The 379,911-nt window shown below is 35.8% G+C and carries 319 protein-coding genes, 1 tRNA gene and 1 riboswitch (1 of these 321 running past the window's edge); of the genes, 175 read left to right on the forward strand and 145 right to left on the reverse strand.

The window, feature by feature from the left end; all coding sequences use genetic code 11:
* Nucleotides 1-287: the 3' portion of a valine--tRNA ligase gene (locus AC07N0_RS03825; RefSeq protein WP_494588173.1), read on the forward strand. It extends 2,341 nt beyond the left edge of the window; the window shows 287 of its 2,628 coding nt (coding positions 2,342-2,628); its start codon lies off the left edge, out of view; it ends in the stop codon at nucleotides 285-287.
* Nucleotides 288-768: 481 nt separating this feature from the next.
* On the opposite strand, the gene AC07N0_RS03830 is transcribed toward AC07N0_RS03825, so the two are convergent.
* Nucleotides 769-1,785, reverse strand: a complete 1,017-nt coding sequence (locus AC07N0_RS03830) for an SMP-30/gluconolactonase/LRE family protein (protein ID WP_494588174.1) — start codon at nucleotides 1,783-1,785, stop codon at nucleotides 769-771.
* Between the two features lie 86 nt (nucleotides 1,786-1,871).
* Nucleotides 1,872-2,948 (reverse strand): mechanosensitive ion channel family protein, encoded by a 1,077-nt coding sequence (locus AC07N0_RS03835; protein WP_494588175.1) that lies wholly within the window; start codon nucleotides 2,946-2,948, stop codon nucleotides 1,872-1,874.
* Between the two features lie 166 nt (nucleotides 2,949-3,114).
* Between AC07N0_RS03835 and AC07N0_RS03840 the strand changes: the two genes are divergently transcribed.
* From AC07N0_RS03840 to lptC, 3 genes are read left to right on the forward strand one after another with little or no spacing between them, the layout of a single operon-like run.
* Entirely contained in the window at nucleotides 3,115-3,843 is a 729-nt protein-coding gene (locus AC07N0_RS03840; RefSeq protein WP_494588176.1) for a type III pantothenate kinase, read from the forward strand.
* Nucleotides 3,844-3,856: 13 nt separating this feature from the next.
* Entirely contained in the window at nucleotides 3,857-5,197 is a 1,341-nt protein-coding gene (bamG, locus tag AC07N0_RS03845; protein WP_494588177.1) for a BamG family beta-barrel-assembly machinery protein, read from the forward strand.
* Between the two features lie 13 nt (nucleotides 5,198-5,210).
* Nucleotides 5,211-5,819, forward strand: a complete 609-nt coding sequence (gene lptC, locus AC07N0_RS03850; RefSeq protein WP_494588178.1) for an LPS export ABC transporter periplasmic protein LptC — start codon at nucleotides 5,211-5,213, stop codon at nucleotides 5,817-5,819.
* A gap of 280 nt (nucleotides 5,820-6,099) precedes the next feature.
* On the opposite strand, the gene AC07N0_RS03855 is transcribed toward lptC, so the two are convergent.
* From AC07N0_RS03855 to AC07N0_RS03880, 6 genes are all read right to left on the reverse strand, one after another.
* Nucleotides 6,100-6,546: a c-type cytochrome gene (locus tag AC07N0_RS03855; protein ID WP_494588179.1), complete on the reverse strand. Its 447-nt coding sequence runs from the start codon at nucleotides 6,544-6,546 to the stop codon at nucleotides 6,100-6,102.
* A 23-nt stretch (nucleotides 6,547-6,569) separates the two neighbouring features.
* On the reverse strand, nucleotides 6,570-7,229 hold the full coding sequence (locus AC07N0_RS03860) for an SCO family protein (protein WP_494588180.1): 660 nt from the start codon (nucleotides 7,227-7,229) through the stop codon (nucleotides 6,570-6,572).
* A 21-nt stretch (nucleotides 7,230-7,250) separates the two neighbouring features.
* A complete protein-coding gene (locus AC07N0_RS03865; protein ID WP_492800908.1) occupies nucleotides 7,251-7,643 on the reverse strand; it encodes a hypothetical protein in 393 nt (130 codons plus the stop codon).
* Nucleotides 7,644-7,723: 80 nt separating this feature from the next.
* Nucleotides 7,724-9,388: a DNA repair protein RecN gene (gene recN, locus AC07N0_RS03870; protein ID WP_494588181.1), complete on the reverse strand. Its 1,665-nt coding sequence runs from the start codon at nucleotides 9,386-9,388 to the stop codon at nucleotides 7,724-7,726.
* A 72-nt stretch (nucleotides 9,389-9,460) separates the two neighbouring features.
* On the reverse strand, nucleotides 9,461-10,267 hold the full coding sequence (locus tag AC07N0_RS03875) for a crotonase/enoyl-CoA hydratase family protein (RefSeq protein WP_494588182.1): 807 nt from the start codon (nucleotides 10,265-10,267) through the stop codon (nucleotides 9,461-9,463).
* 116 nt (nucleotides 10,268-10,383) lie between these two features.
* Nucleotides 10,384-12,810 carry an outer membrane beta-barrel protein gene (locus AC07N0_RS03880; protein WP_494588183.1) on the reverse strand — a complete coding sequence of 809 codons (2,427 nt, stop codon included), beginning with the start codon at nucleotides 12,808-12,810 and terminating at the stop codon, nucleotides 10,384-10,386.
* A gap of 189 nt (nucleotides 12,811-12,999) precedes the next feature.
* Between AC07N0_RS03880 and AC07N0_RS03885 the strand changes: the two genes are divergently transcribed.
* Nucleotides 13,000-13,869 (forward strand): helix-turn-helix transcriptional regulator, encoded by an 870-nt coding sequence (locus AC07N0_RS03885; RefSeq protein WP_494588184.1) that lies wholly within the window; start codon nucleotides 13,000-13,002, stop codon nucleotides 13,867-13,869.
* 245 nt (nucleotides 13,870-14,114) lie between these two features.
* Here the strand turns inward: AC07N0_RS03885 and AC07N0_RS03890 are convergent, their stop codons facing one another.
* Nucleotides 14,115-15,083 (reverse strand): DUF8428 domain-containing protein, encoded by a 969-nt coding sequence (locus tag AC07N0_RS03890; RefSeq protein ID WP_492800913.1) that lies wholly within the window; start codon nucleotides 15,081-15,083, stop codon nucleotides 14,115-14,117.
* Between the two features lie 125 nt (nucleotides 15,084-15,208).
* Here AC07N0_RS03890 and AC07N0_RS03895 point away from each other — a divergent pair, with 125 nt between their 5' ends.
* A complete protein-coding gene (locus tag AC07N0_RS03895; protein ID WP_494588185.1) occupies nucleotides 15,209-15,877 on the forward strand; it encodes a YggS family pyridoxal phosphate-dependent enzyme in 669 nt (222 codons plus the stop codon).
* 43 nt (nucleotides 15,878-15,920) lie between these two features.
* Here the strand turns inward: AC07N0_RS03895 and AC07N0_RS03900 are convergent, their stop codons facing one another.
* The 11 genes from AC07N0_RS03900 to guaB all read right to left on the reverse strand — a co-directional run bounded on the left by AC07N0_RS03900 (nucleotide 15,921) and on the right by guaB (nucleotide 27,797).
* Nucleotides 15,921-16,532 carry a DUF4230 domain-containing protein gene (locus AC07N0_RS03900; protein WP_494588186.1) on the reverse strand — a complete coding sequence of 204 codons (612 nt, stop codon included), beginning with the start codon at nucleotides 16,530-16,532 and terminating at the stop codon, nucleotides 15,921-15,923.
* 80 nt (nucleotides 16,533-16,612) lie between these two features.
* Entirely contained in the window at nucleotides 16,613-17,899 is a 1,287-nt protein-coding gene (hemA, locus tag AC07N0_RS03905) for a glutamyl-tRNA reductase (RefSeq protein WP_494588187.1), read from the reverse strand.
* A 514-nt stretch (nucleotides 17,900-18,413) separates the two neighbouring features.
* A complete protein-coding gene (locus AC07N0_RS03910) occupies nucleotides 18,414-19,244 on the reverse strand; it encodes a group I truncated hemoglobin (protein WP_494588188.1) in 831 nt (276 codons plus the stop codon).
* Between the two features lie 188 nt (nucleotides 19,245-19,432).
* Entirely contained in the window at nucleotides 19,433-19,858 is a 426-nt protein-coding gene (locus tag AC07N0_RS03915) for a heavy-metal-associated domain-containing protein (RefSeq protein ID WP_494588189.1), read from the reverse strand.
* 401 nt (nucleotides 19,859-20,259) lie between these two features.
* Nucleotides 20,260-20,991 carry a hypothetical protein gene (locus tag AC07N0_RS03920; protein WP_494588190.1) on the reverse strand — a complete coding sequence of 244 codons (732 nt, stop codon included), beginning with the start codon at nucleotides 20,989-20,991 and terminating at the stop codon, nucleotides 20,260-20,262.
* 79 nt (nucleotides 20,992-21,070) lie between these two features.
* Complete coding sequence (murG, locus tag AC07N0_RS03925; RefSeq protein WP_494588191.1) at nucleotides 21,071-22,165, reverse strand: undecaprenyldiphospho-muramoylpentapeptide beta-N-acetylglucosaminyltransferase; 1,095 nt, start codon at nucleotides 22,163-22,165, stop codon at nucleotides 21,071-21,073.
* 110 nt (nucleotides 22,166-22,275) lie between these two features.
* Entirely contained in the window at nucleotides 22,276-23,421 is a 1,146-nt protein-coding gene (locus AC07N0_RS03930; RefSeq protein ID WP_494588192.1) for an FtsW/RodA/SpoVE family cell cycle protein, read from the reverse strand.
* A 32-nt stretch (nucleotides 23,422-23,453) separates the two neighbouring features.
* Entirely contained in the window at nucleotides 23,454-24,797 is a 1,344-nt protein-coding gene (gene murD, locus AC07N0_RS03935; protein WP_494588193.1) for a UDP-N-acetylmuramoyl-L-alanine--D-glutamate ligase, read from the reverse strand.
* A gap of 141 nt (nucleotides 24,798-24,938) precedes the next feature.
* The gene (mscL, locus tag AC07N0_RS03940) at nucleotides 24,939-25,250 is read right to left on the reverse strand and encodes a large conductance mechanosensitive channel protein MscL (RefSeq protein WP_494588194.1); all 312 of its coding nucleotides are present in this window, start codon (nucleotides 25,248-25,250) and stop codon (nucleotides 24,939-24,941) included.
* A 59-nt stretch (nucleotides 25,251-25,309) separates the two neighbouring features.
* Nucleotides 25,310-26,266 carry a DUF3078 domain-containing protein gene (locus AC07N0_RS03945; RefSeq protein ID WP_494588195.1) on the reverse strand — a complete coding sequence of 319 codons (957 nt, stop codon included), beginning with the start codon at nucleotides 26,264-26,266 and terminating at the stop codon, nucleotides 25,310-25,312.
* A 61-nt stretch (nucleotides 26,267-26,327) separates the two neighbouring features.
* A complete protein-coding gene (gene guaB / locus AC07N0_RS03950; protein ID WP_492800925.1) occupies nucleotides 26,328-27,797 on the reverse strand; it encodes an IMP dehydrogenase in 1,470 nt (489 codons plus the stop codon).
* A gap of 192 nt (nucleotides 27,798-27,989) precedes the next feature.
* On the opposite strand from guaB, the gene AC07N0_RS03955 reads away from it, so the two are divergent.
* The 4 genes from AC07N0_RS03955 to AC07N0_RS03970 all read left to right on the forward strand — a co-directional run bounded on the left by AC07N0_RS03955 (nucleotide 27,990) and on the right by AC07N0_RS03970 (nucleotide 31,943).
* On the forward strand, nucleotides 27,990-28,895 hold the full coding sequence (locus AC07N0_RS03955) for an FAD:protein FMN transferase (protein ID WP_494588196.1): 906 nt from the start codon (nucleotides 27,990-27,992) through the stop codon (nucleotides 28,893-28,895).
* 74 nt (nucleotides 28,896-28,969) lie between these two features.
* Entirely contained in the window at nucleotides 28,970-29,908 is a 939-nt protein-coding gene (locus tag AC07N0_RS03960; protein ID WP_494588197.1) for a formylglycine-generating enzyme family protein, read from the forward strand.
* A 230-nt stretch (nucleotides 29,909-30,138) separates the two neighbouring features.
* Nucleotides 30,139-31,458 (forward strand): Gfo/Idh/MocA family protein, encoded by a 1,320-nt coding sequence (locus tag AC07N0_RS03965; RefSeq protein WP_494588198.1) that lies wholly within the window; start codon nucleotides 30,139-30,141, stop codon nucleotides 31,456-31,458.
* A 191-nt stretch (nucleotides 31,459-31,649) separates the two neighbouring features.
* Complete coding sequence (locus tag AC07N0_RS03970; protein ID WP_309914853.1) at nucleotides 31,650-31,943, forward strand: hypothetical protein; 294 nt, start codon at nucleotides 31,650-31,652, stop codon at nucleotides 31,941-31,943.
* 72 nt (nucleotides 31,944-32,015) lie between these two features.
* Here the strand turns inward: AC07N0_RS03970 and ppk1 are convergent, their stop codons facing one another.
* The gene (ppk1, locus tag AC07N0_RS03975) at nucleotides 32,016-34,310 is read right to left on the reverse strand and encodes a polyphosphate kinase 1 (protein WP_494588199.1); all 2,295 of its coding nucleotides are present in this window, start codon (nucleotides 34,308-34,310) and stop codon (nucleotides 32,016-32,018) included.
* Between the two features lie 65 nt (nucleotides 34,311-34,375).
* Nucleotides 34,376-34,864, reverse strand: coding sequence for a DUF6438 domain-containing protein (locus AC07N0_RS03980; protein WP_494588200.1), 489 nt, complete (start codon nucleotides 34,862-34,864; stop codon nucleotides 34,376-34,378).
* Nucleotides 34,865-35,125: 261 nt separating this feature from the next.
* On the opposite strand from AC07N0_RS03980, the gene AC07N0_RS03985 reads away from it, so the two are divergent.
* From AC07N0_RS03985 to pnuC, 5 genes are all read left to right on the forward strand, one after another.
* On the forward strand, nucleotides 35,126-35,725 hold the full coding sequence (locus AC07N0_RS03985; RefSeq protein WP_492800932.1) for an RNA polymerase sigma factor: 600 nt from the start codon (nucleotides 35,126-35,128) through the stop codon (nucleotides 35,723-35,725).
* 216 nt (nucleotides 35,726-35,941) lie between these two features.
* Nucleotides 35,942-36,769 carry a mechanosensitive ion channel family protein gene (locus tag AC07N0_RS03990; RefSeq protein ID WP_492800933.1) on the forward strand — a complete coding sequence of 276 codons (828 nt, stop codon included), beginning with the start codon at nucleotides 35,942-35,944 and terminating at the stop codon, nucleotides 36,767-36,769.
* A 289-nt stretch (nucleotides 36,770-37,058) separates the two neighbouring features.
* Nucleotides 37,059-37,910: a twin-arginine translocase subunit TatC gene (gene tatC / locus AC07N0_RS03995; protein ID WP_492800934.1), complete on the forward strand. Its 852-nt coding sequence runs from the start codon at nucleotides 37,059-37,061 to the stop codon at nucleotides 37,908-37,910.
* 96 nt (nucleotides 37,911-38,006) lie between these two features.
* The gene (nth, locus tag AC07N0_RS04000; protein ID WP_494588201.1) at nucleotides 38,007-38,684 is read left to right on the forward strand and encodes an endonuclease III; all 678 of its coding nucleotides are present in this window, start codon (nucleotides 38,007-38,009) and stop codon (nucleotides 38,682-38,684) included.
* A gap of 80 nt (nucleotides 38,685-38,764) precedes the next feature.
* Entirely contained in the window at nucleotides 38,765-39,358 is a 594-nt protein-coding gene (pnuC, locus tag AC07N0_RS04005) for a nicotinamide riboside transporter PnuC (RefSeq protein WP_492800936.1), read from the forward strand.
* A gap of 23 nt (nucleotides 39,359-39,381) precedes the next feature.
* Here the strand turns inward: pnuC and AC07N0_RS04010 are convergent, their stop codons facing one another.
* Both AC07N0_RS04010 and AC07N0_RS04015 read right to left on the reverse strand, forming a co-directional pair.
* Nucleotides 39,382-39,900 (reverse strand): NUDIX domain-containing protein, encoded by a 519-nt coding sequence (locus AC07N0_RS04010; protein ID WP_494588202.1) that lies wholly within the window; start codon nucleotides 39,898-39,900, stop codon nucleotides 39,382-39,384.
* Nucleotides 39,901-39,988: 88 nt separating this feature from the next.
* Nucleotides 39,989-40,327, reverse strand: coding sequence for a DUF6984 family protein (locus AC07N0_RS04015; RefSeq protein ID WP_492800938.1), 339 nt, complete (start codon nucleotides 40,325-40,327; stop codon nucleotides 39,989-39,991).
* A gap of 234 nt (nucleotides 40,328-40,561) precedes the next feature.
* On the opposite strand from AC07N0_RS04015, the gene AC07N0_RS04020 reads away from it, so the two are divergent.
* From AC07N0_RS04020 to AC07N0_RS04030, 3 genes are all read left to right on the forward strand, one after another.
* Nucleotides 40,562-42,874 carry an ATP-dependent helicase gene (locus tag AC07N0_RS04020; protein ID WP_494588203.1) on the forward strand — a complete coding sequence of 771 codons (2,313 nt, stop codon included), beginning with the start codon at nucleotides 40,562-40,564 and terminating at the stop codon, nucleotides 42,872-42,874.
* Nucleotides 42,875-42,978: 104 nt separating this feature from the next.
* Nucleotides 42,979-43,194, forward strand: a complete 216-nt coding sequence (locus AC07N0_RS04025) for a DUF2281 domain-containing protein (protein WP_494588204.1) — start codon at nucleotides 42,979-42,981, stop codon at nucleotides 43,192-43,194.
* Nucleotides 43,194-43,592, forward strand: a complete 399-nt coding sequence (locus AC07N0_RS04030) for a type II toxin-antitoxin system VapC family toxin (RefSeq protein ID WP_494588205.1) — start codon at nucleotides 43,194-43,196, stop codon at nucleotides 43,590-43,592. Before AC07N0_RS04025 ends, AC07N0_RS04030 begins: the two co-directional genes overlap by 1 nt.
* A gap of 1 nt (nucleotide 43,593) precedes the next feature.
* On the opposite strand, the gene AC07N0_RS04035 is transcribed toward AC07N0_RS04030, so the two are convergent.
* On the reverse strand, nucleotides 43,594-44,592 hold the full coding sequence (locus AC07N0_RS04035; RefSeq protein WP_494588206.1) for a sulfite exporter TauE/SafE family protein: 999 nt from the start codon (nucleotides 44,590-44,592) through the stop codon (nucleotides 43,594-43,596).
* Nucleotides 44,593-44,672: 80 nt separating this feature from the next.
* Between AC07N0_RS04035 and AC07N0_RS04040 the strand changes: the two genes are divergently transcribed.
* The 13 genes from AC07N0_RS04040 (at nucleotide 44,673) to AC07N0_RS04100 (ending at nucleotide 66,297) form a co-directional block, all read left to right on the forward strand.
* The gene (locus AC07N0_RS04040) at nucleotides 44,673-45,077 is read left to right on the forward strand and encodes a hypothetical protein (RefSeq protein WP_492800941.1); all 405 of its coding nucleotides are present in this window, start codon (nucleotides 44,673-44,675) and stop codon (nucleotides 45,075-45,077) included.
* A gap of 440 nt (nucleotides 45,078-45,517) precedes the next feature.
* A complete protein-coding gene (locus tag AC07N0_RS04045; protein WP_494588207.1) occupies nucleotides 45,518-46,090 on the forward strand; it encodes a carboxymuconolactone decarboxylase family protein in 573 nt (190 codons plus the stop codon).
* Nucleotides 46,091-46,148: 58 nt separating this feature from the next.
* Nucleotides 46,149-48,908 (forward strand): TonB-dependent receptor, encoded by a 2,760-nt coding sequence (locus AC07N0_RS04050; protein ID WP_494588208.1) that lies wholly within the window; start codon nucleotides 46,149-46,151, stop codon nucleotides 48,906-48,908.
* 155 nt (nucleotides 48,909-49,063) lie between these two features.
* Complete coding sequence (locus AC07N0_RS04055; RefSeq protein WP_494588209.1) at nucleotides 49,064-51,208, forward strand: FG-GAP-like repeat-containing protein; 2,145 nt, start codon at nucleotides 49,064-49,066, stop codon at nucleotides 51,206-51,208.
* 34 nt (nucleotides 51,209-51,242) lie between these two features.
* Entirely contained in the window at nucleotides 51,243-52,478 is a 1,236-nt protein-coding gene (locus tag AC07N0_RS04060) for an MFS transporter (protein ID WP_494588210.1), read from the forward strand.
* Between the two features lie 71 nt (nucleotides 52,479-52,549).
* A complete protein-coding gene (locus tag AC07N0_RS04065; RefSeq protein WP_492800946.1) occupies nucleotides 52,550-53,095 on the forward strand; it encodes a carboxymuconolactone decarboxylase family protein in 546 nt (181 codons plus the stop codon).
* Nucleotides 53,096-53,098: 3 nt separating this feature from the next.
* The gene (locus AC07N0_RS04070; RefSeq protein ID WP_494588211.1) at nucleotides 53,099-53,644 is read left to right on the forward strand and encodes a carboxymuconolactone decarboxylase family protein; all 546 of its coding nucleotides are present in this window, start codon (nucleotides 53,099-53,101) and stop codon (nucleotides 53,642-53,644) included.
* Nucleotides 53,645-54,176: 532 nt separating this feature from the next.
* Nucleotides 54,177-55,322, forward strand: a complete 1,146-nt coding sequence (locus tag AC07N0_RS04075) for a DUF3179 domain-containing (seleno)protein (protein WP_494588212.1) — start codon at nucleotides 54,177-54,179, stop codon at nucleotides 55,320-55,322.
* Nucleotides 55,323-55,689: 367 nt separating this feature from the next.
* A complete protein-coding gene (locus tag AC07N0_RS04080) occupies nucleotides 55,690-56,604 on the forward strand; it encodes a transporter (RefSeq protein ID WP_494588213.1) in 915 nt (304 codons plus the stop codon).
* Nucleotides 56,605-56,669: 65 nt separating this feature from the next.
* Nucleotides 56,670-58,172: a vanadium-dependent haloperoxidase gene (locus AC07N0_RS04085; RefSeq protein WP_492800950.1), complete on the forward strand. Its 1,503-nt coding sequence runs from the start codon at nucleotides 56,670-56,672 to the stop codon at nucleotides 58,170-58,172.
* A 151-nt stretch (nucleotides 58,173-58,323) separates the two neighbouring features.
* Complete coding sequence (locus AC07N0_RS04090; protein WP_492800951.1) at nucleotides 58,324-59,490, forward strand: hypothetical protein; 1,167 nt, start codon at nucleotides 58,324-58,326, stop codon at nucleotides 59,488-59,490.
* A 664-nt stretch (nucleotides 59,491-60,154) separates the two neighbouring features.
* Nucleotides 60,155-65,590 (forward strand): alpha-2-macroglobulin family protein, encoded by a 5,436-nt coding sequence (locus AC07N0_RS04095; RefSeq protein ID WP_494588214.1) that lies wholly within the window; start codon nucleotides 60,155-60,157, stop codon nucleotides 65,588-65,590.
* Between the two features lie 269 nt (nucleotides 65,591-65,859).
* The gene (locus AC07N0_RS04100; RefSeq protein ID WP_492800957.1) at nucleotides 65,860-66,297 is read left to right on the forward strand and encodes an FKBP-type peptidyl-prolyl cis-trans isomerase; all 438 of its coding nucleotides are present in this window, start codon (nucleotides 65,860-65,862) and stop codon (nucleotides 66,295-66,297) included.
* A gap of 80 nt (nucleotides 66,298-66,377) precedes the next feature.
* Here the strand turns inward: AC07N0_RS04100 and AC07N0_RS04105 are convergent, their stop codons facing one another.
* Nucleotides 66,378-66,791, reverse strand: coding sequence for a putative toxin-antitoxin system toxin component, PIN family (locus AC07N0_RS04105; RefSeq protein WP_494588215.1), 414 nt, complete (start codon nucleotides 66,789-66,791; stop codon nucleotides 66,378-66,380).
* Complete coding sequence (locus tag AC07N0_RS04110; protein ID WP_494588216.1) at nucleotides 66,791-67,018, reverse strand: DUF8507 family protein; 228 nt, start codon at nucleotides 67,016-67,018, stop codon at nucleotides 66,791-66,793. Before AC07N0_RS04110 ends, AC07N0_RS04105 begins: the two co-directional genes overlap by 1 nt.
* Nucleotides 67,019-67,245: 227 nt before the next feature.
* On the opposite strand from AC07N0_RS04110, the gene AC07N0_RS04115 reads away from it, so the two are divergent.
* From AC07N0_RS04115 to AC07N0_RS04130, 4 genes are all read left to right on the forward strand, one after another.
* The gene (locus tag AC07N0_RS04115; RefSeq protein ID WP_494588217.1) at nucleotides 67,246-68,577 is read left to right on the forward strand and encodes a DUF4419 domain-containing protein; all 1,332 of its coding nucleotides are present in this window, start codon (nucleotides 67,246-67,248) and stop codon (nucleotides 68,575-68,577) included.
* A gap of 170 nt (nucleotides 68,578-68,747) precedes the next feature.
* On the forward strand, nucleotides 68,748-69,581 hold the full coding sequence (locus AC07N0_RS04120) for a dienelactone hydrolase family protein (protein WP_494588218.1): 834 nt from the start codon (nucleotides 68,748-68,750) through the stop codon (nucleotides 69,579-69,581).
* A 250-nt stretch (nucleotides 69,582-69,831) separates the two neighbouring features.
* The gene (locus tag AC07N0_RS04125) at nucleotides 69,832-70,026 is read left to right on the forward strand and encodes a hypothetical protein (RefSeq protein WP_492800961.1); all 195 of its coding nucleotides are present in this window, start codon (nucleotides 69,832-69,834) and stop codon (nucleotides 70,024-70,026) included.
* 101 nt (nucleotides 70,027-70,127) lie between these two features.
* A complete protein-coding gene (locus AC07N0_RS04130; protein WP_494588219.1) occupies nucleotides 70,128-71,030 on the forward strand; it encodes an AraC family transcriptional regulator in 903 nt (300 codons plus the stop codon).
* On the opposite strand, the gene AC07N0_RS04135 is transcribed toward AC07N0_RS04130, so the two are convergent.
* Nucleotides 71,017-71,745, reverse strand: coding sequence for an RDD family protein (locus tag AC07N0_RS04135; RefSeq protein ID WP_494588220.1), 729 nt, complete (start codon nucleotides 71,743-71,745; stop codon nucleotides 71,017-71,019). The genes AC07N0_RS04130 and AC07N0_RS04135 overlap by 14 nt on opposite strands.
* Nucleotides 71,746-71,903: 158 nt before the next feature.
* On the opposite strand from AC07N0_RS04135, the gene AC07N0_RS04140 reads away from it, so the two are divergent.
* From AC07N0_RS04140 to AC07N0_RS04170, 7 genes are all read left to right on the forward strand, one after another.
* Nucleotides 71,904-72,872: a stage II sporulation protein M gene (locus tag AC07N0_RS04140; protein ID WP_494588221.1), complete on the forward strand. Its 969-nt coding sequence runs from the start codon at nucleotides 71,904-71,906 to the stop codon at nucleotides 72,870-72,872.
* A complete protein-coding gene (locus tag AC07N0_RS04145) occupies nucleotides 72,844-73,848 on the forward strand; it encodes a hypothetical protein (RefSeq protein ID WP_494588222.1) in 1,005 nt (334 codons plus the stop codon). Before AC07N0_RS04140 ends, AC07N0_RS04145 begins: the two co-directional genes overlap by 29 nt.
* Nucleotides 73,835-74,548, forward strand: coding sequence for a DUF4129 domain-containing protein (locus AC07N0_RS04150; protein WP_494588223.1), 714 nt, complete (start codon nucleotides 73,835-73,837; stop codon nucleotides 74,546-74,548). Before AC07N0_RS04145 ends, AC07N0_RS04150 begins: the two co-directional genes overlap by 14 nt.
* Nucleotides 74,549-74,580: 32 nt before the next feature.
* Nucleotides 74,581-75,138 carry a hypothetical protein gene (locus tag AC07N0_RS04155; RefSeq protein WP_494588224.1) on the forward strand — a complete coding sequence of 186 codons (558 nt, stop codon included), beginning with the start codon at nucleotides 74,581-74,583 and terminating at the stop codon, nucleotides 75,136-75,138.
* Between the two features lie 5 nt (nucleotides 75,139-75,143).
* Nucleotides 75,144-76,400, forward strand: a complete 1,257-nt coding sequence (locus AC07N0_RS04160) for a DUF4350 domain-containing protein (RefSeq protein WP_494588225.1) — start codon at nucleotides 75,144-75,146, stop codon at nucleotides 76,398-76,400.
* 223 nt (nucleotides 76,401-76,623) lie between these two features.
* The gene (locus AC07N0_RS04165) at nucleotides 76,624-77,601 is read left to right on the forward strand and encodes an AAA family ATPase (RefSeq protein WP_494588226.1); all 978 of its coding nucleotides are present in this window, start codon (nucleotides 76,624-76,626) and stop codon (nucleotides 77,599-77,601) included.
* A 388-nt stretch (nucleotides 77,602-77,989) separates the two neighbouring features.
* Nucleotides 77,990-78,086: riboswitch (TPP riboswitch) on the forward strand.
* Nucleotides 78,087-78,263: 177 nt separating this feature from the next.
* On the forward strand, nucleotides 78,264-80,669 hold the full coding sequence (locus AC07N0_RS04170; RefSeq protein WP_494588400.1) for a TonB-dependent receptor: 2,406 nt from the start codon (nucleotides 78,264-78,266) through the stop codon (nucleotides 80,667-80,669).
* 94 nt (nucleotides 80,670-80,763) lie between these two features.
* On the opposite strand, the gene AC07N0_RS04175 is transcribed toward AC07N0_RS04170, so the two are convergent.
* The gene (locus AC07N0_RS04175) at nucleotides 80,764-81,207 is read right to left on the reverse strand and encodes a DMT family transporter (RefSeq protein WP_492800970.1); all 444 of its coding nucleotides are present in this window, start codon (nucleotides 81,205-81,207) and stop codon (nucleotides 80,764-80,766) included.
* A 115-nt stretch (nucleotides 81,208-81,322) separates the two neighbouring features.
* Here AC07N0_RS04175 and AC07N0_RS04180 point away from each other — a divergent pair, with 115 nt between their 5' ends.
* The 3 genes from AC07N0_RS04180 (at nucleotide 81,323) to AC07N0_RS04190 (ending at nucleotide 85,004) form a co-directional block, all read left to right on the forward strand.
* A complete protein-coding gene (locus tag AC07N0_RS04180) occupies nucleotides 81,323-82,624 on the forward strand; it encodes an NCS2 family permease (RefSeq protein ID WP_494588227.1) in 1,302 nt (433 codons plus the stop codon).
* 113 nt (nucleotides 82,625-82,737) lie between these two features.
* Nucleotides 82,738-83,523, forward strand: a complete 786-nt coding sequence (locus AC07N0_RS04185) for a 5'-methylthioadenosine/adenosylhomocysteine nucleosidase (RefSeq protein ID WP_494588228.1) — start codon at nucleotides 82,738-82,740, stop codon at nucleotides 83,521-83,523.
* A gap of 200 nt (nucleotides 83,524-83,723) precedes the next feature.
* Nucleotides 83,724-85,004 carry a sensor histidine kinase gene (locus AC07N0_RS04190; protein ID WP_494588229.1) on the forward strand — a complete coding sequence of 427 codons (1,281 nt, stop codon included), beginning with the start codon at nucleotides 83,724-83,726 and terminating at the stop codon, nucleotides 85,002-85,004.
* Between the two features lie 58 nt (nucleotides 85,005-85,062).
* Here AC07N0_RS04190 and AC07N0_RS04195 read toward each other — a convergent pair whose 3' ends face one another.
* Complete coding sequence (locus tag AC07N0_RS04195; RefSeq protein WP_494588230.1) at nucleotides 85,063-85,893, reverse strand: DUF6515 family protein; 831 nt, start codon at nucleotides 85,891-85,893, stop codon at nucleotides 85,063-85,065.
* 158 nt (nucleotides 85,894-86,051) lie between these two features.
* On the opposite strand from AC07N0_RS04195, the gene AC07N0_RS04200 reads away from it, so the two are divergent.
* Complete coding sequence (locus tag AC07N0_RS04200) at nucleotides 86,052-86,945, forward strand: 3-keto-disaccharide hydrolase (protein WP_494588231.1); 894 nt, start codon at nucleotides 86,052-86,054, stop codon at nucleotides 86,943-86,945.
* 4 nt (nucleotides 86,946-86,949) lie between these two features.
* Here AC07N0_RS04200 and AC07N0_RS04205 read toward each other — a convergent pair whose 3' ends face one another.
* Nucleotides 86,950-87,246: a DUF2934 domain-containing protein gene (locus AC07N0_RS04205; protein WP_494588232.1), complete on the reverse strand. Its 297-nt coding sequence runs from the start codon at nucleotides 87,244-87,246 to the stop codon at nucleotides 86,950-86,952.
* A gap of 389 nt (nucleotides 87,247-87,635) precedes the next feature.
* Between AC07N0_RS04205 and rplK the strand changes: the two genes are divergently transcribed.
* The 4 genes from rplK (at nucleotide 87,636) to rplL (ending at nucleotide 90,028) form a co-directional block, all read left to right on the forward strand.
* A complete protein-coding gene (gene rplK, locus AC07N0_RS04210) occupies nucleotides 87,636-88,073 on the forward strand; it encodes a 50S ribosomal protein L11 (protein WP_309914709.1) in 438 nt (145 codons plus the stop codon).
* A 107-nt stretch (nucleotides 88,074-88,180) separates the two neighbouring features.
* Complete coding sequence (gene rplA, locus AC07N0_RS04215; protein WP_492800977.1) at nucleotides 88,181-88,879, forward strand: 50S ribosomal protein L1; 699 nt, start codon at nucleotides 88,181-88,183, stop codon at nucleotides 88,877-88,879.
* 2 nt (nucleotides 88,880-88,881) lie between these two features.
* Entirely contained in the window at nucleotides 88,882-89,415 is a 534-nt protein-coding gene (gene rplJ / locus AC07N0_RS04220) for a 50S ribosomal protein L10 (RefSeq protein WP_492800978.1), read from the forward strand.
* 229 nt (nucleotides 89,416-89,644) lie between these two features.
* Nucleotides 89,645-90,028: a 50S ribosomal protein L7/L12 gene (gene rplL, locus AC07N0_RS04225; RefSeq protein WP_184129288.1), complete on the forward strand. Its 384-nt coding sequence runs from the start codon at nucleotides 89,645-89,647 to the stop codon at nucleotides 90,026-90,028.
* A 342-nt stretch (nucleotides 90,029-90,370) separates the two neighbouring features.
* Here rplL and AC07N0_RS04230 read toward each other — a convergent pair whose 3' ends face one another.
* A complete protein-coding gene (locus AC07N0_RS04230; RefSeq protein WP_494588233.1) occupies nucleotides 90,371-91,534 on the reverse strand; it encodes an AIR synthase related protein in 1,164 nt (387 codons plus the stop codon).
* 340 nt (nucleotides 91,535-91,874) lie between these two features.
* Here AC07N0_RS04230 and AC07N0_RS04235 point away from each other — a divergent pair, with 340 nt between their 5' ends.
* Entirely contained in the window at nucleotides 91,875-92,396 is a 522-nt protein-coding gene (locus AC07N0_RS04235) for an HNH endonuclease (protein ID WP_309921971.1), read from the forward strand.
* Nucleotides 92,397-92,437: 41 nt separating this feature from the next.
* Here the strand turns inward: AC07N0_RS04235 and AC07N0_RS04240 are convergent, their stop codons facing one another.
* The 5 genes from AC07N0_RS04240 to rpmH form a co-directional block, all read right to left on the reverse strand.
* A complete protein-coding gene (locus AC07N0_RS04240; RefSeq protein ID WP_494588234.1) occupies nucleotides 92,438-92,974 on the reverse strand; it encodes a DUF2480 family protein in 537 nt (178 codons plus the stop codon).
* A 25-nt stretch (nucleotides 92,975-92,999) separates the two neighbouring features.
* Nucleotides 93,000-93,683 (reverse strand): tRNA (adenosine(37)-N6)-threonylcarbamoyltransferase complex dimerization subunit type 1 TsaB, encoded by a 684-nt coding sequence (gene tsaB, locus AC07N0_RS04245; RefSeq protein ID WP_494588235.1) that lies wholly within the window; start codon nucleotides 93,681-93,683, stop codon nucleotides 93,000-93,002.
* Between the two features lie 118 nt (nucleotides 93,684-93,801).
* On the reverse strand, nucleotides 93,802-95,466 hold the full coding sequence (locus AC07N0_RS04250) for a S41 family peptidase (RefSeq protein WP_494588236.1): 1,665 nt from the start codon (nucleotides 95,464-95,466) through the stop codon (nucleotides 93,802-93,804).
* A 136-nt stretch (nucleotides 95,467-95,602) separates the two neighbouring features.
* A complete protein-coding gene (rnpA, locus tag AC07N0_RS04255; protein WP_494588237.1) occupies nucleotides 95,603-96,070 on the reverse strand; it encodes a ribonuclease P protein component in 468 nt (155 codons plus the stop codon).
* Between the two features lie 102 nt (nucleotides 96,071-96,172).
* The gene (gene rpmH, locus AC07N0_RS04260) at nucleotides 96,173-96,328 is read right to left on the reverse strand and encodes a 50S ribosomal protein L34 (RefSeq protein WP_309921952.1); all 156 of its coding nucleotides are present in this window, start codon (nucleotides 96,326-96,328) and stop codon (nucleotides 96,173-96,175) included.
* Between the two features lie 204 nt (nucleotides 96,329-96,532).
* Between rpmH and AC07N0_RS04265 the strand changes: the two genes are divergently transcribed.
* From AC07N0_RS04265 to AC07N0_RS04285, 5 genes are all read left to right on the forward strand, one after another.
* Entirely contained in the window at nucleotides 96,533-97,975 is a 1,443-nt protein-coding gene (locus tag AC07N0_RS04265) for a M61 family metallopeptidase (RefSeq protein ID WP_494588238.1), read from the forward strand.
* A gap of 52 nt (nucleotides 97,976-98,027) precedes the next feature.
* Nucleotides 98,028-98,339, forward strand: coding sequence for a type II toxin-antitoxin system RelE/ParE family toxin (locus AC07N0_RS04270; protein ID WP_492800985.1), 312 nt, complete (start codon nucleotides 98,028-98,030; stop codon nucleotides 98,337-98,339).
* Nucleotides 98,340-98,343: 4 nt separating this feature from the next.
* Nucleotides 98,344-98,688, forward strand: coding sequence for a HigA family addiction module antitoxin (locus AC07N0_RS04275; RefSeq protein ID WP_492800986.1), 345 nt, complete (start codon nucleotides 98,344-98,346; stop codon nucleotides 98,686-98,688).
* A 162-nt stretch (nucleotides 98,689-98,850) separates the two neighbouring features.
* Nucleotides 98,851-100,032 carry a M20 metallopeptidase family protein gene (locus AC07N0_RS04280; protein WP_492800987.1) on the forward strand — a complete coding sequence of 394 codons (1,182 nt, stop codon included), beginning with the start codon at nucleotides 98,851-98,853 and terminating at the stop codon, nucleotides 100,030-100,032.
* A 222-nt stretch (nucleotides 100,033-100,254) separates the two neighbouring features.
* Nucleotides 100,255-100,998, forward strand: a complete 744-nt coding sequence (locus AC07N0_RS04285) for a class I SAM-dependent methyltransferase (protein WP_494588239.1) — start codon at nucleotides 100,255-100,257, stop codon at nucleotides 100,996-100,998.
* 27 nt (nucleotides 100,999-101,025) lie between these two features.
* Here AC07N0_RS04285 and AC07N0_RS04290 read toward each other — a convergent pair whose 3' ends face one another.
* The 3 genes from AC07N0_RS04290 to AC07N0_RS04300 are packed head-to-tail and all read right to left on the reverse strand — an operon-like array spanning nucleotide 101,026 to nucleotide 104,263.
* Entirely contained in the window at nucleotides 101,026-101,733 is a 708-nt protein-coding gene (locus AC07N0_RS04290) for an SIMPL domain-containing protein (protein ID WP_494588240.1), read from the reverse strand.
* A gap of 39 nt (nucleotides 101,734-101,772) precedes the next feature.
* Entirely contained in the window at nucleotides 101,773-103,563 is a 1,791-nt protein-coding gene (locus AC07N0_RS04295; protein WP_494588241.1) for a MutS-related protein, read from the reverse strand.
* A gap of 55 nt (nucleotides 103,564-103,618) precedes the next feature.
* Entirely contained in the window at nucleotides 103,619-104,263 is a 645-nt protein-coding gene (locus AC07N0_RS04300) for an oxidoreductase (protein ID WP_494588242.1), read from the reverse strand.
* A gap of 234 nt (nucleotides 104,264-104,497) precedes the next feature.
* Here AC07N0_RS04300 and AC07N0_RS04305 point away from each other — a divergent pair, with 234 nt between their 5' ends.
* The 3 genes from AC07N0_RS04305 to AC07N0_RS04315 all read left to right on the forward strand — a co-directional run bounded on the left by AC07N0_RS04305 (nucleotide 104,498) and on the right by AC07N0_RS04315 (nucleotide 110,993).
* Nucleotides 104,498-108,499 (forward strand): AAA domain-containing protein, encoded by a 4,002-nt coding sequence (locus AC07N0_RS04305; RefSeq protein WP_494588243.1) that lies wholly within the window; start codon nucleotides 104,498-104,500, stop codon nucleotides 108,497-108,499.
* 131 nt (nucleotides 108,500-108,630) lie between these two features.
* Nucleotides 108,631-109,503, forward strand: coding sequence for a UbiA family prenyltransferase (locus tag AC07N0_RS04310; protein ID WP_494588244.1), 873 nt, complete (start codon nucleotides 108,631-108,633; stop codon nucleotides 109,501-109,503).
* 113 nt (nucleotides 109,504-109,616) lie between these two features.
* A complete protein-coding gene (locus AC07N0_RS04315) occupies nucleotides 109,617-110,993 on the forward strand; it encodes an L-serine ammonia-lyase (protein WP_494588245.1) in 1,377 nt (458 codons plus the stop codon).
* 38 nt (nucleotides 110,994-111,031) lie between these two features.
* On the opposite strand, the gene AC07N0_RS04320 is transcribed toward AC07N0_RS04315, so the two are convergent.
* Together AC07N0_RS04320 and AC07N0_RS04325 are read right to left on the reverse strand one after the other, a co-directional pair.
* Nucleotides 111,032-111,886: a hydroxymethylglutaryl-CoA lyase gene (locus AC07N0_RS04320; RefSeq protein WP_494588246.1), complete on the reverse strand. Its 855-nt coding sequence runs from the start codon at nucleotides 111,884-111,886 to the stop codon at nucleotides 111,032-111,034.
* A gap of 146 nt (nucleotides 111,887-112,032) precedes the next feature.
* Nucleotides 112,033-112,608 (reverse strand): DUF4136 domain-containing protein, encoded by a 576-nt coding sequence (locus AC07N0_RS04325; RefSeq protein ID WP_494588247.1) that lies wholly within the window; start codon nucleotides 112,606-112,608, stop codon nucleotides 112,033-112,035.
* A 457-nt stretch (nucleotides 112,609-113,065) separates the two neighbouring features.
* Between AC07N0_RS04325 and lon the strand changes: the two genes are divergently transcribed.
* On the forward strand, nucleotides 113,066-115,552 hold the full coding sequence (gene lon, locus AC07N0_RS04330) for an endopeptidase La (RefSeq protein WP_494588401.1): 2,487 nt from the start codon (nucleotides 113,066-113,068) through the stop codon (nucleotides 115,550-115,552).
* Nucleotides 115,553-115,702: 150 nt separating this feature from the next.
* Here lon and AC07N0_RS04335 read toward each other — a convergent pair whose 3' ends face one another.
* Genes AC07N0_RS04335 through AC07N0_RS04345 form a run of 3 tightly spaced genes read right to left on the reverse strand, consistent with a single transcriptional unit; the run spans nucleotide 115,703 to nucleotide 118,500 of the window.
* Entirely contained in the window at nucleotides 115,703-115,993 is a 291-nt protein-coding gene (locus AC07N0_RS04335; protein WP_494588248.1) for a hypothetical protein, read from the reverse strand.
* A complete protein-coding gene (locus AC07N0_RS04340; protein WP_494588249.1) occupies nucleotides 115,994-116,461 on the reverse strand; it encodes a hypothetical protein in 468 nt (155 codons plus the stop codon).
* Between the two features lie 50 nt (nucleotides 116,462-116,511).
* On the reverse strand, nucleotides 116,512-118,500 hold the full coding sequence (locus tag AC07N0_RS04345) for a CHU_0125 family OmpA-like outer membrane integrity protein (protein ID WP_494588250.1): 1,989 nt from the start codon (nucleotides 118,498-118,500) through the stop codon (nucleotides 116,512-116,514).
* Nucleotides 118,501-119,062: 562 nt separating this feature from the next.
* Here AC07N0_RS04345 and AC07N0_RS04350 point away from each other — a divergent pair.
* Nucleotides 119,063-121,132, forward strand: coding sequence for a pseudouridine synthase (locus AC07N0_RS04350; RefSeq protein WP_494588251.1), 2,070 nt, complete (start codon nucleotides 119,063-119,065; stop codon nucleotides 121,130-121,132).
* 238 nt (nucleotides 121,133-121,370) lie between these two features.
* Here the strand turns inward: AC07N0_RS04350 and AC07N0_RS04355 are convergent, their stop codons facing one another.
* Both AC07N0_RS04355 and AC07N0_RS04360 read right to left on the reverse strand, forming a co-directional pair.
* The gene (locus AC07N0_RS04355; protein WP_309921905.1) at nucleotides 121,371-122,297 is read right to left on the reverse strand and encodes a helix-turn-helix domain-containing protein; all 927 of its coding nucleotides are present in this window, start codon (nucleotides 122,295-122,297) and stop codon (nucleotides 121,371-121,373) included.
* A 533-nt stretch (nucleotides 122,298-122,830) separates the two neighbouring features.
* Nucleotides 122,831-123,604: an enoyl-CoA hydratase/isomerase family protein gene (locus tag AC07N0_RS04360; protein ID WP_494588252.1), complete on the reverse strand. Its 774-nt coding sequence runs from the start codon at nucleotides 123,602-123,604 to the stop codon at nucleotides 122,831-122,833.
* Nucleotides 123,605-123,776: 172 nt separating this feature from the next.
* Here AC07N0_RS04360 and AC07N0_RS04365 point away from each other — a divergent pair, with 172 nt between their 5' ends.
* Nucleotides 123,777-124,925 carry an acyl-CoA dehydrogenase family protein gene (locus AC07N0_RS04365; RefSeq protein WP_494588253.1) on the forward strand — a complete coding sequence of 383 codons (1,149 nt, stop codon included), beginning with the start codon at nucleotides 123,777-123,779 and terminating at the stop codon, nucleotides 124,923-124,925.
* Between the two features lie 136 nt (nucleotides 124,926-125,061).
* The gene (locus tag AC07N0_RS04370) at nucleotides 125,062-125,907 is read left to right on the forward strand and encodes a LytR/AlgR family response regulator transcription factor (RefSeq protein ID WP_494588254.1); all 846 of its coding nucleotides are present in this window, start codon (nucleotides 125,062-125,064) and stop codon (nucleotides 125,905-125,907) included.
* A gap of 5 nt (nucleotides 125,908-125,912) precedes the next feature.
* Here AC07N0_RS04370 and dacB read toward each other — a convergent pair whose 3' ends face one another.
* A complete protein-coding gene (gene dacB, locus AC07N0_RS04375; RefSeq protein ID WP_494588255.1) occupies nucleotides 125,913-127,217 on the reverse strand; it encodes a D-alanyl-D-alanine carboxypeptidase/D-alanyl-D-alanine endopeptidase in 1,305 nt (434 codons plus the stop codon).
* 252 nt (nucleotides 127,218-127,469) lie between these two features.
* On the opposite strand from dacB, the gene AC07N0_RS04380 reads away from it, so the two are divergent.
* Nucleotides 127,470-128,531 (forward strand): 2Fe-2S iron-sulfur cluster-binding protein, encoded by a 1,062-nt coding sequence (locus AC07N0_RS04380; protein WP_492801003.1) that lies wholly within the window; start codon nucleotides 127,470-127,472, stop codon nucleotides 128,529-128,531.
* A gap of 216 nt (nucleotides 128,532-128,747) precedes the next feature.
* Here AC07N0_RS04380 and AC07N0_RS04385 read toward each other — a convergent pair whose 3' ends face one another.
* The 3 genes from AC07N0_RS04385 to AC07N0_RS04395 form a co-directional block, all read right to left on the reverse strand.
* Nucleotides 128,748-129,422, reverse strand: a complete 675-nt coding sequence (locus tag AC07N0_RS04385; protein ID WP_494588256.1) for a TVP38/TMEM64 family protein — start codon at nucleotides 129,420-129,422, stop codon at nucleotides 128,748-128,750.
* A 115-nt stretch (nucleotides 129,423-129,537) separates the two neighbouring features.
* A complete protein-coding gene (locus tag AC07N0_RS04390; RefSeq protein ID WP_492801005.1) occupies nucleotides 129,538-130,014 on the reverse strand; it encodes a cytidine deaminase in 477 nt (158 codons plus the stop codon).
* Nucleotides 130,015-130,203: 189 nt separating this feature from the next.
* Complete coding sequence (locus AC07N0_RS04395; RefSeq protein ID WP_494588257.1) at nucleotides 130,204-132,102, reverse strand: SPFH domain-containing protein; 1,899 nt, start codon at nucleotides 132,100-132,102, stop codon at nucleotides 130,204-130,206.
* Between the two features lie 316 nt (nucleotides 132,103-132,418).
* Between AC07N0_RS04395 and AC07N0_RS04400 the strand changes: the two genes are divergently transcribed.
* The 3 genes from AC07N0_RS04400 to AC07N0_RS04410 all read left to right on the forward strand — a co-directional run bounded on the left by AC07N0_RS04400 (nucleotide 132,419) and on the right by AC07N0_RS04410 (nucleotide 138,030).
* Nucleotides 132,419-133,471 carry an efflux RND transporter periplasmic adaptor subunit gene (locus tag AC07N0_RS04400; protein ID WP_492801007.1) on the forward strand — a complete coding sequence of 351 codons (1,053 nt, stop codon included), beginning with the start codon at nucleotides 132,419-132,421 and terminating at the stop codon, nucleotides 133,469-133,471.
* 119 nt (nucleotides 133,472-133,590) lie between these two features.
* Nucleotides 133,591-136,686, forward strand: coding sequence for an efflux RND transporter permease subunit (locus tag AC07N0_RS04405; protein ID WP_494588258.1), 3,096 nt, complete (start codon nucleotides 133,591-133,593; stop codon nucleotides 136,684-136,686).
* A 27-nt stretch (nucleotides 136,687-136,713) separates the two neighbouring features.
* Nucleotides 136,714-138,030, forward strand: coding sequence for a TolC family protein (locus AC07N0_RS04410; RefSeq protein ID WP_492801009.1), 1,317 nt, complete (start codon nucleotides 136,714-136,716; stop codon nucleotides 138,028-138,030).
* 55 nt (nucleotides 138,031-138,085) lie between these two features.
* Here AC07N0_RS04410 and AC07N0_RS04415 read toward each other — a convergent pair whose 3' ends face one another.
* Complete coding sequence (locus AC07N0_RS04415) at nucleotides 138,086-138,397, reverse strand: hypothetical protein (RefSeq protein WP_494588259.1); 312 nt, start codon at nucleotides 138,395-138,397, stop codon at nucleotides 138,086-138,088.
* Between the two features lie 174 nt (nucleotides 138,398-138,571).
* Between AC07N0_RS04415 and AC07N0_RS04420 the strand changes: the two genes are divergently transcribed.
* From AC07N0_RS04420 to AC07N0_RS04445, 6 genes are all read left to right on the forward strand, one after another.
* The gene (locus AC07N0_RS04420) at nucleotides 138,572-139,111 is read left to right on the forward strand and encodes an RNA polymerase sigma-70 factor (protein ID WP_492801010.1); all 540 of its coding nucleotides are present in this window, start codon (nucleotides 138,572-138,574) and stop codon (nucleotides 139,109-139,111) included.
* An 82-nt stretch (nucleotides 139,112-139,193) separates the two neighbouring features.
* Nucleotides 139,194-139,865, forward strand: coding sequence for a hypothetical protein (locus AC07N0_RS04425; protein ID WP_494588260.1), 672 nt, complete (start codon nucleotides 139,194-139,196; stop codon nucleotides 139,863-139,865).
* A 16-nt stretch (nucleotides 139,866-139,881) separates the two neighbouring features.
* Nucleotides 139,882-141,102 carry a DUF4374 domain-containing protein gene (locus AC07N0_RS04430; protein WP_494588261.1) on the forward strand — a complete coding sequence of 407 codons (1,221 nt, stop codon included), beginning with the start codon at nucleotides 139,882-139,884 and terminating at the stop codon, nucleotides 141,100-141,102.
* Nucleotides 141,103-141,271: 169 nt separating this feature from the next.
* Complete coding sequence (locus AC07N0_RS04435; protein WP_494588262.1) at nucleotides 141,272-143,644, forward strand: carboxypeptidase-like regulatory domain-containing protein; 2,373 nt, start codon at nucleotides 141,272-141,274, stop codon at nucleotides 143,642-143,644.
* A 61-nt stretch (nucleotides 143,645-143,705) separates the two neighbouring features.
* Nucleotides 143,706-144,905 carry a DUF4374 domain-containing protein gene (locus tag AC07N0_RS04440; RefSeq protein WP_494588263.1) on the forward strand — a complete coding sequence of 400 codons (1,200 nt, stop codon included), beginning with the start codon at nucleotides 143,706-143,708 and terminating at the stop codon, nucleotides 144,903-144,905.
* A gap of 86 nt (nucleotides 144,906-144,991) precedes the next feature.
* Nucleotides 144,992-146,170 carry a PepSY-associated TM helix domain-containing protein gene (locus tag AC07N0_RS04445; RefSeq protein WP_494588264.1) on the forward strand — a complete coding sequence of 393 codons (1,179 nt, stop codon included), beginning with the start codon at nucleotides 144,992-144,994 and terminating at the stop codon, nucleotides 146,168-146,170.
* Nucleotides 146,171-146,277: 107 nt separating this feature from the next.
* Here the strand turns inward: AC07N0_RS04445 and AC07N0_RS04450 are convergent, their stop codons facing one another.
* Nucleotides 146,278-147,699 (reverse strand): glycoside hydrolase family 125 protein, encoded by a 1,422-nt coding sequence (locus tag AC07N0_RS04450; RefSeq protein ID WP_494588265.1) that lies wholly within the window; start codon nucleotides 147,697-147,699, stop codon nucleotides 146,278-146,280.
* Nucleotides 147,700-147,936: 237 nt separating this feature from the next.
* Nucleotides 147,937-148,968, reverse strand: coding sequence for a uroporphyrinogen decarboxylase (gene hemE / locus AC07N0_RS04455; protein WP_494588266.1), 1,032 nt, complete (start codon nucleotides 148,966-148,968; stop codon nucleotides 147,937-147,939).
* A gap of 275 nt (nucleotides 148,969-149,243) precedes the next feature.
* On the opposite strand from hemE, the gene yihA reads away from it, so the two are divergent.
* Together yihA and AC07N0_RS04465 are read left to right on the forward strand one after the other, a co-directional pair.
* Complete coding sequence (gene yihA / locus AC07N0_RS04460) at nucleotides 149,244-149,846, forward strand: ribosome biogenesis GTP-binding protein YihA/YsxC (protein ID WP_494588267.1); 603 nt, start codon at nucleotides 149,244-149,246, stop codon at nucleotides 149,844-149,846.
* Between the two features lie 92 nt (nucleotides 149,847-149,938).
* Complete coding sequence (locus AC07N0_RS04465; protein ID WP_492801018.1) at nucleotides 149,939-150,400, forward strand: DUF5606 family protein; 462 nt, start codon at nucleotides 149,939-149,941, stop codon at nucleotides 150,398-150,400.
* Between the two features lie 79 nt (nucleotides 150,401-150,479).
* Here the strand turns inward: AC07N0_RS04465 and AC07N0_RS04470 are convergent, their stop codons facing one another.
* The 13 genes from AC07N0_RS04470 to AC07N0_RS04530 form a co-directional block, all read right to left on the reverse strand.
* Complete coding sequence (locus AC07N0_RS04470; RefSeq protein ID WP_323252866.1) at nucleotides 150,480-150,770, reverse strand: hypothetical protein; 291 nt, start codon at nucleotides 150,768-150,770, stop codon at nucleotides 150,480-150,482.
* Nucleotides 150,771-150,881: 111 nt separating this feature from the next.
* Nucleotides 150,882-151,223, reverse strand: coding sequence for a c-type cytochrome (locus tag AC07N0_RS04475; protein ID WP_492801019.1), 342 nt, complete (start codon nucleotides 151,221-151,223; stop codon nucleotides 150,882-150,884).
* Between the two features lie 148 nt (nucleotides 151,224-151,371).
* Nucleotides 151,372-152,202, reverse strand: a complete 831-nt coding sequence (gene murQ / locus AC07N0_RS04480; RefSeq protein WP_492801020.1) for an N-acetylmuramic acid 6-phosphate etherase — start codon at nucleotides 152,200-152,202, stop codon at nucleotides 151,372-151,374.
* Between the two features lie 205 nt (nucleotides 152,203-152,407).
* Nucleotides 152,408-153,763: a dipeptidase gene (locus AC07N0_RS04485; protein ID WP_494588268.1), complete on the reverse strand. Its 1,356-nt coding sequence runs from the start codon at nucleotides 153,761-153,763 to the stop codon at nucleotides 152,408-152,410.
* A gap of 122 nt (nucleotides 153,764-153,885) precedes the next feature.
* Complete coding sequence (plsY, locus tag AC07N0_RS04490) at nucleotides 153,886-154,536, reverse strand: glycerol-3-phosphate 1-O-acyltransferase PlsY (RefSeq protein ID WP_309921845.1); 651 nt, start codon at nucleotides 154,534-154,536, stop codon at nucleotides 153,886-153,888.
* Between the two features lie 257 nt (nucleotides 154,537-154,793).
* Nucleotides 154,794-155,588 (reverse strand): LytR/AlgR family response regulator transcription factor, encoded by a 795-nt coding sequence (locus AC07N0_RS04495; protein WP_492801022.1) that lies wholly within the window; start codon nucleotides 155,586-155,588, stop codon nucleotides 154,794-154,796.
* Complete coding sequence (locus AC07N0_RS04500) at nucleotides 155,585-156,694, reverse strand: sensor histidine kinase (RefSeq protein WP_494588269.1); 1,110 nt, start codon at nucleotides 156,692-156,694, stop codon at nucleotides 155,585-155,587. The genes AC07N0_RS04495 and AC07N0_RS04500 overlap by 4 nt, the downstream gene beginning before the upstream one ends.
* A gap of 485 nt (nucleotides 156,695-157,179) precedes the next feature.
* Entirely contained in the window at nucleotides 157,180-159,732 is a 2,553-nt protein-coding gene (locus AC07N0_RS04505; protein WP_494588270.1) for a DUF5686 and carboxypeptidase-like regulatory domain-containing protein, read from the reverse strand.
* Between the two features lie 252 nt (nucleotides 159,733-159,984).
* Nucleotides 159,985-160,557: a non-canonical purine NTP diphosphatase gene (locus AC07N0_RS04510; RefSeq protein WP_494588271.1), complete on the reverse strand. Its 573-nt coding sequence runs from the start codon at nucleotides 160,555-160,557 to the stop codon at nucleotides 159,985-159,987.
* A gap of 61 nt (nucleotides 160,558-160,618) precedes the next feature.
* The gene (locus AC07N0_RS04515) at nucleotides 160,619-161,497 is read right to left on the reverse strand and encodes an FKBP-type peptidyl-prolyl cis-trans isomerase (RefSeq protein ID WP_492801026.1); all 879 of its coding nucleotides are present in this window, start codon (nucleotides 161,495-161,497) and stop codon (nucleotides 160,619-160,621) included.
* Nucleotides 161,498-161,509: 12 nt separating this feature from the next.
* A complete protein-coding gene (locus AC07N0_RS04520) occupies nucleotides 161,510-162,394 on the reverse strand; it encodes an FKBP-type peptidyl-prolyl cis-trans isomerase (RefSeq protein ID WP_492801027.1) in 885 nt (294 codons plus the stop codon).
* Nucleotides 162,395-162,638: 244 nt separating this feature from the next.
* On the reverse strand, nucleotides 162,639-163,505 hold the full coding sequence (locus tag AC07N0_RS04525; protein WP_492801028.1) for an FKBP-type peptidyl-prolyl cis-trans isomerase: 867 nt from the start codon (nucleotides 163,503-163,505) through the stop codon (nucleotides 162,639-162,641).
* Between the two features lie 62 nt (nucleotides 163,506-163,567).
* On the reverse strand, nucleotides 163,568-164,593 hold the full coding sequence (locus AC07N0_RS04530) for a DHH family phosphoesterase (RefSeq protein ID WP_494588272.1): 1,026 nt from the start codon (nucleotides 164,591-164,593) through the stop codon (nucleotides 163,568-163,570).
* A 224-nt stretch (nucleotides 164,594-164,817) separates the two neighbouring features.
* On the opposite strand from AC07N0_RS04530, the gene AC07N0_RS04535 reads away from it, so the two are divergent.
* Nucleotides 164,818-165,237 (forward strand): nucleoside-diphosphate kinase, encoded by a 420-nt coding sequence (locus AC07N0_RS04535; RefSeq protein ID WP_309921818.1) that lies wholly within the window; start codon nucleotides 164,818-164,820, stop codon nucleotides 165,235-165,237.
* Nucleotides 165,238-165,280: 43 nt separating this feature from the next.
* Here AC07N0_RS04535 and ftsA read toward each other — a convergent pair whose 3' ends face one another.
* From ftsA to AC07N0_RS04550, 3 genes are all read right to left on the reverse strand, one after another.
* Nucleotides 165,281-166,663 (reverse strand): cell division protein FtsA, encoded by a 1,383-nt coding sequence (gene ftsA, locus AC07N0_RS04540; RefSeq protein ID WP_494588273.1) that lies wholly within the window; start codon nucleotides 166,661-166,663, stop codon nucleotides 165,281-165,283.
* Between the two features lie 132 nt (nucleotides 166,664-166,795).
* Nucleotides 166,796-167,551: a cell division protein FtsQ/DivIB gene (locus AC07N0_RS04545; protein WP_492801031.1), complete on the reverse strand. Its 756-nt coding sequence runs from the start codon at nucleotides 167,549-167,551 to the stop codon at nucleotides 166,796-166,798.
* 240 nt (nucleotides 167,552-167,791) lie between these two features.
* Complete coding sequence (locus tag AC07N0_RS04550; RefSeq protein WP_494588402.1) at nucleotides 167,792-170,125, reverse strand: alpha-ketoacid dehydrogenase subunit alpha/beta; 2,334 nt, start codon at nucleotides 170,123-170,125, stop codon at nucleotides 167,792-167,794.
* Between the two features lie 384 nt (nucleotides 170,126-170,509).
* On the opposite strand from AC07N0_RS04550, the gene AC07N0_RS04555 reads away from it, so the two are divergent.
* The 4 genes from AC07N0_RS04555 to AC07N0_RS04570 all read left to right on the forward strand — a co-directional run bounded on the left by AC07N0_RS04555 (nucleotide 170,510) and on the right by AC07N0_RS04570 (nucleotide 173,770).
* Nucleotides 170,510-170,962, forward strand: coding sequence for a DUF1573 domain-containing protein (locus AC07N0_RS04555; protein ID WP_492801032.1), 453 nt, complete (start codon nucleotides 170,510-170,512; stop codon nucleotides 170,960-170,962).
* A 317-nt stretch (nucleotides 170,963-171,279) separates the two neighbouring features.
* On the forward strand, nucleotides 171,280-171,834 hold the full coding sequence (locus AC07N0_RS04560) for a fasciclin domain-containing protein (protein ID WP_492801033.1): 555 nt from the start codon (nucleotides 171,280-171,282) through the stop codon (nucleotides 171,832-171,834).
* A gap of 440 nt (nucleotides 171,835-172,274) precedes the next feature.
* The gene (locus AC07N0_RS04565) at nucleotides 172,275-172,862 is read left to right on the forward strand and encodes an RNA polymerase sigma factor (RefSeq protein ID WP_494588274.1); all 588 of its coding nucleotides are present in this window, start codon (nucleotides 172,275-172,277) and stop codon (nucleotides 172,860-172,862) included.
* 83 nt (nucleotides 172,863-172,945) lie between these two features.
* A complete protein-coding gene (locus AC07N0_RS04570) occupies nucleotides 172,946-173,770 on the forward strand; it encodes an anti-sigma factor (protein ID WP_494588275.1) in 825 nt (274 codons plus the stop codon).
* Nucleotides 173,771-173,958: 188 nt separating this feature from the next.
* Here the strand turns inward: AC07N0_RS04570 and AC07N0_RS04575 are convergent, their stop codons facing one another.
* Nucleotides 173,959-175,290, reverse strand: coding sequence for a DUF58 domain-containing protein (locus tag AC07N0_RS04575; RefSeq protein ID WP_494588403.1), 1,332 nt, complete (start codon nucleotides 175,288-175,290; stop codon nucleotides 173,959-173,961).
* Entirely contained in the window at nucleotides 175,290-175,688 is a 399-nt protein-coding gene (locus AC07N0_RS04580) for a DUF4296 domain-containing protein (protein WP_492801036.1), read from the reverse strand. The genes AC07N0_RS04575 and AC07N0_RS04580 overlap by 1 nt, the downstream gene beginning before the upstream one ends.
* A gap of 109 nt (nucleotides 175,689-175,797) precedes the next feature.
* Here AC07N0_RS04580 and AC07N0_RS04585 point away from each other — a divergent pair, with 109 nt between their 5' ends.
* From AC07N0_RS04585 to AC07N0_RS04605, 5 genes are all read left to right on the forward strand, one after another.
* Nucleotides 175,798-176,664, forward strand: coding sequence for a DUF58 domain-containing protein (locus AC07N0_RS04585; RefSeq protein WP_323251592.1), 867 nt, complete (start codon nucleotides 175,798-175,800; stop codon nucleotides 176,662-176,664).
* 47 nt (nucleotides 176,665-176,711) lie between these two features.
* Nucleotides 176,712-177,818, forward strand: coding sequence for a hypothetical protein (locus AC07N0_RS04590; protein ID WP_494588276.1), 1,107 nt, complete (start codon nucleotides 176,712-176,714; stop codon nucleotides 177,816-177,818).
* A gap of 20 nt (nucleotides 177,819-177,838) precedes the next feature.
* On the forward strand, nucleotides 177,839-178,831 hold the full coding sequence (locus tag AC07N0_RS04595; protein WP_492801038.1) for a VWA domain-containing protein: 993 nt from the start codon (nucleotides 177,839-177,841) through the stop codon (nucleotides 178,829-178,831).
* A 262-nt stretch (nucleotides 178,832-179,093) separates the two neighbouring features.
* Nucleotides 179,094-180,548, forward strand: a complete 1,455-nt coding sequence (locus AC07N0_RS04600) for an inorganic phosphate transporter (protein ID WP_492801039.1) — start codon at nucleotides 179,094-179,096, stop codon at nucleotides 180,546-180,548.
* A 97-nt stretch (nucleotides 180,549-180,645) separates the two neighbouring features.
* On the forward strand, nucleotides 180,646-181,476 hold the full coding sequence (locus AC07N0_RS04605; protein WP_494588277.1) for a DUF2490 domain-containing protein: 831 nt from the start codon (nucleotides 180,646-180,648) through the stop codon (nucleotides 181,474-181,476).
* A gap of 245 nt (nucleotides 181,477-181,721) precedes the next feature.
* Here the strand turns inward: AC07N0_RS04605 and AC07N0_RS04610 are convergent, their stop codons facing one another.
* Together AC07N0_RS04610 and AC07N0_RS04615 are read right to left on the reverse strand one after the other, a co-directional pair.
* Nucleotides 181,722-183,002 (reverse strand): metallophosphoesterase, encoded by a 1,281-nt coding sequence (locus AC07N0_RS04610; RefSeq protein WP_494588278.1) that lies wholly within the window; start codon nucleotides 183,000-183,002, stop codon nucleotides 181,722-181,724.
* A 150-nt stretch (nucleotides 183,003-183,152) separates the two neighbouring features.
* Nucleotides 183,153-184,022, reverse strand: coding sequence for an AraC family transcriptional regulator (locus AC07N0_RS04615; protein ID WP_494588279.1), 870 nt, complete (start codon nucleotides 184,020-184,022; stop codon nucleotides 183,153-183,155).
* A 155-nt stretch (nucleotides 184,023-184,177) separates the two neighbouring features.
* On the opposite strand from AC07N0_RS04615, the gene AC07N0_RS04620 reads away from it, so the two are divergent.
* Complete coding sequence (locus tag AC07N0_RS04620; RefSeq protein WP_309921773.1) at nucleotides 184,178-184,735, forward strand: RNA polymerase sigma factor; 558 nt, start codon at nucleotides 184,178-184,180, stop codon at nucleotides 184,733-184,735.
* A 410-nt stretch (nucleotides 184,736-185,145) separates the two neighbouring features.
* Here AC07N0_RS04620 and AC07N0_RS04625 read toward each other — a convergent pair whose 3' ends face one another.
* Nucleotides 185,146-185,523, reverse strand: coding sequence for a hypothetical protein (locus tag AC07N0_RS04625; protein ID WP_494588280.1), 378 nt, complete (start codon nucleotides 185,521-185,523; stop codon nucleotides 185,146-185,148).
* A gap of 181 nt (nucleotides 185,524-185,704) precedes the next feature.
* Between AC07N0_RS04625 and AC07N0_RS04630 the strand changes: the two genes are divergently transcribed.
* The 5 genes from AC07N0_RS04630 (at nucleotide 185,705) to AC07N0_RS04650 (ending at nucleotide 193,378) form a co-directional block, all read left to right on the forward strand.
* Entirely contained in the window at nucleotides 185,705-186,910 is a 1,206-nt protein-coding gene (locus tag AC07N0_RS04630) for an acetyl-CoA C-acetyltransferase (RefSeq protein WP_494588281.1), read from the forward strand.
* 192 nt (nucleotides 186,911-187,102) lie between these two features.
* Nucleotides 187,103-189,259, forward strand: coding sequence for a 3-hydroxyacyl-CoA dehydrogenase NAD-binding domain-containing protein (locus AC07N0_RS04635; protein ID WP_494588282.1), 2,157 nt, complete (start codon nucleotides 187,103-187,105; stop codon nucleotides 189,257-189,259).
* An 84-nt stretch (nucleotides 189,260-189,343) separates the two neighbouring features.
* Nucleotides 189,344-189,958: a 2OG-Fe(II) oxygenase gene (locus AC07N0_RS04640; RefSeq protein ID WP_492801047.1), complete on the forward strand. Its 615-nt coding sequence runs from the start codon at nucleotides 189,344-189,346 to the stop codon at nucleotides 189,956-189,958.
* Nucleotides 189,959-190,187: 229 nt separating this feature from the next.
* Nucleotides 190,188-191,531: a toll/interleukin-1 receptor domain-containing protein gene (locus AC07N0_RS04645; protein ID WP_494588283.1), complete on the forward strand. Its 1,344-nt coding sequence runs from the start codon at nucleotides 190,188-190,190 to the stop codon at nucleotides 191,529-191,531.
* Nucleotides 191,528-193,378 carry an nSTAND1 domain-containing NTPase gene (locus AC07N0_RS04650; protein WP_494588284.1) on the forward strand — a complete coding sequence of 617 codons (1,851 nt, stop codon included), beginning with the start codon at nucleotides 191,528-191,530 and terminating at the stop codon, nucleotides 193,376-193,378. The genes AC07N0_RS04645 and AC07N0_RS04650 overlap by 4 nt, the downstream gene beginning before the upstream one ends.
* 27 nt (nucleotides 193,379-193,405) lie before the next feature.
* On the opposite strand, the gene AC07N0_RS04655 is transcribed toward AC07N0_RS04650, so the two are convergent.
* The 3 genes from AC07N0_RS04655 to AC07N0_RS04665 form a co-directional block, all read right to left on the reverse strand.
* Nucleotides 193,406-193,879 (reverse strand): DUF4231 domain-containing protein, encoded by a 474-nt coding sequence (locus tag AC07N0_RS04655; protein WP_494588285.1) that lies wholly within the window; start codon nucleotides 193,877-193,879, stop codon nucleotides 193,406-193,408.
* 202 nt (nucleotides 193,880-194,081) lie between these two features.
* Nucleotides 194,082-194,756, reverse strand: coding sequence for a tetratricopeptide repeat protein (locus AC07N0_RS04660; RefSeq protein WP_494588286.1), 675 nt, complete (start codon nucleotides 194,754-194,756; stop codon nucleotides 194,082-194,084).
* Between the two features lie 319 nt (nucleotides 194,757-195,075).
* Complete coding sequence (locus AC07N0_RS04665; RefSeq protein ID WP_494588287.1) at nucleotides 195,076-196,080, reverse strand: hypothetical protein; 1,005 nt, start codon at nucleotides 196,078-196,080, stop codon at nucleotides 195,076-195,078.
* A 678-nt stretch (nucleotides 196,081-196,758) separates the two neighbouring features.
* Between AC07N0_RS04665 and pbpC the strand changes: the two genes are divergently transcribed.
* Nucleotides 196,759-199,086, forward strand: a complete 2,328-nt coding sequence (gene pbpC / locus AC07N0_RS04670) for a penicillin-binding protein 1C (protein ID WP_494588404.1) — start codon at nucleotides 196,759-196,761, stop codon at nucleotides 199,084-199,086.
* Nucleotides 199,087-199,473: 387 nt separating this feature from the next.
* On the opposite strand, the gene rpsG is transcribed toward pbpC, so the two are convergent.
* The 5 genes from rpsG to rnhB form a co-directional block, all read right to left on the reverse strand.
* The gene (gene rpsG, locus AC07N0_RS04675) at nucleotides 199,474-199,944 is read right to left on the reverse strand and encodes a 30S ribosomal protein S7 (protein WP_309921729.1); all 471 of its coding nucleotides are present in this window, start codon (nucleotides 199,942-199,944) and stop codon (nucleotides 199,474-199,476) included.
* 139 nt (nucleotides 199,945-200,083) lie between these two features.
* The gene (rpsL, locus tag AC07N0_RS04680) at nucleotides 200,084-200,506 is read right to left on the reverse strand and encodes a 30S ribosomal protein S12 (protein WP_309921726.1); all 423 of its coding nucleotides are present in this window, start codon (nucleotides 200,504-200,506) and stop codon (nucleotides 200,084-200,086) included.
* Between the two features lie 162 nt (nucleotides 200,507-200,668).
* A complete protein-coding gene (gene uxuA / locus AC07N0_RS04685) occupies nucleotides 200,669-201,865 on the reverse strand; it encodes a mannonate dehydratase (RefSeq protein WP_494588288.1) in 1,197 nt (398 codons plus the stop codon).
* 130 nt (nucleotides 201,866-201,995) lie between these two features.
* Nucleotides 201,996-203,480, reverse strand: a complete 1,485-nt coding sequence (locus AC07N0_RS04690) for a GH3 auxin-responsive promoter family protein (RefSeq protein WP_494588289.1) — start codon at nucleotides 203,478-203,480, stop codon at nucleotides 201,996-201,998.
* A 104-nt stretch (nucleotides 203,481-203,584) separates the two neighbouring features.
* Nucleotides 203,585-204,157, reverse strand: coding sequence for a ribonuclease HII (rnhB, locus tag AC07N0_RS04695; RefSeq protein ID WP_492801056.1), 573 nt, complete (start codon nucleotides 204,155-204,157; stop codon nucleotides 203,585-203,587).
* Nucleotides 204,158-204,443: 286 nt separating this feature from the next.
* On the opposite strand from rnhB, the gene AC07N0_RS04700 reads away from it, so the two are divergent.
* Nucleotides 204,444-206,903 (forward strand): OmpA family protein, encoded by a 2,460-nt coding sequence (locus AC07N0_RS04700; protein WP_494588290.1) that lies wholly within the window; start codon nucleotides 204,444-204,446, stop codon nucleotides 206,901-206,903.
* An 85-nt stretch (nucleotides 206,904-206,988) separates the two neighbouring features.
* On the opposite strand, the gene AC07N0_RS04705 is transcribed toward AC07N0_RS04700, so the two are convergent.
* The 4 genes from AC07N0_RS04705 to AC07N0_RS04720 all read right to left on the reverse strand — a co-directional run bounded on the left by AC07N0_RS04705 (nucleotide 206,989) and on the right by AC07N0_RS04720 (nucleotide 213,076).
* Nucleotides 206,989-207,714 carry a head GIN domain-containing protein gene (locus tag AC07N0_RS04705; protein WP_492801058.1) on the reverse strand — a complete coding sequence of 242 codons (726 nt, stop codon included), beginning with the start codon at nucleotides 207,712-207,714 and terminating at the stop codon, nucleotides 206,989-206,991.
* A 251-nt stretch (nucleotides 207,715-207,965) separates the two neighbouring features.
* Nucleotides 207,966-211,919 (reverse strand): S8 family serine peptidase, encoded by a 3,954-nt coding sequence (locus AC07N0_RS04710; protein WP_494588291.1) that lies wholly within the window; start codon nucleotides 211,917-211,919, stop codon nucleotides 207,966-207,968.
* A gap of 334 nt (nucleotides 211,920-212,253) precedes the next feature.
* Nucleotides 212,254-212,499: a hypothetical protein gene (locus tag AC07N0_RS04715; RefSeq protein ID WP_492801060.1), complete on the reverse strand. Its 246-nt coding sequence runs from the start codon at nucleotides 212,497-212,499 to the stop codon at nucleotides 212,254-212,256.
* Entirely contained in the window at nucleotides 212,474-213,076 is a 603-nt protein-coding gene (locus tag AC07N0_RS04720; RefSeq protein ID WP_309921688.1) for an RNA polymerase sigma factor, read from the reverse strand. The genes AC07N0_RS04715 and AC07N0_RS04720 overlap by 26 nt, the downstream gene beginning before the upstream one ends.
* A gap of 455 nt (nucleotides 213,077-213,531) precedes the next feature.
* Here AC07N0_RS04720 and AC07N0_RS04725 point away from each other — a divergent pair, with 455 nt between their 5' ends.
* Nucleotides 213,532-216,651 (forward strand): serine hydrolase domain-containing protein, encoded by a 3,120-nt coding sequence (locus AC07N0_RS04725; RefSeq protein WP_494588292.1) that lies wholly within the window; start codon nucleotides 213,532-213,534, stop codon nucleotides 216,649-216,651.
* A gap of 187 nt (nucleotides 216,652-216,838) precedes the next feature.
* On the opposite strand, the gene AC07N0_RS04730 is transcribed toward AC07N0_RS04725, so the two are convergent.
* Nucleotides 216,839-217,414 (reverse strand): peroxiredoxin-like family protein, encoded by a 576-nt coding sequence (locus AC07N0_RS04730; protein ID WP_494588293.1) that lies wholly within the window; start codon nucleotides 217,412-217,414, stop codon nucleotides 216,839-216,841.
* 224 nt (nucleotides 217,415-217,638) lie between these two features.
* Here AC07N0_RS04730 and glyA point away from each other — a divergent pair, with 224 nt between their 5' ends.
* Nucleotides 217,639-218,931, forward strand: coding sequence for a serine hydroxymethyltransferase (gene glyA, locus AC07N0_RS04735; RefSeq protein WP_184131041.1), 1,293 nt, complete (start codon nucleotides 217,639-217,641; stop codon nucleotides 218,929-218,931).
* 172 nt (nucleotides 218,932-219,103) lie between these two features.
* Nucleotides 219,104-220,531, forward strand: a complete 1,428-nt coding sequence (locus tag AC07N0_RS04740) for a sulfatase family protein (RefSeq protein WP_494588294.1) — start codon at nucleotides 219,104-219,106, stop codon at nucleotides 220,529-220,531.
* 111 nt (nucleotides 220,532-220,642) lie between these two features.
* Here the strand turns inward: AC07N0_RS04740 and AC07N0_RS04745 are convergent.
* The 3 genes from AC07N0_RS04745 to AC07N0_RS04755 form a co-directional block, all read right to left on the reverse strand.
* A tRNA-Asn gene (locus tag AC07N0_RS04745) sits at nucleotides 220,643-220,716 on the reverse strand.
* 161 nt (nucleotides 220,717-220,877) lie between these two features.
* Nucleotides 220,878-221,513 carry a 16S rRNA (guanine(527)-N(7))-methyltransferase RsmG gene (gene rsmG, locus AC07N0_RS04750; protein WP_492801065.1) on the reverse strand — a complete coding sequence of 212 codons (636 nt, stop codon included), beginning with the start codon at nucleotides 221,511-221,513 and terminating at the stop codon, nucleotides 220,878-220,880.
* 169 nt (nucleotides 221,514-221,682) lie between these two features.
* Entirely contained in the window at nucleotides 221,683-222,744 is a 1,062-nt protein-coding gene (locus AC07N0_RS04755; protein ID WP_494588295.1) for a glycosyltransferase, read from the reverse strand.
* 257 nt (nucleotides 222,745-223,001) lie between these two features.
* Here AC07N0_RS04755 and tgt point away from each other — a divergent pair, with 257 nt between their 5' ends.
* The 6 genes from tgt to AC07N0_RS04785 all read left to right on the forward strand — a co-directional run bounded on the left by tgt (nucleotide 223,002) and on the right by AC07N0_RS04785 (nucleotide 230,669).
* Nucleotides 223,002-224,135: a tRNA guanosine(34) transglycosylase Tgt gene (tgt, locus tag AC07N0_RS04760; protein WP_494588296.1), complete on the forward strand. Its 1,134-nt coding sequence runs from the start codon at nucleotides 223,002-223,004 to the stop codon at nucleotides 224,133-224,135.
* Between the two features lie 7 nt (nucleotides 224,136-224,142).
* Nucleotides 224,143-225,243, forward strand: coding sequence for a non-hydrolyzing UDP-N-acetylglucosamine 2-epimerase (wecB, locus tag AC07N0_RS04765; RefSeq protein ID WP_494588297.1), 1,101 nt, complete (start codon nucleotides 224,143-224,145; stop codon nucleotides 225,241-225,243).
* 269 nt (nucleotides 225,244-225,512) lie between these two features.
* Nucleotides 225,513-226,217, forward strand: a complete 705-nt coding sequence (locus AC07N0_RS04770) for a hypothetical protein (RefSeq protein WP_494588298.1) — start codon at nucleotides 225,513-225,515, stop codon at nucleotides 226,215-226,217.
* 33 nt (nucleotides 226,218-226,250) lie between these two features.
* The gene (locus tag AC07N0_RS04775; RefSeq protein WP_494588299.1) at nucleotides 226,251-227,981 is read left to right on the forward strand and encodes a hypothetical protein; all 1,731 of its coding nucleotides are present in this window, start codon (nucleotides 226,251-226,253) and stop codon (nucleotides 227,979-227,981) included.
* 254 nt (nucleotides 227,982-228,235) lie between these two features.
* A complete protein-coding gene (locus AC07N0_RS04780; protein WP_492801071.1) occupies nucleotides 228,236-228,937 on the forward strand; it encodes a hypothetical protein in 702 nt (233 codons plus the stop codon).
* Between the two features lie 31 nt (nucleotides 228,938-228,968).
* Nucleotides 228,969-230,669, forward strand: coding sequence for a hypothetical protein (locus AC07N0_RS04785; protein ID WP_494588300.1), 1,701 nt, complete (start codon nucleotides 228,969-228,971; stop codon nucleotides 230,667-230,669).
* An 87-nt stretch (nucleotides 230,670-230,756) separates the two neighbouring features.
* Here the strand turns inward: AC07N0_RS04785 and AC07N0_RS04790 are convergent, their stop codons facing one another.
* Nucleotides 230,757-231,482, reverse strand: a complete 726-nt coding sequence (locus AC07N0_RS04790; protein WP_494588301.1) for a pyridoxine 5'-phosphate synthase — start codon at nucleotides 231,480-231,482, stop codon at nucleotides 230,757-230,759.
* A gap of 213 nt (nucleotides 231,483-231,695) precedes the next feature.
* Here AC07N0_RS04790 and AC07N0_RS04795 point away from each other — a divergent pair, with 213 nt between their 5' ends.
* The 3 genes from AC07N0_RS04795 (at nucleotide 231,696) to AC07N0_RS04805 (ending at nucleotide 234,128) form a co-directional block, all read left to right on the forward strand.
* Nucleotides 231,696-232,148 carry a GatB/YqeY domain-containing protein gene (locus AC07N0_RS04795; RefSeq protein WP_494588302.1) on the forward strand — a complete coding sequence of 151 codons (453 nt, stop codon included), beginning with the start codon at nucleotides 231,696-231,698 and terminating at the stop codon, nucleotides 232,146-232,148.
* A gap of 113 nt (nucleotides 232,149-232,261) precedes the next feature.
* A complete protein-coding gene (locus AC07N0_RS04800) occupies nucleotides 232,262-232,771 on the forward strand; it encodes a CvpA family protein (protein WP_494588303.1) in 510 nt (169 codons plus the stop codon).
* Between the two features lie 19 nt (nucleotides 232,772-232,790).
* On the forward strand, nucleotides 232,791-234,128 hold the full coding sequence (locus tag AC07N0_RS04805) for a dihydroorotase (protein ID WP_494588304.1): 1,338 nt from the start codon (nucleotides 232,791-232,793) through the stop codon (nucleotides 234,126-234,128).
* A gap of 125 nt (nucleotides 234,129-234,253) precedes the next feature.
* Here AC07N0_RS04805 and AC07N0_RS04810 read toward each other — a convergent pair whose 3' ends face one another.
* The 5 genes from AC07N0_RS04810 to AC07N0_RS04830 all read right to left on the reverse strand — a co-directional run bounded on the left by AC07N0_RS04810 (nucleotide 234,254) and on the right by AC07N0_RS04830 (nucleotide 239,335).
* The gene (locus AC07N0_RS04810; protein WP_492801077.1) at nucleotides 234,254-234,931 is read right to left on the reverse strand and encodes a hypothetical protein; all 678 of its coding nucleotides are present in this window, start codon (nucleotides 234,929-234,931) and stop codon (nucleotides 234,254-234,256) included.
* A 442-nt stretch (nucleotides 234,932-235,373) separates the two neighbouring features.
* Nucleotides 235,374-236,168 carry an indole-3-glycerol phosphate synthase TrpC gene (gene trpC, locus AC07N0_RS04815; protein ID WP_494588305.1) on the reverse strand — a complete coding sequence of 265 codons (795 nt, stop codon included), beginning with the start codon at nucleotides 236,166-236,168 and terminating at the stop codon, nucleotides 235,374-235,376.
* Nucleotides 236,169-236,183: 15 nt separating this feature from the next.
* Complete coding sequence (gene trpD, locus AC07N0_RS04820; RefSeq protein ID WP_494588306.1) at nucleotides 236,184-237,170, reverse strand: anthranilate phosphoribosyltransferase; 987 nt, start codon at nucleotides 237,168-237,170, stop codon at nucleotides 236,184-236,186.
* A gap of 51 nt (nucleotides 237,171-237,221) precedes the next feature.
* Nucleotides 237,222-237,788: an anthranilate synthase component II gene (locus tag AC07N0_RS04825; protein ID WP_309921626.1), complete on the reverse strand. Its 567-nt coding sequence runs from the start codon at nucleotides 237,786-237,788 to the stop codon at nucleotides 237,222-237,224.
* A 122-nt stretch (nucleotides 237,789-237,910) separates the two neighbouring features.
* A complete protein-coding gene (locus tag AC07N0_RS04830) occupies nucleotides 237,911-239,335 on the reverse strand; it encodes an anthranilate synthase component I family protein (RefSeq protein ID WP_494588307.1) in 1,425 nt (474 codons plus the stop codon).
* Nucleotides 239,336-239,710: 375 nt separating this feature from the next.
* Between AC07N0_RS04830 and AC07N0_RS04835 the strand changes: the two genes are divergently transcribed.
* Nucleotides 239,711-240,433, forward strand: a complete 723-nt coding sequence (locus AC07N0_RS04835; RefSeq protein WP_494588308.1) for a DoxX family protein — start codon at nucleotides 239,711-239,713, stop codon at nucleotides 240,431-240,433.
* A 67-nt stretch (nucleotides 240,434-240,500) separates the two neighbouring features.
* On the opposite strand, the gene AC07N0_RS04840 is transcribed toward AC07N0_RS04835, so the two are convergent.
* On the reverse strand, nucleotides 240,501-240,851 hold the full coding sequence (locus tag AC07N0_RS04840; RefSeq protein ID WP_494588309.1) for a winged helix-turn-helix transcriptional regulator: 351 nt from the start codon (nucleotides 240,849-240,851) through the stop codon (nucleotides 240,501-240,503).
* A gap of 89 nt (nucleotides 240,852-240,940) precedes the next feature.
* Here AC07N0_RS04840 and AC07N0_RS04845 point away from each other — a divergent pair, with 89 nt between their 5' ends.
* Together AC07N0_RS04845 and AC07N0_RS04850 are read left to right on the forward strand one after the other, a co-directional pair.
* Nucleotides 240,941-241,759 (forward strand): SDR family oxidoreductase, encoded by an 819-nt coding sequence (locus AC07N0_RS04845; protein ID WP_494588310.1) that lies wholly within the window; start codon nucleotides 240,941-240,943, stop codon nucleotides 241,757-241,759.
* Nucleotides 241,760-242,082: 323 nt separating this feature from the next.
* Nucleotides 242,083-243,276: a hypothetical protein gene (locus tag AC07N0_RS04850; RefSeq protein WP_494588311.1), complete on the forward strand. Its 1,194-nt coding sequence runs from the start codon at nucleotides 242,083-242,085 to the stop codon at nucleotides 243,274-243,276.
* Nucleotides 243,277-243,375: 99 nt separating this feature from the next.
* On the opposite strand, the gene purB is transcribed toward AC07N0_RS04850, so the two are convergent.
* Nucleotides 243,376-244,722, reverse strand: coding sequence for an adenylosuccinate lyase (gene purB, locus AC07N0_RS04855; protein ID WP_494588312.1), 1,347 nt, complete (start codon nucleotides 244,720-244,722; stop codon nucleotides 243,376-243,378).
* Between the two features lie 255 nt (nucleotides 244,723-244,977).
* On the opposite strand from purB, the gene AC07N0_RS04860 reads away from it, so the two are divergent.
* From AC07N0_RS04860 to AC07N0_RS04870, 3 genes are all read left to right on the forward strand, one after another.
* Nucleotides 244,978-246,021: a sensor histidine kinase gene (locus AC07N0_RS04860; RefSeq protein WP_309921611.1), complete on the forward strand. Its 1,044-nt coding sequence runs from the start codon at nucleotides 244,978-244,980 to the stop codon at nucleotides 246,019-246,021.
* A 100-nt stretch (nucleotides 246,022-246,121) separates the two neighbouring features.
* Nucleotides 246,122-246,631, forward strand: coding sequence for a lipocalin-like domain-containing protein (locus AC07N0_RS04865; RefSeq protein ID WP_494588313.1), 510 nt, complete (start codon nucleotides 246,122-246,124; stop codon nucleotides 246,629-246,631).
* 117 nt (nucleotides 246,632-246,748) lie between these two features.
* Nucleotides 246,749-247,171 carry a hypothetical protein gene (locus tag AC07N0_RS04870; RefSeq protein WP_494588314.1) on the forward strand — a complete coding sequence of 141 codons (423 nt, stop codon included), beginning with the start codon at nucleotides 246,749-246,751 and terminating at the stop codon, nucleotides 247,169-247,171.
* Between the two features lie 157 nt (nucleotides 247,172-247,328).
* Here the strand turns inward: AC07N0_RS04870 and prfA are convergent, their stop codons facing one another.
* On the reverse strand, nucleotides 247,329-248,405 hold the full coding sequence (gene prfA, locus AC07N0_RS04875) for a peptide chain release factor 1 (RefSeq protein WP_492801087.1): 1,077 nt from the start codon (nucleotides 248,403-248,405) through the stop codon (nucleotides 247,329-247,331).
* 228 nt (nucleotides 248,406-248,633) lie between these two features.
* Between prfA and AC07N0_RS04880 the strand changes: the two genes are divergently transcribed.
* Entirely contained in the window at nucleotides 248,634-248,900 is a 267-nt protein-coding gene (locus AC07N0_RS04880) for a hypothetical protein (RefSeq protein WP_492801088.1), read from the forward strand.
* Between the two features lie 158 nt (nucleotides 248,901-249,058).
* Nucleotides 249,059-249,637: a hypothetical protein gene (locus tag AC07N0_RS04885; protein WP_494588315.1), complete on the forward strand. Its 579-nt coding sequence runs from the start codon at nucleotides 249,059-249,061 to the stop codon at nucleotides 249,635-249,637.
* Between the two features lie 118 nt (nucleotides 249,638-249,755).
* Here AC07N0_RS04885 and AC07N0_RS04890 read toward each other — a convergent pair whose 3' ends face one another.
* The gene (locus AC07N0_RS04890) at nucleotides 249,756-250,196 is read right to left on the reverse strand and encodes a hypothetical protein (protein ID WP_494588316.1); all 441 of its coding nucleotides are present in this window, start codon (nucleotides 250,194-250,196) and stop codon (nucleotides 249,756-249,758) included.
* 291 nt (nucleotides 250,197-250,487) lie between these two features.
* On the opposite strand from AC07N0_RS04890, the gene AC07N0_RS04895 reads away from it, so the two are divergent.
* Nucleotides 250,488-252,593, forward strand: coding sequence for a ferredoxin-like domain-containing protein (locus tag AC07N0_RS04895; RefSeq protein WP_494588317.1), 2,106 nt, complete (start codon nucleotides 250,488-250,490; stop codon nucleotides 252,591-252,593).
* A 90-nt stretch (nucleotides 252,594-252,683) separates the two neighbouring features.
* Nucleotides 252,684-253,475, forward strand: a complete 792-nt coding sequence (cobA, locus tag AC07N0_RS04900) for a uroporphyrinogen-III C-methyltransferase (RefSeq protein ID WP_494588318.1) — start codon at nucleotides 252,684-252,686, stop codon at nucleotides 253,473-253,475.
* 70 nt (nucleotides 253,476-253,545) lie between these two features.
* Here the strand turns inward: cobA (AC07N0_RS04900) and ruvB are convergent, their stop codons facing one another.
* Nucleotides 253,546-254,571, reverse strand: coding sequence for a Holliday junction branch migration DNA helicase RuvB (ruvB, locus tag AC07N0_RS04905; protein WP_494588319.1), 1,026 nt, complete (start codon nucleotides 254,569-254,571; stop codon nucleotides 253,546-253,548).
* A 239-nt stretch (nucleotides 254,572-254,810) separates the two neighbouring features.
* On the opposite strand from ruvB, the gene AC07N0_RS04910 reads away from it, so the two are divergent.
* The 3 genes from AC07N0_RS04910 to AC07N0_RS04920 all read left to right on the forward strand — a co-directional run bounded on the left by AC07N0_RS04910 (nucleotide 254,811) and on the right by AC07N0_RS04920 (nucleotide 262,411).
* Nucleotides 254,811-255,515, forward strand: a complete 705-nt coding sequence (locus AC07N0_RS04910) for an MIP/aquaporin family protein (RefSeq protein WP_494588320.1) — start codon at nucleotides 254,811-254,813, stop codon at nucleotides 255,513-255,515.
* A 300-nt stretch (nucleotides 255,516-255,815) separates the two neighbouring features.
* Nucleotides 255,816-258,929 (forward strand): PAS domain S-box protein, encoded by a 3,114-nt coding sequence (locus AC07N0_RS04915; RefSeq protein ID WP_494588321.1) that lies wholly within the window; start codon nucleotides 255,816-255,818, stop codon nucleotides 258,927-258,929.
* 296 nt (nucleotides 258,930-259,225) lie between these two features.
* Entirely contained in the window at nucleotides 259,226-262,411 is a 3,186-nt protein-coding gene (locus AC07N0_RS04920; RefSeq protein WP_492801096.1) for a PAS domain S-box protein, read from the forward strand.
* A 27-nt stretch (nucleotides 262,412-262,438) separates the two neighbouring features.
* Here the strand turns inward: AC07N0_RS04920 and AC07N0_RS04925 are convergent, their stop codons facing one another.
* Nucleotides 262,439-263,602, reverse strand: coding sequence for an acyl-CoA dehydrogenase (locus AC07N0_RS04925; protein ID WP_494588322.1), 1,164 nt, complete (start codon nucleotides 263,600-263,602; stop codon nucleotides 262,439-262,441).
* 155 nt (nucleotides 263,603-263,757) lie between these two features.
* On the reverse strand, nucleotides 263,758-264,879 hold the full coding sequence (locus AC07N0_RS04930) for a trans-sulfuration enzyme family protein (protein WP_494588323.1): 1,122 nt from the start codon (nucleotides 264,877-264,879) through the stop codon (nucleotides 263,758-263,760).
* A gap of 221 nt (nucleotides 264,880-265,100) precedes the next feature.
* On the opposite strand from AC07N0_RS04930, the gene AC07N0_RS04935 reads away from it, so the two are divergent.
* Entirely contained in the window at nucleotides 265,101-266,549 is a 1,449-nt protein-coding gene (locus AC07N0_RS04935) for a Gfo/Idh/MocA family protein (protein ID WP_494588324.1), read from the forward strand.
* Nucleotides 266,550-266,590: 41 nt separating this feature from the next.
* On the opposite strand, the gene AC07N0_RS04940 is transcribed toward AC07N0_RS04935, so the two are convergent.
* Both AC07N0_RS04940 and AC07N0_RS04945 read right to left on the reverse strand, forming a co-directional pair.
* Entirely contained in the window at nucleotides 266,591-267,223 is a 633-nt protein-coding gene (locus tag AC07N0_RS04940) for a hypothetical protein (RefSeq protein ID WP_494588325.1), read from the reverse strand.
* Nucleotides 267,223-267,396 (reverse strand): hypothetical protein, encoded by a 174-nt coding sequence (locus tag AC07N0_RS04945; protein ID WP_494588326.1) that lies wholly within the window; start codon nucleotides 267,394-267,396, stop codon nucleotides 267,223-267,225. The genes AC07N0_RS04940 and AC07N0_RS04945 overlap by 1 nt, the downstream gene beginning before the upstream one ends.
* Before the next feature lie 274 nt (nucleotides 267,397-267,670).
* Between AC07N0_RS04945 and mazG the strand changes: the two genes are divergently transcribed.
* A complete protein-coding gene (gene mazG, locus AC07N0_RS04950) occupies nucleotides 267,671-268,477 on the forward strand; it encodes a nucleoside triphosphate pyrophosphohydrolase (RefSeq protein WP_492801102.1) in 807 nt (268 codons plus the stop codon).
* Nucleotides 268,478-268,645: 168 nt separating this feature from the next.
* On the opposite strand, the gene AC07N0_RS04955 is transcribed toward mazG, so the two are convergent.
* Nucleotides 268,646-270,034, reverse strand: coding sequence for an alpha-L-fucosidase (locus tag AC07N0_RS04955; RefSeq protein WP_494588327.1), 1,389 nt, complete (start codon nucleotides 270,032-270,034; stop codon nucleotides 268,646-268,648).
* Nucleotides 270,035-270,096: 62 nt separating this feature from the next.
* Nucleotides 270,097-270,957 carry a glycoside hydrolase family 16 protein gene (locus tag AC07N0_RS04960; RefSeq protein ID WP_494588328.1) on the reverse strand — a complete coding sequence of 287 codons (861 nt, stop codon included), beginning with the start codon at nucleotides 270,955-270,957 and terminating at the stop codon, nucleotides 270,097-270,099.
* 175 nt (nucleotides 270,958-271,132) lie between these two features.
* Here AC07N0_RS04960 and uvrB point away from each other — a divergent pair, with 175 nt between their 5' ends.
* From uvrB to AC07N0_RS04995, 7 genes are all read left to right on the forward strand, one after another.
* Nucleotides 271,133-273,163 carry an excinuclease ABC subunit UvrB gene (uvrB, locus tag AC07N0_RS04965; RefSeq protein WP_492801105.1) on the forward strand — a complete coding sequence of 677 codons (2,031 nt, stop codon included), beginning with the start codon at nucleotides 271,133-271,135 and terminating at the stop codon, nucleotides 273,161-273,163.
* A gap of 226 nt (nucleotides 273,164-273,389) precedes the next feature.
* Nucleotides 273,390-274,820: an amidohydrolase gene (locus AC07N0_RS04970; RefSeq protein ID WP_494588329.1), complete on the forward strand. Its 1,431-nt coding sequence runs from the start codon at nucleotides 273,390-273,392 to the stop codon at nucleotides 274,818-274,820.
* A 139-nt stretch (nucleotides 274,821-274,959) separates the two neighbouring features.
* Complete coding sequence (locus AC07N0_RS04975) at nucleotides 274,960-275,301, forward strand: arsenate reductase (protein ID WP_494588330.1); 342 nt, start codon at nucleotides 274,960-274,962, stop codon at nucleotides 275,299-275,301.
* Between the two features lies 1 nt (nucleotide 275,302).
* Nucleotides 275,303-275,797: an MOSC domain-containing protein gene (locus tag AC07N0_RS04980; RefSeq protein ID WP_494588331.1), complete on the forward strand. Its 495-nt coding sequence runs from the start codon at nucleotides 275,303-275,305 to the stop codon at nucleotides 275,795-275,797.
* A 471-nt stretch (nucleotides 275,798-276,268) separates the two neighbouring features.
* Entirely contained in the window at nucleotides 276,269-278,836 is a 2,568-nt protein-coding gene (locus AC07N0_RS04985; RefSeq protein WP_494588332.1) for a TonB-dependent receptor, read from the forward strand.
* 575 nt (nucleotides 278,837-279,411) lie between these two features.
* The gene (locus AC07N0_RS04990; protein WP_494588333.1) at nucleotides 279,412-280,209 is read left to right on the forward strand and encodes a Rossmann-like and DUF2520 domain-containing protein; all 798 of its coding nucleotides are present in this window, start codon (nucleotides 279,412-279,414) and stop codon (nucleotides 280,207-280,209) included.
* Nucleotides 280,206-280,721, forward strand: coding sequence for a KdsC family phosphatase (locus AC07N0_RS04995; RefSeq protein WP_494588334.1), 516 nt, complete (start codon nucleotides 280,206-280,208; stop codon nucleotides 280,719-280,721). The genes AC07N0_RS04990 and AC07N0_RS04995 overlap by 4 nt, the downstream gene beginning before the upstream one ends.
* 207 nt (nucleotides 280,722-280,928) lie before the next feature.
* Here the strand turns inward: AC07N0_RS04995 and trpB are convergent, their stop codons facing one another.
* The 4 genes from trpB to AC07N0_RS05015 form a co-directional block, all read right to left on the reverse strand.
* Complete coding sequence (trpB, locus tag AC07N0_RS05000; protein ID WP_494588335.1) at nucleotides 280,929-282,119, reverse strand: tryptophan synthase subunit beta; 1,191 nt, start codon at nucleotides 282,117-282,119, stop codon at nucleotides 280,929-280,931.
* Nucleotides 282,116-282,763 (reverse strand): phosphoribosylanthranilate isomerase, encoded by a 648-nt coding sequence (locus AC07N0_RS05005; RefSeq protein ID WP_492801113.1) that lies wholly within the window; start codon nucleotides 282,761-282,763, stop codon nucleotides 282,116-282,118. Before AC07N0_RS05005 ends, trpB begins: the two co-directional genes overlap by 4 nt.
* Before the next feature lie 190 nt (nucleotides 282,764-282,953).
* Nucleotides 282,954-283,412 carry a MaoC family dehydratase gene (locus AC07N0_RS05010; RefSeq protein WP_494588336.1) on the reverse strand — a complete coding sequence of 153 codons (459 nt, stop codon included), beginning with the start codon at nucleotides 283,410-283,412 and terminating at the stop codon, nucleotides 282,954-282,956.
* A 310-nt stretch (nucleotides 283,413-283,722) separates the two neighbouring features.
* The gene (locus AC07N0_RS05015; RefSeq protein WP_492801115.1) at nucleotides 283,723-284,103 is read right to left on the reverse strand and encodes a DUF6249 domain-containing protein; all 381 of its coding nucleotides are present in this window, start codon (nucleotides 284,101-284,103) and stop codon (nucleotides 283,723-283,725) included.
* 129 nt (nucleotides 284,104-284,232) lie between these two features.
* Here AC07N0_RS05015 and AC07N0_RS05020 point away from each other — a divergent pair, with 129 nt between their 5' ends.
* Together AC07N0_RS05020 and AC07N0_RS05025 are read left to right on the forward strand one after the other, a co-directional pair.
* Nucleotides 284,233-284,820 (forward strand): RNA polymerase sigma factor, encoded by a 588-nt coding sequence (locus tag AC07N0_RS05020; protein WP_492801116.1) that lies wholly within the window; start codon nucleotides 284,233-284,235, stop codon nucleotides 284,818-284,820.
* Nucleotides 284,821-284,849: 29 nt separating this feature from the next.
* Nucleotides 284,850-285,326: a hypothetical protein gene (locus AC07N0_RS05025; protein WP_494588337.1), complete on the forward strand. Its 477-nt coding sequence runs from the start codon at nucleotides 284,850-284,852 to the stop codon at nucleotides 285,324-285,326.
* 142 nt (nucleotides 285,327-285,468) lie between these two features.
* Here AC07N0_RS05025 and AC07N0_RS05030 read toward each other — a convergent pair whose 3' ends face one another.
* Nucleotides 285,469-286,917, reverse strand: coding sequence for a rubredoxin (locus tag AC07N0_RS05030; protein ID WP_494588338.1), 1,449 nt, complete (start codon nucleotides 286,915-286,917; stop codon nucleotides 285,469-285,471).
* A gap of 457 nt (nucleotides 286,918-287,374) precedes the next feature.
* On the opposite strand from AC07N0_RS05030, the gene AC07N0_RS05035 reads away from it, so the two are divergent.
* A complete protein-coding gene (locus AC07N0_RS05035; RefSeq protein WP_492801119.1) occupies nucleotides 287,375-287,773 on the forward strand; it encodes a hypothetical protein in 399 nt (132 codons plus the stop codon).
* 102 nt (nucleotides 287,774-287,875) lie between these two features.
* On the opposite strand, the gene AC07N0_RS05040 is transcribed toward AC07N0_RS05035, so the two are convergent.
* The 7 genes from AC07N0_RS05040 to cobA (AC07N0_RS05070) all read right to left on the reverse strand — a co-directional run bounded on the left by AC07N0_RS05040 (nucleotide 287,876) and on the right by cobA (AC07N0_RS05070) (nucleotide 299,231).
* Complete coding sequence (locus AC07N0_RS05040) at nucleotides 287,876-291,505, reverse strand: molybdopterin-dependent oxidoreductase (protein WP_494588339.1); 3,630 nt, start codon at nucleotides 291,503-291,505, stop codon at nucleotides 287,876-287,878.
* Nucleotides 291,506-291,981: 476 nt separating this feature from the next.
* Complete coding sequence (locus tag AC07N0_RS05045) at nucleotides 291,982-292,839, reverse strand: ABC transporter ATP-binding protein (RefSeq protein ID WP_492801121.1); 858 nt, start codon at nucleotides 292,837-292,839, stop codon at nucleotides 291,982-291,984.
* A gap of 52 nt (nucleotides 292,840-292,891) precedes the next feature.
* Nucleotides 292,892-293,680 carry a nitrate ABC transporter permease gene (gene ntrB, locus AC07N0_RS05050; protein ID WP_494588340.1) on the reverse strand — a complete coding sequence of 263 codons (789 nt, stop codon included), beginning with the start codon at nucleotides 293,678-293,680 and terminating at the stop codon, nucleotides 292,892-292,894.
* Nucleotides 293,681-293,753: 73 nt separating this feature from the next.
* Nucleotides 293,754-294,962, reverse strand: coding sequence for a CmpA/NrtA family ABC transporter substrate-binding protein (locus AC07N0_RS05055; RefSeq protein WP_492801122.1), 1,209 nt, complete (start codon nucleotides 294,960-294,962; stop codon nucleotides 293,754-293,756).
* Nucleotides 294,963-295,206: 244 nt separating this feature from the next.
* On the reverse strand, nucleotides 295,207-296,826 hold the full coding sequence (locus AC07N0_RS05060; RefSeq protein WP_494588341.1) for an alginate export family protein: 1,620 nt from the start codon (nucleotides 296,824-296,826) through the stop codon (nucleotides 295,207-295,209).
* A gap of 235 nt (nucleotides 296,827-297,061) precedes the next feature.
* Nucleotides 297,062-298,357 carry an MFS transporter gene (locus AC07N0_RS05065; RefSeq protein ID WP_492801124.1) on the reverse strand — a complete coding sequence of 432 codons (1,296 nt, stop codon included), beginning with the start codon at nucleotides 298,355-298,357 and terminating at the stop codon, nucleotides 297,062-297,064.
* Between the two features lie 115 nt (nucleotides 298,358-298,472).
* The gene (gene cobA, locus AC07N0_RS05070; protein WP_492801125.1) at nucleotides 298,473-299,231 is read right to left on the reverse strand and encodes a uroporphyrinogen-III C-methyltransferase; all 759 of its coding nucleotides are present in this window, start codon (nucleotides 299,229-299,231) and stop codon (nucleotides 298,473-298,475) included.
* A 397-nt stretch (nucleotides 299,232-299,628) separates the two neighbouring features.
* On the opposite strand from cobA (AC07N0_RS05070), the gene nirB reads away from it, so the two are divergent.
* The 4 genes from nirB to AC07N0_RS05090 all read left to right on the forward strand — a co-directional run bounded on the left by nirB (nucleotide 299,629) and on the right by AC07N0_RS05090 (nucleotide 304,980).
* A complete protein-coding gene (nirB, locus tag AC07N0_RS05075) occupies nucleotides 299,629-302,136 on the forward strand; it encodes a nitrite reductase large subunit NirB (RefSeq protein WP_494588342.1) in 2,508 nt (835 codons plus the stop codon).
* Nucleotides 302,137-302,215: 79 nt separating this feature from the next.
* Nucleotides 302,216-302,563 carry a nitrite reductase small subunit NirD gene (gene nirD / locus AC07N0_RS05080; RefSeq protein ID WP_323249747.1) on the forward strand — a complete coding sequence of 116 codons (348 nt, stop codon included), beginning with the start codon at nucleotides 302,216-302,218 and terminating at the stop codon, nucleotides 302,561-302,563.
* 164 nt (nucleotides 302,564-302,727) lie between these two features.
* On the forward strand, nucleotides 302,728-304,206 hold the full coding sequence (locus AC07N0_RS05085; protein WP_494588343.1) for an ATP-binding protein: 1,479 nt from the start codon (nucleotides 302,728-302,730) through the stop codon (nucleotides 304,204-304,206).
* A gap of 129 nt (nucleotides 304,207-304,335) precedes the next feature.
* A complete protein-coding gene (locus AC07N0_RS05090; RefSeq protein ID WP_309923678.1) occupies nucleotides 304,336-304,980 on the forward strand; it encodes a response regulator in 645 nt (214 codons plus the stop codon).
* Here AC07N0_RS05090 and AC07N0_RS05095 read toward each other — a convergent pair whose 3' ends face one another.
* The 5 genes from AC07N0_RS05095 to AC07N0_RS05115 form a co-directional block, all read right to left on the reverse strand.
* Nucleotides 304,981-305,679 (reverse strand): DNA alkylation repair protein, encoded by a 699-nt coding sequence (locus AC07N0_RS05095; protein ID WP_494588344.1) that lies wholly within the window; start codon nucleotides 305,677-305,679, stop codon nucleotides 304,981-304,983.
* A complete protein-coding gene (locus AC07N0_RS05100; protein WP_494588345.1) occupies nucleotides 305,639-306,325 on the reverse strand; it encodes a hypothetical protein in 687 nt (228 codons plus the stop codon). Before AC07N0_RS05100 ends, AC07N0_RS05095 begins: the two co-directional genes overlap by 41 nt.
* Nucleotides 306,326-306,359: 34 nt before the next feature.
* Nucleotides 306,360-307,730, reverse strand: a complete 1,371-nt coding sequence (locus tag AC07N0_RS05105; protein ID WP_494588346.1) for a DEAD/DEAH box helicase — start codon at nucleotides 307,728-307,730, stop codon at nucleotides 306,360-306,362.
* 149 nt (nucleotides 307,731-307,879) lie between these two features.
* Nucleotides 307,880-308,881 carry a hypothetical protein gene (locus AC07N0_RS05110; protein WP_492801132.1) on the reverse strand — a complete coding sequence of 334 codons (1,002 nt, stop codon included), beginning with the start codon at nucleotides 308,879-308,881 and terminating at the stop codon, nucleotides 307,880-307,882.
* A gap of 37 nt (nucleotides 308,882-308,918) precedes the next feature.
* Entirely contained in the window at nucleotides 308,919-309,602 is a 684-nt protein-coding gene (locus AC07N0_RS05115) for a hypothetical protein (RefSeq protein ID WP_494588347.1), read from the reverse strand.
* An 825-nt stretch (nucleotides 309,603-310,427) separates the two neighbouring features.
* On the opposite strand from AC07N0_RS05115, the gene AC07N0_RS05120 reads away from it, so the two are divergent.
* From AC07N0_RS05120 to AC07N0_RS05140, 5 genes are all read left to right on the forward strand, one after another.
* The gene (locus AC07N0_RS05120) at nucleotides 310,428-310,826 is read left to right on the forward strand and encodes a T9SS type A sorting domain-containing protein (protein ID WP_494588348.1); all 399 of its coding nucleotides are present in this window, start codon (nucleotides 310,428-310,430) and stop codon (nucleotides 310,824-310,826) included.
* A gap of 261 nt (nucleotides 310,827-311,087) precedes the next feature.
* Complete coding sequence (locus tag AC07N0_RS05125) at nucleotides 311,088-311,702, forward strand: hypothetical protein (RefSeq protein WP_494588349.1); 615 nt, start codon at nucleotides 311,088-311,090, stop codon at nucleotides 311,700-311,702.
* Nucleotides 311,703-311,872: 170 nt separating this feature from the next.
* The gene (kduI, locus tag AC07N0_RS05130; RefSeq protein WP_494588350.1) at nucleotides 311,873-312,703 is read left to right on the forward strand and encodes a 5-dehydro-4-deoxy-D-glucuronate isomerase; all 831 of its coding nucleotides are present in this window, start codon (nucleotides 311,873-311,875) and stop codon (nucleotides 312,701-312,703) included.
* A 36-nt stretch (nucleotides 312,704-312,739) separates the two neighbouring features.
* Nucleotides 312,740-313,915: a glycoside hydrolase family 88 protein gene (locus AC07N0_RS05135; RefSeq protein WP_494588351.1), complete on the forward strand. Its 1,176-nt coding sequence runs from the start codon at nucleotides 312,740-312,742 to the stop codon at nucleotides 313,913-313,915.
* Between the two features lie 247 nt (nucleotides 313,916-314,162).
* Nucleotides 314,163-317,540 (forward strand): ThuA domain-containing protein, encoded by a 3,378-nt coding sequence (locus tag AC07N0_RS05140; protein WP_494588352.1) that lies wholly within the window; start codon nucleotides 314,163-314,165, stop codon nucleotides 317,538-317,540.
* Between the two features lie 92 nt (nucleotides 317,541-317,632).
* Here AC07N0_RS05140 and AC07N0_RS05145 read toward each other — a convergent pair whose 3' ends face one another.
* Together AC07N0_RS05145 and AC07N0_RS05150 are read right to left on the reverse strand one after the other, a co-directional pair.
* The gene (locus AC07N0_RS05145; protein ID WP_494588353.1) at nucleotides 317,633-318,286 is read right to left on the reverse strand and encodes a thioredoxin family protein; all 654 of its coding nucleotides are present in this window, start codon (nucleotides 318,284-318,286) and stop codon (nucleotides 317,633-317,635) included.
* 95 nt (nucleotides 318,287-318,381) lie between these two features.
* On the reverse strand, nucleotides 318,382-318,912 hold the full coding sequence (locus AC07N0_RS05150; protein ID WP_494588354.1) for a TlpA disulfide reductase family protein: 531 nt from the start codon (nucleotides 318,910-318,912) through the stop codon (nucleotides 318,382-318,384).
* Between the two features lie 263 nt (nucleotides 318,913-319,175).
* Here AC07N0_RS05150 and rplU point away from each other — a divergent pair, with 263 nt between their 5' ends.
* The 3 genes from rplU to AC07N0_RS05165 all read left to right on the forward strand — a co-directional run bounded on the left by rplU (nucleotide 319,176) and on the right by AC07N0_RS05165 (nucleotide 320,421).
* Nucleotides 319,176-319,487 (forward strand): 50S ribosomal protein L21, encoded by a 312-nt coding sequence (gene rplU, locus AC07N0_RS05155; RefSeq protein ID WP_492801141.1) that lies wholly within the window; start codon nucleotides 319,176-319,178, stop codon nucleotides 319,485-319,487.
* A 79-nt stretch (nucleotides 319,488-319,566) separates the two neighbouring features.
* Nucleotides 319,567-319,821, forward strand: coding sequence for a 50S ribosomal protein L27 (gene rpmA / locus AC07N0_RS05160; RefSeq protein ID WP_323249771.1), 255 nt, complete (start codon nucleotides 319,567-319,569; stop codon nucleotides 319,819-319,821).
* 450 nt (nucleotides 319,822-320,271) lie between these two features.
* Entirely contained in the window at nucleotides 320,272-320,421 is a 150-nt protein-coding gene (locus AC07N0_RS05165; protein WP_309923646.1) for a hypothetical protein, read from the forward strand.
* Nucleotides 320,422-320,473: 52 nt separating this feature from the next.
* Here AC07N0_RS05165 and pdhA read toward each other — a convergent pair whose 3' ends face one another.
* The gene (pdhA, locus tag AC07N0_RS05170) at nucleotides 320,474-321,481 is read right to left on the reverse strand and encodes a pyruvate dehydrogenase (acetyl-transferring) E1 component subunit alpha (protein ID WP_492801143.1); all 1,008 of its coding nucleotides are present in this window, start codon (nucleotides 321,479-321,481) and stop codon (nucleotides 320,474-320,476) included.
* A 257-nt stretch (nucleotides 321,482-321,738) separates the two neighbouring features.
* On the opposite strand from pdhA, the gene recF reads away from it, so the two are divergent.
* Nucleotides 321,739-322,824 carry a DNA replication/repair protein RecF gene (gene recF / locus AC07N0_RS05175; protein WP_494588355.1) on the forward strand — a complete coding sequence of 362 codons (1,086 nt, stop codon included), beginning with the start codon at nucleotides 321,739-321,741 and terminating at the stop codon, nucleotides 322,822-322,824.
* A 32-nt stretch (nucleotides 322,825-322,856) separates the two neighbouring features.
* On the opposite strand, the gene AC07N0_RS05180 is transcribed toward recF, so the two are convergent.
* The 3 genes from AC07N0_RS05180 to AC07N0_RS05190 are packed head-to-tail and all read right to left on the reverse strand — an operon-like array spanning nucleotide 322,857 to nucleotide 325,402.
* Complete coding sequence (locus tag AC07N0_RS05180) at nucleotides 322,857-324,188, reverse strand: hypothetical protein (protein WP_492801145.1); 1,332 nt, start codon at nucleotides 324,186-324,188, stop codon at nucleotides 322,857-322,859.
* Nucleotides 324,189-324,214: 26 nt separating this feature from the next.
* The gene (locus AC07N0_RS05185) at nucleotides 324,215-324,790 is read right to left on the reverse strand and encodes a hypothetical protein (RefSeq protein ID WP_494588356.1); all 576 of its coding nucleotides are present in this window, start codon (nucleotides 324,788-324,790) and stop codon (nucleotides 324,215-324,217) included.
* Nucleotides 324,791-324,838: 48 nt separating this feature from the next.
* Nucleotides 324,839-325,402 carry an RNA polymerase sigma factor gene (locus AC07N0_RS05190; protein ID WP_323249777.1) on the reverse strand — a complete coding sequence of 188 codons (564 nt, stop codon included), beginning with the start codon at nucleotides 325,400-325,402 and terminating at the stop codon, nucleotides 324,839-324,841.
* 235 nt (nucleotides 325,403-325,637) lie between these two features.
* Here AC07N0_RS05190 and AC07N0_RS05195 point away from each other — a divergent pair, with 235 nt between their 5' ends.
* From AC07N0_RS05195 to AC07N0_RS05205, 3 genes are all read left to right on the forward strand, one after another.
* Complete coding sequence (locus tag AC07N0_RS05195) at nucleotides 325,638-326,087, forward strand: Xre family toxin-antitoxin system antitoxin (RefSeq protein ID WP_309923634.1); 450 nt, start codon at nucleotides 325,638-325,640, stop codon at nucleotides 326,085-326,087.
* A 153-nt stretch (nucleotides 326,088-326,240) separates the two neighbouring features.
* On the forward strand, nucleotides 326,241-326,708 hold the full coding sequence (locus AC07N0_RS05200) for an RES family NAD+ phosphorylase (RefSeq protein WP_494588357.1): 468 nt from the start codon (nucleotides 326,241-326,243) through the stop codon (nucleotides 326,706-326,708).
* Entirely contained in the window at nucleotides 326,695-327,204 is a 510-nt protein-coding gene (locus AC07N0_RS05205; RefSeq protein WP_494588358.1) for a cupin domain-containing protein, read from the forward strand. The genes AC07N0_RS05200 and AC07N0_RS05205 overlap by 14 nt, the downstream gene beginning before the upstream one ends.
* A gap of 20 nt (nucleotides 327,205-327,224) precedes the next feature.
* Here AC07N0_RS05205 and AC07N0_RS05210 read toward each other — a convergent pair whose 3' ends face one another.
* Nucleotides 327,225-327,809 (reverse strand): DUF4136 domain-containing protein, encoded by a 585-nt coding sequence (locus AC07N0_RS05210; protein ID WP_492801149.1) that lies wholly within the window; start codon nucleotides 327,807-327,809, stop codon nucleotides 327,225-327,227.
* A 244-nt stretch (nucleotides 327,810-328,053) separates the two neighbouring features.
* On the opposite strand from AC07N0_RS05210, the gene AC07N0_RS05215 reads away from it, so the two are divergent.
* Nucleotides 328,054-328,317 (forward strand): DsbA family protein, encoded by a 264-nt coding sequence (locus AC07N0_RS05215; RefSeq protein WP_494588359.1) that lies wholly within the window; start codon nucleotides 328,054-328,056, stop codon nucleotides 328,315-328,317.
* A complete protein-coding gene (locus tag AC07N0_RS05220; RefSeq protein ID WP_494588360.1) occupies nucleotides 328,242-328,748 on the forward strand; it encodes a DsbA family oxidoreductase in 507 nt (168 codons plus the stop codon). The genes AC07N0_RS05215 and AC07N0_RS05220 overlap by 76 nt, the downstream gene beginning before the upstream one ends.
* 94 nt (nucleotides 328,749-328,842) lie before the next feature.
* Here the strand turns inward: AC07N0_RS05220 and AC07N0_RS05225 are convergent, their stop codons facing one another.
* The 4 genes from AC07N0_RS05225 to mutL form a co-directional block, all read right to left on the reverse strand.
* Nucleotides 328,843-329,547, reverse strand: a complete 705-nt coding sequence (locus AC07N0_RS05225) for a 2-phosphosulfolactate phosphatase (protein WP_494588361.1) — start codon at nucleotides 329,545-329,547, stop codon at nucleotides 328,843-328,845.
* Between the two features lie 28 nt (nucleotides 329,548-329,575).
* Entirely contained in the window at nucleotides 329,576-330,673 is a 1,098-nt protein-coding gene (gene gcvT / locus AC07N0_RS05230) for a glycine cleavage system aminomethyltransferase GcvT (protein WP_494588362.1), read from the reverse strand.
* A 231-nt stretch (nucleotides 330,674-330,904) separates the two neighbouring features.
* The gene (locus tag AC07N0_RS05235) at nucleotides 330,905-331,915 is read right to left on the reverse strand and encodes a M28 family peptidase (RefSeq protein ID WP_494588363.1); all 1,011 of its coding nucleotides are present in this window, start codon (nucleotides 331,913-331,915) and stop codon (nucleotides 330,905-330,907) included.
* Nucleotides 331,916-331,952: 37 nt separating this feature from the next.
* Nucleotides 331,953-333,842: a DNA mismatch repair endonuclease MutL gene (gene mutL / locus AC07N0_RS05240; protein ID WP_492801154.1), complete on the reverse strand. Its 1,890-nt coding sequence runs from the start codon at nucleotides 333,840-333,842 to the stop codon at nucleotides 331,953-331,955.
* Between the two features lie 440 nt (nucleotides 333,843-334,282).
* Here mutL and AC07N0_RS05245 point away from each other — a divergent pair, with 440 nt between their 5' ends.
* The 5 genes from AC07N0_RS05245 (at nucleotide 334,283) to AC07N0_RS05265 (ending at nucleotide 338,923) form a co-directional block, all read left to right on the forward strand.
* Entirely contained in the window at nucleotides 334,283-334,873 is a 591-nt protein-coding gene (locus AC07N0_RS05245; RefSeq protein WP_494588364.1) for a NifU family protein, read from the forward strand.
* Between the two features lie 89 nt (nucleotides 334,874-334,962).
* A complete protein-coding gene (gene recJ / locus AC07N0_RS05250; RefSeq protein ID WP_494588365.1) occupies nucleotides 334,963-336,687 on the forward strand; it encodes a single-stranded-DNA-specific exonuclease RecJ in 1,725 nt (574 codons plus the stop codon).
* Between the two features lie 90 nt (nucleotides 336,688-336,777).
* A complete protein-coding gene (lptB, locus tag AC07N0_RS05255) occupies nucleotides 336,778-337,509 on the forward strand; it encodes an LPS export ABC transporter ATP-binding protein (protein WP_323249801.1) in 732 nt (243 codons plus the stop codon).
* A gap of 28 nt (nucleotides 337,510-337,537) precedes the next feature.
* Nucleotides 337,538-338,734, forward strand: coding sequence for a hypothetical protein (locus AC07N0_RS05260; RefSeq protein ID WP_494588366.1), 1,197 nt, complete (start codon nucleotides 337,538-337,540; stop codon nucleotides 338,732-338,734).
* A gap of 9 nt (nucleotides 338,735-338,743) precedes the next feature.
* Nucleotides 338,744-338,923 (forward strand): hypothetical protein, encoded by a 180-nt coding sequence (locus AC07N0_RS05265; protein WP_494588367.1) that lies wholly within the window; start codon nucleotides 338,744-338,746, stop codon nucleotides 338,921-338,923.
* Between the two features lie 20 nt (nucleotides 338,924-338,943).
* Here the strand turns inward: AC07N0_RS05265 and recO are convergent, their stop codons facing one another.
* Both recO and AC07N0_RS05275 read right to left on the reverse strand, forming a co-directional pair.
* Nucleotides 338,944-339,645: a DNA repair protein RecO gene (gene recO, locus AC07N0_RS05270; RefSeq protein WP_494588368.1), complete on the reverse strand. Its 702-nt coding sequence runs from the start codon at nucleotides 339,643-339,645 to the stop codon at nucleotides 338,944-338,946.
* Between the two features lie 4 nt (nucleotides 339,646-339,649).
* Nucleotides 339,650-340,462, reverse strand: a complete 813-nt coding sequence (locus tag AC07N0_RS05275) for a lysophospholipid acyltransferase family protein (protein ID WP_494588369.1) — start codon at nucleotides 340,460-340,462, stop codon at nucleotides 339,650-339,652.
* Nucleotides 340,463-340,663: 201 nt separating this feature from the next.
* On the opposite strand from AC07N0_RS05275, the gene AC07N0_RS05280 reads away from it, so the two are divergent.
* On the forward strand, nucleotides 340,664-341,569 hold the full coding sequence (locus AC07N0_RS05280) for a TIGR01777 family oxidoreductase (RefSeq protein ID WP_494588370.1): 906 nt from the start codon (nucleotides 340,664-340,666) through the stop codon (nucleotides 341,567-341,569).
* Between the two features lie 21 nt (nucleotides 341,570-341,590).
* On the opposite strand, the gene AC07N0_RS05285 is transcribed toward AC07N0_RS05280, so the two are convergent.
* Nucleotides 341,591-342,682: an acyltransferase family protein gene (locus AC07N0_RS05285; protein WP_494588371.1), complete on the reverse strand. Its 1,092-nt coding sequence runs from the start codon at nucleotides 342,680-342,682 to the stop codon at nucleotides 341,591-341,593.
* Between the two features lie 591 nt (nucleotides 342,683-343,273).
* On the opposite strand from AC07N0_RS05285, the gene AC07N0_RS05290 reads away from it, so the two are divergent.
* Both AC07N0_RS05290 and AC07N0_RS05295 read left to right on the forward strand, forming a co-directional pair.
* Entirely contained in the window at nucleotides 343,274-343,855 is a 582-nt protein-coding gene (locus tag AC07N0_RS05290) for an LOG family protein (RefSeq protein WP_494588372.1), read from the forward strand.
* A 59-nt stretch (nucleotides 343,856-343,914) separates the two neighbouring features.
* The gene (locus AC07N0_RS05295) at nucleotides 343,915-345,570 is read left to right on the forward strand and encodes an OmpA family protein (protein WP_494588373.1); all 1,656 of its coding nucleotides are present in this window, start codon (nucleotides 343,915-343,917) and stop codon (nucleotides 345,568-345,570) included.
* A 704-nt stretch (nucleotides 345,571-346,274) separates the two neighbouring features.
* On the opposite strand, the gene AC07N0_RS05300 is transcribed toward AC07N0_RS05295, so the two are convergent.
* Nucleotides 346,275-346,565: a hypothetical protein gene (locus AC07N0_RS05300; RefSeq protein ID WP_494588374.1), complete on the reverse strand. Its 291-nt coding sequence runs from the start codon at nucleotides 346,563-346,565 to the stop codon at nucleotides 346,275-346,277.
* 315 nt (nucleotides 346,566-346,880) lie between these two features.
* Between AC07N0_RS05300 and AC07N0_RS05305 the strand changes: the two genes are divergently transcribed.
* The 3 genes from AC07N0_RS05305 (at nucleotide 346,881) to gldJ (ending at nucleotide 354,319) form a co-directional block, all read left to right on the forward strand.
* Nucleotides 346,881-349,382 carry a S9 family peptidase gene (locus AC07N0_RS05305; RefSeq protein ID WP_494588375.1) on the forward strand — a complete coding sequence of 834 codons (2,502 nt, stop codon included), beginning with the start codon at nucleotides 346,881-346,883 and terminating at the stop codon, nucleotides 349,380-349,382.
* A gap of 148 nt (nucleotides 349,383-349,530) precedes the next feature.
* The gene (gene mfd, locus AC07N0_RS05310) at nucleotides 349,531-352,887 is read left to right on the forward strand and encodes a transcription-repair coupling factor (RefSeq protein ID WP_494588405.1); all 3,357 of its coding nucleotides are present in this window, start codon (nucleotides 349,531-349,533) and stop codon (nucleotides 352,885-352,887) included.
* A gap of 208 nt (nucleotides 352,888-353,095) precedes the next feature.
* Nucleotides 353,096-354,319, forward strand: a complete 1,224-nt coding sequence (gene gldJ, locus AC07N0_RS05315; protein WP_492801167.1) for a gliding motility lipoprotein GldJ — start codon at nucleotides 353,096-353,098, stop codon at nucleotides 354,317-354,319.
* A gap of 49 nt (nucleotides 354,320-354,368) precedes the next feature.
* On the opposite strand, the gene AC07N0_RS05320 is transcribed toward gldJ, so the two are convergent.
* Complete coding sequence (locus AC07N0_RS05320; RefSeq protein ID WP_494588376.1) at nucleotides 354,369-355,046, reverse strand: ComF family protein; 678 nt, start codon at nucleotides 355,044-355,046, stop codon at nucleotides 354,369-354,371.
* A gap of 88 nt (nucleotides 355,047-355,134) precedes the next feature.
* On the opposite strand from AC07N0_RS05320, the gene AC07N0_RS05325 reads away from it, so the two are divergent.
* The 12 genes from AC07N0_RS05325 (at nucleotide 355,135) to AC07N0_RS05380 (ending at nucleotide 371,503) form a co-directional block, all read left to right on the forward strand.
* Complete coding sequence (locus AC07N0_RS05325; protein WP_309923592.1) at nucleotides 355,135-355,479, forward strand: carboxymuconolactone decarboxylase family protein; 345 nt, start codon at nucleotides 355,135-355,137, stop codon at nucleotides 355,477-355,479.
* Between the two features lie 138 nt (nucleotides 355,480-355,617).
* Complete coding sequence (locus tag AC07N0_RS05330; RefSeq protein ID WP_494588377.1) at nucleotides 355,618-355,965, forward strand: hypothetical protein; 348 nt, start codon at nucleotides 355,618-355,620, stop codon at nucleotides 355,963-355,965.
* Complete coding sequence (locus tag AC07N0_RS05335; RefSeq protein ID WP_494588378.1) at nucleotides 355,962-356,726, forward strand: exodeoxyribonuclease III; 765 nt, start codon at nucleotides 355,962-355,964, stop codon at nucleotides 356,724-356,726. Before AC07N0_RS05330 ends, AC07N0_RS05335 begins: the two co-directional genes overlap by 4 nt.
* Nucleotides 356,727-356,867: 141 nt before the next feature.
* A complete protein-coding gene (locus AC07N0_RS05340; RefSeq protein WP_494588379.1) occupies nucleotides 356,868-360,218 on the forward strand; it encodes a DUF4175 family protein in 3,351 nt (1,116 codons plus the stop codon).
* A gap of 173 nt (nucleotides 360,219-360,391) precedes the next feature.
* Nucleotides 360,392-360,811: an rRNA maturation RNase YbeY gene (gene ybeY, locus AC07N0_RS05345; protein ID WP_492801172.1), complete on the forward strand. Its 420-nt coding sequence runs from the start codon at nucleotides 360,392-360,394 to the stop codon at nucleotides 360,809-360,811.
* Between the two features lie 498 nt (nucleotides 360,812-361,309).
* The gene (mnmG, locus tag AC07N0_RS05350) at nucleotides 361,310-363,172 is read left to right on the forward strand and encodes a tRNA uridine-5-carboxymethylaminomethyl(34) synthesis enzyme MnmG (protein WP_494588380.1); all 1,863 of its coding nucleotides are present in this window, start codon (nucleotides 361,310-361,312) and stop codon (nucleotides 363,170-363,172) included.
* Between the two features lie 97 nt (nucleotides 363,173-363,269).
* Nucleotides 363,270-364,154: a class I SAM-dependent methyltransferase gene (locus AC07N0_RS05355; RefSeq protein ID WP_494588381.1), complete on the forward strand. Its 885-nt coding sequence runs from the start codon at nucleotides 363,270-363,272 to the stop codon at nucleotides 364,152-364,154.
* Between the two features lie 181 nt (nucleotides 364,155-364,335).
* Complete coding sequence (locus tag AC07N0_RS05360) at nucleotides 364,336-365,967, forward strand: Ig-like domain-containing domain (RefSeq protein WP_494588382.1); 1,632 nt, start codon at nucleotides 364,336-364,338, stop codon at nucleotides 365,965-365,967.
* A 10-nt stretch (nucleotides 365,968-365,977) separates the two neighbouring features.
* Nucleotides 365,978-366,136: a hypothetical protein gene (locus AC07N0_RS05365; protein ID WP_494588383.1), complete on the forward strand. Its 159-nt coding sequence runs from the start codon at nucleotides 365,978-365,980 to the stop codon at nucleotides 366,134-366,136.
* Nucleotides 366,137-366,405: 269 nt separating this feature from the next.
* Nucleotides 366,406-368,238, forward strand: coding sequence for a tetratricopeptide repeat protein (locus tag AC07N0_RS05370; protein WP_494588384.1), 1,833 nt, complete (start codon nucleotides 366,406-366,408; stop codon nucleotides 368,236-368,238).
* Between the two features lie 203 nt (nucleotides 368,239-368,441).
* Nucleotides 368,442-369,515, forward strand: coding sequence for a hypothetical protein (locus AC07N0_RS05375; RefSeq protein ID WP_494588385.1), 1,074 nt, complete (start codon nucleotides 368,442-368,444; stop codon nucleotides 369,513-369,515).
* A gap of 215 nt (nucleotides 369,516-369,730) precedes the next feature.
* Nucleotides 369,731-371,503 carry an AMP-dependent synthetase/ligase gene (locus AC07N0_RS05380; RefSeq protein ID WP_494588386.1) on the forward strand — a complete coding sequence of 591 codons (1,773 nt, stop codon included), beginning with the start codon at nucleotides 369,731-369,733 and terminating at the stop codon, nucleotides 371,501-371,503.
* 251 nt (nucleotides 371,504-371,754) lie between these two features.
* On the opposite strand, the gene thrC is transcribed toward AC07N0_RS05380, so the two are convergent.
* The gene (gene thrC / locus AC07N0_RS05385) at nucleotides 371,755-373,062 is read right to left on the reverse strand and encodes a threonine synthase (protein ID WP_494588387.1); all 1,308 of its coding nucleotides are present in this window, start codon (nucleotides 373,060-373,062) and stop codon (nucleotides 371,755-371,757) included.
* 251 nt (nucleotides 373,063-373,313) lie between these two features.
* Between thrC and AC07N0_RS05390 the strand changes: the two genes are divergently transcribed.
* The 3 genes from AC07N0_RS05390 to AC07N0_RS05400 all read left to right on the forward strand — a co-directional run bounded on the left by AC07N0_RS05390 (nucleotide 373,314) and on the right by AC07N0_RS05400 (nucleotide 375,725).
* Nucleotides 373,314-374,297 carry a ComEA family DNA-binding protein gene (locus tag AC07N0_RS05390; RefSeq protein ID WP_494588388.1) on the forward strand — a complete coding sequence of 328 codons (984 nt, stop codon included), beginning with the start codon at nucleotides 373,314-373,316 and terminating at the stop codon, nucleotides 374,295-374,297.
* 77 nt (nucleotides 374,298-374,374) lie between these two features.
* A complete protein-coding gene (locus tag AC07N0_RS05395; RefSeq protein ID WP_494588389.1) occupies nucleotides 374,375-375,007 on the forward strand; it encodes a LysE family translocator in 633 nt (210 codons plus the stop codon).
* Between the two features lie 67 nt (nucleotides 375,008-375,074).
* Nucleotides 375,075-375,725 (forward strand): tetratricopeptide repeat protein, encoded by a 651-nt coding sequence (locus AC07N0_RS05400; protein ID WP_494588390.1) that lies wholly within the window; start codon nucleotides 375,075-375,077, stop codon nucleotides 375,723-375,725.
* On the opposite strand, the gene AC07N0_RS05405 is transcribed toward AC07N0_RS05400, so the two are convergent.
* The 3 genes from AC07N0_RS05405 to AC07N0_RS05415 all read right to left on the reverse strand — a co-directional run bounded on the left by AC07N0_RS05405 (nucleotide 375,726) and on the right by AC07N0_RS05415 (nucleotide 377,617).
* Complete coding sequence (locus AC07N0_RS05405) at nucleotides 375,726-375,989, reverse strand: Ada metal-binding domain-containing protein (RefSeq protein ID WP_494588391.1); 264 nt, start codon at nucleotides 375,987-375,989, stop codon at nucleotides 375,726-375,728. It abuts the gene before it with no gap.
* A complete protein-coding gene (locus tag AC07N0_RS05410; protein ID WP_494588392.1) occupies nucleotides 375,986-376,681 on the reverse strand; it encodes a 2OG-Fe(II) oxygenase in 696 nt (231 codons plus the stop codon). The genes AC07N0_RS05405 and AC07N0_RS05410 overlap by 4 nt, the downstream gene beginning before the upstream one ends.
* 93 nt (nucleotides 376,682-376,774) lie before the next feature.
* On the reverse strand, nucleotides 376,775-377,617 hold the full coding sequence (locus tag AC07N0_RS05415; RefSeq protein WP_494588393.1) for a bifunctional helix-turn-helix domain-containing protein/methylated-DNA--[protein]-cysteine S-methyltransferase: 843 nt from the start codon (nucleotides 377,615-377,617) through the stop codon (nucleotides 376,775-376,777).
* A 349-nt stretch (nucleotides 377,618-377,966) separates the two neighbouring features.
* Between AC07N0_RS05415 and pruA the strand changes: the two genes are divergently transcribed.
* Nucleotides 377,967-379,592 carry an L-glutamate gamma-semialdehyde dehydrogenase gene (pruA, locus tag AC07N0_RS05420; RefSeq protein ID WP_494588394.1) on the forward strand — a complete coding sequence of 542 codons (1,626 nt, stop codon included), beginning with the start codon at nucleotides 377,967-377,969 and terminating at the stop codon, nucleotides 379,590-379,592.
* Nucleotides 379,593-379,911: the final 319 nt, after the last annotated feature.

Here is a 379,911-nt window from a genome sequence, read left to right on the forward strand (position 1 = left end):
AATATGTAAGCGATAAGGTAGAGGGAGCTCTTTCATTTGTGGTAAAAGCTGATGAGTTCTTTATTAACCTTGCTGGAGAAATAGACGTTGAGGCTGAATTAGCGAATGCACAGAAGGAATTGGAGTATAATTTAGGTTTCAAAAAATCAACCGAAGCTAAATTAGCTAACGAACGCTTTGTAGCTAATGCCAAACCAGAATTAGTAGAAAGAGAACGCCAAAAATTGGCTGATGCTGAATCGAAAATTAAGGCTTTGGAAGAAATGATTGCTAGTTTGAGTAAGTAATTAGCTGTGAGCCGTCAGCTATGAGCTATGAGATTTTATTTTCAAATTATATCATAAAAAAGACTCGGGAGAAATCCTGAGTCTTTTTTTTTTATTGGCAGTGAATGATATATGAAAGCTTGATTTTACCCGCAGATTTACGGTGATTTGATACGCAGATTCACACTGATTAAAAAAAAGCCAAAGTAAAAAGCCTATAACCGAAGCCCGATATCTGAAAGCTTGATTTTACCCGCAGATTTACGGTGATTTGATACGCAGATTCACACTGATTAAAAAAAAGCCAAAGTAAAAAGCCTATAACCGAAGCTCGATATGTGAAAGTTTTATTTCACCCGCAGATTTACGGTGATTTGATACGCAGATTCACACTGATTAAAAAAAAGCCAAAGTAAAAAGCTTATAACCGAAGTCCGATATCTGAAAGCTGATAGCTTAAAAAAAGCTCAAAGCTGACCGCTCATAGCTCACAGCTAAAAAACTAAAAACCCACTCCTGTAGTCAAAGTCTTCACTCTACATAGATACATATCTGCGGTGATATAAAGCGTTGAACCATCGTCTCCCCAAGCACAATTGGATGTAGGAATCCCTGCTCCCAGTTCTATTCTTCCCAATAGTTTTCCTGCTGGTGATATAATCAATATTCCTCCAGGGCCAGTAGCAAATAAATTGCCTTTTTTGTCTATTTTCATGCCGTCTGGCAGACCTGCTAATTTCTCATCTTTTACCATAGAAGTTACATCAAAAAATACTTTCCCTTTGCCCAAACTTCCGTCTTGGTTTACTGGATAAGCCATATAAATAGCACGATTTTCATCTGATTGAGCAACATATAAAGTTTTTTCATCTGGCGAAAATGCTAAGCCATTAGGCTTAACTAAGTCATCTGCTACCAAAGTTACCTTTCCATCTGTACCAATGCGATAAACGCCAAATTCAAGTTCTCGGCTTGTGTCTTTATCTTTTTTAGCTAATCCATACGGAGGGTCTGTAAAATAATAAGCTCCGCCAGAATGTTGTACTACATCGTTGGGGCTATTAAACCGTTTACCTTGATAATTATCTGCCAATGTTCTTTTACCACCTAACGTTAACAACATTGCCGATACTCGGCGGTCACCATGTTCGCAAGCGATTAACTCTCCTTTTTTATTAATCGTCAATCCATTACTTCCCGGTTCGTCACTATATTCTCCTAAGCCTGTATATCCTGAAGGCGATAAAAAGGCCTTAGCAGCATCTAGGTCTTCACTCCACTTAAAAATAGTATTGGCAGGAACATCCGAAAAAAGTAAATACTTTCCTTCTTTATGCCACACGGGGCCCTCTGCCCATATATACCCTGATGATACAACTTCAATTTTCGATGTTGTTGAAATCAGGCTTCCAAGTGACGAATCGAACTGAGTGATTTTCCCTAATGTTGGATAAACTTTTTGAGCTTGTGTTGACATTGTTCCGACGAGTATAAGCAATGAAGCTATTATTCTTTTCATTAAATAGTATTGAGATCAATTGAGAGATAGTTGCCTCACAAATATACAAAAAACACAATACTACCTATAAAAAATATTATTTTAAGTTATATTCTTCCTATTGGGCTAGCGAATTTTGCTCCATTCTTCTCTACGATATCTACGATATTATAATTTATTTCTTCACGCGTAACATTCAAAATAACTACATTATTGCTTTCAACATTATAAGCAACTTGAATATCCAAAGAGCCATCACCGATACCATCAAAGCGAGTAACGCCAGGGTCTGGAGTATAGATATTCTTATGCGACATTACTACTTCTTGAATTTGTGATACGATGTTATGAATAGCATCAGCAGGGGTATCTTGTTGAAGTCTGATTAATGATTTTACCCTGCGGAATTGTCGAGTACTCATGTTCTCTAACGCTTGGGCAGTAAGTAGGCGGTTAGGAATTGTAACTACACTACCATCTACGGTTTTTACACGGGTACTCCTAAAACCAATTTTTTCCACATCGCCCGTTACCTTATCTATTTGGATATTATCGCCAACTACAAAAGGCAAATCCATAAAAAGCATTAATGAAGCAAATAGGTTTTCCAAGGTTTCTTTGGCAGCCAAGGCAATAGCTAACCCTCCAATACCAAGCCCTGTAACCAAAGCCACCACATCTATCTTGAAAACAATGCCGAGCATGGTAAAGAAGGTGGTAACAGACAACATCACAACGGCCAAATCTTTAAAGAAAGGGACAAACTGGTCGTCTAGCTTAGTTTCTGTCAGTGCAGCACGTTCTTGGAAAATCAGGGAAATGAATTTTATCAATCGAATCAGAATCCAAGAAATGGAGAAAATCAGGATACATTGATAACATTTCAATACTACCATTCTCAGTCCAAATGTTTCTCTAGCAACCAAATTCCAAGAAACAGGAAAATGTAGGTATTGAAAAGCAATATATACCATTAATAGAACGATAAAAAGCTCTACGGGCTTTCTGAGCATCTCAATACAAGTATGAAAAGATACTTTATCGTGTCTAATAAAACGATATAGTATTTTACTTAATGATATAGATAACAAACGCTTTATTAATAGGCCAACAATTATAATTCCAATAAACCAGAGAATATCATTAACTTTATTTTCAAGAATTTCAGACTCTAAGAATTCCATAATATTTAATTTTTTTCTGCAAAGATGGCAATCATCTTTTGGAGTGAACACAAGAATTTTAAAAACTCGTTCCCAAAATTGTAAAATTTGCTTTTATTTTAAACGATGTACTTTCACTTTTATGTGAAAAATTATTCTTGAGGTAATTTTTCACCTTTTATTTTATATGAATTTAGCTATAGATTTAGGAAATACTTTTGCTAAAATTGGTCTTTTTGAACAAGGAAAACTGATAGAAACAAAAGGCTCTTTTACATATCAGGCATTGTTGGAATATGTGACACATTTGAAGCCAAGCAATATTATTATTTCTACAGTTAGTTATTCAGAAGAGCAATTAAGGCAGGATTTTGATAATACTGAGGCAAAATTGTTGTTTTTAAAAAATACCACGCTAGTACCAATCACTAAATTGTATGATACGCCCGAAACCCTTGGAGCCGACCGCATTGCTGCGGCGATTGGTGCCAGAGTGGTTTTTCCTGAAAACAATGCCATGATTATCGACATGGGTACTTGTATTACTTACGATTTGGTTGACACTAAAGACAACTTTCATGGTGGCATTATCTCCCCTGGCGTACGGATGCGTTTTACTGCTATGAATACTTTTACGAAACGTTTGCCGTTATTAGAACCAACAGAAGCCCCTATTATTTTAGGTAAAAGTACAGCACATGCCATGCAAAGTGGCGTAATGAACGGCATAACTGCTGAGATTAATGGATTTATTGAAGAATATAATCAGCTTTTAACAAAAATTAACGTCATTTTATGTGGCGGGGATGCTACATTCTTTGCAAACCGCATAAAATACCCGAACTTTGTAATTCCAGAGTTGGTGCTGATTGGACTTAACAGAATTTTAGAATATAATGTCGAACAAAATAAATAGTATTTCAAATTTTATGCGAGCAACAATCCCTTCAAGGGTTGTAAATAGAAAAAATTACAATCAAGCACTTGCTTCTAAATTCTTATTCACATCATTTTCTCGTTTATTTTTTGCTGTTTCTTGCCTTTTGGCATTTCATTCAACACAAGCTCAAGAAACGAACTCTCCTTTTTCATTTTTAGGAATTGGTGAAATTTACAATGGTGGAACAGCAGTAAGTTCAATGTCGGGTGGCTTAGGCGTTGCTAGTTCTAATGGTATTTATGTAAATACATTGAATCCAGCCGTGTTAGCACGAAATCGCTATACTGTTTTTGAAATGGGTGTAAATACCGAATTCAAAGCGATGCAAGACAGCAAACAGCGTTCTAATACCTATAACGGAACGTTAGGCCCTGTAATATTATCTTTACCTGCTTCGCCTCGTTGGACATTAGCGTTGGGTTTAACCCCTTACTCTAACGTAAACTATAAAACAGTTACATCAAGAAGACTGAATGTAATCGGAACAGATAGCTCGACGCTTACTTACAATGGTGATGGTGGGCTTAGTAAAGCAATTGTCAGCAATGGTGTAAGAATTACTAAAAATATGTATTTGGGGCTTGAAACCTCTTATCTATTCGGTGTAATCAACCGAGATATTACCACTCAAAATCTTACGGATGGACAAAACTATCAAGTAAAATATTTTGACCGCTCTAATTACTCAAGTGTCCATTTTAAATTAGGCTATCTTTGGAGACCAAAAATCAGCAAAGAATACTTTTTGAATGTGGGTGCAACAGCTGAATTTGCCCAAAAGATTGGTTTAAAAAATCTTGGCGGATTCGACATTTATGATGCCACAGGTATTACCCTTATTAATGCTGATACCCTATCAAATCCGAATGGAAGTATAACGCTTCCTGCCAATTATAAATTTGGACTTAGCCTTGAAAAACCAGGGAAATTAGTGGTCTCAGTAGATTACTCTACGACAAAATGGACTGGCTATAAAAACTTATATGGTTCATCGGAAGGACTTAGAGATGCTTATACTGTAGCAGTTGGTGCTGAGTATATTCCAAAGTTTGATGCTATTTCTGGTTATTTCAATCACGTGATGTATCGTGTGGGAGCTAACTATACACAATCTCCTTATAGTTATAATGGTAATGAAGCAGCCAAAGACATGAGCTTTTCGGTAGGAGTATCATTGCCTTTGCGTACTATTTCGTATGTAAACATTGCTTTTGTGAGAGGAAAAAGAGGGGTACTTTCGAGCAATGGATTAGAAGAACAATATAGTAAAGTAGTGGTGGGCTTCTCGTTAGGTGACTTTTACTGGTTCCGTAAACCAAAAATTGATTAATTATTCTGATTGTATGAATCAATTAAAAATATACATTAAGCTATTTCCAGATTTGACAACTCCGACAAGGGTTGTCAAATCTGTTTTACGCCCATTTTTATTCGTCCTCATCGGTTTATTGAGTATTTGCCTAACAGCTTGCTATGAAGAGAAAAAAGAAATCGTCAAAAAGATGTATAATGGCCCCATCTCAGAAATATATGGTGTAAACATGGTTTATTCAGATTCTGCCAGATTGGTTGTTAGAATGTCAACAGAAAGCCAATTGACGATGCCGAATGAAGATAAGGTGTATCCAAATGAAGTAAGGGTTTTCTTTTTTGATAAACAGGGCAATAACAGTACTACTTTAAGGAGTGATTCAGCAAGGTATATTCGTATGAGAAATGTGTATCACATCATGGGAAGGGTACTAATCAACAACCAGATAAAACACGAGACCTTAGCTACTGACGAACTATACTGGAACCCAGATACCAAGAGGATTTATACAGATAAGCCTGTCGATGTAAATACACCCGAAAATATCCTACACGGCATAGGGATGGATTCAAATCAGGATTTTACGGAATATACTATCAGAAAAGTAACAGGGGTAGTGAGTGTGAAAAGTTTACCATAAATATGAGTCATCCCGAATTTCTCTTAAAATAGGGGAGTTTGACAAAATAGCCTCATAGAGGCGAAATATCGGTAGTTATATTTGCTAAATAACATTCTCTCCAAGCCCCATCGGGGCGAAATATTTCGCCCCGATGGGGCTTGGAGGATTAATAGGATGCTTCTTCTACCGATATAGTGTTCCTAACGGAACGATAACCTGTATGCATAAATCAAAAAAGCGCTCGAAAAACTAATTTCGACCGCTTTTTTATGATTTTAAAATTCTGGATGACTCATGTTTATTCTACTTTATTTTTACAAGTAGCTAATATTTTCTCAACATCTTTTACACCTGTTATCGTTTTTTCACCTCCCCATTCATTGTAAATAAATGTTGCTATTTCGGCTACATCGAGTGCTTGTAATTGCGTATTAGCAGGCATTGGCTGATGATACGTTTTACCATTTACTACAATGGTATCCATTAAACCATTTCGCATCGAACATAGTACTAACTCTTTATTCTTTGTCAAAAAATCAGAACCTGCAATCGGTGGATACAATCCTGCCAAGCCTTCTCCTTTTTCTTGATGACAATTCGCACAGTGCGTTTTATACAAAGCCTGTCCGTCTACATAATACTGTTTTCGTTTAATCTCCTCTTTGCTATCACAAGCAGTCATGGCAAACAGGGTAATTAAGCACAACGCAAAACTAAGCTTATTGGTAATATATCTGGGTGACATCAAAATGTGTTTCAATAATGTAATTATTTATTTGAACTTGTTTCTTTTAAAAGTATCTCCATATCCTCCATCAAATTATCTACTTTTGCAGCAACAGTCCCATCATAAAGACCGCGAATATGGCGATTTTTATCTACCAAAATAAAGGCTCCGCTATGTACTACGCCACCGGGCTGAGTAGGGTCGTCAGCAGCTGAGACCATATAGCTTTTTTGTCCTATTTCATATATTTTAGCTTTATCGCCCGTAACCATTTGCCAACTATTGCCTTTGATACCTAAATTACTTCTAAACTCTTTTAAAACAGCAGGGGTATCATGACGTGGGTCAATAGAATGCGATAATAATACTACATCAGGATTATCTTTATATTTTTCATAAATCCTTAACATCTGCGTTTTCATTTTTGGGCAAATGGTAGGACAAGTCGTAAAAAAGAAATCTGCTATATAAATTTTTCCTGCAACAAACTCTTGTGTAATTTTCACAGAGTCTTGATTAATAAATTCAAAATCTGGAATGGTATGATAAAGTGTATCAACCACTTCTTTACCACCATCAACCACTTTTTTAATAGGTTCTTTATTACCTAAATAAGGTAATTCTTTAGGAGCTTTACTACAACCCGCTAAAGCAACTACTAAAAAGATTACTGACAAAGACTGAACAACATTTATCTTCATAATAATTTTCAAGCACGAAGGCTATTTTTTCAAAAAAGCTTTTGCTTCTTCTATACTAGCATTCGTTAACTCTTTTACTTTTACAATTTTGTTTTTCTCTTCTTCGTAATATTTTACTACTACTTCTTCCGATTTGCCCTTTACTTCTTCAGGATTATATTTCTCCATCCAATTCATCATCTGCACATCCGCAGAATCCAAGGCTACATACAAGTCTTTTGCTTTTAGTGAATCAGGTGATACTTTAGCGACAGAGTCTAGCTGCCCTTTTAAAGTCATAATTTCATCCATTTTGGGCATTACCTCATCATGAACAGCCATTACTTCTTCTATCATCTTTTTTTGTTTGTCTTCTGACTTCGAGCAGGCAAAAACAAACGGTAGCATTAAAATTGGCAACAGTATTTTCTTCATATTGATGGTATTTAGTTTGAAATGTGATATTTTTATAACAAACTTTTAAGCCTTAACGTTTAGGAGTTGTGTCAATATTTTTAACTGACAAGGTGTTTTCCTAGTATTTCACGAGCATTTTCAACAATAGCTCTGGATGGATTTTCGCCTCCAATCATTTGGGCTATTTCCATTACTCGCTCTTCGCTGGTTAATTTTCTAATTCTCGAAACCGTTCTATCTGAAGAATTATCTTTATACACAAAATAGTGTGCTGACCCTTGCGCTGCAATTTGGTGAAGATGGGTAATGGCTATTAATTGGTGATTTCGGCTCATTTCTCGCATCATATTCCCTACTTTTATAGATACTTCTCCAGAGATTCCTGTATCAATTTCATCAAAAATAATCGTTGGCAACGCTCGTTTATTCGCCAAAATGTATTTTATCGCCAACATCAAACGGCTAAATTCACCGCCAGAGGCTACATTTTTGATAGGTTGTGGCTTAACTCCTTTATTGGCTGAAAATAAAAGATTAATCACATTAATACCCATTGGCGAAGGCTTGATGATTTCATTTTCTATTTTCAAGCTAGCATTAGGCATTCCTAAGTCTTTCAACAAATCAGCTATTTGTTTTTCAATAATAGGTAAAGCCGAAAGTCTTGAGGCTGACAAAGCTTCAGCACTTTTCAGTACTTCTTTTTCCGTTTTCTCTACCTCGGCTTTTGCTGTTTCAACAGCCTCGTCGATATTGAGTACTTTATTTACTTTTTGCTCTAACTCTTTCTGAATAATCAACAATTCAACATCTGTTTTTACTTGATGTTTTTGTAAAAGGTTGTAGATGATATCAAGGCGTTGCTGAATGGTAGCGATTTTTTCATTATCCAATTCTACTTCTTCCGCCTCATTTTCTATTTCTACTGCTATGTCCTTTAGCTCAATCAAACAGCTTTGCAAGCGTTGCTTTAATTGTAAATATTGCTCACCAAAAGCACTTATGCTATTCAAATTCGCCAAGGTTGAAGTCAACAATGGGATGATTGATTGTTCGGTTGCATTAAGATACTCAGCAGATAATAGTAACTTTGACTTTACCTCCTCTGCATTCTCTAGCTTATTTAATTCTTGTTCTAATACTTCTAATTCGCCCGCTTTTAGTTTGATTTTTTGCAGTTCATCTAATAAGAATGCATTATAATCAAACTCTTTTTTACTTTCTTTTGCTTCTACTTTCAGCTGGTCGTATACTCTTTGTGCCTTATAAAAAGCCTGATAATCCTTTTTATAGCTATCTAACAGTTCATGATTTTGTGCAAAGGTATCTACTATTTCTAGCTGATAGTCGTTGGCACCCAATAGTAAATTATCATGTTGTGAATGCACATCCATCAATTGCGTGGATACTCTGCGAAGTGTCTCCAAATTTACAGGCGTATCATTGACAAAAGCACGGGTTTTGCCTTGTGGGGAAATCTCACGGCGAATCACGCAATGTTCATCATAATCCAATTCTTCTTCTTCAAAAATATTCTTGATAATATAGCCAGAAACATCAAATTCGCCCTCGATGATACATTTTTCGTTAGGATTAAAAAGTGTACGAGTATCAGCACGATTGCCCAATAACAATCCTATGGCACCCAACATAATAGACTTTCCCGCACCTGTTTCACCTGTAACAATGTTCAAGGCAACATCAGGGGTTAGTACGAGATGCTCAATTAAAGCATAGTTTTTTATTTGTAACTTCGTTAGCATAAGTTGTTGGCATAAAAGCCTTGTCTGTCAATTCTTCACAAATATACTAAGGTATATGGAGTACATTATTATTCAATTTTCAAATTTCGTCGCTCTTTTTGTCATTTTAGCCTCAAAAGCTTCTTGCAAATCGGCTGAAAGTAACATACCAGCATTCCAAGTAGCCATATAATTTAATCCATCGGCTACTGAATGGTCACGGGTATGCAATAAAATATGTTTGGTTCCTCTGATAGCTACAGGAGATTTCTGGGCAATCATTTCCGCTAATTTCATTACTTCTGTCAACATCGTTTCTTTATCGCTAAAGGTGCGGTTTACTATCCCGATTTCTTTCGCCTCTTTGCCATCTACATTTCTACCTGTATAGGCCATTTCTCGTACTAAGCCATCGCTAATGAGTTTGGGCAATCTTTGCAAGGTGCCTAAATCTGCTACCATCCCCATATCAATTTCTTTAATACTGAAATAGGCGTCGTCTGTACAATAACGCATATCACACGCACAAATCAAATCTACGCCTCCGCCAATACAACCTCCGTGAATAGCCACTAAGACAGGTTTTGAACAGTTTTCAATGGCATTGATGGGTGCTTGCAGGCTTAAAATATCCTTCCGTATTTTTTCTCTTCGTCGAGCATCACAAGGCGTTTGTGTTTGCGTAACCGACATCAGCAAGCTTAAATCAATTCCTGCACAAAAATGCTTGCTTGTACCTCCCTCCAAGACAATTACTCTTACTTCAGGATTTTCGTCAAGTTCAGTAAATACATTCAAAATTTCATTCCATGCTGTTTGATTGAGGGCATTAGCTTTATCAGGACGATTGATAATAAGATGAGCAATATGATGCTGGATAGTTAATTGAAGAGTTTCCATAGCTTTGAGTATAAAAAAAATTCACAGAGAAAAAACTGAAAATCAGCAATTTCTCTGTGAATGTTGAAGTTAGAAGATATAGCTTTGGAACGCAAGATTAAAGCAAAATATTTCGATTAATTTCTGCCTCCCCCTTTGTCTCCGTCGCCTCCGCCATCGTTCGGACGTTGATTTACTTTGACGTTAGTATTACCAAAATTATAGGTAAAATTGATTCTTAGTCTGCGGTTATCCCAACGGTATTCTCCTGTTGAAATCAACTCTGGCGTTCTGGCTACATTTCTATAGCGATTCAAATCGGCTGGGTCTTGTATAGAAATTTTCAGTGTACCTTTTTTATCCCATAAGAATTTCTTGATACCCAAATCGAAAGCTCCTTGTGCTTTATTGGTTTCAAAACCCCATGTTTCTCCAGAGTTTACATAACCTGAAATTTCGGCAGATAATGTCTTGTTAAGCGTAAATGTTTGTTGAATATAAACTCCACTATAAAACTGATTGACATTTACTACAGCATTCTCTCTTTGGTAATCATACACATTGATACCGCTCCAAATATTAACATTCACATTCCACCATTTGGTAAGATTAAATGGTAAAGATGTACTGAAGCTCCACCATGATACTTTTCCATTTACGTTTTCAACCGATTCACGGATATATCTACGCCCTGTGATAAAAGTAGTGTCAAGGTCATATACTTGAGAAAAGAATTGATCTACTTTTACATAATCAAAACTAAAGCTAAAGGCATCTTTAATGGTGTGTGTTAAAGAAACTTTGTTTTGGATTGATGGTAACAAATTAGGATTCCCTCTTCCATACTGTTGTGGCGAAAAGAAACGATTGAACACATTATAATTGTTAGCATCTGGTCTGTTTATTCTTCTTGAGAAACCAAAAGAAATAGCATAGTCTTTGGTTACTTTTTTATTCAATGAAAGCGTAGGGAATAAATTGAAATAGTTTTGTGCAGAAAGCTCAAGCCCTGCTCTGTCTTTCCCTGAATTATTAGTCTGTTCTCCGCGTAAGCCTACTTGTAAGTTCAACGTTTTGCTTAATTCAGTATTTAGCATAAAATACCCCGCATTGATGTTCTGTCTGAAACGGAAATAAGAATTTACCAATGCTCCGTTGTCTCTAAAATTGTCATTAAAGTCTTTTTCACTATCTGAAAAACTTGTTTTAAACCCTGTTTCTAACTTTACTTTTTTGGTAATATTTTTAACAAAATCTGCTTTAAAAGCATAAGTTATCGAATTATCGGGAGCAATAATCTGGTTTTTTACTATATTTTGTTGACTTTCTAATATAGTAGATGTTTGAAAATTATCGTTAGATTTTGTTCTATTTACAATAATGTCGAAGTCAACATTTAATACTGTTCCAGACGTATCAAAGGTCTGCTTCCAGTGAGTATTAATCAGAAAATTCTTATTATTATATTCTCTGTTACGTAGCATCTCAATGAACTGCGTAGTCGTCTGTTGTGTATTAACTTGATTAGTTGTTCTTTGTATTGGGTTATCAGAAATAGCTCCTTGTAACGAAACGCCAAGGCTTGTACTCTTGCTAAAGTCATAATCAAAGGCGAGCTTAGATGACCACGATTCGCCACTTCCTAAAGATTTACCAATGTTTTTACGGGTTTCAACAACTTGGTCTCCTTTAAATAATTCTTGGTATTCATTGGCAGCATTTAGCCAAGTCATATAATTTCTACTAAGATTGGCATAAACAGTATATTTACCTTTCTTAGCATTCATCGTAATTCCCTGACTGTTTTTAGGGAAACTGCCATATTCTTTATAATTACTATAGCCAACCCCCATATCAACAATGTAATTAGTCCCAAAATTCTTTCCTTTTTTGGTTTTGATGTTGATAATTGCCGTAGTACCCGAAGCATCGTATCGGGCTGATGGATTCGTGATTACTTCTATTTTATCAATGTCATCACTCTTTAAAGTTTTCAAGAAATTAGCCAATTGTTCTTCGCTCAGATAGGTCTTTCTATCATCAATCATCACCATTACGCCAGCTTTTCCATTTACTTTAATCGTCTCAGCATTTCTATCTACCGTAACGCCCGGTACTTTTTCCATGAGTTCTAAGCCATTCAAACCAGAAGTAACAGGGCTAGCATCCACATTCATAATCATTTTATCGCCCGTACGTTCTATTAATTGCTTCTTAACAGTTACTTCTACTTCCGCAAGATTTTTGGACTCTAATGCCAGTTGAATACTTCCAACATTCAGATTGGCACGTGCATCAATTTTTTGATAATATTTTTTGTACCCAATAGCAGTAATGGATAGCAAATAGGTATTATGAGGGATTTGTGAAACAGTAAAATTACCATCTACATCTGCTACAGCACCCTTTAGCATCGTAGAATCTTTTTCATTCAAAATTAATATGTTAGCAAACGAAGCAGCCTGCTTTTTTTCGTCAACTACTATTCCTGAGATAGTTGACTGCCCGAATGTCTGAATGGTAATAAGTAGGAATAATACAAATAACGTAGGTTTAAAGATCATAGCGTTTAGTGTTTTGATGATTTTGTTAAGAAGATGCAAAGTTCATGTAGAATGTTGCATTCAAAAAGTTAAAAACTCTTAACAAAGGTTCAACTTCAGGACAGGGCATTGTAAAAAATGCATCATAGAGATTCAATTTTTCTGCCTAAACACTATTGAAATACCAAAAGAAATGTATAAATTTTTGCCATGATTAGAGTCCCTTCCCTTATACACGCTGGTGAATTTCAGTCCTTGAAAATTCAGGATATGACCTTCGTTGCTTATCGCGATCAAGATCCACCACTAAAAAACGAAGTGTTTTTTGAAGAACACGCCATGATTTTTGTACTAGATGGCGAAAAACGTTTTACTTTGCCTAGCCAAACTATCCTTGTCCGAAAAGGCAGTGTTGTTTTTATTCCGAGGGGATATTACCTGATGCAAGAAACGATTGATGCAAGCTACAGAAGCTTAGTATTTTTCTTTAATGAAAAACTTCTGAAAGAATTTGTTAGTCAACATCTTGACCTCTTTGAAGAATACCAGCGTAGCCAAACTTTGCAAGGAATGTGGAATAATGCCAGCGAACTATTGGTGTTAGAAATCACGGAGAGTTTAGATAAATTCACAGAATCTATTTTCCCATACTTTCATCATGAAACCCAATATTTGAATCACTTCTTACGATTAAAACTCCAAGAATTACTTTTGCATATCCTGGAAATAGACCATTCTAAACAATTCAAATCTATCCTATTTAGCTTGTATAAAGGAGAAAAACCAGATTTAGCTTTTTTGATGAATTCATATTACTTAAAACCGCTGTCTTTAGAAGAACTATCAAGGCTTTCAGGAAGAAGTTTATCTGCGTTTAAAAGAGACTTCCAACAAGAGTTCAATACGACTCCTGCTTTGTGGATAAAAAATAAACGACTGGAATATGCTAGTTTACAGATTGAAAAAACGGAGAAAAATGTTTCGGAAATCAGTATGGAAATAGGCTACGAAAGTGTGTCTCATTTTATCAAAGCTTTCAAAGAGAAATACGGTTATACGCCTTCTGCTTTGAAGAAATGAAACATGATTTATCCCGAATTTTTTAAATCCAAAAAAGCGGTCAAAAAACTAATTTTGACCGCTTTTTTATGATTGATAAACACTGAATTCCTACTGTTTGAGCGATAGCGAGTTTAGGAATTCTTGAATTTCTTTTGTTACTTTTCTTGTTTCAAGACAAGAAAAGTAAGGACTAAATTATAATGCATACAGAACCTCTAGAACTCATTACTTCAAAGAAAAATTCGGGGTGACTCATGTTTTTATTACTTTACTTCAAAAAAACCATCTCCTATTTTATAGCCTTCTGCGTATAGTTCTATGGTGTGTCTGCCTTCTTTGTAGGCTTGTCCACGGCTATATACAAACTCAACAGATTGGTGACTATTATCGTAAACAATTTTCTGTTTAGCAGTATAGGTAACCTCTTTATTTTTATACGTAAAACTGCCTGAACCAGTGCTCATATCCGCAATCGACTGTCCTTGTGGGTCAATGATTCTTAAAAAGATTACTTTTGCTTCACGACTTGTCAAAGGATTTTCTTGTAAATAAAAAGTGATTCTTACTTTATCAACCTTCTTTGATTTATACACACCCCCATCGCTTTCTTTTCCTTTCGTAGAAATCGCATATACATTGATACTTTCAGCATGCAAAGCCGATGCTTGCGAGACCTTCTCGGATAACTCTCTATTTCTTTCTGATAATTCTTTTTGGCGAAGCGTATAATTGATAGCAGAATCGTTCAACGCTTTTTGGGCATACGTAATATCTTCAAGTAATGCCTGAGCCTCTTTGCTGAGCGAATCATTCATGGCGACTAAAATACCGTTCTCTTTCCTTAGGTTAATTAGCTCATTGTCTTTTTCGCCGAGTAAAGTAAGGTACTTCTTGATTTTAGACTCATACCTTTTCATCGAAAATCCTTCTGATTTCTGTAAGGCTATTTTGTCTTTTTGCAATTGCTGTTTAGCACGAACTAGCTCGCTTACGTCCCCTCCTAACCGTTTAATCTCAATTATTTTGGTATTTAATTGGTTTTCAATGGAGTCTAATTTAGTAGTGGCGACTAATAAGTCCTTTGCTTGTAAAATACCGAGTTCATCATTTCTTTTATTAAACTGTCGTTCTCTGAAATATAAAAACCCTAATGCTGTTACTAAAATAATCAATACAGCAACGGCGATTTTAAGTTTCTGTTCACTTTGTCTATTTGGATTATACTCCTCCATTGGCTAGTATGTGATAATTTATGGTTGTATTAACTTTAAACGTTATAAGTTTGGTTTAATTTTGCAAAACTAATTGTTTACCCCGATAACACAAAAATACAAGTATTTACCAAAATTTTTGAGGAATGAGCATCGCAAAAAATTTAGATAATATCAAGTTACAGTTACAAGGCACATCTGCCCGTTTGATAGCTGTCACTAAAACCAAACCCATTGCTGATTTGGAAGAAGCCTATCAAGCTGGCTGTAAAATCTTTGGTGAGAACAAAGTCCAAGAAATGGTTGAAAAATGGGAAATACTGCCTAAAGATATTGAATGGCATCTGATTGGTCATTTACAAAGCAATAAAGTAAAGTATATGGCTTCCTTTGTAACGATGATACATTCTGTTGATTCTTTAAAACTACTTCAGGAAATTAATAAACAAGCTACTAAAAATAATAGAATAATTGACTGTTTATTGCAAATTTATATTGCTGAGGAAGAAACAAAATTTGGATTATCACAAGATGAGGCCAAAGAACTCTTAAATGCTAAAGAATTCAACAGCATGAAAAACATCAGAATTGTTGGTGTAATGGGCATGGCTACTAACACTGATGATGAGAATCAAATTAGGTTAGAATTTAAAAGTTTAAAGACTTTTTTTGATGAACTACAACAAGAATATCCTGAAACAGAGAACTTTCAGTTAAAAGAAATCTCCATGGGAATGTCAGGTGATTTTCTAATTGCTGCGGAGGAAGGTGCTACTTTAGTAAGAGTAGGTTTTGCTATTTTCGGACATAGATAAATATTATGTGGATTAGTTGATGACGACTAATCCACTATTTTTTTTAACCCAATTCTCTTTTTTTATCTTTCATCGCATATTTCAAAATTACTTTTTTCTTCGATACTGTTTCTAGAAATGGTTTTAAAATCTGTTCTGCTGATTTTTTTGTTTGGTCTAAAATCCCCATTTCTCTGGCTGATTGTGCTACTTGTACTTCTGCTTTTTTAAAAGCATCATCTATTAGTTTTGCTTCATCCATAAAAGCGTATTCAGTATTATAAACTCTTGACTTCGAATGGTCAATTTTATAATTACAAATCTCTGGTTCGGGCAAATGAACTACCAGTACACTATCTTGTTCGGTAATATCGGCAACTCTAATCTTAGTCAAATCCAAACATCCCGTGGCCTCGCCCGTTACAATTAGCAATACTTTGGCATCTGGCAAAAAATTCTTTTTAATACGGCTTTCTACCACATCTCTAAAGTTATATTTTACCAACTCCAATTTCCCCATTGAAGTTATTTTTTGTAGCAATACACTATGCGATACCTCAGGCTCAGTATCACCAAAAGGATTTTTTAAACTTTTAAACTTCTCCCAAGCCCATATCGCTAATAATATCAACAATACAAAAGGAAGAATACGAACTAATCTGCGAATTATAAGCATAGTGTTGAAATGTATATTTACCTAAAAACAAAAAACCTGCGAAATAATTCGCAGGTTCTCAAAGTATTATATCTCTCCTATTAGTGACTATGACTATAAGCTGAAGTATCTGATTGTTTTTCCAAATCAAATAGTTCATTGATGACATCTACTAATTGGTCTGCGTCTCCACGTTTACAAGCTGCTTTTAATTGAAGTACAGGTAGCTTCATAATTTTTTGAACAATTCCCATCGTGATTTTCTCGATTTTCTCAGACTCTTCTGGTGAAAGGTTTTTTAAATGGCGAGCCATCTCTTCTTTACGAATTTGCTCTAAAGCATTTTTCAATTTATTAATTGTTGGCGAAACGACCATTTCTTTCGACCAATCATCGAATCCTACAATTGCTTCTGTGATGATGCGTTGTACATGAGGAATTGATGCTAAACGACTTTTTAATGCCTCATCAGCACGTACTCGTAGGCTATCGATGTTATATACTAATGCTCCTGGAATATCCTCTACGTTATCTTCTACACTTCTAGGAACTGATAAATCTATAAAATATTTAAACGTAAGAATACCTATTTTTTCAATCAATTCTTTGGTAACGATTGGTTTATCAATCATTACAGAAGAAATAATTACATCGGCTCTTTTAATTTCTCTTTCTAACGTAGCAAAATCAGCAATTCTGAAATTACGACCAGTAGCAATTTTTTCTGCTTTTGCACGAGTACGGTTCATTACTGTAATCTCTGCAAATTCTTGGTCTGCCATGTTTTTACAAACATCAATACCGATTTCGCCTAACCCTAAAATTAATACTTTTGGATTATTGATATTTCTAGTTACTTCTTCCGTTAAAGCTACCGCTGCATACGAAGTTGAAGCTGCACCATCACGGAAAGATGTTTCTTGTGCAACGCGTTTGTTAGCAAAAAAGATAGTGTGCATCAAACGGTGAAGAAATGGACCAGCCATATTCAAATCAGCAGCGATTTGATAAGATTGTTTAACTTGGTTAGGTATTTGTAAATCACCAACTACTTTTGAATGCAAACCTGTTGCTACTTCAAAAAGATGTTGAACAGCCTCTGATTGTGTATTTAGTTGATGGAAATAATCAAAATATAATGCTGTATCAGTAATTCCTTTTTCAATTAATAATACTTTGATTAATTCTGCCGTGATGTTCTGTTCGGCTACGTAATATACTTCGGTACGGTTGCAAGTAGAAACTACAAGACTTTCTTGAATGCCAAACAAATCTCTGATTTTAAGTGAGAAACTTTTAATTTCCTCCTCAGTAAGAGCTACTTGTTCTCGCACCGCTAAAGGGGCAGACTTATATGATAAACTTAATGCTTTGAAAATATTTTCCATGACTCCTTACAATTCCGATTCGCTTCAATGAGGGTTTAATTGCCTCTGTGAGTAGCTATACAATTAAACAATTTGTAACACTGTGTGCCATATTTTCACAAATTGAATAATTGTGTAAAATTACAACACGAATGATTATGATTGGTTCTAATAATGGCTAATTATTTATACTTATCAATAATTTAGAATACTTATAAATAACAACCCTATTCTTTGGCTTTATTTCTAAAAAAAGTACAATTTTTAAGCCTTTTAAATTCTGCCCGAAAGGTAGGTGTGTTTTAAATATTCGAAACTGATTTTTGTCAACTTTATTGTTAATATTCGTTAGCAATTTTATATGCATTATAAACCTAAAACAAAATTAAGCAATGATTTTCAATAGTAAAAATTGATAATTTATATATAACAATAGCTTTTAACTATATACCAATTAACGAAAAAGGGTAAAGGGATTCATGAGATGGAATACTATATTCTGTTCTAAAAAATCCTTTACCCTTTAGCAGTAAAATTATTGTCCTACAATGTCTCCTCTTAAACTTGCTAAAACTGTCAATAACTGAATTTTAGTCCTCGACTCAACTTTAAATTTCACCAAAGATGCCGTAAGGTCTTCCACCAATGCATTAAAATGGGCATCTGTTAGGTTCATACCTTTATGGGCTGTCTTCATATCCTTGCCAGTATATTTTTCTGGTCCACCAGAAGCTTGTCCTACCTGATTTACCAGATTCATTTTCAAACGATTCAAACGAGCGGGGTCAGCCGCCGCCGCTGCAAAAAATGAATTAATACGAGTATCTGCAGCTACTTTTCCGATAAAATCATCGATAACTAGCGTAATCGCAGCATTTCCTCCCAAACGTGTATAAACACTCGTAGAACCTTCAACAATATCGCCTTTCATGGCTGCTAAGGCCGTTAACAATTCTGTTTTTTCAGTAGCAGGCACTTTGAATTTATCCAATGATAAAGATAAATCTTCTACTAACGCATTAAAATGAGTTTCTTCAATTCCCATTCCTTTATGAGCTGTTTTCATATCAAGTCCTGTGTATTTTTCCATCCCTCCCGTAGCCATTCCAACTTGATTAATCAGGTTATTACGTAATCTAGTCAAACGTGCGGGGTCAGCGGCAGCATCTGCAAAAAAAGCATTAATTCTAGCATCAGCAGCTACATTGGCAATAAATTGATCGATAACGGCAGAGATAGCTGTGTTTCCGCCGAGGCGTTCATACAGAGATTTTGGTGCTACTACTTCTTCATCTTTTTTGCAAGATGTAAACACAAGCATCCCTGCCATGAGGAAAGCTCCCCATAGTTGCATTGTTCTTTTCATGTTATTAAAATTTTACCGATGATTGCAAAAGTAGTGCACGCTCGAGATGCCTAACTTTCACGATTAGTTTTAGAAATGTACGAGCAAAAAGAGAGCTGAATAATTAAAACAACTAGTGAGTAATAATAATTAACGTAATATAGACGAAGGATATCGGTTAAAATGGGATGGGTAATGGAATAAATATATTATCTGAAGCATAAAGCTTTCTTGGCTCCTAATATAAAATCTATGTATTCGGTCGGTACTGGGCATTGTGGCCCTTTAAAAGCTGTAAAATCTACTTTTGTTGGACTGAAGCCCCCAGAAGTAATCGCTTTACTAAGCGCTTCTTCTGAGGTTTCATCTTTGTGGAAAGTGACACTAACTGTTCTTCCCATACGATTTACTGTGGCAGCAGTAATACCTGTGTTAGTGGATAGTTTATTGGCGATGTCTAAGCTATCTTGTACAGATAATTCATGATTAAGATTAAAAACAGCTAGGGAAATTGGCTTTAAATTTAAGCGATCAGCAAGTGGCGGTTCTTCCCAGTTCGCATAAATCACAAAACCAACAAAAAGGCTTAAAATGATTATGCTCGTTACTTTGAATATTTTTTTCAACTTTTGCATGGCGGGCAGATGTTTATTTTAAAATTCATATTGTTTCATAATTCAATTCTTACACTTTCAAACATATCTACGCAGTACATTGATGATTGGATTGCACAGGTTATACTTTTTTTGTCTAACAATCAAAAACATGAGTCATTCCGAATTTTAAAGTCACAAAAAAGCGGTCTAAATTAGTTTTTAGACCGCTTTTTTGTGATTGATAAACACCGAATTCCTACTGTTTGAGCGAAGCGAGTTTAGGAATTCTTGATTTTTTTGTTACTTTTTGCATCAAGGCAAAAAGTAAGGATGAGTATAAAACCAAAAACCTGTAAAATCTTTTAGACCCACTATTTTAAGAGAAAATTTGGGATGACTCATGTTTTTAGTGTTTAAAGCTTAAATGATTAGCTTAATGATTAATAGCCTTTTTCCCATATTTCATGGGTTCTTTCACCTTTTGATGTTTGTCCAGCATGAATCCAATCTTTGCCATTTAGTACACAATCGTATTGGAAGGAAGTACCTACTTCTTTGATATTTTTAGATGAAAAGTTAATCTTCTCACTATATTTATCTTTATTTTTACTGAAAACACCTCCAAAAGTGCCAAAAAATTGATGAGTATCAATATTGAAACTCACCCACTGAAAGTGTTCAGCTGATAACAGTTTTATTGTTTTAAAAGGTCCTTTAAATACTGTTTGCATTTTAAAGTCTTTATCTTCCTTAGCCCGTAATCGCCAGAGAGCCTTTGACAGAGGTGTTGGGCTAGCCTTTTCTTCTATCCGAGACCAAGTGCCTGCTAAAGGGCCTTGAACAACTGTCAATTTTTTATTGTCGATAGAAAATATATTGGCTACTGTTAAACCAACCAAGGTAGAATCTTCTGTGTTGAAATCTCTTTTGTAAGACAAAATTGTTTTAGCATCAGCTTTCAATATTTCAAAGCTCCCTCCACCACTACTGACAAGTTTTTTGTCGCTTACTTTATACACAGCAAACATCAAATAGTTTTCAGTGCAAATCAAGGTTGCTGTATTGCCACTTGCATTTACTTGTTGCCATACACCAGCAATCGACTGGGCGTTCAAAAAATTGTTGATACATAAGCAAAAGCCTAAAATGAACAATAATATTTTTCTATTCATTAAAATATTCAGGATATAAATTACGATTAAGTAATGAACGAAGATTGAATAACCTTTCGCATAAAACATCCATTAGCTTTTACTTTTTAATCAACTTCAATACTTCTCCCGCTATTTCTTTGGCTGCCTCTGGTTTGGCTAACTGATGAATATTCTTACTCAAAACAGCTTGCTTTGCTTCATCTTGGAGCAAATCTATCGTTGTTTTCACAAGGGTTTCTCGGGCAGTAATATCTTTCACTAAAATAGCGGCATCATTATTCACCAAGCTCATAGCATTCATCGTCTGATGGTCTTCAGCAGCTGTAGGCAAAGGCACTAGGATAGCTGGTTTAGCGGCTAAACACAATTCTGAAACCGACAAAGCTCCTGCTCTAGAAACTACTACATCTGCCACAGCATAGGCTAAGTCCATTTCATAAATAAAATCAGAAACATATACTTGTCCTTTGAAAACACTAGCGGTGGTTTTGGCTCTTTCGATATAAAGCTTCCCTGTTTGCCAAACAACCTGATAACCTGCACCCACTAAGTTGGTCAAGCCTGCATCAATGGCTTCATTAATTGTCCTCGCTCCTTGGCTTCCTCCTATGACCAATACTGTTTTTTTATCAGCCTCTAGTCCAAAATGTTTTAATGCTTCGTCTTTTTTTGATTTTACTTCTAAAATATCTTTTCTGACAGGGTTTCCTGTCATTTTTATTTTTTCAGCCGCAAAAAAGGCATCCATTTTGGGATAGGCCACACAAATTTTTCGGGCTTTTTTAGCCAAGAATTTATTTGTAACACCGGCATAAGAGTTTTGCTCTTGAATCAGATAAGGTATACCCATCATAGAAGCCGCCAATAGCAAAGGGCCAGAAGCATATCCGCCTACACCAACCGCCACATCAGGTTTGAAATCTTTGATGATAGCTCGTGCTTCGCTTAAGCTGGCTATTAATTTCCGTGGAAAACTAAGGTTAGCCAATACATTAGAACGATTGATACCTGCAATCGGTAAACCAATAATGGGATAACCTGCCTTAGGCACTTTTTCCATTTCCATTTTTCCTTCTGCTCCTACGAACAAAACTTCAATGTCAGGATTTATTTCTTTTAATGCATTAGCAATAGCAATGGCTGGATATATGTGTCCGCCTGTTCCTCCACCAGAGATGATGACTTTTGTCATTTGAATGTTTATTAATGATGTGCTTAAAAAGTGATTGATTAGGTAATACTTTTTAGGCGATTGTATGCTAAAATATATGTTGCTGACTAAACACAAATAGCTTAGCTATCCTATAAAATTGGGTTTTTCACTTTGTCTCTACTGACTGCAATAATAATGCCTACCATTGCTCCAGTGAATAACAACGAGCTACCTCCCATACTTAGTAAAGGTAAGTTTTGGCCTGTTACAGGCCCAAGTCCTGTAGCAACGCCCATGTGTACCATGGCTTGGATGACTAAACTAAAGGTTAGTCCCGCTGAAAGCAATCCACCGAAGGCTCGTCCAGAGCTATCGACAGCTTTCATGCCTCTGTACAAAAACCAGAGGTAAAGTCCCAACACAACGACTCCACCAATCATGCCCCATTCTTCAATAATAATGGCATAAATAAAATCTGATTCAGATTCTGTCAAAAAATATCGTTGCTGACTTTTTCCCGGTCCTTTTCCTACAATACCCCCATTAGCAATGGCATAAAAGCTTCGCTCTATTTGGTAGTCAGTAGTCTGCGAGGCATCCTTGCGTTTATTTCCGTTCCAATTGCTGGCAAAGTTAATTACACGATTTCGAGCCGTTTCAATACGACTCCCCGTTCCTGTCATGACCAGCAAAGTAGCGGTAATAAAAATACCTACTAAGGCCATGAGCAAATATTGACTGGGAACTCGCCCAAAAAACATCAATAAAAAACAAGTAGTAAATAAAAGTAGAGACGTAGAAACGTTAGTAAGTGCAATGGCCGAACATACCAAAATGATTTTGATAATCATTGGTAAAATTTCTTTGAAAGTATAATTAACGTGCTGTCGCTTGGCCAGCATGGCTGCCAAGTTGGTGATTAAAGACAATTTCGCTAAATCAGAGGGCATGAAAGTTAATCCGCCTACGTGAATCCAACGATTGGCGTGATTAATTCCTTGTTCAAATTTATAGGCATAAATCAATAACACGAAAGACAGAATTACGCCTGCATTGGAATACATCGCAAAACGATGATAGTCTAATCGATGAAAAAACCACATAGAGCCAAGTCCCAACGATACCAAAATAATATGCTTGATGATATGATAAAAAATACCTCCACCATTCACCATCACCGCTAATTTTCCCGAAGCACTTGCTACTACAATGATACTTATCATTGATAAAGTAGCTACAATCGTCCATATTTGATGATCACCTTTTAGGTTATCCTTTAACCAATTTGTCACCATTTGTTACTAATATTTTTGAATGAAATTTCTCTTTAAGCAATTATCAGTGCTGCTACGGCTTCTTTGAATTGACGACCGCGGTCTTCATAATTTTTAAATAAATCAAAACTTGCACAAGCAGGGGAAAGTAACACTACGTCTCCCTGACTAGCAACTTCTTGTCCTAAATCTACGGCTTTTGTTAGGCTATCCACTGAAAAAATCAAGGGCACTTTTTTCCCGAAGAAATCTAGTAGCTTTTGGTTATCCGTACCCATACAGATTAAGGCCTTTACTTTTTGTTCTACCAAGGCTTCAATCTGACTATAATCATTTCCTTTATCAACCCCACCCATAATCAACACGATTGGCTCGTTGAAACTTCCTAATGCATAAAAAACAGAATCTACATTAGTTGCTTTTGAATCGTTCACAAACTTTACACCGCCTACTTCTCCACAAGGCTCTAGGCGATGTTCTACGCTTTTAAAAGTCTTGAGTCCTTCCGTTATTTTATCGTTTTCTATGTCTAATACCTTGGCTACTAATATAGCAGACATGGCATTAATAGCATTATGGGATCCCTTGATAGGTAAATCTGCCTGAGGAAATGAAAAATGATTACCTTGATAAGTAACCTCTATGTTTTCATCCAGAAAATAGCCTCCTTCAGCTACTTTTTCTTGTAATGAAACTGGTAGATAATTTATAGGAAATGTTTTTTTAGTCAGTTCATTAGCTAATGCTTCGCTTTCCTGATAAAAAATAAAATTATCAGTTGGCGTCATATTTTGTAATACCCTAAACTTAGAATCAATATAGTTCTGAAATTCGTAGTTATATCTATCCAAATGGTCGGGCGTGATATTCAACAAAATAGCAACATCAGCTTTAAACTCGAAGCAATTATCTAACTGGAAGCTACTAAGTTCCAATACAAAATAATCAAGCTTATCTTCAATTACTTGCTTGGCAAAACTTTCGCCAATATTACCTGCTAAGCCTACATTCAAGCCCGCATTTTTTAGTAAATGATAGGTCAAGAGTGTAGTAGTAGTTTTTCCGTTGCTACCCGTAATAGCGATAATTTTTGCTTTAGTATAACGAGACGCTAATTCTATTTCAGAAATAATAGGGATCCTGAGTGATTTTAACTTCTGAATTAATGCTACTTTATCTGGAATACCAGGGCTTTTTACTACTTCATCAGCATCCAGAATTTTGCTTTCAGTGTGTTCTCCTTCTTCAAAAGGAATTTCGTTCTGATTCAATATCTCTTTGTACTTATCTGATAAAACACCTTTATCCGACAAGAAAACCTCAAAGCCTTTTGCTTTTGCCAATAATGCTGCCCCAACGCCACTTTCTCCTCCGCCCAAGATTGCGATTTTTTTCATATTACAGCCTTTTATTAATCTCTAAAAATTCAATTTGCAAAGTAACCAAAATCTCTGCCCTCTTCTACTATTTCCCTTGTAAAAATAAAAGCCCAAAGTTATTACACTTTGGGCTTCATTGAGTGATATTAAATCACTTTATCATTTTTCGTCTATCGTTTTATCAGTTAATCCAATTTTGTTAGCAGCTTTTATAATCATAAAAATCACAAAAGCAATAATCAAAAACTGCACTACAACCTGAATAAAACTTCCGTACTTTACCTCGGCTTTGCCTACCAAGACAGACAATCCTGCGAAATGTTCACCTCCTATTGCTATTCCTATTAATGGCATCAGGATATCATCTACTAATGAAGTAACAATTTTACCGAAAGCGCCTCCGATAATTACTCCTATTGCCAAATCAAGGACATTTCCTTGCGCAATAAATTTTCTAAATTCTTTTAGCATTGTCTGAGTGTTTTTGAAAACTATAAAACGAGTTAACAATGCTAATATGGTGAAAATTCTTAAAATGTATACAAAAAGCCAAGCCCTAAATTTCTTGCCTGCTGGATTTTGGTACTTAAATCGTCGTCATACAATACAATTAAATCAAAAGTAGCACTAAAATATTTATTGATTTTCGCTGCTATTTTCGCATCTATTCTATTATCAATATGAGCCAACGAGTTGGCATTAATAAAAACCTGATGACGTAATTTTAGATTGATATTTTTGGCAATGTCTTTATCAAAATTTGAGACAATCTGGATAAGGGCAAAATCATTTCTAAATTTCGAGCCTACATGAACACCATAGGCTACTTGTAAAGCGCCAGTTACAGGGTCTCTTTCTCTTACTCCATTATCCGTAACAATTGTTTGACGGATAGCACCAGGAGAAAATACCATTCCGAAATATGGTTTGGGCTTCCATTCAAAACCTATTGATTCAGTAATATACGCAGGTGATAAAAAATTAGAAATTTTTATATCGTTCGCTGCTACATCTCCGTACTTATATCCTGAGGTAAACTGTGACTGAAAGTTAAAGACACCCACCAAAGCCCAGTAGGTGGATAATTTATGCCCAACCTTAGAATCAAAGAACAAACGATCGATGCTCTTTCTAAAACCATTTCCATTATCAAGCAAGCCATATTGCATTTGCAAATCGTTTACCCAAGTAGTCTTATCTCTGGTGTATTCTCTTTTTGTATTAAAAAAAATCGTAAAACCTGTAGCATTTTGCCCTCCGGGACTCCAATTACTAAAACCTGCATTACTGAAATTAGCACCGTATTGTGTTTTGTTTTTCCAGTACGAAGTGTCTTTTTTTATTTCTGTAGGTTTTATTTCCTGAGATTTAACTTCTTGAGGCTTTGATTCCTGAGGTTTAGTTTCTTGAGTTTTTTTATCCTGAGAAAAAGTATTCAATGAATAAAGTAGGCTTACAATAATGAATAGCAAATGTTGTTTCTTCATATAATATAATTTTTAGTCCGTTATTAATTTTTCACAAATAACGGACTAAAATAATTTATTCTTATTTGGCACTGTAGTTAGGTGCTTCTTTTGAAATAGTAATATCGTGTGGATGGCTCTCTCTAGAACCTGCTGCTGTTATCTTTACAAACTTCGCTTTTTGCATCGCTTCTATGTTTCCAGCACCGCAATAGCCCATTCCAGCCTTTAATCCTCCTACCATTTGATAAATGATTTCAGAAACCGCTCCTTTGAATGGTACTCTACCTACAATACCTTCTGGTACCAATTTCTTGATGTCGTCTTCAGCATCTTGGAAATAACGGTCTTTAGAACCATCCTCCATTGCTTCAACAGAACCCATACCGCGGTAAGTTTTATATTTACGTCCTTCAAAAAGTACTATTTCACCTGGTGCTTCATCTGTACCTGCTAACATCGAACCAATCATCACAGTACTTGCTCCACCAGCAATAGCCTTTACAATATCACCTGAAAAACGAATACCACCATCTGCGATAATAGGTACGTTTAAGTCTGCAACCGCTAGAGCTGCTTCATAAACTGCAGTTAATTGTGGCATCCCAACACCTGCAATAATACGTGTTGTACAAATACTACCAGGGCCTACACCTACTTTAATAGCATCGGCACCTGCTAACGCTAACGCTCTTGCACCATCGCCAGTAGCAACGTTACCTACAATAACCTCTAAATTAGGGAAAGTCTCTTTTACTGATTTTAATGCATCAATTACACCTTTAGAATGTCCGTGGGCAGTATCAATACTTACTACATCCACGCCTACTTTTACTAAAGCGGCTACTCTTTCTAATAAATCTGCTGTTACGCCTACAGCAGCACCTACTCTTAAACGACCTAAAGAATCTTTTGAAGCATTTGGGTGACTTTTTCTCTTCAAAATATCTTTATACGTAATTAATCCAATCAATGTTTGGTTGGCATCAACGATTGGTAATTTTTCAATTTTATATTCTTGTAAAATGCTTTCAGCATCTTCTAATGAAATTCCTTCTTTGGCAGTAATAAGATTTACTTTGGTCATTATTTCTGTAACCAATTTTGTCAAATCTTTTTGGAAACGCAAGTCTCTGTTGGTAAGGATACCAATCAATTTTCCACCATCGTTAACAACTGGAATACCACCTATTTTAAAATCACGCATGATACGATGTGCATCACCTAAGGTTTGTCCTTCAGTAAGGGTAATCGGATCTATAATCATTCCCGATTCCGAACGTTTTACTTTTCTTACTTGGGCTGCCTGTTGGGCAATAGTCATATTTTTATGAATGATTCCGATACCACCTTCTTGCGCCATAGCAATGGCTAAATCAGCTTCGGTAACAGTATCCATCGCAGCGGAAACAATTGGGGTATTTAAAACAATGTTACGAGTAAGTTTTGATTGCGTACTTGTATCTCGTGGAAGAACTTCTGAATAAGCAGGAAGAAGAAGCACGTCGTCATATGTGAGAGCTTCGAAAAGGAACTTGGATGTATCTAACATGGCAAATATCGTTGATATTGTTATTTGCAAGACAAAATTACTATCTTTTTTGTACTTTTAAAAGATTTCGATAAAAATTCTTATTAAATGATTGTAAAATTCCAATTCATGAAACTGTTTTTTATTTTTTTATTATTTCCACTAACTTATTCGTTTGGTCAATCTCTAAAATTTAATTTCTCTCAACCCAAAATGGGCTCCCCTTTTAACATTGCTGTTTACGCCAACGACTCTACCCAAATTAAAGAAGTCACGAAACAGGCGTATCTACTCGTAGATTCGCTCAACCTTATTTATAGTGATTATCTTGAAAACAGTGAGCTTAATAGGTTGAGTACAAAAGCAGGACAAAAATCTTTTACACAGGTATCGCCTGCCTTGTGGGATATCTTACAAAAATCAGTACAAGCTTCCCAGAAAAGTAATGGTGCCTTTGATATTAGCATTGGTAGCATAGTAAAACTATGGAGAAAAACCCGAAAAGATAAAATTTTACCCCAGCCTATAGCCTTGCAACAAGCCATTAAAACGGTAGGCTATCGCACTATCCAGATGAATCCTGCTAATAAAAGTGTCAGATTATCAAAGCCTAATACCTTATTGGATTTAGGCGGTATTGCCAAAGGATATATTGCACAAGTGGTTGTAGATTTTTATCGGGAAAAAGGTTTTAAAAAAGTGTTGGTAGATGCTGGAGGAGACTTAGCCATGAGTTGGGAAGGACCATCTGGTTGGAAAATCGGCATTAATGTTCCCAATTCAGAGGAACTATTACAACGATATTTAGTACTTCAAAATCAAGCCGTAGCTACGTCTGGCGATATGTATCAATATGTAACATTCAATGGAAAGTATTATTCCCATATCGTAAACCCTAAAACTGGAATGGGGTTAACCGAGCGAAAGAATGTAACGGTTATCGCACCCGATGGTGCCACAGCAGACTGGCTGGCTACTGCTTGCAGTGTATTAAGTACAAAAAAAGCATTGAAGTTAATAAAATCTATGCCCAATTGTGAAGTAATGATTGCTGAAATAAAGGATGAAAAAATCTTGAAATGGCAATCAAAAGGGTTTGAGTCCTACTTTGCCCGATAACGATTGCACAGATTAAACAGGATATGCTCAAAAAATTATTTTTTTAATTTAGCACAGCTTACTTTAAACATACTATGCAAAAAACACTCTTAATCTTTTTAATTATTCTTTTTCAAGAAACTGTTGCTCAAGATTTTAAGGCTTACGAGCAAACTATTCCGAACACTACCGTAAAATATAAAATGGTGCCTATTCCTGTGGGAACATTCACATTAGGAAGTACAGCGTCAGAACAAGGACATGAAGCCGATGAAAGTCCACAAGTAACAGTAAAAATTGAGCCCTTTTGGATGGGAGCATACGAAGTAACTTACGACGAATATCAATTATTTTTTGAGGAGGAAAGAGACCCAGAGCCTAAACCAGATGCCATTACTCGTCCTAGTCCACCTTATATAGATTTTACTTTGGGTATGGGAAAAGTAGGAGGCTTTCCTGCTAATTCTATGCAACAATACGCCGCTTTGATGTATTGCAAATGGTTATATTATAAAACAGGTATTTTTCACAGACTGCCCACCGAAGCTGAATGGGAATATGCCTGTAGAGCAGGAAGTAATACAGCTTATTTCTTTGGCAATGATGCTAACAAAATAGGAGATTATGCTTGGTTTAAAAGCAATTCAGAGGATAAATACCATCATGTAGGCGAGAAAAAACCTAATGCTTGGGGCTTGTATGATATGCTAGGCAATGTATCGGAGTGGACGCTTGATCAATATGATGAAAGCTTTTATCAGAAAATACAAGCTAATGAGGTTAATCCTTATAATACAAAATTAAAACGTTATCCAAGCACTGTGAAAGGCGGGAATTATCAAGATGAAGCCATACAATTACGCAGTGCCAACCGTCTGAAATCTGACGCCGTCTGGAACAGAAGAGACCCACAAATTCCAAAAAGTAAATGGTGGAATGCTGATTCTCCCTTCGTAGGTTTCAGAATCATCAGACCTGTAAAACAACCTACCAAGGAAGAGGTTGAGGCTTTTTTTGAAAGTGTATTGAAATAGCTTTCGGATTTCGGTCATCGGCTTTCGGATTTTAGCAATCCGCTAATGGTGTTGGATTAATTTGTATTCTTTTTATTTTATAAGAATACGTTATTAGTTAACAGCCTGTTATTTATATTCCCTAAAACAGAGACTAAACCATTAATAACCAAAAGTAGAAATCTGACATCTGAAAGCCGAAAACCGATGACTAAAATTTAAAAATTCACAATTCACAACTCTTATTTACTATGAATTTTAATAGACGAGATTTCGTAAAAAGTACCTCCATCATTACGGGTGGATTATTAACTACTCCGTTTTTATCTGAGGCTTCATTCTTCAATAGCAATTCGGATGATACGATAAAAATCGCAGTCATTGGTTGCGGAGGTAGAGGCACAGGAGCAGTAGTTCAGGCATTAAGCACTAAGCAAAATGTCAAGCTAGTAGCCATGGCCGATGCTTTCAAAGACCGCTTGAATCAGTGTTATGAAAACATAACGAGTGATGACCAAGCGCATTTAAAAGCAAAAATTGATGTACCTGAAGACCATAAATTTACAGGATTCGATGCTTATCTGAAAGCTATTCCTTTAGCTGATGTAGTGATTCTTACTACGCCTCCAGGGTTTCGTCCGATGCACTTTGAAGCAGCCGTAAATGCGGGTAAACATATTTTCATGGAAAAACCTGTAGCTACTGACCCTGCGGGTATTCAAAGAGTATTAGTAGCTGCTGAAAAAGCGAAGGCTAAAAAATTGAATGTGGTAGTTGGTTTACAAAGACATTACCAGAATTCGTACCGCGAATTGATGAAACGCCTGCAAGATGGCATGGTCGGAGACATCGTTTCGGCTTCTGCTTGGTGGAATAATGATGGCGTTTGGATGAACCCTCGCAAACCGGGACAAACCGAAATGGATTATCAAATGCGTAACTGGTATTATTTTAACTGGCTTTGTGGCGACCATATTACTGAACAACATATCCATAATATTGATGTAATCAACTGGGCGAAAAATGGCTATCCTGTAAGAGCAAGAGGTACTGGTGGTAGAGAAACGCGTAATGGAAAAGATACAGGAGAAATATTTGACCACCACTTGGTAGAGTTTGAATATGCTGATGGCACTATTTTGAATTCTCAATGCCGACACATGAAAGGCACTTGGGCTAAAGTAGACGAATTAGTGGTAGGAACTAAGGGTAAAATTCAGTTTGATGCCGCCAGAATCACTGACCATAAAGGCAACGCTTTGTATGCTTTTGATAAGAAAACTAAGGAAAATCAACCTTATCAAACCGAACATGATGAATTGTTTGAAGCCATTGCTAAAGGTGAATACAAATTTGCTGATGCCGAAAACGGTGCGAAGTCGACAATGACTTCTATTTTAGGTAGAATGGCTACTTATTCAGGACAGGTGATTGAATGGGACAAAGCCATTAATTCAGGGATTGATATTATGCCAAAAACTTTTGCGTGGGATGCTGATATGCCTTTGAAACCAGATGCTAATGGAAATTATCCTGTAGCAATTCCGGGAAAAACGAAGTATTTTTCATAACATAAAATGTAAAAACAGGACGCAATTTTATTTGCGTCCTGTTTTTTTATATCCAGCTTTATTTAAGGGTATCTCTCTTACAGAGTTTTATAAAATCTAATGCTAAGTCTTTTTCTAAAAATTTCATTATCGAAATACAAAGTGATTATTTTTATCGTTATATTTATAAATAATCTTGAAAAAATAAAACTATGGATATTTTTGATTTTGACTATAATTTTCAGGAAAACTCTCAAGGAGGAGGTAATGATTTACTATTATTGGAAGAAAAATGGCTCGGAGAATCTTTAGTTGGATATTTAGTAGAGTCACAAACACAAGATTGGCTGATTTCTTTGGTATTCGTTTCTAGAGAAACTCCTTTAAAATTTATCATCCGAAAACTAGAAAAAACTCCTTCTCAAGTAAAAATGGAGCAATACCGTTTACTTTCATCAAAAACTTCAAAACTTTTAAAACCTTTTTATAAGGGTTCATTAAATTAATTTTCAAGTAAAATTAAAGGCAACCATTTTTATCAAATGGTCGCCTTTAATCTATTATTGATGTAAACTGAATTAGACTTCAGTACTTACTTCCTCTTCAATGATCTCTTCTTCTTGAAATAATTTGGCTTCCATTACATCTGCCATACTTACTTCAAAGAATTTTTTATGAATATCAAATGCTTCAACTCCACATTCTGCTGGCGAAGCACAACGCTTAAATGAGCCATCCTCTTGCATGGTATAAGCATTTACATTGTCTTTCAAGTTCCAGTCTAAAATATGGATGGCTTGTTGTTTTACTTGAACACCATATATTTCAAAAAGCGACTCTATTCTTCTGTCAAAGCTTCTTACCATTACGTCTGCTGAACCTCCATATACTTTTGGTTCGCCATTATTATGGAAATAATAAATACGGGTATGCTCAAGGAAATCTCCTACGATAGAACGCACGGTAATGTTCTCAGACAATCCTTTTCTCTGCGGACGTAAACAGCAAATTCCTCTTACAATCAATTGAATTTTCACACCCGCTTGCGACGCTTTGTATAATTCATCAATCGTAATTTTATCTTGCAATGAATTGATTTTCAAACAAATTCCACTTGGCAAGCCAGCTTTTGCATTACTAGCTTCATGCTGAATCATTTCTACCAAACGCTTACGCATATCTCTAGGAGCAGTAATCAACCTTTCATAAGAATGCGGTTGCGAATGACCAGTAATAACATTAAAGAATTCTGAAATATCTCTTGTTAATACTTCGTCAGTAGTTAATAAGCCAATATCAGTATAAAGCTTGGCAGTATCTTCATTATAATTTCCTGAAGACAAATGGGCATAGCTTTTTACTCTGTCGCCTTCGTTTCTGATTACTTGCAACAGTTTGGTATGGGTTTTAAGACCCGGTATTCCATAAATTACAAAGCAACCTGCTTTTTGTAAGCGGAGGGCTTCACGAATATTATTTTCCTCATCAAAACGTGCCTTTACTTCAAATAATACCGACACGTGTTTACCATTTTCAGCGGCGTGCAATAGTGCCTCCGCAATACGTGAATGTTTTGAAATTCGGTAAAGTGTTATTTTAATAGCCAATACTTGTGGGTCTTCAGCGGCTTGTTCTAATAACTGAAGTACGGGCTCAAAGTTATTAAAGGGATGATGCAAAAGGATATCCCCTTGTTTCATCGTTTCGAAGATATGCTCAGGCTTTTGAGTAAGCTGACCCAACGCTGGTACAGACGCTCTTTGAACATCTTGTCTCGACTTTAATTCTGCATGCTTAATGATTTGCCAGAAGGCTGTAAAGTCAATCAGCGTACTGCTAAAAAATATATCGTTCTTTTCTAGCTTCCAACGCTTTAACATCATTTGCAACATCCACTCTGAACAACCATTTTCCATTTCGATACGGGTAACTCTACCCAAACGACGGTCTTTGATTTTTTTCTTGATTTCGTCGATAAAATCAGTTTCAGAGTCTTCATGCTCTACCACATCAAAATCACCATTTCTAGTAATTCTGAACAAGGCAACTGATTCAATTTCTACATTTTTATAAAGCTTCCAGATTTCGTGACGGATGATTTCTTCAATCGGCAGGAATAATACTTCTTCTTCACGCTCTACCACATAAAAACGTTTTAGGTTTTGTGGTATCTGAACAAAACTTATTTTTCTGCTTTCATTAATATTGCTTTCAGTACGTTCTCCTTCGCTTTTAGTAACTACTCCGAAAATCAAGGTTTTACCAAGTAAACTCGGGAAAGTATGCGTATGGTCGAAAACCATAGGCGTAAGCATTGGGTAAATAGTACGATTGAAGTAATCAAGGACTTGTTCCATTTCCTCATCATTGAGGTCATTCAGCCCGACTACTCTAAAGCCATTTTCCACAAATTCTGGGAACAATTCTTCGTTATACAACCTTTGTGTTTCTGATACAAAAGATTGTGTAGCAGCCATTAACGTTTTTTTGAAAGGTAATTCTCTCAGACCCGAATAGTCTGTACGCTCTTTACCATAATCGATATAGTTATACAACGACCCTACACGAATTGTAAAAAATTCATCAAGGTTTGAAGCAGTAATCGCTAAGAATTTTAATCTATCGAAAATATTTCTACGTGTATCTCTAGCTTGATCAAGAACTCTTTCATCAAATTTCAACCAACTTAAATCACGACTGATATAATCAGACTTCTCAATAACGTCATATGACTTATTAATGACCTTTTCGAGACGACGTTTCTCTTCGGGTGTTTGCTTTGTATTCATAAAATTGTTTAGAAAGGAAAAAAGATTCCCCACAAGAGAATCCTTTACTCTACTGCGTTTTCTGTATTTGGGAATTGCACTCATGCCTCAACAAAGTTAAATCTAATAAGAAGATATCCTTATTATAAAATTATTAAATTTCAAGCTATCTATTTTTTAACTTTTATCTCGTCAGATACTAAATCAACAAGGAGTTGCTCTAATTGTTTTAGTTCCTCTGGACTTCCATGATAATCTTTAATTTTCAGCGTCTTGGCCTTATCAGTAAAAGAAATATATGTAGTGGGCATATCAGTAATATGAGCACTATATTCAGTTTTGAATTCAAAAAAATTAGCTGTTCTAAATTTATCGACAAGCTCTTTTACTTTTCCTTTTGGTAAAGACTTTGAAGATACGCCTATTTTATCAACAAATCTTTCACCTTCATAAACTAAGCTATCGTTTTCAAATACAGTCATTTTAAATACTGGGCACGTTCCATAACATGGAGTTTTACTTAAAGTAAAAATAATTTTGGCTGGTAAATCGGTATTTAACGACGATTGCTCAGTATCTGACGATGTCCCTTTTTGGGTAGCTTTACAAGCTCCTAGAAAAAAGGCACTTAATAAAAAAAAACTTAAGAATAATTTCATGTGCTGTAGGTATTATCATATAAATTTCAACGCCTTTGGTATTAAAAATATTATATAAAACCTTGCGATTTAGCTAATTTAAGGCTTTTCGCTTTTTAAATATATACTAGAAAGTAAATATTTTTTGTTATTTTCGTATTCCAATAACACACAGCGTCACTGCCCACCAAAATTCCTCCTGAAAGTATAAGACCAACAATCGCATTGGTTAGTCACCAAATACGATTAATAATTCATTTATAGCATTTAGCTTTAGTATTAATGAACCTTAAAAAATTAAGTGACGAACGATTAGTTTCCCTGTTTATTGAAAGTCAAAACAATAGCTATTTCGAACAATTATATGACCGTTATGCTGATAAAATCTATCGCAAGTGTTTATCTTTTGTAAAAGATGAAGCCAAAGCAGAAGATTTTACGCATGATATTTTCATGAAACTTGTTTTGAATATTGGTTGCTATAAAGAAACTGCTAAATTTTCAACTTGGTTATATTCTATTACTTATAACTACTGTATCGACCAATTAAGGATTTCAAAACGCTATAATGAACATCTGATTGATGAAAATTTTGATTTGATTGATGATGACGAGGATGCTGAACTAGCAGAAATGGAAGACCATCGACTTCGGAAAGCACTTCAACAAATTGTTGCAGAGGATAAATCTATTTTGATGATGAAGTATCAAGACGAAATGAGTATCAAAGATATTTCTAACACCTTGGATATTTCTGAAAGTGCCGTTAAGATGCGTCTATTAAGAGCAAAGGATAAGCTAAAAAAGGCCTACTTAGAAAGTTTATTTTTCTGGGGAGTTATTATCACAAAGGCTATCCATGTCCTCTTTAATCATGAATAACAATCCATTAAAAAATATCGACGCTGAAAAAAAGATTCCACCTCATGTCAAGGCTGCACTGGTAGCCGAGATAGAGACAATAAGAGTCACGTCTGTACTGATTGAGTTATTTGTTGGGAATTTTATCAATACTTTAACAAAGTCAATCGATATAAATACTGAACAAGAACAATCCGAGATTTAACCATTTCTTTCTTATTGCAAATATTTACCATTATGCCTAACATTCAAGACATCCTCTTACAGACTTTTCAAAAACTTTTAGAGCAATTATTTCTATTTACCCCTAAGGTACTTGGCGCACTCATTTTGTTGATTGTGGGTGTTGTTGTCGCTAAAATAATCACTAATGTGTTACAAAAAGGACTTGAAAAAACTGGGTTTGATAAATTAGGAGATAAACTGAATGAAATAGATATTATCAAACGTTTTGGATTAATAAAACTAAGTGCCTTTGTCTCAAAAACACTTTATTATTTCATTATGCTAGTGTTTCTGACAGCAGCTACAGAGACCCTAGAGATGAAGGTATTGACTGATATGGTTGCTTCGTTGGTCAGCCTTATTCCTAAGCTAATTGCTTCGGCTCTTATGCTTTTAGCAGGTGTTATGATTGCCGATGCCCTTAAAAACTCTGTGATAAATGTTTGTAAATCATTGAGAATAGCATCTGGAAAACTATTAGGTAATATTGTTTTCTTTTTCTTCTTGGTAGTGGCATTGATTGCCGCTTTGAAACAAGCTGGTATTGAGACCAGTTTATTGGAATCTAGCTTCAACCTCATCATCGGTGGAATTATCTTGTCATTTGCTGTAGGTTATGGCTTGGCGTCAAAAGATGTACTCGCCAATATTTTGTCAAATTTTTATAGTAAAAATAAATTCAAAGAAGGACAAACAATTATCCTCGATGGCGTAAGAGGACAAATAGTTGCGATAGATAATACTTCAATCACGCTACAAACAGGCGAAAGCAATACTGTTTTTCCACTGAGTATTTTACAAAATCAGAAAGTAGAAATCATACCAATGACTACTATTTAATTGTTATGCAATCATATTTTGAAATCTCCAAAACCTATGATAAGGCTTTGGAGATTTTTTTATGACTGCCTGTAATGGGCTAATAAATGTTTTTTGAGAAATCTATCTGCCCTATAATAAACACACAATCGTAAAGGTTATCAGGGTTTTTTGCGTTTTTGATGTACTTTTGCAGAGAAGCAAAAATACCATCACTTGTTTATGAAAGATGAATGGTAGAAACAGAACAAAAAAAGGGAAATATTTAAACGTATTACCTTTATTAAAATAGCAAATTAATATTCAAAAAATGGCTTTAGACCAAGAATTTGACAAAGAATCAGACGAAAAAGAAGGTGATGAAATGACATTCCTTGACCACCTTGAAGAACTCCGTTGGCATATATTACGTTCGGTAGCGTCTATTTTGGTGTTTACAATTGTAGCATGGATTTTTCAAAAAGAAATTTTTGGAAAAATTATTATGGGACCTTCAAAGTCTGAGTTCTGGACCAACCGAATGCTTTGTAAATTAGCAGATGCAACAGGCGTAGAAGGTTTGTGTTTTACCCAAGCAAACTTTATTTTACAAAGTAGAGAAGTATCAGGACAGTTTATGATGGCGCTTACGCAGTCAATCCTTGTAGGCTTATTGTTTTCTTTCCCTTATTTCTTCTGGGAAATTTGGCGTTTTGTAAAACCAGGCTTGAAAATCACTGAAGCTAAGGCTGCACGTGGAGCTGTTTTCTGGGTATCGTTGTTGTTTTTCATGGGTGTAGCTTTTGGTTATTTTGTGGTTTCGCCAATGGCCATCAACTTTTTGGCAAGCTTTAAACTAGACGAATCTATCCAAAACCAATTTGATATCAGCGATTATATCTCTTTACTTTCAATGATGACATTGGCATGTGGACTAACATTCCAATTACCGATGATTACCTATGTGCTTTCACGGGTAGGTATTCTTACGCCATCATTTATGAGAGAGTATCGTCGTCATGCTGTGGTTGTTATTCTGATTGTTGCAGCGGTGATTACACCTTCACCAGATATGATTTCTCAGCTATTGGTAACTTTCCCATTACTGTGTTTGTATGAAGTAAGTATTGTTGTATCGGCGAGAGTAAACAAACAACGCGAAGCTGAAATGCTAGCAAGCTAAGCTGATATTGATTAAATACTGAATCTGATATTTTTCGTTTTACCCAAAGAAGCCTTTGCTCAAACCGAAGGCTTCTTTTAGATTATAACAATACTGATGCTCAAGAAAGAACGTTATCAAAAGCTTATTGTTTATTTCACCGAAAACTTTCCGATTGCAGAAACGGAATTGCATTATCGCACACCTTACGAACTATTAGTGGCGGTATCACTGTCGGCTCAGTGCACTGACAAACGTGTAAATATGGTAACGCCTGCTTTATTTGAACGCTTCCCTGATGCCGAATCATTATCCAAGGCTGAATTCGATGAAGTGTTTAGTTATATCCGTTCTATCTCTTATCCAAACAACAAAGCCAAGCATTTAATAGGCATGGCACAAAGGTTGGTTTCTGTTTACCATTCTGAAGTTCCTAATTCAATTGAGGAATTACAAACTTTACCGGGGGTTGGTCGCAAAACTGCAAACGTTATTGTATCTGTTATTTATAACCAGCCTGCTATGGCTGTTGATACACACGTATTCAGGGTTTCGCATCGTATTGGACTCGTTGCTAAAACAGCCACTACACCATTGGCTGTGGAAAAAGAGTTAATGACCTATATTCCTAAGGTATCCGTACCCATCGCACACCACTGGTTAATTCTTCATGGTCGGTATATCTGCGTAGCCCGTAATCCAAAATGTGGAGAATGTGCTTTGAAAGGCTTCTGTAAATACTATGAAGACCTTGAGAAGAAAGTAATGAAAGAAAAGAGTAGAGAAAAGCTTTGAGCCTTGAGTTATGAGCTTTTTTTTATTTTTATCAATCATTTTCAATTCTTCAAATTCTCACATTTTCAAATTAAATAATCATGCAAGAATATATTCAACAAAACTGGCTAGAGGATTTAGGGATACTCACCACATTGATTTGTGTTTGGCTTAATACTCGTCAGAATATCTGGGGTTGGTTTTGGGCTATTGTTTCTTCGGGTATTTATGGCGTAATATATTGGCAATTCAAACTCTATTCAGATATGGAATTGCAGGTGGTCTTTATTATCCTAAGTATCTATGGTTGGTATCAATGGTTATTTGGTGGCAAAGAAAAAACTGAATTGCCTGTTACTAAAATGCCTTCAAAATTCTGGTTAGCTTGTACCATCATTTTTGTTGCTTTCTCTGTTGCCTCTGGCTATATGCACGGTAAATATTCTGATGCTAGTTTGCCTTATATTGACTCTTCGCTTACTGCCATCAGCTTGATTGCTCAATGGATGATGGCTCGAAAATATGTAGAAAATTGGATTTTATGGATTAGTGCCGACTTTTTTTATACAGGAATGTATTGCTATAAAGGTCTTTATGGTACAGGCGTGCTTTATTTGCTTTTATCTGCCTTAGCCATAAAAGGTTATCTGGATTGGAAAAAGAGTGAGTCTATCAATCATGGATTGAGTGCCTAGCATTCTTATTATCTGCTGAGTATTTATCTTTTAAATTCTATTACTTCATTAAAAATACCTCTTTTTGCCTGCCAGTCTTTTACAGCTTTTCCCGTACCTGCTGACCAAGGGAGTATTTCATGGTCTTTTTTTCGTTGAAATTCTAATAGTTCTTCGCTCAGTTGTATTACTCCTGTTGCTCTTACATGATAGGCTATAATGAGTTGGTTCATTCTATGAAATTCATAAAGTCCTACAAATTCTACTATTTCAGCATCAAGGTTTAATTCTTCTTTTACTTCTCTTAAAATACCTTCTTCGGGTGTTTCTCCTGCTTCTAGAAAACCTGTAATCAGAGCAAACCAACCTTCGGGCCAAGCCACATTTCTGGCTAAAATAATATCTCCTTCATGTTCTACGATGGCCGCTACTACGGGTGTTGGGTTATTCCAATGCACAAAACCACAATTGTCTTCATCTGGACAAAGGACTCTTTCTCTATCATCTTTAAACTTTGTAATCAAGTCGTTTCCACATTGTGGACAAAAATTCATTTTCGTCATATCTTATATTTATAAAAAAGTAGGGGCGAATTGCATTCGTCCCATGCGGTGTCCAATATTCGTTCAAAAGGTCGTATGCAATACGACCCTACATTTGCCGAACGATTACCTCCTCAATTTTTGGATAGATAATCAACGCTGAGAAATCTTCTTTCCAGAAATCTAAATCTAATAATTGATTATATTTATTTTTGGTAAGGGTTATCAATACAGGCACGCCATCAATGTCATTGTATTCTACCTGTATTAAATCTCCATCATAATCATCAGGGTTTTTGTTACCAATACTGATACTCCCCATTTTTCCCCCTTCATATTCAAATACTTCATTGTCTATAGGGTAATCCTCAGTCGTGAGATTCAATTTGGCTAAAAGGGCAACGATAAATTCCTTTTCTATGTCTCTTATTTGTCTGGTTTCGTTCATAATATTTCAAGTGGTTGTTTTTTACCCGCTGATTTACGCTGATACCTTCCGCAGTTTTATGCAGAAGAAATGTGATATAATAAATTGATCTATGTTATTCTCTTTTTTAAATAAAATCTGTGAGTAAAAATACGTCTCAAATCAACATTTCCAAAACAAAGCTAACTTCTTACTAACCCCTCCCTTATTTTTTCGTAATTTTGGGGTCAATTCAATTTGAGTTAAAATTTTTATATGGATTACTTAAAAGGTTTAAACGAACCGCAACGTGAAGCGGTACAACATATAGACGGTCCTTTGATGATTATTGCTGGTGCAGGCTCGGGTAAAACCAGAGTACTGACTTATCGTACAGCATATTTAATCGAAAAAGGCGTTGACCCATTCCAGATTTTATTACTGACTTTTACCAATAAAGCTGCTGGTGAAATGCGACAGCGTATCGAAAACGCTGTAGGTAGTGAAGGCAAAAATCTTTGGATGGGTACTTTTCACTCTGTCTTTGCCAAGATTCTACGTTTTGATGGAAAACATTTAGGATATACGTCAGACTTCTCTATTTATGATACTGACGATTCTAAATCGTTAATTAGAGCTATCGTAAAAGAGCGTGGTTTGGATGACAAGGTATATAAAGCCAATGTCATTTTCAACCGTATCTCAGGAGCAAAAAACCGTTTGATTGGCCCAGATGAATATTTGAACAATCCTGTGATTGCAGCAGATGATGCGGCTGCCAAGTTACCAGAGATGGGCAAATTGTATAAAATATATGCCCAACGCTGTTTTCAGGCTAATGCGATGGACTTTGATGATTTGCTCTACAACACGAATATTCTTTTCCGTGACCACCCTGCTGTATTAGATAAATATCAACGTAAATTCAAATACATCATGGTAGATGAGTTTCAGGATACCAATATTTCACAGTACCTGATTGTCAAGAAACTATCTGAACTATCAAAAAATCTGTGTGTAGTAGGCGATGATGCCCAGTCGATATATGCATTCCGTGGGGCAAGTATTGATAATATTTTGAATTTGGAAAAAGACTATCCAAATATGGCTACTATCAAGCTTGAACAGAATTATCGTTCTACTAAAAATATTGTAGAGGCGGCCAATTCTATCATTGCCAAAAACAAAAATCAGTTAAAGAAAAAGGTATTTACTGAAAATGAAGAAGGTTCTTTGATTGAGTTGATTAAAGCTAGTTCGGATAATGAAGAAGGACGTTTGATTGCGACGCACATTTTTGAGTCAAAAATGGCACATGGGTTACGTAATACAGATTTTGCCATTTTGTATAGAACCAACGCACAGTCGAGGTCCTTTGAAGAGGCGTTACGGAAGTTGAATATTAAGTACAGAATTATTGGCGGTTTGTCTTTCTACCAACGACGTGAGGTAAAAGACTTATTAGCTTATTTCCGTTTTGTGGTCAATCAAAGAGACGAAGAAGCTTTTAAAAGGATTATCAATTTACCCAAAAGAGGTATTGGTGATACGACCATTGCTAAAATTGCCGTAACTGCTTCTGAAAACCAGATTTCTGTATGGGAAGTCGTTTCAAATATCAAGCAATTCCAAGCAGGACGATTTGCTGATACCATCGAAGGTTTTGCTGACTTGATAAAGTCTTTTAAACTTATGGTAGAAGCTGATAAAAAAGATGCTTATGAAGTGGCTTCGCACATTGCCAAAGCATCAGGACTATTAAGAGAACTACATGAGGATAAAACGGTAGAGGGACTTTCGCGCTATGAAAACGTGCAAGAATTATTAAACTCGATTAAAGAATTTGTAGATGATAACGAAGTAGAGGAGGAAGATAAATCGCTTTCTAGTTTCTTACAAACGGTTTCTTTATTAACCACTGCCGATAGTGATGACCCTGATGGTGATAATGACCGAGTAACGTTGATGACTATTCACGGAGCAAAAGGGTTGGAGTTCAATCATGTGTATGTAGTGGGTATGGAAGAAGATCTTTTCCCTAGCCAAATGATGTTGCAAAGTAGGGCTGATTTGGAAGAGGAACGTAGGTTGTTTTACGTAGCCATTACCCGTGCTGAGAAAAAATTAATGATGTCTTATGCTGAAAGTCGCTATCAATACGGACGCTTGAAACCATGTGAACCAAGTCGTTTCCTTGATGAAATTGACCCAAGTTTTTTACAGTTTGCTAAAAACATTCGTCGTTCCGAAGAAAGAGCAGCTCCACAAGGCTTTGTGAGGATGACTAATCGTGAACAAAAAGCGCCTGACTTTAACACGCCTAACAAGCCAACGTCTACTGCTAATTTGATAGCTAAACCAGCACCTCGTCCAGTTGTTGGCAATAGCTATATTCCTTCACAAGATTTTGTGCCTAGTGATACGAAAGCCTTGGTTGAAGGCGACCGCGTAGAACATTTAAAATTTGGTTTTGGAAAAGTAAAAAAGATAGACGTGAATGGAACAGACCGCAAGGCTGTGATTCAGTTTGAAGGAACAATTGGTGAGAAAACGCTATTATTGAGCTTTGCTAAGTTGAGGATTTTGTAAGGGATAAAATCATTATTTTTGAAAAGAGTCGCTGTTATAAATTCTTTATAACAGCGACTCTTTTCGTATAAGTTTTTGTATATTTGAAATAAAACATTTATAAAATGTTAACAACAATAGAAGGAACTTACGAAAATGGACAGGTAATTTTTAATGAAATTCCACCTGTTGTGAATAAATCTAAAGTTTTAATCACTTTTGTAGAAGAAATTCAAATCCCTACAAAAGCAAAAAAACGATTGTTTGGTACATTAAAAGGAACAATTAATGTTCCCGCAGATTTTAATGAGCCTTTAGATGACTTTAAAGAATACATGTAATGAAAAAATATTTATTAGATACCCATATTTTATTGTGGATGTTTGATGAAGTTGAAAATATACCTCAAAATATTTACGAAATCATTGAAGATATTGAGAATCAATGTTTTGTTAGTATAATATCTCTTTATGAAGTTGCTATCAAAAAAAATATTGGCAAACTGAATACTCGAAATTCTATCACTACTTTAACTAACGAAATAGAACGAGTTGGGTTATCTTTACTTCCTTTAACTCCTAAACACTTAGAAAGCTATGTATTTTTAAAGCAGGTTGAAAATCATAAAGACCCCTTCGATAGGCTTCTTATATCTATCGCTATCTCAGACAATCTCAACATTATTTCTGCTGATGAAAAATTTAGAAATTATGCTGACTTAGTAGAAATAGTTTGGTAAACTACTCCTCCAACATCCTATTATTCTTCATCTTAGCCAAATACACAAAAGTACTTAACCCTGCTACTAGTGTAATCAGACACATAATTAACTGCAAAACACTAGGTTTAATTACCCACATAGCCCCGAAAAATTGAACTATTAGGATGATGTACAAGAAAGTCGCTACGGCCTTTCGAGGTACTTTGCTGATAACAAATGCGCCTAGCGGAGCAAAAAAAGCGACAAAAGGAATACACGCTAGCCACATTTCAAAAGCCTCTGGCTGAAAATCTTTAATGACGCCTGCGTGCAAGAAAAAGCCTAGTAATGTTTCCAGAGTCATGATAATAACAGACGATGGCACTGCTACTTTCTCGTTAATCCGATAATAAATTGTCATCAAACAGAACGAGAAGATATTGATGCCTGTGCCAAAAATTGATGAAATCATCCCTCCTACTAATCCAAAAAATAGCAATCTCGCCATATCTGAACGTTGAAAAGACTGAATAGCATCAAATACTTCACGCTTAGGTTTAGTATTTTCATACCATAAAACCAAGCCAAAACTAAGCCACAAGGATACAAAAAAGAGTTTTGCTAAAGGTGGCGAAATAAGCGGAACGATATAATAAGTACCGAAAATTAATCCGAAAACCCCTCCGAAGGTTACATATTTAATATAATTCCACTCAACTTTTATTTTTAAATTTAAAATCAGTAAACTTGCTGAAGTCATTCCTATGCTTTGTATAGCGAAAGCAAAATTTCGAGCAATGGCTGGGGGAATTTTAAGCAATAATGTAAAGACTGGATAGGCAATGGCAGCACTACCTTCGGGACTAGACCCTGCAATGAATGAACCAAAAATCATTGTGAGTACTGCATATCCATGTTTTAAATAAATATAAAAGCTGTTGGTAGTTACCATGTAATACGTCCAAACACTCAATACCACCATCAAGAATGATAAGTAAAGCCAAGGCAATTTGATTTTTTTCAGTTTGTCGGTTTGCATCAATAAAAATCTTTAATTTTACGGGGAACAAAGGTAAACGCATTTTTCAATCATAAAAATTCTCATTCAAGAGTATCATTATGCAAAATATAGAGGAAATACTTCAAAAATTAATAGCCGAGCATAATTTCTTAAAAGATATGCAAGAACGCATCGTTGGGAATCATGATATTATGATTGAGAATCAAAAGCGTAATGCGGATAATCATGATTTGGTGATTCAAAATCAATCTACGATTATCAAAAACCAAGAAATTATCGTTAACAATCAAGTAAGCATTATTCGTAATCAAAAACAAATTGCTGATAATCAGATTACACTTTCTGTGATGTTACAAACTCAAACGCATTTATTAAACTTAGTCAAGAAACTATCAGGTCAGGAAGAGTCTTTAGAAGATACTGACAAGTTTGTGCAACAACTAAAAAATCAAGTCATCGAACACTTAAATAGCCCTTCTTTGAACGACCCACAAACAATTTAATTTGTTTGAAAATATCATATAATGCTTTAAAAGCCTGCCAGAAAACAATTGATTTTCTGGCTTTTTTTTAGTCTTTACTATCCTTCTTTCTTGTCCTTCGCTATCGGTTTATTAGCCGACACAATTAATAAAGCGTCTCTTTTATTTCTATATTTTTCCTTTTTTATGGAAAATCAAAAATCGTCATTTTTGCCCATAATGCCTACAACTTATTGATAATTTCTATCATTATTGAATAAAATATCCTTTTCCTCTCTTTCTCTTCCATAATCGGCTTATATCTTAAATTTATTATTCCAAATATTTGGATTTATTTGTTATTATTCCATAAATTTGGAATAATAAATTTATTCAAATATTTCTGTGATATATACAATTTAATATTACACGATATACGCTCACAAACACTTTACTGAAAAGAAAATAAATTCCTAATTATCATGCCTTATATCCCTTTAGAAAGCCACTTGCCAGGCATTACTGGTCTACTAGAATATCGCCAAGATACTGCTCAGCCAATTCGTGAGCTTACACAAATTTTATTACGTGGAGAATCGACGCTTACGGAAGGTGAACGTGAGTTAATTGCGACACTGGTGTCTTTCAAAAATCAATGTAAGTTTTGTACAAGTGCACATACCTCGGCAGCCAATATACTTTTAGGAGAATCTGAAACGTGTGAATTGGTGAAACAAGATTTTGAATCTGCCCCAGTTTCTGGAAAAATGAAGGCTTTATTAGCAATAGCCGCCTTGGTTCAGCAAAATGGAAAAAATGTTAGTGCTGATAGCATCATGCGTGCTAAAAATGTAGGAGCTACTGATCGTGAAATTCATGATACCGTGTTGATTGCCGCCTTATTTTGCCTTTACAACAAATATGTGGATGGCTTGGCAAGTGTAACGCCAGCAGAACCTGCTTTTTATGAAAGACTAGGACAACGCATTACTACCAACGGTTATAACAGAGTACCTGCCATCTATGAACAATTGAAAAAAGAGACACATTCCTAGTAAGAACTTTCCCGAATTTTCTAATAAAAACCCAATAATTATCTAAAAACTATTATCCATGAAAAAAATCTTTACGCTAACCATTATATTACTTAATTCAATCGCTGTAATTGCACAAAATTTTACTGGTACCATCACAGACGCTGAAACTAAAAAACCTTTGGCTGGCGCAAGTGTTACCATCAAAGGCAAAAACACTGGTACTATTAGTAATACCCAAGGTTTTTTTAGCCTAAAAACTTCCACAAAACCTCCTTTTACGCTTGTATTTACCATGATTGGCTTTGAACGCCAAACCATCGATGTAACAGACAATAATCCTATTAATATTTCTCTCAAAGCTGGTGATGAACTGTTACAACAAGTAGTTATTTCTGCCTCGAGAATAGAAGAAAACATCCTGAAATCACCAATTAGTATCGAAAAAATAGATTCAAAGGCTATTCAGCAAAGTCCCTCAGTAAGTTTTTATGACGCTTTGGTCAATGTAAAGTCACTGGATATGGTTACGAGTGGTCTTACTTACAAACAAATAAACACGCGTGGCTTCAACTCAACAGGGAATAGCCGTTTCTTACAATTGATTGATGGTGTGGATAATCAATCCCCAGGCTTAGGTTTTGCCGTGGGTAACCTTTTTGGTTCTTCTGACTTAGACATTGAAGGTGTAGAATTAATACCGGGTGCAGCCTCTGCTTTGTATGGCCCAGTGGCTTTTAATGGCTTATTAATGACTACTTCTAAAAATCCTTTTACTTACGAAGGACTATCTGTTCAAACAAAAGTGGGTATTAACCATGTTTCTGACAATGCTTCTGGTGCAAAACCATTTACCGATTTTGCTCTTCGTTATGCTAAAGCCTTCAACAATCGTTTTGCGTTTAAATTAAATGCTTCTTACTTGAAAGGAACAGATTGGTATGCTAACAATTATACAGACATCGACCCTAATACGCCTGCCGCTCAACGTGGTGATAGTAACCCCGGAAGAAATGCCTTGAATATTTATGGGGACGAGGTAGCTCAAACCATTACAGGAATCGGACGTGTTTCTCGTACTGGTTACGAAGAAAAAGACTTAGCCAATTATGGCGTATATTCTACTAAACTGAATGCGGCATTGCACTATAAAATCTCTGAAAGTTTAGAAGCTATCTATCAAGCAAATTATAGTCAAGGAACTGCCAATTATACAGGTAGTAGCCGTTTTGCTTTAAATGATTTTAAATTGATTCAGCACAGAGTAGAGCTAAGAGGTTCAAACTTTTTTATCAGAGGTTATTCTACTGCTGAACAATCAACCAATTCATACAATACGCGTTCTTTAGGTCAGCTTATTAACCGTACTTGGGTGAGAGACTTAAATGGAAATGTAGTAACACCAGATAAAGCAGATGCTACTTGGTTTGAACGCTATACTGCTGCATATACTGGCAAAGTAACAAGTGTTGGTGGTCAAAACCATACTGCTGCCAGAGCTTTTGCAGACCAAGGACGTTTTGTACCAGGTTCTAGCGACTTTGACCAACAAAAAAGTAAATACATCGCTACTGCTGGTTTAGGGGGTGCGGGTGTACTAAGCAATAGTAAGTTGTATCACATAGATGCTCAGTATGATTTAAGCCAAACCTTGAAAGTTGTTAACTTATTAGTAGGCGGAAGTTACAGAGTATATGATATGGAAACCAACGGTACTTTATTTGATGATAAAATCAATAAAGTGGTTGTAAAAGAATATGGTGTTTTTGCACAAGCATCTAAATCTATTTTAGAAGACCAGTTGAAACTAACACTATCGGGTCGTTATGATAAAAACGAAAACTTTAATGGCAGTTTTACACCACGTGCTTCTGCGGTGTTTTCTCCATCAAGCAATCATAATTTCAGAGCATCGTATCAAACAGGTTTTAGAAACCCAACTGTACCAGACCAATTTATTAAGCTAAACGTTGGCCCAATCATTATCTTAGGAGGTGCTCCAGCCAACAGTGCAGGCTTAAATGCTTATGAAAATTCATTCACGGCTGCTTCTGTAGGTGCTTTTGCGAGTGGTTTCTCTAGCGATTTACAGAAAGGCGTTGCGTTCCCTATGGCAGTTGAAAACAATAAAAGTAAGCTTGTAAAATCAAATGTACCTTATATCAAACCTGAACAAACACAAAGTTTTGAAATAGGTTACAAAGGTTTATTGGCTCAGAAATTCTTAATTGATGTAAATTATTACAGAAGTACATTTACTGATTTCTTGATTAATCAAGTAGTAATTCGCCCAAGTAGTAATGTTTTAAATTCAGACGGAACGATTAACTCAGTAGCAGCACAAGATATTCTAGGTGGCAAAACGCAGGCTTTCCAACTCTATACCAATGCAGCTGATAAAGTAAGTTCACAAGGCGTTTCGTTGGGGTTAACTTATTTTTTACCAGACAATTATCGTGTTGGTTTCAATACTACTTGGTCTGACTTCAACATCATGGATGCCAATCCTAATAATATTCCAGCCTTCAATACTCCTCGTCGGAAGACTAACTTAACCCTTAGCAATTCAAAAATTACTGACCGCCTAGGGTTCAGTGTAGCATGGCACTGGCAAGAATCATTTGATTGGTACGGAACATTTAATGAAAACCGTCCTGGTAATGTTCCTGCTTATAGCCTGATAGACGCGCAAGTGAATTATCGTGTACCTGCCTTAAAAACTACCGTAAAATTAGGAGCAAATAATTTGACGAATAGTTATATCGTACAAGCTTATGGTTCGCCCGCAGTAGGTGGTTTATACTATGTTTCACTAACATTTGATGAACTATTTAGATAGCTTACAGATTCTCTCTTCCTCTAAATCCTATTACAATTATAAACATTAAAAACCTTGTTAAAATTATGAGCTCTAAATATTTAAAATACTCTTGTCTATGTCTAGTTTTATTCATCGGACAATCTTGTGGTTTGGTTTCAAACTCAAATGACCAAATGGTAAAACATTTAGCGGCAACCTATGATAAATTTTATGTAGGAGAAAATACATTTTGCCCTGAAGCTGAATTTGCCTTTTTTGATTCCGTAGCAACAAAAGACCCTGATATAGGTACCAGAATGCGAGCAAGTTTTTTTAGAGCAAACGGTTTTCTGAAACTCGGTAAGGAGGAGGAAGCCATTAAGGCTTTTGAACAAATATTGGAAAAAACAGATGCTGAACATAAACATTTTGCTGATGTAATGAAAAGCTATGCTATTTCATATTTAAGGATGGGTGAACGTCAAAACTGTATTACCAATCATTCTACAGAGTCATGTATTATGCCTATTAGAGATAGCGGAGTACATCAGAAAAAAACAGGTTCGCAGAAGGCTATTGAAATATATCAAAAATTGCTTCAGGCAAATCCTGAAGATTATGAATCGAGATGGTTATTAAATATTGCTTATATGACCCTCGGTGAATATCCTGCACAGGTTCCTAGTCAATGGCTTATTCCAAATCTTGATAAAGACCAGTCAGGCTATGAGATTAAGCCATTTACCGATATAGCGCCAAACTTAGGGCTTAACAAGCGAAATATGGCTGGAGGCGTAATAGTAGATGATTTTAATAATGATGGATACTTAGATATTATTACATCTGACTGGGGACTAAAAGGTGCGATGCACTACTTTAGAAATGACACTAAAGGTAGTTTTACTGATTGCTCGGTTATTTCAGATTTAGGACGTTTTAAAGGTGGCTTGAATATGATTCAGGCTGACTATAACAACGATGGTTTTATTGACATTTTCGTATTAAGAGGTGCTTGGATGGGCAAATTTGGTAAACAAGCCAATTCATTACTCAGAAACAATGGTGATAATACTTTTACGGATGTTACAGTCCAAAGTGGGCTTTTTTCAGAACACCCTACGCAGACGGGAGTATGGAGAGATTTCAATAATGATGGCTGGCTAGATTTATTCATTGGTAATGAACATGGCGGACTTGATGAATACAATCCTTGTGAATTATTTATCAGCAATAAAAATGGCACTTTTACAGAAGTTGCCTCTCAGGCAAATTGCCAGATTTCAGATTTTATAAAAGGCGTTCATGCTGCCGATTATGATAATGATGGCTTACAAGATATTGTTCTTTCTGGTATTCAAGGCAAAAGAACATTGCTCAGAAACAAAGGATTAAGCAATAATATTCCTCAGTTTGAAGATGTTACCGAAAAAGCAGGATTAGCAGATGTACGCGTAAGTACCTTCCCGACATGGTTTTGGGATTATGACAATGACGGTTGGTCAGACATCTTTGTTTGTGGCTATGAATTTGATAAATCTATCGCCTATTCAGCTGCTACAGAAGCCTTAGGGATTCCGAACAAAGCCAGTACCATGTATTTATACCATAATAATCATGATGGAACATTTACCAATGTATCTGAAAAAGCAGGGTTAAATAAATCAGTTTTCACGATGGGCTCAAACTTTGGAGACATTGATAATGACGGCTACCTAGATATGTATTTAGGAACGGGAAATCCTGACTATAAATCGCTTGTTCCAAATCGCCTTTTTAGAAATATGGGCGATGGCACATTTGCTGATGTAACTGTAAGTGGCAGAGTGGGCAATCTTCAAAAAGGACACGGAGTAGCTTTTACAGACTTTGACAATGACGGAGACAGTGATATTTTTATTGAAGTAGGTGGTGCTTATGTCGGTGATTCTTATAATAATTCCCTTTATCTCAATCCAGGTCAAAATAATAACCGTTGGATTAATATTCGATTAGAAGGTGATGAAACCAATCGTTCAGCAATAGGTACACGCCTAAAAATTAGCTTTAGAGAAAAAGGTGTAAAAAGAGTCATTCACAGAGATGTTAATTCGGGCGGAAGTTTTGGTGCATCACCCCTAAGAAGAGATATTGGTATTGGACAAAGTGATTTAATAGACGAAGTAGAAATCACTTGGGCTAGCACTGGCAAGAAACAGGTTTTTAAAAATATTAAACCCAACCAGTTTATTAAGATAAAAGAAGGCAGTAATATCATTACGAAAATCAATCTTAAGAAAACGCCTTTCTCAAATCAATACAACACTATTCCTGTTTGTGATTCAAAAACGATGAACCTTTAATGGCAGTGTTAACAAAACCCTTTTAACTATTCAGATGGCAATTGCAATAACTAACCCTAAAACACAGTCACGTACTACTTTAGCCTTTGGGCTTTGCATGCTTTGTTACCTTTTGGGTGGCACAGTAGCAACTTTAATATCTGTTAATTTGCCTGTTGCCATTCCCGAATTATTAGGCAAAACGCCTACGGCAGATGAATTAGGGAAAATAGGCGCTTATTTGAATGCATCATTTATATTTGGATGGATGTTCGGAGGCTTAACATTAGGCGTTGTTAGCGATAAAGTGGGTCGTATCAAAACCCTAGCTTTTTCAGCAGGCATTTATGGAGTATTTACTTTAATGACTGTTTTTGTAGCTAATTGGGAAAGTCTTTTGGTATATCGTTTCTTTACGGGTTTAGGTGTTGGCGGTGTGTTATTGCTCACTACTGTATATATCTCAGAAATCTGGGATACTGATACTCGCCCAGTGGCATTAGGTATTTTAGCGGTCTCTTTTCCCATTGGCATTGTGCTTACGGGAGGCTTGAATGTAATTTTTAATAGCTGGCGTCAATCCTTTTGGCTAGGTATTATTCCTATTTTGTTGTCTTTTACTATTATCTCTTTCTTACCCGAATCCTCCTCTTGGCAATCAGAAGAGGGAAACAAAAACCAACATAAAGAAAGTATTTTCTCTGACACCAATGGTCCTAAGCTACTCATTGGGTCATTGATTTTTGGTGCCGTGTTAATTGGACTATGGGCTATTTTCTCTTGGTTACCTACATGGGTTCAAAGTTTATTAATCGGTACGTCATCAGACGGTCAAAAAGAACGCGGACTTATCATGATGCTTTTGGGCATTGGTGGCATTGTCGGCGGTATGATTTCTGGATTGTTAATCAAAAAAATGGGGTCTAGCAATACCTTGATACTTACTTTCTCGGGATGTTTTTTGGCTTGTTTGTTATTATTCACTACAAATGCCCACTTCTCTCCCATTATTTATCTTGAAACTGCTTTGCTCTCTTTATTCTTTGGCATAAGCCAAGGCTCATTATCAAGCTATATTCCTGCGCTTTTTTCAACAACAATTCGTGCCACCGCTACAGGTTTCTGTTTTAATATTGGCAGGTTTTTCACTGCTACAGCCGTATTTTTTGTAGGAAGTTTAGTAACAGCATTTGGCGGCATTGGAAATGCCCTCTTGGCTTTTTCTATTACTTTCCTCATTGCGTTAACAGTAGTATATTTTAGTAAAGAGACTAAAAAGATTGAAGCATAAATCTTTTGTGATGGAGTATCAGTAACTATCGTAAAATCTAACTCATAATTTATCCAATTATTAATCAAATTATGCCACATATTCAGCTTCCAGAAGATGTTCCGGGTATTAGAAGTCTAGTAATGTATCGTCCAGATACGGGGAAACCACTCTATCAATTAGCACAAATCTTATTGCGAGAAGACTCTCCATTAAGCCCAGCAGAAAGAGAATTGATTGCTACGTATGTTTCTAATAAGAATACCTGTACTTTTTGCTCGTGTAGCCATGCCGCGGCAGCAAGGTATTTATATCAGGACGAAGCCCTTACGGTCGATTTAGTATTGGAAGACTATCAAAATGCGCCGATTTCAGATAAATTAAAAGCATTGTTAACGATAGCGGGAAAAGTACAAGCCGATGCTAGAACTGTCAGTGAAGAAGATATACAATTGGCACGTTCAGCAGGGGCAAATGACCGAGATATTCATGATACCGTATTGATTGCAGCCACTTTTTGTATGTTTAATCGCTATGTAGACGGGCTAGCTACGCTTACTCCTACTGATTCAACAGTTTATGCACAAATGGGCGAGCGCATGGGAACTTTAGGATATGTTTTACCTACAAAATCTTAAAAAATGGCACATATAACATTAACCGAAGAATTACCGGGAATACGGGGTTTAATGGCTTTCAGACCATTTACTGCTAGTCCACTCAACGCTTTGGCAGAAACCTTATTAAGAACAGACGAAGGCTTGAGCAAAGGGGAAAGAGAATTAATTGCCACTTTTGTATCATCGCTAAACGATTGTTTTTTCTGCCAGAATATTCATGGAGCCGTAGCACAGTATTACGCCACTGATGATACGCTGGTTACGAAAGTAAAAGCTGATTATCTTACTGCTCCTATCTCAGATAAACTAAAGGCATTGCTAAGTATTGCTAAAAGTGTTCAGCAAGGCGGAAAGCATGTAAGTCTCGCCCAAGTTGAAAAAGCTCGTGAGTTGGGTGCAACTGATATTGAGATTCATGATACTGTTTTAATCAGTGCGGCTTTTTGTATGTTTAATCGCTATGTGGATGGTTTAGGTACTTTTGCACCAAATGCTCCAGAGATGTATCAGGCAAGGGCTAAAAAAATAGCAGAGGAAACTGGTTATGCCAATTCTTCTCCTAGTTAAAATTTATTAATCCTTATTCAAGCTCTCAAATTTCCATTTTAATGGAAATTTGAGAGCTTTTCTTTTTTAGCAATCTTAAAAATTAGAATCGTCAGAACGTTACCAAACAGTTGAAATTAAACATATTAATACTCCATACAGCATTTTTGAAGCTTAAAAAGTAGAAATAATGGCAGAAATATTAAAAAACATTCAATTATGCGGAAAATTTTTCCACTTATTTGGAATTTATTAAAAATACTCCTTATATTTGTCCTATCAATAAAGTTAAAATAATTATAAGATAATTTACTTTTTTTGTTTTCCTCTAAATTAAAAGACATTCACATATTAGAATTGGGCATATTACAAACTTTACACGTTCTTTGACGTGTAAAGTTTTACAAAACTCAATCTAATTCAAGATATTAAGTATTTATAAATGGTTAATATTTCAAACTCTACATATCAACTTGATACGTAGAGTTTTTACTTAAATGGCTTATCAAACAAATTCAAGATAAAATACAAATCCCCATAGACACAAATTCTAATGAAAAAGCTCTTCTATTTAGGCATTTTAGGTCTTATTATTTTTGAAATATTGAATGTCTATTTCATTATGCCAATGCCGGGTAGTCAGCAAATGCGAAGCATTGATATCGCTTATTTTTTATATTCTTGGCGATGGATATTTAGAATATGCTTCGGACTAATGATAGCCATTGGTTTTGCGCCAACTTTTAAATCTTCAAAATGGTTGCCGATAGTCGGTATTTTAATCGCCTCTGGAGTATGCTATGCCTTTAATTTTCAAATGGCTGCCGATGCGATGTTTGCACAGACTGAGCACCTGAGCATGAAATCTGCCAGTGAAAATAAAATTAAAACAGATAGAGTAATTATCGGAGTAGCATTGAATGGTGAAGCCAAGGCTTATCCTATCTCATTGATTATATATCATCACCAAGTACGTGATACGCTTGGGGGCAAACCTATCATGGTTACTTATTGCTCTGTTTGCAGAACTGGGCGAGTTTTTGAACCTACTGTTAATGGCAAACCTGAAACATTCAGACTAGTAGGGATGGATCATTTCAATGCCATGTTTGAAGACAAAACTACCAAAAGTTGGTGGCGACAAGCCAATGGTGAAGCCATCACTGGCGAACTAAAAGGAACAATGTTACCTGAACTTGAAGCTCAACAAGTATCATTAGATACTTGGTTAAAAATGTATCCAAATAGCAAAATTATGCAACCCGATTTACTATATAAAGAAGAGTATGATAGTACCGCCAAATATGAATCTGGGAGGTCAAGAAAACAACTTACAGGGACTGATTCACTATCATGGAAAAATAAATCTTGGGTAGTGGGCATTCAAGTAGCTAATGAAAGTAAAGCTTTTGATTGGAATCGTTTAAAGAAGGAGCGAATTATCCAAACGACTATCGCACAACAGCCAATTGTATTGGTGGTAGCTAAAGACGACAAGAGTTTCTTTGCATTTAAGGCTCCTGCAAATAGCCCAAAGTTTACGGTAAAGAATGACACATTGATACTTGATAAAGCACATTTTAATTTAAAAGGAGAATCCTTAGACAAAGGACAAGGAAGCTCGCTTACTAAAGTCAATGCTTATCAAGAGTTTTGGCATAGTTGGAAGACATTCCATCCCAATACGCAACAATATTAGTATGCTTTGTAGCACAAAATTTTATTACATGTGAAAAATAGTTCTACCCTTCTTTAAAAAAACGTCAATAAGTTATCTTTCAACACTACTATCTTACCTCTCAATATCTTCCATTTTCCATAATTATGGAAAAATAATATTTACCCTACATTCAACTTTTATCAAAAAGCTTTTCAGTCCTACTAATTACCTCGAAAAGTGAACTGTACTATACAATACTATCAATAAGTTTATTTTTATTTATACTTTTTTGATATAAATATTTATTTTCTATAAAGAATCAATATTTTTCTATTTACTTGGAATTAACTTTACTATTCCATAATTTTGGAATGACTTCCAATTTTAAAGAATCTAATCATTACAAATGAAGAAACATTTACTAACGCTTACTTGTCTTTGCTACTTGCTTTTTTCTCCTAAAATCAGTTTCTCACAAACTACTCAGGATGGCCTAATGATGGCTAAAAAAGAGCTATGCTTGGTACTTAATTACGACAAAGAATCCTGGAATAAATACTGGGAAGGCGACAGACTTCGCGAAAACCAAAATATTGGTACGCTTACTAGCCGTTCAGCATCTTTTATGGCTGCCTATGGGGTTAACGAAAAACTAAATGTGTTTGCCGTATTGCCTTATATCGAAAACGAAGCTTCAGCAGGCACAATGATGGGCTTGAAAGGGGTGCAAGATTTAAGCATTGCAGCAAAATACAAGTTTTATACGTATAAAAAACTACGTTTTTATGGCGTAATTGGTGCTTCTATTCCCGTTACGGATTATGTGCCAGACTTTTTACCGTTCTCTATTGGGCTTCATTCCAAAACGGCTTCTGCTCGTCTTATCATTCATCAATTATTACCTTATGGCTTTCATATAACGGCTCAAGGAGGTTACATTGCTAGAAGTAAAACGAATGTTGATAGAACCAATTATTATACTGGTAATGAGATTGAATATAGCCACGAAATGGCTGTACCAGACCAAGTAAGTACTTCATTAAGAGTCGGTATCAATAAAAAGGCTGTATTAGCAGAAGCTTTTATAGACAACATTACGGCAACGACGGGAACAGATATCCGTCGTTATGATATGCCTTTACCAGCCAATAAAATGGACTGGACGCGTATTGGTCTTTTTGTTACTTGGCATACGCCAATCAAACACTTTTCAGTAAATGGTCATTTCTCGCATGTTGTCGCAGGACGAAATGTAGGAAAAGTAGAAGCTTCGTATGGTGCACAGCTACAATATATTGTAGACTTCAAGAAAAAGAAATAGTCTATCTAATAGTCAATAGAGGCTCATTTTTAATCATTACGATTTGATAATTATCTCCTAAAATCATGAAATTAAGAATTTTATCCATATTTTTTATAAGCTTTATTGCTTTGTCATGTTCAAAAGAAGTTGAACGAACTTCCTTAAAACCATTAGTGCCAACCAGTAATGAACCTAATGCAGGCAACTGGAAAATGTATATTGGTCAGCCAACAGACTATACAATTCCAGCTCCAAAAGAAACTAGCTCTGCTGAATACAAGGCAGAATTAGCGGATGCACAAAAAATTTCAGCCAATCTTACTGCTGCCCAAAAAAGTGCTTTAACTTATTGGCAAGTAGGTTCAGTAGGTCGTTGGAACGAAATTGCTCGTGAGCTTATCGCTAGATACAATTTAGCACCAGAGCCAAACGACAATGGTACTTATTCAGCACCCAATTCTGCAAAGCCAGATACGTTACCTTATTTCCCTTTTGCCAATCCTCCTTATGCATCTAGGGCTTACGCTTTAATTAGTGTTGCTCAGTATGATGCTCTTGTGGCAACTTGGGCTTATAAGTTTAAGTATAACAGAAAGACTGATGCTGATAATTTGCCTGATTACCCTTCTGAAGAAGCAGTTATTGCGGCAGCTTCAAGTAGAGTATTGAAGTTTTTATTCCCAGGTAGTTATCCAACACAATTAATTGACAATAAATACGAAGAAGGTCGTCAAGTAGGTATTTGGGCAGGTAAAAATGTAAAAAGTGATATTGATGCAGCTGATATTTTAGGCAAGGCTGTGGCTGATAAAATTATTGCTTATGCCAAAGCAGACGGCACAGGAACAGCAGGTGGAAGCTTAGTTATTCAATCACAATTAGCAGATGCTGCTGTAGGCAGAGGACTTAAAACGGCTTGGAAAAGCTTAGATGTACCTGCTCGTCCAGGTATGTTAATGAAATTTGGAGAAGTAAAAACTTGGAATTTTGATAAAGCTACGCGTGATGCTATTCGTCCTGCCGCTCCTCCAGCATTAGATTCTGATGCTTTCAAGAAAGATTTAGCAGAAGTAAAACATTACTCAGAAAACATTACCCGTAAACAATGGTCAATTGTACAATTCTGGGCTGATGGACTAGGAACATCGACACCTCCAGGACACTGGAATCAGATAGCATTAGATTTATTGAGAGATGCTAGTTTTTCCGAAATCAGAATGGCAAGGACATTGGCTTTAATGAATACTGCTGTTCATGATGCAGGTGTTTGTTGTTGGGATACTAAATATTATTATTTCTATCCAAGACCAAACCAAGTTGACCCAAGTATAAAAACAGCGACAGGAACACCTAACTTCCCTAGTTTCACTTCAGGTCATGCGACATTCTCGGCAGCGGCAGCTACGGTGCTTTCTTATATATTCCCTAATCAACAAAGCAGTTTAGAGGCAATGGCAAAAGAAGCATCAGAATCGAGAATCTATGGCGCTATCCACTATCGCTTTGATAGTGAAGTAGGCTTAGCTTGCGGAAAGAAAATTGGCGACTATGCCGTAGCCCGTGGGAAAACAGACGGCGGAAATTAATGATGAGTTGTGAGTTAGTGAATTGTGGATGAAGAACTTATACAATATACGTTTATTCATCCTATTGATTCTTTTGAAACAGACAATTCACTAACTCACAATTCACAACTGAATAATAACATTCTTCTATTTTATCCAAAAAACAAATACTATGAAAAAAACTTTACTCTCATTATTAGCGGCTAGCGCTATTTTGTTAATCCAAGAACAAGCTAATGCTCAAGGTTGTGTTGCTGTTCGCCAAATGGGTGGTATCAATGCCATGTCTGCGTCATCTTCTTATAATCTTTCAAAAGGAGAATTTCAGGTAGGTGCTAACTACCGTTATTTTCACTCTTGGCGCCACTTTGTTGGAACAGAGGAACAACCTCAACGTGAAACATTGGGTAACGCGGTTAATATTTATCAACATGCCGTAGATTTCAATATTTCTTATGGCGTTTCTAGTAGATTGCAAGTAAATGCTACCCTCCCGTTTGTAAATTCTGAACGTTCGCAGACTTTAACATTGACAGCTGATGCGGCAAGTAAAAAATTGACTCGCTACAGCGTAAGTGCAGGCGGTTTGGCTGACATCCGTTTCGGTGCAAATTATTGGTTAATCAAACCAGAAAATGCTCATAAAGGAAATATCATGATTGGTGCAGGTGTTAAACTAGCAACAGGAAGCTATACTGCCACTGATGATGCTTTGCAAACTGACGGTACCAAAAAGAGTGCAGTAATGGACCAAGCAATCCAACCTGGTGATGGAGGAGTAGGTTTTTCTCTAGAATTCCAAGGATTCAGACAAATTCACAGAAATATCTATGGGTTTGCTAATGCTTATTATTTATTCAGTCCACAAGAATCAAATGGTACATTCAAATCTGCGCCAAAAGCAGGTTTAGAAGGCTATAACGTATATGCTTCACCAGACCAGTATTTTGCTCGTGCTGGGTTTATGGCAGCAGTTGGCAAAAACCAAAACTTTGCATTTTCTTTAGCTGGTAGATTTGAAGGTATTCCTGCTTATGATGCTTTTGGTGGACAAGTAGCCTATCGCCGTCCAGGATATGTAGTTGCAGTAGAGCCAGGTGTTACTTACCGCAAAGGTCAGCATACATTTAGCTTGTTTGTTCCTTACAACTTTATCAAAAACCGTATTCAAAGTGCTGCGGATATTGCTGATCAGAATTTACAAAATTCTAAAATCACAGATCCTACAAAATATGTACATGTACAAGGAGATGCAGCCTTTGCAGATTATTCAATCAGCTTAGGATATTCATACAGAATTGCTAAAAAAGCAAAAGTTCCAACTTGGAAAGTAAACTAATTTTTTAACCTTTAAAATATTTAACTTGATTATAAGAGATTATTCTTTAGAGAATAGTCTCTTTTTTTATTACTATCAAGTAGGTCGAGTTTTCAAATCGACTAAAATTTATTGGGGAGAAAAGCTCCTAAAACCTATCCTAAACCCGTGGTCTGTGGTACACAGAACACAATAACTGTCTATTTTGGTTTATAAAATCATCGCAAGGAAAGTTTGCCTTGTGTTCTGTGTGCCACAGACCACGGTTGAGGAACTCTTTTTAGGATAAATTAATTTTCTACCGATATTTCACTCCTAACGGAGTTGTTCTCTGTAAAAACCATAACATTACTAAAATTTCTCACATCCAACTCACTCTAAAATCCAAACATTTATGACCACCTATTTAAAACTTATAAGGATAAAAATATAATTATCCACAGCATTCAGCCGTTTACTAATTTTCAATGAAGATTTATTGGTAAAAAATTGATAATCAATTAAACTTTGCTGAACTTCTCTCAGATTTTCACAAACCCATTTAATTCTGTTTTACGATTTTCTAAATCGGCCGAGCTCTATGAAAACCTCTTTCAATCGCCCAAAATCGGGTATCTACTTCCTTTTTTTTAGCTTTTTTTTCTTACTGTCTTGTTCAAAATTTGGCGATGTTACAATACAAAGCATGAATTTTGAAGATGAGGTACAACTCACCCAAAACCTTGTTTTCACTTTCAGTAAAGATTTAGTCAAAGAGGCTGATTTGAATACTTGGTCATCTGAACCATTGATTGAGTTTTCACCCAAAGTCGAAGGAAAATTTAAGTGGACTGCTACTAACGAATTAGTGTTTTCGCCTGCTGTGGGTTTTGAAGCCGCAACCGATTATTCGGCTGTAGTGAGCAAAGGTATTTTAACCAAAGCTGAGAAAGATTTAGGCCTAGATGCTGATAAAATAAAGTTTCATACGCCTTATTTAAAAATAGAAAATGTAGAATCGTTTTGGACAAAATCAAGAGAAGATGGTTTGCCAACGGCAATGTTGAAAGTAAATTTCAACTACCCTGTGAACCCACAAGAATTAGCAAAATCATTGACGGTAACGGATGATGATGATAAAAATCAAGATTTTCAGATTACCCAGTCTGGAGCTATTGCAAGTGTTTTAGTAAAATTAAAAAATCAAGCGGAAGCCAGTGGAAAGTCTTTTAAAGTGACGATTGATAAAGGGCTTTCAATGCCAAATTCTACCTTTGAAACGACTGAGGTATTGAGTTTAGAAACTACTTTACCAGATGTAAAAACATTAGAAATTATAGATATTCAACATGGTTTTGAGAATAACCAAGGTTATGTAAAAGTGATTACTAACCAAAGTGTAACGCCTGAGCGCCTGCAAGAAATGTATTCTATCGAAACAGACGGGGGTGAAAAACAACAAGTAGCAGTTGAAGAAGCAGCCGTTATTATGTACGATTCTACAGGTAACCCTATCGAAACTCAAGTTGCAGTCAAAACGCCCGAAAAGAATAATCCAACCCTAAGTACCAAGGTTGAAACAATAGAAAATGGGTTTATCATTCGTGGTGATTTTAATGAAAGTGATAATTATGTACTGACCATTAAACAAACCATTAAGGGTATTCTTGGTGCTAGTTTATCGGATGAATATACTAAAGATTTGTACTTTGGGAAAATGCCTGCTTCAATAGGGTTTACCAATGCAAAAGCCATTTATTTATCATCAAAAGGGAATAAAAACATAGCCGTAAATATCGTAAATACCCCCAAAGTAAATGTTAGGATTGCAAAGGTTTATGAAAATAACATTTTGCATTTTATGAAGTATGGGCGTTATCAAAACTATCAAGACTATAACGAAGAAACAGGCGAATATAAGGCAGGGTCATACATGTACGACATGGATGAAGCTGGTCAATACTCTGATGTAATTGTTAACAAGACCATAGAGACCTCTAATCTTGCCAAGGTAAAAGGTGTGAGTGCTTTGAATTTATCGTTGCCAGAGCAAAATAATATCAAAGGGATTTACCTAGTAAATCTTAATTCTAACGACGAGTATTATAACAATGCTACTAAGCTTGTCAGTATTTCGGATATTGGTTTAATCATGAAAACTTCTGAAAACGAAGTGGTAGTATTTGCCAATGCTATCAAAACGGCTGAGCCCATGCGTGATGTAGAAATCAAATTGATTTCGAGCAATAATCAAACGATTCAAACCGCAAAAACGGACTCAAAAGGCATTGTTACTTTTAAGGATTTAAAGGCTTCAGGTTTTAAAGTAGCGATGATTTCTGCTCATACCGAAGATGACTTTAATTATTTATTAATGGATGGTTCGGAAGTAGAAACCTCTCGTTTCGATGTTGAAGGTAAACGTGACAATGTTTCTGGCTTTGAAGCCTTTGTATATGGCGACCGTGATATTTATCGTCCGGGGGAAACCATCAATATGAATACCATTATTCGTAAACAAAATTGGGAATCTGTTGGTGAAATTCCTGTAAAAATCAGGTTGCTTCTTCCTAATGGACGAGAATACAAAACCTTTAAAAAAGTAACGAATAGCCAAGGTGCGGTTGAATTAACTATCCCAACTAGCACCTCCGCTATTACGGGTACTTATGTACTAGAAGTGATGAATGCCAATGATGTTTTGTTGGCTTCGCGCAATATTTCTATTGAGGAATTTATGCCTGATAGAATCAAGGTAGATGTGAAGTCTGCCAAGGAATTCTATCGTAATGGTGAAACTATCCAAATTTCAGCTACTGCTTTGAATTTGTTTGGTCCGCCTGCTTCGAATAGAAACTATGAAATGCAGTTTAAGTTGAAAAGAAAACGCTTTGAAGCAAAGGCTTTTAAAGACTATGTATTTGATATTCAAGACAACACCAATTTTGAAGACGTAACCCGTGAAGGTGTGACCGACGCTAGGGGTATGGCTAACGAAAACTTTCAAATTCCTGTTACTTATAGCAATATGGGTATATTAGAATCTAAAACGTTTGTAACGGTTTTTGATGAAACTGGTCGTCCCGTAAATCGCTTGAAGAAATTGGATATCTTTACACAAGCTGTTTTTTATGGCATCGGAATGCCCGATACCTATGTAGGTACCAATGTTCCTGTACAAATTCCATTAGTCGCTTTGAACAAAGACGGAAAACCTACTACGGCAAAAGGCAAAATAGAAATTGTCCGTTTTGAATATCAAACTGTTATTCAGAAGAATGCTGACAATACCTTAAAATACTCGTCTAAAAAGCAGACAAAGGTGGTCTATTCAAGAGCTTTGTCATTTGATAATGGCAAAACAACCATTGCTTATGCACCACCCGTTTCGGGCGAATATGAAGTAAGGGTACATAGCGAGGGAGCAAAATCTTGGACGGCACAAAGCTTCTATGCTTACGGATTTGGCTCTACTGAAAATAGTTCTTTTGAAGTAAACAATGAAGGACAGGTTGTGATGGAGTTCGACAAAGAGAAGTACAATGTTGGCGACCAAGCTAAGGTTCTTTTTAAAACCCCTTTTGCGGGTAAATTGATTGTTACGGTAGAAAGAAATCATGTGTTAGAAAACTTTGTGATTGAAACCGATAAAAAATCGGCTGAATTAAGTTTCGCTATTCGCAAAGAACATTTGCCTAACGTATATATTTCGGCTACGTTGATTCGCCCACTAGACAATTCAAATCTTCCTCTCACGGTAGCGCATGGCTATGCTCCTGTAATGGTCGAAGATACCGATAATCAATTACCGATTGAAATAGTAGCTGTGGAAAAGTCTCGTTCCAAAACCAAACAGAAAGTTACCATTAAAACTAAGGCCAATACAGAGGTGACAATTGCTGTGGTAGACGAAGGTATTTTGCAATTGAAGAATTTCAAAACACCTGACCCTTACAATCATTTTTACCAAAAACAGGCTTTAGAAGTAAATAGCTTTGATTTATATCCTTTCTTGTTTCCTGAATTATCCATTGCAGGAAGCTCGTCTGTCGGTGGTGATGGGTATGATTTAGAAAAGAGAGTCAATCCATTAATCAATGGCAGGGTAAAATTAGTGGCGATATGGTCTGGTATTGTGAAAACAGGTTTTAATGGCGAAACTACCTTTGAATTTGATATTCCACAGTTCTCTGGCGATTTACGTATTATGGCCATCGGCTATAAAGACGAGGCATTTGGCTCTGTTACCAAAAATATGAAAGTGGCAGACCCACTGGTAGTAAGCACAGCTTTACCTAGATTTGTTTCGCCTAATGATGAAATTCAAGTTCCCGTAAATGTCACGAATACTACTAAACAAAATGCTTCAGTAAGTGCTAGTGTTACATTGTCAGGTGGTTTAAGTGTTGTAGGTAATAAAGTCCAAACTTTGGTGATTCCTGCTGAAAAAGAAGGTAGGGCATATTTCACGGTAAAAGCTGGAGCCATGACGGGCAATGCAGTGGTAAATGTTACGGTAAATGGCTTGAAAGAAAAGTTTACAGAGAAAATAGATTTAACTATTCGCCCTAGTACTTCTCTGATGAAAACAGCTGTTTCAGGGGTAGTCAATGGTGGAGGAACGGCTACGGTAAGCTTAGAAAATGATTATTTGCCTAATAGTTTAAGTACTGAAATTACGCTTAGTAAATCGCCAATGGTACAATTTACTAATCAGTTTCAAAATCTGTTAGATTATCCTTTTAGTTGCGTAGAACAAACAACAGCTTCGGCTTTTCCACAATTGTATTTTGCCGACTTGGTAAAACAGATTCAATCTGGTAAAAAACCTTATTTAAAAACAGGGGATAATCAGTTGAACCCACGTTATAATGTAGAAACGGCTATCAGAAAACTAGAAACGATGCAGTTGCCAAGCGGTGGGATGTCGTACTGGCAAGGTGGTGACCGTGAGTCTTGGTGGGGTTCGGCCTTTGCGATGCACTTCTTATTAGAAGCTCAAAAGAATGATTTTGAAGTAAATAATGCAACGTTAGGTAAACTGATTGAATACCTAAACATTCAATCAAATACGAAGAAAACCGATTATGAATATATTTATCAGAATGGTGGTAATACGACAAGAGTGATTGCTAGCAGAGAAACCATTTATAGTTTGTACGTGTTGGCTTTGGCTGGTAAACCTAATCGTTCAGTGATGAACTATTATAAGGCTAACCCAAATATATTAACAATTGATGAAAAGTACCTTTTGGCCTCTGCTTATAGTTTGATAGGCGATGTAAGAAGTTATTCAACTATTCTGCCAAAAAGTTATATTTTTGAACAAACAGAAAAACAATCTGGCGGAAGCTTTAGCTCACCTATCCGTAATCAGGCTTTGGTATTAAATACATTAATTGATACTGACCCGAATAATATACAAATTCCGACGTTGGCAAGACAGCTTTCGACGGTATTGAAACAAGAACGTTGGCTAAGTACGCAAGAGCAGTCTTTCGCCTTTTTGGCGTTAGGTAAATTGGCTAAGAAAGCCAATGCCAGCAACATTACGGCTTCGTTGACGAGCAATGGAAAAATAGTCGGTAATTTTACCAATAAGGATTTATTGATAAAAAATATCGCTAATCAATCTATTATCCGTACCCAAGGCAGAGGTAGTTTGTATTACTTTGCCCAAGCTGAAGGATTGAGTGCATCAGGAAAATATGAAGAGATAGATAATGTCTTGAAGGTTAGAAAGCAATTTTATAGTCGTTCGGGACAGCCTTTGAGTGAAGTTAAATTTAAACAAAATCAGTTGATTGTAGTTAAAATTACGTTATCCACCATGAATGGACTGAATGTGGATAACGTTGTAGTGACAGATATGTTACCAGCAGGATTAGAAATTGAGAACCCAAGATTGAATGCCGACCGAGAGTTGACTTGGATAAAAGACCAAAGTACGCCAGAGCATTTTGACATCAGGGATGATAGAATTAATTTCTTTACTACGGTAGCTGACAAACCACAAACTTTCTATTATTTGGTAAGAGCGGTTTCAAAAGGTAAATTCCAAATGGGGCCAGTTTCAGCCGATGCGATGTATCGTGGTGAATATAGAAGTTATTCTGGTGGTGGCGTTGCAGTGGTGGAATAAAGTTGTCGGTTTTGGAATCTTTGATATTATTTACTTTTACCCGCAGATTATCGCAGAAAAATTCCGCAGATAGTGGAGATATTATCCGAAAAGTATCTGCGAAAATCAGCGGATTAAATCTCCGAAATCAGCGGGTAAATTTTTCCTGTCAAGATTAAAGAAATATAATCACTCATTCACAATTCACTCAATCACCATTAAATTTGAACCAAACAGGATTCAAAAAACGTTTCAATACAAAATTAATATACATTAAACATTCAAAAACAATGAGTTTTTCAGATACTCGACAAGCACACATGAGTGAAATCTTAGCGAACGAAATTGCCAAAGGAGAAGTATTCTTGGCAGAAAATAGAAAAAGACCAGAAGTTATTGAAACTGAAAGTGGTTTACAATACGAAATATTAGTACAAGGCGATGGTCCAAAACCAAGTGGTCCAAGAAGTAAAGTGTTAACTCACTATCATGGTACTACTATCGATGGAAAAGTATTTGACAGCAGTGTTTTACGTAACGAGCCTATCAGCTTTGGCTTAAACCAAGTAATTACGGGCTGGACAGAAGGTTTACAATTAATGCCTACTGGCAGTAAATATAAGTTCTTTTTACCTCATCATTTAGCTTATGGCGAACGTGGAGCGGGTAGAGATATTCCAGGAGGAGCTACTTTGATATTTGAAGTAGAATTGTTGAAAACTAACTAAGAGATTATTGGATATTATTAGTGCAAAGGGTGGCTTAGGTTGCCCTTTTTTTATTTCGCAATGAGATAACTCATGTATTTTTAATTTCTCATGTATTCACTAAATAATTCCTCTAAATTACAGTAATTAACCTTCGGAAATGGAATCTTTGATAATTCCTTAAAATGTTTATCGTAGGTAACAATCAAATCTGCATTTGATGCTATGCAAACATCCACAAATTTATTATCGTCAACATCTACTGTGATTAATCCCCATTGATAATAAATAGGATTAATTTTTATCACATTTGGTAAATTAATTAAGCCTTTTAGAATCAATTCAGCATAGTTTGGAGAATAAAAGTTACCTATTATTTCTTCATATTCTGCCAAGATTTCCGTAGAAACAACTAATTCAATTTCTCCAGATTGAATAGCATTAAAAAGCCGATGATACTTAGACGACTTTGGTGTAATTATCAACAAGCAATTTGTATCAATTAAAATTCTCATTACTTATTGTAAGGAATACGTAGGTGTTGATTAGCTAAATCTTCTATATCAGATTGAGTAATATTTTTTTCATACATTACTCTTTCTAGCTCTTGTTCAGCTTTATCAAAATAATATTGGGCCATGAGTTTTTGTAACTCCTCTGCTTCTTCAGAACTAACATTCTTTTCTGAAAAAAACTGTAACAGATGTAATTGCATCTGATTCATTTTAGAAATTGCCTGCATCTTTTCTAATCGTTTTATATTCAAATGAATTTATATTCAAATGTAAAACAATTTTAAAACTAGAAAAAATCCTTTAAACACTTTTTTAACAGACTATCTATCTACTGGTATTATCAGTTAATTATTTAGCTTTTTATTTAAAAACAAATCTAATACCTTAAATTAACGACAAACCGTTAAACTTGTATAAATTATAACTTACGCTCCTCTATCATTTTATTTAACACATGAAAAAAATCATCACCGCTGTTCTGACTGTGGCTTGTTTCTCCTCATGGGCGCAAACCTCCAATACTTTTGAGATTGAAACGCTCACAAAGCCTGAGAAATTGCTGTATCAAACCTCTTCAAAAGATGTTTTTAAATTTCTAAAAGCAAACATTGAAAAAAATTCACAGCTTCCAGATAGTATAGTGACCTATGGAGAACATCCATTCTTGACAGGGATTTTAACGGCTTATAAAGAACATAGACCTTTTGTGATTTCACCAGATATTATGTGGCTACTTATTAGTCAGGGTTTTGCCAGACACATATCTAACAATTCGGAAGCATTCAGAAAAGATATTGTAGGTTTTGAGGATAAAAAAAACTTGAATATTATGTCAAACGATATTCAAATCGGCAACCCTAGTAGCAATTGGGAAGCAGTTTTTCCACAATTTACTAGTCAAATTAATGATTTTACTGGCAATAAGTTAACCGATGTCCTCACAGCAGATTTCAGCACTACGACTCCCACAACCAAAATAGTGAGTGAAATTACAGTGATGGAAACCGTTAAAGAATATTTTAATTATAAAGTAATCCTGATAGGGTGTGGTATCCCGAGAATTACGATAGAAGGAACCGTTGAAGATTGGCAAAAAGTGCTTGATAAGACGAAGTATATTGCTAAATACAATTTAACTTGGTGGACATCAGAACTAGAACCTGTATTAAAGCAAATTATTGAAACGAAAAAAGGAAATTTCAAAAAAGACTTCTGGATGAATATGGTAAAAGCCCATACTGAAAAAAAGTATGGCTCGCCCACAACCATTGATGGATGGATTGTTAAGTTTTTCCCTTATACCAAAGAAGGCAAAAAGAGAGACTTAAAGCCGATAGCTAAAATAAATGACTTGGCTTCTGAATTGGTAAAAGTGCCTTTTGTGTTAGAAGATGTTCAACACAAAAAGAGTTATAAAATGGAATTCTGGGCTGGTTTTGTAGGCTTATCTCAAAACAAAGGTGATTATACGTTAAAGCCCGAAATTGCTTGGGCTATCAATAATAAAAATACTTTCGACCCTAAAAAATCTGAGTTTAGGTATCAAAAAAACATCGACGATTTATCGATTAGTAATATCGAAACCATTCCGAATGATATTTATTCATTACAGAAAATAGACTATTTACATTTATCATTCTTGAACAAAGTGCATATTCCAGATGAATTAGCTAAAATCACTATCGATAACCTTGAACTAAAAGGACAAATATCCTCAGAAGAGGAACAAAGAATTAAAAAATTATTACCTAATACAAAATTAACCATCAATGGAGCGTTAAGATGATTTTTGTTGAAAATAGTCTTTGTAATTTAAAATTATCATTAAGCCTAAACCATCTTCTCTTTTTATCCGTTAAGTAGATATTGTAATTGTTCATGATTGATTTTCCCCCAATGATGAACTGGTTAAACCAAAACAAAATACTCCGTCGGGGATTGGAGGTATCTATTTCAATGAAAAAACTATTCTTTACGTTGGTATTATCAACAATAGCTTATATGGGTTTCTCTCAGAGTTGTTGTTCTTTGGCTAAAGATGACATGCAATTAATGGCATCTACAAAAGAGTTTCAGGCCGCTCACCTTTCGCCACTTCCTTATACACACGTAAGTACGGTTGGTGGCAAAATGATTGAATTCAAAACGCCAGATGGTAAAACGGCTAATGCTTACTTAATTAAATCTGTTAAACCTTCAAACAAATATTTATTTGTCTATCAAGAATGGTGGGGCTTGAACGATTATATCAAAAAACAGTCAGAAGTTTTCTATGGTGATTTGAAAGATGTAACCGTTATTGCAATTGATATGTATGATGGTAAAGTAGCGACTGACCCTAAAGAAGCTGGTGCTTTGATGGCAGGTGCTGACCCTGCACGTTTGCAGGCAATTATGAAAGGCGCTGTGGCGTATGTAGGGCCAAAAGCTAAAATTGCTTCGGTAGGCTGGTGTTTTGGCGGTGGCTTATCGCTACAATCTGCTATCATCGAAGGCAAACAAGCAGTGGGTTGTGTAATGTATTATGGCATGCCTGAAAAAAATGTGGAGAAATTAAAAACATTGCAATGTGATGTACTTGGTCTTTTTGCAGGAAGAGAGCAATGGATTTCAAAAGCTGTAGTGGAGCAATTTGAAAAAGATATGGCTACTGCTGGCAAAGCGATTAAAGTAAAATCTTTTGATGCAGAACACGCTTTTGCTAATCCATCAAATCCTAAATTTGATAGAGAAGCCTCAGAAGAAGCTTATTCACTGGCGATTAACTATTTGAAAGGAAAGTTGAAGTAGGGCTATGAGCTATGAGCTATGAGCGTTTTAGATTTGGCTATATATCAGCGTTAATCTGCGGTTTAAAATCTCCGAAAATCTGCGGGTAAATATCCCATCCTTGAAATATCAGATTTTTAATCCTCTATTTTTAGTAACATAATATTAAATTTAGGGTTGAAATAGTAAAAAGCCATAGCAACATACAGATTGTTATGGCTTTTTCGTTGAAATATAGTAAGTTTAAACTCCATTAAATCATAAAGGATTTATGAAAAAATTAATTCTTTTTACCGTTCTCCTGTCTTGTGTACAAGTTGAGAGTGAAGCCTTTACTAGCAATGCTGTAAAAACAAGTATTTCGGAAAGCAAGTCAGAGGCTGCTTTTAAAACAAAACGCCGTCGTAAAAAAGGTTTTCTGTGGGGCTTGTTCAAGAAAAAAGACTGTGGATGTCCGAAGCATTAATCATTTATCAATTTGATTGATTTTTTATGGTTTTTTAGTAAAATATGTGCATTTTTACCTTAAAACTTTGGTTTTCAATCAATTCGATAAAATTACAATAAATGAAGGCTTCCTTAAAACAGTTGAGTGATTCATCGAACAGCTCAATTTTTTTTAAACAAATTAGTTATTCTTATTTTGATGCTCCTTTTCATTTTCATCCAGAATTTGAACTGACGCTGATTGAGAAAAGTGAAGGAAAACGCTTTGTAGGAACAAATGTAGCTGATTTTCAGGCAGGTGATTTGATTTTATTGGGTCCCAATATTCCTCATTGTTGGAAAAACGAAGGGATTGGCATAGAAGGCTCTTCTCAGGCAATCGTAGTCCAGTTTAAGGAAGAAGTATGGGGAGAGATGTTTTTTAAAAATCAAGAGACAGAACCCATCAGAATATTGTTAGAAAAAGCCAAACAAGGCATACAGATTACAGGAAAAACAAGAGACCGCATTGCGAAGGAAATGGTTTTTCTTTTGAATGTCCCTCCTTTTCAAAGAATGCTCGGTTTGTTAGACTTATTGAATACCATAGCCATTTCTAATGATTTAAAATTGATTGAAAGTGAGCCTAAGCAATTTGAAATGTCGGCGGTAGATTTAGACAGAATCAATAAAATTTATGCTTATGTGATTGAAAACTACACCCAAGAGCTCCATTTAGAAACGGCCGCACATTTAGCCAGCATGACCGAAACGGCTTTTTGTAGATACTTCAAGAAAATTACTAAAAAAACATTTCTTGATTTAGTCACTGAATATCGGATAAAACATGCCTGTAATTTATTAGCCAATACCGAAAAACAAGTGGCAGAAGTATGTTTTGAAAGTGGCTTCGGAAATATTTCTCACTTTAATAAACAGTTCAAACAAATTACCAATCAAAGTCCCTTGGGTTATAGAAAAGTATTTTTAGCAAAAGCCGCTTTTATCAGAAGCGAACGATGGATAAAGGCTAGTCCTCAATAGTACTCAAATACGTGTGATCTTGGAGTACCTTTTTCAAAAACTGAAAGTCGTCTAAGTCAGACTCTACAGCCATTACTTCTTTTACTTTTTCAGTAGCTTCTTCTATCAATTCCTGATTGTTCTCTCCTTTTCTTAATACTGCTCTCAACGTTGTAATGTCATTGTCGGACAAAAGACTAGCCTGAGGAAATATTACCTGATAGTTGTCTCTAAAACTTTCCTGACGAAGTTGTTTTAAACTAACGGCTTGTTTCAATTTCACCACCGCGGTTCCTGCTGCTATATCTCCAATTCTTTGTCCTTTGCCATTTGCAGCTGTGGTGATAAGTGCCACGATAGAGCCAAAAAGAACAGTATCAACTAATCTAAATAGCCAACGCATCAAATAAGCGCCTAAGGTTGGTTGGGTTCCGTCAAGGTTGATAACCCTAATTTTCATCGCTCTTTTCCCAATGCTTTGCCCATTCATGAATACTTCGAAAAGTAAATCATAAAACATAAGAGGTAACCATAGAAATAAAACGATAAACACAACGCCTAAAATATCATTATTATCAAACGACATACTTAAGCCCGAAAACAATAATATGCATACAATGCCCCAAGCGATGAAGATAAGCCAGTCGATGATATGAGCCACAATGCGGTCGCCGAGACTAGCAGGTATAAAATCTAAAGCAACATTCTGAGTGGTTTGAATTCGTATTTTACTCATTGTTAAATTTTTAGGGCTAAGGTATATGATATATTTGCCTAAAATAAGAAAAGTTTTTGATGCAAAAAAGTTTGTAGTATGGCAACATTCAGAAAGTTTTGTAACTTTCCGAAAGTTAGCAGAGAGAAGTATTTCAAATAAATTTTATTTATAAACCCATGCGGGAAGCCCTATTTAAAAAGCATAACCTTGATAAATGGCAGGAATTTGAGGAAGACTCACTCAATGTAAATCCTGACATCCTTTCAGAAAGGTTTGTAGAGTTGACTGACGACCTTTCGTATGCGCGTACTTTTTATCCAGTTTCGCCAACTACTCAATACCTTAATGGATTAACATCCCATCTTTTTAGTAAAATCTATGCGAATAAACGAGAAAAGGCAAGCCGTTTTATCACCTTTTGGAAAATAGAACTCCCTACTTTGTTTTATAATTCTCAGCGACAATTACTTTTTTCTTTTATCATTTTCACTATTTCAGCACTACTAGGGGCTGTTTCGGCTGCTTATGATGATTCTTTTGCTAGGCTAATTTTGGGGGATGGCTATGTTGAGATGACTTTAGAAAACATCGAGAAAGGTGACCCTCTGGCTATTTATGGAAATGAGGATGAAATCACGATGTTTTTTATGATTACCATCAATAACATCAAGGTATCGTTTATCACTTTTGTGATGGGAATTTTATTCTCGATAGGTACTGGTTATTTTTTAGTTTTTAATGGTATTATGGTGGGTGTATTCCAGTATTTCTGTTATCAACATGGTTTTTTAGAAACTTCTTTATTAACTATTTGGCTTCATGGTACACTCGAAATTTCCTCCATTGTTATTGCAGGTTGTGCGGGCTTAGTAATGGGCAATAGCCTTCTTTTTCCCAGAACTTTTACCCGACTTGCATCCTTCAAGAAAGGTGCTAGACAGGGCTTAAAAATTATTATTGGCCTAGTACCATTATTTATCGTAGCAGGATTTATTGAAAGCTTTCTTACCCGCAAACATCTTTCACTGATACCAAGTTTGATGATTATTTTGCCTTCTGCTTTGTTTATTATCTGGTATTTTGTAGTTTACCCTATACAATTAAATCGAGTTAAAAATGGAAAAAACACCCAAAATAATCTTTGAACAGGAACGAGATTTTAGTGATAAAATAAATGCAACTTTTAATTTTATTACTGCCAATTTTAAAACACTATTTTTGTCTTTATTATACCTTACGGGCCCACTAGTATTGATTGGAGGTATTTTTGGTGGGCTTGTTCAAATAGCGGCACTAGAAGTAGGAAACGTTGGTCAGGGTTCTAAAAACAGTTCTCCAGCAGAACTGTTCGGAGAAATAATGGGTAGAAATACAGCTTACCTGTTTTCTGCAAACTATTTCCTTTCATTGGTCTTTTTATTTTTTGCAAGCGTTATGGTCGCTAGTACTGTATATGCTTTTATTATTGAATACCTCTATTCAGATGAACCGCGGACAATTACCATAGAAATGGTTTGGGCACGTGTAAAAACTTTGTACCTCACCATTCTATCAAGTATTCTAAGTGTAACACTGGCATTAGCTGGTGTGTTATTAGTATTTGGCTTTTTTATTAGCCTTATTGTTTCAGGAGCAGGTTCTGGCATTTCTGCTAATTTAGCCATGTTTCTGGCTGGTTTATTGGCGTTGCTTACCATTATTTATTTAGGAATTATTTTTATTCTAAATACTTCAATCGTAGCATTTGAGGATATCAGCGTTTGGGATGCTTTTGGTAGAGCCAACTATTTGATTCAGCAAAAATGGTGGTCGACGTTTGGTTTAATAATGGTTTTTGCCATTATCAATTATTTTCTTTCTTTAGTATTTTCGGCTCCCTCTGTCATCGTTACTATCATGAAGGTATTGAAAATTGGTGGTGGAGCCTCGGAAAACATTCCCTTAATTATTACGAGCATTATTGCTACCATTGGTAGAGTACTAGTTTCATCTTTAACGTATGTGGCACTTGCTTTTCAATATTTTAATTTGGTAGAACGTAAAGATGGCACATCGCTAAAACCACAGATTTCAGCCATTGGTCAGAAGAAAACTTTTGAAAATGAAGATGAAGAATATTAGATTGTATTATCACATTTGTATAAATTTAATATTGCTTTCAGCGTATACTTCCTTTCATAGTCTGGCTGTCGTGGTTGATTCTTCAAAAGTAATCGTCAGAAAGCCACAAGAAAGCCAGATAAATGCTTTCAGAAAACTAAAAGATTACCAATATGGTACTGAGCAAGTAAACTATGTAGAAACTTGGTGGAGGCGTTTGTTGCGTCAGTTCTTTGAATGGCTTTCAGGAAGTTTATCTGGTGTGGGGAATCCTTATTTTTGGAAAGGACTTGCCTATTTCTTTATAGCGTCGGTAGTGGTTTTTGTTATTTTAAAACTCATTGGTGTTAATTTTGATGGACTTTTCAGCAAGAAATCTAAGTATGATATTCCCTATGAAACCATCGAAGAAAATATTCATCAAATAAATTTTAACGAAGCCATTACTGATGCGGTCGCACAGAAAAATTATCGCCTTGCCGTACGACTATACTATTTAAAGGCCTTGAAAGAACTAAGTGATGCAGGATTGATTCATTGGCAAATCAATAAAACTAATCAATCTTACGTTTATGAATTACAATCATCAAAATTAAAAGCTAGCTTCAATCAGGTAACACGTCAATTTGAGTACACTTGGTATGGAGATTTCCCGATTGATGAAGAACATTTTGTTGAAATTCGAGAGGATTTTTTAAAATTTAGTAATCAAATTATTTAATACAGTTAAGTATCTAAATCGTTCATAAAAACATGAAATATTTCAGTTCAATTACGCTCTTGTCCGTTTTGGTATTAATGGCTTTGTCGTCATTCAAGCCTCTATCACACACTTCAAAAATGTATGATGACGAAGACGATTATGACACCCTAGATTACTATACAATGAGTGTGGCGGGTATTAAATTAGGGGCTAATTATGGCGTAATTTTAGATAAATTGGGGTCGCCAGATTCAGTAAAAAAAGAAGAAACCCAAGATGCACAACTTTCAAATCATTTTGAAGAATATTTTTATGGCAAAGATGTCTTTTTTGTCATGGACGAAACACTAAGTGGTTTTGAATTAAAAACGCCTAAGTTTAAAATTGATAATCTATCTGACTTGAAAGTAGGTGATAATATGGCAAAAGTGAAAAAACGCTTTCCGAAATCATATAAGCTCAGAGATGTGGATAACTCTGTAGAAGACTGGATAACTACTATCAGTGTAAGGTTTGGCACAACTGATTCTTTCTTGGAAATAATGGTTCAAAACGATAAAATTATTAGTCTGACCACCATCACCGACGATGGTAGCGATTCAGAATAGTACGTATGAAAAAACATCGTTTTTACCTCTTAATTCTTTCTCTAACTATACTGGGATTCGTTTTGGTAGAAATCTACACGCCAAAACCTATCGATTGGACTCAGACGTATTCGAGTAAAGATAAAATCCCTTATGGTTGCGAGTTATTGTATAAATTACTACCAGAAGTATTCAGGAATCAAAAAATTTCTGATGGTAGAGTGCCTATTTATGCAAAGGGAGCAGCTGCTACTATAAAAAATACAAAGAGCAATTATATTTATGTGTATCAGTATTTTAGGGTAGATTCTATCAATCGTAAAAAACTATTAGACTATGTCCATCAAGGGAATAATGCCTTTATTGCTGCGGAGGATTTCTATGGATTAAAAGATACGCTACATTTTGAAACAAATTATAACCAAACATTTACTACAGATTCTGTTACTATCAATTTAGAAAATCCTCAGCTTAAAGCTCCCAAAGCCTTTCGTTATCATCACCAATCAGTAAGTGCCTATTTTGAGTTGAATTATAAGAAAGATAGTTTAACAAAACGTGTCACTACCAATGCTATCATCTTAGGCAAAAATCACACTGGCGAGGCTAATTTTATTAAAATTCCTTTTGGGAAAGGCTCATTTTATTTGAGCACTGTGCCTAAAGCTTTTTCTAATTTTTATCTGTTAAAAGCCAATAATGCTGATTATGCCTTCAAGGCGCTATCCTATTTACCCGAACAACAAGTCTACTGGGATGAATATGTAAACATTATAGGTTTTGGCAAAAACAATAGAAGTATTTTAAAATCAAAATATGCTAAAGGTGAAGACGATATCGATAGTTCTCCCTTCAAATTTATTGCTAGTCAGCCTGCACTAAAATGGGCTTATTATATTACATTGGTTTCGCTGTTGATTTATTTGATTTTTGAAGGTAAACGCCGTCAACGCATTATTCCTATCATCGAAATAACTAAAAATACCTCGTTGAGTTTTGTAGAAACTATTGGTGCTTTGTATTATAATCAAAAAGACCATAAGGCAATTTCAGATAAGAAAATAGCTTATTTATTGGCCTATATCAGACATAAATTTCATTTGAAAACTACAATTTTAGATCAGGAGTTTAGAGACGATTTAAGTCGTAAGACTAATTTACCCATTGTCGAAATTAACGACCTTTTCGATTATGTAGCAACCATGCAAAGTAGCGAACACGTTCAAGAAAAAGATTTGGTTGACTTTAATAAACACATTGAAGCATTTTATAAGAACACGTAAGATAGTTGTGAGTTAGTGAATTGTGATTTAGTGATTGATTTGGGTTGTGAAGGAGGGAGTTAGTAATTGATTGTGAGTTAGTAAGTTAAAAGAAATGATAACTCATTAATCGAATAGTCAAGCCATGACAATTCACTTAATAAAAATTAAAATCAATCACCCATTCACTAACTCAAAACTAAAATCAATCACTAAATCACAACTCACTAATTCACAATTAAACATGGAATTTGAATCAAGAATAGACCTTAGCGATTTACAAGAAGCAGTAGCCGATATCAGAGCAGAAATCGGGAAAATTATCATCGGTCAGCAAAATACTATTGATTTATTGTTGACTGCCATCTTTGCTGATGGTCATGTTTTGTTAGAGGGCGTTCCTGGCGTAGCGAAAACACTTACTGCTAAATTGTTGGCAAAAACTATCTCTACAGATTTTAGCCGTATTCAATTTACGCCTGATATGATGCCTTCGGATGTATTAGGAACAGCTATTTTTAATCCTAAAACAGCCGAGTTTGATTTCAAAAAAGGCCCTATTTTTTCAAATATTATCTTGATTGATGAAATAAATCGCTCCCCTGCTAAAACTCAGGCGGCCTTGTTTGAGGTAATGGAAGAACGACAAATTACTAATTCGGGCACTACTTATCCGATGTCTTTTCCGTTCCTAGTAATGGCGACACAAAACCCTATTGAGCAAGAAGGAACTTACCGTTTACCTGAAGCCCAATTAGACCGTTTTCTTTTTAAAATCATCATCAACTATCCATCTTATCAAGAGGAGGTACAAATCCTCCAAGGTAATCATACTCGCTCTAGTGCGGCATCTAGTAATCCTGTGGAATTGATTGATAGAATTTTGACGCCAGCTCAATTAACAGCTTTACGCGAAAAAGTACGACAATCTATCGTTGACATTAAAATTTTAGAATATATCGCCAAGATTATTCATGAAACCCGTAATTCAAAATTCATCTATTTGGGTGCTTCACCACGGGCATCTGTGGCCTTATTAAATGCGTCAAAAGCCTTGGCAGCTATCAGAGGTAGAGATTTTGTAACACCAGAAGATGTGCAGGAGCTTACCCCTGCGGTACTTCGTCACAGAATTATTCTTACTCCAGAAAAAGAGATGGAAGGCTCAACACCAGAAGACATCATTGCTCAGATTCTTCAAAAAATCGAAGTACCAAGATGATTGAAGTGATGAATTAGGAGTGGTGAGTGTTGAATTGTCATAAAGTTTTACCCGCTGATATAGCAGATTAAAATCGCTGATTTACGCTGACAACATAAATATCTGCGATAATCTGCGGAAAAATCTTTGTAAATCTGCGGGTAAAGTAATTCACCATAAAGTTTTACCCACTGATATAGCAGATTAAAAACCGCTGATTTACGCTGACAATATATTATCCGCGCAAATCAGCGAATATAATCTCCAAAATCTGCGGGTAAAAAATACGTTGTCCTCAAGTCTTAAAGTCTAAAAATCCTAAAGTCCAAAACCCTAAAGTCTCAAAATCAAAAAATTATATATCCTCCAAAAGTACAATTTATCAATTTTCGTTATACCTTTGTTCCACAATCACAAAAAGGGGTGCCTTAATATAACGGGCTGAGATTATACCCACTGAACCTGATGCGGGTAATTCCGTCGAAGGGATTTTGTAAATTTGGTTTTGCGTTTAGGTTACGTGAACAGATTTAAAATCAATCAATTACATAGGGTTTCACATTGTTAAATCTAACGGGATTTGACTCCTTTGCCTGTTGTTAATCTTTTCAAAGATGAAAAACTTAACGACTACTTCAAGAAATCTGTTTGTTCAAACAGGTGTTCTCAATCAGTTCGTTGCTATGATTCGCCTATCGGTAAATCAGAAAAATAATATTATAAGCTATTCAACATTGATTGCTTTAGTATTTTTCCTCTCTATTCAATCGTATGCTCAGTACACTATTTCTGGTAAAATTGTCGATGCTGAGGGTAACAAACCTTTGGCTGGTGCAAATATTACCTTAGTAAGTGCCGTAAGAGGTACACAAAGCAATGCACAGGGATTATACCTCCTCAAAAATGTAAAAAAAGGTACTTATACGTTGAGAATTAGTTTTGTTGGTTACGAGAAAAATGTACAAGTAATTGATTTACAAAAAGATGCTTCTTTCGATTTTGTCTTACATAAATCTACTTTTGTGGCAGATGAAGTAGTCGTAAGTGCTACCCGTGCTAATGCCAAATCTGCTATCGCATTCACGGATGTTTCTAAAGAAGATATTCAGAAACAGAACCTTGGACAAGACATTCCTCAGTTACTAAACTTTACGCCTTCGTTGGTTTCTACGTCGGATGCAGGTGCGGGAGTAGGTTATACAGGTGTAAGAATTAGAGGGACTGATGCTACCAGAATCAATGTGACAATTAATGGCATTCCATTAAATGATGCTGAGTCACAAGGTACTTTTTGGGTTAATACCCCTGACTTGGCTAGCTCGGTTAGTTCTATCCAGATTCAACGTGGTGTAGGTACTTCCACCAATGGGGCTGGTGCTTTTGGGGCTTCGATTAATGTTTCTACAAACGAATTCAGAAAACAGGCTTATGCCGAAATCAACTCTGCTTATGGCTCATTCAATACTTTAAAAAACACTCTTTTAGTGGGCTCAGGCTTGGTAAATGATAAATTTACCTTTGATGCTCGTTTGTCTAAAGTGACTTCGGATGGATATGTCGATCGTGCTTCTTCTGACTTAAAATCATTTTATCTTTCTGGTGCTTATTTTGGCAAAAAATCTTTTGTTCGTTTGAATGTATTTTCTGGCAAAGAAAAGACTTATCAAGCTTGGGAAGGTGTTCCAGAAGCTACTCTAGCAACCAATCGTACTTTCAATTTATATACGTATCCTAACCAAACGGATAACTATCAGCAAGACCATTATCAATTGCTTTCTTCTCATAGTTTATCAAATGCTTGGACTTTCAACTTGAATTTCCATTATACGTATGGACGTGGATATTATGAGCAATTCAAAGAGCAAGATAAATTATCAAAATATGGTTTGCCTAATGTAGTATTCGGTGCAACAACTATTACTAAGACAGATTTGGTGCGTCGTAAATGGTTGGATAATGATTTTTATGGTACTACATTCTCTTTTGATTATCAAGGAAGTAAAAAGCTAACGGCCAATTTTGGAGGTGCATTGAACGAATACGATGGTAGAAATTATGGCGAAATTATCTGGGCTCAATATGCTTCTACTTCAAAAATAGGCGACCGCTATTATGATGGTAATTCTAAAAAGGTAGATTTTAATGTATATGCAAAAGCATTCTATCAGTTCACCGAGAAATTAAACGCTTTTGCTGATTTACAACTCAGAACAATCAATTATGAGATTAAAGGAACTGATGACAACCTGTTGAATATTGGACAAAAAGTAGATTACAAATTCTTTAATCCTAAAGTTGGTTTAAGTTACCAAGTATCACCGAGCACTTCTGCGTATGCTTCCTATAGTGTGGGCAACAAAGAACCTAGTCGCTCAGACTTTGTGGATAACGTAGGCAAAACGCCAAAATCAGAAAAACTGAATGATTTTGAGTTGGGTTATAAAACTCAGACAGGAAAAACGGCTTTTGCAGTGAACGGTTACTTTATGAACTATAATAACCAATTGGTATTGACAGGAAAACTAAATGACGTTGGTAGTGCAATTCGTGTAAATGTACCAGAAAGTTATCGTTTGGGCATAGAAGTAGAAGCAGGTGTACAACTTAACAAATCTTTGAAAGTAAATGCTAATGCTACTTTCTCAGAAAACAAAATCAAAAACTTTACAGAGTCAATCTATAATTACGATACTGAATCAGAAACGCTTTTACCTACTTTGAGTAAAACAAATATTGCTTTTTCACCTAATGTAATCGTAGGTTCACAAATATTATATACCCCTGTGAAGGGTTTAGAATTAGGCTTATTGTCTAAATATGTAGGAAAACAATATTTGGATAATACCTCTAACGAAAACCGTAAATTGAATGCCTATTTCACCAATGATATTTGTGCCATTTATACGATCAAAGGAAAGACATTGAGAGAAGTAAGCTTTAGTTTCTTGGTAAACAATCTTTTCAATACCCTTTATGAATCTAATGGTTATACGTATAGCTATATTGCTGAAGGAGTATCTTATACTGAAAACTTCTATTATCCACAAGCTGGTACTAACGTAATGGCTGGTGTAAGTCTGAAATTCTAAGCATTCGGTCAAAATCTCATTCATAGGCTATTTTTTAGTACATATTTGTATTAAAAAATAGCCTATTTATTTGTCTATAAATTTAAATACACCGCTAAAATTTACGAATTAAGATTACGCCAATTATCAAGAAAAATGCACCGATAATCCTGCCCAATGATATTTCTCTGACGGGGGCATCTAGCCAACCAAAATGGTCTAATAATAACGAAACCGTCATTTGTCCTGCTACAATCAAACCAAATGTCAAAGCTACACCCAAGCGTGGCATTAATACGATAACGGTACTGATATAAAACGCCCCTAAAATTCCTGCCAACCAAACATACCAAGGAGCATTTTTAAATTGACTAAATTGTGACAAAGGAATACGCGTAACAATAGCATATACAGTAAGGGCTATCAATCCCGTAGCAAAAGACAACAAGGCAGCTAATACTGGATTGCCGACCAATCTTGCCATTTTAGCATTCAAACCTGCTTGTGTAGGGAAAACGGCTCCGCATAAAAAAGCTAAAAATATTAAAAAGTATTGCATTGGATAAATGGTTTATAAAGTATTCTTCCCACAAAAGTATAATATAAAGCCCGAAGGTTCATTCTTATTGTCTTTCTGGTGAACAATCCTTATTTTTAGACAAAAACCTTATTTTATGTCTCCGACAACTAAAAAAACTGAAATACTTGCTGGTATAAGTTCCTTTTTGGCTACAATGTATATTATCATTGTTAATCCCTCAATTCTTTCGCAGGCAGGAATGCCCTTCGATGCGGTATTGACTGCTACAGTTTTACTTTCATTTTTCTGTAGTTTAATGATGGGGCTTTATGCTAAAAACCCTATTGTTGTGGCTCCGGGCATGGGTATGAATGCCTTCTTTACGTTTACGGCAGTAAAGGGCATGGGAATTTCCTATCAAGTAGCGTTGGGTGCTGTATTTTGGGCGGGAGTTTTCTTCTTGATTTTATCCATTTTCAATTTGCGCACTTATATCGTAAAGGCTATTCCTAAACCCCTTCGTTTTGCTATTTCGGCAGGTATTGGGTTGTTTATCAGTCTCATCGGTTTTGAAAATGCTCATTTTATCATTGCCAATCCTGTTACGTTGGTAAGTATTGCTAGTTTTCATAATCCTATCATCATTACTTTTCTCTTTGGGTTATTACTAACAGCCATCTTGATAGTACGGGATGTAAAAGGAGCTATTATCATAGGCATCGTTATCACTACTTTACTGGCTATTCCAATCGGTAGAATGTGGGGTGATGCATCAGCTATTAACTTCGGACAAAAGACTTTAGTCAATTGGAATGGCTTGATAGCTGCACCAGACTTTAGCTTAATCTTTCAGCTAGATATCATCCATTCTTTCAAATTTGCTTTATTTCCTATCATTTTTGCTTTTGTCTTTACTGATATGTTCGATAGCCTTTCTACTTTTGTAGGCTTGGCAGAGGCTGCCTATCTGTACGACGAAAATGGTGAGCCACGTAATATCAAACAATCGTTGCTGACAGACGCGGTGGCTACTTTATTAGCAGGAATCTTAGGGACAAGCCCCGGAACGGCCTATATAGAATCGGCAGTGGGGATAGAACAAGGTGGACGCAGGGGTTTAACGGCTATTACGGCGGGTATTTTGTTTTTGCCTTTTATGTTTTTATCACCTCTATTATCAGTAATTCCAGCTATTGCTACGGCTCCTGCCTTAATAGTGGTAGGCGTATTTATGATGAAGCCCATTACCAAAATCAATTGGGCTAAAATGGATGATGCCATCCCTGCATTTTTGGCTTTGGTTTTAATTCCTTTTTCTTATTCTATCACACAAGGCATTATCTGGGGATTTTTGTCTTGGACAATCATCAAGGTTTTCGCTGGCAAACCTAAAGAAGTATCGCCTGCTCTTTGGGTGATAGATGGTTTTGCTGTTTTGTCTTTAATTATTTCTTGAAGTGATTAGTAATTGGTTATTAGTGATTAGACATCTATCATACATAGTTAAAAGTCTAATTGCGAACCCAACCCTAATTACTAATTACTATTCACCAATCACTTAATCAACAAATGAAAAAAATACTTATCCTACTTTTATTTAGTTTACAAATTCAGGCTCAAAAGCCATTAACGGCTATTTTGGGTGCATTTAGTCAAGAGGTGAAATTACTGGAAGATTCGCTGAGTAACAAAAAAGAAGTAAACCTAAAAGGCATTCGTTTCTTAACGGGTGAACTTCGTGGGCGTTCTGTGGTAGTTGCTTTAACGGGTGTGGGCAAAGTAAATGCTGCCATGACTACTACTATTTTATTAATGAACTGGAATCCAGCACAGTTGATTTTCACGGGTATTGCAGGGGGTATTCATCCAGACTTGCTACCGGGTGATATCGTGATTGCGAAATCTACTTTTGAACATGATTACGGCAAAATCGATTCTACTGGATTTACACTTCGCCCTACCCGAAATCCTGCCTATGTAGAAATGAACCCTATTTATTTCCCTGCTGATGAAATATTGCTAAAAAAAGCACAGGGTATTTCAAAGAAAACACCTTATAGGATTGTAGGAACCAGAAATCTTAACGTGATGACGGGCGTTATTGCTACAGGTGATGTTTTTGTAAACTCCAATCAAAAAGTGGATGAATTGCGGATAAAATATGGTGCAGATGCTACAGAAATGGAAGGTGCGGCAGTGGCACAAGTATGTTTTCAACAAAAAATTCCTTGTTTGGTGATTAGAAGTATTAGCGATAATGCCAATTCAAAAGCACATTTAGATATGAAAACTTTTGAATATGTAGCGGCTTATAATTCGGCAAGTTTGGTATTGGGTATCTTAGGGGATTTATAGAAAAAATAGCACTGAGTAGCACGAGTTTTCAACTCGTCGCTCAATTGTTAATGATTGTTAAGTAAAAAACTAATGTTATAGCAAAAAACGTTGTCGTTATTAGACTTCTTATTGGATTTAATGACTAAAAGACTTAATGACTAAAGGATTACTATCTTTTGTCTTTTAGTCATTAAATCATTGCCTAAAGGCTATTACCCATGAATGCAAAAACACTCAGAATATTTGTTGCTTTATCTATCCTGCTTTTAGGAGGAGTAATTGTTGTGCAATATTATTGGTTTAATCAAGCTTACAATATCCAAGACCGTGATTTTGACCAACGAACTACGGCCGCTTTGAGAGTAGTTTGCAAAAGAATATTAGCATTCAACAAAAATCCTAACAACAAAATCATTGACCCTGTAGAGCGAGTTACTTCAAACTACTATACTGTTCAGGTAAACGATACCATCAATCACATGATTTTGGAGGAGTTTTTAAAACAGGAGTTTGCGCATAATGATATTCGCATCAATTTTGAATTTGGCATTTACGACTGTTTGAAGGATAATATCAGATATACGTCTTTTGTATGTCATTCCGAAAACTGCGACCGCTCAGATTCTACCAGTTCTTATCATTTTCCCGATTTAGATATTCATAATTATTATTTCGGAGTTCATTTTCCTGATAAAAAATTATTCCTTTTAAGCGACCTAGACAATTGGTTTGTTTCATCAGCTATTTTACTAGTAGTAATGGCCTTTTTTGTATATGCCTTGATGCTGATTTTTAAACAAAAAAGACTTTCTGAAATTCAGAACGACTTTATTAATAACATGACGCATGAATTCAAAACGCCAATATCTACTATTTCCATTTCCAGCGAAGTGCTGATGAAGCCAGAGATAGTCAATACCCCAGAACGTTTATTGAGCTATGCTGCTATTATCAGAAAAGAAGCCGCCCGTTTAAAAAAGAATGTCGATACGGTTTTACAAACGGCCAATATTGCTCAAAAAATAGATAAGCTTAATTTTGAAGAAGTAGATATTCATGAATTAATCAACGAATTATCCATCAACTGTGAACCTTTGTTTAAAGAAAAAAATGGAGAGTTAATTATTGATTTAAAAGCTACGCATAGCATAATCAAAGTTGACAGGCTACATTTTACCAACATTATTCACAACTTAATCGACAATGGGGTTAAATATTGCGAACGTCCGCCAGTAATCATTATCACGTCTGAAAATATTGGTAATAATTTAATGATATCGGTAAAAGATAATGGTATAGGGATTTCAGAAAGAGACCAGAAACAAGTATTTAATAAGTTTTTCAGGGTACACACTGGCGATGTACATAATGTAAAAGGCTTTGGGCTGGGACTTTATTACGTGAAAGAAATGGTAGAAGGTCATAAAGGCACTATCCTACTAAAAAGCAAATTAGGTGAAGGTTGTGAATTTAGGTTATTACTTCCTTATATTGCTTAGCTTATTCATAAAAAAAGGTATCGACCAATGGCACGATACCTTTCTAACATCTAAACACCTAACTGATTATTTTTATCACTTCATACCATATTTCTCCATTTTGTAAAACGGCTCTGTATTGAATACCGTCAACAATATAATATGTGTCGCCATTGATTTGTAGTTGCTCATAGCCATCAGGGATACTTTCTACTAATGCCCCGATTGGAGGAGGTACCACTACGTAATCATTGTTTTGATATTCATAATATGCACCATTATAGTAATGATAAGGGCGATTATAAAGGTTAAACACTCTGTGTTCACGTGGTAAATACTTTACTCTGATACCTATAGGTGCAGGAGCAACCACATACGTGTTTTGATAAGGTCTATAATACACCCCATTATCGTAACGGAAATTAATACCACCGAAAGAAACAGAGATAGATGTGCTTGGTGCTACATTTACCACACTATTACGTCTTGGTAAAGATGCATAACGCCAGTTGGGAGTATTGTTTCTATACACAACCGTTGTTTGGTTCACTACTGGTCGTCTGTTTACAATCACCTTACGATTATTATCATATCTGTCATTCCCACGATTGTTATTATCGTATCTATTATTACCACCACCATTATAGGCACCATTATTATTACCACCATTACCACGGTTGTCGTTTCTGTCTACATGGTTATCAACGCGTGCTCTTTCGTTTCCTCTTCCGTTATTATCATTATGCTTGTCATTTTTCCCTCTATCGTCTCTACCTCGGTCACCATGTTGAGCAACACCTACAAAAGAGTGAAGACTAATGCTTGCCATTAAAATAACAGTAGCTAATTTGATTTTACTTTTAGAACCAACTTCTATCGAAGTGTTAGGTTGAATATGCATTGCTTTCATAATAGTATTGTTTTTAATTTTATGTCGGTTAGATTGCGGATATTTTCAATAGTTTAGTCTATTTATTTTCATTAACAATCGTTAACATTTGAGTAAATTGGACGATTATTATCTTATAAGATTAAATTCATTTTAAAATCTATCTTAAATCAATAACGATGAAAAAATACCTTATTTTAATCTGTTTATTAAACGGCTGTTTATTTTCAATGCTAGCTCAAAAAAAAGCTGATAAACAAGAATGGATTAAACTATTCAATGGGAAAAACTTAGATGGATGGGACATCAAGATTGCAGGAGAAGACCTTAATGTAAATTATAAAAACACATTCCGCGTAGAAAATGGAATGATGCGGGTAGCTTATGATCAATACAAAACCTTTGACGATAAGTTTGGACATATTTATTACAAAACTCCCTATTCATATTATATCATTCGCTTTGAATACCGTTTTCAAGGTGAACAATTGGCTGGTGGGGCATCATGGAATGTACGAAACAGTGGCGTAATGTTGCATTCGCAATCAGCTAAGAGTTTATCAAAAGGGCAAAGCTTCCCTGTGTCTTTAGAATTACAGCTATTAGGTGGCTTGGGTAAAGGTGAGCGTCATACGGGCAATTTGTGTACGCCAGGGACGGAAGTATATATGAATGGTAAAATTGTAACAGACCATTGTACTGATTCAAATTCAAAAACATATAATGGTGATCAATGGGTAAAAGCTGAGGCCATTGTTTTTGGCGATTCGTTAATCCATCATATTATTGAAGGCGATACTGTGTTGACATTTGAAAAGCTACATATTGGTGGAGGTTTTGTGAGTCCTGAATATGACTGGAAGCAAGCCAAAATTGATAATGGTGCTGAGTGGATTAAAAAAGATGGACAACCTTTAAAGGGAGGCTATATAGCGATGCAAGCCGAAAGCCATGCAATCGATTTCCGTAATATTGAATTGTTAAACCTAAAAGGCTGTACAGACCCTAAAGCAACCAATTATAAATCGTACTACAAAAAGGCTGATAACAAGAGTTGTGTGTACCGTAAATAATGGTTTAGCTCAATTTATCCCATTGACTCCATTGGTAAATACATTCTTTTTCAGCTTTTAGCCAATGGTCTAAAGCTCTATCTCGTGGACGGCGTTCGTCAAGCCACTGATTATAGGCACGTGCTTTAATTTGTTCAAACCGTTGAACATCTTGCCAATAAAATTCGCAAGTATTTTGCTCGAAATCGAAAGGAGGATTAGGAAAAAAATCCTGTCTTCCTTCGATATCAGCAGTATGTCGGTAGCAAAGGTGTTTCTTCGGACAGTCGCCCCCTTTGCACATTGTTATATCATATAGCATTATTCTAGCATTAAATAGAAATATTATTTGCTCAATAATATCAACATAATTTATTGAAATTCTTCGACTAATCTTCAATCAATTAATTGTCCTTATTCTTTTTACGAATTATTCTCAGCGATATTGTCTATTAAAGCCACTGATTAAAAAAAACTCTTCAAATTCTTTCATAACTATTTGTATATTAACAAGAAAGCCGTAATTTTGCAGTCCGTTTCATAGCGCAGTCAGGTAAAATTGCCTATAAGTACTTTCAAATGACTGTGAATCAGATTGTTTAGTTACAAAATAATCTACATGAAACACCCGAGGATTTTCAGGTAAGGAAGCTTCCACCCTTATTGGCAGAAAATTTTCAATAACTCAAACGATTTTAAATTTTTACCATAATGGCAAAAGAAATAGCAGGCTACGTAAAGTTGCAATGCAAAGGTGGTGCCGCTAACCCATCACCCCCAATTGGTCCAGCCTTGGGTTCTAAGGGTTTGAATATCATGGAGTTCTGTAAGCAGTTTAATGCTAGAACACAAGATAAACCAGGTGTTATTCTTCCAGTTTTGATTACTTACTACAAAGACAAATCTTTTGATTTCGTAGTAAAGACTCCTCCTGCACCGATTTTGTTGTTGGAAGCAGCGAAAGTAAAATTGGGTTCTGCTCAGCCAAACTTGAAAAAAGTTGGTTCAGTATCTTGGGATCAAGTACGTACAATCGCAGAAACAAAAATGCCTGATTTAAACTGTTTCACCATCGAGTCAGCAATGAGCATGGTAGCAGGTACAGCTCGCTCAATGGGCTTGAACGTAACAGGAGAAAAACCTTTCTAATTTGAAGATTAGATAATTTGAAAATTAGAAGATTGATTTTAATCAACTTTAATTTCAATGTCATTTTCGAATTAGCTCATTTTCAAATTTTCAAATTGAAAAGAATAATGGCTAAGTTAACAAAAAAGCAAAAAGAAGCTCAATCAAAATTTGATGCAACGCAATCGTATTCACTTACGAAAGCTGCTGAAATTTTGAAAGAGATTTCATATACGAAGTTCGACTCTTCAGTAGATATCGACGTTCGTTTGGGGGTTGACCCTCGTAAAGCTGACCAAATGGTTCGTGGCGTGGTTGCTTTGCCTCATGGAACAGGAAAAGAAGTACGAGTACTTGTACTTTGTAGCCCTGATAAAGAGGAAGAAGCAAAAGCGGCAGGTGCTGACTTTGTTGGTTTGGATGAATATATCCAAAAAATTGAAAAAGGTTGGACTGACATTGATGTAATCATCACAATGCCAACCGTAATGGCTAAGTTAGGTCGTTTAGGTCGTGTTTTAGGACCTCGTGGCTTAATGCCAAATCCAAAATCAGGTACTGTTACCTTGAACGTTGGACAAGCTGTTACAGAAGTGAAAGCTGGTAAAATCGACTTCAAAGTTGACAAAACTGGTATCATCCACACTTCTATCGGTAAGGTTTCATTCACTCCTGAGAAATTAGCTGAAAATGCTCAGGAACTTATCAACACTTTGTTGAAATTGAAGCCATCTTCAGCCAAAGGAACATACGTGAAGTCAGTTAATTTGTCTTCTACAATGTCTCCGGGTGTTAAAATTGACCAAGGAACAGTTAAAGGTTTGTAATCATGACAAAGGAAGAAAAAGGTATAATTATCCAAGAGTTGGGCGAAAAGTTCGCAGCTACTCCTTACTTCTATATTACAGATACCGGTGGTTTAACTGTTGCAGAAGTAAACGCATTTAGAAGAATGTGTTTCCAACGTGGTTTTGAGTACCGTGTCGTTAAAAACACGCTTATCGCAAAAGCATTGGAAACAACTGGAGTAGACTATACTTCATTTAACGATACAGTTTTCAAAGGTTTATCAGGAATCATTTTCTCACCAGAAAATCCTAAGACTCCAGCGAAATTGATCAAAGACTTCAAAAAAGAAGCAGGTAAAGATAAAATTAAATTCAAAGGTGCTTCTATTGAAGGAGGTTTATACATCGGAGAAGATCAATTAGCTGCTCTTGAAAATGTTAAGTCTAAACAAGAGATGATTGGCGAAATCGTTGGATTATTACAATCTCCTGCGAAAAACGTTGTTTCTGCTCTTCAAAGCAGCGGTGGCAAATTAGCTGGCATCCTTAAAACTCTTTCAGAGAGAGAAGGTTAATTTTCAAACTTGATGATGATTCATAAGTGATGAGTTGTGAGTAATAAGTTATGAGTTTAAAATACTGATATACAGTGCTTTAATTTATACAACACATTATTTATTTTACAGTTACTTAAAATCATTTTCAAATTTCCAAATTAGCTTATTTTCAAATTGAAATAGGCTTCCAAGTACAAAAACATATAGTAAATTAATAAAATCGTAAACAATAAAAAATCTTAATACAATGGCAGATTTAAAAGCATTCGCTGAGCAATTAGTGAACTTAACTGTAAAAGAAGTTAATGAATTAGCAGCAATTTTGAAAGATGAGTATGGTATCGAGCCTGCTGCTGCTGCTGCAGTAGTTGTAGCTGGTAACGCTGGTGGTGGTGACGCTGCTGAAGCTCCTGCTGAACAAACATCATTTGATGTTATCTTGAAATCTGCTGGTGCTAGCAAATTAGCAGTAGTTAAATTGGTGAAAGACTTAACAGGTCTTGGCTTGAAAGAAGCTAAAGATTTAGTTGACGGAGCTCCAAAAGCTGTTAAAGAAGGTGTATCTAAAGACGAAGCTGAAGGTTTGAAAAAATCTTTAGAAGAAGCTGGTGCTGAAGTTGAAGTTAAGTAATTAACTGATATTTTACAATAGAAAAAGGGTTGCAACTTAGTTGTAACCCTTTTTCGTTTTAAAGACTAATTGACTGATTTTAAAGGATTTAATATAATTATCAATCCCTTATCGAACTTTTCCTATTAGGGGGTGACTTAAGTCACCCCCTAATAGGAAAAGTTCGTGTTTTATATAATGTTCCTTAAAAAGAGAAAACAAACAAGACCTCAACAATTCTGTTTATTATCACTAGAGAGGGACTTAAGTCCCTCCCTAGTGATTGTCTTTCTATCAATAACCGCAAGAGTTACCGCTACGTTTTAGAAGGAATTATTGGTTTTGATTTTAATTAATAGCCTCCTAATAAACAAATTCTCCAAATTCAGATTGAATCGTTACTTGTTTACCTTCAAAGCCTTCTACCCTACCAATAATCTGCGCATCAATTCCGAATGATTTTGAAATATCAATCAAAGTCTGGGCATATTGTGGGTTGATATATATTTCAAGCCTATGCCCCATATTGAATACCTTATACATTTCTTTAAAATCTGTATTGCTTTCTTCCTGAATCATTTTAAACAATGGAGGCAAAGCAAAAAGATTATCTTTGATAATATGCACATTATTTACAAAATGTAGCACCTTTGTTTGGGCTCCACCCGAACAATGTACCATACCATGTATTACAGGTCTTAATTCGTTCAATATCGCCTTTACAACGGGTGCATAAGTACGAGTTGGCGAAAGGATTAATTGACCTATGTTCAATGGCGCTCCTGCTACTTCATCAGTCAGACGTTTTGAGCCACTGTATACCAAATCTTTCGGTACGGCAGGGTCAAAGCTTTCAGTATATAAATCGGCTAAATAATGACCAAGGACATCATGACGCGCAGAAGTTAAGCCATTAGAACCCATTCCACCATTATATGTTTTTTCATAGTTCGACTGTCCGTCGGAAGCTAAGCCAACAATTACGTCTCCTGCTTGGATAGTATGATTAGAAATCACGTCTGAACGTTTCATTCTAGCTATCACGGTAGAATCTACAATGATTGTTCTTACTAAATCGCCAACGTCTGCTGTTTCGCCACCAGTACTCCAAATACCAATACCATTGTCTCTTAGCATTTCTAGTACTTCTTCAGTACCATTAATAATTTCAGCAATTACTTCGCCTGGAATAAGGTTTTTGTTACGACCAATCGTGCTTGATAGCAACATATTATCGGTTGCACCCACACAAATTAAATCATCCGTATTCATCACCACGGCATCTTGAGCAATGCCACGCCACACAGAAATATCGCCTGTTTCTTTCCAATAAAGATAAGCCAATGATGATTTAGTACCTGCACCGTCGGCGTGCATAATATTGCAATAGGTGTCGTCGCCACCTAACATATCTGGAGAAATTTTACAAAATGCTTGCGGAAAAAGCCCTTTATCAAGTTTTTCGATGGCTTTATGTACGTCTTCTTTAGAGGCAGAAACACCTCTTTGCATGTAACGATCGGTCATTATGCGATTTACTTTTGTCGTTTTATTAATCAATGCTACAAAGTTACGCTTATCTCAATAAAAAACTTCATTCAAAACTTTACTAAAGGATATTTGCCATTAAATTTATTGAGGCGACATCCTTAGATTGCCTTCTTGCTGATTTTAATGCTATTATAAACTTCTGATTAACAAAAGATTAAGCGCAACAAAAAAGTGTAGCAAGACGTTATTTTTTCAAGATTTATCAGTAATTTACCAAATCATTAAAAACACCTCTTAAAAACACATCAATCAGTAGATATTTACAAAAGCAATCACGAGTTCAAGTATATTCTTTCAACATTAAAATTTAAGGATTATGGGTCGGAAAGTTTTAGTTTTAAATCAAGATTATAGTGCTTTAACCGTTTGTTCGATTCCTAAAGCTTTTTTGTTGGTCTTCCTGAAAAAAGCTGATTTAATATCTGAATCTGCCACTGAACAATTAAGAAGTGTCTCTCAGTCTTTCCCCATGCCTTCGGTCATTCGTTTACACCGCTATGTGTATTTGCCTTATAAAGGCGTGATGCTATCAAGGCAGAACATTTTTAGACGTGACGGCGGGCAATGTCAATATTGTGGAACACCAGAAGATTTAACGTTAGATCATGTATTGCCCAAGTCAAGAGGGGGAAGAACGTCATGGGATAACCTTGCTACCGCCTGTAAGCGATGCAATTCAAGAAAAGGAGACCTTACCCCAGAAGAAGCAGGAATGCCTTTAAAAACCAAACCTTATAAACCTTCGTTTGTGATGTTTTTAAGAGATTTTGGTGGAAGTATAGAAGAAAGCTGGTTACCTTTCTTGGGAAAAAGAAAAGAGAAAGCATTTGTTCAATAAATAATAAGAGGTCGCTCATTGATGGGCGACCTCTTATTGGTTTATTGATTGATTAAACTACTAGTTCGTTGTATTGCTTTCTTATACAAAGGCACCGTACTACAAGGCTCCCCAAACATCAATGATTGCACATAAGGCTTAAATAATCTCGTTATTTCTACATAAGCACTAGTTGGTACGGGTACTTTTGAACAACCCTTTATGACAACTTTTGCTCCACGATATTCTTCTGGATTAATCTTAGCAAGGGCTTCATAAAATAGCTTGTCTTCCAAGGCTTTTAAATCTCCAAAAACAATACAATTGGCAAAGTCTTGTAATTTCAAAGTCAATAGCATATAGGCCCAAGTAGGAATTACAGCATCTTCTGAACAGATAACTGCGACATTTTTGCCTTCATACTGCGACCAATCATGATTTTTAAGGAATTCTCTAAAGTCTTTTTCCTTTAAAATCATGCCCATAAAAAGATTATCTTTAAGGTCATATACCACTCGCTCTCCTTTGTGGTAAAGTTCCTCAAGGTCGAATGAGATTAGACCGCTACTAGCTACTTTATTGATAATGATATCTTCCATATCGCTTACGATTTAATGAATCGGTTTATATTTTCTTTGGCTGAGTTCCTACAAAATCTTTTAGATAGAAAGGTTCAAAGCTCACTACGTTTTCAAATAACGATTCTTCAAAAGATTTAGTTGCCAAATACCCTATGCTTTTAGCAGAAGGAAGGATAGGTATCTCTAAAAATTTGGCATTATTATGTGAGATAGACTCTCGACATTTGTCTGCTCCGTCACCAAAGAAGACTATCGGCTGGGTATTGAGTAAATCAAGGAAAGAATATTCGTCGATAACCTTCGCTTCTGTCTCTACTATACTGGTTAGATTGGTCTTTACTATAGTACAATATACTTCCATTCTTCTAGCATCAATCATCGGGCAAAGCAAATAATTCGCAGGAAAAAAATCTTTTACTTGATAAGCCATTGCCTCTAAAGTATTGATAGCAATCAGAGGTTTGTCTAACGCAAAACAAAAACCTTTGGCCGTAGAAACCCCAATGCGTAACCCTGTATAAGAACCCGGACCTTTGGCCACAGCGATAGCGTCTAATTCACTTAAAGTAAACCCTGATTGCTTTACTACATTTTCGCAAAGGGTGGTTAACATTCCTGAATGAGACTTTTCAGTAAAAAGCTCGCTACAAGCCAATATTTTGCCATCTTGATGAACAGCAACCGAACATACTTTGGTGGAAGTATCAATGCTAAGGATTAATGCCATTGGAATATTAATAATTAATTTCCTACAAAATTACATCCAAGCTATGGCAAATAAAAATGGCGATAGATTTCTCTACCGCCATCCGTAATATTGTTCTCTTTTATTAATGCATTATCGATTAATTTCCTTTCAGAATTGATTGATAACGTGGCATATCTGTAAACAATTTCAAAGCCTCCTGAATTTCAGGGTCTTTGGCGAAAGATTGCTCACGCGTACCTCTTTGTAAATAATAATGCACTACTATTTCTTGTTCTAAAGCTGTTTTTATTTCGTCTTTAAACTTCATAATATCAGCTTCTTTGCTATGCGAAAGTTTATTTCTAAGAGACTTTAGTTGTTCAGAGATATTCTCATAATAGCGTTCTCTTTTAGCAGATGCTTCCAATAAGTTAAGGTCTTTTTCAGCCTGAGTGGTATAATCAAAGTCTTGTGTAACTGCCCATTTTACAAAGTCGTTGTATTCAGCATTTGTTAATTCAAAATCTTTCGCTGGTTTAATCGACGGATGGTCAAAATGATATTTAATGGCATAATCAAACAGAATGTATCTATTCGATAAAGCTAAAGTAACGGCAGCAGGATAAGGTCTATCCACTTCAATGTCTGGCAAAATACCGCCACCATCATACACTACTCTACCACTTTTTACAGTTTTGAATAGTCTGCGCAACGAATCTGGCAATTTTCCTACACTACCATCTGGATTACGGTGACTATAGTCAATAGCCTGAATACAACGTCCACTTGGAATATAATACTTTGCCGTAGTTACTTTTAGTTTGGTATTATAAGTCAAATCACGGGTTATTTGAACAAGTCCTTTTCCATAACTACGTTGCCCGATTAATACACCACGGTCATAATCTTGAATCACACCTGCCACGATTTCAGCGGCCGAAGCACTTCTTGAGTTTGTCAATACTGTTACAGGCATTTCAGTGTCTATGGCAGCATTCAATCCTACGTAAGTCTTATTCCAGTCTTCTACTTTACCTTTGGTTGAAACAATCTCAGATTCTTTTGGAAGAAAAATATTACAAATATCTACTGCCATATTCAAGAGTCCTCCTGGGTTTTCTCTTAAATCAAGGACTAACTTTTTCATACCCTTACCTTTTAGTTCGGTAAAAGCTGTACGTACTTCTTTAGACGCCGTACCTGTAAAGTCTTTTAAATCGATATAGCCTACTTCGTTATTAATCATACCGTAATACGGTACGTTTTTCATTTTTACTACATCACGCACGATAGAAACTTCTTCTAATTTATCTGTTCCATAACGCTTAACAGTTATCCTTACGGCTGTTCCTGTTTGTCCTTTGATGAGCTTGCCAGCATCATTGATTTTACGTGCTGCCAAATCTACGCCATCTACTTTTACAATTTCATCCCCAATGCGTAATCCTGATTTTTCGGCGGGTGTTCCTTCATCAATCAGCATAATTACAATTTTGCCATTTCTATTGCCCGTTACAATACCAATACCGTTGTATTTACCCGTAGTCATCGTCATGTAATCTTCGATTTCATCTTCGGCATAATATACAGTGTAAGGGTCAAACGATTTCAACATGGCATCAATAGAAGTCTTGATCGTTTTGTTGGGATTGATTTCATCTACATAATAGCGATTCAATTCCTTGAAGAGCGTAGCATAAATGTCTAAGTTTTTGGCAATTTCAAAGAAACGCTCACCCGGTTCCGTAAATGATGCCAACGAAAAACCTATCACAGTAATTGCTGTGATTATTAATGACTTAGCAGACATTTTTATATTCATTTGTCAGAAAATTTTTAAAGAAAACAATTAAGGAAAGGATTCTTTATATGCTTGTACAAAGAACCAAACGAAGAAGGTTGTAGAAGTATTTCATCAGGCTTGGCGTAATTTGTTTAGCTTGTTTGAAATACTGTCATTAAACCATTTTTTTTAAAATCGCTTTCATCGATTTTTCTATTTTGGCATAATCTTCTATCGTCTTTGCAATATACACAAAAGCAATATATGCTGGAATCTGTGAAGAAGGTTTTTCCAATAAAAGCTGTTTGTTCAAACGATAGGCTTCGCGCGTACGACGCTTGATGAGGTTTCTATCAACAGCATGTTTAAAATATCGTTTTGAAACAGAAATTAAAATAGCGGGTAAAGGCGATTCTGGATTTTCGGTGGAAGATGCTTCCAAAATCTCTTCATTTGTTTCCTCCTCCATCTGTTCTGCTATATAATTATCAATCAATGCTGTATCGGCATTATTGAAAATATAAGAAACACGAAAAGGGTAGAGAAAAACCGAGTTGATTTTTTCACTACCCTTTCTATCAAAGAGCTTATCTATAACTTTCTTAGAACTGAGTCGTTCTGACTTTTTGAAAGTAAACTTCATGCTTTAATTTGGTAATTTGAAGATTTGCTGATTTGAAAATGTCATAAAACAAATTTCAAACCCTACTAATTTTCAAATTTTCAAATTGTTCACACTATAAGACTATTTACCTCTTTTCTCGTCAGAAACTGTCAATTTGTGTCTTCCTCTTGCACGACGAGCAGCCAAAGTACGGCGACCGTTTGGAGTTGACATTCTTTCACGGAATCCGTGCTTGTTCTTTCTTTTTCTTACAGAAGGTTGAAATGTTCTTTTCATGGCATTATATCTTTATAATTCTTATATTTCTAAAACAGGACTGCAAAGGTACAGAAGTTTTTTGAAGTTGCAAATTCTTTCTAAAAACTTTCTGGCACTAAGGTGATGATAATGAGTATCTTTGATAAAAATTATTGAAAGTTTAGATACAAATACTTATTGTGAAGGCTAATTTTATGTTACACTGAAAAGCTTTATCAAAATATGAATTATAAAATTTTTTCTCAAGAACCGCAAAGTCATCTGCTAAACATAGAAATGCTGATTGATAATATTCAGTCGGAAACGATTGAAATTCAGTTGCCTGCATGGCGACCAGGACGCTATGAACTACAGCATTTTGCTAAAAATATTCAACGCTTTGAAATCGTTGATTTGCAAGACAACCTGCTTAGTTTTGGAAAAATCACTAAAGATAGATGGCGAGTAAATACTACTGATATTCAATCTATTAAAGTAGTTTTTACTTACTTTGCCAATGTGCAAAATGCTGGAAGTTCGTTTGTGGATGATAGTACGATGTACATCAATTTTGTAAACTGTTTGCCTTATGTAGAAGGAAGAATGGATGAAGCGTGTGAAGTAAGTATTTCTTTATCAGATGATTATAAAATTGTCTGTGGTTTGCCAAGCAAGATAAATGAACCTACTACTTTGCTAGCACAAGATTATTATCATTTGGTTGACTGTCCGTTATTAGCAAGTCCTTATTTACAACATAAAAGTTATCGAGTAGCAGATACAGATTTTTTTGTCTGGTTTTTAGGAAATTATATTCCAAACTGGGAAAAAATATTATCAGACTTTCAAAAATTTACAGAAAAGCAGATTGAAATAATGGGCGATTTTCCTGAAAAGGATTATCACTTTATCAATTGGATATTACCCACTTCATTTTATCATGGGGTAGAACATCGTAATTCTACCATGATTGTGCTAGGGCCATCCTCAGAAGGCGATGGACTTTATACAGATTTACTGGGAGTTAGTTCACATGAATTGTATCATGCTTGGAACATCTGCAAAATACGGCCTATCGAAATGATGCCTTATGATTTCACCAAAGAAAACTACTTCCCCACAGGCTTTGTCGCAGAAGGAGTAACTACTTATTTTGGGGATTTATTCTTAGTACAATCGGGTGTATTTAATCTAGAAGCCTATCTAAAAGAATTAGAAACTGTTATCAAACGTCATTTTGAGCAAGATGGACGAGCGTTTCAATCACTCACAGAATCGTCTTATGATTTATGGTTAGATGGTTATTCACAAGCAATTCCTAATCGCAGGGTATCAATTTATCAAAAAGGAGCAGTAGTAGCCTTAATCCTAGATTTAATGATTCGTTTGAAATTTGGTCATCGCCGTTCCTTAGGCAGTGTCATGCAAGTTATGTGGGAACGTTTTGGTAAAACTGGCGAGGGTTATTCCATAGAAGACTATCAAAAGGTATGCGAAGAAGTATACACAGGTTCTTTAAAAAATTATTTTAAAGACTGTATCAAAGGAAACATTCCTTTAGAAGATTTAGTAAATGAACTATTACAAGCCTTTGGTTTAAATATCCAATGGAACGAAAATGGTAAAATTCATTTGGAATTATTAGATTCAGAGAACGAAAACCTAAAGTTGTGGTTAAATTTGTAGCGATTTTTTAAAACACCTATCATTTTATAACTTAAAAGGTTATATTTTTGTTATGATAATTGAATTTGATAACGATGATTTGTACAACTATTATTTAGGAAGTTTTAAAGGAAAGCCTAAATTTCCGATGGCTATACAAAATCAATTCCGAAAAGTTGTTTCGCTTTTTCAAACCGCATCCTCATTTTCTGAAATAAAGAAAGTTAATTCTTTAAGAATACATCCATTAAAACGAGATTTAATGGGTTATTATTCAGCAAGAATTAATGACCAATATCGATTGATTTTCGAACTAAAATCTGAGCAAAATGGAGACGAGGTTTTAGAAGTCATCATTATTGAAGATTTAACAGATTATCATTAACAAAATGAAAACAAGATTAGACCCTAATTATATTCCGGCTGTGGCAATGCACCCTGGTGAATTATTACGTAACGAAATCAAAGAAAGAGGCCTTAAACAAACGGAATTAGCCAATAGGCTATCGATTAGCCAGCCTTTTTTGAATGGGTTATTGAGAGAAAAAAAGAAAATAAGTATTGAATTAGCCATCAAATTAGAAGAAGTACTAGGCATTGAAGCCGAACAATGGGTGAAGCTCCAGAGACTTTTCGATAAAATAGAAACAAGAAATAAAACAGAGCAGAGTCTTCAACATCTAAATATTTCATCTCAGAAAAGAGAAAGTATCTTAGTAGCGATGATGGCATAGTATATTTTAGTTATTTGTATATACGAATGGCTGATTATTTTAAGATACATAAACAAATCTGAATATGGCAATGAAGAATTATTGCGAAGTAGATTTAAGAAGATTATAAAAGAAAACGCTCGTCTAAATTAAAATTATTAGATGAGTTATTTTGACTAATAAATGAAAGATAAAATAAAACAATTAGCCCAAGCCAATGCCAGTGAGTTTGTGGCAAATCGCAGACATTTACATCAAAATCCTGAATTATCGTATCAGGAATTTAATACGCAAAAGTATGTAGCAGCACGCTTAAAAGAAATCGGCATTACGCCCACTGAAATTGCTAATACTGGTTTGATAGCAACGATTGAAGGGAATAATCCTTCTTCTAAAATCGTGGCTTTGCGTGCGGATATGGACGCTTTACCAATTGTTGAAGCGAATGATGTCCCTTATAAATCATTGAACGAAGGAGTAATGCACGCTTGTGGACATGATGTGCATACGGCTTCATTATTAGGCGTATCTAAAATTTTACATACGCTTCGCAATGAGTTCGACGGAACAGTGAAATTAGTTTTTCAACCTGCGGAAGAAAAAGCACCAGGTGGAGCGTCAGTAATGATTGCCGAAGGAGCTTTATTAAACCCTAGTCCAAGTAAAATGCTTGGTCAACATGTTGCTCCTAATATTCCTGTCGGGAAAATTGGCTTCCGAGAAGGAATGTATATGGCTAGTGCTGATGAGCTTTATTTTACCGTAAAAGGCAAAGGCGGACACGGAGCCATGCCCGAATTGGGCATTGACCCTGTATTGATTACGTCACATATTATCGTGGCTTTACAGCAGATTATTAGCCGTAATAGAAATCCACGTTATCCTTCGGTGTTAACTTTTGGCAAGGTAATAGCCAATGGTGCTACCAACGTAATTCCGAATGAAGTATACGTAGAAGGTACTTTTCGTGCAATGGACGAAGAATGGCGTGCAGATGCGCTAGCTCGTATCAAGAAAATGGCAGAAGGTATCGCAGAATCTATGGGCGGAACTTGTGAAGTATTCATTCAAAAGGGCTATCCATTCTTGAAAAATGAACCCGAATTGACTCGCAGGATGAAAGGTGCTGCGGTTGATTACATGGGCGAAGCCAACGTAATTGATTTAGATATTTGGTTGGCAGCAGAAGATTTTGCCTATTATACACACCATGTTGATTCATGTTTTTATCGTTTAGGAACACGTAACGAAGCCAAAGGTATTATTTCTGGTGTTCATACACCTACATTTGATATTGACGAAAGTGCTTTGGAAATTGGAGCAGGTTTGATGTCTTGGTTAGCCGTTAGTGAATTAGCCGTTTAATGACATGGTGCTATAGATATTTCAACCCTCTTGATTTTATAGTCAAGAGGGTTTGTTTTTTATAGGTTGGATGTATCTGTTTCTTTGTTCATTAAAGTACTTTCTTGTAGATTTTCTGGCATAAATTACCGCTAGGGGTTTATACGAAAATAAAATACTTAGTATATTTTTTAATGGTATTATTAAAATCACAATTCATCATTCACAATTATTATTTACGTCATGCCCAAAGATAATTTTTCCACACAAGCAGCACTTTACGCTAAGTTTCGTCCGAAATATCCTGAGGAATTATATGATTTTGTATTGAGCAAAGTAAAAAGCTTTGACACCGCTTGGGATTGTGCTACTGGTAATGGACAAGTGGCATCACGTTTATCTAAAGACTTTCAAGAGGTTTTTGCTACGGATATTTCTCAAAAACAGCTAGACAATGCACAACAAGCTGATAATATTCATTACGCTATTGCTCAAGCCGAAAAGACCGATTTTCCAGCAAATACTTTTGATTTAATTACAGTAGGACAAGCAATTCATTGGTTTGATTTTGAACGCTTTTATCAAGAGGTTCACCGAGTGGCTAAACCAGATGCCATTTTTGCGGCGTGGGGCTATGGCACATTGACGATAGATAATGTAGAAGCCAATGCTTTGTTTCAAGATTTTTATCAAGAACAAATTGGTGAGTATTGGGATGCTGAACGTGGGTATATTGATGAGGAATATCGTACACTTCCTTTTACACTAGAAGAAATAGAAAGCCCAAGATTTGAAATGGTTTATCAATGGAAATTGGCTGAACTGGAAGGTTATTTAAATACTTGGTCGAGTGTACAGAAGTACATTAAAATTCACCATAAAAACCCTGTAGACGGCTTTATAGAAAGTTTAAAAGCTATCTATAAAAGTTCAGATATTTTCACGGTGAACTTTCCTATTTTTATGAAGGTAGGGGTGGTAAAATAATATTTTTTCTCTCAATCATGGCAATAATCATTTAATTTCAAAAACTACTTTAACTGATTTTGAAACACTTACTTTTTGTATTATCTGAGTAAGAGATGGCATTGCTGTTTCATAAGATCCTTTAATAGTTTCGTGGGCTGTATTTGTATTCGACAAAACAGGTTCAGTATCTTCTGTATCAGCAATTTTAACAATTCCAACTATAGTTTTTTTTGCAAATTTTGCCATTATATCTGCCTTTTTCAGTGCAGCCTCTAAAGCTTTTTCAATCAGTATCTTTTCAGAACCTTCTAATTTAGATGAACTAAAAGAACTACTAAACTCTGTAAATCCATTTTTTAAAAGTTGAGCCTGAATTTTAGAATATTGTTGGATACTATCAATAGTAAAATTCACTTCCTGCTCAGATACAATATTTTCTTTTTTAATATTATTATTACCATAATCAGCTTCTTTTTTTATCTCAAGAAGCGAATAGGAAATCTTATTTTGAGGTATTTTAAATTCCTTTAACAGTTTTAATATTTCTTTTTCTTTGGTTTTATGATTCTGATTAATCTTTTCTAAATCAGATGGGTCTTTTACAGAAATTAATACCGTAAAAGTTATCTGGTCGGCTGGGAGGTCTAAAGTGGCTTGTCCTAACACAACAATTCTATTATCACCATTTTCTTTTTGTTGCGAAAACATAACGTGATTAAAAAGAAGGATTAAAAATAGGATGACATTTTTCATAGTGTATAGTATATTTAAAAGTTTATAAAATTCTTCTTCCTACATCTCAATCCCAATCCTCTTCATTAGCTGACTCGCATTAAAACTATGACAAACACCTTCACGAAGTTTATAATCGAATACTAAATCGTCATTGACTACTTCTGATGAAAAGCTGTAGTTTTTTACAAAATCTTGTGCGTCAAATTCATCGCCTAATTCTACATCATGGGTTGAAATAAAGCCAGAAGCCGAGGTTTTATGCAATTGCAACATCAAAGCCCTTGCTCCTTCATGGCGGTCTTTTGAATTTGTTCCTTTCAGAATTTCATCTAAAAAGTAAAGTATTGAAGCGTTATCTTTATCCTCAGCGCCTACTTCGTCAATCAACTGTTTCAAGCGTTTTAACTCTGCATAAAACGACGATGTTCCTTCTTCTAAAGAATCATTGCTTCGCATACTGGTAAACACTTGCAAACACGAACATTCAAAGCTTTCGGCACAAACTACACCACCCGCCAATGCCAAAACTACATTGATGGCTACTGTTCTTTGAAAAGTACTTTTTCCCGACATATTCGAGCCTGTGATGATAATCGTTTTACCCTCGCCAATCAATTCTATATCATTAGCAACTCGTTTGCTTGCTTTAATCATTGGATGTCCCAAAGCCTTAGCTTTTAGCGTTACTCCGCCCGTTACAATAGTTGGATTGATAAAGGTTGGATTAGCAAAATGATACCCCGAAAAGCTATTCAAAACCTCAAACTCAGCAATGACAGCCAGCCATGTAGGAAGATTATCACGATGAGCTTGTTTCCAATTTTCTAATTTGATAAAATATTGGATATCCCACAAAGTCGGCACGCCTACCACAAAAGCAAAGAATGGATTGGTTCTATTGGCTAGTTTATTAAGGATATCCTCTAAAGCTTTGATAGCAGGACTTGCTTCTGAAATTTTACTTTTTAAATCGTTTAGTTTTTCTTCTTGAAAATTCTCTGCGACAATCAATTCAGATACTGCGGCATAGGCTTTCATCGCTCCCGCAATACGATTGGTTTGTTCTAGGGCAATGCTTACTTCTTCAAAAATTTGTTTCAGAATCATCCCATGCGCCATAAAAAGCACCAATACGATATACGCTGGCACAAACCCTAAAATCCAAGCAATGGCTACAGGAATAGTCAAATAAGGTAAATAACGAGCAATTTGAAAGAGGGACTTTTTAATCGTTTGGTTCGCAGGAGCATTATTCCATGCTAATAGCTTGTCGGTTGGTTCAGAGACTTCTTCAATCAACATCGCTGAAGCTTCTAAATCTTGACGCCAGTCTATTTTTGCTGATAATTCCTGAATCGCCTTTTGACGATTTAAAATTTCATTTGTTTGGGCTGGACGCAGTATCCAATCTGCCAGCATTTTGGCTCCTCCAAAGGTATGTGTACGGTTGAGTAATTTATAAAGCGATTGGTTTCCGAAAATATCTAAATCATTCGCATAGAAATGTTTGTCTTCTGCAAAAGTTTCCCCTGTTTCAGTACGATTAAAATGGTTGGATAAACGTTGTATTTCATCCTCATTCAAGGCAATCAACACCTTGTGTTTATCTCTTAAGTATTTAACTTTAAGATGTTTGGTCACTGAAAATAAAAATAAGGCAATCCCAATAATCAATACCAATAAAGTATAGGCAAAATCATACATCTCATAACAGAAATAGCCAACCAAAGCAGTGATTGCAAATAAAAATGCTCGGAAAACAGCCCATTGATTATACTGTTTTTGGAAGTGTTCAACAAGGCTCTGGAAGTGTATTTTTCTACTTTGAAACGTTTCGAGGGGTGTCATATACGTATTTTAATTTCGACAAAGATACACAAAGGGCTTTGAACATTGCAAAGGCTTATAATTCCTGCAATTCGTCTGATTCAAAAAAGTGAACGCCTTTTAAATCTTTGCTCGCTAATATTTGCATGGCCTTCGCTATTTGTGCAGCTTCTATTCCTCTGTATTTTTTAAGTTTTCCTATCAATAAGGGCGAGATTATTTTAGCTAACACAATCCCAATTTTTTCTCCTATTCTAACCTCTTGCCTATCTCCCATAATAAACGAAGGACGAACACTGATAAAATTATCAAAGCCTAAACTCTTTATTTTCTGTTCTAAATCTCCTTTAGTTCTTAGATAAAAATTAGACGAAGTAGCATCAGCGCCAATAGAGGATACTAAAATGTACTGCTTTATGCCATTGGCTTGTGCAATTTTACCAATTTCAAAAGGATAGGTACAGTCTATTTTATATTGTGCTTCTTTAGAGCCTGCTTTTTTGAGTGTTGTGCCCATCGCACAAAACAAATCGTCTCCAACAATTTTTGTAGCGTCTGGGGCATCAAAATCGATGGTTTCTTGTACTAGCTTTGGATGGCTAATGTCCAAGGGTTTGCGCAATAACAAGGTTACTTTTGCATACTGTGGGTTTTCAAGGATTTGCTTTACGAGAGTGCTTCCCACCAAACCTGTCGCACCGATTATTAAGGCTGTTTTCATAGTAATTTTCTGATAGACAATTCTTTAAATAAATTACGAAGTTTATGATAATCATTACTTATTGCTTAAACCTTATAATGAGGCTCTGCGTTCCTAGAAGAAAACCTCTTTTATATTAAGGTATCTAAAAAAATATAAAAATCGGCAATTTAATAACTATCATTTCATTTTTTACGTTTGTATTATAGGCTTTTCCTGTAAATTTGAATTAATCAATTCATCAAATGTGTTATCGTGAAAGAAAATACTTTATATTCTATACTGAAATCATACCAAAAGAGACTTACGAATCTGAGTGCTAGGAATAAGTCTTTATTATTGACTTCCGCAACTGAACAATTTTTAGATATTCACGAGCTTGATTTTCTAAAAAACACGCCTTCTTTTCATATCATTGAGCAATTGATAGCTCAAAAAAACACGATATCACTTTCTGAAAAACATGACCCTCGTTTTGAAAAAGTAAACGAAATCAGTAAAAAGCTAAGAAAAATTTCAAGGCATGATAAATTGATAGAAGAAGAACGTGGCTCTGAAGATTTATACATTGGTTATCCTATCGTAAAAGGTAAGTTTTCAGATGGTACTGTCGTTCGTTGTCCATTACTTTTTTTTCCAATTCATCTACAGGCTACGCTTTCTACTCAAAAGAATGCTGGCACTGATGAATCCCTGACTGAAATATGGCAAATAAAATTGAGAGAAGAGGCGCTTTCAATCAATAGAAGTTTTTTATTAGCTTATTCTTATTTCAACGACATTCAACTCTCGGATGAGTTTCTGGATAATTCTTTCGAGGATTTTTCAAAAAATGCCCTTGAATTTAGGACACAGCTTTATGAATACCTAAAAAGCTCTCCGCTAAATATCAATTTCAATCAAGAGAACTTTACGAATCAACTAACGTTTTTCGAGAAAATCACCAAAACTGAATTAGAAGCAACCGAACGCAACGGCGAACTGAAGTTATATCCACAAGCAGTTTTAGGAATTTTCCCACAAGCAGGCTCATTTTTAGTGCCCGATTATCAATTCTTGATTGATACGTTAGCCCAAAATGAAGAAAAAACGGTTGAGCATCTTTTTCCAAATGATGTCAATCCAGAGCATCCTATCATCAGAGAAGAGCAATTGCTAATGCCCTTTGAAATAGATATTTCACAAGAGGTAGCCTTGCGAGAAGTAAAAGCTGGGCAATCGTTAGTAGTCCAAGGCCCTCCAGGCACGGGGAAGTCTCAATTGATTTGTAACCTTGTTGCCGACTTTACCGCTAGAGGTAAAAAAGTATTAGTAGTTTGTCAGAAAAGGGCAGCCCTCGACGTAGTGCAAGAACGCCTAACTCAAGTAGGCATGAGGGATTTCGTAGGGAATGTCCATGACTTTAAGAATGATAGAAAAGCGCTGTATCAACAAATTTTTGATCAGATAGAGCAAGTAGATACTTATCAAAAGCAGAACCAGAGTCTGGATGCTATTTTTATAGAAAGGAATTTCACACAACAAAGTCGACAAATTGATAAAGTTTCCGAAGAGCTACAAAGCTTTAAAGATGCCTTATTTGCCATCAATGAATCTGGCGTATCAATCAAGGAATTATATTTAACAAGCTCGGCCAACGATTCTTTTGTAGACTTGCAGGAGTATTACAAGTACTTCAACTTTACGGAAATCAAAGATTTTGTTGAGAAATTTAAGCTATACTTTGCTTACCAAGCAAGATTGAATGGGAACGAGGCTTCTGAATTTTGGCAAAACCGTCTTTCTTTTCAGCATCGCCAATCAAGTGATATTGCATTGATTACAAAGACGATTAAAGAATTAAGTCATTTTGTACAAGACTTTGAGAACCAAGCCAAACAAATATTGGATAAAAATTTATCTTTTGAAGCTCTCCAAAAGATTTTTCCCGAAAAAATAAAGCTACAAAATCTTTTAAATGGTATTGCGAACGACAAAGTATATAAACTTTTAACGAGAAATTTAACGGAACGAATCAGGACTAATGCTACTAAAATATCAGGATTAGAAGCGGAAGTTGGGCAATTATTTGCTGGGCAAGGTATTGAAATCACTTTATCAAGTACAGCACTATTGCCTTTTGCTGGTAAAATAAGTAATGCTATCAATGCCAAAGAAAATACGTTGGGAAGTATTTATTGGACGTTGTTTTCTAAAGAGAAAAAGGAAATTCAGCATCTGGCAATCGCCAATGGACTAAGCATTGCCTCAGAAGATTTAAAAAAGCTACACGAAAGAATTCTGAATAGAATTGCTTTAGAAAAATGGTGGCAAGAAAATGCTTTCCTTTTTGGGAAAGACTTTGAAAAAACTACAGAGGATAATCAGGAACCTATTTGGTTAAGAAAAGGCTATCGTTGGTTCGAACGTCATTTTCAGCTACTGTATCAAGTAGCCAAAGCGGAAACTATTTTACGGAGCATTAAAAGTGTTCCATTAAATGAATGGTTTGATTGTAGTTGGGCAGATTTTCAACCGAAAGTGAATTTCTTGATTGATAAATCAACCCAATTAGAAGGACAACTAAGTCTCTGGCAGGCTAACTTGTCTCCTATCCAGATAAAAGAATTGGCCAACCTGCAACATGGCACTTTAGTGATTAAATACTTGCAAGAATATTTTGATGATATGCAGGAATTGGATGCGTTGAAGGCAAATAGTAGCTATACAGAATTAGCAGTAATTGGGTTGTTTGATGATGAAAAGAATCCTTATGACAGTTTTCTGAATAGTTTAAAATTAGCTTGGATAAAAGATATTGAAATAAAAAATCCGATTTTAAGGGGAGTAAGCTCCTTAAAAATTGGGCAATTGGAAAGTCTTTTACAAGAGTCTCTGTTACAAAAACAGCAATTAAGCAAGGAAATTCTATTGCTAAAATTACGCACCCTCAGCTATCAGAATTTAGAGAAAAATCGACTCCAAAACATTGTTACTTATCGTGATTTAAAACATCAAGTAGCTAAAAAACGGAAGTTATGGGCAGTTAGGCGATTGATTGCAACTTATTCAGACGAAATATTCAGGCTTGTGCCTTGTTGGTTGGCTTCGCCAGAAACAGTTTCTGCTATTTTTCCGATGGAAACTGAAAGTCCTTTTTTCGATTTAATCATCTTTGACGAAGCCTCGCAATGTTTTGCAGAACAGGGTATTCCAGCCCTATTCAGAGGAAAACAGGTGGTAATAGCGGGCGATTCTAAACAATTGCAACCAAATGATTTATACAGGTTAAAATTTGAAAACGATGATGATGATACTCCTGCTTTGGAAGTCGACTCACTGTTAGATTTGGCTTGTCAATATTTACCTCAAACGCAACTAAGAGGGCATTATCGTAGTCGTTCGTTAGATTTAATAGATTTTTCTAATCAATATTTCTACAAAAATACCCTACAGCTATTACCTGATTTTCATGAAATCAATAAGGGCGAGCCTGCTATTCAATATTTAAAGGTAAATGGTATTTGGGAAAACAATAGCAATCTTGAAGAGGCAGAAACTATCATTAGTTTGGTGGAGAATCTCAAAAAAGACTTCCCTCAAAAATCAATTGGCATTGTTACTTTCAACTTTAAACAACAAGGGCTCATTCAGGATTTATTAGAAGCGAAGCATTTTTCTTTTGATAAGACTGATACTGTTGTAGCGCCTATTTTTGTTAAAAACATCGAAAATGTACAAGGTGATGAGCGAGACATCATTATTTTTTCAATAGCGTATGCTCCTGACGTGAAAGGCAAATTGAGTATGCAGTTTGGGTCGCTTAATCAGCAAGGTGGCGAAAACCGTTTGAATGTAGCCATTACCCGTGCCAAAGAAAAAATAATAATTGTAAGTAGTATTATGCCACATCAGCTAAATGTTGAAGGTACGCTCAACGAGGGTCCTAAATTATTGAAAAGCTATTTGGAATACGCCTTGCTAGTCTCGGAAGGTAATTATAAACCTAAGCCTTATTTCTCAACAAAATATCAGGCAGAGTGGTTATTAAAAGAGCAAATTGCCAAAGATAATCAGCAACATATCAAAGAATTACCTTTTGCTGATATTACAGTTAAAACAGGAGAAAAGTATGAATCGCTTATCTTGACTGATGATGATTTGTATTATGAGCATATTTCGCCCAAAGAAACTTTTGCCTATATTCCAGCAGGTTTAAAAGCAAAAGGTTGGTCTTTTGAAAGAATTTATAGTCGTAATTTTTGGAAAAATACGTAAACTGAAAGGGAGCTTTTTTTACCCGCAGATTTTTAGAGATTTTTTCGCAGATTTACACAGATAATATTTGTCAGCGTAAATCTGCGTTATTAATCTCCAATATCTGCGGGTAAAAAATCAAAAAGATTAACATGAAAAATATTATTTTGCATCTCAGGATTCCGTTTTCTTTTTTCCTTATGCCTGTTTATTGGTTTGCGTTGAGCCAAACGAGTAATACCAATTTAGGTATCAGTATCGGCGTTTTCTTCCTCCTCCATTTACTGATTTATCCTGCCTCTAATGCTTATAATAGTTATTACGATAAAGATGAAGGTTCGATTGGAGGACTAGAAAATCCTCCTCCTGTCAGCAAAGAATTATTCTATGTCGCTTGGGGCTTAGATACTCTGGCGATAATTATCGCTTACTTTCTATCTGGTTGGATACTAGCACTTGCTTTACTTATTTATAGCAGTATTTCTAAGGCGTATTCTAATGATAAAATTAGGTTAAAGAAATACCCAATTCTTAGCTGGCTTACTGTTGGCATTTTTCAAGGAGCATTTACTTATTTAACTGTTATCCAAGCAGTGGACGAGCTTCCATTTGAGAATTTATGGCAAGAGAAATATTTATTTCCTGCCTTATTGAGTAGCTTCAATCTATTAGGTTTCTATCCCATGACCCAAATCTATCAACACGAAGAAGATGCTAAACGAGGCGACCTGACTATGAGCAGATTATTGGGTATCCGTGGCACTTTTATATTTACAGCAGGAATTTTTCTATTAGTTACCATTGGGTTTTTCTATTTTTTCCAAACACAACAAATTTTTCAATTCCCTGCCTTTATCGTTTACTTAGTCGTAATGGCTCCCGTATTAATCTTCTTCAATATTTGGTTTTTGAAAGTCCTTAAGGACGAAAGACTTGCCGACTATAAACATACGATGCAACTCAATTTCTTAGGGTCAATTTGCCTAAATGTCTTTTTCATCTTACTGTTTTTAAGTAATCATTAAGGCGATTTATTTTGCATAAACTTTCTCTTCTGACTTATCAGATAAATAGGAATATATATTAATGACTAGTAAAAAGATGTATATTTAAGCCCTAAATATTACTTCAGCAAACTATGTATTCCCAAGCTATTACTACTTCCATTTTTGATTTATTCAAAGTTGGTCCTGGTCCATCAAGTTCACATACAATTGGCCCGATGAAAGCCGCATACGATTTCTTAACAGAAATCAATCGTTTACCTACAATCCTTATTTCAGACACGCTACAAATCGAAATTTATTTATATGGCTCACTCAGTGCCACAGGAAAAGGACATGGAACAGACAGGGCCATCATTGCGGGCTTATTAGGTTGGAAACCTGATGCTTGCGACCCTGTGAAGTTTTTGAAAATATTAAAAAATCCAGATGAGAAATATCCTGTCAAATTTCACGACTACTTTATTGCTGTAAATGCTGATAATTTTCATTTTGAAAGAGGTAAATACGATTCTCCACATGCCAACACGATGGTGTTGAAATTGAAAGATGAATCAACCATACTTCTTGAACATGAATATTATTCCATTGGCGGAGGATTCATTTATCGCAAGGGAGAAAAACAATCTTCAAAAAATGCTATTAATCCGCCCTACCCATACACTAGTATGAAGGAATTGAAGGCTCATTTAAATCATGAAAAGATTTCCCTAACCGAAATGATGATGGCCAATGAAATGGCTTTGACAGGCGTTTCAAAGAAAGAAATTGAGCAAAAAGTAGATGGTATTTTAGACTTTATGCATAAAGCCGTAAAACGTGGGTTGAAGGATAAAAGAGTATTACCAGGGACTATCAAACTACGCAGAAAAGCACCTTTATTGTATGAGCGTGCTAAGAATCTAGCGATTACGAGCGATAGCTTCTTGATTTTCTTAAATGCCTATTGTTTGGCAGCATCCGAAGAAAATGCCGCTGGGAATATTGTCGTCACTGCTCCTACGTCGGGTGCATCTGGCGTAATTCCGGGGATTACTTATCTCATAAAAAATCATTTTCATTATTCAGCCTCGCTTATGCGTGATGGCATGTGGGCAGCCGCAGCCGTTGGCTTTTTGGTAAAACACAATGCCAGTATTTCGGGTGCAGAAATGGGCTGTATGGGCGAAATCGGTACGGCATCCGCCATGGCTGCTGCCATGCTGACCTACTGTGCTACCAAAGATATTAATGCGATGGAATCGGCCGCTGAAATTGGGATAGAACACCATTTAGGCATGACTTGCGACCCTATTGGTGGCTATGTACAGATTCCTTGTATTGAGCGTAATGCGATGGGAGCGGTAAAATCTTACAATGCCTTTCTATTAGCTACTTCAGGAGACAGTTCTCTCCAAAAAATATCTTTTGACAGTGTCATTAAAGTAATGAAAGCCACGGGTAAGGATATGTCTAAAAAGTACAAAGAAACCTCTGAAGCAGGGTTGGCTTTAAGTGCTACGGAGTGTTGATAATATTCGCTGAATTGCTTTAAAAAATTCAGCGAATACTATACAAAAACACTCCAGCTTTGCTGAACCGCTTTATTAAAAGCAGATAAGTCTATTCCCAAATCTATCGACTGGCTTTTGAAATACTCTATCAAGTTTTGGGTATTGATATTGCCAACTAATTCATCTTCCGCCATTGGGCAACCTCCAAAACCTCCGATAGCACCATCAAAACGAGTACAGCCTGCTTCGTAAGCTGCGCTGATTTTAGGCAACCAAGTATCTGTACGGGCATGGAAATGTCCTCCAAATGCTATGGTAGGATATGCTGTAATCAAATCTTTGAATAGACTCGAAATAATTGAAGCATCAGCCAAACCAACAGTATCCGAAAGAGCAATGATATTAATACCTATATCCGCCATTTTCTTTGTCCAAAATGCTACAATTTCAGTATTATAAGCATCGCCATAGGGATTGCCAAAGGCCATTGAAAAATAAACGACTAATGTTTTATTGTTTTTTAAGCAAAGTGCTTGAATGGCTTCTACTGTCTTAAAAGCTTCTGCTACAGAAATATTAGTATTGCGTTGTTGAAAAGTCTCTGAAATAGAAAAAGGAAAGCCTAAATATTGGATTTTTTCAAAACTAACTGCCTTTTCTGCTCCACGTAGGTTAGCAATAATTGCCAATAGTTTAGTAGACGAATGATGTTCCTCTAAGGCACGATACACCAATTCTGTATCTGCCATTTGCGGAATGGCTTTGGGCGAAACGAAACTTCCAAAATCAAGGGTATCAAAACCTACTTCCAGTAATTGCTTTAAGTAGACAATCTTCTGTGTTGTAGGAATTTGCCTTTCCCAGCCTTGCATGGCATCACGTGGGCATTCTATTAATTTAATTGTTTTCATGTTAGGTTCCATGCTGAAAATATTCAACAATGGCTTAGATTGTTTTAGGGAACTAAACATAAAGAATTTCTTGGTGAATATCAAAAAAACAAAAATCCCGTCCATTGCTGAATCGGGATCCTGTAAAAGTGGTTAGGTATTCATTATTAATAAGATCTTCTTTTGGCTATTGCATCCATATTATCATAACCTGCACGGTTTGGATATTCTACCATTATTTTATTTATAATTTCGTTAACTAGCAACTCTCGGTCTTTCTTACGATTATTGACTTCTCCTTTTGCATAGCCTTGCCAAATCATATCTTTTGATTTACCATCCAATAGATTAATGATGATTCTATTTTCTTCATAATTACGCGAAGAAACACTTCCTCCATAACTATATCTACTTCCCCACATCGGTGCTACCGTACTCGACTGTACAGATTGCATATTCTGAGCATCTGTTGAAAAACTGATTAAAATATCAGGGTTCTTATCATCTCTTTTATAACCCCTACTATCCATCTCCCCCTCCATTGCCTTTGTCATGCGTTTTAACATTAGTTGACTACCCATTACGGCATCATTCTGTGACATCGGTGGTGTATAAAAGCCATAAGTATGGTACTGTGAAAAATTAACTTGATGGTCGTAGTCAGAGCGAACCGTCAGGGATGGACTACAACTACTTGCTCCAAATAGAATAGCCAAAGCGAAGCATTTTAAAATCGTTTTCATTGTACAAGGAAATATGCGGTTAAATATTAAGTATATCTGGATTTCCAAATGAGTACTATTATTTCATAGGCAAATTATGCTTGTCAATATCAAATGTTAAATATTTGTTTTCTTTTCTTTAATAACGTTATTAATTTATATTTAGTCTTTAAGCATAAACGTTTGCTTATACTTTATGTAAAATGAGTAAAAAATTATACCTAAAAACTAATAATGCGTACTAATGCTTATGCCAATATGTCAATTGGCATAAGGTTTGACCGTTTAATAAATCAAATTTGATTGTATAACTTTTAAGTGTAATTTTATGACTTCTGTCATTGTGGCAGTATATCCATTTGAATTTGGAAATAGTCATTTTAATATTCTTAAACTATTCTCCGCTTACTTTACTTATATAAATACCCATGAACTACACCGTACTATTACTTATTTCCAAATTTGCATAACACATAATATGAGTCTAGATAAAAACTTTTTAAATAATCTTAAACTTGCCGAGATTTCTGATTTCGATGGCATAGAACTAATTCCCCTTGGGTCGGAAGGAGTTGATGATGAAAAACTTGGAAAACTTACCGACGAATTACCAATATTACCAATCCGAAATGTTATTTTATTTCCTGGAATGGTAATCCCTATTACTGTAGGAAGACAAAAATCTGTAAGGCTTGTAAAAAAAGCTTACAAAGGAAATAGAACAATTGGCGTAGTTACACAGGCAAATCCTAATAAAGAAGAACCTGTAGGCGATGACTTGTACAAAATAGGAACGGTAGCACATATCATTAAAATGATTGTTTTGCCGGGTGGCAATACTACTATTATTGTTCAGGGACGTAAACGCTTTGAAGTTCAAAACTATATTAAAACTGAACCGAATTTGATTGCCAAAGTAAATTATTTAGAAGATAATTTACCTGCTAAACTCAATAAGGAAAACAAAGCATTGATTCAGTCTTTGCGTGAAATGGCTTCGAGAATATTATTCTTAAACCCTGAGATTCCTCGCGAAGCGCAGATTGCCTTGGATAATATCGAATCTCCTAGTTTCTTAATTCACTTTTTGTCTGCTAATGTAAATGCCGAATTAGCCGAAAAGCAACAATTATTAGAAACAATTAATGGACTAGACCAAGCCAGAAAATTACTTGAATTGATGATGACTGATATTGATTTATTGGAAATCAAAAGGGAAATTCAAAGTAAGGCAAGTAGTGATATAGACCAGCAACAACGTGATTATTATTTACGTCAGCAAATAAAGGTTTTACAAGAGGAATTGGGCGTTGATAGCCCTGAGGCTGAACTTGATAAAATCAGGGCAAAAGGCGTTAATAAAAAATGGAGTAAGGAAGTATCTGACCATTTCCAGAAAGAGCTAGCAAAATTACAACGTACCAATTCGATGTCGGCTGAATATCCGATGTTAATGAACTATGTAGAATTACTAGTTGATTTACCTTGGAATGATATTACAAAAGATAATTTCGATCTTAAGAAAGCCCAAAAGGTACTTGACTTTGACCATTTTGGTCTTGAAAAAGTAAAGGAAAGAATTATCGAATACCTAGCCGTATTGAAAATGAAGGGCAATATGAAAGCCCCAATTTTGTGTTTATATGGCCCTCCGGGGGTTGGTAAGACTTCATTAGGAAAATCTATTGCGAAAGCATTAGGTAGAAAATATATCAGAATGGCCTTGGGTGGTTTACATGATGAATCTGAAATCAGAGGACATCGTAAAACCTATATCGGTGCTATGCCTGGCAAATTGATTCAGAATATTAAAAAGGCTGGCTCTGCTAACCCTGTTTTTATATTAGATGAAATTGACAAAGTTGGTTCTGACCACCGTGGCGACCCGTCTTCTGCCTTGTTAGAGGTACTAGACCCAGAGCAAAACAATGCTTTTATGGATAATTACTTAGAGATAGAATATGATTTATCTAAAGTATTGTTCATCGCTACTGCCAATTCATTGGATAGTATCCACCCTGCTCTTCGCGACCGTATGGAAATCATTGACATCAGTGGTTATACAATGGAAGAGAAAGTGCAGATTGCTAAAAAGCACCTTGTTCCTAAGCAAAAAGAAGAGCACGGTTTAGAAAACAAGACGTTAACTATTACAGATGCAGCTTTACAGAAGCTAATTGAAGGGTATACCCGAGAGTCTGGTGTAAGAAAGTTAGAACAACAAGTGGGCAAATTGATTCGTAAAGTGACGAAATCAATTGCGATGCAAGAAGAATATCCGAAGGTTATCAAACCCGAGGAGGTTGTAAAGTTGTTAGGACAAGAGTATTTCGATAAAGATTTATACGAAACCAACGATACTGCTGGTGTAGTAACAGGCTTGGCTTGGACACCCGTTGGCGGAGATATTTTATTCATAGAATCAATCCTGAATCGTGGGAAAGGTGGTATTACTTTATCTGGTCAGTTGGGTGATGTCATGAAAGAATCTGCTATGGCGGCACTTTCATACCTTAGAGCACATGCTGATGATTATGGAATAGATTACAGAATTTTTGATAACTACAACCTCCATGTTCACGTTCCTGCAGGTGCAGTGCCTAAAGATGGTCCGTCGGCTGGTATCACAATGACAACGTCTATTGCTTCGGCTTTAACACAGCGTAAAGTAAGACCTCATTTGGCGATGACTGGCGAAGTAACGCTTCGTGGCAAAGTATTGCCTGTAGGTGGTATTAAAGAGAAAATTCTGGCTGCAAAGCGTGCAGGTATTCAAGAAATTATTTTATGTCATAAAAATAGAAAAGACGTCGAAGAAATAACCCCTTCTTATATTTCAGACCTTACTTTCCACTATGTAGATATGGTTGATGAAGTATTACAGATTGCTTTGATGGAAGAAAAGGTTTCGAAACCAATTAATTTTATTTTTCCAGAAGATAAACGAGAAGTAGTTTTGAATTAGTCATAAAAAAAGCGGAAGATGTAAGTCTTCCGCTTTTTTTATGAAATTTTGGTAAAAATTATTTTCTCAGAGGTTTCATCTTTAGTTAACTTATAAAGATTACCGTCTTTTATACAGCCTAATACTTTTTTGTATATGAATGCTTTTGATTCATCTGTAATATTTGGAGATAGGTCCTGTTTTCGGATGTACAAACATTAAATACACACAATCATTTTTTATTACTAAGTAATAGTATATTCTAAAACCACCCTTGCCACTAAGTCTCTTTTTAATGTAAGGTGTTTCATCATTTCCATTCAATCTCGTGCCAGAAGAAATATCAGCGATATTTTTATCAAAAAAGAAATCTATTAACTCTTTTTCAAGGTCTTTATAAGCCTTTTTAGAGATTAATTTTTCAAATTCGGCTTTGAACTCTTCAATACAATAGAGGTGCATTTAAATCAATGAAAGTTTATGTGTAGTTTCTTTAAAATCTGGCATAGTAGGTAGAAAGAAAAAAACAGATTCCAAGTCTTCGGCAATCTCTTTTAAATCATCAATAACTGATTTAAAGTTTTTTATTTCATTTTTTGCAATTCCCTTAGTTTTCAAAAATGATAATCGTATATAATATCTAATCAAACTTGAGTGTAAATCTTTACAAAGAGAAATAATTTCATTAACAATCATTAGTGATTCTTCCTCTAAATCACCATACCAAGTGATTTTTTCTAAGTTCTCATTAATCAGCTCTATCTTTTCTGTTTTCTCAATTAAGGTCTTTTTTACTTCAATAATTTTATCTAAAAAACTATTTACATCTTCCTCAGACATCGAAGCTTGTTTTTTTTCCTGAAAGGAAATGTTTCTTAGTTCATTGAAAGTAAAACTTATTTTTTCGATATTAGACGCTGAAACTAACATACAATATTTATTTAAAATTTTCCTTACAAATTAAAACTCACCACTCTTACTTACTTCACCGACAACACTTTAAATTCTGTTCTACGATTTAACTGATGTTCTTCTTCCGTACAGGTTACACCATCAGCACATTTGTTTACTAACTGACTTTCACCATAACCTTTCGCTACAATTCTGGCTGGAGCGATTCCCTTTGAAATGATATAGGCTACTGCTGCATCTGCTCTTCGTTGCGATAATTTAGCATTATATTCTGCTGTTGCTCTGGAGTCAGTATGCGAACCTAATTCTAATTTAATCGTTGGATTATCGTTTAAGATTTGTACGATTTTATCTAATTCTGGCGAAGCGTCACTTCTAATATTAGCTTTATCTAAATCATAATAAATCGGAGCGATTTGGAAGATTTTCGTAATCTCTTTTCCTACTTCTGGCTTATCTAATTTAATAGTTGCATAGAAAGTAGTATCTGTTTCCGCTTTGGTTAACAGTTCTAAAGGAATTGATTTTCCCACCATCGTAAAGGGTTCACGTTTGGTAAAGTAACCATTCTTTTCAGTTACAATCGTATAAGATTTATCTTCTTCCATTTTTACCTTACCAAACTTACCTTCTGCTTTGGTATAAATTTCATCAATGGCTTGGTTGGTTGAATTATCAATAATTGCCACTTTTACTTCATCAAGTGGTTGATTATTCATATCAGTAATACTTCCTGCCAAAAAGTAACGGATAATTTTCTTTTTAGGCGTTTCTTTAGCAATTACTGGTACATCGTACTTTTTATCAGGCTGGGTATTTTCGTAATAATAAATATCGTCGTCTCCTTTTCCTGAATCTCGATTTGAGGCAAAATATCCTTTTGTAGAATCAATCGCTACTAACCCAAAATCATCAAAACGGGAATTCAATGGAATCCCTAAATGCTCTACCGTGATTTCTCCATCTTTACGAACAGCCACAAATAAATCTAAACCGCCTAGTCCTGCATGTCCATCTGAAGAGAAATATAATTTTCCATCCGCAGAAACATAAGGAAACATTTCATCGCCAGCAGTATTAATATCTGGCCCTAGATTAATGGCTCTGCCGAATCTTCCTGCATTGTCAATATTAGCACGGTACAAATCTATTCCTCCTTTTCCACCAGCACGGTTCGAGCCAAAATAAAGTGTTTTATTGTCTGCTGAGAAAGACGGACAACCATCCCATGCCAACGAATCTGACACTGAAATAATTTCGGGTTCTGTCCAAGTACCATCTATATTTTTTGAAATGTATAAATCAACATCTGGTGATTCGTCCGAACGCTTGCCTGCATTTCCTCTAGCAAACACCATCATTTTACCATCTTTAGAAAATGTTGGCGTTCCTTCGTTCGCATTATTTTTAAAGATTGTCGTGCTAAAAAGCGAAGGGTTTCCTAATTCTGTTGGACTGTTCAGCGAAGCTCTGTATAAACCTAAGTAAGGCAAGCCATTATTCTTATAGATAATATCTTTGCGTGAAGCCGTAAAAATCAAATCATTTCCTTGAATAATGGGTGCAAATTCTGCTCCTGTAGAATTGATATTCAACGGCTTTAATTCAATATACGTTTTTTTATTGGCTAAAGCCTCTACTTCTTCTAGCTGGTCTATTTCTGCCTGTGCTTTGTTTTTATATATTTTACTAGGCACGCCAGAAAGATATTTCTCTAGATTTTGGGCAGCTTCTTGGTATTTACCCTGCATTTTCTGAGTAGTCGCTAAATGATAACGCAAATCATTTTCTCTACTTCCAGCAGCTAAGGCTTTTTCGTAATATTCACCTGCGAGAATCGCGCGATTGGATAATCTATATGACTCAGCAATTAAATAATTTGTTTTACCCAATTCGTAATTTGCTGCAGATGCCTTTTGTAATTCTTTAATGGCTAGTTCATATTCACCATTGTCAAATTTTTTCTGACCTTTTTTAAACGATTGTAGTGCTGAATTACAACTATTCAACAAGATAACCGCTGCGAAAAGAGATATAAGTTGACGAAATTTTTGCATAGTTTTCTTTAAGAGAATTGATTTGATTAACCTGAGAAACTCGTATATGGGCATTTAGCTCATTACTAAGTTTCAACTTTAATTATTGTCTTTGCTTGGTATTAATATAAAACTGAAAACATTCAGCATTACGGTAAATATAACCATTTTATAAACGAGTTTTTGTCTAAAATGATTGTACTTAATAGATTTTAATTTAGCATGACGAATCAAAGCAAAGTAAAATCTAAAAAATCAACTCAACGAGCCGTCTGTTTTATCTAAAAACACACTATGATTTATTATAAATGCTGCTAAAAAAATTATCGAAAAAAATATTTAAAAATTTGTACTTTAATAAGTGTCTAAAATATAAAATTTATTGTACCTTTGCGAGCCTTTTACTAAAAGGCAGTATTTAAGTTTCTGAAAGTGAATAACTTATTTTTTATTTATTGATATTTTATCTTGCTAGTAAGCAGTTTAAAAAATTTATTTTACAGCAGTGATGTTGCAATATTTTAACTAAGACATCTACGATTTAGAACAGACAATATTTCTAAAATCGTTGATAAAATTAACAATGAGAAAGCGAATCGAAAAAGAAGATTTGGGCTTCGAAAGAAGACAACAAACTCGTGAAAGAAAAGACGAGTTAAGCCGCGAATTAGGACGTGAAGTGCCTGCAAGAAGGACTTACGGAGGTGATGCAGAACGCAGACCACAGGGTGAAAAAAGAGAGTTTAGCTCAGAACGCCGTGAGTTTAAACCACAAGGCGAAAGAAGAGAGTTTAATTCTAGCGAACGTCGTGATTTTAAACCACAAGGTGAGAGAAGAGAATTCAACTCAGGTGAACGTCGTGAGTTCAAACCACAAGGTGAGAGAAGAGAATTCAACTCAGGTGAACGTCGTGAGTTCAAACCACAAGGTGAAAGAAGAGAATTTAATTCGGGCGAACGTCGTGAGTTTAAACCACAAGGCGAAAGAAGAGAATTCAACTCAGGTGAACGTCGTGAGTTCAAACCACAAGGTGAAAGAAGAGAGTTTAACTCGGGTGAACGCCGTGAATTCAAACCACAAGGTGAAAGAAGAGAATTTAATTCGGGCGAACGTCGTGAGTTTAAACCACAAGGTGAAAGAAGAGAGTTTAACTCGGGTGAACGCCGTGAGTTCAAACCACAAGGTGAAAGAAGAGAGTTCAATGCTGGCGAACGTCGTGAATTCAAACCACAAGGTGAGAGAAGAGAATTTAATTCGGGTGAGCGTCGTGAATTCAAACCACAAGGTGAAAGAAGAGAATTTAATTCGGGTGAACGTCGTGAATTCAAACCACAAGGTGAGAGAAGAGAATTTAATTCGGGTGAGCGTCGTGATTTTAAACCACAAGGTGAAAGAAGAGAATTTAATTCTGGTGAGCGTCGTGAATTTAAACCACAAGGCGAAAGAAGAGAATTTAACTCAGAGCGTCGTGATTTCAAACCACAAGGTGAAAGAAGAGAATTTAATTCGGGTGAGCGTCGTGAGTTTAAACCACAAGGTGAGAGAAGAGAATTTAATTCGGGTGAACGTCGTGAATTCAAACCACAAGGTGAAAAAAGAGAATTTAACTCAGAGCGTCGTGATTTTAAATCACAAGGTGATAAACCAGCTTTTGAACGTAAAGAGTTTGTAGATAAAAGAAAACCTGTTGGCAAAAGATTTGATAAAGGAGACTTTAACAAACCACGCCCAGATGCAGGAAGTTTTGAAAAAAAAAGTAGAAGCGAAAGACCCGAAAAAACATTTGGCTCAGCCAAAGCAAATTTTGGAGGCGACAATCTATTTAAAGCACACAGACCTGTAGAACAGTCTGATAAATGGACGCCAAGCTACAAGCTTGATAAATACAAAGACGCTGCTCCTAAAAAAGTGCAGAAATTGATTGAAAAATCAGAGAAGCAATCATTAGAAGTACGTTTGAATCGTTATATCGCTAACTCTGGTGTTTGTTCTCGTCGCGAAGCTGATGACTTAATCAAAGCGGGTGAAATCAGAGTAAATGGTGCGGTAGTTACTGAAATGGGCTACCAAGTAAAACCAGGTGATATTGTTAAGTACGGCAGTAAAAAGTTGAATCGTGAGAAAATGGTTTATGTGTTGGTAAACAAACCTAAAGATTTTATCACTACAACTGAAGACCCTAACGACCGTAAAACAGTAATGGATTTAGTGAAAAATGCTTGTGAAGAACGTATCTACCCAGTAGGTCGTTTGGATAGAAACACGACAGGTCTATTATTGTTAACAAACGATGGTGAATTAGCCGATAAATTGACTCACCCTTCAAACGAAATCGAAAAATTATACCAAGTAGAATTGGATAAGCCTTTAACACAAGAGCACTTCGAGAAAATTAAAGGAGGTATTACCTTAGAAGACGGTGAAATCAAAGCGGATGATTTAGGAATTGTTACGCCAGATGGAATGGTAGTAGGTATCAAAATCCACTCGGGTCGTAATAGAATTGTTAGACGTATTTTTGAATCATTAGGATACGAAGTATTGAAACTTGACAGAACTACTTTTGCTGGCTTAGACAAAAAAGATTTACCAAGAGGAACTTGGCGTTTCTTGTCAGAAAGAGAAGTAGTGAAATTGAAGTTTTTTAAATAGATAGCTTTCGGACTTCGGATGTCGGCTTTCAGCTTTATTTTCGAGTTCTATTTATAAAATCACGTTAAAAGCTCTGTGGAATATATTTCTACAGAGCTTTTATTTTGCTGGAAAATTCTGGCATCAAAAAAGCCACTGAGATTCAGCGGCTTTTTTAATATCAAAACAATTTTTATAAAACTTGCTAAAGCAAAGACTTAAAGCCGAAAGCTGACATCCGAAGACCGAAAGCTCCTTACTACAAATTCATTAACGACTCTCTGCGTCTCATTTTTCCTGCTGGAATACCAAACATCATTTTGAAACGACGACAGAAGTATGCAGTATCTTTATAACCTACATCAGCACCGATGGCACGGATAGATTTCTTAGAAGTTCTTAACAAACCTACGGCAGCTTCCATTCTTTGATATTCGATATAATCTTGTGGATTGATACCTGTCAACATCTTGAAATATTGCCCAACGTAGTCTTCAGAAACGTTTGCAACGTTTGCTAATACTTTATTTGACAAATCTCCTCCGATATTATCTTTGATATAAGCAAAGATGTCTATTAAGCGTGGATCTTTGAAATAAGTACTGTTGGTTGCTAATTGTTCAACAAATAAACGGTTTTTGATGATGTAACGAATAATTTCGATAACAATCTCTTCCGTTTTTATTTTAATAACACGTCCTTTTCCAAGGATATCCGTCATATCTTCTTTCAAAATTTCCGCTAGCATGTGTGCTAGTTTGTCGTCTCTTTTGATTAAGAATGGAGGAATATCTAAAGAAGTAAAGAAGTTTACCGAATCAAAAACTTTTGCTTCAAAAGCAACCATCCCGAAAGAGTTTTCGATTTGGCCAATTCTTGATGGTTCAAGGTTATATTCAAAATAAGACTCTCTGTGAGTCATAAATTCTTCATTTGAAATAGCCTTTGGTTTATCAGCACTACCATACGTTATCGAAAGCATCTTACCTCCAGGGATAAAAAGCATGTCGCCAACCTCAGCATGGATAGCCTCTTCACCAAAAGAAACCTCACCGTTGTACAAAATCAAGAGTGTATTTTCTACATCATAAAAGTTTTTGATACGGATAGGTTGTAATATTCTAATGTTACGTGACTTAATAAACTTCACGCCGAGCGATTCTATTATCTTATTATAATCTTCCATTTTGCATCGTAATTTGGGTAATTGGAATTATAGAGCATTTAATTTTGGACAAAACTAATAAATCCATGTAAAATTCCAAAATTAAATGTAAAAAAGTCTTATATAATTATTTTACGGTAAAATAGTTCCGCTATTCAAATTTATTGTAATATCCTAAGAATTGAAAATTTTACAGATTTTTTTTTTAAAATTTAATATTTGGAGTTTTAGGGGATTTCTATAAAAACAATTATTTTTTTAAAAAATGATGCTCTTCAAAACACTATAACTATAGAAAGAACTTGCGATTTTTACGAAAACTAAGTCATATTTCTTCTTCAAATATTACAAAAATCACCAAAGATTCCAGAAAGCTTTGAGTAATTATTTTTAAATAATTGGAAGATTAAAACTAAGTAATATTTCTTATCGAAAAAGGCATTTAATAGGTATAAAATCGCACATATATACAAAGCTAAAAACTGATAATATTTACTTTGCTTATCATAAAACTATCCAGCCTTCAAATTATACTATTTAGGGCTTAGTCATAATCAATGCTTCTGTGCAAAGGTTTTCAAGGTCTGCTTAGTAAAACTACTTAGTACAAGTTTTCCACTGATTTCTGCTCTTTCCTCTAAAAGTGTATCCCAATGGTCTGTATTTTTCCAAAAGATTTTTTTTAATGCTGTTAGCGCTGCTGGATTGTAGGATGCTAGGCATGTTGCCAACTCAATGATGGCTTTGTCCATTTCTTCTACCGTTTCGAATACCTCCATAAACAAGCCTTTTTCTTTTGCCCAGTTAGCCGAAAAAAAATCTGTAGCATTCAACGCCAATGTAGCAAATGAGGAAAGTCCTATTTTCCGTTCAACGGCAGGTTCAATCACAGCAGGAATTATTCCTATGGTTAGTTCACTTAATTTGATGGCTGCAAACTTGGTTGCAAAACAATAATCAGTAGTAGCTGCTAGGCCTACTCCTCCTCCGATAGCCTTTCCTTGGATGCGTCCAATAATTATTTTAGGAGATTTTCTACAAGCATTGATCACTTTTGCAAAACCTGTAAAAAATATTTTTCCAGTATCTCGATCATTGATTGCCATCAATTCATGAAAATCTGCTCCCGAACAAAAAGTTCTCTCTCCTTCACTTTGCAGAATAATGATTTGTACTTCCTCTTGTTCTCCTAAGTTTTCTATGGCTATTGCCAATTCTTCCAAAAGTACAATAGACATTGAATTAGTAGGCGGATTACCAAACACTAGCTTTACCACACCCAATGCTACTGGCTCTATCCTAATGGTATGCATTTTAGGTTGTTGCATAATAAAATTATTTTTAGATATTACAGCACTATTTCTATTTCAATGCTATTAAATTACAACTATTTAAAGGAATAATTTTATAATATAACAGTTTTTTATCATAAGAAATTATGACAAAAAAGCCCTTTTTATTTCCATTTAAACAATCTCAACAAACAATTTAACATTAAAAATGTACAAATCAGAACAATTAACGTTAGTCCGACAAACTGCCAAAGAATTTGCCGAACGTAAAATAAGGCCTCATATCATGGAATGGGACGAAGCCCAGACTTTCCCGATTGAATTAATGAAACAATTGGGCGAACAAGGTTTCTTAGGTGTACTCGTCCCCGAAGAATATGGCGGAGCAGGTTTAGGCTACCACGAATACGTTGCTATTATCGATGAAATCGCACAAGTTTGTGGCTCAATCGGCTTGTCGGTTGCTGCTCATAATTCACTGTGCACCAATCATATCTTACAATTTGGTTCAGAAATTCAAAAAAAGCAATACTTGCCACAGTTGGCTTCTGGTAATTTTATCGGTGCTTGGGCTTTAACAGAAGCTAATACGGGCTCTGATTCAGCCAGAATGCAGTGCGTAGCTCGACGAGAAGGGGATGATTATATCATCAACGGTGCTAAATGCTGGATTACACACGGTAAATCGGGCGACATAGTCGTTGTAATGACACGTACTGGAGAGTCTGGAACAAAAGACAATGCTACTGCTTTTATTGTAGAACGTTCAAACCCAGGCTTGAAATTTGGTAAAAAAGAAAACAAATTGGGCATGCGTGCTTCTGAAACTGCTGAGGTAATTTTAGAAGACTGTATCGTACCACTATCAGCTCGTTTAGGCAACGAAGGTGAGGGTTTTAAGCAAGCCATGAAGATTTTAGATGGTGGTAGAATTTCCATCGCAGCTCTTTCTTTGGGCATTGCCAAAGGTGCGATGGCTGCTGCTGCCCGTTATGCACAAGAACGCCAACAATTTGGACAAGCTATTGCCAATTTCCAAGGCATCAGTTTTAAATTGGCAGAAATGGCGACTAAAGTTCATGGAGCAGAATTGATGACGCACCATGCAGCTGACCTTAAAATGGAAGGCACGCATCTGACCAAAGAGGCTGCCATGGCAAAATTTTATGCTTCGGAAGTAGCCGTGGAAGTAGCGACAGACGCTGTGCAAATATTTGGTGGGTATGGTTATACCAAAGATTTTCCTGTTGAAAAATTCTATCGTGATGCCAAACTTTGTACCATTGGTGAAGGAACATCCGAAATCCAAAAAATTGTAATTGCCAGAGAAGTATTAAAAGAGTATCCTATTATTTAATCTAATATCCCCTGCATCCGAAAGATTGATACAGGGGATAATATTTAAGTATTGTTCCATACTCGCAGTTATTTCGCCTTTATTCTTAATTTTGTAATACGTCAATTAATAAAAACCTCGATTGATGTCATTACAAATGTTAAAGATTCTTAGACAACCTTATCCACATAACGATTCTACTAGACGGAAGCTTTTCTTATCGTTCGGTGCAGGTATTTTCATTTCATCTTTCCTGATTTTTTTCGAACCTTTTGGTATTGCCAATTGGCATAGCACCCAGAAAGCATTATTGCTATCAGGTTTCGGCATTATTACTACCACAATGATGCTTTTTATCTATTTTGGCATTCAAAGGCTATTCCCAAAGTTTTTTCAAGAAGAACAGTGGACTGTTCGGAGAGAGATATTCATGGTAGCCCTAAATATCTGTTCAATTACGGCTATTAATATCCTTTATTCTCAATATTTTATCAACAATGGCTTTAACCTACTGAGCTTAGTTTCCATGATTATTTACACGCTTGTGTTGGGCGTTTTTCCTGCTACAGGAATTATTTTAATCAACTATATTTATTATTTAAAACAATATAGCAAACCTCCGCAACCTAGTCATCTCCCCGAAAAACACACAATACATGATGAATCAGCTGAAATAAACCTGATTGCCGAAAATGGAAAAGATAAAATTCAGATGCATACAGATTCCTTTTATTACATAGAATCAAGCGATAACTATTCTACTGTGGTATTTAAACAAAATGATGATTTCAAAAAGGATTTGATTAGAAGTAGCTTAACACGTTTAGAAAGTCAGACACAACAAAAACAAATTGTTCGTTGTCATCGCTCCTTTATCGTTAATCTCGACAAAGTTGAACGTGTTTCGGGCAATGCTCAAGGCTATAAATTACACCTTTCCGACAGCAATTTTATTATTCCTGTAGCCCGCAGATATTCTCAGATTGTCTATGAATTGAAGTAATACACTTAGTTTTTCTCATGTACTTCCGTCAGAATTTTACTTACTTCTTTTCTAATCTCCGACATTGGTTTCATAAAACTATTGTTCATAATACTGAAAATTAACACTTTACCTTTTTTAGTAACCAAGTAACCACTCAAATTGTAGTTATTGCTAAAAGAACCCGATTTGGCAAAAATGAAGGGCTTTTCAGTAGACGATAAACTTTTCAACGTACCCGATTTTCCAGCAGCTGGTAAAAGCTGAAAAAGTCTTTCCTGTGGTACAATCAAATAAATATTTTGCAATAATTTCACGATACTTCTTGGTGTGAATAAATTATAACGTGAAAGTCCAGAGCCATCTACCCATCTTGAAACATCTGGCAAATCAGTCATAAATTTCTTTTTTACGGCATCAATCCCTTTGCTTACATTCAACTCTCCCGTCAAAGCATCTGCATTGAGTACCATTAGGTGTTCTGCAATCATGTTATCACTTACATGAAGCATCCTTTTGTATAAACTATCTGCGGGAAGGCTATAAAATGTTTTGGCAGATTTATCCAAGGCTTTATTAATCAAAGTCACTTCTCTCTTTAATGTATCGCTCAATAGGGCAACAGTAATATCTATGCCCGTTTTGAAGGGTACATCTTGTTCAAAAGTAGGCTTCATTTTTTGAAGGCTTGGATGACTAAACAAATTAGCACCAAGGTCACGCTGAATAGAAAAGCTATTGGTGTTCGACCAGTCGTACACTTTATTTTCAAAGAATTTTGGTGATACACTCAATGTATTTTGTTCTTTCGCTTTGAATCTGACAACATTCCCATGAATAGGAAATCCTGATATTTCAGCCGCATAATCATCATTAAAATCATCCCAAGCCCAGCCTTGCCCCAAAAATGAACCTGTAAAATTATCATTAGAAAAGTACATTTTCTCAGGGCGACTTTTCAAAAAGTCATATACTTTGCTTTTGGCTAAATCTGGATGAAGGAAAGATGGGTCTCCCGTTCCCCAAACAATCAAAGAATCGCCAGTAACTTGATAATGAAAAGCAGGAATAGAATCTCCTAAGGTTTTTATACTAGCATAAAAAGTAAAGAGCTTGGTATTGGAAGCAGGCATAAAAAAACGATTTGCCTCTTGTTCAAATACAGTCTTTTGTTCGGTTATATCATAGAAAACAACACCTGTTTGGTTTTGAGAAAACACTTCTGATTGCTGAATTAGTCGAGCCGTGTATTTCATCTGTACTTTGCTAGTACTGCACGAAAAAGAAATAACAACTACCAAAAACATCAAACAGGTAAGGAAACGCTTCATAAACATCAAATAATTTTAGGGATTATGCTGATAACATTGAGGAAATCAACGGAAAATACACATTTTTCCTACACCAAAATCATAAAGTATGATATATTGTTTTGTGTGATTCTCAGTCTAGAATGTGTCCAAAAGTATTTTCTTCATTACCTTTGTAGTGCTATAACTCAGTCTTGGTAAAACTCCTAGACTAAATTTTCGTTATCTAATTAGATTAATATTATTCCATAAAAAATATTTCGTAATCATAAAATGTCTGTAAAATATTTTCATCTCACAGTAAAAGAAATCATCGACGAAACGCCCGATACAAAAACCTTTACTTTTTGGCACCCTGTACATCAATCTGTTAGTTACAAAGCTGGTCAATTCCTTACGTTAATTCCTGTTATTGATGGACAAAAAGTGCGTAGAAGTTACTCGATGTCAAGTTCGCCTAATAAAGATGCTTCTATTGCGGTAACTGTAAAGCGTGTACCTGGTGGCTTGGTATCTAATTACTTGTGTGATTCAGTAAAAGTTGGAGATGCTATCGAGGTGATGGAACCGATGGGGCATTTTGTGGTTGAACCAAACCCAATGAAAGAGCGTACTATTGTGCTTTTTGGTGGAGGGTCTGGAGTTACGCCTTTGATGTCTATTCTGAAATCTGTTTTACCTGTGGAACAAGGCTCAAAAGTGTATTTGGTATATGGTTCAAGAAGTGAGGAAGATATTATTTTCAGAAAACAGTTAATCGAATTAGAGCTAAAATATGAAGGTCGTTTCAAAGTATTGCACATACTTACAAAACCTTCTTATACTTGGACGGGCTATAAAACACGTATCAATCAAGCATCTGCGGTAATTTTCTTGAAGCAAGACCTTGCTATTGATATTGCCAAAGCAGAATATTATCTATGCGGACCAGAAGGCATGATGGAACAGGTAGAAAATGCCTTGAAGATGTTTAATGTACCTACTGACAGTATTCATAAAGAACATTTTGGAAGTGTAGGCTCGCATGAAATTCTTGTAGAGGAAGAAGACGATTCTATCAAGGCACAAACTGTAACGATTCAATACGAGGGCACTGATTATCAAGTATTGGTAAAACCACATGAAACGATTCTGGAGGCTGCCTTGCGTGAAGATATTGATTTGCCTTATTCGTGTCAGGCAGGGATGTGTACTGCTTGTTTAGGTAAATGTGTGGCTGGAAAAGTACATATGGACGAAGAAGACGGACTTACGGAGAAGGAAATTAAACAAGGTTATATTCTTACTTGTGTATCTCACCCAAAAACGGCTGGGGTTGTTATTGAGGTTGAATAGGTTTTATTATAAAATTAAAGAGGTTGATATTGAAAGCATTACTCGCTTTTTGTATCAACCTTTTTTGTTTTTACTCATTATTTTTTCATCTGAAAGCTGAATTCCGAAAGCTGATTGCTTTTTTTACCCGCTGATTTTCGGAGATTTAAAAACGCTGATAACCGCTGACTTTTTCAATAGCTGAAATCCGATTGCCGACTTCCGAAAGCTGACAGCTTAATGCTTAACTGCCTTTTTAATGAAATATCCCAACCCTGCCATAGACACCAATATTAATCCAAAAATGACAAACTGGATGCTACTTCCCTGACTTGGGTGTTCTATTAGTTTACGGATTTCCTGTGCTTGTGTTCCTAGCCAGATGGAAAGTACTGTACGAGGCAACATACCAAGGAAGCCTGCCGTAAGAAAATTTTTCAACTTTGTTCCCGAAAAAGAGAATAATACATTGGTAACTGCAAAGGGTAAAATAGGCGACAGGCGAGCTAATAAAATAATCTTGAATTCATCTTTTTGAAGATTGTCAAGTATCTCTCTTACTTTGGGTTTCTCAGAGATTTTACTTAAGAACCTTCCCCCATCAATTAGTTTGGCAACATTAAATCCAAAGTAGGACGCTACCCAATAGCTAATAGCAATGGGGATAAAAGCATTCCAGCCTAAAAAATAGCCACTTAGCAACGCAATAAACGTAGTAGGCGTAAGGGCAAAAGCCATGCTAAAACATGAGGCAACGTATACTAATACCCATTGCAATATTGTGAATTGTTGCACTGCTTGCTCATGCGTAATCAGCCAATAACTAATACTGGAACTAGCAAAAATGGGCATTAGACCCAAAAAGAAAGTATATATAATAGAAAACGTATTTTTCTGGAGAAAATCTAACATTTCACAAAGATAGATACCTAAAGAGCATATATAAAATAAAGGTAGTTATTGTATAAATTTAAAAATCACAATTCACCATTCAAAATTCATAACTCTCAGTCATGCTACAAAGAACTTAGAAATCAGTAAATTTTATCGGCAGTAAATCTCCAATAGACTCTGTCACCAATATCTGGTTGTTTGCACCCAACATAATAAAGCGAATGGGTTCTTTTTGACGAACTTCGTATTCCAACATCGCCTGTCGGCAAGCACCACAAGGAGAAACTCCTCTAAATACATCTCCTTTCCCCGGGCGGGCGATGACAGCAATGGATTTAATGGTACGTTCTGGATAGTTGGCACCCACCCAAAATATAGCCGATTGTTCTGCACAAGAACCCGAAGGGAAGGCAGCATTTTCCTGATTATTTGCCATTACGATGGTATCATCATCTAACAAAATGGCGGCACCAACATGGAAATTAGAATAAGGAGCATACGATTTATAGGTAGCTTTTCGGGCTTCGTTCAAAAGTTTGTTTTCCTGTACAGATAGTTCTGTATCGTTGTTGTACGTTTCGAGGGTAATTGTCAAATTAAGTTTCTGCATATCAGTTTATTCGGTATATTTTCATTAGTTTTTTAGATGGGGAAAGCTATAACGAAAAAAGCCTTTAGAATAGTTCATAATATTATCGAAAAGATCATTTAGTTATTTAAAAACAGTAGTTATACTTAACTAAAAAATTAAACCCGTAGAGAAATTCCTACGGGTTTATCTAGGGGCAGAATCTATTAACTATTTATTATCTTTCTCAGGTAGTGCTTCAACTGAAGTTTTTTCTACTTTCTTGCTTACTTCCTCCATCAATCGTAAGCCTAACAATCCACTCAAGGCTCCGTTTTGATCATTTGAACCACCTGTTATTAAAATATCTGGCATTACCTTAATTTTCTCTTTACCAATGCTTTCAGTGATTTTCAATTGCGTAAAGTTTCCTTCACCCATTGCTGAAACAGCCAATTTATACGCTTCAGCATCGGCCTTACCAATCGCCAAGATTTTTTCAGCTTCGGCTGTACCTGTTTTACTGATTTTTTCGGCTTCAGCATTCGCAATCAATTTGATACGTTCTGATTCCGCACTTGCTTGCACCCTCACTCTTTCTGCCTCCGCTCCTGCTTGTAGTTTTAAACTTTGGGCTTCACCTTGTGCTTTTTTCACAGACGCATCGGCTACTCTTTCAGCAATCACTACGCCTTGGTCGGCTTTAACAATATCTTTCTGGATATCTGCAATGGCTGTTTCTTTCTCCAACGCTTGTCGTGTTTCCTGAGCCATCTTTTGAGTTTCGTAAGTAACTTTTTGCTCCTCCGCCAATTTTCGGTCAGTAAGGGTTTTCATCAATGATTCTGGCGGTACGATATCACCAATCAAAGTATCCACTGCATTTACATTATATTGCGAAAGCACTTCCGCAATATATCTTCTAGCGGTTTCCTGACGCTCTTTTCTTGACCCTAGGAATGAAATCACATCAGAATCTTGTGCTGAGTTTCTAAAATAGTTACCAATCGTTGGTTCCAATACTTGGCTCACGAGGTTATTCATATTACCGAAACGGGCAATCACTTTAGGGGCTTCGTAGTTGGGAATATGGATAATCTGCGAAACATCTAAATTAAAAGGGAAACCATCTTTAGAACGAACTGTTATCGTTGACAGGTTCTTATCCAATTGGTGCGATTCCGACCTTGCACTTGCCCAGTTTAACACCAAATTGGTCGTGGGTACTACTTCTATTTTCTGTACATAAGTATTTACAGGATATTTCCCTGGGCCAAAGGCCTCTGCCCAAACACCTTTATAGCCTTTTGAAACAATGTTACCGTGTTTAAATTCTGTACCGCTAACGTCAATTCCTTCTTCCCCAACATAAGAAATTACTACGCCTACATTACCAATCGGGATTTCGGTCATGTGTATTTCTTCTACTTTCACAAACCAAGGATTGAGGTTATAAGAACCCGCCAAAATTACTTGTTGCTGTAGCCCTCTATTACCGCCCTTACTCAGGAATGCATCAGCATTTTGAAAATTATTATGTCCTTCGATAGACTTACCTGCTATATGACCTGCTTCAATTGATGCTCCATCCATGGTAGTAATAATGCCCACCATGTTCTCATGAATTTCGGTAATGTCTGTAATGACGACTTCAAACAAAAAGGTATTAATCCTGTAAGACCCCGCCGTGATTACTGCTGTTTGTCGTCCTTTTCTACCACCATTCTTCAAGAACGATACTGTATCCTGAAACCCATCACATTCAATCTTTCTGGCAAGGATAGAACCCGTTTCAAGTTCCTTCCCATCTTTTGCCAAAATCAATCCTATTTGTCCTGTTGGAATAATAGTAAGTGGTTGAAGTTTAATATCATATTGCCAAATCCAATACCAAAAATAAATACCGGGTGCCAAGGGCTCTGCTTGATAACCTGCTTCCCCTTCGGTGGCAATGATTCGTCCTTCTGGTAAGGATTTCTTATCCCCAAACAGTACGAATTTCTTGGTAACTAGCCCAATTTTGTCTTCTGGAATAATAATGATGCCCAATAAGCGAAAAATAAATTTGTAGAAAACTAAGCAAAGCAAAGGAACTGCGATGCTAATAACGGTGGCAATAGGAACTTCCATTTTTTATATTTATTTTGGTTAAATTGTGAACTGAAATATTAAAGTTCATGGACCAAATTTGATAAAAAGTGTATCAGAATATCCCAAATTGTGAAGAATGGTTAGGCGGTGGCTTAAATGGGTTTAGGGTATTTTATGTCACAAAACATTCCTGTTTTGACGTAGTTAATTGGGTTATTTATTCCTCTTATCTATAAAAAGGTTAAGTTAGTCGAAATATATTGAGATTACGAAGTAAGACGGGACAAAAGCATATACATTATAAAGTAACTTTATAGAAAATTAGAATAGCAAAAAATATTCATACATACGTAATATGAAGCAAAAAAATACGCTCTCAATGGTATCTGTTGGGGCTTCAATCTGTTTAGCATTGGTTGGTTGTCATAGTAAGAAACCACAAGACTCTAATAAAAAAGAAGATCAGCCTGCCATTGTTGATGTAATCATCGCAAAAAAGCAAAGTATTAGCTCAAATGTTGAAGCCAACGGTTCTATTATAGCCAATGAATTCGTAGAACTACACACAGAAGTGAGTGGTCGTATTACTTATCTTAATATTCCCGAAGGCAACGTTGTAACGCAAGGAACGATATTAGCCAAAATCAACGATGCTGACTTACAAGCTCAACTCGCTAAAACAAAGGTATTACTAGATTTAGCCGAAAAAACTGAAAAACGTTTAGGCAAGCTTTTATCAATTAATGGTATTAGTCAAGGTGAATATGATACTGCCTTGAACCAAGTAAATAGCCTAAAAGCAGATTTGGCTTATACCCAAGTGTTAATCGATAAAACTGTATTGAAAGCACCATTTACGGGTGTGATTGGTCTTCGTCAGATAAGCTTAGGAGCTTTTGTTTCAGCTACCACTATCATTGCTACCATTCAGCAAGTAAATAAATTGAAAGTTGACTTTACAGTTCCTGAAGAATACTCTCCACTCATCCGTAAAGGAAGTGTGGTAGAGGTTGAAGTAGAAGGACAAAGAGACGGTCGTTGTAAAGCTGTAGTAGTAGCCCGCGAACCGCAAATCAACCAAACTACCCGTAACTTACTGGTGCGTGCCTTGTTGTCAAACTGCAATGCCAACCCTGGTACTTTTGCAAAGGTATATTTTAGTGCAGGCCCAGCACAAAATAGTATCTTGATTCCTACCAATGCGATTATCCCAGATGATAAAACGAAAAAATTGGTCATTGTAAAAGACGGCAAAGCCAGTTATGTAGTAGTAGAAACTGGTTTTAGAAAAGAAGATGTTGTTGAAATTACAAGTGGCTTAACCGAAGGAGATTCTGTAGTGGTTGATGGCGTTTTATTTGCTAGAGCAGATAAACCTGTAAAAGTAAGAAGTGTAAAAAAACAGTAGTCATTTGAAGGTGAATGGGCTATCAGCGATGTTGGCGCCATCATCCATCATTAAAAAGATTTCATAAAATTGCTTTTCATCTTCTACAAAAGATGGGAGTAATTTAATCATCAATATTCATGAATATTTCAGAATTATCTCTTAAAAGGCCTGTACTTGCCACAGTACTGAATATCCTGATTATCCTTTTTGGGATAGTTGGATTTTCGTTTTTGGCAGTAAGGGATTATCCAGCTATTGACCCACCGATGGTTACTGTAAGAACAGCTTACACTGGTGCCAACCCTGATATTATTGAAAACCAAATTACTGAGCCTCTCGAAAAACAAATCAATGGTATTCCGGGGATTCGTTCTATTACGTCATCAAGTACTTTAGGAAGTAGTTCTATTTCAGTAGAATTTAACCTTGATGTACCGTTGGAAGCAGCCGCCAGTGATGTGCGTGACAAAGTAGCTCAAGCCGTTAGAAGTTTACCTCAAGATATTGATGCACCTCCTGTAGTATCAAAAGCGGATGCTAATAGTGACTTTATTTTGTTGTTGGCTATCCAGAGTAGAAGTAAAGGTTTGTTAGAACTGAGTGATTATGCCGAAAACGTATTACAACAACGTTTCCAGACCATTAATGACGTAAGTGGTGTAAACATTTTGGGTCAAAAGCGTTATGCCATGCGTATCTGGTTGAAAACAGACCGTATGAATGGTTATGGCTTATCTTTTACAGATATCCAAACAGCTTTAGCGCGTGAAAATGTAGAACTTCCTGCAGGTAAAATTTATGGTAGTAACACAGAGATGACGATTCGTGCTTTAGGTAGATTAACATCGGAACAACAATTCCGTGATTTAATTATCCGTGAAAGCAATACGGGTATCGTTCGCTTGGGTGATATTGCTGATGTGGAATTAGGGCCCGAAACCCTAGAACAAAGCTGGAAATACAATGGCGTGTATGCCGTTGGTTTAGCAGTTGTTCCTCAGCCTGGGGCTAATTATATCAAAATTGCAGATGAATTTAATAAACGTTTGCAGGAGATTGAGAAAGAGAATAAATCTGATATTCAGTTTAAACTATTAATTGATAATACTAAAAACGTTCGTCGCTCATTAGAGGAGGTAGAAGAAACCTTAATTATTTCTTTTGGTTTGGTAGTATTAGTAATTTTCTTCTTCTTCCGAAATTGGCTTATTGCGATTCGCCCTCTTATCGATATTCCTATTTCATTGGTTGCTACTTTCTTTGTAATGTATTTCTGTGGTTTCACCATTAATGTACTTACGCTGTTGGGTATCGTTTTGGCGACAGGGCTGGTGGTAGATGATGGGATTGTTGTTACCGAAAATATTTTCCGAAAGCTCGAACAGGGCTTACCTATCCGTAAAGCTGCTTTGGAGGGTAGTAGAGAAATCTTCTTTGCCGTAATTTCTACTTCCTTAACATTGGCGGTGGTGTTCTTGCCTGTTATTTTCTTAGAAGGATTCGTAGGTAGCCTCTTCCGTGAATTTGGTATTGTGGTCGCAGGTGCGGTATTGATTTCAGCCTTTGTTTCGCTGACGATTACGCCTGTACTGAACGTGTATTTAACACGTAAAAAAGCAGGTCACGGTTGGCTTTACGACAAAACTGAGCCATTCTTTACAGGCATGGAAAGTGGCTACAAGAGTATCCTAAAGGGCTTTATGAGCGTCAGATGGATGGCTTGGGTAATTGTAGTGGCCTGTGGATTGTTGATATGGCTAGCGAGCAAAAATCTTCAAAGTGAGATTGCTCCGATGGAAGATAAAAGCAGTATTCGTTTTACGGTAAGTACGCCTGAAGGGTCTAGTTATTTATATACTCAGAAGGTTTCTGATGATGTAACCAATTTCTTGAACGATTCTATTCCTGAAAAAGAATTTGTATTTAATGCTGTGCCTGGCTTTGGTGGAAACGGTGGTACAAACTCTTCGGCGGCTCGTATTGGTTTGGTAGACCCCGACCAAAGAACCAGAAGCCAAGATGAAATAACCAAGTTATTGAACAAAAAAATGAGCAGGTTCAACAATGCTCGTGTATTTGGTGTGCAAGAACAAACTATCTCGGTGGGTTTAGGTTCAAGAGGAAGTTTACCTGTACAGTTCGTATTACAAAATATCGACTTTGCTAAGATTAAAGACGCTATTCCGAAATTTTTGGAGGAAGCTCGTAATGATAAAACTTTCCAGAATGTTGACGTAAACTTGAAATTCAACAAGCCTGAGATTTTAATGACCTTCGACCGTATTAAAATCAAAGACTTAGCCCTTACGACACAAGATGTTGTAAGTGCTGTCCAAGGGGCATTCAGTGGTAGAAGGCTAGCGTATTTCACCATGAATGGTCGTCAGTATGAAGTAATTGCGCAAGTGGAAAGAAAAGACAGAAAAGAGCCTACGGATATTGAAAACATTTTTGTGACCAATACGCGTGGTGAAAGGATTCCTTTGAGTGCCGTAGTGAAGTTGGAAGAAAGTAGTAATCCTTCAACGTTGTTTCACTTCAACCGTTTGAAATCGGCTACTGTGTCAGCCTCTTTGGCAGAAGGAAAAACCATTGGAGACGGTGTAAAAGCGATGCAAGCTATTGCAGATAAAGTATTGGACAAATCTTTCCAAACAGCCTTGAGTGGTCCTTCAAGAGATTATTCTGAAAGTTCTTCTAACACAACTTTTGCTTTTGGATTAGCCTTAACATTGATTTATTTACTATTGGCGGCTCAGTTTGAAAGCTTCAAAGATCCTTTCACTATTATGATTACCGTGCCTTTGGCTTTGGCGGGTGCATTGGGTAGCCTTTGGTTGTTTGGACAAACATTGAATATTTTCTCGCAGATTGGTATGATTATGTTGATTGGACTAGTAACCAAAAACGGAATTTTAATTGTTGAATTTGCTAATCATAAGCGAGCCGAGGGTATGTCAAGAATTGAAGCTGTTGTTGAAGCCGCAACCCAACGTTTGCGTCCGATTTTGATGACAAGTTTAGCAACATCTTTAGGAGCTTTGCCGATTGCTTTGAGTTTAGGGGCAGCATCTACTAGCCGTATTCCATTAGGTACTGTTGTTGTGGGGGGTATTTTATTCTCTTTAATTCTTACGTTACTCGTTATTCCAGCAGTTTATACATTTATCTCTAGTAAAAATTACGTAACAGAAGAATCTAAACTAGTAGCAGAAGAACAAGCGGCAGATTAAACTAAAGCTGAAAATCAACAAAAAAACATGAGAATCATTTTTAAAAGTAATATACTGTTGGTAAGTTGTTTGCTAATGATGGGCTTTTCAGAAGGTTTTGCTCAACAGCAAATAACATTGAACCAAGCCGTTGAAACAGCCTTAAAAAACAATTTAGATATTCAGGTTTCTAAAAATACGCTATCTGCCAATACTATCAATAATTATATTGGTATCGCTGGTGGTTTGCCTACAGTTACGGGCGCTTTTAGTACAAACGAACAGATAACTGGACTGAACCAAGAGTTAAGTAATGGTACAAGTACTAACAGAACGGGCGTAGTTTCCAACAATACCAATATGAGTTTTACAGCAACGATGATGCTGTATAATGGCGGAAGAGTAATAGCAACAAAAAAGCGTTTAGAGGAATTACAAAAACTTAGTCAGGAGCAATTGAATGCTACAGTACAAAATGTAGTGGCTGACGTGATGTTAAAGTATTTTGCAGTAGTTCAGCAACAAAATTTTGTAACTACCTTACTTCAGTCTATCGAAGTATCAAAACAAAAACTATCGCTGATTGAAGCCCGCAAAAGCGTAGGATTATCAAACGAAGCAGAATCTTTACAAGCTACGATAGATTTGAATGCCCAAACGCAAGCTTTGCAAACTCAAAAAATAGTGATTGAACAAAGTAAGGCTGATTTACTCCGTAGTTTAGTATTAAACCCTAGAACTGCTATTACTATTTCCGACACGATTGTATTGGATAGAAGCCTGCAATGGGAGAATTTAGACGCCAACATAAAGAAACATCCAAGTATTTTATCGGCTGAGGCACAAATTAATATAAATCTTTTGTTAGAAAGAGAAGCCAATGCTAGGCGTTATCCTACTATCAATTTGAATACAGGTTATAACTATGGCCGCAACCAAAGTGGTGCAGGTTTTACACTTTTAAACCAAACCTATGGTCCATTTTTAGGAGTGAATGCCAGTATTCCTATCTATTCAGGTGGTGTAAATACGCGACAAGTACAAATAGCCAAAATTAATACTGAAACGGCTCGATTACAGAAAGAAATAGTTTATCAGAATTTCGAAACTGCGGCGGCTAAATCTTGGGAAGCATATAGCAATACGTTACAATTGATAGAAGCCGAACGAGAAAATTATGCGTTAGCAGATAAATTATTGAAAATAATGAATCAGCGTTTTCAATTAGGTCAAGCGACTATCATTGACGTAAAACAAGCACAGCAAAGTTTTGAAAACTCGGGCTATCGTCTGAATAATTTGAGCTATACAGCCAAAGTAGCTGAAATTACGTTGAAGCAAATAGCTAGTCAGTTAGGTAATTAATACTTCATAGAAAATAATAAAATATCAATTTTGAAAACATGAGTCATCCCGAATTTTAAGCAAAATTTGTCCATAAGATATTTTGAATGACTATTCTTATTCTGTAAATATGTGTCATTCCGAATTCTATCATCAAAAAGCGGTCAGAAAAATCATTTTTCTGACCGCTTTTTGATGATAGATAATGGATTATAGTTCCGTTAGGAACAAGATATCGGTAGAAAAAGTATTCTGTTAACCCCACAAGCCCCATCGGGGCGAAATATTTCGCCCCGATGGGGCTTGTGGGAGACTGTTTTTTAATTTTACCATATATACAGCTACCGATATATCGCCTCTGTGAGGCTATTTTATTAAACTTTCTCATTTTAAGAAAAATTCGAGATAACCCTATGTTTGTAAAGATAGTTCTCCTACATATTTAGCTAAAAATGTATATTATTTCAAGAGAGTGGAAAATAAAAAGGTTTTTCTTATTTGGACTAATTATAAATAATAACGTATATTTGTACATTATTAGTCTTTCCACAACTCCCATAGCATGAATAACATTCAGGTGGACAATATCTCCATTAAAATTAACGAGGATTCCTTTCGGGAAATCTATAATTTATATTGGGAAAAAGTTTTTTCGGTATGTTATGCTAATCTGAAAGACGAAGAGCTTTGTAAAGGAATGGTACAAGATATTTTTAAGTCACTTTGGGAAAAGAGAGATAAGCTTGAAATTAATCAGTCTGTTGAGAAATACCTTGTAAAATCTGCTAAGTATAAAGTATTTGAACATATCAGAAATAAAAAAATCAGAGAACACCATTTAGAGCAAATTGCTTCTTCACAAACAGTATCTAGTAATTATACTGAAAATGAAGTGATGTTAAGTTCTTTAAAAGAAAGAATATCTACCTTGATTGAAGACCTGCCTAATCAATGTCGTAGGGTTTTTAAAATGAGCCGTGAACAAGGCTTATCCAACAAAGAGATTGCCTTAGACCTACTTATCTCTGAAAGAGCGGTAGAATACCACATTTCTAAAGCTATTTCCTCTCTTAAATCCAATTTACCAGAATATTCACTCTGATTTTCTTACCTACAGCTTCGGGAAACCCTTAAATATGCTACTTTTACAAAAAAGAGTCTTTTTGTTCTAAAAAACATGTTTAATGAAGGTTAGTAAAGAGCTTATTGAAAAATACCATTGCGGACAATGTACACCAACAGAAATAATGTTGGTTGAAAATTGGTTGCTCGATGAAAACGAAGACGATTTTTTAGTCTTTCCTGAAAACATAGATAAAGAAAAAACAGCTACAGAAATGTGGCAGGATATTGCTGATATTCTCCCTTCAAATTCCAAAAAATCAAGAAATAATCCGTTTTTTATTTTTCAGAATACCAAATATCTTTCCATAGCAGCCGCTTTAGCATTTGCCATTCTTGCGTCTTCTCTGTATATTTTTTATCAAAAAGCAGACGAGGCATTGATTACTGCCGTGAATGCTACGGGTACTACCAATAAAGAAATTTTTGCCAAAGATTATACTATCTCGCTTGGACCAGAGAGCAACGCCAACATTGATGTAAACAATGATTCGATTCATTTTTGCGGAAGCATGCTGATTAGTCCCAACAAAGATATCTCTATTACCGTAAAAGGACTTTGTACTAAAAGTGCAAACCAAAGCAATAAGGTAAATTTCAAGAAGGGCGAAAGTTATATCGTTCTTGATGACCCTAATACCCAAAACAGTCAAGTGATTATTATGGACGAAAAACTGTTAATGGGCTTACCTCCTGTAATGAAAAGACAATTGATGGATCAATTTAATATTTGAAACTCTTGATTATACTATGTGCTTTAAAAAAAGCCCGATTACTTTTATCATAGCCTTTATCGTAGGATTAACTTCTTTGTTGAGTTGTTCAGAATCAAAAGATGCCAATGCTAAACATAAAAAATATAGCATTTATGTCATGGCAAAGGACTATAAAGAGTACATTATTCATACTGACGATATTTCTACGGGCAAGATTAATCCGATAGAAGAAGGTACCCGAGTTTTTCCCAAACAAATCTGGTATGATTTAATTGTTAAGGATGGTTTCTATTATCGGTTAGGGCGAAAAAGTCAGTATTTAATAAAATCGGTTATTACCAATAACAGTCTTCAACCTATCGACTCTGTTTTGCTTAATGGCTTTGTGTATTTGGATAATTATAGTTGGGTTCATCCAGATTCACTTTTTTTAATTTCTCATAATAAGAAACTCAATAAACTTCAATATGCCAAAGTGAATGTCAATGACATGAAGGCTCAGATAGGTATCTTCCCTCTTCCTAAGCCCACTGGCATTTACAATTCCATTTCTGTAGGGTTTTCTAACTTCTTGACCAACAAAGTTTTTGTAGGCTATACTTATCATGCTATCTCGACACCACAAAATTACCAAACTAGCGATACAGCCTTTGTAAGTATCTTGACATACCCAGCACTCAAATTAATAAAGACTCAAAAGGATACTCGCTCTACTTATCCTGGGGGCATCAATACCGCTCAGCCTAATACCTTTACTGCTCAAAACGGCGATTTTTATTTTCTCGCCTGTCCAGGTATCGCACTAGGCAATAATCCTAATAAGCCTACGGCGATGTACAGGATTCGTAAAGGACAAGAATCTTTAGACAGTTCATTTTTCTTCAATATTTCGGCTTCTATTAAAAATCATGCTTATGGTATGTGGGACATTGGCGACGGCAAAGCTATTCTCAGAAGTGAGCGAAAAGATTTATTCACAGGCTTTGAAGACCATTATAAAGTGCCTCACGTAGAGTTTTATGTAGCAGACCTTGTAAAACAAACCCTAAAAAAGTTGGATTTATCTTTGGATAAAGGGACTTCTAGGCGTTGTGTTCTGGTAGAGCATGGTTTAGTCTATATTTCTCTTAATTCTGATACGGGTGGAAACAATATTTGGATTTATAATCCCAAAGATGGTAGCTTGAAAAAAGGATTACAGCTTGAAGGCCCTATAGATTACATCCTCCGCATTGAAAGGTTATATGAAGATTAAAATAAAGAATTATACATAACCAATTTTCAACAATAATTATCAGCATTTCCTTAAAATTTCTTTCTCCTGACCTTCGGGGGTAGCAGAGTTGTGCTACTTAGGTATTTGAAAAGGCAAGTTTAGTAATTGCCTATTCATGTATCTAAACAGTATTCCTCAGCTAAAACCAATGTGCTCAACTAAGTTTTTATTTACTACAATTTTATTTTTCTTATTACAAATCAATAGTCTTGTCTTTGCACAAACTGGAAATAGTGTTTCTGGAACGATAGAGGGCGAAGATGGCAATAAATTAGCAGGCGTAAATGTCGTATTGAAAGGTACGACTATTGGTACTGTTACCAAAGACGATGGATACTTCAAACTTTCTATCGCGAGGGCTGGTTCTTATACTTTAGTAGTTTCTTCTGTAGGTTATTTATCACAATCAAGAGTTATATCACTCAAAAATGGTCAGGAAGTTAAGGCCAATTTTACCCTAAAGTTTGATTCTAAAAACATGGACGAAGTGGTTGTTCATGGCAAAACAAAAACGCAGGAAGTAAAAGAACAGGCTTTTGCCGTTAATGCGATTGAAACTAAGCAATTCGCTAATACTACCGCAGACCTCAACCAAGTATTAAACAGAACCGCAGGAATAAAAGTACGTGAAGAAGGCGGGATGGGTTCTGATTTCAACTTTTCAATCAATGGATTATCGGGCAAAGCTGTAAAATTCTTTTTGGATGGTGTTCCGATGGAATTAATGGGCAGTACGATGTCGCTGAATAATATTCCTGTCAATCTTGCTGAGCGCATGGAGGTTTACAAAGGTGTTGTGCCTGTAAGCTTAGGGTCTGATGCCTTGGGTGGAGCTGTTAATATCATTACTAATCAAAACATCAGTAATTATTTAGATGTCAGCTATAGTATCGGTTCTTTTGATTCTCACAGACTAGCCCTAACGGGTCAATATCGCTTTGGAAACGGAATTATCCTTAAAGCCAGTGCCTTTGCTAACTATTCTAAAAACAACTATATCATGCGTGATATGGAGATTTGGGATGAAGCACAATACAAATACGTTAATAAAGATTTTAAACGATTCCACGACAAGTATCAATCAGCGATGGGACAGCTTGAAGTAGGTGTAGCTAATAAAAAATGGGCTGATATTTTCTTTGTAGGGCTTTCTTATTCGGGTACTGACCAAGATATACAAACGGGAACGCGACAAGATGTGGTTTATGGGGCTGTCACTAAAAATGGTTATGCCTATAATGGGTCGCTTCGTTATCGTAAAGACAACCTATTTACGAAAGGCTTAAACGCTAATATTTTTGCTTCACGTTCGGTTGATAATTATGTAGTTACTGATACTTCGAGCTATAAATATTATTGGGATGGCTCGCGTGTAAAAACTAGTTTAGCCGAAATCGGTTCGATAAAAACGGTTAACAACATTAATCGTCCAAGAACTTTTGTGCGTACCAATTTTGGCTATGAATTATCTTCTGTACACTCGCTCAACCTGAACTATACTTATGACCACCTCAGAAACGAAACCTATGATGAGTTAATTACCGACCATGCAGATATTCCAGGGATATTAAGCAAACAAATTTTGGGCGTAGCTTATCAGCAAAATCTACTCAATGAACGCCTTACGAATACCTTATTTGGTAAAGTATATGGGTTAAGTGTTCAGCAATCTAAATACATTTCTGTTTCGGGTCAGTATGGACAAGTAAACGATTCTCAGACCTACCAAGGTTACGGATTAGCCAGTCGCTATAAAATAACAGGAGATATGGGTGTGAAGGCATCCTTCGAAAAAGCATATCGTTTGCAAGAAGTAGGCGAAATGTTCGGGAATGGTTATACTGTTGTGGCAAACCTAGACCTAAAACCAGAGTCGAGCAATAACTTAAACATCGGAGCTTACTACGGTTTCCGTTATAATAAGCATAAGTTATTTGTCGAAGCATCATGGTTCTATCGTAATGCCAACGACTTTATCTATGCCGTAGTTTATAAATCAAATTCTAGTGTAAGCCGTTACGAAAATACTTCAAATGTAAAAGTGAATGGTTTGGAAGGAGACATCAAATATAATTATGGTGATTTATTATACTTCAACGCTAACATCAGTTACCAAAATGCTATCAATAATACTAAGTATTCGCCTGGTTCAGCGGGTACTACTGTTGAGGCTACCTATTTAAACAAAATCCCTAACCAACCTTGGCTTTTTGGGAATGTAGACTTGGGCATTGGTAAAAACAATGTAATCGGTAAGGCATCTCGTATGCAATTCAATTTAAGTACGCAATATGTCCATTGGTTTTATTTGACTTGGGAAGCTTACGGAAACAAAGCAGGAAAAAGTACTATTCCTGAACAGTACATCCACAATGCGTCTATCTCAAACTCATGGAAAAATGGCCGATATAATCTCTCTTTAGAATGCCGCAATTTCACTAATAATCTGGCATTTGACAACTTCCGTTTGCAAAAGCCGGGACGTGCATTTTCGGTAAAACTCAGGTATTTTCTACAATAATTTCAATCATCATTTATCAAATAAATCGTAATTATTTAATCCATTATATTATTTAAGCATCATGTTTAAAACATTCAAATTCTATTCATTTTTGATGGCAATTGCCCTAATTTCATTACTAAACGCTTGTAGTAGTGATGATAACACACCAACTCCTGTAGATGAAACACAGGAAAAATATACAGTTTGGTTACAAATTGGTAGCTGGCCAAATACTACGCAGTATATTCTGGGAACAAACTCATTGACAGAAGGTTCTATCAACTTGACTGGTCACGGAGCGGAAGTTACAGGCAAATCTGCCTATGGAATTATTACAAAGGGAGGATATTATTACTACTATAATACTACTTCTGGTCGTTTTTCTAAATTCAAATATGAAAAAGAACTATACAATACTATCTTGGAAGTGCCTTATACTCACATGAGCGATGTTGGTGGCTTTACTTGGATTAACGATAAAACACTTTTCTTAATCGGAACCGATGGCGAAGGCAAAAAACTTCATTATTCAGTAGTAGACACAGAAACGCTTAAAATGACAAATGGTGTGTTTGAAACACCCGCCATCCCTACAGGATACAAAAGCTTAAACTTAGGAAACGTTGAATATACTAACGGTAAAGTTTTTGTTCAATTTGGATACACTGCCGACAGGCCAGCACCTTGGCAAGAAAAAACATATTTCGGTGTAATTGATTATACTACCTTAAAATATGAAAAAACATTAGAAAGCACTCAATCTGCTGGCCCAGGAACTAATAAATTATGGTTGTCATCATCTTTTGTGGCTGAAAACGGAGATACTTATTTCCAAACTAACGTAGAGTGGAGTAGTATCGCGACTAAGAAAACGGCTATTTTCCGTATCAAAAAAGGTGCTACAGTATTAGACGATACGTATACAGCTAACAACGCTACAATAGGTTATCACGGGGTAGGTTTATGGTATATCGGTGGTACAAAGGCTATCATTAAATATATTGACAACGCTATTACTAATTCAGCACACATTTATGCTTTTGGTGTATTTGACCTTGAAACTGGAAAAATCACTAAAAAACTGACTGAAATACCAAACGATAATGATGCATATATGCAGAATATCATTGTAGAAGATGGCAAGGTTTATATGATTACAAATGCTGAAACGGGCAAAGATTATATCTATATCTATGATATTGCTGGTCAGACTGTAAAAACTGGTATGGAAATGATTGGTGGATATGACTATATCCTTCGTCTTGACAAAATGCGTTAATATTCACTTCTCACTAACAAATTAAAATATATACCTACCTGAAACAATACTTCTATTTCAGGTAGGTTAACTAATTTCTGTTCTGAATGACCACATTAAGTAAAATAAATGCATGGTTGCATCTTTGGCTTGGGCTTGTATCTGGTATTATCGTATTTATCGTAGCCTTGACGGGTTGTATTTTAGTCTTTGAACAAGAGTTTGAGTCCCTTACTCAACCTTGGCTTCATGTTGAAAGACCTGAAAATGCGCCCTATCTTACTCCTTCTGCTATTGAAAGTAAGGTTGCACCTTTATTTCCAGACAAAAAAATCACTGGGATTTGGTACTACGGGTATGAAAGGTCTGCTCAAATAAGTATGAACTCAGACTCCTTAGTATATGTAAACCCATACACAGCGGCAGTAGTAGGGATTGTAGACCATGATAATTTCTTTCACTTTGTTTTAGAAGGTCATACTGAATTGTGGATTGAGGCAAAAATTGGTGATGTAGCCATTGGTCCAACCATTGTGGGGTATGCTACGCTTATATTTTTTGTTTTGCTAGTTAGCGGTCTGATTCTATGGTGGCCCAAAAAGTGGAATAAAAGCAATCGTGATAAAAGTTTTAAAATAAAATGGAATGCCAAGTTTAAACGTGTTAACTATGACCTCCACAATGTATTAGGCTTTTACGCACTAATCGTTGCATTATTGATTACCATTACTGGTTTAAGCATGAGCTTCTCATGGGTCTCTAAAAGTGTTTATTGGTTAAGTTCAGGCGGAGGTGCTCCTGCACCATTTACCCGTTCATTTTCAGATACCACCAAGATTGTTCCAAACGTTGCGATGCGAAATGTGGATATTGCCTTTCAAAAAGGAATTGAAAGTGTAGGTGTTTATAATAAAGATGCCATTATTGTTTCTTTTCCTCAAAAACCTGCTGATGCTATTGCGTTATGCGTGGATATGTACAATGGTTCTTGGCGATATGTCAACTTGGACCAATATACCCTTAAAGAGCTTCCATCTACACAAGTACAAATAGATGACTTGAATGTTGCCGACTGGATTAGACGCACCAATTATGCCATCCACGTAGGAGCTATTGGTAACATTCCTACCAAAATATTATACTTCCTCGCAAGTTTGATTTGTGCGACTTTACCAATAACTGGGTTTTATGTGTGGTGGGGACGTAGTAGATTTAGTAAATCAAAAACGAAAAAAAGTAAGAAGACGTCTTCTACATCATTAGAAAATGAGACTGAGAACGTATAGTCATTATATTACACAAATAAATATTTTCCCAATTCTATCTTACATTCTTTTTAAATTTAGTCGCTCTTTATAAAAGTCATAAAGAGCGACTAATATTTTATCAAGTATTACAGCTTTACTGTTAGTAAATGCGGTCTTTCTCTTTCTATCTTCAACATTAATTCACCGAACAAAGTATTTGCCCAAGCAAACCATTTACGCGTAAATTTAGTAGCATCATCTTTATCAAAAGATTCATGCATAAATCCTGTATTAGCATGAGTCTTTTTCAAGAAACGCAATTGTGCTAATATCTCTTGGTCATTTGTGGAGGTCATGGCACGCATAATGATACTCATTGGCCATATTTGATCTACTAAAGTATGCGGACTACCAATACCCTCAGCATCTTTTCCTTTAAAGAAGTAAGGGTTATTATCACTAAAGATAAATTTACGGGCATTCTGATAAATAGGGTCTGATAGTTTCAAGGCTCCTAAATAAGGCAATGCCAATAAGTTCGGTACGTTAGCATCATCTTGTAACAAACGATTTCCATAACCATCTACTTCTAAAGCATACATTTGTCCATAAACTGGATGCGTAATAATTGCGTGTTTCTTTACTGCTGTTTCCACTTCATTGGCAAAGGTTGAACATTCTTTGGCAAATGAAGCATCTTTATAAACCTTCTCAGCAATTTCTGCTATCTGACGGAAAGAAACTACGGCGAATAAATTGGAAGGAATTAAGTAAGGGAAAACAGTAGCGTCGTCTGAAGGACGGAAAATACTATTGATTAAGCCATTTGGTTTTGTCGGATTACCATATCCATTCCCCGGTACCGTATCGGTAGACCATGAGGTAGTTCTTCCAAAATGATATGGTCCTTTTCCATGAAAACGTTGCTGTTCTCTGCAAGTAGCAATAATAAGCTTGGCAGCTTTCAGCCATTTTTCATCAAAAATACTCGTATCATTAGCTGTTTTCCAATAATGATAAGCCAAGCGGACTGTATAACACAATGAATCTAATTCCCATTTTCTTTCATGTAATTCAGGCTTCATATCCGTATGGTCTGTAAGCCATTCAGATTTCCCTGGGCCATCATTAAAGGCATTAGCATAAGGGTCAATCAAAATACATTCTGTTTGGCGGTTTACTACGCCAGCAATCAGCTCTCTTAGTTTGTCATCTTGTTTAATTAAAGGTAAGTATGGCCAAACCTGAGCAGTACTATCACGCAACCACATCGCATGGATATCGCCCGTAATCACAAAAGTATCTGGTCGCTTATTCCTGATTTGGAAATTAACCGTAGTATCTAACGTATTAGGAAAACAGTTTTCAAACATCCAAGCTACCTCCGCATCTTTGATGCTGGTTTTCATACGCTTGATGGTTGACTCAATCAGGGGACTATTAAATTTTCTTTGCCCTACGCCTACTCGTACAGTAGGAAATTCATTGGCAAAAACAGGCGAGTTTACCATTAAGCCTGTACTTGCAATAGACGAAGCCTTAATAAATGTTCTGCGGTTGATGTTCATTAATTTGTTGTTTTATAATTGTATTTAATTGGATAAGGCTTAAATATCCATATTTTTTGAAGGCTATCTACCCTTTTTTGTAAAGATATATTGGTGGAATACTACTCAGTTGATAAGTATTAAAGCCTTTTTATCAAACGGTAATTTTGTAATGTCATGTATAAAAGCTGTACCTTAAAAACACCTAAGGCACGGACTCTTTGCCGTGCCTTAGGGAGATATTGTATATTTGTATTACTACAAACTATATTCTTTTACCGTATCAATAAAACATTTTACTTTTTCAGGGTCAGTGTCTGGATATACGCCATGCCCTAAATTGGCAATGTATTTTTGTCCGCCAAACTGCTGAATCATCGAGCGAGTATGTGCCTTTATTTCAGCGAATGAACCATATAATACACATGGGTCAAGGTTTCCTTGTAAGGTTTTGCTATCACCTATTAGTTTTCTAGATTCGGCAATGTCCATGTTCCAATCCAACCCTATTGTTTCGCAATTCAGTTTACCCATTTCTTCACGTGCGAAAAATGCACCTTTAGCAAATACCGTTACAGGTACTTCATTGATTGCATCACAAATCTGAGCGATATAGGGTAATGAATAAATACGATATTGTTCTGGCGAAAGAATACCAGCCCAAGAGTCAAAAATCTGAACAAGGTTTGCTCCAGCGGCTATTTGTGCTTTTAGATAAGCAATTGTGCTATCGGTGATTTTCTGTAGAAGAGCGTGCGAAAGTTCAGGTTCTGAATATAAGTATTTCTTAGCCTTCGAGAACGTCTTTGAACCTCTTCCTTCTATCATGTAGCAAAGCAATGTAAAAGGAGCGCCAGCAAAACCAATTAAAGGCACACGACCATTCAATTCTTTCTTTACAATTCTGATAGCATCTAATACATATTTCAATTCTACCTCTGGGTTAGCCACACGAAGCTTATCTACATCTGCCATCGTTTTAATGACTTCTGGAAAGATTGGTCCTACTTTTTCTTCCATCATATATGGCAAGCCCATTGCTTCGGGAATGACCAAAATATCTGAGAAAATAATGGCTGCATCTACGCCTAAAATATCAACAGGTTGGATGGTTACTTCAGCAGCTAATTCAGGTGTTGTAGCCAATTGGATAAAACTTCCTGCTTTCTCACGAACGGCACGATATTCAGCTAAAATTCTTCCTGCCTGACGCATCATCCAAACGGGTACACGTTCTACTTGCTCGCCACGGGCGGCTCTTAACAATAAATCATTTTGTAAAATTTCCATATAAACTACACGATTGCATGAATCGTTTGTGGTATTGATAAAAGCGAATCGTCTAATCGCTGTAATTTGCACAAAGATACGATTGTTTCATTAGACTGGATTTTGATACTGAAATAAATCGTTGAGCTTTTCCTTAGATTATGATTAGTTTGTGAGATAATTGTCGTTAAAAAGCTTAGAAGCAAGAGAAGTGCTAAATCTTCCGTAAATTTGTGAAAGTTTAAAAAAGAAGTATCTCCTTCAATAAGTAGGTGTACTATTTTAACATTAGTTTTATGAAAATCACAGAAGCAATATTTTTACAGAGTAATACAGAATACGAAAAGTGCCCAAAACCTGATAAACCAGAATATGCGTTTATTGGTCGTTCAAATGTGGGTAAATCATCGTTAATCAATACGATTGTTCAAAAAAAAGGCTTGGCTAAAACATCACAAACGCCAGGGAAAACTCAATTGATAAACCATTTTTTGATTGACCAAAAATGGTATTTAGTAGATTTACCGGGGTATGGTTATGCCAAAATCAGTAAAACAGAGCGTGAAAAGTTTGAATCGATGATTCATGATTATCTTTCAAACCGTGAAAATTTATTGTATACTTTTGTATTAGTAGACATTCGTCATGAACCACAGAAAATTGATATGGAATTTATCAATCGTTTGGGGGAAGAAGGTATTCCTTTCTGTTTGGTTTTTACAAAGGCTGATAAATTATCAAAAACGGCAGCTGACAGAAATGTTGCCTTGTATCAAGAAAAGCTATTGGAAACATGGGAAGAAATGCCACAATTTTTTGTAAGCTCTTCCGTTAATGGCTCTGGTAGAGAAGAAATCCTTTATACAATTAGTGACCTAAACCAAGAGTTTAAAGCTTGAAAAATAGCTACCTAGGTAGGTTTTCAGCCTTAGTACTATTTTGCTAAGAACTAATTGAGTAATTTTGCAAAAACAAATCATTAAAATAAAACATGGAATTATTAAAAGAAATAGCCAATATTTCTGGCCAAAGTGGGTTATACAGAATTTTAAAACCAACACGTACAGGAGTTATTGTTGAGAGTTTGGATGGCAAAAAAGCTCGTTCAGTTGTGGGAGCAAATGCACGCGTATCAGTGTTAAAAGATATTTCAGTATATATTGAAGATCACCAAGATGCAGCAATGCCTCTAGCAAATATTTTCTTGAAAATCAGAGAAACGCATGGTGAAAAAATTGAATTGAATACAAAAAATGCTACTGAGGCTGATCTTTTTGATTTCTTAGGTACGGTAGTTCCTAATTTCGACCGTGAACGTGTTCATGGCTCGGATGTGAAAAAAATGATTAATTGGTATAATATCATTTCACAGAATTTACCAGAAGCATTTGAAGTAGAAGAAACTACTGAAGAAGCTGTTGAAACAGAAGAAACAAAAGCAGAAGAAGCTTAACAATATGATAGAATAACTAAAAAAGGCTTGGATGTTATTAAATATCCAAGCCTTTTTTAGTTATTTGTATATTCCGTTCTTAGTTCATAACCATTTTGGGGAAACGATATGATTGTGAATCATACACCATCAATTGGTCTATCTCTAATTCAAAATAGCTATATAGTGGCGAACGTTCTAGGTATTTATGAACACTTTCCTTGCTTTTAGCATTGACGATAATCCATCCTCTGCCAGCTTCTGCTGAAATAGCATAAGAATCTATTACTCCTTTCAGAATTAAGTCATTTATCACACTACGGTGTTCAGGAACCAAGCTCATGAATTCTTGGTCAACACTAAAATAGACGGTTACTTGGTATTTGTTCATATTAATAAAAATTGCGACTCGAATTAAAAATACTAATATTGTGCCAACAAAAAAAATACCTTGACAGTTCGTTAACGCCGTCAAGGTATTTTTTTTTAATGTTCAATAGTATTAGCCTTTTTTGCTTTTTCCTTTAGACTTCGCAGCTAGTGAATTAATCCAACCTGCTATTTTCAAAGCATCTTCTTTAGGTACTTTCAAAGCAGCCATTGGTGGATAACCTGGCCAGTTTGATGGCTTAGGAGCACCGATTAATTCTACGATTTTTTCATTCGTATATTTCTTTTTTGCAACATCTGTATATGCAGGGCCAACCAATCTAGCGTCTACTTTATGGCATGCTGTACAAGCATACTTTGTTACAAGTGGCTTAATATCTTCAGGAAAATCCTGTGCTTTTGCATTAATTGCTAGGGCTGAAAGCAACATCGCACTTAATATCGTTTTTTTCATAATAAAGAAAAGAAAGGGTTACTGATGTATTGATTAAATCTTATTGTTGGATAAAATAATTAGACATAAGACTAGTTCGCCTTTTAAGTAATTTAACTTATAACGACAAACATAGTTGCTTGTTTTTGTACTTGGTGTTAATGATATGTTAATGATTGGCTCTGTAGGCATCTACCGAGGCTCTCACACTTCCATGTTGCTGTAATAAGCCTTCGGCTTCTTCACGGCTAATGCCTAGCTCTTCCATCACCATATTTTCAGCCCTAACTACCAATTTATTATTGCTTAATTGCATATCAACCATTCTGTTTCCTCTTACTCTTCCCAATTGAATCATCACAGAGGTAGAAATCATATTTAAAATAAGCTTTTGAGCCGTTCCAGATTTCATACGTGTACTTCCCGTTACGAATTCTGGGCCTGGAATTGCTTCAATCTTAAATTCAGCTGCTTTTGATATTTCACTGTCTTCATTACATGAAATAGCGCCCGTCAATAAGCCGTTTTCACGTGCTTTGTTCAAACCGCCAATTACATAAGGCGTTCTTCCAGATGCCGCAATACCAATTACGGTATCTAACTCATGAATATCATAAGCTTCTAAATCCTTCCAAGCTTGTTCTATATCATCTTCGGCATTTTCTACTGCCTTACGGATGGCACCATCGCCCCCAGCAATCAAACCAATGACTAAATCAAAAGGTACGCCAAAAGTAGGCGGACATTCAGAGGCATCTACAATTCCTAAACGGCCACTTGTGCCTGCTCCGATATAGAAAAGTCTTCCTCCCTTTTTCATTCTAGGAACAATTGCCGACACAAGTTTTTCTATTTGCGGGATTGCCTTCTCTACAGCATAAGGCACTGTTTTATCTTCATTATTGATGCCTTCTAAAATCTCACGCACAGACATCTCATCAAGGTTTTCATACCGTGAGGTTTCTTCTGTGGTAAGGGCTTCTAAATTAATTTCGGTCATGATGATTATAATTCTTTCAGAAAAGGTAAAATCAACACTAATACCTCTCTTTAATCTATGTTCTTAAGATATTTCTTTGCTTTTGCTCACTTCTATCTTTTTGCAAATATAACAATTTAGCACTTTAATTAAACACTGTATTGTATTGACTATTTTGTGATTAATCCAAAAAACAGAAGAATATCGCAACATTTTATACTATTACTTATGATTCTGTATAGTATTTAAAGAATAAAGGTATCGTTTCTATGCCTTTATAATAGTTAAATAAGCCATAATGTTCGTTAGGAGAGTGAATCGCATCTGAATCTAACCCAAAGCCCATCAATACAGTTTTTAAGCCTAATTCTTTCTCAAATAAAGCCACAATTGGAATACTTCCACCACCACGAGTAGGTACTGGTTTCTTCCCAAAGCTTTCTTCCATGGCTTTTTCAGCCGCTTTATATTCCTTAGAATCTGTCGGTGTAACATAAGGTTCACCACCATGATGTGGGCGAACGCTTACCTTAACTCCTGCTGGAGCGATAGACTCAAAATGTTTGGTAAATAGCTCGGTAATTTTATCTGATTGCTGATTAGGCACTAATCTCATCGAAATCTTTGCTGAAGCTTTTGAAGGTAATACAGTCTTGGCACCTTCTCCAATATAACCTCCCCAAATACCATTCACATCTAATGTTGGACGGATGGATGCTCTTTCTAAAGTAGAATAGCCTGCTTCTCCTCTTACATCATCAATGTCCAAATCTTTCTTATATTCGGCTAAATTGAATGGCGTTTGTGCCATAGCTTCACGTTCAGTAGGTGTTAATTCAACTACATCGTCATAAAAAGCAGGAATAGTGATATGGTTATTTTCATCATGCAATGAAGCTATCATTTTGCTCAACACGTTGATTGGATTAGCCACTGCTCCTCCATAAACGCCTGAGTGTAAATCTCTATTTGAACCCGTTACTTCAACTTCTAGATAACTCAACCCTCTCAATCCTACATCAATGGAAGGAATATCATTGGCAATAATAGCCGTATCAGAAATCAAGATAACGTCTGCTTTTAGTCTTTCTTTATTGGCTTTTACAAAAGTTCCGAGGTTGTCTGAGCCTACTTCTTCTTCACCCTCAATCATAAACTTTACGTTGCAAGGCAAAGCGTCTGTAGCAACCATTGTTTCGAAAGCCTTGATGTGCATATATACTTGCCCTTTGTCATCACAAGCGCCACGAGCATAGATTTTTTCATCTTTTACTACTGGCTCGAATGGTGGAGAATCCCACAGATTTAAAGGATCAGCTGGTTGCACATCATAATGTCCATATACCAAAATAGTAGGCAGTGATTCATCTATTATTTTTTGTCCAAATACAATCGGATGTCCTGCTGTTTCACTTATTTCTGCAAAATCAGCCCCAGCGGTTTTAATTTTATCAGCAATAAATTCAGCGGCTTTTCTAACATCATCTTTGTATTTGCTATCAGCACTGATTGATGGAATTCTTAGTAAGTCGAGTAATTCAGATAAGAAACGCTCTTTATTAGCTTCAATATAGTTTTTCATGTTGTTGTGATTGTGTAATGGATGAGCCATTATTTATGTTTTCAATGCTGAAACAATGAGTCAAAAAAATACCTTCTGCCAAAAAAATGACAGAAGGTACAAATATAATATGTTCTACCGATTTAAACGGATTCTTTCTTTCGACGAAGGTAAATTCTGCTTTCTTGTCCTTTGAATAACCTCACTACATTTTTACGGTGAGTAATCAGGATAAGTAGGAATAAAATGAAGCCAAAAATAATCACTAGGTCGTTTTCTTTGCCAAAAGTCTTTAACAAAAGTAATATTGGGAAAGACAAAGACGCAATAATAGCCCCTAATGATACATAGTGAAATGATATAAAAACCAAAAAGAAAATCACCATACAAACCAAAGCTGCTTCTGGATGTACCGACATCACCATCCCTAGCAAAGTAGCCACTCCTTTTCCTCCTTTGAAATTAGAAAATACAGGGAAGATATGACCCAAAACCGCCGCAAAACCAAAAAGCAATTTCAGATTTTGACATTCACTCCATTCGATAAGGTGACCATAGTACATCATTAATGCTAGCGAAGTAGCTATCCAGCCCTTGATAGCATCAATTAATAATACAATCGTTCCTGCTCTTTTACCTAAAACCCTAAATGTATTGGTAGCACCTGCATTACCACTTCCATGTTTACGAATATCAAACCCGAAATAAGCTTCGCCATACCAAATAGCAGTTGGAATAGACCCCAGTAAATATGCTGCGATTGTGCAAGAAATTATAAGTACTAAAATTGACATTGATTGATAGTAATTAATATACGTTGACTGTGCTATTATTTTCCTTAAAACAAATATAAATTAAAAATTATTAAAACAAGAAACCCTCTAAAAGTTCTTAAAATTGTACAAATTGGCTCTTTTAAATGTTTTATTTTTAATCAGATGTTAAGTTTTCATTTCGTAAAGAATGAACGTTGGTAGAAATATTCTCTAAAAAAAAGCCTTGATACTTCGTTAGTATCAAGGCTTTTGGGCATTAATTTAATGCATGAATTTTAGCTTTTGTCTCCCCCTATTTTTCTATATACTAGGGTGGCACTGTCTTTCTCTTTATAGTAAATACTTCCTTCAATGGCTTTAGTAAATTCTTCTGCATAAGTATCTCCCACAGGAATTCTCACTACTTTATCCAAGATTACTTCATCCCCTTCTATCCCTGTTATTTTCTCAGTAGAGATAATATATGAACGGTGAATCCTCATGAAGCGGTCTTGCGGTAAGCGTTTTTCTAAATCCGAAAGCGTAAGGTTAGTTGTTATGCGTTCTTCTTTGGTATAGATTGACGCATAGCTTTTCTGGGCTTCCATATACACCACATCTTTATAAAGAACTTTATGAAATTTACCTTTTACATCTACCTTCACAAAAATAAATTCCTCTCTTTTGGTAGGTGGTTCTGGCGCTGATTCAATTGTTTTAGTCGGGTCTTCAACAAGGGTCATATTGAAAGGCATTTTATTCACTGCCTTCAAAAAACGTTGATATGAAAAAGGTTTTACTAAGTAATCTAACACACCATATTCAAAACTTTTCAAGGCATATTCCTGATACCCCGTTGTCATCACAAATTTCACTTTGTTTTCAAATAAGCTCACCAAATTTAGTCCATTCATCCTTGGCATCTGAATATCTGCAAACACTAAATCCACCTCTCTAGACTGCAAAATTCCTACTGCTTCCATGGGGTTGGTTGTAGCAGCCACTAAATTAAGGAAGGGTGTATCATTAATATAATCCACCAAAAGATCTAATGCAGATTGTTCATCATCTACTACAATACAATTAATCATTTCTTCAGAAGGTTAAAATTTACTGTAAATATAACCGTATAGTCTTCTTCGCCATCTATTATTTCTAAACTATGGGCTTCAGCTGGATACGTCGTTAAAAGTCGTTTTTTAATGTTTTTAATCCCTATACCTGTTTGTCCAGCATCAGCAATGGCATTTGGATAGGGGTTTTTCTTGTTAGAGGCTATAAATACAAACTCTTCATCAATCAAGGTTGCTCTGATTGTGAAAGCTATTTCGGGGTCATCAAACACCCCATGTTTAATGCCATTCTCAACAATGGTAATTAGCACCATCGGAACGATCCTATGATAGGAGAAATCGCCGTCTTCTTCAAAATCTATGTATACCTTATAATGGAATCGCTGAAGGTGTAATTCAATGTATTGTTTGACAAAATCTAGTTCTCCTCTTAAACTCACCTCGTCTTCTTGTGACTTCGTACTGGTGGCATATCTTAACATTTCAGCAAAAGCTAATACTATATCCCCTGCTTCACGAGATGCTTTTCTTACCCTTTCAAAAATCATATTAAGGGTATTGTACATAAAGTGCGGATTTATTTGTGCTCTTAAAAATGCCATTTCCGCTAAGGCTTTTTCTTTCGCTAAGATAGCTATTTCCAATTCTTGTTTTGCAATTTTCGCTTCCTTTTCTGCAATCGCAATTTTTTGTTCAGCTATTTCTTTATCTCTAACAGCAATTTCCATCTGTTGATTAATTGATTTTTCTGCAAAGTAATAGCCTAAAGCATAAAAAGTATAAATCTGAGAATTCCAAAAATTATGAGTTAATCGCGATTGATTGATTTCAGCCCCTGGATAATTAGGAAAAATCAACTCAATCAAGTATACATTTATAATAGAAAATACAGAAACAGCTATAAAACTTAGAATGATGACTGTGGTATATTTTTTTGATGTTAAAAATCTTGGATAGATAAATAATGTAGAACAATAAAATATCATTGCCCAACAAGCACAATTTATCAAGATTATCAAGCTTGTAGCTAAATCAAACTTAAGTAATACAATTATATAGCTTATTTGATAATAAATCACATATAAAATCCAAAGGATAATATGTGCCTTCTTTTTTTTATTCATTTTTAAAATACTTTAAATATTTCTAATCTCAACTATATTATTGAATAATAGATGAATGAAGTATCTATCTATTCAAATCTATAATAACGCTTTTGGGACTGACAATAAGTTGATTAAGACAAAGTGTCATTCTGACGCCTATTTTCTTTGCAATTTTGAATCAACAAATTCAGGAATACAAAAAAAAGAAACTCAAATAATAAAATTATAATTCTAATAAAATGAAAACTAGCAAATTAAATATTTCAAAAAAAACTGTTTCTAATTTCTCTAATTCTAATTCTTCTAGTAACAAGTTTTTTGCTACAACATCAACGATTCATAGTGGAACAACAAGTTCTTCTGGTATTTTTGATATATAAATAGCAAAGTACCTGTTCCACAAAAAACTGTTTGATTTTATTAAGTATCCAAAAAAAATCCCACCTCACAGATTTTTTATAAGCTGTAAAGTAGGACTTTTATGTAAAGCTAATAAGTTTGCCTTAAAAAGAGAAATGTACTGACCCTTTTAGTGCAAAAGGAGAAGGGATTCTTCCAGAAGGAGAAACATGGTCAAGATATGATAGGCGGTGAAATGCCTGTAATCTAAATATCTTAAAAATGTTATCAATACCATATCCTACTTCAATGTACGGCTTGTCAGATTCTAATCCTGAAAAACTGTATCTTGGCTGAAGTTCACCTTTTATGTGACGTGGATTAATCACGGGTATTGCTTCTTGCATCAACTCTGTATTTTCTGCTCTTTGGCTACCAAATAGTACATTGGCAGAGGCAATCAAACGCCATTTTAGTTGACGAATGGCAGGAATACGATTGAATAGTAATCCATCAAAATTGTGATTATAATTCAAAGACACGTATTTATCACTTACGAATTCAAAATAGTGCATCGTATTAAATGCTGCACGATTATAAAAAAAAGTCTCGTTTCCTAAATGTGGAAACAATAGCGGTGCAGGCAATACTGTTGGTATATAGCCTGCTTGCAAGGTATAGTCTGAACGTCCCAATGTTCCTACTCTGAACGATTGAAAGATTTTTGCCATGAATTTATCATAGCTAAAATCACCATTCAAGGTCTTCATACCATGCTGATATGTTAATGTAACAGTTGGAATACGTTTACTGCCAAGCGTTATGCGTTCGTTACCATCCATCAAGAAGGTTTCGTTCTTTGCAAAACGTGCTTCAATAGTAAAAAACGTATCGTCGTAATTATCTACTGTTGGTGATTTTGGACCTTCTTCGGGTCTGGTTCTGTATTGAAATTGGAATAAAGGATCAAAACCTCTGGTTGTTAATGACCCAGTGAAAGTAAACCCTTTGGTCGGTTCTGTTTTTATGAAGATTTCGCTTTCTCTTCTATAGAAAGCTCCAGAAAACATACCCCATCGCGAGAAGGCGTAAAATATTTTGTTGTCCCCAATTAGTTCTGGTGTCAATCCAATACGCTCTAGGTCATAGCTATGTTTAACTCCTGCAACAGTCCAATGTCTGCGAGAAAGGATATAGTCTACCTCACCACCGTATTTCAACACCAAATCTTTGGTTCCAAACCCAGCCCAACCTTTTACAATCCATTCTTTACTAAATTGAGAATTGGTTTTAAATCCTAATCTCATTCTAAAGCCCTCTACTTTATTGACAGAGAATAAATTGATGTATGGGCCTATTCCAAACTTATTAAATCTCTTATAACCACTTGCTATAATCTCGGCTACTTCTACATAGGTCTTAACAATAGGAACATTCCTAACAGTATCTATCAGTCTGGATGCAAGAATATCTTGGGCAGAAAGCGATTCATGCCTAGCACCAAGCCAATAATTTGGGTCAGGTTCTTTAGAGTCTTCTGCTATTTCTATCGGCAAATCATAAAAGCTTAATTCTTTTGGCTTATTGATGACAAAATCTTTGTTAGAGATATACATCTTCAACAACATACCCGCTGAATTTTTCGATAGCTCGGCGATATCAACTAAAAATCTGGTTTTGGCTGGTAGCCAAGCACCTTCTGCAGTTTGTTCTAGCTCTTGAGAGATTTTTATTTTATCAATAAAGTTGATATTGGCTTCTTTCCCAATGGTTGCATCTATCTGTACCAAAGCGTATGACGTAGTATCAACATAAGCTTTCCCTACAAACACTAAGTCTTTATCATTTTTAGGGTCAAATTCTAATCCATAACAAACATGTCCATCTACATCGGTTGTATCTGATAAAAACCATTTATAGGTTCCTTTCCAGTTTTCACCAAATGGCGATATAATATCTTTCCCTAGAAAAGGAACAAAATTGTCATAGAAATTATAATTGGCAAATAGGTTTCCTCCTACCAATTGTGATACAAATCCTCCTTCTTTTACTCCTACTCCTTTGATATTATTTTTCAAGATAATCTCTTTCTTTCTTGCCGGACTTTCACGGAAATAATATTTTGAAATGGTTTCTGAAATAAAGGTAGGAATTACAGCTTTTCCATCTTCGCCAGCCAATTTTTCAAATTTGGCTATCGCTCCTTGGATTTGCTTCATCACTTTTCTTTCCTTAAATTTTTCAGAGATGTTGTCTACGTCCAATTCCATTTTTGAATATGAATCATACTCAAAAGCTGATAGGCGTTTTCTATCATTCTTTTCTCTGTTTTCATTAAGTTTCCGAAGAATTTTGAAGGCAGGATTTTCGCCAGAATACACAACGACTTCATCCAAGGACTTTGTTTCTCCTTGTAATTGAAAATCAATTTTCTGACTCAAGGCTTTTTTGTCAATCGCTTTGGTGCGTTTTTTATAATTGACAGTACTCACATAAATTGAATCTGTAAGTACTTTGCTTTTAATTACATATACTCCCTCAAAATTTGTTTGAGCTCCAACGTTCACACCTTTTAAACCGACTGTTGCAAAAGGCAAAGGGTCGCCATTTTTTGCATCAGTCACCACTCCAGTTATTACATATTGGGCATTCGTATTTTGATAAATTAATATAAAGATTAAAGCAATTAGCAGTTTTTGGATTTTTTTATAAGCCATTCTAAGTAGGAATGTTTAAAGAAATAAAATAATTTTTATCGAATTTACATTATTTAGATACAATATCAAATTTGCTCTCATAATACAGACATTTCATCTATGCAAAACCCCTATTGGACTGTAAAATTCTTATTAAAAGGCAATTACACGTTTACTTGTTCTATCATAAGGCCTTATGTATCATCCAAAAAAAGTCACTACCTTAAATAAAATTGTATTTAAAGTAGTGACTTACTATTGATGAATATTTCTTTATTTTAAAAAAGTAATTAATTTTTCAACAGCCCTCGCTCGGTGTGAAATCTTTCCTTTTTCGTCAATACTCATTTCAGCAAAGGTCAAGTCAAAACCTTCTGGGACAAAAATTGGATCATATCCAAACCCTTCAGTACCTTTTAACTCCTCAATAATCGTGCCCTTAATAATGCCTTCAAATTGATTTACTTGCCCATCTATCATTAATGTAATTACCGTTCTGAATTGTGCAGAACGATCTTCCTTACCAACAAGATTTTTTAATAGCAAGCTGATATTATCGGCATGACTTCTTTGTTCACCTGCATAGCGGGCTGAAAAAACACCGGGTTCGCCCCCTAGTGCAGTTACTTCTAACCCCGAATCATCAGCAAAACAATCAACTTTATAATGTTCATACAAATATTGTGCCTTTTGTAACGAATTGGCTTCCAAAGTATTACCTGTTTCTGGCAATTCTTCATTACATCCTATCTGGTTGAGAGTCACTAGCTCAAAATTGTTACCTAATATCGCCTGAACTTCTTCAACTTTATGGGCATTGTTCGTAGCAAAGCAGAGTTTTTTCATAATAAAATAAATAAAAAGCCTCCTCAATGAAAATGAGGAGGCTTCAAATGAAGTAATATATTTATTTAACCGCAGTAACTTCTATTTCAAAATTTAAGGGCGAATATGGAGGAATAGTATAAGTACCCGTAGTATTATCAATTCTTCCACCCGTTCCATAACCTAATGACGAAGGGAAAACAAAACTACCTTTGTCTCCTAGTTTCAGTTTAGAAACAGCTTCTTCAAAACCTGCAACTGTTGAACCTTGTCCTAACACAAAGCTAAAACTTCCTGTATCAAACTGTTCATTGTAAATATAAAAGCCATTACTATCTCTTTTCTTAGTAGGATATAGTAAATTTCCTGTGTAGCTCACAGTAATCGTTTGTCCAGTCTTCACCAAGTCTCCTGTAGATGTTACTTTAGTAAGTACATATTGTAAGCCACTACTGGTTGAGTTAACGTTTAAACCTGCATATTTACTCTGTACAAATTCACCTACTTGCTCTACTTCTGTTCGAGTAGAAATTAACTGTATCGTTAAAATTGTTGGTTCTGTATATTGGCTTGTTTCAGGAAAAATAAATACTCCTTTTTCGCCTTCTTTCAACAAACTAACAGGGACATTTAAAAGGCTACTGTAGGTTAGATATGGGTAACTGACAGGTACTGATGTGGTACTATCAAGCAAGGTTCCATCTAACTTTCTGTAGGTATAATAAACTTTTACTAATTCTGTTGCCTTTGGGCTTCTTCCTGAGCTATTTAAAGTTGTTAGGGTATAATAAGCTCCAGAGCTAGCGTCTTTAGTAAGCGTAAGGCTTTTATCTTTACCATACTGAATTACTTTGTTTTCATTATCAAGATACCTCTGTGTTGTATCTTCTCCTGTGCTCATACAGCTACTTAGTAATCCTACTACGCCAACCAACATTATCCAAAATGTACTTCTATTCATAATTTGTGTTTTTTATTGATCTTTTAATGCTACTATTTCGACTTCAAAAATAAGGGGAGTGTACGGCGGTATCGTTGTACTACCAGTAGAACTATATCCCAAGGCTGATCTGAAAATCAACGTTGCTTTTTCACCTAGCTTCATTTTATTAACACCAACTACGAAGCCAGTGACAAATGAAGTGGATGATGAACCAACCGTTAAACTCAAAGAATCTGTTTTACCAACGTTGGTATCAAAGATTTCTCCGCTCAGGAACTTACCTGTGTATTTTATCTTAGCTACTTTTCCCGAAATTAAATCTGCCGAGCCATCTTTTGTTTTGATGTATCTAACACCTTCGGTTGTTTTTTCAGTAACTGTAATCTTATTTTTAGCAATATAGTGGTCAATATCGGCTTCTTCACCGAAAGTGTAGAAATAAGAAATATCACAACGCACTGGTTGATTAGCCGCTAGATTAGGAAATGCTACGCCACCACCGACTAATTTTGAAGGTAAAATAAACGTACCCGTTTCGCCTTCGTGCATCAAATAAAGAAATTTCAAAAAGATATTAGTATTTACTCCGTTATGATAAAACGTAAAAGGCTTGTTCGTTAGTACTGACGAGCTATCAATTTTAACACCATCTAGTCTTGTAATTACATAATGTACTCTGATAGTATCTCCCAATATTATTTGGCGACCACTAGCATTTGCCTTACCGATAGCATAATAAACCCCATTTGAAGCTTTTTGCATCGTTAGGCTTTTACTACTGATATACTGCTGAATTTGTGTTTCGTTTTGTTGGTCGATTACATTCTCTTCCAATACAACTGTTGAAAGACATGAACTGAGCATACACACTAGCGCCCCAAACACTAAAAGGTTTAATAATTTGAACTTCATCATTACTGACTGTTATTTGATTATCAGTTATTCGTTAAATCATAACGAAACTAAACTCCTAAATGAAACGCAAAATAACGAAATCCATTGCTGTTAATTCGTTAAAAACTGTTAAAATGGCATAAAACAAAAAAGGTAAGCAAAAAAGTACAATAAAATCTTTGAAAAAATTAAAATCAAGCCTCATTGGTCTGTGCTTTTAATTTTTCCTTTTTCATTGTTCTTCCTACTTACCTTCTTGCAAGGGCTATTGTCCTCCTTTTTTGAAATCGATTGCTTCCACAGTAAACACTAAAGCAGAGTTTGCTGGAATCGGACCTTGAGCGGCTTCGCCATATCCTATTTGAGGGGGAATCAAGAAAGTACCTTTTCCGCCTTTTTTCATCATCAACAATGCTTCATTGAAGCCAGGAATCATTCCACCGATAGGCATATCTAATGGGCTTGGGCTTTGGTCAAACACTTTTCCATCTAAAAACTTACCTACATACATACATTTACAAACATCACCAGTTTTTGGTGTTTCACCAGTACCTTCTTTTGTAATAACATATTGTAAACCTGATGGAGTAGTTTTGAAGGCTAATCCAGATTTCTTAACATAATCAGCCATCAATTCTGGTAATTTAGCTTTACGTGTTTCAGCCTCTACTTTTGCTTTTGCTTGGTCAGCAGCCATATCTTTTTCAAATTCAGCTTTAGTCTGTACTTTCAAGATTTTAACTGTATATTTTAAATCTGTACCTTTCTTTAAGAATGGAGGCAACTGTTGTCCACCTTTTGCCAAAGAATCAACAGGTACAAAAATTGTTGCGCTATCACCTAATGAAAGTAAGCGTAAACCATCTTCAAATGAACCTTTGAAGCCTGATACACCAGCAGGTTGCAACATAGCACGTGCAGGCTGAGAAGCTGGAGATTCTTGAAGAACAGAATCAGTTGAGTTTTGGATTTTTGCAGTAAACGAAATGATATCTCCGTCTTTTAATTTTCTTGCTTTGTCATCGTGACTATGAATTTGGATTTTCACTCCGTCTTTTACTTCTACACGATTCTTGTTACATGCAACCATCATGCTGGCAGCCAACAATACAACACTGATTCTTTTTAACATTTTTGTTTGATTTTATTGATTTTATTTTTGTTTTATAGCTCAAAGAGCCTTTGTTTATTTTTTTAAAGGGGTACTGCCAATAATTCTGATTGATACTCTGGTAATATACTAATAAATTTTTCGACGGTAGCTTCCAAACCAATCCCTGTAGTTTTTCCGCCAGAGGCGTTTTTGTGTCCTCCGCCACTAAAATATTTTGAGGCTATTTTATTGACAGCAAACTCTTCCACAGAACGGAAAGACATTTTTACGGCTTCGGGTCTGTCTACAATAATAGCAGACATCACCATGCCTTCAATTTGTAAGCCATAATTTACAATGCCTTCGGTATCGCCAGTTTGGGAATTAAAACGCTTTAGTTCTTCTTCTGTAACGGTAAAATAGGCAACCCTGTATTCTGGCAACACCACTAGTTTTTCCGAAAGGACATAGCCTAAGAAATTCAGGCGTTCGGCAGTAGTACTATCATAGATTCTACGGTGAATCAGATTGGTATTAACGCCTATTTCCATAATGTCTGCTACAATCCTATGCACGGCTGGCGTAGTACTTGGATGACGGAACGAGCCAGTGTCTGTCATTATTCCTGCATACAAGCATTCACAAATAGCAACATCTAACAAAGCTTGGTCTCCTAAAAGAACAATTAACTGGAATATTAACTGTGCAGTAGCAGCGGCATTGGTATCATGATAACTAAACTGGGCAAAATCTTCAGGAAAAGTATGATGGTCAATCATTACTTTGATTGCCTGCGACTGTCTGACAGGCTCGGTCATACTTTCAATACGCGATAGTGCCGAAAAGTCTAAGCAAAAAATAACATCTGCCTCAGCAATTAGTTTATTAGATTTTGCTCTTAATTTATAATCTTCATAATTGATGACCTCGTCATTGTTAGGCATCCAAAATAAAAATTTAGGGTAATCAGATGGTGTGATTACTGTAATTTGATGTCCCTTCTTTTTTAAATATCTTGCTAGTCCTAATGATGACCCAAGTGCGTCTGCATCGGGTTTAAAATGGGTTGTAATTACAATTTTTTTGGGCGTATTTATCAACTCACGAAAGGCTTCAAGATTTTGCATTATATACGATTGATTATCAGGATATTATGTTTTATTCTAAAAATGAATAGCAAAGTTAGCGAGAATTCTCCACAAAAAAAGCTGCAAGGTTTCTAAAACCTTACAGCTTTGTCGTAATTTTGCAGAAATAATCTATTTAAAATCAGTTTTAGAATCTTTTAATAAGATTTTATGCATTTCAATGACTTCAAAATTACATTCCACACATTTCATAAATCCAAAATATGGCAACTAACAGAACTTTTACAATGATTAAGCCCGATGCAGTAGCTGAAGGTAATTCGGGAGCAATTATTAAAATGATTGAAGAAGCTGGTTTCCGTATTGTAGCTATCAAAAAAACGCTACTTACTAAGGAAAGAGCAGGAGAGTTTTATGCAGTTCACGCTGAAAGACCTTTTTATGGTGAATTATGCGACTATATGTCGTCGGGGCCAATTATTCCAATCATCTTGGAAAAAGAAAATGCAGTATTAGATTTCCGTACTTTGATAGGAGCGACAAACCCTGCTAATGCAGCAGAAGGGACTATTCGTAAAGCTTTTGCTAAATCAGTTCAAGCAAATGCTATTCATGGTTCTGATTCAGATGAGAATGCATCAATAGAAGGATTCTTCTTTTTTGGAGGTATCGAGCAATTCTAAGATATGATTTTAATGATAAATATGAGTAGCAAGGGTTATTTTACTACTCGTATTTATCATTATCACCCAAATCTTCTCCAATAATTCTACTTGCTGCTTGCTTCAATTTCCCGAAAAAACCCAAAGAGCTTTTCTTTCCATTGGTTTCAGCAGTTTTGGTATTTTCTCTACCATTTTTATTAATACCAGTATTATTATTGATTGGTACAATTGGTATAATTACAGGAGCATCTTTTCTAAGTATTTTATAACCTTCTTCACGCTCGTCTATTTCTCTGATTCCTTTCCAAACCAATCCTACGGCTGTAGAATAAGTTGGATTTTTAATTTCTTCGGTAAATGATTTTCCTAAGTTTTCGTTTGGATAGCCAATTCTTACGTCTCTTTGTGCTACTCTTTCAAAAAGCTGGTCGATATATGGCATTTGAGCAGAACCTCCTGTAATAACAATACCACAGTTGATTCTATTTAAATAGCCAGAACGAGTAATTTCGGCTACTACCAATGTCATAATTTCTTTGAGTCTTTCTTCAATGATAATGGCAATATTTTTGACCGAAACTATTTTAGGCTTACGTCCATTAGCACTCGGGATAGAAACAACCTCTTCGATAGCTACTTCTTCTGCAATAGCCGACCCAAACTTTACTTTCAATTGTTCTGCTTGTTCTACAGATACGCCACATCCCTGCTCAATATCAGTAGTAACTGAATCCCCAGCAAATGGTAGTACTGCTACATGCCTCACTATTCCTTTATAATAAATTACGATTTCTGTAATTCCGCTTCCTATATCAACTAGGGCAACGCCTGTTTTCTTTTCTTGTTCTGTCAGTACAGCCAATGAAGCTGCTAAAGGAGAATAAACTAATCCACCTTCAATCTCCATTTTATCTTTTGAGCGTTCAATACAGCGTTTTGTCTTATCTAACTCAGCTTGTGGCGAAACAATCATTAAAAATTCACCCTGCAATTTCAATCCACTAATACCTACTGGTTCTTGAATACCATTGGCAGAGTCTACAGAATATTCCTGAGGTAAATTATGAACAATAGCATTCCCCTGCGAAATAAAAGTTCGCTGGGCATCATTGGCAACTTGGTCTACATCTGTAACAGTTACTTCTTCACCACGAGTTTGTCTGGTAATACCAGCCTTATGTTTTGAACTATGTATGTTGGGACCAGCGATACTGGCTACAACTCCTCTGATATGAATGTTAGCTTGGTTTTCAACTTGCTCAATAGCAGACTGAACTGCTTCTATTGTTTTATTGACATTCAACACGACACCCTTGGAGACTCTTCCAGTGGTATCGGCTTTACCCAAACCAAGAATCTCCAACTTGCCCAAACTGTCAAGTCTGCCAGCAACAACACTTACTTGCTTACTGCCTATGTCAAGTCCAACGATTATTTCATTCATGGAAGGTAGAATTTAAATAATTTGAGATTAAAAATAGCTACACAATAAATTTTCCCAATAAGCCCCCTAAGGTAACTACTCTTACTGAATAATTATTTACCGATTAATAAAGCTTATGGTGAAACGCCATTTTTACTCACAAATAATCTGATTTCTGTATTTTACACTTACTTTATGATAGGTATCCCACCCTTTTACGGGTAGAATATCCTTATAAAAAATTTTAATTTTCTTAAATTTTGCTTCAATATCAATTCCCATTCCAAATTCAATCACATGATTCCCTATTTCGGGCACCATTGTAATCCCACCATCTTTCTCAACGATTAATTGTGTTATTTGTGCTTTCCAAAAAGTATCCTCATTGATTGCATTGATTAGATCTACGATAGCTTTACTTTTTACCTCTTTTAAATTTTGTATTTTTTCAAAATACCCTCCCGAAAGCAGTAAAACTCTGGGAGTAAAATGCTGAGAAATACCGATAAAATCGCCTTTCTCTGTTACGTAACTATCTGAACCTTTATTATATAATACTCGGGCGAGTGGTGTGTGTTCTACAATATCTATTGTCATTTCTCCACTTAAATCTCGGTGAACCTGACACGACTTTACTAACTTATTTAAACTAACTTTTTTTTCTATTTTCTTAAAATCAATCTTATCAAAAGGTTTTCCCTCTGGGCTATCCACTACATTCGGGCTAACAATGGCTAATATTTCATTAGCAGTTACTAATTTACTCTCATTAGCCCCTTCGATTCTTACATTTATTTTCTTACATTTCTGATAATGATGAACATTTTCAGCATAAATTACAATCAACAGTAAGACTACAGCTAGTACTGTTGGCCAAATCCATTTTCTAATTTTTCGTAAGGGGTTCAATGTAATTTAATTAAGGTTATTGTTATCAAGCAATTAGAAAAAGCCTATTCATATACTAATGAAACTAATCATTATACTATGAAAATTTCTAAAAGTTTGAAAAAACCATACGAAATTAAAAAAAATAACTTAAAACCTTCACATTATTTATTAAAAGGCAATTAAGTAGTTAAAAAAGTGGAAAAAGTGTTAATTCTTCTCTTTTTCTAAATATAAAAAAGTATTTCTATCCAAAAATCTTTAATAAATAGCTGGAAACTTTGTAGGATAACATTCTGCCATCAATTGGTAGGCCGTATCTACTACATTCTCAACGTTTGGTTTAGAAAAATAATCACCATCTGAACTATAAGCTGGTCGATGTGGCACCGCTGCCATACAAACTGGTTTGGCATCTAAATACCTGTAGGCATTTTGTACATCCACTACTTGTTGCATCATATAGGCCGAACCTCCGCCAGGCATATCTTCATCAGCAAATATTACTCTGTTTGTCTTCTTAATCGATTCAACAATTCTATGTGAAATATCAAATGGCATCAATGTCTGTACATCTATTACTTCTATAGAAATATCCATGTTTTCTAATTGTCGAGCGGCCTCCATCACAATTCTGCACATTGAACCATAAGTAACAATGGTAATATCTCTCCCTTCACGAATTACCTCTGGCACACCCAATGGTACTTTTGTTTCATGCAGATTGACTGGCAATTTTTCTTTCAATCGATAGCCATTCAAACATTCAATGACGATTGCTGGGTCATCTGAACTCAATAATGTATTATACATTCCCGCTGCTTGTGTCATATTTCTTGGCACACACAAATGGATTCCTCTTAAGCCACCCAATAAAACCGACATGGGCGAACCCGAATGCCAAATTCCTTCTAAGCGGTGTCCTCGTGTTCTGACGATTAACGGTGCTTTTTGTCCTCCTACTGTTCTGTATTGCAAACATGCTAAATCGTCTGATAAAGTAGCAAAAGGATAAAATATATAATCAAGATACTGTATTTCAATGATTGGGCGTAAGCCTCTCATTGCGGCACCAATTCCCTGACCTACTATGGTCATTTCTCTGATTCCTGTATCTGTTATTCTCAACTCTCCAAATTTCTCTTGTAAACCTGCTAATGTTTGATTTACATCCCCAATTTTCCCCACATCTTCGCCTAAAATAAAAATTCTGGGGTCTGTACTGAACAAATGGTCGAAATTTTTATTTAAAATCTCTCTTCCATCTAAAAGTGGGGAATTTATTTCATACTCTGGCTTAATTTCCTGCACTTTTAATGGCGAATATTTCGAAATACTGAACTGACTAGAATTAAACCGTTGGTCATTCTTGGCATCAGTTTGTTCAAGCCATTTTTTTAGTCCTTGCTTAGTAGAAAAATCTTCCAATCGTAAAGCTCTGAGTGCTTTTCTAGCGGCTACTACATTCTCATGATGAATTGGATTAACAGCTTTGCGTAATTCCTCCGCTATTTTTTTAATCTCAACGCCATTTTCACTTTCAGCAGCAGCTTGGTATAACAAAGAAAGTAAATCTTCTCTTTCTGGCTTTATTGAGGTCATATAAGCAGTCCAAGCAGCTTTCTGGCACGCTTTAGCTTCCTTCACTGTTTCTTCGTCAATGCTCTCTAATTCGGCTTCAGTGGCAATACCTTCAGCAATAATCCATTCTCTGAATTTTAAATTACAGTCAAAATCCACTTCAAATTTTAGTCTTTCTGCAGACTTATATCTTTCATGTGACCCTGAGGCAGAATGGCCTTGCTGTTGAGTAGCATCTTCTACATGTACTAAAGACGGAATGTGGTATTCTCTGGCCAATGTTGCTGCTTTTTGGTATGTTTCCATCAATGCAACATAGTCCCAAGCCTTCACCGTAAAAATTTCTATGCCAGCACCATCTTCATTTCTTTGATAACCAGCCAAAGCTTTGGAGATAGACGATTTTGTTGTTTGATATTCAGAAGGAACAGAGATTCCAAAGCCATCATCCCACACCGACATCACCAAAGGAATTTGTAATACGCCAGCGGCATTCACACATTCTAGAAACATTCCTTCTGAGGTAGAAGCATCTCCAATAGTAGAGAAACACACTTCATTACCATTACGAGTGAATTTTTCTGAAATTTCGTGTAGTTCTGGTTGTTGTCTATATAATTTTGAAGAATATGCTAATCCGACTGCCCTTGGCATTTGTCCAGCCGTTGAAGAAACACCTGCGACTGAATTAAATAATTTTGTTTGGTCAACCCACTCTCCTTCTTCATCCAGCCATCTTGTGGCATGGTGATTATTCATTGCTCTTCCTCCTGTGTGTGGGTCGAAAGCAATGTCTGGATGTCCGTATAATTGTGAGAAATATTGAGTCCAAGTCATATCGCCAACAGCGGCTACAATGGTTTGGTCACGATAATATCCTGAAACAAAGTCTCCTGCTTTCATTGCTCTAGCTAAAGCCAGTTGACAAAGCTCCTTACCATCACCATAGATTCCAAATTTAGCACGCCCTGCAAAAACTTCCTTTCTTACAATAAGGCTACACTCACGACTCATGCGAGCAACCTTGTAATCAGTCAAGACTGATTCTTTGGTAAATACTATTGTTTCTGACAGAAGTGTGTTTTCCAAGACAGTGAGATGGGTAAAAATGAACGATAATATACAAGTTTCAGTACCAAAAATAACAAAAATTAATTAGGGTAACAAATGTAAAGCTTTCAACAAAGCAATTTATACCCTTGTTAATGATTTGTTAAAACCTATAAAACATTTTGTAAAGCACCTATAAGACTTTATTTTTGTTTTGTGAATTAAGGGTAATTTTTATTAAATTAACCAAAATTTTCATTTTAAAGCATCGTTTAACACTTTGTTCTAATTATAATAATTTTCACATTTATTTTAACATCATTTTAAAACAAAACTATTAAAGCTAATATGAAAAAATTACTTTTCGTTTTCGCATTGGTATTTGTTGCTTCTTTTGCTAATGCTCAAGGAGTGATTAAATTCAAATCAGAATCTCATGATTTTGGTAAAATAGAAGAAGGCGTTGTGGCAACTCACGTTTTTGAATTCACAAATACAGGTACTGCACCAGTTGTTATTTCTAATGCCTCGCCTTCATGCGGTTGTACAACACCAGATTGGACAAAAGAGCCTGTAATGCCTGGTAAAACTGGTAAGGTAACAGCAGCATTTAGCTCGGCTGGTCGTCCTGGTGGTTTTTCAAAAACAGTTACTGTTATTAGTAATGCAGAGACTCCTCAAATAGTATTATCATTCAAAGGCGAGGTAGTTCCAAAAGGTACTCCTGCTGAAGTTACTGCTCCAGCTGCTGCTCCTGTAGCTCCTGCAAAAGCTCCTGCAAAAAAGAAAGCGACAAAATAAAATTTTTCTAAGATTTTAGGAAAAAAGGCGTAGACAGCAATGTTTACGCCTTTTTTGTTTTTTAAGTACTTTAATAAAGAAGCTGTTTAAACTTTCCCTTTCGGGTTAAACTAAGTCTTTTAGAATAGCTTGTTCCAAAATTTACTCAACGTAGCGATGCTATGCTTCGCAAATTTTGAAAAAATCAATTCAAAAATACAATACTTTCACCTCAGAAACGGAAAGTTTAAACAGCTTCAAATCCAAAACGTTATTGCTTGCGTAAATCTGTTTAGAAATGTTTAGAAACAACAATTTACATAAACCGCCAAAATAAAATGAGAAAGTTAATATTAGTGTTAGGAATAGCCTATTGTAGTGCTATTGCATTCACATCAAAAGCTCAAAATGTCACTGTAGGCAAAGAGGCAATGCTACCCGCCAAGAACATTGTTCAAAATGCAGTTAATTCTAAAGTCCACACTACATTGGTTGCCGCAGTAAAAGCAGCCGATTTAGCCAGTACGCTACAAACCAAAGGACCCTTCACAGTTTTTGCTCCTGTAAACGATGCTTTTGAAGATTTACCTGCTGGAACAGTAGAAAATTTATTAAAACCAGAGAACAAAGCAACCTTAGTGAAAGTTTTAACGTATCATGTTGTAGCGGGCAAGTTAGACTTTAATGCAATCGCAAAAGCTATTAAGGCCAGCAACGGAACTGCTACATTAAACACTGTGAGTGGTGGCAAATTATATGCAATGATGAATGGTCCTCATAATATCATGTTAAAAGATGAAAATGGAGGCACCTCAAACATCAGTACTTATGATGTCTATCAGTCCAATGGTGTGATTCATGTATTAGATGCCGTGGTATTACCCAAAATGTAATCCCTTATCCAAAAGGTATGAAGTTAGTTATCAACACTTTCTTCACGCCTAATAGACAGGTGTGGTTTAATAATGGGTAATGTACAAAGGGCTTTCTTTTTGGAAGTCCTTTGTTTTCAAACCACTTATTTCTCCTCACTCATCTTCCTAATTATCCATGCGGTCTCTCTAATTATTTAAGTAAGCGTAAAACAGTAAAGTGTTATTATTTCCGCAAAAACTTCTCGCATAAATGAATGATTATTAAACCGTTAGATTAATTTTATAAACACAGATTATTTCAATCGTAGAATATTGAAATAATCCCATTATCTTTATTAAGCCCTTTTACAAGAAGGTAAAGTATGAAAAAACTTCCTTAAACATAACTACTATTTTGTTGTTATATTAAGTAAGGTTATTCTTCACATCATCTTACATTCATTGAGAAGCAAACATTCATGTCTAAACGCAAAACCATTATAGCTGAAGAAGCTCTCGTTTCCTTACTGCAAAGTCAGGATGAGCGAGGATTCTCCATCTTGTATGATAATTACTCATCAGCACTTTACGGGGTTATTCTGAAGATAGTTCGCTCAGAAGAGGTGGCCGCTGATGTCATGCAAGACACCTTTGTGAAGATTTGGCGGAATATCGAAGCTTATAATCGTACGAAAGGAACATTATTTACATGGATTCTGAATGTGGCTAGAAATACTGCCATCGATAGAATTCGTTCACAAGAATTCCAAAATTCGCAGAAAAACCAAGACATTGATGACCACGTACAAGTCATCGATAGCCAAGGGGGTAGTCAATTTGATATTGATGCCATTGGGGTAAAAAAGGTAGTAGAAAACCTTAAGCCTGAACATCAACAAATTATTGATTTGCTTTATTTCAAAGGATACACTCAAGCAGAGGTTGCTGAAGAATTTGGTATTCCATTAGGAACTGTTAAAACAAGAGTAAAGTCTGCCATTGCACAATTAAGGCAGTATTTTGTTCAATTTGGATTGATATTTCTTACTGGATTTTTTGATTTGTAATTGAACGATTTAATGATTGTTCGGTATAAGTCAATCAGAAATCAATCTTTCACAGAAATCAACCACGATCAACATTTATAAAAATGAACATTCAAGAATACATAGAATCGGGTATTTTGGAAAGCTACTTGCTAGGAGTTACCAACCCTGCGGAATCCGCGGAGGTAGAACGCCTCTTAGAAGAGTATCCTGCCCTTCAGATAGAACTGACGGCATTACAGGGTACGCTTGAAAATTATGCTCTTCAATTTGAACAAGAACCTCCTGCTGCTCTTAAGAATAGAGTAATGGAAGCCCTTACGATAGAACAAACAAACACTGAAAATAATGAGAAGGCGCCCCTTGCGCTATCACTGCCCAAAGAAGCTGAAAGTAATATTAAGCCCCTGAGGACTACTAATACTTGGCAAATGGCAGCATCATGGGTACTTTTAGCCCTAAGTATTGCAGGAAATGTTTGGTTCTTTACTAATTGGCGAAATTCTGAGGAGAAAGTCCTTGCATTGGAATCTCGGAATCAAATTTTAGCGCATGAAGGGCAAACCTTAAAAGCTAATTATCAAGAAGAGGTAGCTATTTTGCGAAGTCCTCATGTAAAAATTATTCCCTTAGCAGGTCAGCCAGATTTTCCAACTGCTAGCGCTGTGGTTTATTTTGACCAAACGAGAGAATCGGTATATTTATCTGGGCTCAATTTACCAACCGCACCTGCTGGAAAACAATATCAGCTTTGGGCGATTGTTGACGGCAAACCTGTTGATGCAGGGATGATTGATGGGAATTCAATGTTGTTAAAAATGAGGTCATTCTCGACAGCCGCAGCTTTTGCAATTTCATTGGAGAACACTGGCGGTAGTACTACGGAAGCAGGGCCTAAAGGAGCTATTTATGTAATGGGAGCAGTTTAGAGTTGTGAATTGTGAGTGAGGAATGCTCCGCCGTTGTGATTGAGAGCGGTCTTTCGCTGAAGTTTAAATATTTATATACACTACTTAATTATCAATAAAAAAAGCCTAAAAGTGTTTAAATTTCACTTTTAGGCTTTTTTATGTATTTATTTTTCATCGAACTAATTAATACCCGATACCCGAATGCCCTATATTATTCCTCTTGATTTAAGTTCAAGGTATTTGTTTACTGTATTGACAGTGAGGTTTTGAGGAGGCGTTAATAATGCCTGAATACCATATTGAGCTAATTCACGAACGATTTGCTGTTTTTCATAGAAGTATTTTTCTGCAATCGTTTTATGATATATTTCTTCGGTGGTTACTGCTGGCTTATCTAACAATGTTTTTAACTCTGTATTCTCGAAAAAAATAACCATTAACAAGTGGTCTTTGGCAAGTTTTCTAAAATAAGGCAATTGCCTGCGCATAGACGTTACCGTTTCAAAATTTGTATATAACAATAGTAAACTTCGCTGGCGAATATGCGTTTTGGTATAAATGTATAAAGCTTCATAATCGGTCTCCAGATACCTCGTTTTTTGTTTATACAATAACTCCAAGATTTTAGTCATTTGTCCAGCCTTTTTATCTGCCGCTAAAATCTGTCCAATCCTATCTGAAAAAGTAATTACCCCTGCTTTATCTTGTTTGTTAATGGCAATGTTAGATAAAATTAGCGTTGCATTAATGGCATAGTCTAACAACGATAGGCCATCAAAGGGCATCTGCATTACCCTTCCTTTATCTATTAAACTATATACGTTCTGTGATTTTTCTTCTTGGTAAGCATTGACCATTATGTCGTTCCGACGAGCCGTAGCTTTCCAATTGATATTCCGTATATCATCGCCCTGAACGTATTGTCTGATTTGCTCAAATTCTTGACTTTGCCCAATTCTACGGATTTTTTTGATACCTAATTCAGTAAGCCTATTTGATATCGCCATCAACTCGTAAGCCCTCATTTGTAGAAAAGAAGGATATACAGCCACCATTTTTTCATTAGAAAACTGATACCGACGTTTTAATAAGCGAATAGGGCTTTTTACATATACATTCACCGCACCAAAACTATACTCTCCTCTTTTAGTTGGGCGTAGTTGATATTCAATAATTTGCTTTTCCGACGATTTCAATGTCGTATTAAACAGTAAATCTCGTTTCTGAAATTGAAAAGGAATTTCATCGATGATTTCTAGTAGGATTGAAAAGCTATAACGGTTTTCTATAAAAATAGCAATTGGGTTTTCATCGCCATTTGAAAGCCTCTCAGGAACGTTCCTTTCACAGAGAATTCCTTTCTTAGTTTTATATAAAATAATGCTATCTACTAACAGCATTAATATCAACACCATAAAAAACAACTGTGTAATACCCAATAAAAAAGGGAATACAAAAGCCAATACAAACAAAAAGACAATCCCGACTATAAAGTAATATACTACTTTAGCAATATACAAGGACTTGAAAAAATGTATCATATTTGTTTCACGGGATGATTAGCGGGTGCTTTTTTTAACGTATCAATAGGTGTTAGCTTAGGACTATTCACGGCCTTGCGTCTATCTTCTAGTTCTATTTTTACCTCTTCATAAATATTTTTAAAAACCTTCGGGTTTAATATATAATACTTTAAGCTCACATTAAACGTTGCAGTATCAGTTTGATGCTTTTTCATGACCTTCCAACGTAGGCGTTGATACACCAACAAGGAAGAGTCTTGGCTACCCAAGTGCATATTATTTACACTAGCTTCGGCTTCATGAATGTCTGCCAAGATTTTTGCCATCTTATCTTGTTCAATCAAGTTTGCGGGCTTATCTTCCGAACCGCAAGCTATCAACAAAGTTGCTATCAACAGAATTATTAATCTCATATTTCAAATTTACAGGGAATTTGGCTAGTTTTAAACTTGTAAAAGTTTTTTAAGTAAAATTATGAAATGATTTTTGTTTGAAGCACGCTTCAACGAATGATAATAATAAATGACTCCCAACGAATTTTTAGCCAAGCTTTATAAATATGAAATTAAAATCCGCAAGGCTGTTACTTCACAGATGCGGGGAAATTTTCATTCTATCTTCAAAGGCTCTGGTCTAGAATTTAGTGATTTACGACAATATCAATACGGCGATGATGTTCGCTTGATTGACTGGAACACTTCTGCCAAAGGTCATGGGACGTATGTCAAAATCTTTAAAGAAGAAAAAGAACAATCCGTTTTTTTTGTAGTTGATGTAAGTGCCTCGCAAGATGTAGGCAGAACCGACCGTTCTAAATTAGATACTACGAAAGAGATTTGTGGGGTATTGGCACTATCGGCCATTAAAGAAGCTAGCCATGTGGGGCTCCTTTGTTTTTCTGACCAAAAAGAAAAATATATAAAACCTGCCAATACGCTAAAACATGGTTATCAAACGATACTGGAATTATTTAAGCTAAAAACAGAATCGACAGGGACGAATCTGAAAAAGATGATTTTGTTTACCCTGAATGTATTAAAACGCAGGAGTTTGGTCATTTTAGTGTCCGATTTTATTGATACTGGCTATGAGGAAAACCTAAAAGCATTGGCACGTAAACATGATTTAATCGTTATTCATTTATACGACCAACGAGAAACTAATTTACCTCGTTTGGGCATTATTCCAGTGTATGATACGGAAACACGTAAAACGATATGGGTAAATGCTTCGTCGAGTTGGTTTAGAAATCGGATGAAAATTCTTTTCGACAAAAACTCTCAACAAGTAGAGCAGGTTTGTAAACAACATAGGGCCAATTATTTAGCCATTGATGCTTCGGAAGATTATGTACCTAAACTAATAAAATTATTCAAAGTAAGAAAGTAGACAATACAAACCCATTGGTTGTAACACTCAGTATGAACCCTTTTTTAATGAAGTATTCAAACATTAACTTCACAGATTCATTAAAAGAAACATCAAAGATTACGATTGCCTGCAAAGTTTTCAAAACTTTACAGGTGTTTCAGCATAGGTTCAACTTTGGTATTAATGCTATTAAGTTTTATATCCTACATCTTAAATCCTATGTCTTAACACCTAAACCTTACTCAAAGTCTTGTGTCTTGCGTCTTGTATCTTACGTCTTGTGTCTTACATGCTGTCTTTCAATCACTCAGACAAATGCCCAAAATACTTACTGGAAATTGCCTAGAGGGAAATTCATGAGTGAGAGTTTGAAAGTAGGTTTACCCATAAAATATGCATTGAGTTATCGACACAAGCCAACGGCAGATATTTTCTTTCCAGACTCTACGTTCAATTATGCACCCTTCGAATTAGTTTCTCGAGAATACTTTCCAACCCTTACGGATGATAAAGGCAGTCTGGATAGTGCCATTTATACCCTTATTTCCTTTGAGGTAACCCCTGTTCAGGAACTTAGCTTACCTATTTTTGTAAAAGAACAACTAGACTGTACGAGTGTATTTGCCCCAATGGATTATGTCCGTTTGAAAGGTACAATTGCTGAGAGTGGACAAATGGATACGCTGTCCTTAAAAAAGGATACTAATGTTATCCTTTTATCACAACAGCCTAATTATCCCTTAATCTTTCTATTTATTATTGGGCTAAGTTTTTTAGGCGTACTGACGTTTTGGTTTTTTGGTACTCCTATTAAAAGACAGATTAAGCTTTTTCAATTCAGACGCCGATATGATGAGTATCAAAGGGGTTTTCAAAGACTAAGTAGGGCTACTGATGACCAGAAAAAAGGATTAGAAAATGTTGAAAAAGCAGTAATTCTCTGGAAAAATTATGTAGAACGCCTAGAAAGTAAGCCTTTTACTACTTTTACAACGAAAGAGATTCTGGATAATTTACAAGACATTCGTTTGTCGGAGGCACTCAGAGAAATAGATGCGACGGTGTATGGAGGTATTTATTCTAAAAAAACAGCCTCTTCATTAGAAATTCTTCAAGAACTCGCAGAGACTCTTTATCGAAAACATCGAAAAGTTCTGGTACAAAGTTCTTAACTTGAACGAATTACATTTTTATGCAAGATTGGTTTTCAAAATATTGGTTTTTACCCTCTACCCTTTCAGGTTTTGATTGGGCCCATCCTTTTTTTCTGTATGGATTAGCCGTTATTCCATTGCTTTTTCTACTGAGGGGCTGGCTTCGGGGTGGGGCTATCCAAAAATTGAACATCTCTTTCCCTGCTAATGATATTCAATCTAACTGGATAAGTTATTTACGTTTTATTCCTGCCATCTTTTTAATATTATCTATTGCTACGATGCTCTTGGCGTTGGCTCGTCCACAAAAAGTCATTTCCGAAACCGAAGAATTTTCCGAAGGCATCGATATTATGCTTGCCTTGGATATTTCAAAATCAATGGATAGCAAAGATATTCCGCCATCCAGACTAGCAGTTGCTAAAAAAGTAGCTAAAAAATTTATTGGGGGCAGATTGCATGATAGAATTGGCATGGTAATTTTTTCGGGTGAGCCTTACTCTTTATGTCCACTGACGACAGACTACGAAATGTTGGATGAATATGTAGATGAAATTTCGTCTCAACTTATCCAAACCTCAGGCACCGCCATCGGCAATGCCTTAGGAATGTGCATCAATCGTTTGAGGGAAATAGAGTCAAAAAGTAAAGTGGCCATCCTTATTTCTGACGGAGATAATACATCGGGCAATCTAGACCCTGTAACCTCAGCCTTATTAGCGAAGGCATTTAGCATTCGTGTGTATACTATTGCCGTGGGAAGTAATAAAAATGAAACTGAAAAAGTAGATGAAGGCACGCTTCGTGAAATTGCGAAAGTAAGTGAAGGCAAGTTTTTTAGGGCCAAAGATGCTAAATCCTTAGAAACTATTTTTGAAGAAATCAACCTTTTAGAAAAGGTAGAAATCAAACAAAATAAAATGCGAAATGTCCGTGATTTTTATCATGCTTATTTACGTTGGTCTATTGCCTTTTTACTTTTATCATTCGCCTTCAAAAATACCTTTATGGGGAATATTCTTGAAGATTAAAATAATTCAGTATTATTTGATTCATTTACCAACAATAAAGTCCAACAAAAACTACAATAAATCTATTAAATTGTATTTAAATACTCTCACGCTTAGATTTAATAATTCCTTAACATTCCGATAACTAAGTATTTATACCTTTGTGGCGAAATTACCAATATGAAAAACCACGATACTTGAAAACTTACTTAATAACCTAAAGTTTCTGTAAATTTTCAAGTTAACATTAGGGCGATTCGTTGCTCTTCAAATCAATAAAATAATGTTCGGATTAGACACGTCTCTATTCATTTTACTTTTCCTGTGTTTGTTTTTGGCTTGTGCTTTTGAATTCGTCAATGGCTTTCACGATACAGCCAATGCTGTAGCCACAGTAATTTACACCAATTCGTTAAAACCAACGCAAGCAGTAGTTTGGTCTGGCTTAATGAACTTCTTGGGCTTACTTACTGGCGGTGTTGGTGTAACAATGTCAATTATTGGTTTGCTTCCCACAGAGCTACTCATCGACCCCAACGTGTATCACTCCATGGCAACTGCCCTAGCGATGTTGATTACTGCCATTCTTTGGAATTTAGGAACTTGGTATTTTGGTATTCCTGCTTCTTCTTCGCATACTTTAATTGGTTCTATTATTGGTATTGGTGTTGGTTATGCATTGCTTCCAGAAAATAAGGCTGGCTTAGAAACAGTCAACTGGGACAAAGCTATTGAAATTGGTAGAGCACTTTTATTATCTCCATTATTTGGTTTTGCAGTGGCTATTGTATTGATGTACCTTATGAAAAAAGGGATTTCTAATAAAGATATTTTCAAAGAGCCTAAAAAAGACACTCCTCCACCGATGTGGATTCGTGCTATATTATTTACTACTTGTACATTGGTAAGTTTCTTCCACGGCCGTAACGATGGACAAAAAGGTATTGGTTTAGTAATGATGATTTTGATTGCTTTCTTACCGGGATATTTTGCGATTAATACAGATGTTGACCCATTTAAATTACATGCAGAAGTAAACACTGTACAACAGATAGTTACGAAAATAGATACTTCAAAACTATCTGCTACTGAAAAAGAAGGATACCACAAAATCATTAAAGCTACAAATGGCTTAATTGTTATTTTAGATGACAAAACACTTACAAACGATAATTTATCAGTTGATAAAAAATTAGAGATTCGTAAAGATGTTCTTTCTATCAACAAATATTCTAAAAAATTGACTGAAAGTGATGCTGTTACGTTGAGCAAAGACGACAGAGAGGCTTTGAAAAAAGCTACTGCTGGTTCTGCTCCTGCTTTCTTCACTTTTGGTACTTCTTCAAGTGGCTTATCTTCTTTAACAGATTTTGCTCCTACTTGGGTAATGTGGATGATTGCCCTTTCGTTAGGATTAGGAACAATGATTGGCTGGAAACGCATTGTAGTAACTGTTGGTGAGAAAATCGGGAAACAACATTTATCATACGCACAAGGTGCTTCTGCTGAATTAGTTGCTTCGTTTACTATTGCTTTATCTACTTTATATAAATGGCCTGTGTCTACCACACACGTACTTTCTTCGGGTATTGCAGGTTCAATGGTAGCATCAAAAGGTATTAAAAACTTACAAGGCGGCACTGTAAAAAGTATCGTAATGGCTTGGGTACTTACATTGCCTGTTACCATTTTGGTTTCTGCTACAATATTCTATTTACTCCGTACTATTATCGGATAATACATTAAAAAAAGAGATGTGGTAGCGCTTTGTTCTATCATATCTCTTTTTGATTACAGCATTTCGAATACCCCAACTACCAATATAGAAAATCCTAATGAAAAACTTTTTATTGTCGGCAATCCTATTGCTGACCTTGTTAAACACATCCTTTTCCCAAAGTCCAAGGCAATATTATCATATCTCGAATGGCTGGACAGACATCAATATATCGGGAAAAATAGCGGGGAAATTTACTTGGCAATTAGAAAATCAGCATCGCCGTGAAGATATGCAAGGTGATTACAACGCTGCTACCACCACGGGGAATCCTTACAACAACCTGAATCAACACGTTTTTCGTCCTTGGGTACATTATCAGTTTAACCCTAATGTTCGTTTTTCATTAATGCCTTTGGGTTGGATTGGTTCTAATCGTTTTGCAGAAGGTGCTCCTTCGGCTTTCTTTTCAGAAATCCGTGTTTCACCGCAAGTAATGTTAACGCAAAATCTGGGAAGAGTACGCATTGATCACAGGCTACGATATGAATTTCGTTGGTTCGGAAAAAATCAGGCAGTTAATGATAAAAGCTTTATATATGGTGGCGATTTTTCAACGACTACTTATAAAGAGCGTTTTCGCTATCAGATAAAGGTAACTGTGCCAATAAATCATGCTAAAATGGATGATAAAACATTATATGCGCAGACTTATAATGAATTGTTCATCAATACTGGAGAACAAGTAGGCAACATTAATTTACTAGACCAAAATCGTGTCTTAATTGGACTTGGATATAAATTCAATAAGTTTTTGGCTGTTGAAGCAGGTTATATGCAACAAACGATATTTAAGTTTAATAACAGTGCTAAGAACAATGTTGATGTCAATAATATCCTTCAACTAAATTTAGCAGTGAGCAATTTTGAGCAATTGTTTAAAAAGTAATAAGAGCATGTGTCATTTTTCTTTGGAATAATATTTTAAAGATTGTGAATGTATTATTATCGCCTTGTCCTTACTTTTCTTGTCTTGATACAAGAAAAGTAACAAAAGAAAATCAAGAATTCCTAATCGCAACGGCGACCCGTCTCGCTCCGCTCAAACAGTAGGAATTCGATATTCCTCAATTAAAAAAGCGGTCGAAAAACTAATTTCGACCGCTTTTTTGATGACTTTGTATCGTTATTATACTACGCTCTTTTTAGTTCAAATACCGTAATCTCTGGAGGCATCCCTACTCTACCCGGATAACCAATATAACCATACCCACGGTTTACATACAGTTGTTGGTCTCCTTCCTTATATAATCCTCCCCATTGTTTATAAACATACTGTGCGGGCGTCCATGTTTGTCCTGCCACTGTAATCCCGAATTGTGTTCCGTGCGTATGTCCAGAGAACATCACATCAATATCTTGGTATTTTGTATTTACTTCTCTATCCCAGTGGGTTGGGTCATGCGATAGTAATAATTTTACGGGTGCTTCTTCCGTACCTTTTACCGCTTTGGATAAATTACCATAGGTATGAAAACGATTTTGTCCACTGATATTTTGCACCCCAATAATCGCTAATTTTTCTCCGCCCTGTTCAATAAACCTATTTTCGTCCATCAGCAAATCGTAGCCTAACACTTTATGAGCATGCATTAAATCTGTCAGGTTTTTTCGTTTCCCTGCTAAATCATTACCCCAGTTTACATAATCTGCATAATCATGATTTCCCAAAGTGCTATATACGCCTAAAGGTGCTTTTATTTTATTGAAAATGTCAATATACTCTTGCACTTCACTGGCAAGGTTGTTCACCAAGTCGCCTGTAAAGAAAACCACATCAGGTTTTTCTTTCATCAACATCTCCACACCACCTTTTACAGCCACCCGATTAAAAAATGAACCTGAGTGTATATCTGAAATTTGGGCTATCGTCATACCATCAAACTCCTTTGGTAAGTTTTTCAACGCTAGCTTTACTCTTCTTATTCTATAATCGTGTGCACCTGAGATAATGCCCCATGTTAGTGCCAACGCAGGAACGGTTCCTGCAATAACAGCCGTCTTCATTAAAAACTCACTCCTAGTAATAGGTGTATTTAATGCAGAAGGTTGGTCAGTAGTAATCGGGGCACTAGTTTCTGAAGAACCTGTAAATTTAGCAATTACCCAACGGAATAATCTAATGATATCGTCAATTAATAAAAATAGTACTACAAAAATTTTAGAAATATAACTGATAAAAACACCTATCAAGATGATCGTTCTAAGGGTTTTACCCAACCATTCTGGTGGTGCAAAATTATATAACCATAGCCCAAATATAGAGATAGTAGTAAATGCCCAAAAAACATATTTAACAATGTTCTGTATATTAATAGAAGTATTTTGAACAGAAACTTTTACGGCTTGCCAAACGTACCAATCAATCAACAAGAGAATCATTGATAAAATTGGAATAATAATTAATTTATTCATTGAAGTAAGGGCTATTATATAACAATAACAGAAAGAGTATTAAAGGATTGAAACAGAGTGATTTTCACCTTTAAACTAAACGATATTCGGTAAGTCTAGGTTCTGGACGGCATTATTTTTATGATAAACGGCAATTTTCTACCCTATTTTTTACTTTTTCCTATATAATCTTTGGTAAGCCTGTGGTTTCATTTGCATCAATGATTTGAACGAGCGATTGAAATGTGAAAGATTATTAAAGCCACTTTCAAAAGCCACTTGCGATATACTTAGTTTTTCGCCTGCCAATAGTTTACAGGCATGCCCTATTCTAAGTTCCTGTAAAAATTGAAAATATGTTTTACGCGTATGGGTTTTAAAATATCGGCAAAATGAATTTACACTGATATTAGCTACCTCGGCTACTTCTTCTAAAGTAATTTCGCGGGCAAAGTTGTTCAATGAAAAAGAATAAATCATGTCTATTCTTCTTGTATTGTATTCATCTAACGAAACATTAAATTCTGTTTTTGATAAATCAATCACATCTTCCGCACTTGCTATATAGCTTAGAATGCTTAATAACTGGATTACTTTATCTATACCAGTGGTGTTTAACATTTCTTCCATCAAAACGCCTACTTTTTCTCGGGCACCTCCGCCAATGAGTAATCCCTTTTTAGCCTTTTGAAATAATTCGTTTAATAATATCGATTCTGGTATTTTCATGAAGCCATCACCCCAAAAATTTGGGTTGAAGTGAATCACGATTGAACGAGACATTAATGTCGAGTTTTGTTCAAAATAATGCGGGTCACTTCTAAAAAAGTGAGGTACATTAGGGCCAATGATAATCAAATCATTTTCACGGAAACTTCTTACACCATTCCCTACTAAAAGCGTTCCAGTTCCTTCAAAAATATATACTATTTCAATTTCTGGGTGATAATGCCAATGATTATAAAAATAAGGAACAAAATCCTTGTTAACATTGAATGATTGCTCGGGCATTACCTGAACTTTTCTAAATAATGGCTTCATGCTATGTAAATTATTACCGAATCACGGTGTCGCTCAAAATTAATGCTAATATAGTATCAAAATGTACTAATAACGGAAAAGTTTATGTAAGAAAAAAACGTTCACTTTGTAATGAAGTTTTTTTATAATTTATTGTAATAAAAATAGATTTGAAGATGATTAAGCGTCCGCATTACGATAATTTCGAGCTTTGGCAAAGATTTAAGAAAGGAGATCAGCAGGCTTTTCACTTGATTTATAAATTAAATCATAAAATTTTAGTCAATTATGGTAGTAAAATAACACAAGACATAGAGCTTGTGAGAGACACCGTACAGGATTTATTCGTAAACTTATGGCTTAGAAAACATAATCTTGCCGATACTGACAATATTGAACCCTATTTAAAAACTTCGTTGCGTCATGATTTGGTCAGGAAAATTACTGAATCGAGAACTGGCGTTCCTTTTGATAATATTTCAGAGCTTGCCCATCAGTTGGAAAAGTATCATTTTTCGTATATTCATGAAAATGAAGAGCGAGAAGAAATGTTCATTAAACTTGAAAAAGCTTTGTTGTCGTTGCCAACCAGGGTATCGCAGGCTTTAAAAATGCGCTATTTTGATAAAATGGGCAATCAAGAAATTGCCACTAAAATGTCGATTAACTATCAGTCTGTTAATAACAATATTCACAGAGGCGTAGAAACATTAAGAATTGCGATGACTCAGTAATATACTACTTATCTATTTATTTTAAAGTATTCCTAAAAATAGTAGATAGATAAGTTATTTCAGAATATATCCTCCCTTTTCTATCTTATCTCTATTTTTAACGCTACAATTATACAATTAACATTTAGGTTGATTTTTCATCTCTATTATTTTTCAAACAACTCTAAAATACCTCACTAATTGAATATTCGTGCTTTTTATCTTCTTAACCTTTGATAATACGTGTATAGACACATATATTTGTGATGTAAATAACTAATCACAATTTACCCACTTAAATTTTATAGCGATATTTATACTAGCTTTTAGTATAAATTCAAGACTCCTGAATGATAATCTTTAATGTATTACAAACTAAAGTGGCGGCTTTAATTTGTAATCAAAGATAAAGATTAGTAACAGGAGTTTTTTTATTCCTTTGTTCCTAGCAATTCTTGTCCTTGCACAATTACTTTCACTCCTGATATCAATCCGCCCGTGCGAACAAATATAATTTGAGCGCCAAAGCTACCTTCTTCAAATTCATCATCTTTCTTTTTCATTAGCTTAGTCTCTGGATAATCTGCTGCTTGTCCATACAATTCGCCTGCTTTAAAGAACACTTTCATTTTTGGCACATAAGGATTATCAGCCATTTTATAGCTACCATAATAATCTTTGTATTCCAAAGAATCATTTTGGGCTACACTTGTACTTGGGCAATTTGATGTGGTGGTTTCTTTTTGATGGGCAAATGTTGAAATTGAGATAAAAGTTAAAAGAGCTGCGAAAACAATTGTTTTTTTCATGATTGAATAATTTTCTTGTTAAGTTAAAAATGAAGCAATTAGGTACTGATAATAAACATTTGTTAAGTTAATTGTTTTTTTAAATTTAATCTAAAAATTGTGCCAAATTTGGTATGCTAGCATAATGTTTTTATTAAATTCGTAATAATATTTAAAAGCAATCATTAAAACATCATCATAAATGAATGTAGCCTATATATATGATGCCGTTCGGACACCCCGTGGACGAGGGAAATCGGATGGTTCATTGCACGATATTCAACCTGTTCAGCTCGCTCAACAGGTGTTGCAACAACTCCGTGAACGCAATCATTTAGATACTACATTGGTAGATGATGTCATTCTGGGTTGTGTTACACCTATTGGTGAACAAGGAGCAGATATTGCCCGTACGGCGGTATTGGCTGCTGGCTATGACCAACGGGTGGCAGGTGTACAAATTAATCGTTTTTGTTCTTCTGGGTTAGAAGCTGTTAACATGGCGGCGGCTTATGTTATGTCTGGTCAACAAGAGCTAATTATTGCAGGAGGAATTGAATCAATGTCACGTGTGGCAATGGGTTCTGATGGTGGTGCGATGATGATGAATCCTCAATTGATTGCCGACCATAAATTTGTTCCTCAAGGTATTTCAGCAGATTTAATTGCTACTAAATATGGCTATAGTCGCGAGGCACTAGATGCGTATGCGGTAGAATCGCAAAGACGTGCTGGTATGGCTCATCAAAATAATCGTTTTGCTAAATCGATGTTCGCTGTAAAAGATGATATCGGACAAGAAGTATTGACTTATGATGAAGGTATGCGACCACAAACTTCTTTAGCTTCACTCTCAACATTAAAACCCGCTTTTGAAATGATTGGTCAAATGGGCTTAGACCATCTGGCTTTGATGAAATATCCTGAACTCAATGAAATCAAACATTTGCACCATGCTGGCAATTCATCTCAGATTGTAGATGGCTCGGCAGGTATTCTGATTGGCAGTAAAGCAATGGGAGAAAAAATGGGCATTAAACCAAGGGCAAAAATTACCGCTTTTGGTGTTTGTGGCTCTGAACCAACCATTATGCTGACAGGCCCTATTCCTGCAACGCAAAAAGTATTAAAACGCAATGGCATGAATATCAGTGACATCGATTTATTTGAAGTCAACGAGGCTTTTGCTGCAATCCCGATGCTATACATGGATATATTAAACATAGACCCTTCCAAAGTAAATGTGAATGGCGGAGCAATCGCATTAGGACATCCACTGGGTGCTACAGGAGCCATCATTCTAATGACACTTATGGATGAATTGGAACGAACAGACAAAAATGTAGGTCTGGCTAGTTTATGCATAGGTGGAGGAATGGGCATTGCAACTGTTATTGAGAGGACTTGAGGATTTGAAGACTAAAGGACTTTAGGACTTTTTATAGACTTTAAGACAACAGACTTTATGATTAGAGGATTTTAAGACTTCTCTACTCCTATAGTCTTTAAGTCCTAAAGTCCTTTAGTCTTCAAATCCTCAAGTCTTAAAATCAAAAATCCTGTAGTCCTAAAGTCTTCCAGTCCTAAAGTCCTTAAAAAAATGATCTCATATAATATATTACATAACGTTGCTATTTTAAGCATTAATGTTGCTAATCAGCCGATGAATGTGCTGAATGATGAATCTATTCCTGCCCTTTCAGCGGTACTAGACAAGGCTTATGCTGACTCATCCGTAAAAGGTATCATCATTACGTCAGAACGGCCAGAGTTTATTGCAGGGGCAGACTTGCGGATGATTCTTAATAATAATGGCAAAGCCCCTGCGGAATTACTAAAGCTTTCATTATCCTTAAATGCTATTTTCAGGAAAATGGAAACCAATGGAAAGCCCATCGTAGCAGCCATTAATGGTACTGCTTTGGGAGGTGGTTATGAAGTCTGTTTAGCTTGTCATTATAGAGTAGCGCTTAATAATCCGAAAGCAGTAATTGGTTTGCCCGAAGTAACCATTGGTTTATTACCCGGTGGCGGTGGTACACAGCGTTTACCCAGAATGATAGGCATAGAAGCAGCCGCTCCACTTTTATTAGAAGGCAAAAAAGTATCGCCAAAAGATGCCCTTGCCTTAGGATTGGTTAACGAATTGGTAGATTCGTATGAAGAGATGATGGATAAAGCCTTTGCTTGGATTAATGCCAATGCTAATGCATTACAACCTTGGGATGAAATCAATCGAAAAACAGGGAAAATACAAGCCAGAGAAAATTATAAAATTCCAGGCGGGAATATATTGAGCCCTAAAGGCGCCCAATTAATGATGGCTGGCACAGCTATGACGATGAACAAAACCAATGGGAATTATCCTTCGCCCATTGCGATAATGTCGTGCGTATATGAAGGGCTATTGGTTAATATTGACAAAGGACTTGTCATCGAGGCACGTCATTTTGTAAAAGTAGCCAACTCGTCGGTAGCAAAAAACCTGATTCGCACGATGTTTTTTGGGCTGAATGAAACAAACAAAGGCGTAAGTCGACCAAAGAACATTGAAAAAACGGAAGTAAAAAGATTAGGCATTATAGGGGCAGGGATGATGGGGTCGGGTATTGCCTATGTGGCTGCTATGGCAGGGATTCAGGTAGTATTGAAAGACGTTTCATTGGAAGTAGCTGAAAAAGGCAAAAACTATACTAAAACCCTCCTTGAGAAGTCCATCATCAAGGGCAAAATGGATGCTATAAAAGCAACTAATATCCTGAGTCTAATAAAAATATCTGACAATTATGCTGACCTTTCAGGAGCAGATTTAATCATAGAAGCAGTTTTTGAAAATCCAGAGTTGAAGGCAGACGTTTCAAAAAAAGCAGAAGGTTTATTGAAGACCGAAGGCGGTGTTTTTGCTTCTAATACTTCCACACTCCCTATCTCTGATTTAGCCAAAACAGTGAATCGACCTGATAATTTTATTGGTATTCACTTTTTTTCGCCTGTTGATAAAATGCAATTGGTCGAAATCATCATGGGCAAAGAAACGTCAGACTATGCATTGGCTGTAGCGATGGATTTTGTCAAGAAAATTCGTAAAACCCCTATTGTCGTGAATGATGCTCAAGGGTTTTATACTTCAAGGGTTTTCTTTACTTATACTTCCGAGGGTATAGAATTATTAAAAGATGGTATAAATCCTGTAGTGATAGAAAACATAGCCAAACAAATGGGTATGCCCGTTGGGCCATTGGCAGTATCTGACGAAGTAGCGTTGGATTTAGCCTACAAGATTTCTCAGGAAGCTGTAGTAAAAGGCATTTTGCAAGCAACCGATACCGCCTATTTAGTCAGCAAACAATTTACTGAAATGGGTCGTCTGGGTAAAAAAGCCAAAGCAGGATTTTATGAATATCCAGCAAATGGCAAAAAATATCTTTGGAAAGGTTTGTCTGAACTTTTTCCTATCAAAGAAGAAGTTATTGATGTAGAAGAAATCAAAAAAAGGTTATTGTATCGTCAGGCATTAGAAACGGTAAAATGTGTGGAAGAAGGCGTTATCCGTAAGAAGCTAGATGCTGATATTGGCTCTATTTTCGCATGGGGGTTTCCTGCCTATTTGGGCGGCACATTATCATTTGTAGATACTGTAGGTATTAAAACCTTTGTTTCAGAAGCTGACCGTCTGGCAGATACCTATGGAGAACGATTCAGACCTACGGATAAACTTCGTAAAATGGCTGAGGCAGGAATTGGATTTTATGAATGATAACCGAAGATTCTGATTACCTTTACACAAATCCCCAAATCCCTTGTAAGTCGGCAAGATTTACAAGGGATTTTTTATAGTGGGATGCTAACCCAAGAAGAAAAGTTTGAAGGCTTAATAGAAGGAATATTAGCCAATGGTTACGGTGTTTGCGATGATTTTTTAAGTCTGGAAGAGGTTAAGAGTCTATCAACAAGATTTGAGACTAGGTTTGATGCAGGTAATTTTAAAGAAGCAGGCATTGGCAAACAAAGCGAAGTGCATAAAGCCACAGCAATAAGAGGCGACAAAATACTTTGGTTAGAAAGTAATTCTGTTGACCTGTCAGAAAGAATACTCTTAGATAAAAATCAAGCTTTTATCGATTACCTCAACCAAACTTGTTATTTAGGCATTATTGACTCCGAAATCCATTTTGCCAAATATGACATCGGGAAATTCTATCGTCGACATCGAGATACCTTTCAAGCTCAGAAGGGAAGAATTTTATCAGTAATCTATTATTTAAATATTGATTGGCTTCCTGAAAACGGGGGGAATCTCTTGATTTATACCCAAGAAAATAATCAGGAAAAAATTATTAGCATTGCTCCACTAGCTGGCAGATTAGTCTGTTTTGAAAGCGAAAAATTAGACCACGAAGTTTGTGAAACTTTTAAAGAAAGATTGAGTATTACGGGGTGGTTGTTGAATTGCTAAAACAGATTAGACAACTTTTCCTTCCCAAGGCTGGTCTCCCGACCAGTCCTCTTTTTCTGTAATCTAAAGGACTCTTGTGGACTGGTTAGGAAACCAGCCATGGGGCTAGTCTAACCATCTTCTAAATATCCTACCGCTTACTAAGAATCAATCGTTTTTTTTTGATGTGGCTATGAGTTTTGGTATATTTCTATCAAATTTATTATCAGATGCTTAACTCATATATTTTATGACTGATTCGCTCGTTTTCGAAGACTGGGACTTGATTATTGAAGACATTCAAACTCAGAAATGTATTGTTATCGTCGGTCCAGACATCATTGAATATACGGGGTATCCAAGTTTCTTTGAAGCTGTTTCTAATGAATTAATTGATAATAAATACATTAGTCAATCTTTTGTGGAAGAACAGCTTTTTCAGATAAAAATCACGAATCCTGTACGAGCCAAAGCCGAAAAAAATGATGGTATTCGCCATATTGCAAAAGCTATGCAAAGAGTTATTGAAACGAATCAATCAAAACTTGATGCTATTGCTCTTTTACTTAAAAAATTGCCTTCTCAGTTAATTCTTTCTTTGATTCCAGAAGAGGCTACTTTCTCTAGAATTTTACAAACGCCTGTTCGCTATTATCATAAAAATAAAACTTCTGAAAAAGAAGTTCTTCCTCCGCTAAGTCCTGATTCGCCAACGGTATATAATATCTTAGGGTCATTAAGCCAGTCAGAATCCTTGGTTTTTACTTACGACGATTTGTTCGAATATATTTTCAGCATTCTAGGAGACAATCGTTTACCACAAGAATTACAAATTGCGCTGAAAAGTGCTGAACGTTTTATTTTTCTAGGGGTTAATTTCAACAAGTGGTATATGCATTTGTTATTAAAGCTATTGGCTTCTGATAAAAACGTGTTAGCGATAGATGCCCATATCCCTGAGGCATCACGTACATTTATTATGAACCGTTTGTCTTTAGAGATGATGGATTATACACCTGCTGATTTCTTAGATAAGCTAATTTGCAGTTATTATGATACAACAAAAGGGAAGGAAGGCGACACTCCAATTAATGTTGGGAAACCTATCAATAATGCACCCACGCAGATACAAAAACCCAAAACCAGTCCTGTAAAGATTTTTCTCTCTTATGCACATGTCGATGAAGAGTTTAAAAAGGAATTGCTCATCACTTTATCGCCTTTAATTAATCAATCGAAAGAAATAGAAATTTGGGAAGACCGACAAATTGTGGCTGGTCAAGAATGGGGTAAATCTATCACTTCAGAGTTGGAGACCTCAGAATTAATGATTTGTCTGGTTAGTCGTAATTTCCTGAATTCTAAGTATTGTATCGAGCAAGAAGTGGCAAATGCTATCAATCAACAAAAACACGTTTTACCTGTCTTATTAAAATCTTGTGCTTGGAAAGACTTCCCTTTTCTGTCTTCGCGGCAAGTAATCCCCCGAGATAATAATTCCATTATTAGCTTCAAAGACCAAGACGAGGCTTACCAAAGTATTTATGAAGAAGTAAAACGTTTAGTTACATTGATTAAATCTGAAAGAGCATGACAGTCAGTAAAAATCGTTATCCCGGTCCTAAGCCCTTTAGAACAGACGAAAAAGATATTTTCTTTGGAAGAGATACAGACATTGCAGAATTCTATAAGTATATTTTTTTACACCAAAGCGTAGTGCTATTTGGCAAAAGTGGGTATGGCAAAAGCTCATTAATCAATGCAGGAATCATTCCTTTGTTGGCTGAAAAAAATAAGCAAGTACACTATTTTGAAGTAAAATTTGGCCCTTATGTTTCAGGCTCGGATAGGTCGACACCTATCGAAAGGGTAAATGCTATCATCAAAGAAAAATCGACAGAGCATTCTGCGTTAATTTTAGAGAAATACTTCCAAACAGATAATTCATTTTGGCATACGCTTAAAAACTATCAGATAAGCCATGAAGCCAACGAAATTATCTTTTTTTTTGATCAGTTTGAAGAGCTTTTTACGTATCCCCAAGAGCTAATTTTTGAGTTTAAAGAACAACTAGCAGATGTTTTGTACACCACTGTACCTGCCTTTTTTAGAAGTCAAGAAGATTTGCTTGATGAAGAAGGTATTTCAGAAGAATTTAGGCTCAATTTCTATCAAAAGCCAGAGATTAAAGTGGTTTTTGCTATTCGTTCTGACAGACTAGCTCAGTTAGAAGAACTCAAAGATTTTCATCCTGCTATCTTAAAAGACTGTTATGAGCTGAAAGGCTTGGATGAAGAAGGAGCTTTGGCGGCGGTATTGAAACCTGCTACCCTACCCGACGAACCTTTAGGGACATTTAAAACACCCGCTTTTGAGATTAAACAAGAATTAGCCGAACAATTGGTGAATGAACTAAAAGATAGAAATGGACGTATCGAAACCTCGACCCTCCAGATTATCTGTTGGCAAGTAGAAGATAAATTTGTACCCGCTTGGATACAAGGCGAAGAGAAATTTGTATTGACTTTTGAACAGATTGATATTGACCAAGACGGACAAATAAAAGGCGATATTGAAACGGTTTTTGATAATTATTATAAAGATACTATCGAGACCAAAATAGATGCGCAATTCCGTGAAGCTACGTATAGGCTTGTAGAGGAGGTATTGGTGCAAAACGGACAAAGGATTCCCTTTGAACATCATTATTTAATGTATGTAGTGTTGGTGGAGCAACTCGGCATTCCCAACCGACAAGTTGCACAACAAATTTTGGATGTCTTACGAGAAGCGTCTTTATTGAAAGTAGAACAAGATTCTCAAAGACGTTTGATGTATGAATTAGGGCATGATACCTTAGTTGACCCCATCAGTAAAGCTGCTAAACTCCGAGAGGAAAGAGATGACCAAATAAGAGTATGGGAAGAGGCAGAAGATGCCAGAGAATTAGCCGAAAAGGCTCAGCTAGAAAAAGAAAAGGCCAATGAGCAAGCCGCACAATTTCTAGTTTTGAAAAGGCGGGCAGAAGTGCGTTCTATTTTTGCTTCTATTGGTTTTATCATCGCTTTTGTAGTAGCTATTTATGCTTATTCTTTAAAAAGAGAAGCTGATGTTTTAACTAGTAAGCTTCAGATAGCCTATAATAACACCGAGCAAGCCAAAACAAAAGTAGAAGGACAATTAGATACAGCCATTACTATTGCACAAGATGCACTTAAAACAATTGACAAGAATGGAGCAAAAGGCGAAAGCAAAAATGTTATATCTGAAAAAACAAATTACGATTCTGCTTTTGCCTATTTAGTTAAAATTAAAAGCACTACCCCTCGTAAACTGAGGAAAAAGGAGATTAAGGCATTCATTAATCCAGAAATTAAGCAACTTTATATTGAAGAGGACTCCAAAAAGTCAAATCAAAATAACCAGAATTTAAAACAATAAATACTCATAATATTATTTTTCAGTAAACTAGTTAGGTTTATTTTCATCTTCTTTAGCTTCTTTAATAACTTGAGAGTTACTATTCTGCTGTTGATGGTTATTTAAGTTAAACCATTCTGTATTTTCTGTAGACATAATTGCTTCAATATTTACAACGAATTGCTGGAAAGTAGCATTCTCCTGATAAGGTCCTGCTTTGGTTAAATACAAGAATTTTTCTCTTTTTAGTACTTCACGTACTTTTCGATAATTCACCCAACTTTCATGATAATTAAAGAGGGCATCTAGCCCACTTAAAATGGCTATTACGACACCTATCAATCCTATAATCGTAGGAAATGAAGGGACATCACTGTAGTTAGTAGCTAGTGGCAAACAGGCAGATAGAATAATTACTAATACCTTAATTTTGATATAGTTATCCTTGTTTTTTCTACTTTTTTGGGCAAAAAAATTCATTTGGTCATCCAACCTTTGTTCGATGTATTCTTGTTCAGTCATAGTTATTTATTGTTTGGAGATATTAATCTTAATTTAAAAATAACTCTTCAAAACAACAAATTTTAACCAAAATTTAAACAGTAGTTCGAGTTTCCAACTCGAAACAAAGATAGACTCATGCCATGAGTAAATAGACAACAAAAAAGCCTCTTCTTTACGATAAAGAAGAGGCTTTTAAAAATTTTAAAATATTGTTTGATGCCTATTTGAAAACTCCCATCGGGTCTTCTTTTTTGGCAAGTAGTTCTTGTAAGAAATTCATATCTAAAAAGGTTATGTCGAGTGTTCTACATTTATGGAAATACTCCCATGCCTTTTCGTAATGTTCTAATTGAAACTCTGCAATGGCATATTTCAGCCAACCATTGGCATTGGTTGAATCTATCTTTAAAGATTTATCCAATAATAGCAATGCATCGTCAATGTCATTACATTTCTTCTGGTCTTTAAAACAAGCTAATTGCACGGTAGCGACATCAATCATCAAAGTCGGATTATCGGGAGCCAGCACTAACCCTTTGCGTAGTAGTTTAGCAGACTCTTCGTAGTTCTTTTTTTGATAACTTACAGAACCTAAACCCCAGTAAGCCTCTACATTGTCAGGGTCAAGTAAAAAACTAAGATTGAAGCGATAAGTAGCGGTATCCAACAAACCTTCGCTCAGGTATTCCCAACCTCTTTCTGCAAAAAACTTGCTAGCCTCAGCACGATTTTTAAAGTTTTGTTCGCACTGAGTAAAGAAATCTTTTGATTTCAGTATCTGTTCATCTACAATCTTTTTACTACCAAAAAGAGGGATATACTTAACGTCTTGGCTATCAACGGCAAGTTCTTTTTTGGTGGCTTCTTTAGTACTAGCCAAAGGAATTGGCTGCATTTGCCCTACTATTGACTGTATGCTCGATGAAAAAATAAATAAATATATTAATTGCTTCATAATGGTGGTAACAATACGAATGTTATAACGATGCTTAAGAATAATTATTGCTCTGTGAAAATCTTCTTTAAAAAATCAAGCTATCTAAACTTTCTTTGAGGTATTTTTTAAGTCATGGATTATAAATATCACAAATTTATACATAGTTTCAACCGAATTGAGATTTTTTTTGTTCAATAGAATATAAAAATAGCACTATTGTACAACAAAAAGGGCTGATTCGTTGAATCAACCCTTTTAAATATTAATTTTTTAATAATTAAGGTAATGCTAGCAAAAAGCCAATCGTGAAATTAGCATCCCAGTCAAATACGAATTGTTGGCAACCCGTAGTTTCAGCAATGGCTTTATAAATATTTAATCCAGCTTTTGATTTAGCGTTGTCTAATTGATACGCAGAAGGAGCATCTAACACAGTATAACGTTCTTTACCTTTTCTTACTTTTTTGGCTAACTCAAAAGGTACACCACCTATAATAAAACAAGTTTTACGATTAGCCTCTGGAATCTTTTTCGACTTTTCGCTTACTTCTTTAGCTACTGTTTCGTCATCTACACCATTTTGAAAATATTTAGCACCATACGATTCCTCAGATTTTAGCTTTCCGTCTTCTTTCCAAGATATTTTAGTATTTCCCGAACCAATATCTGCTACGAATGAATTATCAGCATATTCTGCAGGCTGAACACATTGTAAGCCCAAAATTCCTTCTTGCTCTGGCGTTACAGTATTTACAAAGTATTTTAATGATTTTAATACTTTGATTATCTTCTGAGTACCTTCGGCTTTTACTGCTCCCGAACTCACCACAAAGTGAATATCTTTTCCACTTACGCCATAATCAAGCATCCCTCCGATATACTTTTTCAAGCCCGCTCTGATATCATCATCACTTGCCATATTTTCTATTACCAAACTATTGCCAAAATCAGCTTTTTCAAGCTTCCAACGTTTATCAGCATCTATTCTGATAATAAACGAGTTAAACCCACTAGCACCTAGTTCAACTACACCCTTTAATTTACCTGCGATTGGTCCAGGAGGAGTATAATCAAAGCTCGACTTCTCACCTTCAGTTGCCGAAGAACTATTTTCTTCAGAAGAAGAGCTATTCGAATCAGCAGTATTACTAGCCGAAGCCGTTGTTTCTGGTGCTAACTTTTTCAGGGCATCTTTTCCCCCGAATTTTGTAAAACCATAATAAATTGCTCCTACAATAATGGCGGCAATCAATAATCGTCCCGCTACAGTTAATCTTTGCATTGTTCTTGAGGTTTTAGTTAAAAAATGTTTTGGTTATTTTTTTTGCAGTAGGCTTTAGGCTGTAAGCAATAGGCTATCGGTCATCGGCTGTCAGCTTTCGGATTTTAGTTATAGGCTTTTTTGTCTTCGAAAATCTTTACCCGCTGATTTACGCTGATTCGACTCGCTGATTTAGGAGATTTTTTTTAGTCCTAAAATCATACCATACGTCTCGCTTCACCAACTGCTAAAGTCTGATAGTCTAATATCTTGTGTCTTAAAGTCCTCTAGTCTTTTAGTCTTATTATCTCTTCTGTCTTCAAAAATTTTTACCCGCTGATTTACGCTGATTCGACTCGCTGATTTAGGAGATTTTTTTTAGTCCTAAAATCATACCATGCTTTGCTTCATCCAATTCTAAAGTCTTTAGTCTAATATCTTGTGTCTAAAAAAGTCCTCCAGTCTTTTAGTCTCTAATGTCCTTCAGTCCACAACGTCTTAAAGTCTAATATCTTGCGTCTAGTGTCTAACAAAGATATTTAAACCCACAAACCATCCAATTTCAATTTGGTTATGTGGTAAAACAAACCATTGATTTTGTAAAATTTAAGGATGAAGTTCAGAACAATAAAATTGTCGGGTAATACATTAACGATTAAAGACCGAATCCATATCTTTACAAAAATCTCTTTACGCTACATGTTCAAACAAAAAATCAAAAAAGCCTTTCAACGAATCATCAAAACTAAGTTCTTTAAAGGAATTGCTACACTTTTTATGCTGTTTATTTTGCTAGACCTTTTTTTCCCTTTCAAAATTAATCCCAACTATTCTACCCTTATTACCGATTCAGATGGGAAATTATTGCATGCTTTTTTAAATAAAACGGATAAATGGCGAATGGAAACCGAGTTGACGGAAATAACACCAACACTCGAAAAAGCCATTGTTTTTAAAGAAGACCGTTGGTTTCGTTGGCATTTTGGGGTAAATCCTTTGGCTATAGTACGAGCAGGTGCAAGAAATATCTTTACAGGAAGACGAACATCAGGTGCAAGCACTATTACTATGCAGGTAGTACGCCTGTTACATCCACAGCGTAGGACATACTTTAATAAATTTATTGAAATCTTCCGAGCGATACAATTAGAATTTCATTATTCTAAAGACGAAATCTTACAGTTTTATATCAATCTTGTGCCTTATGGTTCCAATATAGAAGGATTAAAATCGGCCTCAATATTATATTTTCAAAAATCGCCGAATGTATTGAGTTTAGCAGAAGTAACGGCTCTGACGATTATCCCGAATCGCCCTTCAAGCTTGCGACTCGGCACTAACAATGCTTATATTCTTCAAGAAAGAAATCGTTGGTTACAAAATTTCAAAGATGCTGGATTGTTTAATAAACAAGATATTGAAGATGCCATCAACGAACCCCTCAATGTCACTCGTCACGAAGCACCACATTTGGCACCGCATTTATCTTTAAGGCTTAAGCAAGAAAATCCTACACAGTCAATTATCAAAACAGTATTGGTACGGCATAAACAATTGACGATTGAGAACATTGTACAAAATTATGTCAGCCGTTTGTATGCCATGAATATTCATAATGCTGCCGTCATGGTGATTAATAACAAAACACATCAAGTAGAAGCTTATATAGGTTCGGCAGATTTTAATAATCCTATTGATGGCGGACAGGTAGATGGTATTCGTGCCATTCGCTCGCCAGGGAGTACCCTAAAACCTTTATTGTATGCTACGGCATTCGACAAAGGAATTATTACCCCAAAAACAGCTATTAACGACGTACCTACAAATTTCGGTGGTTTTGAGCCAGAGAATTTTGACAAGCTTTTTCATGGGAAAATCACGATTGAATATGCCTTAGCGAACTCCTTGAATATTCCAGCCGTAAAAATGCTGAAAGAAATTTCTACGCCTGTTTTGGTAGATAAGTTAAAGAAAGCGGATTTTCAAACGGTGAAAAAGAACTCTTCTAAACTTGGACTATCTTTAGTCTTAGGTGGTTGTGGCGTTACGTTAGAAGAATTGACTAATTTATTTACTGCTTTTGCCAATGAGGGAAATTTTCAGAAGGCTTCCTATTTATTAAAGTCGAAACAAGTACCTACCGTAAAAAATGAAATTATTTCTAAAGAATCTAGCTATCTGATTACCCAGATACTCTCGCAAATTACTCGCCCTGATTTACCTAACAACTACGATTATACGTATAGAATGCCCAAAATCGCTTGGAAAACGGGTACTTCTTTTGGTAAAAAAGACGCTTGGAGTATTGGTTATAATGCTCAATATACTATCGGTGTATGGGTAGGTAATTTTTCGGGAGAAGGCGTTCCTGAACTTTCTGGAGCCAATATCGCTACGCCTTTGTTGTTTGATATTTTTAATACTGTTGACTATAACTCCTCTTCAAAATGGTTTAAAGCACCCGAGAATATCGCTTATAGAAAAGTATGTGCTGAAAGTGGCGATGTTCCCAATGAATTTTGTACACATCAAATTGTAGATTATTATATTCCAAGTGTCTCTAAAATGACCAAATGTCAGCACGCAAAATATATTTATATCAGTGCCGACCAAAAGATAAGCTATTGTTCGCATTGTTTGCCAGAGGATGGAGCTATCAAAAAACTATATCCTAATTATGCCCCAGAACTATTAAGCTGGTACGAAAGCAAGCATATTCTTTATGAAAAAATTCCTCCGCATAACCCCAAATGCGAACGTGTATTTAATACTGATGCTCCGCAGATTATCTATCCCGTAGATGGTTCTGAATATTTTTTGGCAAAAAACGAGAACCAGAAATTGATGCTAAACTGTCAGGTAGGAAATGAAGTGAAAACGGTTTATTGGTATATCAATGACAAATTATTGCAAAAAGCATCGCCTAATGCGGAGGTATTTTTTACCCCACAAGCAGGCAAAATCAAAATATCATGCAGTGACGACAAGGGGCGTAATGCTGATATTTATGTGAAGGTGAGTTATTGAGTGGTTTAGTTTTAGATTAGACAACTTTTAAAAAGTTGTCTAATCTGGTTTCTCCATATAACCAATTACATAACCTCTAAAAACACAAAAGCGAAAACCTTTCGATTTTCGCTAACTCTAACTCCGTGGTTTGTGTGCCACAAACCACAATACTCACGGTCATTTTTACTCATGGCATGACTACGGAATTATTTGATAATAAACAGACTACTGAAAGTCATGCCATGAGTGGATATCCCCTCCCATTATTAGATTAGACAACTTTTAAAAAGTTGTCTAATCTGGTTTCTCCATATAACCAATTACATAACCCCTAAAAACACAAAAGCGAAAACCTTTCGATTTTCGCTTTTGTGCTGTGTGTATCTCGTTGTTGTTAATAATTGATTAGAATCTGAAGTGAGAGAATGCTTTGTTAGCTTCTGCCATACGGTGCGTATCGTCTTTCTTCTTCACTGCTGCACCTTCACCTTTAGCGGCTGCCATGATTTCGTTAGCAAGACGGTCGATCATCGTTTTATCTCCACGCTTACGAGCATAAAGAATTAACCATTTCATACCTACTGATAACTTACGGTCTGCACGTACTTCCGTTGGAACTTGGAAAGTAGCACCACCTACACGACGGCTTTTTACTTCTACCGATGGCATAACGTTGTTTAATGCTTTTTTGAATAGCTCTAAACCGTTTTTCTCTTTGGTTCTATCTTCTACTTTGTCTAATGCACCGTAAAAAATCGTAAATGCTGTTGATTTTTTACCGTCGTACATCAAGTTATTAACAAACTTGGTTACCATTACATCCCTAAATTTAGGGTCAGGTAATACGTATCTCTTTTTTGGTTTTGACTTTCTCATTGGATTGTTAAGATTTTAAGTTTAGCCCATCTTCTGCCCTTAACTAAAGCATACTGGACTGTTTTGTAATTTGATGATTTGAAAATTTGATGATTTGAAAATGTTATACTTTCAAATTCTTCAATTAACGAATGTCAAATTATTTTTTCTTACCGCCTTTTCCGCCTTTTACTGGAGCTGCAACTTGACCTGGTTTAGGACGTTTAGCACCATATTTAGAACGACGTTGACGACGACCATTTACACCTGCAGTATCTAAAGCACCACGGATGATATGGTAACGTACCCCTGGTAAATCTTTCACACGACCACCACGAATCAATACGATTGAGTGTTCTTGCAAGTTGTGACCTTCACCTGGAATGTAAGCATTTACTTCTTTGCCGTTTGTTAAGCGTACACGGGCTACTTTACGCATAGCCGAGTTAGGCTTCTTAGGCGTAGTAGTATAAACCCTTGTACACACGCCACGACGTTGCGGACAAGAATCAAGAGCAGGAGATTTTGACTTCCAAGTCATTTGCTCCCTGCCATTTCTTACTAACTGTTGTATAGTTGGCATTTTGTGTTGTTTTAATAGAGATACACATGACTGATTATGAAACACTTACACAATCATTAATCATTGAATAAATTCAAAGGGTTAATAATATCGTATAATTACCTCAAAATCAGGGGTGCAAAATTACGCAAAGTATCTGAGATACAAAAGGTTTAAGCAAATTTATTTAGCATCTAAACTTCGCTCAATCCCTAATTCTAATCCTCTTAACTCTGCTAGTCCTCTTAATCGACCAATGGCTGTATAGCCTGGGTTTGTTCTTTTCGCTGGATTTAGGTCGTCTAACATTCTATGACCGTGGTCTGGACGGAACGGCAAGCGGTAATCTTCTCGTCCAGCTTCTATTCTTTTATGCTGTTCTGTTATCAATGCTTTCATTACACCATACATATCTACATCGCCTGCAAGGTGGTCTGCTTCATGGAAATTCCCTTCGGCATCACGCTTAGTAGCTCTTAAATGCACAAAATTGATTCTGTCGCCCATTCTTTCTACCATTCCAACAAGGTCATTGTCCTCACGAACGCCATAACTTCCCGTACAGAAACACAACCCATTGTTTGGACTGTCGTAAGCTTGAAGTATCTGCTGTGCATCGGCTTCTGTACTTACTACTCTTGGTAAACCTAAAATTGGATATGGAGGGTCGTCGGGGTGAATGGCTAAATTAATGCCTGCTTCTTCGGCTACTGGCGTGATTTCTCTTAAAAACTCATACAAGTTTTCTCTTAATTCTTTATCGCCAACCTCGTTGTAGCCTTCTAGCACTACCAAAAATTCTTCTACCGTAAAGCTTTCTTCACTACCTGGTAAGCCTGCAATGATATTTTTAACCAATTTTGCACGTTGAGCTTCGCTAGAACTTTCAAACCAAGCTTTCGCTTTTTCTACTTGTTCAGCAGTATAGCTTGCTTCTGCATTGGGTCTTTTTAGAATATAAATTTCAAAGGCCGCAAATTCTGTGGCATCAAAACGCAATGCTGTTGAACCGTCGGGCATCGGTGCATCTAAATCAGTACGAGTCCAATCTAACACAGGCATAAAATTATAGCAAACTGTATCAATACCACATTTACCCAGATTGATTAACGATTGCTTATAATTGTCGATGTATTCACGATAATTCCCTGTGCGTTTTTTAATGTCTTCATGAACAGGTACACTTTCAATTACCGATAAGGTTAATCCCGCAGCTTCAATCTCATCTTTACGTTTTTGGATTTCTTCTACCGTCCAGATTACGCCATTCGGCAAATGATGTAACGCAGTTACGATACCAGTGGCTCCTGCTTGACGAATATGTGCTAATGGAACAGGGTCTTTTGTTCCAAACCAGCGAAATGTTTGTTCTAAAGGCATTTTATTCAGTTAAATATTATATTAATAGATTTTTACTTATAAAGCTATTGAGGTGCTTTTTTTACCCATTTTTAATAGCTGTAAGCAGTAAGCTATACGTTATATGCTTTATTTTCAATAATTTATATATTTAAATCTTATCTGCAATTGCTCTATCGTTTGATAATCTCGGTACTTTGTTTTGTCCGCCCAATTTTCCTTCTGATTTCATATAATCAATAAAAGCATTTTTGGGCAATACTCTTATTTTCAATGGTTGAAGGATATTACCCGTCATCAAATCATCATAATACACATTTAGTTCTGCTAATTTCTGATTGATGGCTTGTGAAAAAGCTTTTATATTCTGAGGTACTTTAGCAAATTCTACCAACCATTCGTGATAAGGCAAGCCACCTTCAGGGGGCGTTACTTGTGGAGCTACCGTAAATTCTACTAATTCAACCTCTGGATGACGCTGCATGGCATACTGCATGGCTTTTTCTACTTCTTCGCCAATTACGTGTTCGCCAAAAGCAGAAATAAAATGTTTTATACGTCCTGATACGATGATTCTGTAAGGGTCTAAAGAAACAAACTTAACGGTATCGCCAATAGAATATCCCCAAAGCCCTGCATTGGTATTCATCACTACGGCATAATTTACACCTAATTGTACCTCGCCAATATGCAAGCGTCTAGGATTGGGCTTGAAATAATCTTCTACAGGAATAAATTCATAGAATACACCCGAATTCAATAATAATAAAAGTCCTTCGGCCGACTGTGAATCTTGATAAGCAATAAAACCTTCAGATGCTGGGTAAGTTTCGATTGAATCTATTTTCTTACCGATAGAATCATACAATTTAGCACGATAGGGTTCAAAATTTACCCCTCCATATACAAACAATGAAAACTCAGGGAAAACATCTTTTATTTTCTTTCCTGTTCTGGCTTGAATACGGTCGAAATACATTTGCACCCACGGTGGAATCCCCGAAATCAACGACATGGGCTTATCGATGGTTTCATCAATAATTTTTTCCAGTTTTGTTTCCCAATCTTCAATACAATTGGTTTCATAGCTTGGCAATTGATTACTTCGTAAATAGCCTGGAACATGATGATTCACAATGCCAGAAAGTCGACCCGTGAAAACACCATTCTTCTGAACCATCTCTGGCGAGCCCGACAAAAAGATGAGGTTTTTATCTAAAAACTTAGCATTACCAGTTTCATGTACATAACTCAACAAAGCATCTCTTGCTCCATTAATATGGAAACCAATGGATTCTTTTGAAATAGGAATATATTTTACGCCAGAGGTTGTTCCCGATGTTTTGGCAAAATAAAGAGGTTTGTCTTTCCAGAGGATATCACTTTCACCTGCTACTACTTTTTCTATATAAGGTTTCAGATTTTCATAATCTTGTACAGGAATAGCATCTTTGAAGCTCTGATAATCATTGATATCAGCAAAGTGATGGTCTTTCCCAAAAAGTGTGTGCGAAGCATCCGAAACCAAACTTTTCATCAAAGCCATTTGGGTTTCAACGGCTTGTTTTTCCCACTTTTGGCGGTTTTGTACTACGAATGAGGCAAAGGGTTTTGCCAAAATTGAACGAAAGCCCATAAGGTAAGCATTGCACTCGAAGTGGCACTTCGAGCATTAACTATTGTATATTATCGAAGTGCCACTTCGAATACTGGTAAAGTTAATAACTATTTAATGATGATTTACATTCTGAATGTTAAACGATGATGAATCGTTACACCAAATTCTTTAATCGCTTTTTTGTGTTTGGGTGTTGGGTAACCAGCGTTGTGTTCCCAACCGTATACAGGAAAGTTGAGAGCCAGACTTTCCATCAAATCATCTCTATAAGTTTTTGCTAATATTGAAGCCGCCGCAATGGATAGAAACTTGGCATCTCCTTTTATAATACAAGTATGCGGAATTAAAGGATAAATCGGAAAACGATTACCATCTATCAATAAATGTTCTGGTCGGACAATTAATTTATCCGTAGCCAAATGCATCGCTTTCATACTAGCTTTCAGAATATTTATTTCATCTATTTCTTGGTTAGAAACCTCCGCAATTTCCCAAGCGATGGCATCTTGTAAAATATCTTTCCTAAGAGTTTCTCTTTGACTTTTACTAAGTTGTTTCGAATCGTTTAATAACGAGTGCGTATAGTACTTCGGTAAAATTACCGCTGCGGCTACTACTGGCCCTGCTAAACACCCTCTGCCAGCCTCATCTAAACCAGCCTCGATAAGATTTTCGTTGTAATAACTTTTTAACATTTTCTATATTTCAAGTTTGGGAACCTTTATTAATTCACTATGGGGCTATTATTTCCAGAAAAAAGTAAACTTCTAATAATCATACTATTAATTTTTTGAAATAATTATCGTTTTAATTAACAAATGATAATTATTTCTAGTTTTCTTTGTCATTTTGGCATGATTTATGTGGTTTTTTTAATAGAAAGTACAGTCAAACAGCTTAACGTTTCAAAACAATATTATTGCTTTTATCCAAAATTCTGGAATTATTTGTTGATTTTAAATACCTGCCTTACTAAAAAAAATGCTACAGCTCAAAAAAAGTGGACTTTCATTACTTTTTGTTGTTATGTCAAATTTCTATTTGACTGCTCAGCATTTTAATACTACCCTCACCAATGCTATTCGTTGCTATGATTTACAAGAATATGCTAAGGCAATTAATGGATTTAATCAGGTTTTGAAAAATGATTTTTCTTCTCTTGCACCCAAAGACCAACTTTCAGTATTACTGAAACTAGCCTATAGTTATAAACAAAACAAAGAAGAAACCACTGCTGAAAAAATTTATCGCCAAGCCTTTACTGATTTTCCTACGCTTATTAACAGTGATGCCAAAGCACATATAAATTTTGCTCAGGTGTTAGCACATAATGGCAATTATCAGGAGGCGCAAGAATATTTTACCTTATCAGAAACAATACAAAACACAAAAAACCAAACTACTTTTTCACCACAAAACCCTACGCTTAAAAACCATGATAAACCAGTAAGTATTTTCCCTAATCGTAATACGTACAAAATAGAATACCTAGATTTTAATACATCTGCCCCAGAATTCAGTCCAATCTATTACAAAGATGGGATAGTTTTCTGTTCTCAAAAAGAATCTGCTACCAAATTAATGAATGATAAAGGTAGCTTGCTAGATTTATATTTTCTCAAGAATTCGAATAAAATACAGCAGTCAGAGGAAGTTAGTACCGACAAAAAAAAGAAAAAAAATGCCTCTAAGAATGTAAAATTATTGAGTGATGATTATTCTTCCAGAAGAACCTCTAATGATACTAAGACTTTAAATTATTTTACAGAAGAAGAAGAAAGCTTTCAAGAACAAACGTATTATTCTGATAGATTTGGCAAAACCATCACTTCAAAATTTCAGGAAGGCCCAGCTACATTTAATAAAGACTTTACAAAAATCATCCTTACGCGTAACTGTTCAGGAGACAACACAAAAGGCTTTAGTGAAGATAACAATAGTAAACTCAAACTTTACATGGCTGAAAATATAGGTGGACGTTGGACAGAAACAATAGAATTACCATTTAACGATGATGAATTCTCGACAGCCCATCCAGCGTGGTCTAAAGATGAAAAAACGCTTTACTTTGCTTCAGACCGCTTCGGTGGTTTTGGTGGAATGGATATTTGGTCTGTCGAATACCACAATGGTAAATGGGCAAGTCCTAAAAATCTAGGCAAAAATATTAATTCTAAAGGTGCAGATGTATTCCCTTTTCTTGACGAAAATGGGAATTTGTATTTTTCTTCCAATGGACAAGGCGGAGAAGGAGATTTAGATATTTTCTTTGCCGAAAAAAATGAGGAGGGTATTTTTACAAAGCCAATCAATCTAGGCAAACCTTTTAATTCTGCTTTTGATGATTTTGGGATTATTACTGATAAAAATAGGCAAATTGGCTATTTTAGCTCGAATAGAAAACTAGGAGAAGATGGTGATATTTATCGCTTTTCGATAGATAATAGCCTAACAGATTGTAGGAAAATGAATGTCGTTGTCTTCGATGCAGACACTAAGATACCTATCAATAATGTCCTTGTTAAAATATCGTCTTCTGGCCATTTATTAGAAACACTGAAGACTGATGAAGAGGGTTATATAAGTTTTTGTACTAGCCAAGATACTGACTATGCCATAACAATCGAAAAAGAATCTTACGCCGTTAATAATATTGGCTATTCAACAAAAGGTGAAATAGATGATGTAGCCTCAAAACTAGAAGTCCCTCTTGTTAATATAAAGCCCGTAAAACTTGATTTACAGATTTCGCCTTTAACCAATAGTAAACCAATAAGTAATAAATCTAAAAAACCATCGAATTTAAAGGAAAAATCAGCCATTACAGGTTTTGTAAGAAACGAGATTGATAAAAAACCTATGGAGGGCGTATTGGTTTCTTTTATGAATGCTTGTGACAATACAACTCAGCAAGCTATCACTGGAGCAGACGGTAGTTATACTTTTTATATCAACGAAGACTGTGACTATACGATAGAAATATCAAAAAATGGTTATAGCAAGCATGTTAATAAGATCAAAAAAGAGAAAAAAGGCAATACTAAAGTGGTTTCTCAGGATTTGGAGATTTTTAAAGAAGGAGATTTGATTACGATGAATAATATTTATTACAATTCAGGTAGTGCTACTTTACGAACAGACGCCTTGAAAGAATTGAATAAATTAGTGGCTGTACTTCAAAAAAACCTGACAATGGTGATAGAAATAGGGTCGCACACAGATAGCCGTGGAGATACGCAAGATAATTTGAATTTATCATCTAGAAGAGCACAAACTGCCGTTGATTATATTGTTAGCAAGGGAATTAGCAGAAACAGAGTGTTAGCAAAAGGCTATGGCGAAAGCGAGCTAGTAAATAGTTGTGTAAATGGCGTAAGTTGTACAGAAATTGAACATCAGCAAAACCGCAGAACAACGGTAAAAATTATTAAAATTAGGTAATAGTAAACTTATATAAATTGAAAGAGGTTGTCGTAGTAGATGCGACAACCTCTTTTAATATAGCTTTATAGCAATGTTTTGTCTATTAATTTGAACGAACCTCGCCTCCTAAATTAGACTTCACATTTCTTTCGCTAGGATTTCCTTTGTAGGTAATCGTACCTCCTGTTCCTGCTGAGGCATCTAACATTTTATTGGCACTTACTTGTGCCACCCCACCCGTGTTAGCTCTTATTTCTACTTCGTCGCTTATTAAATTATAAGCAAATAGCTCTCCACCAGTATTTACTTTGGTTTGCTGGAACGTCGCTTTTCCTTCTAGATTTACGATGGCTCCTTGTACGCTTGATAATTCTAAGTTATTAACACTCACTTTCAATGTCACAATGGCTCCTGATGAGGCATCAACAAGTAAACGATTTCCTGTTAATGTTTCCGCTGATACCAATTCTGCTCCGCGACCTATTTGAAGGCTAGCTAATTCGTTGGTATATTCTATTCTTACTTTAAATAACTTCTGAGAATCTGCTTTTCTTTTATTGTTATCCCTATCAGTCAGTTGCTTAAAGATTTTTGTTTTTACCGCCAATTCACCCCCAGAAACTGCGACTGTCAAATCTTCAAGATTTGCTCCGTTCAATGCTTCTGTGGTTATCTTATTAGTTTTACCTTTTACAAGCTCTACCTTCATGATGCCTTGCATATCAATCTTATTGAAGGATTGTAACGTAACTTCTTGGTTTTGTTGTCCTAAAACGATTGACGACACAGAAGTTAATAATAACACGAATAAACTTTTTATTTTTTTCATAATCTTATTTGCTTAATGTAAATGATGTTTGAATACTATCACTTAGATGCATTAAACAACGCTAAGGTTGCATGAATTAGTACTTAATAGCTTATTGATTTGACACTCAATCATTTTTAAACCCGTGTTCTATGTGTCACAGAACACGGGTTTAACCATTTATAAGTAATATTAGCCCAATAAAAAAATCCCAGTTGTTTGTAGTCCTTACTACTCACAACTGGGATTTTTTTTATTGAGCTTTGATACCCCTAGTTTCTATTAATTATAATAGGTACTACTTTTACAGATTTATCTGAGTAAATTCTGATAAAGAATGTACCCGCATTTTGTTGAGATACATCAAACTCTGTTTTATAAATACCATCTGTTTTTACCAATTCTTTAGTAGAAACCGTTACTCCTAATAAATTTATCATTTCAGCATAAACATATTTAGGATTTTGTGGTGTTGTATATTCTACTTTAAACGACTGGGGAGCAGGATTTGGATATATTTTGGCTGTTTCCTCTGTATTTACTTCAGCCTCAACTGCAGTTACTGTAAAGGTATATCCCTCAGAAAAAACTGAACAGCCATTGGTATCTGTTACTTTAGCCGAGTAAACTCCTGATTTAGTAGGCGTAATAGTATTTGTAGCGGCATCTGTAATAATGGTTCCACTAAGATACCAAACGGGATTCGAGCCAGAAGTAAGGCTTAATGCTCCCGCTTCTAATTTTACTTGTGGAATGATAGGTGTTATAATAGTGCCATTCACAGTTGCTGAGGTAGCAGAACAAAAACCATTTTCAGTAACCTTTACACTATAAGCTCCTGATTTTATAACTGAATACGTTGCTGAGGTAGCTCCAGCAATTGACTGACCATTTAATAACCATTGATAGGTATAATTAGTACCACTACTTGCGGTTAATACCTTAGCGTCATCTTGACAAATACTAAATGCGGATGATGGATTAATTGTTACTTTTGGAGCCGCTTGCGTAGTAATTGGCACTTCTACCCTAGTACTTGGACAACCATAAGATTTCACTTTCATATCATACGTATAGTAGTATCCCGTTTTGATAGTAGCGCCGTTGTATAATGACCCTGTGATGCTGATTACATTAGGAATAGTAAACGGAAAACCTATCATATCAGCGCCAGATACAGTCGAATTAGCATTTAAGTTGCTTCTATAAATAGATGCTCCGTTGGTACATTCTTGTGCTAATACATAAGTGCCTGCTGTTGGAATAGCTAAATTTAGCGGTAATACAATTCCTTGGTCGGTCAAATCATCTACCAATTGATTACTTGTACGGGTTGAGTTGGCTGTTGTACGAGTAGGCGTGACATCAAAACTCACTGAAGAAATTGGTGTCGAGTCTGATTGGCGGTAAATTGTAAAAGTAATTTTACCTGCTGTTCCAATATATACTCTTGCACTTTCAATCACCAAAGGTGTTTGTGTAACAATGATTGGTTCTGGTCCAAACGATTCGTAATAGCTTCCTCCGCCATAAACATACTTATCTTTTGGTCCAACAGAACCCGAAATATCATTTACTCCAACATATATTTTATCTGTATTGGCTGGTTTAGTAAATGAGCCGGAATTTCCTGTGAACAATAAGTTTCCGCCCGTTAGTGCATCATACCAAAGCAAAGTAGATGTTTCGGTACCTTTAACATTTAAAGCGGTAGCTCCTTCACAGACCGCCGCAATGGCCGTTGTTGGTGTTGGAGAAGCCGTAACTTGACGTACAAATGTTTTTGTATCATTCGTCACATCTTGATCATTGGCTAAACCTAGCTTTACTGTAAAAGTATAACTACCACCAACTTTAGCAATGAAATTACCATCTAACAAAAGGGTTCCATCACCAAAAGTGGCTAATTGATTTTTATAAGTACCTGTCAATACAGTAATTACGCCTGTTCCGTCTGATACAGTTACTGTTACGGGGATATTTTGTAAAGTAGTTGTGCCATTATTTCTTAATGAAATGGATACGGAACCTGATGTGGAAGCACAAAAATTACTCACTTCAGGTGTTAATAAATCTAGGACAGCTACATCTATACTCGGACGAACAAAGTCTACTTTATAGTCTTGCGTAATTCCTTTTGCATAAGTTCCACAACTGGTGATATTGGCAGCACCAAGGTCTTCGCCCGTAACTACTCTCATAATAGTACTATTCCCAATAGTTAAGCCAGACGGCACAGCAATGGTGGCTTTGAAAACACTAGCTCCTACAATATCACCAGAACTTGCAGCTAGTTCTGTCGCTTCTTCAAACGTTCCGTTAGCATTCCAGTCAATATAAACACGTACTTTTTTAGTACTAGTCCCTTTTAAACTAATTTCTAAGGGTAAATTCTGAGAAGAAGATGCTTTATATCCTGCCGTTACATCTCCTAATTTGATACTTTCAATATTATTCAATGAAGTAGTTGGTACTGAGGCACAGTACTCTGTTCCTCCTATTCCACTCAATATCAATGCATAATCTTGTGTACTGTTTTTTAGCGTATTCTTATGGTTGATGGTTATCGTATAGCTTTTACCCGGAACAGCATCAGCAATCAAAATCTGTTCAACGTTATCTCTGATGTTATCTCCTTTAGTAGCTAATGCACTTGGTTGGTCGGGATTAAGAATAAAAGGCAAATAATTATTGGTGCCATCTGAAATCCTGATATCTAAATCGTTAATTAATTTAGGGGTACGATTATTCAAATTTGCAGCAGTGGCACTCGTCACTGTTCCTTCTGGGTCTGTCCAACAAATAGTAGCTGTTAAGGCCCCTTTGCCAGAAGCAATAACTTTTTGAGTGTATGAACCACCAGTCGCTAAAGTTCTTTCTGAAATATCATAAGATTTATCAGCATTCTGAATCACTTTCCCTGCTTTTTCCATGTTCAATAACCCCCAACCATAAATATAGTCTGGACCAACATTCCCTGCATCATCAGCTGTATGAATCACCAAGCCTTTTAGCGTAGATGAACGCATCAATAAACCATCGTTTTTTTGAGCATACAATTCTTGTAACAACAAGATACTCCCAGCAGCTTGTGGCGAGGCCATCGACGTTCCACTTAAAATAGTATAACTAGTTGCAGAAGCATTTGAGCTTGAAAGTAAGTTAACTCCAACGGCTACAATATCAGGTTTTATTCTACCATCGTCTGTAGGCCCCCAACTACTAAATGATGAAATACTAATATCTGATGACCGTAAAGGTGCTTTACCACTAGTTCCATTTACAGCACCTATTGTCAAAATATTTTTGGCTGTACTAGTAGTGGCTAAGATATCATAGCTATCATTTTTACTTCTTACAACCGAGCTTGTATCATTTGAAGAACCCAAGTAATAATATTCACCTGCTGTAGGTCCTGTTTCTCCTCTGTTATTCCCTGCTGATTTTACGATAAGATAGTATGGAGCGTTATTAGCAACCTTATCCCAAGACTGTGTGTTGGTGTCATAAAATCCAAATTTATAGTCTTCCGTTTGGCTAATGCTTGTATTACCATACCATGCCCAACGACTACGCGTTTCGTCATAACTCCAACCCGCTAAAAATCCATAAGAGTGATTTGACACTAATAAGTCTGCTGCTCCAGCAGTCATTTCAGAGACATCACTGGTAAAATCCCAAGCTTTTAAACTTGCTCCAAAAGCCATTCCTTTGGCAAGGGGTGATACTCCTTGGGCAATCAATGTTCCTGCTACGTGCGTAGAGTGTAAGTTAGTACCTGTTACTTTATCTTGCTGAGTTACTCTAGATGTTAGTTCCTGATGCGTTGCCAATACTCCTCCGCCATCCCACACACCTAATTTATTTTTTACAGAAGCACTACTCCCATTCAATGACACTCCTAATGACCCTCCCGTATACAATTGATCAGTACGTGTAGTTGTTGCTGCCTGTGCATTACTTTCTGTAGCTACGTATAGCGGATGTCCTGTTTCGTCTATTCCGTAAAGTTTAAAGAAACGATTGTTTTTTAAATTTCCATTGAGCTGCCATTTCTTTTCTGTAGCAACTTTAACAGCTTTTTGATAATTATTATCTTGTTGAGTAGAAAACTCAGCCGATAAACTTTGTAGCCTTTTTTGTTGAGAAGTATTATACAATTGTTTCTCTTGAGCAAAAGAAGCGAATCCCCCAAACAAGAGTGTCAGTGTAATCAGTCGTTTCATGCTATGTTTTTTGTTAATGGATAGGGAACGATTTATCGTGTAAGTAAAAAGACCTTGAAAAACAACATTTTTAAAGTAAGGATTATGTGTTGTTAGACAACCCCAATCATCGAAGCGTTGCTTCTATGATTAATTATATTTTTACTTATTCCTATAAACCTACGACTATCAAGCAATTAAGGGTTTATTGATGAAAAATTATAAAATTTGAAAAGTCAAAATACTCTTTTTTATTGTAACCCCAAAGGGCTATAAAAACAAAGCTGTACCAAGAAGCCTCGGTAAGGAGGTTTCTTAGTACAGCTTCACAAATAAAAAAGTCATCAATCCTAGGTTAAACAACTAAGGTTTGATGACTTTCTGTATAGTTTCTCGAATACGCAAGAATGTTGTCTATGCTTCTTTCGGAAGGTTGTTGAAAACTTTTATCTAAACCTGCTTTCACATCAAGCATATCTAAATAAAATTCTAGCATCTCAGTATCATGGACAAGTCCGTCCTGAATCATAAGATTTTCCTCTTCCGTTGTTTCTTGATAGACGTAACGGATAACGTCATGCTGCGTAAAGGTTTGTATCATAGCTCGGAGAATGTTTACTCATCATTTTGCGTAGATTTATCAACGCATAACGCATTCTTCCTAGTGCCGTGTTAATGCTTACGCCTGTGGCGTCTGCAATTTCCTGAAAACTCATATCTTCGTAATGACGCATCACTAGCACTTCTCTTTGCGAGTCTGGAAGACGTTTAATCAGGTCTCTTAGATGAGCATGCGACTCATTACGAATTTGCAAATCTTCATATGAATCTTCTGCAAAATCTAATGTATTAAACACACTGCTACCATCTTCGAAAACGACATTTGGATAGCGTTTATCACGACGGAAATAGTCAATCGCCATATTGTGAGCAATTCTGAGCACCCATGGCAAAAACTTTCCTTCATCATTGTATTTTCCCGAACGAAGCACGTCAACAGCTTTAATGAAAGTATCTTGCATTAAATCTTCGGCTACGAAGGTGTCTTTAACAATTAAGTAAATCGTTGTGTAAACTTTGGATTTGTATCGGCGAACAAGAGTTTCAAATGCCTTTTCGTCACTGTTTTTTATATAGCGTGATACAAGCTCGCTGTCGTTAACATGGATTTTTTCCATTTTGATAAATCTATTTAGTTAACGTAAAGCTTTATATCATATTATATCTCCTATATTTTTATTTTAGCGATTTTTGTAAACTCTTTTTAGTAGTTATTCTGAAAGGTTGATTCAAAGATAATTGTTGTAATATTAATTCCAAAAAAAATACTAAAGTTTTTAAAAGCGTTAACAAATATTAACAACCTGTTTTTCGTTTAGCCATATTTCTTGCATTATTCCCTAAATATATACAAAATATATGCATTGTTTTCTGATTTTTAGCAAAATTTTATTCTTTTTCTCAAAATCATGCTATCTACCCTAAGCTAGTATTTCTTAAATATTGTTAAAAAATCTTGCCAGATACTATTCATCAAAACACAAAGAAATCAATCTCTTTCAGAAATAGGCTGTCCTGAACTATCCCTATTTTTTTTTGTGTAAATTGCATAATCAACTAATCAGCATTTTGTATGAAAAAATTCAGCTTCATCACTTTTATACTTTGTACTTTCCTTACTCTCCACACTAAAGCCCAAGATCTTTTCCCAAATGCTAATAAGCGTTGGGTCGATTCTGTTTTCAATACCCTTTCTGTAGATGAAAAAATAGGACAACTTATGATGCCTCGGGGCAATTATAGTTATGATTATGATACTGTACGTTTATATAAAATAGTAAGAGATTATCATGTAGGAGGTTTCGTTTTCTTTAGAAATCGCCCAACAGCACAAGCGTTGATGGTAAACAAGCTACAGGCTATGTCTAAAGTACCTATGTTAATAGGCATGGATTTGGAATGGGGACTTGAAATGCGTTTAGATAGCACAGTGCGTTTTCCTTACCAAATGACCTTGGGAGCTATGCAAGGTAACGAGCAATTATTAGAAGAAATGGGCGTGCAGATTGCCCAACAATGTAAGCGAATGGGCGTGCATATTAATTATGCTCCCGTGGTAGATGTCAACAATAACCCTAATAACCCCGTTATCAACTTCCGTTCTTTTGGCGAAAACCGCGAGAAAGTTACCTCAAAAGCATTGGCTTATATGCGTGGTTTACAAAAAGGGGGTATTATTACTTCTGCAAAGCACTTCCCAGGGCATGGTGATACTGGGGTAGATTCTCACACAGACTTACCCGTAATTCCCCATAACAGAGGCCGACTAGATTCTTTAGAACTTTTCCCGTACCGAGCATTAATCGAAAATGGCTTACAAGGTGTGATGGTAGCACATTTAAGCATTCCATCATTGGATACTACCAAAAACTTAGCCTCTACTTTATCGAAAAACATTGTTACAGATTTATTAAGAAAAGATTTAGGCTTTAAAGGATTAGTTTTTACGGATGCGATGGATATGCAAGGAGCCGTAAAATTCTTTCCTGAGGGTACTGCCAATGTAAAAGCTATTTTGGCAGGTAATGATGTGTTAGAAACTTTTATTGATGTTCCTGCAGCTTTCAATGCCATTAAAAAAGCATTAGTAAAAGGTGAGATTTCGCAAGCGGATATTGATTTAAGGGTAAAAAGAATTTTGACGGCCAAAGCTTGGGCTGGTTTAGATAAATATCAACCTATTGAGCTTAAAAACTTGGTTGCTGATTTAAACCCTAAAAAATCAGAAGTATTAAATCGTCAATTTGCAGAGGAAACAATTACGTTGTTGAAAAATGACGAGAATATTATTCCGCTCAAAAATTTAGATACGTTAAAAATTGCCTCTCTGAATATTGGCAATCCTACTTTCGGGAGTAAAAAACCAACTGATTTTCAAAAAATGCTTTCTAACTATACAGATGTTCAGCATTTTAATTTAGACGAAAACTCAAGCAATGAAGTCATTCAAGCGGTGAGAGATTCTTTGAAAAATTATAATTTGGTATTGATGGCTGTCAATGGACAATCGGTTCGTCCTGCTAAAAACTACAGTATTCATCCTAAAATACAGGAATTGGTAAAGGAGTTTGCCAATTCGCCTAAAACCATTGTTTCGCTTTTCTCCAATGCTTATACATTATCTAAGTTTGAAAATCTTGATAAAGCCAAAGCTTTGATGATTACGTATCAAGAAAGTCCACAGATGCACGAATCTGTAGCAATCGCTGAATTGATTTTCGGAGCTATTGGTGCAAAAGGTAAATTACCAGTAGGTGTAAGCATGGCTTTCAGATACAACGATGGTATTAAAACAGAAGCACTCAAGCGTTTTCAATATGCTGTACCAGAAGCAGTGGGGATTGATACGAAATTCTTAACAAGTAAGGTAGATTCAATTATTAATGAAGCTATCAGACAAAAAGCTACTCCGGGGGCAGTAGTATTGGTGGCAAAAAATGGGAAGGTAATTTTGCATAAAGCCTACGGAAACCAAACCTATGAAGGCACAGCAGTAAGCACTAATGATTTATACGATTTAGCTTCTATTACCAAAATCAGTACTTCAGTACCCTCGATGATGAAAATGGAAGACGAAGGGAAATTTACGTTGAATACAACCATGGGAGAATTGATTCCAGAATGGGCGAGTTCAAACAAAGCACCTTTGGTTTATAAAGATGTATTTACACATCAATCACGCTTAAAAGCTTGGATTCCGTTTTGGATGGATTGTCTGGATTCTACCAAAATGGTATTGGCCAGTAAGGTTTATAAAGAAAAATATGCGGATAAATATGCTATTTCTTTCTGGGATAAATTGTTCCATCGTAAAAAAGCTATGGCTAAAATGGCACAAATTATTCAAACAGATAAAGCTATTTGGAAAGATTGTATCAATCTGGTAAAAGACCCAACCATCTGGAAACCAAAGACTTTTTCATATACTCAATCTGATGATTATTCGATACAAGTAGCCGATACGTTATGGTTGCATAAAGATTATCCTAAAACTGTTTACAAAGCCATTGAGGACTCGCCGCTGAGAGAGAAGAAAGAATACATTTATTCAGATTTATCTTATTATATGTATCCCAAAATCATTCCTCGATTGACAGGAAAAGATTTTGAATCATTCTTGAAAGATACTTTCTATAAACCTTTGGGGGCTACTACGCTGACTTATAATGCGCGTGAGCATTTTCCATTGTCGAGAATTGTTCCTTCTGAGTATGATTCTTTATATCGTAAAACGCTTATTCATGGTCGAGTACACGACGAAGGCGCTTCTATGTTAAATGGTATTTCTGGTCACGCAGGACTTTTTGGTACTGCACAAGATTTGGCTAAATTGATGCAGATGTATCTTCAAAATGGATATTATGGGGGTAAACAATTTATCAAAGAATCTACGATGAAAGAATGGACGGCTTATCCTTTTTCAATAGAAGAAAATAGTAGGAGAGGGGTAGGTTTTGATAAACCAGACCGTAAGCGTGCTGGTATCAGTGCAGCCGCAAGTGCTAGTCCCGCAAGTTTTGGGCATTCTGGTTTTACAGGAACTTATACTTGGGTCGACCCTGAACATCAATTGGTATATGTTTTCCTTTGTAATAGGGTATACCCAACCAGAAACAATTCAAAATTGTCTGACTTGAACGTACGCACAAATATCAACGAAGTAATTTATCAGGCTATTAAGAGAGGGATATAGGGGATTTGAAAATTTGAAGATGTGTCAATTTGAAGATTAATATTTTAAATTGACACATCTTTTCAAAATCTGAAAATGCTTCAATTTGATAATTGATATTTTCAAATCACCTCATTTTTAAATGTCTTGAGATGCTTCAATTTAATAATTAACATTTTCAAATCACCAAATCTTCAAATTCAATCCCTTACAGCTTCATCAAAATATCTTTAATCTCTGCTCTTTTCTGATAGTTTTCGTCAAAGTGAACGAATTCTATTTTACCATTCTTGCCAATTACATAAGTGGCAGGTACGGGCAACATCCAATCTCCTTGTTGTTTTTGCAAATCTAAACCATAGCCTTTGTACTTGGTTTGTAACTCGGGCGACATCTCATACGCTACCTTCCATTGTTTCATGATAGCCCTTTCTTTATCATAAATAATAGAAAACGTAGCCTTAGTTTTTTCAACGGCTTTGCTGATAGATTCTTCTGGTTCGGGTGTTATGGCCACTACCGTGGCATTTTTCGCCGAGAAATTGGGTAAAGCTTCTTCAATCTGACTCATGTATTTATTACAATACGGACACCACGCTCCGCGATAGAACATCACGACTACCTTTCCTTTTTTAGTTATTTCTTTTAAACTAACGATATTTCCTGCATGATCTTTCGCTGTAAAATCGGGTGCTTTATCACCAATTTTTAATGCTGTTGGGCCATCTTGGGCAAAAACTGATAATACACTGATTGTTAGCAGAATTGTTAATAACTTTTTCATTTATTCTGTTGATTTTAGTTAAATTTTAGTCACAAATTTCAAAGATTTTACTTTCTTGGAAGGTAAGCATGCCGACATTTGCAAAAATGTTTTTACAATCCATTTTTAAGCAGTATTTTTACCAATAAATTATCACACTGTTGATAAATTTATAACAATTTGTTGATTTTCTTTAACAGAACCAACCATGTACGGCACTTAAACCCGTGCAATCTTCTAATAAAATGGCAACAGCAACTTTCACGCTCGAAAGAGATACCGAAATTTTCAACTTGATTAATCAAGAAGCTCACCGTCAGGAGTACGGTATCGAATTGATTGCTTCAGAAAACTTTACTTCAAAGCAAGTAATGGAAGCTCAAGGCTCAGTTTTGACAAACAAGTATGCAGAAGGACTACCGGGGAAACGCTACTATGGCGGTTGCGAGGTAGTTGATCAAGTAGAAACAATTGCAATCGAGCGTGCTAAAGCATTGTTCGGTGCCACTTGGGCAAACGTTCAACCACACTCTGGTGCACAAGCAAACGCTGCGGTTTTCTTATCTTTCTTGAATCCAGGGGATAAAATTTTAGGTTTCAACCTTTCACATGGTGGTCACCTTTCACATGGTTCTCCAGTAAACTTTTCTGGAAAATATTTTCAAGCATTTTTCTACGGTGTAGAACAAGAAACAGGTTTGATTGATTGGGATAAAGTAGAAGCTACTGCTTTGAAAGAACAACCAAAATTGATTATCTGTGGTGCTTCGGCTTACTCTCGTGACTGGGATTATGTACGTTTACGTGCTATCGCTGACCAAGTAGGCGCTATTTTATTAGCAGATATTTCACACCCATCGGCTTTGATTGCTAAAGGTTTATTAAATAACCCAATGCAACACTGCCATATCGTAACAACAACTACACACAAGACGTTAAGAGGTCCTCGTGGTGGTTTAATTATGATGGGTCAAGATTTTGAAAACCCATTCGGTTTAAAAACCTTGAAAGGCGAATTGAAAACAATGTCAGCTTTGTTAGATGGCGGAGTTTTCCCTGGTACACAAGGTGGTCCATTAGAACACGTAATTGCTGCTAAAGCAATTGCTTTTGGAGAAGCCCTTACAGACGATTTCCAAATTTATGCTGAACAATTGCAGAAAAATGCCAAAGTAATGGCACAAGCATTTGTTGACAAAGGATATAAAATTATTTCTGGCGGTACAGATAATCATTTAATGCTTATCGACTTACGTCCAAAAGGATTGACAGGTAAATTGGCTGAAAATACGTTGATTAAAGCCGATATTACTATCAATAAAAACATGGTTCCTTTTGATGACAAATCTCCATTTGTTACATCAGGTATGCGTGTTGGTACTGCTGCGATGACTACTCGCGGTATGAAAGAAGCAGAAATGTTACATATCGTAGAATTAATCGATAGCGTATTGATGAACCACGATAACGATACATATTTAGGCTCAGTGAAAACAGAAGTAAACAAATGGATGGAAGCATTTCCGTTATATGTTTAATCGTTTTTGATTGTTGATCAAAAGCAAAACCCTGATAATACTCGTTATTATCGGGGTTTGTTTTTTGTTTAAGCCTTTATTATCTTATACCTATCCCTTTAAGGAACTACAGGAAAAAATAAAATTTTGTCTATATTTCAACGATTGTTCCTATGACAGTAATTAAACAACGATGAAAAGACAATACAAACCTTTATTAAGCATCCTCCTAAGCCTTTTTTTACTCTTTTCGTTTCAAGGGAGCAAAAACCGAACAACCAGACCCAATATTATTATAGTCTATTTTGATGACATGGGGTATGGCGACCTTGGCAGGACTGGTGCTATAGGCTATGAAACGCCTAATATCGACCAAATGGCTAAAGAAGGGCTATTTTTCTCTCATTTTTATTCTCCTCAAGCAGTATGTACGGCTTCAAGAGCGGGTTTGCTTACGGGATGTTACCCTAACAGAATAGGGTTTAGTGGTGCAATGGACCATACTTCAAAAGTAGGGCTGAATCCTTCGGAAGAAACCATTGCTGAGTTATTGAAAAAGCAAGGTTATTCGACTGCTGCTTATGGGAAATGGCATTTGGGACATCTCCCTGAATTTTTACCTACCAAAAACGGCTTTGATGAATATTTTGGACTTCCCTATTCTAATGATATGTGGCCAAACCATCCTACGGCTAAAAATTATTATCCACCTTTACCGCTCATTGAAAACGACAAGGTAATTGCTACTAATCCAGACCAAAGTCAGTTTACCACGCAGTTTACAGAAAAGACGATTGGTTTTATTCAGAAAAATAAGGATAAGCCTTTCTTTGTGTACTTGGCACATCCAATGCCTCATGTTCCTTTGTTTGTATCGGATAAATTCAAAGGGAAATCTCAACAAGGGCTTTTTGGCGACGTATTGATGGAATTAGATTGGAGCATTGGGCAAATTAGAAAAACATTAGCAGACCTAAAATTAGATGATAATACCATATTGATTGTAACTTCTGACAATGGTCCTTGGTTTAATTATGGGAATCATTCGGGAAGTGCAGGAGGCTTTAGAGAAGGCAAAGGAACAACTTGGGAAGGTGGACAACGTGTACCTTGCTTAATGACATGGAAGGGTGTTATCCCTGAAGGAGTAGTTTGCAACAATATTTCTTCGGGATTGGATATTCTGCCCACAATAGCTGAAGTAACAGGTGCATCATTATCCAATAATAAAATTGATGGCGTTAGTCTTTGGAAATTACTACAAGGAAATTTTAGGGAAAAGCCAAGAGACACTTTCTTATATTATTATCGGGCGAATAACCTTGAAGCTGTTCGTCATGGCAAATGGAAATTAGTATTTCCGCACCCCGGACGCACTTACGAAGGATTTTCTCCCGGCAAAGATGGCTTACCCGGAGCAGTCAATGAAAATTATAATATCACAGGTGGCTTATTTGATTTAAGCAAAGACCCTAGCGAAAGGTATAATGTACAATTTGACTTTCCAGAAGTAACCAAAACGCTGATGGAAATAGCCGACAAAGCTCGCGAAGACTTAGGAGATGACCTACAAGGCAAAGTTGGAAAGAATAGAAGACCAATTGGTAGGAGGGAGAAGTAGGCAGTCTTATCATGTTAGTGCTTCATATGTTTTATCATTTTAAAGTACTAATATTAGGACATATAATTTTAAAACAAAAAAGCCTTAAATCGTATGATTTAAGGCTTTTTGCTCCCTCTCCTGGGCTCGAACCAGGGACCCCATGATTAACAGTCATGTGCTCTAACCGGCTGAGCTAAGAAGGATTGTTGTTAATCGTGATGCAAAAGTAGTCCGTTTTTGAATATCATGCAAGTGTTTTCTATGAAAAAAATAGCAAGATTTTAAATAAAATTGATTATTCCTTGATTTTCAGATTATTACAAAAAACATTTTTTTTCATTTTTATCGATTTAAAAACCACTTTTTACTTCATCGGAACGTGAACTACCATCTTTGTCTCGAAAAATTCTTCTTCAAAATAATCAGACAATTCAAATACTCTCGTCTTTTTTCCTAATTCTTTTAATTCTTCTTTCATATCGCCACCTTTCAAGTAAAGAATGCCGTTATTCAATTTATTATAATTATTGATGTTTATCTTTCCTTTTACCCATCCGTAAAATGGTAGAAGGCGTGTAACGGCACGACTTACAATAAAGTCATATTCGCCATCTATTTCTTCTGCTCTGATTTGTTCTGCACGAACGTTTTCTAACCCTAACGCTTTTGCTACTTCATTGACTACCTTTATCTTCTTGCCAATACTATCTACCAAATGAAATTGGCAATGAGGAAACATTATCGCTAAAGGAATACCTGGGAAACCTCCGCCTGTGCCTACGTCTAGTATTTCACTGAAATCTTTAAAGGTTATTACTTTTGCAATAGCCAAGGAATGTAAGATATGTTTCTCGTAAAGGTTATCCATATCTGTTCTCGAAATCAAATTGATTTGAGCATTCCAATGCGTATATAATTCTCCCAACTGAGCAAACTGTTGTTTTTGCTTTTCTGTAAGCTGTGGAAAATACTTTTCTATTAATGTATGGTTGTTTGTCATATTCATCATTATTGTGTGATTGAGCGAATTGTTTTTTACCCGCTGATTTTCAGAGATTTGTACGCAGATTTTCGCAAACAAACAGTTTCAGCGAAAATCTGCGATATTAATCTGTCAGATCTGCGGGTAAAAAATAATTTAATCAAAAAACTCATCATTCAAAACTCTTTCATTTCCATCTCATTTTTTTCTTTCTAGGAATCAAATTATTGGTTCCCATTATTAAAAAATAGCTGGTAAATATAAAATCCCAAAAGGGTAATGTCGCCGTATTGAGTGTTTTATCTAAACGATTGTTGGCTTTGGCAAATACAATCCACTGTGCTAATAATCTTATGCCAAAAACACCTAATACGCCATATAAAAGCACTGATTGAAATGTAAATGGAATTAATACCGCTAATAAAACCCAAGAAAATATTTGGGTAGAAGCTAAGCTTCCTAACACTAATTTGTTTTCAAAACGATAATATTTACTCACAGATAGATGTCTTGTTTTTTGTCGGTACCATGTTTCCCAAGTTGTTTTGGGTACGGAATACATAAATGTATCAGCGTTCAAACAAATAGCCGTATTTTCAGCAGTAGCTACATCGTTCATAAACAAATCATCATCACCACCTACGATATTAGTATGTTTTGCAAAGCCTTTGTTTTCAAGGAATAATGATTTGCGGTACATCAAATTTCGCCCAACACCCATATAAGGTTGCCCTTTGAGGGCTAATGAAAAGTATTGTACAGCCGTAATAAAGGTCTCGTAACGAATCAGCTTATTCAAGAAAGATTTTTCGGAATAATAAGGTGAAAAACCTAATACAATCTGCTTTTCTGGCAATAAACATTCCGCCATTCCTTTAATCCAATATTCATTCTGTGGTCTGCAATCAGCATCTGTCAGCAACAATACATCATATTTGGCTGATTTGATACCTAATGTCAATGCATACTTTTTGGCTGAAAGGTGGTCGGGTGTTTTTTCTATTTGAATAAACCTTACATGCTGAAATGATTCACATTCGTGCATTAGATATTCGTGTGTTCCATCCCAAGAACGATCATCCATGATGATTACCTCAAAATCAGGATAGGCTTGATTATCCAACAGCGGAATTAACTCTTTTAAATTTTCTAATTCATTCCATGCACAAACAATAACCGATACGCCTTCGAAAGTATTTGCTTCCTGAATTGGTGTTTCGTGCGTATTGACTTTGGCAAAAACGAACAAAATAAAAAATAGTTGAAGGCCAACAGAAAATATGTATATGCTAAATAGAAAGGGTATCAAGGTATTAAATATCAGTTGGTTAATCTTTTGGGAGTGCAAAGATAAGTAAAAGCCTAAAGGCTATGAGTAAAAGAAGAAAGATTTGTTGAGAAAACTCGTAATTTTGTAATCTTTTCGGTAAAATAAATTCAGAAAGGATCATTAAATACATAATCAATCTGTTTTAAGTCTTTTAAAAAATCCTTTTTGTTCAGCAAATGACTTTCGATATACTTAACAATGACCCTAATTCTAAAGCCCGTGCAGGCGTTCTTCAAACTGATCACGGACAAATAGAAACACCTATATTTATGCCTGTGGGTACAGCAGGTTCGGTAAAAGCTGTTCACCAACGTGAACTAAAAGAGGATATCAATGCCAAAATTATTTTGGGTAATACCTATCACCTTTACCTTCGTCCAGGCTTGGATATTATTGAAAAAGCAGGTGGTTTGCATAAATTCAATGGCTGGGACAGACCGATTTTGACCGATTCAGGAGGATATCAGGTATATTCTTTGGCTGATACTGGTCGTAAAATTAAAGAGGAGGGCGTTACCTTCAAATCTCATATTGATGGGTCTAAACACTTTTTTAGTCCAGAAGGGGTGATGGATATTCAAAGAACGATTGGTGCAGACATTATCATGGCTTTTGACGAATGTACGCCGTATCCTTGCGAATATGGTTACGCACGCGAGTCGATGGAAATGACGCACCGCTGGCTAAAACGCTGTTGCGACCATTTCGACAGTACCGAACCTAAATATGGTTATAGCCAAACGCTTTTCCCAATTGTTCAAGGTAGTGTTTACAAAGATTTAAGAGTAAAATCGGCAGAGGTAATCGCTAGTTTCGAACGTGAAGGAAACGCCATTGGCGGGCTTTCGGTAGGTGAACCTGCTGAAATGATGTACGAAATGACGGAATTGGTAACGGATATTTTGCCAAAAGACAAGCCTCGTTATTTGATGGGTGTGGGTACTCCTGCGAATATTTTAGAGAGCATTGCTTTGGGCATAGATATGTTCGACTGTGTAATGCCTACTCGTAATGCCCGCAACGGTATGTTGTTTACTACTGAGGGGACAATCAATATGAAGAATGAGAAATGGAAAGATGATTTCTCGCCTATCGATACGGGGTTAGACTGTTATGCCAGTAATTTTTATACAAAGGCGTATGTTCGCCATTTGTTGAAAGCGGATGAAATGCTAGGAGCGATGATAGCGAGCGTGCATAACTTAAGTTTTTACTTATGGTTGGTAAAACAAGCCAGAGAACACATTATCGCTGGTACTTTCAAGCCTTGGAAAGATACTATGGTCGTGAAATTAATGCAACGCTTATAATAACATTATGATAAAAATATTAAACATCGTCGGTGCAAGGCCGAATTTCATGAAAGTAGCACCTTTGCACCGTGCTTTTGAACAACGCCCAGAGATTGAATCGAAAATTGTTCACACTGGTCAGCATTTTGATGCTAAGATGAGTGATGTTTTCTTCGAGCAGCTGCAAATGCCAAAGCCTCATTATTTTTTGGGCGTTGGTGGTGGTTCGCACACTGAAGTAACAGCCAAAACGATGCTTGAATTTGAGAAGGTTTTATTAGCAGAAAAACCTGATTTAGTATTGGTAGTAGGTGATGTCAACGCAACATTGGCTTGTACGTTAGTGGCTATAAAATCACATATTCCTGTCGCACACGTAGAAGCAGGTTTAAGAAGTGGCGACCGTGCGATGCCTGAGGAACTCAACAGAATCTTAACCGATAGTGTATCAGAATATTTATTTATTACTGAGCAGTCGGGTGTGGATAATTTAAAGCATGAAGGCGTACCCGACGAAAAAGTATTTTTTGTAGGTAACGTGATGATTGATTCGTTGGTACATTATTTAGAAAAAGCGAAACAAACTAGCGTGCTGGATGATTTGAATCTACAAAAAGATAGTTATGCAGTAGTGACCATGCACCGACCTGCGAATGTGGATACACCAGAGGGCTTAGAAGCGATTTTGAATGTTATCGAAGATACTGCTCGTTATAAAAAGGTGGTGTTACCAATTCACCCACGTACGGCTAATAATTTCAAGAAATTCGGTTTGTCTGAAAGACTTGAAACTATCGAAGGCTTAGTTTTAACTGAGCCACAAGGCTACTTAGAGTTTTTGCAGTTGATGCAAAATGCCACCATCATTATTACAGATTCGGGAGGAATTCAAGAAGAAACTACTTTCTTACAAATCCCATGTTTGACTTTTAGGGATTCTACTGAAAGACCTATTACGATTGAAATCGGTACGAACCAACTTTTAGCTGATTTAAATCCTGTAACAGTCCATGAAAAGTTATTAGAAATTTTAGCAGGAAAAACTAAAAAAGGACAAATTCCTCCCCTTTGGGACGGACATACTTCTGAAAGAATTGCCGATATTCTAATACAGAAACTAGGATAAACATAAAGTGCTTTAGTGAATTGGTTGTAACACACCTAATTCACTAAAGCACCATTTATTATCAATCCGTTTTTATTATCAAATCACTTCTCTTCTTCCTATCACTCAACTTAGGAATTATTGTCATCAAATACCTAGCACTAGGTATTTTTTTCCTTAAAGTAAAGCTCTTATCTACCATATAATAAAAAAAATCAGCAACATATTGCCAAAGAATAAAAACGAATTATCTTTATCATTATTCTTAAACTCCATAAAAATTCACTTTAATGAAATCAAAAACTACTGCTAGTTTTTTGCTTTTTTGTTTGTGTTTAATAAGTAGTACTATCTTTAGTCAAGATAATACTTCAATCAATCCTCCCAAAGCAAAAAAAACACTTCACAAACTAGGTCTATCATTAAACCTTGGTACAACACCAGGTATTGATTTAGCCTACGGACTAAGTCCAAAAGTAACTGCCCGACTAGGCTTTGCTTATTTCAAATACAATGTCAATACTACTACTAAAACTTCTGAAGAAGAAGTAAAATTAGGGGGAGATGCAGACCTTGCAATGGCTGGACTATCTTTTGAATACCACCCTTTCAAAAAAAGTAGCTTCAAGCTTTTTGGCGGAGCATCCTATATTGATAAAGGAAAAGTTTCGGTGGTCGTAACGCCAACAGGTACATATACTTTTGGTAGTACAACATTTACTCCTGATGAAATTGGCAACGTTAAATTCTCTGTTGATTATGGAAAAAACATCGCCCCTTTTGCAGGAATTGGTTTTGGACGTACCATCCCAAAAAGTAGAGTAGGCTTCGGATTCGAGTTGGGTACTTATTATACAAAGACTCCTGTGGTAACACTGACAGGTGAAAAAAGATTGAGTAGCATGAGTGAACAACAAGCTAAAGTACAGGAAAACATGAAAGATTGGCATTATTGGCCAGTTATCAATTTAAGATTGGCTGTTAGATTAGACTAATTGAAATCATTTAAACTTTATTATTTTAATAAAATGAAAACAACCTTTACCTTTGTTTTTCGTCCAATATTATATATTTTATTTGGACTTACTATAACTCTTGCTTGCCAAAAAATCAATCCATTAGATGGCGTTGAGTTGACAGTGAATGAAGAAATCGCAGTTTCTCCTATTCTAGTGCAATTTGCCAATGCCAATAGTAGTGGTACACAATTACCTGATTTTAATGTAACTATAAGTGGAGCAAATGCCAACTTAGTTCGTATGGACGGAGGAGCGACATCATTTCGTTCTCAAGGAGGTTTTTTACCATTATATCTTACATCAGATGCACACCCTTCTGCTTCAAACCCATTGAAGTTCAATATCTATGCAGAAATCCCTGGTTTTTCCCCTATTTCTCAGTTAGTAACAATCACTTCTGATTCTGTAAAAACTGTTGATATAACAGCTATTGAGATGTCAAAACCTGCTGATGGTACTTCTGTTTCAACAGCAACTATTGCTGTAACAGGTGGAACTGTAACTACTCCGCAGACAATAAAAACTGCAAGTACTGCTACTATGGCAGAAACAACTACTATCACCTTGCCAGCTGGTACACAAATTCAGGATGCTAATGGCACCCCTATTAATGCAAATCAGGTTTCAACTGCCGTAGTTTATTACGACCCTAGCTCGCCTACCTCTTATAGTGCTTTCCCAGGTGGGTACAGCCCGACCAATGTAGTAGATGCAAACGGGCAACAAATTAATAATGGTCAGGGCGTACAGTTTATGTCTGCTGGTTTAGTTTCAATTAATATGAATGCAGGAAATACGGCTGTAAAAAAATTCTCTCAGCCAATCACTGTATCAATGGAACTTGACCCAAATACTACTAATGCTGTAACTGGCGATAATATAAAAGCAGGAGACATAATACCCTTATGGAGCTTAAATGAACAAACAGGGCAATGGAAAAGTGAAGGAAATGTTACTGTAAAAAGTGTAAATGGAAAACTAATTACCGATTTCCAAACTACACACTTGTCTTGTTTTAACTTAGACTGGGATATATTCTATGGTATACCAAGTTGTAATAACTCATTAAAAGTTACTCTTAATATTGGTGCTGGGAAATCTGGTGTCTATGATGTTGCTTTAGTAACCCCTAACAATCAATATTTAGCGGCAGCCCACTATGTAAACATTAATCAGGAAAAAGTGATAACTTTTCCTAGAGTTCCTAATATCAAACAAGCGAAAGTTGTCATTTCAGCATTTAACCTTTACTTATATCCTAAACTTCCTATATTAGCAGAAACACCATTGTTTGCTCCATGCTCACAAGGCGCTATAACACTAAACTATGGTGCACCAGCTCCTCCTACGTATATTAACCTAAATGTTAGTATAAAAGGAAGTTGTTCTAATAAAAATGTAACCGTTTTACCAACAGGTTGGTACAATATTATTGACAAAACCAATAAGGATGCTGGTTTACCAAGCACCATTAACGTTTACATAGCAAATGGTCAAGTTACTCAAATCATAGGTGGTACATTCACTAAAACGGGTTCTGTATATAGTACTAAACTTGTTAGTGGTCATACTTATTATATTCAAAATAATTATAATAACAAACTTTATACCTCGCCAACATTTGTTATCTCTAATGCCAATATTACATTAACAGGTAGTGATGCTTCTGGTAAGGGTGTTTATAATTCTCAAACAAATACAATAGATCTTGCTGTATCACTCAATATAAATTGTAATTAATTCAGGTTTTCGGATTATCTTATTTACATACATAAAAAAACCACTCAAAATATGAGTGGTTTTTTTATGTATGTAAATAAGTATAGCTATCCGTATTTTATCTAAAAAACAACACATATTTATGCACGTACCTCAAATATAAATCTCTTTAAATCAATCAGATAACAAATAATAAAATATACGAAAAGTTTTATGCTTATAAAAATAAAAGTACCTTTACTATTATTATCTCTCCTTAACAAATAATACCTATCATGCAAACAAAAACTACCGCTAGTTTTTTGCTTCTTTTGTTGTGTTTAATCAGTAATGTTGTCTTTAGTCAAGATGCCACCACTAACCCTCCCAAAGAAAAAAAGACTCTTCACAAGCTAGGGCTATCATTAAACCTTGGTACAACACCAGGTATTGATTTAGCCTACGGACTAAGTCCAAAAGTAACTGCTCGACTAGGCTTTGCTTATTTCAAATACAATGTCAATACTACTACTAATGCTTCTGATGAAGAAGTGAAATTAGGTGGTGATGCAGACATCGCAATGGCGGGACTGTCTTTTGAATACTTCCCCTTCAAAAAAAGTAGTTTTAAACTGTTTGGTGGGGCATCGTATATCGACAAAGGGAAAGTTTCTGTAGTTGTAACACCTACTGGGACTTACACCTTTGGTAGTACAACCTTTACTCCTGATGAAATTGGCAATGTTAAATTCTCTGTTGATTATGGAAAAAACATCGCCCCTTTTGCAGGAATAGGCTTTGGACGTACTATTCCAAAAAGTAGAGTAGGCTTCGGCTTTGAGCTAGGCACTTATTACACAAAGGCTCCTGTGGTAACCTTAACAGGTGAGAAAAGACTCAGTAGTATGAGTGAACAACAAGCCAAAGTACAAGAAAACATGAAAGATTGGCATTATTGGCCAGTTATCAATTTGAGACTAGCCATTAGACTCGACTAATCGAACATTATTAAACCTTATTCTTAAAGAAATGAAAACACTACTTACCTCTTTATTTCGTCCAATAATATATATATCACTTGGACTTACACTCGTATTTGCTTGTAAGCAAATCAACCCATTTGAAGGCGTAGATTTAACAGTAAATAGCAATATCTATAAAGCTCCTATCTTGATTGAGTTTGTTGATGCCAACAGCAATAGTACAACTTTGCCAAAGGATTTAACAGTGACTATTTTAGGCCCCAACAAAGACCTTGTTTTGACCGACCAAGGAGGAAAGGATTTCAAGGTTGCAGGAAATTTACTTTCTTTGGTTTTAGCTAAAAATGCAAATCCTACAGAAAATGCTCCTGTTGAATTTACGGTGTCGGTAAAAGGTACGAATTATGCCCCGACTAATTACACGATTACTATTATAGATTTTTCAAGTTCTACCTATACTGTGCCACTTACCAACCTTTCAGCACTACCTGATGGTGTAAAATCTGTTGCCAAAACAACATCATTGGCTACAGGTGAAACGATTGTGATTCCTGCAAGTATCGATAAACCTGAAGTTGCCAAAATTACCATTGCTCCGGGCACACAAGTACTAGATGAAAATGGAGCGGTAATCAATGCAACAAGTGTAAACAGTAATATCATTCAGTACGGAACTGGTACGGAAGACGCTTTTAATGGTTTTCCTAATGAAGGCGAAGCAAATACCGTTAAATTTAAAGATGGCACTACAGACCAAGCTTCATTTATCACAGCTGGTTTTGTTGATATCGAAATGACAGCAGGCGGGAAAAGTGTAAAAAGCTTTTCAAAACCTTTAGATATGTCACTTTCTATACATCCTGATTTGATAAATCCAGATACCGATGAACTTGTAAAAGTAGGAGACCAAATTCCAGTATTTAGCTATAATAGAGACAAAGACGAATGGACAGAAGAAGGTGATGCAACTATTACTAAAGATGCGAGTGGAAATTTAATTGCAAATTTTAAAGTATCTCACTTATCTAGTTGGACCATCTCTTGGAGGTTCAAAGGTAAGAGTTGCGGAAGTAAAACTTATACTGTAGCCTTTAAATCTAATGTCAGATATCTGTCATCAACGTATTATATTAGGGTATCTATTACGAAAGCAGGCAAAACTGTCTATACCAAGAAGTATTCTCAGTTTCCAATACGTTATGATACACAACTAAAGTTTAAAGCCAAAAATGTAGCAAAAGGGTATAAAACAATTATGCGTTTATACAGCAGGTCAGGTAGTTTAATTTATACCAGTAGTTTTGATGCTTGTACTGAGAAAAAAGTTACGATGGTTATAGTTATAAAGGTTCCTAATATAGTAATACCTCCAAATCAACCGAATCCTGATGATTATGTTGCTACAACTGAATCAGATGCTATTAAAGTTAATCTAGATTTTACAGCCGCTTGTACTGACAAAAGTGTAAATATAAAACCAACGGTCTGGGTGAAGTTTGTTGATGCGGCAGGAGGAGAACAGTTAGTGAATGTAGTAGAAGGTAAGGCCACACTTGGTATGAAAAAAAATGAGAAATACCAGATAACGGCAACTTACGATGGAACTAACTATTCTGGTGAAATTACCCTTAATAATGGTACGGCAACTATAGTATCGCAGGCTGGCTTAACAGGTTCTTTCCCAGTTAACCCAACTACAGGAGAAATAGATGCTACGCTTGTTTATCCTTTAAATAGTTGCAAATAGCCAATAGATTTTAATAAGTTTATTCATACAAAAAGCGTTTCGGAATTTTAGTTCTGAAACGCTTTTTTGATTTTAAAAAACAAATCCTTAATCTATTGCCTTCGTCTCTCTCAAATACAACTGCACAGTATTCTCTAAACCCAAGTAAAGGGCATCGCAAACTAGTGCGTGACCGATGGATACTTCTAAAAGATTTGGAATGTTTTGTTGAAAGTATCGTAAATTATCTAAACTCAAATCATGCCCTGCATTTAGTCCTAAGCCCAATTCGTTAGCTCTGACGGCAGCAGTAACAAAATCACGGATAGCCGATTTTCTGTTGTTGAAATAATGTTCTGCATAAGGTTCAGTATAAAGTTCGATTCGGTCTGTACCTGTTTCTTTTGCCCCTTCTACCATCCTGACATCAGCATCTACAAAGATGGAAGTTCTGATACCTGCTTCTTTGAATTGAGCAACTAAATCAATCAACTGACTTTTGTATTTTACAGTATCCCAACCTGCATTAGACGTAACTGCCCCTAAAGCATCAGGTACTAAAGTTACTTGAGTTGGTTTATTGGCTAACACCAATTCTACAAACTTTTTCTCTGACGGATTTCCTTCAATATTAAATTCCGTCGTTACCACTTCCTTTAAATCGAATACATCACGATAACGGATATGGCGTTCGTCTGGACGTGGGTGTACTGTAATACCTTCTGCACCGAAACGTTCGCAATCTAAGGCTACTTTTACTACATTTGGATTATCGCCTCCTCTTGAATTTCTTAAAGTAGCAATCTTATTGATATTAACACTTAATTTAGTCATACTGAAAAATGATAAAAGCTCCGTATTTGTTTATTTTACCAATGTAATAGATAAAATACTGATACACGAAGCCAAATAACTGATAACTGTTTTAGTACCTTTGTAAAAAGAACATTTATCCAAATAATAATGTTCTGTGAATGGGCCAAAGATACGTATTTTGAAAAAGAAACATTTTCAAAATTACATATTTTCAAAATCTCAAATAAAATCATGTCATTAAAAACCAATATTGAAAGCGGCATTAAAGATGCCATGCGTGCAAAAGACCAAGACCGTCTTCGCACTTTACGTGCTTTAAAAGCATTAATTCTGTTAGAAGAAACTTCTGGAAACAATGCCAGTGGAGACTTATCAGCAGATGTTGAATTAAAATTATTGACAAAAGCTGCTAAACAAAGAAGAGATTCTTTAGATATATTTACAACACAAGGACGTGCGGATTTGGCTGAAAAGGAACAAATCGAGCTTACAATTATCGAGGAGTTCTTACCAAAACAATTAACAGAAGACGAACTACGTGCTAAATTAGAGGAAATCAAAGTACGTGTTGGTGCTTCTGCTCCGTCTGATATGGGTAAAATCATGGGCGTAGCTACGAAAGAATTAGCAGGTTTAGCTGACGGTAAAGTAATTTCTGCGATGGTGAAAGCCATTTTGAGTTAGTTTTTGCATAACCTCATCCCCCAACCCCTTCTCCTTCAGAGAAGGGGAGCAGACTTTAAGCTCCCCTCTCTGAAGGAGAGGGGGTTGGGGGTGAGGTAACATATCTCGTATCTATGCAACCAATCGATATTTTCATACTTCTTCCAACCCTCTGGGGAGCTTACATTGGTTATCAACGAGGCATTATCATTGAAATCATTTCTATTATCGCTTTCGTAATTTCTGTCATTATTGGTTTTCGTACATTAGGGTTTGCTAGCGACCTTGCTTCGCCTTATATGAGCAATAGCGTAACTAACAAAATCATGCCTTATATTGGTTTTGGGGCAGTTTTCTTTCCTATTGTTTATCTCATTAATAAGCTAGGCTGGACCTTACGAAAATCTATCCGTTATACCGTTTTAGGAAACTTTGATTCTTTTGCTGGTGCTGTTGTCGGAGCCTTCACATGGGCTTTTGGTATCAGTATCTTCATCTGGTTAATTACAGCCATTGGCATTAAAATTCCCGCAAGTGATGCTGAAAAAGTTTATCTTTACCCACTGGTACAGCCACTCGCTCCGAAAGTAGTGGAAAAAGCCATCGATATAGTACCCAAACAAATTGATAAATTAAGCAAGTAAATTTGAGCCTGATTTAAGGATGAACACAATACTTATTTTGAATGCCCAAGTAGTTAACGAAGGCAAAATTCAATCGGCAGACGTTTTTGTAAAAGACGGATTCATTGAAAAAATTGATAAAAATCTATCTGGTTTAACTGCCGATACTGTCATTGATGCTAAAGGCAAATATCTTTTCCCAGGCGTAATTGATGACCAAGTACATTTTCGTGAACCAGGACTTACCCACAAAGCCTGTATTCATTCAGAAGCTCGTGCTGGTGTGGCAGGCGGTGTTACGTCCTTTATGGAAATGCCTAATACTGTTCCCAATGCTTTGAACCAAGATTTATTGGCTGATAAATACGATATTGCTGCTCGTACGTCTTTAGCGAATTACTCATTTTACATGGGGGCATCTAATGATAATATTGAAGAAGTACTGAAAACCAATATCCAGAATGTTTGTGGGGTTAAGGTATTCATGGGTTCTTCAACAGGCAATATGTTAGTAGATAATGAGAAAACACTGGAAAACATTTTCTCTAAAAGTCCAATGTTGATTGCGACACACTGCGAAGACGAAGCAACGGTTCGCGCCAATACGGAGATTTATAAACAACGCTTTGGCGATAATCCACATCCGAGAGTACACCCTGAAATCAGGAATGTGGAGGCTTGTTATAAATCATCATCAATGGCGGTTGAATTAGCCAAACGTCATAATGCTCGCTTGCATATTTTACACATTACTACTGGTGAGGAAACAGCATTATTTACGAATGATATTCCTTTAAAAGAGAAAAAAATTACAGCGGAGGTTTGTGTGCATCACCTTTGGTTTGATGCCCGCGACTATGAAACCTTGGGTAATCAGATAAAATGTAATCCTGCCGTAAAAGCCGACGGACATAAGCAACAATTGTTAAAAGCGTTGCTAGACGATAGAATAGACGTAATTGCTACCGACCATGCACCGCATACGTGGGCAGAAAAACAAAATCCTTATTGGTCATCGCCATCGGGTTTACCTTTGGTACAACATCCTTTAAATTTGATGTTGGAGTTTTATAAAGAAGGTAAAATTTCGTTAGAGAAAATCGCAGAAAAGATGTCGCACGCTGTGGCAGATTGTTTTCAGATTGCTAAAAGAGGCTATATTCGCGAAGGCTATTGGGCTGATTTAGTGTTGGTAGATTTGAATGAAAGTACTACAGTTACCAAAGAAAATGTTTACTACCAATGTGGATGGTCTCCATTAGAAGGACAGACTTTACATTCAAAAATTACGCATACAATCGTTTCAGGACATTTAGCTTTCCAAGACGGTACATTTGATGAAAGTGTTACTGGAAAAAGAATGTTGTTTGAAAGGTAATATTTGCTTTAGTGCAATAGGCAGTAAGCTTTAGGCATTTTGCTTGGGGCTTACTGCCAAGATTACATTATTTAAGAGTATTCCCAAATGTCGTTATCATGGCTATAATGCTTATAGCCTATTGCCTAAAGCTTCTTATTAGCCTTCTCCATATAATATCTGCGAGTTCTTCCGATAATTATTCCACCTATTACACCTGGGGCAATCCAAACGACTAAACTTGGAATGTAGGGAGGATTGTTTACTACTAAAAATGCCGTTACGGTAGCAATATAAGCACCACCCATTCTGGAAATATGGTTTTGAAACCAATATCTTGCTTGTACAGCTCCCGTATTATTTACGATTTTCTTACCTGAGAATACCCTTAAATCTTCCGTTGCCATCAATAAAGAAAATACACCGAAAAGATTAAATAAAATGGCATAGAAAGTAATTCCTTTTTGATAAGCCATTATGCCAAAAGCCATCATTCCGAAAGCACTGATAACGGTTAAGATAGCACCAAACCAATCAACAAATTCAGGTTGTAAGTTTTTCTTCATACGTATTAGTCTCGCTCCCGTGAAAGTATTATAAAAACTAAAAACGGCAATGCCCGTCAAGAAAATCAGGCGAAATTCCATTTTAAAGCGCATCAAAGCAGTTAACGCTACCAAGAACATCGCCCAGTAAAATACATTGCCCCAAAACACGTGTGCTTTTCCTCCTTTTTTGGCAAACATAGGTACTAAACCAGTAGTCAATGCCGTAAACCCCGCAACAATATGAACGTACAATGCCATTTTTAAAACTATTTCCATTTTAGTATTCGGTTTGTGTTAAATGCTTGTTTTTTGATTGAGTCAAAATTAGCACTTACATAAAAGCCTGTAAAATTCTTGGGAAAACGAACAAGATAATGGGATATTTGGCAAGAATAGGGAAGTTTTAAGCCTGTTTGGGACATTTGACAAAGCTTTTCTTTCAGAAAGGAGACTATTTCCTATTAGCTGGTGACTTAAGTGCTACTGATTACCCACATCTTTTAAAAAGTTGAAATGGAAATGTTATTATTGATTAAATTAGCTTAAATGTACATAAATAGTCTTTAAAACCAAGCGTTAAAGCCCTCATCTCTAGCGAGGGACTTAAGTCCCTCGCTAGAGATGAGAGTCTTGATTATCAGCTATTTATATACTTCTGGGTAATCGATAGCACTTAAGTCACCAGCTAATAGGAAAGGTTTTGAAGGAGTAGTAAGTTTTAAGCATTAACTTCATCAATCAATGTTTTCAAAGCCTCTGCAGGATTATTGGTTTTCATAAAGGTTTCGCCAATTAAAAATCCTTTGTAGCCTACTGTCTTTAATAATTTAATCGTTTCTGCTTGTGAAATACAGCTTTCTGAAATCTTGATACATTCAGCAGGAATTTTCTCGGCTAATTCCAATGATGCATTAACATTTTGTTCTGCAAAATTTTTCAGGTTACGGTTATTGACACCAACTACATCAATATACTGATTCAAACTACGATTCAGTTCTTCTTCGTCATGGATTTCTAATAATGTTTCCATGCCTAATTCTTTCGTCAGTTTTCCTAAGTCTTGTATACGTTGGGGTGTCAAATTTGCAGCAATCAACAAAATTACGTCTGCCCCTAACGATTTTGCTTCGATGATTTGGTATTCATCTATCATAAAATCTTTACGAATCATCGGAATCGTCGGATTAGTACGACGCGCTTTGAGAAAATCTTCGCTAGTACCTCCAAAAAACTCATAGTCTGTCAATACCGATAAGCAAGCCGCACCCGCTTTTACATAGCCAGCCGTTACTTCCTCTACCGTTACATTCCCATTAATGATACCTTTTGAAGGAGATTTTCTTTTAAATTCAGCAATGATTCCTGAAGATGCAGGATTAAGCAAACTTGTTTTTAAGGAATTATTCGTTTTGGCAAAAAAGCCACTTTTTTCTAATTCTTGAATAGAAACTTGTCCTTTGCGTTGGGCTACTTCCTGTGCTTTATGGGCGATAATTTTATCTAAAATAGTCATTTGTATCTAAATATTTTACTGAATAAATTGCTTGAAACCCGCCAAGGCTTTACCACTTTCTAATGATTCTTTGGCCTTCAAAATAGCATCTGGTAAGCTCAAAGTATTATCGGCACAATATAATGCCGTAGCTGCGTTGGCAATTACAGCTTCTGTTTGAGCTTTAGTGCCTTTGTTTTCAAGAATATTGATTAATATTTTTGCCGACTCTTCTACCGTACTTCCTCCATGTAAATCTTCTTGCTTACATCTTGTAAAGCCCAACTGCTCGGGTGAAAAAGTTTCTTCTCCTTTTACAGTAATCAATTTAAAATCTGATGTCAACGACACTTCATCGTAGCCATCTAAGGCATAAATTACCCCATAATTTTTATAAGATTTTTGAAGTAATTCCCCATACAATTTCAATACATCTAAATTATAAACGCCTGTGATTTGCTTTTGCACTAAAGCAGGATTCAAGATTGGTCCAAGCATATTAAAGAACGTTTTCATGCCTAACTCTTTGCGAATAGGACCAACAAAACGCATCGCTGGATGAAACAATGGCGCATGTAAAAAGCAAATCCCTGTAGTTTCTATTTTCTGACGAAGATAATCGATGTCATTACTGAATTTTACCCCGAGGTATTCTAATACAGTTGAGGAACCCACAGACGACGACACACCATGATTACCATGTTTTGCCACACACTGACCAGCCCCTGCTACTACAAAAGATGCTGTAGTAGAGATATTAAACGTGTCTTTTCCATCACCCCCTGTTCCGCAAACATCCATAGGGTCATAAGCAGAAAGATCTATTGTGAGGGCTAATTCCAACATCGCATCACGAAAACCCGCTAATTCTGCTGAAGTAATGGGTTTCATCATGTAGGTAGTCAGAAAAGCGGCAATATGGCTATTATTGGCTTCACCTCTGGCTATGATTCCCAAAGCCGTTTGGGCTTCTTCTTGGGTTAGAGCGTTACCTTCTGTTCTTTTTTGTAAGTAAATTTTCATACTAATTCGCTGTTAGCAATGGGCAATCAGCTATGGTTTATTTTTTTCGTATTAGATTTTAACCCAGTTCTCTACCATTTTCACCCCATATTCGGTAAGATAAGCCTCTGGGTGAAACTGCACCCCTCTTACATCATAAAGCGAGTGTGCTTCCGCCATTACATAGCCTTGTTCGTCGAGTGCTGTTACTTTTAATTCAGCAGGCATGGTCTCTTTTACGACCGTCCATGAGTGATAGCGACAAACGTTTACTTCATTTGGTACTCCTTGGAAAAGAATCTCTGATGGCTCTGTAATGATACATTTAGTCGTTACACCATGCAATACATCGCCCATGTTGTGCAATTTTGCACCAAAGGCTTCTCCAATGGCTTGATGCCCAAGGCATACTCCAAAAATAGATTTTGTGGGTGCATATTCACGGATGACATCTAATAAAATACCTGCTTCTTCGGGAATACCAGGGCCAGGCGAAAGCAATATTTTATCGTATTTACCTACCTCTTCTAATGAAATTTTATCATTGCGGAATACATCCACTTGATTGCCTAAATCTTTTAAGATATAGACTAAGTTATATACGAAGGAATCGTAATTATCAAGGACTAATATTTTCATGGTTGTATTTTTTAGCTATCAGCTTTGAGCTATGAGCCTTGAGCTGCATTCTTATTTTAATTAAACGGGAAGAATAAATCTTTTCAGCTGATTGCTCAAAGCTCATCGCTGATTGCTACTATCTATATTCCCTCCGCCATATCCAAGGCTTTTCTTAATGCGCCTAATTTTAATTTGATTTCTTGCATTTCGTTTTCAATCACCGATTTGGCTACTACACCCATTCCTGCTTGGTAATAAAGTGTATTGTTTTTACTCATGAAAGTACGAATAGCGATGGCATGATTAAAGTTTCCTACAAAATCCATGTAGCCAATTGCTCCACCATAAATATGACGATTCACATTTTCTAAGCGGTTAATGATACTCATAGCATTATGTTTAGGAGAACCTGAAAGCGTTCCCGCAGGGAAAGTATCCGCTACTAATTGCAAGGGATTTGTACCCACAGTCATTTTACCTGTTACCTTAGAAACCAAGTGGATAACGTGTGAGTAAAACTGTACTTCTTTAAAGGTTTCTACCTTTACTACGTCAGAGCTTCTTGACAAATCATTTCTTGCTAAATCTACCAACATGACGTGTTCAGCAGATTCCTTAGGGTCAGCTAATAATTCACGTGCCAATTCTGCATCTTTTTCATCATCGCCCGTTCTTCTAAAAGTACCTGCAATAGGATGAATTTCTGCCATTCCATTTTTTATGCCGATTTGTTTTTCGGGCGATGCACCAAAAATTCTATATTTTTCATAATCAAAATAGAACATATAGGGCGACGGATTGATAGAACGCAAAGCACGATATACCTGAAAATCATCTCCTTCAAAAGTACGACTAAAACGACGAGAAGGCACTATCTGGAAAACATCTCCGCGTAAACAGTGTTTGATACACTCTTGGATAATCACCCGCATTTCATCATCCGTATAATTAGTAATTTCTTCTCCCGTTAATTTGAATGACTTTGTAGCATAATGAGGCATACTTAAAAGCATTTCCAGTGATTCTAGCCCTTTTACACTATCCGTATTTTTTCTTTTTTCTCCTTCATATTGATGTTCGTAGAGGAACATCTCATCTTTAAAATGATTAATCGCTATTACATAACGATAAACATAGTAAATGATAGAAGGCATTTCAGTATTTTCGTTTTTCTCCTGTATCTCAATATCTTCAAAATACTCTACGGCATCATAAGCAATATGTCCAAACATACCATTGGCCATCGGCGCATAATCAGGTTGACGTTCCCATTGAAAACGATTGGCAAAATCCATCAAGGCTTTTACGGCATCCTTGCGGTGATTCAGTCTGAAAGTTTCCGTTGTACCATCTGGAAAAGTTTGGGTAACTACATCATTATCGACAATAATACTTGCTACAGGGTCGCAAGCAATATGGCTATAACCATGTTCTTTTCCATGATAATCGGCACTTTCTAAAATAACCGAATTTTTGAACTTATTACGCAATTTCAGAAAGATTCCAACTGGCGTAATGGTATCGGCTAAACGTTTCTTTTGGGTTGTTTTTACTGAAAAAGTCATGCTTAATTAGTGATTGTTTGAAAGAGCAAAACAAAAAAGGCTTACTGGTTGAACAGTAAGCCTTTCGTGAAGAAAAATATCTTTATCGAAAATACATTATGATTCTGTTCAACGGACGTTTGCCAGTTGCCACCACCATGAAGTATTTTTGAATGTTGTTGTCATTTTTGTGCATTTGATTTCACAAACTTAGTATTTAAAAATTAGATTCAAAAAATATTGTAGAAAAAATTATGGAAATGAGATTTCAGAAAGCTTAATGTATTGTTTTTCTTCACACATTTGAGTCATAAAAACATCTTTGTTCACACAAAAGTAATTGGGCACAATTAAAAATAAGTACATTTGAAAGCTAACTAAAACGTTTAAATATCCATGAATATCTCTGCAAAACTTGACCAACTACATTATCAGGCAAAGACAAATAAATGGCTTCGGTATTTTACTATTTTTAATCGCATTGCCTTGGCTACGGGGTTTATTCCTTCGGGTTTTGTGAAAATTATAGGGGAGAGATTTACGTCATTATCTGTGAATCACCCAATGGGAAATTATTTAGAGGCACTACACCACACAGGTTATTATTACACATTCATTGGCGTTGTGCAAATAACAGCTGCCATCTTATTGTTAATCCCACGAACGGCAACTCTCGGAGCTGTTCTTTATTTTCCTATCATCTTAAATATTACTATTTTATCATTTGCCGTGCGTTTTGATGGCTCTCTTTTCTCTTCTCCCTTAATGGTATTGGCTAACTTGTATTTGCTTTGCTGGGATTACGACAAATTAAAATATATCCTTCCTTTCAAACACCCAACTACAATACCAAGTAACCTGTCCAAAGACTATACTGTGAGCAATAAGTTTCCAATTGGCTTTTTTGCAGGTGCTTTTACTACTGTTGTGGTATTAGGATTAATATTGTTTAATCTTTATGAGATAAGACCTTTCAACACATTAGGAGATTGTCAGACGCAATGCAAGGATAGTAGTAATCCTGAGGCGTGTGAAAAATTTTGTGATTGTATTCATACGCAAGGACAGCCCCTTGAAAAATGTTTAGAAGAATACAATAGGGCTAAGGCAAAGCTGTGAGCAGTGAGCTTTGAGCTAAAATTAAATCTCCTCGGTTTTTGGCTTTTTTATCCTCCTCCTTATATCATTAATCCTTCATGATATATGCTCGGTGTTGTTTGCCCCATTTTATCATTTCTAGAATGATTGGCCCAAACGATTTACAATAGTCTGTCGATTCATATTTAACCGAAGTTGCTGAATCCTCAGATACCGTTCTTTTAATAAGTTTGTTCAACTCCATTTCTCTTAATTCTCTCGACAACATCCTTGTGGTAATATTCGGAATACTCCGTTGAATTTCCCGATAACGGTTGTTACCATTGCAAATAGCGTTAATGATGGGCAAGCGCCATTTTCCACCCAGTACGTATATAGTGTCTTGTAGTGCCTGTATTTCTTCTTTAGCGTTTCTTCCTCCTTGTTGTGTTGTTGCCATGATTATTTGTATTGGTATACTCTATTATACTGGTTACAAAGTTATACCAAATCGTCATTACTTTTGCGATGTAAACAAAAAATAAAACAATGACTAAAACAATTTTTATTACGGGAACAAGCTCAGGTTTGGGCAAAGCAAGTGCCATATATTTTGCTGAACAAGGATGGAATGTAGCCGCAACAATGCGTACGCCAGAAAAAGAGACGTTACTCACGCAATACGACAATATTCAACTATTCAAGCTTGACGTAACTAATCTCGAACAAGTAAAAACAGCTACAGAACAAGCCATAGAAGCCTTTGGAAAAATAGATGTAGTAGTAAACAATGCTGGGATGGGCACTTATGGGGCTTTGGAACTAGCCAAAGAGGAGGATATTGACTGGCAGTTTGCCGTAAATACAAGAGGGCCAATCAATGTTATCAGAGCATTTTTACCGCATTTCAGACAACAAGGAGAAGGAATGTTTATTAATGTAAGTTCGTTTATGGGTATCACTACCGCCTTACCGCTAGGGTCGTTATATAATATGTCAAAATTTGCTTTAGAGGGCTTAAGCGAAGGGTTGTATTATGAATTAAAATCACTAAATATTGATTTACGTTTGATTGAACAAGGAGGGTCTACTGACAATAATTTTGTTGAAAACATTAGATGGAACAATAATCCTGAAATTACAGCTTATGATGCTTTAACAAAGAAATTAAATAATGCTTTTGCCAATGTAGATAATAGTATGAAAGACAAAACGTTGGACATCGTAAAAGTAATTGCTGGGCTTGCCAACAGAGAAAACAATGCCTTTAGAAATGTAATAGGGGACGTTGGGAATGGTTTGATGGCGTTAAGAAACTCAATACCAATTGAAGAGTATCTTGAAAAAATATATGCTCCTTTTGCGTAGAAATACCTTTAGATCGTATCAGATAAAAGCTATTATATTCACAAACATTAAATAGACACAAATCAATAGCTTTTACAGTATAATAAACTTTCTGGAAAGAGTTTTATAATTTTTTGCGGAATTGGGTAAATTATCTGAAATTGTGCGACTAAATATATACTATATAATTTCTATAGAAAAAGTATGATATATATATTCAAGAATCACAAATCTAGACTATGATACCCAATTCCTTTAACAAAAAATATATTTTTGTTTTACTATTCTTTTCATTCACAAATCAATCGATTGCCCAGCTAGCAGATAGTTTATCTGAGCATTTCTTGTTTAATATCGAATTGCGCCCAAGAGCAGAGTACACTTACAACTATACTATTCCGCCTAACGACTTAGCCGAGCCTTATTTCTATATTGCTCAAAGAAACAGATTTTCCATGATGTATTCAAGAAAAAAATGGTTGATAAAATCTGACTTACAGGAAATTCATCTATGGGATAAAACAAACAATTCTTCTAAAGTTGGAAGTATTAATTTTTACCAATTATATTTTGAGAGTACATTTAAGTCTTTAAATTTTCGGATAGGAAGACAAGGTGTTTTATTAGACAATGGTAGGGTTTTCTCTGACGCACCTTGGTCACAACAAGGGAGAGCTCACGAGGGAATACGATTAATGAAAAAATTAAACTCTATTTCAAACGATTTTTTCTTTTTATTTACTCGGAAATACGGTAATCTTTTTGAATCTGCTTATTCACCTGTTTCAGCTCATCGTTACAAATACCTCTTAATAAATCATTTCAGTTATAATTCAAATAACTTATTTTCATTTAACTCTATTAATGCTATTGATTTTCTTGAAAACTCAAATCAAACATATGCACGTGCAACCATAGGAGGAAGGGCTGAGCTTAAGAGCAAAAAATGGTATTATACTACAAACGCTTATCTTCAGTTTGGACATAATCCGCAAGGTAAAAAGTTACTAGCTTACTATATACAACCAGAAATTAGATTATCTATGAGTAAGTCTATCTGGCGTTTAGGAATGGAGATTCTGAGTGGTAGTAGCCCCAACTCACCAATTAATTATTCTGGTGATTTTGATGTATTATATGGTGTGGCGTGGAAATTTATGGGAAACATGAATGTCTTCACCCGTTTCCCAAATGATGTGAATGGAAAAGGGTTAGTGAATCCATATTTATTTGTGACGATTCCATTCAATAAAAAAATATCACTTCGTTCAGACTTTCATTTATTTTACACACAGTATCCTTTGTTAAATACTGAAGGACAAGCAATAAATAAGTTTCTTGGTTTTGAAAACGACATTTCTTTAAAATATATTCCTAATAAAAATATTGAGGTCAACTACGCCTTTGCGTTTTTAAATTCTACTGATTCAATGAAATACTTACCCAAAATTCATGATGAGAACAAATTGGCCGTTTGGAGTTATTTGATGGTTTCTTATTCTTTAAATGCGTTAAATATCAAGCATTACCAACATTAACAGACATAACACTACAACTGTAAAATATTACTTATACCCCCAAAAACTAAAAAAAGCTTTAAGCAAATCGCCTAAAGCTTTCTTTAAATATTTATTTGATTACTCCAAAACCCCCACATAATTGAATGGCGTAATTCTTCTTAATTCATATTTTACTTTATCACTGATTTCTAAACTATCAATAAATTCAGAAATTGTTTTTTCTGTGATTTTATCATTCTTACGTGTCAATGCTTTCAAGGCTTCGTAAGGTTGTGGATAGCTTTCTCTTCTCAAAATCGTTTGAATTGCCTCTGCCACAACCGCCCAATTGTCTTCCAAATCAGCATTGATGGCTTCTTGGTTCAATTCTAATTTATTCAAACCACGTAGTAAAGCCGTCAAAGCAATTAATTGATGACCAATAGGTACGCCCAAATTTCTTAATACAGTTGAGTCTGTTAAATCTCTTTGCAAACGAGAAACAGGCAATTTTGCGGCTAAAAACTCATACAGTGCATTAGCAATACCCACGTTTCCTTCTGAATTTTCAAAATCAATCGGGTTTACTTTATGTGGCATTGCTGACGACCCAACTTCACCCGCTTTGATTTTTTGTTTGAAATAGCCCATCGAAACATACGTCCAAACGTCACGGTCTAAGTCTAACACGATATTGTTCAATCGTTTTAAATTATCCATTAAAGCCGCTAGGTTATCGTAATGTTCTATTTGTGTGGTGTATTTGCTACGCACCAAACCTAATGAGCTTACAAATGAATTACCGAATGCAATCCAATTGTTTTCTGGGTAAGCTACGTTGTGTGCATTGAAATTTCCTGTTGCTCCGCCGAATTTTGCCGAATATGGAATCGTTTTCAATAAATCCATCTGGCGTTCCATTCTTTCTACAAACACCATAAACTCTTTGCCTAAACGTGTAGGCGAAGCAGGTTGTCCGTGTGTATGTGCTAACAATGGTATATTTTTCCATTCTTCAGCCAAGGCCTCAATCTTAGCAATTACTTCTTCTAATTTTGGCACTAATACTTCGTTCATTGCTTCTAACAAAGACAATGGAATGGCAGTATTGTTAACATCCTGAGAGGTAAGTCCAAAATGAATAAATTCTAGGTATTCATTGATACCGAATTTATCTAGTTTATGTTTGATAAAATATTCAACCGCCTTTACATCATGGTTCGTTACTTTCTCGGTTTCCTTAATCCAAAGGGCATCTTCTTCAGAAAAATTAAGATAGATGTCGCGCAAGGCAGAAAATAAATCTTTATTGATTGATTCTAATTGAGGCAAAGGTATTTCGCAAAGTGCAATAAAGTATTCAATTTCAATACGAACACGATATTTGATCAATCCAAATTCAGAGAAAAAAGGAGCAAGGCTTTCTACTTGCTTGCGGTAACGCCCATCGATGGGAGAGATTGCGGTTAATTGATTGAGTTGCATTTTTAATGAGTGATTGAGTGATTGAGCCATTGAGCGACGATTCCAACTCAAAATTCAATCCCCTCAAAATGTTTAAGGAAAGAACAAAGGTACAAAAGAATTATTGAGCTACGATTTAGGAAATCATTTTCGTATTCATTTTCATAAATTTAATACGAATTATCGCTAAAAAACACCAAACTTGCATATTGATTGATGCTTTTATTGCTTTAATTGAGCACAAATTATATTTTTTAAAACGAATTCGGCTTTGTCATGCTTCTGAATCCCAAATTGTTAGCTACTTTATTGGCTATCGTTATTGCAGCATTTATTACTTCGTTCCTTTCTTTTCTGCCAGAATCGAATGGTAATGTTTTATTTGTCAGTTTTGTTGCTTCGTTGATTGTAGCAGGAATTCTTATCTACTTCGTATTAGATTATTTGGTTTTTCAAGAAATCAATAAGATGTATGATTCTATCAATCGACTGAAAATCAAAGATTTTGGTGTATCTAGAAAGAAGTTATATAAAAATAATAATCCCCTCAAGAAACTGAATGACGAGTTGTTTGTGTATGTATCCAAAAAAGAGCAGGAAGTAACCGAACTTAAGCGTCTGGAAAAGTATCGTCGTGAATTTCTAGCGAATGTTTCACATGAATTAAAAACGCCGATTTTTGCTGCACAGGGCTTTGTACACACGTTGTTGGATGGTGCGATGGACGATGAAAATGTTCGTGAACGCTTTTTGATAAAGGCGGCTAAAAGCTTAGATGGACTGGATATTCTGGTAAAAGATTTATTGACGCTTTCGCAAATGGAAACAGGCGACATCAAAATGCACAGAGAGCGAGTGGATATTAAACAAATAACCAAAGAAGTATTTGAACAACTGGAAGGCAAGGCAAAAGCTAAAAACGCTACCTTACAAATTAAGTCGCCACAGCCGCTGGTTTGGGTAAAAGCAGACTCGCAACGTATTGGACAAGTAATAACAAATTTGGTAGAAAATGGCATTAAATACGGCAATGAAAACGGGACAGTTATTGTAAATTTTGAAGAAGACAAAAAAGACTGGAAAATATCCATTAAAGACAATGGCCCGGGTATCGCTCCAGAACATTTAAATAGAATTTTTGAGCGATTTTATAGAGTAGACAAAGCCCGCAGTCGCTCGGATGGGTCGTCTGGCCTAGGTTTAGCCATTGTAAAACACATTTTAAATGCCCATAGAACCAAAATTTCAGTAGCCTCAAAGCCAGAAAAAGGTACAACCTTTTCGTTTAAATTAGAGAAATCAGAGGTTGTAACTACCTAATTTAAAAAATTAAAAATATGTTTTTTACAATAACTCCCCTATTAAAAGCTAACTTTGCATCAGTTAAACACAACAATTTTAAATATACTTAAAAACACTTATGAAAAACTCACACTCACTCCTAATTCTTTTCCTATCAATTTTCTTAATTACATCATGTAAGGACAAAGACGAAGTTGTTGCTTCAAGTAGCCTTGTAGTTGGCAAATGGAAAGTATCAACTCTTAAAGGTTCAGTTATAGCTTTAGGTACAACCGAAAACTATAACGAAGATTTAAGTGCTGAAAACATGGTTTATGAATTTAAATCAGATGGTACATTTACGGGTACTGGTCAGGTAGATTTTACCTCAGACAATAACACAGTAGTTGCAACGCCCATTAATGGCACCTATGTAGTATCAGGAAGTGAAATTACTTTAAACTATACTAACCCTACTACCAAAAAAGCTGTTAAAGAAATCTATTCTGTTGCAGTATCAGGCACTAAACTAACATTTGGTTTAACATTAGACTTGCTTAAAAAAGCTTATGCTAACGACCCTAATTCTTTAGCGGGTTTATCTCTTATCAGTGCTTTGAATTTGACTATTGAAATGAATAAGCAGTAATACCTCCTTATGTTAACAAAAAATCCACTTCTATGAAGTGGATTTTTTGTTAACATAAGGAGGTATTTTACAATGCTATTATTCCTTGTTTCAATGTCTCTACATTTTATTTATAACATGAAACGAAGAAAATTTCTTGGTACTCTTGGCATATTGCCATCCATACTTTTTTCCTGCGGGAAAGATGAATTTCCAGACCGTCCAACTATCATTACTGGAAAAGTAATTGATGAAAATAATATGCCCGTCGTAGGCTTGAAATTTCAATTTGGTGCAGATTATGCAAAGAGTCTTTTTTATCGTATCTCTATATTCAATGTAATTGGAGAAACTAATAAGGATGGTATTTATACTATTTCACACATGGTTGACTATGGACTAACAACATTCAAACCATTTAGTGACACAAACTATGATTTAAATAGTCAATATAATATCTACGTTTGGCAAAATAATAAATATGAAAAAGTAGGGAATCCTGTCGGGCCAATAATTAATGGTGAAACAAACACTTTTAACTTTCAGCTTAGAAAAATGTAACTAAAAATGACAAAGCCCCAAACTCACTTATAAAAGTGAATTTGGGGCTTTGTTATAAAAAAATATTAAATTGCTGTTTATCAATTTTCACAACTCACAACTCACAACTCACAACTCACAACTCACAACTCACAACTCACAACTCACAACTCACAACTCACAACGCTCCTGCTCCCTCTTTCAATTTCTCAGCGTTTTCTGCAATTCTAAGTTGTTCTATAAAATCACCAATTTCACCATCCATTACCACTGGTAAGTTATAAACAGTATACCCAATACGGTGGTCGGTTACTCTACCTTGTGGATAATTGTAAGTACGGATTTTATCAGAACGGTCACCAGAACCAACCATCGAACGACGGTCGCCAGCAATAGATTCTTGTTGTTTGGCTAATTCAATATCATAAAGTCTCGAACGTAAAACGGTCATAGCCTTTTCAAAGTTTTTAATCTGTGAACGCTCATCTTGACACTGTACCACTAAACCAGACGGTAAGTGAGTAACCCTTACGGCAGAATAAGTTGTGTTTACCGACTGCCCACCTGCACCAGACGAACAGAATGTGTCTTTACGAATATCGTTCATATTAATCTGTACGTCAACTTCATCAACCTCTGGCAAAACAGCTACAGTAGCTGCCGAAGTGTGGATACGTCCTTGAGATTCTGTAGCTGGTACACGTTGCACACGGTGAACACCTGATTCAAATTTCATTTTGCCATATACATCTTCTCCTTGAATGTTAGCAATGATTTCTTTGTACCCTCCCGATGATGCTTGGGTATAGTCCATCAATTGAAATTGCCATCCTTGGTTAGCACAGAAACGTTGGTACATTCTGAATAGGTCTCCGGCAAAAATCCCTGCTTCGTCTCCTCCCGTTCCAGCACGAATCTCCATGATAATGTTTTTAGAATCGTTCGGGTCTCTAGGAATCAACATTTCCTTGATGACTTTCTCGTATTCTTCTTTCTGAGGTAACAATTCTTCTAATTCCATTTTAGCTAAAGCACGAAATTCTTCGTCTTTTTCTGTAGCTATTACGTCTTTTGCCCCTTCAATATTCGAGAGGATATTTTTGTACTCATTATATTTTAAAACGATCTTTTCAAGGTCTTTATATTCCTTACTGATTGTTTTATATTTCTTCATATCCGATACTACTTCGGGTTGCGTCATTTGCTGAGCAACCTCTTCAAATCTTTCACGGATGGCCTCTAATTGTTCTAACATATTTTTTCTTATTTCGGAAAGTTCAACAGCTTGATATTAGCAATTATAACCGAATAATGCGGCTAACTAAAAATCAGGGTGCAAAGATACAAAATTCTTTATATTGAATGGGGGTAAATGTTTATCTGATTGTCTTTTGCTTAGATACCCAAGTAAATAGCGCTACACTTATATTAAACCTTTTTCGTTATTTAATCTCTAAGTACTATAATTTAAACTCCAAACGTCATGAAAAAGCTAAAAATTCATAAAACATTTCAATTGCTTTTTTTGTCATTAGCAATTATTTTGTTGGTAGCGTCTTGTGGGCCATCTTATGTTCGAGTTGATAGTCGCCGCCCTAATCCATACAGGTATGGTTATACATATCCAAATTATCCTAGATACCGTTATGTAGTACCTCCGCCAAGGCGAGTAATAGTAGTACCAAGAAATGTTCCGCAAAGACCATATCATGGTAACGGACGATACAATGGGAGAAGAGGACGAAACTAAAATTATCCAGAGAAATAAAAGGAAGTCGTGATGTTTATCACGACTTTTTTCATGTTTCAGCCTTATCTTTACACAAATTTAGCAGATTACTTTCCAAAGACAATATGAAACAGCAACATCCATATTTTACTTTTTTTACAACAACCTTTTGCTTGTTTATGATGGCTAATCTCTTTTTAAGCAGTTGTGATTTTAAGCGAATCGATACTACAGCCGCTGTTAAAGAATTACATGAACGAGAAGTAAAACGCATTACCCCTGGGCAGTTTACGGCACAAGTAGACGAATGGGGGAGTGTTATTGTGAAGAAACTCAATGCTGATTTAGCCAAAAACCTACAAGATGCTACCTTGAAAGACTCGCTAGCGAAAGCATATCGCGTAGAAATTACTTCGGGAAGCCCCTTGAGATTAAAGAATCCTGCTTGGGATAAGAAAATCAATGAAACGCTAGATGCTTATCAATATAATGTAGCACATAACATTGCTCAAATTGATAATATCCAAAAATCTGAAGACGAAGCATTCTTTTATTATACCTCACCCATTAAAGGCAATCAGTCTTTAACAAAACTTAGCAAAAAGCAATTAACTGATATTGGCAAACAAGCTAAATTGGATAGTTTGGAGTTGAAAAAAGAAGGGGATTTTCTGGGATTATGGGTTATTAAATTTTCAAAGAAAGAGGTAGTAAGACTAGCCGACCCAAAACATTTGAAAGTATTAAGTGAAAAATAGCAAAGCCTGATTAACCAAAAGGGGTATCCAAATAAATTTGGATACCCCTTTTGGTTAAATTATTATTTTGGTATGTCGTTAAGCTGTCTAATCACACGTTACCCTCTCCTGATTTAAATTATCTACGACGACGTCTCTTTGCTTTTACTTTCCTCGTGCTTTTTGTAACTTTCACCACCTTGGGTCTAGTCTTTTCTTCTAACTCCATAATTATCGAAGCTGCATTTTCTTTGCTCGTTTCATAAGCATCATTCAATACTTTATTAGAAGCCTGTAGTTTGGTATAATCTTCTAACAAATGGTTATATTTTAAAACGATTGGCTCTATCACCTCTTTAAAGTCTGTTTGGCATTTCACCAACTCTTCGTCTTTCTTTTTACTTTGACCTTTCAACGTAAAGTTCAAACTACTTAATTCGGCATTCTCTTCATGGAGTTTTGAAAGTTGAATTCCTTGTCGACGATATTGGTCTTGTAATTCAACAAGCTTCTTTGACTCAGTACAAGCAAAAAGGCTAATCGTTAGAAAAGCCATCATAACAAATAAACTTTTTTTCATTTTTATATTTAGGGTTAATTTGCGTCTAATAGACCTACAAATATAGTATAATTCTCATTAGTATTTTATTGTCATATTAATAGCTATTGCAACCAAAGACTATTTGTTAATTTTTAGAAAGCCAATAATTATGAATGCTTTAGCCACGAAAACAAACATTTTTTTATAAAAAAACCTTGATTGCCGAACTTTCTTGATTAATTTTGCCTTAAATCTATATAATTAATAGAGTAATAGATGTGCTTTTGACTTCTCCTTTGGAGGGAAAAAAGGCGAAAACGACCAGATATCATGCAAAGTTTCAGAACTGAACTCGAAAATCCACTTGTAGAGAAAGATATTATTGACTTGGCTCGCAAAATAGAATTATTCCGTGAAGGGAAAATTCACGAGGAAAAATTCCGTAGCCTTCGTTTGGCAAGAGGTGTGTATGGCCAACGCCAACAAGGTGTACAGATGGTTCGTATCAAGCTGCCTTATGGAAAAATGACTTTCAAACAGTGGAAACGTATTGCTGATATTTCAGATGAATATTCTACAGGAAATCTTCATTTAACTACTCGTCAGGATATACAAATTCACTTTGTTTCTTTGGATAGAACACCTGAATTATGGTCGAAATTAGAAGAAGACGATATCACGCTTCGTGAGGCTTGTGGAAACACTGTTAGAAACGTAACGGCTTCACCTTCTGCAGGTATTGACCCTAAAGAGCCTTTTGATGTTAGCCCTTATGCAGATGCTACTTTCCGTTATTTCTTAAGAAACCCGATTTGTCAGGAAATGGGTAGAAAGTTTAAAATAGCTTTTTCAAATACCGACGAAGATACTGCCTTAACTTATATGCACGACATGGGTTTTATTCCTAAAATCCAAGATGGGCAACGTGGTTTTAAAGTAGTATTAGGTGGAGGATTAGGAGCACAACCAATGTTGGCTAAAACGTCGTTTGACTTTTTGGCTGCTGACCAAATCATTCCTTTCTTAGAAGCAACATTAAGAGTGTTCGACCGTCACGGTGAAAGAAACTCTCGTCATAAAGCACGTATTAAATTCTTGATTCAAAAAATTGGTTTTGAAAAACTAACTGAATTGATTCAAACAGAATGGGTAGCTTTAAAAAGCAAATCGGTTGAAGTAGATGTAGAAGCAGGCAAATGGACTGTAACAGCGGATGAAATGCCTTCTAAAACTGCTTCAGAAGTAACGATTACCAATCAAGAAGCTTACGATTTATGGAAAGCAACCAATACTTTTGAACAAAAGCAAGCTGGTTTCTATGGCGTGTATGTAAGAATCCTGAACGGAAATATTCACTCAACTACTTCACGTTCTTTAATCGAACAATTAGACGGATACATTGCTGATGACGTAAGAGTAACCATCAACCAAGGTTTGATGTTGAAATTCGTTCCAGAAGCTAATCTACCTTATGTATATTCAGTATTAGAAGCCCACGGTTTTGCAGCGGCAGGTGCTAATTCAATGGCAAACATTACAGCTTGCCCTGGAACAGATACTTGTAATTTAGCGATTTCAGATAGTACCAACATTACTTCTAAACTAGAAGCTGTTATTACAGAAGATTTCCCTGAATTGATTCATAATAGCGATATTAAAATCAAAATTTCTGGTTGTATGAATTCATGCGGACAGCATGGTATGGCGAATATTGGCTTCCACGGTTCGTCTCTGAAAGCGGCTGATAAGCGTGTTTTACCTGCCCTACAAGTATTATTAGGCGGTGGAACAGTAGGCGATGGCGTTGGGCGTGTGGCTGATAAAGTAATTAAAGTGCCTTCAAAACGTGGTCCACAAGTATTAAGAGTAGTATTGAATAATTATGAAGAAAATGCCCTAGAAGGTGAATACTTCAATAATTATTATGACCGCCAAGGTGAAAAATATTTCTATAACTTGTTGAAACCTGTGGCTGATTTAACTACGTTGAAAGAAGATGATTTTATTGACTGGGGTGCATCTGAACAATTCCAAACCGAAATTGGTGTTGGTGAATGTGCCAGCGTAATTATAGATTTAGTAGCAACATTATTGTTGGAGTCTGTTGAGAAAATGGAGTGGACAAGAAATGCTTACAATGAAAATCGTTTGGCAGATTCAATCTACCATGCTTATAGCGTGTTTGTGAGTGCGGCTAAAGCTTTGTTGTTAGACAAATCAGTAAGTGCGTCTACACAAAGTGGTGTAATTGACAAATTTGACGAGCATTTTGTGGCAACAGGTGAAATTTCTTTGAGTGGTCAAACATTTAAAGAATTGGTTTTACAAATTAATCAAAACGAACCTTCACAAGAATTTGCAACCAAATATGTAGAAGATGCTGAGGCGTTCTTGGCATTGGCAAAAGCTTATCGTGACCAATTGACTTTGGCATAATTTACCTTATTTGAAATCAATCATCAATGGTGAGTGGATAGGCGTTATTCTGAGCCCTATTTATTCACCATTGTATTTATATAGATAAAAATGACTGGTTTAGAACATTTCAATACTTTAGACCCCAAACCTAAGCTAACAGTAGTGGGTGCAGGGCCAGGTGACCCAGATTTGATAACTGTTAAAGCCATCAAGGCTTTGAAGGATGCAGATGTGGTGTTGTATGATGCTTTAATTGCTAATGAATTATTAGATTATTGTAAGCCCGAAGCAGAAAAAATATACGTAGGCAAACGTCCGGGTGAAAGCCATTCCCAAGATGCCATCAACTTTTTGATTGTTGAAAAGGCGTATATGTATGGCCATGTTGTACGTTTGAAAGGCGGTGACCCGTTTATTTTTGGACGTGGCATGGAAGAAATAGAATATGCAAAAGGCTTTGGATTAGAAACGGCATACGTTCCGGGGATTTCATCATCGGTCGCGGCTGCGGGTTATGCCAATATTCCTTTGACTACCAGAGGCGTAAGTGAAAGTTTTTGGGTAGTTACAGGCACTAAAAGTGATGGTTCATTATCAAATGACTTATTGATGGCTTTACAAACAAGTGCTACAATTGTTGTACTGATGGGTATGAATAAGTTGAGCATGATGGCTGAAATTTGCAAGACGATAGGAAAGGGAAATCTCCCAGTTGCCATCGTACAAAACGGTACTAGCAGTCAGCAAAAAGTGGGCATTGGGGTAGCAAAAGACCTCAAAGAAATTGCTGAAAGCAATCAATTGTCAAATCCAGCCGTCATTATTTTGGGCGAAGTAGTAAAATATGCAAGCTTGACGGAATTATCGACATTATCAAACAATACTAATAGTAATCTGTAATCATATTATCACAAAAAAATCTCTCAACACGCCAAAAAGCATATTGAGAGATTTTTTTTGTGTAATAGTTTTAAAACAATTCTCCAGTGCGGTATTTAGGCACAATGCCCAAATGTACATAGGCTCGTTCTGTGGCTTCTCGTCCGCGGGAAGTACGTTTTAAAAATCCTTCTTGAATCAAAAACGGTTCATATACTTCCTCAATGGTTTCAGCTTCTTCTCCACAAGCCGTAGCAATGGTTGATAATCCCACGGGGCCACCTTTGAACTTTTCTACAATCGTTGTTAAGATACGAATATCCATTTCGTCTAGCCCATTTTGGTCAACATCCAACGCTAGCAATGCCATTTCTGCAATTTCTATCGTAATGATTCCTTTCCCTTTTACTTGGGCAAAGTCACGTGTTCTCCGCAACAGGTTATTGGCAATACGCGGTGTTCCTCGACTACGGCGAGCAATCTCAAAAGCTCCTGCTTCGTCAATAGGCGTATTCAAAATCTGAGCTGAACGCTTAATGATACTAGTTAATAACTTAGCATCATAATATTCTAAGCGACAGTTAATGCCAAACCTAGCTCTTAGGGGCGAAGTAAGCATCCCTGCACGAGTAGTCGCACCAATTAACGTAAAAGGATTAAGCGAAATCTGCACACTTCTGGCATTTGGGCCAGAGTCTAACAGAATGTCAATCTTATAATCCTCCATGGCTGAATATAAGTATTCCTCCACGATAGGATTGAGCCTGTGGATTTCATCAATAAACAATACATCAAAGGGCTGTAAGTTGGTTAGCAAGCCTGCTAAATCCGAAGGTTTGTCTAATACAGGCCCAGAAGTAATTTTGATATTGGCTTTTAGCTCATTGGCAACGATGTTGGATAAAGTGGTTTTCCCTAACCCTGGAGGGCCGTGCAAAAGAACATGGTCGAGGGCTTCTTCTCGTAAACGAGCAGCCGTTACAAATACCTGTAGGTTTTCAAGTACTTTATCCTGTCCAGCAAAGTCATCAAAAGACAGCGGTCTTAGTGCTCTTTCGATTTCTTTTTCCACCGACGAAAGTGTTTCTTTATTTCCTTTTAAATAATCTTCTCTCATATGTTGATGGAAGCTAATTGAAAAACAGTTGGCTATAATCTTATGTTTTTCAATTAATTCCCTTTGATTGATTCATTCCGAATGTTCAAAAATACGCCATTTTCTAATCTGATAAAAACATTCTGAAAAGGCTTTAGCTTTTAACCTTTTTTGAGCATGATATTAGAAAATTTTACCTTAATTTGTACAATTATTTCTTGACAAAAAACCATTAATTATATTAACTTATAAATTTAGCAATGAATTCAGCACTTTTAGGTGAGTTTGTCGGTACGGCAGTATTAATTTTTTTAGGGAATGGTGTTGTCGCCACTGTATTATTAAAAGGCTCAAAAGGTGAGCACGGCGGTTGGATAGTCATTACAGCAGGTTGGGCTTTTGCAGTAACAATGGGTATTTTTGTTTCTACTAAATTTGGAAGCCCAGCAGCTCACTTGAATCCAGCTGTTACGATTGCCGAAGCTGTAAAGTCTGGCGATTGGTCCAATGCCGTTGGGTTCATCATTGCTCAAATTTTAGGCGCATCCCTTGGTGCTACTTTAGTGTGGCTACAATACTTACCACACTGGGCTATTACTGACGACAAAGGCTTGAAACTAGCCTGTTTCAGTACAGCACCAGCTATTAGAAGTGTCTTTCCCAATTTTCTTGCTGAATTGCTTGCTACCGCAGTAGCCATTATTGCCTTGGGGTCATTTGGTACTATTGAAACAGGCTTAGGGCCTTTTGTCGTAGGGATTTTGGTTTGGTCAGTCGGACTTTCTTTGGGTGGAGCAACGGGTTATGCCATCAACCCTGCTAGAGATTTAGGTCCCCGAATAGCCCATGCTATTTTACCCATTGCAGGCAAGGGTTCTTCTGATTGGTCTTATGCGTGGGTACCTATTGCGGGACCTATTGCTGGAGCCATAATAGGTGCTCTAATTTTAAATTGTATAAAATAAACTTTGCTTGGTAATTCTTGTTATTTAATGTGTGGCTCAATTTATGCTATCAATTATTATAGGTTATTTTCTTATGGTAATTTCGTAAAAGATAAAATATTGATTATTAGCTAGAAGGTATTCCAATCAACATATTATATTTTTATATCATTGGTCTTTTGTTTTATGTAAGATTGATAAAAAAGCATTATCTTACTGTAATAATTTTCAATCAACCTATTCTTTCAAATTGAATAAGAAATTATATAGTTTTCTGCTAAAAATTTATTTGCCTGACCATTAATTAGTAAGATGAAAAACATGTTAAAAGACGAAGTACAAAGCAAAAATTTTGAAGAGTTTAGTCATCTTACAAATTTGGCTTCTTTACTTTGTGATGTGCCTTTGGCCTACATAACACTTTTTGATGAAAATTTAGCATACCCTACTAACACGCCTCATATTGATAGTAACGAGCAATCGTTTGCATCAAATTTATTATTACTTTGTAAAGAAGTAATCAAATCAAAATCAAGTATTATTATTGAAGATACCCTAAAGCATCCATCTTTCTTTAGTGGTATATTACCATTTGCCGAAACTGCGATACATTTTTATGCAGGTTTTCCGATAAATAATGCACAAGGTAAAACCTTGGGAGTTCTTTCTTTATTAGGATATGAAGCAAAAACACTAGGTAAGAAGCAGGAGGAAGCCATAGAAAGTTTGTTAGCCGAAATTGCTAATAAATTCACCAATAATACAGTGCTTGATAGTTATCATTCTTTTGTTAAAAGTTCGCCTGATTTAATTGCGACCTTAAATACGGACTTGAAATTCACTAATGTCAATACTTCATTCCATCAATTGTTAGGTTGGCAACATAACGAAATTATAGGAAAATCGATAGATGAGTTAATTCATGCAAACGATAAAATAGCAAGCATCAATACCCTAAAAAATATTTTATTTACTGATGGTTCTGGTCAGCTTATCAATCAAATTAAAGCGAAAGAAGGTGGCTATAAAACAATTGAATGGTTGGTGCTTTCTAGTGCCAATAGCAGTTTAAATATCTTTGGTAAAGACCATAGTAAATTACAACAAAGTGAACTAAATGTTGCTAGACTTACTGAAGTACTGGATGTTACTAATAATGTAGCACGTATTGGTAGATGGGAAATAGATATAGAGAAAAAGGCTTTCTTTTGGTCGGCAATTACGCGAGAATTACACGAAGTTGAACCTGATTATGAACCTACTTTTAAAGAATCATTGTATTTCTTTAGAAATGGCAAAAGTAGAAAGGCTATTATAAGAGCCATTATCAAAGCCGTTAAATATGGCGATGATTTTGACTTAGAGGTACAAATCATTACACAGAAAGGTTTAAAAAAATGGGTAAGGGTTACGGCAAAAACCATTATTGAACAGCATAAATGTGTTCGGTTGTATGGTACTTTTCAAGATATTCATGAGAAAAAGGTAAAGGATAAACAAATATCTTTGAGCGAAGAAAGGTTCAGACAAACCTTTGATAATGCTGCAACAGGTATGTTTATTGCCCAACTTGCCACGAGTACATTTATCGAAGTAAACGAGGCTTTTTCGGCCATTACTCAATATGACAAAACAGAACTTTTGTCATTAAATATCAGAGACTTAATACATCCTGATGATTTAAAGATGAGTGATGATTTCTTTTTAAAACTCTTGTCAGGAGTATCGTCAGTTATCTCTTTTCAGAATCGTTACATTACTAAAAATAAAACAAACGTTTGGGTTGAGCTAGTAGCAACCATCGTCAGAGACCATAAAGGCAAGCCCCTTAATGTAATTGGGCAAGTACAAGATGTTAGTGCTAAAAGAACGTGGGAACGCAAACTGTTATTGAGTGAGGAAGAACACCGAGGTTTCTTTGAAAACTCACAAGGATTGATGTGTACGCATGACCTTGAAGGAAACTTTCTCACTGTTAACCCCGCTGGGGCAGCATTATTAGGTTATACGACGGAAGAATTCTTGACCAAAAGTCTATTTGATATTACTCCTGAAAGGACTAAAGATAAAATACAAAGGTATCTTGAAACAATTGCGATCAATCATTCATACAAAGGATTAGTAAAGGTTGTTCATAAAAATGGGTCGTTTAGAACTTGGCTATCAAATAATGTACTAGCTGAATTATTGGATGGCAGAAAATATGTTATCGGAAACTCTGTCGATATGACAGAACGCATTAAAATGGAGCGTGAGCTAATAGGTGCCAAAGTATCGGCAGAGAGAAACGCCCATGCTAAGGATGTTTTTCTAGCCAATATGAGCCATGAAATACGCACGCCGATGAATGCCATTACAGGTTTTGCTAATCTATTAAAAGAAACCAAATTAGATTCTGAACAAAAAGAGTTTGTATCAAATATTAATACTGCGGCAGAGAATCTTTTAGGAATAATTAATGACATTCTGGATCTTTCTAAAATTGAATCGGGTCATTTAATCATAGAGTCTGTTCCTTTTAATCTTCATGAGTTGATTAAAAATGTAAAAGCAGTACTTACTTATAAAGCACTTGGCAAAGGGTTAGAATTAGATTGCTTTGTTCCTGATAATATTCCAGTAACCGTAATCGGAGACCCTACAAGGCTCAATCAAATTTTTTTAAACCTTACCAATAATGCTATCAAGTTTACCGAAAATGGTTCGGTAAAACTAGTATTGGAATTGCAATCAGAAACAGACGAGGAATATTCAATTTTATTTAAAATCATTGATACGGGTATCGGAATACCTCAAGATAAACAAGTCATCATTTTTGATCGTTTCGCGCAGGCAAATTCAGATACTACCCGAAAATATGGTGGAACAGGCTTGGGATTAAGTATCTCGAAACTATTAATAGAAAAACAGAAAGGCAATATTTTTGTACAAAGTGAGCCAGATAAAGGGTCGACGTTCTATTTTAACCTAACTTTTAAAAAGGTAAACGATACTGTAGTCTTTAAACAAGAAACACATCTCTTGCCGATAGACCCTACTCATAAAGTAAAAATATTATTAGCGGAAGACAACGTATTGAATCAAAAGCTTGCATTGAAAGTATTAGAACGATTTGGCTTTTTTCCTGATTTGGCTGAGAATGGAAAAATAGCGGTGATGAAGGTACAAAAGCAGGAATATGATGTAATTTTGATGGACTTACAAATGCCTGAAATGGACGGGTATCAAGCGACAAGTTATATTAGGAATACGCTTAAAAATAATACGCCCATTATTGCCCTGACGGCACATTCATTAATTGGCGAAAAAGAAAAATGTATGGCCGTTGGTATGAATGATTATATCACTAAACCTTTTTCACCAAAAGATTTGTTCAATAAAATAGTTGGCTTTATTAATGTTAAAGTACATGATAAAGTAAAAGTGTTAGGATAAAATTTTATACTGTGTTTAAATGGCATGAATAATGCTAGTATTGACATAGGTTTTTTATCAAAATTTGACCATCACTAAAATGAAGAGTAGTTAATAAATGATATGAATCTTTGTTCATAATTTTTTAGCGTAAACAGCAAATTAATTTTTGTTTTTTTGCATAAATTTCTTTGCAAAATACGAAGTCATACGTTGGAATAGTTACTATTTTTGACTAATTGTTAGTACAGTTTGATACTATTTACTAACAATATCCATTGTCGACTCCTTATTATTTTATTAAATATACTTCGATCATGGAGAAAAATGTATTACCCATACCAGCAAATGAAGATTTGCGGTTAAAGGCATTAGATGAGTATAATATACTTGATACTTTGCCCGAAGAAGAGTTTGATAGGCTTACAAAATTAGCATCAGTAATATGCGGAGTACCTATTTCTTTGATTTCGTTAATTGATAAAGACAGACAATGGTTTAAGTCTAATGTAGGTTTAGACGCTAGCCAAACAGCTAGAGATATTTCATTTTGTCAGTACACTATTGTAGGAGATACAATTTTTGAGGTAGAAGATGCCCTTTTAGATGATAGATTTAAAAATAATATATTAGTTAATGAATACCCCAATATTAGATTCTATGCGGGTTATCCCCTGATTGACCCTGATGGATATGCCCTTGGATCGCTCTGTGTCATTGATGATAAAGTAAAAAAACTCAATGAAGATCAGCAATTAGCATTAACAATTCTAGCGAAGGAAGTAGCGGCACAGCTTGTGGCGAGGAAAGAAAGAATGGTGCTTAAAAACTACGAGAAGCTATTCTTAGAGTCGAGAGACATGATTTGTATTGCAAAAATTGAAGGATATTTTAAAAAAATAAATCCTGCATTTTGCAAAACGTTAGGATGGGATGATGTGGATTTAATTGATAAATCATTTTTTGATTTTATACATCCTGCTGATATTGAGGCAACAAAACAGGAAATTGATAAACTAGAAGAAAATACTACTAGTTCATTAAACTTTACCCATCGTTTTAAAACAAAGCTAGGCGGTTATAAATTCTTGGAATGGGTAGCTACGCCAGATAGAGAAACGGGAACAATTTATGCCATTGCCAGAGATATTACTGACTATAAAAGACTAGAAGTTGAAGTTGAGAAACTTTCTGAAATTCAGAATATTATTTTGGATGGTACAGAATATTCCATCATTTCTGTTGACCCTCATACTAGCGTCATTAAAACATTCAATCGTGGTGCTGAATTGATGTTGGGCTATAAAGCCGAGGAAGTGATTGGTAAAGTTACCCCTGAAATTATTCATGATAAAAGCGAAGTAGAAAAGCGAGCCAAAACGTTATCAGAAGAGCTACATACCACGATAGAACCAGGGCATGAAGTATTTCATGCGAAGGCTAGATTGGGAGTGGCAGATACTAACGAGTGGACTTATATTAGAAAAGATAAATCTAGATTGACAGTAGAACTTTCGGTTACTTCTTTAAGGGATAACCAAAATGTAATTACTGGTTTCATGGGAATTGGAAAAGATATTACTGAGAAAAAAGTTTGGGAAAACCAACTTTTAATGAGTGAAAACAGACACAGAGGTTTCTTTGAAAATACACAAGGACTAATGTGTACGCATGATATTCATGGTAATTTTCTGACGATAAATCCAGCAGGAGCAGATTTAATAGGCTATACAAAAGAAGAAGTGTTGGAAAGAAGCCTATTTGATATTGTTCCAGAATCTTCTATCAAGGGCGTAAAAATGTATCTTGAAGAGATTACAACTACTGGCAGGAGTAAAGGATTAATGAGGGTAATTCATAAAAATGGTTCGCATAGAACATGGTTATATAATAATGTACTCTCTGAGCTTATTGATGAACAACAATACATAATTGGAAATGCTGTAGATATAACTGATAGAATTCTGATGGAAAAAGAATTAATAAAAGCAAAAGAAACGGCTGAACAGAATGCCCTTGCGAAGGATACGTTTTTGGCTAACATGAGCCATGAAATTCGTACGCCCATGAATGCTATTATTGGCTTTTCTAATTTATTGAAGGATACCGAATTAGAAGAGGAACAACGTGATTATGTATCAAATATCAATATCGCCTCTGAAAACTTGTTGGGAATTATCAATGATATTCTAGATATTTCAAAAATTGAATCAGGGCATATTGTTATTGAAAAAATATCTTTCAATATTAAAGATTTGTTGAAAAATGCCAAAGCTGTTTTAAATCATAAGGCCAAAGAAAAAGGGCTGGAATTAAGCAGTATTATTGACGATAATATTCCTACGTTTGTTATTGGTGACCCTACGCGTTTGAACCAGATTTTACTGAACCTTACGAACAATGCTATTAAATTTACTGAAAAGGGTAGAGTAAAGATTTTGGTTGAGTTAAGTAAAGAGTCTTCTACAGAATGTGTAATTTTGTTTAGTGTCATGGATACAGGTATAGGTATCGCAAGTGATAAACTAGATTCTATTTTTGATAGGTTTACACAGGCTGATAGCGATACTACCCGAAAATATGGTGGAACGGGCTTAGGCTTGAGTATCTCAAAATCATTAGTAGCACTCCAAGAGGGTAAGCTGTGGGTGGAAAGTATCCCAGGAAAAGGGTCAACGTTTTGTTTTAGCTTGCCATTCGGTATTGATGTGAAAGACAAAGCCAATGACAATGATGCTAAAAACTCCGTGTTTAAAAGCGAGCGACCAATAAAAGTACTTTTGGTAGAAGATAATCCTTTGAATCAAAAATTAGCTTTAAAAGTACTCTCTAAGTTTGGTTTTGATGCTGATTTAGCTGAAAATGGAAAAGTTGCTACTGAAAAGGTACAAATAAACGAATATGAAGTAATTTTGATGGATTTACAAATGCCCGAAATGGATGGGTATCAATCTACTGAATATATTAGATCACAATTACATATAAACACGCCAATTATTGCAATGACTGCACACTCATTGGTTGGAGAAAAGGAAAAATGTATTTCGATTGGTATGAATGACTATATTCCAAAGCCTTTTGTCCCTCAGGAATTATTTGAGAAAATCATAAATTATGCAGAACTAAACGATCAAAACAAAGTTAGTACTATGGAAGAAAATCTAGATGGAATCGTGGATTTATCCTATCTACAGGAATTATCTGATGGGAACAAAGAATTTGAGCAAGAGATTATTGAGTTATATTTAAGCCAAATGCCTATTGAGTTTGATATTCTTAGAAAAGCTATCAGCGAAGTAAATTACCCCGGCATTAAAGCGACAGCTCATAAATTAAAATCTTCTTTCTCGTCAATGGGCGTCAATGAGGGTGGCATTTTAAAGTCACTTGAAAGCAAAGCTTTAGCCAAAGAAGATATTGAAATAATAAGAGCTGAGTTTGCTCAATTAGAAATTATTTTAGCAAAAGCGGTTAAAGTACTTCAGGGAATATTAGCAGAATAAAAAAAGGAGGGCGAAACCCTCCTTTTTCTATTTTAGAATTTCCCTAGCTATCACCATCTTCTGGATTTCAGAAGTGCCTTCATAAATCTGTGTTATTTTAGCATCTCGCATCATTCTTTCTACGTGATATTCTTTTACAAAGCCATATCCTCCATGTATTTGTACGGCCTCGATAGTAGTATCCATTGCTACCTGTGAACAAAATAGTTTCGCCATCGCTGCCGACTCTACGTAACTTCGATGCTGATCTTTATCAAAGGCGGCCTTGAAACAAAGTAAACGAGCGGCCTCAATACTAGTAGCCATATCAGCAAGTTTAAACTGGATAGCTTGGTGTTCAGCAATGGCTTTACCAAATGATTTTCGCTCTTTTGCATATTTTATAGATAATTCATAAGCTCCAGAGGCAATGCCTAAAGCCTGAGCAGCAATACCGATTCTACCGCCATTTAAGGTTGACATGGCGAATTTAAAACCAAAGCCGTCGTCACCAACCCTGTTTTCTTTCGGTACTTTCACGTCAGTAAACATCAAAGAATGCGTATCTGACCCTCGAATACCTAATTTTTTCTCTTTCTTACCTATCTGGAACCCTTCCATACCTCTTTCTACAATCAGACAATTGATACCCTTGTGCCCTAATTCTGGATGTGTTTGTGCCATTACTAGATATACACTAGCTCTACCACCATTGGTAATCCAGTTTTTAGTCCCATTCAAGAGGTAATAATCACCCATATCTTCTGCAATAGTATGTTGGGAAGTAGCATCAGAACCCGCTTCTGGCTCTGATAGAGCGAATGCTCCGATGATTTCCCCTTTTGCTAAAGGAATAAGGTATTTTTGCTTTTGTGCTTCCGTTCCGAAAGCCTCTAAACCATAACAAACCAAGGAATTATTCACAGAAACCATTACAGAAGCAGAAGCATCTACTTTAGATAATTCTTCCATGGCTAATACATAAGAAATAGTATCCATACCGCCTCCGCCATATTCTGGCGAAACCATCATTCCTAGAAAGCCAAGCTCTCCCATTTTTTTCACTAATTCTTCTGGAAAATATTCTTTTTCATCACGTTCAATTACTCCGGGGAGTAACTCTGTTTGAGCAAAATCACGAGCAGCTTGTTGTACAGCTAGATGTTCTTCAGATAACTGAAGATAAAAGCCTTGAAAGGTTGAATTACTCATGTTAAATAAAGTTTTAAATTTTTGAGATTAATACTCAAATATATAAAATAGTATGCTTGCATAACAATTTGAACGACTTTATTTTTTACTTCCTTATCGATGTTCTTAAAAGACCACAAAAAAAGGAGCTCTTTTAAGATGCTCCCTTTGAATTATTATGCTAATGCTTGTGTCCAATCTTCTATTAAATCATGTATGCTTTCTAATCCAACGGATACCCTCAAGAGATTCTCTGGTGTAGGACTATCAATTCCTTCTACAGATTTGCGATGTTCTATTAAACTTTCCACACCGCCTAAGCTAGTGGCCGTAGTGAATAGTTTAAGCTTTCCTGTTACTGCCATGGCATTTTGGGCATCACCTTTTATTTGTACTGACAGCATCGCACCAAAACCATCTAACATCTGCTTTTTAGCAATTTCGTGTTGAGGATGGCTTGTTAATCCTGGATAATGAACAACCTCTACCTGTGGATGTGTGCTTAGAAAATCCGCTAGTTTTTTAGCATTGTCTGTCTGAGCTTTTACTCTTAGAACCAACGTTTTGATACCTCTAGCTACTAGCCAAGATTCAAAAGGAGAGGGTACACCACCCGTTAACCTCTGAATAGTGCGTAGTTTATTCGATAATTCTCCTTCTTCTTTAATGATTAATGCACCACTTAGTACATCGCTATGTCCACCAAAATACTTGGTAGTAGAATGCATCACGATATCAGCGCCTAAATTGATAGGTTGCTGTAAAACAGGTGTTGCCCACGTATTATCTACTGCTACTAAGGCACCTATTTCTTTCGCTATTTTGCTGATGACTTCAATATCAGTAATTTTTAATTGAGGATTAGAGGGCGTTTCTATCCAAAATAGCTTTGTATTAGGCTGTATAGCAGCTTTTACGGCTGATAAATCTGTCATATCGACCGTAGTCAGTGATAAGCCCCATTGTGCAAACACCTCTGTAATCAATACATTCGTAGCATAATAAGCATCGTCTGGCGTGATGATGTGGTCACCTGATTTTAGGCTTTGAAACAACGCTGTAGTAGCAGCCATCCCCGAAGCAAAAGCCAAACCTACGGCTCCATTTTCAAGCAATGCCATGCTTTTTTCTAAGAGTTGACGATTGGGATTATCCGCCCGTGAATAAACGTAGCCATGTGCATAAGAGCCGTCTGTTTCACGCTCAAAAGTGGTTGATAAATAAATGGGCGAAATAACAGCTCCTGCATTAGCATCATGCATTTGGGTAGACTGTATCGCTAGTGTTTCGATTTTCATGTGTACAATGAAGTATTTGTAATCCTTTCTTCAAAATAACAAAATCTGTTCATCATATCACAGTACAAAGGCTAATTTAAGCAGTGCTATCTTTCATTATTGATAAATAATACCCTATATTGTTTACCAATAATTCAGCAAAAACTAAAATCAAACTGATTCATTTTTACCCCTTTGAATCAGTCAATGTTAATAATGCTCCTTGGGGAGGAGACTAAACTATGGAAAATAATTCTAGACGGGATTTTCTCAAGAAAAGCTCATTGGCTGTTGCGGGTTTCTATATTGTACCTCGCCATGTATTAGGAGGAAAAGGGTTTATTGCTCCTTCGGATAAACTCAACATTGCGGCGATTGGTTGCGGAGGCAAGGGTTGGTCGGATATTTTAGGGGCTTACGATAGTGGTAGAAATAATATTGCTGCCCTTTGTGATATCGACGACAGGCAAATGAAGCAGTCGGTTGAGAAATTCCCTGCTGCCAAAAAGTACAAGGATTTTCGCATCATGTTGGAGAAAGAAAAAGATAATATTGATGCTGTAACGGTTTCTACACCCGACCATACACACTACGTGTCGGCAATGGCAGCAATGAGTTTGGGCAAGCACGTATATGTACAAAAGCCATTGGCGCATAATATTTATGAAGTCAGAAAAATGACTGAGGCTGCTGTACAGCAAAGAGTAGTAACACAAATGGGCAACCAAGGGTCTTCGGGTGATGGTGTGCGAAGAATGATGGAATGGTATAAAGCAGGATTAATTGGTGAAGTATCACGCGTACATGTTTGGACAAACCGTCCTGTATGGCCACAAGGCATTGCTAAACCAACTGCCAAAGTAGAAGTGCCTAAAGAGGTTGATTGGGATTTATGGCTAGGGCCAGCACCTTGGGAAGACTATCAGCCGGGTTATCATCCATTCAACTGGCGTGGTTGGGTAAATTACGGCACTGGTTCTTTGGGCGATATGGCTTGTCACATGATGGATCCACCTTATAGAGTATTAGGCTTAGGATACCCTTCAGAAGTAGAATGTAGTATTGCAAATACTGCTTGGACAGAACCCTTCAAAGAAGGCTATTTCCCTGAAAGTTATCCTGCAGCTTCGATGATTCACTTGAAATTTCCAAGAAAAGGCAAAGCTGATGTAAAAATGACTTGGTACGATGGCGGATTAATGCCTGAACGTCCTGATGAAATTCCAGCAGATGTAAAGCTAGGTGACTGGAGTGGGGGTGTATTATTATTAGGTACCAAAGGCGTAATGATGTGTGGCGTTTATGGTTCAAATCCTACGTTGTGGGGCAATGATACTTTAAAAGCCAAAGGTGAAAAGCTACCAATAACCATAGAAAGAGTAGTGGGTGCCGACGGTGCGGGGCATTATCAACAATGGTTACAAGCTTGTAGAGAAGGTTACGGTAAGCATAAACCTTTGAGTTCTTCTTTTGATTATTCAGGACCAATGTCAGAAGCTGTGCTGATGGGTAATTTGGCGATTAGAAGTTACTTCTTCCGTTCTCCTAAAAAAGACAAGCAATGGTTACAAGAGTTTGATTATAACGGCAGAAAGAAACTCTTGTGGGATGGGAAAGAAATGAGAATTACCAATTTCGACGAAGCTAATCAGTTTGTGAAAAGAGAATATCGTGAGGGGTGGAAATTGTAGCAATAGCAAGGGAGAGCAAATAATTTTGTTCTCCCTTGCTATTATGGAAATTTAATTTCTTTTCTGGGAATGAAAAAACCTTTAATACAATTAAGATTCCTAATACAAATCTGTATATGATTTTTAATTTGAATTCCTGCACCTTCAAAAGCTGGACATCCTTCTGTAAAAACACCTCTTACTGTATCAAAATGTTTTAATTCACTAAATCCATTTCTTGAAATATCAGCATTAATCTTCTCATTGATTTTTTGGTGCAAATATTCAATTACAGCACAATCTAATTCCCTTAAAACTAAATCATGATATTTATCTTTAGGTACATCTTTATTTCTGGGAAGTTCTTTTCCCATAAAATATAAATCTTCTTTCATTAATTCATAATACGATGAAAGGATATTTATGTACTCTGAATCTGTAAAATCTAAACAGTAATCAAGTTGATATACAACTCCTACGACAGATGGCGTGATAAGTTTTCCTCTATCTTTTTTATCTAATGCCCACCTAAGAGCACGTTCATAGTTATTTTCCCAAATATAAAATCCATTACCAAGCCAATCGAAACTCTCTTGGCTCTTTTTTACAATATCAGGTCTAGTAACTAATTCGTTTCTCACAGCTTCATCACATCCGTGAAAACCAAGCATTAAATTTGGTCTTTTACTATACATTATTTAACAGTCTCAACAACCTTTCTCAGGTTACTATAATGACTTGTGAAGTTTTCTTTTCGTGTTAAAATTTTTGCAGACTGTAATGAAGCAATCACTTTAACTCTCTCTTTTTTCTCTGATTTAATTTGTTTAGCTAATGAAGCTAAAAGCTTTATTTGATTTGCTTCCATAAGAATGATTATTTAAATCTTATCTATACAAATCTAAACGTTTTTTTAATATTCTCTATTTTTTACCATTCAATCTTTTCATTTGTTATTTCTTATTATAATCAAATACCCGTAAATTATAAATTGAGAAGCGTTGAACAGCTTTGACAACTTTTAAAAGTTGTCAAAGCTAAACTCAGTCAAGAAACGAATACTATTAACCATAAAACCTCTTAGGGCTAATATGAAGTTTAATCACCACAATCCCTTACTTTTGTATTCAAAAATATAGCACATGAATTTTGATACTTTATCAGCAACACGACAAAATCAATTAATCGCTTTCGACCGTATCCTTACTATCATGGACGAACTCAGAGAGCAATGTCCTTGGGATAAAAAACAGACGATTGAATCTCTCAGACATTTAACGATTGAGGAAACTTATGAGCTTTCAGATGCCATTATTGAAGGCGATATGAAGGAAATCAAGAAAGAAATCGGAGATGTGATGCTGCATTTGGTGTTTTATTCAAAAATTGCTTCTGAAACTAATACTTTCGATATTGCCGATGTGTTGAATGGACTATGTGAAAAACTAATACATCGTCACCCACATATTTATGGGGATGTAAAGGTTGAAAATGAAGAACAGGTTAAGCAAAATTGGGAGGCTTTAAAACTGAAAGAAGGGAATAAGTCGGTGCTAGAAGGCGTTCCAAAATCATTGCCATCTTTGGTAAAAGCCATGAGGATTCAGGAAAAAGCAAGGGGTGCGGGCTTTGATTGGGAAGAAAAACACCAAGTGTGGGAAAAGGTAGAGGAGGAAATGGATGAATTCAAGAATGAATTTAATGTTATTGACAATCAAGCAATTAACATCGATAAAGCTGAAGCTGAATTTGGAGATTTACTTTTTTCTTTGGTAAATTACGCAAGGTTTATTAACATTAATGTAGAAACTGCTTTGGAGCGAACTAACAAAAAGTTTATCAAACGTTTTCAACACTTAGAATTAAGAGCAAAAGAACAAGGCAAAGCCTTACAAGATATGACCTTAGCTGAAATGGATGTGTATTGGGAAGAAGCCAAACGCCTATAATCAGCGAAGGACGAAGAGTCAAAATTTAATTTTGAGAGTGAAACAAACAAACCCGTCAGTCTTTGACCGACGGGTTTTTGATTGTTAACGTATATATACCTTAATAAAACAATATGCTATCGATATAAGTATTTTTTCATTTTTGGTCATCAACGTATATATCTTCTTTTATAATACTCCTTCAATTTTATACACCCATGCATAGTCTGAAGGGTTGGTTGCTGGCGAAAGTGCTGGAGGGGTAATGGTTAATTTATCTCCTTTAATACTTGTTTTTATCGCTCCTTTAAAACCTAATATTTGTACTTTCCCTGTTTTCACACCTGCTACAACGATGGGACTATCTTGCCATTTCGTAGTAATTACATACAAATCTTTTCCTTTGGCAGTAAAATACACTTTTGTATCTTTATCGACCTTTGGGCTATTCGTCCATTTTCTAGTACCATAAATAGCATCACCGTTTACTTTTAGCCATTTACCAATATCACGCAAACGCTGTTGCATAATTACAGGAATTGTACCGTCGGCAGCAGGGCCAATATTTAATAATAAATTACCTCCCCGTGCTACTTTATCTACCAAAATATGAATCAGTTGTTCCGAGGTAGAATAGTCATCCAACATTTCGTTTCTACTAAAACCAAACGACGACCCTATTCCTCTGCATTCCTCCCAAGGATGATTTATTTCCATGCCCGTAGCATTCTGGTCATGTACTAAATCATACTCTGTTGTATAAATCCCTCCATGTTTTGCTCTTGTTTCTTTGCCCCAGCGGTCATTTACTACAATATCATTTTTGGCTGGCGATTCATTGTATAGCCATGATAGAAATTCTGTACTTTTCCACGTTTCAGAAGGATGATCCCACTCGCCATCTGTCCACAATACATCTGGTTTATAGCGAGTCACCAAATCTTTCATTTGTGGTATCATGTGGTCATCCACATATTTATTCACGTTCGATTTATAAAGCGGATTGAACCATTCGTACAATGAGTAATAATAACCCATGCGTAAGCCTTTATTACGCACAGATTTCATCAAATCTCCTGCTAAATCTCTATGAGGATTCAAATCAACCGAATTCCAATTCCAAGATTCTTTGCTTGGCCAAAGGGTATATCCTTCATGATGTTTAGATGTCAACACTACATATTTTGCTCCTGCATCTTCAAATACTTTTGCCCATTCGTTAGGATCAAAAAGCTCACATTTAAAATCCTTGGTAAAGTCTTGGTATTGAAAATCTTTGCCATAAGTATTATTATGAAATTTTGTAAAGGCCGCATAGCTTTTACGGTTTGGGTCAGATATTCCTTTCCAATACCATTCTGAATAACGGTCATAAATACCTACGCCATCTTTGGCAGTTGGTCCCCAAGCGGGAACTGAGAAAAGCCCCCAGTGAATAAAAATGCCGAATTTAGCATCTTCAAACCAAGCAGGAACGGGTCTGGAATCGATGGATTCCCAATTGGCTTCATACTTTTTTTGTGCAAGTATGTGATTGGCAATCAGGGCAAATAAGCAAACGATTAATATTTTTTTCATAATCAAGGTTGAGTAAGTTTTAGTTTTTACAATTGCTAAAGCAAGATATGCTTAAAAATACCCTATTTCTTTAAGGCATAAATACGTACATAATCTACTTCTATTCGCTGAGGGAAAATGCTTTCATCTACCCCTTTTGAACCACCCCAATCTCCGCCAACTGCCAGATTGAGCAATAAATGGAATTTTTGGTCAAAGGGATACTCTGCAAATCCTTTTCCTGTGTTTTCAAAGGTAAAATATAAGGTCGTATCGATGTACATCTCTATTTTACTGGGTGTCCAGTCTAAGCGATATACATGGAAGGCTGTATTGTAGTCATTTACCATCATCTCCGTACCTTTCTGTGTACCTATTACATGATTAAATGCTTTTGTATGGACTGTAGCATGTACATTGCCGGGGTCATAGCCCACGTGTTCCATGATATCTATTTCTCCATTATCTGGCCAAAACTTATCACTATAGTTTTGTTGTGATGCCAACATCCAGATAGCTGGCCAAGTCCCTTTTCCTGTTGGTAGTTTAGCTTTAATTTCAAAGCGACCGTATAAAAAATCGCCTTTGCCTTTCGTTACTAAGCGAGCAGAGGTATAACTATTGCCATTAAAGTTTTCTTTGATAGCTTCAATGACTAGCTTTCCGTTTTCTACTCTCGCATTTTTCAGGTTTTCTTTGGTATAATATTCTAGTTCGTGATTTCCCCAGCCACTACCGCCTACGTCGTAGCTCCATTTTTTGTTATCGGGCAATCCTTCATAGTTGAATTCATCAAACCAAATAGGAGTGCTTTCAAACTGATAAGTAATGGGAGTAGTTGAAGGTGGGGTAACGGTTGGTACTTGGGCTACCAAGTTTTCTTTAGCGCAAGCTGAAAGCAATAGCATCGTGCTGATACTTATGTTAAGTATTAATTTGTTCATAAAAAGAGTGTTTTTGATTTTGTGGAGTTAATTTACTGATAAACTATCACATTACTATGTGTGTTTGTTTTGTATAGCTATCTTTTGTAGGTGCTTTTTTGTAATTTTATAAATACTTTTTTAAGGGCATTCCTCTTAAAAACTTCATTTAAAATCATATTATCCTAAATAATATATGGACTTCAAACTTGTTTCAGAGTACAAACCTACTGGCGACCAACCTCAAGCGATTGCGAAATTGGTAGAAGGGATTCAAAATGGCGAACAATCTCAAACATTGCTTGGTGTAACGGGCTCAGGTAAAACATTTACTGTGGCTAATATGATTACACAGCTCAATCGTCCCACCTTGATTTTGAGCCATAATAAAACGTTAGCCGCACAGCTTTATGGAGAATTCAAACAGTTTTTTCCAGAAAATGCGGTTGAATATTTCGTTTCTTACTATGACTATTATCAGCCCGAGGCCTTTATTGCTTCTACTAATACTTATATCGAAAAAGACCTCGCCATCAATGAGGAAATTGATAAGCTTCGCTTAGCAACTACTTCTGCCTTGATGTCTGGTCGCAGAGATGTTATCGTCGTCGCTTCGGTTTCTTGTATTTATGGTATGGGTAATCCAGAAGAGTATCGCAAAAGTATTCTTCGTTTCGGTGTGGGTGAAATTATTTCTCGTAATCAGTTTCTATATCGTTTAGTCGAAATCTTGTACGCTCGTACTGAGGTAGAATTTACGCGAGGTACTTTCAGGGTAAAAGGCGATACAGTTGATATCTGCTTGCCTTATGCAGATTTTGGTTATCGAATTATTTTCTTTGGCGATGAAATAGAGGCTATTCAACGCATTAATCCACAAACAGGGAAGAAGATTTCGGATGAAAAAATGATTGCTATTTTCCCTGCCAATCTTTTTGTAACGGGGAGGGATGTCCTGATGAATGCCATCAATTATATCCAAGACGATTTGGTATCACAAATCAAGTTTTTTGAAAGCGAAAGTCGCCTGCAAGAAGCCGACCGCATTAAACAAAGAACAGAATTTGATTTAGAAATGATGCGTGAGTTAGGGTATTGCTCTGGTATCGAAAATTATTCTCGTTATTTCGACCAACGCAAACCTGGGCAAAGACCTTTCTGCCTCTTAGATTTCTTTGCAGACGATTTCTTATTGGTTGTGGATGAAAGCCATGCTACGATGCCACAAATCAGAGCCATGTGGGGTGGTGACCGTTCTAGAAAAGAGGCTTTGGTAGATTATGGTTTCCGTTTGCCTTCGGCGATGGATAACCGGCCGCTTACTTTCCAAGAATTTGAGAATATCACTGGACAAACAGTGTTTGTATCGGCAACGCCTGCTGACTATGAATTAAGGCGTTCGGAAGGGGTAGTGGTGGAGCAAATTATTCGTCCGACAGGATTATTGGATCCAGAAATAGAAGTGCGACCTAGCTTAAACCAGATTGATGATTTACTAGAAGAAATTTATATCAGGATAGAGCGCGAACAAAGGGTTTTAGTAACGACACTGACCAAAAGAATGGCGGAAGAGTTATCTAAATATCTGGATAAAGTAGGGGTAAAATGCCGCTACATTCACTCGGAAATCAAGACGTTAGAGCGTGTTGAGATTCTTAGAGAATTGAGAATGGGTGTATTTGATGTATTAGTTGGGGTAAACCTATTGCGTGAAGGGTTAGACTTACCAGAAGTATCTTTAGTAGCCATTATGGATGCAGATAAAGAGGGTTTCTTACGCGATATTCGCTCATTAATCCAAACAATAGGTCGTGCGGCTAGAAATGACCAAGGCAAAGTATTAATGTATGCCGACCGTATTACGGGTTCGATGGAAAAAGCGATTGATGAAACCAATCGTAGGAGAACCATTCAGATGGAATACAATGCTGTAAATGGCATTACACCAAAAACCATCTTGAAGTCGAAAGAAAAAATCATGGAGCAGACTTCTATTGCTGATGTAATGGGTAAATCTACCAAGAAAACCAATTACTACGAAGAATCTAAAGAAGTAGCCATGGCCGCCGACCCTGTAATGGCGTACATGAGTAAAGATGAATTACAAAAGCAGTTAAAGAAAGTAACATCAGACATGGAAAAAGCTGCCAAGGAACTAGACTTTGTTATCGCAGCTAAACTGCGTGATGAAATGTTGGGCTTGAAAAAGATGATTGCGGAGAAATAGTAAGCTTTAGGCGGTAGGCTTTAAGCTTAAAATGATTAATTTGAGAAGAATAAACGTTAACTTCAATAGGTTAAACAAGTATCTTTTCTTAAAAAATCTAACACGATAATAAATGTCACCTTACTATTAGGATGCGACTTAAGTCGCACCCTAATAGTAAATATTGTTTTTGATACTAAAGGCATAATTTTTAAACATATTCATCCTCATCAATAAAAACTAAATCATGAAAAAATCCTTACCTCTTTTCCTCATTTGTTTGTTGCTCTGTCGTTTGGGCTTTGCTCAGCAAGAAATCATTGATGAACTCAATCAGAAATATAAACAATACACTGTTATTTCAGATAAAATCTGGCAATTAGCTGAACCTGGATATTTAGAGGATAAAACATCTGAATTGTTGATAACTGAATTGACCAATGCGGGCTTCCAAGTGAAAAGAGGCATTGGAGAAATGAAAACTGCTTTTGTAGCTACTTATGGTTCGGGGTATCCAACCATTGGAATTTTGGCAGAAATGGATGCGCTCCCGGGTTTATCTCAGGAGGCTGTCCCTTTTAGAAAAGCAAAATATGTAAATGCTTATGGACATGGTTGTGGACATAATCTTTTTGGGGTAGGTTCGGTTGCAGCGGCAATTGCGACAAAAAACTGGATGGAAAAAGCCAAAATCAAAGGGGCTATTCGTTTGATAGGTACACCTGCTGAAGAAGGCGCTGGCGGAGGAAAAACTTATTTGGTAAAAGAAGGTGTATTTAAAGACATTGATGCTGTGTTACATTGGCACCCTGGTGATAATAATAATGCAAGTCCAAATTCGTCTTTGGCTTACAGGGTAGCTAATTTTAGTTTTTCTGGTTTAGCAGCACATGCTTCGGCTAGTCCCGAAAAAGGACGTTCGGCACTGGATGCTGTAGAAGCAATGAACTATATGGTGAACATGATGCGTGAGCATATTTCGCCAGATACAAGGATTCATTATGTCATCAAAAATGGTGGACTTACATCAAATATTGTCCCAGATTATGCCATGGTAGAATATACGGTTAGAAATCCATCAGCCCAAGGGTTAGAAGAAGTATGGAGGAGGGTGATGAAAACTGCTGAAGCAGCCGCTTTAGGTACAGAAACTAGGATGACTTTTGAGGTATTAGCAGGCTTATATAATTTATTGCCTAATGATGTGTTAGCGAAAGAGATGCAAAAAAGTTTAGAAAAGGTAGGTGGCGTAAAATACACTCCTGAGGAAACAGACTTTGCCGAAAAGATACGTTTAACCGTTAATTCACAAAGCCTTGCACCACTAAAGGAGGCTCAAGAAGTTAGACCTTATGCTGCTGGATTGTTTTTCCCTGCTTCAACAGATGTGGGGGATGTTAGTTGGGTAACACCTACCGCGGGTTTATCAACCGCCACTTGGGTAACGGGCATACCTGCACATAGTTGGCAGGCTGTAGCTTGTAATGGCATGAGTATTGGTCACAAAGGAATGATTAATGCCGCAGAAACTATTGCCCTTACTGCCCAAAATCTATTTAAAGACACCAAGCTTATAGAAGAATCAAAAGAGGAATTATATAAAAGAAGAGGAGGGAAGGTTTTTGAATATAAATCATTGGCAGGAGATAGAAAACCTCCTTTAGATTATAGGAAATAAGGTTACTAAATTAACTTTGATATTTCTTCAAGAAACAATTAATGTTTTTTGGGGTTCTATTAAAGTTATTTGTGTGTTATGTGATATTATCGTTAAGAAAATCACTCACTCACAATTCACTAAATCACCATTAAAAAACATGTATAAAATTTACGGTATCGCTAATTGCGATACAATGAAAAAAGCCATGACTTGGCTAAAAGAAAATGATATTTCTTTCGAGTTTCATAATTATAAAAAAGACGGGCTTACTAAAGAGAAAGTGGAGGAATGGCTTACACAAAAACCTTGGGATGTATTAGTTAATCGTGCAGGCACTACTTGGAAGAAATTAAGTGACGAAGAGAAAGCAACCGATGCAGAAACAGCTACTGAATTAATGTTAAAGCATACTTCTATCATTAAACGACCTATTATTGAAGCAGAGAATATCGTTGCAGTAGGCTTTAAACCAGACATGTATCAAGAAATCTTGAAGTAAAATGGCTCTTTTATCAGATGAATCTCCTTTAAAAGCATTGATGAACAACTTTGTCCAAGCTGGTGAGGTTGTTTATATCGGTATTCGCCCAGCCTCTCGTCAGCCTGTAATAGGTGTTGAACAAACGATGGCTCGTATCGGAACGGGGCTAGATGGCGACCGCTATAAAGGTAATGCGGATAGCAAAAGACAAGTAACGTTGATTCAAGCAGAACATTTGGATGCAATAGCCTCTTTCCTAGGAAAATCAGAAATTGACCCTGCTTTAGTCCGCAGAAATATTGTTGTCAAGGGCATTAATCTATTAGCTTTAAAAGAAAAGAGATTCAAAATTGGAGAGGCTATTTTAGAAATGACTGGACTATGTCATCCTTGCAGTAGAATGGAGACTATACTAGGCGAAGGTGGCTATAATGCCATGCTTGGGCACGGTGGTATTACTTGCAAAGTGATTGAAGAAGGCACTATTAAAATAGGTGACAGCATAGAAGCATAGTAAAGGTTAAAAAGACTAAATTCTTTTTATATGTATCTATTGTGCATTTTAGGAAATTACATTTTTCTTATAATATACAAAAGCCCTTAAAGTAATATATGATTACTCTAAGGGCTTTATTATGCTCTATAGTGCTAAATAATCAACATTTAAAGCACATTTATCATGATTGACATAGGGAATTATATATAATTTTTCAATTATCTACTAAATCGATAGGATATATTATTTCTATATATTAAATTTGAAACCAAATCATATAAAACCTCCCATTTATGAAAACAAAATGCCTCTTTACAAAGCAATTTTCGACAAATGTAAGTTCGAATATGCTCATTAAAATAACACAAAACGTGCTTTTAGAAAGCTGTTGTTGTTGTTAAATCTATTAATAATTATACCACAAATCATCAGTTTTAGATGAAGATTCTTAAAGATTTTACAAGAAATATTATATAAAAAACAATTACAATGAAACATTTTTTCAAACTAGCTTTATTAATTGGAGTAATTCTTATTCCCAAATTTTTATTCGCCCAAAACGCACCTACAATCAATGCTACTATTTCAGGTAGAGTAATCGATTCACGTACTAATGAAATTTTAGTAGGTGCTACAGTGTCAATTAAAGGAACTACCAATGGTGCGGCGACTGATGCAAATGGAGAGTTTGCGCTTGTTACTGGTCAAAAACTTCCTTTTACTGTTATTGTATCGTTTGTGGGTTATCAGAAAAAAGAAGTAATCGTAAGTGGTGATAAAATTGAAATCAGACTTGACGAAAACACCAATGAACTTACTGACGTTGTAGTAACTTCAAGACGTCGTCAAGAGTCTATCCAAGATATTCCTATTCCTATTTCAGTAATCCGTGGTGCTGTTGCTGAAGATGCTGGTGCTTTCAATCCAAACCGTTTGAAAGAAATGATTCCTTCAGTACAGTTATATTCTTCTAATGGTAGAAATACGACGTTAAATATCCGTGGATTAGGTTCGTCATTCGGTCTTACAAACGATGGTATTGACCCGGGTGTTGGTTTTTATGTTGACGGTGTATATTATGCAAGACCTGCTGCAACTGCGATTGACTTTGTTGATGTTGACCGTATTGAAGTATTACGTGGGCCACAAGGAACGCTGTTTGGTAAAAACACTACTGCGGGTGCATTTAACATTACAACAAGACCTGCAAGCTTTACGCCAGGAGCAACTTTTGAAACAACTTATGGTAATCTGAACTATATTCAAGCAAAAGCCTCTATTACAGGTCCTATTAGTAAAAAATTAGCAGCGAGAGTTTCATTCTCAGGTACTCAAAGAGATGGAACAATCTTCAATACAACGACATTAAAGCCTACGAATGCATTAAACAACTTAGGTTTTAGAGCTCAATTACTTTATACGCCTTCTGAAAATGTAAATATTACTTTTGCAGGAGACAATGCTCGTCAGAGACCAGATGGAAATGCAACGGTTGTGGCTGGTGTCGTAACTACTCAGCGTGCTGCTTATCGTCAATTCAATGCTATCATTGCTGATTTGAATTATAAATTGCCAACTACTAATCCATTCGACAGAATAACAGATGCTGATTCTCCATGGAGAGTTAATAACGATTTCGGTGGTGCTTCGATTAACATTGATGCTAAAATTGGTAAAGGAACACTTACTTCAACAACAGCATGGCGTTACTGGATTTGGGATCCATCAAACGACAGAGACTTTATTGGTTTACCAGTACTAACAAAATCTCAAGGAAATTCAAGACATGATCAATGGACACAAGAGGTTCGTTATGCAGGACAGTTCTCTGAAAAATTAAGTGGTGTTTTTGGTGTATTCTTGATTGACCAAGTATTAACTTCTGACCCTGTTCAAACAGAAGAATCAGGTTCTGCACAATGGAGATTTGCACAAAGTTCAACGTCTGCTTTATGGAAAACACCAGGATTATTTGATGGTTTTGGTACAAAAACAACATCACGTCTTCATACGTTAGGTGCGGCTGTGTTTACGCAAGCTGACTGGTCTATCACAGATAAATTGCACTTATTACCAGGTCTTCGCTTTAACTACGATAAAAAAGATGTTGATTACAAACGTGAGACTTACGGTGGATTACAAACAACTGACCCTGCTTTGTTAGCCTTGAAAAATGGTGTTTACACCAATCAAGCTTTCAACTTTAGTGTAAATGAAAATAACGTTTCAGGACAAATAACGTTAGCTTATAAGCCAACTAAGTCATTAAATGCATTTGCTACTTATGCTAACAGTTATAAGCCAGTAGGGGTTAATTTAGGAGGCTTACCAACAGCTAATGGTGTAACATTAATTGAATTGGCAAGAGTAAATCCTGAATATGTAACACACTATGAAGTAGGGGTAAAAACAAGACCAACTCCTCAGACTTCTTTAAACGTTACTATTTACAACACTGACATTAAAGATTACCAAACACAAGTTCAAACAGCTGAAGTTGGTGTAAACAGAGGTTATTTAGCGAATGCTGAGAAAGTAAGAGTAAAAGGTGTTGAAGTAGACGGAAGTATTAGAGTAAGCGAACATTTATCTTTCACTGGTGCGGTTTCTTATACTGACGGAAAGTATGTTTCATTCAAAAATGCACCAGTACCTTTGGAAGAAACAGGAGCAGCATCTGCTTTCAAAGATATTTCTGGCGGTGATTTACCAGGGATTTCAAAATGGGCAGGTTCATTGGGTGGTGAAATTACTGGAAATGGTAAATTCTTAGAACTAAAAGGTAAATATTTCCTTGCGCTTGATGCTTATTATCGTTCTTCATTCTCTTCAAGTGCTTCGCCATCAAAATATTTGAATATCGAAGGCTATGGCTTATTGAATGCTCGTGTTGGCTTCCGTGCGTCAAATGGTATCTCTGTAATCATTTGGTCTCGTAATTTGACAAATACAGACTATTTTGAACAATTATTACCTGCGGCTGGTAATGCTGGTCAATATGCAGCTGTGTTAGGTGACCCACGTACTTTTGGTGTAACCCTTAGATATGCTTTTTAATACAACTGAATAATAAATACTTTAAGTAAAATAGACCTCCTCCTTAGGATTAATTCCAAAAGGTGGAGGTCATTTTATTATTATCAATATTGCCACAATTTGTTCACCTTACATCTTCAAAAATCCATTAAAATGGACAATGTTTTCATTTTACAACATTACGGTGCTTTATAAAGAGTAAATTTATAGTAGGTATTCAAATAGGTTAGACCTTTATATTTCACTATTATTTTACCACTTTATGACTCAAATAATACCTTTATAGCTAAAATTTCACACAATTACCTGCCTTAATAAATACTCTCAGTAACGAATCTGTAAGTTATAACTGACAAATATTCTACCAAAGTGAATGCTATAATCTCTTTAAGAAGTTGACTAAAAGCTTTAAAAATTACAATCCCACATTATTTTCTTCATTAAAATACGAATAGTGATTTCTATTTTTGATAATATTCAAAAGATAAACTTATAAAATTGAGTTTTTTTAGGATTTCCTTGATTAATATTGTGAATAATTATTTAGTAACAGTAGTAAAACCGCCAAAATAACTTTAATCTTATTTCTGAATATTTTGAAAATCTCATTTATCGGTTCTGGAAACGTAGCTTGGCATCTATCTCAAGCACTAGAAAACATTGGTCATAGTGTAGAGGAAGTATATAGTCGCAATCCTAAACACGCTGAAGCACTTACTAAATTGCTTTACAATGCGTCTGCCCATCATTCTCTTGATTTTAGGGATTCAGCTGCACAAATCTTTTTTCTTTGTGTTTCAGATGATGCCATCTCTGAAGTAATCAAGCATTTAACACTTCCATTAGATGCTATACTTATCCACACTTCTGGAAGTAAGTCACTTCATGAAATGGATGAAATGCTTCGCGTATATAGCGATATCCCCATCAAAACAGGCGTATTTTACCCCGTTCAGACCTTTTCCAAAGTGTTCCACGTGAATTTTAGTACAATTCCCATCTGTATTGAGTCAGATAATGAGAGTGTGGAAAACATGTTGATAACTCTTGGGCAAGACCTCTCGGACATTACTTATGCCGTTAATTCAGAAGAAAGAAAAGTGCTTCATGTGGCAGCTGTATTTGCTTGTAATTTCACAAATCACTTATTAGGCATAGCGCAGGAATTGATGGAAGAGAACGACCTTGAGTTTGATTTGTTGAAACCGCTAATTCACGAAACCGTTAGAAAAGCCTTGGAATCAAAAAATATATTCAATGTTCAGACAGGCCCTGCCGTTAGAGATGATCAAAAAATAATTAATCAACATTTACTCTTCTTGAAACAATTGCCCGATTATCAACATATTTATCGTGCTTTATCAGAAGGAATTTCTCATCAAAAACACAAATGACTTTAGACGCTTTTAAGCAAATCAATACTTTCGTATTTGACATTGATGGTGTAATGACAGACGGCTCTGTACACGTATTAGATACGGGAGAACATTATCGTACTTTTCATATCAGAGATGGCTATGCGATAGAACGTGCCGTGCAAGCTGGCTATCGCCTTTGCGTCATCACAGGAGGCAAACATGAAGGTGTACGCAAAAGATTACAGAACTTAAAAATTCATGATGTATTTATGGGTTCTGGTGGAAAAAGCAAAATCCAGATTTACCAAGATTGGCTGACAACATCTGGTATTCCAGAAGAAAATATCTTGTATATGGGCGACGATTTGCCTGATTATGAAGTAATGATTCGCCCAGATGTGCTTTCTACTTGTCCTGCTGACGCCTGTGATGAAATTCTAGCTATTGCTAAATATATTTCTTTTCAAAAAGGAGGTAAGGGTGCTGTAAGGGATGTGATAGAACAAGTAATGCGTGCAAAAGGAGAGTGGCTAAAATTTGAGCAATAAAGAATAATAATGGTTAACCTTTGGGTTTAAACTGTGGTTTGGAGCAAAAGTTAAATCCGTGGTTTGTGGCACACAAAACACAAGGCCAAACAAAAAACGGTAACCGCAAGGGTTACCGTTACAAATATTCTAATGTAAAAGTCAAATGAATTTCCTAAAGTCATACAGTCCAAAGTCCTTTAGTCTTCCAAGGAAATAACCTCAAAATTATTTCACATGCTTTTGATAAGTCTCTAAATCTTTATCTCCACGACCAGAAAGGTTAATTACTACTACTTCATCTGGCTTTGCGCCTAATTTTGATAATACTGCCAAGGCATGAGCAGATTCCAACGCTGGAATAATTCCTTCTAATAATGAAAGCTCCATCGCAGCATCAATTGCTTCTTGGTCTGTTACATCAAAAAAAGTAGCTCTTTTACTTTCAAATAAATGCGCATGCATAGGTCCAATACCTGGGTAATCTAACCCTGCTGAAATAGAATGAGGCTCTACTACTTGTCCATCTTCTGTTTGCATCAAAATACTTCTACTCCCATGTAATACTCCTGGTTTACCTAAAAAAGTAGTAGCTGCCGACAATCCAGAATTAACGCCATGTCCTGCTGCTTCTGCCGCAATCAATTTTGTTTCTTCGTCGTGCAAGAAATGATAAAAAGCACCCGCCGCATTAGAACCTCCACCTACACAAGCAATTACATAGTCTGGATTAGTCTTACCTGTTTTCTCTTTCAATTGTACTTTAATTTCTTCTGAGATAACCGACTGAAAGCGTGCTACCATATCAGGGTAAGGATGTGGACCCACTACCGACCCAATGATATAATGCGTATCAACAGGATTATTAATCCAGTGACGCATGGCTTCGTTTGTTGCATCTTTCAACGTTTTTGAGCCACTAGTTGCTGGTACAACTTTAGCACCTAACATTTTCATGCGTGCTACATTGGGTGCCTGACGTTGAATGTCTATTTCACCCATATAAACTATACATTCTAAGCCCATTAAAGCACATACTGTAGCCGTGGCTACACCATGCTGACCAGCACCCGTTTCTGCCACAATTTTGTGTTTGCCCAAACGCTTTGCCATTAATATCTGACCAATCGTATTGTTTACTTTGTGTGCACCCGTATGACAAAGGTCTTCTCTCTTTAAATAAACTGTCGTATTATATTTTTCAGAAAGACGTTTGGCTAAAAACAAAGGAGTAGGACGCCCCACATAGTCTTTCAAAAGGCCTTCAAATTCTTGTTTAAATGAAGGTTCAGCCATAATGCTGAGGTAGGATACCCTTAATTCTTCAACATTAGGATATAGCATTTCAGGAATAAATGCTCCGCCAAATTGTCCGTAATATCCTTTATCATTTACATTAAATGTTTCTGGTGCTATCATATCGATGTTAAGATTGCTTCTGTTGGTTTTAATATCTTGATTAATTCACTGATTTTTTCGATGTCTTTCAAGCCCGGCGCTAGTTCAAATTTACTGTTTACATCTAAAGAATGAATTTTTAAGCCTGTTAATTCCATGGCTTTAGAGGCGTTGTCTAGGTCTATCCCTCCGGCTAAAAAAAATGGTTTGTCGTTATCATATCGGCGGAGCGCCGACCAATCGAACGTAGTGCCGTTTCCTCCTTTTAAATCCCCTTTGGTATCAAACAAAAAATAATCGCAGTAAGGCTTATAATTCAGGAGTTTCCCAAAATTGAATTGACTATCGATAGAAAAGGCTTTAATGATATTAACACCTTTGAATTTGAGGTTTCTACAAAAATCAGGCATTTCCTCTCCATGCAATTGAACATAGTCTAAGGCATACCTCTTTACTTTATCTAAAATATATGCTTGGGTTGCATTGACAAAAACACCTACTTTCTTTACAGTATGTGGAAATGATTTCAATAACTCTTCATCTAGTTCCTCTCCGACAAAGCGGCTTGATTTTTCGAAAAAAATAAATCCCATATAGTCGGGACCAAGTTCAAGTAACTCTTTGATATTTTCAGCGTTACGCATTCCACAAACTTTTAGTCTCATCTTATCAAGTGGTCAAATACATTTTATTCATTTTGCTTAATTACTTACACAAAGTTAGTGAAAATCAACGATTTTTTATTAATCAGTAATGCATAGAATCGCAAGGATTGCTCTATAAATTAGCATTGTAATATCAAAAATAGGTATATTCAGAAAGTTTTCGTTTTAAGAGCTTAATCGTTTAGCACAATTATTCATAAAAAACTGAAATCAATTCTGCTACACAAGCAGGCTTTTCTTGTCCTTCTATCTCAAAAATACAATTCATCGTTACTTTCAGTACTTTTGGCTGTACTTCTTCTGCTTCTAATACACTTGCTTTCATGCTTACTTTGCTTCCCGCTGGCACGGCCGTAGTAAACCTTATTTTGTTGGCACCATAATTCAAGCCCATCTTCACCGATTCAACCTTGAAAAGCTCGGTCATAAATTTGGGCGCTAACGATAATGTTAAGAATCCATGCGCTACTGTTTGTTGAAAAGGTGAATATTTCTTAGCCATTGCTTCGTCTACATGAATCCACTGAAAATCGTGCGTAGCTTTGGCAAAATCATTAATCATTGCCTGTGTAACAGTCGTGAAAGATGTTGTGCCGATTGTTGTACCAATACTATTTTTTAATGCGAGAAGGTCTTTAAAAATTACCATTGTGAATAATTGATTTGAAAATGATTGTCACAATTTACGGTTTTTGAACGAACAATAAAAAAGCCTCCGTTCCCGTAGGTTGGAGGCTTCGTATCGCTAGAGGTTAAAAATTCCGTTAGAGTTTTAGGCTATCAGCAATTCTTAAAGTGTTGTTGCTGATTTGTTGATTCAAAATAACAACAAAATTCTGAAGCTTTGTCTCAATGAAATGTTAATACTTGTTAATGAAATGTTAACGTTGCTGTTGTTAACAAATAAAGCCCCAGAAATACGATTTCCTGAGGCCTTATTGCTACATAGTTAGAATATTTTAGTCTTTATTATTGATGTTTTTCTTATCAAGATTCATTTGATAGAAGTATGATGCTAACAAGCCCAAACCTCCGAAAACAAAAATCATTGAGAAATGAGCGGTGTCGTCATCTATGTTAATAAGGCTTTCTAAAAGACTTCCCATTAACAAGCCTATTCCAAAACCGATTAACACAAATCCCCAACGCAAAGAGTGACTTGGATTTACATTAAAACTTTTAGAGCTTTTTTCGGGTGGAGCAATTCCTTTGGCTATCATTGCCATTTTTTCGTCGTTATCATACTTGCGTAAGAACACAATCATTGTAAAAGTACCAATAATGGCTACAATTGGCACCATAATGCCGATAATGGGTACGAGGCTATCTAAATTTTCCATTGTTATAAAATGTTTTTTTGTTTTTTCGTGAATTTTTAAATCTTGCCGATATGATGTAATAAAATTGATTTAGGTTACAGGTATTTTAAAAAAATAAAAAAAGTTATCTTAGTGTAACCTTTTTAGCGGATGTGGCATCCTATCAATGTGAAAATCAAAGAAACAGATAATTCAATCATTCAGCGCATTTTGTCAGGTGACAAGTCGGGCTATAGAGAGCTCGCCAATCGTCATAAAGACTATGCCTTTACGGTTGCCTACAAAATTGTAGGTACACGTGAGGATGCGGAAGAGGTTGCTCAAGATGCTTTCATTCAGGCTTTTCATGCGTTACCTAATTTTAATCAGGAGGCAAAGTTTACTACTTGGTTTTACAGGATTGTATTTAATGCAGCGTTGATGTTTAAGCGAAAGAAAAACATTGTAGCGGAAGACATTACTTTATCTGAAGCTGCCCAAGAGGCTACCGCTGATACGAGTAATGATTTAAAAACGAATGAGCAGAAAAAGTACATTCAACAGGCCTTGAACCAGCTTTCGCCCGATGATGTTACGATGATAACGCTCTTTTATTTGAAGGAACAATCTTTGGAAGAAATAGCTCAAATCGTCGGAATTTCAGCAGAAACAGTGAAAGTAAAACTTTGTAGAGCCCGAAAACGACTAGGAGAAGAAATGAAAAGGATTTTAGGAAATGAAGTAAGAACATTAATCTAAGTTTGAAAGATTTTCAAACGAACAACAATATGAAAGAGGAAGAGATTTTTGATATTCTTGATGGCTTGGCTTCTGAGGAAACAATTATTCGCCATCAAGCTTTACTGATAAACGACGAGGCATATCGCTCGCTTTTTCAGGAATATGCCGATACCCATGCTTTGCTGGAAGCAATGCCTATGGAAAAAACTGCTGTTAATTTTACAGATAGGTTAATTGACCAATGGGAGTTGTCGCAAGCACTAGTATTGGAAAGAAAGCCAAGTAGACTACCTTTTTACTTTTTAATTGGTGCAGGTATTATCTTGATTGCATCTTTGCTTGTTGTGTTCTCTATGAGTAACTTATCAACAGTACAAGTGGATTTGAATCCTACGTTGTCAATATTGAGAAATAAACTATTTATTAATAGCTTATTGACTATCAACTCGATATTAATTTTAAAGTTTCTTGATAAGAAATTCTTGAAGCCTTATTTTGAAAAAAAATATCATGTTAGCTTGTAAATTGAGGTATTAAACTCTCTTCCTATTAGCAGGTGAATTAATTCACCTGCTAATAGAAAAAATAGAAATTAACACTCTTAATTATTACTAGGGAGGGACTTAAGTGCCTCCCTAGTGATAATTAAGAGTGTTTTAATATAGCTTATACCAATAACTTATCCGCTTTCACAGCCTCAAATTCACTCTTTTCGCTTTCGCACATTGAACAACAATATTTGTCTGGTAAATCAGCAAATTTTATCCCTACTCCAATACCATTTACGGAATCGCCAAAACGACTGTCATATATGGTAAAACAGGTTTTACATTGAAATATCTCTACTTCTGCTTCTTTATTTGCTATTGCCTTTTTCACAACAGTAGCATCTATTTTATGGACTGCATAAAAACGCTTCGATAAGCGTTGTAACATTTCGGGAACGTGTGCTTTGTTTACCCCCTTTTCAAACAATGTCAAGGCACGCGTATTAGGATTAAAATCTACGGTATGATAAATATCAAACACGCTAGAAAGTCCTGCAAAAATCTTTCGTTTTTTGATAACTACCGACCCAAACACTTCTGATTTAGAACGTGTTTGAATGGCGAAGCTCAAACCAAAAGTACGTACATCTTCATCATCAAATTCGCGAATGATGGCTTTTTTCAAGGACAGCCCTTCAGGTGACAAATCTTCTACTTGCCAGTTCAACTCATTTGCTGCATGACGAACGTTGATGCCATATTTTCCTAGTAATTTATCCCAAAGATTACGGTGTTTGTTCTCAATTGCTTTGATGATTAATGACTTCCAAGGGGTTGTACAAATCTGCCCAACTTTTGTTTCAAGACATAAGTCACAAATTTCTATGAGAAAGTCAAGCGGGAATGTTTCATTCCTACGATAAATGCCCAACCATGTTTTTTCACCGTAGCGATTGAAGCCCTCATAATAGGGTAGAGAGAATTTGGGTAATATCAGTTCTTCACGAATGACTTGTGAAATAATTTCTCCCTTGGCAATTACTTTTTCATACACTTCGTTTTCGTCCATTTCGCCTGCTTCTAGGATTACTTCCTCTATTCGCTGACAAACTTTGGGAATTTCTAAGGTATAAATCAATATCGGAAAGCAAAAAACTTTGTTCGATTGCTTAAAACGCACGTATAAATACCAGAAGTTTTGAATAGGAGAGGCGATGAAATTTAAATTGCCTGTAAAAAATGGCGTGAACGACTGCTGGGAATCAGAAATATTGATTTTTAGCTGTGGTTCGTAATCAAATCCATCAAAAATATCTTTATAAATGCCTTCTGATATCCACTGCCCCGTTGGGAATACTTCTTCTGCACAATACGAAGAAATAATATTAGGTTTTTTATCTGAATCCTCTTCAAAAGCAATATTAGTTTCGTCCAATTTTTTCTTAAATTCTACTATACCACTTCCACGAACGATTTCAGACTTGACATACATCAGTAATTGTTGTCTTGCTCCGAAGCTTACTTCTCTAACTCCCGCAGTTTTAGCTGCTAAAAGAATACTTTGTAAAGTGCCTGGCGATACGATTCCACCAGTTAGATTTATTTTAAGTAATGAGTAATCTTTCATGATTGATATTTTTTAAAAAATAAATCAAATATATAAATATTTAGCACAACATCATAGTTATTTATACTTAATATACTGAAAATCAAAGCTGTATTATAAGTAAAAACTTCGTATAACTATTTTTATATTTTATATAAATACGTTTTTTAAAATTGTATTATTTCTATAAATATGATTTTTTTTAGAGGAACTTTCTTGAAAAAGTGAAAAAAGTTATCATTCTATGATTGAGTTATCAAATTCCTTTTATAAGTTTACATCGTCAAACGAATGACACGAATAAAATTCTAAGAGCTGAGTTGAAAATTAAATTCAATTTCATTTTCATAACAAAAGCATCTTTTATTGAGTGACGTCCAGATAGAAAATACTTTTCGATACTGAAAATAAATCTTAGAAAAATACAAATTATCCTTTTAATAACTTTCATCATTAATAACAATTAAATAATAAAGTCATGAACAAGAACACAGTTAAAGCATTTATCGTAGCAGTTACTATGGTTTGCTTATCAAACGTAAATACATTTGCTTCAAATTTTGACGAGTCTGCTAGCCTAGTAAAAAGCAAAATCGCTCAAGTAAATAACTCATTAAGCTTCAACGTTTGGGTTGATAACGTAGCTAGCAAAAAAGTAGTAGTAGTAGTTACTGATGCTGACAAAAACGAAATTCACCGTGAATATGTTGATACTAAAGGTGGTAAATTCGCAAAAACTTTCGATTTCTCTAGCTTAGCTGACGGTAAATATACTATCGAAGTAATTAGCCAAAATGTTAATGTTGTTGAATCAAAATCTTTTGAGATCAAAACAAACCTTATCACAAACCGTGACGTAGTTGTAGCTATCCGTTAATCTTAAAACATTAACGACTATGGCAAAACAGCATTTTAACCTCTGTACAATGAATTTAGGGAAGTATGTCTAGCGATATCTTCCCTATTTTTATGTCCAATATTATGCTTCTGCCAATACTTCCTTTAATGCATTTTCCAAAATTGCTCTTACTTCGGGTCTACAACTTCCGCAACCCATTCCTGCTCCTGTTTGTGAACATAAGGCTGTAAAATCTTTACATCCACCAGCAATCGTATTTTTCAAATTGCCTTCGCCTACACTATTGCAAGAACAAACTAACTTACCCATTACTGGGTCTGCTTTTTTGCCACTTCTCAATAATTCCAAACGCTTATCAGATAGCTCTATTTCGTTAGCAATCAGCCCTTTGAATTCTAAAAATTCAGATTTGTCACCAATCAGAATTGCGCCTACCAATTTATCTTTGTGGATAATACATTTTTTGTAATATCGCTTGGCTTTGTCTATAAAAATAACTTCCTCATACTCAGACGACTTAGGCGTATCAATCATCCCTAATGAACATAACTGAACCCCTTGAATCTTCATGATATTCATTGAAAGCGAGCCTTTGTAATAACTTGCATAGTCGCCTGCAATGTATTTGGCAATCACATCGGCTTGTTGCTCGGCAGCGGCAGTAATACCCCACATTTGTCCACGCCACTGCGCAATTTCACCAGCAGCAAAAATACTTTCGTCAGAAGTCTGTAGGTAATCGTTTACAACAACGCCACGATTTACTTCAATGCCTGCGGCACGGGCAATCTCAACATTGGGCGAAGTACCAATGGCAAATACTGCCACTTGGGCATCAATTTTTCTACCTGATTTTAATCTTACACCTTCAAATTTCTCGGTACCATACAATGCAGATACTTCGTCATTGAAATAGATATCTATTCCCAAATTTAGGATTTCTGACGTTAATAACTCAGACCCTAATTGATCTAACTGTCTATCCATAAAACGGCTTGTACGCTGTACAATCGTCACTTTTATATTCATTTCACGCAACGATGCTGCTAGCTCAAGCCCCAACAAACCTCCGCCAACTATTAAAGCGTGGGGATTGTCTTGTTTTAAAAATGGCATTAAACTATCCGCATCTATTCTAGAACGCATATTGAATATTCCGGGAATCCTCGGAATCGACGGTGGCATGAATGCTCGTGAACCCATACCTAGAATCAGGCGGTCATAAGTATGTTCATTTCCTTCTGAATCTACGATTACCTTATTCTTGCGGTCGATATTGACTACTTCAATGCCTTTATGAACATGAATGTTTGATTCAACAAACTGGTCTTCACGCAATTTTACCAATTGAGACCAGTCTTGAGCGCCCGAAATATAATCTGGCAACATTACTCTATTATAAAAAGGATATATTTCTTTCGAGAAAACATGGATTTCATCCGTCTGATTCAATTCGCGATACGACTTTATAAAGCCCAAGCCTGCTGAACCTGCACCAATAATGATAATTTTTTCATGCGGTTTTACATAAGCACGCACCTCAACAGCGGTAAATTTAAAATCAGGTTCTTTAGACCTCGGGTCATAAAGGCTATTGGTCAAATTATTGGTTCGCCCAAAATCATTACCTAAAATTTTGCCAAAGTGCATGGGCATAAAACATACTCCCTGCTTTATATCTGTGGTGATTTTTGCTTTTACTTGTGCTTTTCCTCTACGTCCAACTATCTCAACAATTTGATTATCAATAATCTCTCTCGCTAGTGCATCCTCAGGGTGTATTTCCAGATAAGGCTGTGAAATGTGCTGATTTAGTTTATTTACTTTCCCTGTTTTGGTCATGGTATGCCATTGGTCACGAATACGGCCCGTAGTCATAATCAAAGGGAAATCTTCGTTGATACTTTCAGAATGGTTTTCATCTGGCACCGCATGAATTTTTGCTTTTTGATTTAAGGTGTAGAACTTGCCGTCTGTAAACAAGCGTTTTGTTCCTCGAGCATCAACATTAGGATTATCAAAATTTGAGCTTAGGGTTTTTGGTAAAGCCACAACATCCTTTGGAAAGTCTGCTGTTTCTTCGTTTGTCTCAAACCTATTTTTTCCTGATAGTTGACTCGATGGATAAGGCCACTGAACGCTTCGATTTTCTTTTAAAATCTCGTAATTAAGCCCCGAAATATCAATGTTTGTTCCTTTGGTTGAACGACAATGCTCGTCATAAACATCGGAAAGGGAAGTGTAATTAAAGGCGTCGCCAAAGCCCATTTTTTTAGCGAAAAGATTAATAATTTCTGTATCTGCCATTGCCTCGCCTGGTGCATCCACCATCTTAGGCAAATAAGTAATGCGTCTTTCAGAGTTGGTCATTGTCCCTTCTTTTTCTAACCAAGCTGCCGCAGGCAATACTACATCGGCATATTTTAAGGTATCCGAACGACTAGAAATATCTTGAACAACCACAAATTTGGCTTTTTCTAAAGCCTTTTCAACCAACGTAACGTCGGGCATACTTACTAACGGGTTCGTACATACGACCCATATTGCTTTCATTTTGCCCTCTGCCAAGGCATCAAACATTTCTGTAGCAGTAAAGCCAGGTTTATCAGAGATTTTTGTTCCACCCCAAAATGCTTGTACTTCATCGCGATGAGTAGAATTTAATAAATCGCGGTGTGCAGGTAGCATATTTGCTAAACCGCCTACTTCACGCCCACCCATGGCATTGGGCTGACCTGTTAATGAAAAAGGACCATTGCCTTCTTTTCCAATTTTACCTGTAATTAAATGTAAATCTATTAAGGAGAGGTTTTTATTCACCCCCACAACAGACTGGTTCAAGCCCATTGTCCACATCGACAAAAAGCCTTTGGCTTCATGAATATATTGTGCTGCTAATTCGATTTCTTCAATAGCAACACCACAAATTTCAGCCGCTTCTTCCAACGTCCTTTGCATTACCTGTGTTTGGTATGCCTCAAAGCCATCAGTATTGTTCGTAATAAAATCTAGGTCAATCCAATTTTTTTCAATCAATACTCTTCCAATGGCATTGGTCAACGTAATATCTGTTCCGGGCTGAAGTTGTAAATGCAAATCTGCCTGAGCAGCTGTTTGCGTACGTCTTGGGTCAACCACAATTATTTTCACTTCAGGATTCGCCAGTTTATGAGCCTCGACCCTACGCCAGATAATGGGATGGCACCAAGCAGGATTAGCCCCCGTCACGAAAAAACAGTCTGCCAATTCAATATCATCATAACAAACAGGTACGGAGTCTTCACCCAAAGTAAGTTTATAACCTACCACTGCCGACGACATACACAAACGAGAATTGGTATCAATATTATTAGAACCAATAAACCCTTTGATAAGCTTATTGATTACGTAGTATTCTTCGGTAAGACATTGTCCAGAAACATAAAAACCGACAGAGTCGGGACCATATTTTTGGATAAAAGTTTTAAAAATAGCAGCAGTACGGTCTAAGGCAGTATCCCACGAAACTCTTTGCAATGGCATATTTCTATTAAACCTCATTTCTGGATAAAGCAATCTATCCGACTTATCCATTACGGTATAATGTAAATTCATCCCTTTTGAACACAGCATTCCTTTGCTTGAAGGATGGTCTTTGTCTCCTTCAAGGTTCAGCCTACCATTGCCCAAATCAGTTACTTCAACGCCGCATCCAACCCCGCAGTAAGAACAGGTAGATTTATACTTTTTAAGATTCGATTTACTGCTCATTGCTTCTGATGATTTACAATATTTACTTTAATTTTCAATTTTTTCGTCCCTCAAATAATCCTACTTATAAGGTTCTTAACATCCTATAAGTAAGTATTTTAGTCTCAACATTATTGATATAGTTAAATTTTTAATTTTTATAGTTATATTTTTACCTTTTAATATTAATCTAAAAAACTTTGTTTCGGCATCTCAAACATTTTTTCCTAATCAATCATGAATAAAAAGCACTCATTGAAAAGTGAAATGATTTTTATTCTTTTTTATTTGCGAAAATGGCTTATGTTACTTAGATTTGTCTAACGCTAATGAAAAAAGGCTAAACAAATTTGCCTGTGAAAAGGCAATTTTGGAATTCTTAATTAATCATATAATTTGATTGTATTAATACTTAACCATTCCAAAATCTTATCACCTTCACTCCTCCGCCAAGGACTAGGGACAAATCCCGAAGCTAAAACTTCGGGATTTTTTATTTAATCCTCTATAGAAAATTTATCAAACAATAAGCTCAATAACTCATCATGTACTCTGATATATTCAGGGTCATGAGTGATGTCTTTTTTGTTACGGGGTCTTTGCAAATTGATATCTACAATTTTTTTAATCGTAGCGGCTGGTCCATTGTTCATTACCACTACTTTGTCGGCTAAGAAAATAGCTTCTTCAATATCGTGCGTAACCATGACAATGGTTTTGTTACGATTATCCAAATTCCAAAGTTTCAATAATTCAATGTGCATTGAACCCTTAGTCAAGGCATCTAACGCTCCGAAGGGTTCATCTAACAAAAGGATACTTGGGTTGATAGCAAAAGCACGAGCAATGGCTACGCGTTGTTTCATACCGCCTGATAACTGACCTGGTAATTTATCCTTATGTGGTGTTAAATTCACCATTTGGATAAAGTGATCAACTATTTCGTGTTTCTCTTTCGAGTTTTTATCTTTAAAAACAGAGTCTACAGCTTCATAAATGTTTTTGTAAACCGACATCCACGGAAGCAATGAATAGTTTTGAAAAACAATTCCTCTATCTGGCCCAGGACCTTTTACAATATTACCATTAGCAATTACTTCACCAGATGATGGTGTTACCATGCCCGAAATAGTATTCATTAAGGTTGATTTCCCACACCCTGAGTGACCAATTAAGGCTACTATTTCTCCTCTTTTTACGGTTAAACTGATGTCTTTTACAGCTGTAAAAGTACCTTTGGCTCCTTTGAAGGCTACTGTTACGTTTTTGATGTCGATAGCAGTCTCACGGTTACTTATTTTATGGAAGTCGTTGGCTGAATCAGCTAACTGACTTGGATTTACGATGTTAGTCATGATAGAATAATGATTTTGACGTTAGAATGAATATTCAAAATGCAATGTCTGATTACTTTTTGTCCCAAGAGAAAGCATTTTGCAATCCATTGAAAGCTTTGTCAAATAATAACCCGACCGTTCCGATAATCAGAATTGCTACCAGAATCTTTTCTAAAGAAAGTCCATTCCAACTATCCCATACAAAAAACCCAATTCCTACACCACCCGAAAGCATTTCGCCCGCTACAATCACTACCCAAGCAATCCCGATGGACAAACGCAAACCTGTAATGATATGAGGAATGGCAAAAGGCAACATTATCTTGGTCAAGTATTTCCATTTAGAAAAACCAAAGGCTTTGCCTACATTTTTATGGTCGTCTGGAATACTTGATACTCCAAAAGCAGTATTAATAACCGTTGGCCATAAAGAAGTAATGGCAATGATAAAAATGGTAGCGCCATCTGAAGCTTTGAAGGCTAATAAACCTAATGGAAACCAAGCCAAAGGCGACACTGGACGAAGGATTTGAACAATTGGGTTCAATAATTTCATCCCAATTTTTGTTGAGCCCATCAATAAACCCATTGGAATAGCAATTAAACTTCCCAATGCAAAACCCGTTGATACTCTTCCTAAAGAGCTTAACAACTGAATGCCTATTCCCTTATCGTTAGGGCCATAATCATAAAAAGGATCTACAATAAGTTCTTTAAAAACGACCCATGTAGAGGCTGGACTAGGAATTTCGGCCTTGGTAATCACTGAAATAAGATGCCATATACCTAATAGGATGGTCATACTTGCCAAAAAATAAAGAGTATTGATGGCTATATCTTTGATAGAAATTGATTTCATGATTTTGGTATCTGTTATCACTTATCGGTCAACTATCTATAAATGTTAGTCAACCGATAAGTGCTGACAAACTTTATTTTTTTGTTGCTTTTAAGTAATCGTCAATATTAGCTGGGTCGAAAACAACATCATACGTAGTTTTGAAAGGCTTCATATCTACCTGAACAGGCACGCTCATTTCTTTGGCTACTTCTGCAAACAAATCATCAAGAATCAATTTTTCAGCAATGGCTTTATAATTAGGTTCGGCTTTTAAATATCCAAAGCGAACATATTGCGCTAAAAACCACATGGCGTGAGACTTATGAGGCGTGTTTACAACACCATTGTTATAAAACGTCATGTAATCTCCTTTGTATTTCTGCACGCCTAACTCACACCCTAAATCGCTTGAACCTAACAAACGTGCTTCAATTACTTGTAACGGAGCATTTACATAATAAGGTTTCGTTAACCAGCTAGCGGCTTTTTTACGATTGCCCATATTATCCAACCATTTGCAGGCTTCCAGAATGGCTTTCATTACTTTTTTCAAATCTTCTTTTTCTTCAGCAGCAAATTTTGCATTAACTACCAATGCCTTTTCAGGGTGATGTTGCCAAATATCTTGTGAAGCAATGTGTGTAAAACCAACGTTCTGAGCCGCCGCAACACCATTCCATGGTTCGCCAACACTAAAGCCCTCCATGTTATCTACACGCATATTAGCAACCATTTGTGGCGGTGGAATCGTGATAATCCCTACCGATTTTTGATTTACACCAGCGGCTGCTAACCAGTTTCTCAACCAAATGTCATGTGTTCCTCCTGGAAAAGTCATGGCGAAGGTTACTTCTTTTCTAGTCTTAACGTCTTTGATAGCTGCCGCTACTTTGTTCATTTCTTTGTAACCTACTAAGCCACAAAAATCTTTAGAAAGCGTAATGGCCTGACCGTTATTATTCAACACCATGGCGATTTTCATTTCTGACCCTGCTTTTCCACCGATGCCTGTATAGACAGAAAGTGGCATCGAGAACAAACAGTGTGCACCGTCCAATTCACCATTCAATACTTTATCACGAATATTAGCCCAAGAGGCTTCTTTTGAAAGTTCTACATCAACGCCATATTTAGCAAACAGCCCTAATTCTTTGGCTGCTACAAGTGGCGCACAGTCGGTAAGTGGAATAAATCCTAACTTAATTTTTCTCGCTGGTGGATTCACCCCTGAAGCTGAAACAGCTACAGAAAGTACCATTAAACACAGTACGGTGATTGATTTTTTTAACAGAGTTTTCATGTTTTTTTGTTTTTATGTAAGACTACTCCTCGTTTCGACCCCCATCGAAGCAAGAAGGGATGTTATATTATTGAGTGATTTAGCGATTTAGTGAATGAGTAATGAATTGTGAGTTGTGATTAAAATATTGTCATGTAGTCTTTTAATCAAAAATGACATCATTTAGATATAAAATGCTTAATAGCAACATAAGTATCTATTTTTAATAATCACTAATTCACTCAATCACTAACTAAACCACTAATTATTTTATCGCTACTGGTTTAGTATAAAAGAAATCTGGACGGATATTAATCATGGCATAAAACCATGTTCCAGTTTTGTTAAAACTGGCTGCTGCAACATCGGTAGTAGCTTGTCCTTTAGCAAATGGCATATTGGCGGTTGCCATCATCACAGAATAGCCTAATTCAAGATTAGTAAACTTGTTCATATTGTAATTCAATGTGAAATCTATTTCGTTACCTAAATCTGTCCCTACCAATGTCCCATCGGCCTTTGTCGTTGCTTTGTTTAGAGCAAATGTGTGAAAATCCGCTCCTAATGTTAAAACATTCGTCGTGTATTTTGCTTTAAAATATCCATTATTCAAACCTCCAGCAGGCGAATTAGTACCTACATAAAAGTAATCCATGTATCCCCAGTGTTTGTGTGGTGTTCCGTATAATGGGTCGAAACGATTATTTTTTCCTGACGAGCCTTTATAGTTATTTGTCGCACTTGATCCATCATTGCCCGAAAGCACATCATATCCTAACGTAAAGGCCCATCTACTTTTTTGATAAGTGGCTGCCAACGTATAGTGATAAGCATCCATGTCATTTCCTTCGCGGTCTTTACCTGTTTGTCCGTAGTAGGCTCCTTGTAAAGCGATTTTTCCGAAACCAGAAGCATTACCAATGGTATGATTAATCATCAAACCATAAGTTGTACGGCTGCGTGACTGGCTATAATCGAATACATCGCTAGCACCTGACGAAACAAACCTTCTACCATACACATATCCTGTTGAGGCACTCCCTACAGAATCTAAGCGATAAGCACTGAAATCGTCTTGAAAGAATAAACCTGAAAACTTCGTTTGGTTAAACTTACGACTGATGTAAACACTTTTGAAAGACTGATAGTCTTGCGAAGCTCCATTGGTTGATGGAGGGTTTACCCATGCCAAAGCACCACCTGTTTTTACTGAATTTGCTCCGATTCCGCCACCTACTGTCAAAGGAATTATTCCCGCTGGTGTTGGTACTAAAACCCCTGTCGATGTTCTTGTCGTAGCACTTAGATTAGCTGGTACATAGCCTGTTCCAGTTACACCAAAAGCATCAGAGTTTTGATTGTAAGCAAGACCAATATCAAATTGCCAGCCATGATGTACTCCTTTCAACAATACCATGTCGTGTCTACGACCTTGTTGTAACCAATCAAGGTTACCAATTAAACGAACATCATCATAAATCAATTCTTGGCGACCAATTTTGATGCTTAATAAATCAACTAATTTAAATTTAATGGTTGTATCGGCTTTGTTAGCTAAAGTTACTTCTGCCCAACCTTCATGAAGCATTAATTTCAAACCATCTCCATTAGAGATAGAAGAAGCATCTTGCCCCCAAACACGCACATCCTGAATAGCAGCACCAAACGTTACTCTATCCCATTTATAACCAAAGTTTAATCTTGTTCTTTGAGAAGTAAAAGCGGCCGATTTTGAATCATTCGCTACTAAATTTCCCAATCCATTACGTACTTCTGTACGTGTTCTCATTTGCCCTTGCAAAGTGAATTGTGCTTTTGCGACAAATTGGGTATAAACACCCAAAATTAAGACTAATGCAAGCTTAGAAATGTAAGATTTTTTCATACTTTTGTGATTGATTGTGAAAAATTTTAACAGAGTTTACGCAATTTCGCCCGAATCGAGACCCCCATCTCATTCGGGTTTTTCTTTAATTTTAAGTCGATAGCCCCCACCATCGACCCAAAATTGTACTCATTTTAGAATGGTTAATTAATACAATATTTCAAAAAACGTTTCCTCAAAAATCTTGAGCGATAGTTTGCAAGCACGTACTGCTTGCAACATTAGTCTAAAGAGGTTAAGCTATTTCTAACTTTTGTTCTGTTACTGGTAAAGTCTTTTTCTCGAATTTAATAAGTGCTGTTAATCCCCCAATCACAGCTACACTTATGCCAATATAAATGAATGCTTCTGCATACGTAATGGTCTCTGATTTGAATAAAAACCCTGCTAATACACCGCCTAAATTTCCACCTGCACCCACGATTCCTGCTACAGAACCTACATTTTTTGAATCTATAAAAGGTACAATAGCATAAGTTGCTCCGTTAGCCATTTTCAAAAACATGGCAAAACCTAACATCGCTATTACTGCAAAACCTATTGAGCCTGTCTGAGCAAAAAGCATAATTCCTAAACCTTCCATCACTAATAAGCCTGCTAATAACCAACCCTTGCCTTTCATGCCGTATACTTTCCCTACTTTATCAGCTACAATTCCACCAATGGCTCTGGCGAAAAGATTCATAAATCCGAATGCTCCTGCTAAAAGTCCTGCTGTTTTTAAATCGCACGAGAAGTTTTCTGTAAAATAAAGTGCTGCTACGTTATCAAATGTAATTTCGATACCAAAACAAGCACCGTATGCTAAAAACAAAATCCAAGTACGATAATCTGATGCTGCTGATGCGAAAGAACCTTTCTGAACGGCTTCTCTTTCAATATTAGCATAGTTGCCTGTAGGTGTATCCTGAGTAAATTTATAGTACACAAAAGACATGATTAGCAAAATCACTCCTGGAATAATCATGGCGAATCTCCAAGCATTGTGGTTAGCATAACCCGCTCCAACGAAAGCCGCAAACACTAATGGCATTACCATGTTAGTTACTCCTCCACCAAGGTTGCCCCAACCTCCAGCTACAGCGTTCGCCGTTCCTTTGATACTTGGAGCAAACATAGCAGAGGTATGATATTGCGTAATGACGAATGATGCTCCAATGACACTAATGGCTAACCTAAATAATAAAAATGATTCATAGCTATTTGCCAAGCCGATGGTCATTACTGGTATAGAGCCTATGGCTAACAACCATGTATAAGTAAGTCTTGGTCCTAAGGTGTCGCATAAGCGGCCGATAATTAAACGTGCAAAAATAGTGGCAGAAACTGAAGCAATAATGATGTTCCCGATTTGACCTTTGGTTAACCCTAAATCGTCTTTTACGATTTTCATTAAGGGTGCGATACCAAACCAACCAAAGAAACAGAAAAAGAAAGTAAGCCAAGTAATGTGAAAAGTTTGCATTTGAATGCCTTTGAAAGAAAATACATTCAACGCATCAAGCGGTTTGTTTGTACTGATATTTTTCATAACCTTTTTTTAAAGCAGAGAAATTATCTTCTTAAAAATTTCTCCGATTTGTAAAATCTATCGCCCCCACGATAGACTTTTTTCAACGGATGCTGAAGGGAAGAAAAAATTTAATTTATTTAATAACTAAATGATCACTAAACTTTTCGATGAATGAAGGGTGCAAACTCACCACTTCACCGATTACAATCACAGCAGGATTTGATATTTGCTGTTCTTTAACAATTGGAATAATAGTAGATACTGTGCCGATAGCATAATTTACATTTTCACGCGTCCCATTCTGGATAATCGCTATGGGCGTTTCGCCTTTACCATTCAACTGGAATAGCTCACAGATTTGATTCAGCTTACTCATTCCCATTAAAATCACTACTGTCGCACTTGATTTTGTTGCTAATGCTATATCTTTTGATAATTCTCCAGATTTTGTTGTTCCTGTTATTACCCAAAAACTTTCTGAAAAACCTCTTGTGGTTACTGGAATCCCGATGGATGCTGGTGCGGCAATGGCCGAAGTCACACCCGACACTACTTCACATTCAATATTGAAATTCCGAGCATATTCTACTTCTTCAAAACCTCTTCCGAATACATACGGGTCACCACCTTTTAATCTTACTACATGACCGTACTCTAAGGCCAAGCTTACTATTTTTTGATTAATCTCTTCCTGTGTATAAACATATTTCCCTAAGCGTTTTCCTACATAAATACGAAGTGCTTTAGGATGAGCGAATTCCAATAATTCTTCATTGGCAAGTGCATCATATAATACTACATCCGCCGATTTAATGGCACGAATCCCCTTTACGGTAATAAGCTCTATGTCTCCGGGGCCTGCACCAATCAAAGTTAATCTTGGAATATTCATATTTTAGTATTTTATACCTGAATAATTATGATTATAAATACTTAGTTGTGATTTCGATACAAACATTGCATATAATTGTTAATAATCAAAATAAAAGTTTCAAAAATTATTAATTTTCTCAAAAAACTTGCAAAATCATAAAAAATAGGTTTAAATTTGAACATGAAATAAGCATTTTTACGCATTTTAATCAAAAACAGGTTTATATTTAAAGTACAATTATCCATAATCATATTTTTTCTAAAAATAGTTATAAATACTCAATTATGTAAAATACACCAACATTCTTGAGTGATATAAAATAAATACTTAGTCAGCCTTTAAATAACTGAAAACATCAAAGCATTTTGTATAAGTATTAATCATTAAAAGTATCAATCATAATCTTGTATCATTTATGAAAAAGAAAATTGTCGTAGTGGGGAACGGCATGGTCGGTTATAAGTTTTGCGAAAAACTTATTTCAAAAGATGTGTCTAAAAGTTTTGATTTGGTCGTTTTTGGCGAAGAGTCTCGCCCCGCTTACGACCGTGTACATTTGTCTGAATACTTCGCTGGTAAAACGGCTGATGATTTAACAATGGCACCAAGCAGTTGGTACACAGAAAATGGTATAACATTATACCTTTCCGACCCAGTTGTAGATATTGATAAAGATGAGAAAACGGTACGGTCGCACCATGGTATAGTCGTAAATTACGATTACTTGGTATTAGCCACTGGTTCTGCGGCATTTGTGCCACCTATACCGGGGGTAGAAAAAGATGGCGTATTCGTTTATAGAACCATTGAAGATTTGGATTTGATGCAAGCACATGCCAAAACTGCCAAAAAAGGTGCAGTAATTGGTGGTGGCTTATTGGGGCTAGAAGCCGCCAAGGCTTTATTAGATTTAGGTTTAGAGGAAACGCATGTAATAGAATTCGCCCCAAGGCTAATGCCAAGGCAAATAGATGAAGCTGGTTCTAAAACCCTTCAAACAAAACTGGAATCATTAGGATTACAGATTCATCTGAATAAAAATACTCAGGAAATCGTTGGCGATGGTATCATTGAAGCAATGGCCTTTGCTGATGGTTCTAAGTTAGAAGTAGATATGTTGGTGATTTCAGCAGGAATTAAGCCTCGTGATGAAGTTGCCAAAATAGCAGGACTAGAAGTAGGTTCACGCGGAGGTATTATTGTGAATGATAAACTACAAACTTCTGACCCAAACATTTTTGCGATTGGCGAATGTGCATTGGCACACCACATGATTTATGGTTTGGTAGCACCCGGTTACGAAATGGCCGAAGTTGTAGCAACGTCTATCATTGGTGGAGAGAAAGAATTCAAGCCATTTGATATGTCGACCAAATTAAAATTAATTGGTATCGACGTAGCAAGTTTTGGTGATGCTTTTATCCAAGAGCCTAATGCCCAAACAATCGTATTTGAAAATACTGCCAAAGGTGTTTATAAGAGAATCAATATCTCAAACGATGGCAAGTATCTATTAGGAGGTATTTTGGTGGGCGATGCAGAGCAATATAATATGTTATTGCAAAACACTAAAAATAAAGTGCTTTTACCTGCAGACCCTGAAGATTTGATGTTGGGTTCAAGAGGTGGCGCTGAAAGTGCTGGTTCGGGTGTGATGGCCTTGCCTGATGAAGCCTTGATTTGTTCATGCGAAGCCGTAACGAAAGGAAACATTTGCCATGAAATCATTGAAAACAAAGTAACTACCCTTGATGGTATCAAGAAATGCACCAAAGCTGGTACTGGTTGTGGTGGTTGTGTGCCAATGGTGAAAGACTTGATTAATGAAACCATGAAGTCGCAAGGTGTTTTTGTTAGAAATATTCTTTGTGAACATTTTGATTATACTCGTCAGGAATTATTCGACCTTGTTAAAATAAAAGGTTATAAAACCTATAATGATGTATTGGATAATTTGGGAAGGGGAGATGGTTGCGAAGTTTGCAAGCCTGCGGTAGCTTCTATCATTGCCAGCTTATGGAATGAGATGATTTTGGAAAGAGGTAACGCTACTGTCCAAGATTCAAACGACCGTTACTTGGCCAATATCCAGAAAAACGGTACGTATTCGGTAGTACCTAGAATTCCAGGTGGAGAAATTACGCCAGAGAAATTAATTGTAATCGGACAGGTAGCATTAAAATACAATCTTTATACTAAAATTACGGGCGGACAAAGAATAGATTTATTCGGTGCGCATGTAAGTGATTTACCAGACATCTGGGAAGAGCTAGTGAATGCAGGTTTCGAGTCGGGTCATGCCTATGGGAAATCGTTGAGAACTGTAAAATCTTGCGTGGGTTCTACTTGGTGTCGTTTTGGCGTACAAGATGCTGTTTCGTTTTCGATTGAGGTAGAAGAGCGTTATCGTGGTTTGCGTTCGCCACACAAGCTAAAATCGGCTGTTTCGGGCTGTACGCGTGAATGTGCCGAAGCACAATCGAAAGACTTTGGGATTATCGCTACTGAGAAGGGCTGGAATTTGTATGTGTGTGGAAATGGCGGTGTAAAACCTCGTCATGCTGAATTATTGGCTACTGATATTGATTCGGAAACTTGCTTAAAATACATCGACCGTTTCTTGATGTTTTATATCAAAACGGCTGAACCGCTTACCCGAACTGCTCCGTGGTTGGATAAAATGGAAGGTGGCATTAATTATTTAAAATCAGTGGTGATTGATGATGCCCTAGGTATGAACAGCCAGTTTGAACAAGAAATGCAATTTTTGGTAGATGCCTATAAATGCGAATGGAAAGAAGTAGTAAACAGTCCTGAGCTACGTAAGCGTTTTACACACTTTGTGAATGCTCCAAAAATGAAAGACCCTTATGCTAGGTTTGAGCCAATGCGTGAACAAATCAAAGCAGCAGAGTGGAAGTAAATGAAGTTTAACGTTTTATGAGCTGATAAGTTCAAACAAACTTATTAAGCTCATTCAAACCTCAATCATACATATAACAATGATAGCAGAAGAAACAATAACTTGGCACGTAGCGTGCAATATTGAAGATATACCAGAAAACGGAGGAGCTTGCGCCCTGATAGAAGGCGAGCAAATAGCTATTTATAATTTCTCTCGTCGTGGCGAGTGGTATGCTACCCAAAACCAATGCCCACACCGCCAACAAATGGCACTTTCGAGAGGAATGATAGGCTCGACAGGGGCTAATAATGAACCGAAAGTAGCTTGTCCATTTCATAAAAAAACGTTCTCGTTACAAACAGGGGAATGTTTGAGTGGTGATGACTACACGATTAAGACTTACCCAGTGAAAATAGCAGATGGGCAAGTGTATGTGGGAGTATAGTATCAAAGATTTTACAAATTGATATTCGCAAAAACTTGCAAAATGTCAATTTGTAAAATTGCAATACATGATTTTTCAAAGAAAAATTTTCAACAATCTCATAATCAACAAATTACTTGAAAACTATAAATGATTTTTTCCGAAAGTTTGGTATATTTCAAGTTATGAAGCCACTTGATAGTCAAATTTTCAACAGACTTACTCGCCTCTATGTGATTGCCCTCACGATGGTGGCGTTGCTTTCTATGTCTGGACAAATTATTATTCAAGTATTTCTGAATTCGTTGATTGATGATTCCCATGTAGTGAATATTGCAGGGAGACAAAGGATGTTGAGCCAGCGGCTTTCTAAAACGGCTATTTTGCTGTGTCGTCCAGATATTTTTCAGGCTGATGCAGAGCATTATTCCCAAGATATTAAAGAAATTATTACCTTATGGAAACAAAGCCACGAGGGATTAAAGAATAAAAACTTAACAACAGACGGCAAAGCGTATACAGTAAGGAATAGCCCAGTGATTGATAGTATGTTCAGAGAAGTAGACCCTATTTTTCAGACCATCCTTACGAATGCACAATTAATCAGCGAGCATATCGATAGACCTGTGGCTAATCAGGACGAAGCGATGCAAGCTGCTTTAAACCAAGTATTGGTCAACGAAAGGCTTTTTCTGAAAATGATGAACAAAATCGTTTTCCAGTACGATTTAGAATCAAGATCAAGGGTTGATTTGACCAAAAATATTGAGCTGTTTTTATTCCTTGTGTTGTTTAGTATTCTTATTTTGGAAGGAATCATCATCTTTCGTCCGATTGCCAATTATATTCGAATTGTCATTAAAAAGCTGACTGATTCTGAAAGTGAATTACGCCTAACAAATGAAAGGCTTCTACAAACTCAACAGGCTTTAGTACAGGCTACTGAAGAGAAATTTAAACTACAACTAGCAGAAGAGAAGGTTCGTTCGGCGTCATTGATGGAAGGGCAGGAAATGGAACGTAAAAGATTAGCCCGCGAATTACATGATGGCATCGGTCAAATGCTGACAGGGCTAAGATTGCATGGTGAAAAAGTAAAAAGCTTTTCATTCATTAATCCTAAGCAGGATAAATCGTTTGAAGAATTACAGAAATTAATTCAAGAAACCATTGAAGCTACCCGAACAGTTGCTTTCAACTTAGCACCCTCTGTGTTAAGTGATTTTGGCGTTACGCCCGCTATCCGAATTTTAACGGAACAGGTAGCCAAAATGTCGGGGATTAGCATTGAATTTAGAGAGAAAAAAATACAACGCTTACCAGAAAATTTGGAAGTGTGTCTTTATAGAATCACCCAAGAGGCGATTCATAACGCAGTAAAATATTCAAAGTCGGAAAAAATACAAGTAGAAATAGCGGAGAATGAGGGTTCTATTCGATTGACTATTTCTGACAATGGCATTGGTTTCGACTTGCCAGCTATCCGAAAAACATTGGGTGGTAGTGGTTTAAAAAATATGCAAACAAGAGCCGAATTGTTGAATGGCTCGTGCAAAATACAATCAAAAACAGGAAGAGGAACAAACATCATTGTTAGTATTCCTATTGGAGTAAACAACAAACTAATTAGCAAGCGGAAAAAAAATACCGAAAGAGTAGCGTAAGGCAGAGGTTGAATATCTTAAAAAAAATTAATAAATTCATCTTCTCAAGCATTACTTAAATTTTGGTACTAAGTATTTTTAAAACTTTATCTTTAAAAATCACTGTCTGTATATAATCAATTAAAAATTATGAACCCAATTACCGTATTATTAGCAGATGACCACGACGTTGTCAGGAAAGGCATGAAAATGCTATTGGAAGACGAAGAAAGTGTGAAAGTAATCGGAGAAGCGTCTGATGGGCTAGATGCTATCGAGAAAATAAAAGCTTTGTCGCCAAATGTAGTTATTCTGGATTTGACAATGCCCAAAATGACTGGTATAGAAGCAGCAAAAATTATTTCGGAAGAATATCCCGAAGTAAAAATCCTTATATTCTCAATGCACAACAACCGTGAATATATTATTAATTCGGTTGAAAATGGTGCAAGTGGTTATTTATTAAAAGATACTGGCAAAGACGAACTAATGCGCGCCATTAATGTGGTAGCAGAAGGAAGAAAGTATTTCCCACCTGAAATTTCAGAGGTCATTATCGACGAACTCCTTTCTAAAACATCTGGCAATCAACCAGATACTAGCAGACCAATATTCCAAAAAATTACTCCGAAAGAAAAACAAATCCTTGAACACATTGTACAAGGGTATAATAGCCGAGAAATTGCCGATAAGTTGTTTTTAAGTATTCGTACCGTAGACAATCACCGTGCTAATATGATGAAGAAAACCAAAGCCAAAAATACAGCCGATTTAGTAAAGATGGCTATTGGCTAGTTATCGTTTCAAATACGACAAGCGTTTATTTTCGTCCATTCTTTCAATAGCATAACGCAACATGGTTCTTGGCATTTTTGTGAGGTTTTCCTCCAAAAATTCTTCCAAAGCCAACTCATCTCGTTTACCAATCTCACGCAACATCCATCCACAGGCCTTGTGCATCAAGTCGTGTGGATGTGTGAGAAAAAGTTCTGAAAGTCGGAAACAATCTAAAAACTGCCCTTTTCTGATAAAAGCCATGGTAGATACTACGGCTATTCTTTCAGTCCACAAATGCTTACTCGCAGCTAAATCATATAATACCTGTCGGTCTTTATCCAATAGATACACGCCTAATATTTTATAGCACGAACAATCTACCAAATCCCAATTATTGATTTTAGGCAGATTATTCAAATAGAAATCAACTATTTCAGCCCTTTTCTCTTCATTAGCCTTCTCGAATTGTTCTACCAGTATCATCAGTCCTGTAAACCTAAATTCATGGATATCATCATTTAGTAAAAGCTGTATATCGGCCAGACTAATTGTTTTCCAAAACTCTTTTACTAATGCACGGACTTCTGGGTTGGTAATACCGATAAAAACATCACCTTCACCATATTGTCCTTTTCCTGTTTTGAAGAAACGAGCAGTTTGTATCGCCCTTTCAGGTTTAGCGAGGTTTAAGAGTGCTTGTTTTAGCTTTACTAACATGGCTAGAATCTATTATTACAATTTTACTGACATTATTGAAAGGGACAATTTCGGTAGTTTTGGTTTTGGGATAATACAAAAAAATAAAATTACTAGTGGTTCCCACCAATGTTGGAAATGAATCTTTTATCGTTTGTGGTCCTGAATTATAATATACTTGTACTGTTTGCCCTTTCCCTGCTTTTATTTCTTTGCTTTTATAGCGTGCATAAATATAAGCCGACTCGGGAATATATAATAAGAGTACTAGCATGTAGCTCCAGAAATAATAACTCCCCGTTTGTTTAACCCATCTAGCCCAAATTTTTTCTTCTTGTCTAAGAAAATATTTGGGGAACTTAATTATCAACCATTTATTTAGGTAGTAAATCAAAACGGTTAAAATGACCGTCATGAGGGTAAACAGCAAATAAAAGGGGTCTTTGAAGGCAATTAGGATAAAATCACTAATTTGAGAATAATCTAAAATATTAATATCAAATACAAGGAAATAAGCACCACTAAAAATCATTCCGATAGCCGTCAGAATCAAATAACTTACTGTAAAAAACAGCGTTTTATCATTTTCAAAGACCTTAAATAGGTTTTTTACTTTCTCTTCAAACTCAGTATGGGCTATAATCGTTTTTGATGGTGGTGGTATCATTTAGTTTAATTTTATTCCGAAACTAACATTTTTATTACCTTCTTCCTTTGCGTGGGTCTTCTCGTTTCGTTTTTCCGAAAGTCTTTTTACGAGCATCTTTACCCGACGAAATATGAAGTTTTTTGTTTTTTACATCCTTTTCTTTGGCTTTTACTTTACGGTCTTTTTTCTCGTGGAAAGCTCCTTTGAAATCTGGGTCTTCACGTTTTTTCTGCTCATCTACTTCACGCAACATAATCTGTTTTTCAACAAATGGTGTTTGCAATACTTCTAGCTCGGCAGGTAGTGGTTCACGAGGTATCGGCATTTTGATAATTTTTTCAATCTTGCCAATATGATACTCCTCCGCTTCTGTCATGAATGTAATTGCTTCGCCTTTATTATTAGCCCTGCCAGTACGACCAATGCGGTGTACGTAATCTTCATAAATTAAAGGCACATCAAAATTCACTACATGGCTTACCATCTGAATATCAATTCCTCGGGCTGCCACATCCGTTGCTACCAATACCTGAATGTTTCCTTCTTTGAAGTCTTCCATCGAATTTATTCTGGTATTTTGCCCCTTGTTGGCATGAATAACTCGAATTTTGTTTTCTCCAACTACTTTTCTGCCTAAGTATTTAAAAATATTATCAGCAATCTCTTTACTCCTGCAAAAAATAATTGTTCTGTTAAACGTCTCGTGGTCACGCATCAACATACCCAAAAGATTAATTTTAGTCATGAAGTTGGGTACTTCAAACAAGCGTTGCTTTACCATATCTGCTGTAGTAGCCTGAGGGCTTACTTCAACTTTATGCGGAAATTCAAGAAATTCGTGTGAAAGGTTTTCTACTCTTGGTGGAAAAGTAGCCGAAAACAATAGGTTTTGTCTCTTCTTAGAAGGGATTACTTCCAAAATCTTACGGATTTGCGGCATAAAGCCCATGTCCATCATTTTGTCAGCTTCATCTAGCACCAATGTTTTTAGTTCTTTTACGCCAATCTCGCCTTTCAGGTATAAATCCATGAATCTACCTGGTGTAGCAATCACAATATCAACACCTGCTTGTAATGCTTCTATTTGTGTCTTAGGTCCTAATCCACCAAATAAAGCAATATGACGAATATCTGTATATTTTGCCAATTGTTTTACGGCTTCATCTATTTGCATCACTAATTCGCGGGTAGGAGCAAGGATTAATACACGCATCATTGTGCCTTGGGCATACTTTACCTTCATCAGGATGGGCAATAGATAAGCAGCTGTTTTTCCTGTACCTGTTTGGGCAATTCCTAGTACATCGTGCCCCCCCATTACTAATGGAATAGCTTGCTCTTGAATAGGCGTAGGTGCTTGATAGCCAGCTTCTTCGATGGCATTATATAGTTGGCGATTGAGTTGAAAATCTTCGAATATCATAATTTGTAAACGTTAACTGTCGTCAGCTTTCTATCAATAGCTTTTGCTGAAAACATTTACAAAGGTACGAAAATAAAGTGTATCAAAGGTGTAGAGACGAAAAGTGTAACCCAAAGAAAGTCTTTGAGTTACGCTTTTACATCAAAATGTTAATCCAATAAACCTTTATAAGAAGAGTCTTTCGGAGGGTTGATTTCTTTCTTACCTGATTCTGGCGCGCCATCTAACGTAATCAAATTGAACTCGCCTTTATTATAGGCATCCAACATCGACTGCCCTTTATCGGTTAATACGCCATTCTGAATATCCACAGAATTAATAAAGTCCATTGAGTAATCCATTGCTCGCTTCATTTCACCCAATTTCTTACTCATGTCGTCTTGAATGTATTCCATCGACTCGTCAAAGTAAAACTTCTTGTCTGGATCACCTTTGAAAATACTAATCGCAGTTTTCAAGGCATTAGAGCTGGCTTTTACAATTTCGTATTCCGCCTCTTTGTGTTTTACTCTTATCTCTGTTTCCTTGATGATATAATCTGCTGACGACTGTACTTTTTCCATGAACCCTAAAATAGTTTTCATATTACGTTGAAGTGGCAACAATTTCTCATTCATTTCCTGTAATCCTGCCGCTTCTAAACTTGCTAAGGAAGCAGCTTCTTTCATACCGGGCTTGTCGGTCATGCTATTGGCTTTGTTAGCTTCAGCAAATTTAGTTTTGATGTTCTCATTGTTTTCACCGATTTTCTTATTCAGCTTTACTAACTGTCCAGCCAAAATATCTATTTGCTTAGACATCTGCTCACGTTTTTCACGTAAATCTGAAATATAGATTTTCATGATGGCAATCGGGTCAAGCTGAATAATTAAGCCTGTTATTTTTCGCATCAAGGTTTTAAACAAAAAGAATACCCCTGTACGAATGTCTTTGCTGGTAATTAGGAAGATAAAAAAACCTAAAACTGCTAATAATCCCCCTAGATAAAGCGTATTGGAAGTAACTTTTATCAGGAATTCAACTACTATATTGAAATAGTATAACCCAAAAGCACCAAGTGCTGCCAAAAAGAATAAGGAAGTAATACCTTCGGGTTTACTCCAAAACGATTTTGAAGGTTGGGTTCCTCCAATTTGTGATAAATCTGCCATTATTTTAGATTATTTAATATTTTGATTTAGAATGAATTTATTTCAAGTAGGCTACAATCTTAGCGATATCACCCTTTATTTGTTCGACAAACGTATGATAGGTAGTTTCATAATTACTCTTATTAATCGTAATTTTTCCACTCTGTTCTGAAATATCATCTGTCAATTTATTGATTTTTATCTTGTTTTCATCAATTTTATGCTGTAAATCAATTATTTGCTTCGCTATATTTTCATTTTCTTCTTCAGTTTTTTTCAAATCATTCTTCAAACCTCCTACTTTTTGACTAACTGCGTTCTCTACATCCTTTAAGAATGCTTGTCGGTCAGTATCCAAAATCCCGATATATTGTTTGGCTGTATCCGTCAATACTGCTACATCCGTAATACCACCCATTACCTTGAAACTTGCCCATGCGGCTTGAAATTGTTTCTCTTCCGAAAGCCCGAGGCCTGTTAAGCCTTTTAATGCTTGCATATATTCAAAATAATCAGGGCCTTTCAAATTTGAATTTTCGAGCAACTGAACAAAGTGGTCTATAAACTTTTTATCGACTACGCCCTTGTCCATCCCTTGGGGTATTATTGCAGGTTCTACTGTTTTTTCAACCTTCGGAATAGGAGGAGGTGTCTGACTGCTAGTATTTGCTGGAGTAGCAGTTTCTTCAGTAATAAAAAAACTTAATAATTTTCTTCCGATACTTTTTTCTTCTGCTGCCATTTTTTGATTTTTTCTGTTTTAGTATTTAGTCTTAGAATATGTTTAGAAATTATATTTTGTTTATATCCAAAAAGCAATATTTCCTTTCGAAAGTCCTTACTTTTCTTGTCTTGACACAAGAAAAGTAACAAAAGAAAGTCAAGAAATTCCAAACTCGCTATCGCTCAAACAGTGGAATTTCACTAAATGCTGACGCCTACAATAGCATAAAGCTTTGAGTAATAAATCTTTTCGAACTTTAAACATATTTTTACTCTCAATCAATCATCATTGACCTATACAATATTAATATGCTTTTATCGAGAAACCCCATTCAGTTGTAAGAATGGTTGCGGGACTTGATGATACCATAAAAAAATATGATAATTTTTTAAAATAGATGCAACATTATAATTACAGCTTGCATCTTATGTCTGAGATTCAGAAAAACAATAGCTTTTTATATCTCACACACTCATCAATTTTAAAGCATTCGCTTAAACCAAAAATCAGTTGTATATCAAGACGATTTACCATTTAACTAGTAAAACAACCGATTATGGTATTTTGTATTGCAAGGTACTGGCTTTTACCCATAACTTTGATGCATCAAAAAGGAATTAAACAAAAAATACTCTAAACATTAATAAAGATACTAAACCGAACAACTATTGTAATAAAAACGAACACCTCTAAATCTCATTAACTTTTACAAACAATTAATAATCAGACACTTATAAATTATGGCACAAAAATCTCAGTAAGTAACACAGTAAACAACAACAATGTAATTTCTAAACTTTTATTTATCATAAAATTTAATTTAAAATCTAAACAACTTAAAAAATGAAAACTTTCGTTAAATCTTTCGCAATCGCAGTATTATCAGTAATGTCATTTGTAGCAAGCGCTACTAACACTAATGAGCCAGCAAGTACTAAAAAACCATTTGCTGTGGGAATGTATCAAACAATCAACACTATGAAAATGAACGTATTGATTGAGAAGACGACTAATAAGAATTTATATATTTCATTGAAAAATGAAAAAGGGGATGTGTTGCACAAAGAAAGAGTAAGAAAAACTAATGAAAAATACCACGGCAAATTTGATTTGAGCGAATTGGAAGACGGAAAATACAGCTTCGAAATCACTGATGGCGAAAGCAAAATTGTTAAAACAGTAAACATTGGCACTAAAACTCCTGAGCCTAGTTCACAAGATCGTTTTATTTCTTTGAATTAGTCCTTATCTAACCTCAAATCTATTTACAAGCTATTTAATTTCTAAATCTGGCATATTAATTATATAAATCAGGCCGTGATGCGATATTTATTCGTATCACGGTTTTTTGTTTTTTAAGAAGAAAAAACATTAACATATCATTAACACGCCCCCCTAAAATAGCGATTCACCCTAGTGCGTTTTACTAATATATCATCAAAATGGTAAAAGTATCGGTGCTAATACTAAAACTGGTGTAATCACAATAAACCGTCAAAAAACATGAATATCAAATTATTTAGCTTGCTAGTTTTAACAGTTGGATTAGCAAATTCAGGAAAAGCTCAAGATCGTAATTATTCAAACAGGGACGCTCAAAACAGAGATAGAGACTACCAGCAACAGCAACAAAATTATCCTGATAGAAATCGGGATAATAGAGATGATAGAAATGATGATAGATACGATAACAACCGTAACAACAATTACGGCAACAATGGCAATAACAACAATTATGATGTGTATGCCAGATGTAATGACGGTAGTTATGGAAGTTATAGCTTCGACAGAAGAAACCCTTTTGATACCCGTAATCCAAACTATGACCCTCGTAACCCTTTCGACCCTCGTCCTGTTTACGATCCATATCGCCACAGTCGTTGGAATGAGGTAGATTTTCGTAGTAATGCCGACCCTTTTGACTTTTGTGACAATAGAAGAGTTTGGGCTAACAGATACTATCCAGTAGACCCACGTAATCCTTATGATATTCGCAATCGTTATCAAAACCGCTATAACAATGGCTATGCTAGAAGAGCACCGTCTCGTCCAGTAATTGTTGTTACTGTTCCTATTTTTGGCCGTGGTCATGGTCACCATGGTAGAAGAGACTGGTAAGCATAGCGTTTTTTTCAGTTAAGCCCAAAGGAATAAGCCTTAACAACTTAACCTTTGGGCTTTTTTATTTTATTTCTCTTCAAAATATAATGTCTAATTAGCAGTATAAATTTAAAACTCTCGACTCTTTGCTATAAGTTATTTTTTCAACTTTACATCAAGTCTATTTTATGAAGATTTACCAAGCAATTAGTGAACGTGAGGCAAAGACCTTTACCACAGACCAATTAAGAGAAAACTTCTTGATTGAAAGCATTTTTAAGACCAATGAGATACATTTTGTATATACTCATTATGATAGAGTAATGGTAGGAGGTGCGACGCCTACGGCGGATACTCTTACTTTACAGACGTATGATAATTTAAAATCTGATTATTTCTTAGAAAGAAGAGAAATTGGTATCATCAATGTTGGGGGTAATGGTACGATTGAAGTAGATGGTGAAAGCTTTAATTTATCTAAATTGGATGCTCTTTATATTGGCAAAGGAGTAAAGGAAGTTATTTTCAAAAGCGATGAGGCTAGCAGTCCTGCTCAGTTTTTCTTATTATCTGCTCCTGCTCATCAAAAATTTCCTACACAAAAGATGGGAAAAGAAGAGGCTTCTCCCGTTTCATTAGGTACTGTAGAAACTGCTAACGAACGAACTATCTACAAGTATATTCACAGAGATGGAATCCAAAGTTGCCAAGTAGTAATGGGATTAACTGTGTTGAAAACAGGGAGCGTTTGGAACACCATGCCAGCCCACGTACACGATAGAAGAATGGAAGCTTATTTATATTTTGATTTGAACCCAGAACATAGAGTATTTCACTTTATGGGACAACCACAGGAAACACGCCATATGCTTGTAGCCAATCATCAAGCTATTTTATCACCACCTTGGTCTATCCATTCAGGTGCGGGTACTTCCAATTATTCTTTTATCTGGGCAATGGCAGGCGAAAACCTCGATTTTACAGATATGGATTTTGTTAAAATCTCAGACCTAAAATAATTTCCCTTTTTACATTCTCAAACCATCCATTTAACTATGAAAAAAATCTTTTTATGTTTGTTATTAAACATTTGCGTGTTGGGAATTTCGGCACAATCTAAGATTGATATAAAAAAAGAATTTGAATTTGCTGCCAAACAATATGAAGGGATGCTAAAGGCACATCCAGATTATACCAAAACGCCACAGTCGACCAATGCAGATGGCAGTCCACGCGATATGCCTACTGAATGGTGGTGTAGTGGCTTTTTTGGTGGTTCGCTTTGGTATATTTTTGAAGAAACCAAAAGTCCTTTCTGGAAAGACGCTGCTCATCAGTGGTCGATGGCTGTTAAAAAAGAGCAATTCAATACAGGCACACACGATTTGGGCTTTATGTTGTATTGTCCCTTTGGCAATGGTTATCGCCTTACAAAAAATGCTGAATACAAAGATATTATGCTAACAGGAGCGAAGTCGTTAGCCACTCGTTTCGACCCTAAAGTAGGTGTGATTAAGTCTTGGAATAAATTTCGTCAATACACTTATCCAGTAATCATTGATAATATGATGAATCTGGAATTTTTGTTTTGGGCAGCTAAAACCTCTGGCAACAAAGAATTTTATAATATTTGTCTTTCACATGCTGATAGTACACTGAAAAATCATTTCCGTCCAGATGGCAGTAGCTACCACGTAATTTGTTATGATGAAAAAGGGCAACCTTTGGGCAAATTTACCCATCAAGGATATGCCGATGCTTCTGCATGGGCGAGGGGACAAGCTTGGGCAATGTATGGCTATACAGTGATGTATCGTGAAACAAAGCAAAAGAAATACTTAGCGATGGCTGAAAAGATAGCAAATTTCTATTTAAACAACCCGAATTTGCCTGCTGATAAAATTCCTTACTGGGATTTTAACGCACCTAATATTCCTAATGAAGAAAGAGATGCGTCGGCTGGTGCTATTACAGCGTCGGCTTTGTTAGAATTATCAACTTATAAGGGCAAAAAAGGCAAAGACTATTTTAAAGCTGCTGAAAAGATGCTTACAAGCTTGGCTAGTCCTGCCTACAAAGCTAATTTAGGTGAAAATAATCATTTCATTCTAAAACATAGTGTAGGAGCAAAGCCCTTAAAATCAGAAATCGATGTGCCTTTGGTATATGCTGATTATTATTATTTAGAGGCGCTGTTAAGATACCAATCATTGACGAAGAAGAAAAAGTAATAGCTTAATTTTCAAGCAATTAATCATTACGATATAAGTTATTTAGGAAACCCTTGATAATTTATATCGTTTTTTTTACCGAACTGTTCTATACTTGTCTATATTTACCGTACAAGGTAAGATAATAATATACCCATAAAAACTTATCTTTATCAAATATTTACTAAACTCTAAGTAAAGCGCTATTTCTTTAACAAGAGGAGGCTTTATTTATATCATTCAACCAGTCCTAATTTTATTATAACTTATGAAACTTAAATTTCAGGCATTATTACTGTTGTTGTGCTTTTGTACAACAATTCTTTTTGCCCAAGGTTCTAATCCCCTCAAAGGGAAAAAGATTCTTGTTTTCTCCAAAACAGCAGGATTTCGTCACTCTTCTATTCCGTTTTGTACAAAAGCCATTCAAAAAATGGGGATTGAAAATGGTTTTGAAGTAGACACTACCGAAAACGCTGATAATTTCAATGAAGCTAACCTTAAAAAGTACTCGGTTGTTGTTTTTAATAGCACTACTGGAAATGTTTTAACTGAGCCTCAGCAAATTGCTTTTGAACGTTATATCCAAGCAGGGGGTGCTTTTATGGGTATTCACGCAGCTTCGGATACGGAGTATGACTGGCCTTGGTATGGCAAGTTGGTAGGTGGATATTTTAATGGTCACCCTGGCAAAAATGTTTCGAATGTGCAGAATGGTAAATTTATCATTAAAGACCGTACGCATATTTCAACCAACTTTATGCCTGAGACGTTGGAGCGTAAAGATGAATTTTATAGCTTTAAAAATTTCAATAAAGATGTAAAGGTTTTATATACTGTTGATGAAAACTCATTCAAAGAAGGCAAAATGGGCGATTTCCACCCAATGGGCTGGTATCACGAATTTGATGGTGGTCGTTCTTTTTATACTAACTGGGGACATACCAACGAGACATTCTCGGAAGAGATTCCACTTAAACACATCCTTGGTGGCTTACAGTGGGCGGCTAGTGGCCCTGCTTTAGATTATGCTAAAGTAAAAAGTGCTTTACCTCCTGAAGAAAACCGTTTCGTAAAAACTGTATTGGATGAAAAACTAGACGAACCAACTGAATTGGTCGTATTAGACAACGGTAAAGTATTGTTTGGTGAAAGAAAAGGATTGCTAAAGGTATATGACCCAAAGAAAAATGCTACTAAGGTTGTAGCAGATTTAAGCGTGTATTCAAAATTTGAATATGGCTTGATGGGCGTAAATATTGACCCTGACTTCAACAAAAACAAATGGATTTACTTGTACTACGCTCCGTCAGTAGGGATGGTTGGTGCTGATACCGCCAATCGTTTATCTCGTTATGTGTATGATGATGTAAAGGATTCGCTTTATTTAAGTACTGAAAAAGTTGTTTTGCGTGTGCCTGTAAAACGTACAGAATGTTGCCATACAGGTGGTTCGGTAGCGTGGGATAGCAAAGGAAACTTATTCCTTTCTACGGGTGATGATACCAACCCTTTTGCATCACAAGGTTTTGCACCTATCGACAATAAGCCTGGGCGTTCTGGTTGGGATGCTCGCTATACTTCATCTAATACCAACGATTTAAGAGGTAAAATTTTAAGAATTAAGCCTAGTGCTGATGGTTCTTATACGATTCCAGAAGGAAATCTATTCCCAGTGGGTACTGCTAAAACGCGTCCTGAAATATATGTAATGGGTAACAGAAACCCATACAGAATATCAGTTGATCAAAGAACAGGCTTTTTGTATTGGGGTGAAGTAGGCCCTGATGCTGGCGAAAATTCACCGAAATATGGTCCTCGTGGTCATGATGAAGTAAATCAGGCTCGTAAAGCTGGTTATTTTGGCTGGCCTCTTTTTGTGGCAGACAACCGTGCTTATAACCAAAGAGACTTTTATAAGGATAGTACTTGGACAAAATTTGACGCTGAGCATCCTATTAACGATTCTCCACACAATACAGGTTTACGCGAATTACCTGCTGCTCAAAAAGCATTTATTTATTATCCTTACGCTGATTCTCCTGAATTTGGGGCAATCGTTGGCAAGGGCGGTCGTAATGCAATGGGCGGGCCTGTATATTATTATGACGACTTCAAGGCTGATTCAAAGGTAAAATTCCCTAAGTATTTAGATGGAAAATTCTTTGCCTATGACTGGATGCGTGACTGGATTAACTTGGTAAGCATGAAACCAAACGGAGATTTTATTTCGATGGAACGCTTTATGCCAAACACGAAGTTTAGCCACCCAATGGATATGCAGTTTGCTAAAGATGGTTCGTTGTATTTGTTGGAATATGGACAAAACTGGTTTGCTCAAAACGATGATGCTCGTCTTTCACGCATTACCTTCAATGCTGGCAACCGTAGCCCAGTGGTAGTAGCAAATGCTGATAAAAAAGCAGGAGCATTGCCATTGAAAGTAAATTTCTCTTCGGCTGGTACATTAGACTATGAAAATGATGTGTTGAAATACGAATGGACTTTTACCAAAGGAGCAGCCAAAAGCACTTTGCCTAACCCAAGCTTTACTTTTACAAAAGCAGGCGTTTATAAGCCTGTTCTGAAAGTGACTGACCCTGCTGGAAACGTTTCGACGACTACTTTAGAAATAAAAGTAGGGAATGATGTTCCGAAAGTGGACTTAGCCATAAAAGGCAATAAAACATTCTACTGGAACGATGAAAAAATAGCTTATGAAGTAAAGGTATCTGATAAAGAAGATGGCTCGTTGGCTAATAAAAAAATCAAAGAAGACGAAGTACAGGTAAATATAGACTATCTTGAAGGTTTTGATAAAACCGTTATTGCACAAGGACATCAAGCCAATTTAAGCGTTTCAACAGGTAGACGTTTAATAGACTTATCTGATTGTAAATCTTGTCATTCACTTGATAAAAAGTCTATTGGACCAAGCTACAAAGAAGTTGCTAAAAAATACAAAGGAAAAAGTAGAGCTTTTAGTGAATTGGTAGAAAAAGTAATCAAAGGTGGTGGTGGTGTTTGGGGCGAACAAGTAATGGCGGCTCACCCACAATTAACGAAAGACGACACAAAGGAAATGGTGAAATACATTCTCTCGTTGTCTGATGACAAAAAAGCAAGTCAACCAGTTAAAGGTGAATATGTCACCAAAGACAATGGCAAAGCTGGTACTTATATTTTCTCGGCAAGCTATACTGACAAAGGTGCTAGTAACTTAGGTTCTTTGACAGGTGCAACAGCCCTTACGTTGAGAAGTGCGAAGTTTAAAGCGAATTCGTTTGATACGCAAAAAGAAACAATGAAATATACCCTTGAAGGGCTAGGAGAAGCAGTCATTGCGATGTCTGACAATTCATATATTTCATTCAACAACATAGACTTAACGGGTATCGCTCAATTTAAGCTAGGTGCTTTTGCTGCTGACGACCGTACAGCGGGCGGTTCAATAGAATTGCACATCGATTCGCCAACGGGACAATTATTAGGTACTGCTGAGGTAACTAAAAATGCTAACACACCCGTAAGTATTTCATTGAAAACACCTGTTGTTGGTGCACACAATTTGTTCCTAGTATTTAAAAATGCTGATGCCAAAGGAAAACCATTATTTGCCATAGTAGATATTACAGCAGGTAAATAAGCCTTTTTTAATACGATTTACAAACAAGAAGAGGTTGCCAAAATTGGCAACCTCTTCTTGTTAAAATATAAAGCTGATTTTTTAGACTAGTTTTAAACGCCTTTCCATTTAACTGCACAACCCACCGACTTAGTAAAATTATTAACTACTGGTCTGCCTGCTAAAAGATTACTTACAGCATCATCCACATATCTTTTTGTTACAGCATTAGCATCCTGCGTATTATCATCAATGCCACCGATGTATTGCAAAATATACTTGTCTCCTTCTTTCTTAACTACATAAGCCGATGGAGTTCTTGATACACCAAAAGCCTTTGAAGTAGCCTGTGTTTCATCTTGAAGGTAGGCAAAAGTATAGCCTTTGGCTCTGGCTACTGTCTGCATATTTTCAAAAGAATCTTCTTCATAAGCACTCGGGTCGTTCGGGTTGATTGCCAATACTGGATACCCCTGCGAAGCAAACTTTTTATCCAATGCCATTATTCTACTTTCGTAAGCCTTTGAAAAAGGGCAGTGGTTACAAGTAAAGACAATAATATATCCCTTTACAGCACGATTATCCGCCATTGATACCAAGTTACCTGTGGTGCTTTTTAATTTAAAATCAGCCACTACATCACCAATGGCATATCCTTTATCTGCCCTTAACTTATGCTCTTCATTGGCAGGGGTAAACGCCAACAACCCCATTAAGACTATCCCTAGTAAAAAAATCGTCTTTATATTTTTTATATGTGTTTTCATTGCTTGATATGTTTATTGTATCTAATATAATTTAGAAGTTCTCTCTTTTGTCTGATTTAATAGTTAAATATAAATCTTGTTTGTTGCTACGGTATTCAGTTTTGTATGGTAACAGTCCACATTTTTTTTAGTTCCTCCATAAATATTTCAGTATTTACTTTGCCTTCAAAAAACTTCCTTTTCTGTATTTTTGTATTGATTATCAGCGTGGCAGGAATACTTCCCGACCATTCTTTGTCTATCAAATCTATCCAATGATTATAATCTGGTTCATCCAAAAGTACTACTTTCGATTGTACTTTGTTGCGTGCTAAAAAGCCCTTTACACTCGTTTCCGCATCTTTAGGGAAATCCATACTTATTAACAAAAATTTCACCTTCTTAGTGCTATATTCAGTATTCAATCGTTCAAAAAAGGGCAATTCTTCTAAACACGGTCGGCACCAAGTTGCCCAAAAATGTAAAACAACGGTGGTATCTGATACTTGATTTAATACTTTTTGTAAATCCTCAAACTTCACAATGTCAACTTTCTTGGTTTGATTGAAAGCCTTAAAGTTAACTACGTAAATTAGGAAGATAAGTATTATTCCAAATCGTATTGAAAAGGGCCTAATCTTCATCATGATTAACTTATAAAAATGGAACTTCTATGTTAATTTATTAACGTTAAACCTTCACAATTATGTACTTGGTATACGTTGTTGTGACAAAAGAAATATTATAATATTTTACCTACACACATAACTACCTTACTATTAGATTATTATGAAACATACTAACAAATAAAAATTTGCGAATTTTTTATAATAAATATACTTACTTCCTTTCTCTTTTCAAAACATAATGTGTATCTTTGCGACCCAATAAAATTATAACTAATAATAAAATGTACGCAATCGTAGAAATCGCTGGTCAGCAATTTAAAGTTGAGAAAGACCTTTTCCTCTACACCCACCGTTTGGCGGGCGAGGAAGGCGCTGCACTGGTTTTCGATAAGGTTCTTCTTGTCGACAATGACGGAGACATCCAAGTAGGTCTTCCAACTGTAGCAGGTGCTACTGTAACTGGTAAAATTTTAGCTCACGTTCGTGGAGAAAAAGTAATTGTTTTCAAAAAGAAACGTCGTAAAGGATACCAAAAACAGAACGGTCACCGTCAAAATTTAACTAAAGTCTTAATCGAAGGAATCTCATTTTAATATTTAATGATTAATTTTATTCGTTAAGAGTTTCCTCAAAGCGAAAATTAAAACGTTAAATCGATAAACTAACAAAACAATGGCACACAAAAAAGGTGCGGGTAGTTCGAAAAACGGTCGTGAGTCGCATAGTAAGCGTCTTGGAATCAAAATTTTTGGAGGTCAGCCTGCAATTTCAGGGAACATTATTGTTCGTCAAAGAGGTACAGCCCACAATCCTGGTCAAAATGTAGGTCTTGGAAAAGATCATACTTTATTTGCTTTAATTGATGGTACTGTTCACTTTAAAAAAGGATTTAAAGGACGTTCTTTTGTAGAAGTAGTTCCTGCTTAATAATGGCACATGACTAAGGTTATACCATTAAAAATTCTTTAGAAGGGATTAACGCTTGAATTTATTCAACTGTTAATCCCTTCTTCATTTAGGCATTTAACAGAAACGTAAAATTTAATATTACTTTCTTGTTAAACTATTTTTAATTTGTCATTAAACAATCATCAATCCATTGACTTATAAGCGTTTATTTGTTTATATGCAATGGCTTTTTTGTTTTGTACATTCAGGATTTGAAAGACATTCACCAATATGAATCCAAACCTTTAAAACATTTGGAATTTAGCATTAAATGCCATCTTCGATGAGGATGGCATTTTTTTGTAATATTCTTTGAACTCATTATAATGACTAATTTGTTAATAATCATATAATCAGGTGTTTAATCATGATTCATTAAAACATTTTACATTTGTATTATAATTTTTTCAATATATAAACAACAAAAATATGAGACACAGCTTAGCCATTTTCCAACGGTATGATTGGAGAGACTTTCAGGCAAAGAAAAACGCCACCAGAAAGTATGCGAACAACAAAAAAGCACCAGAGGTTGCACATCCAGAACACGACAAGGTATCATTCGACTGGATAAACTAAAAAAGCCGTCCCAAACGAAATTGGAACGGCTTTTTTGTATCTTCTAGTATCCTTATTCTACAGGGAATGGATATTCTTCTACATAAACATCTGTAAAAATCTCTGCTGGGTCTGGCCAAGCAGATTCTTCTGCAAATTTAACTGAAGCTTCTACTCTTACTTTGATTTCAGCATCAATCGCAGCTAGTTCTTCTTCTGTAGCAAGACCATTATCTAAAATCGCTTTCTTTACTTGCTCGATAGGGTCACGCATTTTGTATTGCTCAACCTCCTCTTTCGTACGGTATTTCTGAGGGTCAGACATTGAGTGACCTCTATAACGATATGTTTTGAATTCTAAGAATGTTGGTCCTTCTCCAGCTCTTGCACGGTCAGCCGCACGAGAAACCGCTTCGTGAACAGCCTCAACGCTCATAGCATCTACCGCTTCAGAAGGCATATCATACGCTTCACCGATTGTATAAAGGTCTGTAACGTTTGAAGTACGAGAAACCGACGTTCCCATCGCATAACCGTTGTTTTCTACCACAAAGATTGCAGGTAGTTTCCAAGTCATTGCCATGTTAAATGCCTCGTGTAAAGCACCTTGACGAACAGCACCATCACCGAAATAACAAATCGCTAAGTTTCCAGTTTTGTTATATTTTTCAGCAAAAGCCAACCCTGCTCCTAATGGAATTTGTGCACCCACAATACCATGTCCACCTACAAAGCCAACTGATTTATCAAAAATGTGCATCGAACCACCTTTTCCTTTAGAGATACCAGTAGCTTTTCCGAACAACTCAGCCATGATAGTATTAGGATCTGAACCTAAAGCTAAAGGAATACCGTGGTCACGATATGCTGTGATATACTTGTCGCCGTCTTTCAATGCAGATCTTGCTCCTGATGAACAAGCTTCTTGTCCGATGTAAAGGTGACAAAAACCTTTGATTTTTTGTTGTCCATACAACTGACCAGCACGTTCTTCAAATTTGCGTTGAAGTACCATTGACTCGTACCAGTACATATAGGTCTCCTTCGAGTATTTTACTTTGTTTTCAGCTTTATTTGCCATTTTCTACAATTATGAATGAGTGATTTGTGAATAAGTGAAAGTGTAAGCTTCCCCTTGACACTGCTTATTCGGAGGTAAATCCGATGCTAAACTGCCTGTGATTTGCAATCCCATCAAACAGTCTTTAATTTGCACTACGAAATTAGTACAAAACAAAGAACACACAAAGTATTTTGTATTATTCATTGATGCTTAAATACATGTTTTGTTAAATTTTATCCACAATTTCCTATTCAATCCCTTTTTATTTTCTTTTCATGTATTTACAAAAACTTAGTTTGACCAATTTCAAAAGCTACGACTACAATACTTTCGAGTTTTCGCCTCGGGTAAATTGTATTGTTGGCGAAAATGGTATTGGCAAAACTAATTTATTAGACGCTATTTACTTTTTGGCTTTAACTAAAAGTTCTATCTCTAATCAAGATACCCTTAGTATCAATCATGAAGCTGATTTTATGATGATTGAGGGCAATTTTGAAAGTGAAAAAAATACGCTCATTACTGTTGCTTTGCAAAAGGGACAAAAGAAGGCTGTTTTGCATGACAAAAAAGCCTATGAAAAGCTATCAGAACATATCGGAAAATTTCCAGTGGTGTTGTTGTCTCCTAATGATACCGATGTGATTCGGGATGGGAGTGAAGAAAGAAGAAAATTCTTCGACGGAGTAATGGCACAATTGGATGCTGAGTACCTTGAAAACCTATTGCAGTACAATCGTCTGTTATTGCAACGCAACTCTTTACTCAAACAGTTTGCTGAACGCCATTATGTAGATGATTTACTGTTAGATATTTATACCGACCCTTTGGTGGAAGTCTCTCTCAAAATATATCAGGCTCGTATCGTTTTTACGGAGAATTTCCTACCTATTTTTAAAAAGCATTATGAGGTATTATCTGATGCCAGAGAGAGCGTAGAAATGATTTATGAGTCGGAGGTAGGCAATGATGACTTTGTTGCCTTATTTCGAAGAAATAGGCACCGAGATTTGGCTGCTCAGAGAACAACGCTCGGAAGCCACAAGGATGACTTCATTTTTGAAATTAATGGCTTTACCTTACGCAAATTTGGCTCGCAGGGACAACAGAAATCCTTTGTGATTGCCCTTAAACTAGCTCAATTTGAAATGCTGAGTGTTGCGAAGGGTTTTGCCCCAATTTTACTCTTAGATGATATTTTTGATAAGCTTGATGACAAAAGAATCCAACAGCTTATTAATATGATGACCGACGGAACATTTAATCAAGTATTTATTACCGACGCTCGCCCTGAGAGAACAAGAGAATTATTGGAAAAGCTAGTGGTAGATATTAAGTATTTTGAAGTAAAAAAAGCCTAACGCATTGAATATTTACGTTAGGCTTTTTGTATTTATTTTTCTGTGAATTTCACTCCTGCATAATTGGTCTTGATGGTAATCTTTGTAGCTGAGCCTTTACCTATTTTTCCTTTATAAACCTTGGTAGATTTCCATCCCATTGTACGGTCGTCAACCTCTTTATTATCGTCAGGATTTACGGTTAGCGTACATTTTCCTTCTGGGTATCTAAAGTTGGCATACGTAGTAGTTACTTCAAAATCAGCATTGCAATCGCCCGTTACTGGTAATTTTACGGCTGTATAATTTGAACGAATGTCTAGCGTCTTCAACGTCTTCGATAATTCTGCTAACTGAACGCCATCTGAATAACTGATTGATAACTTCCCTGTTTGATTAATTTTACCGATTTTGCCACTTGAATACTGAATTGTTCCATCCAGATTATTAATATCATCTAAAATCATCGAACCATAATTGTTGGTCAATTTTAGGTTATCTGCCTTTTCTATATTCAGTTTTGAATAAGCAATGTGCAAATCGCCATCATCCATTTGTTTGATATTTCCTGAGCCATATTGCACAAAAATATCTTTCTCTCCGCCCGTCAATTTATCAGAAACAAAGCTACCATAATTAGAAGTAATCTTCAAAGGAGCTGAAAACTGAGGAATAATCGTTTTGCCGTATTTATTTGAAACCGTCAATGAATTAGACTTCGGCATATAAATCATATAGTTAATCTCTACGCCACGTTTTTCATTTACTTTTTTACCATTGCTACTGCTCCAGTTAAAAGTATTTGTTAAACTATTTGCCCAACTCCAGTTGCCATTGCCATTGGTTCTTTCATCCGTATCAATCATTGTTTTAAAGGCAATTTTGTCTCCTTCTTTTCTCTCAACGATTTCTACATTATCAATAAACGTTTGGGCTTGTGCTTCTGTACTACCGTAACCCGTAATAGTTATATCTACTTTGATTTCGTTTTTATTCCAAAGTTCTACTTTTACTTCTCCGTGTTGGTTGTTAATATTCAAAAAGTTTTTAGCATCTACAGGATAAGATTTACTAATTACTTTTTTCTTTTCTACGGCTGCCGTTTCCTGAATAGTAGCCTGACCATACTCTGCATTATAAGTCATTCCAGCAGGAGGCGTTGGTGGTGTAGGAGGTAAAGGTGGCATTTCGCTAGCTCTGCCTACTATTGCTACTCTATTCAAGGTTCTTGTCGCATTACTTCTTGTTGTGGCAATACTTGCCCTTACATGGTTCTGATATTCTTTTACTTCTACAGAATCATGTACATAAACGCTTACTTGTTGTGCAAAGGCGCTGTTGATTATTAAAACACACAATGCTACTATATTTAATACTTTTTTCATGACATTCTTCGATTAAACTGTTTACCTCAAATGCTTTTCATCGGATTATTCTGATAATCTTTAATTTTCTGAATAATTGATAATTGCCTGTTTAAAATATCTAATTGTACTTGTAAATTTTGAATCATCGCTTGAACTAGCTCTTCCTGATTAGGCGTTTGGGGTAATTCTGCTTTCAGGTTTTGATAGTCTTTGTTCAGGTTCTCAATTTCTGCGGCAAATTCTTTGTAAAGTACTGGGTCGTGAGCCTCAATTTGCCTGATTTCCTCTCGCTTTGTTTCAATCAAACTTGCATACTGAACCATTTTATCGCCATATTCGGGGCTTACTGTGGCAATAATCTTATCTGTATTCTCTGATTTGAAACCAAGGTCATGTATAAAATAACACCCTATTAATATGGCAAGGCCTGCTGCTAATGCCCAATATTTTTGTTTGAAAACAATAATGTTTTTCTTTTCAACAAAAGGTGTTTCTCCCGGAAAGGTATCTAAATGCCCTAAGCCTTTGTCTATTTTATCCCATAAACCTACAGGGATTTCAAACTGATCAAAGTTTTCACGGTTATCACGAATGAATCTTTCTGTTTTTGTCTTTTTCATAACTCTCTAAGCCTCCTCTATCTTAATACAAAGGGAAAGAAAAGGGCTTTATTGTTTTAAAATTTCCAACAATCGTTTTTTGGCTCTGATGTATTGTGTCCGGGAAGTTGATTCTGCCACGCCCAAAATCTCTGCGATTTCTTCATGGTCATAGCCTTCTAATAAATACAAACAAAGTACTGTTCTGAAACCATCAGGTAACTGTTGAATGGCATTTTGTACTCTTTGAATATTTAGTTCTATTCCTTCTTCGTCGTAAGTGGCATCGTCTGGAATATCTGCTGCTTCTTCGATATCGATTAATTGTACCTTTCTATTCCTTAAATGATTTAAAGCTCGATTAATTACAATCTGTTTCAACCAAGCGCCAAAAGTACTTGTTTGTCGAAAATCATGGATTTTCTGAAAAGCATCTAAAAAGGCATCTTGCAGGACGTCCTCTGCTTCGCCAACATGATTTACTATTCGGACAGCAACATTGAACATAGCCTTTGCATAAAGCCTATAAATCTCGTACTGAGCCTTGCGATCACCCCTACGGCAAGCCTCCACGAGTGGCAAATGTTTGTCTATGTAATGTGTTTGTTCCAGTGCTAAAGGTTGAGGATTCATAGTGTTCAAACTTCTAACCTTCAAGTTAAGCAGTTTTCATCTATTGACAACCAATAACTTAAATTCAAACTAATGACACAGAACAATTTAGGAATGTTGCATTTTGTTAAAAATTCTTAAAATATTTTAAAAATTTTATCGTTTATGTCTCCTATTCAAAAATAATATGCCATTTGTAGTATTTTTTCACGACAAATGTCGTTATATTTGCGACATATTTACAACAATGGCATCCATGAAAAAACAAAATATTTTACCTATATCAACTTTGATTGTATTGCTAGGCGGGCAAACAATCATCAATCGTGAAATTAGACATGATTTCGACCTGATTGAAATTGCGAAAGAAGGTTTACCTAAGCAAGCGTTAGACAGTCTGGCGAAACAAATTTCTTTTTCAAATAAAGAAATGGCCGACATCCTAAATATTTCAGAAAGAACCATTCAACGCTACAGAGAAGACCAACGCTTGGACAAAGATGCCTCTGCGAAATTGATACGTTTGGCAAAATTGTACGAGCTTGGTCAAGAAACTTTTGGAAGCCTTGAAAGATTTAATGGCTGGATGCATTCACACGTGCCTGCTTTAGGAGGAAAACGTCCTACTGAATTATTAGATACTTCATTAGGCTACGAAATCATTGAAAGAGAATTAATATATATTGAACATGGTTTGTTTTCATAAACACCGTGTTTAAGTAGTCTATGTAAAATAAACGATGTTGCTGTGTGAGTTAAAATGATGTTTAAACCTATTTTAGGCAAGGACAAAGAACAGCTCACAACTCATCACTCACAACTAAAAACTCTTACTTAACTACGCCCTAACACATTTAACATGGAAGTTTTTAGAATTAGTAAACTTATAAGAGCCCGAGATTTATCGGGTTTCGGAGCAAGTTTAAAAGGACAGCGCTGGAATAGAAGAGGCACATCGGTGCTTTATACTGCTTCACACAGGTCGCTCGCTTTATTAGAAGTATTAGTACATTTAGGCGAATATTATCCACAAGACGAATACGCTATCATCACTTTGGAGGTGCCAGATAACGAAATTACGTTGCTGGATACAACAAATTTACCCAAAGACTGGGCTAGAATATTTGAAGCAGGCATATTAGCTTCTTATACAGATAATTGGTTTAATAAGGAACAGTCTATCGCTTTGGGGGTGCCTTCTGCGATTGTTGCACAAGAATATAACTACCTTATCAACCCTTTGCATCCAAATTTTTTGGATATCAAGATTAAACACATAGAACCATTCACTTTTGACGAAAGATTTTTCAAGGATGTCATCGACTAAAAACGCCCAATATTGGATTGAAAACTATCAAATGAATGCTCATCCAGAAGGTGGATACTTTGCAGAAACCTATCGGGCAAGTGAAAATATTCCTCAAAAGGCTCTTCCTGCACGATTTAAGGGAGATAGAAGCTTTTCGACGGGTATTTATTTTTTGTTAGAGAGTCATCACATATCAGCGTTTCATCGCATTGCCTCTGACGAAATGTGGCATTTTTATACAGGTTGTGCGTTGAATATTTATGTATTGGACAACGACGGCACTTTGGAAATTATTCGATTAGGGAATAATCCTGATAAGGGCGAAGTATTTCAAGCAGTAGTTCCTGCAGGAAAATGGTTTGGCTCAAAGCCCAGTGAAGAAAATACTTACTGCTTAGTGGGCTGTACGGTTGCCCCGGGTTTTGACTTTGAAGATTTTGAAATGAAAGATAGAAAAGCATTGTTACAATTATTCCCTCAACACGAGGACATCATAACAATGCTTACTTATTGAACTTTTATGCTCTTCAATCATTATTTTAAAGCCATTACCTGAGTTGTTACAGGCTTACCTGCAATATAATCTTTGGCAAATATTCTGTAATTATCGAAAATCTGACGAGTAGCTATTCTTAATGCCTTTTCATCAATAGCATGTGTTTCTGGCGCTGCGATACCTGCTGCATAGCCCATCCAGATAGGACGATTACTGTCGTTTTCAACAAATTGTAAGAGGAGTGTTCCCTTTCTGAGTTTTACTCTTCTAAGTTCCTCATTCATGCTTTCCTTACCTAGCCCTCTGAAAGAACGTTGAAGCACCGAAAGGTTTACATCACTTGGGAAAAGTGCATAGAATACAATCAAATTGGGTTGCTCTTTAGAGTCAGCATAACCCCTTAGCTTCATCTGATTGCCTATTTCATCAATCACTGCTTGGAATTTATAGGTTGTATCAATCATGGTAAACTGTTTTTCAACAGTTGTGAATGACTGATAGTTTGGCTTGAATACCTCATCTTCAATTTCTCTATGACAAGCAGAACCAATTTGAAAACTGTTACGATTACAAGACGCTAAAGCAAGGAGTGCGACTACTGCGAAAAGATAGATTTTTTTCATAACGTAAAAATTAATTTAAAACTTGAAACTTATAACTATTTGATTTTTAGTTGATTTTCTGGAATCTAAAAACAAAAATGAATTTTCAAAGGCAAAAAGCCGTTCTAATAATAAGTACGTAAAAATTTAAGAATAGTCTCTTTAGTGGTGATTTAATCAGCAGTTATAAAAGTTTTGATTTAAAAGCTTAAATCAAATTTTATAGGTCTTTGTTTGATAAGTAAGGAATTATAATTTTTAAAAAATGAATACAAAACCAATAATTCGTGTAGATGTTGTTTCGGACATCGTATGTCCTTGGTGTTATATCGGTAAACGGCGGTTAGAAAAAGCTATTGAAGATACACAAAGTTCTTGTAATCTGCAAGTTATCTACCATCCTTTTCAACTAGACCTAACGTTCCTGAGTCTGGAATATCTTTTAGTACCCACATGGAAAGCCGTTTTGGGCCTAATTATGCACAAAAATTTCATCAGGTTGAACAAGCGGCCTCGTCGGTTGATTTAGATTTCGACTTCGAGAATCTTCCAAAGGCTATCAATACTTTTGCTTTTCATAGAATACTTACGATTTCCTTGCACGAAGGGATGCAAGCCGAAGTGAAAGAAGCGTTGATGAAAGCATATTTTGTGGATAGAGTAGATTTAACAGAACAAAGTGCAGTAGCAGCAGTGATGGCTCAATTCGGTTGGTCTACTGAAAAAACGTTGGGGATTCTTAATTCAGACGAAGCATCTGATGAAGTAAAAGAAGAAATGCACTATTTCCGTCAACAAGGTATATCGGGTGTTCCTTTCTTTATTTTTGATAAAAAATATGCTGTTTCAGGTGCACAGCCCTCAGAGGTTTTTAAAGAAATCTTTGAAAAACTGGCTCAGGAAAAACAAGTAGCGGCTATTTCGGGAGATGTTTGTGATGTAGATGGTGAGAATTGTTAGGGTAAGAAATTAATATTTTATTTTTATGGAGGTATTTTAAGTACCTCCATAAAAATAAAATATATGTTCGTTGTTCACGAGTTGAAAACTCGTGCTACATTTTTACTAATGTATTACCACGCATGACGGGTAATACATCGTATAAATCGTGTTGTAAACAATAAGCAATGTCTTTTTGAATACCCAAACGTTGAAGCCTTTTTACGTGAGATGATGAGGCAACGAATGATAATAAATCACTTTTTGATAATTCGTACTGACGCAAAGCCATCAATGCAGAATCATCTTCTACCATAAATTCTTCTTGCAAACGTTCTACCAAAGCTCCTGCAAAAAGCGTATCTTCCAAGTTAGGTTTACCTTTCCATCCTGCACATAATACTAAAATATCGTATTGTTGGTCTTTTAAATAATTGGCTAATGCTCCTAAATTCAAGAAAGAACCAACCATTACTTTTACAGCCGATTTAGATTTTGTGATAGCCAACGTACCGTTGGTCGTAGTAACACAGATGGTTGCACCATTTACTTTTTCAGTCATATAGCTGAAAGGTGAATTATCAAAATCAAAACCTTCTGGCGTTTTTCCGTCACGTTCAGCAGCGGCTAAGTATCCTTTTTGTTGATAACCAACACATTCGTCAATGCTCGCCACTGGAATAATTGCTTCTACACCATTGGCAAAAGCGGTTACCATACATGAAGTTGCTCTAAAAATATCTACTACAACAACTATTGAATTTTCGATATTATATAAATGTAATAGCTCGGGACTGATACAAACGTCAATTTTTTGCATAATTTCAAAAGAATCTAATACAGACTAATTACTTTAAGAAAGGCATTTTCGTTACTACAGCCTTTAAATATTTATTACGGATATTGATATATATTTCAGAACCTACTTTGGTATATTCCTTAGTAATATAGCCCATACCAATACCTTTGCTTAAGGTTGGCGACTGTGTTCCTGAAGTTACTTCACCAATAATATTGCCTGCGGCATCCATGATTTCGTAATGTTGGCGAGGAATCCCTCTATCAATCATTTCAAAGCCTACTAATTTACGTGTTGGACCGTTCTCTTTAATTTTTTGATGGAATTCTGAATTAATAAACTCTTTGTTGAATTTAGTAATCCATCCTAAGCCTGCTTCAATTGGCGATGTACTATCATCAATATCGTTTCCGTATAAACAGTAACCCATTTCTGTACGCAAGGTATCGCGTGCACCTAAGCCCACAGGCATAATATTAAATTCGGCTCCTGCTTCAAAAATAGCTTTCCACATAGCCTCCGCATCTTTGTTCCAAACGTATACTTCAAAACCACCTGCACCTGTATAACCTGTTGAAGAAATCAATACATCGTCAATGCCTGCTACTGTTCCTGCTTTAAAAGAATAATACTCCATCGACTCCAAATCTAAATCAGTCAATTTTTTCAATGTATCAATGGCTTTAGGCCCTTGAACGGCAAAGAGACTCAAACGGTCTGAAATATTTTCCATTTCTACACCGAATGTATTGTTCTGTTGTAGCCAATTCCAATCTTTCTCGATGTTTGAAGCATTTACTACTAAATAATATTCTTTTTCGTCCCAACGATATACCAAAAGGTCATCTACAATTCCCCCTTTATCGTTTGGCAAACATGAATACTGTACTTTTCCATCTATCAACACCGAAACATCATTAGAAGTAACATATTGTAAAAACTCCGTTGCTCGCTCACCTTTTACAACAAACTCGCCCATGTGCGATACATCAAAAACACCTACTGAAGTACGAACACCAATGTGTTCCTGAATAAGGTTTGAATATAAAACTGGCATCGAATACCCCGCAAAAGGTACCATTTTTGCCCCAAGCGCTACATGAACATCATTAAGATGAACATATTTTAAAACTTCTGTTTGTTCCATTGGATGTTGATTGAAATTGGTAAATTAATCCAAAATTTTATGGTTAGTAAGAATATCTTTTGTTATACTTTTCACAAAAGTAACAAAGTATCCTGAGAGGTTTAAATAATGTGTGAAAAAGCTGTAAGCGGTGAGCTTTAAGCAATGAGCGATGAGCAGTGAGCTTTCAGCTTTCAGATGTGTTTAAAGCTGAAAGCTCACTGCTCATCGCTCATTGCTTAAAGCCTACAGCTACTCCTGATACAAAACAGTCAAAACGGTTTGTCCCACTGCTTTTAAAGTATTTTTATCAATAACCGACATATTGTCTTGGTGTGTATGATGATACGCTCCAAATGTTTTAGGGTCGTTCGGGCGTAACTCTATGATATCAATCATCTGAATTTTTGCTACATCGTTTACAGGCACGTGGTCGTCAACCAATCCTCCGCCATCTGCATCTATAAATAATGTAGAATAGCCTAATCTGCTTGCGATGTCCCATACGTTGCGTACAATCATGGGTGCATATTGCATAGACGTACCCTCATGTGGGAAAACTGCTCCTTTAGCACCTACCATATCCAAATTGATTCCGTAGTAAGCCGTATAATTGTCTTTATGTTTATGACTTGCCCAATATTGTGAGCCCAAACACCATGAGTTCTGTCCATGTTCGCCTTTATAATCCTCTGGTTCGCCTACATCTTCAGTATCAAAAAAGATAATATCAATCCCCACATTAGGTTTGGTTTTAGCTTGTTGAATATTTCTGGCTAATTCTAACAACACGCCTACGCCACTTCCTCCGTCGTTGGCGCCGTCTATGGCTTTATTTTTATTGATTGTGTCTTTATCCGCCATAGAACGAGCATCCCAGTGAGCGGTTAATAAAACTCTTTTTGTGGCTGCAGGGTTAATCGACCCGATGATGTTCTGAGAATTGAGTTTTTTACCATCGAAAGTTGTTGCTACAAAATTTTGAGTGGTTACTTCACAACCAAATTGTTTTAATTTGGCCACTAACCAAGCAGCACATTCGTCATGAGCTTTGGTATTATTTACTCTAGGCCCAAAAGCTACCTGCTTTTCAACAAAGGCATAAGCGGAATCTGCATTAAAATCGGGAGCAGGATTAAGGGTTATTTCTTCCTGAGGAATGCTTTCTGAAGTACTTTTTTCTTGACAAGATTTAAAATAAACTGCAACTCCTGAAAAAACAAAAATTGCCAATAGGAGTAATGCTATTCGATTCGTTTTCATTATTAATTTCTGTAATAAGTCTTTTTTAAATTGTTAATTAACGCAAGAATAAACTTGCCATTTCTGATAAAGAAACAATCTTCATCGTTATTTCACCACTTGGCGTATAGCTTGGATTTGATGAAGCAAAAAGTTGTTCTACCAAAGTATTCATCTCCAGAATTGTCAATGAATGATTCCCAAAGCGTCCTGCTGAGCGTTTTGCCATTGCTCTAGCCAAGTTTTCAGCTTTATCAAGGTGTAGTTCAGATTCATTTTGCTTGAATTGCTCTAAAATACCTTCTATCATTTCTTGCTCGTTTTCTTCGGGCGAGTCGGCTGGAATGCCATTGACCATAAAAGAATCGTGTTCTACTACACTCAACACAAAACCTAAATTCCTAATTTCGTCTTGAATCTCCAACAGCAAATGAAAATCGGCTGTGGTCAATTTTACTTTAGTCGGAAACAATAATTGCTGTGATGCACCACCATTTTTGCGTAAATGCTGAGAGAATTTTTCATACAAAATTCTTTCATAAGCAGCACGCTGGTCGATTAATAACATCCCCGATTTTACCTGAGAAATAATGTAGCGATTATGAATTTGAAAGGTAGTAGCCTCTGAGTCTTGCGACGCTCGTTGAGGACGGTCGCTTCCAATATCATTTGCTTTACTTTTCAATAAAAAGGACGTAGCCTCGCTAGGAATGCCAAAGTCTGCTTGGGTTTGTTCAATTGATGGCTCTTTTTTCTCAAAATCATCTAGTTGACGGTTCAACCCTTCATATAATTTATTCCAATTTGTTAGATTTGTTCGCTCTCTAAAAGGTGCTTCGGGTCTGGCAAATCCATTTACTGCCGAAATCTCCTTAGTCTTTTCAAAAGGCGAACCCGTGAACTGGAAAATATTATTGGTAAAGTTTACGTCCGTTTCAAAATCCAATGAGGGCATTAAATTATGCTGGCTCATAGATTTCCGAACAGCGGCTTGTACAATGGCATACACTGTTCGTTCGTCATCAAACTTAATTTCGGTTTTAGTTGGATGAACGTTTATATCAATATGAATCGGATCTATTTCAATGAAAAGTACATAAAAAGGATGCGAGCCTTCAGGAATCAATCCTTCAAAAGAACTCATCACAGCATGATTCAGATAGCTGTTTTTGATAAAACGATTATTCGCAAAAAAGAACTGCTCACCACGTGTTTTTTTTGCATATTCTGGTTTACCAACATACCCTCTCACACTTACGAAAGAGGTTTCCTCTTCGCAAGAAGCCAATTGTTCACGATAACCTTTACCGAATAAATCTACAATCCTTCGGCTTAGTTTTCCTGCTGGCAAATTGTACACTTCCGTATCGTTGTGATGTAACGTAAAAGAAATTTCTGGGTTGGCTAAGGCTACCCGTTGAAATTCGTCGATGATATGACGCATCTCTACAGGGTTTGACTTCAAGAAATTTCTACGGGCGGGTACATTAAAAAACAAGTTTTTAACTTGAATACTTGTCCCTTCTGAAGTAGAAACTGCTTCTTGAGCTTTTAACTCTGATGCATCTATTTTTATCAAAACGCCTAGTTCGTCTGTTGCTCTACGGGTACGCATTTCAACTTGCGCTACAGCGGCAATAGATGCCATGGCTTCGCCACGAAATCCCATTGTCCTGATTTTGAAAAGGTCTTCTGAGGAACGAATTTTGGAAGTAGCATGGCGCTCAAAACACATTCTGGCATCGGTTTCTGACATACCTAAGCCATTATCAATCACTTGTACTAAGGTTTTTCCTGCTTCTCTAACGATTAATTGAATGCTGGTGGATTGGGCATCTATGGAGTTTTCCAAAAGCTCTTTCACCACAGAAGCTGGTCGTTGTACGACTTCGCCGGCGGCAATCTGATTCGCTATCGAATCAGGAAGCAGTTGGATGATATCTAACATTTTCTGTAAACGTATTTTAGGTTATTCTTTTAACAACGGTGGTTACCCTAATTGTCCCTCTAAGTTCGTGATAAATGCAGGGAATGCCAACAAAAAATCTACTTTTGGTGTGGATAAGTAGCTAATTGGCTTATTATCAGGGCATAAAGTGTAATGTTCGGTAAGGGGTATTTTTCGGCTACAATCAGATAAAGTAACTCATTAACAGGCACTTGTCAACAAACAACACAGAAGAAAACTAGTATATTTCAGTAAGAATTAAGCTTTTTTTCAAGTAATAGTCTCATAAAATGCTATTTTTTTGAGGGCGTTCTAACATTTATACACTTCTTAAAACTAATTTTACATTTTAACTGTTCACTAATAGCTTGTTAGTGTAATAATTAACGAATCGTATTGATATATTAGACCCAAATCTAAATACAAATTAAATAGAACTCATGTTAAAACAACAGATATTAATCTATACAGAATCGACACCAAATCCAAATTCAATGAAGTTTGTTTTAAACTTTATTGTGGCTCCTGAAGGCTTATCGTTCGACTACGCAACGCCATCAGATGCAGTAGCAGAAGGTAAAGAATCACCCTTAGCTGTAGCTTTATTTGGCTTTGATTTTGTAAAACGAGTATTCATTTCATCTAATTTTATTACAGTTACCAAAGACGATGAGACGAAATGGGAAGATGAATTATTTAGCTTGAAACAATTTTTGAAGGGATTCTTTGAAGAGAAAAAAGAAGTTTTCACAAAGTCGACGATTGCTGCTAACGACGTGATAGGAGGAGAGGGAGATTCTGAAACAGTGGTTAAAATCAAAGCGGTGTTAGACCAATATGTTCGCCCTGCGGTAGAGTCTGATGGAGGCGCTATCAATTTTCACTCTTTCAATGAAGGAACTGTTAAAGTATTATTACAAGGCTCATGCTCTGGTTGCCCGTCATCAACGATGACTTTGAAGCAAGGCATTGAAAATTTATTAACCCGTATGGTTCCAGAAGTAAAAGAAGTAGTAGCAGAAGGCGTATAAAATCGTTCTTTAGGCTTAATTTTTCTTAAATTACATAGATTAGACCTGCAAGGCTTCCGAAACCTTGCAGGTCTTTGTATTTTTGCGTCATGACAGAAAAACGTTGGATTTATAAACCCATTCCACCCACCGATAAAATCAAACAAGTAGCTGAGGCAATTAATGTTTCACCTGAAATTGCTACGCTCTTGGCTCAGCGAGGAATTAATACCTTTGATGAAGCCAAAGCATTTTTCCGACCAGACCTTTCGAATATGCACGACCCTTTTTTGATGAAGGATATGGATGTTGCTGTTAAGCGTCTGACAAAAGCGATTGAATCGGGCGAAAAAATAATGATTTATGGTGATTACGATGTAGATGGCACTACTTCAGTAGCTACTTTTTACGGTTTCTTGAAAAACCACGTTTATCAAAATGCGTCTGACTGTCCTTTAGAATTTTATATCCCAGACCGCTATGCTGAAGGCTACGGTGTTTCGCAGGCGGGTGTTGAAAAAGCTACCAACGAAGGCTTTGGACTGATTATTAGTTTAGACTGTGGGATTAAATCAAAAGAGAAAATTACTTGGGCAAAAGAGCATGGCGTTGATTTTATTGTTTGCGACCACCACCGTCCAGATGATAATGATTTACCACCAGCCATAGCGATTCTCGACCCTAAAAGAGCTGATTGTCTATACCCTTACAAAGAATTAACAGGTTGTGGTGTTGGTTTTAAATTATTACAGGCTTATTGCCAAACACATAGCATTTCAGCAACATTGTTATTGCCTTATCTAGACCTTGTGGTTACTTCTATTGCTTGTGATATTGTGCCTATTACTGGCGAAAATAGAATTATGGCTTACTATGGTTTGCAACAATTGAATTCAAATCCAAGAACAGGACTAAAGGCATTGATGCAATCGGCAAGTTTGGCAGGAAAAATGGACATTACCAAAGTGGTTTTTGGACTAGGTCCAAGAATTAATGCCGCAGGAAGAATAAAGCACGCTTATGATGCTGTAAATCTATTATTGACTGACAACGAAGAAGAAGCCACCAATTTTGCCAATATCATTGCCAAGCATAATACAGATAGAAAAGGTTTTGATACCGATATCACCGCCGAAGCTTTGGCTATTATTGAAGACAACGTTGTGTTGAAAAGTGCTAAAAGTACCGTATTATTCAAAAACGATTGGCACAAAGGCGTTATCGGAATTGTAGCAAGCAGGTGTATTGAAAAATATCATCGTCCTACTATTATTCTTACAGAATCTCATGGTCATGCGGCGGGTTCGGCTCGTTCTGTACCAGGCTTTGATGTGTATGATGCTATCGAAGAATGTGCAGAGCATTTAATCCAATTTGGAGGACATACTTTTGCGGCAGGTTTAACGTTGGAAATCTCTGAGATAGAAAATTTTAAGCGTAAATTTGAAGAAGTTGTCAATCGAAAAATACTCCCTGAACAACTTTCACCCATGATTGATATTGATTTGAAATTGCCTTTGATAGAAATTTCAGATAAATTTCACAGAATCATGTGTCAGATGTCGCCTTTTGGTCCACAAAATATGACACCCGTTTTTGTTTCAGAAAATGTTTACTTGCATGGACAGCCCATTAAAATGAAAGAAAAACATTTGAAAATAAATGTTTTTCAAGAAGGCTCCCCCGCTTATACTTGCGTAGGCTTCGGGATGGTAGAAGATTATTTCAATCGTTTACACGAAGGCAAGCCGTTTTCGATTTGTTATACCATCGAAATCAACGAATGGCAAGGCAGAAAGTCTTTTCAGTTGATGTTGAAAGATATTAAGGTTTAGATTTAGTGATTGGTAAATAGAGATTAAATTGTTTATGTGCTAGCCTAAAATATTAAAATTAAAAGAAGGGTTATCCTTCTGATTCAAATCATGATTTTAAGAACAGAAAATTTAGTTAAAAAGTACGGACAGCGTGTCGTAAATGATAATGTTAGCTACCAAGTAGCGCAAGGCGAAATCGTAGGACTGCTAGGCCCTAATGGTGCAGGGAAAACTACCTCTTTTTACATGGCTACGGGCTTGGTAAAGCCAAATTCAGGTAAAGTGTTTCTGGACGATTTAGAAGTAACCAATCTACCCATGTACAAACGTGCTAGGCTAGGTATTGGCTATTTGGCACAAGAGGCTTCTGTTTTCAGAACGCTTTCGGTGGAAGAAAACATTTTGGCCGTACTGGAAATGACTAAACTTTCTAAACAAGAGCAACGTGAAAAAACAGAACAGCTTTTAGAAGAGTTTTCGTTGACACATGTTCGTAAAAATTTGGGGCAAGTACTTTCGGGTGGTGAGCGTCGCCGTACAGAAATTGCGCGTGCTTTGGCAGTTGACCCGAAATTCATTTTGCTAGACGAACCATTCGCTGGGGTTGACCCTATTGCGGTAGAAGAAATTCAAGGAATTGTAGCGAAATTAAAGTTCAGAAATATTGGTATTTTGATTACCGACCATAACGTGGATGAAACCCTCTCTATCACCGACCGTGCATATTTACTTTTTGAAGGAAAAATCTTAAAAGCTGGTACTCCTCAAGAACTTGCCGACGATGAACAAGTAAGACGTTTGTACTTAGGTAAACATTTTGAATTGAAGCGGAAGATTTAGCAATAAAGTATAACCAAAATACTACAAAATGAACAAGATTGAATTCCTAAGTAAAGAACCTGTTCAAGCTTTCATCAAATGGATTTCACCTAAATTAGATGGAGGGAATAGTTTCAGACATTCTTACATGATGAAACGCCCCAAAGGTTCTGTTTGGGAATGTAATTCTATTTATTCTGCTTTTGAAAACTACAAATGGGGCTTCACTTGTTATCACCCAATTAGACAGATTAGATTTACAGGAAAAACCTTTGAAGATTGTAAAATCTTGTTGGAAGAGTTAGGTGATGGGTTGAGAAAAAGTGTAGATAATAATGATTCCGAATTATGTCAAAAATACTGTATTGCCATATTAGACTGGGGTGGAGTAATGCATGGGAATAAACAAAAAGTAGAGGCATTAGGAGCAGATATTTCTTCATATTTGAAAAACTGTACCGATAAGCTAAATCCTAATATATTTGATACAAAAGGTAGCTATTATGAAGATATAATAATGACTGCTGGTTTCACAAAAATATATTCTTTGCTAGTGAATGATTTTGTAATATATGATGGACGTGTAGGTGCGGCTTTAGGACTTTTGGTAAGAATGTTTTGCGAAGAAAAAGGTTTAAGTATTATTCCATCAGAATTATTATTCGCTTTTGGAAATGCAAAAGGAGATGTTTATGGAATAGATAACAAGAGGAACCCAAGCAATAACTTATATACCTTTCCTCTACTAACTCAAAATAAAAAACATACTGAAAATAATATCAGAGCCAATTGGTTATTAAAGGAAATTTTGAATAAAACTGAATCAAAATTTAGTAAAATTGACTCAAAAGAACAATTAAGAGCATTTGAATCTGCTTTATTTATGATTGGATATGATGTTTCACAAGCAAATTATCTTGAGCTTAATAAGACTACAAAAAGACTACCAACATGGGGTGGAAATAGTACTTTTGAATATGATGGTTCTGTAGAAAATGGAACAAAGATTAATTTTGGCTCAAAAAATGTTGTTTTCGTTTCTAACGAGCAATATCAAATACTTTTGGAAACTTTCCTTGGTAAAACTGTATGTATTGGGACAAGCAGGACGACGATGCCTTCGGGTAGTGTAGGAGAATGGTTAATTAATAATATTACTAAAACTGCTATTGCTTCTTATGTTGGTGCCATTTTAGTAGAAGAAGGTTATGCTTTAAAAAATAAAGATGTAATTGTTTTTAAATAATTTATATTCATGCCAAAAACAGAATTGAACAAAGAGATTCCTAAACAGTATCTTAAATTAAGTGAAACAGAAATTGCTCATCATCAGAGTGTTGTTGAAAAGGGAGGCAAAACTATTGAGCATTTTGAAAGCTTTATAGAATGTTTTGAGTTAAGTCGCCAAGATAAAAAAATGCCATTTAGAGATTAATATCAACTTTCAAACTTTACTTACCTCATCACTTCCTTTAAAACCGTTAATGACTTTATCTCTCCTAAAGTATCCACATGAAGTCTGTAAAATAAGATAATGGATTCTAACAATTGATTGCGTGAATGGCGGTCTATTTTAGGAGATTGGTGATAAGGTGTATTCAATAAAACATCTAATTGATTTTCCAATTGCTGATTAAGTACAGGCAAATTATGAATCCTTAATTCATTGGATATTTCATGCGCATTCTCAGGTGAAAAACCCAAATACGTACCTAATTGCAATAAAAATTGTAAATGAAAATTCTCAAAATGTTCTTCTACTTCATCTAGCCATAAGATAGAATTATGGAGAAATTCAAACAAAAAATGATTCCCTGTTTCCTCTTTTAATGATTTTCCAAGAATTTCGGTAATAAAAAGCGCTATTGATGATTTATAAATATCATAAGGTAGGCTATGAAAAGGCGTGCTACATTTAATTTCTGCTATCCGATGGATTTGTTTATTGGCTGCTGTATTTTTCCCTTTCTGATAAATCACCAAATCTAATAATGTGAGGGGCTGAAAAAGTGCTATCTTGTTTTTGGATTTGGCACTTCTAACACCATTTTCAATATACGTTTGTATCCCAAATTCTTCTGTAAAAATATTCACAATTACAGACGTCTCTCGGTAACGAATATAATTTATTACGATGCCTCGTGTTTTATTCAACATACTTTTATGCTTGGGGTTCTTCTCTACGCCAAACTAATTTATCTACTGGGATTTTTTGTTCTATTTTATCTCTTAAAATATCCATCATTTCATCTACAGGCATTTCTGCATCAAAACGTATAGGCTCTTTAAAGGTAACAGATAGTGTAGTATTACTTTTTTTGAATCGTAAACCTTTTTTATCAAATGCTCGGCGGAATCCATTGATTACAACAGGAACAACTATTGGGTTATGCGTTTTAATCAAATGAGCTGTTCCTTTTCTTAACGGAGCATAGGGTGTCGTTGTTCCTTGTGGAAAACTCACAACCCAACCATACGATAAACCTTTGCCTACTTTATCTTCTGCTGAAGTATCTACTTCTTTTTTGACATCCTTACCTTTTTCTCTCCAAGAACGATTTACTAAAATAGCTCCTGCCTGCGAAAAAACCCTTGGTATCAATCCACCATCTTTCATCGTTTCAGAGGCTGCCACATAAAATACTTTCGACCGTGGTGCTAATAAATAAACAGGAAAATTGACTGAATTTCTGAATCCCCATTTTACACTAAAGAAAATATGATAGAGGCAAATTACATCCATAAAATAGGTTTGATGATTCGATAAAAAAAGCACACCTTCTGTTGGAAGTCCCTCCAAATATTCTGTTCCGCTGATGCTGGTTTTATTGATACCCCTGATACGAGAGTAAGTTACCCATCCCAATACAATCATAATAATGCGTTTTAAAAACATTGAATTGCCAAAGGGATCTCGTTCAAAAAAGCCGAAGACATCAATCATCGGAAGTAGTTTTTTTATATGTTCATTCATTGTTTATGGTTTATCAATAAGTCTTTTCCTAAGCGTTAAATTCGATATATTCATTCAAATAATCAATACTTGCAAAATCGAAGATAGATAATTTTTGGTATATTGTTTAAAAAATTGTTCTTCTTGATAACCTATTGAAGCTTTTTATGTTATGATTAACAAAGGCTTTTTTTCCTATTTTCTCAAATATTGATAAAAATTATGAATGTACTCATCACAGGTGGTTCGGGTCTAGTTGGCACACGTCTTAGCCAACTATTATTATCTAAAGGTTTCTCGGTTTCTCATCTCAGTCGAAAGCCAACAGATGAAACAGGCAAGATAAAAATTTATCATTGGGATATTAATAAAGGTATATTAGACACGAAGGCTTTGTTGGAAGCCGATTATCTAATTCACTTGGCGGGTGCTGGCATAGCAGATAGTAGATGGACAGAGGCACGGAAAAAGGAAATCATTGATAGCAGAACAGACTCTTTAGGATTGATTATCACTCATTTGAAAAATATTCCACATAAAATCAAAGCTTTTACTTCCTCCTCGGGTATTGGTTTTTATGGTGCTGATACAGGGACAAAACCCATTACAGAAGAAACACCTGCAGGTAAAGATTTTGTAGCTGAATGCTGTATTCTATGGGAAGCGATGGCCGATAATGTAGCAAAACTAGGTATCAAAACGGTAAAACTTAGAACAGGGATTGTTTTGAGTACTGAAGGAGGAGTTTTATCAAAAATTCTGGTGCCTGTACGTTTTGGAGTGGGTGCAGCCTTGGGAACTGGCAAACAATATCAATCTTGGATTCATATTGATGATTTATGCGAGCTTTATATAAAATCGCTTTTAGATGACACCATGAATGGTGCTTATAATGCCGTTGCTCCTAATCCTGTTACTAATGTTGAATTAACGAAAACCTCTGCTGAAATACTAAAAAGACCATTTTTTATGCCCAATGTTCCTGCATGGGCTTTGAAATTAGTTTTTGGCGAATTGGCTGATGTCGTATTAGGCGGAAATTATGTGCTCAATCAAAGAGTATCTTCAGAAACCAATTTTCAATATAAGTTTACAGATGTTAAAAAGGCTTTGAAAGATTTGTTGTAGTATTATTAAAGCATTTTGTCTTCAAGTGGTAGGTTTCGTTATTTTTGAGCGATTGATAAATGCATAGCATTGCTTTTTTATATCCATAATGATGCTGTTTTTTTGCCACATTAAGCTGAACTTATCTTCCATTTTAGTAAAAATAGATTTTCTTGACAATTCTACGATTGACCCTATCGTAAAAATAATAACGATTGTACAAACGATATATAGCATCAAAAGAGAAAGGGATTCTTTTCCTCTGACCTGACTAATGAAATGAGCTATTTCTTTTCTAATCAGTGGGTGTTCATGTATCAGGTAAATTCCAAAAACTGCGCTTGAAATCAGGTTGATAAAATTACTTTGGACTTTAATATTTTTAAAGGTAAAGAAAAGCATTATCGCTGCAAATATCAATAATGGGTTATTATACGAGAATAGGCGCCAAACAAAAGCAAACTTATGAATATCTACAAAAATTAGTGTACAACAAAAAAGCACAAGTGCCGAGACTAGAAAAAAGCGAATGGGTTTTTTGATGATGATGTTTATCTTTTTCAGAAACCTTGCAAGGATGTAAATAGTGATAAAATGAAACACTGTAAATCCATCACCTGATATTGTTTTGAATATAAAGCCCGCGAAACAGTCAAGGTATAATAAGCCCAATAATAAAAACATAAGTTGTTTATTTTCGATGCCATCAACACCTTTGTTGAGAAAAGGTGAAATAAAGTAGAGGGCTAGATATACGCCTAAATACCACCAAACATTACCAGAAATTGGAAAAATAGACCTTATTAAGTCTTTCCAATCGAACGTTGAGTGATTAAAGACGGCAAATAATAGAGAAATAAATAATGAATAGAAAAGTGCTTGAAATAAGATAGAAACTAGCACTTTTAGCTTAAATTTCATCCCATAATATCCCGATATAAATACAAATGTATTTACCCCTACAATGACAAAACTATTGATAAATAGTCCACAATAGAGTTTGTTTTTATCATGGTGCAAGAAATCATTTACCATATTTTCAAGGCCAAAACCATGAACAATAATATGGTGAGTAATAATCATAATCATCAAAACTATCCGCAATAGTTCAATGTTTGATTCTCTGTTTTTCATCTTTATATAATTAAAAAGGCCGTTATTGATTAAAGGTTTGGTGTATTATTGATAGATAATGTCTCCTTCAAGTATCATTAGTTTTAACCTCTTCATATTCTCCTAGCTTCCAGAAGAATATTATCGGCAAAAACCTCAAAGTATATCTTAAACTATTGCCAACAACGGCATAGTTTCGGTCTATTCTTTTTTAATAAAAGCAATATTTCGATAAAGGGATTTTAATGAAAAAGGCGGTTGCTTAATAAAGTAAATTTTAATGCAGGAACTGACAAGGCATTTCCTGTTTTATCAATGAATTTGGGCGGTTCTATTGATATTTTTGTTTTCTTAGTAGTCTACAGATTTTTATGCATCAAAAGTAATCAAGATTCTACTATTTTGCTATCGTTTTAGTTTTCTCTAAGTTATTTTATTTCATAATAACCTCTACCTCTATTTATTGGCATATTCTGAGTCTTCATCAGCGTTTTTAATCGTTGTATAATTGCGGTTATTCTCACAGTTTTTTTATCTTTGAACAAATCTGAAGTTTATAATTTAACTTATTCAATTGCTAGGAGCTTTTTGTTTTTTAGCTAGATAATTCACATGAAAAACATTTTAATTTATTGTGGTTCTTCGTATGGCACCAACGAAATTTATAATAAAACTGCTAAACAAGTAGGAGAGGTTCTTGCTAAACAAGATTTACGAATGATTTATGGAGGAGGCAAAGCTGGCTTAATGGGTACAGTAGCTGATGCTGTCCTTGAAAATGGTGGAGAAGTAATTGGTATTATTCCTTCTTTTATGGAAGTTTGGGAAGTACAACATACAGGTTTAACAGAGTGTATCGTTGTAGAATCAATGCATATTCGTAAACAATTGATGGCTGAAAGAGCAAATGGCGTTGTAGCTTTACCCGGAGGTTGGGGTACTTTAGATGAATTATTTGAAATTCTTACTTGGCGACAAATTGGGCTTCATCGTATGCCTGTGGGCTTGCTCAATACGAATGGCTTTTATGACGATTTGATTATGATGATGAATAAGATGGTTTCAGAAGGATTTGTGAGAGCCGTTAATCTTAACTTCTTGATTATCGATGACAATATTGAATCTTTATTGGAAAAAATGCGTAATGATGCTACGGAAGGCGAAATCATTGGCAAACGGATAGAACGTGCCTAAAACAATGTTTTGGGCTATTTTTCGTTCAAAAAGTAAATAAAGATTGTGCCACACAAGCTATGAAAAATATTACATTTCTTATTTTTACCCTTATTGTTTTGCAATGTATGCCCAAATCTAAGGCTCAAAATAAGCCTGAAAGCTTGGGAAGTGCTGTTAATTCTGAATATTCTGAATTAAACCCTGTGATTGCTCCAGATGGCAGGATTTTGTATTTCGGTAGGAAAAGCCATCCTCAAAACAAATATGGTGTAGCGGGAACAGACCAAATTGCAGGCTCACAAGATATTTGGTTTGCTGAAAATGTAATGGGGGCATGGTCTACGGCCAGAAGAATGCCTGAGAGCTTAAACCGTGATCAATATAATTCTATTCTGAGTATCTCGCCTGACGGACAAACTATTTTACTAAAGGGTGCTTATGTGAATGGTCAATACGAAACTCGAGGTTTTTCTATTGCCAAGAAATCTGCTAATGGTTGGGATATACCTAAAAAGGTAATTATTCCTAAATATGAACGCCTTAGTAAAGGTAAAAATGAGTATGGTTTTCTTTCTAATGATGGAAAGGTACTATTGATGGCTTTTTCAGAAAAGAAAAACTCTGATGAGGATGATATCTACGCTTCTTTTCTAGAAAACGATGGTACGTGGTCGGAAGTAATGAATTTGGGAAATGAAATCAATACTGATTTTACTGAAACTACGCCTTTTTTAGCTCCTGATGGTAAAACACTTTATTTTTCGAGCAATAGAACAGGAGGAAAGGGCAGTAATGATATCTGGGTAGCTCAAAGAAAAGACGATAGTTGGATTCATTGGACAGAAGCCATCAATATCGGTGAGCCCATTAATACAGACCAATACGATGCTTATTATACGATTTCTGCTGCTGGCGACTATGCATATTTTGTTTCGGGTAATAATTCGTTAGGGAAAAAAGATATTTTCAGGCTAAAATTAGAGGTCAATAAGCCTGTACCGACTGAACCAAAACCAAGTGAAAGCACACCGATTGGCGGAAATCCAACGAGGAAGTCACAAGACAGACGTCCTGTTCAGCCTACCCCTACGAAATCGGATGCCGTTGTTTTAGTTTCTGGAAAAGTGATTGATGGTAAAACAGGTAAAATTCCACAAAATGCACAAATCATTTATGAAGATTTAAGCACAGGTAAAGAATTAGGGATTGCTACGCCTGACCCTATAACGGGTATTTATAAAGTAGTATTACCTTATGGAAAGAATTATGGTATCAGTACAAAAATTGATGGTTATATTGGCACTTCTCAGAATATTGATTTAAGTAAAATTACGGGAAAATACCTTGAAGTAGAAGGCAAGGATATGACTGTAAAACCTATTGAAGCAGGTACTAAAGTTGAAATGAATAATATTTTCTTTGAATTTGGTAAAGCTAATTTAAAACCAGAATCATATCCAGAGTTGAATAGAATAGCCAATTTCTTTAAAACGAATACTAAGCTAATTTCAGAGGTGAGTGGACATACGGATAATGTAGGGTCTGATGAAGTAAACAATAGACTTTCACAAGAACGTGCCGATGTGGTGCGTAATTATTTATTGACACAAGGCGTACCTGCTGAAAGAATTTCGGCAAAGGGTTATGGTAAAAATAGACCAAAAGTAGCGAATGATACGCCTGAAAACCAAGCTATTAATAGAAGGGTAGAATTTGAAATTTTGAAGAATTGATTTTATGACTTTAGGCTATAAAATTTTATTGATAGATTCTTTATATCTGCTATCATCTGCGATATTTATCTCCGAAAATCTGCGGGTAAAAAATATTTCTCGCTGATTTCCGCTGATTTTATTCGCTGATTTACGCTGATTGCTTTTATATAAAAGAACATATACACAAGACTAACAATGATTTTAAACTAATTTTTATTTAACTAAAAAACACATAAAACTATGTCAAAGGATAAAGGAGCCATAAAGGAAGTAAAAAAAGAGCCCGCTAAAACATTAAAAGAAAAAAGAGCGGCTAAGCAAGAAAAGAAAAATAGTAAAAGAGATTAAAAACAAAAATCCTCAGTAGATAAATTACTGAGGATTTTTTGTTTCTTATTTTTCAAAAAGCTATCATTTTGGTCAAGGTTTGACGCCTAATTCTTTGTCTTTTTTTCTCTATTTTCTTTTTGTAAATATGCATATGGTTGAAGGAAAACTATCCATAGACACATTGGTAAATAACTCAACGACCAAAAAATTAACGACGAAATTTGCCAATTGTTAAATAAGTCTGACTTATATACAAAGTATATACTTATATTATAGTATGGGAAAATGAAGAATAAGTGGAATAGATTTTTCGATTTTCTCTGTAAGTGCCAAAACTGAGTTATGAGTTTCATGTTTTTTAAAATTTAAGTGTATTTCTTCTCTATATTTTTTTAAATATTATCTTTTTTGACTAACCTCTCACTATTTTCCTCGTTTTTATTCTCTCTATTTTCTTTTTGTAAATATGCATATGGTCCTAAAAAAAGCACAATTAACGTAATAGGTAAATAGAAGAACAATCCAAACCATATATACGCTAGTGAAAAGCTAAACTCAATCCCTGCCATTACTGTTTTATAGTAATTAAAAACGCTGATAGTATTTAATGGAACATATATAATTACTAGAACGATATTATTAGATTTCTTTTGTATTTCCCAAAAGCGAGTTATGAGTTCCATATCTTTAGGTTTAAGACTATTTTATAAATATCTATTATTAATCCTAATTCTCCATAACTAATCTGTTATTTCATCAAAATATCCTCGACACTTGCTTTTTTACTAATATTTTTTGAGCCAAATGAATTGAAATATTCGTAAACAGAGCCAATCCAACTATAAATTGGTCAACAAATACAATTTTGAAAACTTCTTTATCGACAAATAATTGTCAGTAGCCTATTAGTAAGACAGATTATAGCTAAACTTTCATGATTTTCATCCATAGATTTTTATCTTTGAGGAAACACTTCATTTAACAATTTAAAAAACACTATGCGAAAGCTCTCCTTTATTTTGATGCTCCTGCTGGTAGCGTCTATTTCGAGTTATGCTCAACACTCAACTGTAAAAGCTAACTATGCGTTAGCGGCTAAGTTTTCTGCTAAAAAATTAAATAAAATGATTTTCTCTACCAGTGTTGACCCACACTGGTTAAAAAAGTCAGACCGTTTTTGGTATGTTTATGAAACTACTGAAGGCAAAAAATGGTATATCGCCGACCCGCTGAAAGCTGAAAAGAAACTTCTTTTTGATAATGAAAAACTGGCGGCGGCTATCACTAAAATTGTAAAAGACCCTTTTGATGCGCAACACTTGGGGCTAGATAGTATGCGTTTTGTCCGTGATGAAAACTGGATTCAGTTTGAAGTAAAAAGCACACAGGATTTGGTTGAAAAGAAAGACTCAACCACTAAAAAAGATACTAAGGTTGTCAAAGAAAAACCAAAAGTGAAAAAGGTATTTTACTTTGAATATAACCTTAACACAAACGAATTAGTAGAATTAAGTGATTTCAAAAAGCCTAAGAAAAAACCAGTTTGGGCAAGTATCTCTCCAGATGGCAATACAATTATTTTTGGTAAAAAACAGAACTTGTATTTGATGGATAAACTCAATTATGAGAAAGCCCTTAAAAACGAAGAAGATAGTACCATCGTTGAAGTTCAATTGACAAAAGATGGTGTAGAAAACTTTGGTTATCATCGTGAATCTCTTTCTTTTGGTGACAATGAAACCAATGTTGACAAAGAAAAAAATAAAAACAAACGTAAGCCTGCTTCTATCTTTTGGAGTCCTGATAGCAAGAAATTTGTGATGACTCGCACTGATAACAGAAAGGTAAAAGATATATGGGTAATCAACAGTGTGGCTGACCCACGCCCGACCCTAGAAACCTATAAATATTGGATGCCTGGCGAGAAAGATGGTCCGATAGAAAATATCATTCTCTTCGATGTAGCAAGTAAAAGTCAGCTAGAATTGAATGCTGATTTATTCAAAGACCAAACCATCAGTATTTGGAATACTACACCACTGGCCAATACACGTGATGATGATTATCGTGCCAATGTGTGGTTGGGTACTAAAGATAAGTTTTATTTGAGTCGTGCCAGTAGAGATTTAAAGAGTATTGATGTGATGGTTGCAGATGTGACTACTAACACTGTAAAGCCTATCATTCAAGAGCGAATGAATACTTATTTGGAAACTCGTAAGCTTGGTTTAGTGAGTGCTAGTAAAGAGTTAATTCATTGGAGTGAAAGAGACGGATGGGGACATTTTTATTTGTATGATGAAGCTGGTAAACTAAAAAATCAAATTACTTCTGGTGCTTTTCATACGGAAGAAATCATCGGTATTGACGAGAAAAAACGCATTTTGTACTTCACTGCCAACAACCGTGAAAGCAATGAAGACCCTTATTATTTACATACTTATCGCGTAAATTTTGATGGTACAGGCTTAAAACTACTCAACGAAGGAAATTTTGACCATGCCTCTAGTATCAATGATAATCAGCTTTATTTTGTTGATAATTTTTCAAGAGTCAACACTACGCCTAAAGCCGTTTTATACAATACTGAAGGCAAAAAACTCTTGGATTTAGAAACTACTGATTTAACTTCTTTACTATCAGCAGGGTATAAATTTCCACAAACCTTTAAAGTAAAAGCTGATGATGGTATTACTGACCTTTATGGCGTAATGTACAAGCCTTATGATTTTGATAGCACTAAAAAATACCCAATCATAGAATATGTTTACCCTGGTCCACAAACTGAAAGTGTTAATAAGTCTTTCAGTAAGGGGATGGATAGGATAGACCGTTTGGCACAATTAGGTTTTATTGTCATTACTGTGGGTAACCGTGGGGGTAATCCCGCTCGTAGCAAATGGTACCATAATTATGGTTATGGGAACCTAAGAGACTATGGTTTAGCGGATAAAAAAGCGGCGATTGAACAGTTAACCGACAGGTTTTCGTTTATCGACATCAACAAAGTTGGTATTCATGGACATAGTGGTGGTGGTTTTATGAGTACCGCTGCCATGCTAGTTTATCCAGACTTTTTTAAAGCGGCTGTTAGTAATGCAGGGAATCATGACAATAGTATTTACAACCGTTGGTGGTCTGAAAAACACCATGGTGTAAAGGAAATTATCTCCGAAAAAAATGATACGAGTTTTGTTTACAGCATCGAAAAGAATCCAGATATTGCTAAGAACTTGAAAGGTAAATTATTATTAATTCACGGAGAAATTGATAATAATGTGCACCCTGCCAATACTATTCGTGTGGTAAATGCTTTGATAAAAGCCAACAAGCGTTTTGAGATGCTTACATTACCTACACAGCGACATGGTTTTGGAGATATGACCGAATATTTCTTCTGGAAAATGGCTGATCATTTTACTAAATATCTTTTAGATGATTTCAGTGATAGGAGTGTGGACATCGAAGAAATGAATAAAGAAATAGAACGAAAACGATAATTTCATTTTCTTAATTTTAAAATAAAGCATTTAGCAAACTAATTAGCTGATTTTAAGGTTAAATTTGTACCGAATTTTTCGCCACGAATTGCTCAGATTTTCACCAATCGGGCGGTTCGTGGCTATTGTTGTTATTGAAGATAAGAATATGCTCGTAAAAGATTTCCTTACCCTGTATCGTGAAGATGGCTTTGTGCAGATGATTGCCGAACAAATTAAAGCTCCCAAAATCTACCCTCATATTCAAATAAAGGGCTTTATTGGTAGTTTGGATGCCGTAGTTGCGTCTGCTTTGCATTTACTTAACGAAAAGCAATCTCACCTTTTTGTGCTTTCCGACCGTGAAGAAGCTGCTTACTTTATTAACGATTTACAAAATTTAGTGGGTGAAGACCGAGTACTGGCTTTTCCGATGTCTTACAAAAAGGCTTATCAATACGAGGAGGTGGATAATGCCAACGTGTTGATGCGTGCTGAAGTATTGAACAAACTCAACAATAATACCGAAGGAGTATTGATTGTTAGTTATCCAGAAGCTCTCTCTGAAAAAGTTATCAATAAACGTTCGTTGACTAAAAATACTTTTACAATTAATGTATCTGAGAAATTGGATACGGCTTTTTTAGGGGAAGTATTGGCTAGTTATGACTTCGAAAAAACGGATTTTGTTTACGAAGCGGGGCAATATTCTATCCGTGGCGGTATTGTAGATGTTTTTAGTTATGCCAATGATTTGCCTTATAGAATTGATTTGTTTGGCGACGAAGTAGAAAGTATCAGAACTTTCGACCCTGAGTCTCAGCTTTCTGTCGAGTCTATTTCTCGTATTAATATCATTCCTGATGTACAAAACAGGTTGATTCAAGAAACACGTGAACCTTTCTTTAATTTCTTACCCGATAATACACGTCTTTGGTTCAAAGATGTGGAATTGACGCTTGAAATTATTGAAAAATCTTTTGAAAAAGTAGAAGCGAATTTCCAAGAAATTATTGCAAAAAGTGGTGGTATCAAAGTTATTTCAGAGCCTAATCAATTATTCGAAACCCGTAGAAGTTTCCTGAATCTGATTAAAGAATTCGGTACGATTGAGTTTGGGAAGAGATTTTATTTTAAATCTGCTCACGAAAAAATCCAGTATCAGGTAAAAGTACAGCCAACTTTTAACAAGGATTTTAAACGATTGGCTGATAATCTTCGTGAAAACCAAGCATTCCATTACACCAATATCATTACGGCAGACTCGCCTAAACAGCTTGAACGACTAGCGACTATCTTTGATGAAATTGATAGAAATGTTCGTTTTCAGGCAATGAATATCTCTTTGCGTGAAGGCTTTATCGACCAGCAAGCTAAAATTGTTTGTTATACCGACCACCAAATTTTTGACCGTTTCCATCGTTTTAGAGAAAAAAGCAAATATTCAAAATCAAAAGCGCTGACTCTCAAAGAATTACGTTCTTTACAAGTTGGCGATTTTGTTACGCACGTCGACTATGGTATCGGTCGCTTTGCAGGATTGGATAGGGTCATGGTGGGTGATTCAGAACAAGAAGCCATCCGATTAATCTATAAAGACAATGATGTATTGATGGTTTCGATACATTCCCTTCATAAAATTGCGAAGTATTCGGGCAAAGAAGGTGGACCACCAATCATGTCGAAATTGGGTTCGCCTGAATGGGAGAACCGTAAATCGAAAGTCAAGAAACAAGTAAAAGACATTGCCAAAGAATTGATTTCGCTGTATGCCAAACGTAGAATGGCGCCTGGTTTTGCTTTTTCTAAAGATACTTTTATGCAGGTAGAACTGGAATCGTCTTTCTTGTACGAAGATACCCCAGACCAAGCAAAATCAACGGCTGATGTAAAAGCCGATATGGAAAAACCACACCCTATGGATAGGCTTGTTTGTGGCGATGTGGGCTTTGGTAAAACCGAAGTAGCTATTAGGGCAGCCTTCAAAGCCGTGGCTGATTCAAAACAAGTGGCTATTTTGGTACCTACTACGGTTTTGGCAATGCAACACTTTAGAACCTTCCGTGACCGTCTCGAGAAATTTCCTTGTCGGGTAGAATATATCAATCGTTTTAAGTCGGATAAACAAATCAAGGAAACTTTGAAAAGAGTAGCTTCTGGCGAAACGGACATCTTGATTGGTACACACAGAATTGTAAATAAAGACGTAGTTTTCAAGAATTTGGGCTTGATGATTATCGATGAAGAACAAAAGTTTGGTGTAAAAGTAAAAGACCGTTTGAAAGAAATGAGGGTAAATATTGATGCCCTGACGCTTACGGCAACCCCTATTCCAAGAACCCTTCATTTTTCATTAATGGGTGCTAGGGATTTGTCTATCATTGCCACGCCTCCGCCAAACAGACAACCTGTTACCACTGAATTACAAATATTTAGTGAAACACTCATTCGTGATGCCGTAAGTTATGAACTAAAAAGAGGAGGACAAGTATATTTTGTGCATAACCGAGTAGGAGAGTTGGAGTCTATCGCCAACCTGATTTTACGCATGGTTCCTGATGCCAAAGTGGGTGTGGCTCATGGACAAATGGAGGGTGATAAGTTGGAAAAAGCGATGATGAATTTTATCGAAGGGCATTACGATGTATTGGTTTCGACCAACATTATCGAAGCTGGTCTTGATATTCCAAATGCCAATACGATTCTTATCAATCACGCTAACCATTTTGGCTTATCCGACCTCCACCAAATGCGTGGTCGTGTGGGACGTTCTAACAAAAAAGCATTCTGCTATTTACTGACGCCCGCCCTTTCATTACTTACCTCAGAGGCTCGTAAAAGATTAAGTGCTTTAGAAGAATTTTCTGATTTGGGTGATGGTTTTAAAGTAGCCATGCGTGATTTAGATATTCGTGGGGCAGGCAATTTATTAGGGGCAGAGCAAAGTGGATTTGTCAATGACTTAGGATATGAACTCTATCACAAGATTTTGGATGAAGCTGTTCAGGAATTAAAAGAGACGGAGTTTAGGGCTTTATTTGAAAAAGATTTAGCCGAAACTGCTGAAAAATTGAAGATTGATTGTCAGATAGAAACAGATATGCAAGTATTGATTCCAGAAAAATATGTATCAAGTATTTCTGAAAGGCTTTCTTTGTATACTCAACTGGATGATATGAAAGATGAGGAAGAATTGGTGAAATTTGAAGCCATGATTACCGACCGTTTTGGACCTATTCCTCCACAAATGTCTGACTTGATTGAAATTGTCCGTGTTCGTTGGATTGCGGAGTCGTTGGGAATGGAAAAAATATTATTAAAAAGTAATAATTTGAAATGTTATTTCGTTCCCTCTGAGAATGAAAAGTATTATAAATCAGCAGTTTTCGGCAAGGTTATTGAATATGTTAAACAACATTCAAGAAAGTGCTCGTTGAAAGAAGTAAAAGGTAAGTTGATGTTGTATTTCGATAAGGTTACATCTATCGAAGAATTTAAATGGATTTTAAAAGAAATTGCTAAATAATAAAGTTTAATATTCTTTATATGTGGCTTTTTATTCGTAATATTCCATTTGTAATCATAAGAATTAATAATCTTTGAATATAAAACCCGCAGAATTTAGACGGTTTAGCATAAATTTGTAGTCTTTTCTGTAAATTGCATCCTTCCTAACTCAGGATATTAACTAGTTTTAAAATTATTCTTATCACGACAATCAAATTAATTAACAGATGAAGTTGTCTCTCAAATTAATGACAATTCTTGTAGCAAGCCTTGCATTGGCAAGTTCTTGTAAATCAAAGAAGTCAACGAGTGTAAAAATAGGCAAGAAAAGTACTGCTACTGGTATTGCTTATAACAAAAAAGGAGGTTTTCAGATTGATAAATCCTTCAAAGGTCAACCAACGGGTCCGAACTTAGTATTTGTAGAAGGCGGACGTTTTACGATGGGAGCTTTAGAAGAGGATGTTGTCAATTCAAGAGATAACTTAGAAAGAACCGTTTCTGTACAGTCATTTTATATGGATGAAACAGAGATTGGTAACGTTCACTATCTTGAATATTTGAATTCGGTCATGAAAGACTCTTCTCAAGAATTCTATGAATCAGCATTGCCTGATACATTGGTTTGGAAAGATGAATTAGCTTTTAACGACTCTTATGTAGAACAATATTTACGTTATCCTGGCTTCCGTATGTATCCAGTTGTGGGTGTATCATGGGTACAAGCTTCTGATTACTGTACTTGGAGAACCGCTGCCGTTAACAACGACATCGCAATGAAAAGCCAGAAAAAGAAAAAAGGTAAAAAAGGTGCTGAAAGCAGAACCACTCCTGTATTTACAGCAGGTCAGCGTTTAGCGATTGAGTCTGGAAAAGTATTACCTGCTTATCGTCTTCCAACTGAAGCAGAGTGGGAATATGCTGCTAAAGCCATGATTGGTACGCAGTATGAAGATGAGAACCAAACTAACCAAAGAATTTATCCTTGGGATGGGCCTAATATGCGTGCTTCACAAGGTAAGAAAAAAGGTTCTATGTTAGCCAACTTCAAACGTGGACGTGGTGACTATGCGGGTATTGCTGGTAAATCAAACGATGGTGCTATCATTACGACTGAAGTTTATACCTATCCAGCTAACGACTTTGGTTTATACCAAATGGCTGGTAACGTAAACGAATGGGTTTATGACTTATACCGTCCGTTATCTTATGAAGACTTCAACGATTTGAACCCTATCCGTAGAAACGATTATCTAGATGTGGCTAAGAACTACGATAGAAAAAACAACAACTCGTTAGTAGACAATAAATCAAGAGTTTACAAAGGTGGTTCATGGGCTGATGTGGCTTATTGGTTAGCACCAGGGACACGTAGATTTATTGATCAAGATTCGTCTACATCAACGATTGGTTTTAGATGTGCGATGATTAGAGCAGGCTCTAATAAATAATATTTTTACCCATTAGGATGGCGGCAGAATTTGATTCTGTCGCCTTTTTTTATGCCATTGCTAGGGTGAGTATGGAAATGTCCTTTACATCGAATTCTTGCAGGCTTAAAACGCATGATTCAAGGGTTGCGCCCGTTGTCAGTGTATCATCAACCACTACTACTTTTTTTCCTCTTAAATATGCTTGATGCTTGACAGCAAAGACGTTGTCCATATTTTGATAGCGCTCTAATCTTGATTTAGTTACTTGTGAGGTCGTGTTGGTAGCCCTTACCAAAATATCATCTCGCCATTCAATATTTAGGCTTTCTGATAATCCTTTAGCAAAACAATCTGACTGATTATATCCCCTGCTAATTAACCTTTTTTTATGCAATGGCACTGGAATAATCAAATCAAAAGCTTCTTCAAAACCATTTTCTCTTAGTTCGGCACCATACCATCTTCCCAGCATTTCACCTACTTCCTGATTACCTTTATATTTCAGCTCATGCATCAAGCGTTGGACTTTGCCACCCTTTATGAATTTTAAATAGCTCATCACATGTTTCAGCTCAACTTTCCCCAAAAATTTCTGCATCAATATATTATCTTTTTCAAGATGTAAATTAGTCTTGGGCAAATCGAATCTGCAATGTGTACAAATTACTTCCTCATTGAGTTGAAGCGGTTCTAAACAAGCCGAACAAATTCTAGGAAAAATTAAGTCTATAAATGCGTTGAACATGATTTGAGCAATGTTGTTAAGGTTAGAAACTGATTACAATTTTTTCTTTGTATTTTGCATACAATTTAACATCAATCAAACAATAATCATGAGTTTAGTCGCAGAATTTAATGAGTATAGAAGCAAGATGAACGATAAAATCTTGTCTTCGGATAATAAAGTAATTAAAAGGATTTTCAATCTGGATACCAATACTTACGCTGAAGGAGCTTTATCTGAAAAAACAAAGGAAATGATGGGGTTATCATGTTCAATGGTTTTGCGTTGTGATGACTGTATCAAATATCACCTTGGAAAATGTTTTGAGTTAGGAGTGACTGATGCGGAAATGCAAGAGATTTTCTCGGTTGCTACCTTAATCGGTGGAACTATTGTTATCCCACATTTGCGTAGAGCAGTTGAGTATTGGGAAGAACTTCGGAGTGCTGAGTAGAGAGTTTTGAGTGCTGAGTTTTGAATGGGGAGTATTTATTTAAAAATTCCATTCATAATTTAAACAAATCACCCATTCACTAAATCACAATTAAATCTCACAGCTCATAGCTGAAAGCTTATAGCTAATTAAAAAAATATGGAAATAGAGAATCTTGCCCAGCAATGGAATATCTTATTAGATAAATTAGAACAATCTCTTGGAAAAAAACCTGCTGATTTAAATGCGGTACTTTTTCTGATTGGCGTTCAAGAACTAGGGAAAGGACATCAGTTTTTTACCAAGGAACAAAAGCAAGACTTAATGCACATTGCTATTTGCAAAGTACTTAGCTATAGTGGTATTTATGCATTAGAAGGTACTGATCAAGACGGTTGGCCACATTGGAAATTGATTCAGCCTTTGCCTTTTGTAAATGTAATCGAACAAGAAAAATTATTGAAAGCTCAAGTTATAGAATATTTTGAAAGGGAAGTTTTTGTATGAAAATTATCACTTATAATGTAAATGGCATTCGTGCTGCCATGAACAAAGGGTTTATCGATTGGTTGAAAGCGAGTAATCCAGACATGGTTTGTTTGCAAGAAATTAAAGCCGAAGAACATCAGATTGACAAACTAGTCTTTGAGGACTTGGGCTATCATGTATATTGGTTTCCAGCCGAAAAAAGAGGGTATAGTGGGGTAGCTATCCTTACTAAGTTCAAACCTAATAACATTGATTTTGGTTGTGGCTTGCCAGACTATGACCGAGAAGGAAGAGTACTTCGTACTGATTTCGACACCTTTTCATTGATGTCTGTTTATATGCCCTCAGGTACTAGTGGCGACGAACGTCAGGGTTTTAAAATGAAATGGCTAGATGATTTTTATGATTATACCGACGACCTTAAAAAGTCAATTCCTAACCTTATTATTTCTGGTGATTATAATATTTGTCATCATCCCATTGATATTCATAATCCTAAATCTAATGCAAATAGTTCAGGTTTTTTGCCTGAAGAAAGAGCTTGGGTTACTAAATTTTTGGATAATGGCTTTATAGATACATTTAGACATTTTAATAAAGAGCCACATCATTACACGTGGTGGAGCTATAGAGCAGGAGCAAGGGGCAAGAATTTGGGCTGGCGTATTGATTATCATTGTGCCACCGAAAGCATGGCAGACAGACTGATTCGTTCGGCTATTTTACCAGAGGCAAAGCATTCTGACCATTGTCCAGTGCTATTAGAAATCGCTATTTAATACATAGGTGAATCAAGCAAGAAAGTATTCAATTGTTTGATTCGCCTTTTCTTTATTAATTAATTTTTCTTAATTCTACATTTTAGGACTTCTTTTTCGTTAGTAATTAAATAAGAATCTTCAGGCTTAAACCTTAGCAATATGACTACTTCACCCATCGCGACTTTACTCATGCGGATTGAAGAATACAAGCAAAAGTATTATCTCAATCGACTTATCAAAGGCAGTATTTTTTCAGCGGCAGTTATCTTGTCCGCTTTTTTGGTTTTTAATGTCCTTGAATATTTCGGTCATTTCGGTACTACTTTCCGCACGATTTTATTCTTTTCTTTTCTATTAGCCTTCTTGATTTCGTGTATTTTTTGGGTGATTAAACCCTTGGTATTTTTATACGGAAAACAGAAACCGCTTTCGAATGAACAAGCAGCCGACCAAATTGGAAAGTATTTCCCAGAAGTAGGTGACAAACTAATTAATACCCTGCAGCTTACCCGAAATATTGATAAAGCACAAAACGAATTGTTGATTGCTTCTATCAAACAGAAGTCTCAGCAACTGGGTATTGTCAAATTTACGGATGCTATTAAGATAAACGATAATAAAAAATACGTAAAGTTTGCGGCCTTGCCTGCTATTCTAATAGTAGGTATCTTGATGTTATATCCTTCGTTTTTCTCAAAAAGTACTGAAAGGATTGTCAACTTCAAAAACGAATACCAAGAAGAAGCACCTTTCAATTTCCTACTTGAAAACAGAAGCTTACAGGCTTTTAAAAATGAAGATTTTACCCTAAATCTTAGCTTACAAGGCAATACTATTCCTGACGCTGTGTATGTAGTTTATAACGACAGAAAGCTGAAAATGGAAACGACAGATAAACGTCATTATACCTATACTTTTTCTAAAATTCAAAATGGTTTCGATTTCCAGTTTGAAGCCGCTGGTTTTAAATCTGGTCAATATGAAGTAGAAATGGTCAACAAACCAAGTTTGGCTTTTTTTGACGTGAATGTAAACTATCCTGCTTATTTGAATAAACCTGATGAATCTTTTAAAAATGTTGGTAACCTAACTGTTCCAGAAGGTACGGCTATCGAATGGGATTTTAATGTTACTAATACCGATTCTATTTCGATGGTTTTTGAAGGTGATAAAAACACTTACCATGCCGATAAAAAACTATTAGGAGGTGGTTTTGACTTTAATAAAAGAGTAAAAGCTTCTGGTACATACAAAGTGTTTCTGAAAAATAAATATGCTTCTAATTCAGACGGTATCAGCTTTTATTTAAATGTTATTCCTGATAAATATCCACAATTAAGTTTAGAGCAATATAAAGATTCTACGCTTTATAATTTAATCGTTTTAGGCGGAAATATTGCTGATGATTATGGTATTAGTCGCCTAGCTATTTTTTATAAAGTACTCAGAAATGGGCAGAACAATCAACAAAATTATGCTAGTTTGGGTTTGCAAGTAAATCCGAACCAAGCGATTCAAAGCTTTTATAAGCAATGGAATCTAGATAGTTTAAAACTGAATCCTTCTGATAGAATAGAATATTACGTGCAGGTTTGGGATAATGATGGTGTCAATGGTGCCAAGTCTACTCGTTCGCAAGTCATGAATTATGCCATTCCCGACAAGCAAGCTATCGATAATCAAATAGAAAACTCTGTTGATAAAACACAAGCCCAATTAGAAAAGACTTTCGAGAAAGCACAGAAACTGCGTAAAGAAATTGCTGCTTTGGAAAATCGTTTGAAAAACAAAAAGGAGTTAGATTATCAAGACAAGAAATTGGCGGAAGAATTGATTAAGAAGAAAGCCGAGTTGATGAACGAAATTAAAAATCTACAAGATGCCAATAAAGATTTGAATGAAAAGCAACAAAGATTCAATGAACAGAAACCAGAAAATCAACAGAAAATGGAAGCACTCCAGAAAATGATGAATGATTTAATGGACCCTGAAACTCAGAAATTGTATGAGGAATTGAAAAAAATGCTTGAACAAAATCCTGATGATAATAAAATGCTTGAACAAATGGATAAGCTCAAAAACAAAGAGCGTAACATGGAAAAAGAATTGGAACGTATGCAGGAGTTATTCAAGAAATTACAATTAGACCAAAAACTGGATAAGAGTATCAAGGATTTGGAAGACCAAGCTAATCAACAAGAGAAGCTTGCTGAGAAAAACGAAGCATTAGATAAGGATAATAAGTCAGAGGCCGATAAACAAAAAGAAGCGGATACTAATCAAAAAGAGCAAGAAAAACTGAGCAAGGCTTTTGAAGAAGTAAAGAAAGATTTGAAGGAAGCGGAAAAGATTAATAAAGAAATGAAAAATGCTGAACCTATGGACATGGGCAAAGAACAGCAAGAAGATATTTCTCAAGATCAAAAGGAAGCGGAAGAAAAATCTGAAAAAGGAGATAATAAAGGTGCATCTCAAAAACAAAAGCAAGCAGCCAAGCAAATGAAGAATTTGGCTCAGCAATTAGCCAAGGAAAAACAGGAACAGGAAATGAAACAAAACGAAGAGAATATGGATGACCTTCGTGATATCCTTGAAAATCTTGTGAAGATTTCGTTAAGCCAAGAAAAGTTGATGAAAGACTTTAGAGGTATGAATCCTTCGGACCCTAGGTTCATTAAACTTTCGCAGGAGCAAATAAAGATACAGGATGATGCAAAAGTGATTGAAGATAGTTTATATGCATTATCGAAAAGGGTCTTACAAATTGAATCTTTCGTAACCCGTGAGATGAGTAATATGAAAGGTTTTATGGCTGATGCTTCAAAACTTATCAAGGATAGAAAATTACCCATGACTACTTCGAAGCAACAATTTGCGATGACATCCATGAATAACCTTGCTTTATTGCTTTCTGATGTATTGAAACAAATGCAGCAAAATCAGCAAATGATGATGCAGAGCGCGGGAAAAGGCAAAACAAAAAGCAAAGGAAAAGGCAAAAGCCTAAGCGAAAGCCAAAAGGAATTGAACCAGCAAATGCAACAGACCATGCAAAAAGGTGAGAAAGGGCAAGGGGGCGTTTCGGAACAATTAGCTAAAATGGCTAGAGAACAAGCTCAAATCAGGAAGATGCTCCAAGAGTTTTTGGATAATAATAAAGGAACTGATAAAGGCAAAGGCTTGGGAAATGAAATAAAAGAGATGATGAAGAAAATGGAAGAAAGCGAAACTGACTTGGTAAACAAACGCCTGAATCCGAATTTAATGAAACGTCAACAAGAATTATTGACTCGTTTGCTTGAATCAGAGAAAGCTATGCAAGAACAAGAAGAAGAGCAAAAACGTAAAGCTGAATCAGCTCGACAAGATTTAGCAAGGAAGGTTCCTCCACAGTTTCAGCAATATGTTAAAGATAAACAAAAGCAAACAGAGTTGCTTCGTACTGTACCACCCAACTTGAATCAGTATTATAAACAACAAGTTGATAATTACTTCAAACAAATCAATTAATCAAAACGGGTCTTGGATTTTATCTAAGACCCGTTTCTTTTTTCTTCTAGTACTATATCTCTGCCTTTCTACACATTTCCTTCTTTCTCTCTAAGTAGCTGATATTCACAAGCTGAATTTTATATTGTATCTTTGTGAACGAATTATTTCAAACTTAATAATGTTATTACACAATGATTGTTTTTTTTAACGAGGATGTTGATTTTAAATTTAGCCAGAAAAACCAGTTAAAAGCTTGGTTAAAAAAAGTGGCTGAATTAGAGGGCTTTAAGGTTGGAGACCTCAACTATATATTTTGTTCGGATGAGTATCTTCATAAAATCAATGTTGAGTATTTAGAGCATGACACCTATACTGACATCATTACCTTTGATAATTCTGAAGAAGAAGAAATGATTGAGGGTGATATTTTTGTAAGTATTGAAAGGGTAAAAGAGAATTCTCAAGAATTAAAAACCGAGTTTCTTGATGAATTTAAGCGTGTGTTAGTTCACGGACTTTTACATCTTTGTGGTTATGATGATTTTTCAGATGAAGATGAAGCACAAATGAGAGAGATCGAAAGTAAATATATTTTAATTTTCAATAGTTGAATTTTTATATTTTATTCAAACACTCCACGTGGAACACTTGTAAAAAACACGCATTTTTTACAACTCATTTAAAACGTTCATAATTTCAATTATTTGGTTTTAAATAATCATTACAGTGGCTAAAGTATTTGTTTATAGATAAAAATATACAAAGCTATAGTATTACTTGAATAGGACATAGTCAGAGAATAGAAAAAGAATAGTCCTCGAATTGCATGGTCTAAATAATCATTATTAAATAACTAAAAACAGATTCAAGGTAATATAAGATTAATTATGGCTATGAAATGACATAAGATGATGAAATAAGTAGATATTAGATATGTTTCACAGGCTACTGAATAAGAGGGATTAATATTAGTTCTAGTAAGCCATTAGTAACAAAAATAAGGAGTTACATTAATTATCTTAAACAGCATACTATTGGCCATTATTAGAGAAAATAAAACAAGAAGTTAAAAACAAGTATAAAAGTAGATTCAAATATCAATTAATAATATGTACAAAGAATATGATGTTATCGTAGTAGGAGCTGGTCATGCTGGTTGTGAAGCCGCTCACGCAGCAGCAACGATGGGCTCGAAGGTATTACTCGTTACGATGAATATGAATACCATTGCTCAAATGTCTTGTAATCCAGCCATGGGTGGTGTGGCTAAAGGACAAATTGTGCGTGAAGTAGATGCTTTGGGTGGAATGTCAGGAATTATTTCTGATAAAACCATGATTCAATTTAGAATGCTGAATCGTTCTAAGGGACCAGCTATGTGGTCACCTAGATGCCAATCGGATAGAATGAGGTTTGCGGAAGAATGGCGTTTGGCTTTGGAAAGAAACACTAATGTGGATTTTTGGCAGGAAATGGTTTCTGGTCTGTTAGTGGAAGATAATAAAGTATTAGGTGTAAAAACTCAATTAGGCATTGAATTCAAAGCTAAATCTGTTGTATTGACCAATGGAACATTCTTGAATGGATTGATTCATATTGGTGAAAAAAACTTTGGTGGTGGTAGAACAGCCGAAGGAAAAGCAACTGGTATTACTGAACAATTGGTACAGTTAGGCTTTGAAGCTGGTAGAATGAAAACTGGTACCCCACCAAGAGTAGATGGTAGAAGCTTGGATTATACTAAAATGGAAGAACAAAGAGGAGATGAAAATCCAAGTAAGTTTTCTTATTTAGATACGCCTTCTTTAACTGAGCAAAGAAGCTGTTGGATTACCTATACTAATCAAGAAGTACATGATGTATTAAAAACAGGTTTTGAAAAATCTCCTATGTTTGCGGGTAGAATAAAGGGATTAGGGCCAAGATACTGTCCGTCGGTAGAAGATAAAATCAATCGTTTTGCTGATAAAGATAGACATCAAATTTTTGTTGAACCAGAAGGCTGGCATACTGTAGAGGTTTATGTTAATGGGTTTTCAACTTCATTACCAGAAGATGTACAGTATGAAGCATTAAAAAAGATTCCTGGTTTTGAAAATGTAAGAATGTTCCGTCCTGGCTATGCGATAGAATATGATTTCTTCCCACCAACGCAATTAAAGCAAACATTAGAAACCAAACTGATTCAGCATTTATTCTTTGCAGGACAGATTAATGGGACAACAGGATATGAAGAAGCGGCTTGTCAAGGTTTAATGGCTGGGATAAATGCCCATCAAAAAGCACAAGACTTACCAGAGTTTACTTTATCTCGTTCAGAAGCTTATATTGGCGTTTTAATAGACGATTTAATTAATAAGGGTACAGAAGAGCCTTACAGAATGTTTACGTCAAGAGCAGAATATAGAACGTTGCTCAGACAAGACAATGCTGATATTCGCTTAACAGAGAGGGGACACTCAATTGGGTTGGCTTCAGAAGAAAGATTAAATAATGTTAATAATAAAAAAGAGCAAACAGCAGTATTAATTAATGGATTGAAATCATTGAAAGTAAAACCTGAAGAAGTAAATCCTGTGTTGGAAACGATTGGTACAGCGTTGTTAAGAGAAGGAACACCTATCATTAATTTATTGAAACGCCCAGATATTGATGTTCAAAAGTTGAAAACATTATCTCCAGAAGTAGGGGCTTATTTAGCTAATTTTAAAGATGAAATTTTGGAACAAGCTGAAATCAATGTGAAATATGAAAGCTACATTGAAAAAGAGCAAGTAATGGTTAATAAACTGTTGAAATTTGAAAACCTTAAGATTCCAGCAAGTTTTGATTATGCTAACTTAAAGGCTATTTCAAACGAAGGCCGTCAAAAACTATCAAGGATAAGACCAGCCACTATTGGTCAAGCTTCAAGGATTAGCGGTGTATCGCCTTCTGATGTTTCTGTTCTGATGCTTTATATGGACAGATAAATAGTGATAATAATAAATACAAAAGACTTGTAAGCAATGGTTATCGTAAACCAAAACCTTACAAGTCTTTTTTGTACCTTTGTGAAAATTAACAACCATGGAAAAAATAAGCACTTGCCCAGTCTGTCAACAAAGTTCATTTAGTCATTATCTTACTGTTAAAGATTATACAGTAAGCCAAGAAGAATTCGAAATCGTCAATTGTAATACTTGTGGGTTTAAATTTACCAATCCTCGCCCTGAGATAGATAAAATAGGCGCATATTATAAAGCTGAATCTTATATCTCGCATACTAATACTTCTAAGGGACTTATTGCTAAAATTTATCATTCTGTTAGAAAATATACGCTAAAAGGTAAATTAGAATTAGTTAATACATTGTATCCTGCAAAAGGCAAATTGCTAGATGTAGGCTGTGGAACGGGGATGTTTTTGAATGTATGCAAAGAAAATGGTTGGAAAGTATTTGGTATTGAACCAGACGATGATGCAAGGGCAATTGCAGAACAAATTAATCAATCTACTATCAAGACTGATGTATTGAGTTCATTCCAAAATGAGCAATTTAACATCATTTCTTTGTGGCATGTTTTAGAACATGTGCATCAATTAAATGAAACGATTGATTGGTTATATGAAAGACTCGCTGTGGATGGTTCGTTGATTATAGCTGTACCTAATCATGAATCAGAAGATGCCGCTATTTATGGCAATAAATGGGCAGCCTATGATGTTCCCAGACATTTGTATCATTTCTCTCAAAAGACAATAAAGCAACTTTTTGAACAACATAACTTCCTTTTGGAAGAAACCCTCCCTATGAAGTTTGATTCCTTCTATGTTTCGATGTTGAGTACTAAGTATCAAACAGGGAAAATCAACTATTTCAAAGCCTTTGTAGATGGTTTGAAATCTAATATCAAAGCTGAAAGTAATCAACAAAATTATTCAAGCTTAATTTACATATTTAAGAAGAATTAACATTTTTCAGACACTTTTCCACAGCCCTCAGAGTTTAACAAACACTGAGGGTTTCTTTTTGTAAAATGGTCAACATTTCAATAAACCAATTTTTTTAAGCAATTTTGGGTTAATTAAAGGGAGTTTTCCAGATTTAAGCCATTGGCATTTATTTTATCCACAAAGTTTTCAACATATTAACATGAAAGTGAAGAATTTAGTCTTGATAAGTTTTCTTAGTTTTATACTCATCGAAATCCTCTTTAGTTGTGCACAAATCGTAGCACCAACAGGTGGCAAAAAAGATACATTAGCTCCCGTTATCGTTAAAACATTGCCGAATAATCAAGCAACCAATTTTTCAGGAAAAGTAATTCAATTAGAATTTAATGAATATGTAACGGTTGATAATATCCAACAGCAATTATTGATTACCCCAAATATTGAAGGTGCTTATCAAACCAAGGCATTGCCAAGAGGTGTAAGACTCACTTTTGAAAAACCTTTCAAATCAAATACTACTTATAGTTTAAATTTCAGAAATGCTATAAAGGATATTACAGAAAGGAACATTGCTAAAAATATAAGATTGGTTTTCAGTACTGGAAAAATTATTGATTCATTGATTGTAAGCGGTAAAGTATTTAATCCACAAATCAATAAACCAATTTTGGATATGACCGTCGGTTTATACACCTATTCTGATACATTGAATCCTAAAAAAGAAAAACCTTATTACTTTACAAAAACAGATAGCTCGGGTGTTTTCAAAATTGAAAATGTAGCTTCTGGCAAATACAGAATTTATGCGATTGCCGATGCTAATAATAATCTATTGTATGAGGAAGCCAAAGAATTAATAGGTTTTGTAAAAGATACGATTGACTTAAAAAGTAATTTATCGAACCTAGAAATCAATATGGCTAAGATGGATAAAAGTCCAAATAAAGTAGCTAAAACCAGAAATACAGCTAACTACTATTATATAGAATATAGTAAAGGGATAAAAAATGTAAAAATTGACTTTTTAGGCAGAAAAGATACGCTGGCTTATCAACAAATTGACAGTAAAAACCTAAGAATATATAATACTATCAACACTATCGATACTGTAAAGGTAAAAGTATCGGTTACCGATTCATTACATAGGGTATTTACACATGACCAAAAAATTAAATTTAGGGTAAAAGGCAAAAAGGATGAAAGTGTTAAAGAGGAGTTTAGTACGAAAATAACGCCTACTAATAATGAGGACATAGATTTAAAGGATGTGGGTTATACTATCAATTTTTCAAAACCTATTATTCAATATGATATTAGTAAAATTGAAATCATGAATGATACACTTATTAAGGTACCTATTACTGAAAAAGACATTACATGGAGCCAAGGAAAAACGAAATTGCATATCCAGAAAAATGATAAAAAACCGAAGGAATTTGTAAGAATCCGTATTCCAAAAGGAACATTCATATCACTTGAAAATGATAGTACTTCTAACATTGAAAGTTTTCACTCAATCAGAGATCCTGAGAATTATGGTATCATCGAAGGGGAAGTTAAGAACCCCAACAAAAAGCATTTTATTATTCAATTATTGAATGAACGAAATGAGGTAATTGAAAAAGTGGACAACGTATTGAAATACGAATTTGCCTTTCTTAAAGCAGGTATTTATTATGTAAGATTGATTGTGGATGAAAATCAGAATTCTCGTTGGGATGAAGGCGACTGGCAGACCAATACTCTACCAGAAAAAATAATCTATAATCCGAACAAGATTAAATTGAAACAAAATTTCGTTCTATCTGGAAATGACTTTACAATTGACTAAATATCAAAAAATGGTCAACCTTCTGTGGATAAGTCGTGAAATAGGGCAAATAGCCTTTCAAAAAAGTGGAAAAGTAGGGGTTTTATACCCCTTATTTTTGTGGATAGAAATAGAGGCATTGTGGAAACAAAAAATGGACATTTGGAAACGTGGAAAACTATCGATTTAATCCATATTTTTATGACAAGTTAACAACATAAAAACTCATTGTGAATAATGTTGAGAAAAAGTTAAAAGTTATACACAAATATGTGGATTAAAATTAATGATATTGTAAATCAAATAGTTATATGTTGATAAGTACGTTTTTTATGTTGATAAAAAAACTGATATTAACAATTATCTGTGAAAATAATGTTTCACAATACTCATCCACATATCCACAGTATAATAGAAGTAATAGTTTTCTTTTTTATAAAAAATTAAATAAAAATTATTATGATTAAATATAAGATGTTGTTGAAAACTTTTTTGAAGGCTCTTTGCTTCTTCATTTTCTTAATGGGGTCTTTTGATGTTTTCAGTCAAGATGCTCAGTTGGGAATTGAATACCTGAAATCGGGAGAATATGAAAAGGCGAAAACCATTTTTCAAAAATTGGCTAAGAACAAAGAGGCCGCAAAAGATATTTATAAACCATACTTGGAAACTTTGGTGAAGTTGAAAGAATGGGACGAAGCCGAAAAGTTTGTTAAGAAACAAATCAAAAATGCTGATGCCAACCAAGCTAAATATTTAGTTGATTTAGGAAGACTTTATCAGTCAACTGACAAGAAAGACGAGGCTAAAAAAAACTATGATTTGGCGATTGATAAAGTAAAGGCAAGTGATGACGAAATGATAGATTTAGTGAATTATTTTGCTCAGCAACACCAAACAGATTTAGCTATACAAACAATTGAGGTATCAAGGGCTTTTACAAAAACGGAAGATAAATACGCTGTACAGTTAGCAAATTTGTTCCGTATGGAAGGCAAAGTCACTCAAATGATAGAAGAGTACCTAAAGTTTGGTTTAGTGACTGATAATCAAGAAATGGTACAGTCAATACTTCAGGATGAGTTGAAGGAAGACAAGGAAATTGAAGAATTAGAAAAAATACTCTACGCGAAAGTTCAACAATATCCACAAACATCTTATTATACCGATATTTTGATTTGGCATTTGATTCAGAAAAAGGACTTTTATAAAGCTTTTGTTCAGGCGCGGGCATTGGATAAACGCTATAGAAAAGAAGGCGTTCAAGTGACGGATTTAGGGTTTATGGCGCATCAAAATAAAGACTATGTCAATTCAGGTAAAATTTTTGAATACTTAATCAAAGAATACCCTAGACATCAGAACTATCCATTGTGGAGAAGAATGTTGATTAATGCCAAAGAAGAAGTGATTAAAACCACTTACCCAATCAATCAATCGGATATTCGATTACTCATTGGCGAATATACCAAGATGCTGGATGAAATAGGAACGAATCAGAGAACATTAGAAGCCCTAAGAAGCAAAGGGCTTTTGTATGCGTTTTACTTGAATGAAAAAGATACTGCCATTGCCGTTTTGGAAAAAGTCATCAAACTTGCCAATAATGATCAGATATTTGTGGATAAGTGTAAACTAGATTTAGGAGATATATTCTTGTTGAAATCTGAGCCTTGGGAAGCTACGTTATTATATTCGCAAGTGGAAAAATCAGAGAAAGATAGTCCGATTGGGTATGATGCCAAATTAAGAAATGCAAAATTGGCATATTTCAGAGGAGACTTTGAGCTAGCCAAAGAAGTATTAGATATTTTAAAACAAGCCACTACTCGCGAGATTGCCAATGATGCTATGGAACTGAGTTTACTGATTCAAGAAAACACGGGTTTTGATAGTACAGAAACTGCCTTAAAAGATTATTCTACTGTTGAACTCCTACTTTTTCAACATCGTAATGAGGAGGCTATCGCCAAATTAGGAGAAATGGAAAAGATATATCGTGGAAATCCTATCATGGACGATTTGGTTTTTCTAAGAGCGAATATCTATTTGAAACAAGGAAATGTGGATAAAGGAATAAAAGATTTAGAATTTGTCATCCAGAATTTTCCACATGACATAAAAGGCGATGATGCATTGTATCTATTAGCGAAAACTTATCAGGATGTATTGAACCAATCCACAAAGGCGATGAAATTATACCAAGAATTGTTGATAAAGTATCCTGGGAGTATTTATGGAGCAGATGCTAGAAAAAGATTTAGAAATTTGAGGGGAGATACAATAAATTAATTACCTAAACGTATTACTATCAGGCCTGTAAGCTTATCCACTTACAGGCTTTTTTTGTGGATAAACCGCTAAATATCATTGTATGGTTTAAAACTTTACTTGATTGCTTTAAATAAAATTTGCTAAGACCATTTTAATCAAAGTGGCCTGCTTTTTATTTTTTGTGTCTATCCTCTAATTATTCACAATCAAGTAAAATAGCCATGAAAAAACTCTTCTCTTTACTCTTCATTGTTAGTCTTGCTTTTAGCAATCAGCTGTTGGCTCAACAACCAAAAATCGTTTTTGCATGTAATTATTTTGGCAAGAAAGTATTACCCCAAGACATTTGTCCACAGACGATGGGATATATTTCTGAAAGTCATGCTGCAGAAGTAATCGGGAAATTTGCCAAAAAAATGGGGCAGATTCATAGTAAGTTTAAAGTAATGCAATGTTCAAATACTGATAATTGTTTTGCGACTATTATTGAAGGACAACCCTATATTATTTATGACCGTGACTTTTTGGGTAGAGTGGAACGGACTGCTCAAACCGACTGGGCTGCGATTTCTATCTTAGCACATGAGATTGGTCATCATGCCAATTTCCATACCATAGATGGAGAAGGAAGTCGTCCTGAAAAAGAATTAGAGGCTGATTATTTTTCAGGTTTTTGGTTGCACCAAATGGGTGCTACTTTAGAACAGTCACAACAAGCTATTCAGTATTTTCAAGAAGAGCATGTAACTTCTACACATCCACCCAAATCGTTAAGATTAGAAGCTATCAAAAAAGGATGGCTAGAAGCTGATAACGATAAGGTGATAGAGATATCAAGAGCATCAAAAAATGACCAAACAAATGTTCATTCGAATGTTGATAGAAAAGTTGAAAATATAGAAGTTATTGAAAATAAGTTACTTAGTGCCAATGAAGCTTCTTTCAAGAAAACAGGTTGTGTGACTGGAAATTGCAAAGATGGAGAAGGCCTATTTGTCCACAAAACACAGGGGAGTTATCAAGGAATGTGGAAAAGCGGTAAAAGAGATGGTTATGGAATACAGTATTACCCAAACGGAAATAAAATGTATGAAGGAGAATATAAGGCAGGGAAACGAGAAGGGAATGGTATTTATTATTTCCAAAACGGAGAGCGATTTGAAGGGAAATTTTTAAATGATAGTACTACAGACGACGGATATTATATCTTGAAGGATAATGAAATAAGTGAAATAGAATTAACTTATTTATATTCAGATGGTAGAAAAGAAATTATTCAAATTGTTAATGAATAGGATAGAAGGTGGATAAAAGTAAATTTTAGCAAAAAATAGTTATTAATAATCCGCTGTTAAATTCTTTGTTTGAAATACTCAAAAAATACAAAATAATTATGCTTGCATACTATTTTCATTTATTTAAACTTGTTATCTTTGTTTAACGCTATTGTAAAATATAGGGTTTAATTTGTATTTTATTTTGAAGAGGCATCGAATAAACTAAGATAGTCATGAAGAGCAATCCTAACATTACCAGAGTATTTGATTTACTACCCAATTGTGTACTAGCAGTAAATAAAGAAGACACCTTCGCTAGTAAAGTAAAAGGCGAATGGAAAAAATATAGTGCTACCGAAGTAATAGAAATCGTTAATAAAGTAAGCGTTGGCTTAATCAAATTAGGGGTTAAAAAAGACGATAAAATTGCGTTGATTTCTAATAACAGACCAGAATGGAATTTTATTGAATTAGGAGTTCAGCAATTAGGAGCTGTATTGGTGCCGATGTATCCGACCATCACGATTGAAGATTATCGTTATATTTTTACGGATGCAGAAGTTAAATTGATTTTTGTTTCTGACAAGGCCTTGTTAGCAAAAGTACTTGAAGCAACCAGCGTGTTGGAAGGCATAGAAGGTATCTATTCTTTTGATCCTTTTAAAGGAACAAAACATTGGACAGAATTATTAGACTTAGCCAAAGGGGAGGATTTCGCTCAAATAGAACCTTATAAAGCAGCTGTTCATCCAGACGATTTGCTGACATTGATTTACACTTCTGGCACGACAGGCAAGCCCAAAGGAGTAATGCTGACGCACGATAATATCATTTCTAACATTGATGGATTGGTGATTGGAAAGCATTTAGAATTATCATCTGATGACAAAGCCCTAAGTTTCCTTCCGCTTTGCCACATTTACGAGCGTACCGATGTATATGTGTATATGTATTATGGCGTTTCGGTATACTATGCCGAAAGTATGGATACCATTGCCGATAATCTAAAAGATGTTAAGCCACAAGTTTTCGCAACTGTTCCGAGATTGCTAGAAAAAGTATATGATAAGATTGTAGCGAAGGGTTACGAACTATCAGGTATTAAGAAACAGCTTTTCTTTTGGGCATTGAACTTAGGATTGAAATATGATCCAATGAAGGATATGGGTTTTTGGTATAATGCACAGTTGAAAATTGCCAGAAAATTGATATTCAGTAAATGGAAAGAGGCCTTAGGAGGTAATATCAAAATTATTGCTTCTGGCTCTGCCGCTTTGCAACCTCGTTTATCAAGGGTATTTTGGGCCGCTGAAATTCCGATTGCGGAGGGCTATGGATTGACAGAAACTTCGCCAGTAGTTTCGTCAAGTATCTTATCTGATTTTAGAGTGGGTTGTGTAGGTACAGTATTACCAAATGTGGAGTTGAAAATTGCTGAAGACGGAGAAATTTGTGTAAAAGGTCCATCTATCATGAAAGGCTATTATAAAAGACCAGATGCTACTGCCGAAGCGATAGATGTGGATGGCTGGTTTCATACAGGAGATATAGGTGAACTTTTTGAAGGACGTTATCTGAAAATTACTGATAGAAAGAAGGAAATCTTCAAAACCTCTGGTGGTAAGTATGTAGCACCTCAGGTAATCGAAAATAAATTGAAGGAATCTGTATTGATTGAACAAGCAATCGTTGTAGGAGAAGGACAAAAATTCCCGTCAGCTTTGGTTGTACCTGAATTCAATGCCTTAAAAGAGTGGTGTACTAGAAACGGGGTAGACTGTAAGGATGCCACTCAGATGATTAAGAATGATAAAGTGAAAGAGAAAATAGATGAAGTAGTAAAAGACTTGATGAAGAATGTTGCTCAATATGAACAAGTAAAAAAGGTAGAATTATTACCTAAATTATTTACGATTGAATCGGGCGAATTAACACCAACATTGAAGCTAAAAAGAAAAATCATTCATAATAATTATAAAGAGTTGATTGAAGGAATATATAATTAAGCTCTTGATAATTTTCCGAATTTTATAATCAAAAAAGCGGTCAGAAAACTCATTTCTGACCGCTTTTTTGATTGATGTTTTGAGTAAATGATTATAGTTCCGTAGGAACATTATATCGGTAGAATTATCTTGTAATTGTAAACTTACCACTAACCCCATCGGGGCGAAATATTTCGCCCCGATGGGGCTAAGAGGAAAGTTGTTATTCAGAGACTACCGATATTTCGCTTCTACGAGTCTTTTTATTTTTACTATAAAGAAAACAAGTAGTTTTTAAAGCTTGCAAAATCTTTCGTCATCGGTATCGCTACTTTTTCTTTAGACAACAATGCCGATAATCTTTCAGGAATTTCAACAGAGGTACCCAAAGCATCTTCAACCACATCTAAAAATTTAGCATAATGAGCAGTAGAAAGTAACACACCTGCTACATCTTCAGAAAGCGTATCTGTATAAGATTTCAAACCCAAATAAGCCACGGCTGTATGTGGACACATTACATAATTGGTTCTTTCAAAAACCTCCTTCATAGCCAATTTGGTTTGCTCATCATTGCTAGAATCTCCTGCGATATGCTTTATTACTTCTTCATAAGCATCACCCGCTAATAAACGCATCCTGATAAAATTGGATGGATTACCTACATCCATTGCATTGGAAATTGTTTCTTGAGATGGCTTTGGTTCATAATTGCCAGTAGCCAAGTAGCTCGGGACAATATTGTTTACATTGGTTGCTGCCACAAACATTTTGACAGGCAAGCCCATTTTCTGAGCAATTAATCCTGCTGATAAGTTGCCAAAATTTCCACTTGGTACACAGAAAACAAGAGGTTTGGTATTGCCTGCTTTCTTCAATTGGGCATAAGCATTGAAATAATAAAATGATTGAGGAATCAATCGGCTGATGTTGATAGAATTGGCAGAAGCTAAATTGATAGTTGAAGACAGTTCTTTGTCTAAGAATGCAGCTTTCACCAAAGCCTGACAATCATCAAAAGTTCCATCTACTTCCAAAGCCGTTACGTTCTCGCCCAAGGTAGTTAATTGCTTTTCTTGAATATCCGACACTTTGCCAGTTGGATACAAAATAGTTACTTTAATACCAGGCGTTTTATAAAATCCCTGGGCAACAGCTCCGCCAGTATCGCCAGAAGTTGCCACAAGAATATGAATATCTTTGTGCGACTTTTGTAAAAAGTAGGACATCAATGATGCCATGAACCTTGCTCCAAAATCTTTGAATGCCATAGATGGTCCATGAAACAACTCTAATACATAAGTGTCTTTTTCAAGATTGACCAAAGGTGCATCAAAATCGATAGCTCTTTCTACAATCGTTTTAATATCATCCTCAGGGATATCGTCGCCCAATAATGTTTTAGTTACTTCAAAGGCAATTTCTGAAATTGATAGTGTTTCTATTTTATCAAAAAAAGAAGAGGGTAAAGTCGGAATAACATGAGGCATATATAAGCCATTGTCTGGAGGGAGTCCTCTAAATACTGCTTCTTCCAAAGAAACATCATCACTTTGATGATTTGTGCTGTAAAGTATCATAATTATTTGGAACAGATAAATCCTTCAATTTCAAAACCTTCGTGGCAAGAAATCTTGTAAATTAGTATTATCAAAAGCTTAAAAAATGTTGATTCCTTTTTTTGACAATGACTATAAAAAATGGCTTATCGCTTACAGCCTAAAGCTTATAGCGGTAAAACAATACAAAATTAGTTCAAAAGCCTGAATTACAGAATAAACATTTTAATTTCTGTTGTTTAACATCATATTCATTTTAATACCTAACACCCATGTATAAAAAACTACAAGCTTATCTACGTGATTTTTTCGCTTTTAATCAAACAGAAATAAAAGGCTTTGTTTTGCTTATTTTCTTAATCTTTTTACTCATTATTTTTACTTTCATTTTTGATTATCTTCCTGAAAAACAAGTTGTTAATGATTCAATAAATCCGAAAAAGATTGAGGAGTTAATGGCAAAAATTGAAATCAAAGAACGTTCTGAGCATCCTAGAGAGCATGAAAATAATTTTTCCGATAAATATGCTAAAGAAAATGACTTTAAAGAGGGGGCTGGAACCATTACACTATTCACTTTTGATCCTAACTTAGCCAATACCGACGACTTACAGAAGCTAGGGATAGCTCCTTGGCTAGCCGAACGAATAGTCAATTATAGAAATAAAGGTGGAAAATTTAGAAATAAAGAAGATTTAAAAAAAATCTATAACTTCCCAATAGCTCTCTATGAAAAGCTAGCACCCTACATTGTTTTATCAACTTCACCCATCATTCAACCAAATGTCAATAGTACAAAAGTTGAGTTGGTAACAGAAAAGAATTTGCCAACAACAAATGTTACTAAGGAAAATTTCAAACCTGTTAGTTTTGATTTAAACAGAGCTGACACCAACGACTTAAAGAAATTAAAGGGTATTGCATCTAAGCGAGCTATCAGGATTATTCAAGAACGAGAGAAACTTGGAGGCTTTTATTCAATAGAGCAAGTACGCAATATTTGGGGATTAGATTCTATTTCAGTTGACGAACTATTGAAATATGGCACAGTCAAAAATCCTCAACTCAGGAAAATCAAAATTAATGAGGTGACCCTAGAAGAATTTAAGCATCCATATTTACGTCCTTATGTTGCTAAAGCCATCATTGCATATCGGCAACAGCACGGGAGTTTTTCAAGTCGAAAAGATTTAGAGAATATCAAACTTTTGGATGAACAAACACTCAATAAGCTTTTACCATATCTAGCTTTCTAAAACAGTAAAACGAGATGAAATCTCGTTAAAATTAAGTTACAAAAATTACGAGATGAAATCTCATTTTACAGCATAATATGATACCACTTTCAGACTTACTCGTTTTTATTATTGCCGCTTTTGGGTTGGTCATCACACCCGGTCCCAACATGATATACCTAATATCGCGTTCTATCTCACAAGGCAAGCAAGCAGGAATGATTTCACTAGCAGGAGTTATTGTAGGTTTTCTATTCCATGTCATCATGGTCTCTTTCGGACTTACGGCTATTTTGATGGCTGTGCCTTTTGCCTATTCCTTTCTGAAATGGCTAGGCGTTTGCTACTTATTGTATTTAGCTTGGAACGCCATCAAGCCGGGAAGTAAATCATTTTTTGAAACAACGACATTGGAAGACGATAGTAATTTCAAACTTTTTCAGATGGGGTTTCTCACTAATGTACTCAATCCTAAAATTGCTGTTTTCTATATGTCGTTCTTTCCACAGTTTATCAGACCTGAATACGGCAATGTATTATTACAGAATTTTCAATTAGGACTAATCCAAATGACGGTCAGTTTTACAGTCAATTTAATGATAGTATTGTTTGCATCCAGAATAGCTATCTGGTTTGGTAGTCGACCTACTTGGATTAAAATTCAGAAATGGTTTATGGCGGGTATTTTGAGTAGCCTAGCCCTTAAATTAGCCTTTGATAAAGCCAAATGAATATTTATTCTAGTTATTGTTCAATGAGTTATGAAAACAAGGTAAATTTTACAATAAATAAATCACTATGAAACAGATTATATTATTATCAATCGTATTATTTTTAAATTGTTCTGCTGCCGAGGATTGCCCACAAAATATAAATATTTTACCTATGTATGGGGGAGTAAAAAAATGCAAAGAACAACTAGAAATTGATAAAGACTTTCTTAATGAATGTGACAGATTTTTTAAAAATAGAAATAAAGCTGTATCCCATCATTTATATAGAGCGTGGGAGTATTATTATAAAGATGACTTTGATTCTTCAATGAAAAGATTTAATCAGGCTTGGTTATTGGATAGTACTAATGCTGATGTTTATTGGGGTTTTGGAAATATACTTGGACGACAATTGAAGTTTGATGAGTCATTAATATACTTTAATAAATCCTTAAAATTAAATGCTAAAAATTCTAAGGTATGGCTTTCAAGAGGAACAAGTTATGCCCAAATGTTTATTAAAAACAATGATATTAAATTGTTGAATAAAGCAATTGATAATTTTAGAATATCTGTTGAATTAGATAATAAAAACGTAGAGGCGTATTCTCAATTAGCAATAGCTTATTCATATTATATGGAAAAAGATAGTGCTTTAGTTTTTTTGAAGATTACAGATAAATTAGACCCTAATGCAATTAATTCAGAAGCGAGGAAGTTTATTCTTTTTAAATAATCAATCAATATTTCCCTTTTTCCATTCCAAATACTCCAACCTCATACAATGCCCACAAGGACGAAAACCCAAAGCAATAGCTTCTTGAATATCTTTAAAGAAGACTCTGTTTTGGGTTTTCATTCTTTTGCCAGATTTACAATTGAGCGTTCCATAAATCTTTAATGACTTATTACCACCTATTATAATTTGCTTGTCTTTGATTAAAGACAGCAATAAACGGTTTGTTCCTTTTTCATCTAGTATATCTTGATGTCTTATCATTTAGCATCATGAAAAATAATCCCGACTGTATAACGATTTCCACTATGGAGTTTACTAACACCATGTTTCATGGGCGAACGATAATATCCTCTTGTTCCTTTGGCAGCCCGAAAGTTTGTAGTGAAAATTACCATGTCGCCACGGTTCGGTTGTAATACAATAGCCTGAGATTGTAACCTGGGTTTTTGTTCAATCAATACAAATTCTCCGCCAGTATAATCTTCCTGAGGTTGAGATAAAAACAATACTGCCTGAAAAGGAAAATACAACTCTCCATACAAATCTTGGTGGAGGGTATTAAAGTCACCTGTTTCATATTTCAAAATCAGAAGTGTTGGTCTGTATTGATTTTGTTGCTGACAAGCTTCAATAAAATCTTGATGCTTCTCGGGATAGGTAAGATTAATGCCTAATTTTAGATTCCACTCGTTTGCTACTGACGATAAAGGCGTATAAAGTTCATCCCTTAAATAAGCAATGCTTTCGGGTAGAGGATACGAAAAATACTTATATTCACCTTTCCCAAAATTATAACGTTTCATTACAATAGTACTTCTATATAAATCAGCTTGAGAATAAGAAGCTATTAATTGGTCAGAAATATCCCGAGGAATCACTGCCCGAATAACAGCATACCCTTGTTCATCCAAATCTTGTTTAATACTTTGCCAGTTAAGTGAGTTGATATTCATGTTCAATGTAAAATTGTGAATGTGTGAGTTAGTGAATGAGTAATTAAATATTTTGGTGTTTAGTAATAATTCACTAAATCACAACTCACTCATTCACTCAATACTTCTACTCGCTTCCCATCCAACAAGGGCTTTCTTCCGAATGCTTCCCCAATGATATTCGCCCAGCTTTCCTTCTTTTCTAATTACTCGATGACAAGGTATTAAGTAAGCAATAGGATTATTTCCGACAGCGGTGCCGACTGCTCTAACAGCCTTGTTATGTCCGATACTATCTGCTATTTGTTGATAAGTCGTTAATGAACCTTGAGGAATCGTCAATAAAGCTTCCCATACTTTTAACTGAAAATTGGTACCTTGTACTAATAGATGTAATTTGTCTAACGAGCTAAGATGTGGTGTAAAAATGCGTTTTACATATTGTTCGGTGACAGAAGGGTTCTCTTCGATAGTAGCAAAATGCCATTTCTGTTTAAAGGTCTCTAAATCTTCATTTTTAGAAATCTCATTGGTAAAAGCCATTCCACAAATTCCTCTTTCGGTAACGGCCATAAAGCATTCTCCGAAAGGAGTATCATGATAAGCATAATCAATGTGCAAACCTTTTCCACCACTTTTGAATTCTTGGGGAGTAACAGCTTCAATACCTGTAAACAAATCATACACTCTGCTTTGGCTCGATAGCCCTGCTATCTCTGCTGCTTCTATCAAAGTGGCAGTGTCCTTAATTTTAGCTTTTAAATAGTCGGCTGTTAAAAACTGTAAAAACTTCTTCGGACTAACGCCTGCCCATTCAGTAAAAATTCTTTGAAAATGAAAAGGAGAGAGATTTACTTTTTCGGCCACTTCTTCTAAGGAAGGTTGTGCAGTAATATTGTCGGTAATGAACTCAATTGCTTTGGCAATACGTTCATAATGATATGTATCTGTTGTCATGTTCTTTATAAATTAACAATACAAATGTCGATTGATAAAAGAACATCCTCAACCCGAAAGTTGCTTTTTTGTTGAAGAAGCAAGACATAAGACAAAAGAAGCAAGAGATAATGTAATATGTACTTTCAGTTCGGAAGGTTTTCAGAGAGTGAGTTAAACTTGATTTTGTACTTATCATAGTAAAAGATTAAAAAGATAGTAATTCATATCTTTTGTCATTACCTCGTTCTTATGATCAACCTTTATTTTTAAGTATTGTTTTCTTGTGTCTTGCTACTTCAATCTTATTTCTTAATTGTCCTTATTCAGCTTTTTACTTAATTTTACATCAAACCAAAAACTTCATCAAATGTCAACAGGATTTTTTAGCGTACCAACGCCCAAAAATGAGCCAATCAACTCATATGCACCTAATACAAAGGAGCGTGAAGCACTTATTGCCAAACTAACTGAAATGCGTGGTAAAGTAATAGACGTACCCATGTATATAGGTTCTGAAGAAATAAGAACAGGCAATAAACAAGCTTTGACTTCCCCACACGACCATCAACATATTTTAGGATATTATCATGAAGGCGATGCTAGTCATGTGAATCAAGCAATAGACTCAGCACTATCAGCCAGAGAAACATGGGCAAGTTTACCTTGGGAAAATAGAATGGCAGTCTTCTTAAAAGCAGCAGACCTATCGGCTACCAAATATCGTAATGAATTAAATGCTTCAACGATGTTAGGTCAATCGAAAAATGCTTATCAAGCAGAAATTGATGCAGCTTGTGAGTGGATAGACTTCCTACGTTTCAATGTACATTTTGCAACACAGATATATGCAGAACAGCCTATCTCTTCTGAAAACGTTTGGAACAAATTAGAATACCGTCCCTTAGAAGGATTTGTGTTTGCAGTAACGCCATTCAACTTTACGGCTATTGCGGGTAACCTTCCAGCATCGGCAGCCTTAATGGGAAATGTTGTAGTATGGAAACCATCGCCACAGCAAATCTATTCTGCGAATGTATTAATGAAGGTATTGAAAGAAGCAGGATTGCCAGATGGCGTAATAAACCTTATCTATACAGATGGGCCACTAACAGGCGATATCGTATTCAAGCATCCACAATTTGCTGGGGTACATTTTACAGGAAGTACCAAAGTGTTTCAACATATCTGGAAAACAATAGGCGAAAATATCCATAAGTATAAGTCGTATCCAAGAATCGTAGGAGAAACAGGAGGAAAAGATTTTGTAGTAGCACACAAATCAGCTGATGCCAAAGCCCTAGCTGTAGGCTTGGTTCGTGGAGCTTTTGAATACCAAGGACAGAAATGTTCTGCGGCTTCGCGAGCTTATATTCCTGATACGCTTTGGGAGCAAACGTGGGAATATATTCAAACAGACTTAGAAGAAATTAAAATTGGTGGTGTAGAAGACTTTTCAAATTTCGTGAATGCCGTGATTGATGAAAAGGCTTTTGATAAAATCGCAGGATATATAGATAATGCAAAAGCTTCAGACAAAGCCAAAATAATAGCAGGTGGAAATTATGATAAATCGAAAGGGTATTTTATTGAGCCAACGATTATCTTGACGGAAGACCCTCATTATACTACGATGTCAGAAGAAATATTCGGACCAGTACTTACTATCTATATATATGAGGCGGAAAAGTATAAAGCAACTTTAGATATCGTAAATACAACTTCTGATTATGCACTTACAGGAGCAGTGTTTGCTCAAGATCGTTATGCTTTAGAGATTGCTAATAAAAAGCTAGTAAATGCAGCAGGTAATTTCTATATCAATGATAAGCCGACGGGAGCAGTGGTTGGACAACAACCATTCGGTGGAGCTAGGGCTTCTGGGACAAATGATAAGGCGGGTTCTATGTTAAACTTATTAAGATGGGTTTCTCCAAGAACAATTAAAGAAACATTTGTATCTCCAACAGATTATAAGTACCCTTTCTTGGGATAAATTGGATATAAATCGTACTAAAATTACTAAAAGCGGTCAGTCATTTTTAAAATGATTGACCGCTTTTTATATAAAAATTCAAGTAGATTAAAGTTTGAGCATTTTTTCTCAAATTTTTTTCATTTTTTTCATTGTCAATAACTTCTTGGTTTTCAGTGCAATTATGGTGGATGTTATGGATTATTTTTCAAAAGTTTAAAAAAAACTTTGTGTTGTTGTTTGGTGTTTTAGAATTAATCCTACATCTTTGCACTCCCAAACGACGCCAACGGGTTGAGATAGGGGAGTAATTAGGAAGATAGTTACGACGAGATTTAGG

The sequence above is a fragment of the Arcicella sp. GW821-FHT09D11 genome, assembly GCF_059416265.1.

Excerpts from the sequence above, each read along its gene's own strand:
- AC07N0_RS03830 (WP_494588174.1), bottom strand. The coding sequence starts at position 1,785 with ATGAAAAGAATAATAGCTTCATTGCTTATACTCGTCGGAACAATGTCA.
- AC07N0_RS03835 (WP_494588175.1), bottom strand. The coding sequence starts at position 2,948 with ATGGAATTCTTAGAGTCTGAAATTCTTGAAAATAAAGTTAATGATATT.
- AC07N0_RS03840 (WP_494588176.1), top strand. The coding sequence starts at position 3,115 with ATGAATTTAGCTATAGATTTAGGAAATACTTTTGCTAAAATTGGTCTT.
- bamG (WP_494588177.1), top strand. The coding sequence starts at position 3,857 with ATGCGAGCAACAATCCCTTCAAGGGTTGTAAATAGAAAAAATTACAAT.
- lptC (WP_494588178.1), top strand. The coding sequence starts at position 5,211 with ATGAATCAATTAAAAATATACATTAAGCTATTTCCAGATTTGACAACT.
- AC07N0_RS03855 (WP_494588179.1), bottom strand. The coding sequence starts at position 6,546 with ATGTCACCCAGATATATTACCAATAAGCTTAGTTTTGCGTTGTGCTTA.
- AC07N0_RS03860 (WP_494588180.1), bottom strand. The coding sequence starts at position 7,229 with ATGAAGATAAATGTTGTTCAGTCTTTGTCAGTAATCTTTTTAGTAGTT.
- AC07N0_RS03865 (WP_492800908.1), bottom strand. The coding sequence starts at position 7,643 with ATGAAGAAAATACTGTTGCCAATTTTAATGCTACCGTTTGTTTTTGCC.
- recN (WP_494588181.1), bottom strand. The coding sequence starts at position 9,388 with ATGCTAACGAAGTTACAAATAAAAAACTATGCTTTAATTGAGCATCTC.
- AC07N0_RS03875 (WP_494588182.1), bottom strand. The coding sequence starts at position 10,267 with ATGGAAACTCTTCAATTAACTATCCAGCATCATATTGCTCATCTTATT.
- AC07N0_RS03880 (WP_494588183.1), bottom strand. The coding sequence starts at position 12,810 with ATGATCTTTAAACCTACGTTATTTGTATTATTCCTACTTATTACCATT.
- AC07N0_RS03885 (WP_494588184.1), top strand. The coding sequence starts at position 13,000 with ATGATTAGAGTCCCTTCCCTTATACACGCTGGTGAATTTCAGTCCTTG.
- AC07N0_RS03890 (WP_492800913.1), bottom strand. The coding sequence starts at position 15,083 with ATGGAGGAGTATAATCCAAATAGACAAAGTGAACAGAAACTTAAAATC.
- AC07N0_RS03895 (WP_494588185.1), top strand. The coding sequence starts at position 15,209 with ATGAGCATCGCAAAAAATTTAGATAATATCAAGTTACAGTTACAAGGC.
- AC07N0_RS03900 (WP_494588186.1), bottom strand. The coding sequence starts at position 16,532 with ATGCTTATAATTCGCAGATTAGTTCGTATTCTTCCTTTTGTATTGTTG.
- hemA (WP_494588187.1), bottom strand. The coding sequence starts at position 17,899 with ATGGAAAATATTTTCAAAGCATTAAGTTTATCATATAAGTCTGCCCCT.
- AC07N0_RS03910 (WP_494588188.1), bottom strand. The coding sequence starts at position 19,244 with ATGAAAAGAACAATGCAACTATGGGGAGCTTTCCTCATGGCAGGGATG.
- AC07N0_RS03915 (WP_494588189.1), bottom strand. The coding sequence starts at position 19,858 with ATGCAAAAGTTGAAAAAAATATTCAAAGTAACGAGCATAATCATTTTA.
- AC07N0_RS03920 (WP_494588190.1), bottom strand. The coding sequence starts at position 20,991 with ATGAATAGAAAAATATTATTGTTCATTTTAGGCTTTTGCTTATGTATC.
- murG (WP_494588191.1), bottom strand. The coding sequence starts at position 22,165 with ATGACAAAAGTCATCATCTCTGGTGGAGGAACAGGCGGACACATATAT.
- AC07N0_RS03930 (WP_494588192.1), bottom strand. The coding sequence starts at position 23,421 with ATGGTGACAAATTGGTTAAAGGATAACCTAAAAGGTGATCATCAAATA.
- murD (WP_494588193.1), bottom strand. The coding sequence starts at position 24,797 with ATGAAAAAAATCGCAATCTTGGGCGGAGGAGAAAGTGGCGTTGGGGCA.
- mscL (WP_494588194.1), bottom strand. The coding sequence starts at position 25,250 with ATGCTAAAAGAATTTAGAAAATTTATTGCGCAAGGAAATGTCCTTGAT.
- AC07N0_RS03945 (WP_494588195.1), bottom strand. The coding sequence starts at position 26,266 with ATGAAGAAACAACATTTGCTATTCATTATTGTAAGCCTACTTTATTCA.
- guaB (WP_492800925.1), bottom strand. The coding sequence starts at position 27,797 with ATGTTAGATACATCCAAGTTCCTTTTCGAAGCTCTCACATATGACGAC.
- AC07N0_RS03955 (WP_494588196.1), top strand. The coding sequence starts at position 27,990 with ATGGGCTCCCCTTTTAACATTGCTGTTTACGCCAACGACTCTACCCAA.
- AC07N0_RS03960 (WP_494588197.1), top strand. The coding sequence starts at position 28,970 with ATGCAAAAAACACTCTTAATCTTTTTAATTATTCTTTTTCAAGAAACT.
- AC07N0_RS03965 (WP_494588198.1), top strand. The coding sequence starts at position 30,139 with ATGAATTTTAATAGACGAGATTTCGTAAAAAGTACCTCCATCATTACG.
- AC07N0_RS03970 (WP_309914853.1), top strand. The coding sequence starts at position 31,650 with ATGGATATTTTTGATTTTGACTATAATTTTCAGGAAAACTCTCAAGGA.
- ppk1 (WP_494588199.1), bottom strand. The coding sequence starts at position 34,310 with ATGAGTGCAATTCCCAAATACAGAAAACGCAGTAGAGTAAAGGATTCT.
- AC07N0_RS03980 (WP_494588200.1), bottom strand. The coding sequence starts at position 34,864 with ATGAAATTATTCTTAAGTTTTTTTTTATTAAGTGCCTTTTTTCTAGGA.
- AC07N0_RS03985 (WP_492800932.1), top strand. The coding sequence starts at position 35,126 with ATGAACCTTAAAAAATTAAGTGACGAACGATTAGTTTCCCTGTTTATT.
- AC07N0_RS03990 (WP_492800933.1), top strand. The coding sequence starts at position 35,942 with ATGCCTAACATTCAAGACATCCTCTTACAGACTTTTCAAAAACTTTTA.
- tatC (WP_492800934.1), top strand. The coding sequence starts at position 37,059 with ATGGCTTTAGACCAAGAATTTGACAAAGAATCAGACGAAAAAGAAGGT.
- nth (WP_494588201.1), top strand. The coding sequence starts at position 38,007 with ATGCTCAAGAAAGAACGTTATCAAAAGCTTATTGTTTATTTCACCGAA.
- pnuC (WP_492800936.1), top strand. The coding sequence starts at position 38,765 with ATGCAAGAATATATTCAACAAAACTGGCTAGAGGATTTAGGGATACTC.
- AC07N0_RS04010 (WP_494588202.1), bottom strand. The coding sequence starts at position 39,900 with ATGACGAAAATGAATTTTTGTCCACAATGTGGAAACGACTTGATTACA.
- AC07N0_RS04015 (WP_492800938.1), bottom strand. The coding sequence starts at position 40,327 with ATGAACGAAACCAGACAAATAAGAGACATAGAAAAGGAATTTATCGTT.
- AC07N0_RS04020 (WP_494588203.1), top strand. The coding sequence starts at position 40,562 with ATGGATTACTTAAAAGGTTTAAACGAACCGCAACGTGAAGCGGTACAA.
- AC07N0_RS04025 (WP_494588204.1), top strand. The coding sequence starts at position 42,979 with ATGTTAACAACAATAGAAGGAACTTACGAAAATGGACAGGTAATTTTT.
- AC07N0_RS04030 (WP_494588205.1), top strand. The coding sequence starts at position 43,194 with ATGAAAAAATATTTATTAGATACCCATATTTTATTGTGGATGTTTGAT.
- AC07N0_RS04035 (WP_494588206.1), bottom strand. The coding sequence starts at position 44,592 with ATGCAAACCGACAAACTGAAAAAAATCAAATTGCCTTGGCTTTACTTA.
- AC07N0_RS04040 (WP_492800941.1), top strand. The coding sequence starts at position 44,673 with ATGCAAAATATAGAGGAAATACTTCAAAAATTAATAGCCGAGCATAAT.
- AC07N0_RS04045 (WP_494588207.1), top strand. The coding sequence starts at position 45,518 with ATGCCTTATATCCCTTTAGAAAGCCACTTGCCAGGCATTACTGGTCTA.
- AC07N0_RS04050 (WP_494588208.1), top strand. The coding sequence starts at position 46,149 with ATGAAAAAAATCTTTACGCTAACCATTATATTACTTAATTCAATCGCT.
- AC07N0_RS04055 (WP_494588209.1), top strand. The coding sequence starts at position 49,064 with ATGGTAAAACATTTAGCGGCAACCTATGATAAATTTTATGTAGGAGAA.
- AC07N0_RS04060 (WP_494588210.1), top strand. The coding sequence starts at position 51,243 with ATGGCAATTGCAATAACTAACCCTAAAACACAGTCACGTACTACTTTA.
- AC07N0_RS04065 (WP_492800946.1), top strand. The coding sequence starts at position 52,550 with ATGCCACATATTCAGCTTCCAGAAGATGTTCCGGGTATTAGAAGTCTA.
- AC07N0_RS04070 (WP_494588211.1), top strand. The coding sequence starts at position 53,099 with ATGGCACATATAACATTAACCGAAGAATTACCGGGAATACGGGGTTTA.
- AC07N0_RS04075 (WP_494588212.1), top strand. The coding sequence starts at position 54,177 with ATGAAAAAGCTCTTCTATTTAGGCATTTTAGGTCTTATTATTTTTGAA.
- AC07N0_RS04080 (WP_494588213.1), top strand. The coding sequence starts at position 55,690 with ATGAAGAAACATTTACTAACGCTTACTTGTCTTTGCTACTTGCTTTTT.
- AC07N0_RS04085 (WP_492800950.1), top strand. The coding sequence starts at position 56,670 with ATGAAATTAAGAATTTTATCCATATTTTTTATAAGCTTTATTGCTTTG.
- AC07N0_RS04090 (WP_492800951.1), top strand. The coding sequence starts at position 58,324 with ATGAAAAAAACTTTACTCTCATTATTAGCGGCTAGCGCTATTTTGTTA.
- AC07N0_RS04095 (WP_494588214.1), top strand. The coding sequence starts at position 60,155 with ATGAATTTTGAAGATGAGGTACAACTCACCCAAAACCTTGTTTTCACT.
- AC07N0_RS04100 (WP_492800957.1), top strand. The coding sequence starts at position 65,860 with ATGAGTTTTTCAGATACTCGACAAGCACACATGAGTGAAATCTTAGCG.
- AC07N0_RS04105 (WP_494588215.1), bottom strand. The coding sequence starts at position 66,791 with ATGAGAATTTTAATTGATACAAATTGCTTGTTGATAATTACACCAAAG.
- AC07N0_RS04110 (WP_494588216.1), bottom strand. The coding sequence starts at position 67,018 with ATGCAGGCAATTTCTAAAATGAATCAGATGCAATTACATCTGTTACAG.
- AC07N0_RS04115 (WP_494588217.1), top strand. The coding sequence starts at position 67,246 with ATGAAAAAAATCATCACCGCTGTTCTGACTGTGGCTTGTTTCTCCTCA.
- AC07N0_RS04120 (WP_494588218.1), top strand. The coding sequence starts at position 68,748 with ATGAAAAAACTATTCTTTACGTTGGTATTATCAACAATAGCTTATATG.
- AC07N0_RS04125 (WP_492800961.1), top strand. The coding sequence starts at position 69,832 with ATGAAAAAATTAATTCTTTTTACCGTTCTCCTGTCTTGTGTACAAGTT.
- AC07N0_RS04130 (WP_494588219.1), top strand. The coding sequence starts at position 70,128 with ATGAAGGCTTCCTTAAAACAGTTGAGTGATTCATCGAACAGCTCAATT.
- AC07N0_RS04135 (WP_494588220.1), bottom strand. The coding sequence starts at position 71,745 with ATGAGTAAAATACGAATTCAAACCACTCAGAATGTTGCTTTAGATTTT.
- AC07N0_RS04140 (WP_494588221.1), top strand. The coding sequence starts at position 71,904 with ATGCGGGAAGCCCTATTTAAAAAGCATAACCTTGATAAATGGCAGGAA.
- AC07N0_RS04145 (WP_494588222.1), top strand. The coding sequence starts at position 72,844 with ATGGAAAAAACACCCAAAATAATCTTTGAACAGGAACGAGATTTTAGT.
- AC07N0_RS04150 (WP_494588223.1), top strand. The coding sequence starts at position 73,835 with ATGAAGAATATTAGATTGTATTATCACATTTGTATAAATTTAATATTG.
- AC07N0_RS04155 (WP_494588224.1), top strand. The coding sequence starts at position 74,581 with ATGAAATATTTCAGTTCAATTACGCTCTTGTCCGTTTTGGTATTAATG.
- AC07N0_RS04160 (WP_494588225.1), top strand. The coding sequence starts at position 75,144 with ATGAAAAAACATCGTTTTTACCTCTTAATTCTTTCTCTAACTATACTG.
- AC07N0_RS04165 (WP_494588226.1), top strand. The coding sequence starts at position 76,624 with ATGGAATTTGAATCAAGAATAGACCTTAGCGATTTACAAGAAGCAGTA.
- AC07N0_RS04170 (WP_494588400.1), top strand. The coding sequence starts at position 78,264 with ATGATTCGCCTATCGGTAAATCAGAAAAATAATATTATAAGCTATTCA.
- AC07N0_RS04175 (WP_492800970.1), bottom strand. The coding sequence starts at position 81,207 with ATGCAATACTTTTTAATATTTTTAGCTTTTTTATGCGGAGCCGTTTTC.
- AC07N0_RS04180 (WP_494588227.1), top strand. The coding sequence starts at position 81,323 with ATGTCTCCGACAACTAAAAAAACTGAAATACTTGCTGGTATAAGTTCC.
- AC07N0_RS04185 (WP_494588228.1), top strand. The coding sequence starts at position 82,738 with ATGAAAAAAATACTTATCCTACTTTTATTTAGTTTACAAATTCAGGCT.
- AC07N0_RS04190 (WP_494588229.1), top strand. The coding sequence starts at position 83,724 with ATGAATGCAAAAACACTCAGAATATTTGTTGCTTTATCTATCCTGCTT.
- AC07N0_RS04195 (WP_494588230.1), bottom strand. The coding sequence starts at position 85,893 with ATGAAAGCAATGCATATTCAACCTAACACTTCGATAGAAGTTGGTTCT.
- AC07N0_RS04200 (WP_494588231.1), top strand. The coding sequence starts at position 86,052 with ATGAAAAAATACCTTATTTTAATCTGTTTATTAAACGGCTGTTTATTT.
- AC07N0_RS04205 (WP_494588232.1), bottom strand. The coding sequence starts at position 87,246 with ATGCTATATGATATAACAATGTGCAAAGGGGGCGACTGTCCGAAGAAA.
- rplK (WP_309914709.1), top strand. The coding sequence starts at position 87,636 with ATGGCAAAAGAAATAGCAGGCTACGTAAAGTTGCAATGCAAAGGTGGT.
- rplA (WP_492800977.1), top strand. The coding sequence starts at position 88,181 with ATGGCTAAGTTAACAAAAAAGCAAAAAGAAGCTCAATCAAAATTTGAT.
- rplJ (WP_492800978.1), top strand. The coding sequence starts at position 88,882 with ATGACAAAGGAAGAAAAAGGTATAATTATCCAAGAGTTGGGCGAAAAG.
- rplL (WP_184129288.1), top strand. The coding sequence starts at position 89,645 with ATGGCAGATTTAAAAGCATTCGCTGAGCAATTAGTGAACTTAACTGTA.
- AC07N0_RS04230 (WP_494588233.1), bottom strand. The coding sequence starts at position 91,534 with ATGACCGATCGTTACATGCAAAGAGGTGTTTCTGCCTCTAAAGAAGAC.
- AC07N0_RS04235 (WP_309921971.1), top strand. The coding sequence starts at position 91,875 with ATGGGTCGGAAAGTTTTAGTTTTAAATCAAGATTATAGTGCTTTAACC.
- AC07N0_RS04240 (WP_494588234.1), bottom strand. The coding sequence starts at position 92,974 with ATGGAAGATATCATTATCAATAAAGTAGCTAGTAGCGGTCTAATCTCA.
- tsaB (WP_494588235.1), bottom strand. The coding sequence starts at position 93,683 with ATGGCATTAATCCTTAGCATTGATACTTCCACCAAAGTATGTTCGGTT.
- AC07N0_RS04250 (WP_494588236.1), bottom strand. The coding sequence starts at position 95,466 with ATGAATATAAAAATGTCTGCTAAGTCATTAATAATCACAGCAATTACT.
- rnpA (WP_494588237.1), bottom strand. The coding sequence starts at position 96,070 with ATGAAGTTTACTTTCAAAAAGTCAGAACGACTCAGTTCTAAGAAAGTT.
- rpmH (WP_309921952.1), bottom strand. The coding sequence starts at position 96,328 with ATGAAAAGAACATTTCAACCTTCTGTAAGAAAAAGAAAGAACAAGCAC.
- AC07N0_RS04265 (WP_494588238.1), top strand. The coding sequence starts at position 96,533 with ATGAATTATAAAATTTTTTCTCAAGAACCGCAAAGTCATCTGCTAAAC.
- AC07N0_RS04270 (WP_492800985.1), top strand. The coding sequence starts at position 98,028 with ATGATAATTGAATTTGATAACGATGATTTGTACAACTATTATTTAGGA.
- AC07N0_RS04275 (WP_492800986.1), top strand. The coding sequence starts at position 98,344 with ATGAAAACAAGATTAGACCCTAATTATATTCCGGCTGTGGCAATGCAC.
- AC07N0_RS04280 (WP_492800987.1), top strand. The coding sequence starts at position 98,851 with ATGAAAGATAAAATAAAACAATTAGCCCAAGCCAATGCCAGTGAGTTT.
- AC07N0_RS04285 (WP_494588239.1), top strand. The coding sequence starts at position 100,255 with ATGCCCAAAGATAATTTTTCCACACAAGCAGCACTTTACGCTAAGTTT.
- AC07N0_RS04290 (WP_494588240.1), bottom strand. The coding sequence starts at position 101,733 with ATGAAAAATGTCATCCTATTTTTAATCCTTCTTTTTAATCACGTTATG.
- AC07N0_RS04295 (WP_494588241.1), bottom strand. The coding sequence starts at position 103,563 with ATGACACCCCTCGAAACGTTTCAAAGTAGAAAAATACACTTCCAGAGC.
- AC07N0_RS04300 (WP_494588242.1), bottom strand. The coding sequence starts at position 104,263 with ATGAAAACAGCCTTAATAATCGGTGCGACAGGTTTGGTGGGAAGCACT.
- AC07N0_RS04310 (WP_494588244.1), top strand. The coding sequence starts at position 108,631 with ATGAAAAATATTATTTTGCATCTCAGGATTCCGTTTTCTTTTTTCCTT.
- AC07N0_RS04315 (WP_494588245.1), top strand. The coding sequence starts at position 109,617 with ATGTATTCCCAAGCTATTACTACTTCCATTTTTGATTTATTCAAAGTT.
- AC07N0_RS04320 (WP_494588246.1), bottom strand. The coding sequence starts at position 111,886 with ATGAAAACAATTAAATTAATAGAATGCCCACGTGATGCCATGCAAGGC.
- AC07N0_RS04325 (WP_494588247.1), bottom strand. The coding sequence starts at position 112,608 with ATGAAAACGATTTTAAAATGCTTCGCTTTGGCTATTCTATTTGGAGCA.
- lon (WP_494588401.1), top strand. The coding sequence starts at position 113,066 with ATGAGTCTAGATAAAAACTTTTTAAATAATCTTAAACTTGCCGAGATT.
- AC07N0_RS04335 (WP_494588248.1), bottom strand. The coding sequence starts at position 115,993 with ATGCACCTCTATTGTATTGAAGAGTTCAAAGCCGAATTTGAAAAATTA.
- AC07N0_RS04340 (WP_494588249.1), bottom strand. The coding sequence starts at position 116,461 with ATGTTAGTTTCAGCGTCTAATATCGAAAAAATAAGTTTTACTTTCAAT.
- AC07N0_RS04345 (WP_494588250.1), bottom strand. The coding sequence starts at position 118,500 with ATGCAAAAATTTCGTCAACTTATATCTCTTTTCGCAGCGGTTATCTTG.
- AC07N0_RS04350 (WP_494588251.1), top strand. The coding sequence starts at position 119,063 with ATGAGAAAGCGAATCGAAAAAGAAGATTTGGGCTTCGAAAGAAGACAA.
- AC07N0_RS04355 (WP_309921905.1), bottom strand. The coding sequence starts at position 122,297 with ATGGAAGATTATAATAAGATAATAGAATCGCTCGGCGTGAAGTTTATT.
- AC07N0_RS04360 (WP_494588252.1), bottom strand. The coding sequence starts at position 123,604 with ATGCAACAACCTAAAATGCATACCATTAGGATAGAGCCAGTAGCATTG.
- AC07N0_RS04365 (WP_494588253.1), top strand. The coding sequence starts at position 123,777 with ATGTACAAATCAGAACAATTAACGTTAGTCCGACAAACTGCCAAAGAA.
- AC07N0_RS04370 (WP_494588254.1), top strand. The coding sequence starts at position 125,062 with ATGTTAAAGATTCTTAGACAACCTTATCCACATAACGATTCTACTAGA.
- dacB (WP_494588255.1), bottom strand. The coding sequence starts at position 127,217 with ATGAAGCGTTTCCTTACCTGTTTGATGTTTTTGGTAGTTGTTATTTCT.
- AC07N0_RS04380 (WP_492801003.1), top strand. The coding sequence starts at position 127,470 with ATGTCTGTAAAATATTTTCATCTCACAGTAAAAGAAATCATCGACGAA.
- AC07N0_RS04385 (WP_494588256.1), bottom strand. The coding sequence starts at position 129,422 with ATGTTAGATTTTCTCCAGAAAAATACGTTTTCTATTATATATACTTTC.
- AC07N0_RS04390 (WP_492801005.1), bottom strand. The coding sequence starts at position 130,014 with ATGCAGAAACTTAATTTGACAATTACCCTCGAAACGTACAACAACGAT.
- AC07N0_RS04395 (WP_494588257.1), bottom strand. The coding sequence starts at position 132,102 with ATGGAAGTTCCTATTGCCACCGTTATTAGCATCGCAGTTCCTTTGCTT.
- AC07N0_RS04400 (WP_492801007.1), top strand. The coding sequence starts at position 132,419 with ATGAAGCAAAAAAATACGCTCTCAATGGTATCTGTTGGGGCTTCAATC.
- AC07N0_RS04405 (WP_494588258.1), top strand. The coding sequence starts at position 133,591 with ATGAATATTTCAGAATTATCTCTTAAAAGGCCTGTACTTGCCACAGTA.
- AC07N0_RS04410 (WP_492801009.1), top strand. The coding sequence starts at position 136,714 with ATGAGAATCATTTTTAAAAGTAATATACTGTTGGTAAGTTGTTTGCTA.
- AC07N0_RS04415 (WP_494588259.1), bottom strand. The coding sequence starts at position 138,397 with ATGAGAAAGTTTAATAAAATAGCCTCACAGAGGCGATATATCGGTAGC.
- AC07N0_RS04420 (WP_492801010.1), top strand. The coding sequence starts at position 138,572 with ATGAATAACATTCAGGTGGACAATATCTCCATTAAAATTAACGAGGAT.
- AC07N0_RS04425 (WP_494588260.1), top strand. The coding sequence starts at position 139,194 with ATGAAGGTTAGTAAAGAGCTTATTGAAAAATACCATTGCGGACAATGT.
- AC07N0_RS04430 (WP_494588261.1), top strand. The coding sequence starts at position 139,882 with ATGTGCTTTAAAAAAAGCCCGATTACTTTTATCATAGCCTTTATCGTA.
- AC07N0_RS04435 (WP_494588262.1), top strand. The coding sequence starts at position 141,272 with ATGTGCTCAACTAAGTTTTTATTTACTACAATTTTATTTTTCTTATTA.
- AC07N0_RS04440 (WP_494588263.1), top strand. The coding sequence starts at position 143,706 with ATGTTTAAAACATTCAAATTCTATTCATTTTTGATGGCAATTGCCCTA.
- AC07N0_RS04445 (WP_494588264.1), top strand. The coding sequence starts at position 144,992 with ATGACCACATTAAGTAAAATAAATGCATGGTTGCATCTTTGGCTTGGG.
- AC07N0_RS04450 (WP_494588265.1), bottom strand. The coding sequence starts at position 147,699 with ATGAACATCAACCGCAGAACATTTATTAAGGCTTCGTCTATTGCAAGT.
- hemE (WP_494588266.1), bottom strand. The coding sequence starts at position 148,968 with ATGGAAATTTTACAAAATGATTTATTGTTAAGAGCCGCCCGTGGCGAG.
- yihA (WP_494588267.1), top strand. The coding sequence starts at position 149,244 with ATGAAAATCACAGAAGCAATATTTTTACAGAGTAATACAGAATACGAA.
- AC07N0_RS04465 (WP_492801018.1), top strand. The coding sequence starts at position 149,939 with ATGGAATTATTAAAAGAAATAGCCAATATTTCTGGCCAAAGTGGGTTA.
- AC07N0_RS04470 (WP_323252866.1), bottom strand. The coding sequence starts at position 150,770 with ATGAACAAATACCAAGTAACCGTCTATTTTAGTGTTGACCAAGAATTC.
- AC07N0_RS04475 (WP_492801019.1), bottom strand. The coding sequence starts at position 151,223 with ATGAAAAAAACGATATTAAGTGCGATGTTGCTTTCAGCCCTAGCAATT.
- murQ (WP_492801020.1), bottom strand. The coding sequence starts at position 152,202 with ATGACCGAAATTAATTTAGAAGCCCTTACCACAGAAGAAACCTCACGG.
- AC07N0_RS04485 (WP_494588268.1), bottom strand. The coding sequence starts at position 153,763 with ATGAAAAACTATATTGAAGCTAATAAAGAGCGTTTCTTATCTGAATTA.
- plsY (WP_309921845.1), bottom strand. The coding sequence starts at position 154,536 with ATGTCAATTTTAGTACTTATAATTTCTTGCACAATCGCAGCATATTTA.
- AC07N0_RS04495 (WP_492801022.1), bottom strand. The coding sequence starts at position 155,588 with ATGATTAATTGTATTGTAGTAGATGATGAACAATCTGCATTAGATCTT.
- AC07N0_RS04500 (WP_494588269.1), bottom strand. The coding sequence starts at position 156,694 with ATGAATAAAAAAAAGAAGGCACATATTATCCTTTGGATTTTATATGTG.
- AC07N0_RS04505 (WP_494588270.1), bottom strand. The coding sequence starts at position 159,732 with ATGGCTTATAAAAAAATCCAAAAACTGCTAATTGCTTTAATCTTTATA.
- AC07N0_RS04510 (WP_494588271.1), bottom strand. The coding sequence starts at position 160,557 with ATGAAAAAACTCTGCTTTGCTACGAACAATGCCCATAAAGTTGAAGAA.
- AC07N0_RS04515 (WP_492801026.1), bottom strand. The coding sequence starts at position 161,497 with ATGAATAGAAGTACATTTTGGATAATGTTGGTTGGCGTAGTAGGATTA.
- AC07N0_RS04520 (WP_492801027.1), bottom strand. The coding sequence starts at position 162,394 with ATGATGAAGTTCAAATTATTAAACCTTTTAGTGTTTGGGGCGCTAGTG.
- AC07N0_RS04525 (WP_492801028.1), bottom strand. The coding sequence starts at position 163,505 with ATGTTAAAAAGAATCAGTGTTGTATTGTTGGCTGCCAGCATGATGGTT.
- AC07N0_RS04530 (WP_494588272.1), bottom strand. The coding sequence starts at position 164,593 with ATGCAAAATCTTGAAGCCTTTCGTGAGTTGATAAATACGCCCAAAAAA.
- AC07N0_RS04535 (WP_309921818.1), top strand. The coding sequence starts at position 164,818 with ATGGCAACTAACAGAACTTTTACAATGATTAAGCCCGATGCAGTAGCT.
- ftsA (WP_494588273.1), bottom strand. The coding sequence starts at position 166,663 with ATGAATGAAATAATCGTTGGACTTGACATAGGCAGTAAGCAAGTAAGT.
- AC07N0_RS04550 (WP_494588402.1), bottom strand. The coding sequence starts at position 170,125 with ATGAGTCGTGAGTGTAGCCTTATTGTAAGAAAGGAAGTTTTTGCAGGG.
- AC07N0_RS04555 (WP_492801032.1), top strand. The coding sequence starts at position 170,510 with ATGAAAAAATTACTTTTCGTTTTCGCATTGGTATTTGTTGCTTCTTTT.
- AC07N0_RS04560 (WP_492801033.1), top strand. The coding sequence starts at position 171,280 with ATGAGAAAGTTAATATTAGTGTTAGGAATAGCCTATTGTAGTGCTATT.
- AC07N0_RS04565 (WP_494588274.1), top strand. The coding sequence starts at position 172,275 with ATGTCTAAACGCAAAACCATTATAGCTGAAGAAGCTCTCGTTTCCTTA.
- AC07N0_RS04570 (WP_494588275.1), top strand. The coding sequence starts at position 172,946 with ATGAACATTCAAGAATACATAGAATCGGGTATTTTGGAAAGCTACTTG.
- AC07N0_RS04580 (WP_492801036.1), bottom strand. The coding sequence starts at position 175,688 with ATGAGATTAATAATTCTGTTGATAGCAACTTTGTTGATAGCTTGCGGT.
- AC07N0_RS04585 (WP_323251592.1), top strand. The coding sequence starts at position 175,798 with ATGACTCCCAACGAATTTTTAGCCAAGCTTTATAAATATGAAATTAAA.
- AC07N0_RS04590 (WP_494588276.1), top strand. The coding sequence starts at position 176,712 with ATGAAGTATTCAAACATTAACTTCACAGATTCATTAAAAGAAACATCA.
- AC07N0_RS04595 (WP_492801038.1), top strand. The coding sequence starts at position 177,839 with ATGCAAGATTGGTTTTCAAAATATTGGTTTTTACCCTCTACCCTTTCA.
- AC07N0_RS04600 (WP_492801039.1), top strand. The coding sequence starts at position 179,094 with ATGTTCGGATTAGACACGTCTCTATTCATTTTACTTTTCCTGTGTTTG.
- AC07N0_RS04605 (WP_494588277.1), top strand. The coding sequence starts at position 180,646 with ATGAAAAACTTTTTATTGTCGGCAATCCTATTGCTGACCTTGTTAAAC.
- AC07N0_RS04610 (WP_494588278.1), bottom strand. The coding sequence starts at position 183,002 with ATGAATAAATTAATTATTATTCCAATTTTATCAATGATTCTCTTGTTG.
- AC07N0_RS04615 (WP_494588279.1), bottom strand. The coding sequence starts at position 184,022 with ATGAAGCCATTATTTAGAAAAGTTCAGGTAATGCCCGAGCAATCATTC.
- AC07N0_RS04620 (WP_309921773.1), top strand. The coding sequence starts at position 184,178 with ATGATTAAGCGTCCGCATTACGATAATTTCGAGCTTTGGCAAAGATTT.
- AC07N0_RS04625 (WP_494588280.1), bottom strand. The coding sequence starts at position 185,523 with ATGAAAAAAACAATTGTTTTCGCAGCTCTTTTAACTTTTATCTCAATT.
- AC07N0_RS04630 (WP_494588281.1), top strand. The coding sequence starts at position 185,705 with ATGAATGTAGCCTATATATATGATGCCGTTCGGACACCCCGTGGACGA.
- AC07N0_RS04635 (WP_494588282.1), top strand. The coding sequence starts at position 187,103 with ATGATCTCATATAATATATTACATAACGTTGCTATTTTAAGCATTAAT.
- AC07N0_RS04640 (WP_492801047.1), top strand. The coding sequence starts at position 189,344 with ATGCTAACCCAAGAAGAAAAGTTTGAAGGCTTAATAGAAGGAATATTA.
- AC07N0_RS04645 (WP_494588283.1), top strand. The coding sequence starts at position 190,188 with ATGACTGATTCGCTCGTTTTCGAAGACTGGGACTTGATTATTGAAGAC.
- AC07N0_RS04650 (WP_494588284.1), top strand. The coding sequence starts at position 191,528 with ATGACAGTCAGTAAAAATCGTTATCCCGGTCCTAAGCCCTTTAGAACA.
- AC07N0_RS04655 (WP_494588285.1), bottom strand. The coding sequence starts at position 193,879 with ATGACTGAACAAGAATACATCGAACAAAGGTTGGATGACCAAATGAAT.
- AC07N0_RS04660 (WP_494588286.1), bottom strand. The coding sequence starts at position 194,756 with ATGCAGCCAATTCCTTTGGCTAGTACTAAAGAAGCCACCAAAAAAGAA.
- AC07N0_RS04665 (WP_494588287.1), bottom strand. The coding sequence starts at position 196,080 with ATGCAAAGATTAACTGTAGCGGGACGATTATTGATTGCCGCCATTATT.
- pbpC (WP_494588404.1), top strand. The coding sequence starts at position 196,759 with ATGTTCAAACAAAAAATCAAAAAAGCCTTTCAACGAATCATCAAAACT.
- rpsG (WP_309921729.1), bottom strand. The coding sequence starts at position 199,944 with ATGAGAAAGTCAAAACCAAAAAAGAGATACGTATTACCTGACCCTAAA.
- rpsL (WP_309921726.1), bottom strand. The coding sequence starts at position 200,506 with ATGCCAACTATACAACAGTTAGTAAGAAATGGCAGGGAGCAAATGACT.
- uxuA (WP_494588288.1), bottom strand. The coding sequence starts at position 201,865 with ATGCCTTTAGAACAAACATTTCGCTGGTTTGGAACAAAAGACCCTGTT.
- AC07N0_RS04690 (WP_494588289.1), bottom strand. The coding sequence starts at position 203,480 with ATGGGCTTTCGTTCAATTTTGGCAAAACCCTTTGCCTCATTCGTAGTA.
- rnhB (WP_492801056.1), bottom strand. The coding sequence starts at position 204,157 with ATGTTAAAAAGTTATTACAACGAAAATCTTATCGAGGCTGGTTTAGAT.
- AC07N0_RS04700 (WP_494588290.1), top strand. The coding sequence starts at position 204,444 with ATGCTACAGCTCAAAAAAAGTGGACTTTCATTACTTTTTGTTGTTATG.
- AC07N0_RS04705 (WP_492801058.1), bottom strand. The coding sequence starts at position 207,714 with ATGAAAAAAATAAAAAGTTTATTCGTGTTATTATTAACTTCTGTGTCG.
- AC07N0_RS04710 (WP_494588291.1), bottom strand. The coding sequence starts at position 211,919 with ATGAAACGACTGATTACACTGACACTCTTGTTTGGGGGATTCGCTTCT.
- AC07N0_RS04715 (WP_492801060.1), bottom strand. The coding sequence starts at position 212,499 with ATGATACAAACCTTTACGCAGCATGACGTTATCCGTTACGTCTATCAA.
- AC07N0_RS04720 (WP_309921688.1), bottom strand. The coding sequence starts at position 213,076 with ATGGAAAAAATCCATGTTAACGACAGCGAGCTTGTATCACGCTATATA.
- AC07N0_RS04725 (WP_494588292.1), top strand. The coding sequence starts at position 213,532 with ATGAAAAAATTCAGCTTCATCACTTTTATACTTTGTACTTTCCTTACT.
- AC07N0_RS04730 (WP_494588293.1), bottom strand. The coding sequence starts at position 217,414 with ATGAAAAAGTTATTAACAATTCTGCTAACAATCAGTGTATTATCAGTT.
- glyA (WP_184131041.1), top strand. The coding sequence starts at position 217,639 with ATGGCAACAGCAACTTTCACGCTCGAAAGAGATACCGAAATTTTCAAC.
- AC07N0_RS04740 (WP_494588294.1), top strand. The coding sequence starts at position 219,104 with ATGAAAAGACAATACAAACCTTTATTAAGCATCCTCCTAAGCCTTTTT.
- rsmG (WP_492801065.1), bottom strand. The coding sequence starts at position 221,513 with ATGACAAACAACCATACATTAATAGAAAAGTATTTTCCACAGCTTACA.
- tgt (WP_494588296.1), top strand. The coding sequence starts at position 223,002 with ATGACTTTCGATATACTTAACAATGACCCTAATTCTAAAGCCCGTGCA.
- wecB (WP_494588297.1), top strand. The coding sequence starts at position 224,143 with ATGATAAAAATATTAAACATCGTCGGTGCAAGGCCGAATTTCATGAAA.
- AC07N0_RS04770 (WP_494588298.1), top strand. The coding sequence starts at position 225,513 with ATGAAATCAAAAACTACTGCTAGTTTTTTGCTTTTTTGTTTGTGTTTA.
- AC07N0_RS04775 (WP_494588299.1), top strand. The coding sequence starts at position 226,251 with ATGAAAACAACCTTTACCTTTGTTTTTCGTCCAATATTATATATTTTA.
- AC07N0_RS04780 (WP_492801071.1), top strand. The coding sequence starts at position 228,236 with ATGCAAACAAAAACTACCGCTAGTTTTTTGCTTCTTTTGTTGTGTTTA.
- AC07N0_RS04785 (WP_494588300.1), top strand. The coding sequence starts at position 228,969 with ATGAAAACACTACTTACCTCTTTATTTCGTCCAATAATATATATATCA.
- AC07N0_RS04790 (WP_494588301.1), bottom strand. The coding sequence starts at position 231,482 with ATGACTAAATTAAGTGTTAATATCAATAAGATTGCTACTTTAAGAAAT.
- AC07N0_RS04795 (WP_494588302.1), top strand. The coding sequence starts at position 231,696 with ATGTCATTAAAAACCAATATTGAAAGCGGCATTAAAGATGCCATGCGT.
- AC07N0_RS04800 (WP_494588303.1), top strand. The coding sequence starts at position 232,262 with ATGCAACCAATCGATATTTTCATACTTCTTCCAACCCTCTGGGGAGCT.
- AC07N0_RS04805 (WP_494588304.1), top strand. The coding sequence starts at position 232,791 with ATGAACACAATACTTATTTTGAATGCCCAAGTAGTTAACGAAGGCAAA.
- AC07N0_RS04810 (WP_492801077.1), bottom strand. The coding sequence starts at position 234,931 with ATGGAAATAGTTTTAAAAATGGCATTGTACGTTCATATTGTTGCGGGG.
- trpC (WP_494588305.1), bottom strand. The coding sequence starts at position 236,168 with ATGACTATTTTAGATAAAATTATCGCCCATAAAGCACAGGAAGTAGCC.
- trpD (WP_494588306.1), bottom strand. The coding sequence starts at position 237,170 with ATGAAAATTTACTTACAAAAAAGAACAGAAGGTAACGCTCTAACCCAA.
- AC07N0_RS04825 (WP_309921626.1), bottom strand. The coding sequence starts at position 237,788 with ATGAAAATATTAGTCCTTGATAATTACGATTCCTTCGTATATAACTTA.
- AC07N0_RS04830 (WP_494588307.1), bottom strand. The coding sequence starts at position 239,335 with ATGACTTTTTCAGTAAAAACAACCCAAAAGAAACGTTTAGCCGATACC.
- AC07N0_RS04835 (WP_494588308.1), top strand. The coding sequence starts at position 239,711 with ATGAATATCTCTGCAAAACTTGACCAACTACATTATCAGGCAAAGACA.
- AC07N0_RS04840 (WP_494588309.1), bottom strand. The coding sequence starts at position 240,851 with ATGGCAACAACACAACAAGGAGGAAGAAACGCTAAAGAAGAAATACAG.
- AC07N0_RS04845 (WP_494588310.1), top strand. The coding sequence starts at position 240,941 with ATGACTAAAACAATTTTTATTACGGGAACAAGCTCAGGTTTGGGCAAA.
- purB (WP_494588312.1), bottom strand. The coding sequence starts at position 244,722 with ATGCAACTCAATCAATTAACCGCAATCTCTCCCATCGATGGGCGTTAC.
- AC07N0_RS04860 (WP_309921611.1), top strand. The coding sequence starts at position 244,978 with ATGCTTCTGAATCCCAAATTGTTAGCTACTTTATTGGCTATCGTTATT.
- AC07N0_RS04865 (WP_494588313.1), top strand. The coding sequence starts at position 246,122 with ATGAAAAACTCACACTCACTCCTAATTCTTTTCCTATCAATTTTCTTA.
- AC07N0_RS04870 (WP_494588314.1), top strand. The coding sequence starts at position 246,749 with ATGAAACGAAGAAAATTTCTTGGTACTCTTGGCATATTGCCATCCATA.
- prfA (WP_492801087.1), bottom strand. The coding sequence starts at position 248,405 with ATGTTAGAACAATTAGAGGCCATCCGTGAAAGATTTGAAGAGGTTGCT.
- AC07N0_RS04880 (WP_492801088.1), top strand. The coding sequence starts at position 248,634 with ATGAAAAAGCTAAAAATTCATAAAACATTTCAATTGCTTTTTTTGTCA.
- AC07N0_RS04885 (WP_494588315.1), top strand. The coding sequence starts at position 249,059 with ATGATGGCTAATCTCTTTTTAAGCAGTTGTGATTTTAAGCGAATCGAT.
- AC07N0_RS04890 (WP_494588316.1), bottom strand. The coding sequence starts at position 250,196 with ATGAAAAAAAGTTTATTTGTTATGATGGCTTTTCTAACGATTAGCCTT.
- AC07N0_RS04895 (WP_494588317.1), top strand. The coding sequence starts at position 250,488 with ATGCAAAGTTTCAGAACTGAACTCGAAAATCCACTTGTAGAGAAAGAT.
- cobA (WP_494588318.1), top strand. The coding sequence starts at position 252,684 with ATGACTGGTTTAGAACATTTCAATACTTTAGACCCCAAACCTAAGCTA.
- ruvB (WP_494588319.1), bottom strand. The coding sequence starts at position 254,571 with ATGAGAGAAGATTATTTAAAAGGAAATAAAGAAACACTTTCGTCGGTG.
- AC07N0_RS04910 (WP_494588320.1), top strand. The coding sequence starts at position 254,811 with ATGAATTCAGCACTTTTAGGTGAGTTTGTCGGTACGGCAGTATTAATT.
- AC07N0_RS04915 (WP_494588321.1), top strand. The coding sequence starts at position 255,816 with ATGTTAAAAGACGAAGTACAAAGCAAAAATTTTGAAGAGTTTAGTCAT.
- AC07N0_RS04920 (WP_492801096.1), top strand. The coding sequence starts at position 259,226 with ATGGAGAAAAATGTATTACCCATACCAGCAAATGAAGATTTGCGGTTA.
- AC07N0_RS04925 (WP_494588322.1), bottom strand. The coding sequence starts at position 263,602 with ATGAGTAATTCAACCTTTCAAGGCTTTTATCTTCAGTTATCTGAAGAA.
- AC07N0_RS04930 (WP_494588323.1), bottom strand. The coding sequence starts at position 264,879 with ATGAAAATCGAAACACTAGCGATACAGTCTACCCAAATGCATGATGCT.
- AC07N0_RS04935 (WP_494588324.1), top strand. The coding sequence starts at position 265,101 with ATGGAAAATAATTCTAGACGGGATTTTCTCAAGAAAAGCTCATTGGCT.
- AC07N0_RS04940 (WP_494588325.1), bottom strand. The coding sequence starts at position 267,223 with ATGTATAGTAAAAGACCAAATTTAATGCTTGGTTTTCACGGATGTGAT.
- AC07N0_RS04945 (WP_494588326.1), bottom strand. The coding sequence starts at position 267,396 with ATGGAAGCAAATCAAATAAAGCTTTTAGCTTCATTAGCTAAACAAATT.
- mazG (WP_492801102.1), top strand. The coding sequence starts at position 267,671 with ATGAATTTTGATACTTTATCAGCAACACGACAAAATCAATTAATCGCT.
- AC07N0_RS04955 (WP_494588327.1), bottom strand. The coding sequence starts at position 270,034 with ATGAAAAAAATATTAATCGTTTGCTTATTTGCCCTGATTGCCAATCAC.
- AC07N0_RS04960 (WP_494588328.1), bottom strand. The coding sequence starts at position 270,957 with ATGAACAAATTAATACTTAACATAAGTATCAGCACGATGCTATTGCTT.
- uvrB (WP_492801105.1), top strand. The coding sequence starts at position 271,133 with ATGGACTTCAAACTTGTTTCAGAGTACAAACCTACTGGCGACCAACCT.
- AC07N0_RS04970 (WP_494588329.1), top strand. The coding sequence starts at position 273,390 with ATGAAAAAATCCTTACCTCTTTTCCTCATTTGTTTGTTGCTCTGTCGT.
- AC07N0_RS04975 (WP_494588330.1), top strand. The coding sequence starts at position 274,960 with ATGTATAAAATTTACGGTATCGCTAATTGCGATACAATGAAAAAAGCC.
- AC07N0_RS04980 (WP_494588331.1), top strand. The coding sequence starts at position 275,303 with ATGGCTCTTTTATCAGATGAATCTCCTTTAAAAGCATTGATGAACAAC.
- AC07N0_RS04985 (WP_494588332.1), top strand. The coding sequence starts at position 276,269 with ATGAAACATTTTTTCAAACTAGCTTTATTAATTGGAGTAATTCTTATT.
- AC07N0_RS04995 (WP_494588334.1), top strand. The coding sequence starts at position 280,206 with ATGACTTTAGACGCTTTTAAGCAAATCAATACTTTCGTATTTGACATT.
- trpB (WP_494588335.1), bottom strand. The coding sequence starts at position 282,119 with ATGATAGCACCAGAAACATTTAATGTAAATGATAAAGGATATTACGGA.
- AC07N0_RS05005 (WP_492801113.1), bottom strand. The coding sequence starts at position 282,763 with ATGAGACTAAAAGTTTGTGGAATGCGTAACGCTGAAAATATCAAAGAG.
- AC07N0_RS05010 (WP_494588336.1), bottom strand. The coding sequence starts at position 283,412 with ATGGTAATTTTTAAAGACCTTCTCGCATTAAAAAATAGTATTGGTACA.
- AC07N0_RS05015 (WP_492801115.1), bottom strand. The coding sequence starts at position 284,103 with ATGGAAAATTTAGATAGCCTCGTACCCATTATCGGCATTATGGTGCCA.
- AC07N0_RS05020 (WP_492801116.1), top strand. The coding sequence starts at position 284,233 with ATGTGGCATCCTATCAATGTGAAAATCAAAGAAACAGATAATTCAATC.
- AC07N0_RS05025 (WP_494588337.1), top strand. The coding sequence starts at position 284,850 with ATGAAAGAGGAAGAGATTTTTGATATTCTTGATGGCTTGGCTTCTGAG.
- AC07N0_RS05030 (WP_494588338.1), bottom strand. The coding sequence starts at position 286,917 with ATGAAAGATTACTCATTACTTAAAATAAATCTAACTGGTGGAATCGTA.
- AC07N0_RS05035 (WP_492801119.1), top strand. The coding sequence starts at position 287,375 with ATGAACAAGAACACAGTTAAAGCATTTATCGTAGCAGTTACTATGGTT.
- AC07N0_RS05040 (WP_494588339.1), bottom strand. The coding sequence starts at position 291,505 with ATGAGCAGTAAATCGAATCTTAAAAAGTATAAATCTACCTGTTCTTAC.
- AC07N0_RS05045 (WP_492801121.1), bottom strand. The coding sequence starts at position 292,839 with ATGACTAACATCGTAAATCCAAGTCAGTTAGCTGATTCAGCCAACGAC.
- ntrB (WP_494588340.1), bottom strand. The coding sequence starts at position 293,680 with ATGAAATCAATTTCTATCAAAGATATAGCCATCAATACTCTTTATTTT.
- AC07N0_RS05055 (WP_492801122.1), bottom strand. The coding sequence starts at position 294,962 with ATGAAAACTCTGTTAAAAAAATCAATCACCGTACTGTGTTTAATGGTA.
- AC07N0_RS05060 (WP_494588341.1), bottom strand. The coding sequence starts at position 296,826 with ATGAAAAAATCTTACATTTCTAAGCTTGCATTAGTCTTAATTTTGGGT.
- AC07N0_RS05065 (WP_492801124.1), bottom strand. The coding sequence starts at position 298,357 with ATGAAAAATATCAGTACAAACAAACCGCTTGATGCGTTGAATGTATTT.
- cobA (WP_492801125.1), bottom strand. The coding sequence starts at position 299,231 with ATGAATATTCCAAGATTAACTTTGATTGGTGCAGGCCCCGGAGACATA.
- nirB (WP_494588342.1), top strand. The coding sequence starts at position 299,629 with ATGAAAAAGAAAATTGTCGTAGTGGGGAACGGCATGGTCGGTTATAAG.
- nirD (WP_323249747.1), top strand. The coding sequence starts at position 302,216 with ATGATAGCAGAAGAAACAATAACTTGGCACGTAGCGTGCAATATTGAA.
- AC07N0_RS05085 (WP_494588343.1), top strand. The coding sequence starts at position 302,728 with ATGAAGCCACTTGATAGTCAAATTTTCAACAGACTTACTCGCCTCTAT.
- AC07N0_RS05090 (WP_309923678.1), top strand. The coding sequence starts at position 304,336 with ATGAACCCAATTACCGTATTATTAGCAGATGACCACGACGTTGTCAGG.
- AC07N0_RS05095 (WP_494588344.1), bottom strand. The coding sequence starts at position 305,679 with ATGTTAGTAAAGCTAAAACAAGCACTCTTAAACCTCGCTAAACCTGAA.
- AC07N0_RS05100 (WP_494588345.1), bottom strand. The coding sequence starts at position 306,325 with ATGATACCACCACCATCAAAAACGATTATAGCCCATACTGAGTTTGAA.
- AC07N0_RS05105 (WP_494588346.1), bottom strand. The coding sequence starts at position 307,730 with ATGATATTCGAAGATTTTCAACTCAATCGCCAACTATATAATGCCATC.
- AC07N0_RS05110 (WP_492801132.1), bottom strand. The coding sequence starts at position 308,881 with ATGGCAGATTTATCACAAATTGGAGGAACCCAACCTTCAAAATCGTTT.
- AC07N0_RS05115 (WP_494588347.1), bottom strand. The coding sequence starts at position 309,602 with ATGGCAGCAGAAGAAAAAAGTATCGGAAGAAAATTATTAAGTTTTTTT.
- AC07N0_RS05120 (WP_494588348.1), top strand. The coding sequence starts at position 310,428 with ATGAAAACTTTCGTTAAATCTTTCGCAATCGCAGTATTATCAGTAATG.
- AC07N0_RS05125 (WP_494588349.1), top strand. The coding sequence starts at position 311,088 with ATGAATATCAAATTATTTAGCTTGCTAGTTTTAACAGTTGGATTAGCA.
- kduI (WP_494588350.1), top strand. The coding sequence starts at position 311,873 with ATGAAGATTTACCAAGCAATTAGTGAACGTGAGGCAAAGACCTTTACC.
- AC07N0_RS05135 (WP_494588351.1), top strand. The coding sequence starts at position 312,740 with ATGAAAAAAATCTTTTTATGTTTGTTATTAAACATTTGCGTGTTGGGA.
- AC07N0_RS05140 (WP_494588352.1), top strand. The coding sequence starts at position 314,163 with ATGAAACTTAAATTTCAGGCATTATTACTGTTGTTGTGCTTTTGTACA.
- AC07N0_RS05145 (WP_494588353.1), bottom strand. The coding sequence starts at position 318,286 with ATGAAAACACATATAAAAAATATAAAGACGATTTTTTTACTAGGGATA.
- AC07N0_RS05150 (WP_494588354.1), bottom strand. The coding sequence starts at position 318,912 with ATGATGAAGATTAGGCCCTTTTCAATACGATTTGGAATAATACTTATC.
- rplU (WP_492801141.1), top strand. The coding sequence starts at position 319,176 with ATGTACGCAATCGTAGAAATCGCTGGTCAGCAATTTAAAGTTGAGAAA.
- rpmA (WP_323249771.1), top strand. The coding sequence starts at position 319,567 with ATGGCACACAAAAAAGGTGCGGGTAGTTCGAAAAACGGTCGTGAGTCG.
- AC07N0_RS05165 (WP_309923646.1), top strand. The coding sequence starts at position 320,272 with ATGAGACACAGCTTAGCCATTTTCCAACGGTATGATTGGAGAGACTTT.
- pdhA (WP_492801143.1), bottom strand. The coding sequence starts at position 321,481 with ATGGCAAATAAAGCTGAAAACAAAGTAAAATACTCGAAGGAGACCTAT.
- recF (WP_494588355.1), top strand. The coding sequence starts at position 321,739 with ATGTATTTACAAAAACTTAGTTTGACCAATTTCAAAAGCTACGACTAC.
- AC07N0_RS05180 (WP_492801145.1), bottom strand. The coding sequence starts at position 324,188 with ATGAAAAAAGTATTAAATATAGTAGCATTGTGTGTTTTAATAATCAAC.
- AC07N0_RS05185 (WP_494588356.1), bottom strand. The coding sequence starts at position 324,790 with ATGAAAAAGACAAAAACAGAAAGATTCATTCGTGATAACCGTGAAAAC.
- AC07N0_RS05190 (WP_323249777.1), bottom strand. The coding sequence starts at position 325,402 with ATGAATCCTCAACCTTTAGCACTGGAACAAACACATTACATAGACAAA.
- AC07N0_RS05195 (WP_309923634.1), top strand. The coding sequence starts at position 325,638 with ATGAAAAAACAAAATATTTTACCTATATCAACTTTGATTGTATTGCTA.
- AC07N0_RS05200 (WP_494588357.1), top strand. The coding sequence starts at position 326,241 with ATGGAAGTTTTTAGAATTAGTAAACTTATAAGAGCCCGAGATTTATCG.
- AC07N0_RS05205 (WP_494588358.1), top strand. The coding sequence starts at position 326,695 with ATGTCATCGACTAAAAACGCCCAATATTGGATTGAAAACTATCAAATG.
- AC07N0_RS05210 (WP_492801149.1), bottom strand. The coding sequence starts at position 327,809 with ATGAAAAAAATCTATCTTTTCGCAGTAGTCGCACTCCTTGCTTTAGCG.
- AC07N0_RS05215 (WP_494588359.1), top strand. The coding sequence starts at position 328,054 with ATGAATACAAAACCAATAATTCGTGTAGATGTTGTTTCGGACATCGTA.
- AC07N0_RS05220 (WP_494588360.1), top strand. The coding sequence starts at position 328,242 with ATGGAAAGCCGTTTTGGGCCTAATTATGCACAAAAATTTCATCAGGTT.
- AC07N0_RS05225 (WP_494588361.1), bottom strand. The coding sequence starts at position 329,547 with ATGCAAAAAATTGACGTTTGTATCAGTCCCGAGCTATTACATTTATAT.
- gcvT (WP_494588362.1), bottom strand. The coding sequence starts at position 330,673 with ATGGAACAAACAGAAGTTTTAAAATATGTTCATCTTAATGATGTTCAT.
- AC07N0_RS05235 (WP_494588363.1), bottom strand. The coding sequence starts at position 331,915 with ATGAAAACGAATCGAATAGCATTACTCCTATTGGCAATTTTTGTTTTT.
- mutL (WP_492801154.1), bottom strand. The coding sequence starts at position 333,842 with ATGTTAGATATCATCCAACTGCTTCCTGATTCGATAGCGAATCAGATT.
- AC07N0_RS05245 (WP_494588364.1), top strand. The coding sequence starts at position 334,283 with ATGTTAAAACAACAGATATTAATCTATACAGAATCGACACCAAATCCA.
- recJ (WP_494588365.1), top strand. The coding sequence starts at position 334,963 with ATGACAGAAAAACGTTGGATTTATAAACCCATTCCACCCACCGATAAA.
- lptB (WP_323249801.1), top strand. The coding sequence starts at position 336,778 with ATGATTTTAAGAACAGAAAATTTAGTTAAAAAGTACGGACAGCGTGTC.
- AC07N0_RS05260 (WP_494588366.1), top strand. The coding sequence starts at position 337,538 with ATGAACAAGATTGAATTCCTAAGTAAAGAACCTGTTCAAGCTTTCATC.
- AC07N0_RS05265 (WP_494588367.1), top strand. The coding sequence starts at position 338,744 with ATGCCAAAAACAGAATTGAACAAAGAGATTCCTAAACAGTATCTTAAA.
- recO (WP_494588368.1), bottom strand. The coding sequence starts at position 339,645 with ATGTTGAATAAAACACGAGGCATCGTAATAAATTATATTCGTTACCGA.
- AC07N0_RS05275 (WP_494588369.1), bottom strand. The coding sequence starts at position 340,462 with ATGAATGAACATATAAAAAAACTACTTCCGATGATTGATGTCTTCGGC.
- AC07N0_RS05280 (WP_494588370.1), top strand. The coding sequence starts at position 340,664 with ATGAATGTACTCATCACAGGTGGTTCGGGTCTAGTTGGCACACGTCTT.
- AC07N0_RS05285 (WP_494588371.1), bottom strand. The coding sequence starts at position 342,682 with ATGAAAAACAGAGAATCAAACATTGAACTATTGCGGATAGTTTTGATG.
- AC07N0_RS05290 (WP_494588372.1), top strand. The coding sequence starts at position 343,274 with ATGAAAAACATTTTAATTTATTGTGGTTCTTCGTATGGCACCAACGAA.
- AC07N0_RS05295 (WP_494588373.1), top strand. The coding sequence starts at position 343,915 with ATGAAAAATATTACATTTCTTATTTTTACCCTTATTGTTTTGCAATGT.
- AC07N0_RS05300 (WP_494588374.1), bottom strand. The coding sequence starts at position 346,565 with ATGGAACTCATAACTCGCTTTTGGGAAATACAAAAGAAATCTAATAAT.
- AC07N0_RS05305 (WP_494588375.1), top strand. The coding sequence starts at position 346,881 with ATGCGAAAGCTCTCCTTTATTTTGATGCTCCTGCTGGTAGCGTCTATT.
- mfd (WP_494588405.1), top strand. The coding sequence starts at position 349,531 with ATGCTCGTAAAAGATTTCCTTACCCTGTATCGTGAAGATGGCTTTGTG.
- gldJ (WP_492801167.1), top strand. The coding sequence starts at position 353,096 with ATGAAGTTGTCTCTCAAATTAATGACAATTCTTGTAGCAAGCCTTGCA.
- AC07N0_RS05320 (WP_494588376.1), bottom strand. The coding sequence starts at position 355,046 with ATGTTCAACGCATTTATAGACTTAATTTTTCCTAGAATTTGTTCGGCT.
- AC07N0_RS05325 (WP_309923592.1), top strand. The coding sequence starts at position 355,135 with ATGAGTTTAGTCGCAGAATTTAATGAGTATAGAAGCAAGATGAACGAT.
- AC07N0_RS05330 (WP_494588377.1), top strand. The coding sequence starts at position 355,618 with ATGGAAATAGAGAATCTTGCCCAGCAATGGAATATCTTATTAGATAAA.
- AC07N0_RS05335 (WP_494588378.1), top strand. The coding sequence starts at position 355,962 with ATGAAAATTATCACTTATAATGTAAATGGCATTCGTGCTGCCATGAAC.
- AC07N0_RS05340 (WP_494588379.1), top strand. The coding sequence starts at position 356,868 with ATGACTACTTCACCCATCGCGACTTTACTCATGCGGATTGAAGAATAC.
- ybeY (WP_492801172.1), top strand. The coding sequence starts at position 360,392 with ATGATTGTTTTTTTTAACGAGGATGTTGATTTTAAATTTAGCCAGAAA.
- mnmG (WP_494588380.1), top strand. The coding sequence starts at position 361,310 with ATGTACAAAGAATATGATGTTATCGTAGTAGGAGCTGGTCATGCTGGT.
- AC07N0_RS05355 (WP_494588381.1), top strand. The coding sequence starts at position 363,270 with ATGGAAAAAATAAGCACTTGCCCAGTCTGTCAACAAAGTTCATTTAGT.
- AC07N0_RS05360 (WP_494588382.1), top strand. The coding sequence starts at position 364,336 with ATGAAAGTGAAGAATTTAGTCTTGATAAGTTTTCTTAGTTTTATACTC.
- AC07N0_RS05365 (WP_494588383.1), top strand. The coding sequence starts at position 365,978 with ATGGTCAACCTTCTGTGGATAAGTCGTGAAATAGGGCAAATAGCCTTT.
- AC07N0_RS05370 (WP_494588384.1), top strand. The coding sequence starts at position 366,406 with ATGATTAAATATAAGATGTTGTTGAAAACTTTTTTGAAGGCTCTTTGC.
- AC07N0_RS05375 (WP_494588385.1), top strand. The coding sequence starts at position 368,442 with ATGAAAAAACTCTTCTCTTTACTCTTCATTGTTAGTCTTGCTTTTAGC.
- AC07N0_RS05380 (WP_494588386.1), top strand. The coding sequence starts at position 369,731 with ATGAAGAGCAATCCTAACATTACCAGAGTATTTGATTTACTACCCAAT.
- thrC (WP_494588387.1), bottom strand. The coding sequence starts at position 373,062 with ATGATACTTTACAGCACAAATCATCAAAGTGATGATGTTTCTTTGGAA.
- AC07N0_RS05390 (WP_494588388.1), top strand. The coding sequence starts at position 373,314 with ATGTATAAAAAACTACAAGCTTATCTACGTGATTTTTTCGCTTTTAAT.
- AC07N0_RS05395 (WP_494588389.1), top strand. The coding sequence starts at position 374,375 with ATGATACCACTTTCAGACTTACTCGTTTTTATTATTGCCGCTTTTGGG.
- AC07N0_RS05400 (WP_494588390.1), top strand. The coding sequence starts at position 375,075 with ATGAAACAGATTATATTATTATCAATCGTATTATTTTTAAATTGTTCT.
- AC07N0_RS05405 (WP_494588391.1), bottom strand. The coding sequence starts at position 375,989 with ATGATAAGACATCAAGATATACTAGATGAAAAAGGAACAAACCGTTTA.
- AC07N0_RS05410 (WP_494588392.1), bottom strand. The coding sequence starts at position 376,681 with ATGAATATCAACTCACTTAACTGGCAAAGTATTAAACAAGATTTGGAT.
- AC07N0_RS05415 (WP_494588393.1), bottom strand. The coding sequence starts at position 377,617 with ATGACAACAGATACATATCATTATGAACGTATTGCCAAAGCAATTGAG.
- pruA (WP_494588394.1), top strand. The coding sequence starts at position 377,967 with ATGTCAACAGGATTTTTTAGCGTACCAACGCCCAAAAATGAGCCAATC.